Source organism: Pontibacter sp. GD13 (genome assembly GCF_058216355.1).
Genome location: NZ_JBYZMQ010000002.1, coordinates 1 through 461,373, shown reverse-complemented (window position 1 = coordinate 461,373; position 461,373 = coordinate 1). Strand labels below are relative to the sequence as shown.

The following is a 461,373-nucleotide window of genomic DNA, read 5'->3' as shown; positions in this document are numbered from 1 at the left end:
CAGGTAGGCGTCGTTCAAGTCTGTGTACATTCTGCCTGAGTCAGCAAGTATAACTCTGGTGTTGGAGCCTCCTTTTGAGTGGTCGTAAATCATGATGTCCTTCATGGCGCCCTGATCATTCACCTTCTCATTGATCTTGATGCTGAAACCGGGCAAGCCGTTATAGAAAGCGCCCTCTTTAAAGTTCATGGCAGGTTTTTTCTGCCTTATATCCCAGAGCAGGCTATAGGCTTTTAAGTTAGCCTTCGGAACGATGTTGTTATTAAAGAAAAAAGCGCCAAAAGAAATGACAACCACCAGCAGGAAGACAGGGAGAAGCACACGCGTGAGGTTGATGCCGGAGGTTTTGATGGCGGTTAACTCATGGTGTTCGCCCAGGGTGCCAAAAGTCATGAGTGAGGAAAGGAGCACGGCAAGGGGCAGGGCGACAGGAGCCATGTTCAGGCTGAAGTAAAAGAGCAGCTCGCCAAACAAGGAGGCGCCTAAGTCCTTCCCGACCAGCTCGTCAAGATACTTTAGCATGTACTGTGTGAGCAAAATGAACTCGACAATAGCAAATGTAAGCGCAAACGGCCCAATAAAGGACTTTAATATCAGCTTATCTAGTTTCTTCATGAGGGCTAAAAATGGCAGCATAGCCAACAGCGGCACGGTTATCTATAGGCAACGTGCCCCATCCAAAAATCGTGCAAAGATAAGCAGTTGCAACTGTAATGAAACTACCCTCCTACTATTTCCTTTAAATTGAGGTATAAGTTATCCCACAGCTCCTCCAGCTCCTCTTGATCTTCTTCATCCGTATAATCAATGATCTTTAGGTACTGCTCCTGGGTAAGCTCACTGGATTCTATAGAAAAATCAACGTAGGAGGCGTCGGAGGTGTGTTCTTTCTGGTCGTTCAGGAAAAGGTAGCGCACAGAGCGGTTAAGCCGATGGTTCGTCATCTCGGCGAAATGATTCCGGCCATCCCATACAAAGTTGTAGTTTTTATCTTCATCGACGAGAACATCGTCACAAAACCACTGTGCCAGGCCACTGGGTGTGCTCAGGTATGGGTAAAGTAGCTTTGCGGAGGCATTGATCGGATATTCACGAACAAATTTGGACTTGGTTGCTCTCGTCATAAAAAGAATATGTAAGTGTCAATAGTAATGTTAGTACTTATTTTTGATTCTTTATATATCTTAAAAATAAAATATTTTTTTTTTAAAGAGCGGCTTGCAAATTTAAAATCCAAACAGCTATATTTGCACTCCAAACGGCGGGGTAGCTCAGATGGTTAGAGCGCAGGATTCATAACCCTGAGGTCGGCAGTTCGATTCTGCTCCCCGCTACAAAGCCTCAGAACGCGTGTCTGAGGCTTTTTTTATTTACATTCAATCAATTTCCACATCACGAAAAACGGGCTTACCAGTGTACCTGTTTAACGATTAAGGCTATAATTACCAGGGATCCAACGCTTAGATGGAAACCTCTGAATGTAAAACTTAATGCTCCTTGTAATTGGGGCAAGCCTTTGCGCCAGGCGCTTACGAAACAAGTCCCTCTTGAAAAGTATGGTTTACCCCTTTTATTAAAAAGGAATAAGTATATTTTTACAGCTCAAAGAGCACAGGTTTTTTTAATAATTCACCTCCAGTGCCGGTACATCAATCAAAAAGAAGGATGCATCGGCAGTACCATGTATACTCACGATATCCAGGTTTTCCAGTCTGATCTGGTCGTTTTTATCAAGCTCCACATTATTTACCAGCAGGCTTCCTTCAATAACGTATACTAACGTTTTTCTGATCTTGAAGGTCTTGAAATCAATATCTTTACTTTGACCGAGTTGCCCAAAGTATAAAGTAGAGTTTGAGTTCATAAACACCACATCTTCCAAAACTTTCTGTCCGGTTGCAAGCGGGGTTAGCTGATCTTTATTGTCCTGAAAATCGATCTTCATTTGTTCATAGGACGGGGCAAGCCCCTTCTTGTTGGGCAAGAACCAGAATTGATAAAAGTGGGCAGGATTGTCTCCCTTATTTGCCTCTGAATGACTTATGCCAGTGCCTGCCGACATGCGCTGCACATGACCCGGCGCCAGCGCAGTCTCATTATCCAGGCTATCCCTGTGTGTGAGTTCTCCATCAACCACTACCGTAAGCACCTCCATCTCAGCGTGCGGATGCATGGGAAGTTCAGAATGGGCTTTCATTCTATTGTCGTTAAAGACCCTTAATGGCCCAAACTGTACATTTGCCGGATCGTAATAATCCGCAAAAGAGAAAAGATAGTGCGAGGAAAGCCAATCTTTTACGTTGGCCTCGTGCCGTTCTGTTGCAGTAATTAATTTTATCATTGGTGCGATGCTATAAAGACTTCTTAAGTATAAAAAGTGACAGTAAATAGTTTTATCGCTATGCTTTACGGATAATTGCACTTCTAGTTAAAGAAAACCATATCCTGTCCAGATAAAAGCCCTCTAAACGTCAAACCCTGCCTCATGAGGCAGGGTTTGAAAATGCATGAGCTGCATCATGCAGCTATTCCACTTTTTTTAGTTTCTGTACTTCTTTCTGCAGGTCCAGTACGATAGAAGACAGTTTATCCAATGACAAATCAGCAATCGGAAAAGACGAGCTGATATAGGATTTGGCCTCCCAAATCTCCAATACATCTGAAACGCCGATTTCATAAGGCGAATACACCGGGTTATCGGAATGTAGCCTCAAAGAAGAGGTATCTTTGATCTTGTTAAACACCCGCTTAAATACTACCCCTTCTTTTTCACTTACAATGATACAGGGCGTACCGTCTTTCAAAAAAGCCCAGTCTTCAACGAATTGGCCAACTATTACGGTGCCTGAGGCAATAGGCAGCATGGAATCCCCGCTGATTTCGAATGCCCGGAAAGTACCTGTGTTACCCAGCATTGGTAAACGGAAACGCGGCAGTTCCTCAATAAACTCTGGGTCGGCGTAGCCATTGAGGTAGCCCGCGCTGGCCTTATGGGGCACCAGTTCAATGTTCTCACGCTGGTGATCGTCTACTGTGATGGCTAACACCCTGAGTTTGCCACCCGTTTCCCCAACCGCTGTATTTCGACCTGATTCAGTATCCGATAGATCAGAGGTGATTAACTGGTCAAGGGTGATAGAAAAAAGCTTGGAAATATTGACCAAAGTAGACAATTTCGGCTCCGCCCTGCCCTCTTCATAGGCGCCTACCAAAGAGCGCTTTATCTCTAACTGCTCAGCAAGTTGCGCCTGTGTATAACCTGCCTGCTTGCGCAAAAATCTAATATTTGAAGTTACCATAAATAATGATGCCAACAGTTTTAGCCAATTATTGCTAACAATAACCCGGGAATTCCCCAGGTGATGTAAATATACTAATTTTTTTAAATAAAACTAATTATATTAGCAAATAAATTTTAAACCTCTTAAAATATAACTTATCAAATATATATTTATATTAATTATATTGTTTTAATGGATTTCGTTTTGCTATGCACTTATGGATGCCTTAAGAGTATATTTATTTATATTTTTTTTGGCTGGCGCCAAAAAATACGAGTAAATTTAAGTCGCAACTTATTATTTTACAGGTAGTTGTTGCTAACAGGAATATTTTAAAAAAATAGGGTGCAATTTACAAAAGCAAGTAACGGCGCTGTCTGTCTATTTCTCAAGCTCAAAACTGACTTTTTTTAACTGGTAATCAATTTCCATTAATTGTAAAATATCAAGCCAATAGATTTGGCAAAGTATGAACTTTTAACAAAAATGCCGGGTTACGAAAAAATGATTAAAAGGTTATTCTCATAAGCAGCAATTTTACATTTTAAGAGCCTATGTTCCCTGTTTTGTCTTTAAGAAGGTTAACCTTCTGTATTGCCTTTACCCCTATCATCAGCCTGTTTAGTTGCCAGCGTGAGGGTCTGATGGAAAGTCAGTTCTCGGAACCAGTAACCACGGCATATGAAACAGGAGCAGTTATTCCAGGACAATACATCGTCGTTTTTAAATCTGATCCCAATGCATCATTAAGTGAGGCAACGTCAGCTTCAACACGCAGTTCTATTTCCGGTTTACGTGCCCGCACCCTCAAATACGCTCAAATTGACAACCAGGAGGTTGTTCAGCAACTCGACGGACTTGTAAACGGCTTTGCAGCGCGTTTAAACCAGGATCAAATACAGTCGCTTCTCAGAAACCCGGATATCGCCTATCTTGAACAGGACAGGCACATTTCTTTGCGAAATACCAGGTTAAGAGATTATCTCTCAGACCTAAAAGATAAAGCGAAGAATAAAAACAAGGGACCGGTAGATCAAGAGCCAAATCCGGCACCCAAACCCGCCATTCCCTCCCCGGCTCCCCCGGTTGTATCTGAACCTGTCAATCCCTCACCTACACCCCAGGAACCAGTGGCTCCTAGCCCTAACGCTTATGTTTCCATTACTCCTATACCAGGGGAAGTCGTGCCCTGGAACATTGAGCGCGTGGGGTACGGCGATGGTACTGGCAAAACTGTATGGATTATTGATTCGGGGGTTGATACGGCGCATCCGGATCTCAACATTAACATGACCAGAAGCGCGTCATTCATCTATGGAAACAATTCTTTTGAAGATGGCTATGGCCATGGTACCTCGGTGGCCGGCATAATCGCCGCAAAAAATAACGGAACCGGCATGATAGGAGTTGCCGCAAACGCTTTGGTGGTAGCCTTGCGTGTTTTTGACGATGCAGGGCAGGGCACGGTTTCCAGAGCGATTTCTGCGGTTAACTACGCCGCTCTTTACGCCAAACCAGGTGATGTGATCAACATGAGCCTGGGCAGCGGCATATCCTCTACCCTTGATAATGCGGTGCGGGCTGCAGCAGAGAAAGGTCTTTTATTTTCCATTGCTGCCGGAAATACGGGAGTAGATTGTGCCGGAAGTTCACCTGCGCGCGTGGATGCCAAAGGTGTTTACACTGTATCAGCCATGGACAGCTACAATCGTTTGTGGTCCTCGTCTAATTATGGCGCCTCCGTGGACTTTGCAGCACCAGGTGTGAATGTGACGGTTACCACAAAGGGAGGCAGTATTGGCAGCGGCGGAAGCGGCACTTCCTTTGCCGCACCACATGTGGCCGGTATCTTGCTGTTGCGCGGTAGCGTTTATAGTCAGGGTACCATCACCGGTGATAAGGATAATTCCCCCGACCCGATCGCATCTTTAAAATAGGCAGCTGCAAGATAGGCTTGCTAAGAATAAGCTGCCAGTAATTGGCAGCCTCTTGTGTGTTAAGCAGAGCTAATGACTCCTTAAAGACTATGCTCCTTTTTATAAACAGAGATGGAGAGCCTGATCTTATAGTAGGCATACTCTTCTTTCAAGAACTCGAAGATATCCTTTAGTTTAGCATCTGCACCCAACTTGGCTATGGCTTTTGATATGTTGCCATATTCAGCCCTGGTGACATATTGGCCCAGGTTCACAGCATAACCCTGCTCGTATAAGGTAGCGATATGCGAGAACACTGTAACAGGATTTAAACTGCGCTTTTGCGCGATCTGTTCTATATTCCATCCTTTCTGAAGCAGTTCGAAGGTGGCCAGGTGCGTGGCGCCTTTTATTTTGCTACCCTTCTCCTGCTCCTCGTTTATAAAGTCGATGATACTGCTGATGAACACGTCACCGTACCTGTCAAACTTCTGAGCGCCAACACCGGAAATGGCCAGCATAGAAATTTTATTTGACGGCCTTTCAGCCGCCATTTCCTGAAGGGTGGTGTCCGTGAAGATCACGTATGGAGGCACCCCGTTTTCGTCTGCCAGTTTTTTGCGAAGGGTACGCAGTTTTTCGAACAGGGCATCTTTTATTAACTCCCGCTTTGGGCGGGCTTTCACAGCTGGCTCTGCTAATTGCCTGTCCTCAAACTTCACTAACTGCACCTTGCGGCCCTCAAATAATACCTGCTTGCTGTTATCGGTGAGTTTTAAAGTATACCCTTGGTCATAGGCCATTTCCATAAAGCCTTCGTTTAAGAGCTGGTGCAGGTACCGGTGCCAGTCAAGGATACTGATGTCGCGCCCTGCGCCATACGTCTTCACCCTGTCAAAACCGGCTTGCATCACCTGGCTCGTGCGGGCTCCCCGCAGCACGTCCACCAGCAAACCCAGGTTTACCCTTTCCTGCGTTCGGGCAATTGCCGACAGCGCTTTCTGTGCCAGCAGTGTGCCATCGAAACGGGTGGGTGGGTTCCGGCAAATATCGCAGTTGCCGCAGTCCTTTTTCATGGTTTCGCCAAAGTACTGCAACAAAATGCGCCGCCTGCAGGCGGCAGCCTCCGCGAACTGCTGCATGCGTTCCAATTTTACCAGTTGCAACTCCGTTTGCGATTCTTTAGCCTGGTTGTCCTGCAGCATGCTGCGCATATTCATTACATCGGCAAAGCTGTAGAAGAGCAGCGCATCAGAGGTGGCGCCGTCACGGCCTGCACGGCCAATTTCCTGGTAGTATCCTTCTATGTTTTTAGGCAGGTTATAGTGTATGACCCAGCGCACATTCGATTTGTCGATGCCCATTCCAAAGGCGATGGTGGCGCAAACGACCTGCACATTGTCTTTCAGGAAATCATCCTGCGATTTCGCCCGCTGATTGGGAGACATACCGGCATGGTAATACGTGGCACTATAGCCGCTAGACTTTAATTTTTGAGCCAGTGACTCGGTTGCCTTCCGGCTTAGGCAGTAAATAATTCCTGGCTGCGCGTGCCTTTTACTCAGGAAGTCGGTTATTTTATTAAACCTGTCTTTGCCCGGCTTCACCATCAGGTTTATGTTGGGCCTGTCGAACGATGCAGTAAAGACGGATGGGTGCTGTAAGCATAGTTGCTCCTGTATGTCTTTTTGGGTCAGCTTATCGGCAGTAGCCGTCAGGGCGATAACCGGCACGGTGGGGAATTGCTGCTTTAATGCCTTCAGTTGGGTATATTCGGGCCTAAAGTCATGTCCCCAGGAGGAAATACAGTGGGCTTCATCTACGGCAAACAACGACACGTTGAGACGCTTCAGAAAAGACATGAAACCGGGAGACAATAATTTCTCCGGGGAGGCGTACAGTAGTTTTAATTTGCCGTTCAGGCAGGCATTCTCAATTTCATACTGCTGCTCGGCGTTCTGCGAACTATTCAGGTACGCGGCAGGAATCCCGTTTACAAGCAAGGCCTCCACCTGGTCTTTCATGAGGGCGATGAGAGGCGAAACAACTACACAGACCCCGGGCATCACCACGGCCGGCACCTGAAAGCAAACTGACTTACCCCCACCGGTCGGCATCAGCACAACCACATCGCGGCCTTGCAGCACATCCTCAATGATCTGCTCCTGCATTGGCCGAAACTGCTCGTACCCGAAGTATAATTTTAAAGCCTCTCTGGCTTCCCGAATCGTTACCATGTCTTATCCTTCAATCACCAGCGCACCACTGTTTACGCATCACATTTTAAAGGCCAAAGGTAACCATTCGTTACGTCAATAACGAGTGCGACTGCCTTTTACCTTTTAACCATATAGTACATTTAGGGTGAAGTAATAATTCATCGGAATTACTAAAAATCACCGTTCTGGAAAGGTCTACTTATAACTATGCCCTATAGTAACCGTATTTAAATTCATTACGAATCTATAAATTTTAAACTATGAAATCAGAAATAACGAACAACCTGGAGCACATGCTGGTGAAGTGCATGACGGCGTGTGAGACCTGCGCGACACTTTGCCTGCAGGAGGACAATGTGAAGATGATGGCCCGCTGCATTATGATTGACCGCGATTGTGCAGACATTTGTATGATCACCGCACAATTTGTGGCCCGCAACTCGGAGCATGCCAAGCATGTGATGCGGGAGTGCGTGGAAATTTGCCGTATCTGCGAACAGGAATGCCGCAAGCACGACACAGACCATTGCCAGCACTGCGCCGACATTTGTAAAGAATGTGCCGATGCCTGTGAAGAGTGGATGAAGAACAAATAAGCAATCAGCCTATTTTAAAACAAAGAAGAGGCCCGTTTTACCGGGCCTCTTCTTTGTTTATAGCTCAAAGTGATGCTGGTTAATTTGCGTTACTTTTAATTTTTAAAAGATCATATCGATGATTGCTGTGATAATTGCAAGCACTAAACTGAACAAGAGTGCTGCCAGAAACCCGGATACATCGAAACCAGCCACCAGCCAGTCGGCCAGTAAAATGATCAGGGCATTTATTACGAGCAGGAAAAGTCCCAAGGTAACAACCGTGACCGGAATGGTCAGGAAAATAAGTACCGGTCGAACAACGGCATTTAAAACCGCCAACACTAAGGCAAGTATGACAGCAGTCAGAAAGCTGTCAATGTGTACCCCCGGCAGTATGTAGGCGCTTAGCATGGCCGCCGCAGCCGTTATGATCAGTTTTAGAATAAAGCCCATAAGATAGAAGTTAGAAAGTGAATTAAAGTATAAATATCACGTTTTTTTAATATAAGTTTTTCTATACGCAAAGTATTTCATAAAGATAAACCCCATGAAAAAATATCTTCATGGGGTTTAAGGTAAAATACAATAGCAAACTTCTCGGATAGCTTGAGCGCTATCAAATCAGAATTTAAAACTCTGCTTCCAGTCTTTTCTGCGACACGGCCATCAAATTACAAAGCTTCAGTAGCATGCGGGCGCCCACATTGCCGTTCCACTCACTCTCACCAGGTGCAACCTCGCAGAGGTCAAAACCGATGATCTCCCTACCAGACTTCACCAGTTGCTTGATCAGAAAAACAGCCTGCTCAAACTCCAGTCCGCCCGGTACCGGGGTACCGGTGCCCGGACACAATTTAGGGTCCAGGCCATCGATGTCAAAACTGATGTAAACCTTTTGTGGTAACTGCGCTATAATTTTTTTGCACTCCTTTTTCCAGCTGTCCCCGGCATAGAGGTTCTCTTTCAGTACGCTATCATAAAAAATGGTGATCCTGCCATTAGACTGATCTGCCAATTCTGCCTCTGCCTGACATAAATCGCGGATGCCAACCTGTACCAGTTTCTTGACTTGGGGCAGCTTAAGCGCATTAAACATGATGGAGGCATGGGAGTAAGTAAATCCTTCGTATGCATCCCGAAGATCGGCATGGGCATCCACCTGCAATATGCCAAACTCCTCGTGCCTATCGGCCAGAGCGTGCATCAGGCCAAGGGGCGTACTATGATCGCCGCCTAAGACACCGACAAGCTTCCCTTGCTCAAGATAGGCTGTTGCCTTTTGTTTCAGCCACTGCAAAAACTCCTCGCCCTTCGCATTGACTTCGGCCGGCAGATGCTGGAATTCTGATTGCCCGATCTCGGGGCTCCCTGCCTCCAGCCAATTTATATATGCCTCGGCCTTCTCCCGCAGGGTATCACTGGTAGCAGCCCATACTTCCGAAACCTCCTCCATGGCGATACCCAGTTTCCAGGCATCTTTCACAGACGGCTCATACAGGTCAAGCTGTGGCGAAGCGGCATGTACGGCTTCAGGCCCCTGTGCAGTACCTGCGCTGTACGAAACGGTAACCTCCCAGGGGGTTGGAATTATAACGACCTCTGATTCAGCTATTGAAAAAGGAAGACCAAACAGGCCGCCACTTATATCGCCGACACCATTCGGGTCAAAAGCAGCTATTTTTTTCTCTTTGCTATTCATGTGATGCAGAAATGGATGTGGTCTGTTATTTTTTACCGGATACGTTACTAAGCAGGTCTTTTACAAAATTAGGCAGTGCAAAAGCGGCTGTATGAATATCCTCGTTGTAGTATTTTAAACCTTGCTCCTGTGAGAATCGGGTTGCCGCCGCCTTATCAAACAAAAGAGGGTGCGATGCGCCTTTGGAAGAGTAAGAGAAACTCCAGGTACCTGTCGGGTATGTAGGAATGGCAGCCAGGTAGCAATGCACTTTATCGTTCCCGAATATCTGCTTATAAGTGTCGTATATCTCTACAAAAACGGCACTGTTAAAGCGCGGTGACTCCGACTGTGTGATCATAACACCGTCGGGTGTCAGGCAGCGGTGCACTTCCTGGTAAAAGGCTGCGGTAAACAAGCCTTCGCCGGGACCAACCGGATCAGCTGAGTCGATGATGATCAGATCATACCTTCCGTCTTCACATGCCTGGATATACTTTATTCCATCCTCCACCAGCAGGTTCAGACGAGGATTATCAAAGGCTACCGCGATCTCAGGCAGGTGAAGCTTGCAGGCTTCTATCACCAAAGCATCGATTTCCACCAGCGTAACCTCCTCTAACTGCTCATGGCGCAGCAATTCTCTCACTGTGCCTCCATCTCCGCCACCAATCACCAAAGCACGCTTTGCTTTCGTGTGGCTGAACATGGGCACATGAGTGATCATTTCATGGTACACATATTCGTCTTTCTGGGTACACATCACCATGCCATCCAGGGTCAGCATGTTTCCGTAAGCCAATGTTTCGAATACCTCCACACGCTGATAAGGGGAGTCTTTCTTGTAAAGTTGATTACCCGAATGCTTTAAAGAAAGAGCGATATTTTCATCGCGCTCCGTAAACCATACATCACGCGTGATGGTAGCAGGTGCTGCATTCGGCATATCAGATACATCGCGTAAAGCCTCCAGGTTAAAATCGTTTCGCTTCAGTAGGTTTAGCTGCCCGCGACGCAACTCCATGGATGAGCCATGGCCGGCTTCAAATGCCTCTTTTAAATAATTATAAGATACCCACGGGTCTACGGAGTCGCCGCAGGTAAAAAGGTCTACAGCAGCATACCCATATTCAGGCCAGGTATGTATAGCCAGATGGCTCTCCTGAATGACAACCACACCGGAAACACCGTATGGGGAGAAGTGATGAAAAGTACTGTTGATCACCGTAGCGCCTGCTGTTTCGGCGGCGGCTACCATGCTGTTCTCTATATGAACAACATCGTTCATATGGTCAGGGGAACAATCGTAAAACTCAACTAAAATATGTCTGCCTAAAGCGTTCATCTAGGGTATGAAAGGTTGAAAAAATAAATAAGACAGCAAAAAAACGAAATAAGCTGCTATAATCAAAAAAAGGGGCTCTTAACGTATGCTTGCTTTAAGAATCAAGGCCGCCCTTGCATGACTTAACACATCAGGCTGTAATTAATTCCTGCTTTACTACAAAAGACGCTTTATATTCCTCCACCAGATCTTCGAAAACATCAAAGGCATCATCAAAAGTGCTGAATTCTTTCAGCAGGTTAAACTGTGCAACATGGTAAATCAAAAATAGCTCCGCCTGTGTCAGGCTTGCTTTGGTGATGAAGCTATAATATTCCCCCTGGTCCTGTGTTTCAGTACGGTAACGCTGTATGAGACGGAAAAGCACGCTTAAATTTTTCAGGTAGGGATCGAGGCTGTTCTGGAAAAAGCTGAAGTGGTAGGTAAAATAATCCTCGAATATGCGCAGCAGGCCGACTTCTGTCTTCTCTTCCGGGGCCAGTACGCGTGCTTTTTGAACAAAAGAGGTTAAAACCTTTTCCTGGAAGAAAACAAAGAAATTACTGCCTTTCCAAGAGCTCTCGCTGATGTCATAGGCCACCAGCGAATCTATGATGTCGTTGTGCTTGTTTACGAAGCTGATATAAAGTGTGGAGAAATTCTGCTGTTGAAATATCTTCTGCGTTTTATGGAGTTCGTAGCGTTGTAGCTCAAACTCCCGCTTTTGGTAGGTAAGGGTGGCAAAGAAAAGAAATACGCCGGCTAATGCCCATAAAGAGCCGACGATACCACCAATAAACTCCCCGTATTCACCAAAAATACCGTTGTGCCGGGCCTCCGGCTCCAAGTACAGCTCGTGTAAAAGATCAAATTTTACAGTACCCCAAACAAGGACAACTACACCAGCAACAATCAGCGCATAGCCTATAATTTCATATCGGCTTAAAGAGTGGCGGGTTTTGGGCATGAAACGGGTTTATACTTTCTCTTTATCTTTTACGAGCTTCCTGCTTCTACTCCACTTCTGTAAAATTATTCTTTCCTAATTCAAAGGTCCGGATAATGTTCAGGATTTTAATAAGCGTCTTCGTATCGAAAAACAGAAGCAAAGGCAGTTCTACATTTTTAGAGTTATGCGTGAATCTGGTAACAACCGTAAACACCAGGGGCTTAAACAATGGGTGTTGCACCAGAATGTCTTTTAAAGAATCTGCAATGTGGTTTTTCGGGGCCATGGGAGGCGAGCCGTAAATCTTAGCCTTCAGAATGTTCGCTAACTGCGTAACCAGCGAGCCTGTAATGATATTGCTGATCTCCAACAGCAGGGACTCCTGCATTACAGAGAGTTCGCCTTTTTTGACATCCAGCATGCTTAAACATACTTCTGATAGCCTGATAATATGTTCGTCAGAAAAAAGCATGAGCGTAGCCCCATTAAAATCGCCTTTTATCTCAGACTGAATGATATTGTGTGTGCCTTCGTACTTAGTAACCAGGTCAATCAGCCGATCTACTTCAATCAATTGAATATCAGGAACTTTAAGCAAGACCTTGTCTTTGGCAATAACGGCAAACGAATCTGCCGCCCTTGCCAGGCCGATGTTTATGATTTCCTTGATTATATCTCTTTCAAGCTCAGTTATATGAGGTTCCATCATGTCTGCCATAGAAATGGGTTTAAACTTCCAACGCCAATTGTCTTTCCGCTCACCTTTGATTCATAAAATAACGGGTAATTGCCGGTACATCAAGCACCAGGCATACCCTGCCGGAACCAAGTAAAGTAACGCCTCCATACAGATCGATCTTGTCTAATGGTTTGCTTAGCGTCTTTATAACTATATCCTGCTGCCTATACAATTTATCTACAATTAAACCAAGCTTCCTGTTATTGTAAGATACGATGATCACATTTTGTACCTGACCTTTCAGCTTGGACATGTCACCGAGGTTCATGTCATGTTCTGGTGCATTCAGTAGCTCATGGAGGTACACCACGGTCACACTCTCTCCATTCACATCAGCTACCATTACGTTGCCTACCTCATGCAATTCGTCTTTCTCGAGGGCTACTACCAACTCAGTATGTATAAGCGGAATAGCGTAGAAAATCTCATCTACCTCAAACAAGAGCGCGCCCTTAACAGCAATCGAGGTTGGCAGTTGTAGGGTAAAGGTGGTTCCTAGGCCCTTTGCAGAGTCTACATGGAGTCTGCCTCCAATGGAGTCAATGGCATTCTTAACCACATCAAGGCCTACTCCCCGCCCTGAATACTCTGTCACCTCCTTGGCCATGGAAAAACCAGGCTCAAACAAAAAAGAAAGTATCTCAGAATCATGAAGGTTCTCAGCAATCTCTGCTGAAACCATGTTCCGCTCTACAGCTGCTTTCTTCACCTGGCCCAGGTCGATGCCCTTACCATCATCAGTCAGAGTGATCACCACATTGTCACGGTCATTACGGGCTTTCAGCAGTAGGTTCCCGGCTCTGGACTTACCAGCCTTTTCTCTGATCGTTGGTTTTTCGAGGCCATGTGATATGGCATTGCGCACCAGGTGTAACAATGAGTCGGTAATAATCTGTAAAATATTTCGGTCAATCTGAATATTCTGCCCGACCATTTTAAGATCTACCTCCTTCTGCTCTGCAAAGGCAATGTCGCGCACAATTCTCGGAAACTTGTTAAACAGTGTTCCGATATTTACCAGGCGCGCATCCATTACACTGTACTGCAATTCATCTGTGATGCGGTACAAATGTGAGCTCACGTTCTTCAGGTCATCGTGATTTAACTCTTTACTGATCGAGAGTATGCGGTCGCGGTCAATCATTAACTCCCCAACCAGGTTAAGCATGTGATCCAGCTTCTTGATCTGAATGTAGATCAGGTCGGACAATGACAGGCTTTTAGCGGAAGTATATTTCTGTACCTTCGCCAGCTCTATCGTACTGTCAGAAATGCTGTCAACGATAATGTCCAGGTTGCGCAGCAGGATGGGGTCAAGGTTTACTGGCGTGGGGTTGTCTACGTTATTGATCAGCTCCCCCAGCATGTCTACCCCATCAAAGAGAACCATGACTACTTCATCGCTAAAGTTCAGCTCTTTGTTCCTGATCAGGCTGAAAGCAGTCTCCAGTTTATGGGAAACGTCCGATATCTGCAGGTAACCGATTGCCTTCGCATTGGCTTTCAGGTTATGCAGTAAACGGAATATCTCCGACAGAATGCGTTCATCCTGAGGTTCTTTCTCCAGTTCGCTGATATGCCTGTTAAGAGCATCGTAATACTCTAAAGCCTCAGCAATAAAAATTTCCTTATACTCCTGTTCTCTCGACTTCATATAAACCAATCAGCTGCACTACGTGCACAAAGCCAACCTGTCGCTTCTTTAATTTTAGCTATTTGGTTCTTCTTTTAGGGCTTTTTCAACTGCCTCCAGTACTTTTTCTTCCGAAAATGGCTTCACTATGTAAGACAACGCGCCATATTCAATGGCTTCGTTTACGATCACCTCCTGCCCTACGGCACTTACAATGATTACCTTCATGTCAGGCTGGTCCTTCTTAATTCCCTTCAAAACATCCAGACCAGTGTTGTCAGGTAAGATCACGTCCAGAGTAATTAAGTCAGGGCTCGTCTGCTTTGCCAGTTCTAAGGCGGTCTGTCCGTTAGGCGCCTCTCCCACTACTTCATAACCAGCGTCTGTCAGCATATTCTTTAGCATCGTGCGCATGTAGAAAGAATCATCTACGATCAGTATTCTTTTCATAATTCAGATTAATAAGTGAATTCAGGTTGCTTTTCTTAATGTGTCAGTTGCTGTATTTCATCGCCTGTCAGGATCTTGAACATATCCAGCACGATAATCAGGCGGTTGTCCACTTTGGCAATGCCCTCTATGTAGTTTTCCTGAATAGTAGTGTCCTGTAAAAAGGAAGGAGCACGATCGATTTTAGACATTGCCAGATTCAATGACTGAGGCATTTCCTTTACAACCACACCAATACTGTATGCTTTCGCTTCAATAACAAGTGTATAGGAAAGGTTCGGCTGGAGTGTCTCCGGTGCAGGGGCCGGACGGATTCCGAAGCGTTGCTCCATGTCTATGATGGCAATAATATCCCCGCGTATATTCGCAACTCCTTTCACAAAATCAGGTGTGCGCGGCATGCGCGTAATTGTAGGCGTTGTGGTAACCTCTTTCACCTGATCAATTTTAATGGCATAGAACTCAACCCCCAGTTTGAACACGATCAGGTGCACCATGGGGTCATTAGCGGGCGTTTCCTTGTTCTCGGCTTGATTTGCCTGCGATATCTCCTGTTGGGCCACTTCTTGTTGTGCAGCAACGGATTCGGCCTTATCTACTTTTTTCTGTTTCGTTGCCATCACTTTTTCTTGACGTCTTTTGGTTTAGAATAACCATTAGAAGCACTCTTGGGACCTGTTGCTTGCCGGGTATTGCCCGTTACAGCCCTATCATACTTCTGATTTGAAGGGATAGAGAGCATCCGGCGGTTCTTGTTTCCGGTAAACACCAGGTTGCCGTCTATCAGCTTAAAGGCAGAGATACTGATCTGCAGATCGGCAGCGATATCGTTCAGGTTCTGAGATGAAGAGGTAAGCACCTGCATGGAAGCGGAAAGCTGCTTGGCTGTGATCGCAACCTGCTGTGTTCCGGATGCTGTTTGCTCAGCAATGGCCACTACTTCCTCCACATATTTCACCACATCGCCAATGGAAGCCTTCTGAATCTCGGTAGCGGTTAAAATATCCTGCGCTGTGCGGAGGGTCTCACCACTGGACGAAGCAATATTTTTAAATGCTCCCGAAGCCTCGAATGTCGCGTTCTTACCCTTCGACACGCGTCCTTCCATGGTAGAGATGGCGGTTGCGGCAGAGGCTGTATCTTTTTTCACATCTTCTACCAGGGTAGCAATCTCGCTGGCCGACTTGCGCGAGCCTTCCGCTAGTTTCCTGATTTCTTCGGCTACCACAGCAAACCCCCTTCCGGCATCACCTGCACGTGCTGCTTCAATAGCGGCGTTCAAAGCCAGCAAGTTAGTCTGGGCTGCGATATCTGTAATCACTCCCAGGGATTTAGAGATTTCCTGAGAGCGGGTACTCAGTACTTCAATGGTTTTAGAGGTAAGCGAGGCAGAGCTTGAGATCTCCTCCATGTTCTTCACCACTTCAGCCACGGTTTTCAGGCCGAGCTGCGAGGTTTGCTCACCTAACAGGGCAGCCTTGTTCACCACTTCAGCTCGATTGGCCGTTTCTTTAGTCGCTTTCATGATCTCCTCGATCAATTTGAAAGCCTGGTCCGTTTTAAGGGCCTGATTCTGCGCACCTTCTGCCATTTGCTGCATAGCGAGGGCCACATCCAGTGTTATCTTGTTCATTTCCAACCCTTTGGATGCCATTTCCTCAGAAGAGCTTCCTACTACCAGCGAGGAGTCATTGATCTCTCCAAGCAGGGTGTTCAGGTTCTCCACGGCCAGGTTCAGGGCGGTGGCCATGTCCAGTATATCTCCGGCAGTCTGGGTTTCCACACGTTGTGTCAGGTCGCCCTCCGATATGCCGCGCACCACTCTGGACACTTCCAGCACGGGCGTCACGATAGACTCAAGCAGGTCATTCAGCGTGTCCACCAGTTCTTTCCAGCTTCCGCCCACTCCTTGTAAGGTGGCGCGCTCTGTCAGTTTGCCTTCTACTCCTGCTACTCTTGCCACACGGCTAACTTCACCTGCCAATCTGTTCAGGTCAACCACCATGCTGTTGATCGTGTCTGCCAGGTCAGCCACTTCACCGCTGGCTTCTAAGGTCAGCTTTTGGGTCAGGTCTCCTTTCGATACTGCCGTTACTACTTTCACGATTCCCCGCACCTGAATGGTCAGGTTGGAGGCCATCGTGTTCACGTTGTCGGTCAGGTCTTTCCAGATGCCAGCTACGTTCGGCACATTGGCCTGTCCGCCCAGCTTGCCCTCGGTGCCCACTTCCAACGCCACACGGGTAACCTCGCCGGCAAAGATGTTGAGCGAGTCCACCATGCGGTTAATGTTATCCTTTAACTCCGCGATCTCACCCTTCACATCCACAGACACTTTCTGCGTCAGGTCGCCTTTTGCCACGGCAGTAGCCACATTAGCGATGTCCCGCACCTGCTGTGTCAAGTTGGAGGCCATAGTGTTCACGTTGTCGGTCAGCTCCTTCCAGGTGCCACGAACTTTAGGCACGTTGGCTTGGCCGCCCAGCTTGCCCTCGGTACCCACCTCGCGTGCCACGCGGGTTACCTCATCAGCGAAGATGTTGAGCGAGTCCACCATTTGGTTCAGGTTTTCCTTCAGATCCAGTATCTCGCCCTTCACTTCCACTGATACTTTCTGGGTCAGGTCTCCTTTTGCCACGGCAGTCGCTACTTTAGCGATATCCCGTACTTGCAAGGTCAGGTTAGAGGCCATCGTGTTCACGTTGTCGGTCAGTTCCTTCCAGGTGCCACCTACATTCGGCACGTTGGCCTGGCCGCCCAGCTTGCCCTCGGTACCCACCTCACGCGCCACACGGGTTACCTCATCGCCAAATACGTTCAGGGAGTCCACCATGCGGTTGATGTTCTCTTTTAATTGTGCGATCTCACCTTTCACATCCACCGTAACCTTCTGGGTCAGGTCGCCCTTGGCCACGGCGGTGGCCACGTTGGCAATGTCTCGCACCTGAATGGTCAGGTTGGAGGCCATGGTGTTCACGTTGTCGGTCAGGTCTTTCCATACACCTGCCACGTTCGGCACATTGGCCTGTCCGCCCAGCTTGCCCTCGGTGCCCACTTCCAGGGCCACGCGGGTTACCTCACCGGCGAAGATGTTCAGGGAGTCCACCATTTGGTTGATGTTATCCTTTAACTCCGCAATCTCACCCTTCACATCCACAGACACTTTCTGCGTTAAGTTGCCTTTTGCCACGGCTATGGCTACGTTGGCAATGTCCCGCACCTGCTGTGTCAGGTTGGAGGCCATGGTGTTCACGTTGTCGGTCAGGTCTTTCCAAACGCCGGCTACCATAGGCACATTGGCCTGTCCGCCCAGCTTACCTTCGGTGCCTACCTCGCGTGCCACGCGGGTAACCTCGCCGGCAAACACGTTCAGGGAGTCCACCATCTGGTTCACATTCACTTTGAGCTCGGCAATCTCGCCCTTCACATCCACGGTCACTTTCTGGCTCAGGTCGCCCTTGGCCACGGCGGTGGCCACGTTGGCAATATCCCGCACCTGGCTCGTCAAATTCGAGGCCATGTAGTTCACGTTGTCGGTCAGTTCCTTCCAGATACCTGCCACGTTCGGCACGTTGGCCTGGCCGCCCAGAATACCCTCGGTGCCCACTTCACGCGCCACGCGGGTTACCTCCGCGCCAAACACGTTCAAGCGATCAACCATGTCGTTAAGGATGCTCTTCAACTCCGCGATCTCGCCCTTCACATCCACGGTCACTTTCTGGCTCAGGTCGCCCTTGGCCACGGCGGTGGCCACGTTGGCGATATCCCGCACCTGGCTGGTCAGGTTGGAGGCCATGTAGTTCACGTTGTCGGTCAGCTCCTTCCAGGTGCCTTCCACTTTTGGAACATTGGCCTGGCCGCCCAGCTTGCCCTCGGTGCCCACCTCACGCGCCACGCGGGTTACCTCGCCGGCAAATACGTTCAGGGAGTCCACCATCTGGTTGATGATATCTTTCAGTTCGGCTATTTCGCCTTTTACATTTACAGTAACTTTCTGGGTCAGGTCGCCTTTGGCAACGGCGGTGGCCACGTTGGCGATATCCCGCACCTGGCTCGTTAAATTCGAGGCCATGGTGTTTACGTTGTCGGTCAGGTCTTTCCAAACTCCGCCTACGTTCGGCACATTGGCCTGGCCGCCCAGCTTGCCCTCGGTGCCCACTTCGCGTGCCACGCGGGTCACTTCATCGGCAAACACGTTCAGGGAGTCCACCATCTGGTTCACGTTATCCTTCAGCTGAGCGATCTCACCCTTCACATCCACAGATACTTTCTGGGTCAGGTCTCCTTTTGCCACGGCGGTTGCCACGTTAGCAATGTCCCGCACCTGAGCCGTCAGGTTAGAGGCCATCGTGTTCACGTTATCGGTCAGGTCTTTCCAGATACCCGCCACGTTCGGCACAGATGCCTGGCCACCCAATTTACCCTCCGTACCTACTTCTAGGGCCACGCGGGTTACCTCGCCGGCAAATAAGTTCAGGTTATCAATGGTCCGGTTAATGGTTTCCGCCATCACTTTGAAGTCACCGGATACAGGAATCTGGAAGGTCTCATCCAGGTTACCCCGTGAGATGTTTTTCAATACTTTCCCAACTTCCAAAACGGGTACCGCGATGGAATCCACCAGTCCGTTGATGTTGTTGATCATATCCTTCCAGAAACCGGATGCACTCTCTGCAGAGGCTCTGGCCTTCAGGTTACCTTCCACCCCGGCAACTTTGGAAATACGCGACACCTCCCCACCTACACCACCGATCATCTCCACCATGGAGTTATAGGCTTCGGCTATCTCGGCAAAAATATCGTTGTTTTGTTTAGTCAAACGCACGGAGATATCGCCTTTTTTAAAGGCATCCAGTGCGTATAGGACTTTGTTCAGTTGCTCGCTGATGTATTCCGGGTTGTTTGGCAACACCTGCTTCTTTCCAGCGTTTCCTTTACCGGAACCGTTGGAAGTAAAGGTAGCCGGCGGCGATGCTTTAGGTATGGCTGTTTTAACAGCTTCTACATGGGTAGGCTCTGCTGAGTCTGCTTTCGCCTTGGTTGCAGGCTTCGTCTTCTCTTTGTTTGTAATGGGAGCAACAGGTTGATCCGCATTCACTTCTACTTCACTTATGAGCTTATCTTTGCTCAATTTCAAATTTTTACCTAAGGCCATTGATTTTATTTCTTGGAAATGGTATCAATCATAATGCGTACACAGCCATACAGACGACCGGATACTTGCAATTTAGTCAATTCTTGTTAAATCAGCTGAATGATTTTAGCAGAATAGACACACTATCTGGACAGAAACTCCGCTGCCAGCGCTTTGTAATCTTTCGATCCGTTTGAAGAAGCATCATAGTCCAGCACACTTTTACCAAAAGAGGGGGCTTCTGCCACTTTCACATTCAGGCGTATCTGGCTTTTAAATATATGCTCCTGAACACTCTCATGCAGGTAATCCAGAATCTCCTGGCTAAGTTTTCTGCGCACATCAAACATCACCACTACGATCCCTTTAATAATTAGTTCTGGGTTGAAGGTCTTCCGCACCTTTTCTACCGTGTTCATAATCTGATCCAGTCCCTGCAAGGTCAGCACTTCCATTTGCAAAGGTATCAACACCTCCCCGGCGGCTGAAAGGGCATTTAGCGTCAGGACTGAGAGCGAAGGCGGGCAGTCTATAAGTATGGTGTCAAAACCCTTTACCTGCGCCAGAATATCTTTCAGAAAGGATTCCCGGTTCTTCTCAGACACCAGCGATATTTCAATATCGACCAGATCATTGGAACCCGGGGCGATCCACAGTCCGTTTTTCTCGACCAGAATTTCATTTATACTTTTGTTGCCTAAGAAAACGTCGGACAGGGTGGCTTCAGAATTCGAAACAGCCAGTGAATAGGACAGGTTTCTTTGTGGATCCAGATCTACGAGCAGCACCTTTTTCCCCAGTTTGCTTAAAGCGCTTCCTAAATTAATAGTGGTGGTGGTTTTACCAGTGCCGCCCTTTTGATTGATGACAGCAACAGTTGTTTGTTTCATACAGAAGATGCTTATAACCTCGTGTTTGCATTACAAGGATGCTATATAAGTATAAAATTAGGAAATAAACTCAATATTAAAAGCAGTTACAACGTGTTTATGCATTAACACTCATGCCAGCTTTATATTACTCAAGGCCAAAGTGCCGTTGATGTAATAGATATCTTCCCAGGCGGGAAGATTAATTTCAATAGCCACCAACTCGGAGGGTTCCAGGTAGCCAACTAACTTTTGGGTCAGATCGCGGGTCAGTCGCGTAATACCCGGGTTATGCGCCACCACTAAAACAGTGCGAACATCAATGGGTAAATTAGCCAGGTACTGCAGCAGCACCTGCTCCCTTGCATTGTACAGCTCAGGCACATGCTTTATGTCCTCTGCCTCATAGTAGAGCTTTCCGGCGATTATCCTTGCAGTAGCCAGGGCCCTCCTGGCCGGACTAGTCAGGAAACAGTCTACTTTACTCACCTTCTCCCGAAGCCAGGCGCCTGTATCACGGGCTTGCTGGATACCGTGATTTGTGAGATCACGTTCAAAATCAGGCTGTAGTGGAAATGCGTCTTCGGTTTCAGCATGCCGACAGAGTAGAATTTTTCTTTGCATATAAAAGAAGCGTGTGCCCGTATAGATGCTAATGAACTGGTAAAAGATGTAAAATATTTTTGATGTTAAACCTATGTTATACGAATGAGGTTGTAATAGTTCAGAAAATTAATTGAACTTTGGGCAAATTTCAGCTTAACGGCCTGTAAATATAAAGGATGATAAAAAACTTAGTAATAGTAGAGTCGCCGGCCAAGGCGAAGACAATCGAGGGTTATTTAGGGAAAGATTTTATTGTAAAGTCAAGCTATGGCCACGTACGCGACCTGCCGAAAGGAAACAACGCGATTGACGTGGAGCACGGTTTTAAACCAACGTACGTTGTTTCTGCCGATAAGAAGGAAATCGTATCGCAGTTGCGCAAACTGGCCAAGGAGGCTGAAATTGTATGGCTGGCATCGGATGATGACCGCGAGGGTGAGGCCATTTCCTGGCACCTGACCGAGGCCCTGAATCTGAACGATTCCAAAACGAGACGTATCGTTTTCCGCGAGATCACCAAGAATGCTATTCTCAATGCCATTAACTCCCCCCGCGGGATAGATATGGACCTGGTAAATGCGCAGCAGGCCCGTCGTGTGCTGGACCGTTTAGTAGGTTTTGAGCTATCGCCTGTGCTCTGGAAAAAAATTAAAACGGGCCTTTCCGCCGGCAGGGTGCAGTCTGTGGCTGTGCGACTGGTGGTGGAGCGTGAGCGCGAGATCGATCGTTTCAACTCGGTGTCTACTTTCCGGATCACGGCTTCGTTTGATGTGCAGGGCAAAGTGTTAGATGCAGAACTGCCGGCAAAATTTAAGACAGAGCAAGAGGCGCAGGCCTTTCTGCAGCAATGTATCGGGGCAAACTACAAAATAGAGAATCTTGAAAAGAAACCTTTAAAGCGTAGCCCTTCTCCCCCGTTTACTACTTCCACGCTACAACAGGAGGCCAGTCGTAAGTTATACTTTTCTGTAGCGCAAACCATGACCGTGGCACAACGCCTGTATGAGTCTGGTAAGATCTCGTACATGCGTACCGATTCCGTGAATCTCTCACAAGAGGCTATTCAAGGCGCCACAAATGAGATTAACCGTTCTTTTGGAGAGCAGTTTTTGAAAGTACGCCATTTTAAAACCAAGTCCGCCTCGGCCCAGGAAGCGCACGAAGCCATTCGTCCAACTGATTTCTCTAAGATGGTGGCCAGTGATGACAGGAATGAGCAGCGCCTGTATGAGTTGATCTGGAAAAGGGCCATCGCCTCGCAAATGGCTGACGCAGAGATTGAGAAAACGACCGCAACAATCGGGATCTCCACCATCGCCGACCAGAAACTACAGGCAACCGGCGAAGTGATCAAATTTGAAGGGTTTTTGAAGGTTTACATCGAATCGAAAGATGAAGAGGAGTCAGAGGACGATGTGAAGGGGATGTTACCACCTATTAGTGTCGGCGACTTGCTCAGTCTTAGACAAATGCTTGCTACACAGCGCTTTTCACGGCCAGCTGCACGGTACACGGAAGCCAGCCTGGTGAAAAAATTAGAAGAAATGGGCATTGGCAGACCTTCTACTTATGCGCCCACTATTTCTACCGTCCAGAAACGCGGCTATGTTGAAAAGGACAACAGAGATGGGAAAGAGCGACAGTTCCAGGTTTTAACGCTTAAGGAAGATCAAATCAATCAGCAGACAAAAACAGAAATAACGGGTGCTGAGAAAGCCAAGCTCTTCCCGACAGATATTGCCATGGTCGTAAATGATTTTTTGGTGGAGCATTTCCCCAACGTGATCGATTATTCTTTTACGGCCCGTGTAGAGGCTGAATTTGATGAGATCGCACAGGGGCAGAAGGAATGGGAACAGATGCTGGATCAGTTTTACCAGAAATTCCATGAGCGCATCGAGTCAAGCGAGCAGATTTCCCGAGCCGATGTTTCGGGAGCACGCGAGGTTGGTATTGACCCGATCTCAGGTAAAGCCATTATAGCGAAGCTGGGTCGTTTTGGCCCTTATGTGCAGCTAGGAGAAGAGAACACCGAAACGGAAGAAAAGCCGGTTTACGCGAGTCTGCGGAAAGGCCAGTTCTTAGAAACCATTACGCTCGAGGATGCTTTAGAATTATTTAAGCTACCCCGCATTGTGGGTACTTTTGAAGAAAAGGACATGACTGCCGCTATTGGCCGTTTCGGGCCTTATATTCGCCACAACAGCAAGTTTTACTCTTTACCAAAAACCCTCGATCCGTTACAGGTAACTGCAGAGGAAGCCGTTGCGCTCATAGAGGCTAAGCGAAAATCGGATGCGGAGAAGTCGATTAAGGTGTTCGAAGAAAACCCTGATGTGCAGGTACTGAATGGCCGCTATGGTCCTTACATAGTAGTGGGTAAGAAAAACGTGAAGATCCCGAAGGGCAAAGAACCACTGGACCTCACACTACAGGAATGCCTGGATCTGGCAGAGGCTACCCCGGAGAAAAAGGGTCGTGGTGGATTTAAGAAAAAAGCGGAGCCAGCTGCTACAAAAGAGAAGAAAGCCCCGGCCAAGAAAGCGGCTCCAAAAGCCAAAAAGGCCGCTAAGCCAAAAGCTTCTTCTAAAAAATAACTAAAAAGTTCAGTTGCCTGAAAAGTGCTGCAAGTGGCAATCGTAATAATTATACCGTTGCCACTTGCACATAAAAAAACAGCTAGTATATTTGCACCACAATCAGGCAGAACGGCCCGTTCGTCTAGGGGTTAGGACGCTAGATTTTCATTCTAGTAACAGGGGTTCGATTCCCCTACGGGCTACCAAGGTAAAAAGCCGCTTTATGAAAAAATAGAGCGGCTTTTTTGTGTCGATAATTTTTTCATTCGACTATACTTATCGAACTTACTACGCGTCAAAGAGCCATAGCCCAGAGAAATAGACTAGGCAATAGCTTGTGATTTCAACGCTGTCGCCTGGTCTTAAACATACCGCTTGCCTGGCACCGAAGGCAATCTTGGCGACTTACACACAGGACGCGTGCGCCACCGTTAATTTGATGCTACTATCAACAAAATTCGGGGGCCAATGGATTACATATAGGTTTCCAAAGTTTAAAGGGGTTACCCAACATCATATAGGGCTGACTTCACGGCTCATGGGTTTCATACCCTTATCAGACTGCTTCCCTTCCCTGCTGGCAAAAGTGCTGTAGATTGCTATCTTTGCGACATACCTTACATCCACTCCCACAGGCCTCATATGAAAATACTTTTATCGCTTCTGTTTTTTCTGCAGCTACACGCCGTGTTTACTACAGCCCAGCAGCTGCCTAACATCCTGCCCCTGCGTGAAAGGGCAGCCATAGAAGATGCGCTGCTGCAGGAGCGTATGGAAAAGCTCCTCCCCGACCTGATGCGCCGCGAGGGCATTGATATGTGGGTAATTGTGGCACGGGAATATAACGAAGACCCGGTAGCTAAAACAATGCTGCCAGCTACCTGGCTGTCAGCCCGCCGTCGCACCATCATGCTCTATCACGATAAAGGCGCGGCCAAAGGCATAGAGAAACTGGCCGTTGCCCGTTACGACATCGGCAACCTGTTAAAAGGTGCCTGGGCGCCTGAGCAGGAGCCTAACCAGTGGAAGCGTTTGGTGCAACTGATAAAAGAACGCAACCCTAAAAAGATCGGTCTGAACTACTCTCCTACTTACGCCCATGCCGATGGGCTTACCAAAGCAGAATACGACAGCCTAATGCACTACCTGCCTCCAACACATAAAAAAGCCGTAGTGTCGGCAGAGCGCCTGGCCGTGGAGTGGCTGCAAACCCGCACAGACCGTGAGCTGGAGATTTATGAGCAGATCAGCCGCATCGGACACAGCATTATAGCAGCAGGATTTTCTGAGGAGGCGATACAACCGGGAATTACCACAACCGAGGATGTGATGTGGTGGTACCGTGAGCGCATCGCCGACCTGAAACTGGATGCCTGGTTCCACCCAACCGTGGATGTGCAGCGCGCCAACCCCGGTGCCGGCGATACAAATCGCTCGTTCTCACAACACCCCGGCGTGGAAGTTATCATGCCCGGCGATCTGCTGCACGTAGACCTGGGCATTACTTACCTGGGCCTGAACACCGATGTCCAGCAGCTAGCCTATGTATTGAAGCCCGGCGAATCAGAGGCACCAGCCTATCTTGCAAAAGCACTAGCCACCGGCAACCGCCTGCAAGACATCCTGACATCGAAGTTTAAAGAAGGTAAGACCGGGAACCAGGTACTGCAAGAGGCACTAGCGCAGGCGCAGCAAGAGAAAATTATTGCCAGCATTTACTCACACCCCATCGGTTACCACGGCCACGGCGCCGGGCCTTCCATCGGCATGTGGGACATGCAGCAAGGCGTGCCCGGCACAGGCGATTACCCGTTGCGCCACAATACAGTTTATGCCATCGAACTGAATGCAAAGGTAAACCTGCCGGAGTGGAACAACAAAGAGATAAGGGTGATGCTAGAAGAGCAGGCAATTCTCACGCTAAACAGCATTCGCTATGTAGACGGCCGGCAAAAAGAGTTGCTGCTTATTCCGCGTAAGACAACTTATCTGAAGCAGTAACTTTACCAGTCCTAGTTATCCGAGAAGTCTATTTTTTTAATGAAGCAGGTTGCTATATGTAATAAGAGACTTTCTTCATTAAACCAGCTTTAGAAACTTTAAGTAAAAGAAATAGAAAGTGTTTTAAAAAGCTTAATAAATAAAACTTCCTGTTTTAGGAATATGTTACATATAACCCTAAAACAGGAAGTTTAAATTCTTAATTTAATAGTGGAATCTGCCCGATTATAAAACACCGGGCAGACAATGCTATAACTACTTTACATCAAAGCGGTCCAGGTTCATGACTTTGTTCCAGGCTTTTACGAAGTCTTTCACAAATCGATCCTTGGAATCTGAGCAGGCATACAGTTCAGCGATAGCCCGAAGCTCCGAGTTGGAACCGAAGATTAAATCTACGCGAGTTCCGGTCCACTTCACTTCCCCTGTTCTGCGATCACGGCCTTCAAATTCGACATCTGCCTCAGAAGTAGCCTTCCAGGTGGTGCCCATGTCGAGCAGGTTCACAAAATAATCGTTGTTCAGGGTTTCAGGCTGGCTGGTGAACACGCCGTGTTTCGAATGGTCGTAGTTCGTGTTCAGCACGCGCATCCCGCCTATCAGTACGGTCATCTCCGGTGCCGTAAGCGTCATCAGCTGCGCACGGTCTATCAGCATTTCTTCAGCTGAGGCGGATATATGCTCGTGGTTACCGAAATAGTTGCGGAACCCGTCTGCATTCGGCTCCAGTATGGAAAAAGCCTCCACATCAGTTTGCTCCTGGGTGGCATCGGTACGGCCGGGCGTGAAAGGCACCTGCACCTCATGGCCGGCATCCCTGGCAGCTTTCTCGATACCGGCATTGCCGCCTAACACGATCAGGTCGGCTATTGAAACCTGCTTGCCACCGTTCTGTGCCGCATTAAACTCTTTCTGAATGCGCTCATAGGTATTCAGGATATCCGTCAACTCCGAAGGGTTGTTTACTTCCCAGTAGCGTTGCGGCGCCAGGCGAATACGCGCCCCGTTGGCGCCTCCCCTTTTATCGGAACCGCGGTAAGTGGATGCCGACGCCCATGCTGTTGTCACCAGCTGCGAGACAGAAAGCCCTGCATCCAGCATTCTGCTTTTCAACTCCTTGCTATCATTCTCATCAATCAACTCATGGCTTACCTCTGGCACCGGGTCTTGCCAGATCAGTTCTTCCTGAGGTACTTCCGGGCCCAGGTAGCGCGAGATCGGACCCATATCGCGGTGCGTAAGCTTAAACCAGGCGCGTGCAAACGCATCGGCAAACTCATCAGGGTTCTCAAAAAACTTCCTGGAGATCTTTTCATAGGCTGGGTCCATCTTCAGCGAAAGGTCGGTGGTGAGCATGAAAGGGGCGTGCTTTTTAGACGGATCGTGGGCATCCGGAACAGTACCTGCACCGGCATCGTCTTTTGGCTTCCATTGGTGCGCACCGGCAGGACTTTTGGTAAGCTCCCAGTCAAAGCCGAAGAGGTTCTCAAAAAAATTGTTACTCCATGCTGTAGGGCTGGTGGTCCAGGCACCTTCCAGACCACTGGTGATGGTATTCTCGGAATGTCCTTTCCCGAAGGTGTTTTTCCAGCCTAAGCCCATTTCCGCAATGTCGGCTCCTGCAGGTTCTACGCCTACGTAATCACGTGGGTCGGCTGCGCCGTGTGTTTTACCAAAAGTATGTCCGCCCGCAATCAGGGCCACGGTCTCGTAGTCGTTCATCGCCATACGTCCGAAAGTCTCCCGGATGTCATGGGCAGCTTTTATCGGATCAGGGTTTCCGTTTGGTCCTTCGGGGTTCACATAGATCAGTCCCATGTGCGAGGCAGCCAGCGGACTTTCCAGCACGCCACCTTCGTGACGCTCCTTATTTCCTAACCATTCTCCTTCTGATCCCCAGTAAATATCTTCCTCCGGCTCCCACACATCCTCTCGTCCGCCGCCAAAGCCAAAGGTCTTCAGCCCCATGGATTCCAAGGCGCAATTACCAGCCAGGATCATCAAATCGGCCCATGAGATCTTCCTTCCATACTTCTGTTTGATGGGCCAAAGCAGCAGGCGCGCCTTGTCGAGGTTGGCATTGTCGGGCCAGCTGTTAAGAGGGGCAAAACGCTGAGAGCCGGAACTTGCGCCACCACGGCCATCGGAAATACGGTAAGTACCCGCACTATGCCAGGCCATGCGAATAAAGAAAGGACCATAGTGCCCGTAATCTGCCGGCCACCAGTCCTGCGAATCTGTCATCAGGTCATACAGGTCCTGCTTTACCGCCTTCAGATCGAGGCTTTTAAACTCCTCAGCATAGTTAAAGTCCTCCTCCATCGGGTTAGACAAAGCAGAGTGCTGATGCAGTATCCTGAGGTTAAGCATGTCTGGCCACCAATCGCGGTTGGTTCTGCCACTGGCAGTGGTGGACTTGATAGCTCCCCCCATGAAAGGGCATCTTCTGGATTCGTTGGTATCCCATACCGGCGTATTAGGGGCTACATGCCTGTCTTTTTTATGTTCCATAGTGTAGATAATGAAAAGTTTAATTCTTGAAACCGTGGTTACGCAAGCATAACCCATTTATAAATATACTTATTGATGGCTCTAAATCCTATTTACATCGCTTCAATTAAATCTATCTTTATATAACAAAAATCTATAATGTCTGATTTTAGCCAGTCACTATAGACTTTTGTTGACCTCTACATTATTCCTTCCACCCTGTCACCAATATCAGAACGAATGATTGAAAAAGCGATTTTAATGGGCCGCCTGTTTATAAACTTAAATTCTCTGCTTGGGCTTATGATTAGTTGCACTATTTGAAACCAAAAATAATCGGAAAAAGGAAGGTCACGAACATGGCCCATATGAAATAAATGGGCAGGTAGACGGCAAGGGTATTAGCTACTCCGTTCAAACCATTTTTCTTAGAAAGTACCTTAAAGAATTGAGCCGTTACCAAAAGCAGGTGAATTAGAATCAGCACATTTCCGCCGAGTACAGCCGCCCGGTTAGGGGTAATACCCCATTCAGAGATCCGGAATAAAATGGCAGACAATGCGATGCCATTCACGATAACAGTTACTACTGAGAGCAACGACAGTATCCAAATTTCCGCCCTGCTTCCAGATGTCTTGGTGTTTTCTGCAAGCGAAAAGAAAATGATGGCCATCACTCCAATTAATAAGCCATTGAATAACAGTAGAAATTCCCGGTCGTTGTAAGGGTCTTTGCCGGAATAAACTACTGCTGCCAGGTATATCACGAGCATGAGCAGCACCAGCGGGCTGAAAATTTTTGCGATAACCGGAGAAACTTTTCCCACCAGTTGCGGATTGGTCTGGGTAAGGTAGGTGCCCACGATGGGTGCTGCAGCTAGTCCGGCTATAACGACATATTCAAAGTAAAACTGCTCGATATGAAAGCCGATCAGCGAGAAGAGCCCGATTGTAAGCCCTGTCATGATGCCGCCTGCAATCAAGATAAGCGTCGTTAGCACTACCAGGTCGCCGTTATACCTTAAATACGCCAGGCGCCTGCCGGCATCGCTCAGGCTTTTACCCATAAATGCAGTTCCTAAAATTACCCATAACACCAAGGGCAGATGGATGCAGGCTAACAGCAGTGTGTCGCTTGTGGTAGAGGCTGGAAGCAGGTTGATGTAGATCAAAGAGACGAACATGAATCCGCTGACCACTACCCATCGCTTTAGCCCCAGGTTATTTTTCCAGGAAAAATAGGCTGTCAGGAGCGGAAGAAAGATAAAGCCGATGTTTCTAGGATAAAAATTTTCGGCATCGATCTGGAATATAGCCGGAATCTTGGCTATTAAACCAGCTAATAATGCTGCAATTATCATATAGCATAACTCCCTGCCTGTGCCCCAGCTAATATCCTCGCTTTCATAATTCAGCCGCTCGTTCCAGAAATCTGCAAGCGCATTCCCTTTTATTTCTGGATAAAGTGCCCTGAACTCCTGCTTAAAAGGCGTTTTGTTGCTGCGGTAGAGCTTCTCGAGCTGGCCCGGATCGTTTAAATGGCAAATAATCTCATGCTTCATGCTTTTACTTTAAAATTAGAACTTTGAATCAGATGTTTGTACCTCGTGCACGCTTCATATTCATTTCAGGTTTTACGGATCAACTACCCGCAAACGGGGTCCCGAAAATGCCCACTGCCAACTCAGCCCACATAAGTAAAAGCGCTACCAGGATAACTGCGATAAAAGCGATCCGGTAATCTTTGTTCTTGACGGTCCGGATGACGAGTTCACACAGAAAGCCGGTGCCAAGCAGCAGGACACCCATGATCATAAAATCAAATAAGGTCCATTTTACCTCATCCGTGAACTGCATCGCTATGAAGGGAATGGAAAGGATTGCTGCTACACCGAGCATAATTCCAAAAAGTCTTTTGTTTTGCATGACCATGGTTCTGTAGTTTTAGTTAAAAATAAAAGTACTTTGAGTTACAAAGTGTAAATTTAAAAAAAATCAATTTTCTTTCCGGTTGCTTAAAATCAATTGCTCCAGTGCATCCAGGTGACTGTTAAAGGCTTCCCTACCAGCATGAGTTGCCTGGTAAGTCGTGTTGGGTTTACGCCCGACAAACTGCTTTTCCACCTGCAGGTATTCCGCTTCTTCCAGCGCACGCAAGTGGCTGGCCAAATTACCATCAGTTAACTGCAGCGTATCTTTCAGCGTGCTAAAATCGGCACAGTCTTCCACCATCAGTACCGACATAATACCCAGCCGCGCCTTGCTCTCAAAGGCCTTGTTTATATTTTCCAGGTAGGCTTTCACGGGGCTGCTAGCGTTCGTACTTAAAATACACGAGCGTACCATACACAATGTGCAGCACACCAAAACCAAGCGTCCAGGCAAGTAAGCCGTAGCCCACAAAAAAGCTGGCAAGCAGGCCAAGTATGATCTCGATCAGGCCCAAATACCGAATATCGCTAAGGGTGTATTTGCTTGTGTTTAACAAGGCACAACCATAAAAAATAAGCATCGTTGGCGCGACTAAGAACAGCAGGTTGTGATAGATCAGAATCGTACAAAAAATACCGCCAGCCGCCAAAGGGATAAACAGGTTCACCAGCATCCGCTCCGTTTTGCTATCCCAAACCTTGTGGTTAGTTTTGCGGGCGTTGCGGGCAGTAAAATAAGTTGCTGAACCGAGGGCCAACAAAAACACAATTGCGGCTACTGAAAGTATGAATACAATGGACTCACGGGTGAGGTGAAGGCTTGCTCCCTGCTCATACTTGATACCATTCGACACCAGGTACCATTTTACTACTGCTGCACCTATAAGTGCCGATATGCCGGCAGCAATACCAGACAAGCCGCTGAGCGAAATAAACCGGGAAGAGCGATCCATGATATTGCGGATCTCGTGCAGGGTGGATAACTGGTCTTGCTGCTGATTCATTTTAAAGTACTTTGTGTTTCAAAGTTAATAAGGCTTTACGTAATGTCAAGTTTTTTGATTTAAATATTATTTGGGGAAATCGGCTCCGTGTAAAACTATACTTCTTAAAAGAGAATGGTATCTTACAAGCCATAACAGCACAAATAATTTTTAAGCAGCTTTTCTACATCCATGAAAGCCCTCTCTTCCTCCCTTAGGTTTTTTGTCGTCCAAAAATTGAATTTATCTTACACAGAAGCTGCTGACTATATATTTTCAGGGAGGGTGTTGGTTAACGGCAAAAAAGGCCTGTTGCAACAGGTGCTTTTGCCCGCAGATGAAGTTAAAGTGGATGAGCGGGTCATTAAAGAGGCCAGAAGAACGGTGTACATCGCCTACCATAAACCTCCCGGCGTTGAATGCACCATGAATACTACCATCGCCCATAACCTGTTGGAAGCGATAGCCATTCCGGAACGTGTTTTTCCGGTAGGCAGACTGGATAAGGCGTCGGAGGGATTGCTGTTGCTTACCAACGACGGAGATGCGACTTACCAAATACTACACGCCGAAAAGCACCAGGAAAAGGAATACAGGGTAACCGTGGACCATGCGCTTACCCAAGAGGCGATAGCTGGGCTTACCGCTGGTATTATGATCATGGGAAAAACAACACGCCCGGCACATGTTGAACCGGTGGATGAAACGACGTTTAACATCACCCTGACACAAGGGCTCAACCGACAGATCAGGAGAATGTGCTACAAGCTGGGTTACCAGGTGCAGCAACTCGTGCGTACCCGGATTATAAACCTTGAGCTCGGCAATTTAGCCCCTGGGGAATGGCGCCACCTTACACAAGAGGAGATCAGCCATTTGAAGCATGCAATCACCGACTCATTATAATAGAATCGCAGCCCAATGGCAGGAATAGCAAGTCGTTATTTGCCAGGCATGGCACGTGATATATGGTATGATACATAGGTATGCAAACAAATAAAAGTAATTTGCTTACCCTTGTACTGGTTTCTATTTGCATCGGTAAACCCATTTTTACGTTATTTGCCAAACGAAGCGCGTGTGCTCCATTGCTGCAGGACACAGTCCTGCTACCCGCACTACTGAAAAAGCGCTGAAAAAATCTTTAAGAAAATAAACAATGGCTACAGGACTTCTTGCGCTATTAGATGATGTGGCTGCCCTGGTAAAGGTAAGTGCTGCAAGCCTGGATGATGTGCCGGCACAAGTGTCCAAAACAACGGGCAAGGTTTCGGGCATAGTGATCGATGACACTGCCGTTACACCGAAGTATGTGGTAGGGCTTGACCCGTCCAGGGAACTTGCCATCATTTACCAGATCGCTAAAAAATCGCTGCTCAACAAACTACTTTTTTTGAGTCCGGCAGCGCTGGTGCTTGGTTTTTTTGCGCCCTGGGCCATCCCTCCTATTCTTATGCTGGGCGGTGCCTATCTGTGCTTCGAAGGCTATGAAAAAGTACACTCCCTATTTGGAAAGCATGCAGCCGAGCATGCCCCTGACGCCGCACAGGATATGGAAGCCATTACGCCGGAGGGGCTGGAACAGTCCAGGGTGAAGAGTGCCGTGCGCACCGACCTGATCCTGTCCTCTGAAATTGTAGCCATTACTTATTCCACGGTGGCTGACAAACCATTATTTACCCAAATTAGTGTCATGCTCGCCGTGGGTGTTTTCATCACGATCGCTGTTTATGGTTTTGTTGGGCTTATAGTAAAAGCAGACGACATTGGCTTGCATCTGGCAAAGGAGAACCACCACAGGCGTATCCGTCAGCTCGGCCAGGGTATCGTGAAATTTATGCCCGGTTTCTTATCCCTTCTGGGTTATGTAGGCACCGCCGCTATGCTGTGGGTGGGGGCAGAAATTATTGCGCACGGAATCCCGTTTACCAATCATGCGCTTCACAACCTGGAGGTAGCGCTTGCAGATGTGCCGGCCCTTGCCTGGCTGGCAAAGGTGCTGGTTTCAGCAGTAGGTGGGTTAATTTTAGGAGGTATCATCGCCATTGGGGTGACCTATGTTCAAAAAATTAGAAAAGGCTTTAGTAGTACAAGCGTCTGAAACAGCCAGATAATAGTTTGAAGAGGCAAACCTGGCTTATTTTTGCAACAAACCAGAAAGTCTTGAAATAGTGTCGAGCGGCCCTTTCGCAATATACACATTCACGATCCAGGAGGGTAGGAAGCCTCCCGGATCTACTGCAAGAAAGTAAGTGACCCTGATCTTCCCGTTTTCAATTTTCTCGAAAGTCCATTTCCCTGTGAAATGCTTTACCCGTACCTTCCCCTCTTTCGGAGGCATGGCGTTCGGCTCACCCTCAGTATCCACTACTAGCCTGCCGTCAGAGGTTTCGTTTATTTTCATCCGGATAACCGTATCCCGGTTCTTGGCAGGCCACGGCAGATTCGTTTCAATGTAATATGCCATTTCCAGGTTGTTGATTTTTTTGATCAGGTAGGCATGGTCGGTAGCATACACCCATTGGTCATAGTTTGCTATATCCTGAAAAACAGGGATGATATTTTGCCAATTTCCCTGCGCCACTGCCTCTACTTTGATCTTCTTAAAATTAGAGTTTGCCGCATCAGCTGTAAATACACGGATGTTGTTTTGGTCTTTTACCAATTTCCAGGCAGTATTCGTGCTATCGTTTTGAGCTGCAGTGTGTAACAGCAGCATAGCTGCTAGAATAGATCTGAAAAAATAAAGCAAATGTACGGGCATACCGGGTTAGCTGAAGATCAGGTTTGTAAAATTTTTAATACATCCAAAAGGCAGGCATGGTTTTCTGACAACACCTTGCCTTACATCCCGTAAAGCAAAAACCTAAATCTTAGCTTTCCTATGTCGTATATTTTCCAGGATTGGAACACTAACAAGAATAACCTGAAGGGCCGTTTGGTGATGGTGCTTTTCCGAATGGCACGTCCTGCTTCCATTAACAAATTTATAAGGGTCATCTGGTTGCCGTACCTGGCCTTTTACAAGCTATTAGTAGAATGGTTTATGGGCATCGAATTGCCCCACTGGACGCAGGTGGGCAAAAATTTTTACCTGGGCCACGGCCATGCGCTTGTCGTGAACGGCTGTACAGTTATTGGCGACAACTGTTTCTTCAGGCACTCCACCACACTTGGTAACATCCGGCGCGAAGATGGTACGTATTCCGGCTCTCCCATCATCGGTAACGATGTGGAAGTGGGCTCCAATGTTTGTATCATCGGCGAAGTCAGGGTTGGGAATAATGTGCGGATAGGTGCCGGTTCGGTAGTTGTAAAAGACATTCCGGATAACGCCGTGGCAGTGGGCAACCCAGCCCGGGTCATTAAGTTCCTGGAGCCACTCCATCCGGTAAAAACCGATGAAACTGCCTTATCTCTGTCGTGATCAAAATTTTAAGCAATTATCTATTAACCCAAGTTTCGATTAACCCACCCCTTGTTCCTCCAGGGAGGGGAATTTTACACGTGCATGTAATTCCCCTCCTCGGAGGGGCTAGGGGTGGGTTTACAGCTTCAATACATATTTTAAATCGCAACTTAAGGTAATATCTGAATGCAAAGATTTGTGTCCGCCTGAACGTTTTTTTTAAAAACGACATCACCAGTTTTATTTCATTTTCAGCACAGGTAAATAATTGGTTTTAAACCTTTAATACATTGAAACGCGTAAACATCTATACTTGTGCCTATGTAATAGCACAATCAAAACAACAGGTCACAAAAGCCTCTTGTTTTTTGATGTAAAACCTAAACAACAGAACGATGAAAAAATTAATGTTTGCATGTGCAGTTCTTATCGGTTCACTTAGCTTTTATTCCTGCGGCGACAACGCAGGTGTAACCAACGAGGAAACAGATGGAACTGTAATTGATTCCGATACTACGGTATCCGAGATCAAGGTGGAGAAAACCATTCGGGACATAGATACAACCATGGAAACTGAAACGGAAACCATAGAAACTGATGATATAAACAACTAACAAGGTTTCGTAAAGTTCTTACGGAACATAAACAGCAAGGCGGAACAGCGTAAGTATAAAAGCTTAGCTGTTCCGCCTTGCTGTTTGTTAACATTTCTTCAGCTATAATTCCAGCACCTTGCTTGTCCAGGCCCTAACCTCATCTAAAAGCTCTTGGTTTTCAGCAAGCGATTCTCCGTAAGAGGGAATCATTTCCTTGAGTTTTGCCTGCCATTCCGCACTCTGTATTTTTTCAGGGAAGCATTGTGCCAGTAGCTTCAGCATGATCGAAACGGCTGTTGAGGCACCCGGAGAAGCCCCTAGCAAAGCCGCAAGCGAGCCATCTGCCGCACTCACCACCTCTGTTCCGAATTCGAGCACCCCAACATGGTCGGGGTGTTTTTTGATCACCTGTACCCGCTGACCGGCAATTTTCAGTTCCCAGTCGGATAGCTTTGCCTTCGGTACAAAATTCCGGAGGGCAATCATTCGGTCCTCCGGCGACTGCCGCACCTGGTTGATCAGGTAGCGTGTAAGCGGAATGTTGCGGAAACCTGCGGCCAGCATCGGCCTCAAATTATCGAATTTTACGGACAAGGGAAGATCCATGAACGAGCCCCGTTTCAGAAACCGTGTAGTGAATCCGGCATAGGGCCCAAACAGCAGTTCCTTCTTTCCGTTGATAAAGCGCGTGTCCAGGTGCGGCACTGACATGGGGGGAGAACCGACAGCAGCCTTGCCATACACTTTAGCCTCGTGCCTGGCAATAATATCCGGGTTCGTGCATTTCAGCCACCGCCCACTCACCGGGAATCCGCCGTAGCCCTTCCCTTCCGGAATATCAGAAGAAATAAGCAAGGGCAAAGCGCCGCCGCCGGCACCGATGAATACAAATCCAGTCTTCACTTTATGGTTTTCGCCGGTGTGCTTGTCCTCAATTTTAAGGCGCCAGCGTCCGCCGCGCTTCTTCTTCAGCTTGCGCACCTCCTTCCCAAAATGCAACGAAACGCCGGGCAATTGATCCAGGTAGTGGAACATACCTCGCGTAAGTGCGCCAAAATTCACATCCGTGCCAATGGGCATCCGTGTGGCGGCCAGGTGCACGGTATCTTCACGGCCATCCATGATCAACGGAAACCACTGCCGCAGCTGTTGCGGGTCTTCGGAATACTCCATACCCTTAAACAGGTGGCACTCCTGTAAGGCCTCAAAACGCTTCCTCAAAAAAGCCACGTTCTTTTCGCCCCACACAAAACTCATGTGCGGGATGTTTTCAATAAAATTTAGAGGCACATCGATGCTCACCCGCGACACCAGGTAAGCCCAGAACTGCCTGGATACATCAAAGGACTCCGCAATTTTAATGGCCTTGGAGGTATCAACGGACCCGTTTGGAAGCAGAGGGGTATAATTAAGTTCACAGAAGGCGGAATGGCCTGTGCCCGCATTATTCCAGGCGTCTGAGCTCTCTGCCGCCGCCACATCCAGTCGCTCATAAATGGCGATCGTCAGGTCAGGGTCCAGTTGCTTCAACAGCATACCCAGGGTGGCACTCATGATCCCGGCACCAATCAATACAACATCAGGGGTAGCTTCAGGCTGGCTATTTAATCCAAACATATTTTATCTTTTCAAAATTAAATTAAGCGGTTAAATGCGTGCTCCTTTCCTGTAATTGGCAAACACCAGTTGCACCAACAGTCCTTTTGTACCCAATTTTTAAAAGTATACGGGGCGCTACGCCCTTCGGCTGTGCGGTAATAAGTATGCGTTAGGGAAATGGAAAAAAAAAATTCTGAAATGTATGGAATTCTGAATTGGCCTGCATCATAAGGATAATAGGGCAGGCAAGCTATCCGCATTTGCAGGAAATACCGCAGCCTAAAATAAATTATTCATTTTAAAGTAGATACTATGGCACAAATGCAAGAAAACTCCGGTAACAGGAAAGAGCGTAAGAACAGAGCTAAAAGGATGGCTTTTCACCTGGACATGACTCCCATGGTGGACCTGGCTTTTCTGTTGCTCACATTTTTCATGCTCACCACCACCTTCACAAAGCTACAGACTATGGAACTGCACATGCCACTCGACCCGGAAGATATATCGACACATACCCCTATCTCGGGCAAAAATGCCTTAACTATTATATTGGGTGAACAGAACATAGTCTATTATTATATGGGCTTTTCCGGTGATAAACCTAAGGTAAACCAGACTAACCTTTCGGCAGGAGGAATCAGAAAAGTACTGATTTCCGACCATGTAAAAGCAAATCCGAAATTAGTGGTGCTTATAAAAGCAGATAAAAAAGCACGTTATAAAAACTTGGTAGACCTGTTGGACGAGCTGAAGATTACCGACACCAGAAAGTTCGCTATCGTGAAGCTGGAAAAGGAAGATAAGGAACTGCTTGCCGGTTTATGAGCGATTTAGTCTTTTAAAACAAAAAGCCGTCAGTTGGGCGCAAAACCCAAAGCTGACGGCTTTTGAAAGTAAAAGCTGGCTAGCAGGCAGCCAGGGCAATTTGTTTATGCTGTTCCTGGTAAGCCTCTTTGCCAAACTTGCGCAGCATGCGGTAATGCGACTGAAGGGCAGCCAAAAAAGTAGGGCTGGCGTTATAGGGCAATTCAAACTCAGAGGCAGTTTGCTGTATGATCGTGGAAATGGCGGGATAATGAATGTGACACACCTTTGGGAATAAATGGTGCTCAATCTGCCGGTTAAGCCCGCCGAGCAGGAAAGCAGCCAGCGTACTGTCTGGTGCAAAATTGGCCGTCGTGCGCAGCTGATGCTCTGCCCAGGCCTCCTCAATATTTCCCTCCGCATTCGGCATCGGAAAGTCGGTGCCCTCCACCACATGCGCTAACTGAAAAACCAGGCCCATAACCATACCTTCTGCAAGGTGCATTACCACAAACCCGATCACCACCTGCCACCACGTAATGCTCAGGACCAACAAAGGCAAAATCAGGAACACAAAATAGTATAGAAACTTGGATATGAATAGGTTATAATACTCTCGGGTTGGGTGTTTCAGTTGGTGCTGCCCGATGTTCTTCTGAAAAAACTTTTTATAATCCTTGCGAAAAACCCACATCAGCGACGCGAGCCCATAAAGCCAGAAAGCATAGAAATGCTGGTAGCGCTGCAACTTATTCACCTTCTCATCATGCGACAAACGGATAAGCCCCGGGGCCACCTCAATGTCCTCATCATGACCCGGAATATTGGTATAAGTATGGTGTACAATGTTATGGGTAATGTTCCAGAGATAAGGATTAGCGCCGATCATATAAAAAACGCGGCTCAACAACTTGTTTATGGTACTGTTTCTGGAAAAAGAACCATGAATGGCATCATGGCAAACGTTGAAGCCCAAAAAGGCTGCGAAAACCCCGATCAGGGCACTCATTCCCAGCATGGACCAGCCATTGAACTGATCAGAAAGTATAAGAAAATACAAGGTTACAAACCCGGATAGAAAGAAAACAGCCTTTCCCCACATGGCCTTGTTCGCATTTTTAGAAATTCCTTCAGATTGGAAATAAGCCTCTACTCTTTTTCGGACGGTGGCAAAGAATTCGGTTTGATGAGTGTTGATGAATCTTACTTTTTGTGACAAGTTGTGTTGGATGAAGTAATAAATTTAATTTTGCTTTAGTAGCGCAGCTGAAAAACACAATGTCGATCAAAAGGGATACAAAAGAATGATATAATCGGCAGAATTTAACTGCTAAAGGCAGTTCATACATTCCGCAAGTATGGCTTATGATTAAGGATGATTTTTAATAACAAAAACCGCATCCCGGCCGCATACAAGCTTGGTATGCAAAAGGCCTGCCACATTTATTACAACATACGGCAATTACTTCGCAATAGATTTGAGTACACCTGCTTCTGTTTATTTAAAACATGCTTTATTGAAAATCCGGGGAAAATGATCCTATCCTTTAGGCCCCTTATTTACGAAGGTAAACCCTAGGAAACGGGCATGTTAGAAAAAAATACACTACTTTAAGGGTCAGAATGAATCAGGGCATCAACAAACATGGTGCCTTCCACCTAAAAAATTTACCCGGTACTAGCACATGGAAAATATCATCAGTTCGATCAACGACATTGTCTGGAGCAATGCACTCATCATACTTTGTCTTGGGGCAGGCGTGTATTTTTCTGTGGTAACCAGGTTCCTGCAGGTGCGTTACATCCGGGAAATGCTGCGCTTACTTTTCAAAGGTGAGTCCTCGGCGAAGGGCATCAGCTCTTTTCAGGCTTTCTCGGTGGCCATTGCCGGGCGTGTGGGAACCGGAAACATAGCTGGCGTAGCCACGGCTATAGCCATGGGCGGCCCGGGTGCCGTGTTCTGGATGTGGGTGATCGCGTTTCTGGGCAGTTCTTCCGCCTTTATCGAAGCCACCCTCGGGCAAATTTACAAGCAGGTGAAAGACGGCGAATACCGGGGTGGTCCGGCCTACTACATCGAAAAAGGATTGGGCGTGAAATGGTATGCCGTGATGTTTGCCGTTGCCACCATCATCAGCATGGCCCTTTTCTTACCTGGCGTGCAAAGCAACAGCATTGCCTCCAGCATGCACACAGCGTTTAATATACCTGTTGCCGTTACGGGCGCTGGCGTGACCGTTTTGCTGGCCCTGATCATTTTTGGAGGCGTGAAGCGTATCGGGAAGGTCGCCGAGGTAGCGGTTCCGTTTATGGCCGGCGCCTATATCCTGATGACGGTCATCATCATTGCAGCCAACATTACGGAAGTACCCGCTGTGATCAGTCTGATCTTCCGCTCCGCCTTCGACATTGAGCCAGCTTTTGCCGGCGTGTTCGGCATGGCAATCTCGTGGGGCGTGAAACGCGGTATCTATTCGAATGAGGCCGGACAAGGAACAGCACCGCATGCAGCAGCGGCGGCAGAAGTAAGCCACCCTGCAAAACAAGGGCTGGTACAGGCTTTCTCGGTTTACGTGGATACCCTCTTCGTTTGCACAGCCACTGCTTTCATGATCCTGTTCACGGGGCAGTATAACGTGGTAAACCCAGCAGGTGGTTTCATTGTGGAGAACCTGCCGGGTGTGGCCTTCGGACCAGAGTACACGCAGCAGGCCGTCAACACCTATTTCCCAGCCTTGGGTAGCGGCTTTGTGGCTTTCTCGCTGCTGCTTTTTGCGTTCACTACCATCATGGCCTACTATTATATTGCCGAAACCAACCTGAGCTACCTGAACAAAAAAGGAAACAAATGGATGATCTGGGCACTGCGCGCCTTTATCCTGGCAGCCACTTTTTACGGTTCCGTTAAAACGGCGGAGTCAGCCTGGATGCTGGGAGACATTGGCGTGGGCGTGATGGCCTGGTTAAACGTAGTCGCTATCTTGCTGCTCAGAAAACCTGCCCTGCGCGCGCTTAAAGATTACCAGGAGCAGCGGAAGGCCGGTTTAGACCCTGTGTTCGAGCCACGCAAGCTGGGCATCCTGAATGCAGAGGAATGGGAGCACCAGGAAGAAAAGGCCCTTGAAGTAGTATAAAGTTCCCCCCTCTCTAGTAACGCAAAATAAATACGCAGCAAAGCACAGCTTATACAACATGAACGCACCCATCGCTATCATCATTCACGGAGGTTCCGGCAGGTTATACCAGGAGCCGATGCCTCCTGAAAAAGAAAAAGCATACACCGAAAAACTATCCGAGGCCGCAGAAGCAGGCTTTTCCCTTCTGAAATCGGGCGGCACGGCCCTGGATGCCGTGGAGGCCAGCGTAAAAATACTAGAGGACTCCCCCCTGTTCAACGCGGCCAAAGGTGCCGTGTACTCTGCCGATGAAGAAAACGAACTGGATGCCGCCATCATGGATGGCAGCAACCTGAAGGCAGGGTCCATCGCCGGAACCAAAACCATTAAAAACCCGATCTCGGCGGCCCGTAAGGTGATGGAAACCTCCGGGCACGTGATGCTGACAGGCGCTGGCGCCGATGCCTTCGCCGCTGCGGCGGGGCTCGAGATCGTCGATCCTGCTTATTTCAGGGTTGAGGAGCGCTGGGAGCAGATACAGCTTCTGAAACAGCAGGAAAGCAGGCTGCAGGAGGTTCCGGAGCCATCCAAATACGGCACAGTAGGCGCGGTAGCCCTCGATGCCAAAGGTAACCTGGCAGCGGGCACCTCCACTGGCGGCATGCTTAACAAAAAGTATGGCCGCGTGGGCGATACGCCCCTCATCGGTGCCGGCACCTACGCCAACCAGGTATGCGCCGTATCCTGCACCGGCTATGGCGAGTATTTCATCCGCTTCACGGTGGGGCACGACATTGCCGCCCTAATGGAATACAAAGGTTTTAGCGTGGAGGAGGCAACCCAGGAGGTGCTGTTTAACAAACTGACCAAAGCCGGAGGCGTGGGAGGTGTGATCTCCCTGGATAGCCATGGAAACACTGCCACACCGCACAGCACCGAAGGCATGTTCTGGGCCAGCATCACGCCCGACGGAAAACGACAGGTAAATGCCTGCCACATGATCATCGAATAGGATTTAATTCTTGCCCGTAAGATTTAAAACGAAGAAAACAGCGGGGCCGAAGCGCAAATGATATGTTGGCACGGAACATTTTGCATCTTTGTGGTATTAATACCCCATGATGTTAAACCCGAACAAGCAGCGGCTGTCGCTAAGTGTTTTTTTCTTACTGGCAGGCTTCAACTTTGCCAGCTGGGCCTCCCGTATTCCCACCATCGCAGGCTCACTTAAACTGAACGAGGCCGAGCTGGGCACCATTCTTCTAACCATGCCTGTCAGCTCTTTGATCGGCTTGCCCCTTTCCGGCTGGCTGGTGACGCGCTTCGATAGCCGGGTGCCTTTAACGGCGGCTTTTCTCCTTAATGCCCTCTCCCTTTCCGTAATCGGGTTTGCCCATACTTCCCTCGAGTTGGTGGTGGCGCTTTTCCTGTTCTCGCTAAGCATGCGTATTTTCAACATCGCCGTTAACACACAGGCCATCACACTGCAGAAGCAGTCTGAGAAAAAGATTAACGGCTCTTTCCATGGCCTATGGAGCCTGGGCGGCATAATTGGCGTCGGTTTTACCACCATGCTTGTTTCACTGGAAGTTTCTATTGAGCCCCACCTGGTATCCGTTTCCCTAATCTCTATGCTGATGACCTGGCTAAGCTCCCGGTTCCTGCTCCGAAACGACCGCTCCACAACTGGCAATAAGTTGTCTTTGGGCAAGCCCGATCCGTCCATCGTATACCTGGGCTTGCTGGTGTTTTTCGCCGCCGTGTGCGAAGGGGGCATGTTCGACTGGAGTGGCATTTATTTTCAGCAGGTGGTAAAAGAAGAAGTGTTTACCTCCGGCTACCTCATCTTTATGTCCTTCATGGCGCTTTCCCGCTTCATCTCCGATCGCATCATCACCAGGATCGGCATGGCCAGAACCTATGTGCTTAGCGCCACCTTCATTTTCCTGGGTATCAGCCTGGCAATCCTGTTCCCTACGTTCTGGCCTGCCATGGTTGGCTTTTCGCTGGTAGGCTTCGGCACCGCATCGGTTATCCCCATGACATATACCCTGGCCGGTTCCTCCACAAAGTACTCCCCCGGCGTCACGCTTTCCATCATCGTGACTTACGGCATCATCGGCATGCTGATCGGTCCGCCGTTGATCGGGTACCTGGCGCATGCGTTCAGCTTAAAAGTGTCGTTCATTCTTTTCGCTTTCGCCGGCATCATGCTCATCCCGGTATCGCGGTTCTTTTTTAAGCTGGAAAGTAAGACCTCCGGCTTCTAACCTGAATTTTACCTAGCATTTTAAAGTTATTACTGCACAACCAACTTGGCCTGTTTGTTTGCAACTGCGCCATTCACCTGCACATAATACACGCCTCTCGGGAGTGGCAAGGCCGGGGCCAAAGCAACCCTGGCATTCCCGAAGGTATCCGTCTCGGTTATGGCAGTTTGTAAAACACGCCCAGTTCCATCCACCAGGGCTATCCGCAGCATTTCATCCGGGTTGTATCCTGTAAGATCAACGGTCAGGGCTGCGCCAGCATTCGGATTGGGGTACAGCAGCATGCCTCGTTTACTTTCGGAAGCTTTCGTCTCAAGCACACTCGAAGTGGAAACAGCAGTTGTCGATGGGGTTAACGCGATGGCTGAGATGATCGCGTTTTCGGTGACGGAGGTGAACAGGATACTTAATTTCCCGTCGGTAACGCTGACGTTTGCAATCGTTTTGATCACCGCCACACCGGCCCCTGCTTCCTTGTAAATATCATAGTTGCTGAGTACCCGCTGACCTTCCACATCCACATGAAAAACGCGTGCGCCCACTGCTCCGGCTGCTTTGCTCCCAGGCGCGCCAAAGTATGGTTCAACAAAGTATAAAGCCACGGAATAGGTACCTGCACCGCTCACCGGAATGTTATAGCTGAAGGGCTGCCCGGAAGAAGCGTACCGGTACTTCAAGAATAACGGATCATCGGTAGTGCCCGCTACATCAAAGGATTTGGATGAAATAACCCCACTACTGGCATACGCATCAGCTGCCCAAACCTGGCCCGCTTTATCCGTGTACGCAGGGCCTCCCGCATTTAGGTAAGTGCCACTCCCGGACTGTGATGCCGTGAAGGTAGCCGTGACCGTTTTGTTGGCATTCATGGTAACCGTAACCGGATTTGCCGTTCCTGTTGCATCGCCACTCCATCCCGCAAACTGATAGCCACTTGCCGGCGCAGCAGTCAGGGTAACCTGTGTTCCGCTGGCGTAGGTACTCTGGTTCGGCGACTTGGCCACCGTTCCGTTCCCGTTGGAAATAACAGTTAGTGTATAGGAGGCTGGAGGTGGCGCGGTGCCTGTTTTAAAGACCTTAATACCGGAGATGATGGCATTATTAGTGACAGACGTAAAGAGTATGTCCAGGGTGCCATCGGTAACGGACACATTGCTAAAACTTTTAACCACAGCCCAGCCATAGCCGCTTGCCGCGTACAGATCGAAGTTACTCAGCACGCGTTGCCCCTCCAGGTCAGCATGAAACTTTCGGGCGCCGGAGGTCTTAAAGTATGGCTCCACAAAATGCAGCTCAACAGTGTACTCACCAGATTCCAAATTCGGAATGGCATAACTAAAAGCCTTGCCACCTGAAGCGTAGCGATAATTCAGGTACAGCGGGTCGTTTGTTGTTCCGAGTACATCAAAGGATTTGGAGGAGGTAACGCCCCCTGAAAAATACCTGTCTGACTCCCAAAGTGTATTGCTGCCATCGGTATAATTGCCACCTCCCGTATTCACCTGCACCGGTTCTGGTGCAGGATTCGGTACATTGCCAACCGTGAGCTTTACACAAAAGCTGGCACTGGCATAGGCCGGGGTAGTGCCAACACTTTGGGCTGTAATGTTGGCGGTATACACGCCGTCACCCAGACCAGTAGTGTTCACGGTTGCTTCCACGTCCACGGCTGTCGGAAGCGCTACGCCGCTCGCATTTTTGGTAACCTTCAGCCAGGCAGCATCGGAAGTGAGGTTGTATGCGGCCTCCCCTTCCAGGGTATAAAGCAGGTTTTTAAGCACCACGGACTGCCCAGGCTGAAGTGACCTGGTAAAGCAACTGGCGGTGAAACCGAGTTTATAAGGGATATTGCGGCTGAAAGGCCTGGTAAAGGTTTGGGCATGCGGATCAATGTTGCCCAGTTTTCCGCAGGCCAGCACATACGTTTCACCGATCACGCGGGCCGCTACGCCAATATAACCATTGGTATTGGTGCTGGGGTTAGTGGGCAGCACAAAAGAGGCGTTGGTCCAGGAACCCAGTCCACTGTTAGCGGCAGGAGAAAGGATCGTTACTTTATCAGGCCCTCCGTCGCCTCCCGCTATATACAACTTGCCATCCAGCGGAAAGATAGAGGCCTCGCAGTGCGAACGCACAGTAGGCATGTCTGTCAGGCGTGTCCATTTATCTGTTAAGGGATCATACATATGGGAATACTTCTGGTCCTGCCCTCCCCCGCAATCGTGCCCAAACTGCCCCCCCAGAACGTAGATCTTCCCTTCGAAAGTGGTGGTACTGATGTGGTTCCGTTTGATAGGAAGTGGCGTCAGCTTATTTTCCCATTTAGTATTAACGGGGTCTGCCAGCCAGTCATCCACCTGCAGGGTCAGGTGGTACTTGTCCTGGTCGTTGTTGCAGGGCGTATTGATAAAGCCGCCCAATACATGGATCGTGCGCCCCACAAGTGCAGCGCCACCACCGCCCCACGGGATGGCTTGACCGGTGGCTGGGTCTATTAATTCAGGTCCTGCCGACCACCTGTTCAGCGTAATGTCATAGATCCAGACCGCACTTGTCAGCTGGCCATAATTATCTGACAACCGTCCCCCGATGATCCATACTTTGTCATCCACCAGTACCGTTCCCTCATGGGTAACGCCATTTCCGGCAGGGATAGGAGCCAGCAGGGTCCATTTATCAGTTACGGGGTTGTATGCTTCGTTGGAGGGCTCCACGTTTGGCCATTCACCAAAGCCCATGAACACGTAGAGTTGCCCTTTATAGAGCACACTACCCATTTCGCCGTGCTTGAAATTCGCATCCTGCTTCTGGGTCCATTGGCCCAGCACAACGGGAGCATGTAAAAACAGTATTAAGAAAAAACCAAGCGCTCCGAAAAAAAGGAAAGGCCTGGTTTTCATTTTTGAATGGCTTATATATTCATTTAGAGTATGGTTTTTCATAGCGATTAAAATTAGGATTTATAGAGAGGCAGGCAACGGTTTTGAGTCTTAACAAGGCTTATGCTGCAAGAAGCGCATTTAGGTGAGGGGAGCCATGCGCTCAAGAACCTACAATTCAGGAATTTGGCAAAACGCATGCATCAAGTGTTGGAATCTCACTAAAATTGAAGTTGCAGTATTTCCAGGTTAATTTGAAGAACGAGCGGTTATTGGCTAGAATAAATAGATTGGTGCGACACCTTGCTGCCACATGAAATTTAAAAGCACACGAAGCTTGTGCGATGCAATGTTTCCCGGCATGCAGGCCACTTTAAGCCTATATCCGTAATCATAGTCATTATTGATAATGAGCTATCAGCGTTGGTTAGGTAACCCATGTTGCGATTAACCCACCCCTAGCCCCTCCAGGGAGGGGAATTACATGCACGAGTAAAATTTCCCTCCTCGGAGGGGCTAGGGTGAGATTACACCTTCAATATATTACACCCTCCATGCATATAACAAATCGCAACATGAGTTATGTAGTTATTCTAAAACTACAGTATTTTATACGAGTAAAACAGATCCAAAAACGCGTGCATTACTAAAATAAAAAGCAACTTAGCTAAAGTTACCTTACTTTATAGCCTGTTCGCCATGCTTGACTACCAGGAGGTTACTCGTGAAAATAGAATAGGATGGCAATTTGATAGCCTGGCCAGTGTTTTTTTGAGGGCAACTAAAATTTAGCCTGGGATATTTCTTAAAACCATTTGGCCATTCTCAAAATTGCACGCGATTTCAGCACCAAATTGATCAGTGTAGCACCGGGTGAACTTGTGTTACTGACAGAAGCAACGTAAACCAAGCCTTAGCGCTGCCAATCCACCTCCGGGAACACCACTTCCAGCTGCCGTTTGATCACGCGGTAATTGCCTTTCCAGAAACCAGCCAGGTCTGATACGGTGGTGATCGGCTTCAGCTCCGGCGAAAGCAGGGCCAGCTCCACCGTCATCTCTCCATCATCTACTCTGGGGCTCTCCTCCCATGCCAGCACATCCTGAAGACGAATCTCCAGCGTTGGCTGATCTCCGTTTGATTTATACGCCAGTTCTATACTTGAGCCATCTGGCAGGTTTATACTTGCCGGGGCCAGTATCTCCAGCCTTGCACGCTGCTCCTCGTTCAGGTATTTGGCTTCCAGGATCGGCTTGAGGTCCAGCTTCATCAGGTCGTCGGGGTGTTCGATGTCGTATAAGTATGGCTTTAGCCAGTCCATGTTGGTCATGAGCAAAGTGCTGGTGCTTACGTCGGGCCAGAACTCGGAAGTGCGCCATTTGCGCAGGCTCAGCACACGGTTTTGCCATTGTGTTAGCTCGTGGTTAAAGTCAAGCAGGTGATCGCCTTCTACCTTTATGGCTGCGGAGATGGCAGGTACGCGGTATTTATCATCAGGCGTTGGCAGCGGCTTGCTTTGCAGCACGATACTTCCAATTCTCGTATCCATAGAAGCGGTCAGCTCTCCGTCGTTTACGTCCCAGTGGTATACTTCCTGCTGCTTTACGAGCGGAGCCAGGTCGCGGGGGTTAAGTGGCGAGGCCAGGAAAATGCGGCCCGGGTTGTCGCCGGTACCGGCGTGCAGGTGTGCGATGGCCAGCCAGGGCTCGTGCGCCAGGTCGTCGCGGTGACCGGCAGACGCATACTGGCCGCTTGCCAGCTGGAACTGCGCATTATTGCCGGGGCGTGCGTAGGCGATGCGCTCCGGGTAGCAATGCGTCAGTAGCACACCCGTTTCATACTCATCAAAAGTGCTGTTATCCGGCTGCAGGTCGAACATAGCGCGGTACGAGCGGGCGATCTTCTCGATCTTGCCGAAACGCTTGCCCTGCCCCTGCTCTTTTCTATACCTTCTGAGGGCTTCAATCCTTAAGTTAATATCGATGCCGGCGTTGCGGTCCAGCGGGTCGCGCTCTTCCAGGATGGCGGCAATATCGCTTGCCAGCGCCACCTGGTCGGTTTCTTCGGCTTTGAGCAGCATGTGCGCGATACGCGGGTGGCATGGCAGCGCGTGCATCTTTTTGCCATGCTCCGTAATGCGGCCGTTCTCCAGCGCCTGCAGCTGGTGCAGCATGTCGGTGGCATATTGCAGGGCTGCGCGTGGCGGCGGGTTCAGCCAGGTAAGGCCACGGATATCCATAATGCCCCATTGCGCCATGTCCAGCACCAGGTTGGCCAGGTCGGCTTCCATTATCTCGGGGGTGCGGTGCGGGGCCATGCGTTCCTGCGTGGTCTTGCTCCACATGCGGTAAGCCGTGCCCGGACCCAAACGCCCTGCCCTGCCGGCCCGCTGGTCGGCGGCGTCTTTGGAGATACGCACTGTTTCGAGCCGCGACAAACCGGACTTCGGATCGAAGCGGGAGGTTTTGCCGAAGCCTGTATCCACCACCACCGAAACGCCTTCTATGGTTAAACTGGTCTCGGCTATACTTGTCGCCAGTACTATTTTGCGTTTGCCCTGGCGGTCGGGCATGATGGCGGCGTACTGCTTGCCGAAGGGCAGCATACCGAACAGTGGGTGTATCTTAAAATCGCGCAGCTGCCTGCGGAGCAGTTCTTCTAACTTCCGGATGTCGTTTTCGCCGGGCAGGAACACAAGGATATCCCCTTCCTGCTCTTTGGCGGCCTGCTGCACTACTTTGGCCGTCATTTCGGGCAGCATGCGGTCGTCGGCTTCGCCGGTGTAAAAGGTTTCGATGGGGTATTGCCGCCCCATACTTTGCGCCACCGGGGCCTGCAGCAGTTTGGTAAGCTGGGGCATATCCAGGGTGGCCGACATCACCATAATGCGCAGATCCGGGCGAAGCGTGTGCTGCGCCTCCCGGCTCAGGGCCATGGCCACATCGGCGTGGATGCTGCGCTCATGAAACTCGTCGAAGATCACGATGCCAATGCCCGTCAGCGAGCGGTCGCTGTGGATCATACGGGTCAGGATGCCTTCGGTGACGACCTCGATGCGGGTGCGCTCCGAGATGCGGTTCTCGAAACGGATGCGGTAACCGACGGTATGGCCTACCTCCTCGCCCAGCAGTTGCGCCAGGCGCTCGGCAATGGTTTTGGCCGCCAGGCGCCGGGGCTCCAGCATGATGATCTTCTGATCTTTCAGCCAAACTTCATCCAGTATAGCCAGTGGCAGCAAGGTGCTTTTACCGGCTCCGGGAGGGGCGTTTACGATCAGCGTGTTCTGCGCCGCCAAGTGCTCCCTAACGGCAGGTATGATTTCCCGAACGGGTAAGTCTATGGTAAATGGGTTGAAGGGCAAGGGAAAAAAGCTTTGAGTTAAAAGTTAAGCGTTGACACAGAGACTCCTTTAAATCAAGTTACTATAAGAGTAGTTTAGTTTCTTAAGATTCGCCTGATACTGCTCCAGGTATAGGGATTTTGTTTCGTTATCCAGAAAGCTTTGTGCTATTAAATCGTTTACGGCTTGCTTCTGTTCCCTATATAAATTTAAGAGCTTGATGACTCTAGATTCTTTGATCCCGATACGCAATCCGAACTCAAAAAAATCGTCATAAGCATAGTACCCGTTTGCTGCGAAGCTACTTGTTTCGTAATCGTCCTCAAATAGGCCCCCTTTCAGAGCCAGGTATGAATCATCCACATGGATCCGTGTATTGACTAAGTCGTAGGCAGGACTCATTACAAAGTCGCCGTTAGGTGTTTCGATAAGACTGAAATTCTTCAGATGTGCATCGCCATTTGAAAACAGGTAATTAAATATTATCAGCGAGTACAGCTTTTCCAACTCCACAATAGAGGCGGCTACGTAGCGTTTGACCAATGCTGCTAAGGATTCATAAGTATATTCGTACTTAAAATCCGGGCCAGCAGTCTCGGATGTTCTACCGGCCAGCGAGGCGAAATCTTCTTGAGCATATTTACTTCTGTTTGGCTTAACATCGAAGCGCTTAGTAAGGTAGGCAGGCTCTCCTGTTTGGAAGAAGATAAGCGCATTTTCAGCGGTCTGTATCCCGTATACTTGCCGTGCAATCTGCATGGTCAGGTGCTCGTTTGCGGGCACCTGTTGCACCCTTCTTAGATCGCGGGGAATGGGTTTTAGGATGTAAGTACCTTGTTCACCTGGCTTTGTCAACCGAAGCTTGTTCTTATCTAATACCAGCGAAAGCTTCTCCTGCACGCCCGAAATGGAGATACGTTTTCGATTCTCTATAAACTTTTCCGCATCTTCTTCGCTTGTCTGCGGGGCATTGTAAGGTAGCACATGACTTACTTTCTTGCCGCCGAAAACACGTACTAAGCAGGTGCGGCTGTAGGTATAGTAACCTGCTGCCAATGTGCCCGGACATACTAAAATTTCAGGGATAGCCATTCAAGATTAAGCTAATGATTTGATGGTAACAGCCCCAATGGTATCGGCTCCGGCAGTGGCTATGAGTAGGCCGAAATAGTCCTTTTCATCTATCCTGAGCTGACGAGACTGCAGCTGGCGGTTTACCCCCTCCGAAAGCATGTTGAAAAAAAAAGGAAACAAGTGATTAGACTGGTATACCTGCTGCGTTTTGGGGAGTGTCAGACTGATAGCAGGCAGTTCACTGTTCTGAAACCATTCTTTTGTATATCTAAATTCATACTGCTTGTTAGGGTACTGGGACAATATCCCCGCTAAAGTACCGTTTCTATAAACTTCCGCTTGTCGCATCGCTTATAAGTTAAGTTTCTTTACTTCCATCTTTAGCTCCATACCAAGCACTTCTGCCAGCTTGTGCAACACCTTAAGTGTCGGATTGGCTTTCCCTGTTTCGATCCGATATAAGGTATTGATATTGATATCAGCCAATTCTGCCAGATCTGGCTGTGTGATATGCAGCAAGTCACGGCGGCGTTTGATTAGATCTCCAAGTTCATGAGCCAACATTATAATGTGATTTATAAGGTATAACATTACAAAAATAGGTATTTTAAATCAATTATCACACTATAATGTGTTTTACATATGAAATATGGCGGCTGGTAAACATAAAGCAATAAAAATCACATTATAGTGTAATATATTACTTATTTCATTGCGCAAAAAGGTATATAATGCTACAAGTTACATTACATTGTGTGGCTTTAGCATGAAACATGGAAGAGCAACAATAGGAAAAGGTATACTTTGGATGTAGATATAGCGCCGAACATTTGCGCATCTACTTCTACTAGCAGCTATGCCGGGTGCTCCCTAACAGCAGGTATAATTTCCCGAACGGGTAAGTCTAAGGTAAATGGGTTGAAGGGCAAGATATAGAAACAAATAAATCAAAATTGCCAGCAAGTGTAGTGCTGTACTTGCTGGCAATTTTATAAAATGTTATTGTGATTTATCTCAATAAATAGGCTTTCTGATCATTTACAGTTGTAAGTATAAGTTTCATCCCAGCTTCTATTACTCTGAGATAATCCTGATAATGTTAAAGGATAACCTTGTTGGTTGTATGTGTATGAAATAGTTGAACTCTCATTTAGTATAACCTGACTTTTATAATTTAAGACAGTAGTTTTGGTAATATTATGTTTGAACGGATAGCCATATCCCTGAAAATTGAACACACGATTATCATAGGCAAGATTATTTTTATCATCATATTCCAGAAAATATGTCCTATTGTATAGCTCGCTGTGTACCTCATCTTGCACTTTCATCTCAATTTTCACCATCAATCTTTTTTCATAAAAAAAATTCTCGGTTTGAACCAGCGCGTCACTACCGGCCCCGATATTGTAAAGGCGGCGGTTTTTCAGTTCTTCGGAGCTATTGTATTCATACACATAATAGTTAACAGGTACGTAAGTACCTTCTGAATTTTTGGTATTAAGATTTAACCTAACCAATTGTCCAGTACTATTATAATTGTAAAGTAAATGATAGTAAAAGTTTGTAGAGGGATTACTCCAAACGGTTTTTATAAGCTTGCCGTTCACATCGTATTCCAATTCATAATAATTTGCATTTTGAGTGGTACCAGGAAGAACAGAATTTACTTTTATTAGTAAACCCTTAGTATCTTAATGATATGTTTTTATAAAGCGGTTATTCCCCGCTTCTGACTTCATTAGTTTGCAGGATAGGGTTTTAGGATCAGGGTTAGGAGATGCTTCTTCTTTTTCCTTGCTGCAACCAACTATAAGCAACAATACCAAAGCAAGACAAAGTAAGCGTGTTTTCATTTCAAAAAATTAAAAGTAAAGTATTAGAAACTATCGCAAATATATGATTTTTTTCATTTTTAACTAAAGTATGAACATCATGATCTTCTGGCTTTGAGCCAGGGCTCATCAAGTATAGCCAGAGGCAGCAAGGTGCTTTTACCGGCTCCTGGAGGGGCGTTTACAATCAGCGTGTTCTGCGCCAGCTGGAGCGAGCTTAAAACTCATGCTTTTTCTTTTTCACGCTGCAATACCTTTCGTAAAGGTAACATTACGAGCTACAAGCTCGCACTAGCATAGTTACTCGCACTAGCGTACAAATACCTAACCCCGCTAACTGCTAATTAAAGTATAAGCCTTACATGAGCAGGAAGTATAAATTTCATAACAAGGAAGGCCTATACTTTGTGAGTTTTGCCGTGGTGTAGGTGATAGACGTGTTTACGCGGGAGGAATACTTTGCCCTGATTACAGACAGTTTGCACTACTGCCGCAAAAAAGGCATGGAGATCTATGCTTGGTGTCTTTTTCCGCTATCCGACCTCGCGGCGTTTTACAAACCCGTGAGCGTCTGCCGCCATGGCCGTGGTTATACGTGTTAAAGCCTGGTGCAGTAGTTTTTACCACAGACACTCGCGGTTCGGGAAGACGCCGCGAGGTCTTTTAATCCACATCTTTTGGCGTAGCAACATCAGTTCTGGCAGCAACACAACAAGCCCATCGAGCTGTGGAGCGCTACGGTAATAGACCAGAAAATCGACTATATCTATAACAACCCTGTGGAAGCCGGCTTTGTATCAGAACCGCACCGTTGGAAGTATAGCAGTGCGATAGACTTTAGCGGTGGCAATGGGCTGCTGGAAATTGATATTGCCTGAACAACGGAGGTACGAGCTACAAGCTCGCAACAGCAGACGATGAGTGAGTACTATAAGCTATAAAAGCGAGGCTCTAAAGTTATGCACCAGCCCCGCTTTTAGTTATGTTATTACATATGACTGCTTTTCTGCCGCTTACAGACCTTAGGCATCCTGTTTCTGGGCAGCCAACAATTGATCGAGATTTTCCATGGCCATGGTCAGGCCTTCTTTAAAGCCCATCTGGATGGTGGTTTCGAGCTGCGCCAGGTCATCGAATGTGATCAGGTTCTCTACTAAAGTAACCTCCTCTTTGGGTGTAAAGCTTACTTCCCACTTCGATTGCGGCATTTCTGTGTTTACCACGCCTTCGGCATCTGCAAAGCCATCAAGCGCGGTAAAGCGCCTTTTAGGGTCTATGGTCTTATACTTTGCCAAGGCCCAATGCTCTTCGCCTTCGGGGCCAACCATGGCATAGTGCCAGTAGCCACCTTCCCTGAAATCCATCGTTTTCGTGCGGGCTTTCCAGGGCTTAGGCGCCCACCACTGGTCCAGTATCTCACTTTTTGTGTAAGCATCCCACACCAGCGGGATCGCTGTAGCAAACGCTCTTTTAACCGTGATCGTTTTGTTTTCCTTGTTCACGGAGAACTCAAATGCAAGGTCGTGTTTCATGGCTTATTTTGTTTTATGTTAGAAAAAATAGTGTCGAGTTGGTTAAAACGGTCTTCCCAGATCTTTCGGAACTGTTCCAGCCATTTGTCAATCTCTTTCATTTTAGCAACCTCCAACTGGTAGTAAATCTCCCGCCCCTGCTGTTCCTGCTTTACAAGCTGGCATTCTACAAGTATTTGCAAGTGCTTGGATACAGCTTGCCTGCTGGTGTCAAAATGTTCGGCTATCGCATTCGGAGTCATCGCCTGCAAGGCAATCAACCCAATAATGGCTCTTCGGGTAGGGTCTGCTATCGCCTGGAAAACGTCTCTTCTCATACAAAATTAAAACATGCAACCGATTGTTTGCTTTTATACGTGCAAACAATCGGTTGCGAATAATATTTTTTGATTATTTTTTAGCGAACTCATTTGCAACAGGTGCTTTAAACGAGTTAAGTGCTTCTCTCAGCCCCTCTGTTGCCCCAGCTGTTGCTGCTGTCGTGTAGTTCAGGCTTACGCTGTGCATAACCAATCGACATGGCAGCTGTTTAAGCTACAGTACCAACCCTATGAAAATAATGGCAGAGAGCAGAGACGAACAGCAGTACACCAAGCCGGAACTGCGCGAGAAAATTAAAGACCAGCTGATGGCCTCAGACAAAGGCGGCAAAAAAGGGCAATGGTCGGCACGCAAGAGCCAACTGCTTGTGCAGGAGTACGATAAGCAGGGCGGCGGTTACAAAGGCAAAAAAGACGAGGCGGCCAAGTCGCTGGAGAAGTGGACTGACCAGGACTGGCAAACCAACGATGGCGACGCCGACGCCCGCCACGGCAGCAGCACCAGCCGCTACCTGCCCAAAGCCGCCTGGGACAAGCTGAGCAAACAGGAGCAAAAGGAGGCTGAGCAGAAGAAGGTTAAAGGTTCTAAAAAAGGTGATCAGCACGTGGCTTATACCCAAGCCGTAAAACGCGCCCTGAAGGAGGTAAAGCAAGCACAGCACAGCGAGCCCACCAAAGCCGACCTGCTGCAGGAAGCCCGAAAACTGGACATCAGCGGCCGTAGCAAAATGAACAAAGCCGAACTGCAAAAAGCCGTGGACAAAGCGAAGTAGATAATTGAACGGGTAGAGTCAGTCACAACCTTCTCCCCCCCGCTTGCGCGAGCTTGCTGCCTTATCCTGTCCCATAACTTTTCTGAAAAGCAATTTTATAGCTCATTTATACCGCCAGTTTGAGCGCAGCGGTAAAGGTGGTTGATTTTGGAGCCAGTTTGCAACTGGCGCAACCCATTTTTATACCTCCGCCTTTACAAAATGGCCTCATGTGCAGTCACAAGTTGCGCTACCGCTAAACTTGCGACATGTACCCTTATTTCAGTTCATAATGGCCTCATTCCAGAAAAGTTATAGGACAGGATAAGGCTTGCAGCTCGGGCCCTTTTATTTTCTACGCAGCCATAACTTCAGCTAAAGTAACAGTACAGCTGCAAGTTCGCATTAGCTACGAGCAACTCAGCTGAGGCTCAGAACTCGCAGCATCTGGAGGTCCCGCAAGCGTCTGTTATAACAAGCGTGGCTATACTTGTTTGTGCCGGATGCGGCGGCCATTGCCATAGACACTCGCGGGTTTGGAAAACACCGCAAAGTCTTTTGGGAGCAAACGCTTTTTACGCACCAGCAGGTAGCTGGCAAACTGCTGCTACTTTTCTTCTGCTGCCTGCGGCGGTAACAGGCTGGCCAGATCATGTAGGGCTACTTCCAAATTCCCCGCAGCTTGCACCCGCAGCGAAAGTCCGTCGGGCTTCGGCATAACATCCTGCACGCCTACAGCTTCTACAACACCTTTCAAGGTTAGCCCTTTCAGCTCCATACCCTGTTCCAGTTGACTGTTCACTTTCGCAAGTTCTGCCGCAATAATCGGTTTCAGGTCTATCCTGGTCTTCTCAATAATCTGGCTATAGGCGACTTTATTGACCAGCACCTGCAGCGCCGAGTTATAAAAACCACTGGACGTATGCGACTCCATCGAAAATTGCTGCACATAAAATTGCTGGGAGGAGTTGTCGAAGGCCAAAGCTGCCGATACGTACAGATCCACTTTATCGCGCTTCAGCAGCGTGCGCAGTATTTTCAGCTGCACCCGCAGCAGCAGGTTGTATTTACCTGCGCTGCTTCCTGTAACCCCGACCTCCAGCACCTGCGCGTAGGGGTTGGCCGCTGTGCCTTCCTCAGGTTTAGGAATATAGGTTCCGACCAACTGCTGCTGCAGCACGGTTTCCAGGGCAGCATACGAAATCAAAATAGGTATATTTAGTTGTATAGGTTTTTCCATAGACTATTGTTTAGAACGATTATGGAGGTATCCGCAGGTTTAAGCTTTCTTTTTAAAGCCCGGTCCAAAACCATAATCAAGGCTGTTCCTCCTTTATCGAGCTGCCTAAAGTTAAAAAGAGATGCGTGGCAGGGCAATTAAACCTGTAAATTAACCGCAAAAGTTAAATATAGTGAAAAAACTGTACATACTGCCCGTTTGAGCGTAGCTGGAAGCGGTGATTAGAATGGCAACAGGTTATGAGCTTGCTAAAGTAGGAAAACGGGAAACACCTATACTAATAGACTACTTTAATTGCCACAAATCAAGCTACCGCCGAACTTGCAGCAGCTTGTATACTTAATAACATGCACCGAAGCTCAAGCGCCGGGGGCAATTAATCGACTGATCACAAAAAAAAACGAAAATCTTATTTACTTTTTGTAAAACAAACTAGACTTATATCAAAAGTTCTCGTATAATTGTGTAAAATATACTTTACTTTTAATCAAACAAGATTTACTTATGAAAAACGCAACCTGGAAAATTCAACAAAGACAGAACACGAAGGTGTTAGCTTTCTGGACCACTGCTTGGACCCTGTCAGTGGCTCTAGCTACCTTCGGGCCAAAGTTCATTTGGCAGGAAAACGTTACCGTCACGGTTATGGCGATTGTGCTCAATGCGGCATTAGGGGTCGGCATGATCCTGGCCAATATCCGGCATTTAAAGGGCCTGGACGAGATGCAACAGAAAATACAACTGGAAGCCATGGGCATTGCGCTGGGTGTGGGAGTGGTTGGCGGATTGAGTTATACCCTGCTGGATGCAACCAACCTTATACCCGGAGATGCAGAGATTTCCATTCTGCTTATGGTCATGGCTCTCTCCTATTTGGGAACCATCTTTATCGGACTTAATCGCTACAAATGAAAAATCGCCTCAAAGTACTCAGAGCTGAGCGGGATTTAACCCAGGCTGACCTGGCTGATCAGTTAGCGGTGTCCAGGCAAACGATCAATGCCATTGAGAAAGGTAAGTTTGACCCCAGTTTGCCCCTGGCCTTCAAGATATCGAGGTTGTTTAATCTAAAGATCGAAGAAGTATTTCACGAAGAGGAAAGTCTCTAGATTCCAGCCCCCCACCTCAGGCACGTGCTTCATGTTCGTGCCTGTGCTTTTTGATCATCTTTCTTATTAAAACAACAACAGTGCAAGCAACGGGCTTATAAAAAACACCTGTTCGTTGCAGGTATATATAAAGCTTTATGCCGCATGATTCTTTGTTGCTGTAAACCAGTCACTTTCCTTTGTACATGCGCTAAATATTACATTTCTAATAAACCCTATCTCACACAACGCGTATTACCCTAACTGAAAACACACACCATAAGCCCTATACTTATAGATTAAACTTTTACATAAAAAACCTTTACCTATTAAATTTGTACTTTTTATGAAAAAGTTATTATTAATTCCCCTGTGTTTTTCCCTTTTCTTTACTTCCTGCAGCAACGACGACGGTGATGCGGTTGTCCCGGTAGTATCAAAGATCGATGCTGACATGCGAGGCGACTGGACCAATACTTCCATCAAACGAATTTATTATTCCGACACGGATACGGTGATGTATGCCGATTCCGTCGCACGCCAGGCCTACTTTAATTTCGACGGGCAAAAAATGACCGTTACACTGCAAGGCAGCTCGAACAAAGATGTCTGGAAGTATAGCTTCCCGGATAAAAACGACTCCACCCACATACAACTTCAACAAAACGCAGTCACGACCAATTACTTAGTTACCTCACTCACTGATTCTGACATGGTATGGGTGGAAGAAAGAGCCTGGGCAGGTTACCCCGAGGAAGTGCCGGACAATCAGAAAACGACATCCAAATTGGGCGTGTATACCTGGAGATTCGAAAGGAAAAATTAAATCATTCTTTCTTAAATGCAGAAGAGGCAGAAGCTAAAAGCTCCTGCCTCTTCTGTTTTATGCTCACCTATCACTACCGCAAAAAATACTGCTAACGCTTTGCGAATTGTTTCGCTTTAAATTCTGGCCTGGTAGGTGTACAACTGGTAGTACCTGCCCTTTTTCTCCAGCAGTTCCTCATGTTTACCCTGTTCCACAATATGTCCCTGCTCAATCACCAAAATCTGGTCGGCCTGGCGAATGGTGCTCAGGCGGTGCGCAATCACGAACGTGGTGCGGCCCTGCATCAGGGTCTTTAAGCTGGCCTGTATCAGGCTCTCGCTCTCTGTGTCCAGGTTTGAGGTAGCCTCGTCCAGTATGAGCACGCGCGGGTCGGCCAGCACGGCCCGGGCAATGGCAATGCGCTGCCGCTGCCCGCCCGAAAGCTTTACGCCCCGCTCCCCGATCAAGGTGTCCAGGCCATTTTCAAAACGATCTGTAAACTCCTGCACATACGCCGCCTCTACGGCTTGCTGTACTTGCACCGTGGTAGCATTGGGGCGAGGGAATAAGATATTTTCGCGAATTGTGCCTTCAAACAGGAAATCGTCCTGCAGCACCACACCCAACTGGCTGCGGTAACTCTGCAGGCTTATCTTCTGCAGATCATGTCCATCCACGGTGATAAGGCCACTGTCGGGGTTCAGAAAGGAGGCGGCCAGCCCGGCAATGGTGGTTTTACCGGAGCCGGAGGTGCCCACCAGGGCCGTAACGGAGCCTGCCGGCGCGCTGAAACTGATCGCCTTAACCACTTCTTTCCCAGCCTCGTACGCGAACGACACATTATCAAACAGGATGTCGCCGTGTATCTGGTTCAGCTGCAGGGTTCGGTGCCCTCCTTCATCCTCCAGGGGCGTGTTTAGGATTTCCTGCGTGCGGTCGAGGCCGGCAAAAGCCTCCGTAAACTGGCTGCCGATGTTGCTCATCTGCAGGATTGGCGCGATCATAAACCCCAGGTAAAGCGTAAAAGCCAGAAAATCGCCGAAGGTTAGCTGGTTGTCCATGATCAGGTACCCGCCAATCCCCATAATGCCCGCCGAAGCCAGGCCCAGCAATAAGGTAGCCGCACTGGTCACCATGCTGGTGGTTACCAGGCTTTTCTTCACGTTCAGGAAAAGGCGGTTCACACCATCCTCGAATGTTTTGATCTCCTGTGCCTCTGCATTAAAGCCTTTGATTACCCTAACGCCGCCCAGCGTTTCGGTCAGCCTGCCCGTTACTTCGGCATTGATCACACCGCGCTCCCTGAAAATTGGCCGAATCTTCCCGAAAGCTTTCAGGGAGATCACCCCGAAAATGGCCACCGGTATCAGGACAAACGCTGTCATAAGCGGACTGATGTAAATAAGCAGGCCCAGGCAGATGAGGGAGGTGAGCACCCCGCCGATCATCTGGGCAAAACCCGTCCCGACCAGGTTGCGCACCCCCTCCACATCCGACATGATGCGCGAGACCAGCTCACCGGTTTTGGAGTTATCGAAGAAGCGGATGGGCAACTGGATAATGTGCCGCTGCACCCGGGCACGCAGCTGCGAAATGAGGTGCTGCGCCTCCACGCTAAGGATCTGCGTGAGCACAAAAGAGGTAACCGCCTGAATTACAATGGCAGCCGCCACGGCCAGGATGAGCCATTTCAGCAGGCTCAGATCGCCCTTCGGAATCACGTCGTCGATCAGGTATTTGGTGGCTCCCGGCAAAACCAGGCCGGCCAGGCGACTGATGATGATGAGTACCAGTCCGATACCCAGGTATTTTTTACGCGGCCAGATGATGGTTTTGAAAACCTGGCCAATGGTTACATGCTCTAGTTTTTTTGATTTCGACATTTCCATACTTTATCAGGTCCGAAAGTACGATTTATCAAGCAATTAAAAGCTGCCCGTTGCATTTGAATTAATGCCAGCACGATGGTTAAAAGCTTGCGGTAAAATGTGGTAACTTGCGGCAAGTATAAAACTGCATGAAACTGACAAAAGTACTGTGAGGTATTTCTTCCATATCGGGTATAACGGTGGCAATTACAGGGGCTGGCAACGGCACCCATACGGTGTAAACGTGCAGCGGGTAATTGAGGATAGTCTGAGTCGCATCCTGAAAACACCTATTGCCATTGTAGGCTGCGGACGAACAGACGCACAGGTGCATGCCACGCAGTTCTTCTTTCACCTGGATGTTGCACAGCCCTGGGAGTTTGACATGCTTTTCAGGGTGAACAAAACATTACCCGCGGATATTGCCGTATTCGATATCATCCCGATGGAGGGCTTGCCGCATGCCCGTTTCGATGCCAACCAGCGCGACTACGACTATTTCATCCATACGTATAAAGACCCCTTTCTCAATCAGGTCAGCTCCTTTTACCGCCTGGAAAACCTGGACCTGGATCTTCTGAATACGGCTACTTCCCTGCTCCCCCTTCATAACGACTATAGTTCGTTTTGCTTAACCCCGCTGGAGCATGAGAGTACGATCTGCCATGTATCCCGTGCCCGCTGGCATGCGGAAAGCAGCGGGGAACGGCTTCGTTTTCAGATCTCGGCAAACAGGTACCTCCGCCGCATGATCCGGATCATTGTCGGGCAGCTCCTGCAGGTGGGAAGCGGCACCCTGAGCCTGGATGCCTTTGAAAGTTACTTGTCCGCAACCCGTGCCCCAAAGCAACACAGCCCGGCGCACCCGCAAGGCCTGTTCTTGACCAAAGTGACCTACCCTTACCTCAACCTCCCCGCCCGAAACCCTTTTCCTGCCTTCCAGGACCAGCAGCTAAACGCAGACTCGACAGTTTAGTGCTAAACATGAAAGATCGATAATAAACTATAGCTGCATGATGCACTTAACTAGTGTCATAGTCCTGTTCTGCAGTAACTGCGTATAGCGGTATAGCACAATAAATAAATTCGTGAAGCACATATCTTATCTTGACGTAAGATGGATAGCACCAGGGAAATCATGTATAACCAGAACAGCGTTTTAATTGTAGCAGTTTTGTTTGTCATTATCTTACTTGCCAATGAAGCCGGTTTCAGATTAGGGCATCGTTACCAGCGTAAAACAGATACGGATGTAAAAACGCAGACCAACACCATACAGGCCGGCACCCTGGGTTTGCTGGCGCTTATCCTGGGCTTTACGTTTAACATGGCCCTGCAACGGTATAACGACCGCAGTGAAGCTGTGATCAATGAAGCAAATGCCATCGGAACTGCCTTGCTCCGTACCAGACTCCTGCCTGTGCCCTACGATTCGCTGACCCACGAATTGCTGCAACAATACATCAATTACCGATTGCAACTCAGCAACACCGAAGATGCTATGATAACAGAAAGGGAGCAATTGGACGAGGAAACTAAAAGAATTCAGAGTGAAGTATGGATAAATGCCGTGAAAGCTGCCCGAATTGATCCGAGGCCAGTAACGTCCGGCTACTTTATTACTGCGCTCAACAACATGATCGATGCCTATGGAACACGAAATGCCCTGTTGCAGCTCCATGTTCCGGAGGTCATCCTGTTTTTGCTGTTCATCGTGTTCATCACCGCTGGCGCCATGATGGGCTATTCGAGCGGCTTAGGAAAGAAGAGGTCCCTGGTGCCCTCAATGATGATGAGTTTTCTGATCTGCCTGGTGGTTTTCATCGTCATAGACCTCGACAGACCCAAAAGAGGCATCATCAAAGTAAACCAGGATAGCATGCTGCAATTAAAAGATGACTGACCATGAAGAGTTCTTTTTCCTCCTGAAAACCAACTCTTAAATGTAAGCAGTTCACAGGTATGTCTGCATTATGCTGGTCTAACCTGGGTAGACTGACACATTATTTTCTTTCCTTTACTTTACCGATCTTGCCCTTTTAAAAATTATCCCCTAAATCAGCAGCTGCTTATGAACCGCTTGTTATCTAAAGACAAATCAGAGCTGCTGCTCCATTATCTTGAGGTGGCGCTACCGGATGCAGTTTACGATGCAGAAAAGCACCGGCTGGAACTCATACCGGATCAAACCAGTGCCGGGCAAGTGTATTTCCGATTACCCCTCAACCTTACTTATACCAGCTTTAAACAAAAAGCAGCACAGGCTACTTCTTTTAAGTATGTTATTCTGCTGATACAGGCTGGCAACTGTGCGCTGGGCTATTTTGAGGATGGCTATAACGTGCACCACAAAGTTTTCAGGTCGTATATGGTCCGGAAAAAGCAAGGGACAAGCCAGATCAAATACCTGAAAACAAAGGGCAAATCCAGGGCCGGTTCACGCGTGCGGCTCGGAGAAACAACTGAGTTCTTCGAGAACATCAACACGCGGCTACAGGCATACTTTGAGGAACACGAAGTGCAGTGCATAGCGATCAGCTGCTCCAAAACACTGCTGCCTTACCTGTATCATGCCAAAACAGCGCCGCCCTTCACTAAGAACGACTCACGTCTTTACAAAATCCCCAAACACATCCACACTCCCATTTACGATGTGCTTTTAGATGCGAACCAGTTCCTGCTTCGTGGGGAGTTGATCTATGAAGAGGCGCAAACAGCCTTTGCAATAGACCTATTGGTTAAAGCCAGGGTAGCGCAGACAGAAACTGATGTATGTGATGATGCGGATGACCTGGAGAATGAAAGCGCCTGACTGAAGTTTATGGTGCCGGTTTAAAAACTCGTTGCAGCGTTCACAGCATGCACCTCATTTCGGTACCAGTAATCGAACTTTGGCACCGCCTTAAAACAGGTAAATGCAACTTGAAATATGCCGATTCGTTAATTAGCAGCAGGCAAGCCGAGCAGACTTTTACACCGCGGAGCTTTGGCTTTGTTAACCTGCCTTTCTACCCAACAAATCTTTATATGCAAGAAGAAAATAGCCTGAACCTGAACAACACCACCGATGACCTGATGCGGGTTGCGAACGAATATTGGGAGAAATTCCTGTTCATGTTGCCTAACATCCTGCTGGCACTTGTCATTTTTTTTATCGCACTCTGGATTGCCGGTAAAGTGAAAACGATGCTGGAGGCCAGGCTCACCAGTAAAGCGCACGATAAGATTATGGGCAAATACATTGCCCTGGTGGCCAAATGGCTTGTTCTGATCATCGGTATACTGCTGGTGCTGCAGGCCCTGGGCATGAGTGGCATTGCAGGCGGACTGCTGGCCAGCGCGGGTTTATCGGCTTTTGTGATTGGCTTTGCCTTTAAAGATATCGCAGAGAACTTTCTGGCCGGTCTCATTCTCGCCTTTAGCCGCCCTTTCGAGATCAACGACACCATAGAGGTAGAAGACACCATCGGGAAGGTAAAGGAACTGCACCTGCGCACCACCCACATCCTGACCTTCGACAGTAGGGATGTTTATATCCCGAATGCCACCATCCTGACCTCTAAGCTGACCAACCTGACCCAAAACGGCTTGATCCGGATGGATTTTGTAGTGGGAATTGATTACAATGATAACATTCAGGATGCTATTAACCTGATCGAAAAAACAGCATTGGGCGTGGATGGTGTTTTGGAAAAAGACCCGCCCTATGCCACTGTAGAAGAGCTGGGCGTTAGCACCGTGAATATCAAAGTTTTTTTCTGGGCCGAAACTACAGATTACAAAAAGGCGGTGCTCTTACTGAAAGGAAGCATCATGCAGGCCGTGACCAAAGCTTTGCTGGAGAATGGCTTCGGGTTGCCCGCCGATATCCAGGAGCTTAAGCTCTACGATTACCAAAAGGATATTCCTATCCGGATGGTGGAACAAGCCGCAAAGCCCGGACAGCTTGACTAAACCAGCTGCGGCAATATCTGTTTCCGCTCCTTTCATGTTATAAGGGCATAAACCTACCCTTTACTGTTTAAATGAAACATGCGTAGGGTGAAGGACATTAACAAAAGTGCCATGAGCAGTATTGAAATAATGTGGACTGCGTACATTCGTACTGTTTTGAAATCTGCCAAGCCATGAAACAGGATTATACAATACCGACCCAGACGCGCATTGGCCATGTGCACCTGAAAGTTTCAGACCTGCCCAGAGCGCTGGCGTTTTATTGCGACTTACTTGGCTTTGAGCTGACCACCACGTACGGCACCGATGCCGCCTTTATTTCAGCTGGAGGTTATCACCACCACATCGGCCTGAATACCTGGTACAGCAAAGGCGGCTCTCCCCCACCCGTCCAGAGCACCGGCTTGTTCCACACAGCCATTGTCTATCCTACCCGTAAAGATCTGGCCGCTATCCTTAAACGGTTGCTGGATGCAGGTTACCCGCTGGCGGGAGCCTCTGACCACGGTGTTTCGGAAGCTTTGTATTTATCAGACCCCGACCATAATGGCGTAGAACTTTACTGGGACAGACCGCAGGAGCGCTGGCCACAAAACCCCGATGGTTCACTGAACATGTACACGCGTCCGCTCGACCTGGAGAATCTGCTGCAGGAACTGGAATAGTAAAGACGGCTTACAATTCTTTCTGCCAATTTTTTCCTATCTTCATTTCGATATACCTCTAAATTTGATACATATGAAACGTATTCTACCTGCTTTACTGATAGTGATGTTGCTGTTTCAGCAATGCACCTCTTCCGCTGATGTGGTGGCAACCACCGAAAACGGTACCCCCACAGCTGCCTACCTGGATAGTTCCGGCAAGCCGGATGAAATAAGTGGCGGTGCCCGTATGATTACGATCTCTACACCCAAAGGCGATTTTAATGTCTGGACAAAGCGGGTAGGCAATAACCCTACCATGAAGGTGCTGCTGCTACATGGCGGGCCGGGTGGCACGCACGAGGCTTTCGAGTGCTTCGACAGTTATTTACCAAAGGCTGGCATCGAGTACTTCTACTACGATCAGCTGGGCTCACACTACAGCGACCAGCCAAACGACACCAGCTTATGGAACACTGCGCGTTTTGTGGAAGAAGTGGAACAGGTGCGGAAAGCTTTGGGCCTGAACAAGGATAATTTTTACCTCCTCGGCCACTCATGGGGTGGCATACTGGCCACGGAGTATGCCCTTAAATACCAGGACAACCTGAAAGGCCTGATCATATCGAACATGGTTGCCAGCGTTCCGGCTTACAACAAATATGCCCAGGAAGTGTTGGGTCCGCAGTTGAACCCTGAGGTACTGGCCGAGATCAAGCAGATCGAAGCCAACAACGACTTTCAGAACCCGCGCTACATGGAATTGCTGCTCCCTAATTTTTATACGGAACACCTGCTGCGCATGCCTTTTGAAAAATGGCCGGAGCCAACGGTGCGCATGTTTAACCACATGAACCAAACGATATATGTGCAGATGCAGGGTCCAAGCGAATTCGGCATTACAGAACAGGCCTCCCTCAGGAACTGGGACAGATCGCGTGACCTGCCTCAGATAAAAGTACCTACCCTGACGATCGGTGCCGAGCATGACACCATGGACCCGGAATATATGAAATGGATGGCAAGCCAGCTGCCAAAAGGGCAATCTCTCTATTGTCCGAATGGAAGCCACATGGCGATGTACGATGATCAGAAAACGTACTTTGACGGGTTGGTCAGTTTTATAAAACAAGTTGACAGGGAATCTCAGAAAAAGTAGCCACCCTGCTGCTTATTATTTTTTTTACTGGAAGGCATGCTATATAGTTAGCATGCCTTTTTTAGCATAATAGTATACAGGAAGAAAGTATACAGAAATAAATAATACTTTCACCCAATAATTATACCTATCAACGAAATAGTATTAATATACACTACATAAATTATTGATCAGTAGTATATTGTATAAGGTAAAGGAGTGAAACCTTACAATAATCACTATGAAAGTAAACAATATTTACCCCGGACTAATTCTTATTTCAGGTATCTGCTTGCTTTCGCGGTGTTCCGATATAAAAACTGAGAACCATCTGGAACAAGCCGCGCTCGTACCTGCGCTACAGCAGGGTACACCGCAACTTCAAAATGGAGGCTTCAAAAGTCAGGTGGAATATGGCAAGCACCTGGTTATGATTACGGGTTGTGGCGACTGCCATACCCCTAAAAAAATGACGGACAAAGGCCCTGTGCTGGACCAGACCTTAATGCTTTCAGGACATCCGGCGAAGACGCCTCCTCCTGACATAGAGCGGGCAGAAATAGAGAAAAAGGGGTTGGCTGTTACTGATAACTCGACTGCATGGGTTGGGCCCTGGGGTATTTCTTATGCAGCGAATCTCACCTCTGATAAAACAGGTATCGGAACCTGGCAGGAGCAGAATTTTATTAAAGCGCTCCGGGAAGGAAAACACAAAGGAATCGCCTCTGCCCGCACTATTTTACCCCCTATGCCCTGGGAGATGTATCAGCACATGTCGGATGAAGAACTGAAAGCAATTTTTGCCTACCTGAAGTCAACCAAACCGATCAACAACAGGGTACCGGAGCCTGAACCTCCACTATCTGCAGGCAAAAATTAACCCTTGTGTTATTTTCGCTCTAAAACATAACATGCGAAAACTAAATGAATATAACGTGGCAAGTTATTCGATAAAAAACCTTAGCGTGCTAAAGAACCTCCTCCACAGGCAGCCGTCATTAAGAAAGGTATACTAATCTTCTGGCTGTTTCTGATGGTATTCATTTTCACCACCAGAAATGATCGTGAAACTTACGAGGTGGCTTTTTACGTCCGTACATGTAATATACCACATAGCCCACGCCGTACAGTGTCAGAATCAAAACGATTATTAACGCTTCCATACTTTTTCCTTGTAGTACCGGCAGTATCCCGCAAGTATTGTTATAAACAATGCCAGGTGATGCAATTTATATAATACGTAAATCCTGGGCTTTTTGGGTAAGCATCGGCTTTTTGGGTAAGCATCGTCATTTTATGTTAAGGCGACAATTTGCGCTATACTGAAATTAGATAAGCAAACAGTCGCTTTCCTTTGGTAAATAAGGTGGGTATTAAAGCAGAAAGAGTTTACTTCAGCACGTTCAGTACCTTGTACATTTTAGGCACCAGCGAAGCCGAAGAGCCATTGTAATTATTCACGGTAAACGCAAACACGTAAGTCCGCCCTTGCTTGCTGGTATGGTAGCCGCAAAATGCTTTAACCCCCTGAATGGTGCCGCTTTTCATTTTCATGCCGTTGTAAACAGGCAATGCATGGTAAAAACCGCTGTACCAGGGTTGTTTAAAGGCATGCAGTAAAATACTGACCTGGGCGTGGGTTGTAACCCGGTTCAAAGGGGAAAGCCCGGAACCATCCACCATCATCAGCTCCGTATCCGGGATGCCGCGCTTCCCCCAAAAATGCTGTATCGTTTTAACACCGGTATCCGCTGCGTTGTTTGCGCCGTGTTTCGAGGCAATGGTTCTGACCAGCGCCTCGCCGTATAAATTGATGCTCTTTTGGTTGAACCAGTACATAATACTGTCCAGGGGGGGCGAGGTAATGGTATGAAAAACCGTAAAATCACTAAGCTTCGTTGCCTGTTGTGCAGCACGTTGCGGCAATTGTATGCCTAAAATTTGTAAGGTATCGGCTAAAGTATAAATAAACTGGCCGGAAGCGGAAGGCATGGCGCCTGAAATTTTAAAGCTGTTTTCCTTAACCGGAATAGTACCCCGAATGGTGACGTACGATGTGCTGACCGGGAAATAGATGTAAGCTTTATCACCGGTACCTGTAGCCGCAGAAACTACCTCAGAACGAAAGGAAACATTTTTAAGGGGAGGTTCAGTTCTGAGAACTTTTACCGGGTCGCCAATGGTATGCCCGGATCGTAAAAAGAGATCGTACTGGTTTTCGCGCCAGTTAAGTTTAGCGGCCCCGGCACCGTAATAGTTAGCCAGGTCCTGCCAGATCCAGCCATCCGGAATCACTTCCCCCTCCCACCCTGCATTATCCAGCAACAGCGCGTCGAATTTCCGGATACCAGTTTTGTGAATTGAATGGGAAAGGTTTTTTAACACCACCGGCGCTTTGGTTTCCGGCCAGCGCCAGCTACCCAGCGTCGGGTCGCCGGAGGGGAGGATCATCAGGGAAGTCCGTTCTCTGTCCTTGTGAAAGGCAAACCTGGTTTCATAACGGAAATTCTTGCCGAGCAGCTCATAGGCACTTACGCTCGTGATCACTTTCTGTGTGGAAGCAGGGGCTAAACCTACCAAACCGTTTTTCTGGTAGATCACTTTGCCCGTTTGCGCATCCACCACGTACAGTGACGCCAGGCCACTGCTCAGCTGTGGGTCGCGTTCAAAAGCCTCAAATGCAGCTTTTAACTTAGCAGGCACTTCCTGTGCCCAGGAAGCTGTGTGCCATAACAGGGCGAAAAATACGAGTAAAGGGCGGCTAAAAGATGTTCCCATGGGCACAAAGAAAGTAAAGGCAAGATCTAAAGCCCTAAAAAGTCAGGAGCAGAAAGTTTATAGTTTACCCAGCTTAAAATACCCCAGGTGCATCTTATCCTCAACGCCTGAATTTTTGGGGATCAACTGCAGACTGTATTTTTTCCGTTGAGATTCTGTAAGGATATCCTTCACTAAAAAAAGGTCGTCTACATCCACGCCAAACTTATCGTCTACGTGCGAGGCTGCGCCCTTAAAGCCCGTGTGTTTATAAAAGGCTGTCTGTTTGCCCTGCCTAATAGCCTCGCCCTGATCTTTGGCAACCGCTAGCATCTTATAATGGAATTCATCAAACTCATTCACTTTGTATCCGCCGAGGTTCAGGAAAAACAATTTGGGCGTACTTAGATCCATGTTCATTTCATGTTCCTTTTTTGGCACAACCACTACCTCGTGGCCATCTACAAAGTTTACCTCGCGCCATGCATCCACGTGTAACAGGCTTTTCGCTTCGGGCCAGAAAGTTTTGAGCTCAGGCACAAGCTCCTTCAAAGTGTTGGCAATGCCAAAGAAAATATCGTGTTGTTCTGTGTTCCTGCCCGCAGGCCTGCACCCTAACAGGAGCATATATAACTTAGGATTTTGCATATGACAAATATACGTACTTGTACCGAGCGTAAAATTACTTTTCCAGACTTTATCAAAACCTGTGCCTGATTCAACAGGATCAGGTATATACGATTACAGAAGTAAAGGATACTTTGCGCATCGGCTTTCTGGATACAGGGTTGAAAGCGGTGACCAGACCAGCTGCCCGCAGCGCCTCAAAAGCTTGCAGGTAATTACCCCTGATGTAGCTTGTGCCGATGTTATGATGCCTGTAAATACTATCCAGGGGTAGGTTATGGTAAAAATCTGCCATATGGGCTAATGCTGACGTCAGGTTTTTAATGGAATACCGGTACTGCTCCTGAAACAGGGAGAGCTGGTGCTTGATGTTGGCGCCGAACAAGGGCACGCCGTCTTCCTGAAAATCGCTGTACATGAGCATGAGCTCCTTCATCTTCATGTAAGCGGTATCTGTTTTGGAAACAAAAAAGAGGTAATGACTGGTCTGGTTCTTCTTCGGGAGGCTTATTTTGAAACGAAACGTCTTGTACTCCTTTTCTTTGAAGATCTCCTCGAAGCTGTCCACGATAAAGTCTTCCCGCTGCGTGGCGTCCTGGTAGCGGTCATAAAATTCTGTGATCTTCCGGATACGTTCTACCCCGAAAATATCCCACAGGATGTGTTTTTCTGTCACGTTTTGGATGGCGGTCCGCATTTTAGCAGGACTGAACAGCATAAAAACATCCAGCCCCCAGCGCCTGATGGACTGCAAAAGCATTTGCTGCGAAAAATCGTAACCGAAAGGGTCCGCAAAAAGAAGCGCGGGTGTGTCGGTGCCCAACAGCCGGGCCAGTAAACTAAAATTTATCTCCTCGTGCAGCAGTACAGGCTTGTGCACCAGGTCAGCAAAGTATGGCAGCTGCTCCAGGTTCTGTTTCAGCCTGGCTGCTATAGCAGGCTTTTGGTCTGTAAAAAACGTCCTGACAATTTTATTCAGGTTATACCGATCCGATGTCCCGAAAACACTGTTCAAGATTTTAACCGGGCATGCTGGCTTTTTATCAATAAATGCTCCTTCGCCGGCATACAGATCTATAAAAGCCAGACTATGATCCGACTTATAGCGCTGGCCCTGCAAGTAACTACTGCACCAGGCTTTAAAGTACTCGCTCAGTATTTCTGATTTGATCTCGGATGCGTCACGCTGTATTTTAAAGAATTCGCTGGTATCGGCAGTAGACATTAAGTTGAATTAGACAGTCGTGCGTTTGATGCAGCGTGTTGGCCGCTGGATGAATAACAAAGTTAACCGGGAATTCTGGAATGAAAAGCACGGGGCCGGAACAATTTACAGCTGACAGGAAAAAACCTGCACCAGGGATATGCAGGTTTGAGTTACCTGAAATCGATAAAAAAAGTATGGGAGACGCCATGCCGTCAGGCATCTTCCATCTCCCTTATTAAACCGGAATAGTAAGCGGTAAAATTAAGATGACGTGTCCTCTGGTAATACCTCATCCTCCTGCCGGCTTATATAAACACCGTACATAATAAGCCCGGCGCCGGCAGCGAAAGCCAGGTAGCCTTTGTTTTTGTTGGTTAAATCGTTCCAGAAATCCATGCCGAATTTTCTTGGGTCCTGAATGGCTGCAGATATCTCAGAGGGGTTCTGGATCAGGTAATCAATCGTTTTGTTATTCGTCTTCATATCGTTTATGTTTTAAAACTTTAATACGGCTATACTTCCGTATTAGATATAGAAGCGAGGATTGTTTGCCATATACGTTGGGGTAAGGCTATACTTTCAGGTTCGGAAGCAGTTCTCTCTGATGCTACACGCTGCGGTGTTAAAAGTTGTTAAAGGAACCACCTTAATTTTATACTTCCTATCTTCGCAGGCAAAGCCGGCACGAAAATGCGTGCCGCTACGTAAGCTAAAAACACAGCGATCTGTAAAGTATGATGAGATTAACAGGAAACCTTAACCAGATAAAGCAAAAAAGGGACGACAATAACAAGGACATTGAGCTCCTGGTTGACAGGATTGAATATATTACCCAAATGAAAGACGGCCGTTTTTATCAGCCATTTGATTTTATGGATGAGCTAGAAACGCCCTTTACCCTGACCGGCGATTGCCTGGCCAGGGTTACAGGCAAGCATTTTGAAGAAGGCGAACACCGGTTTCTGGTATATGACAAAGTCGGCGAATTGTATGAGCTGAATGAGAACAAGGAGCTTTACGTGACCACAGCGTATGACTTTGATGCCGATGTCACCATCTTAACCGCGGTCGAATACGCTGTCCATGTCACGAATGAGGAATTTCAGCAATTAAAGCACGAGCGAAGCGTAGAGAAGAAAGCTAAAAAAGGAAGAAGCAACAGGAAGAAATAAACCCGATTTGCCTGTCAGCATTGCCACCATGTAACCCACCCGCATGCAAAGTTTACTTACCATACCCTACCACAACAATTTTGTCCATAAATTCCCGGGAGATACTACCGGTGACCTGACCCCGCGCCAGACACCCGGCATGCTGTATTCCAGTGCCCGGCCCACCCCTGTCGCAAAACCTGAATTGTTAGCCTGGTCGGATGAGCTGGCCCAGGAATTGGGTATCCAAAAACCAACAGCGCAGCAGGAAGTGGATATACTGGGCGGTAACCTGGTGACGGAAACCATGCAACCGTATGCCGCCTGCTATGCCGGGCACCAGTTCGGTAACTGGGCAGACCAATTGGGAGATGGCCGTGCTATTACGCTTGGCGAATGGGAAACCGCTGCAGGCAAGTCATGGGAACTGCAGCTGAAAGGAGGTGGTCCCACTCCCTATTCCCGCCGTGCGGATGGTCGCGCAGTGCTGCGCTCCTCGGTACGCGAGTACCTCATGAGCGAAGCAATGCATTACCTGGGCGTTCCCACCACCAGAGCGCTGAGCCTGGTAGCCACCGGCGATGCGGTGCTGCGCGACATGTTTTACAACGGAAATGCAGCTTACGAGCCCGGTGCCATTGTCATGCGCACCGCTCCAAGCTTCCTGCGATTTGGCAATTTCGAAATGCTGAACGCCCGTAAGGAGATTGACAATCTGCGCAACTTAACCACCTGGACTATAGCGCGCTATTACCCCCATATTAAAGCGGAGAATAAGGTATTGCCTTGGTTTAAGGCAGTAGTGGACCGCACCGCAAAACTGATGGTGGAATGGATGCGCGTAGGCTTTGTGCATGGGGTGATGAACACTGACAACATGTCTATACTTGGTCTCACCATCGACTATGGCCCCTATTCGTTTGTGGATGAATATGACCCGACTTTTACCCCGAACACCACTGATTTACCTGGCAGAAGATATGCTTTTGGCAAGCAGCCCTCGGTTGCTTACTGGAACCTGGGTTGTCTGGCTGGCGCCTTGCTCCCTTTGTTGCCAGGGCAGAAAGAGGAACTGGTGGCCACGCTCGAAACGTACCAGGAAGTATACTGGCAGCATTATTATGCCATGATGGGGAAAAAGCTGGGGCTGGACCAGGTTTCGGAAACTGACATCCAATTAATCAGGCAACTGGAAGCCACCCTGACTGCATTGCAGCCTGATATGACCATCTTTTACCAGCTCCTGCTCGATTTGCCCCTTCACGTTGGAGATGCTAAGGCGGTTATAGCCCATTTTGAGCAGAGCTTTTACAAAGCGCCTGCTGAACAGGAAACAGAGGCCCTGACAGACTGGGTAAAAACCTATATCGCTCGGCTGAACACCAACACCATCAAACGCCTCGATTCACAGCAAATGATGCGGGCCGCCAATCCGCGTTTCATACTTCGGAACTACCTGCTACACCAGGCTATTGAGCAACTGGAGAAAGGCGATGCCCACCTGTTTACAGAACTCCAGGCTGCCATCAAATCACCTTACTCCAGCCAGTCTGACAAGTTCTTCGCCAAAAGGCCAGACTGGGCCAATGAGAAAGCGGGTTGCTCCATGTTGTCCTGTAGTTCGTAGACGAAAGGAACACGCTGGAAAAGGAACCGGCGCCCTGGTGGACCAGCACGCAGCTTAGCTAGGATGCAAATATTTCCTTTACATCCTTATACGCCTTAATTTCCAAAGGATTTCCGCTCATGTCAAGGAAAAACATCGTATGCTGTTCCCCTGGCTTCCCCTGATAGCGGATATATGGCGCCACGATAAATTTCACATGGTGCTGGGTTAATTTTTCCTGCAACTGCTCAAACTGCTCATGTTCTAGAATACAGCCAAAATGAGGGATCGGAACACGGATGCCGTCCACTTTTCCGCAATAATCCAGCGCTGGCAGATGAGGGCTAACGTGGGCAGAAAGCTGGTGTCCAAAAAAATCAAAGTCAATCCAGCTCTCCGTGCTTCTGCCCTCCCGGCAACCCAACACGCCTATATAAAACTGACGTGTGGATTCAATGTCCTTCACCTTGAAAGCGTAATGAAAAGACCCCATGCTTAGTATCCTTTTTTGGGTGAGACTACATTGAGCAATTGTTGTTTATTCCGCAACCTGTCATAGTTTTCAAGGATAAGAGGAACCACAGAGGCCGGGTCGGTTACGCTGGCGATGTGCGGAGTTACGTTTACCTTCGGGTGCGCCCAAAAAGGATGCTGTTCCGGCAGCGGCTCTTCCCTGAAAACATCAAGGCTCGCGCCTGACAAATGGCCGTTGTCCAGCATTTCAAGCAGGTCGGCTTCCACCAGGTGCGCGCCCCTTGCTACGTTTATGATAAATGCGTTTTGGGGTAACTTTCGGAACGTTTCCTTGTTCAGGATGTTTTTGGTTGCTTTGGTTAGCGGCAATAAACAGATCAGCACCTGGGCCTGAGCCAGGAAAGCATCGAGGGCCTCGTCGCCGGCAAATATGTTCACACCTGCTATGTTCTTTGCCGTACTTGCCCAACCATTCACATTAAAACCTAGTTTAGCCAGATTACCGGCCACATGCGCGCCTAAAACACCCACTCCCATCACACCCACGGTTACATCGCTGATGCGCAGGTAGGGCTTCGGTGTCCAGTTACTTTCCGTTTCCTGCGTTTTATAAAATGACAACCCGCGAAGGTGGTTCATGACAAGGGCAATGGAGAAGTCGGCCATGTCGCGGGTCAGGTTTTCGTCTGTTACGCGCGTGATCTGGGCCAAGTCTGGCAAGCCAGGGTCTTTCATGATATGGTCCACGCCGGCACCCATGGATGAAATGCACTGAAGGTTCGGAAACTCGGCAAATACTCCGATCGGATGATTCCAGACAAGGGCAAAAGTAATATCTTCCTTATTACCTGTGTCGGGGTACAGTCTGAGGTCCAGCTCCGGTCTTTTCTCTTGCAATGCTTTTGCCCAGGGTTTCATATCCCTCCCCTGGCTTATCAGTATCATGGCCATTGTGCAGCTTGTTTCAGTTAATTACTTGGTGGCGGTTCTTTCTATTTCACGCAGGTTTTCAAGCTTTTTATTTCTTAAAAACCCATTGATATCCTCAAAATGCTGTTTAATGCGTTTGTTGCCAAATTCAAACACCTTGGTTGCCAGTCCATCCAGAAAATCCCTGTCATGCGATACCAGGATGATGGTCCCATCGAAGCTTTTCAAGGCCTCTTTCAGGATGTCCTTCGTTTTGATGTCGAGGTGGTTGGTAGGTTCATCGAGTATAAGCAGGTTTACGGGTTGCAGGAGTAGTTTGATCATGGCCAAGCGCGTCTTCTCACCACCAGACAGCACTTTCACCTTTTTCTCGATGGTTTCGCCGCTAAACATAAAAGCACCCAGCAGGTCTTTTATGCGGGTGCGCACATCCCCTATCGCAATCTGGTCTATGGTCTGGAATACAGTAAGTTCCTGGTCCAGCAAGGCCGCCTGGTTCTGGGCGAAATACCCGATCATGGCGTTATGGCCTAACTGCAAATTGCCTTCATACTCAAGCTCACCCATAATGGCTTTCACCAACGTAGATTTCCCCTCGCCGTTCTTGCCTACAAAGGCCACTTTCTCACCACGTTCCAGCGTAAGAGAGGCATTTTCGAACACGGTGTAATCGCCATACTTTTTAGTGAGCTCCTCCACTATTACCGGATAATTGCCAGAGCGCGGGGCCGGCGGAAACCTCAGACTCAAGGCCGAAGTATCCACTTCATCCACTTCAATGAGCTGTATCTTTTCCAGCATCTTTACCCGCGACTGCACTTGCAGCGTTTTAGAATAGGTGCCTTTAAAACGATCGATAAAGCCCTGAATGTCGGCAATCTCTTTTTGTTGATCCTCAAATTGTTTCTGCTGCTGCTCGCGCCTTTCCTGGCGCAGTTGCAGGTAATGCGAATAGTTTACCTTGTAATCGTAAATACGCCCCATGGTTACCTCAATGGTGCGGTTGGTGATATTGTCTACAAAGGTTTTATCATGCGAGATCACAATAACCGCTTTGGCGTTGTTCACCAGGAAATCCTCGAGCCATTGAATGGATTCGATATCGAGGTGGTTGGTAGGCTCATCCAGCAGGATCAGGTCTGGTTTCTGCAGCAGAATCTTGGCCAACTCGATGCGCATGCGCCAGCCGCCACTAAACTCCTTAGTGGGCCTACTGAAGTCAGGGCGCTCAAAACCCAGCCCTTTCAGGGTTTTCTCCACCTCCGCATCAAAGTTTATCTCTTCGATGGAGTAGTACTTTTCCCCCAGTTCCGAGACCTGCTCGATCAGTTTATAGTAATCATCGGAGTCGTAATCGGTACGGGTTTCGAGCTGCGCATTCAAGTCCTCCATTTGCGCTTTCATATCCAGCACGCTTGCAAAAGCCTTGGAAGCCTCCTCGAAAACGGTGCAGTTATCATCGGTTAGCAAATGCTGGGGCAAGTACGCGATCACGGCATCCTTTGGGGCCGACATTTTACCTTTGGTAGGTTTGCTGGCCCCTGCAATAATTTTGAGGAGCGTGGATTTACCGGCACCGTTTTTCCCCATCAGGGCGATACGGTCATTTTCGTTGATGTTAAAAGCTATGTTGCTAAAAAGCGCCGAGCCGTTAAACTCGACGGTTACGCCGTCTACTGAAATCATGCTGTATATAATAAAGGGGCAAAGATACTATTTTTATCGCTTCAAAACCCCTGCATTTTATACATGTTACGCCTTTCTTAAGTAAGATTTAAGCGGCTTTTTAATGCATAAGTACCAGATTGCTACCAATGTTAATTGCGCTCTGCTTACCTGGCTGTTTTTAGCTTGTCTTTAAACTCTTTGTGAAATTTATCCATCTTCGGCTTAATCACATAGCTGCAGTAGGGTTCGTGGCCGTGGGTGTTGAAATAATTCTGGTGGTAATCTTCTGCAGCGTAAAATTTAGAAGCCGGTTCCAGCATGGTGACGATGGGGGCTGAAAAAGCACCGGAGGCATCCAGCTCATTCTTCAGCTTTTCTGCCACCTGCCGCTGTTCTTCGTTATGATAAAATATGACGGAACGATACTGTGTGCCCACGTCATTGCCCTGTCTGTTCAGGGTGGTGGGGTCATGCGTTTTCCAGAACACTTCCAACAGCTCCCTGAAGCTAGTTTTAGCAGGATCATACGTGATTTGCAGCACCTCGGCATGCCCGGTGCTGCCGGAGCATACTTGCTTGTAACTGGGGTTGTCTACATGTCCGCCCATGTAGCCGGATACTGCGCGCTCCACTCCTTCTAAATTTTGAAAAACGGCTTCTGTGCACCAGAAGCACCCATTGCCTAGTGTTGCTATTTCCATTGTTGTGCTTAAAATCAAAGTATAGTTAAATTAACAAATTGCGTTTGCAAATGTTTTCTACCCCTGCTGCGCATTTCTGCCACTAATGTAAGCGCGTAACTATTCTGGTTATAGCTGCCCCAGGTTTAGTAACAAACGCTTTTTTTAAGTATTGCTGATTTAGTAATACCCCAAATCCATACTTTCAGTTACTAATTAAGGGGTGTGCGGACAACATCCTTTTCCATGCCGCAACTATACACGCGTTTATCCGATGGAGCAGGATACTCCATCCTAAATCTGAAATTCTTAATTTTGCAGGGATACTTTGATTTCAGATACATGGAGCACCGGCATTTTATACTGCATAAACCTTACGGCTACATTAGCCAGTTTGTATGTGACCAGCCTAAGAAAAAGCTTTTGGGCAGCCTGTATACTTTTCCGGAGGGTACGATGGCGATTGGCCGGCTGGATGAGGATAGCGAAGGGCTGCTCTTACTAACCACAGACGGGAAAATGAGTGAGTTGGTACGGAGCAGCCACATTGAAAAAGAGTATTATGCCCAAGTTGACGGCTTAATAGACAGTATCGCTCTAAACAAATTAAGGCAAGGGCTTACAGTAAGTATTGAAGGTGTGATGTACCAGACAAGGCCTTGCCAGGCAGAAATACTTAACCCTTCCCCAACTTTCCCGGAAAGAAGCCGCCGCATACGCGATGACAGGCACGGCCCCACCAGTTGGGTATCCATAACCCTGACAGAGGGGAAAAACAGGCAAGTCAGGAAAATGACGGCAGCAGTCGGCTTCCCTACCCTCCGGCTCATCCGCGTGCGCATTGGCGCGCATTTAATTGGGAATATGCCGAGCGGGGCCGTGCAGGAAGTGGACGCTTATTCCCTGCCAGGTTAATGCTTTATTGAATTTCCACTGCCAACTTTACCGACTTAAAACAACCGAGGTCCTCATTTTAAAGTGAGGACCTCGATGGCTTGCTAACAGCTGCTTTACTACAGCTTTAAAATAGTAACTTGTTATTTGGCAAAAGCTTTCTTAAGTTCCTCTACTGCCATACTTTGGGCCTCTCTGGCTTGTGGAAGCACAGCAGCCATACCGAAAAACTCATGCGTAACGCCATCATAAACCTTGGTCCTTACCGGTATTCCTGCCTTCTGGAGCATATCGGCATACATCTGCCCCTCTGTCTGCAACGGATCGATCTGTGCATTAATGACCGTGGCAGGCGGCAGGTTTTTCAGGTTTTTGGCTTTCACCAAAGAGATAAGCGGACTTTCTGCATCCTTCGGACTGTTCAGGTATTTCTCGAAAAACCATTTCATGAACGGCTTGTTCAACGGGTGGGCCTCGGCGTACTTGTTATAGGATTCTGTGTTAAAATCATACCCAGCTATCGGGTACACCAACAACTGATGTATCGGAAGCTTCACGTTATTGTCACGGGCCATCATGCTTACCGCGGCTGCCAGGTTTCCACCGGCACTCTCACCCGCCACAGCAATTTTATCGGGGTTGATCTGAAGCGACTGTGCATTGTTGAGCACCCACTTATAAGCCGCAAAAGAGTCGTTATGGGCAGTGGGGAACTTATACTCTGGCGCCTGGCGGTAACCCACTGATACAACCACAGCCCCGGTTTTATCGGCAAGTGCACGGGCCGACGCATCGTAAGCATCAATACTGGCAATTACCCAGCCACCCCCGTGGTAATACACAATGCCTGGATACGGGGCACTTCCGCCTTGAGGGGTATAAACACGCACATGTATATTGCCGCCTTCTACGGGTACCGTGCGCCCGGTGGTATCTACTTTAGCGGGTGCCACCTGTATGTTGTTATCCATCATCACATTCTTCACTGCATCAGCCGGTGTTGCCGCTTGGCGTGCCTGCTGTGCTGACCTTTCAAATAAAGGAGGGCCAGTGATCAGACTGTCTAGCTCTTCGATCACCACCTGCATTGGATCTGTGATGGTTGGACCCCACGCTGGCGCCGGCCCTTTTGGCTCCAGGTTCTCCCCGTTATTCATCGCACCGTTTTGCATGCCATCCATATCAGCATTTGCAACCTGCTCTGTTGTTTCTGTTTCTGTTGCCTGGTTCTCGTTGTTCTGAGAGCAGCTGACGGTAAACAACACCACGAAAGCCAGGAAGAACATCGGTAGGCCTGAGTTTTGGCTTATACGTTCTCTCATGGCTTTATATTGCTGTCGATAAGAAGCAAGGTGTTTGATTAGATTAGTTTGTTTCATTGTTTTATTGTTAAGTTCAAAATATTAAACTACTCATACGGAAGGTGTAGAACCTTAGGTTTTGGTGGCACATAAATGTTGCTTCAGGGGCAAAAAAACAGCCATTCGCATTTACATACGAGTGGCTGCCATAGAAACAGATGATATTTAGTTCTGGCTTAGAGCTGTTTCGGGTAATACTCCTTATTGCTTCGTCACTTTCCAGATTGAACCAGTGCCCGGCTGGTACGCATAAGGGGGTTTTTTGCTCATGTCAATCGTTACCACACCGTAGTCTACCACATACAGTGCACCATCGGGACCGAACCGCACCCCAAAAGGGCGTTCAATACCGGCTTCCTTGCTACCTTGCGCTGATGCCGGTCCGGGCTGCATGTTGCTTAGGAAAGGTTGCATGTTTCCGGTGGACGGGTCAATCATCACAACGCGGCTTCCGGCAGGAGCTTTCCCTCGCAAGGGATTTGTTGGAGGAGCCAGATCGCCCCATTCGGCTACAAAGAGCATTCCCGCCAAATCACCCCATGAGGACGGCGCCACATCGATCATACTTGGTGATGAATTAACCTCATGTCTTCCTACAACTACCGAAGGGTCAGGAGGGGTTAATCCGCTTGCCTGATGGTCTATTACAAAACCCAGGTTTTTGCCTTGCGGCTGTCCGTTTAAAACAACCATGGCCTGCAGGCTGTCCGGCACCTCAAATGTGGCATCTGTCAAGGGCTTGCGGCTGGCAGAGAAGTCCGGGATACCGTACCACATCCCTTTGCGAATACGCAAGGTGGCATCTATCTCCCCTTTCACCGGTCGGGCACCACGCACATCGTAACCATTCTCAGCGCCATACATTTCACCTGTGCTGCTCCAGGCTAACCCGATTAAATTCCGAAAGCCCCATGCATACGTTTCCATGGTACCCAGCGCATTGGCAGGGTCGAAAGCCAGTATAGAGCCGCCGCACAATTGCACACCCTTTATTACCTGGCCGGGCGTGGAAGGGGTACCATACGGCAGGTAGGCCCCGGTTAAAACCGTATCGCCCGGATTGCTTGATCTAAAATCAGGTGTCTTAAAGTTTTTCCCTAACAAAACTATGTCCTGACACGGCGTAGTGTGCACATTCGGGCTTCGCATGATCCAGGGGGCAACCGATTTGTCTACCACACCGGCATTTCCTGCCGGGCCAACCGCCACATACATTCTGCCATCCGGACCAACCCGTATATCATTTATCTGGTGTTCGGCCTGGCTGTCTATGATGCCTTTAAAGATAGTTTCTACCTGGCCATCCATCGTCACCCGCGAAACAGCGCCGGTAAGGTCGTCGGCACGGTGTGTGATATAGAATGCCCCGTTATACCAGGCAAGGCCTACCACAGCAGGGTTTATTCCTTTACTGGCCAGGTCTACCACTTCGGTGGCCTTTCCGTTTTCAATTTTCATGATGCGGATGGGTGCTAGTTTTTCAGGCTCCAGCCCTCCCCCCGCTTCTACTACATACATATTCCCCTGATCGTCCCAGGTCATGCTGGTAGGTAACTGAAGGCCTCCAACTACTTTCTCCACCTTAAAGCCATCCGGTGTCTGGATATCCGGGAAATCATTGCTACCCTTATTGTCATCATTGCAACTCAGTAGTATACTGAGCGGGAGAAGCAACCCCAGCGAAAACGTTAAACGCTTTAGAGCGTGTATTTTAAGATTTTTTACTTTCATAATGCTTTATTTTTAATCGCTAATTACATGGTGTGCCATTAATACCTGGCAATTCTTACTGGCATGCACACTGCCTGTCGTGTTTGAGGTGCCTGCACAATTTTACGCTCTCACAACCTGTGAGTTAGCTGTACATACACTGATATTGAGTTTACAGCCAGGTTACTCTCTGCCAAAATCATCCATTTTGCAGCGCACACAGCTACCCGGCAGTTTTTGGACGTGATCGGACTGAAGCCGGAAAGTTTCGGTTTTGTCGTGATGCTGACAAATTTGAAGATAATTTTTTAAGGTAACGATGCAACGGGAATGCATTTTCCGGCTATATCAGGCGGGCATAAAGGAACAGATAAAGATCTGCTGAGACTTCTTCCTGAATTTAGGGCTTACTTTATACTTTATATAACGGCTGGCAGCAAACCATTTGTGTGGCTGGTAAAGGCAAAAACTATAGGCTGCTCAGGCTTTTGATATAGATTCGATGTCGGTCATAAAGAATTATTCCGGCCTTTTCCAGGTTTTTGAGAACAGAGGAAACAGTTTGGCGGCTGGTTGCGGTAAGCTTTCCTATCTCTTCATGGGTAATATGCATATGAATGGCCGCCTCGTTAGGGTTATTGGCCACCTGATGGCCATATTCCTTTGCCAACTCCTTTAGAAAGTCCATGATGCGCTCCTCAGCCGTTCTGAAAATCAGGCTTTCCAGGCGCCTCTGTACCTTCTCAAGGCGCTCGCCAATAGTTTTGCTAATCTGCAGAATCAACCTGGGGTTCTTAGCCATAAGCCTGGTAAAATCGCAGGCATTAAACTTACAGACCAAGGAGTCTTCTGCTGCAACCGCCACCTCGGTGCGGCTAGCCTGCCCAACCACGGCTAGTTCGCCAAATATCTCACCTGGCCCTAAAATGGCAAGAATCACCTCTTTGCCGGTTGCAAACTTCTGTGTAATTTTAACTCTACCCACTTTAATTAAATAAAAACAGTTCGAGGTATCGCCCGAGAAGTATATAACCTCCTCTTTGTTGGTTTTTTGCATTAAAGCAAGTTTGCCCAGTTGTTGTCGGTCCTCTGTGGTTAACACGCTAAAAATATTAAAATTCTCAAGGTACCACTGCTTCGTTTTTTCATGCTCTCCTGTTGAAAGTGACATAGAAGGTTATTGGTTAGGGTTTACAGATTTTCACTTCGTTGGTCCAGCGGTTAAAGAAAGTCTGGCCCAAAATCAAAACAGCAATTGTCAACAGTAGTCCATACGCAACCATTTTAGCCGGAAACTGCTACATTCTAAAGTTTACGATGCCCAAAAGGGGCAATAAGTTCTTCTACAAATTTTAAATATTGGCATGTTAAAACTTTAAATATTCAAATTTTGCCCGTCTGATGTACGATAACATAGGGTAATTGGATACGCTGATTTATATTCCCAAATCTGTTAATTTTTTTAAAATAACTTTTAATATAAGGACTAACGTAAGACGATTAGTAACAAGCATATTAGTAAATACGACCGTAAAATTTAACTCTCTATGATAAAAAAATAGTCTTTAATCTAATAATTATGTTTTTATGTGACAATACATACTTTTTTTAGTATTTTATAAATTTTTATATAATTATTAAATCTGATATCAAATTAGTTCCGTAGGTACACTTATATTCGCTCCCATTACCCCTGATCACCTGCTCACCAAGCCCTTCTGTGAGTAATTGCAACACCAAATGTTCAATTCTTACCATTTTAAAACTTATTGCTTATGAAAAATTTTACAAAGGTTGGCCTGAAAGCCTGGCTAACGCTGCTAGTTGTTGGCGGCGTGGTGGCAGTTGGCTCACAGACTAACTACCTCGAGTCGTCGAGCCACAGGGAGGCGCCTATGATCATGAACGATCCGCTGGCAGATAATACAGATGTGTATGCTTTCCGAAATCCTACTGATCCCTCCAGAATGGTGATCATAGCGAACTACATTCCGTTTCAGCTGCCACAGGCTGGTCCTTATTACTACAACTTCGGAGAGGATGTGATGTATGACATTCACGTTAAAAACGATCCGAAGACAAAAGGCGATGACATTATTTATCGTTTTGATTTCAGTATTAAAAATGAGGATCCGACTACCTTCTTTAACATCCGCTTAGGAAAAGAAAACCAGAAGGTAAGCTACAATGTTCTGAAAAGCACCGACAACGGAAAAACCTTCTCCACTATTCTGGAGAATGCCGTTGTGCCGCCGCCAAATCAGGGACCGCGTTCCATCGAGAGTGCCGTTGGTCTAAACAGCAATTATCACCAGGAATCCCTGATCGAAGGAATCCAGAGGCTCCCTTCAGGCGAGAAAATCTTTGTAGGTCCTGTGGATGACCCGTTCTTTATTGATGTAGGTGGTTTTTTTGACCTGGGAAACCTCAGACCAGAAAACCCTGTGGATGGCCTGGCTTGCAAAAACGTGCATACCATCGCTATGAACATTCCGATCACGACACTGCAGAAAGACGGCAGAACAGCTAACCAGGCGAAAAGCATACTGGATTCAGACTATGTGATCGGTGTGTGGGCATCAGCGAGCCGCCCTAAGATTACTGTGCGTGAAAGAGGAGGCAAGGTGAGCCACAGTGGCCCTATGGTGCAGGTATCCCGTTTAGGAATGCCACTTACCAACGAGGTGATTATACCGATAGGCCGCAAGGACGAGTGGAATGCCACCACGCCATACAACGAAAAGAAGTTTGAAGAGTATTTCACCAATCCGGAGCTGTCGCTTTACATAGACAACACCGCATTTGGTGACCAGATACCGGAGTTAGGGGCTTTGCCGCTACAAATGAACTCACTTGGTCAGTATGACTTCCGAAATGGAAAGGATGGCTTGTACCCACTGCTCAACTCAAAAGCTGTAAAAGGCACCGCGCTGGACCCTGCCCTGTTTGGCAACTACCTGCTGCGCCCTAACGCGCCGCGCTCCGTAGATATTCTGCCTATTTTTATGACAGGCGTACCGAACCTTGCACCGTACCAGTTAGCCACCGGCAAAGGCGGTAACCCACTGGCTAAAGGCAAGCCGTTTGTAAACAACTTCCTGCCAACCTTCGGGGACATGCTTCGCGTGAACATGGCCGTGCCTATCACACAAAGAGACTCCCCTGACTTTAGCAGGTTCGGTTTGGTGCAGGCAGCTGTGCTCGGCTTAACAGACCCACGCTATAACTCAAATTCCAACATGGAGTTTATCCCGAACATGGATGGTTTCCCGAACGGAAGACGCATAGAGGATGACGTAGTGGACATTGAGACCATGGCCGTGAGCGGTGTTGTGCTGGCAGCTATTGGCTTATGGTACGACGATTATGTGCCCGGAAGTCCGAACCCTGTTACCAAAGATCTGCTTACCGTGCTCACCTATCCGTATGATGGCGTGAACACCAACGACAAGCCTTACTTGCAGGGTTTCCCTTATGTGGCGCAACCGTGGAGCGGCCTGGAAGGCAGCACCTGCGAGTGCGGCGAGAAGAATGGCATGATGGAGTCGCAGAACATTCAGGGCATGAACCTGAACGTGGCGCCGCCTGAGATCATGATGAAGGAAGTAGAGTCGTATCCGAACCCTGCCTCCGAATCTACCACGATCCGCTACAGCCTGCGCGACGCTTCGGCCGTATCGCTGAAAGTTTATGACACAGCAGGCCGTTTGGTGGCCAGCCCGATGACCAACAAAAAACTGGATGCAGGCATGCACGAGGTAAAGCTGGATGTAAGTAAGTTCGGAAACGGCATCTACTATGCTACCATGCAAAATGCCGATGGCAAAACGCAAACGATCAAAATAATAGTATCTAAATAAAAATAAGGCAGGTCGGCTTTTTGTCGGCCTGCTTTTATTTCATCCTACTTTAAAAACCTTATTATATGAAAAAAGGAAACATCTACGCCATACTTTTTGCCGTACTGCTTGTTGCCGCCGCTGGTTTTTATATGCACAGCAGAAACATAGAAAAACCGATCCCTCCGTTACACGACAGACAAGGCCCTATTGCCACAACCAGTGAGTGGCTCAACACCAAAGCAGCCATTGAAGGCTTGCAATACAAACTCCGAAAAAACAGCGGAGACACCCACAGTAAACTGTTACTGGCCATGGCTTACATGCAGGAAGCGCGTGTAACCGGCGACCACCCCTACTATTACCCAGCCGCCCTGGAGCTGGTGAATGATGTGCTGGACAGGAAAAACATAGACCCTGCCATCCGCTACGAGGCGATCGTGGCCAAGGCCTCCATACAACTCTCGCTCCACCAGTTTGAGAATGCTCTAGCAACCGGCCATGAGGCCCTGAAAATGAACGATAAACGCGCCGCAGTATACGGGGTGCTGTGCGATGCCAACGTGGAACTGGGTAACTATGAGGAAGCCATAGAAATGGCCGATAAAATGGTGGCCAGCCGGCCGGATCTGATGTCTTATGCCCGCATTTCCTATCTGCGCGAGATACATGGCGACATGGACGGAGCTATTCAGGCCATGCAGATGTCGGCCAACGCCGGCTACCCCGGCCTGGAGCAAACGGCCTGGGCCAAGTATAACCTGGGACAATTGTACGAGCGCACCGGAAATTTGCAAATGGCCGAGATCACTTACAAGCAGGCACTGCTCGAGCGACCGGAGTATGCCTTTGCCACCGCCGGATTGGGAAGGATAAAGGATAAATCGGGCAACACGAAAGAAGCCATTGTGCTTTTGAAAGAGGCAGCGGGTGCTTTGCCGGAGTTCTCTTTTCAGGAGGAGCTGGCGCACCTGTATAAAAAGACGGGGCAGGAACGCGAAGCAGAAAAAACCATGGAAGAACTTCTGGAAGGTTTTGAGGCTGACCAGGAAGCCGGACATATAGTAGACCTTGAATTGGCTAAAGTATACCTGGAACTCAACAACGACCCGGACAAAGCCATGGCCTATGCTATGAAAGAATACAAGCGCCGCCCAAACAACATTGATGTGTGCAAGGTGATGGCCTCTATTTTTTACGCCAAAAAGGACTTTGGCAGAGCAAACGCCATGCTGAAGAAAGCCACGCGGACCCAGAAACAGGATGCTTCGCTGCTTTGCCTGAACGGACTTGTAAACTATAAATTAGGTCATAAGGTAAGCGGTGAGCAACTGCTTCAGCAAGCTTTCTCGCTTGACCCTTTCCAAAACGACCGTATCGGTGCGGAAGGCAGAAGCATTATCTCCAAGCGACTGTCCAGTTTATAGCATTACTTCAAACCCTCTTATGCCTGGTTTTCTGTTCGATTGATGGCCAGGCATAACAGGTGAATCTTGGCCACTTAACTTCTCAACTATGTGAAAAATTTACTGTTAGTATGCGTCATCATGTGTGTTTTTACCAGCCTGTGCTTTGGCCATAACGGATCCATAAAAGGCAAAGTCTACTCAAAAGACAGAAACACACCGTTGCAGGGAGCCACCGTAGCGGTAGCTAACACCGACAAAGGGGCCACCACCGATGCCTTTGGCAACTACAGTCTTACCGGCTTGCCCTTCGGCAAACAAACCCTCTATATTTCTTACCTGGGCTACCGCACACTTACCCAAACCGTGGATATTAAGGAGGGGGAAACCCTGCAGCTAAACGTGTTGCTTGAGCCTGGTTTGGTAGACCTGTCGGAGGTAACCGTTAACTCGCAGAAGCAGGAAGCCCTGGGTACGATCAGTGCCCTAGACGTAAACCTGCGGCCGGTGCAGAGCTCTCAGGAGGTGCTGCGGGTTATTCCAGGGCTGTTTATCGGGCAGCATGCCGGTGGCGGCAAGGCAGAGCAGATCTTCCTGCGCGGCTTCGACATCGACCACGGCACCGACATTCGGCTTACCGTGGATGGCATGCCCGTTAACATGGTGTCGCATGCGCATGGGCAAGGCTACTCCGACCTGCACTTTATCATTCCGGAAACTATTGAAGGCGTGGAATATGGCAAAGGTCCGTACCAGGCTGACCAGGGCAACTTCGCCACCGCCGGATATGCCAGCTTTAGCACGCGCCGTTCCATTAGCAACAGTAGTTTAAAACTGGAGGGCGGCCTGTACGACACCTACCGCGCTGTGGGAATGTTTGATTTACTGGGAGAAGCGGCACGCCAGAAACAGCAGCATGCCTATGTGGCCACAGAGTATATGTATACCAACGGGTATTTTAACTCGCCGCAGAACTTTAACCGGCTTAATCTTTTCGGACGCTACCAGGGAATGGTTGGCCAGGATAAAATTCTTTCGCTATCGCTCTCCACGTTCCGTAGCAAGTGGGATGCCTCGGGCCAGGTACCACTGCGAGCTGTTGAAAGCGGGCTTATTGATCGGTTTGGTTCTATAGACGATACAGAGGGAGGGGCCACCTCCCGTCAAAACGCAAACCTTACGCTCACCAGCATCCTACCTAACGGAGCCACCCTAGACAACCAGATCTACCTCGTGAACTACGACTTCGAGCTATATTCCAACTTCACTTTTTTTCTGAACGACCCTATTAACGGAGATCAGATCAGGCAGCGTGAATCGCGAAACATCTACGGGTACAGCAGCACCTACACCCAGGAAGGCAACTTATTTAACAAGCGTATCACAAGTGAGGCAGGAGTAGAAATGCGCTACGACGTGGTGCGGGGTGCGGAGCTATCGCGCACCAAAGGCAGAAGCATTACCTTGTCTGAAGCTAAAAAAGGAGACATAGAAGAACTGAACCTGGCTGCTTACCTAAGCGAGACACTGGAGCTCAATCCGAAGCTTCGTCTGAATGCAGCCCTTCGCATGGACCAGTTTATGTTCGATTACCAAAGTCAACTAAACATAGACTCCACCTATAGCCGGCAAGTGAACACCGAGTATAAGGTAAGCCCAAAGGTTAACCTCTTTTACAACCACTCCCCTGCCTTACAGTTTTACGCCAGCGCAGGCACGGGCTTTCACTCCAACGATACCCGCGTATCGGTGCAGGCAGGTGCCCTGCAAGTGCTGCCCACGGCTTACGGTGCCGACCTGGGAGTCAACTACAAGCCAATCCCTTCACTTATCCTGCATGCCGCCATCTGGCGCCTTGACCTGGACCAGGAACTGGTTTACGTGGGGGATGAAGGCATTGTGGAACCGTCTGGCAAAACGCGCCGCTATGGCTTCGACTTGTCGGGCCGGTACCAGTTGGCCAAATACCTTTTTGCCGACGCCGACGCGAACTTTACCAAACCACGTGCAAAAGAGGAGTCGGAGGGAAACAACTACATTCCGCTTGCCCCACTTGTTACGGGCTCTGGTGGACTAACCCTGCGCCCCGAGAATGGATTGTTTGGCAGCTTCAGGGTGCGCTACCTGCAAAGCAGACCCGCCAACGAAGACTACAGCCTGACTGCCCGGGGGTATACCCTGCTGGATGCCGTGGTGGGTTATACTTTTAAGCGCATAGAGCTAAAGCTTTCAGCGGAGAATCTGCTGAACACCAAGTGGGAAGAGGCGCAGTTTGATACCGAGTCGCGCTTGCGCGGAGAGGCAGAACCTGTTTCGGAAATCCATTTCACCCCCGGAAGGCCCTTTTTTGTAAAGGCTGGAATCGTTTTTAATTTTAAGTAACACCCCTTTAAAACAAAGCATCACCTGGTGAAATTTATATGCAAGTTTTACAGGTGATGTTCTCTAAATTTTTTAATTACAACTGCTTTCGAATACGACAAGAATTTTAAAGTTTAAGCTACCCGAGTTGCCTAAAGCTTATCCTTCAGCCAATCTGCAGCTGCTGCTTCATCTGGATGATCAGATACTTCGAAATGCTTCTCCAACATAGTAAGAAGAGTAAAAAATGAACGTTGGCCGTAGATACCCGGCGACAAGACATGTGCATAATATTTTAGGCCCAGCATTTTAGCCTGTGGCGCCCATTTATTAGCCAACCAGTTTACGGCCGTGTCCCAGGGGCCAATCAGTTCACGGTTATTATTTAGAATTCCATTTGCAGGATGCTCACGCAACATAGACAAAATATAGTTCCCGCCCATAACGGCAGTCTCCAAAGACTGGATCCCAATCCAATTGATATAAATATAGTTATCATCAGCCTGGGAGCTTACTTCAAAGAAAACGTCTCCGTTTGCCTTATAAAGCCTCTTTTGTGTAATTAACTGCACTTACTATTTATACTTTACATTATAACAATATCTACCTGATTATCTACAACCAGCTAAATTAGCGCACTCTAATAATTATAAAAATTCTTTTATCGCAGCCACTGTTTCAGCTGGAGCACTTAGGTTAGGACAATGGCCTGTTGCCTCCAAAATGACAAACTTATTATGAGGTATTTGCTGATGAAGATATTCACCCACTGGAAGAGGCGCAATCACATCGTCAGAACACTGTAGAATCAAGGTTTCTGTTTGAAGCTCTTTAACGTCATTACGATTATCAGCAAGGAAGGTCAGGTGAGCGAATTTCTTAGCAATAGTTTCGTTGCTGCTGCAAAAGCTACCGGCCAGTTCTTCACTCAAAGCCGGCCTTTCGGGGTTACCCATAATAACAGGAGCCATGTTACTAGACCATCCTAAGTAATCGCTGTCCAGTACCTCAAGCATATCATTAATAGCATCCTCTGTAAAACCACCTTTGTAATCGCCTTCGTCTATGTATTTAGGAGATGGAGATACCAACACCAGTTTAGCAAAGCGATCCGGATCTTGTAACGCAGCAAGTACGCCTATCATGGCACTAACTGAATGACCCACAAAAACAACATCCTGTAGATCCAACTCCTCACATATCTCTAACACATCGGTAGCATAAACATTTAGCGATGAGTAACGCTCCTCAGAATATTCGCTTACATCAGAAGAGCCAAAACCGATATGGTCAAAAAGAACAATTTTATATGCTTCTTCAAAAGCTGGCGTAATGTATCGCCACATATTTTGATCACAACCATAGCCATGGGCAAAAAGTAAAGGTTTATTTCCTTTACCTTTCACAGTTACATTATTACGTTGTGTCGCTTTCATACAAGTATTATATTGGATACGCGATTTAGTTAACTAAATGTTATTAGTTGATAAAGTACGGCAATAGCTCAGGAAAAGTCAAACCAAACCAAATTTTTGTGCTTCATGCACAATATACGAGGGCATCAGCTAGTTTACGCGATTGCCTGTCAAAAAGCTTTAGCGAACAAAATGATTTAACTGAGAATACAAAAGATTTTCGCTTACTAAGTGAAAGCAAGAAATTATCGATTTACCTGATTTTAACAAGCCGCATATAGTCCAGCATCGCCTGGTTTATCTCGCCGTGCATGTTTTGGTTGTTCGGCTCAAATGTAAGCGAGAACGTGTGCTTACCTTCTTGCAGGGGTATTTCCAACGCATTGGTAAAGCCCCAATTACTCCACTCGTCCACGCCGCGCTGTGGCAATACGATGGAACCCACAAACTCCCCTCCTTTTTTAAGGGTGCGGATGGCAGCTTTGTTCTCTGTGTTGATCGGGCCATTTCCGTTGGCATAGCGGAAGTCGATGGCGTATACTCCATCCTGTGGTACAACAATTTCCATACTTATAGTTCTGTTCTTTTGCTTACTCAGCTCCACAAACCCTGCTCCTGAAAAATCCCGGTACGGCAGGCTGGCTTTTGGAGCCACCTTCTCCAGCTCGTACACCAGTATATACTTTTCAGGCACCACAACAACAGGCTCGCTGGCAAACGACGGAACCCCATTCTGATCCATTGCCATCACCATGTATGCGTTGTAGCCATTGGCGTTAACAGGCATGCTCGTACTTTCTGTTTGCTGCAGCTCCTTGCCATTTAACCATACTTTGTAAGCCGTGGCGCCCGCTACGGCTGGCCAGGTAAGTTTACCTTGGCTATAACTTACCTTGGGTGTTTCCGGCGAGGTATAATCGGCAGTATGGTTCACCTCTCCTGCTGCCCTGTTATCGGCCAGGGTAATTTTAATGGTGTGGCTGCCGGCCAGGTTACCGGGAATTTCGGGTTTCTCCATCGGCATGCCATCCATGGTAATTGACTTTATCTCGTTACCAAACCCGCTCATGTCCATGTTCAGAATCGCATTTCTATACCTGAAGTTAGAAAGCCTGCGGTTGCCTTTAAAAGCCTCGGGCACAAAAGGCTGCAGCACCAGTTTATCCGCTTCAAAGTTCATTCCGAAAAACACTTTGTATACCATGCTTAAACTCCCCGACAAGCTCCATAGCATATTGCTTGAGTTGATCTGCGTGCCGGCATAATCGCCTGTGCTGGCCACAAAATTTTCCTTGTTGGTGAGGAACAAAGCTGCAGGACGGTAAATGGCGCTGATGCTTTCGGTGAGGGCTTGCCCGTTACCTGCCTTGGCAGCGGCCAAACTCCAGTACGACTGCACAAAAGGCCAGATGCCGTTGTTATGATAAGGCGGAATGCCAGGTATCTGCGGGTAAATACTTGGTATGCCGAAATCCGTAACAGGTGTGCTGGCCACGATGGTTTTACTTCGCGCTCCATCCGCTATGCCAAAGATCACTGACAAAGCCTCTCCCAACGCCTCCGCTCTTGGGGACAGAATTTTATAGTTTCGGCCATACCGGTATTGTCCGTAGTAGCCTTTATCCTGCTGCCACAGGAGTTGGTTCATGGCCTCTTTAATACTTTCTGCTTTCTTCCTGAACATGGCCGCCGAGCTTCTATCGTTTAACAGGTCGGCCATTTGCGCAGCAGCAAGGTTGGCCTGGTAGTGCACCGCGTTCGTGCCCAGGTTCTCCGATTCGTAAATATCGGCAGGCTGCATCCAGCGCGGGTAGGTTTGCTCGCGCCAGTCCAGGAACGACGATTCGCCCTGAACCAGGTTTGTTTCCGAATTGTAAGCGTTCTTATAATCTGCCTCCAGCGAGTTTTTGATGATCTGGTACGTATCCTGCAACCACTTTTTATCCCCTGTTGCTTTGTACACTTCCCAGGCAGCAACAGCCCACACCATACGGTCAGTAGAAACCGGATAGGCCCCTCCTGTGCCGGTGTCCTGTATAATATGGCCGTTTTTCACTTTGCGCATCAGGCTATACTTCGACACCTGCGGCTGCAACTGCGCCATCGAAAGGATGATGCTGTAACTGATGTCGCGCGTCCAGACACCGGCCCATTCCTTGCCTGTTCGAAAGGTGCTGTCCGGCTCCACGGCATTCACCATCTCCTCCAGCGCCAGGTTGTAAAGTGCGTCGCCGAGCGGGTAATCAGAAGTATACTGCGGAAAAGCTGACACATCTTTTGTCAGTTGCCAGCTTGTTGCTGTAGCCTTGGCATCCTCCGGCGCATTCATTTTCAGGGTTATCTCATAAATCCCATCTCCATCCGGATCCTGTAGTTTAGCTGATTCGTTACGGCCCAGGTTATCAAAATCCCAGTTAAGTGGCGCAGCGTTGCCGGCAATGTAAACTCCTCTGAAATCTTCTTTATAGATCTTCTCCCCTGTATTGGAAGTATAGAAACCCTGTTTTTTAAACGCCCCCAACACCGGGCGCATGTCCAGGCGCACGGTCATGTTAGTGTTTGGTGATAGGTATGTACCGTTGGGTACCTCCGTTAGGTCCACGTACTGCTCCCCAAAAGTAATTACGGGTGTTGTGCAGGAGCCATCGGTAGCCAAACAATTGAAGTGATGGTCGGTGCCCGGTTTCATCTCATTGTCGCGGCCGTTTATAGCAAATTTGAATGTTATACCTGGGCTTACGAATTCATTAGCCGGACTCTTGTAGTTGGAGGTAAGCTGCGTGGGAGAAAGCGCATGTGCCACATACGCACCTTGCACCACGCTGTCGGGGTAAATAGCAAAGGCATCAGACTGATAAATTGCGGAGGCCGAAGTATTATCTGAGGGTTTCTGCGTTTGGCAGGCGCCTAGCAAAAGCAGCGAGAGCAGGATGTTTGGTTTAAGCAGGATTCGTTTCATCTACGAAGTGTTTTGTTAAAGCGAAACACCCTGTACATAGGCTGCGGCTTGTAGTACAGGGTGTATTATATGAATCAATTTTTTTACCCTCCTTTTTACTCTTTCACCCCAAACTTATAAACCGTGGTCTCCTTATACTTCTCTCCTGGCTTTAAGATTGTGCTGGGAAAGCTTGGTTGGTTCGGAGAATCAGGATAGTGTTGCGCTTCCAGGCAAAGCCCTGCATACCTGGTATAAACTGTATTATTTTTGCCCGTCAAGCTGCCATCCAGGTGGTATGCTGTGTAAAATTGTATGCCGGGCTGTGTGGTGAACACTTCCAAAGTACGTCCTGTAGTCGGGTCATACACAGATGCCGCTTTGGCAAGGCCACTTCTCCCGTCATTGATCACGTAGTTCAGGTCGTAGCCGTAGCCTTGCAGGTTGTTAATGCGGGTGCCAACTGTTTGTGGCGTCGTGAAGTCATAAGGCGTTCCTTTTACGGATTTCAACTCCCCAGTCGGGATCAGTGTCTCGTCAGTAGCTGTAAACTTGTCCGCATTGATCATCACAACATCATTCAGAATATCTTTGTCCTGACCCGCACTTAGGTTAAAGTAACTGTGGTTGGTTAGGTTGACTGGCGTAACCTTATCTGTGGTAGCCTCATAGTCTATTTTAAGACCATTGTCATCAGTTAACGTGTAGGTCACAACTGCTTTCAAATTGCCAGGATAACCTTCTTCCATATCCTTGCTGAGGTAAGTAAGCTGAATAGCGTTCTGCTTTGGTAATTCCTCTGCCTGCCACACAACTCTATCAAAACCTGTTATACCGCCGTGCAGGTGATTGGGTGCATTGTTAATTGCCAAAGTGTACTCCTGGCCATCAACACTAAATTTTCCTTTGGAAATGCGGTTGGCATATCGGCCCACGATTCCTCCAAAATGTGGATCATTGGGTATGTAGCCATCCACTTTATCGAAGCCAAGCGTAATATCACCCATTTTACCATTCTTGTCAGGGGTAACGATGGAGGTAACTATTGCACCATAGTTGGTGATCTTTACCTCTACCCCGTTTTTATTGGTTAAAGTATATAGACTTACTTCTTCCCCGTCTGGAGCTTTGCCAAAAGGCTCTTTTTTGATCTTCATTTCAGCTTGTTCAGGTGTAACAGTGGTGGTCTGCTCAGCGGAATTTTCCTGGTTGGTACAGCCTGTCAGGCCAACAGTACCCAGGCATCCAATAAGTGCCAGCAGCAGGGTTCTGTTTGTGATGTTGTGTTTTCTCATAAATTCTATTTTATCTCATGTTTTATAGCATGTGTATCCGGAACAGCAACAGGTATAGATCCTGGCCAGATTCCAGCGACAACATACTTTATTTTTTCAGGATAAGCGTGCTGTAGGCCGGCAATGTTACTTTTTCCTTTGTAAGTTCGGCACCATTTGTCTGAAATACCACACCCTTATAACCTTCTAAATTACGCGGCACTATTACACTTACCGGCATGCCGGAAACGTTATGAAGCACGAAGAGTGACTCTCCATCCTTTGAACGCACAAATGCACTAACAGCTTTGTTGGCAGCATTAACAGGCTCCAGATCTCCGTAGGTAAGGGCTTTGCTGTGATTTCTTAAATTGATTAGTGTTTTGTAATGGTTTAAAAGGGAATTTTTGTTCTCCTCCTGAACAGCTACTGGAGCAACAGTTTGCTCCGTACTATACTCTGGTTTCACCCAGGTAGTGCGGCAATCATCTTTACTTTTCACATCCCAGATAAACGGTTCTCTAATAAGTTCATCCGGTTTCTTACCCTGCATGCCAATCTCCTCGCCATAATAAATATAGGGCGAACCTGGTAGTGTAAGTAACAGCGCAGCAGCCATTTTCGCTTTGTTCATGTCTCCGTTCACTTCGCTCATGATCCTGTTCTGATCATGATTGCTGAGGATGGTCGCATCTACAAAGTCAGGATTAACATCGGAATAAAAATCAATGATCTTGTCATGCTTTATAGCCAGTGAGTCGCCCTCCCCTTCTTTTAAAGCTTTCAAAATTGCCCAGCTCATTTCAAAGTTAAACAACGCAGGCAGGCCTTTGGTATAAGGTGCGACTGTTTTTGCATCAGCCCATACTTCACCAACCAGGTACACATCTGGCTTTACCTTTTGCATTTCACTTCTAAATTCTTCCCAGAACTTATGATTATCTTCCTGCCTGTCATCAGTAAATATGTGGCGGGCTGCATCTAACCTAAATCCATCTACCCCAACTTCCTCTAACCAAAACTTGCCAATATTAACTGCTTCCTGGCGCATCTTCGGGTTATCGTAATTCAGGTCAGGCATGCCTCCCCAGAAGTAACCATAGTATTTATAATCGCTGCCTTCCACAGAGTGCCAATGCTTGGTATTATGCGAGTCATCTCCCGTAAATTTACCTTCGCCTTTTGTTATTGGATCGTCTTTGTGTGCCCAAACATAGTAATCCCGGTAAGGGCTGTTCGGGTTTTTCGCAGCATCCTTGAACCAGGGATGATCCACGCCGGAGTGGTTCAGCACCAGGTCTATCACCACATGGATACCACGTTCATGCGCCTCTTTCACAAACTCCTTAAAATCTTCCATGGTCCCGTAATCCGGGTGCACGCCATAATAGTCCGTCACATCATACTTGTGGTACGAGGGCGAAGGGCTCATCGGCATTAGCCAGACGGCTTCAACGCCCAGCTCATTCAGGTAATCCAGTTTGGAGGTCATCCCTTTGATGTCTCCAATGCCGTTGTTATCAGAATCACAAAAAGACTGCACAAATATTTCATAAGACACCCCTCTTGGCCACTCGCTTACCTTGGCTTCTTGTAAGGCCTGGGTTCCGGAGTCGTTCTGAATTTTAGCGGGGGAAGTACAGGCCGCCGTCATTAGTAAGGCAGACCAGACCAGCAGGTGCGGAAGTTTCAGCTTTTTCATATGTTTAGGATAATGGAGTTCGTTTTGGTATTCTGTATGCTTGTACTTGTGCTACATTTCAATTTACTGCTGCATGCGCTTAGAATAAAAGGATTTATACGCTATCGAATGAACTGTCAAGTATAAAAAAAGCACCCATAAGATCTGGTTCTATGGATGCTTTTCTTTATTTAATAGCTAATGGTAAACCTGTCCTTATCATTTTTCACCACTATGCTGTGCACTTCATAGCCTTCTTTGGGATTGGCTGAACCCTGTGGATCGAAACGTGAAATCGGATCCAGGAATGAAGCGAAATCTTTGGTCAGGTTCTGGCTCTTGTTATTCACTTTAACTTTAGTTGTACCTTCAAAGCCGTGCAGCATCACCTTAATGTTTTTGAAGTTAGAGTTATAATTACCCTCTACTTTATCAAAGGTGATGGTCTTTTTACGCGGATCATAGCTGATGCTACGTTTGAAGAACTCGCCTTTCTTGTAATCATAAGACTTCCCGTCATCTTCATAATAAACAAAGGCATTATTTACATCGCCTTTGTACACATGCACTGTCAGGGTATCGGTAGGCTTTTCAGTCGTGTTCTGGATAAGCGACTGCATCGGGATAATGCTGCTTTCCTTCACATAGATCGGGAGCTTGTTATACTGTATCCCGATCATCTCTTCCTGGTTGCCCTGCTTTACCTCACCGGTATATAAGTTATACCATTTACCTGCCGGAAAGTATACTTTTCCATAGTTCTTCCCGCTCTCAAAAGGCATGATCAGGAAAGCCTTGCCAAACTGATACTGTGTGTCAAACTCTCCATTGTATACTTTCGGGTCGTGGGTATAATCTATAGCAAGTGAGCGCATGAGCGGCTGACCGGTTTGCGACGCCTCATAAAAATTGGAGTAAATGTAAGGGAGCAGTTTGTAGCGCAGGCTGATGAAATTACGGGCAATCTCGGTTACCTCCTCGCCATAAGCCCAGGGCTCCGACGACTTGGAGTTAACGCCGGTGTGGTTACGGAAGTAGGGTGTGAAGGCACCTAACTGAATCCAGCGGGCATACAGTCCGATGGAAGGATTGCCGGTGAAACCACCGATATCCATGCCCGTGAACGCCACACCGCTTACGCCCATGCTATTCAATAAGCGGATCCCCAGCAGCATGTGGCTATCCTCGGAGCGGTTGTCACCGGTCCAGATGGCCGTGTAACGCTGCGAGCCAGAGTAGCCGGCGCGCGAAAGTAGGAAAGGGCGCTGGTTAGGCAAATGCTCGCGTGAACCCTCATAGCTGGCGCGGGCCATCTCCAGGCCATATACGTTGCGCCCCTGCTTGTGCGTGGTCAAATGTCCGTCGTACTGAAAAAGCACATTGTTTGGCATCTTCTGTCCCCAGGTGGCTATCTCGTTCATGTCGTTCCAGAAACCATCCACGCCTGTTTCGGCAAAGAACTTAAGCTCTTTTTTCCACCACACTCTACCGGCTTCGCTGGTAAAATCAGGAAAATGCGTCCAGCCTGGCCAAACCTGACCGGTATAATATTCCCCATCCGGGTATTTCAGGAAAATATCGTCTTTTTTACCTCTTTCATAAGCAGCATATCCTGGCTCTACTTTAATGCCCGGGTCCACGATTACAGTGGTCTTAAAGCCCATATCCTCCAGCTTCTTGTTCATCTGCATCGGGTTAGGGAAGCGGGTTTTATCCCAGGTAAACAGCTTGTAGGCATCCATGTAGTGAATGTCCAGCGTGATGCCATCGGCGGGGATCTTCTTCTCCCGTAGTGTCTGGGCGATACGATATACTTCCGTTTCAGGATAGTATGAATAGCGGTTCTGCTGGTAGCCAAGGCTCCACAGCGGCGGCAAGTCCATGCGGCCTGTAATATCGGTGTAAGAGGTGATAATATCTGCCAGCCTGGTATGGTAGATAAAGTAATAGTTCATCTCACCGCCCTGTGCTCCAAACGAGGAAAAGCGGTTGTTGCTGGCCCCAAAGTTAAAATCGCTCTGGTAGGTGTTATCGAAGAAGATACCGTAGTTCAGACCGCTGTGTATCCCCACATAAAAAGGTATGGTGGTGTACAAAGGGTCCTGGCCGGTGCTGTAGCCGTAGGCATCGGTATTCCAGTTGGTATAGCCGTTTCCTTTCCTGTCAAGGCCGCCGGTTTTCTCGCCCAGCCCGATAAAGCGCTCACCCTCCTGCATGTGCTTGTAAGTGGTTACCTCCTCGCCTATCCAGGATGTCGTTAAGCCCTCTTCATCCTTGTTGATTACTTTGCCGGCCTTGGTCAGGAAGGCAACCGCAAACGGATTCTTGCTGATGCGGGTAACAAGTGAATCAGTCGTAATTACAACTTCATTGCTATTTTGCGTGATATTCGCTTTGGTTTGCTTTGGTTTTCCCACCACCGCATAAGAGAAATCATCTCCCAGTTTTTTCTTATCCATGCGCACACGCACCACCGAAGGGCTGTAAACGCTAACTTCTATAAAGGCATTTTGGTCGGTAATGAGGTCTACTTTCTGGCCGCTGATGTTTACCGTGGTCACTTTCCCAACGCTTTTTATAGGATTGTTCTGCTGCGCCGAAGCAGGAAGGTTAAAAACTGTTACTAAAAGCAACGCACCTAAGTATCTGTAATGAAGCTTCATTTTATCAGGTTATTGTTTGAATCAATTGATCTGGATGCTTAAATATACAGCAAACCCGGCAATGTTGCTTTGCCGGGTTTGCTGTATATTTGTTGATTGACAAAATCTTAGACTTATTTCTTCTTTAAAGTATAAGTATAGTTACCCGGTATGCCAAGGTTTAAAATGACTTCATAAGTGCCGCCTTCTTCAATAAGTATATCGTCGCCGCCATACTCCAGACTGCCATTGGCACCGGTATCTCCCAGGTTAATATCCCAGGCATCATTCGCTCTGAACTTGATCTTTTTACCGGCTGCCAGATTTAAAGTTGCTTTCCAAACCATATTCTGTGCATCGTAGGTAAGGTCCTGATCAGAGTCCCAGCCTCCTGCAGTAGCGTCTCCAATTACACCCCAGGTTGTTTTGATAGCCTCCCACTTCATGTCATTGGTATTTGCTTTTAACAAATAGTACCCCGCTCCCATCACCTCCAGGTCCGAGGCTTTAGCAGCAAGGGTTCCCTTGTTGCCGCTGCTTGTACCACCAAAATCATTGTCCCAATTTGGAGCAGGCGTAAACTTGAACTTGTTAGAAGCATCCGGGAAGTTTACATACCCTTCATAAACACCATTATCATTTACCGATGATACCTTTGGAGCTGATGCAGGGTTCCAGCCCTGGTGGCTGCCAGGCACCCACAAAGAAGGATACTCAATGATGTCAAGATAAGGCGTAACGCTAACAGACACCACATTTGAATAGACAGGAGCAACAGAAGGTGCAATTTCAGCCATCACTCTGAACGCAACATCGGCTTTATTATTAGGGTTTAATCCCATCTGAACAGCCAAGGCGTTCAATTCAGCTACTGTGAATGTTTTATTCAAAGAAGGGCCAAGTTTAACACTTTTAGCTTCGCTGAAGTTACCTCCTTTTTGAACAGCCTGGAGGGTATAGTTAACTGCCGCAGCATATCCAAAATCAGAAGCTGACCATTGAAACTTAACAGCTTCACCAGCTGCATTATCCTTGGAAAGAACAACGTCAGTTGTGGACATAGAAAGAGCTGGGCTCGTACCCTCCGATACGAACACCATGTCTTCGTCTTTCTCACAGCTCACAAGCGCAAGCGAGACCAAGATGAATAGAAAGGATTTATTTAGCCAGTTTTTCATAAAAAACAATTTTTTGAGTTTAAAAAGGGGGCACTTCCTGATTGGTATTGTTACCAGAAAGTGCCCTGAAAGGTCTTAATATCCTGGGTTCTGCTTCAGGTTAGGGTTAGCAGTCAGGTCTGTTGACGGTATCGGGAACAGGGTACGGAAAGGCTCAACAGCCTTGCCTTCCTTCACGCCGCCTTTCCATGGCCAGATATAATTATCGGTGGTAAACCGGTTGAAGCGAATTAAGTCGGTTCTGCGGTGGGCTTCCCAGTACAGTTCCCTGGCGCGCTCTGCAAGTATAAAGTCCAGGTTTAGCTGACTTTGGGTGATAGTGCCGCTTGCCGGAGTTAAGAAAGCCCTGTTGCGAACATTATTCACATACTGCAAAGCAGAGGCCATATCGCCTCCAGAACCTCCACGAAGCACGGCTTCTGCATACATCAGGTAAACGTCCGCCAAACGAAACATCGGAAAGTCCGTATCCGGGTGGTTGCCTGAGGGATCAGAGCCTACCTGACCAGTAGAGGTAACATTCTTCCATTTAGCAATGGCGTAGCCATCGGTAAAGGTAAACAGGTCATTTATTTCAAGATCCTGTCCGGCTGTATAGAAGTTTGCCCGATCATCGGTATTGCCGCTGATATCGCTGAACTTATTAACGAAGGCTTTAGTGGTACGAAGACCTCCCCAACCGCCGTTGATACCAAAGTTGGAAGGATTCATGCTACCACCAACCGGTGCATGCACCAGGTAGGTCATACCTCCCCAGGTGGTGGTTCTCAAGCCATCAAACCTAATCGCAAATATTATTTCGTTAGACTTGTCGTTATCTGCCAGGAACAGGTTGTCGTAGTCCGGTGTAAGTGAATAGCCCGCGTCAATCACCTTTTTTGCATAGGTGATAGCCTCTGTATACTTTGGTTGGCCCGTGTACACATTTGCATTCAGATACAATTTGGCTAGCAGTGTCCAGGCAGCGGCTTTATCGGCACGGCCAAACTCATTCTGACGGGCAGCCACTAAATCTCCCTCAATGGCCCTGAGCTCAGATTCAACATAAGTATACAGGTCGGTGCGCTTGGTCTGCTCCGGCAGGAAGAAGCCTACTTTATCGTTCTCGGTCACAAAAGGAACATTACCATACAGGTCCAGGGCATGCCAATAGCTTAATGCACGCAGGAAACGCGCTTCAGCCCGAAACTTCTTGGCTTCCTCTAAATTAGCACCGGTAATTCCACGCGCACTTAGTTTCTCGTCCGTAGTTTCGCGGATGAACTCGTTGGTAAGCGATACCTGGTAGAAGATACGATCGTAAAGCGCACGCAGGAACTCGTTCGAAGAATTCCAGTCCATGTCGTGCAGATCACGCAGGTTACCGTCGTTCCAGCCTATTACGGCCTCGTCGGTGGTAAGCTCCTGTGCCTGCCAGTACTGACGCAGATAGTTAGAGAAACCCTCATCAATACCGCCGATATCCGGACGGCCTGCAGGGCCCTGCTGACCCGTTACCGCATAGCCAGCGTAAAGCTTCGCCAGAATAGGCTTATAGTTTGCAAAATCCTGGTAAACCTTAGCCGAAACCACATCATACTTCGGTGTGATGTCCAGGCTCTGATCACAGGCAGCCACCGTAACGGTCAGTACTCCGGCCAGCGCTATATTTCTTATGAATCTAGTGTTCATGAGCTACAAAAATTAAATATTATAAGTTAACGTTAAAGCCAAGCGTGTAAATTCTTGGACGAGGGTATAAGGAATAATCAATACCAGAAGAATGCTCCGGGTCGATGCCGTTGTAGTTGGTAATGGTAAACACATTCTGCACGTTGGCCGTGGCTCTAAGCCCAACCTTGTCGTTCATAATTCTACCGAAGTTGTAACCAAGTGTAATGTTATCCATACGGAAGAAAGAAGCGTTCTCGATGTAGTAATCCGACCAGTACTGGTACTTGTCAAAATCAGTCTCCAGCACATTGCTGGACACATTGTTCAGATACCCGGAGAAGGAGTAAGATTGTCTGGCACCCAGGTTAGAGTACACGTTGTTGTATACGTAGTTGTTAAAGTTAGCACGGGCGACCATGTTCAGATCCCAGTTACCATAAGTAAGCTGCGTGTTAAAACCCATGTTAAAGGTAGGGGCGGGCTTTTTGTACAGGTACTTATCATCGGTTGTGATCACACCATCACCGTTCAGGTCGGCATAAAGGCCTTCTATCGGCTTGCCATCAGCCCCGTACACCTGCTTGTATACAAAGAACGTGTAAGGTGCGTAACCAACCTTGAATTTCTGGATATTATTACCAACGCCTCCCGAGAAGCCTCCTACATCATAGCCCTCAAAATCAGTATTGTTCACCTTGCTCAAGGCGGTTATTTCCTGATCGATCCAGGTGCCATTCAAACCGATGTTCCAGTACAACTTGTCATTGCTGATGGCCACCACGTTTAAGGCCGCTTCCAGACCTTTTGTTTCCAGGCTTCCCACGTTTGTAAAGAGGCGGTTGGTCAGGTTAGAGCCGGCAGGAACTGTAATTACTGCTAACAGGTCTTCAGAATCTTTAAAGAAATAATCCAAGCTACCCGTAATTCTGTTGTTTACAAAACCAAAATCTAAACCTGCATTATAAGTGGTTGTTTCCTCCCATTTAATGCCCGAGTCGTACCCTTCTGCTCGGAAAGTTGGGATAAACTGATTACCAAACTGGTATTGTGCTGTGTTATCTGCACGTGAGTAACGGGCCAGGTAAGGGAAATAATTATCACCAATATTCTGCTGACCTGTAATACCATAACCTAGTCTTAGTTTCAGGTCGGTTAAAAAGCTCACCTCTTTCAGGAAGCTTTCTTCACTGATTCTCCAGGCAAAAGCAAGTGCCGGGAAAGTTCCCCACTTATTCTCTTCAGCCCATCTGGAAGAACCGTCATAACGAACTGTTCCGGTTAAGATGTAGCGATCCATGAAGGTATAGTTCAGCCTTCCGAAGTAAGACTTTAACCTAAGCTCATTATAAGAAGGTATAAAATCGGGAAGAGTTCCGATGGGGTTCCCTTCACTGTCTTGAAAAGCAAAATCAGGCGCCTCGTCAATAAACTGCTGATAAGAATAACCAACCGTGGCATCCACTCGATTTTTAGCACCTAAATCCTGCTGATAATTCAGGTAGAAATCCAACAGGTTGTTTTCTTTATTCTGCGCATAGCGCGTTACTGTCTCTACTCCAAAGGTGTTAGGGGCAAAATCAGCACTGGTAACTATCTTGCCTTCACTATCCGATCGGTCTGTCGCTACGTTTAAATTAGCGCGCAAAGCGGGCAGAAAAGGCATTTTATAATCTAACTGTGCGTTGGCGATGTAACGGTTAGCTTCACCTTTGTTATCTATCTGGTTAAGCAAGCTAAGGGGGTTAGCAGGAGCAACGGTATTGAAAACGCCGTTGTTTTCCCACTGGAAGTAGCCGCCGTATTTGTCAGTACCGGTATACACCTGCTGCGTAGGGTCAAAAATGATAGCGGCTCCAATGGCACCTTCGTTCGCAAAAACACTGTTGGTTTTAGCCCCCTTAAAATTGACATTCACTGTAAGGTTGTCGTTCAGGAAGGTAGGGCTTAAACTAACACCTAAGGAAGTTCTTTCAAAGTTTGAGGTCTTGAGCACCCCATCCTGGTTCAGGTAACCCAAAGACACCCGGTAAGGCAGAAACTTATATGCCCCGCTAAAGCTAATGTTATTGTCTGTGGTATACGCATTCTTGTATATCAGGTCCTGCCAGTCAGTGCTCTGATCCCCTAAAAGTGCCTGCTGCGTAGGAGTTCCTTTTTCAGTAACCAAGGTCCTGAACTCATCACCAGACAGCACATCAATTTTGTTCGGAAGCGTTGAAATAGAATGTTGCGTTGAGAAATTAACTCCGAATTTTTGTCCCGCTTTGCCTTTTTTGGTGGTGATGATGATCACACCATTCGACGCGCGAGAACCATAGATAGCCGTAGCCGAAGCATCCTTTAAAATACTGAAAGTAGCTATATCGTCCGGATTAATAAAGCTAAGCGGATTTGCCATGCCGGACACACCTGTGTTGGCCACCGGAACACCATCGATTACGATCAGCGGATCGTTGCTGGCGTTTAGCGATGCGCCTCCCCTGATTCGGATTGTGCTACCGGAACCTGGCGCGCCACCGTTGGAAGTAATCTGCACCCCCGGCACTTTGCCCTGTATAAGCTGCTCAGGCGTAGTAACCTGCCCTTTCACGAAATCATCTGAAGAAACAGTAGCAACAGATCCTGTCACGTCACTCTTTTTCTGCGTACCGTAACCTACCACTACAACTTCCTGCAAGGCTTTTGCATCGGGTTGCAGGCTGATGGTGAAACTGGTTTTGTTTCCGATTGGTACCTCCTGTGTTGTATAGCCTATGAATGAAAACACAAGCGAGCCGGACGCCTGTGGCACCGCCAGCGAAAAGTTACCATTCACATCGGTAGAGGCGCCAATAGTCGTTCCTTTTAAAACAACTGTTACTCCAGGCAGGCCCTCACCATTTTCGTTAACAACCTTACCTGTCAGGGTAGTGGCTTGTAAACGAGCGTCTGTCAGGTAGCTTAGCGCAGAGTTGGATTTCCCCGCAGTAAAACCACCGTCCCCATTAAAGGCTTGCACGTTACCCGGTATATACAGGCAGCACAAGGCCATGGTTAAGCCGAAGCTAATCCGTTTAGTAGACTTTTTTTGCATATTTATGTGTATGAGTAATGATGAAATACATGTAGTAGGTAAAGATACTCGTTCTCCCGTAAAGTACGCCTGTCAGGCCCGTATGACCCGGCAGTTTCTAAGCATGTTAATTTTATATAGATAATTATTGTACTTAGTTTGTTTACAGAGCTTGCGAATCAGCGTAACAGGTACTCCTGATTCTATATCTTTCGCATGTCACCAATTTGATGCTTCCACGGCTTTGCCTGGTACAATACATAACGCCACCTTTAGCATCAGCTTCATGTAACGCCTTGTTCAGTACTTAAACATTACTTGTTGAGCCTGAGGCCACACCACTGATTTGGACGCAACACAAGACACTAACTTTTAAGAAACAGCTTTTCTAATTGACTAACCAACTGTGCACGAAGAAGGTTTCTATTATACGTAAATAAATCTGAAACAGGCATCTACGATAACTTCAAATTTATCCTTTCATAGTTTTGTTTCTATCTTCAAACATCATTAAAGCTACTTAATTTTCCTGCAATCCACTTTATTAATTTGAGAAACAAAAAGTAGCTTGATGTCAGGTAAGTTTCAACAAATGTCGCTTACCAGAAAACAATGTATATAGCCGCTGTTACCAGCACTATAAACATGGCGGCCACATTAAATATGGCATCCGTTTTAAACAGTTGCCTTTCAATGCGAACATAATTCTCCGGAACAGTGCCTTTTCGCTTGTTCTCATACAAGGAATAGGAAATGATCAAAGTCGAAAGCAGCAGAAACACCACCCCCATCTGATCCAGGAAGGGCATGGATGGGAAGGTCAGGTCAATGGCGATACTGAACGGCACAGAAGCCAGTGCTGTTGCCAGGGCCGCATTGGAGGTTGTCTTTTTCCAGAACAAGCCAAAAACAAACAACACCATGATGCCCGGGCTTACGTAGCCTGTATACTTTTGAATAAACTGGAAGATCTGCTCTTCGCCGCCCAACAGCGGTTCGGCCACCATAATGGCAATAAGGATGGACACTAAACTCACCAGTCGGCCTACAGTAACCAGCTTTTTCTCACTGGCATCTTTGTTAAGGTGCGCCTTGTAAATATCGATGGTAAAGATGGTAGCCGTAGAGTTCATCATAGAACTTAAAGAGGACAAGGCAGCGGCGATAAGTGCAGCAAAGGCAAGTCCCTTGAGCCCGGTCGGCACAATGTTGTTCAACAACCAGGGATACGCCTCATCGTAACGGCTGATGTCGGCGTTAAGCGCAAACGCGGCGATACCAGGCAACACAACCACCAACGGAATCAACAGTTTTAAGAAAGCCGCAAACGACAAACCCCACTGCACTTCCTTCACGCTTTTGGCAGCCAGCGCGCGTTGTATAATGTACTGGTTAAAGCCCCAGTAGCTTATGTTGGCAATCCACATACCGCCAAAAAGCACGGTCATGCCAGGCAGATCTTTGTAAAAAGGGTTAGACTCCTCCAGGATCATATCGAACTTCTGAGGCACGGTTTCTAACAGCTGCGAGAAACCGGCCAGGGCACCCTGCCCGCCACTTACCTGGTCCAGGGCCAGAAAAGTGGTAACAAGCCCACCCAGCACCAGAAACACCACCTGCACCACGTCCGTCCAGGCAACTGCCTTCAGTCCGCCGTAGATCGAGTAGGCAACCGCCACGGCTGCTAAGCCAACGATGGCCTGGAAAGTAGTCACACCCATTACCACACTCAAAGCAAGGGCTGATAAGTACAGTACTGTGGTTAGGTTCACAAAAATATAGAGCATGATCCAGAACACGGCCAAACTGGTTCTGATCCGATCATCATAACGCAGTTTCAGGAATTGCGGCATCGTAAAAATTCCCTCCTTAATATAAATAGGCAGGAAATACTTAGCCACCAGCAACAAGGTAATGGCAGCCATAAACTCGTAACTGGCTATACCGAGCCCAATCGCATAACCAGAGCCTGACATGCCGATAAATTGCTCCGCTGAAATGTTCGATGCAATCAGGGAGGCTCCAATCGCCCACCAGGGCAAAGCTTTACTGGCCAAAAAGTAATCAGTAGAGTTCTTGATGTGACCTTTCTTTTCACGCGATACAAGAATACCGATCACAATAATTAAGATACAATACCCAACAAAGATGATTAAATCCAGTGCGGAGAGGTTCATAGGAGACTTGTTATAATTTGGACAACTGAAATAACACAGACAATAAACATAAATATTCTTGAATATAAATATTTTGAAACGTCTTTTATTTTGAAAAGTAAATGAACTCTTATTTTACATCAGTGCTTTGAGTCGTTCTGCGCTGGTTTCAGGTGTAATGTCGCGTTGCGGACTACCCAGCATTTCGTACCCAACCATAAATTTTTTAATGGTGGCAGAACGAAGCAGGGGCGGGAAGAAATGCATGTGAAAATGCCACCCCGGATATGCCTGTCCGTCGGTTGGCTGCTGGTGAATGCCGGAGGAGTAAGGGAATGAGGTATTGAAAACTTTGTCGTACCCACTTGTGACTTTTTTAATGGCCTCTGCAAAGTCATCTTTCTCGCTTACGGTCATCTGGCCGATGTGCTGAAAATGACGCTTGCTGATCAGGATGGTTTCGAAGGGCCATACGGCCCAAAAAGGCACGATAACGGCGAAAGAAGTATTCTGGTAGACCACCCGTGCCTCCTCCTCCATCTCCACTGCCAGGTAATCCGAAAGCAGGCTGCGATTGTGTTGGTTAAAATATGCGGTTTGTTGGGCCGTCTCTTTTGCGGGCTCATTCGGTATGGAATTTTGCGCCCAGATCTGCCCGTGTGGGTGCGGGTTACTGCAGCCCATCACGGCCCCTTTGTTTTCAAAGATCTGCACGTGATGGATGAAGTCCAGTTTACCCAACTCCTCGTATTCCACTTGCCACAGGTCCACCACCTTACGGATATCCGCCACGGCCATATCTGCCAAAGTCAGGTCGTGGCGCGGCGAGAAGCAAATAACCCTGCTTATGCCCCGCTCACTCTCCGCGCGCAGTAAATTGTTTTTTTCGTAATGGCCGGCAGGAGTGTCCGGCTTCAAAGAACCAAAATCATTCTCAAAAACGAAGGTTGATTCATAAGCTGGATTCTGCGCCCCGTTTGCCCGCACATTGCCCGGGCACAGGTAGCAGGCAGGATCGTACTCCGGCCTGTTGTCTGCAGGGGCTTCTTCTTCCTGCCCCTGCCACGGCCGCCTGGCCCGGTGGGGCGATACCAGCACCCATTCCCCTGATAAAGGATTATAACGCCGGTGCGGATGTTCTGCTAACTTAAATGTTTCCATAAATCATTTGCTTCCGGCGCTACCGATAAATCAGCGTTGCCATACTTCACCATGTTATTTTACTTCCCTTCAGCTCACCAGGCTGCTGCCGTCCACTATTTCTGTTACATAAGTTTTTAATGGGATCTTAAATTCCTGCTCATAGGCAGTGCTTAAGCTGGCTATGAACTGATCAAGGGCAGACACCAATACAATATTTATGGTGCAACCGCCAAATCCACCGCCCATCATGCGGGCTCCGAGTACCGCGTCCTGTTGCTTAGCCTGTGCTACCAGAAAGTCCAGCTCAGGGCAGCTTACCTCATAATCAAACTGCAAACCGGCATGCGAGGCATACATTTTTTCACCAAACAGGCGCAAGTCGTTTTGCTGCAGGGCCTGGCAGGCCTCCGCTACCCTGTTATTTTCCTGCACCACATAGGCGCAGCGCCTGTAAACTACAGCATCAAATGCCTCCTGGTGTTTCTCCAGCATAGCCATCGTGACATCGCGCAGGCTGGTAATGCCAGGGTAGTACGCCTGCAGCAACGCCACACCCGACTCGCACTCCTGGCGCCGGGTATTGTATGCTGATGAGGCCAGGGAATGTTTTACCTGCGTATCGCAAAGCACAATGCGGTATTGGCTCATGTCAAAGGGATAGTAGGCATATTCAAGCGAGCGGCAGTCCAGCTTCACAACGTGATTTTTTTTGCCAAACAGGCTGGCAAACTGATCCATGATTCCGCACCTGACGCCGGCAAATTCATGTTCTGCCTTTTGCGCCATTTTAGCGAGCGAAAAGCGGTCCAGGCCAAATCCGAAAATGTCGTTCAGGGCAAAGGCCAGTCCGCACTCCACAGCTGCCGATGACGATAAGCCTGCCCCTATCGGAATGTTGCCCCCAAACACTAGATCAAACCCCTGCAGAGGATAGTTCGCTTGTTGGAATTGCGCCACTACACCTAAAAGATAATTTGCCCAGTTGGAATTTGTCGGCTCAATACTTTCCAGCGCAAAAACCTCCAGCTCCTGCATATCCAGGGAATATAGCCGGATGTGCCCGGTACCATTTGCATTTATGGCAAAAAAGATCTCCTTGTCTATGGCTGCGGGCAACACAAAGCCATCGTTGTAATCGGTGTGCTCGCCTATCAGGTTTACCCTGCCCGGTGATCTGTACAGGGAAGGTGCCTGACCGAAAAGTTCCGTAAATTTAGCTATGATGATTTCTTGCATAAGCCACTCAAATCTTATTTGTCCAGGTAATGGACCGGAACGTGATAAATTTAAAAATATCTAGCTTAAATATATAGTGGAGCTTTATTTTAGTTGTTGTCATTTCGTAAGGTCCACTTAATTTTCAGGCTGTGCCTCAATACTTATCTCTCCCGCTTGCAAGCCAGGCACCTGTGCCGTAACCTTAACTGTACCAGCCTTTTTCCCGATTTTTAAAAGTATGGCGGCTATACCCGCTTCGGCATGCACGCTGTTGGTAGCCACAAGCGCCGCATCTCCTGTTACCTGAAAGGTTACTGCGTTAGCTGCCTGAGGCACCAATGTGCCGTTATAGTCTAATATCGAAGCATACACAAACACCACATCGTTTACCCCTGCCGTCACGGCTTTGCCGCTCACATCAACCTGCAGACCCAGTTTAGCTGCCTTCCCCGGGGTTTTTTGCGAGGATTCAACCACAGGTGTGCCATTTACATACCCTACTGCGGTTAGGGTGCCGGGCTCGAAGCGCTTTACTTCAAAAGTAAACGGAGGATGTTTGAGGTGGCTGGAATAGCGGTCGTTGTCGGGTTTTTGCCTGGCGATCAGAGCACCGTTTAGCGACAAGGCCACCTCATCGGCATTGCTGTAAACTTTCACTGTCTTCAGCGCAGGGTCGTTCCAGTAGTTTGCGATAAAGAGCATAGGTTTACCGAATACAGCTTCTGCGCCCAGGTCCGGACCTGCCTGGCTCTGGTAAAAGTAAAAGGCAAACTTAGGCAACCGCACCAGGTCCATGATGCCCGAGGCTTCAATGTCTGCCGCGTACCCGCGCTTGTAATCGAATATCAGCCAGTTGGCATCCCCTACTGCGGGGCCCTGAAGGTTGCTGTTATGGGCTTCCTGGTAATTGAGGGCCTGCTGCAACATCCGCTTCTGACCAAAGCCGCGTAACTGCCGGGAGGTGCGTTCCCCCTCTTTCAGGTCGCCGTACTGTTTCTGGTTAAAGCCTGCATTCTGTGCATAGTATTCCCAATCGCCATACTCTGCGATAAACAGCGGCTTCTGTTTAGTGTATTTGTTCCAATAGTCCGGTGCTTTGCCATGCTGCCGGGCCGGGATAAACACGTCATACACCGCATCCATCCACCCGCAGGTATATACTTGTTTAAAGGGCAGTTCCTGGTGCACGGCAGCATGCGTTCGCTGCATGAATTCCTCCGACATGCCCGACTCGTTTAGCGAGGCTTCCCATAGCACAATTGAGGGGTGGTTTCTGTCGCGGCGCACCATTTCCCGGACATTCTGGACCGTGTTTTTCTGAAACTGCTCCTTACCAAAAAACTGCCAGCCGGGTATAGCATCCATTACCAGGATACCCAGTTCATCGCAGGCGCTTAAAAAAGCGGGGGACTGCGGGTAGTGCGACGTCCGGACGAAATTGAACCCGGCCTGTTTTATTTTCCAGGCATCGCGGTACCGGGCATTGTCTGACAGGGCATAGCCCACGTAAGGATACTCCTGGTGGCGGTTGGTGCCGCGCAGAAAAAGCTTCTCGCCATTCAGATAAAAGGCTCCCGGGGTGAAGCGGAACGTTCGCACCCCCGTTTTAACCACTTGCTCCTCCAGCACATCACCGTCCTGCACCAGGGCAACTGAAAGCGCGTATAAGTATGGCGAATCCGGAGACCACAATTCCGGATTTGGCAGCGTTAACTTTTGATCGAATCGGCCAAAGGTACCTGCTGGTATTTCCTGCGGCTCCGATAAGGTTTCGGCTACAACTTCCCCCTGTCTGTCTTTTAAAGTGGCTCGGATCCGGGCACTGCGAGACGCGTTGTGATCATTCTTCACCTCTGTCTGCAGCAGCAGGGTGGCAGAAGCCTTGCATACCGTATCGTAATGCAGCAGGATGCCCCCTCCGGCCACACGGTTGGCGGCAATGGGGTCTGAAATGTGCAGCTTGTCTTTTTTGATCAGGAATACGTTCCGATACAGGCCACTGTAGTAGTTAAAGTCCAGGTCGGCCAGGGGCTTACCCGGGGCTACCTCCGGATTATCACGGTTATCAAGCTTCACCAAAAGCACGTTTTCCTGTCCGAATAAAACCTTATCCGACAAGTCTACATAAAATGGCAGGTATCCCCCCTGGTGTTTAAAAACATGTTTGCCGTTAAGGTAAACATCAGCCACCTGCATGGCCGCCTCAAACTGAACGGCAAGGTGCCTCCCTTTTTCGGAGACGGGAACCGTGAATGTTTTCCGGTAAAAGGCATCCCCCTGCCATTGTTGCGTAACCTTTTCTATGGGCTCCAGGCGTGCGGTGTGGGGCAGCGAAACCTGTTGCCAGCCTTCCTGCCTGTTTTCCCTATCCGAGAGCCGGGCACCGGCTCCGGTTGTATCCACATCCCTTGCAAATTCCCATCCCTCGTTAAACTTCACAACAGATGCTGCTGGGGTTTCCGGAGATAAAGACGCGCCGGATCTTTGTGACTGGCAACCAGTTGCTATGCACACAGACAGCGTAAAAAGCGCAAAATAGGTTAAAAGTGAATGATGGGATAAACTGCCTTTCCTGCTCTTGCGCATAGTTTATACTTGGTTAAATAGTTTAATTGTTGGCTATTTAATTAAAAGAGCACCTGGCTATTTTTGTAGCTGCACCGATTCAATATCCAGGCTCATTGCCTTGTTCTTATTGCCAACAGGGGCATCTTTGCCAAGCAGGATCTCCAGCTTTTCGGTGTTGCCCAACCGGAAGGCCGCCGACTTGGCCGGCTTAAACCAAAAGGGATGAAACCCAGGGTATGGCCTTGGCAAAAGTATAGATTCGGCAGGCTGTAGACTGTTTAACGGAATCTCAATAGTGCGCAAATCCTGGTTTACAGTAAAATAAGCCACATGGGCGGTTGCATCGTCTGTAATCAGCGCTACCCTAACTTGCACGGGTACTTTTAGCGCCGTGCGGGCCCGGACCACGAGTTTGGTAAACGAAGTAAGCTCTGACGCTCTACCCTGAAGCTTGTCTCCAATATAACACTGAAACCCGATTACTCCTTCTTCGGGCACTTCTTGGGAAGCAAGGCGAAGCACCAGCTGCCCCGGCTTTTCTGAGGCAATTAGTTGGCGCTCATCGCTTCTCCACAGGTTGGGGTAAACCATAATCTCCCTGTTCTTGCCGGCATCAAAAAGTGCTAGCGCACCCTGCGGTGTTGCCACGAACGTCTGCCAGCTTTCACCCTGGTAATAGTCCCAGGCCCACGGATTTCCCTTATGCGCCCCCGGAAAGGTCAGGAAGCTGCCATTTGGTTGCTCGATCATCACGCGGTATTGGAGCATACCCGGCGTAGTAAGCGCAACCGGAACCTCGACTTCGTAGGTATATGGCGTTGTCGGTTGCATGGGCAGCACCTTGTACTCACCTGATAAGTTATTGATTGCTAGCTTTACCTGAGCTGCTGCCTCCAGGCCCACGATGGTCGCCTTTAAGGCAAAGGGCTTGCCAGACGAAATCTCCGCTAATGGTTCTAGCCTTACAAAGGGCTCCATATCTTTTGCCTGCGGCGCCACAAACTCATCCAACGTTATTTCCCCTGCTATCTTACCAGCCTTTTTCGGGTCAAAGTGCCTGCCCTTTTTCAACAGCAGGTAGGTGCCCGGTGTAACGCGGACGGTGCCTTTGTCTGTCTTGCCTGTGTGGACATTGCCGGTGTTCAGCCCTTTCAGGCTAAAGTCGTTTCCCAGATCCGGCAAACTGATGTGCATCTCGTGCGCACGCCATTGGATGCGTGTCACCTCTTTTTCAGGAGACGCTTTCGCAAACGGGTCGCGGATGTGAATGGCGTCGGGCATGACTTCGAGGCGCCAGGTCCCGTTGTCCAATTTGTCCAGAAAATAAGCGCCCAGCCCCTGGTACTTTACCACCGGCGAACTGCCGACGCCAGCAATATGCACTAACCTGGCCGCATTAGCTGGTTTAGTACGGGTGGTGTTTGAGTAGTAAAACGCCTGCTCCGTATTCATCTCGCTTAGATTCTCTTTGTAACTTATCCGGAACGCCCCAAATATGCTGTCTGTTGGGTAAGTGCCATAAGATTTTAAGCGGGGCAGCTGGTGGAAGGCCTTGGAGGCGATAAGTGCGCTGATGGCTTTAGAAGGGGTATAAGCCAGGTTAAGGTAATGGGTCTGGTACTCGGTATTGGCATAGGCTGTTGCCATGGGGTCGTAGGCGAACTGGGTTGCCCACTGAAAACCCGCCTCTCTGAAACTCCTCGCCATGGCAGGGTATATCACCGATTGAAGGATATCGCCGGCATCAAACTCATACACCATCCGGGCTTTGTTTGCATAGGCCGGAATGGTATCAAACGGGATGCTGTACTGGTCTACATGCGGCAGGTAGTTTCCTTTTAGCGTCCGGTTGGCAACCAGCCCCGTGGGGTACCATTGGAAACTCACACCGTCAATATTTGCTTTAGCCACTGCATCGGCATAAGCCGGGGATTCGCTGATATTATAAAACAGGGGCTTGGTCCAGCCGGTGCTGCGCACTGCCGTTACCATGCGGTTAACATACTCAGTGGCGCGTGCTTTGGTGCCCGTGTGCTTTGGTTCGTTGTTGATCTCCGCAGCAATTACATCCGGGTCGTCCTGGTAGGTCAGTTTGGTATAAGGGTTTACATGCCTGAAAAATTGATCCAGATAACGCTCCTGCGCCAGAAAGGCAGCCTCTTGCGTAACAGCTTGCTGTTTGTTGTACACGCTGGAGAAACCCAGTGTCTTTTCGTCTGGCTCCGGGTAGCCATTCCCCCAGAAAGCTATGGGTGTAACCAACACCTTTATATGACGCTGCTTCAGTTTGTATACCAGGTAATCGAAAAGGCGCAGGTGCTCGTTGTTTAGCAGGTTACCCACCGAATCGGATATCTCCGTATCCCAAACGTGCACCCGGAAAGCATCAAAGCCTAACCTGGCCAGGTGATACACGTCCTGGTCAATGGCTTTTTCAAGATCAACCCCCAGTGCTTTGTGAGAGCGGTTGCCATAAGCAAAGGGCACCGTATAATTGACACCGAAAAAAGCGGCCTCGTGGTTATCTTTTTCCCAGCGCAGCACGCCTTGCTTGTCAACATACACTGGCGCTGTTTCCTTGCTCTTTTGCTGTTGGGCCAGGCCATGAAAGGGTTGCGCAAGCCCGATACATAAACAAAGGAGAATGGGTATGCTTTTAATCATCAATTTCAATTTAGAGATGAGCCGCTATCATTCGCATCAGAAAAACCCTATTTTCAAATCAATCAAGCTCTAAAGCATATTTTTATTAGGCTAACCAGCATATATTTATAGCATGGCCCTCTCCCAGTATACTTCTGCCCGAACAGTGGCGGACAAAACTGAGCATGTTAATCTGCCTTTAAAAGTCGCTTAACGGTTTTACCCTGCCCTATTTCAACCTGTAACAAATAAAGACCAGCCTTTAAAGTACGGTAATCCAGCGTATGTTCCAGCAGCTCATCCTGCTTTGTGATCACATCGGTGCGCAGGTTGCGTCCGGCCAGGTCAGTCAGTTTAAGGGTTACCTTGCCCCTATAGTTGTTCTTGATCTCCAGGCGGGAAATGCCATCCGAAGGGTTTGGATAAACAAAGGTGGACACCGCCGCTAAATCATCTTCAGCTGACAAGGCGACATTTTGCCAGGGCAGTAATCCCGGCTGGGGCGTAGGAAGCTGTAGGGTAGTGAACAGGCGGAACTCACCCGGTTGCAGCACTATTTGCTCCAATGGGTCTGTCACCGTTACAGCCTCTCCGGTAAAGTAGTCGTACCACTTCCCCACGAAAGGAAATTTGGCTTCCTGGGTCAGTTTGCGCACATCAAAGTTGCCAATCATAAACACCGTATTGCCCGCATCCGATAAAATCATACGCTTCACCATGCCGTCAAATGCAAGGCTATAATCGGAGGTAACAAAAACGGGCCTCGAGGTTTTCAGTTTGATAAGCTCTGCATAGACACTGAATAGTTTTTTTCGTTCAGCGTCGTTCTGGTATTCCCAATGTAAGGGTTTAGCGCCTGTCCTGCCGTTAAAATCAATCGGCACATCGTAGCCCAGCTCGCCAAACTGCCATATCATTTTAGGACCCGGCACCAAAAGCGAAAAAGCAGCTGCCAACTTAGCCCTGTTGAGTGCGGTGGGCAAGGTGCGCGTGTTGTACGAACCCGACGACAAGCCATTCTGCATCACATCGTACACCAGGCGCTCTTCATCATGGCTCTCAATATAACCCAGCACATGCGGTTGCTGCCAACCCCTTTTCTTGTAAGAAATCCAGTCTAGGTTTGCTGACTCCCCTTTTGCCGCCTTCCGATAGTCAAAATTTGAGTTTCCCCAAAGCAGCATGCCATAATCCGAAAGCTCTTTTTCTTCGCTGTTATCGGCAAAATGCTCCATAATGACATAGGCAGTAGGCTCAATGGTCTTTACCTCATCATAAATCCGCTTCAGGTTCTCGATTCGGCTGGCATCGTAGGCGCCAAATGCCCCTACGTCGTTGCCGGTATTTTTTTGTGTAAATCCTTTGGAGAGGTCAAAACGGAAACCATCCACATTGTATTCCTGCAACCAGAAACTGGTCACGCGCTGCACAAACTTTTCTGTTGCTGCACTTTCGTGGTTAAAATCGAAGAAAACACTGAACGGATGGGTGGCCTGCTGATTGAAAAAAGGATTGTCAGCAGAGGGTTTAGAGCCATCCCAGTACATTTTCACATACGGAAACTCGTAATCGGCCTGGTTCAGCACGATGTCCAGTATTACGGCGATCCCGTTCCGGTGGCAGGCGTCGATGAAAATCTTCAGGTCGCGGGCCGTTCCGTAGGCCTTATCCGGAGCGAAGTAAAAGATGGGATTGTAGCCCCAGGAGTCGTTTCCAGAGAACTCCATAACCGGCATTAACTCAATGGCATTTATCCCGAGCCGCTTAAAGTAGGAAAGCGTGTCTGTTAAGGTTTTATAGTTTCGGGTAGCCACAAAGTCGCGCACCAGCAATTCATACACCACAAGCCGCTTGGGGTCCGGTCTGTTAAAATCGGGCACCTGCCAGGTATACGCCTGCTGGTTGGTTTGCAACAGCGACACAATGCCACTCGCCCCGGTCGGATAAGGTTTCAGATCCGGGTAATTAGCGGCAGTCAGGAATTTGTCGTTATTTGGGTCCAGAATTTTGTGCGTGTAGGGGTCTGCCACCGGAAGCGTACCGTTCACAAGGTACTGATAGGCCACCTCCTGCCCTGCCGGCAAATTATTAAGTTCCAGCCAGTAGCGCGTGCCATCGGGGGTGCGCTTCATCAGATAAGCGGCAGTGGGTTGCCAGTTGTTGAACTCCCCGATCACATACACAAACTCTTTATAAGGGGCAAACAACGAAAGCGTGGCACTGGTGGCGCTTGTATAGTTCACGCCATCTTTTATACCAGCCGGGAGCGCCGCTACCGTTGGAGTTGGTTTTACAGTATAATAAAAAGTATCGGCAGCAGCTTCCGAAGTGGTTTGAGCCTCGAAAACAACCATTTTCCGAACCCCGGCTTCTGCTCCGGCATTCAGGCTGTAGGTAAGTGTCGTGCTGTTCTGTTCTGTGGCCAGCACGGTGGCACCCTGGCGAAGGGTCAGGTTGGCAGGCGCCGAAGCACTGCCCTCCACCGCTATGCTGGTGTTGGCATTTACAAAAAAACTTTGCTCTACAGGGTTCTTAAACGAGGCGTTCAGGGCGTCACTGTAGATCGTCAGGATAATATCCTCTGTTTGTGCCTGCCCGTTTCCGCTTTTAAGCAATACGCCTAACTTCACGATGTTCTTGTTTGCCGGAACATTGAAATATTGCCGGGGCGTGATTTTTATCTGCCACCTGTTATTGCCCAGCGAGGTCATTTTGCCCGGTTCAAAAGGCTTCGAGAAATCAGTCTGGCCGGTGGGCTGGTACTCAAAGGCGTTGCTTGCGGGCGTTGTGCCCGCGCCCGACCACAGGTAAACATCCGCAGTTTTGCCCAGTAAGCCGGCAGCCCTGGAGTCCTTTGCCTTGGATACGTCGAAAATGATCGTGACTTCCTTGTTTGCCGTCGGGAACTCGGGGATGGTGGTAACCACTTGCCCTACTGCTGTAGCACTGAGGAAAAACAGCAGGTACAAATTAATGAAAGCGTAAATTTTTCTCATAACGGAAAAGCTAATGTTGTATTTTGGTTTACAGTCCACTAAAAGCTATTCAGGAAAACAGCCCCCTTGCCTCTAATCTTCCTGTAAACCCTTAAATTAAGAATAAAAATCATCTAGACCATTTTTTAACCAGACCCGCCACATTATTTATTGCGCAATAGGCCCTCTTCATCCGATTTGCAGGGGTGTGCCACTTCCGGGGTTACATCTTTAATAAAATACATGCGTGAAATTTTCCGCCCCATGCCTTTTACGCAATAGGTGCCTAACAAGCAGACCGAGCTGCGGAACAGCCTCTTGGCCACATCACAAACAATTTTAGGTGTCCAGGCGTTTTGATGAAGTAGCAAGAACTAGTTCTGAAACAGATAGCTTCTACATGAAATTCAACCGTAACGTTACGTACCAGGCTGCAAAGACAGTGTCGCATGTACTAGAGCAACACTTTGCTCACCACATCCAAGAGGCAAAAAACGCGGGTATCAACACACTTTCTACGGCACCTGAGGCTGCACTCATAGAGGCTGTAATAGATACTGCATTCTGGACGAGTCTGCGGCATGAAGAAGGTCGCTCGCCAAAGATCTCGTTAGCCCTGCTCCCACCAGACCATGCGCAACAGCCTATGTTATTTGAACATCCTTTACCTTTCACCGCACAGATACTCACCAAGATAGGCCCTGGCGTAGAGAGGCCGGGCATTCATGTAGGTGTTTGGTACCAGGATGACGCGCTATATGTTTGGGGAACGACCCGAACGATTCCAAGCTTTTGTTTTGTGATTGATGTGCCGGAGCCGGGCTTATTGGTTATCAAGCACCGCAGGATCGAAGGTTTTGGCAAATTCGTGAATGTGGCTGTGCTGAAAGGGGACGAGGTGAAAGTAGTGGATGAAAGAAATATGCGTCTCCCTGATTGCCCGCATCTCCTGAACAGCCTGCTTGGTAATGCCAACTCAAGCCCTGATAAAGAACCATTGAACCCACTGGTGCAAATGGCAGTTTCGATGCGCGCCCATGGGCATGGCGGTACCTTGCTGGTAGTGCCCACCCTCACAAATGACTGGCAGGAGTCTATTCTACAACCTGTTTCCTACCCCATTCAGCCCGCCTTTTCCGGGCTGGCCATTATCTTGAAAAGAGACAGTGCGGAAACGGACCAGCTTCAATGGCAGAATCAGTTGCAGCGCGAGATTGATAGCCTGGCCGGGCTCACGGCCATCGATGGGGCCACCATTATCACAGACACTTATCACTTGCTGGCGTTTGGCGCAAAAATAGGGCGCCGTGAAGGCATGCCGCCAATAACCTCCATCCGGTCTTCGGAACCTATAGCAGGAACTAAGGCGACGGTAAGCCATCCGACCCGGACAGGAGGCACCCGACACTTGTCGGCGGCACAGTTTGTACACGACCAGCAAAATGCTACCGCCCTGGTTGCCTCCCAGGATGGGCGTTTTACCATTTTCTCCTGGTCTACTTGCGAGCAACTGGTTCAAGCCCATCGCATTGATGCCTTGCTTCTCTAATGCTTATTAGTTAGAGTATAATGATTAAATAAGGCAACTTTTATGTTGCCGCTCTTATAAAATCCTTTTTTTAAGCTAACATTGATGCTATGCTGAAAATAGCTGATATGCAAAAAGCCGCCCTTATTCAGGGCGGCTTTCAACCATTTAATTCAAAAACTTATCTTACATATTTCTGGCCTGAACCGGCAAGTCCTCCAGTTGTGCGTAATGGAGCTTCCAGGTACCATCCGCCGCTTTTTTCCAGAGCAGCACAAAGTTGCCCTCGCCCATTCCGCCGGGTTGGTCTGGTCCGGCTGGCAACACATCCACAGAGAATGTGCCCGCTTCGTAGGCAATGCCTTCGCTGGAACCCGAACTCACTACGTTTGTCTTTAGATCCGTGATCGTGCCCATCGTCTCGCGTACCCATTTATCGGCTACTTCAGACTTTCCCTGAAAATGGATCTCTCCCTGCAGGAAATGTACATCATCAGCCAGGTATGAAATAACTTTGTCGCCATTCTTTGAATTCCAGGCACTGATAAACTGCTGGTTCAACTCCTGAACCGTCTCGCCCTCGCTGTTATTTACACAAGAGGTTAAGACCAACGCAAATGCAAGTAATACTAGTAAAGCTCTCATAATCATATGTGTTAATTAAAACATACTTCTAGCGCCTATGCGGCAGGTTAACAAATTTAAAAGCCCCGGATACATGTACCCGGGGCTTTTTATGGTACAGGTAAAGATAGTTACCAGCTTTTTCTTCGGTATTCTGAAGTATAGTATGGTTTGGTTGGGTCACCGTAATCGTTGTTCGGCAGCAGTGCTATACTCATGATAGGGTCCTGCGCGCTGGTGTAGGCATAGGCAGCGGCAGTAGGGTAATTGGTTTCAGCTACCTGTCTGCTCTGCACTGGTAATGCCGTTTTGTTAGTCGACTGCGCTCCGGTATCGTGTCTGTGCGTGGCCGATTTACCGGCGGCAGCTCTCTCACTGGCTGCGCGGTTGGCTTCCGCTCTATTAATGGCGGCAATTCGCTCTGCTTCTTTTTCTTTTTGTTTGTTGTCGATGTGCTTTCCGATCGCATAACCGGCTCCACCGCCAACTACACCACCTACAACGCCACCCACCACGCGGTTACGCTTGTGTATTACAGCACCAGCGGCGGCACCTGTGGCCGTTCCTATTACAGCGCCTTTTGCCTGCGGGCTCCATTTTTTCTGCGCCTGGGCAGAGAAGCTGAACGCAAAGGCCATTACCAAGATCAATGTCAGAATGTTAGTTACCTTTTTCATAATATTTTTCTTTAATTCAAAAGATATTGTTTGTTATACTGGCTGGTATTCCAAATCCGTGCCATCTTCTGATAAATCATGCTTGAATGAAGTGCTCAGTCCGTGGCCAAAAAATAAATATCAACTATACCTTATTGAAAAACAGAAACTTACAAATCAATCGCCTCGCAAATTATTTTTTATTTACGAGGTTCTTTTAGAGATTCCGGGATGCTGTAACAGCACAACCGACCTGCTGTCAACCAGGATAGAGGCTCCCGCGCTAAAGGTTCCCTGCTCCCCGATAGCATTCTCTTCGGCGGTATCCAGTATTTTGGTCCATGTGGTGCCATACTTTTTAGGCGGCAGCTTATAATTGAGTGGCTCATAATGCGCATTGAAAATCACATAAAAACTATCATCGGCCACAATCTCACCAGAGCCTTGTGCATGAATGCCGTGCCCGTTCAAAAACACACCCAGCGATTTTGCAAAGTCATGATCCCAGTTTTCTTCTGTCATTTCAGTTCCTTCCGGCAAAAACCAGGCAATGTCCTCTACGGTTGCTCCTTTAATGGGTAAGCCCTGGAACCAGCGTTTGCGACTGAAGACAGGATGTTTTTTTGCCAGGTGAATGAGTTTGCGGGTGAAAGCCAGCAGGTCCTTATCCACGTTTCCCCAGTTGATCCAGGAAATCTCGTTGTCCTGGCAATAGGCATTGTTATTGCCCAGCTGTGTGCGTCCAAGCTCATCGCCGGCCACCAGCATAGGGACGCCCTGCGAAAGAAACAAGGTCGTCAGAAGATTCCGCTTTTGCTTGTTGCGCAACTGTATAACCTCAGGGTCATCCGTGATGCCTTCCACCCCACAGTTCCAGGAGCGGTTGTGGTTATCCCCATCTTGGTTATCCTCCCCGTTCTCCATGTTATGTTTCTCATTATAAGAAACCAGGTCGTTTAGGGTAAAGCCATCATGGGCGGTTACAAAATTGATACTGGCCGTCGGCCTCCGGAAGTTATCCTGGTACAGGTCTGAACTGCCCGTGAAGCGCTCGGCAAACTCTGCCAGCATACTGTCTGAACCCCGCCAGTAATCCCGGATGCAATCCCGGTACTTGCCGTTCCACTCCGTCCATCCGGGCGGGAAGCCCCCCACCTGGTAGCCGCCTTCCCCCACATCCCAGGGCTCCGCTATCAGCTTTACTTGCGAGATAACCGGGTCCTGGTAAATAATATCGAAAAACGCGCTCAGTTTATCCACGGCATGCAGCTCTCTGGCCAATGCGGAGGCCAGGTCAAACCGAAACCCGTCCACGTGCATTTCCAGTATCCAATAGCGCAAGCTGTCCATGATAAGCCGGAGTACCATGGGTTGCATGGTGTTCAGGGTGTTACCGGTTCCGGTGTAGTCCATGTAATACCGGCATTCATCCGTCAGCCTGTAATAAGAGGCATTGTCCACCCCCCGGAAAGAGAGCGTGGGCCCCATGTGGTTGCCCTCGGCGGTATGGTTGTAGACCACATCCAGAATCACCTCGATCCCGGCTTTGTGCAGCGCTTTTACCATCTGCTTAAACTCCACTACCTGCTCGCCCATCACCCCGCTGCTTGAGAAGCGCACATCCGGCGCGAAAAAGCCGATGGTGTTGTAGCCCCAGTAATTGGTCAGGCCCTTTTCTTCCAGGTACCGATCCGTTACAAAGTGATGCACAGGCATGAGCTCAATGGCCGTGATGCCCAGGTTCTTTAAGTATTTCAGCGTGACCGGGTGCCCCAGGGCGGCATAACTGCCCCGAATTTCCTCGGGTATCTCGGGGTGCAGCATGGTAAAGCCTTTTACATGTGCCTCGTAAATAATAGACTTATAATAAGGTATGGAAGGCTTTTGGTCATCCTCCCAGTCAAAGGAGGTATCGATCACCACAGATTTGGGGATATAAGGCGCGCTATCCAGCTTGCTAAAGCTCAGGTCCTGCTCCGGGTCCCCTACTTTATAGCCAAACAGAGCGTCGTGCCAGCGAATGGTTCCTGATATCGCTTTGGCGTAAGGATCGATCAGAAGCTTATGGCGGTTAAAGCGATGCCCGTTCTTCGGATCAAAAGGGCCGTCCACCCTATAACCGTACAGCTGTCCGGGTTTAACATTATGCAGGTAGATGTGCCATACCTGGTGCGAACGCTCTGTTAATTTAATGCTGGCAGCGGCTTTATCCTGCGCCTCATCAGAAAAAAGACATAGTTCCACACCAGTGGCATGGCCGGCAGTCAATGCAAAATTTGTCCCTTTACCGTCCCAGGTAGCCCCGAGGGGAAAAGGACTGCCAGGGGATGTTTTTATTTCCATGTGATGTTTGTTGTTTACGAAAAGGATAGCTCCATTTATAACATCACCTTTATACTTTAACCACTCGTAATGGTTTACACGGATGCAAAACCACACAGCTTTTTCCTCCCTTACCAGGCAGGAAAGGGATCAGGAAGCACCGGAATGCAAAAAAGGAAAGGTTAAGGGGATTTAAGAATGCCAGTTGTAACCTGTTGCCACTTAACAGCTGGCAACGGCTTAAAACAACTGGAGCTGCGTGCCGGATTTTAAGGGCGGATTGACTTGCTCCTCATAAACAAGCTTATACTTCTCCAGGTTGGGTGCAGGTATGCTATGCGGGCCAACCTGATTACCAGCAGTTATCCGGTACACTGCCGACTCCTGGTAACGCGAAGCCACCACAACCTGTGTGGCATCGGCATGGGCCGTGAAAAGGGCATTTACCAGCTCAGGGCAATTATTATCTTTGGATAGATGCGACAGGAGCAGGTGGCTCATAAAGGGTGGCTTGCAGGCCGTGAAAAGTGCCAGCGCCTGCCGGTTCGACAAATGGCCTCTGCCTCCCCTGATGCGGTTTTTCAGGTGGTATGGGTAACGCCCGCGCTCCAGCAGGTCATCGTCGTAGTTAGCCTCTAGAAAAGCAGCGTGGCAGCGGCTGAAGTGGCGGACGAGGTTCTGGCAGGGCGCGCCTATATCGGTAAATACGCCCACGGTTAGCCCGTTACCCGTGATACTGAAACTGTGCGGGTCACAGGCGTCGTGCAGTTTTGAAAAGGGTAACACGGAAAGCGCGCCGATCTGTATGGCTTCCTCTGCCAGGAATGGTATCGTGCGCACCCCGCTCAGATCTAAGCGGGAGTTGTGCCGGGTGCCCGCCGTAATATACACGGGCAGCCTATACTTTTTAGCCAGCACCTGCAGGCCGCGAATATGGTCGGAGTGTTCGTGCGAGATAAAAATCGCCTTCACCATTTGCATCGAAAGGCCTAAACGCAACATGCGCCGCTCCGTTTCGCGGCAGGAGATCCCCACATCCACTAGCACGGCCTCCCTGTGGTTGCCCACATAGTAGCAGTTGCCGTTACTCCCTGAATTTATTGAGGCGATGTTTAGGTGCATGTGTTGCAAAGTAAAAGCTTTTTTACCGAAGCTGTCAGCTATTCACTTCTTTTTTAGTGTAACGCTCACGCGCCTTCAGAATATGACCGATGTTCAGCTTCGCCCAGTCTGCCAGTTCTAGCAACTGCAGCAAAAGGCTCTGCCCCAGGGGCGTCAGCGTGTACTCCACCCGGGGCGGAATTTCCGGATACAGCGTTCTGCTCACCAACCCATCTTCCTCCAGGGCCCGTAGCGTAACGGTTAGCATGCGCTGCGATATGCCGGTTATCAGCCCCTTCAACTCGTTGAAGCGCAGTTTTTCCTCCTTCCCCAGGGTCAGGATGGCGTAAATGGACCACTTATCCCCGAAGCGGGCAAGGATGTCCTTCACCGGGCAGCACTGGTCCACTGCAGGAGACGCGATGAGCACCTGCTCAATTTTTTTCCTGATCGCAATGCGTTGGTTTTCAGCTTTAGTTACGCTCATGTGCCTAAGTACTTATGGGGTGCCCCCTTGCCAGTGTCAAAGATAATAAATAATTTTGAGTTACTAAAAGTAACCTAGTAATGAAACGTTACTAACCAAAAACATGTTTACCTACCATGAACGTACTACAGTCACTGGAATGGCGCTACGCCTCCAAAAGAATGAACGGCCAGAAAGTGCCCGCCGATAAACTAAACATCATACTGGAAGCCATTCGCCTGGCCCCTTCCTCTATGGGCCTGCAGCCTTATACTGTTTTGGTGATAGCGGATGAGGAACTGAAGAAAAAGATCAGGCCTATTGCGATGAACCAGCCACAGATAGCCGAAAGTTCACACCTGCTGGTGTTTGCCGCCTGGGATGACATTACCCCGGCCCATATTGAAGAATACATCCAGCATACAGCCGCTGTTAGAGGCACTCCCGAAGCCAGCCTCGTCGACTTTAAGAACACCCTGTTAAAGATCGCCGAAAACAATACGCAGGAGCAGAACTTTAACTGGGCAGCCCGACAGGCGTATATCGCCTTTGGCACAGGACTGTTAGCCGCAGCCTCCGAAAAGGTGGATGCCACCCCCATGGAGGGATTTGACAGCGCCGCTTTGGACGAGCTTTTGAACCTGAAGGAAAAAGGCCTGCGCAGCGTCACGCTGATGCCACTGGGCTACCGCGATGCGGAAAGCGACTGGCTGGCCAGCTTGCCAAAGGTTCGGCGCACAAAAGAAAAACTGTTCCTGGTACAATAGAACCCTTTAACTGATAAACATGAAAAAGCAAAGAATAAAAATAGACATCATCTCAGATATCAACTGCCCCTGGTGCTGGATCGGTGAGAGCCGGTTAAAAAAAGCCATGGCGGCCGCAGACAGTAAGTATGATTTTGACATCGCATTCAAACCATTCGAACTGAACGCAAGCATTCCGGAGAACGGGCTCACCCGCGAGGAATACTTTAAGAAGAACTACGGCGAGGCCATACTTCCTAAGATTGGGGAGATGGACCGGAACATGGCTGAAAACGGCGCTGCCGAAGGGCTCCAGTTCAACTTCTCGCCCAACATGACCGTGAACAATACTTTTAACGGACACAGGCTCATCTGGCTGGCCGGGGAATGCGGCGTACAGCTGGCAGTGGCCAATGCGCTTTTCAGCAGTTATTTTAAAGATGGCCTGAACATGAACGACCCGGCTGTGCTGACCCGCATTGGCGTGGCGAACGGTATTCCGGCTGAGCGGCTGGAAGGGTTTTTCGAAGGTGAGGAAGGCCGCTCCGAAGTGCGCGATATGGAGAATTTCGCCCATTCGGCGGGCATTACAGGCGTACCCGCTTTTGTCATCAACGATAAGTTCCTGGTTAGTGGCGCACAACCAGCCGACACCTTCCTGAACGTGTTCCAGGAAGTGGCCCCGGCCCTACAGCAAATTCAGACCGAGGGTGCCAGCTGCGGCCCTGACGGCTGCTGTTAATCCTTTACGCCTGCGTTAAACCAAGTACCGGGAACAGTTTTCACAAGCTGTTCCCGGTTTGCGTATAGTGTGACACCCATTACAAACCACATGGAAAATCTACATAATAATACCGCTGCCACAGGAAAAAATCTGAGGAACACGCCCATCTCCGTGCTGGATCTGGTGCCTATTCTGGAGGGCAAAACCGCGGCAGAGGCCTTTAAAAACAGCCTGGATCTGGCCCGCAGCACGGAGCGTTTCGGCTACAACCGGTACTGGATGGCCGAGCACCACAACATGGCCGGCATTGCCAGCTCAGCCACCTCCGTTTTGATCGGTTACATTGCCGGCGGCACCTCCCGGATCAGGGTGGGCTCCGGTGGCGTGATGCTGCCTAACCATGCCCCGCTGGTGGTGGCAGAGCAATTTGGCACGCTGGCCTCGCTATACCCCAACCGCATTGACCTGGGCCTGGGCCGCGCGCCTGGTACCGACCAGGTAACAGCCCAGGCCCTCCGACGCGACGCGCTGGGGGCAGGTAACGACTTCCCGGAGAACCTGGCGGAGCTGCTGCATTACCTGGCGCCCAAAGAAAAGACAAAAGTGAGGGCCGTGCCCGGCGAAGGGCTCAACATCCCTGTCTGGCTCCTGGGCTCGAGCACCTACAGCGCCCAGTTGGCCGGTATGCTGGGCCTGCCTTTTGCCTTCGCCAGCCACTTTGCGCCGCACAGCCTGCATTTGGCCTTAAAATTATACCGCGAAACATTCAAGCCATCCGAGTTCCTGCAGGCACCTTACGCCATGGCAGGGGTAAACGTGGTGGCCGCCGATACGGATGCCGCCGCTCAAAAACTCTCTTCCACCCTTTATACTTCCTTTCTGAATGTGATTCGGGGGACAGCCAGGCAGATGCAACCCCCAACCGATGACCTGGACAGTTCATGGGATGCTTCTGAAAAATATGCCGTGCACCAGATGCTGCGCTACGCTTACATTGGCAGTCCGGAAACGGTACAAACAGGGCTGCAGGCGTTTGTTGACGAGACACAGGTGGATGAGCTGATGGTGACCTCACATATTTACGACCACCAGGCACGGGTGCGCTCTTATGAGATTCTCTCCGGCCTGTGTAAGCGAAGCCAGTAAAATTCAGTACTGGTACTTGTTCTGAAATCTCAAACAGAATGCGGAACTTTGGTCCGATGTCCTCCCCTACTCCTCTTGTTCCTGCGTTACCCCTGCTGCCGGTAACCGAGGCGCTGCCCGAACTGTTGGCAGCGCTCCAAACCCATACCCGCGCGGTGCTGGAGGCGCCACCTGGTGCCGGTAAAACCACCCTGGTGCCGTTAGCCTTGCTGCAAGCCGATTGGCGGCATGACGGAAAGATACTGGTGCTGGAACCCCGCAGGCTCGCAACCCGGGCAGCCGCACAGCGCATGGCCGACCTACTGGGGGAGCCGCTCGGCCAGACAGTGGGCTATTGGATCCGGATGGAGCATGTGGTTTCTGCCAAAACCCGGATAGAGGTGGTCACCGAAGGCATCCTGACCCGTTTGCTGCAGGAAGACCCCACCCTGGAAGGCATAGCTGCCGTTATCTTCGATGAGTTTCATGAGCGCAGCCTGCAGGCTGATGTCGGGCTTGCGCTGGCGTTGGACGCGCAGGCAGTACTGCGCCCGGACCTGCGCCTGCTGGTGATGAGCGCCACCCTCGATGCCACTTCAGTCGGGCAATGGCTGCAGGCCCCGGTGGTGCGCAGCGCCGGCCGGCAATACCCTGTCGATACACATTATAGCAGTGCCTCAGAAGTGGCCGCAGCCGGAAAGTGGCCAAGCCAGCGCCTGGATAACCTGGTACCAAAAGCCATCCGGCAGGCACTGCAACTGCACCCCACCGGCGATATGCTGGTCTTTTTGCCAGGCATGGGCGAGATGCGGCGGGTAGCGCAAAAACTGGAGGGGCACCTTGCCCCGACCACCGATCTTCACCTGCTGCACGGCGACCTGCCTCTGGCCAAACAAATTGCCGCTATCCAACCGGCCCCTGCCGGGCGGCGCAAGATCGTGCTGGCCACCAGCATTGCCGAAACCAGCTTAACCATTGAGGGTGTAACGCTGGTGATTGATGGCGGCTATGCGCGTGTTCCGGAATTCATTCCCCGCACCGGCCTCACCACCCTCGCCACCGTGCCCGTTTCAAAAGCCGCCGCCGACCAGCGGCGTGGCCGTGCCGGCCGGCTTGCGCCGGGCACCTGCTACCGATTGTGGTCTGCTGCCGACCAGCTGCAGCTGCCGGAGCGCCAGACACCCGAGATCTGCGAGGCCGACCTCACAGGACTGGCGCTGGAGCTAGCCCTCTGGGGTGTGAAACAGGTAAGTGACCTGGCCTGGCTGGATACGCCTCCTGCCGCCGCCCTTAGTCTGGCCAACGACCTGCTGATGCGCCTGCAGGCACTGGATGCCCAAGGCAAGCCCACGGCGCACGGGAAAGCACTGGCTCCCCTTGGCCTGCCCCCGCGCCTGGGTCACCTCGTGCTCTGCGGGCAGCGCATGGGCCAGGGGGCAACGGCTTGCGCGCTGGCTGCCCTGCTCTCCGAAAAAGACATTTTAAAACCCCTGCAAGCCACTTGGGGAAACGAACAACCTGACCTGCAGGTGCGCCTGGAACTGCTGGCTGGGAAAAGACCCGCTGTACCGGGCTATACTGTTGATGAAAACACCTTGCGAAGGGTGCGGGAGCAAGCGCAGCACCTGCGCCAGCGCATACGGGAAAAGGGCACGCAGCTGGCACCGGAACACGCAGGCATTTTAACGGCACTGGCCTACCCCGACCGCCTGGCGCAGCGGGAGCATTCCGGGCGCGTGCGCCTGGTTACAGGCCGTAAAGCCAGCCTGCCCACCGAGCTTTTCGGGGAGGCGGCTTTTTACGGCATCGCCCACCTCGACCTGGGCAAGCAACCGCGAGTGCTGTTGGCTGCCCCCATCTCGAAAACAGAGCTGCTGGAGTACTTTTCGGAGCAGCTTGAGGAAAAACAGGAAGTGTACTGGGATGCTGCCACAGCGCGCATCGTTGCCCGGAAGTTTACAAGTATAGGCGCCCTTTTGCTGGAAGAGAAAATGCTCCCTGACCCCGACCCTGCACAAATGGCAACCGTGCTCCTGCAGGTGCTGCAGGAAAAAGGCATTGCACGCCTGCCCTGGTCAGAGGATGCGGTACGCACCCGCCAGCGACTCGCCTACCTGCACGCCCTGGACCCCGACACCTGGCCAGATGTTTCGGATGCGGCCCTGAGTGAAAATATGGCAAGTTGGTTGGGCCCCTTTCTGCAGGGCTTGCGCTCCCTGGAGCAGGTGGCCAAACTGGACTGGAAAGAAATGTTACTGGCGAACCTGAGCTGGGAAAAGCGACAGGAAATGGACCGGCTAGCCCCCACCCATTTCGAGGTGCCCAGCGGATCCCGAATCGCCCTGGATTATACAGACCCCATGGTACCGGTACTCGCCGTGCGCCTGCAGGAGGTGTTCGGTTTACTGGATACGCCGCGGATAGGAGGAGGAAAAACGCCTTTGCTCCTGCATCTGCTCTCCCCCGCCTCGCGCCCGGTACAGGTTACCCGCGACCTGCGCAGCTTCTGGAATGCCGGGTATTTTGCGGTGCGCAAAGACCTGCGGGGGCGCTACCCAAAGCACCATTGGCCCGAAGACCCCTTAACGGCACCGCCCACCCGCGGAATTAAAAGAAAACCACGCTAGCACGGCACACAAGTTACACAGAAGTGGGTAAGTTATCTACTGTATTAGCAGTGGACTTACACCGCTTCTTTTTCACGTTGCGCCTTCAGGTCCAGGATGCGTTTGTAAGATTCGACCAATCCTTTGATGACGGCAGAACTCAGGCCCTGGTGTTCCATCTCGTTCAGTCCGGTAATGGTGCAGCCTTCCGGGGTGGTCACCTTATCAATCTCCTGCTCCGGATGCGACTTATTGATGGTGAGCAAGGTAGAGGCTCCTTTGCTTACCTGCACCGCAATTTTCTGGGCGTCCTCGGCATCCAGGCCGAGCTGTATGCCTCCTTGTGTCACGGCCCGGATAAAGCGCATGTTAAAAGCTATGCCGCTGGAGCAAAGTACAGTGGCACCCGCCATCAGTTCCTCCTCTATCACAAGCGTTTCGCCCAGGCAGTTGAATATCTCCTTCACCTGCTCTTCCACGCTGGCGGCCTTCTCATTAAAGGCCAGGCACGCCATGGATTGATGTACTGCGATGGCAGTGTTCGGCATACTCCGCACAATGGCGAAATCGCCTGCCAGGTCCTGGATGTTCTGGATGGTGATACCAGCGATCACGCTCAAAAGCACATGCTTTTCCGGCTCAAGGTAAGGAAGAATGCCTTTCAGAACATTCTCCAGTTGCGCCGGCTGTACGCACAGCATAATGTAACGGCAGTTTTTTACAGCCAGGCTGTTGTCGCTGGTTACCTGTAAGCCCCTGTCTTTAAGGCTTTGTAAAGACTTGGTGTTTCTTCTGGTCACGTATAAGTTTTCCGGCTCGTACTGTCCGTTGCTCAAAAGTCCTTCTGCTATGGCTTTACCCAGGTTTCCTGCGCCCAGGATAGCGACGTTATCTGTATGCATGCGATTGATTAATAGTAGATCTTGTGGCGATGAAGGTACACTGCCATCAAGTATAATTTTTGTACCGAAATGCAAAAGTACAAAATATTTACCTGAACCAAAAGCCAGATTACTAACCAGGCTGAATCAGAACAAAGTATAACGGGCAGTACAGCACTTGGATAGCATCGTTAATGTGCAATTTTTGTTTGAAAGAAATTGCACCTGTCAGCCAGTTTCTGACGCATATTTATAGAAGCCGGATTCCCTTTTTTAAGGAGCATATCATTTGAAAACTCATTCCGTAACAAGGGCCCCGAATTTATTTATTAGATTGTATAAGCCTTTTTACAGAGAAACTCTGTCTGCGCACAGAACCCTAAAATTAAGCTAAACACCGCAGTAACCGCTTTCCCTACACAAACCCCTGTGTAAATAAACACCCTATACACAAAAAATAACCAAAAGTGGGTATTGCTTGCTTGCACTTCTGCTTATAGTTTCGTAACTATAAATATTGAAAGCATTCCTTGTACCTTTTCACAACTAAATTTTGACCATGGTTACAAAATTACACACCCTGAAAAGAATTGAATGTAAGGTAATTGCCTTCATGGCCGATGGATACACCTCGCGGCAAATTGGAGAGAAATTACACGTTAGTGAAGAATCTGTAGAAACTACGCTGGACTGTTTACAGCGAAAACTGGAAGTGAACCATGTTTTCGAATTGATCAGCTGGGCTTATTTGAAAGGAGTCCTGGTTTAAGAAACTGCCCGTACCGCACCTAAATTCAGCCTTATGAAATTAATGCTTTACCCCCTTATGAAGAAATTACTAGATGCTGTTTCCCCTTTGGTACACTCATCCATGTTACTGTCCAGTCTGATGGCCATGGTGAGCAAATCAGATAGTAATCCGGATAAATAGCAGTTTGTGGCGCGTTTGATTTAAACCAGGTCGAATGCCCGTGCATACTGTGTCAGCTCAAAATAAGAGCTGGTGCCGAGTTTCTTCTTTATATTCCGACGATGTGTCTCTACGGTGGCGTCTGAGATAAAGAGTTCGTCGGCTGTTTCCGCGGCGCTTTTCCCCAAAGCCAACTGGCGGAGTATCTCCTGTTCCCTCTCGGAAAGCTTTCTGAACTTCTGAAAATTCTGACGCAGAAAATTATTCTCCTCCAGCAACCTGGCCACTTTATTTGTCACGTGGTGCAAGGGGTCGACTGGTGAGGCCATGGTAACACTAAGCAGGGGTAAGCCGGCATCATCGCGCAGCAGTATCTTCATGGTACTGAAATACCAGGTGTACACGGGGTTCTCCAGGGTGCGCACCTGCTGGAAAAAGGAGATCACCTCGTTGCTGTCGTTGCGCCTGATCAGGTCGAATACCTTGGGCACGTAGTCTTTTGCATCCTCCTGGTTAAAGAATCTGTAGTTGTATTCGCTTCCCAGGGCTTTGATCTCATCCAGCGACACACCCAGTAACCGCGCCCCCCTCGGCGATAGATACATTACAGAAAGCTCTTCCTGCAGGTTGTGGATGATGACCACGCCAGGCAGGCTATCAGCCACTGCGGCTATCTCGGTTATTTTTTGCTGTATCTGCTGCGCGATGTCCGATGGCGGCAGTTTTACTGTAGAAGGATTTTCCGGTTGGTGCATGTTGAGCAAATTTTGCTTGAATATCTCAAATTGCGCGATATCATATATTTTGCATGTGTGTACCCACCCCTAACCCCTCCGTGGAGCAGAATTTTATTCGTGCTAGTCATTCCCCTACACGGAGGCATCAGGCGTGGGTTAATCGCAACTTGAGCTAAATATATGGCTTTTAAGTCATTCCGCTTTATTCACTTACCTAATTTTTGCTTTCTCCGGCGCAGATGCTGTGCACCAGCGCATCTGCTTTACCGGCAGGCACTAAAAACCGGAGGGCTTCTTCCAGGGTTTTAAAATGCTCCAGCACCTTGTTATCTCCGAAAATGCGGTAAATTTTAGTCCGCATCGCTTCGGCCACCACTTGCAGCATCGCATCTTCTTGCCGAACCATGGCCACCTTTTTTATTGGCGTGGCTTGCAACAGCAGTCCCAATTGCTCAACAGACCATTTCTGATCCTGCATCGTAAAAATACTGGCGGTGGAGTCCATTACCCAATTTTCGAGGTGTAGGCGCTGTATCTGATCAAAGATAGCAAGCATGGCTGCCTTGTATTCCTCGTGGCTTACCGGACGCAGAATCTTACTGTAAATCAGCTTGTGCGATTTCAGCACCTTCGTCGTTAAATAGCTGGTATCTTGCTCCATGTGTTTTCATCAGGTAAGGCCAAATCAGTTTACTTATTACGTAGAACAACTTACCCGGGTGTAAAAGGGAAGTAATGCACCTGTTGCTTAACGACATGATCACATCTTTTTCATGATTTTTTTGGCAGTTTTTTTATAAAAATCATTATATTTGAAATGTTACACGAACAATTTTTCCCTTTTTTACGTCTTCAGTACAAAACAAAATAACCATTATGAATAACGGAACAGTAAAATTCTATAATGAGACCAAAGGATTCGGGTTCATTAAAGACGACAATTCAAATCAGGAATACTTTGTGCACGCTTCAGGCCTGATCGATGAGATCAGAGAGAACGACAGGGTTACATTTGAACTACAGGAAGGAAAAAAGGGGTTAAACGCGATTAACGTGAAGCGCGCTTAATTTATCCATACGCTCTCCAAAAACAGAGAAGCCCGGCACAAGTGCCGGGCTTCTCTGTTTTTGCCTTTTATGCAACCAAGGCGCATGCCTATTCGCACAACTCCTGTGGCACCTCATCGTTCTCGAGTAACCAGTGGCGGGCATGCTCTATCCTGGTAAAACATTCCAGCAGGATCTTGGTGCCATACTTGCGGTATATTTTTTTAATCATGCTGTCGCTTAGCATGTGCAGGAAATGATCGCCCGTGAGCACAACGGCAATTTTGCGTAGCTGTGTTTTTTGCAGTACCACCAACAGATCGTCAATCGCCCACTTCTGGCTGCTCATATCAGGCTGTGTAAACGTTACGGCATGTATCAGCCAACGCTCCAGGTTCTGCTGTTCTATCAGCTGCTGCAAATAAAGCAAACTCTCCTGGTATTCTTCCGTCTCTAATTTTCGTAGCCACTCCGAGCAAACCATTTTGCAAGCGGGCTCTATCTCAATTTTCATGTAATCGCGATACTTCTCCATGCTTCCTACATCATTCATCTTAGTAATATGGGTTCAAAAATTAAGGGGTAAATAGTGCGCGAACAAGTTGCCGACAAGAGGTGAAATGGAACGTGAGTAAATAAAGCAGGCAGAATAATGAGATTTTATACTTATAATATAAGTATTTATACGTAATTATACTGTTTTAATTTAGCATTGTTACTATTTAAACATACAATAATTATATATGTTTTTACTATACTCCATTTTTTTTATAAAGATTTTTTAACCGCCTGTACAAACAACATAAAAAGGCTTAAAATAACCCGATATCGTTCCGATAGCTGCCTGAAAGGCCGGATAAAGCCACTATTGAAAATTAAACTGGTCTTTGACAGGGTAACTTAAAAAAAAGCAGCAGCATAAAGCGACCTACAGGCCAACAGGGCCACTTTTATGGGCTGGAAGAAATAATTGCGTTAATTAAAGCGTTGAAAGTCGATTAAAATGAACAATTTTGCAGCCACAAACGTCATAATGGCATAACAATTATAGTAAGATGAACAAAGGAACAGTAAAATTCTTCAATGACACCAAAGGATTCGGATTCATTAAAGAGGCAGATTCAGATCAGGAGTATTTCGTACACGTATCTGGACTAGTACATGAGATCAGAGAGAACGACGAGGTTACTTTTGAGCTTCAGGAAGGCAGAAGAGGACTGAACGCGGTTAATGTAAAGCGCGGTTAGGTTTAACTATAAAGTCATTCACCAGAAAAGCTTTGCACCCAGTGCAAGGCTTTTCTGCTTTTAGGGCCAGCCTGATTTTGCAAACCCCTCCCCTTTTCCTGTTTTTCGCTAACAAGCAGTGCTCTGCCCTTTTCGTTTCACGCTTCCTTTACAATAATCTGGCAACAGGCATGCACCCGGATTACGTACACTATAAAATTTAAACAAAACAAACTTATAAACATGCCATTTATTAAAACAGACGACTTGCAGAAAGGAGAAAACATTTACCTCAACTACCAGGATTATGGAACGGGCCAACCGGTGATCCTGATACACGGCTGGCCGCTGAGCCATAAAATGTGGGAGCACCAGGTTGCCACTTTGGTAGAGGCAGGCTTTAGGTGCATTACCTACGACAGACGTGGTTTCGGCGACTCATCAAGGCCCTGGAACAATTATGACTACAACTCACTGGCCCGCGACCTGCAGGCGCTTATCAGGCAACTGGACCTCTGGGACTGCGTGCTGGTGGGCTTTTCGATGGGCGGCGGCGAGGTGGTGCGCTACCTCTCCACGTATGGCGACGAACGGATCGCAAAGGCAGTGCTGATCAGCTCGGTTATCCCGATCGTGAAAAAAACAGAGGATAACCCCGACGGTGTGCCCAAAGAGAAACTGAACGACATTATGAATTCCCTTCAAACAGAGCGCGTAACGTTTCTGGGCGAGTTTGGCAAACTGTTCTACAGCTACTCCGATAACAAGGATAAAGTAAGCGAAAAAGCTTTGCACTACGACTGGAGCATTGCCGCAAATGCCTCGCCGAGGGCCACCATCGAAACAGCCAAGGCCTGGGCCAACACCGATTTCAGGCCCGAACTGCCCAAGGTGCGCGTACCCACGCTCATCGTGCACGGCGACGCCGACCAGATCGTACCCATCGAAACAAGTAGTGCGCAATCATCTAAAAAGATACGGGAAAATAAATACGTAGTGATCAAAGGCGGGCCGCACGGATTGTTTGTGACGCACAAGGAACAGCTTAACAGCGAACTGCTCGACTTCCTGCGCCGATAGAACTTGAGACAGCACTTTTCAGGATTATTTCAGCATTTGCAGAAGATATCCGAAAATAAATTTTTTTATTAAAATAAAATGAACACTTTTACATCGACAAGTGTCATAAGTGCAAAACAATTATATCAAGATGAACAAAGGAACAGTAAAATTCTTCAATGATTCTAAAGGATTCGGATTCATTAAAGAGGCAGATTCAGATCAGGAGTATTTCGTACACGTATCTGGACTAGTAGATGAGATCAGAGAAAATGACGAGGTTACTTTTGAGCTTCAGGAAGGCAGAAGAGGACTGAACGCGGTTAACGTTAAGCGCGCTTAGTTTTAACTATAAAGTCATTCACCAGAAAAGCCTTGCACCATGTGCAGGGCTTTTTTGTGTTCTAGTGTTTCGGTTTTAACAAGTACAGCTTTCATAAACAGCTGCAAAATATCAATTTATCATGCTTTTAGCCAACTATTTAGGGTATTTATCCAGCTTTAAGGCCTTTGAAAAATAATTGCACTTATTTTCAGGTTTTCAGAAACCCTACCTTTGCCAACGCCGTAAATACACATGGCTAAAAGTTGAAAAGTAAATTCTACATAAACGTTCTATTATACTTTTCACATATCAGAAGGGCTCCTTGGCGGGGGTCCTTCTGTTTTTTTATGGCTATTGGTAATTGTTACTTCTAGTAACTGTTTCTGCGTTTGGCCTGCTCTTCCAGGGCCTTTAATTCGTGTTCTGCCGCTTTCAGCCTGTTCTGCGCTGCTTTCTCGCGTTGCTTGGCTTCTTCAGCAATCCGTTCCGCTTCTTTCAGGTCGCGCTTTAAGTCATCTACGCGCTCCTGCTGCGCCATCACCTGTGGGTCGTTCGATACATTGCCTCCTCCCGATAGTACAGAGCAACTGGTAGTTGCTGCTAAAAACAATACCATGAAAGCAGGTGCCAGTGTTTTGTATAAAGTGTATTTCATTGTCAATCATTTAGTTAAACATACCCTTATCTACGGCCTAAAGCAGAAAGTAGTTAGTAAATGGACCTCAGCGCAGTTTAAATGCAGTTTGCCCTGCATCTTTAAGTTGCTGGTGTATGCTGAAATATAGTGTGGCGGAAGCAGCAGGAGTAGTTGGCCCCTCTCCCCATCCCTCTCCCCTAAAGGGGCGAGGGAGCTTTTTTACTAGGGTCGAGTTGCTTTTTTTCTCCTCCTCCCGCTGGCAGGAGGTTGGTTGGAGGGTTTTTCTTCCGGCTACAAAAGGCAACGGCAAAGATTAATTATAGGGCCACCCCTACCCTTTCTTCGTAGGCCTGCTGTGGCATGGCAAACCCCGGCTCCACCAGCAGCACTTCGTCGTAGGTTAAGTTGTAGAGGCGATACACCAGCACATCTATCTCGGCCTCCAGCGCAGTTGTATCGGCAGCAGCATCGGCCTGTTTTATACTTAGGATCTGCTCGACCAAGGAAGTTATACTTGCTTTCGTTTCTTCGTCTGGGGTGGCGATGGGGATATTTTCTATGTATTTTGTTAAAAGTTGAAATCCATTTTGTATTTGTGTACAATAGTTTGAAATCAAAAACCATCCAACTTTGGAATTAAGTAAAGCTGATAACGCGACGTCGTCTTTTGCAATAAAATATATTGCATCATTGAAAAATGCCGGCTCATTCACATAAGAAAAAACCGGTTTAACCTGAAACCTTTGGTAAATTATTTTAGGTTCCTCAAAAGATTTGTAATAGCCGCAGGCTCTAACTTCCCACCAATAATCTCCTTTATCAGTTCTTGCTTTGGCTTTTGTTTTGAAGGGTAAAAGCTGCCGTGCCAATGAAGTATAATCAGATGTCAACCTTTCAAAGGCTTCGTTTTCAGGGAGTTCCCCATACCTTTCTGTGGTCCACCCTTTTGGAAAAAATATCAAAAACCCTATATCTTTTAGGTATCCATATCGCTTCACATCGCGGCCAGCCAGAAAGGGCTTGATGATTTCGGCGCTGCGTGGGTCTTCGGAAATGAGCCGTTCTTTGGTAGCTTCATCAATTACAAAAGCCTCGTTGTAACCTGTTTTGATGCCGTAGTATATTTTACCCTCCACATACTCACCCAGCGGCGTGCCTGTATTTTTTAGTTTCTCCAGCAGTTGCTGTGAGGTGCTGTCAGAGAGTGTCCAGCCTGATGCGGGCAGAAGTTCGGCCTTAACTTTATACTTGTGTTGCTGCACATAAGCGGCTAATCCTTTCTCAAATTGCAGCGTGTTTATACTTGCGGCTTCAAAAGTATAACATTCTTCAGGATCATACTTGGCGGCGGCAATAATGAGCGGGTACGTGGTGGCTTCTTCAAAAACGGGAAGATCGCCGAAGTCGAGTAGCTGCACCAGCGTATGGTTTTGCAGCCACTGCCGCAGTGCCTGACCATAACCGGCCCGCATCCATTTGTTGGGTATAATGTAGCTGAACTGGCCGCCGGCGCGCAGCAAGGCTATGCCGCGCTCCACAAAGTATACGTATAGGTCGGCGGTGCCGGCATACGTGCTAAATGCTTTCTGAAGGTATACTTTAAAGTTGCCAAGCTCCTCCTGCCGGATATACGGCGGGTTCCCGATCACCACATCGAAGCCTTTATACTTGCCTTCCTCATCCAACACTTCCGGAAACTCGAAGCGCCATTCAAAGGCCCCTTCGTATACTTTGTTGGTTTCTATGGACTCGCGCTCTTCTTCCAGTTGCTGCAGTTGCTTTTGTTTTTGCTGCAGCTCTTTCTTGTTTCCTTTTTTGGCCCCGAACAGGTCGGGGTTCTGCATCACCGCTATCTGGCCGCGCAACTCCGACAGCTTTTTACGGAGCGGGTCGTTGTTGGCCAGCGTGGTTTTAAATCCCTGCCTGATCTCATCCAGAAACTGAACCAGTTGCTTTTTATCAGCTTTAGAATTGGTGTGCTTATACTTTAACACAGCATCGCGGTAAGCCTGCAGGCTGTGTCCTTTTTTGCCAAAGGCCTCCTGCAAATCAGCCGACAAAGGATAACGGCTCAACAGCGAGTTGCCCTGCCTGATGTTGATGTCGATGTTGGGCAGCGTTTGCAGCTGGGTGTAATTCCCGGTTTCGCTTGCAGTGCTAAAACCCTCGCGCAGGTCGCTGGCATTGGCGTAGCACACGGGGCTGGTTAAACTGGCATCTTGCTGCAAATAATAGGCGTTTTTGAGCAGTTCTATCCAAAGGCGCAGGCGGCATATCTTTACGGAGTTCGGGTTGATGTCCACGCCGAAGAGGCAGTTCTCTATAATGGTCTGCTTTTCATGAAACAGCGCCTCCTGCAGCTCCTGCACCTGCGGGTTTATACTTCGGTGGCCGTTGGGGTGCTGCAGCACGGTGTAGGCAAACAGCTCACCGTAATAATCTGTCACGATCAGTTCATCGTTCTGCACCTCCATGCTGCCATAATGCAGCGGTTTGCCTTGCCGGTTCAGCAGCAGGCGCAGCTCCGCCTTGATCACGATCAGTTCGTTGAGGGCGCTTACCAGGTAATGCCCCGAACCCACGGCAGGGTCGCAGATGCGCAGGCTGTTGAGCAGCGCGTTGTACTCCTGCAGTTTATCCAAAGTATAGTTCCTGTGTACGTGGAGCTGCAGGGATTCGAACCCGGATCCGGCAGCACCGGGATCGATGTGCCAGCCATACTTTTCTGAGAAGCGCTGCACCACCGCACGGCGTATGGCCTCGCGGCTCATGTACATGGTAATAAAGCCGGGGGTGTAGAAAGAGCCGTCGCGGTAGCCGTTAATCTTTTCAAAGATCAGGCCCAGCACCGAGGCCGTGATCAGGGTTTTGTTTTCCTCCTGTATCGCCTCTTTGCCCTCAGCCCCAAAATCATAACTGCCCAAAAAGCGCAGCAGGTACTCCAGTGTGTGCAGCTCCGGCTGGCTCTTACTCAGGTTCCGGCCCTGGCCATCGCGCAGCACCGTTTGAGGCGAGAGGGGCAGCAGGCTGCGGTCTTTCAGGTTCGAGATGCGCAGCGTGTGTTTCTCCAGCGCCGTGGTCTCGAAGAGCGAGGAGTTCAGGTACGGGATGTGGCTATACTTTTGTTTTACATTGGCCGCGCGCTTTTCGGGCCGCTCGGCCAGCACATCGAAAAACAGTTCGTTCAGGTCGTCGAACTCGCGCAGGTTGGCCGTGCTCATAAACGCGTACCGCGTGTCGCCGTGGTGGTAGCTGATGAGCTGCGCCTCCAGCAGCTTCAGGAACAGGATGCGGTTCATCCAGGTGATGCACAGCTCCAGGGCCACGTTAAACAGCTGCTCTTCGCGGGTGCTGCCATAACTGGAGGGCTTATCGAGTCCGCTCACCAGGTCTTCGGAGCGCAGCTTCTGGTAGGCAGCCTCCAGCAGCGAGCCGTGGTTCGGCTTTTGTTGGCGGCGGATCAGTTTGCGGCCTCCCTCCTTCACTTCCTCCAGCCCGATAATGTGCAGCAGCTCCTGGTAAAAGCCTTTGTCCAAGGAGTTGGCATCGTTGGCGAAGGGCTCTTTGAGCAGGTGCGCCGGCGAGAGCAGTTTGTAGAGGGCCACCAGTTTCACATCGTCCTGGGGGTCGGTGTTGCGCAGTGGCTTCTCGTAGTCTTTCAGGTTAAAGTGCGTAAAGCTGATACCTTCGGGGAGGGAAGCAAGCAAGGGCGCAGCAATTTCTTTGTAGAAAAAATCGGTGCTGGCGCTTGCTTTGCGCCCCGCGGCCCAATCCGTAAAATCTTTTTTGAGCTGGGTGTTCCGGAAAAACAAACGGTCGAACTCCAGGGCGTCAAACACAAACCACTCGTGCACGCTGGTTACCACCAGGTGGCGCAGGTCGTGGTTCTTGTGCTCGATGCGCTCGCGCAGGTAATACAGCAGCAGCTCGTGGGTGGCCTTGGCGTTCAGGTTTTCGGGCGTGGGCATGTCGCCTTTATTAGAAGGCCGCTTCACTTCCAGCAGCACGGCGGCATTGCTCTTGGTGCCGGCTCCGGTATGGATCACCAGGTCGGTTTTGCCTTTGGTGTTCAGGCCATAGGCACCGTAAAAGGCCGCTTTCAGAAAATCGCGCAGGTGGTTCTTGGCGTGTTCCTCGGTTTCGTTCAGGTCGATGCTGTCGAGCAGGGTTTTAAGCGTCCCTTTAAAATGCTCCATCTCAGATCGGGATGTTTTAAGCCGGAGGTAGGCCTTGTTAAGAGCCTGGCGCGGGCGCAGGATGTGGTGCTGCATGTGGGGTGTCGTTTGTTTTCTACAGCAAGTTAAACAGGAATTTGGAATTATTAAGTAGAATTCTTTGTACGCATTGGTGAGGAGCTTCCGGACTTTTCCGGCAAAGCTTTTTTGCTTTTCATAAACTGGAGATTGAACGCTCAAATAGAACACATGCAAATAGCCAACGACAAAGACCTGCGTTTCCTGACCTACAAGTATGAATATGTTATTGCGGAGTTTGTGGCTCCCGATTGCCCTGTTTGCATAGAACTGGAACCCGTATTTGACAGAAAATCAAAAGACCCTGCTTATAAAGATGTATTGTTTCTGTTGATAGACGCTGCTGAAAACCCGGTTTCGAGTTCATCGGTTAAGTTAAGCGGCACCCCCTTCGTGGCCATCTACAAAAGGGGCACCCTCCGCGACTGCCACCTGGTAAAATCAGAAGAAGAACTTAACGAGATGCTGGATAAACTCATGGCCATTGAGAAATAAGCGGTTGTAAGAGCCTCTCGGTAAACCCCTCCTCCCAACCTCCTCCCAGTGGGAGGAGAAGTAAAAAAGCTCCCTCGCCCCCTCGGGGAGAGGGCTGGGGTGAGGGGGGGGACTACTCTGCAAACCGGACAAATTCCTGAACCTACAAATCCTCCAAATACCACCCAAAAGCATCCTCAATGGCCCACACCACACGTTCAGTGTGCTGATAGACCTCTTCATTCTCAAAACGCAGCACTTTAAAACCCTGCTGAGTCAGCCAAAGATCACGGTCCTCATCGGCAAGTATGGCACCTATATTATGGTGGCTAGCACCATCAATCTCAATTACAAGGCGCTCAGTCAGACAGCAAAAGTCCACGATATACTTACCCAGACTGTGCTGCCTTCTGAAATTACGGCCGCCTAACTGTTTATTGCGCAGTGCCTGCCAAATTATAACCTCCGCTGCTGTGGCGTTCCGTCGAAGCTCCCTCCTTAAAAATAAGCGATTCATAATTTCTGATTTGGACTGAAACCCGACTGATACAGGTATAGTTCAAAGGTAAAGCGACTTGTATTAAGATAAATCTTGTATACATGTAAGGTTAGTTAGAGGAAACAATCCGTACAGATGCGCTCGCAGAAAAACCCTCCTCCCAACCTCCTCCCAGCGGGAGGAGGAGTAAAAAAGCTCCCTCACCCCTCTGGGGAGAGGGGAAACCTTCAGATTCGCGGGTAGAAAAACCCGCCTCCCTGCCTCCTCCCAGTGGGAGGAGGAGTAAAAAGAGCTCCCTCGCCCCATCGGGGAGAGGGCTGGGGAGAGGGGGTAGCGTTAGCACATGCAAAGTATATCGCTATCTTTGTTCTCAATTCAACCATCAAGCCAACTTTATGAGATCAGGAGTACTAACTTTGCTTGTTTGCTGTTTATGCTATACTTCGTTGTTGGCCCAAACCACGAAACCCAAGCTTATTACCTGGCAACAAATAACGGAAATGCCCTTGCCTGCTCCGGGGTACAAGCTGGCTTACGGTCCTGACTCATTGCAATACGGGGAACTTCGTTTGCCTGCAGGCAAAGGACCTTTTCCGGTTGTGGTGATCCTGCATGGGGGTTGCTGGCTGTCGGCTTATAACATGGAGTACATGAAACATGTGAGCGAAGCCCTGACCAAAGCGGGCTATGCCACCTGGAACCTGGAATTCAGGCGCGTTGGCGATGCCGGTGGTGGTTTTCCGGGTACTTTTCAGGATGTGGCAAAAGGAACGGACTTTGTGAAGACACTTGCGAAAAAATACCCGGTCAATGCCAAAGAAGTGCTCGTGCTGGGGCACTCTGCCGGGGGGCACCTGGCTTTATGGCTGGCCGCCCGTAAAAACCTGCCGCGCAGAAGCATACTTTATACCCGCAAACCACTGAAGCTGAAAGGAGTTGTATCCTTAGCCGGCATCCCCGACTTGGCTGCCTATAGTGTAGAGAAAGGAAGCTGCAACACCGCTGTTCCGCAACTCATGGGTGGCATGCCCACCGATGTGCCTGCGCGCTATGCCCTGGCCTCCCCTTCGCAGTTGTTGCCGCTGCGCGTACCGCAAAAGCTGGTGCAGGGCCAACTAGACCCTATCGTGCCCCGTAGCCAGCCCCTGTCTTTTGCCGCAGCCGCACAGGCCAAAGGTGACGAAGCGCAGGTACTGCTCGTGCCGGACGCCGGTCACTTCGACCTGGTGTCTCCCCTTTCCCCGGCCTGGGCAGTAATACTCAAAGCCGTACAGGAACTTATGCCTATCCGTAAATAAAGATGATGAGCTCAAGTTGCGATTTACACGATGAATTGAAGATGTAAACCCACCCCTAACCCCTCCGAGGAGGGGAATCATGCTGCCCTTATACTTTGATGACACTGTCATTTTACGTTGATAAGCACTAAATACCAACTGTGGATTCATCAGCAGACGAACTCCCATACCAGCATCTTTATTTTAAATACCAGGAACGATTCCCCTCCGAGGAGGGGAATTCTCACCATGCGTATTACTACTTTAAGAGATCATGGGAGTCACTTTCACGCAAGTCACACCTTTTAATGCATATTCTTTTCCTGCACATTAACTACTTTGGCAGAAAACATTCACTATTGCATGATGTTACGCTAAAAAAATACTCATGCTCTATATTCCCCTCCTTGGAGGGGTTAGGGGTGGGTCAATTTAGTAGCTACTCACACCTTCCGTTACAAACTGGTTCTCAAAAAGCAAAACAGCATGTTACTAAAAATGTGCTCACCTCGGCAGGCTTTTTATTTAAAAAATCCTACTTACCCATTTTAAGCCCTGCTTAAGTTTACAGGTATTTATAAAATTTTCTTTTTGATTTTTCAAAATGAGTAAGTTTCACTAAAATATAACATAGGCTATACTCCCACCTGAATTCCTGTTTTTTTATTAATTCAATACCTATATACCCTAAAATGCTTATATATAAGCAACTTAGTATACTAAAATTACAGTATTTATACTAATTATTCTCATATCATAACCATTGACTTAATAATTTGGTCTGTTCGCCACCAATAAACAGCCTTCCACACCCAATTGCTAGAAAAGTTATATTTGTTTAAACATCCAAACTTAATTATTGCCGTAATTGCTTAAACCTTTCACACCTGTGTTCGGAAAGGCGGGATACGCTCCTGCTGCCATTATCCATGTAAACAGACTTATGTAAATTTAATCACCTTTCTCTTAACCACTCTTTTTATGGCGAACACTACCATTATGCCCAAACTAGTTTACCCGATGGCCTTTGCTTTGGCTGGCTTGTTTAGTTGCAGTCAGGATAAAGACGTTGCTCCGGAAGCGAGCATGGCTACTTTGAGAACAAACGCGGCGACCGCAGGCACACCCATGGCCACTTTGCGTGGCAAAAATTACATTGTCATAGCCACAGGAGACAAGCTACCGGCAGGCATCGAAAGCAAGCTGATTGCTGCCAATGGCCAGGTAACCAATTTGCTGGCTGAGGCTGGCGTTGCATCCGTCACTTCCTCAGACCCTGATTTTGCCTCAAAAGCGGGCAAAATTGCCGGTGTGCGCTCCGTCATCCATGATTTCGAGGCGCAATGGATAAACCCTGATCAGCGAACAGTGGAAGTGAATGCGGATAACTCTGCTCCCCTAAGCACCGGAAACTCCAACCGCTACTTTCCGCTGCAGTGGGGTGCAATAGCCATTCAGGCGCCAGACGCCTGGAATACAGGGGCAAGAGGCAAAGGAGTACGTGTTGCAGTACTGGACAGTGGCTTCGATTTGACGCACCCAGACCTGGCGGCTAACATTGACCTGGCATCGAGCAGAAACTTTGTACCTGGAGAGGCATTGCAGTTTAAAGCAGTACCCGGCAAAACCTTCAGCCATGGCACCCATACTGCCGGTACCATTGCCGCCGTAGACAACAACATCGGCGTGATTGGCATTGCCCCGGAAGCAAAGCTGCTTTTGATTAAGGTACTGCGTGATGGCGGCTCCGGTTCGTTCTCCTGGATGCTGAGCGGAATGGTGTTTGCAACACAGCAAGGCGCCGACGTGATCAGCCTAAGCCTTGGCGCGGCACTGCCCCGTAACGGCAAGTTCCTGGACGATAACGGCACACCGGAAGATACCTCTGATGACAGGATCATAAACGATACCAAAGCAGTGCAGGAATTATTGGTGGCTATCGCGAAAGTTACAAAATATGCCATCCGAAATGGGGTAACCGTGATTGCTTCAGCTGGCAACGACGCAAACAATGGCAACGCCGATAAGTCGGTTGTGCATATTCCTGCTGGTGCTCCGGGAGTGATCTCTATTTCTGCCACAGCACCACTAGGCTGGGCCAATGATGTGCTGCACACCAACCTCGACAGAATCGCCTCTTACACAAACTACGGCACCCCGGATGTAACGCTTGCCGCCCCGGGGGGTGACTTCATGTATCCTGCAAATGATATCGGCACAGTAGCTGGTGTAAGACAGTACGTTTGGGCTATGGACATGGTGCTGAGCCTGGCCAACGGCGGAAGCTATACCTGGTCGGCGGGCACAAGTATGGCCGCGCCGCACGCGGCAGGTGTTGCCGCCCTGATCATCGGGAAGAACGGTGGAGACATGGATCCGGCCAGGGTGCTGGCGGTACTGCGCAGTTCTGCAGATGACTTGGGTAAGCCCGGCCGCGACCCGCTGTACGGTTACGGACGCATCAACGCTTTCAGGGCTGTTACTCAGTTTTAACAAAGTATAAGCTACTATAAAACAAGCGTCCCTGGCAAACCGAAAGGCCTGCCAGGGACGCTTGTTTTATTACCCACCTATGCTGCTGCGTTATTTGCTTAAGGCCGGTTAGCCAGCCACTTCCTCATACTCTGCGCTCTTGGGTATCTGGTTGAACTGGCCTGCCAGCTCTTCGGGTAAACTGGTCAGCTTCCGTTTCAGGGTATCGATCCACGCGCCTTCCACATTTATCAGAGCCGCCTTAACGCCGTTCTCCTTAAAAATCTCGTGCTGAATGGACCAGCGGGAGCCATCGGGTCGACTTTTAACAAGCACCGTGGTTACAGTCAGGTTCTCGTTGATGCCCACCTCGCGGAGGTACATCGTTTCTTCTCTGAAAAGGATAGGTCCCAGGTGCAACCTTTGGAAAACCTGGAGGTCCAGCCCCAGTTTATCGAGCACTTCAATACGCGCCTGCGCGGCAAAATCGGCATAAGCAGAGTGGCGCATGTGCATGTTCGCATCCAGGTGCGACCACATTACTTTGCCTGTGTAAGTATATTCCATGCGTTTTTTGATTTCGGTTAAGCATTGGCGTTAGCCGCTGTTTAAACAGCAAAGATACGACCTGCAGTCCGAAAACTGTGCCCTGCCCCGCATTAAAATCACAGGGCTCCTTCGCTATCACCTCCTATCACTCAAAAAACTCATAGACTTCACAAGGTTAATGAACTCAACCCTGTACCCTTCCTTATCCTTGCCCCTGGCACCTTCCGCCATTTCCAGCACCATCGGGTACGTTGCAGTGCCTTTGAATTCGGAATCGCGTAGCAGCATACCAAATGCCGCAACGGCAGCAGAGAACCGGAAATTATCGGAGGTCTTGTTGGCAGGAACCACTTTGTCAGCTACTGTACTGGTGATCAGTTTGCTCACCATCCCTTCAGGATCTTTGTAGCGCAGCTTCAGGGTTAGGACTTCATTTGTCGCAGTGGCTTTAGGGTCTATTGCTTTGCGCTGATATTTCAGTTCATCCACCCCGCCTGCTGTAGGGCCCGCGCTGGATGTTGCAGGTACGATCTCATAAAGTGCCGTTACGGTGTGCCCCGCTCCCAGGTCACCTGCATCTTTTTTATCATCCTTGAAATCCTCGTCGGCCAGGGCGCGGTTCTCGTAGCCGATCAGGCGATAGGCTTTCACTTTGGCTGGGTTAAACTCCAGTTGCAGTTTCACGTCTTTGGCGATGGTAAACAGTGTGCCCCCAAACTCATTCACAAATACCTTCTTCGCCTCCAGAATTGTATCGATGAAGGCATAGTTGCCGTTCCCTTTATCTGCCAGCTGCTCCATGCGGGAGTCTTTCAGGTTGCCGGTTCCAAAACCAAGCACGGTTAAGGCGATGCCTGACGCACGTTTGTTTTCAATCAGGCGCTGCAAGGCACCGTCGCTGCTCACACCCACGTTAAAGTCGCCATCCGAAGCCAGTATTACCCGGTTATTGCCCGCTTTCATAAAATTGTCGGCTGCCACTTTGTATGCCAGGTTAATCCCTTCTCCTCCTGCCGTAGAGCCACCCGCTTCCAGGTTTTCGATGGCCTGCAGAATGGTTGCTCTGTCGTTACCCGGCGTAGCGGGAAGCACCAGCCCTGCTGCCCCGGCATACACCACGATGGCCACCTTGTCCTAGGGCCGCAACTGATCTACCAACAACTTGAATCCCGCCTTCAGCAAAGGCAATTTATCAGGTGATCCCATCGATCCTGAGACATCGATCAGAAACACCAGGTTAGCCGGCGGCAGATTACCCGTTGGAATATCTTCACCTTGCAGCCCAATGTGCAGCAGCTGATTGTCTTTGTTCCAGGGGCATTCGGAAAGCTCGGTGGTAACAGAAAAAGGCGCCTCTCCTGTTGGTTGCTGATAATCGTAGGTGAAATAGTTGAGCATCTCCTCAATGCGCACGGCATCTACCGGGGGCTTCTGTCCCTGGCTCAGGAAACGGCGCACGTTGCTGTAAGAGGCATTGTCAACATCAATCGAGAAGGTAGAGAGCGGTGTTTTTTCCGGATTCAGAAACGTGCTTTCTTTGATGTAACTGTAGTTCTCGGTGTTATGGGGCGGGGCGTACACCTCCATGTGGGTGTAGGTCATGGCATTCTGACTGCGTATCTGAATGCCCGTTGCCTTTCCGGCCAGGCCCCGTGCTACCACTACTTCCTGCAGGGTTTGGGTACTGGCCTCAAGCGCCACATCCACCTGCCTTTTTTTGCCCACTTTCACGGCTTTGGTTTCGTAGCCAATAAACTGAAATACTAGTATGGACTTGTTATCCGGCACGCTGATCGTATACTTCCCGTACTGGTCGGTACTGGTGCCCGCCAGGGTGCCTCTTAGCAGCACGCTGACACCGGGCAGACCTTTGCCGTCAGTTGCGTCGGTCACTTTTCCGGAAATCATTCTTCCCTGTGCGTTGGCCTGTAACCCGATCAGTAAGAGGGTTAGCAGAATGCAGATCGTTTTTTTCATGGCTGTTTGCGTTTGGTTTTCTACAGGATGCGCTTTTCCTTCTGATTCCATAACAGCATCTCAAAATTTTTCCCTTATCTTGGATTGACAAGTTGAAAGCCCATGCTCCCCTTCTTCCTGAAGCTGTTCTCTCATGCGCAGTCGCCCCCCGACGACCTGGAGTTGTTGCGCCTGTACAGGGAGAGCCGGGATTTAACCTATTTGGGAGATCTGTTCCAGCGGCATTCTGAGATGGTGTACCTGGTGTGCCTGAAATACCTGCGGGATGAGGACGACAGCAAGGATGCCACCATGCAGCTTTTCGAGTACCTGACCGAGGCCGTGTTAAAGTATGAGATCACCAACTTTAAAGGCTGGCTCCATGTCACGGTAAAAAACCATTGCCTAATGCAACTTCGGGCAAATCGTAAGCTGCAGCACCAGGCATTGGACGAAGCCGCGGAACCTGTTATGGAAAGCCAGCACCCCATGCATCTTACAGAAGCTGAACAGCAGCAAAACTTGGAACAGGCTTTGCTGTTTGCCTTAAACGAATTGCCTGCGGAGCAACGCAGGTGCATTGAGCTCTTTTACTTGCAGCAAAAAAGCTATAAAGAAATAAGCGCCCTGACCGGGTGTGCGTTGAACAAAGTGAAAAGTTACATTCAGAACGGCAAGCGCAACCTGAAACTATACCTGGAGAAACACCATGCAGCCAGCTAAACACCCGATACTTTGGGAACCGGAAGACCATCCTGCTGTGGAACTGCTGCGCCAGTACCAGCAAGACACCCTGCCCGATGCGCTGCATCAGCCCCTGGAACAGCATCTGCTCGGTTGCGCCCTGTGCGCTGATGTACTGGAAGGCATGGCCCTGGCAAATGCCGCGCAGACAAAGGCGGCCTTACGGCATGTGCACCAGTTTGTGCAGTCGAAAACACGTAAAAAGAAACGCAAACCGTTGCCGGTATACCTAACGGACTGGCGCGTGGCTGCCACGCTGTTCCTGGTTTTCTGCACCTCCCTGCTTGTGTTTTATTATAATTACAGATCGCTAACCCAGGAAAAGGCAACGCTCTTAAAAACATCAACACCAAGCACGGTCCGGGAAAAGGATTTGGGTGTAAGCAGCGCCACTACGCTACCGGATAATCTGACCGACCTCAACCCAATTGCGCCGCAAGAAACTCAGCTCAACCGCGCCCGGGCAGAAAAACCTCCCCAGCTGGCCAGTGCAGCGCTGCCACATAAAAAAAATGCGGATGACCGAAAAACCGCGCTGGCAGAAGAAGCGGCCGGAGTTACTGCTGTAGCCAGTCCCGCTGCTTTTAACTTCACTGACACGGTGGATGCGGCAGCCCCGAAAGTGGCAGCAGCAAATAAAACGGCTGAGGCAGCTTCTACCCCACTCTTGGCCTTTCAAAATAAAAACGCCTTCGTACCGGAATCCACACACGTCCGTTCGATGCTGGCAGGCAAGGCGGCAGGTGTCAGTATCAGCGGAGTGAATACGCTGAAACTGCAGGAGGTGCAGGGGAAAGTTACTACCCCAGACGGACAACCGCTCCCGGGCGTAACGGTGCTTGTGAAAGGCACTAACCAGGGCAGCATTTCCGATGCCAACGGAAACTTTACGCTACGCCTGCCCCAGCGCAAAACAACGCTGCGGTTTGCGTCCGTCGGTTTCATGAGCACCGAAAAGCTCGTGGAGCCCGGCACGAAGAACCTTCATATACATTTGGAGGAGAACACGCAGTCGCTGAGCGAAGTTGTGGTAACGCAAACACAGGGGCTTGAGAAAGACACCACCTTCGGAACTGTGGCCGCCCACCCAGACATGGGCATGCAGGCCTACAAAAGGTACCTGCAGGAAAACATCCGCTACACGCCATCCTCTAAAAGGGGGCGGGTTATTGTAGGGGTCTCGGTTTCTGCCAAAGGTGCTTTAGAAAACGTTCGGGTTCTGAAAAGCCTTTGCCCACCCTGCGACCAGGAAGCACTACGACTGGTGAAGGAGGGCCCCGGCTGGTCTGCTGCCCTGAAAAATGGAAGCCCTGTTCCGCAGCAAGTAAAAATAGTAGTAAAATTCAGACCTGAAACCAACTGAAGCTAAGGGAAACGTATAAAACGCATGAATCAAAAGGAACTGCTCCCATTTCAGCTTTGCCCACTCGGAGACAGCGCCATGGTGCTGCAGTTTGAGGAGAGGATATCGCCGGAAACACATAACCGGATCAAGGCCATTAGCAGGTACTTCGATGCGCATGAAGTGCCGGGCATTACGGCCTATGTACCAGCCTACACCACCATCACGTTTTTTTACGACCCCTGGGTATTAAGCGAAAAGGGAAAGCTAAACCCTTATGATAAGATTGTGGAGCGGCTACAGCAGGTACTCCGGCAGGTCCGGATTGAAAAACCCTCGAAGGCGGCTGTATATGAAATTCCCGTATGCTATGGCGACGCCTTTGGCCCGGATCTGCCCTTTGTTGCCCAACACGCCGCTTTACAACCTGAAGAAGTGATCCGGCTGCACTCTAAGGCGACCTACCTGGTGCACATGATCGGATTTGCCCCTGGCTTCCCTTATTTAGGCGGTTTACCAAAAAAGCTGGCAACCCCGCGTAAACAAGAGCCCCGGGCCAGAATACCAGCGGGATCCGTGGGCATCGGCGGAAGCCAGACAGGTGTTTACCCCCTCGAGACGCCCGGTGGCTGGCAACTGATCGGGCGTACTCCCTGCACCCTGTTCGACCCTGCACGGGAAAAACCAAGTTTGCTGCAGGCCGGCGACAAGGTCCGGTTTGTGCCCATCACAGCGGAAATGTTTGAAAAATTGGAAAGCGATGGGCATTAAAGTTATGAAGCCTGGCCTGCTTACTTCGGTACAGGATTTGGGCAGGTTCGGGCATCAGAACGAAGGCGTGCTTGTGAGTGGGGCCATGGACAGTTTCTCGCTGCGCGCGGCCAACCTATTGGTAGGCAACTCACCACAGGAGGCTGCTTTAGAGGCAACGCTACACGGCCCCGTCTTATACTTTGAAACCGAGCAGGTGATAGCGATGACGGGTGCCTTGATGACGCCCAGGATTAACCAGGTGCCCGTTAAAATGTGGCGCCCCGTACTGGTAAGGGCAGGCAGCACACTAGAATTCGGACATGCCCAGATGGGTAGCCGCACCTATATTTCGGTTGCCGGCGGGTTTGATCTGCCGTTGGTGATGGGGAGTAGATCGACTTACCTGGCGGCAGGCATCGGTGGCTTCAAGGGCAGGGCCCTGCGGGCCGACGACCTGATCCCATGCCACGGATTGGGAGCGAATCCGCAACTTCACATTGCTAACTTGCAGCGCGCAGCGGTGGGGCAATGGTTCAGCCAGGCCAGCTGGTTTATGGATCCGCAGCAACACTCGCTTTATGAGCCCGAGGTAGACATACGGGTGCTGCGCGGCCTGGAGTACGACTTGTTCACGCCACAGAGTCATGCCTATTTCCTGAGCGATAAATACCAGGTGAGCCCTAACTCCGACCGGATGGGCTTTCAGCTGCTCGGCTCTCCGCTGCGCCTGCGAACGCCTGCTGAACTGTTATCCAGCGCGGTAACTTTTGGTACTATACAGGTTCCGCCACAGGGCAACCCCATCATACTCATGGCAGACCACCAGACAACAGGCGGCTACCCGCGCATAGCGCAGGTAATCTCGGCAGATCTTCCTAAATTGGCCCAGGTACAGCCTGGCAAGAATATTCGTTTTCAGGAAGTGTCCCTGAAGGAAGCCCAGGAGCTCTACCTGCAGCAGGAATTAAACATGCAACAACTGGAAAGTGCCATTCGCTTCAAAAACCATTGATATGTACCAACACCACGTAGACCTGAACTGCGATATGGGAGAAAGTTTCGGCGCATTCAGCCTAGGGAACGATGCTGCCTTGCTCGACTATATTAGCTCCGCCAATATTGCCTGCGGCTTTCATGCCGGTGACCCCCTGGTGATGCAGCGCACCGTGCAGCTGGCCAGGAGCAAGCAGGTAGCCATCGGTGCCCACCCGGGTCTGCCGGACCTAGTGGGCTTTGGCCGGCGCGCAATGGCCGTTTCCGCCGCTGAGGTTTATGCCATGGTGGTGTACCAGGTAGGTGCGCTGCAGGCGTTTGTAAAAGCCGCCGGAGCCGACCTGCATCATGTAAAACCACACGGGGCGCTTTACAACATGGCTGCTACGGATGCTGTGCTGGCCGCCGCTATTGCCAAAGCGATGCAGCAGGTTTGCCCAGAGGCGGTGCTGTACGGGCTTGCCGGAAGCGAATTGATAGCAGCAGGCCAGGAAGCGGGCCTGCGCACGGCGCAGGAGGTGTTCGCAGACCGTTCGTATCAGCAGGATGGCACGCTTACCCCCCGAAGCCTGCCAAACGCCCTGATCACAGACAGGCACCAGGCCGCACAGCAGGTGCTGAACATGGTAAAAGAAGGGAAAGTAAACACGGTGCAGGGGGGGCATGTGGCGCTGCAGGCCGACACGATCTGTATACACGGCGATGGTGCCCACGCGCTGGAGTTTGCCCGTTACATTTCCGAAACCTTACATAAAGAGAACATCAGCATTCAGCCGCTTTAACCATGCGAAACCAAAGAAACTGGGGCGTGCTTTTAGGAGCCGCTTTTTTAATGGCCACCTCCGCCGTGGGGCCCGGCTTCCTGACCCAAACCACGGTATATACACAGGTACTGGGGGCCAGCTTCGGCTTCGTGATCCTGTGTTCCATTTTGTTGGACATCGGGGCGCAGCTCAATGTGTGGCGCGTTATTGCGGTTTCGGAGAACCGTGCCCAGGACATTGCCAACAGGCTGCTGCCCGGCCTGGGCTTTTTCATTTCCCTGCTGATCGTACTGGGAGGCTTTGCATTCAACATCGGTAATGTGGGCGGTGCAGGGCTTGGCTTCAACGTGTTGTTCGGCATTACCCCCGAAACAGGCGCCATGGCGGCTGCCGCTATTTCCATCGCTGTTTTTCTGGTGCGCGAAGCTAAAAAAGTAATGGACAGGTTTGCCCAGGCCATGGGCTTTTTGATGATCGTTTTGATCGTGTACGTGGCTTATACCTCTGCCCCTCCCCTTGCCGAGGCAGCCGCCAGAACCATACTTCCCGATAACATCGACATTACCGCCATCATCACGCTGGTTGGCGGGACAGTAGGCGGCTATATCACCTTTGCGGGTGGTCATCGCTTGCTGGATGCCGGCATAAAAGGCAAAGACGCCCTGCCGCAGGTTACCCGAAGTGCCGTATCCGGTATCACCATCGCCTCCGTTATCCGTATCTTCCTGTTTCTGGCTGCCCTGGGTGTGGTGAGCAAGGGCCTCCTGCTCGATGAGGCAAATCCGCCGGCCTCTGTTTTTCAACTGGCCGCCGGGGAGGTAGGCTACAAGCTATTCGGCATCGTGATGCTCTCGGCGGCAGTCACCTCCATCATCGGTTCGGCCTATACCTCTGTCTCGTTTCTCAAATCGTTTCACAGAGATGTAGAAAAGTATGAGAACTGGGCCATCATCCTCTTTATATTTATTTCTACTGCCATTTTTGTAACCATTGGCCGGCCGGTGCACCTGCTCATCCTGGCAGGCGCCCTGAACGGACTTATACTGCCCATCACCCTTGGTACCATGCTGGTAGCGGCCCATGATAAAAAGATAGTGGGCGACTACAGGCACCCGTGGCTGCTTACAATCTTTGGGGCGGTTGTCGTGCTTGTAATGGCCTGGCTGGGCGGTTATACCCTTGTTAAGCAACTGCCGGCCTTGTTTGGGTAAATTTAGCGCAGGGCATCAAAACTATACTGGGCCCCGCTCCAGAAATCGTCCAGAGCAATCAGGCGGGGCTTAAAAAAGGAAATGAGTGCCGGCCAGTCGTCTTTAACAAAAACATTTACCCCTTTTATCTCAGTGTAGATCCGGCTCACGGTCTTTCCATAGGCATCAGTCGTGTGCATGTCCCAGTTCCAGGTTTCTCCCATGTACTGCTGCAATAGGTTCTTTAATTCCAGGAACTGCTCAAAGTAGAGCTCCTGTATCTCTGGGTCGGGGTGTGTGAGCTCAATGGCAATGGAGGCTGCGTTTTTTTCGGCACGCAACCTGAAATAAACGTCTTTGAGCCCGGTCTTATAATTGACCCAGTTTATCTTTAACCCGTCGGATGAGGGATGAGGTGCCAGATACTGTCCAAAGGTGGTCCAGAAGGCTTGTCTTAATTGCGAGGCTTGCTCTTTGGTATACATCTTATAAATGACGAAGGTAGCCCCTAGTGCAGCTTATCAATGGTTTTCCGTTTCTCTTGCTTCACCTGCTTAAAATGCGTGGGTGTGAGTCCGGTTACTTTCTTAAACTGGCCTGAAAGATGCGCTACGCTGCTATACCCGAGTTTAAAGGCGATTTCTTTCAGGCTGAGCTCATTGTAAACCAACAGTTCTTTTACCCGTTCGATGCGCTGCAGAATCAGGTATTTCTCCAGTGTGATCCCCTCAAAAGAAGAGAACAGAGCGCTCAGGTATTGGTAGTCCTTTCCCAGCTTTTCGGCCAGAAAGTGAGACATGTTCACATGCAGTTCGGCCTCGCCTTGCTGGTGCACCAACGCTATGATGGAAAGCTTAATTTGCTCTATTAACTTCGTTTTCTGGTCATCCAGTAAATCGAAACCGTTGTCGGTCATCACCTTTTTTATCTTAGCCAGGTCAACTTCCTGTGCTGTTGCCGCTATTTCCGCTTCCCCCAGCCCCACGTGCAGCACCTGGTATCCCATGGCAGCCAGCTCTTCAGCCACCACCCGCTTGCAACGGTCGCATACCATGTTCTTGATGTATAATTTGGTTGTTGCCATCGGCCCCTATTAATTTTTGATACTAAATAATGCTTTATTTCGAAAAAAGGCAAAAAGAGCCCTGTTGGGGTATGAGCCCGTATTACGGAGCACTGGAACAAAATAAGCCGTTCCCGGTCAGAGACGCCCCCGTCGAGGCGCATTTTATTGCATTATTCTTCTATCTTACTTGCTTGCAACTGATACAGAAAAAAAATAAATGTTAAATTATCGTGTGGTGGTAAAAATATCTTCAACAATGTGTAAATTCAAACATTTTTAACCAGTTTGCTTATCATAAGTTGCATAGAATGGAATGTATTTTTTTTAAAAACTGTTCTGCTCCGGTCAATTTACTTGAAGGTTCTGCGCGATTTATATAATTTTCTTTATGACACTTTTGTCATCTACATTTTACAAACACCTGTTAAGCAATAGTACGGATCTGCTTTCTGTGCTCGACCACAATGGCGTGTTTAAATTTTTAGGGGATTCTGTGAAACCAATTCTTGGGTATGAAACGGAAGAACTGGTTGGTAAAAGTATTTTCGAGTTCATTCACCCGGATGATGTCACTATAGCTATCGGTGCGCTCCAGGAGATTTACTCGAAGGAGCGGCTTCATGTGCCGCGATTGCGCTTCCGTAATAAATACGATGCCTGGCGATGGCTCGACTGTACAGGAACTAACCTGTTGGATGAACCCAACATCTGCGGCATAATCACTAACTCACGTGATATAACCGAAACAGTGGAGGCCGAAATAGAAAAGGAGCTTCACCAGGCATATTACAAGTCCTTGTTTCAGGAGCACTCCGATGCCGTATTCTCCCTGGACCGAAATGGATTTTTCCGTTCCATTAACCGAAATTTCATAACTATTACCGCTTACCCCTCTGAAGAAGTAATCAACCAGCACTTCCTTAAATTTATTCAAACCGAGGAAGCAGCTTTGGCAAAAGCGGCTGTCGATCTTACCCTCTCCGGCGAGCCATTTTCCGATGAGATCAGAATACTGGATGCTTCCGGAAATAAAAGAATCCTACACATCTCCCTGATGCCGGTTTATATAAATGGGGTAGTGGAAGCGTTACAGGGCATCGCCAAGGACATCACCGCCTTCAAAAAGTCTCAGAGGCTGATTAAGGAACAGGCAAAACAGCTCAATAGCCTGATTGAGAGTATTGCCGATCCATTTTTCGCCTTAGATGGAGACTGGAACTTCACGTTTGTTAATGCAGCTTTTTGCAATTTTATCGGAAAGGAACGTGCCTCCTTTATCGGCCAGAAGATATGGGGGTTTTTCCCAGGCATAGAGTCCTCGCGGTTTTATGCCAAATGCCACCAGGTGGCCGACACTAAAGTTACGAAGTACTTTGAAGAGGGCTATATTCTTAACAAAGACCTTACTTTAAGCTTCAGCGTTTTCCCTTCAGATGGCGGTATTTCCGTGCATTTCTACGACTCCACCGCTCAGATAACCTTACAGCGTGAACTTGAGAAACTCTCCCTGGTTGCCAGTAAGACAATCAACGGCGTTGTGATTATGGACACCGCCTGCCGGATAGAATGGGTAAACGACGGCTTTGTCCGTTTAACGGGCTTTGAGAAAGAAGAGGTGCTTGGTAAAGTACCCAGTACTTTTCTCCAGGGCAAAGACACCGACCCGGCTACTTCCCAACGTATAAGGGCCGGGTATAAATCCTTGCAGTACTTTACGGATGAAGTGATCAATTACCGTAAAAATGGCGAACAATACTGGGTGAAACTGGACGTGACCCCTACCTGGGACAGCCATGGCAGCCATGTGAATTATATTGCGATCCAGACGGACATCACGGAACAGAAGAAAGCAGAAGCGGAGCAACTGAAGCTAACCGACGACTTGTACAAGCAGAACCTGAACCTGCAGCAGTTCACCTACATGGTATCGCATAACCTGCGGGCACCGGTTGCTAACGCCCTTGGCTTGTCCGGCCTGATCAAAAAACTGGATCAAAGCAGCCCGCAGTACAAAGCCGCCTCCGAAAAACTGCATACCTCTCTCGCACAGCTCGACGGAGTGATCAAAGACATCAATGAGATTTTGAGCGTGCGGGATGCAGACAAAACCCTGCCTCGCGAACGAGTTAACCTAAGGCAAATCACCCAGGAGGTCCTCTCCACGTTCAGCGATGAATTGCAGCAGGAGCAGGCCGAGGTTTCCATTGCCATCGACGCCACTTATGAGTTCCTGTCAAACAGGGCATATTTGTATAGCATTTTTTATAACCTGTTATCCAATGCTATCAAATACAAAGCACCTGACCGGCCTTTAAAACTTACAGTTGCTATCAGCCAGGACCACCGGGGCTACGTTTTAACTGTATGCGATAATGGCATGGGGATGGATATGCACCTGGTTCAGAACCAATTGTTTAAACTCTATAAACGTTTCCACCCGAATACGCATGGCAAAGGCGTTGGACTTTTTCTGGTAAAAACTCAGGTAGAAGCCTTAGGGGGTAAAATTGAAGTGGAAAGTGCACCTGACAAAGGCACAACTTTTAAACTATTGTTTGGCGCAAAGCATGTTTAATAAAGTATATATCATTGATGATGATGAGATCAGCATCTTTCTGACCGAGACGTTGCTGGAAGTAGAGAATTTTGCCAAACAGTTTAAAGGTTTTCTTTGCGCCCGCGAAGCCTTGGAAGAACTAATCTCCAATCTGGAAGGAGAGCTGTATCAAAATCTGCCGGACATCCTGTTTCTGGACCTAAACATGCCCTTTATGAGTGGCTGGGACTTGCTGGATATGCTGCTGCCTTACGAAGCAGACCTTTTGGAAAGGTGCCGTATCTTCATTCTCACCTCCTCAGTGGATAAGGTGGAACTGCAGCGGGCTGAAAGGTATAGAATGGTGGCTGGCTTCTTACAAAAACCGCTGGAAGACGATGCCTTGTCCAAAATAAGGGATTTGCTTTAAGCACGGAGGCAAGGGGCATATTCATTCCCAAGGTATTTCCTAACCTCATCTTTTCGGGTGCATGTAGCTATTAGGGAAAGGCAGTCTTCTCAAAAAGCTTTCTCCGGGGGTTGGGGTTGCAACTTATACCTGGTTCCTCCGTTGCTAGGATATATAGCTTTTTTTAGATAGAACTTTTCAAAAGAAGCGCTCACACATGAAGCAACACAAACTATGAGAAGATATAGTATCATCTGCCTGTTGGCAGGAACAATGGCGCTGTTCAATTCGTGCGCTAAAAATCCGGTAACCGGTAAGAACCAGGTTATTCTCATGTCTGAAGATCAAGAGATAGCGTTAGGGGCTCAGTCAGACCCTGAGATTGTAGCGCATTTTGGTCTCTACGAGGATCCTGCCCTGCAGAAGTTCATTGATGCCAAGGGCCAGAAAATGGCTGCCATATCACATCGCAGTAAATTGAATTATACTTTTCGGGTGGTGGATTCGCCGGTGATCAATGCCTTTGCCGTACCAGGCGGCTATGTGTATTTTACCCGTGGCATTATGGCCTACTTTAATAACGAGGCCGAGTTTGCGGGGGTACTGGGGCACGAGATCGGACACATTGCGGCACGCCATTCTGCACAGCAACAAAGCAAGGCGATGCTGGCACAACTTGGGTTGATCGTAGGCATGGTGGTATCACCGGAGTTCGCACAGTTCGCCGATGTGGCACAGCAAGGTGTCGGTTTGCTGTTCCTGAAGTTTGGGCGCGATGCCGAGCGCGAGTCTGATAGACTGGGGGTAGAGTATTCGTCTAAGATCGGGTACGACGCTACCGAAATGGCCGAGTTTTTCCAAACCTTGCAACGCACCAGTGCAGAGGCAGGGGCAGAACCCGTTCCAACATTCCTTTCCACGCACCCCTCCCCCGAAGACCGGCAGGTAGTGGTTGCACAGCTTGCCCAGGAGTGGAAGCAGAAGCTGAGCCTCACCAATCCGGAGGTTGGCCGCAACGCCTATTTGAAAATGGTGGACGGGATGATCTTCGGGGAAGATCCGAAGCAGGGTTTCCTGGAGAACAATGTCTTCTACCACCCGGTACTGAAGTTCAAGTTTCAGACACCCACCAACTGGGCTTTCCAGAACACCCCGCAGCAGGTAAGCATGGCCGATAAGCAAGGTAAAGCCATGATGACCTTTACAATCGCACCGGGAGCTAACCTACAGGAGGCAGCGCAGCAGGTGATGCAGAAGTATAAACTTCAGCCCCTGGAATCGAACAGCGTAACGGTAAACGGCTTGCCAGCCCTGGCTATTGTGGCAGACCAGCAGCAAGCCCAGCAGCAGCAACAGGCACCTGTCCGCACTCTCACCTACCTGATACAGTACGGCGGCAATATCTACAGCATGATGGGTATCAGCACCACAGCCAATTTTAACAGCTATGCCCAACTGTTTACAAACTCCATGCAAAGCTTCAGTGCTTTAACCGACCCTGAGAAGCTTAACCGCCAGCCGGAGCGCCTGCAGGTGAAGCCGGTAAAACAAACCAACACGCTTGCCAATGCTTTGCAGGCGTATAACGTAAAAAATGACAGACTGGAAGAACACGCTATCCTGAACGGTATGAACCTGCAGGATCGTGTCACGCAGGGAACGCTAATCAAGGTTGTAGAACGGAAATAATGACACTCAGTTGAGCACAGAAAAGGCCGCTGTACAATACAGCGGCCTTTTCTGTGCTGGTCTGATTACTATAATTTGTAGCTCCACTTTTAGCAACAAGCGGGACTACCTTAATTTATACCCCAATATCCTCCTGCCATAACGCTGGCTTTTCTTTGATAAAGTCTTGCATCAGCTGGTAACATTCCTCGTTGTCCGCTACAGTTACCGTCACCCCTCTTGAACGGAGCAGTTCCTCTTCACCCATAAAGGTACGGTTCTCCCCTATCACTACTTCCGGGATGCCATACAACAGGATAGTGCCGGAGCACATCGTACAGGGCGAAAGTGTTGTGTAGAGCGTGCATTCGCGGTAAACAGCGGCAGGCTGCCGACCTGCGTTTTCCAGGGCATCCATCTCCCCGTGCAACACCACGCTGCCCTCCTGCACCCGCTTGTTATGTCCCCGGCCAATGATCTTACCCTTATGCACCAGTACAGAACCGATGGGTATGCCTCCTTCTGCGTAACCTTTTTTGGCCTCGTCCAGGGCTGCTTGTAGAAACTCGTCCATAGTTGTGATTGCTTTATTTGTTGAATTATGCTTTACACTTTCAATTACCTTTAGGTTTTAGCACATCCTAGCAAGGCACCGGCCCGCAGTAGCCTTGCTCAATCTTGCTTTCGATTTAGGTAACTACTGAAGCAAAATGCGCTTTTTAATTTTCTGAAAAAAAGGGTCGGTTTGGTCTTCTACGTCTATAAGCGGAGGAGCCTTAAGCAGCAGGTTTGCTCCGTTTAAAGGATGGCTGTACATGACATATAAGCAATAATTTTTTTACATTGCCATTATCTTTCATTCATCTCTATTCCTGACCTTTTAACATGCGCAGCTTCCTGATTATACCGTTACTTGTTTACCTGTTTGTCACGCAGCAGAGTATGGCCCAAACTACTAATCCGGAAACTTACTACCTCCTGAGACCGGACAGGGTATTCGATGGCGAGACCATGCATGAAGGATGGCAGGTTCTGGTGCATAACAACAAGATAGAAAGTGTAGGCGACCTGAAAAACGTGCCTGCCGGCGCAAAGGTAATGGAGCTCAAAGGTACTACGCTTATGCCCGGGATGATAGAGGGGCACAGCCACCTGCTGCTTCACCCTTACAATGAAACGCCATGGAACGACCAGGTTTTGAAAGAGTCGGGGGCTGAACGCGTAGCCCGTGCAACCAACCATGCCCGCGAAACACTGCTGGCCGGCTTCACCACCGTGCGCGACCTCGGCACGGAAGGCGCCGGTTATGATGATGTCGGATTAAAACAGGCCATTGAAAAAGGAGTAATTCCGGGTCCGCGCATGATCATCGCTACCCGGGCCATTGTGGCATCCGGCAGCTATGGTCCCAAGGTGCTGCGCTATGATATGGAGTCCCCGGTTGGGGCGGCTGAGGCCGACGGGCTGGAGGGGCTCACGCGCGAAGTTCGGACACAAATAGGGAAAGGGGCTGATGTGATCAAAGTATACGCGGACTACCGCTGGGGATTGAATGGTGCCGCGCAGCCTACTTTTACGATGGAAGAACTGAAGCGCGTAGTGGAAGTAGCCGGCAGCAGCGGCAGGCCGGTAGTGGCCCATGCAGCAACGGAAGAAGGCATGCGCAGGGCTATACTGGCAGGTGTTTCCACGATTGAGCACGGCGACTACGCCACCCCGGAAATATACCGCCTCATGAAAAAGAATAACGTAGCCCTCTGCCCCACCCTGGCAGCTGGCGATGCCATAATGCAGTATAACGGCTGGAAGAAAGGCAGCCAGCCAGAGCCGGAGCGCATCCGTGAAAAACGAAAAAGCTTTGCCGCTGCCCGGGATGCCGGCGTAACCATTTGTATGGGCGGCGACGTGGGCGTTTTCCCGCACGGCGACAATGCCCGTGAAATGGAGATGATGGTGGAGTATGGCATGAAACCGCTACAGGTTTTGCGCGCAGCCACTTCCGTAAACGCTGATGTGTTTAAAGTTTCGGACAAGGTGGGGCGTATAAAGTCCGGTTTACTGGCAGACCTGGTAGCCGTGGAAGGTAACCCCACAGAGCATATCGCACAGGTGAGAAAAGTGAAATTGGTGATGAAGGACGGAAAAATTTACAAGCAAGAATAGTTAAGGAGCCGCTGGCCGCTGCATGTCCTGCCCCTCGTTGGCCTGGTAAAAGCGCGTGGTCGGGTAAGCGAACCTTATATCGGAGGTGTTGGCAAATGCCGTGAGCACATCTTCCCATATATCGTGGGTGCTTTGCCTGCGCCGCGGCACACTGCACATGTAGCGCATGTTCAGCCGGATGCCGTTTTCCCTTACATCGGTAAAAAGGCTGGGGCTAAAATCGTCATAAAAGATAAGGTGCCGCTGCGATTGCCGCTTCACCTGCAGCTTGGCCTGATCTGAGAGCTTCTCACTGTGCCTTTCAACAATTTCTGTAAGAATGGCCTTTGCCCGATGCCAGTTGCTTTCAAAGGTTACCATCACCGATACCTCATTCCATATAAAAGGAAAACCGTAGTTATAGTTTGCCTGTGGCTCGGTAAACAAGCGGCCATTCGGAATATTAACCACCCTCCCCGTTGCCTGGTCGGCATGTACCCACCCCCTGATCTCATTTACCGAGAACTGGAAGAGCCGGATATCAATGACATCACCGGAAAACTCACCCACCTGAATTCTGTCGCCAATCCGGAAAGGGCGCTTCCAGATGATGAACAGCCAGGCCGCCATGTTAAGCAAGGGCTCCCGCAAGGCTAGCACCAAACCAGCGGACAGCAGGCCCAGAAAGGTAGCGATGGACCTCAGGCCTCCAAACCATACATTGAGCAGTAGTATGATGCCTAAGCCGGTAATAATATAGTTTGTGAACTTTCGCCACTGATAACGTTTCCGGATATCCTTTTCACGCTTGAAGGCGATGGCCAATACGAGGGTACTCAGCAGCCAAAGCCCGAGCAAAACGGCCAGCGTAACCAGTAGGTGTTGATAGAACTCCGCACTGATTCCTGTTAACGACTCCAACCCTTGGGTAATCCTTCGCATATGTTTTCTTTGCTCCTGCCTTACGAATAAAGGCTGCTGTAGTTTTTTAAGTAACCCTTTTGGTCAGTATACTCGCCCAGTATAATATTTATTTGTTTTTTATCCATCCCTTAAATATTATTAAATATAATTATATTATATTATAATATTGATATAATTCATTAAAAACTCCTAATCACCCTTTATTTTAATACATTTACTAATAAAATATGCACTTTTTTAATATAATGTGAGGTTAATAAAACTATACAATTATAACTGTGGTATGCCTTGTTAACCAGTTTGTATAAATCACGATGCAGATGTTAATTTCTAGCCTGGTGCAAGCGAATTATGCTCCATCTGTATGAAATACTGTTCGTGCAGCTTTTGACCTGCTATGCTTATGATGAAGGCGTCTTAAAATGATTGCTTTACTATACATTGCCATTCGCTGGCACACTAAATAATTTTCATTCCCTTTAGTTCTCTCGCTATACAATAATTAAGGTTACTCTCTTACTTTCAGCATTTTTTCCTTTTCATACCTGAAAGGCTTTAAAATAAATGTCAATAGTAAAGGCTCCATCACCTGACACGATAAATACTTCAACCGACCTATCCCAAGCGCATGTACAAACTTAAAACACAACCGGTTTTCCTCTTACCGCAGGCAAGCGCCAGGGTATCGCTGTTGTTGTACCTACTGCTGGTTGTTTTGTTCCTCTTTGCATTCAGTTCACGTGCTTTGCGGGCTCAAACGTACAATGGCCCCCTGGTTATCACTAAAGGAGGAACCTATACGGGTAACTGGGAATCCAGGGACTCGGAGGTGGCAGCCGTGGAGATCCGCACCAGCGAGGCCGTGGTTATTATAGACGCCAACATACGCGGAGCCGGCCCCTTGGTCCGCTCCATCGGAAACTCCGCCGATGTTACCATCCGCCATACCCGTGGCTATGGCCTCACCCCCACTCCCTGGAAGGATTACATGAAAGCCCGGCGGTTTCTGGGTGTGGATGTGTTCCGTAACATTGTGGTGGAAAACTGCTACATGGAGAACACTGCCGGCATTTACATCGGCCAACGTTACGAGGGCAACAACACTTCAGCTAATACAGTAAAAATCCGGTTTAACAACGCCAAAAATATTGACGGACGGGTGTACGGCGGAAAAACCTTCGCCCAGTTTGTGCAGTTCAACTTCCGCGCCGCTACCCCGAATATAGAAGTGGCCTGGAACCAGGTAATCAATGAAGCCGGAAACTCAGCAGTAGAAGACATGATCAGTATCTACAATTCCAGAGGAACGCCCAGTTCCCCCATAAGCATTCACGATAATTATTTTTACGGCGCCTACCCTGTACCGCATACAAGCTCCACCTTTTCAGGGGGCGGCATTATTACAGATGGGGATGGCGATGCGAATTCCTGTACCGCTTATGTAGAAGCCTTTGAGAATCAACTCATAAACATGGGGAATTATAGCATGGGCATAGCCGGAGGCAATAACATCCGCTACCATCATAACAGAGCCGTGAACTCGGCTACCTTTCGCGATGGCACCAGGTTCGCCATGTATACGTCAGGTTTGTGGAGCAAGGACTATTACAACATGAGCGCCACCTTCTCAAACTCTTTGGATAACAACACGGTTGGGGTTACTGCCTGGGGGTACCCAAATAACCGCAACGACATATCGGTGGCAGAAAAAGCTACTTACACGAACAATGTTTTCCTGCCTGGCGGTGCGATCTCGGTTCAGACAGAGGATGCAGAATATAGCCAGTGGAACCAGAAATTACAGCAAAATGGCATTGTGCTGGGTCCAAACCTATCTATTCCACCTCCGCCCTCTACCCCGGCAGGCAAGATCACCAGGGAATACTGGGCGGGGGTGCCAGGCACCAGTATCTCCAAGATTCCGCTAACAAAAACTCCTACCGCTAGCACAGAACTTACCTTATTCGAGGCGCCCTCTAATGTTGGCGATAACTACGGGCAACGGGTAAAAGGGTACGTAACTGCTCCACAGAGCGGCGAATATACCTTCTGGATTGCAGGAGACCATGCCTTAGAGTTGTGGTTGAGCACCTCCGATGACCCAGTCAAAAAAGTAAAACTGGCTTATACCTATAACCCGACCAATGCACGCGAGTGGACGAGATACCCCTCTCAGCAATCGGTAAAAGTGATGCTGGAGCAGGGCAAGCGCTATTACATCGAAGCGCTGATGAAAGAACAGAATAAGAGTGACCACCTGGCTGTGGGTTGGCAATTACCTGACGGAATACTTGAAAGGCCAATTCCAGGCAACAGGCTTTCACCCATTTTGCAGGGTGCAGCAGTTCAGGCGATAGCCACGGATCAATTCTCAGAATCAAGCCAGGCCGATGAAATAGCGGCATACCCGAACCCTTTCATCCGGGAGATCACCCTCGGCCTACCTCCCCAAACCGTGCTGAAAAGCATTGTACTCTACGACCTGACCGGAAGGAAAATTGTTGAAAAGAACACTGGGCTCAACCTAGAAAACGGAACATATCACATGGTGCTGGATGAGGTGCTCAAAAGTGGAATCTATTTTCTGAGCATACTTGATAGTAATAATAAGCTGAAAAGTATAAAGATCATCAAATGAAAGTACGCCACCCCGGCTCTGCTAAACTTTTTTAATTTAATTTTGACTGGCTCATACTTTAGAGCGAGTAAACAAAGCTGCAGTTTTGGTTAAGGACTATTTTTCATCCTGTTCTGCTCAATTGTGCCACTTCGCTTGATGGGTTGCATGCGTGTGCAAGTAGGCGCCCGGTTTAAAGAACTTGTCATAAAAGTCCAGGTCCAGGTGGTGTGCCTGCAGGTAGGTAAGCAAAAAAATGGAAGGCACCGTGCCCGGAAACTTCCCAAAGGTATCAAATATGTATTGCGCCTGAAGCGCCACGCAATCCTTGAATCTTTCGCTATGCACCAGGGCAGCGCCCCTTACTTCGGGCGTTGCTTTCCAGGGGCCCGGCGTGCCGGTATTAAATGGCCCACCGGCACCAAACTTTCGCTCACACACAGCTTCCACTGCAGCGCGCATATCTGGGTAGTGAGGCGGGCAGAACCCTTCCATTACTCCCTCGAGCCCCGTTGGGTTTGGGTAAGGCCACCGCTCCTCCATATCGTACCTGAAACCGAGTCCGGGCACCTCAGGATTACCGCTGGCTCCCAGCACGCTGAACAAATCCAGTCCATCATACATCCAACCACCGAGGCCCATGGCCTGCAGCATTAAAGTCCCTGCATAGCAACTCGTGGATAATTCGGCTGTCACTTCGGCCAGGCATAACTGTTCACCAAAAGTAATGGGCCAGGTACTGTTCAGGTCAGCCAGGTCGCTGTACTTTTCAAGGCCTGGTATGGCTCTCTTATGGATGTCATCGGTCAGCACCATGCCGTTTTGGAGCATATAGCAGATGCCCAAAAGCAAATGTTGGGCAAGATCTGCCACAGGTATCACCAGCAAGGAACCGGGCTTGTTGGCAACCCACGTATTGTGTGCCTCCACATATGGCACCTCGGCGGGCAAGTGCAGGCGTCCGTCCTTTAGCTTCCTAACATTGCTTTTTAAGCCAGTTACAATATCATCCAGATGAAGGGAGCCATCCGGGCTTCTCTCTGCCACTGCCGGCGAATCGCGGTTATCGACGATATAAACTCCTTCATCATCCGTAAAAAAAGTGTTGCTGGTATGAAAACCTGCTGCCGACGGGAAAGTACGTCCCCCGGCGGCACCTGCATAATTTGAAAGGTGCGGCGCGTACCGTTGTGCTCTATAGATCATGTTATGCCAGCCAGTATTCCCGGCACAGGCAGTAACCACCAGCAGCTTCTCCAACTCAGAGAGAGGCATGGGGTCGTGTTGGGATTTATAGGCCAGCACCCCATCCGGAATTTCAGCACCCATTAAGAACCGCCGGGACCTGCGCCCTAACAGAGCCTCCACCAAGCTGAAATTCAGCATGTCTTTAAAACCTTCCGGAATAGAATGAACTGGCATTAGCACACGTCTTTCGTACTCTTAATTGTACTGGGGTATTTTAAATTTGTTTAAATTATTACCAGCAAAATCCTATGCATTATTAAAAACTATGAACAAAAACCTTCTCCATAAATTGACTCAGAGAGCATCTGTAAATAATTGTTAGTCAACAGACAAGGTGCTTATACCGCTTAAATTTACTATTTTACTTAATAAAAGGATATTTCTACTATTTTTTTGACCTTTTTAAAAAAACCCCGTATACAAAACCAAATATTCAAATTACTTTATTCACTCATTTACAGGAGGTTGAAATGGGAACAGTACGAAACATACTTCAGCAAAAGGAGAAAATGATCATCTCCGTCAACCCCAACGACACCGTTTTTAGCGCCCTTGAAAAAATGGTAGAGAAAAACATAGGTGCCTTGCTGGTAGTTGATGGCGGTAAGTTCGTCGGTATTTTCACAGAAAGGGACTATGCCCGGAAAGTAATCCTCAAAGGCAAGGCCTCTAAAGAAACCCAGATCAAAGAAATTATGACCGAGCGCCCCGTAACGGTAACGCCGGACAACACCATGGAAGAATGCATGGCGCTTATGACTACCAAATATATACGCCATCTACCTGTATTCGACGGAACCCAACTTGTCGGCCTGATTTCCATCGGCGACATTGTAAAATATATCATCGACGAGCAAAAATTCATTATCGAGAACCTCGAGCATTACATTACCGGCACCTGATGGCTCATGAAGCTGACCGTACCGGAAAGGCATTACCAGTTAATTTTATTCTTTCACCAATTGATTTTCGCCTGGAGGCGGACTGCCTATGTATGCACCACAAGAAAACGATACGCTTTTATGGCCTCTTTTCGTGTATGGGGCCATCGTGATCAGTCTTGTATTAGTCATACTGGGCCTGTCTCATGTGCTGGGACAGCGCAAATTCGATCGCGCCACAAACCAGCCTTACGAGGGCGGCATCGTTAGTGCTGGCTCTGCCCGCCTGCGTTTCTCCTCACAGTTTTATCTGGTGGCCATGCTGTTCGTTATTTTCGATGTGGAGACTGTTTTCATACTTTCCTGGGCCATCGCTTTTCGGCAGCTCGGTTGGTACGGTTATGTGGGGGTGCTGGTTTTTATCGTGCTGCTGGTAGTGGTCCTGGTGTATGAATGGCGCAACGGTGCCCTAGACTTCGGTCCGGACGGCAAGAAAATACTGCAGGCATATCAAGCCATGTTACGAAAGCCAGGGCCTGAAAAAGCGCCCTAAAATATAATAAAAGCATCATTAACAGAAAAACAACAGCCAGGGGATGGCTGCCAAATCCGGACAAACAAAAAAACATAAGCCTATGAAATGGTGGCTAAGCAAACCCGATGCGCCCGCAAACACTGTGCAGGGAACCGGATCGTACGAGGAAGCGGTACAGCAGAGCATCATGCTCAGCACGGTGCAGGATCTGCTTGCTTGGGGGCGCAGGAACTCGATGTGGCCGTTTCACTTTGGCCTGTCCTGCTGCTTTGTAGAAATGGCCACCAGCATGACGCCCAAGTATGATGTGGCCCGCTTCGGCGCGGAGGTAATACGCGGAACCCCGCGCGAGGCCGATGTGATGATCATTGCGGGTACGGTTTTCATTAAAATGGCCCCGATAATTAAACGACTGCACGAACAGATGATGGAGCCGAAGTGGGTCATTTCCATGGGCTCTTGCGCCAACTCCGGCGGCATGTACGACATCTATAGTGTGGTGCAGGGCGTGGACAAGTTTTTACCGGTGGATGTGTATGTGCCTGGTTGCCCACCCCGACCGGACGCGTTTATGGAGGGCTTAATGCTACTCGCGGAAGGGGTAGGAAAAGAAAAGAGACCATTGAGCTGGGCAATTGGGGAGCAGGGGGTTATCAGACCTGAGAAAATTGAGGTAAAGGCCCGCAAACGGGAAAGATGGGACACCATGACCGAGTTCCGATCACCGGACGAAGTATAGGCTACGATCAACTTAAATTAAGCGAAAGTATAAGGTTCAGAATGAGTTAAGCACAGTTTTGATTTTTCATTCCTACCCATGGAAAATAACAGCGGCACACTGATCGAACTGCAAGCGCGTTTCGGTGAGGACACATTTACGCAACAGGAAACCAAGGATGAGATGCTCACCCTCTGGCTGCCATGCGATAAACTGAAGGAAGTGCTCAGCTTTCTGAAAACAGCCGTCCCGAAGCCATTCCGTTTGCTCTACGACCTGGCCGCCATAGATGAAAGAACGCGTAAATTTGAAAACGGCTATCCTTCCAAAGAATTCACACTGGTCTATCACCTGTTCTCCTTTGACCGCAATGCATTTATCCGGCTAAAAGTAGCGCTAACAGGCGAATTCCCTACCGCACCCAGTATTACGCCCATTTGGGTAAACGCAAACTGGTACGAGCGGGAGATCTACGACATGTTCGGCATCAAATTCGACGGGCACCCGCATCTTTCGCGCATCCTCATGCCGCGCACCTGGGTAGGCCATCCACTCCGCAAGGAGCACCCGGCACGCGCTACCGAAATGGGGCCATTCCAACTCTACAACGATAAAATAGACCTGGAGCAATCGGCCCTGCAGTTTAAGCCTGAAGAATGGGGGCTGCAAAGCCAGAGCGAGGACAGTGATTTCATGTTCCTGAACATCGGGCCACAGCACCCCGGCACGCATGGCGTGCTGCGCATTATCCTGCAACTGGACGGCGAGGACATTGTGGATGCCATCCCCGATATTGGCTTTCACCACCGGGGTGCCGAGAAAATGGGGGAACGCCAGACCTGGCACACCTACATCCCTTACACCGATAGAGTGGATTACCTAGGTGGCGTAATGAACAACCTGGCTTACCTGCTGTCGGTGGAGAAACTGGCGGGTATCGAAGTGCCGGAACGCGTGAAAGTAATCCGGGTGATGCTCTGTGAGTTTTTCCGGATCGCCAGCCACCTGGTTTGGTACGGCACCTTTGCCCAAGACCTGGGCCAACTCTCCCCTGTCTTCTACATGTTTTCGGACCGGGAGCGCGTGTTCAACGTGATCGAGGCGGTGTGTGGCGGACGCATGCACCCGAACTGGTTCCGGATCGGGGGCGTGGCGCAGGACCTGCCGCTTGGCTGGGAAAAACTGGTGCAGGATTTCATCGACTATTTCCCGAAGCGACTGAGAGAATACGACGGCATGGTGATGAAGAACAGCCTGTTTAAGGCGCGCACCGTGGGCATTGGCATATTTACCTTGGATGAGGCCATTGAATGGGGTGTTACCGGTCCGGGCCTGAGAGCGTGCGGCATGGAATGGGACTTCCGAAAAAAACGCCCTTACTCAGGCTATGAAATGTTTGACTTCGATGTTCCGACAGCCTCCAACGGCGACTGCTACGACCGCGCCGTGGTGCGGGTAGAGGAAATGCGCCAGAGCCTGCGGATCATTGAGCAATGCCTGAAAAACATGCCGGCAGGGCCCTACAAAGCCGACCACCCGCTCACCACCCCTCCTATTAAGAAGAATACCATGCACGACATCGAGACCCTGATCACGCACTTTTTAGGCGTGAGTTGGGGCCCTGTGCTACCACCCGGGGAAGCTATGAGTTGCATAGAAGCCACCAAAGGAGCTAACGGCTACTACCTGATCAGTGATGGGAACACCTCACCTTACCGGGTACGGATACGGACGCCCTCTTTTCCGCACATGCAAATGCTGCCTTATATCAGCAAGGGCTACACCGTAGCCGATATGCTTTCTATACTTGGGGCCATGGATTATGTGCTGGCAGATATCGATAGGTAAGGTTTTAATGTTTGGATTTTGAGTAGTTGAAGAAAGAAATAATCTGGTACATGGCGGCGCAGTATTTAAGTACGCGCCGCTTGTACCGCCAAAAATAAGCTGTGTGAGTTTCAAAAGCCTTAAAACACAGCTCCTTTGGATTTGCAATCCGAAAGTATAGTAGCCTTGGATTTTTAATCCGCAAACACAAAGGCTGTTGCTATAAGCAAAATGCGGATTACAAATCCGAAGCAGCCGTTAGGAGTTGCAATTGCCTTAAAATTAATTCGAAGTTCTTGTGTCTGACGTTTTGATACTGATGCCTTAAATATGCTGACAACCGAGGAAATACAGAAAATTGAACATGAGGTATCGCTGGTGCCCGTACGGAAAGCGGCTTGCATTGAGGCCCTGAAGGTAGTGCAGCAACAGCGGGGTTGGGTATCGGATGATACTTTAAAAGCTGTGGCCGAGCTGATGGAAATGTCGCCTGCAGAACTAGACTCTGTCGCCACGTTCTACAACCTCATTTTCCGGCAGCCTGTGGGCCGGCATGTGATCCTGGTTTGTGACAGCATCAGCTGCTGGGTGATGGGCTACGAGAACATCAAAGACCTGCTGTCACAAAAACTGGGCATTCAGCACGGCCAAACCACACCCGACGGCCGATTCACGATGCTCCCGAACGTATGCCTCGGCTGCTGCGACCATGCTCCCGCTCTGATGATAGACAACGACCTGTACCAGGACCTGACGGCAGAACAGCTCGATACGATACTTGAAAAATACGCCTGACAAAACAACTGCCCCATGGAAACGCCCCTGACCCAACATATTGTAGCCGGCAGACAACCCCTCAGCTTGAAGGAGTATGAGCAGGTGGGTGGCTACCAGTCTGTGAAAAAAGCGCTCAAGCAAATGGCTCCCGCCCAAGTAACCGAACTGGTAAAGGCATCGAACCTGAAAGGGCGCGGCGGGGCCGGGTTTGGCACGGGCATGAAATGGAGCTTTGTGCCCATGGATGTGCCCGGCCCGAAATACCTGGTGGCCAACGCCGATGAAATGGAACCCGGAACCTTTAAGGACAGGGTGTTGCTGGAAGGGAATCCGCACCAACTGATAGAAGGCATGATCGTGGCCTCCTACGCCATCCAGGCAAATATTTCTTACGTTTTCTTGCGTTGGGCCTATAAACAGGCCGCCCACGAAATAACCAAAGCCATACAGGAAGCCTACGAGGCCGGTTACCTGGGCGAAAACATACTGGGCACCGGCTTTAACCTGGACATGCACCTGCATACCGGCGTGGGGCGCTACATGTGCGGAGAAGAAACGGCCTTGCTCAACGCCTTGGAAGGGAAAAGAGCCAACCCCAGGGCAAAGCCTCCTTTCCCGCAGGTAAGCGGACTGTACGGCAGGCCCACCATTGTTAACAACGTGGAAACGCTTTGCTGCCTGCCCCACATTGTTAACCAGGGGCCGGAGTGGTTTAAAGGGTTAAGCAAAGGCGAGGATGCAGGCACCAAAATTTATGGTGTAAGCGGTAAGGTGAAGCGGCCGGGTGCCTGGGAATTGCCCATGGGGGTTACGGTGCGGGAGCTGCTCGAGGAACACGCCGGCGGAATGAAGGATGGCCTGCAGTTCCGGGGCCTTTTGCCGGGGGGCGCCTCTACAGATTTTCTGGTGGAGGAACACCTCGATGTTAAAATGGACTACGGCTCCATTGCCAAAGCGGGCAGCAGGATGGGCACAGGCACCATGATCGTGCTCGACGACAAGACCTGCCCCGTTGGCTTTGTACTGAACCTGCAGCACTTCTTTGCCCAGGAATCGTGTGGTTTCTGCACGCCCTGCCGCGAAGGCCTGCCTTGGGTAGAGAAAATCCTGCTGGCCATGGAGCGCGGGGAAGGAAGGCCCGAAGACATGAACGTGCTGGACTTCCACACCAAGTTTTTAGGCCCTGGCAACACCTTCTGTGCCTTGGCACCCGGTGCGATGGAGCCGCTGCAAAGCGCTTTAAAATATTTCAGAGCTGATTTTGAACGACACATCACCGAAAAAAAATGTCCCTGGAGGTAAGGTATGGCCACAATATACATCGATAACAAACCCTATGAGGTAACGGCAGGCAAGAACCTGCTCGAAACCTGCCTGAGTCTGAAACTGGACCTGCCCTATTTTTGCTGGCATCCGGCCATGGGTTCTGTGGGTGCCTGCCGGCAGTGTGCCGTCAGCATCTTTAAAGATGAGCACGATACCACCGGAAAGCTGATGATGTCGTGCATGGAGTCGGTGCGCGATGGCATGCGCCTCTCCATCCAGGACCCCACTGCCAAGGAGTTCAGAAACAATGTGATCGGCTGGCTCATGACCAACCACCCCCACGACTGCGCCGTGTGCGACGAGGGAGGCTCCTGCCACCTGCAGGACATGACCGTGATGACGGGCCATAACTACCGGAAATACCACTTCGAGAAACGCACCTACCGCAACCAGGACCTGGGCCCGTTCCTGAACCACGAAATGAACCGCTGCATACAGTGCTACCGCTGCGTGCGTTACTATAAGGACTATGCCGGCGGGAAAGACTTGGATGTTTTTGCGGCCCATAACCATTTATACTTTGGCCGGCACGAAGATGGTGTGCTGGAAAGTGAGTTCAGCGGAAACCTGGCAGAGGTTTGCCCCACTGGCGTGTTTACTGATAAAACCCTGAAGCAGCATTACACCCGTAAATGGGACCTGACCACTGCGCCCTCTGTCTGCCACCATTGCAGCCTCGGCTGTAACATCATCGCCGGGGAGCGCTACGGCACCCTGCGCAACATCACCACACGGTACAACGGCGAGGTGAACGGCTATTTCCTTTGTGACCGGGGGCGCTTTGGCTACGAATTCGTGAACAGTGCCGCCAGAATCCGCAAATCATTGGTCCGCAACCACCTGCCCGAAGCCACTACCCCGGAAAATGCACTGCAGGAAGCCGCCAAAATGATCAGCAGCGGTAAAGTGATCGGGATAGGCTCGCCCCGCGCCTCCATCGAGTCTAACTTTGCTTTAAAGACACTGGTTGGGGAGGATAATTTTTACCTCGGGGTTTCTGAGCCCGACCATGACCTGGTGGCTTTTTCATTGCGGGTACTGCGCGAAACAAAAGCCCATGTGCTGGCGCTTGGCGAGGTGGAAAAATGCGATGCTGTTTTTATACTTGGCGAGGACCTGACCAACACCGCCCCGATGCTGGCCCTGTCGGTACGCCAGTCCGTGCGGCAGCAGCCCCTGGAGGATGTAGCCGCTGCCAAGCTGCCCCTTTGGCAGGATGCAGCCGCGCGTGAGTTGATTCAGGACAAAAAAGGGCCGCTCTTCATTGCCACATACGATACCACCAAGCTGGATGAGCTAGCCACCGACACTTTTCACGCAACCCCCGCCGAGATAGCCCGCCTAGGCTTTGCCGTGGCCAACGCCATCAGCGGAGCACAAGCAGTGGTGAATGACCTGGGGGAAACAGAGGCCGCACTCGCCCAACAGATCGCAGATGCCTTGCTGTCGGCGAAGCGGCCGGCGATCATATCGGGTACCTCGGGAGGACGGGAAAGCATTATCAAAGCCGCCGCCAACATTGCCAATGCCTTACAGGAAAAGGGTAAGCAAACTGGCATCATGCTGGCCCTCCCGGAGTGCAACAGCCTGGGCCTGGAGATGCTGGAGGGCCACAAACTGGAATCAGCTTTTGCTACCATCGATAATGGCGATGCCGACACAGCCATTATCCTGGAAAATGACTTGTACCGGAGGGCCTGCTCTGATGCAGTATCGAAATTCTTCGATCAGTGCAAACAAGTGATCGTGCTGGACCATTTGCACACGCCCACCACCGAAAGGGCCAATGTGCTGCTCGCCGCAGGCACCTTTGCCGAGTCTGACGGCACCCTGGTGAACAACGAGGGGCGGGCGCAGCGGTTTTACCAGGTTTACCCTAATCCGGTAGACATACAGGAAAGCTGGCGCTGGCTCATGCAACTGGGCGGCGCGGTGCAGCAGGAGAACATGCGCAGCTGGACCACTTTCGACGACCTGTTGCCTGCTGTAGTAGCAGCTAAACCGGCATTGCATGGCATCCAGAAAGTAACGCCTTCAGCGGATTTCCGCATGGTGGGGCAAAAGATACCCAGAGAATCGCACCGCTTCAGCGGGCGCACCAGCATGAACGCCGGGCTGCACGTTAGCGAGCCTAAACCGCAGGAAGACCCGGATTCGCCTCTTTCCTTCACCATGGAAGGCTACCGAGGGCAGGCCCCCTCGTCGATCATCCCTTTTTTCTGGTCGCCGGGCTGGAACTCGCAGCAGGCTATTAACAAATACCAGGTAGAAGTGGGCGGCCCTTTGCAGGGAGGGGACCCAGGCATCCGGCTGATCAAGCCCTCCTCCGAAAGTATGGGTACTCGCTTTACCGAGGCTCCGGAGCATTTCCAGCCCCTGAACGGCCACCTGTTCATGGTGCCGCTCTACCATACTTTTGGCTCCGAGGAACTCAGTAACCACGCGCCGGCCATTACCCAACTAAGTCCTGAGCCCTATGTGGCGGTCAATGCCGACGATGCGCAGAAACTACAACTAGAGCAAGGGCAGCTCCTCACCTTTAAAATTGGAGATGAAATTTACCAGTTACCCATAAAAACCAGCACCGTGATCTGCAGCGGCTCTGCCGGCTTGCCTGTCGGATTGGCGGGCATGCCCTATGCTGACCTGCCCGGGTGGGCAGTATTAAACAAAGAACTTGTATGGAAGAAGCAACCACAAACCATCTCCTGATCATTGGTGGGGTGCTGTTCGTGCTACTGAACGTGGCAGCAGGCCTTATTTGGTTAGAACGCCGCATGCTGGCGCTTTGGCAGGACCGCTATGGCCCAAACAGGGCCGGTCCGTTCGGGCTCCTGATCATTCTGGCCGACTCCCTGAAGCTGTTTTTCAAACAAGACTGGATCCCTCCCTTCGCAGATAAAAAGGTGTTCGTGGTGGCTCCGACTGTTGTTCTGATCTCGGTGCTGATGGGCTTTGCCGTGGTTCCGTTTGCGCCCGGTATTGTTGTGGCCGATCTGAACATTGGCCTGCTCTTCTTCCTGGCAATGTCGTCGATGGGTGCTTATAGCATTATTTTGGGTGGCTGGGCCTCCAATAACAAATACGCCCTGTTAGGTTCCATGCGCGGGGCGGCCCAGATGATCTCCTATGAGGTTTTTATGGGGCTCGCCTTGATGGGGGTTGTGTTGCTGAGCGGCAGCTTTAACCTGACACAGATTGTGGTGGCCCAGCAGGAACTATGGTTTGTGGTGCCGCAGCTTCTGGGCTTCCTGATCTTCTTTGTTGCCGGCATCGCCGAAACGCATCGCCTGCCGCTGGATATTCCAGAGGCGGAAAGCGAGCTGAGCGCGGGCTTCCATTCCGAATACTCGGGTATGAAGTTCGGCATGTTTTTCATCGGAGAATACCTGGGCATCACGCTGATCTCCAGCATGATGGTGACGCTATACTTTGGAGGCTGGCTGGGTCCGGCTTTTCTGCCGCCCATTGTCTGGTTCATCCTGAAAACCTTCGGCTTCATCTGCATCTTCATCCTGCTGCGCGCCTCGCTCCCACGGCCACGCTACGATCAGTTGATGTCGTATGGCTGGAAGATTCTGCTGCCCCTCACGCTGCTGAACCTGCTGGTAACCGCCGGGGTGCTGTTGTGGCTGGCGGAGCAGGCTTTGAGTGAGTGAGTGAGTGAGTGAGTGAGTGGACGAGTTATCCAACCACCCCTAACCCTTACTTGTCCAAGGTGGGGAACATTCGCAGCTGTAGTTCCTTCCCATGAAGGATTCAGGATAGGGTAATACTTGTAGGGACAAGTCGCGATTTGTCCGAGCAGTGGCCATAACTATGAAACTTATAGTTCGGCGAGAGCAGCAGCAGATTCCCCGCCTTAAATAAGGAGGGAGTAAAGGGGTGGCTGAAACCGGTACTGTCTTAGCAAAAATTAACGCTGCAGTTCCCGCAAAGGGACAGTTGTAACAACATAAAAAGAAAGGAGCAGAAATATGTTTAGTTTACTGCGTACCATGTGGCTCACGTTTTTACATGCTTTTCACAAGCGTGACACCATACTTTACCCCGAGCAAAAAGTCATACTGCCCACCCGCTGGCGGGGCCGTATCGTGTTGTCGCGCGACCCGGACGGTGGGGAGCGCTGCGTGGCCTGCAACCTCTGCGCCGTAGCCTGCCCCGTGGACTGCATCTCGTTGCAGGCCACCGAGGATGAGACCGGCAGGCGCTACCCGGCTTTTTTCCGGATCAATTTCTCGCGCTGCATTTTTTGTGGGTATTGCGAGGAGGCCTGCCCGACCTATGCCATCCAACTTACCCCGGATTTTGAGATGGGGGAATACAACCGCCAGAACCTTGTTTACGAGAAAGAAGATCTGCTGATAAACGGGCAGGGCAAGTACCCTGGCTACAACTACTACAAAGTGGCCGGCATGGCCATCGGCGGAAAAGACAAAGGGGAGGCAGAGAACGAGTCGCCTCCTGTAGATATCAAAACTTTAATGCCTTAGCCCCATGGAACTAACATTTTACATAGCCGGCGCAGTAGCCATACTTGCCACCATCATGGTGATCACCCGGTACAACATGATTCACGCCCTGCTCTACCTGGTGGTTTCCTTTCTGGCCATTGCCGTCGTGTTTTTCACGCTGGGCGCGCCGTTTATGGCCGCGCTCGAGATCATCATTTATGCGGGTGCCATTGTGGTGCTCATCATCTTTGTAATCATGATGCTTAACTTAAGCGAAGACGCCACACAACAGGAAAAGGAGTGGTTGAAACCCTCCGTTTGGATTGGCCCGGCCATACTTTCGGCAGTGCTGCTGGCCGAACTGGTCTTTATTTTTACCGGGATACAAGTACCGGCTTCCGCCACCGTTCCGGTTGATGCCAGACTGGTAGGGCTGGCGCTCTTCGGGCCTTATGTGCTGGGGGTGCAGTTATGCGGCATGCTACTGATGGCGGGCATAGTGGGGGCCTACCACCTTGGTCGGCAGAAAAGGAAAGTCATGCACCGATTTCTGGAAAGGAGCGCCAAGGCATGATGTCGGACAGTGTATCACTCGAAGCAGGGCTGCTGCTGGCCGGCATCCTATTCATACTTGGGCTGATCGGTGTACTGATCCGTCGCAACATCATTTTCATGCTGGTGTCGGTGGAGATCATGCTGAACGCCGCCGGACTCGCCTTTATCGTGGCGGGCATGCGCTGGGCGCAGCCGGATGGGCAGGTGATGTTCATCTTTATTTTGACCATGGCCGCGGCCGAAGTATCGGTGGGGCTGGCGCTGATCCTGCAGTTGTATCATAACCTGAAAACCCTTGATAGCGATGCGGCAAGTATCATGAAAGGCTAAAACTATGGAAAATCTGATCTGGTTAATTCCCGCCCTGCCTTTTGCAGGTGCCCTGCTTCTGATCCTGTTCGGCCTGAAGCTGCCCAAGTCGCTTGTGCCCGTGATCGGGGCCGGCAGTGTGGGCCTGGCGGCCCTCCTGACCATTTTGCTGGGCGTGCAGTTCATTGGTTCAGGAGCGGAATTCTATCACCAGCAGGCATGGCAGTGGTTCGAGGTGGCGGGCTTTCATCCGGGAATCGCGTTTCACCTGGATGCCCTCTCGCTGGTCTTCATCTTCGTGATCACTTTCGTCGGTTTTCTGATACACCTCTACTCCGCCGAGTTTATGCACGACGATGCAGACTATTCCCGCTTTTTTGCCAGTATGAACCTGTTCGTGGGGGCCATGCTGGTGCTGGTGCTGGCCGACAACCTGCTGCTTCTATACCTGGGCTGGGAAGGTGTAGGGCTTTGCTCCTACCTCCTGATCGGCTTTTGGTACCAGGAACCCGCTAACGGCTATGCTGCCCGCAAAGCCTTCATCATTACCCGCGTTGGCGATACGGCCATGGCCATCGGGCTGTTCCTGCTGTTCCAGCATTTTGGCACGCTAAATATTCAGGAGATCCTCATAGCAGCCCCACAAACCTGGGCGGTGGGTTCACAGACTGCGGTGCTGGTGGCCTTGCTGTTAGTGGGGGGCGCAGTCGGTAAATCGGCGCAGCTTCCTTTGCAAACCTGGTTACCTGATGCCATGGCGGGCCCCTCACCGGTTAGTGCGCTGATACATGCCGCTACCATGGTAACGGCAGGGGTTTACCTGATCTCACGCACCTATGTGCTGTTCGAACTGGCTCCAACGGCACAAACAGTGGTCGCCATCATTGGGGCCGCTACGCTGTTGATCGCGGGTTTTACGGCGCTTACTCAAAACGACCTGAAACGGGTGCTGGCTTACTCCACTATCAGTCAGATCGGGTATATGTTTCTGGCACTGGGTGTTGGGGCGTGGTCAGCGGCTGTTTTCCATTTCATGATCCACGCCTTTTTCAAGGCCCTGCTTTTCCTGGGTGCCGGTGCCGTGATCATGGCCCTGCACCACGAACACGACATGACCTTGATGGGTGGGCTGCGCCAGAAGATGCCGCTGGTGTTCTGGACCTTCCTGATCGGTTCAGCCTCCCTGGCCGCGCTGCCACTCGTCACGGCCGGTTTCTATAGCAAAGACCAGATCCTGTGGCTCGGGCTGGCCGGTACGCATGGCAGCATCTGGTTTTACCTGGCCGCCTTACTGGGCGCTTTTGTCACCTCGGTTTATACTTTCCGGATGGTGTTCATCACCTTTTTCGGCGAGAGCAAGACGGACATCAGTCACCCTCCGGGGTTTTGGATGAAGCTGCCGTTGGTGGTGCTGGCCATACTTTCGCTGGTGGGTGGGTTTATAGAGTTGCCCCATAACTTCACCCACCTCACACTTTTTACCGATTATCTGGCTCCGGTACTGCCAGTAGTACAGATCAACGAGGGGCTCGCACCCAGCGAGTGGATGTTCCAGCTGCTGGCGGCCCTGGTATCCTTAACCGGTATTTACATTGCTTACCTGTATTACCTTAAAAGCCCGCATCTGGTGCAAAGCATGGCGCGCTCAAAACCTACTATGGCACTGCACCGCTTTTGGTATTCGGGCTGGGGCTTCGATGCGTTGTACCACACGCTGTTCGTAAGGCCCTACGTTTACTTCGCCAAGCTGAACAAGGGCGATGCCATTGATAAAATTTATACTTCCACCACTTCCTTCACGCAGTGGCTGCACCATGTTTTTGCCCGCACGCAAACCGGCATGCTGCGCACCTACATGATGGGCGTGCTGGTGGGTACTTTAGTGGTGATAACCATAAGCCTGCTGCTATGATCTTACTTTGGATGCTTGTGCTCTTGATGGCCGGCGGTGTGCTGGCCTGGGTCTCCGAAACATGGGGCAAAAACCTATCCCGCTGGGTAGCCCTGGCAGTCACGCTCACTGACCTAGGCATAGCGCTTTACCTCTGGTGGGGAAAGTCCGCGAATATCGGGCTTCCCTCCCCCTGGATCACGCAGCTGAACGTGAGCTGGGTGCCACAGTGGGGCATCGGCTTCGACCTGGCCCTGGATGGCCTTAGCCTGCTGCTGCTGCTGCTTACTTTCCTGCTGGGGGCGTTGGCTATACTGGTTTCCTGGAACGAGATTCACACCCGCGTGGGCTTTTTCCATTTTAACCTGCTATGGGTGCTGGCCGGTATCACCGGCGTATTCCTGACCATGGATCTTTTCCTGTTCTACTTTTTCTGGGAGGTGATGCTGATCCCGATGTATTTTTTGATCGGGATCTGGGGACACGAGAACAGGACTTACGCAGCCTACAAGTTTTTCATTTTCACGCAGGCAAGTGGCCTGCTCATGCTGCTGGCCATCCTAAGTTTATACTTTATCCATGGCAGCCAGAGCGGGGAATATACGTTTAGCTACTTCGCCTTGCTAGGCACTACCTTCTCCCCCGCTGTGGGCATGTGGCTGATGCTGGGTTTTCTGGCGGCCTTCCTGGTAAAACTACCTGTGGTGCCGTTCCACTCGTGGCTCCCAGACGCGCACTCCCAGGCCCCGACGGCGGGAAGCGTGATCCTGGCAGGCCTGCTGCTGAAAACCGGGGCCTACGGTTTGCTTCGCTTTGTGCTGCCCCTGTTTCCGGAGGCAGCGCAGGCCTTTGCGCCCTGGGCCATGTTGCTGGGCGTGATCGGAATCATTTACGGTGCCGTGGTGGCCTATTCGCAAACCGATTTGAAACGCCTGGTGGCCTACACCAGCGTGAGCCACATGGGCTTCGTGATACTGGGTGTGTTTGCCTTTAACGAACTGGCGCTGCAGGGAGTAGTGATGCAAATGATCACGCACGGCCTCAGCACAGGTGCTCTGTTTATACTTGCCGGCCTGCTGTACGACCGCATCCATACCCGCGACATCGAAAAAATGGGCGGCTTTTGGGCTGCGGCTCCTAAAATGGGCGTGATCGCGATGGTGTTCGTCATGGGGTCTTTGGGATTGCCCGGCCTGGGCAATTTTATTGCGGAGTTCCTCACTTTGCTCGGTAGCTGGCAAGCGAATAACTGGCTGACCGTCTTCGCTACCATCGGCCTGGTTATGGCCACGGCCTACTCGCTGCGCATTCTTAAGAAAGTATTTTATGGCCCGCATCATTCGGCAGCCATGGTGCCTGACCTTACCTGGCGCGAGATGCTCATCCTGGCGCCCATGGTACTCCTGCTGCTCTGGCTGGGCCTCTATCCGCAACCTGTTATGGACATCGTAAAACCAACCCTGGACGAGCAGTTGCAGGCCTACAAAGCAGGCGCAACGGCGCCCACAACTGCCCAGGCTCCAGCGGCACTACAGGTGCTGGCGACTGATTCTATCGCTTTACAAAAAAACATAGGAGGTGCTTATGATCTTAGATGACTTTTTACACCTGATGCCTCTGCTCATCCTGGTCGTGGCCTCGCTGATTATTATGCTGGTGATCTCGGTGCAGCGGAACCACAAACTGATCTATACCATCACGCTTCTCTCGCTGATCGCTGCTTTTATTTCTCTCTTTGAACTACGCGATGCCGGGGCTTACCACATCAGTCCCTTGTTCGTGATAGATGGATTTGCCCTGCTTTACATCGGTATGATCCTGCTTGCCTCCCTGGTGGTCAGTATGTTGTCCTACGCCTACTTCGAGCAGCGGGAGGAGCAAAAGGAAGAATATTACATCCTGCACATCCTGGCCACACTGGGTGCCTGCGTGCTGGTGATCAGCAAGCATTTTGCCGGTTTGTTTTTGGGGCTGGAAGTGCTAAGCGTGGCCTTGTACGGACTTATTGCCTACCTGCGTACCCGCGAACGCTCTGATGAGGCGGGTATTAAATACCTGATCCTGGCGGCCATGTCATCTGCTTTTTTGCTCTTTGGCATGGCGCTGGTTTACGCCATGGTGGGCTCAATGGGTTTTTATGAGATCGGTTTATACTTATCGGTAGTCCATTCGCCCGGCATGCCGCTTCTGCTGCTCACCGGATTTGGGCTGATGATTGTCGGGGTGGGGTTTAAGCTGGGCGTGGTGCCGTTCCATATGTGGACCCCGGATGTGTATGAGGGTGCCCCGGCTCCGGTTACGGCTTTTATCGCCACTGTGTCGAAAGGCGGCATGATGGCCGTACTCATCCGTTTTTTCATGCAGACAAACGGCTTTGGCTACCCCTCCCTCGTACTTATTCTCACGGTCATTGCCATTGCCTCCATGTTTGCCGGCAACATACTTGCCCTGCTGCAAAACAACGTGAAGCGCATCCTGGCCTATTCCTCCATTGCTCACCTGGGTTACCTGCTGGTGGCTTTCCTGGCCGGCAATGCTCTGGGGGTGGAAGCGGTTACGTTTTACCTGGTAGCCTATTTTATCACCAGCCTGGGTGCCTTCGGTGTCATCACTCTACTCTCGGATGAAGAGCGGGATGCCGAGCTGCTCGATGATTACCGGGGGCTCTTCTGGCGCCGTCCCTGGTCTGCGGCCATCTTCACGGCCATGCTTTTGTCGCTGGCCGGTATTCCGCTTACGGCGGGCTTTGTAGGTAAATTTTATTTGCTGGCCGCAGGGGTCCGAACCGAGCTTTGGTTACTGGTGCTTATGCTGGCCCTGAACAGTGTGATCGGCTTGTACTATTACATCAAGATTGTGGCTGTGATGTTCATGCAGACCAATGCAGGCAGGGAACGGCAGGCGTTGCACCCTTCGGCCTATATGGTGAGTGGCGCTACCTTGGCCTTGCTGGCACTGCTGCTGGTATACATCGGCGTGTACCCAACGGGGCTGATGCAGCTGATCCAGGGCCTTATCCTGTCCATCGACTCTCCCTTGCCTTAGCCCGTGATATGATTTCAGGCTTGCTTGCATCATTTCACTTAGCAGCATGCTGCTTTCATCCTTAATAGCAGTATAATTACTAACTTTTTAATGATAGTCTTTTCCAAAGCAATAATTTAACGTAACAAAGAAGAAGTAGCACACGCTTTTATTGATTGCAAACTGGAGACCTGTTCTGCTATTCTTCATCATTTCCTCTGCACTACACATCTTACACGTGCAATCCTACCTCTTAAGGGATACGATCATGATAGAAGAAGCCATCATTAAAAAATTTAAGTCCGGCCTCAGGGGCAATTTTGTTCAGCGTGGGGATGATGCATACGAAAATATGCGCAAGGTGTACAATGCCATGATCGACAAACACCCGCGTTATATGGTACAGTGTGCAGATGTGGCCGACGTGATACAGGCTGTGAACTTAGCCAGGGAACAGCGCCTGCTGTTGGCCATTCGGGGGGGCGGCCATAATGGCGGTGGGCTGGGCATCTGCAACGATGGCCTGGTGATCGACCTCTCGCTTCTGAATGGCGTGCGTGTAGATGAGGAAAAGCGGACAGTGCGCGTGGAGGGCGGCTGTACCTGGGGCAAAGTAGATCATGCCACGCACGCCTTCGGACTGGCGACACCTAGTGGGATCATTTCCACCACAGGCGTTGGCGGGCTTACGCTTGGTGGAGGCATCGGGTACCTGACCCGCCAGTACGGCCTGACCATCGACAACCTGCTGGAAGCAGACATGGTGCTGGCGGATGGCCGCATGGTAACGGTAAACGAAGCAGAACACGAAGACCTGTTTTGGGCCATACGCGGCGGAGGCGGTAACTTTGGGGTCATCACTTCCTTTTTGTTCAAACTACACCCTGTTAACATCGATTACGCCGGCCCGATGCTCTGGGAACTTGACCAGGTAAAGCCCGTGATGCAATGGTACCGCCAGTTCATTTCGAACGCACCCCACGACATCAACGGCTTTTTCGCTTTTTTACAGGTGCCGCCGGTAGACCATTTCCCGGTTATTCACCATAACAAGCTTGTGGGAGGCGTAGTGTGGTGCTATACCGGGCCGATGGAAAAAGCAGAAGAGGTTTTTAAACCGATCAGAGCTATACAGCCACAACCCATTATTGATCTGGTAGGTCCTTTGCCGCACCCTGCCTTGCAAAGCATGTTTGATCCCTTGTACCCAACGGGGCACCAGTGGTACTGGCGGGCAGATTTTGTGAATGAGCTAAGTGATGCGGCGATTGACCGCCACATGGAGTTTGCCCAAAAGCTTCCAACCCCACAGTCATCGATGCACCTGTACCCGATAAATGGGGCCGCCCACAACGTACCCGCTGACGCGACAGCCTGGAGTTTCAGAGACGCTAATTTTTCTCAGGTGATCGTGGGCGTGGACCCTGACCCGGGGAATAAACAGAAAATAACGGATTGGACAAAAAGCTACTTTGATGCCCTCCACCCTTATTCCGCCGGTGGGGCTTACGTTAATTTCATGATGGAAGAAGGCGAGGAAAGAATCAGGGCTACTTACCGTGACAACTACGACAGATTGGCGCACATTAAATACGAGTACGACCCCGAAAACCTCTTCAGGGTAAATCAGAACATCAAGCCGCTTGCCTTTGCCTGAACCAAAATATTAGCTACTTTTCAAATGAAAGCAAAAGGCAGTTTATAAGCAGCCCCTCTCCCACGTTCGGGTTGGTCTGCACTCCAGCAGCATAAATATCTTCAGAGCTTTTTTGCCTTTCGCCTTGGCACAAGGCATAGTGAGGGCGTTACTCTTCCTCTTCAGCATTACGTAGTTTGGAGAGCAGTGCGTAAGCACCTTCCAACACAAAGTTCGGTTCAGAGGCCTCTACACCCTCAGGAAGCACCACCTGCACATAGCCCCCTGCAGCAACACCGCGCTCAACGGGTACCTCCTGAAATTTTTTCAGAAGGCGCTGTCCTTCCCGTTCCTCCCCCAGGTACAGGAAGATCACATCGTGGCCGTCATCCTGCACCACCGCCGCCTCGGGCAAGGCCAGCACTTGCTGGCCCTCCATTTGTACCATTGCCTGCACATACATGCCTGGAACCAGGTCTTTGTCCTCTTCTTCCATGTGGGCATGTACCTGTACGGTGCGATCGGCACTTATCTCTTTCCCGATCAAATAAATGCGCGCCTCATGCTGTGCCTCGCCCTCGCCGGGTAAAGCGTAGCGCACCAGCTGCCCTTTACGGAGCGCCGCCACGTCTTTCTCGAATACCGTGAGTTCTACGTGCAGGTGCTCGGTGTCAGCAATCCGGAAGAGCACATCGGTAGGGTTCACGTACTGGCCGATGTTCGCGTTGATGTATGTTACGAAGCCATCTATTGGAGCGTAAAGGGGCAGAATGCGACTGATCCTGCCGTTGCGGAGTGTATTCGGATTCATGCCAATGATGCGAAGACGCTCTGCCAGCGCCTCCACCTGCGCCTTCACCACGCTGTAGTCTGCTGCGGTTTGCTGAAATGCTTTCGCTGATGTCACCTGCTCTTCTGACAGTTCCTGCTGGCGCTTGTAATCCAGCTCCAGGTAGCTAAGGCGACTTTTCGCCTCCAGGTATTCCTGCTGCAGGCGCACGAAATCGGGGTTTTCAATATTCGCGATCAGTTGCCCTTTCTTCACGTGCATGCCTTCGAGCAGCTCGGTGCTTTTCACAAACCCGCCCAGCGGCGCGCTGACAGAAGCCATGTTCTGTGGGGGTAGGTCCAGCTGGCCTGTCACGTGCAGTACGTTGCCCAGGCTACGCATAGCCGGTTTGCCAAGCGCGATGCCCGCCATCTGATATTGCGCCGCTGTCAGCACCACCTGGCCGGGATCGCTTTCTTCCAGTGCCTCTTCCTGCACCTGTTCTACATCGGTGCCGCATCCCGGCACAAAGGCAACTGTTAAGACAATGCCAAGCAGGTAAATAATGTGTTTATATAGGATCCTTTTCATGTCGGATGTATTCAGTCGTAATTGTTTCAGGGTTGTTTTTCAATGATGTAATGGAATTCAATGACAGCCTTATCGTAGGCAAAAAGCGCCTCCAGGTAGTTTGCACGGATGGTAAGGGCACGGGTCAGACTCAGGTTGTAATCCTGGTAGTTGATCTCCCCGGCTCGATAGGCTTTCGTTGCCTGGCTAACAATGAGATTTGCCTGCGGCAGGGCAGTACGCTCATAGTAATTTAAGCTGCCCTCTAGCTTCACTGACTCCTGGTAGGCAGCCTCCAGGTCGGCTTCCAGCGCATTTCGGGTTTGTCGCAGGTTTTGCGTTTCCACCTGCTCCTGTAGTTTTGCCGCCGCGATCCTGCTTTTCTGTGGTTTTGCCCAGAGCGGCACCGCCACGCCAAACTGTATTTCCTGCTCTGGCTCAAACTCCGCCGCACCCGGCAAGCCCTGCCCTCCTCCGATGGCTCGATTTGTGTAACCTAGCTTCAGGTCAGGCAGCAGCCTGGCTTTCTCCAGTTCAGTCTCGGCCTGCTGCACCGCTACTTGCTGCTCCGCCAGCCGCAGCTGCGGGTTCTGCCCTAAAAGTTGTTCCGAAAGCGCAGGCAAGGGCAGGCGGCTCAGCACTGAGTCGGCTGGCGCGATAAGGCTGTCGGTGGCCAGCAGCGCCTGCAGCCTTCTTTGAAACACTGCCCTGTCGGCTGTTGCCTGAAAAACGCTGTTGCGCACTTCAAAAACCTGTGACTCCGCGGTCACTTTCTCCAGCAGGTTCGTTTCCCCGGTTCTTAACTTTACCGTCGCGGCCCGCAGAAAAGCGGTGTAAAGGCTATCCTGGTAGGCAAGCAGCTTTAACCGCGACAAGGTGTACACCAGGCCGTAATAATTCATCCGCACATCCCGCACCAATTCCTTCTCCCGCTGGCTCAGTTGCAAACTGCTTAGCACTACCTGCGCATCGGCTACCTTCGCCTGTTTGCTGTATACTACCGGGAAAGCAAGCGTCTGGGATACAGTTACCTCCTTATCGTATTCTCCCGTATGCAGCTTGCCCGTGGAATACTGTACCTGCGTTTTATCGATGTTCCAGGCAGAGGCGCCTGTCAGGGCACGGTTTTTTTTCACATCCAGCCGGGCGGCTTCAACCATAGGGTTCTGCTTTAAAGCCCTGTCCACTGCCTCCGGCAGTGAAAAAACCTTTTCCGGCTGTTGCGACTGTGCCGGCTGTGCCGAGGAAAAAAACATGGTAGTTGCACAAATAAGCAACAGTACTGTTTGCACCGAAGCGTTCTGTTTACCTGCAGGTTTTTGCTTGTTCCGAGCTGCATAGCCTTCTACAATGATATACAGCACAGGTAGCACGACTAATGTGAGGAGCGTTGCCGTTACCAGTCCGCCAATTACCACTGTGGCCAGGGGCCGCTGTACTTCCGCCCCGGCGCCCTGCGAGAGGGCCATGGGCAAAAAGCCAAGCGATGCCACCGTGGCGGTCATGATCACGGGGCGTAGGCGAATCCGGGTACCGCGCAGCACGATCTCCCGCAGGTCCGTCAGTCCTTCCTTTTTGAGGCTGTTGAACTCACTCACCAGCACGATGCCGTTGAGCACCGCCACCCCAAACAGAGCGATAAAGCCCACCCCAGCTGATATACTGAACGGCATGTCGCGCAGGGAAAGGGCCAGCACCCCGCCGATGGCGGAGAGCGGAATGGCCGTGAAAATGAGCAGGCCATACTTGATGGAACCGAAGGTAAAGAAGAGCAGCACAAAGATGAGCAGCAAAGCTAACGGCACCGCAATGGAAAGGCGCTTTTGAGCCTCCTGCAGGTTCTCGAACTGGCCACCGTAAGTCACGAAATATCCCGGCGCAAAGTCAACCTGCGCGTCAATTTTCTGCCTGATCTCCGCCACGATGCTTTCTACATCGCGGCCGCGCACGTTAAAGCCCACCATGATGCGCCGCTTCGCGTCGTCGCGCTGTATCTGGTTCGGGCCTGTTTTAAGCCGGATATCAGCCACCTGGCCTATCGGTATCATTTCTCCTTTGGCGGAAGTCACAAAAAGACGGCGCATGTCCTCCATGTTTTCCCTGTTCTCGGCATTCAGGCGCACAACCAGGTTGAACCGGCGTTCCCCCTCATACACCACTCCTGCGCTCTGGCCGGCAAAACCTGTCTGGATCACCTGGTTCACCGCATCTACGCTCAGGCCGAACTTGGCGAGCTGCTCCCGGTTGTAGGTAACCACGATCTGCGGTAGTCCCGTCACCTCCTCCACATACACGTCTTGTGCCCCCTCCACGGTTTGTGCTAATTTGCCGATGCGGGCGGCGTAGCGGGAGAGCTCATCCAGGTCTTCACCGTACACTTTCAGCACCACGTCCTGCCGCGCGCCGGTCATCAGCTCGTTAAAGCGCATCTGGATGGGCTGCTGAAAGCCGAACGTCACGCCGGGGAGCACCTCCAGGGACTCCTTCATTTTGGAGGCCAGTTCCTCGCGGTTTGCGGCCGACACCCATTCGTCCCGGTCTTTGAGGATGATCATAAGGTCGGCAGCCTCAATGGGCATGGGGTCTGTGGGAATCTCGCCAGAGCCGATCTTGGCCACCACCTCCTTTACTTCCGGGAAGCTGTCGATTATGATTTTAGAGGCTTTCTGCGTCATCTCGATGGTGTGGCTTACCGAGCTCCCGGTCATCACGCGTGTCTCCACGGCAAAGTCGCCCTCCTCCAGGGTAGGTATAAACTCGCCCCCCATGTTCAGAAACAGCAGCACACTAACGGCAAAAAGCATGAAGGACGTTGCCACCACCGCCAGTTTCCGGCGCAGGGCAAAGCGGATCACCGGATCGTAGAGCCGCTGAAAGAAGCCCATGATCTTATCCGAAACAGTTTTCTTGTGGTTTATCTTTTTGCTCAGGAACAGGGCGCTCACCATGGGCACGTAGGTAAGCGAGAGGATGAAGGCCCCCAGAATAGCGAAGGAAACCACCTGGGCCATGGGCCCGAACATTCTTCCTTCAGTACCTACCAAAGCAAGTATGGGCAGGTAAACGATCAGGATGATGATCTCGCCGAAAGCGGCGGCAGAACGAATCTTACGTGCCGACTCATATACTTCCTGGTTCATTTCTTCCTGCGTCAGTTGGCCACTGCGACGCAACCCCAGGTGGTGCATGGTGGCCTCCACAATGATCACGGCCCCATCCACGATGAGTCCGAAATCGATGGCACCCAGGCTCATCAGGTTACCCGACACGCCGAAGAAGTTCATCATGGAAACGGCAAACAGCATGGCCAGCGGTATGACCGAGGCCACCACCAGGCCGGCGCGCAGGTTGCCCAACAGCAGCACCAGCACGAAGATAACGATCAGCGCCCCCTCCGCCAGGTTCTTGGTCACAGTGCCGATGGCCTTGTCCACCAGCTTGGTGCGGTCCAGGAAGGGGTCCACGATCACCCCCTCGGGCAGGCTTTTTTCTATCTGCGCCATCCGGTCCTTTACCGCCGAGATCACTTTGGAGGAATTGGCCCCTTTGAGCATCATCACGATACCGCCCACTTTCTCGCCATCGGTGTTGCGGGTGAGGGCGCCGTAGCGCACGGCATGTCCGAATTGCACCTTGGCCACATCCCGGATAAGGATGGGCATGCCGTTTTCGCCGGTGCGCACCACCACCTTGCCAATGTCTTCCAGACCGCCCAGCAGGCCCTCGGTCCGGATAAAGTAGGCGTTCGGGTTTTTATCGATGTAAGCGCCGCCAGCGTTCTGGTTGTTCTGCTCCAGTGCCGTTACGATCTCGGCCACACTCACGCGCATGCTTTGCAGGCGCGCCGGGTCGATGGCCACCTCGTATTGTTTCACCTTGCCCCCGAAGCTGCTCACATCGGCCACGCCCGGTGTACCCAGCAGCTGGCGCTTCACCATCCAGTCCTGGATAGTGCGCAGCTCCACCGCGGTGTACTTGTGTTCGTAGCCGGGTGCAGTGGTAAGCACGTACTGGTAAATCTCGCCCAGCCCCGTGGTGAGGGGGCCCAGTTCGGGAGACCCAACGCCTAACGGGATGCGCTGCTTGGCCTCGCCCAGGCGCTCGTTCACCTGCTGGCGGGCCCAGTACTCGTCCACTTTATCGCCAAAAACAATGGTGACGACAGAGAGCCCAAAGCGGGAGAAGGAGCGAATCTCCTCCACATCGGGGATGGTAGCCATGGTTTGCTCCACCGGAAAACTGATGAGCCGCTCCACCTCCTGTGCTGCCAGCGAGGGGCTGGAAGTGATGACCTGCACCTGGTTGTTGGTAATGTCGGGTACGGCATCGATGGGCAGCTGCGTGAGCGAGTAGCCGCCCCAGATAACAAGCGCCAGCGTGAACAGGCCGATAATGAGCTTGTTATGTATGGAAAAATAAATAATTCTATCTAACACTGCTTTGCTTTTAAAATTCAGAAATGGCATACAAAGCTGTATGCGCGCACATTTCTGCATCTCAAGCTGAAATGCAGAAAGTATAGAATACCTGAAGAACAGAGCTTATGCTTTTGGCGGATGCCAGAAGGGGAAAGACGGGGTAATAAAAGGTGTCTGTTGATACACGTTGACCTGCTTGCTTAGCTGCCAAAAAACCAGGTCGGCTTTTCGTGAAGCTGGTACCGCCACGGTCATGTTGCCGCAACAGTTACAATCGCAAAGGGGCGTACAAAGGTCAGTGCCCGGATACTCGTTTGAGTGTAGATCATTGACCTGAACCGTAGTGGGGCTGCCCTGTGCTAATACCAGGCTATTGTCCGTGCAGGGGATGCAGGCTAAAGCAAAGATCAGTATTCCCCAAAAGGCCACCAGGTGTTTCATTAGGGCAAAGTTAACGTTTTTTTTCGAAACCAGTACCTGCCCTACCGCCTGAAAAGGAAACACGCATGATTGTTTTAAATCAGGAGACCGGTTACATCAAAAGTTTCCACTTTATACTTTGCTACCTGATCTCAGATTTTGAAGGTTCTTTATAAACCAGAAAGTGCATCACTTTACCGACAGCTTTGTATCTTTGTGCTTTGTAGTTAAGCTACAAGAAACAATTCCATCTTGACCCTTCCCATCCGAAAAATCATCCACGTGGACATGGACGCCTTCTTTGCGTCGGTGGAGCAGCGCGACAACCCAGAGCTGCGCGGAAAGCCTGTGGCTGTTGGCGGATCCAGGGCAAGAGGGGTGGTGGCCGCAGCCAGCTACGAAGCCCGAAAGTATGGCGTGCATTCCGCCCTGGCTTCTAAAATTGCTTCGCAGCGGTGTCCGCACCTGATCTTTGTAAAGGCCCGCTTTGAGGTGTACAGCGCCGTGTCGAGGCAAATTCGGGAGATCTTTCAGTCGTATACGGATCTGGTGGAACCCCTGTCGCTGGATGAGGCCTACCTGGATGTGACCCAAAACAAGATCGGCATGCCTTCCGCCACGCTTATCGCGCAGGAGATCAGGAAACGCATCTTTGAGGAAACCGGACTTACGGCATCGGCTGGCGTGTCGTTTAACAAGTTCCTGGCCAAGATCGCCTCGGACATGAACAAGCCCAATGGTCTGACCCTGATCACCCCGGATAAGGCGGAAGCTTTGGTCGCCAGCCTTGCCATTGAGAAGTTCCATGGCATCGGGAAAGTGACAGCCGCTAAAATGCAGGGAATGGGCATCCTGACCGGGGCAGATCTTCGGCAACACAGTGAGGAGGCCCTGGTGCGGATCTTTGGCAAAGTTGGCAGCTACTATTACCGTATTTCCCGCGCCCAGGATTTCAGGGAGGTGCAGCCGCACCGCATCCGTAAATCCATCGGCTCGGAGCGCACCTTCGATGTAGACCTGGTGGAGGAACATGACATGCTGCTGCAACTCGACAGGCTTTGCCTGGAGGTAGCCCAGGACATGGAGCGCTTAAAGGCCACCGCTAAAACCATCACCCTGAAGATAAAGTACTCCGACTTTACCCAGAACACGCGCAGCAAGACCTTTTTAAGTGAGTTCAGCAATGCCGATGCCCTCTACACGATTGCCCGCGACCTGTTGCGCAGCCCCCAACTCCCCCTCCACCCGGTGCGCCTGTTAGGTGTTTCGGCCAGCAGTCTGCTCTACCAGCACGACAGGCTGCAGGAAGGCTATCAACTGACCCTGGAACTTTGAGCTGGATTATACTTAGGGAGGATGTGCTAACCAGGGGGTGTTTTACTGGTTGCTTCTAAGCAATGGTTACTGGCACAGACTCTCACAGGTCTGAAAGACACTGTGAGGTCTTTTGGGTAGGTTTTGTTATCAATAAAATGGCCCTTTAAAGACAAGCTCTACTGTTCTACTTTCTCATCTTAGTAGATATCATTATCAGCATAAAATCTGGTAAATCCTGAACCCGGTTAAACCATCGCCTTTTTTCATAGTCTTAACAAAAGCTGCAGCACATCTTGATGTTGTCACATTCATGCTTATATTTAACAAAAACTAATTATTCCATCTAACCTAAATCACCTACTACCTTATTATGAGTAAAAAACTACGTTTTGCCCCTTTCATGGCTTTGCTGTTGGCTGGTGCGACTATCGCACCCCCGGCATTTGCCCAGAAGAGCAAGAAAAAGAAAAACGCCAAGCAGGAAGTGGCCGCCACACCGCCTGCCAAAAAGGACGATGGCAAGCCTAAGCCTTACAGCGATGTGATCACAGCCCGCGCCATAACGGATGACGGTCTTTTCAAGGTTCACAAAATTGATGAGAAGTATTATTACGAGATTCCGGACACGCTCCTGAACCGTGACATGCTGATGGTGAGCCGTATCGCCAAAACTGCCAGCAACATCGGGTATGGCGGCGAGGAGCTGAACACGCAAATGCTTCGCTGGGAAAGGAAAGGGAACAACATCCTGCTGCGCGTGATCTCTTATGAGAATGTAGCTGCCGACACCCTGGAGATCTATAACTCTGTTCAGAACTCTAACCTGGCCCCCGTTATCCAGGCCTTCGATATTAAAGCCTTTGGCCCGGGAACGCAAGTGGTGGAGGTAACCGACCTATTCTCGAAGGACGTAGCCTCGCTGGGGCTTGACAAACGAAGACGCGAGCAGTATAAAGTAAAGCGCCTCGACGATAAAAGAACCTTCATCGAAGGCATCAAGAGTTTCCCGCTGAACCTGGAAGCACGTTCGCTGATGACCTATGAGGCAACTGATGCGCCTGCTAACTCCAGCACGGGCACCATTACCCTGGAGCTGAACCACTCTATGCTGCTCCTGCCCAAGAAACCGATGCCCCGAAGAACATTCGATCAGCGGGTGGGTTTCTTTACCATCAACCAAACGGACTATGGCACAGATGAACAGCGCGCCGCCAAGCGCAGCTACATTGTTCGCTGGAGGCTGGAGCCCAAAGATGAGGCTGCCTACGCCCGCGGCGAACTGGTAGAGCCGAAAAAGCAAATTGTGTATTACATAGACCCAGCTACGCCTATGAAGTGGCGCCCTTATCTAAAGCAAGGTGTGGAAGACTGGAACAAAGCATTTGAGGCCGCTGGTTTCAAAAATGCCATCGTGGCCAAAGACCCGCCTTCCTTTGAGGAAGACCCTGAGTTCAGCACCGAAGATGCCCGGTACTCCGTTATCCGGTACTTCTCTTCTGAAACGCAAAACGCCTACGGACCCAACGTACACGACCCACGCTCCGGCGAGATCCTGGAAAGCCACATCGGCTGGTACCACAACGTGATGAACCTATTGCACAACTGGTACTTTATCCAGACAGCCGCTGTGAACCCGGATGCCCGTGGCATTCAGTTCAAAGATGAGGTAATGGGCGAACTGATCCGATTCGTATCCTCGCATGAAGTGGGCCACACCCTTGGCTTGCCTCACAACATGGGTTCCAGCGCTGCTTACCCGGTAGAGAAACTGCGTAACGCGGAGTTCACGAAAACCATGGGCACTGCCCCTTCCATCATGGACTATGCCCGCTTTAACTACGTGGCGCAGCCCGGAGACAAAGGCGTGGCACTGATGCCAGGCATAGGCGTGTATGACAAGCATGCCGTAAAATGGGGCTATACTTACTTTCCGGAGAAGAATGGCCACGACAACGTCGCCAAGTTAGCCAGCTGGATACGGACCCATGAAAACGACCCGATGTACCGCTTTGGCCGCCAGCAAGGCAACCCGATCGATCCATCGTCGCAGACAGAGGACTTAGGAGACGATGCCATGCTGGCAAGCACCTATGGTATTGCCAACCTGAAGCGCGTGATGCCTAACCTGATCGAGTGGACTAAGGAGGACAACAAGGATTACGATGACCTGCAGGAAATGTATGGCCAGGTGTTAGGCCAGTGGAATCGCTACATGGGTCATGTAACGGCAAATATCGGCGGCGTGTACGAGAACTATAAAACATACGACCAGAAAGGCGATGTGTATTCTTATGTGCCGAAAGAGAAGCAGAAGCGTGCGGTTCAGTTCCTGAACGAGCAGGGTTTCACTACGCCTACCTGGATGCTTGATGACAATATCCTGCACAAGATCGAATCGGCTGGAACGGTTGAGCGTTTGCGCAACGCACAGGTGAACATCCTGAACAACGTGCTGGATGCGGGCCGCATGGCGCGCCTGATCGAAGCGCAGGCGACAGCGGGCACAAAAACCTATACCCTTATCGAGATGATGTCTGATCTGCGTGGCGGTATCTGGTCTGAGGTGAGTGCCGGCCGCTCGATAGACACTTACCGCAGGAACCTGCAGCGTGGCTACCTGGAGCGCATGGCCTTCCTGATGACGGATCAGGAGAAAAATGCCAGTGCATCCGGCCGTTCAGGCAGAGGCGGCACCCAGGTGGATGTATCGCAGTCGGATATTCGGCCGGTGGTGCGTGGTGAGCTGATCGCATTGCAAAGCCAGATCAAAACCTCGCTCCCGAAAGCGAAGGATACCATGACGCGCTATCACCTGCAGGATGCACTGGTGCGCATCGATAACATTCTGAATCCGAAGAGCTAAGTTTTTATACTTGCTTTAAACCTTAAAAACCGCCCCAGCCATTTTGGTTGGGGCGGTTTTATTTTATGGCCTGCTCCTGCTAAACCCCGACAAACTGGAACAACAAATGCATTGTTTTCAGGAAAGTTAAATAATTACAGTACCTTTGTAGCCCATAAGCTCAACCCAAACTTATGGCTACTAAATATATATTTGTTACAGGCGGCGTAACGTCCTCCCTCGGTAAAGGAATCATCTCCGCATCTCTTGCTAAGTTGCTGCAGGCAAGAGGGTTCTCTGTAACTATTCAGAAATTTGACCCCTACATCAATATCGACCCGGGTACCCTGAACCCCTACGAACACGGCGAGTGCTTTGTAACCGAGGACGGCGCAGAAACAGACCTCGACCTGGGCCACTACGAACGTTTTTTAAACACGCCTACCTCCCAGGCCAACAACGTGACCACGGGCCGCATTTACAACCATGTGATCATGCAGGAGCGCGCGGGTGCCTACCTGGGCAAAACTGTGCAGGTGATACCGCACATAACCGATGAGATAAAGCGGCGCATGCTGCTGCTTGGCGAGTCGGGGGAGTTCGACATTGTGATAACGGAGATCGGGGGCTGTGTGGGTGACATTGAGTCGCTCCCTTTTATTGAAGCCGTTCGCCAGCTGCGCTGGGAGCTCGGCGTGAACGAAACCTGCGTGATCCATTTAACGCTGGTGCCATACTTAAAGGCAGCCGGCGAGTTAAAAACCAAGCCGACGCAGCACTCCGTTCGCGACCTATCGGAGGCTGGCGTGCAGCCGGATATCCTGGTTTGCCGCTCGGAGTACCCGATACCGGCCGATCTGCGCAAGAAAATCGCATTGTTCTGTAACGTAAAGATAAACTCGGTTATAGAGTCGTTAGACGCGGTGACCATTTACGATGTGCCCTTGCTGATGCGCAAGGAGAAGCTGGATGAGCGCGTGATCAATAAATTGAAACTGCCACACCGGGAGGAGCCTAACCTGAACAGCTGGAAGGATTTTTTAGGGAAACTGAAGAACCCTACCTCTGAGGTGAACATTGCCTTGGTGGGTAAGTACGTGGAACTGCCCGACGCCTACAAATCCATTGTGGAGTCGTTTATTCACGCAGGTGCTGCCAACGAGTGCAAGGTAAACATCCGGTGGTTTCAGTCAGAGAACATCACGGACGAGAATGTGGCGCAAACGCTGCAGGACATGGACGGCGTGCTGGTTGCACCCGGCTTTGGAGAGCGTGGATTCAAGGGCAAGCTGGAGGCCATCCGGTTTGTGCGCGAGAACAATATTCCGTTTATGGGCATTTGCCTGGGCATGCAGTGTGCCGCAGTGGAGTTTGCCCGCAATGTGCTTGGTTTAGAGGGCGCTGCCTCCACCGAAATGGATGCCGACACCCCCTACCCGATCATTGATATGATGGAAGATCAAAAACAAATCAAGCAAATGGGTGGAACTATGCGATTAGGTGCCTATACTTGTGAACTTAAAAAGGGTTCTAAGGCTTATTCTATTTACGGGAAGTCTAAGATCACAGAGCGCCACAGGCACCGTTATGAGTTCAACAACAAGTACTTAGCTGCTTTCGAGGAAGCAGGCATGCACGCAACCGGCATCAATCCGGACACAGGGCTGGTAGAGATCATCGAACTGCAGAACCACCCGTGGTTTGTGGCCGCGCAATACCATCCGGAGTTGAAAAGCACCGTGCTGACCCCTCACCCGCTGTTTGTAAAATTTGTCAAAGCGGCGATTAACTACAAAAAATCTAAATAAGCATATTAAACCAATTCAAATTTTAGTAAATGGATAGAAATCAAGCAATTGGCTTTGGATTGATTGCCGTACTGTTACTGGTTTACTCGTTCTTCTTTGCGGGTAAGGAACAGCCTGATCAAACACTGGCAATACAGGAAAAAGCTAAGGTAGAGCAAGTTCAGGTTGCCCCCGCTGTTGTGGAAGACGACTCGGTGGCACAGGTTCGCAGAGCAACTGCTCTGGGCGCTTTTGGCGCTGCCGCAACCGGAGAGGCCAGCACTACCACCGTAGAGAATCAGAACATGCGCGTTTCTTTCAGCTCAAAGGGCGGACAGGTTCAGGAAGTACTGTTAAAGAATTATAAAACCTACCAGGGCGAGCCGCTGGTGTTGTTCGACCGTGAAAGTAGCCGTACAGATGTGACGTTTACAACCAGAGATGGCAAAACAGTGCAATTGTCTGACCTTTTCTTCACTCCTTCGGAGGTGCGCGATGTTGCGGCCGATGGCAAGGCAGGCAAAACGATCTCATTCAGGGCCAGCTTGGGCCAGGGGCAGTACATTGAGCAAGTGTATACCCTGTATGATGAGAATTTCATGATGGGGTATCAGCTTGACTTCGAGGGCCTGGACAAGGAAGTGAGTGGCAACACGATCACCTTTACCTGGAACGATAAGCTAAAGCAGCTGGAGCGTGACCTGAAACAAAACCGCGCCAAGTCCACCATCAACTATGCCACGGTTGAGGATGGCTACGAGAAGATGTCTATTTCTGATAAAACAGAAACCGTAACTGTGGAGGAGCCGCTGAAGTGGGTGGCTAACAAGCAAAACTTCTTTACGGCGGGTATCATCGCGGGCAACCAGTTTGCCGGTGCCAAGCTGGAGTCGTCTGTTGACCTGGCAGATTCCACTGTGGTAAAATCCTTTTCCTCCCAGATCCTTATCCCGACGCAGGATGTGCTAGCCGGTAAAGGCGAGTTCATGTTTTACTTCGGCCCCAACGATTATAAGATACTGAAGCACATTGGAGATGATTTTGACCGCAACCTAGATCTGGGCTGGGGCATTTTCTCTTATGTGAACAAGTGGCTGATCATCCCGGCCTTCGATTTCCTGGAGAACTACATTGCCAGTTACGGTATCATCATCATGCTGCTGGTGCTGTACATCAAAACCATCCTCTTCCCGCTAACCTACAAGTCGTATGTGTCGATGGCGAAGATGAAGGTGCTGAAGCCTGAGATTGACGCGATAAAGGAGCGCAACGAGGGCGACATGCAGAAAACGCAGATGGAAACCATGAAGCTGTACCAGGAAATGGGCGTAAACCCGATGAGCGGCTGTATTCCGATGGTGCTGCAGATCCCGATCCTCTTTGCCATGTTCAACTTCTTCCCGAACTCCATCGAGCTGCGGCAGGAAGCGTTCCTGTGGGCGACGGACCTTTCTACTTACGATGTGTTTGCCAAGCTGCCGTTCACCATCCCTTTCTATGGCAACCATGTGAGTATGTTCACGTTGTTGATGACGGCTTCGACCATACTTTATACCTGGTCGAATAACCAGGTGAACACCATGCAGGGGCCGATGAAATATTACAGCTACCTGATGCCTGTTATTTTCATGTTCGTGCTGAACTCGTTCCCGGCGGGTCTTTCCTTTTACTACTTTATGTCCAACATTGTCACGTTCGGCCAGCAGGCAGCCATCCGCAAATTTGTGGATGAAGGCAAGGTGCGAGCAAAGCTGGAGAGTAACAAGCTGAAGATAAAAGAGAAGAAGAAAACCGGAGGGCCCACCTTTACAGAGCGTATGCAGGAAGCCATGCGCCAGGCCCAGGATAAAAAACAGCAAAAACCGAAAGCAAAAAAATAAGCATTTGCTACCTGTTAAAAAGCCTTTCCTAACCAGGAAAGGCTTTTTTTATGACTATACTTTCCCATAACCCGTATATAGGGAAACATGCATAAAACTATGAAGCACCTGTTTTTAAGACCAATTCTGCTGCTGTTGCCCCTGGCGCTCCTAAGCTGCCAGCCCGACCGTGAAAAGGATGAGTCCATCGCCGCTACGCACCCAAAACTGGAAAAGCAGCTGGCCAGGGACTCGGTTGAAATGCCGATCACTAACCGTGAGAATCCGGAATTGTACCAGCGCTACCAGATTACCCTGGAGGATTACGAGCGCAGTGGAGATTATGAGGTAGGCAATATGTACCGGGGCCGCCTGGCTCCTTTGGATGAGAACAGCCATCAGGATGCGCGCACTTACCGCACGGCCCTGCAAAAGGGCATGAAAGGGGGCGTAAACTTTGCCGGAAAATATACGGTGGTTTCTGTGGAATGTGGTACCCTTTGCCAGATGCACTATGTGGTGAACCGTGAGAACGGTAAAATACTGGATAAGCTGCAGAGCAAAACCGGGGCTAAGTTTAGCGCCGACAGCCGCCTGTTTATACTTAATCCCCCCCACCCCGATGTAGATTACGCCGCCTGCACCAGCTGCGCCCCACAGGGGTATGTATTTGAAAACGGGAAGTTCAAACAGCTGAAGGGCAATTCTAGATAAACATGTTCTTGAGAGAATGGCTGAACATAATAATCCAACCGGGCCTAAAAATGAGCCTGCCGTTAATGTTGCTGTTGCTGCTGGGTTGTGCTGCCGGCAAGATGCAAAGTAACATGCTCGCAGCAGATGCACTCCCCCTCCTGCTCTTCCAGAAAACGCCCTGTTACGGAACCTGCCCTGCATATGAGGCCACCATCAGGCAGGATGGCAGCGTTGTGTATGTTGGGTGGGAAAATGTACCTGTAAAAGATACGCTGGAAGTATACCTGAACAAGCAGGAGCTGCAGGAGCTAAAATCAAAAATCACCAGCTTAAACTATACTGCCCTTGCCAGCTCCTACCTTTCTAAATGGTCGGATACGCCAAGTACGTACCTCACATTTTACGAGCACGGCAAAGAGGTGAAGCGCATCAAGCACCAGGAAGGCGGCCCAGCGGAACTGTCAGCGTTTCAGAACTGGCTGGATGCCAAAATTCTCAGCCTGGTGAATCAGAAAATGAAGCAGCCCTGATCAAATGGGGTCAGGCACAGGCCAAATGAACGTACACACCGAAATATAATTTTGCTAAAACGACTATGCATTAAAACTACGCTATGACTAAGAAGAAAACAGGTTGGCTTATTTTCGCGGCAGGGCTGCTGTTGCTGGCGATTGGGGCCGCCTATTTTATCATTACTAAAAAATACTACCCCAAAGTAGCGGGTGTGGAATACCTCAAACTGGAACTGGCACAGGACACGGCTCAAATCAAAGCTGGGATAAAGGTACACAACAGGATTCCGCTACCCATTTACATCGATAGCGTGTACTATACCATCACCAACGAAGGCGACACGCTGGGAAAAGGCCAAATGGAAGATGTGAGCACGCTTCCTGCTTTAGGCAGCCAGGTACTAAACTTCGGCTTACTGTTATACTTTGAAAAGTATAAAAAGCATCTGCAAACCCAGCAGGGAAAGGATAGTATAAACCTGTCTGTTGCCATGGATGTTTTTTTTGACCTTCCGCTTTTGAGCCAGCAGAACATCACCCTGAACAGAGCGTTAACCGTGCCCGTAGCAAAGGCTCCCGCCCTGGCTTTGCAGGATGTGCGGGTGCGTAGCTTTAGTGTGGAGGAAGGCTATTCGCTGTTGCTAAAAATAAAGGCAACAAACCGCAACCTTCCCGGACTGGCGGTAAAGCAGTTTCAGTATAACCTTGACCTGGGAGATTCTATGGCTATCTCCGGCACGGTAGATACCACTTTCCAGCTTCAGAAAGGTGACAAGCTACTGGAGATTCCCTTGCAACTGCGAACAGCAGATGCCGTGGCCCTCGTTAAGAAGCTGCTCTCAGGGGATAAGTCGTGGAGCTACGATGCCAGCGTGCAGGCGCAGATACAGAGTGACAACCCCTTGTTTGACTCTTTTATGCTTGTCGTTGCGAAAGAAGGGGTACTCAACCTGGACAAGGTAGGCTCCGGGAAAGCCTATATGCCTTCGGTAAAACAGGTCAGGCGCCTGCAAATCAACTCTGATGAAAAGCAAACAAGGCTCGAAGCAACCATTGTAGTACACAACCCCGCTCCCCTCCCGTTTTACATCGACAGTGTGGCCTACTTTATTCGCCACCAGGGCAAACTGATCGCACAAGGCAAAGAGAACATTGAAAAGGTATTGCCCAAAGAAGGAGACCAGAAACTTAATTTACAGTTGCTTGTAAACGAACGCGCCTACCAGCAGTTCATGCGGAATGTGCAGGGTCAGGAAAAGGTACCCCTGGATATGGAACTGAACCTGCTCTATAATTTGCCCCAGTCAAAAAAACAGAAAATAACCCTGCAGCGGCAGGTACAGGTGCCCGTGCCCGGGCAGGCTGGCGTAAAGGTCGCCGGTTTGGAAGTGAAGGAGCTTGACCCGGCCAAAGGCGCATCGTTGGGCCTAAAGCTGAAAGTGAACAGCTCCAATTTGCCTGATCTAAAGGTTAGCAACCTTGCGTATACCCTGCAGCTTAGCAAAGGCATCACTTTGACAGGCGAAACAACGGAGCCAATTACTGTTAAAGGCGCGAATGCTGAAGTAGAGATCCCGATACACCTCTCAGCCGATGACCTGAATAGCCTGATGCGCCGCGCGATATCGGGCAACAAGGATTGGAAGTACCACCTTCAGGCAACTGCCACACTCCTTAGCGAAAACAAAATGCTCGGCCCCACTAACGTGGACCTGGAATTTGAGGGGGAACTGGAGTTGGCAAAAGGAATGGGGGGCAGCAGTATGATGCCCAGGATCACAAGCATCGACTCCCTCGATGTAACGATCCATTACGACACAGCCTGGGTGAAACTTCACATACAGGTAAAGAATCCACTGCCGGTTGACATTCAGGTAAACAAACTCGGGTTACAGTTAAGCCACGGGCAGGATACTTTTGCCATCATTCAGGATCGAGTTGACAAAACACTCCCGGCTGAAGGTTCCGCCTCGGCTTGGGTAACCCTGGCAGTCGACTATGGTCTGTGGCGCGATCATTTACAACACCACCAGGAGCAGGACAGCATCCATTTAGTGGAGGACATTACGCTGGTGTACCGTATAGCCGACCTGGCAGAACAGGAAGTATCGTTTGCGAATGAATTCCACATTCCTACGCCAAAAATACCTGTTACAGAATTGAAAAAGGTTAAGCTGCGTGGCTTTAGCTTAACCAAAGGTGTGCTGGTAAACGGGCTTGTGCAGGTGCAAAACGCAAATACCGAAGCTTTACGGATATGGGATATCACTTACAGCGGGTGTGTGGAGAATCTCCTGGATTTATCAGGCACTGTTAACAGGGCTTATGACATCCCAATGGGCACAAGTGTAGTCAAGGTGCCAATGAGCCTCGGTGTTGGCGAGGTATTCAGGGCATTCTTTGCGCGGCTGGCAGGTAGCAAAAAGAAAAGGAATATTTATCTGAACGCCACGGGTACCATCCATACGTCTAACGAAAAATTACAGAATACATTTGTCAGGTTTGAGAACTGGGAGAAATCAGTGCTATTTCAGAAAGAGAAAGAGGCACCTAAGTCCCAGTCTATGCCTACAGTAACCAGAAACGCGGTAGCGCGCTAAATTACAGAATTAATTCTAATGCCGCTTAATGCCTTTCTTCTCTAGAAAATAAAGGCCATTCACCAGTGCTGAGGTTAGGGTTGCCAAATAAAGCAATTTAAATGGCATTAATCATAGTAATGGTTTGCATCACTTTCTAACTCTCTTAGCAAAATGCCCGTAAAAATTAGTAGGAATGCGGAGAACAAGTCTTGTAAATGCCCTATCTCATGTTGCACATAAGCTATGAAAATGAAACACGATAATAATAAAGTGCAAAAAAATGAATTCGAAGAGAAATTGCAGCAGAGCCAACACATTAACTCCGCCGATAAACAGGAGAAATCGGAACAAACGATACCTGTCATAGAAGAGACCATTCATGCTACAACCAAAGTAGTAGAAAAAGCAAAGGTACATATCGCTAAAGAGGTGCACGAAGAGGAAGTAACCGTGGATGTGCCTGTGATACATGAGGAGGTTGAAGTGAACAGGGTTGCAAAAAACATTTCGATTGATAAGGTTCCTGAAGTGCGTTACGAAGGCGATACAATGATCATTCCTGTTATAAAGGAGGAAATCATTATACAAAAACAACTGGTGTTGGTGGAAGAACTGCACATTGTTAAAAAGAAGCAGGAAGAGAACTGGCAGGAAAAAGTGACTTTAAAAAAAGAAGAAGTACACATTAACAGAACAGAGAATAATATATAATTAATACCCAATATCTGCATGACAATCATGTATGATTTTTTACATAAACCAAAACTATACAGACTATGAATCAGACAGTAATAGGAATTTTCGATTATGGAGTAGATGCCCAGATGGCAGCACAGGAATTAGAGAAGAGTGGAATTCCTAATAACAAAATAGATATTGCCGTAAGAGGCGCTAAGGATAAATCAGATACTGCCCGTACCGGACAGCCAAACCCATCGAATCCAAACATGGGAGGCCCGACTAATACAACGGCAGGCACTCCTGAGAATAAAAAAGACAATGATTTCTTTAACTCGTTGTTTGATGACCGTAATGAGTCCAGCAAGTATTACGAGGCATCGCAGCATGGCTCAATTGTAACGGTGCATACCGATTCTAAAGACCAGGCAAAAAAGGCAGCAGAAGTTCTGGATAAGTGCGGTGCCATTGACGTGGACAAGCGCTCTGCAGAAAGACGTAATATGGCCGGCTCAGACAAGGGCAAATGGACGAACTCTAGTAACTCTATTCCGATTGTGGAAGAGCACATGGAAGTAGGCAAGCGTGAAGTAGAGACTGGCGGACTGCGCATGAGAAGCCGCATAATTGAGCGCCCGGTAGAGGAGAAACTGAGACTGCGTGAAGAGCACGTGCACGTGGAGCGCAAACCGGTAAACAGACCGGCCAGCGAAAAAGACATGGCGAACTTTAAAGGCAGTGAAACAACCATGACCGAGCATGCTGAAGTACCTTTGGTTAACAAGGAAGCACGTGTGGTTGAAGAAGTGAAACTAAGCAAGGATGTGGAACAACACCAAGAGACCATTCGAGGCACAGAGCGTAAAACCGATGTAGAAATTGATAAACTGAATCCTAAGGGTGACAGAAGAGACAATGACAGGAAATAACCTGTAGGAATCTAATTACTTGGAAAGTGGGCGGAGCTGGCAACAGTTTCGCCCACTTTTTTTTAAAACTCTTAAAATCAAGCTGTATCTTCGTTTAAGTTAAATAATCAAATCATCTATTTTCTCTCTGAATTAATTATCTGAAAAAGCTCAGTTGTTTACTCTTGCATTAGCTATCGGATCCGACATTCCCCTCCTCCTCAATGAACTAATCCGCAGTTAAATCTTGCTTTAAGGTTTTGGGGTACCTGAAACTTGATTTGCCTATATAGGGTTGAGCCAATCAGAAATGTTGATAAAGCCCAAAATCCGTGGATAAATAAAGGCTTCCGGATCTGTTGGGCGCTCATCTTAATGGTGAAAAAATTGTATCTTTGTGAAAGTTCCACTATGAAGCTTAGGTGAACAGCTTATGGTTTTAATTTTTAGAAACCGGCTTGGGCCTGAGATTTTTTACGGTGGGAAGATCATCAAAATGGTCTTTTACAGGACAAAGAAGTACACGGACGAGTTTTGCAGGAGATAGGTCGTACGAATAACCTATAAACGAAGAATGGGAAAAATTATCGCAGTTGCGAACCAGAAGGGCGGTGTTGGTAAAACAACGACAGCTATTAACCTGGCCGCCAGTTTAGCAGCTTTAGAATATAAAACACTTTTAGTGGACGCAGACCCGCAGGCTAATGCCACTTCTGGCCTTGGTTTCGACCCGGCTACGATCACCACCAGCATTTATGAGTGTATGGTAGAGGATGTGAATGTGGAAGAGATCATTATGCAGTCATCCAATATTGCGTACCTCGACCTGATCCCATCGCATATAGACCTGGTGGGAGCCGAAGTGGAGATGATCAACATCCCGAACCGGGAGGAGAAAATGCGGGAGGCCCTCAAGCCGCTCAAGGACAAGTATGATTTCATCATCATCGACTGCTCCCCTTCCCTCGGTCTGATCACGGTAAACTCCCTTACTGCCGCCGACTCGGTGGTGATACCGGTGCAGTGCGAGTATTTTGCCCTCGAGGGCCTGGGCAAATTGCTCAACACCATCAAAATTATCCAGTCGCGGTTGAACCCGGAGCTGGCCATTGAAGGCATTCTGTTAACGATGTACGATGTGCGCCTTCGCCTTTCCAACCAGGTTGTGGAAGAGGTGAAAACACACTTCCAGCAAATGGTTTTCGATACCATCATCCCTAGAAACGTAAAGTTGAGTGAGTCGCCAAGCTTTGGGATACCGGCCCTGCTGCATGATGCAGAGAGCAAGGGAGCGTTAAGCTACCTGAACCTGGCGCGTGAAATTGCAGAGAAGAACAGCGTAGTGCTGGAGAAATAAACAGATTACATGTCCGAGAACAAAAATTCAGCAGCGAAGCGTAAAGGCGGCCTGGGCAGAGGGCTGGGCTCTCTTTTGGAGGGCAATAAATACACCGGCAAAACAGAGTCAAACAACCTTAACGAAGTCAATACCATCGCAGATATAGCTATTGAGCAGATTCAGACCAACCCATTTCAGCCCCGCACCCACTTTGATCAGGCTGCGCTGGAAGAATTGGCGGAGTCGATAAAGATACAAGGCATCATTCAGCCTATCACGGTACGGCAACTCGACCAGCATACCTACCAACTGATATCGGGAGAGCGCCGCTACCAGGCCTCCAAAATTGCCGGCTTAACGGTTATTCCGGCCTACATCCGTAAGGCTGATGACCAGCAGATGCTGGAAATGGCCCTGATCGAGAACATTCAGCGTGAAAACCTGAACGCCATCGAGATAGCCCTGTCCTATCAGCGCCTTTTAACCGAGTGTAGCCTGAAACAGGAGGAACTGGGAGAGCGCGTGGGTAAGAAACGTACCACCGTCACCAATTACCTGCGCCTGTTAAAGCTCCCCCCGGATATCCAGATCGCACTGCGCGATAACCTGATCAGCATGGGCCATGCCCGCGCCCTGATCAACATCGATACCATTGAGCAGCAGCTGGATGTGTATAAAGAGGTAGTGGCCAAGGAATTGTCGGTGCGCAAGGTGGAGGAACTGGTGCGCAACCTGCAGAACGCTAAAAAGAAGCCGGATGCGCAGCACCAGCTGCAGTTTGGAAAGTATGACAGTGAGCTTAAATCCGTTGAGACCAAGCTTACCTCCCAGTTCGGCACGAAGATACAGGTGAAAGCCAACAACGAGGGCAAGGGCGAGATCAAGATCCCTTTTGTATCGGTTGATGAACTGAACCGTATTTTAGAAATACTAAACTACTAAAGTCCATGAAGCTCAGATTCGGCGCTCCGGCCTTGTTGCTGGCAATGCTCTTATACTTTGCACCTGCTGCCTCGCATGCGCAAGTGGTAACGCAGGGACCGGATTCTGTACGCGTGCTGTTGGCGGATACCCTGAAGGCGCCAAAGGGCTTTTTCCTGAGCAAATGGGATAAGCCTGCCAAGGCCGCCTTGTGGTCAGCTGTTATACCGGGGGCAGGCCAGATCTACAACAAATCCTACTGGAAAGTACCCATTATTTATGCCACTGGCGGTGTGCTGGGCTACTTCCTGATCGATAACAACAACAAATACCAGAACTTCAGGGAGGCACTGATCCAACGCAACCGTGACTCTACGGATGTATATGTGGACGACCCGATTTATGGCTTGCAGCGCGCCAACGGCACCCAGAACCTGCGCTACAGCCGTGATTTTTACCGCCGTAACCGCGACCTGACCATACTGCTCTCGGTGCTGGCCTACGGCCTGAACGTGGCAGAAGCCTACGTGCACGCGCATTTAAAGGAGTTTGACGTGAGCGACGACCTTTCCCTGCGCATCCAACCAGATCTTTTGCCGGCTATGGCCCATCGGGCTACCCTTACGCCCGGCCTTACCCTTATTTTATATACCAAATCCAAATGAGAATCCTGCTGATCGGCTATGGCAAGATGGGAAAAACCATTGCGCAGTTAGCCCTGGCGAAAGGCCATGAAATTGTGGGCACCCTGGACCACACCAACGCGGAAAACCTACAAGACTATACATCAGAGAACACCGATGTTGCCATTGAGTTCACGCACCCGGATGCCGCCTTCGAAAACGTGTCCTACTGCCTCTCCCATGGCATTCCTGTCGTATCCGGCTCTACGGGCTGGCTGGAGAAGTATGACGCGGCTGTTGCCTTGTGCCTGCAGCAGCAGGGCGCCTTTTTCTATGCCTCCAACTATAGCGTGGGCGTTAACCTTTTCTTCCATTTTAACGCGTACATTGCCAGTAAAATGCAGGCTTATAAAGCCTATGAGGTGGCTATCCGGGAGGTGCACCACCTGCAAAAAGTAGACAAGCCAAGTGGCACGGGTATTACCACAGCCGAGGGAATATTAGGCAGTTACAAAAACCTGGAGGGCTGGGTAGCGGATAACCCGGAAGAAAAAACTAAGTTAAACATTGCTTCTGAGCGGGAGCCGGATGTGGTAGGAACCCATATCGTAACCTACAGCTCTGAGGTAGATCAGATAGAGTTGGCCCATATTGCCCACAGCCGCACCGGGTTTGCCGAGGGCGCCCTGATGGCTGCCTCGTGGCTGATTGGCCGCCAAGGCGTATACGGCATGAAAGACATGCTAAACCTGTAACCATAGTATTTGCAGATGAAAGTTAAATTCTGGGAAACAAAGCCAGTAACCACAGAACCTAAAAAGAAGAAAAGCTTTGCCCGCGAATGGGGCGATGCCATTTTGTTCGCCGTGATCGCTGCAAGCCTTATCCGCTGGGCCACGTTTGAAGCCTATACCATTCCGACGCCCTCCATGGAGAAGTCGCTGCTGGTTGGGGATTTTCTGTTCGTAAGCAAGCTGCATTACGGTCCGCGCACCCCCATGACGCCCTTGCAGGTGCCGCTCACGCACCAGACCATCTGGGGGACCAACATTCCCTCCTATTCTGATGCCATCCAGCTGCCCTCGTACCGGTTGCCGGGCTTTTCGGAGGTAAAGCGGGGCGATGTGGTCGTGTTTAACTTCCCACCCGAAGTACAGCATCCCGCCGACCTGCGCACCAATTACATCAAGCGGGCCATCGGTTTGCCCGGCGACTCGCTGAGCATCCGCGATATGCAGGTGTACATCAACGGGAAAGCGATGGAGAACCCCGAGGGCATCCAGTACAAATACTTTATTTCTACGGATAACATGCTGAACGAAAAGTTCTTCCTGGACCGCGATATCACAGATGTTATCCGCTGGCAGGGAGGTTACATCGTCGACACATCGCCGGAAAAAGCAAAGGCCCTGGCCGCGCTGGACTTTGTGAAGGAAGCCATGCTGCTGAAAGAGATACCCGGTAAAGCAGATCCCGAAGTTTTCCCGAGTGTGCCTAGCCTCTACGACTGGAACAAAGACAACTTTGGCCCGCTCTACATCCCTAAGGAGGGGGTAACCATTGCTATAAACGAGCGGACCTTGCCCCTTTATGAACGCGTTATACTAAAGTATGAGCACAACGACGAGGCAGAGGTACGCGACGGAAAACTGTATATTGACGGTAAAGTGGTAAACAGCTATACGTTTAAGCAGGACTATTATTTCATGATGGGTGATAACCGGCACAACTCCCTCGACTCGCGCTACTGGGGTTTTGTGCCCGCAGACCATATTGTAGGCAAGGCAGTTATGATCTGGATGTCAACGGACCCGAACGGCACTTTCCTGAACAAGATCCGCTGGAACCGTATTTTTAACATCATTCATTAAGTCTATACTTCTTTTACATGAAGACAGCCAGGTCCTAAAGCCTGGCTGTCTTCATGTAAAGTCCTGGTAGCATAAAGCCATTATGGAAAAAGCCTATACCGTAGACAAGACTTTCGAGAAAGTAGATTTTACCGTAGAACCCTTGCCGGCAGGCGATTATGAGAACTGCACCTTTATAAACTGCAACTTCTCAGGTTCAACGCTCGCTTACAGTAATTTCTCAGAATGCGAGTTCAAGGCGTGTAATTTGAGCACCGCAAATCTGGCGCAAACGGCGTTTAGAGATGTCCGGTTTATTTCCTGTAAAATGCTGGGCCTGCACTTCGGCGACTGTAATGAGTTTTTGTTTGCGGTGGCTTTTGCGGGTTGTACCCTCAACCTGTCCTCCTTCTACAAGGTGAAACTCAAAAAGACTTTGTTTCAGAACACCAGCCTGCACGAGGTGGACTTTGCAGAAGCTGATCTGAGCGGGGCCTGTCTCGCAGACTGTGACCTGGCAGGCGCTGTATTTGAAAACACGCTTTTGGAGGGAGCTGATCTTCGTAGTGCCCGCAATTATGCCATCGATCCGGAGAAAAACAAACTCAGGAAAGCGAGATTTTCGATACCCGAAGTTATTGGCCTGTTAGGTAAGTATAACATAGAAATTGTGTAAGCCTGCCCTGCCCCGATAACCCATACTTCGAATAGGTCGTTAGAAGGCATGCCAGTGCCCGGGCTCCCTAAACCCCGGTGCAGGCAATCTAAAACACGGCTTTACATGGACAGCATCAGGATTTACATAGAATACATTGCCCGGATAATAGAGGCCATCGGTGTTATCATCATATCGGTTGGCGCCGCGATTGCCTTGTTCAAGTTTATCTTTCCGGGGCTGCAGTCCCAAACCCGTTCCTACAAGCAACTACGCCTCGACCTGGGAAAGGCCATCCTCCTGGGCCTGGAAATACTGGTTGCCGCCGACATCATCGGCACCGTGGTAACCGAACCCACCATGAACCGGGTACTCACCCTGGGTGTCATCGTCATTATCAGAACCTTTCTGAGTATATCGCTGCAGGTAGAGCTGGAGGGCAGGTATCCGTGGCAGGCAGAAAAGGCTAAAAGCGATTGAACATGCTTAAAGAATAGTTAAGGCATGTTCGGGTGGGCGGCCCAGTGCCGCTTTATTGCCGTTTACCACAATGGGCCGCTCCATTAGAACAGGATGCTCCACCAGGGCTGTTATCCATTCTTCGTCAGTCAGGTGGTGGCCTTTATACTTGTCTTTATACAGCTGCTCCCCTTTCCGCACCAGTTGCTCGGGTTTTAGCTGTAGCTTTTGCAGCACCCCGGCTATTTCAGGCGCAGTAAGCGGATTTTTCAGGTAGTCTATTATCTGGGGCTGTTGCCCGGCGTTCTGAAGCAACTCCAGTGTTTGCCGGCTTTTACTGCACCTGGGGTTATGGTAAATCTGTATCATGTGAGGTAAATGTTTAGGAACTTCCTTGCCTAAAGCGCATTGGCTTATTTTATACTTTTTAAGCTACCAGTCTATCGGCTCTTTGCCGTGCGCTATCAGGTATTCGTTGGCTTTGCTAAAATGGTGCGTTCCGAAAAAGCCCCTGTCGGCGGCAAACGGCGAGGGGTGTGCGGCTTTCAGCACCAGGTGCTTTTGCGTATCAATGATAGCCCCTTTTTTCTGGGCATACGCGCCCCAAAGCATGAACACCACATGCTCTTTGCGGTCATTCACTTGCTGCACCACGGCGTCAGTAAACGTTTCCCAGCCTTTTTTCTGGTGCGAGCCTGCGTCTCCGGCTCTTACGGTGAGGGTGGCATTCAGGAGAAGCACGCCCTGCTTTGCCCAGCGCTCCAGGTTGCCGGTTTGGGGCATATCTTTACCAAGATCGTTTTTAATCTCTTTAAAAATGTTCAGCAACGACGGGGGCGTGCGTACCTGGTCACTCACAGAAAAAGCCAGTCCGTTCGCCTGGTTAGGGCCGTGGTAAGGGTCCTGGCCCAGAATGACCACCTTCACCGCATCGAAGGGGCACATCTGAAAAGCGTTAAAAATCTGGCTACCAGCCGGGTAAACTTTTTGGGATGAGTACTCGTCTTTAACAAAGGAGATAAGATTTTTGAAATATGACTTTTCAAATTCATCTTGCAGCACATTTTGCCAGCTTTCTTCTATCTTTACATTCATAAGCAGTTAGGACCCGTGGTTTTGGTGAAAAATGAGAACCTGTGTATAAGGCAGCTACCTCTGGCGCCAACATGGTTTCTAAGTATACAAAAAACTCTGTAACATGGATACAAAAACTACAGAAGGAGTAAAAGTTTCGGTTACAACCAATTACCTTCCAGACTATTCCAGTCCTGTGCAGCAGCATTATGTATTCGCATACAAGATAAGCATAGAAAACAATTCTGAGTTTACAGTGAAGCTCTTGCGCCGCCACTGGTACATTCACGATGCCACAGGCGTGATGCGCGAAGTGGAAGGCGAAGGTGTGGTAGGACAGCAGCCTGTTCTGGAGCCAGGCGAGTCGCATGAGTACGTGTCGGGTTGTAACCTGAAGACCAGCCTGGGCAAGATGCGCGGCACCTATCTGATGGAGCGCATGGTAGATGGCAAACAGTTCGACGTCACCATTCCGGAGTTTATCCTGATCGTGCCTTATAAACTAAATTAATCCACCCCAATCCTTCTTTCTGTGCTTCCCTTTCACCTGGCATCCCATTACCTGCTTTATCAGTTCAGAGCGTTTAAACTACACGGGGTACACTCCCCTTTCGTGTTTAACTTAAACAAGGAGGTGATCCAGCCCAGCGGGCAGCATGCGGCTTACAAAAAAGTAGAGAATTTACGCCGCGCGCTGCTACTTGATAAGCGCACGCTGCAGGTAACGGATTTTGGGGCAGGGCCTCTGGCCGGGAGCAAAAAGAGCCGGCAGGTAAAGGAACTGGCACGCACATCGGCAAAACCGGCCAAGTATGGGCAGCTGCTTTTCCGGGTGGTCAAGCACTTTCAGCCCAAAACCATATTTGACCTGGGCACCTCGCTGGGCGTTACCACCAGCTACCAGGCCGAAGCAAGCCCCGGAGCCCGGGTGTATACCTTTGAGGGCTGCCCCAACATTGCCCGGATAGCCCGCGAAAATTTTGAGAAACTGGGTTTAAAGCAGATAGAAGTGGTGGTTGGCAACCTGGATGAGACCCTGCCGGACCAGGTGGAGCGTGTGCAGCAGCTGGACTATGTGTTCTTTGATGGCAACCACCGCTATGCCCCCACCATGCGCTACTTTAACCAGTGCCTGCAAAAGCACCACCCAGACAGTGTGTTTGTGATCGATGACCTGTACTGGTCTGCAGAGATGAAAAAGGCCTGGGAAGAAATAAAGGCGCACCCGCAGGTACGCCAGACAGTTGATCTGTTTTATGTGGGCCTCGTGTTTTTCAGAACTACCCAGCCAAAGGAAAACTTTACGATCCGGTTTTAAATCAGGCGTTTTCCTGTACCACCTGCGTTTCCCATCCCTCCAGTTCCCCATCGTGCGTAAAGGCCAGTTGCTGAAGCATTTCAGTCACCAGGTAAATTGTTTCCTCGTCGGCCTTGCTCTCTTTGCTGATCAATAGCTTAAACGGAACGGTGGTATCCGGGTCCTGCTCCTCAGATTCTTCCTCCAATACAAAACCATGACCTGTGAGTTCCTTCAGTACGGTTGCCCGGTCCTGGGTGGTTCTGAAAAGGAGCGTATACAGAATCTGACGCGGAATGAACGACTGGTCGCCTTGCTCCTCCAACAGGCGCAGCATTCTGTTGTTCTGAATCCGGAGCATGCTCTCATCATCCGGGTAGAGGTACTCAAAGTATACTTCCCAGTTCGGGTCTTCCTGAATCTGATGTTCAAAAGTATAGTCCGGAAAGTGCTCGCGCAGTTCCGCCATCATCTGCTCTACCAGCAGGGTATCGCCGCTGTAGAAGAACAAGCCCCTGCGGCCGCTGTTCAATGTCTTACCGACAAAGGAGGCCTCCAGATTTGCCTCGAAGCTGCTCACAAGCACATCCTCGATCTCCTCCAGCTTATCCCATTCCTCATTTTCCGGGAAGCCGTCAGCGTTGATGGTCAATAATCCTGCCGCCACCTCTATCATGTAGGGCTTTCCGGACAAAGGCGCCACTTCAAAAAAGCCCAGGTCCACGCTTATAAAAGCAGGCGTATCTTCCAGGTAACAAAAATAGACATCCCAATCCTGTTCATATTCGCTTTGCATCGTCTTTCGCGCTTTAATCCATGATTGCTGCTGATTGGCAACAGCCATACCTTTTATCGAACTTTAACGAATGGCTTCCCGGATCCGGATCAGTTTCACCATCAGATCTTCCAGTTGGTCAAGAGGCAGCATGTTGGCCCCATCCGATTTTGCGATGCCGGGCTGCGGGTGTGTTTCGATGAACAAGCCATCGGCACCCACGGCAATGGCGGCTTTCGCTATCGTTTCGATCAGGGCAGGCTTGCCGCCGGTAACCCCCGAGCTTTGGTTCGGCTGCTGCAGGGAGTGGGTTACATCCATCACAACCGGCGCACCTGTGGCTTGCATCTCCGGTATGTTCCTGAAATCAACCACCATATCAGAGTACCCGAAACTGTTGCCCCTGTCCGTCAGGATCACCTGCTCGTTACCAGACTCCCTTACTTTGTTTACGGCAAAACGCATAGCCTCTCCCGATAAAAACTGCCCCTTTTTAATGTTCACCACCTTGCCGGTGTTGGCAGCAGCCACTAACAGGTCTGTCTGGCGGCAAAGGAAAGCCGGTATCTGCAGCACATCCACATAAGCGGCGGCCATCGCGGCCTCCGCAGATTCATGAATATCGGTAACGGTGGGCACGCCAAACTGCTCGCTTACTTTCTGCAGGATGCGCAGCGCTTTCTCATCGCCGATGCCCGTAAACGAATCGAGGCGTGAGCGGTTCGCCTTACGGTAGGAGCCTTTAAAGATCAGTGGTATTTGGAGTTTATCTGAAATTGTGGTCAGGCGCTCCGCAATCTGCATGGCCATCTCTTCTCCCTCAATGGCGCAAGGGCCGGCCATCAGGAAAAAATTACCGCTGCCTGTATGCTTTAATTTTGGAATTTCGAACATGTGTTTCAACTAAGAATTAGGTTTGCCAGCGTACGTTTTAACGCTTTTAAAAAAGAAGCCTCTTGCACCAGTGCTGCACAAAGGTAGCTATTGCGGTGCAATCCCCCATCATTCAGGGCTTTTTCTGGAGTAACATAAACAGTTCGGTACCCTGTCGGGGCGCAATGGAGTTAAATGCCGTCTCGAAATACAGGAAGTTAAAGTATGGCGCAAAATAGTTTACGTATTCGTTACGGCTGCCGCCAAAGGGAGGCCCTGGTTTGTTAAATTCGGTATCGAAGAGCAAGCCTACTACTTTGCCCCCCGGCTTTAGCAGGTCAGCGCACTTACGGGCATACGCAGGGCGCAGTTTGGGGTCCAGGGCGCAGAAAAAGGTCTGCTCTACCAATAGGTCGTAGGCGCCAGTTAAATGAAAGAAATCAGACTGTAACAGGTTTGCCTTGGGAAAGCCAGGCACGCGCTGGGCAAAATGCTGAAGCGGGGCCGCTGCCACATCGGCTACGGTAACATTTTCAAAGCCTTTCAGGTATAGGTATTCGGCTTCGTAGGCATGGCCACAGCCTGGAATGAGGATATGGGCCTCGTTACTTCCTTGCAACTGATCGAAATATTGTTTTAACGGAGGCGTTATAGACCCGGTATCCCAACCGGTTTGGCCATTGAGATAGCGTGTTTGCCAGTAATCAGAAGTAGAATGTGGCTGCATAGGTAATTATTATAGCATAAAAGTTTTATATTTGAAATTACACCAGTATCTGATGCGAACAAGTTCTATTTAGCGATTAAAATTAACAACAAACATTATAAACTAAACCGAAACCATATGTCAGTGAACACTCCTGAAAATAGAAGCAACCGCAAACTGTTAATCGGGGGCCTTCTTATTGTCCTGTTAAGTATAAACGGTATTCTGATCTACATGAACTATCAGAAAAAAGAAAAAACCGAAGAGCAGGCTGAGGTGATCCGGGTAAAGAACAGTGAGCTGGAGAATCAGATAAACGTATATGAAGCCCTTAAAGCTGATTTTGAGCGACAGAGCCAGGAACTACAGGCCATGGGCCTGGAGAACGACTCGCTGGAAGCCAAGATTACAGCCATAAACGCTGATCTGAGCCAATTGAAAGGGTTTAGAAGCAGCAGTTACAGCCTGGCCGACCAGCGCCGTTTCCGTGACCGCGCAGCAGCGTTTGAGAAACAGCTGAAGGAGAAGGATACCGAAATCGCCCGCTTAAAAGAGGACAATGAAGTGCTACACACCGAAAACACGGACCTTAAAACCTCCAAAACTCGCCTTTCCGACAGCCTGACCACCCTAAAGACCACGAACGTGGATCTTACTGAGAAGGTAAAAGTGGCCTCTAAACTTGAAGCGCAAAACATACAGGTGCACATCATTAACCAGCGGGGCAAAGAGAAGGACGATGATGACAACGAGTACAAGGCCAAGCGGGTAGATAAGATCCGGGTGGTGTTTAAGCTCGCCAAGAACGATGTGGCCGCCCAGGAGCCGAAAACTGTTTACATGCGCCTGATAGAGCCCGACGGTGCCGCGCTTTACAACCTGGCAATGGGCTCCGGTACGTTCCAGGTAGACGGCGGAGACATGTATTACACGGCCAAGCGCGATTTTGTATTCGACAACACACAGCAGCAGCTTAGTTTCCTGTACGATAAAAATGCCGCTTATAAAAAAGGACAGCACACCATAGAGCTGTACACCGACGGGTTCATGATCGGCAAGGCGAATTTTATACTAAAATAAACGCTAAAACCTTTTAATAACAGGTTGATAAAGCCTCTGCAAAAATGCAGAGGCTTTATTTATGCCATAAAAAAACCCCTTTCTCTGAAAGGGGTTTTAGTCCATCGTTCACATATAATAGGATACAGGTTGCTAACGATAGGTTTAATCAACCAGTATTTTTCTGTCCTGAATTACTTTAAAACTTTCCACCATTTTAACGGCTTCCTGTACATCCTCTGCAAAAATAGCGATAAAGCAGCCCGGTGTGCCATGCTCCAGGGCGTAGGCAATGGCGCGCATTTCCTCAGGAATCACTTTCACAGGTTTGTCCGGGGCTACGTCTTCAATTCCCTGCATCAGCGGACCTACAATCTCATCGGCAGTCTTCCCGCGCAGGTCTGCATCCAGCCGTATGATGATCTCATCGAATATTTCCCCGGAAATGCGGCCCATCTCATAGAAATCCTCCGGGCGCCTGTCTCCTACCCCTGCTATGATGCCTATTTTTCGGGTAGCATCCAGTTCGCTCATAAAATCCCCAATTGCCCTCAATCCCCCCGCATTGTGCGCGTAATCGATCAGCACCTCAAAATTTGGAAACTTAAAGAGGTTCATGCGGCCTGGCGTTTTACTTGGTGAAGGCAGAAAAGTGCGCAAGGAGGTTTTAATATCCTCGATCTCAAAATGCGAAATATACCCTGCCAGCGCTGCCGCCAATATATTCTGGATATTAAATTTGGCCTTTCCGCCAAATGAGAGGGGCACATCGGCCACCCGGTCTATCCTGATCTTGTAACTGTTTTTGAAAATGGAAATATAGCCGTTCTCAAACACGGCAGCCAGGCCACCTTTGGCAATGTGCTTCAGAATACGCGGGTTGTTCTCGTCCAGGCTAAAAAAAGCAACCTTGCAGTCCACTTCCTCTGCCATGGCGTACACCAGGTCGTCGTCGGCATTCAGAACCGCAAAGCCATCCTTGCTCACACTTTTTGGAATCACCGCTTTTACCTGAGCCAGTTCTTCCAGGGTATGGATATCGCGCAGGCCCAGATGATCAGAGCTTACATTGGTTACGATGCCTATGTCGCACTGCTGAAAGCCCAAACCGGACCGCAACAAGCCACCACGGGCGCACTCCAGCACCGCAAAATTAACGGTAGGGTCCTTTAAAACAAACTCTGCACTGTATGAACCGGTGGTATCTCCTTTCTCAAGCAGCTTATCCTGAATATAGATGCCATCGGTGGTGGTGTAGCCTACCTGAAAGCCTTTTGATTTGACCATGTGCGCGATCAGGCGTGTGGTAGTGGTTTTACCATTCGTACCGGTTACCGCAATGATCGGGATTCGGGTAGACTTTCCGTGGGGGAACAGCATGTCCACCACAGGCTCTGCCACATTGCGCGCCAAACCGTAGGTAGGTGAAATATGCATCCGGAAACCTGGAGCAGCATTTACCTCCAGCACCGCACCGCGGCCTTCATTGAGAGGAATGGCAATATCGGTGGCCATTACGTCAATGCCGCATACATCTAACCCTATCAGGCCGGCAATGCGCTCTGCCATCAGAATGTTGTAAGGGTCCACGAGGTCGGTTACATCGGTTGCGGTTCCGCCGGTGCTGATGTTGGCTGTACTTTTCAGGTAGAGCACCTCGCCGGCTGGCAACACCGATTTAGAGGTAAGGTTCCTGGCTTTCAGGATGTTTCGGGTATGCTTGTCGATCTTGATCTTGGTGAGCACCTTTTCGTGGCCAATACCCCGCCGTGGGTCCCGGTTCTCTTTATCGATCAACTGTTTGATGGTAGAACTGCCATCGCCGGCCACCATGGCCGGGGTACGCTTGGCGGCTGCTACGAATTTGCCGTTGATCACGAGTATCCTGAAATCGAAACCCTGGATAAACTGTTCCACTATCACTTCCGAAGAGAATTTACGGGCCTCTGTAAAACCCTTCTGTGCGTCCTTCAGGTTATCGATGTTGATGGAGGCCCCTTTGCCGTGGTTGCCATCCAGTGGCTTGATCACCAGCGGGAATCCGAGCCAGCCAACCGCTTTTTTCAGTTCCTCTTGCGAGGCAACGGTTGTGCCGCGTGGCACCGGGATGCCGGCCTCCTGCAGTATGTCTTTGGTCGCATTCTTATCACCGGCCATCTCTACGGCGAAGAAGGCGGTTTTACAGGTCATGGTGGCCTGTATACGCTTTTGATAGACACCATACCCCAATTGGATCAGGGAGTTGCTGTTGAGCCGGATGTAGGGTATACCCCGGCTAACAGCTTCTGAAATAATAGAATAGGTGCTGGGCCCGAAATACTCATCCTCCCGGATCTGATGCAGGCGCGTGATATCGTCGAAAAGCCGTACCTTCTCGCCGCGGGCCAAAGCCTCCGTCATGCGCACAGCCGTGTAGGCCGCATATTCGCCTGCACGTTCCTCTTGGTACGAGAACACCACAAACATCTGCCCTTCATCATGGGCCGGGTAGCAACGCCCATACCCCGACTCCATGCCGGCCATGGTCTGTAACTCCAGCGCCACATGTTGTACCACATGCGCCAGCGAGGTGCCCTCTTCCACGCTCTTAAAAAAACCGCCCTCGCTGCCTTCTGAAGCACGGTGGCGCTGCAGGCCCGGAAACGTCTTTTTAAGTCGCTGGAGAAAATGGGGAATCTCGTTTGTGAGCTTCTGGCTGTAGTCTTCCAGAGCCAGGTTGATCATGATAACTTTTGGATGCTTTACTGACCAGTAGTTTGGTCCGCGCATAACGCGCAAATCTATGATTTTCATTTGTAGGTTACTCTGCTAGTGCATTACTTATTTCTCTGCCACAGTTGCGTAAACATCAGCTCCTGCTCTCAGGGCAGGTTAAAATGCTACAAACATCTTTTCAGAAGTCTGGCTTTACCAGCCAGAAGAAGTTTTTATTCTGCTTTGGATACGGAAGATATCAGCTTTAAGTGAAGGTATTCAATTGCTTTTTTTAAAGATGATTACGGCGATTTGCACTAAAAGATTGGTTAGGCAGGACATTTCAGGGGGAATCTAAACAAAAAGCTCCCTTAGGAAAACCTAAGGGAGCTTTGAGAGGTAACGAGCGGATTCGAACCGCTGTAGCAGCTTTTGCAGAGCTGAGCCTAGCCACTCGGCCACGTTACCAGGTGATTGGAGTGCAAACATACGCAGAAAAGTATATTCATCAAACTCCGAGGGCAGATTTTTTTGTTTCCGGGGCCCTGGCTACATAAACTAAATCGCCTGTCCGGCAGGCATGCTGCACGACTTGCACCGTCACCATGGCTCCAGGAAGTCTGATTTCCAGTTCATAGTAACTGCCATAATACAGTATGTTTTGTATGGTTCCGGCCACTCCCCCCTTATGGGCCTCGGTAAGTATAAGATCTTCAGGACGTATAATACTTTGCACAGCAGCAGTACCTGTGTAAGGCAAAACTGCGGGAGGCAGCAGGTTATACTTACCAAACAGGCCAGCCACATACGCGTTGACAGGCTGCCGGTAAATTTGCTCCGGCGTGCCCTGCTGCAAGCATTTGCCATCTTTCAGTACAAGAATTCTGTCAGCCCACGACAGGGTGTCTTTCGGATCGTGCGATACAAGGATGCAGCTAATATCCAGTTCCTCGCCAAGGGCCTGTATCACTTCCTTCAGGGTCTGCTTGTGCTCTATGTCCAGGTTAGAAAAAGGCTCATCGAGTAGCAACAGCCTGGGCGAAGAAGACAGCAAGCGAGCCAGCGCGATACGTTGCCGCTCGCCACCGGACAGTTGATTTGTTTTGCGTTTCAGCAGATGCGTGATCTTACAGATCTCGTAAAGTTTTCCGGCATCTTCCCTTTCCAGCGTATTGACATACTTTAACACCTGCTCTACACGCAAGGAATGGGGCAGCTCGAAGTGCTGCGACAGGTAAGCAAAGCCCGCATGCCCTGCCACCAGCTTTTCATTCGGGCCCATTACACGCTCCCCCTCAAAAAACACCTGCCCGGTATCTGCTTGTGCCAGGCCAGCGATCACCTTTAATAAAGTGCTTTTCCCGGAGCCGGTCTCCCCTGCAATGGCTATCTTCTGGAACTCCTGCTGCGAGAAACTTATATTTTGTAGGACAGGTGATTTCTCTCCGTTTACAGAGATGTTAGATACCTCTAAAAAATGCATATAAAATACGGTGCTTCTTCTTCGTTTCTATGAACGCTACAAGATAACAGTATTAACCCGGATTGTGTTGAGGCCATTTACCTGCGAACCTCGCGAGAGGTGTTTCTCTTGCTAAACCTGCGTAAAACAAAGCAGCCTTAACATTCGACTGCACGTAAATTTAGGGTGGTAATCTGATTGGTTTCCTTCATGCAGGTTCCTGGTCTGCAATCTGACCCTTAAAACTTATTCCGGTTTAATTACCGTAGTTTTTCTTGAGTTGCCTCATCAGCAGTTTTACGCCATTCACTGTCTCCTCGTTAAACGAATTTGTAAAAACGATGTAGGCGACTTTTTGAGTCCTGTCGATCTGCACATTTGTATAATAGGTCATCACAGTTCCTGAGTGCGTCGACCATTCCTTTCCATTCTCGGATATATTAAACCAACCCAAGGCGTAGTTTTCTATCCCGTTATGCATAAACTTATAGGTAGTGGCCTTCAGGTAGTTATCTTTCCCTTCCAGGCCCATTAGGTTTAACTGGATGAATTTGATGTAATCCGGCAGCGTCATGTTGATATCTCCAGCCGGTTCTGTATAATCTAAGTGGAAATCGGCGGTTGAGGGAACGGGTGTGAGGGTATTATTTTCGTATACATGTCCCCAGGTATCTTTTGCTTTTTGATTTTCCGGCCACGCTAATTGCACGTGTAGCTTTAGATCCTTGTTAAAAACTTTATCTACCAATTGCTCCCAACTTTTATGGGTAACTTTTTCAAGCATTAAGGCTGCCAGGGTATAATCAGCATTGGAATAGGTGAACTGCTGAACCGTATCTTCTTCTACAGGCGCAAGGGTAAGTACAAATTGTCCGAACGCTTTACGCTTTTCTTGGTTTGTACCTTTAAAATCCGGAATCTCAGGGTCGTTTTCTCCCTGAAAAGGTTGCACCCTTGACCTGTGCGAAAGCAAGTCCTGTAAGGTGATGTTAGAGTAGGCTGCTTTAGAGTTATCCTTCCATTCAGGGAAGATAGCAAAGAATTTCGTACCCCAAGTTAACTTGCCCTTTTCAACATATTTGGCAATTAAAAAAGCAGTCATGGCTTTTGTGTTAGAGCCCAAATGAAACCTGTCTTGCAGGGTTGCTGTGTCGGGTAATGCCACCGAATGTCGCCCAAGCGCCCCAACTTCCAGTGTTGATGTAGCAGTAACCACGGCATAACTTAACTCAGGAATATGATTGGCTTTTCTGATTGAGTCGGCGTAGTGAAGCGTTTCCTGCCCAAAACAACCGGTTGTAATAAGGCTCAGTATCAGAATGATATATTTAGTCATATTTTTAGCGGCTAAATTTAGCTTCACACTACTACTTTGATATCTCAAGTTGCGATATAATATCCTTTGAAGGTTTAAACCCACCCCTAACCCCTCCGAGGAGGGGAATCACTCACTCTTTGCAGAATTCCCCTCCTCGGAGGGGTTAGGGGTGGGTAAATCGCAAATGGTTTTTATACTTTCAGCATTCCCCGAAACGCCCTTCCGGCATAATAAGATTGTGCGCCGTTGTGATAAATGAAAACAGTACCGTAGCGGAAATCAGCAAAAAGGGCGCCACCGAGTTCTCGGATAGCGGCTGGTGTTTTCACCCAACTCGACGTTTTTGTATCAAACCTGCCAAGTTGCTGCAAATCCCGGTACTGCTGTTCAGTTAAGAGCTCAATACCCATGGCAGCAGCCATATCTATGGCGTTATTTTGTGGTTTATGCTCCTTCCTTGACTCCAGTCCTGCACGGTCGTAACATATACTTCTGCGGCCTTCAGGACTTTCCGCTGCACAATCATAAAAAATGTAAGCGCCTGCCTCTTCATCAAAACCGACAACATCAGGCTCGCCGCCAGTTCTTTCCATTTCATGCAGCGACCACATTTTTTCAGCAGCAGCTTCCAGCCTTGTTTGCACGCTTGCCCACTCAATGCCTTTATGGCGGTTCATGTTTTCCTCAAAGCGTTTTTTTAGTGTACTGAGCAACTCCTGCTGTTGTTCTGCCGATGAACCTTGGTTGCCCCTCATTGTTGGTTAATTTGATGTACTTATAAAGTTATATAAATGGATAGGTGCCCTTTATGGCTGCACGGTAGTTCGTATTAATGCCTTAGAACACAGTAAAGTTTATTAATTACTGTTCATGTTGTTTATTAAAAAGGGTAATCTGCAATTCTTAACAGACAATAATGGGTTGAGTAAATTTGTAAATTCACAAGCACGGTCAACGTCTCGGCTATGAGTAGTTGCGTGGGTTAGCACTTAATTTTGCAAGTACGCACCAAACTGAAAAAACCGCAGAAATTTTCAGAGTAGACGAAAACAAGCAATTACTTATAGCCATTGTTGGGCGTTCGTATTTTTTATCCTACGTTATTTATCATTTTTCACTCCTGTTTTGTCTAAAGCTGCTCTTAATCCTTTTGCTAATTTTTCTGCTGGTCCAACCCCCCAATAATGAAGGAAGAAAATTCTTGGATTTTCGTGTACCATATGATTATGAACCGCAACCACTTCAATGTCATTTTCAACCAAAGCCTTTATTACCGGTGCTACTTCATCTGCAAGCATCGTAAAATCACCTGCTACTGCTGCTTTTTCAGGCGTTCCCTGCCAACTTGCCCAAGTGTTGAAACCCATAAATGTGCTTACCTGTGCACCGTGTTCTGTTAACTTCACATCAGGTCGGCCAATAGTGATTTTATATACTCCCTTATTCATCATCCCGCTATGCCCAACTATGCTGTCAATCAAATTTGTGTCAAGGCTGTTTTCTACTGCTAACATTTCTGCAGTGGACGGATTTGTTCCCCTAATTTCCGTTACTTTATCAAAAATAGCTTTTACACTTTTAGCTAATTTTTTTTCACTACCCATACCCCCAATATGCATATACATTACATCAGGTTCATTCCTTACAAAATGATTGTGAATAGCTGTAATAGTTAATCCTTGTTTGATTACTTCTTGCTGTACTGGTTTAAGGTCTTTTTCTGTAACAACTATATCGCCCATAATCATAGGTAGTTCAGAAGTTGGTGCAAATGCTACCCAACTGCCTAATCCCATAGGGGGAATAATTTTAAATCCATCGACTGTTACATTTAAGTCGTTTTGCGGAACAGTAACTTTAAATTGTCCATTTTCTTCCTTTCCTTCCATCCCAAGTTCCGATATTAAGGTTTCAATATCTATCGCCTTTAATCCATTGTTTTTTTTCAAAGGTTTTTCAGTCGATTCTTTTAACCCATCTTTCTTTGTAGATTGCTCACAACCAAAAGTAATTAGCGAAAACGCTACTAAATAAATCCATACTTTTTTCATAATTCAGTTTTTTGTTAAGATTTCAGTTCTTTTTATATGACGCCCAACTACTGGCTAGCAGGAGTACCTACTCCTACTATCTGCATTATGTACGGAGTAGGATTGCCAACTTTTTAAGATCATTTTCGCAACAGCTGTTTCTTAAACCTACCACTTTCATAGTGCAACCCGAATATAGCACCTTTCTATAAATTATCAAGCGGACTCACAATTTTATCCAAGGCGTAGCTGGTAACATGGGGATAAATTTCGGTGGTCTTGCTGCTACTGTGACCTAGCCGACCTCATATAACTGTTTACGGATGAAGGGATTGGGCTTGTGCAAGCGACGGGTGAAGGTTCTGCCCTCGTGCTCTAAAGCGTTGAGGTATATAATTGGGGCGGAACTAGCTTGCTGGTATATGGGGCGTTTTATTTCCCAAAAGCTAAAAAGTGGTATCCGTTTTATCAAACGTATAGCTACGTTTACAAACGCAACTAAACGTTTCAAAACACATATAACACATGAGGCCGAAACAACAGTGCCCACAGTGCGGCAAAGGCTTAGCGGCAGGATTGACAAACGCTATTGTTCAGCGCATTGTCGGGCCGCTGCCGGAAAGCACTGAACAAAAGTGTGTGCCTGATGTAAAAGACAAACAGGGCAACCTCTACCCCATCTGCTACAACTACGGCTATCTATTGCTGCCCGAGGAGAAGGTGCTCATCGTAAACTGCCAGCCTTTCATGGAGACAAATTAACAAAAAAAAGGCCCCGGATTGCTCCGGGGCCTTTCAATATGCAACAAGCTTAAAGCTTAAGCGTTGCTTTCTTCTTCTGATGCTTCGTCAGCAGAAGTTTCTTCGTCCGGGGTGTCTTTCGACTTCTTAGCCGCGGCCGCTTCTAACTTCTTAACGCCAGCTTCTTTCTCGTTAGAAAGCATTTGCTCTTTCAGAGCAGAAAGTGCATCCAGGTCGCCTAATGTAGACTTGTCAGCTTCTTTCTGAACTTTAGGGGCTTTCGCTTCTTTCTTCTCGCCTGCAGGCTGTGCCTTCTTGGTAGCCTTCGCAACGCGCGGAGACTCTACTTCAGAATGCGTAGCCGTGTGAGAAAGTATGATCTTACGATCTTCCTTAGAGAATTCAGTTACTCTGAAGTCTAAGCTGTCGCCAGCCTCTACCTGAGAGCCATCCGCTTTTGTCAGTCCTTTAGGGAATGAGAAACCTTCGATACCGTAAGGTAACTCAAGCACAGCGCCTCTTTCTGATTTCTCAAGAACGGAAGCCTTGTGCACAGAACCCACATTGAATACAGACTCAAATGTATCCCAAGGGTTCTCCTCCAGCTGCTTATGGCCAAGCGCAAGTCTTCTGTTCGGAACATCAAGCTCCAACACAACCACATCCAGGTTTTCGTTTACCTTCACAAACTCAGATGGGTGCTTGATCTTCTTGGTCCAGCTCAGGTCAGATACGTGTACCAGACCGTCAACACCTTCTTCAAGCTCTAAGAACAAACCAAAATTAGTCAGGTTACGCACAATGCCTGTGTGCTTAGTACCTACTGCATACTTCGTTAACACATTTTCTTTCGTCCATGGGTCTTCGGTAAGCTGCTTAATACCAAGCGACATCTTGCGCTCTTCTCTGTCCAGGGTCAACACAACAGCCTCAACCTCGTCGTTTTGCTTGATGAAGTCCTGCGGGTTGCGCAGGTGCTGCGACCAGCTCATTTCAGAAACGTGGATCAAACCTTCCACACCTGGCATTAACTCCAGGAATGCGCCGTAATCAGCCACGTTCACTATTCTGCCTTTCACTTTAGAACCAACCTCGATCTCAGCTGGCAATGCATCCCAAGGGTGCGGTGTCAGCTGCTTCATGCCCAAAGAAATACGCTTCTTGTCCTCATCGAAGTCCAGAACTACTACGTTCAACTTCTGGTCAAGCTGCAATACTTCTTCCGGGTGGTTGATACGTCCCCATGAAATATCTGTAATATGTAGCAGACCGTCTACGCCACCAAGGTCGATGAACACACCGAAGTTTGTCATGTTCTTGATCACGCCTTCCAATACCTGACCTTTTTCCAGGTTGTTCAGGATAGCGGCACGCTGCTGCTCCAGGTCTTTCTCGATAAGTACCTTGTGCGATACAACCACGTTGTCGAAAGCGGCGTTGATTTTCACAACTTTCACTTCCATCTTTTTGCCTACGAATACATCGAAGTCACGGATTGGCTTCACGTCGATCTGAGAACCTGGTAAGAAAGCCTCCACACCATGGATATCCATGATAAGACCACCTTTTGTTCTTCTCTTCACAACACCTTCCAACACGTTGTCGTTCTCAAGTGCATCGTAGATACGGGCCCAGGCGCTCACGATCTTCGCTTTCTTGCGCGACAAGATAAGCTGACCGTTCGGGTCTTCCTGGTCTTCGATAAATACTTCTACCTCGTCACCGGCTTTCAGGTCAGGCAGGTCCCTGAATTCTGAAATAGGCACCAGGCCATCAGATTTGAAGCCGATGTTCAGGATCACGTCACGATCGGTGATGCCCACAACAACTCCTTTAACAACCTCCTGCTCCTGTACGGTAGTCAGGGTGTCGCCATACATTTGTTCCATTTCGGCTTTTTCATCCTTGCTGTAACCAGCACCGAAACCTTGGGTCTCAAATTTGTCCCAATCGAAATTTTCTGGAGAATTACTCATATTGTTTTACTGCCCTACATAAGCCACCAGCCCAGAGCAATCAGCTGATTTGGTTTGAGTTATACATTTCCCTGAATCGCTTCAGGCCCATTCACTTGAATGAGGGGCAAAAGTAATAAAATCTGCTATAAAAAACTAAAGTATACCCTATATGTAAGCACGAAATATAGTGAACGGTTGAAACAACGTGAGGAAGGGAGGCGGCAAAGGAGATAATAAGCTGCTCTCAGGCCCAGGCGGGACAGGAAGCGCCGGAAGGCATTATTTAATTCAGAACAGCATGCTATACTTTAAACGATGTCTGATGTATACCTGATTAATAATGCTTTATAAAACAACAACTAAATATTTTAGTATGGCTTTAATCCAACTCCAGTGGCTTGCCCAAGTATACTCCCCAGTCCTGGTTATGCGTGTTCAGGTGCAGTTGCAGGAAAGATTGAAGTGTTGGCTTTACCGGTTTCCGTGAAAGTTTCAGTCCGGCTTCGTCGGGGGTGCGATTGCCCTTTCGGGTGTTGCAGCGCATGCAGGCTGTAACCAGGTTCAGCCAGTTGGTCTCCCCTCCCCTGGAACGCGGCAGCAGGTGGTCCAGTGTCAGGTTCTTCACGGCGCCACAGTACTGGCAGCAGTAGTTGTCGCGGCGCAGCACATTGTGGCGGCTCAGGGAAATGCCGCTGTAAGGCACCCGCACATAGCGTTGCAGCCGGATCACGGAGGGAACGGGGTATGACTTGTCGATGGTGCGCAGGAAGGCATCCTCTGACTTGTTGATCATTTCGGCCTTATCGAGGTAAACCAACAGAAAAGCCTTGTGGATGGTGCACACAGCGATGGCACTAAAGTCTTGGTTTAAGATCAGCACTTTTTCTTTCATGGATTTTTCGGGAGCTATTGCTACACTTGTACGGAAAAAACCGGCCAGATATAGCGTATGTTCACGAAAAACAGCTGATTACATGTAAATGCGCTTGATAATACGGAGTTTATGGGAATAACGCTTGCGGGAAGCGTTGTAAATGCCGTTGTGGTCCAGGGTATCAATGCGCACCTCGCCATGGGCATGTATGATGCGGTTACCCTCCAGCATGATGCCCACATGGATAATGCGCCCTTCTTCGTTAGAGAAATACGCCAGGTCTCCTGCCCGGGTCTGGGTGGCAAAGTGCACTTCCTCACCGTGGTTAACCTGTTGGTAGGCGTCGCGGGGCAGCTGATAGCCACAGATACCGTATACCTGCTGCGTAAAACCGGAGCAGTCGATGCCAAAAACAGATTTACCGCCCCATTGGTATGGCGCTTTCAGGAAGCTAGCCGCTACTTTAACGAGCTGAGTGGTAGTAGCTGGCAACGAGCTGTTTGAGGCGCGACCGCTGTAGACTAAACCTTCCTCATTCACCCGTATGCTCATGCCATCAAAGAACGGCAGGTAGCTGCCAATGCCGATCGGAATACGGCTCTCCTCGTTGCTCACCACCTGCACCAGGTCCATTGCCCTGGGGTGCGAGGTATCGCGCCATAATTTGTAGTAAGCATCCGACACAGGGTAATGCTGCTTATGGTCTATCCAGCCGCGGTAGTCGTCTGTTGCCAGTTGCACCTGCATCCAGTTTTCCTCGCGGCTCAACACCTCGTAACACTCGCCAAAGAGCATCTGGGTCACCATTTCCGCCCTGTCAGATGTTTCGGCGCGCATGGGCACCACGCTTAGCATACAAATTCCGTATTCCACCTTTGCTTAATTTTGAATGACTGAAAAACTCCATGATGATTAAATGATGGACGCCTAAACACCGCGCAATCATTTGATCAAATTTCCACTAATATCCCGATCGATCCATTTCGCGTTTCACATCCTTTTCCTTGATGTCCTGCCGCTTGTCGTACAGTTTCTTACCGCGTGCCAGTGCAATCTCTACTTTAGCAAAACCCCGGTCGTTTACAAAGATGCGCGTGGGGATTATCGTAACGCCCTGTTCCTGTGTGCCTGACTCTAATTTACGCAGTTCCTTCTTGTTAAGGAGTAATTTTCGTGCGCGGGTTGGCTCATGGTTAAAATGCGTGCCTTCGGTGTAGGTGGAAATGTGCACGTTATGCAGCCATAGTTCCTCGCGCTGAAACACGCAATAGCCCTCCTGCATATTGGCCTTTCCCTCCCGGATGGATTTGATCTCGGTACCCTTCAACATGACCCCAGCCACATACTTATCCAGAAACTGGAATTCGAACGAGGCTTTCCTGTTCACAATGTTCACATGTTTCTTTATTCTGTCTTTCTCTTTTGCCATTATCCTTTCTTCGGCGCCAAAATTTTGGCTAATTTATCCTTTTTCAAAATTTTCTGCCCGGTTTCCCCATCTGCCACCACGCGTTCTCCCACACAGGCCGTAAAACGGCAGATTACCTCATTACCATCATGCCGCTCCAGGGTTGCCACAAACTCAACCGCATCCCCCTCAAAAGCCGGCGATTTATGATTGATGGTCAGGCTGGTACCTATTCCCTCCTCATCTTCTGCTTTCATATCGAGCACAAACAACCTGCCCGCCCACTCAGCCGCTTGTGCCAGGGCAAAGGTGGAGCATACCGCATGCACCAGCCCGTCCTGGAAACGCGCGAAATCAGCTTCTGTTACATACTTGGTATAGGTACGGGTATCACCGGTTTTCACATGCATGGTATCGGGTGTTTCAAACGGGTTTCAGGCCGCTGGCTTTACATCTTTAACAAATAGAAACAGGTATTGTCTGAAGCGCTATTTATAAACAGCAGATCAGGTTATGCTGCAAACTTGTTTATACTGCAATCCGACCAATCACGCTCAAATTTTGAGCCTGGGCTCCGGACTTACGTACTGCGTGGCGAAATCGCCGGCCAGGTATTGGTAATGGGCCGCCATGGCAATCATGCCGGCATTGTCGGTGCAGTACTGGAAAGCCGGAATGTATACGTTCCAGTTATACTTTTCGGCAGCATCCTGCAGGGTTTTACGGAGGCCGGTGTTCGCCGACACGCCCCCTGCAATGGCAATCTCCCGTATGCCCAGGTCCTTTGCGGCCAGCGCCAGCTTTTTCATCAGGGTCCGGATCAGGGTTTGCTGCACGCTGGCGCAGATGTCGGCCAGGTTCTCCGCCACAAAATTCGGGTTTGCCTTTACCTGGTCGCGCAGGAAGTATAGTACGGCTGTTTTTATGCCACTGAACGAAAAGTTGTAGGCCGGCATGTTGCCCACCGGAAACGCAAAAGCATTGGGGTTGCCCGTAGCAGCAGTTCTATCCAGCATCGGACCGCCCGGGTAGGGCAGGCCCAGCATCTTGGCTGTCTTATCGAAGGCCTCTCCTACCGCATCGTCCGTGGTCTGGCCAATCACCTCCATGTCGAGGTGGCTTTTGACCACCACAATTTGCGTGTGCCCCCCACTTACCGTTAAACAAAGGAACGGAAATTGCGGTCTGGGTTCTTCTATAAAGTGCGCCAGGATATGCGCCTGCATGTGGTTTACCTCTATCAGCGGGAGGCGCAGGCCCAGTGCAAACGACTTGGCAAAAGAGCACCCAACCAGCAGGGCACCCAAAAGGCCCGGGCCACGGGTAAAAGCGACTGCATTTAACTCACTTTTACTTACATTTGCCGTAAGCAAGGCCTGGTGCACCACAGGGATGACGTTTTGCTGGTGGGCCCTGGAGGCCAGTTCCGGCACCACGCCGCCGTATTGCTCGTGCACTGCCTGCGTAGTTACTATATTAGACAGCACCCTCCCCCCCCGTATAACGGCGGCAGAGGTATCGTCGCAGGAAGATTCGATCGCTAAAATCGTAGGTTCAAACATCTTTTGGAAAAGGAACAGTCAACAAATTACCCCAAAGTTATAGGAAAAGCTATTCTAAAAATAGTTTTAGGGCTTATCCTGTTCCTTTTGCTGCTATTTGCCGGGGTTTTCGTGGCGATCCGCTTCCCGGGGGTGCAAACCAGGATCGTGCAGCGGGTTGCCGCTTATTTCTCGGAGCGCCTGCACCACCAGGTCACCATCGGGAGCGTCGATATCGAATTCTTCAGCAGCGTGGTCCTTAACGATGTGTCGGTGAAGGACTACAGAAACAACGAGCTGTTCTACATTGGAACGGCCGTTGCCGATATCGGTAACTTTTCCATCTTCAACCCCAATACCTTACACCTCAACACGCTCACCCTCGAGCAACCCCGTGCCAACCTGGTGGTATACGAGAAGACCGATTCGCTAAACATCACCAAATTTATAGCGGCGGTAGGCGACCTGTTTGTAAAAGACACCACCAAACCCGCACAGCCTTTTTATTTTACGCTGGATAAGCTGGTGTTGCAGCAAGGGCGTTTCAACTACGACGATTTCCGGAAAACGCGCGCCGACTACGGCATGGATTACGCCCACATGACCTTCGACAGGATAAATGGTGGTTTCAGTGAGATCAGCCTCAAAGACACGTTGCAGGTACGTATAAGTGACCTGAATGCCATCGAGACGCGCTCTAACACCCTGCTGAAGAACCTGGATACCCGCATGCGTTTTGCGCCCACGTTCTGGGAATGGGATGAGCTGGACCTGCAGGTGAACAAGAGCAACCTGCAAAATTACCTGCGCTTCGATTATGCCCGGTTTGGGGACTTCTCCTCCTTCATAGACAGCGTAACCATGACTGCGCACCTTGAAAACGCCACGGTGTACTCAAAGGACATTGCCACATTCGCCCCCGCTTTAAGGGAATACGACGAGCGCCTGATCGCCAATTCACTTGATTTCAAGGGCAAGGTAAAAGATTTTGCGGCCACCAACGTGGACCTGGAGTATGGCCGTAACACCCACATCGTCGGGAGTATCAATGCTGACGGTTTGCCAAACTTTAAAGAGACCTTTGCCAACCTGCGCCTGAAGCCCTCCACGATCAACGCCGGCGATATCCGCCAGTTCCTGCCCAAGGATGCCTATGATATAGCTGCGCGGCTGGGAACCGTGAAGCTCGATGGCCGGTTTCTGGGTTTTTACAACGACTTTGTAGCCAACGGAGACTTTGTAACTGCCCTGGGCAACGTGCAATCAGACATCAACCTGAAAATTGACGACAACACCCGCCGGTCCGCTTACAGTGGTTTTGTGCAAACCAGCAGTTTTAACCTGGGCCGCCTGCTCAACCTCGAGGATCAGATCAGGACCATCTCCATGCGGGGCCGCCTAGAGGGGTCGGGCTTTACCCTACAGGACGCCAATGTAAAAGTGGACGCCACGGTAAACCAGGTGCAGCTGCAGGATTATAATTACCAGAACATTACAGCCGACGGCACGCTGCAAAACCAGGTATTCAGGGGGAAGGTGGCCATAAATGACCCGAACCTGGTTTTTACGGCCAACGGAGAGGTAGACCTGGCCAAAGAGCAGCAGGCCTTTAACTTAGTGGCACAGTTGAAGCGTGTAGACCTGCAGGCCCTAAACCTTTCAGAGGAACCGTTTCTGATCCGTGCTAACGCCAACCTGAACTTTAAAGGCTTGAAATTAGACGCCTTTGAGGGAACCGCCCTGCTCGACAGCGCTTTTATAAGTTATAAAGGGCAGGAACTGGCCCTGGACACCATCGCGATCAATTCACAGATAATGGCAGGCAGCCGCACCCTGGACCTGGACTCCGATCTGATAAGCGCGCAGATTGACGGCAACTTCGATTACACGACACTTGTAAAAGACCTCACCACTTTGGTGGAGGAGTATAAGCTGAACTTTGAAAGCAACGAAGCCGCCACGGCTGCCTATTATAACCGAAAATCAAACGCACCGGCGCAGGAGTACGCCCTGGCATATAAAATAAAGCTGAAGCAACCAGCACCCCTGCTGCAGCTTTTCCTCCCCGACCTCACCCTCTCCGACTCCACGGCCATGGAGGGCACCTTCCGGCACGGCAACACCGTTATCCTGCAACTGTACGCCGACATAGACACCATGCTGTACCAGGAGTATAAATTTTACGGCAACAACCTGGAACTGAACTCCTCGAAACTGCAGGACAATCCGGATGTGCTGGCAGCGCTTCTTTTTACTTCGGCGAAACAGGAACTGCCGAGTGCCGGCCAAACCCAGGATTTTTATGTGGAGGGCATCTGGAGTGAGCGCACCATTAACTTCGCCACCAGCATCCGGCAACCCGAACAGGATAACCGCGCCATGATCACCGGCGACCTCAACTTCCTGCAGGATCAGATCCAGATCGTGTTCGATGAGTCTAACATTACGCTACAGCAAAACTCCTGGGCGTTTAACCCGGGCAACACCTTATACATCAGCAATGCCGGCAAAAAGCTGGTCTTCGAGAATTTTTCACTCACCAATAAGAACCAGGTGATACGCGCCGAAGGGGAAATCTCGGAGGCCCCGGACAGCAGGCTCGTTCTGAACGTGGATAACTTCGATCTGACCAACCTGAACCCGCTGATCAGCATGAAAATAGCCGGTAAGCTGACCGGTGAGGTTGTGGCCCAGGACGTTTACGATGACACCAAGTTTAACGCGGCTACCCGGGTAGACTCTTTTTACCTGGATGAGGTTTTTATCGGCCATATAGTAGGCAGAACCAACTGGAACAACAGGCTGCAGCAAGCTGTGGTAGACCTGGGAATTGAGCGGAACGCGAAAAAAGTACTGACCGTTACGGGCAATTACAACCCGAAAGCCACCGAAGATCAGCTAGACCTGCTGGCCGTGATGGATGAGGCCAACCTGAAACTGGTGGAGCCGGTGCTCAAAGGCATCCTGTCGGACCTGGGGGGAAGTATGGAGGGCCGGGTGCGGGTGCTGGGCAACTTAAGTTCCCCGGTTTTAAAGGGATCTGTGATGGTGAGCAACGGGCAGTTTAAGTTCGACTACCTTAATACCAAGTACTACTTCTCCGACAGGATTTACCTGGGGCCCAACAACATCAGTTTCCGAAATGCGCAGCTGCGGGATATTTTCGGGAACAAGGCCACGGTTTCGGGGGGTATCGCCCATGATGGCTTCCAGAACATGGTGTTGGATATGGAGGCCCGGTACCGCAACTTCATGGTGCTGAACACCACCGAGGCGCAGAACGAACTCTTTTACGGCACGGCCTTCGCCTCCGGAACGGCCACCGTGTTCGGCCCAACCGAAAACCTGCAGGTAAAGGTGAATGCTCGTAGCGATGAGAACACCCGTATTGTGCTGCCTCTGGATTACCAGACCAAGGTAGCCCGCAAAGACTTTATCAGGTTTGTGAACAAGAATACAACCGACACCACCGGCCTAGGGGTAAACATCGAAAACGAACGCGTGGACCTCTCCGGCATTAACCTTGACTTTAACCTGGATGTGACAGACGATGCCTACTTTGAAATCATTATCGACCGGACGACAGGCGACGTTATCAGGGGCTCGGGCAACGGGGACATACGCATGACCATCGACACGCGTGGCGAGTTTAACATGTACGGCACGTTCGAGATAACGAAAGGGGCCTATAACCTGAAGTTGCTGGAGGGACTTGTGACCAAAGAGTTTGACGTGGTGCCCGGAAGTACCATCACCTGGAACGGTGACCCGGTAAGCGGCATCATGGCCATCACGGCCAAGTATACCCAAATGGCGTCGCTGGACGCTTTCCTGGGTTCCAGCGGCATTCAGGGCAGGTTCCCGGTCACCGCGGTCATCAACCTGACCGGTCCGCTCCTGACCCCGCAGGTGGATCTGGGCCTGAACATTGAAGATATCCGCCAGTCTGCCCCGATAGAGGTGCAAAACGTTTTAAACACGATTAATAACGATGAAACCGAGCTAAACCGGCAGGTGTTCAGCCTGCTGGTGCTGCAGCGGCTCTCCCCGCCCGGCAGCCTCGCCTTCGACAGCAATGTGGGCGTATCGGCGGTAGGTGGCAGCCTGGGTAGTTTGCTCTCCAGCCAGCTCAACAACTTTTTCAACAGCATCGATAGTAACCTGGAGGTGGATATTGGCCTGGGTGGCATTAACCAGGAGGCCTTGTCCACGTTACAGTTGCGCTTGAGCTATACTTTTTTCCAGGGCCGCCTGCGTGTCACCAACCAAACGGGTTTCGGCAACCAGACCGACCTGCCCGGTAATAACTACATAGGCGACTGGTTTCTGGAGTATTACATCTCGCAGACAGGGGAACTGCGGCTTAGGCTGGAGTACAGCACCACGCCCGAGTATTACTACGCCACCCGGGCCACGGGTGTAACGGCCAGGCAAAGTATTAGCCTGTTGCATACCAAGCGCTTCGATAGTCTGGGCGAGCTCTTTAGCAGCAAAAAACGCGAACGCAGGCTGCTGGAGCAGGAGCTGGAGCGCGAGCGCATCATCCTGGACTCCGACCCCAGGCTGAACCTGGAATAAACCGGGCCTGGCATTTCTTGCCGGGCCATTTTGCTTTATGGGCTTTCGCTCACTGTATATTTAAATTATATTTCTATTTTTGCGGGGAAGCACATCGTATGGCAAAAAACATCAGACACATCAAGAAAAAGAAACTCGGCAACTACCCGCACCTGATGGTAGTTTTCAGCATTTCCCTCGCGCTGTTTGTGATCGGCCTTTTCGGAATGCTCCTGATCCATGCCGGCAAGCTATCCGAGAAAGTAAAAGAAAGCATCGAAATGCAGGTTTACCTGGACCGCAACCTGACGGAGGTGCAGCTGGCGCGCCTGCAGAAAATATTAGCCTCCAAAGCGTATGTCGCCAGCAAAAACGACACGGCACAGGTTCGGTTCGTTTCCAAGGAAGAGGGCGCAAAAGCGTTTCTGGATGAAACCGGCGAAGACTTCATGGAGTTTTTAGGCGATAACCCCCTGCGCGACGCGTATGTGATGAAGATCGATGCCGATCACTCCAGTTCACCTGAGCTGAAAAGCATCAAGCTGGACCTGCAGGATACCGACGGGGTGCACGAGGTACAGTACGTGGAAAGCCTGATCGAATCGATCAACAGTAACATCCAGAAAATAAGCATCCTGCTGCTCGGGTTTGCCGCCATCCTGACACTGGTGGTGATCATTCTCATCAACAACACGGTTAAACTGGCCTTATACTCACAGCGATTTCTGATCAGAAGCATGCAGTTGGTGGGGGCTACGTCCTTTTTTATCCAGCGGCCTTTCCTGAACAGGGCAGCCTGGCAGGGCATCATGAGCGGCATTGTAGCCTCTATCCTGATCTATGCCCTCACCCAGTATGCCTATCACGAGGTGCCCGAACTGCAGTTGCTCCGTAACGACGAGCAAACCTACATCCTGATGGCCGCCCTTTTGGTGATCGGCCTGATCATCGGTTTCTTAAGCTCATACCGCGCAGTGCGCAAATACCTGCGCCTGTCCTTAGACGAATTATACTAACATGGAGGAAAACAAGAACAGACTTGCCTTTGGTAAACGGAATTACGTGCTCATGCTGCTCGGCATTGCCTTGCTGGCCATCGGCTTCTTTATCATGACACTCGATACCGAACCCTATGGCCTGGGCTTTCTGGGCATCACCCTGGGCCCCATCATTGTAATGGCTGGCTTTATTGTGGAGGTGTTCGCCATTTTGGTTAAGGATAAAACGGAAGTATAAATGAGCATCTGGCAGGCTATCATCTTAGCCATTGTGGAAGGACTCACCGAGTTCCTGCCTGTTTCGTCTACGGGCCATATGATCATCGCCTCCAGCCTGATGGGTATAAACGAGCTGCCGATCACGAAGATCTTTGAAGTGAACATCCAGTTCGGGGCCATCCTATCGGTGGTGGTGCTGTACTGGCGCCGCTTTTTGCAGGGTGTAAACTTCTACGCCAAACTGCTGCTGGCCTTTATTCCGGCTGCCGTGCTGGGCCTTGCCCTCAACGATATCATCGATGCCATGCTGGAGAGTGTGCTCGTAACGGCCATCATGCTGCTGGCGGGTGGAATCGTGCTTCTTTTTATCGACAAGTGGTTTGCGCATGCCAACAAAGAAAAGATCACCTATAAAAACGCTTTTCTCATTGGCCTGTTTCAGTGCATCGCCATGATTCCGGGGGTTTCCCGGTCGGCGGCCACCATTATCGGGGGCCTGGTGCAGGGCGTGAACAGGAAAGCCGCAGCGGAGTTCTCCTTTTTCCTGGCCGTGCCTACCATGCTGGCAGCAGCCGGCTACAAATTGGTGAAAGACCTGTTGCACCTGGAAATAGCAGACCTCGTGAAATTTGACCTCGTGAAAATCCAGAACAGCTTTGAAGTGATCACTTCTGATGACCTGAAGCTGCTACTGATCGGTAACTTTGTGGCCTTTATCGTAGCCATGCTGGCCATACAGTTCTTTATCAACTTCCTAACCAAGTATGGCTTTAAGCTTTTTGGTTATTATAGAATTGCCCTGGGCGTTGTGCTGCTGGCACTCCTGGCTATGGGTGTAGACTTAAGAGTATAATGATGCAATACGATTTTGCCGCAGGGGAAATACTCCTTCTGGACAAACCACTGGACTGGACCTCGTTTGACGTGGTAAAGAAAGTGCGCAACACTTTGCGGGTAAAAAAAATAGGCCACGCCGGCACGTTAGATCCGCTGGCCACTGGCTTGCTTATACTTTGCACCGGCAAGTTTACCAAAACCATCGATACCATACAGGCGCAGGAGAAAGAGTATACCGGCACTATCCGCTTGGGGGAGGTAACCCCGTCATATGACCGGGAAACTGAAGTAACTGAGTCCTGCGATATTAGCCACCTTACCCGGGAAGCGATAGAAGCGGCGGCCCATACTTTTGTGGGCACCGTTGAGCAGGTTCCACCTATCTATTCGGCGGTGATGGTAGATGGCAAGCGCGCCTACGACCTGGCCCGCAAAGGGAAATCAGCTGAACTGAAGGCACGTACCATCACCATCAAGGCCTTTGACATTACCAATATTGCGGGTCCAGAAGTGCACTTTAAGGTCATCTGTACGAAGGGTACCTACATCCGCAGCCTGGCGCACGATTTGGGCCAGCTCTTGGGTTGCGGGGCGCATTTGTCCTCGCTGGTACGCACCCGCATTGGAGAGTATATGCTAGAAGACGCCCTGACCATAGAGGACATACAGGAGATCAGGAGAAAACAAATGGATGCGGATGGAAGTAATTCGTGACCTCGCAGACTTTCCGCGCTTAAGCTACCCTGTTGTAACCAGCGGCACCTTCGATGGCGTGCACATCGGTCATCAGAAAATTCTGAAGCGGGTAATTAAGCGGGCGAAGCAAAAGAATGGTCAGAGCGTGGTACTCACCTTCTGGCCACACCCGCGCCTGGTGCTCTTCCCTGACGATAACAAACTAAGGCTACTCTCTACCATTGAGGAGCGCATTGAGCAATTGCAAAGCTTTGGCATCGATTACTTGCTCATTATTCCTTTTACCAAAGAATTCTCGCGTACCAGTTCCCGCAGCTTTATTTCCGATATCCTGGTAAAGGCCATCAATACCCGGCTACTGGTAATTGGCTACGACCATCGTTTTGGCAAGAACCGGGAAGGCAGCTTTGAGCACTTGAAGGCCCGCTCGCAGCAGTATGGTTTTGAGGTGGAGGAGATTCCCCGCCAGGACATAGATGAAGTGGGGGTTAGCTCCACCAAGATCCGAAAGGCACTTGAAAGCGGCGACGTGGAAACCGCCCACAATTACCTGGGCCGTTATTACAGCATGACCTCTGAGGTAGTGGAAGGCGACAGGATCGGGCGTACCATGGGGTTCCAGACCGCTAACCTGGCTTTGCCCGCCCCCCATAAACTGATACCGGCAAACGGCGTGTATGCCGTGTGGGCAACCGTGGCAGGCGAGCGCTTTGCCGGCATGATGAACATAGGCCTGCGCCCCACCGTAGAGGGGAAAGAGCTCAGGCTGGAAGTGCACCTGCTTGACTTTAAGCGCGACATTTACGGGCAAACCCTGACAGTGGAATTTGTGGAGCACCTGCGGCACGAGCGCCTGTTCAAAGACCTGGAAGAGCTAAAAGCCCAGTTGGGGAAAGACAAGCAGGAGGCGGCACGCATACTTGGTGTCTAGGCTTTTTTTTTCACCTGATTAAAATACAGTTTCAGCCAAAAACGCAAAGCCATACTTTCATATGGCTTTTTTTATATATAAATTACCTACACCTAATGATGTTCGTAAAACCGGTTCGTCGTACAAACTGTGTAGTTTAAAGTACGCTTAACTTACGACCCCTAAACCTGTAGCACTGTTATAACTATGATCAATAAAACTGTAAAAAACACACAAGAGGCCCTGCAGGGCGTGCAAAATGGCATGACACTGATGCTGGGCGGCTTCGGCTTGTGTGGCATCCCTGAAAACGCCATTCAGGAGTTATTGCGCCTGGGCGTGAAAGAACTGACCTGCATCTCTAACAATGCCGGTGTCGACGACTTTGGCATTGGCCTGCTGCTGCAAAAGCGCCAGGTAAAGAAAATGATCTCCAGCTATGTGGGCGAGAACGCCGAGTTTGAACGCCAGCTGCTTTCCGGAGAACTGGAGGTAGAACTGACCCCACAGGGCACCCTGGCCGAGCGCATCCGTGCCGGTGGAGCCGGAATCCCGGCTTTTTTCACGCCCGCCGGGTACGGCACCGAGGTAGGCGAAGGCAAGGAAAGCAGGGAGTTTAACGGAAAAATGTACTTAATGGAAGCGTGGCTGCGCGCCGACTTCTCGTTTGTGAAAGCCTGGAAAGGCGATACCGCCGGTAACCTGATCTACAAAGGCACGGCCCGCAACTTTAACCCGATGATGGCTGCCGCCGGTAAGATCACGGTGGCGGAGGTAGAGGAACTTGTACCCGCCGGCGAGTTGGACCCGAACATGATCCATACCCCGGGCATTTATGTGCAGCGCATTTTCCAGGGCGACAAGTATGAAAAGCGCATTGAACAGCGCACCGTAAGAACAGCTTAAAATCACTTGACATGGCTTTAGATAAAAACCAAATAGCGAAACGGATCGCAAAAGAAGTAAAGAACGGCATGTATGTGAACCTGGGTATCGGCATTCCCACCCTGGTGGCCAACTACCTGCCCCAGGGCATTGAGGTGGTGCTGCAGTCAGAGAACGGCCTGCTCGGCATGGGCCCCTTCCCTACCGAAGACCAGGTGGACGCAGACCTGATCAACGCCGGAAAGCAAACGATCACCACGCTGCCCGGCTCCTCTATTTTCAGCTCTGCCGAGAGCTTCGGCATGATTCGGGGCGAACACGTGGACCTGACGATTCTGGGGGCCATGGAGGTAGCCGAAAACGGCGACATCGCCAACTGGAAGATACCTGGTAAAATGGTGAAAGGCATGGGCGGCGCCATGGACCTGGTGGCATCGGCGAAAAATATTATCGTGGCCATGCAACATACGGCCCGCGACGGATCCTCTAAACTACTGAAAGCATGCAGTTTGCCAATTACGGGTGTGGCCTGCGTTAAGAAAATCGTAACCGATCTGGCTGTGCTGGAGGTGGTAGCAGGAGGCTTTAAGCTTTTAGAGCGTGCCCCCGGTGTAACCGTGGACGATATCAAAGCCGCGACAGCGGGCACCCTGCTCGTGGAGGGCGACATCCCGGAAATACAGGTTTAAGCCTCCAGCCCATCACCTCTATAAAAAGCGCAGCCTTCCCCCTGCGCTTTTTTGTTTAAATTTGCACCCATCGCGGCAGCAGAATACCAAGCTTTGATTATATTATATCAAAACTATACTTGCTGCACGTATACACAGAGAAGATAAATAGCACCCAAACCAATATGAGCGAAAAAAACGAGACGAGCTTTGAGCATAGATTATTACTCCGCCAACTGGAGCTAAAAGATTACAATGAGGTGAAGGAGATCATGGACCTGGTGTATTCCAACATGGACGGGGCCTGGACACGAAAAGAATTCTCTAACCTATTGAAAAAATTCCCGGACGGACAGATTTGTATTGAGGATAACGGTAAAGTGGTTGCATCGGCTTTGAGCCTGATCATCGACTATGACGAGTACGGCGACAAGCACACCTATGACCAGATCATTGACAAAGGTTCGTTTAAATCGCATGACCCTGAAGGTGACACGCTGTACGGCATAGATGTTTTTGTGCACCCTGAATACCGTAACCTGCGCCTTGGCCGACGCTTATACGATGCCCGGAAGGAAATATGTGAGAAACTGAACCTGCGCGGCATCATTGCCGGCGGCAGAATACCAGGCTATAAAGATTATGCCGATAAACTTACCCCGGCTAAATACATTGAGATGGTTCGGAACAAGGAACTATCAGACCCGGTGCTCTCCTTCCAGCTCAGCAACGGTTTCCATGTGCGCCGCATTCTGAAGGGCTATTTACCCGACGACAAGGACTCCCGCGCCTATGCCACTCTGCTGGAATGGATAAACGTTTACTTTGAGGAGAAGGAAAAGCTGATCGGAGGCAAGAAAACCGTGGTGCGCATCGGTATTGTGCAGTGGCAGATGCGCGCGGTGAAAGACCTGGACGACATGATGCAGCAGATCGAGTTCTTCGTGGACACTGTCAGTTCCTACAAATCGGATATGGTGGTATTTCCGGAGTTCTTCAACGCCCCCTTGATGGCACTCACCAACGAGGAGTCTCCTTCTGAGGCGATACGAAGTATGGCCGAGTACACAGAGGAGATTCGGGAACGGATGGTGCAGCTGGCTCTCTCTTACAACATAAACATCATAGCAGGCAGCATGCCGGAGTACTACGACAACAAGCTGTACAACGTCAGCTACCTGTGTCGTCGCGACGGCACCTACGATGCCCAGTACAAACTGCACGTAACCCCGGACGAGTCGCATTACTGGGGTATGCGCGGCGGCCATAAACTCAAGATCTTCGACACAGACATTGGCAAGATCGGCATCCTGATCTGTTACGACGTAGAGTTCCCGGAACTGGCCCGCATGCTCTCCGACATGGACATGAAGATACTCTTTGTTCCTTACTGGACCGACACCAAGAACGCTTACCTGCGCGTGCGCCGCTGCGCCCAGGCGCGGGCCATTGAGAACGAGTGCTATGTGGCCATAACGGGCAGTGTGGGCAACCTGCCGCGCGTCGAGAACATGGACATCCAGTATTCGCAGTCGGCCGTTTTCTCCCCTTCCGACTTCGCTTTCCCGCACGATGCCGTGGTGGCCGAGGCTACCCCGAACACGGAGATGACCCTGATCGCCGACCTGGACCTGGACTTGCTGAAAGACCTGAACACGGCGGGCAGCGTACGAAACCTGAAGGACAGAAGGAAAGATTTGTATAACCTGAGTTGGGTGATGCGGAAAGAGGATTAAGATAATCCTATTACTCTCCTCTAGTATTGAAGAGTAGTTAAAATTAATACTCTTCAATACTAGAGGAGAAATATCCGCTGAGATAGGATTAGCATTAAAATCTTGTGGTGCTACTTAAAGCCAACGTTGTATGGAAGCTTTAAAGTCGTACCTAAAGTCAAAGCCTAAATCTAGTAGCACCTTTGGTACTGAGCTCATCCCATGAAGGCATTTAATTGTGACACCACCTTAAAATACCTGGAAGAATCCCTTTTTTAATTTACACAACATTAAAAACAAGAATTTTGATGTATCAAATCTATATAAGGTAAGTTGGCCTCTGTATGATTTGAAGTTATAAAATTAAATCTTGATAATTTTCCTAACTAATTTATTATCGCCATCTGTAATTATAAGGAAGTAAACTCCAGGATAGAATTTGGATATATCTACATCTCTTTCGTGTATCTGAGGTAGCATTGTTTCTTCAAAGATCACCTCAACTAAAGCTCCATCTGCACGATGAATACTGGCTTTTACTCTAGCGATTCTTTTTACCTGTATAAGCAAATTAACCAAGGCTCCTGTAAGGTTAGGAGCAACTACAACCTGCTCTATTTTTTTATCAGATTGCTCAAATAAAATTCCTTGTAGATTTTTAGTAACTGGATTTAAGTTTGCGCCTTCAGTGTTCTCTAAAATTTTCTTAAAATAGAGTTTCGTAATTGAACCATCACCTCTTGATCCCAAAACATAAAACTCATTTTTATCTATATACCCATCAGTAAACCCATTAATGTTCATAAATACAGGATATTTTAATACTGATGAATTCCAATCTGATGCACTATAAATTACTGATCTTTTCGTCCAATTTATTAAATCAGTGGAAAATCTAAAAGCTAAATATATACGATTATCTGAGTCTATAAACTCCTCGATTCCTATAAATTCGTTTTCTGAGTTTTTGAAGGAAGCGACAGAAAACCTTATGATTTTTTTATCATTAGGAATGATTGATATATTGTCTGGCCCCCCTACTGATAAAAACTGTTTAATGTGCTCAGATGAAAAACCTGTTGGTAATGCACCAATCCAGCCGCTTTTAGACCATGTCTGATAACGATGAGGAGATAGGACATCTTCAAATTTAACTCGAACCAGCTTTACGCCCCCAGTTCCGTTCATAGAAGTATCTATTACATAAATGTAGAGGTAACTACCATATACAAAAGAAGAGGGGTGTCTTAGACCATGTGAAAGCTGTTTACCATCTCTTGACACATACCCAGCAGACGGCCATGCTATTGGCCCGATATCGTTAAAATAGGAAGGTCTAAATACACCTTTCGGGTTCACTGATGCCCAATTACCATTCATAAAACCAAAATAGGCACTCCAACAGTCTTCATATGGTTCCCCTCCAGAGTAGGTTTTAGAATCATATTTATTTATTTCGAACGTGGGACGAATAGTATTTTGATAGAAAAAATCATCTATTCTTTCATTCTTATTTTCTCCATGGCTAATTGCAAAAATAATATCCTCCTTTAAATCTTCAATCTTTAAAAGATGAGCAGAAAAAACACCATTATAATTTCTCCTCCAGTCATGGTTTTGCCATTCGTTGTGGTAATTATAATCCTTACTTTCTAAGAAAACAGGATCATAAAATTTTTGCCACCAATGAGAAGAAGATGTTACATAAGAGTGAATTCCTCCCTTATTTTTTATGATTAATTCATCATTGATTGGTGTGGCTAAATTTTGACTATGATTCCATGCAGATGAGAAAAAAGTTGTGGAAATATAAAGTCTGTTTTCACCCGTATTGAGAACTACTGGTGGAGCTTCATTCCAAAGTTTAAAATTATCTACTCGATTTTTAAAAACTGTTTTATATAAAGCCGATTTATATGTAGTAAGATCAAGATGCTGAGCACTGAGTTGATTTACAACTAATAAGCTCAGCAATAACAATCCTTTTTTTATTATATTACTCATCACTTCCATATTCTTGATTAAATCATGTATACAGATTCATCAATAACAAGGATGTAATGGTTTGCAAAAAAATTATATAATTACTAATATTTATATATAATAGTATTATAATAAAAATATATAATTTATTCTGCTATCCGCTTCCAGGATGTGTTAATTATAAATAATAGTTACTTTTGTAGCTTAACAAAAGAGCTATGTACAAGCAGGAAAAAATTTTATTAAGCTTATTTACTCTGTTTTTTATTACACTGTATTTTTCATCAGTTAATTCACTAAACCTTCTTATAACTAGTCTTTTAATTATTTACACGTGGTCATTGACAAGTTTTGAAGAAAAATTAAAATATTTAAAACAGCGTAGATTTGTTCAGGGTGCCATACTCTTTTTTATATTACTTATTATAAGTGCTGCTCTTTCAAATAATGATGAAAAAGGATTACACTACTTGAAGTTGCGTATTCCTCTTTTAGTGTTCCCAATAAGTGTTGGCTTGCTGAGAATAAGAGAATCACTTAAGGATAGAATTTTACTGAGCTTTGCTCTGACAACTGTATTAATTTGCTTGACTTCTTTGATTTATGGACTGTATAACCTTTTAGTGAATCATCAAACAGATGCTATCTATAATGATAACTTTACTTCTTTACTTGGTCAACAATCTGTTTACATAGCACTCCTTGTAAATTTTGCTATTTTTATTATCGCCTATCAGGTAATTTATAAAAAAACCACTCAGCCGTTCCTTCTTTCAGCTGGTGGCCTTTTATTAATTTTAGTAATATATTTGCTTGGCAGCCGCATTAATTTAGGTATTCTCGGAATGGTATCTGTTGGTTTCGGTTTTTACTACCTAATAAGCAGGAAAAAAATGCTTGAAACAGCCACCTTGGCTCTAGGTTTAGTTATGGCTTCTGTCATGGTTTATAAGTTTCAGCCACAGATGCTGAACAGATTTAGAGAGCTTTCCTATAACGAATATGAGTACAGCCAGATGGGCGTAGAAAGCCATTATGGCATGCAGCTTACAGAAGACCAATGGAACGGGGCCAATTTCAGACTAGCGGCCTGGCGCTGCGGCTGGGAAATATTCATAGAAAATCCAGTATTTGGGGTTGGGTTGGGGGACAAAAAAGATGTTCTTTTTTCAAAGTATGAACAAAAGAATTTTCGTTTTGCAATTGAAACAAACAAAAATGTCCATAACAATTACCTTGATATACTTTACAGTCTGGGCATTTTGGGTTTTGCTTTATTTCTAATCATTTGGATTATTATACCCGTTACACAGGCTTTAAGAGACAGGAACTGGCTTGCAATGCTCTTCATATTAACTCTTACCTGCGTCTGGATCACGGAGATTCACTTTGACAGAAGTTTAGGAGGAATGGTGGCAGGACTATTTGTTCCGTTAATGCTACTAAGTAACAGAGAGGAGAATTAAATAGAGGACAACCTATTGGTTGTCCTCTATATACTTACTTATCGCAACTTCTGTATCCCCGAAGTAAATCAGTTCACCTTGCTTCATAAAGGCAGCCCGGCTACAGTACTGCCTGATTACTTCCATTGAGTGGCTTACTAGAATTACGGTTCTACCTCTAATCCATGAACTCTCAAACACCTTTATAGCTTTCTCCTGAAACTTAGCGTCTCCTACGGCAAATATTTCATCCAGGAACATGATATCGGCTCCAGCTTTTACGGCGATGGAGAAGCCCAAACGTGCCACCATACCAGATGAGAAGAACTTTATCTTCGTATCAACAAATCCTTCCAACTCGGCAAACTCAATTATCTCATCAAAGATGGCATCTACCTCCTTTATTTTTAGACCAAGAACCGATCCCGAAACATAAATATTCTCTCTTGCAGTCAGTTCATGGCTCATACCAACACCAAGGTTCATTAGCATAGTAGAGCCACTAATGTTTACATAGCCACTGTCTGTTGGGTAAACGCCAGCCAATAACTTAACCAACGTAGATTTACCACAACCGTTCCTACCTAATAAACCAATACATTCGCCTTGCATAATCTCCATCGACATGCTTTTAAGTGCAGGCACATACTTGGTTCTAGGAGGATTGAATAAGTTAAACAAACGGTGTTTTACCGTATTATGACTATCTTCTGATATCTGAAATGTTTTACTGATGTTCCTTGCTTTAATAGCAATTGCACGATCAACTGTTGTTGTATTTCCCATATAAATTAAAGCTTTTCAGCAGCTTTCGAACCAAATTTGTTTAAGAAAATAAGACCTATAAGTAAGAAAAATAAAGCATAGCCAAAGTCGAACATCATCAAATTAAAATCAGGTTGTGTACCATCCATCATTACTCTTCTTGCGTTAATAACTATACCTGCAATTGGATTTAGATATTCAAAAGTTGGAAGTGCTTGTTTAAACAAGCTCAACTTATAAAAAATTGGAGATAGAAAGAAAAGCAACGTGGAAAACACCTGCCAAATTTGATTTATATCTTTTGCGTATATATATATATTAGACAGAATAAGAGAGATGGCTAAAGAAAGAATAAATAAATTTAAAAAAATAGGTAAGATCCAAAAGTTATGAATAGAAGCTCCGTTAGATTCTGGTTCAATAAAATTGTAAAATACTACAAACATTATAAGGTTAAAGGAAAAGCCTATCATGTTGCTGAATAATGTGGAGATATAGATCTCAAGTTTATTCATGTTGCTGTACTCGTATAAATATTTCTTTGTGTAAAGCAACTGTGTAGTTCCAGAGGTACTTTCAAGGAAAAAATTCCAGAGGATTAAGCCTATAAAAATAAATGATGCGAAGGAAGGTATATCCTGTTTTAGGATTATTTGGAATACTACGTAATAAATAGCAATATCCATTATAGGTTTAAGAAGAGCCCAAAACAACCCTAGCTTATTCTCATAATATCTTAGCTTAAATTCAATTTTTGCTAAAAGCCATAACCTCTCCAGAGTGTTTGTGGCGCTAAACTTTTGTTTAATTGTACTAACTGACATAAAATTTATTTTGAAAAGTATCTATATGCTTTAAGTGCTACTGACTTGGTAAATTTGTTTCTTTTAATTCTTTCTGTGATTTTATCTTTGATCTTTGAGGATATGAAGAGTGTATTTCCCTCTGCTGTCTCAAAAGTTGGATTATCATAGTTCAGGCCACTTCCATTACTATTTAGCAAGTTGGCAACTTCTACCCCATAACGCTGATATAAAGAAGCGTGATTCTCGGCGATAAGCTTATGAAGGTATAATTTCTTTACTCGTGTAAAGTTCCGAGCCATGGAGTTCTTCCTGACACGGTAATTGTATAAAAGTTCTGGCAAAACTACCCCTCTTAATCCCTTTTCAACCATCCCAATGGTACTATCCCAATCTTCCATCCCATATTCCATTTCAGGATTGTTTTGTCCTCCTGCTAGGAAAGATGAAGTTTTATAGACAGAGCCACTGTTTATCATATTGTGTACAAGCAAGAATGGCAGCTCTGGGTTAAAAGCAGGCCAACAGGCTGTGCTCCCTTCAAAGTATTTTACCCAGCATCCAACGAAATGTACGTTCTCATACTTCTCCAAAACCTTTATCGCTTTTTCAAAATAGTCAGGAGCAATTGTATCATCTGCATCTAGGAAGCATATAAAAGCACCTTTGGCCAGGCTTGCTCCAAAGTTTCTGGCAGCAGAGAGGCCTTCGTTTTCCTTTGAGTGTACTTCAATAGGATAGAGCTCTTTAATTTTTTGTAATTCAAGCTTGCTCTCATTATCTGAGCTCCCATCATCTACAATGATTATTTGCCGATTAGTGTAAGTTGAGTCAAGAATAGACATAACGGTTTCCTCTATGTGTGCTCCCATATTATAATATGGAATAACAACCGAAAGTAATCCCTTCTCAAACTTACTACCATTAGATGATGTATCCTGAGTTTCAATTTGCTCACCGAAAGGGAAAACAGGCTTAACTGTTAGCTTATCTGCCAAATAATTTTCAATCAGTTTAATTTTCTGATCGTAAATTTTATCTGGATTACATTTGGTTAAGATGGTAGAGATTGCGTTTTCCCCTATCTCTTTTACTTGTTGCGATGGTAAAGCAAGGATTTTTAAGATCTTCTGCTTAAAGTCACCTTTAATTTTATGATCAAATTTATACCCATTTATCCCATGGTCAATGATCTCCCGCTGACCGCCCTGCTCCGAAGCAAGCACAATTTTACCATTACTCATTGCTTCCAGCACAGTATATGGAAAATTGTCAATTATACTTGGTACAAGAACCACATGCGCTTTTCTTAGCTCTTTATATGATTCTGCAGGGGTTAACTGTCCTTTAAGTATGATCAAACGCTGATCGAAATACTTTTGGTACTTCTGTTTGACTACTTCTTCCATAGTTCGGCCTTCAGGATGAAATACCTGTTGCGTACCGCCTATTATAAGAAGCGGATGCTCAAATCCACTTTCCCATAGATCTTTAAAGTACTCTAATAGCTTAAAAGTACCTTTTAGCGGTGAAAGCTTTCCAAAGCAGACAATATAATTGGATTCGAATTCCGGTACGTCATCTATACTAGCATCTGTGTACATCGGATTAAAAACCACATGCTCTGATAAGCGCTCCCAGTACATTTTTTCTTTTATTCTATCAACAAGATAGGCACTAGGGGAAAGCAATAAGTCGGCAGACCTTACACATGATTTCTCCATCTGTCCAACCCAATAATTCGGCAGTTTGTAAATCGGATCATGATTATGTTCCAAGTACAAAAATGCAGGAGCATGACATGTAATTATTATGTCTAAATCCTTAAAATAAGCATACTGCAGAAGTTTAAACTGCTGCAAATAATAAGCAATGCCACAGTATTCCTGTGCCTCAACTATATCAGGAGTACCCTCATTAATGATATACTCCTTTATAAGTTCAGCAAACTCATAGCTTAGTTTGGCAAAATAGCCTAAGAAACCTCCAGCATTTGTTCTTGTTGGGGAGAATCTTATCACCCTTAATGTTTCGTTATTTTCTTCCTGAACACCACTCAATGTATTGTCTGAAACAAACACTGTTACTTTATGCCCTTTTTCGACGAGCATTTTGGCAGTGTAAGCACAGTATGTACTTATACCTCCGCCGTAAAGCGGAGGATATTCAGTAGTTAATAGCCAATAATTCATTTTAGTTTTGGTGCTCTTTCTTTAATAAAGATTTAAAAGAGCGCTTACCTTGAAATGCCTTTATAACATGGCCAAACCTCTTATACCATAAAGGAAGTACTTCATATTCCTTATGATACCAATCCTTAATAATTTGGTAATTTTCATTTAGATAATTATTATCTAAAACTGTTGAAACAACTTCGAATTCTGGAACTTGAGTAGTAATTTTTTCATCTACCTTTTGCTCATTAAGTACTTGCTCATAATGTTTTAAAGTTCTGTCATACCAACTGGTTGCATCTTCAAGATCTTTAATCCTTTGCTTATACTCATGAATATCTGTTGCAGGCTTCCAAGTTGGATTATCGTACAGATACGACGGCCCATTAGCCATTAATAGATTGAAAATCTCGTAAGAGAATTTCTCATATAGGCCTTTGTGCTTTTTAGATAGTAATCTGTAAAGATATAATCTGTTGAATTTGTTAAATCCTCTTGCCATAGAAGAGGCATGGATTCTATACTGATACAAAGGCTCAGGAATAACAACTCCTCTACATCCGTTCTCAAGAAGCGAAAGGTTTGCATCATAATCTTCCATACCATACTCGAACATTAAGTCATTTATAGCAAAGTTTAAATAATCTATTTTCCTACACAAAAATCCTGCATTTACCATGTTCTGTAGTAAGTAGAACGGAGGCTCAGGATTTTGTGCCGGCCATATACCTTGGCTGCCATCAAAATAGTTTACCCAACTTGAAACAAAGCTTAGATTGTTGTAATTATTTAAAATATCTATTGCTCTTGAGTAAAAGTTTGGGTCAATCTTATCATCAGCATCTAGAAAAGCCACGAATTCACCTTTGGCTTCCCTAATTCCTGTGTTTCTAGCTGAGGCCAACCCTTGATTGGACTGTAAAACAATTCGTACTGGAAAATTGAGCTGAATATCCTCTAACGCTTCAATGCTTTCTGCATCATCACTACCATCATTGATGATGATTACTTCTTTGTTCTCATAATTTACTTCAAATATATTCTCGATAGTCTCTTTAATATATTTTCCAGTATTATAGTAAGGAACAACAATAGACAATTTCGCACTGTCACCGTGCGAAATTAATTTATAATCTGCTTTAGGGAGTTCATGTACAAATGGGAAAACAGAAGACGTTGAATGCTTATAAGCACTTAGGATTCCCATTTTATTCTTATAAATAGCTTCGTAATTACATAGACTTGTAATTCTGGTATAAGCATTCTCCCCTATTAGTTTTAATTCTGTTTCTGATAACTTAAGTATCTCTTTAAACTTATTAACAAAGCTATCTAAATTGTCTGATTGATAAATAAAGCCTGATTTACCATCCTCAATCATTTCTCTTTGTCCACCGCCGTCAGAAATAAGTAATACTTTTTTCATAAGCATACTTTCCACAACAGCATAAGGGAAGTTATCAACCACACTTGGGACAATTATCAAAGAAGCTTTTGATAATCGCTGATCTAACTGCTCTAAGTTCATCTTACCTTCAAAGGAGAAAAAGCCTTTGTCGAAATAGCGTTGATACTTTTTGGTTATGTATTCACGCATAGAAGATTGCTTAGGCTCGAAGTAATGGTCATCCCCAATAAAGCTAATCTTATTTGACAAACCTTTATCCCATAAAGCACTCATATACTTCAATAGCTGAAGACATCCTTTTTGGTAAGTCAATTTCCCAAAAAATACTATATCTTCATCTTTGAATGTTATTGTAGCGTTTTTCTTAACCAGATTCTTATAAGGATTTCTTACAACGTGATAGTTAACTCCAGCACCATTTAGATGCTCCTCTACATTATCAACTAAGTATTGGCTTGGCGAAATTAATATGTCTGCAGCCTGCATCGTCCATTTTTCCATTTCACCTACCCAAAACTCGGGCAAAGAAAAAACCGGTGCTTGATTACATTCTAAGTAGTAGAACGATGGTGCATGAGCTGTTAAAATAATTGGAATATTTGTCAGTTGACTATCACCAAGTTTCTTCTTTAATATAAGATAATAGCCAATTCCATGATAGTCTTGGGTCTCGATATAATCGGGTCTATCGCCTATCTCTAGTTCTGACAATACCAATTCTGAAAATTGGAAACTTAATGCTGAAGAATAACCTAAATAATTGTAATAGCTTTCATTCCCTGGTTTAAACCTAATTACATTAATGCCTTCAAAAACACTTCTTTCTAAAATATTTTGAAGATTATGATCAGGTACAAACACAGATACAGTGTGGCCTTTTTCAATCAGCATTAAACCCGTATGAAGGTTATAAGTACTGATACCGCCGCCATGGAATGGAGGAAATTCTGTCGTTAGAATCCAATAATTCATTATGATTGGGATAGTTTACTATTGAAAAGCTTTTCTTTTAAAACACCAATTAAACTTCTGCTTTCATAAGTTTGATGGTACCACAAGATTGACGTTTGCAATTGAGAATTTTGTTTTTCTATTGCGTCTATTCGAGACTTATAATGTTCTATCTCTGCTTGCTTTTCTAAAAGAATCTTAGTTAGGTTCAGATTAGTATCTTCTTGACTTTTAGATATATGATCAAGTTTATCTGAGATATTATTAAAGGACTGCGTGTGTTTATTAATATTATTAATAATGATATCATGAGCGGACTCCACGCTGTCGCGAAGAGTCTCAAGCCCTCCCGAAGACTCAGCAAACCTGGAACGGATGCCCGACTCGACGGACTCCAGCCCGGAGGCCAGGCGCTCGAGGCTGCCCTCCAAAGACTCGCGCGCTGAAGATACATTACTGCGCAGCGACTCTAAACTCCTGCCAGCCTCAGCCATGCCAGTCCTCAAGTTGCTATCCGATGAAGCAAGGCTCGAGACTACTTGCTCAAAGCGGCCCTCAAGGGACTCGCGCGACGAATCGACACTGCCCTGTAGGTTCCCTAACCCCTCCGAAGAGGCTGCAAAACCAGACTGGATTTCGTCTATTAAAATTTGCCTATCAGATATCTGAAAATTAAGTTCTTTTATGCGGATTAAGCTTTGATGATAACTCTCCTCAATACCTTTAATGTGAAGCTTTTCAGTTTCTACCGTTTTCTTTAACTCTGTAATATATTTATTTTGCTCAGATGACCATGACTGTAAATCATCAATCATTTCAAGCATCATTTTTCTACTAAACCAAGTTCTGCCCCACATATGCACAGCAACAGTATCTTCAAAGATATATTCTTGATAATTAGTTACATGCTTAGCAAGATTCCATGGTATTGGATAAAATACTTCTTTATTATATAACTTTATACCATCTGATAAACTTTGCAAACCATAGCTTAACAAACCAAACTGCTCTTTAAGAACGCATGTAACCAGTTTGGGTGCCGACTCATTAGCCAACTCAGTGCCATCAAAATTATTCTTAATTCTTACGATACACTCTTTGATGAATAGATGATTCTTTTCGGACCCCAAAACTGCATTGTTCACCCAGAAAGTATCTGATTGTTCACTACCTTCTTCGAAGCCTAAGAAGCATTGATCATGGAGAAAGTTATCCAGAGGTTTTAGAAGCTTTACATCTGTATCAAGATAAACACCCCCATTATCAAACAGCACTCTAAACCTGGCATAATTACTAGCATTTGCCCAGTTCTTTAAGGTTAAAGCAGTACTTATATATTCATTATCTAAAGGAAAATTAGTCTCATCCCACCTTTTAATTTCCCAATTTGGATGTAATTCTTGCCAATCTTTAATATACTGTTGATATTCAGAGGGCATTTCAGCACCACCAAACCAGCAGTAATGTATTATCTTTGGAATCATTATCTCAATGTTTTAGCCCCGAACAGCTTTTCCTTCAAAGTCCCAAACAAACTCCTACTTTCATAGGTCCTCTTATACCAAGACACATCTTGCTGTAACCGGTCAATATCATTTAAGAGCTTATTAACTATTTGCCTGTTTCCATCTGATAATTGCCTGCTGGTTTCTAGCTCAGACTGTAGTTCACTAATTTTTAGCTCCCTATCTCTTACAACTCTTTCAAGTTCTGTTATCTTTTCAACAAGGTGCACCATAGCCTCTTGTTTAACTTTGAGTTCGAACAGTAATTGTTGATGGATAATGTCTAAAGACTGTTGAATGGAATCTAAAGAATGTTGTTGTAAGTTGCTAGCTGGCAATAGTATAGCTTCACCCATATAACCTTAGCTGAGAAGGCAATTAATATGATTTTTCTAACAGATTAGGCTTAGAGGCTGAATTCCTCTTCAGATATATGCGTCTATATCCCTTAAAATTCTGGTGCATATCGAACTCTGAATTGCATATATCATGAGAGTGTTGCCCCATGATGCCCATCATATCACGATTATTGAAATAACTTAGAATTTTAATGATCGCTTCAGTTTTATTAGTAAAAATATCGCCGTTCATACCTTGTTTCACGACATCTCTATTACCAACACATTCGCTTAATAAAACGGGTTTTCTTAGGGCTAATGCCTCCAGAACACCGAATGACAACCCTTCAAAAACAGAAGTAGAAATATAAATATCAGCCTGTGCTACAAGACTCTTGATATTTTCGGAGCTTACCCAACCTGTTACTGTAATATTATTTGCTGTAAGGCATGAGCGCTCGTTACCATCACCAGCCCATATGAATTCAAACTGATCAAATTCTTCAAAATACGAAGCAATTGTATTAAATAATGCTGGTCCCTTTTGGCTTTCTATTCTACCTGTTGTTATAACCTTAAATTTTCCTTTCTTGGTTAAAGTTACAGGGCTTTCAAAATTTGAAACTGAAATACCATTATTGACATAAACAGCTCTGATCCCTAACTTTTCATACTCAAATTTTTCCGAAGCAGAACAACAGACAACTTCACCTCCTATCTTATTTCCAAACTTTTCAATCTGTTGATATAGATAATTACTTAATGAGTTTCCTCCTGACAGGAATGGGGCACCATTAGGAGTATAGATATACTTTTCAATACCTGCCATACGGCAGGCTACTCTGCCAAGCAAGCCACTTTTTGAAGAATGAAGATGCACAGCATCAACTAAATTTTTACGTTTTAATCTTCTTAAAATTTTATAAAGCTCTGCTAATGCTAGAAAATCTTTTAGAGGGTTAATTGAGCGTTGAGCAGATTCCCAACGGATAAATCTAACGTTATTTTTAGGAAACGTCTTTCTAACATCTTTAGCCGACATAACCATCTTGCGTTCACCATGAATAACAATATGTAACTCTTCCGGCATGGTTTCCGTAAGAGATCGTACGAAAACCGAAACTCCGGCAGCAAAAGGTTCAACGACGTGGACAATGATCATAAGTTTGTTAGTTAATAGCGATCTTAAAGGGCGTGCTATACCCCACTTAGTATTAAGCTACAAATTTATAACTTAATAATTATGATAGTACATATCGATTTAAATTTTTTCACTAAATAATATAGAGAAGTATTTAAATGAATTATAAGCTTTAAAGTCCTCTGATTTAACCTCTGTTACTTTTATAATATTTAATTTTTAGTATTAAATTATATGGAATCATTAACAAGCAACAAAGCCTAAGCATATTAATGGTTCTTAGTAAGCTACTAGAGTAAAATTGATTAACAAGGTTGAGTCGTGCTAAAATTTGTTTTCGCCGTTTAGATATTGAAATTCCACTGTTATTGATTTCACAGGTAACTAAAAAATCTTGTAGTATAGCAACTTTAGATTCACGTAGTATAGTCCAAAAGAAAGCATAATCCTCAACATATTCATAGTTGTTAGGATAATTACCTACTTTATCTAATATTTCAGTTCTAATCATAACCGTTGGATGTATAAACACATTTCTGATGTGCATTTCTTTTACTATATCTTGATGATCCAAAGGTGCGGTATAAGTATAATTTATAGGTGAAGTAGGTGATTGGAATTTACACCAACTCCCAAGCAAACCAACTTCTAGATTAGACTGTAAAAATTCGAATTGTTTATAGAAACGGTCAGGATGACAAATATCCCCACAATCAAGTCGAGCAATATATTTAACTTTTAAATTAGACCTTATCCAGTTTAGACCCTTATTAAGAGAGAAAGTTATGCCTTCATTCATTTCATTACAAATAATTTGTAATGGTAATTCTTTTCCAATATTTAAAAATAACTCGCCCTCACTTAAACGCGATTCGCTCCCATCATCTACAATTAATACAACAAATCTACCTGAATTGTACTTTATACTTTTCAAAGATTCTATTAACCCTGATAGATTATTGTAACAAGGTATAAGTATTACAATATCTAAATATTTTTTTGTAGAAATCAATTCGATTCTAATTTAGCTAAGAAGTTATTGAAAATTAAGCCCAGTAGTATCAATTCTAGTAAAAAAGGCATCAATAGCTTTAATATTATTAAGTTTGTTATTTTTAAATAATCACACCCATTGGAGGTTCCGTAAATATACGCTTCAAAATTTAACTTAATAGCATAACTGGGCTTACATAGGTTGCACCTAGAGTAACAAATAATAACATTTCATTATGCCTAACATCATTGAAAATGATGATCAACATCAGTTATTAGAGTACTAATATTTTTTACTTTTCTTAGCGCTGATAGTCACACATCCACCATTCTGATATACTTGAATCTTCCTTTTAACAAATATTGGCTTGTATAATAGTTGATATTGTATTTTAAGAACTCTTTTTAGACTCTAAGCGGAAAGCCACAACAAGCCCCAAAATAAACGCGGCCAATCCGCCTATTGCTAAATAAAGCAGCAATTTGGGGCCGGTTGGCTTCTTACGCGGAGCAAAACCATTCACGACTTGTATATTATCCAGCCTTTCCAGTTCCGCCTCTAGAGCCACCTGTTTTTGGTACATGTCCAAACTCTCCTTGTATAGGTTAGTGGGATCAATGGGTTCTCCGTACACAAATCCATTCACAGGGCCACGAGGAGATGTAACCGTCGTTTTAACACTGTCTATGGACGCTATCTCGCCTTTTAGTTTGGCAATCATACTTTCAACCTCTTGCTGCCGGATGCGCTTTTGCTTGGAGAAATAACGATTGTTTTCGAGGTAGTCTACCAAAGCAGGCTCCATGGAATTAAATAATTTATTATCGGTTAGCGTAAGCTCAATTTTAAATGGAGAACCTGTCAGGATACTGTCAGCTGCAATTCTGTCCTGATCCAGGTTAAAGAAAGTCATTTGCTTGATCTTCCCTGCGGAGCTCACATCAATGTCCAGATTGCTCGCTACTGCTTCGAAGTTATCTTCCTTCACCATTTCCGATAACCGCTCCAGTTGGTTCTCCACAAACTCATTTCGTATGTCAGACAACACGAGTGTCATGGAGGAAGTGTAATAGGGTTTGGTTATATAATAAAGCGTAAAGCTCAGGGCTAAGCCAACAACCACAAAAACAGATATGAATAAAAACCTTCTTTTGATAACACGAAATGCATGTTTAAAAGCATCCCCAATTTTCGAGAAACCAACTCCAATGCTTCTAAAAACGTCGCGCAAATCAATTTCATCAGAACGATAGGCCTTTTGCTTAGCCGTGGTTTCCTCTAAGTTATTATACATAATAGGGAATTTTTAGCAAATGTATTGTTTTTACCTTTGCTACACAAAAGAAGTGGCTATTTCTCCCGTTAATCCACTGCTATGGTTGATATGTATTATGGCTTAAGTTATATCATTGCTGCAGTAGTTAATTTATCTTAAAGCAGTTATATTTGCAGCCTCTAAGCAAGATTCTTTATAAAAATACAGTATCGTATTTTATACTTTTCTCGCTGTGAACTTTTGCAAAAGTATCATACGTAATGCTTCGGGCAGTCATAATGTAAGCGTCTACCATCATATGAAATCAATACTCAATAAAATTCATAACCAGTTTTACCCAATCCCTGTCTATTATCCCGGTAAAAAAACAGTGCCTCCTAAAACGCTTGATATCATTACTGCATGGAGGGGCTTAGAACTAATCATAGCGGATATTATAGAGCGGTTTGAACTAAACAATAAGCGATGCATTGAATTTGGCGTTGAGTTTGGTTTTTCTTCTGTCGCTTTCTCCAATTACTTCCAGGAAGTTGTTGGGATTGACACGTTTGAAGGAGACATTCATACAGACTATAAAGGCAATCATTATGAGCAGACAAAGGAGGCATTAGAAAAATTCAAGAATATTAGCCTTGTTCAGTCTACCTACCAGGATTGGATAAAGAAGGATAATAGCTTTTATGATTTAGCACATGTAGATATTGTGCATACCTATCAACACACTTATGATTGTGGATTATGGGCAGCTAACCATAGTAAGTGTACTATCTTTCATGATACCGAAAGCTTTATAGAGGTCCGTAAGGCAGTTATTGCTATCGCAAAAGCAACAGGGAAGCAACTCTATAATTATCCTTTTTATAACGGACTGGGCATAATCTACTAAGTTAAGTAACCCGCGGGAATCAAATCTTATTTTTAGTAAGTCTACATGTATCAATCCATACTTCTAAGAAAGTAGAATCTGCTTATGTATTTACTCAGCTGAGAATATTTGTGTAACTTTTTCAGTGTTAGCTACCGAAAAAAAAACGCAGGAATATTAAATATGTAATAGCTGGTTTAAGGCTATTTTCCTAAATCTGATTTACCCAATATATACCCCAAACGAATACTTAACAAGCGTTAGCGGAGTGTCAAATTGTGGCAGTTAACGTATCATTTGCTCCAGGTAAGTTCAATTTTAACTAGATTTTCCGTTCATTCTAAGAGAGAAAGCCAAAAAGTTATGATTACAAAACAGCAGGTGCAAGGCTTACTTAAATTTGAGAATGGCATTTTAAAGAACTTTGTTTCGCTTGGAGTTCTGCAGGCAATGAATTTTGTGTTACCCCTAGTGCTTACCCCTTACCTGATCAGGGTAATCGGTATTTATAACTTCGGACTGGTTGCACTTGCGCAGGCAGTAATTTCGTTTTTCAACATTATAGCGGACTACGGCTTCAATTTAACTGCTACTAAAGAGGTTGCATTTAATAAAGATAACAAACCAGTTTTACAGGCCCTTTTTAGGGAAGTGCTCACAACAAAGCTTGTTCTGGCAGCAGGCGGAATGCTGGTATTAATTTCGGGCTTATTCCTATTGTCTTATGATAGGGTGCAGGTACAACTTTATGTACTCTCCTACTCTATTGTCATCGGTCAGCTGCTTTTGCCGCTATGGTTCTTCCAGGGCTTGCAAGACATGAAGTACATCACCTATTCTAGCGTTTTCACCAAGATTATTTCCACCTCTCTTATTTTACTGACAATTAGTAAACCGGAGCAGTTTATTTACATTAATTTATACTATGGTGGAGCTACTATTCTCACCGGACTTGCAAGCTTCTTTTTCATAAAAAGCAAATATTCTATTTCCTTTCGCTTCGCTTCTGTTAAAAGTGTAGTCAATCAACTCCGTATCGGATGGCGCATTTTTATTTCCAACTTTACAGTTAATATTTACATGACCTCAAACATAATTGTGCTGGGCTTATTTGCCAACACCATTGTTGTTGGGTACTACAGTGTTGCAGAAAAGTCTGTGAATGCCATCAGGCAAATTCTAGGCGTATTTTTCCAGGTTATTTACCCACATTTGTGCCTTATAGCTCATGAAACCCACGCAGTGATAAACTCTTTTCTAAGAAAAGTTTTTTTGCCTTTTCTCTTTCTGATTTTAACACTTTGTAGTCTGATCTTTATTTTAGCCGAACCAATTGTACTGTTTTTTACTGGTACGATGAATAAAGATATTGAACTCTTGATCAGGCTGTTAAGCTTCGTTCCTTTTATCGTGGCCCTGAACATTCCAGTCAATCAACTTTTGTTAGCTTACAATGACCATAAAAAGTACAGCTATATTCTTATTTTTGGCTCCTGCCTGAATCTTTTAATCAATTCGATTTTAAGTTATTATTATTCTGCAATAGGTACTGCTATAGCTGTTGTGGTTACCGAAATTTTTATCACATCAGGATTATATTACTTACTCGGGAACAGAAACCCGCTATTAAGGATTACAGAGTTAGTTAAGATGGTTAAACGATAATTCCTTACTGCTTGCAAAATCATGGCCTAGCATCTAATAGATAAATGAATTCAGCATTGAAAGATAAAACAGCCGGAGTCGTTGTGCTTTATAATCCTGATGCATGTGTATGGGAGAACATCTGCTCATATGTACATGATGTAAAGACACTGATTGTAATTGACAATTCTGAGACCAAAAATCAGCATTTAGTAGATCAGCTTTTAGCTATTGAAAGTATTGTCTATGTCGCGAATGATGCTAACTTAGGAATTGCCCACGCGCTGAACCAGGGTGCTGAAATTGCATTAGGCCAATCATTCGATTGGCTGCTCACAATGGATCAGGACAGCAAGGCCTGTGAAGGGATGATGGACAAACTATTTTTGGCTTGTGAGGCATCAAACACATTGCCTATTGGGATTTTAGCCCCGCAGCATTTACAAAAACATTTGAAAGTCAATCTACAGGAAAAAATAGAGGAAACTACTGTTGTGATGACGTCAGGAAATCTCCTGAATTTGAAGGCTTATGCAGAGGTAGGGCCATTTTGGGAAGATCTGTTCATTGATTACGTGGATCATGATTATTGTTTGCGATTGAAATTAAAAGGGTATTTCACCTTTATTAAATATGATGCGCTACTGTTTCACAACTTAGGAGACACCAGGTCATACAGTCTCCTCAATTTCTCAGTGAGTGTAACACATCATAATGCGGTAAGAAGGTATTATATTACCAGAAACAGGTTAAAATTAATAGCGGAATACAGAAACCACTTTCCTGAATACTGTAAAGTTGAGACCTTAAATAATATTAAGGAGTTTTTTAAAATTCTCCTTTTTGAAGAGCATAAAATTGAAAAGGTGAAAAGCATCATTAAAGGTTATAAAGATTATAAAAAGAACAAATTTGGAAAATACAGCTCTCTATAGTGACCCCTATCAGAAAGTGTATATCATTATTGTTAACTATAAGGGTTGGCGTGATACAATAGAATGTATAGAAAGCTTACTTTGCTTACAGTATTCCAATTGGCAAGTTCTTGTTGTAGATAACAATTCTCCTAATAATTCATTAGAAGAACTTAAAAACTGGTCAGAAAAGAAAATGCTTCCTGGGCAAACTCATTTTATAAATGAAGATGAGATTTTAAACACCGACAATAGCTGTCTGAACGCACAAATACTAGTTATCAAAGCCAAAAATAACAGCGGATTTGCTGCAGGTAATAACATTGCAATAAGGTATGCGTTGTTGCAGAACGAATTTGAGTTCCTGTGGTTACTTAACAACGACACGACCGTAGCGCCTGATAGTTTATCGGAACTGGTAATGGCTGCAAAAAACCAGCCCACTGAAAATAAAACTGGTATTTGGGGGTCAAAATTACTTTATTACCACAAGCCGGAAATGATACAGGCGATAGGTGGTTCCCTTAATCATTCCCTATTTACGACCAGCCATATCGCAGAAAATAAATTGGATAGTGAGGAATATAATTACCTGAAACATGGTCAGGATTATGTTGTTGGTGCTTCCATGTTCTTAAGTAAAAACTTTGTTGATGTTGTTGGTCTGATGGATGAAAACTATTTCTTATACTTCGAGGAGCTTGACTGGGCTACCCGGGCATTACGGAATGGCTTTGCTTTAGGATTTGTTGGATCAAGCAAAGTTTATCATAAAGAGGGTCAGACCATAGGTTCGAGTTCGCAAGGAAGTAAAAAGAGTATCTTAGCAGACTTTCATGGGATCAGGAGCAAGATTAACTTTGTAAAAAAACATTACCCCAACAAGATAGTGCGCTTGTATTTTCTGCTATTTTTATCCGTTATACTGCGTTTGTGCAGGTTCCAGTTTAAAAGAGCTGTTGCTATTATATCGCTTATGCTTAACCCTTCCAAATAATGACCCTGCCACTTAAAGCATCCTTATCAGCTATTTGGATAAATTCGCTTATTGGGGTGTTACTGTTCAACGGGTTTATCACCAATTTTTTTCTGCTTTCTTCAAACGCAAATACAGGCACCATACTAATTGATTTGCTCATACTTAGTATTACGCTGCACCTAATATTCTCATACGTTTATATTTATAACCGTCAGGTAAGTTTAAACATTACATATATCTCCTTGTTTTCTTTTTGGCTTTTCCTGGTGGGAGCGACAGTCTTTAAAACAGTTTTTTTTGATCACAATGCAATCAACGAAAGGGTTTTAGGCTTCAGGAACAACTTGCTCTATATTATCCCCCTTTTTTTCATTCCCCTGTTCTTTAAAACCGAGCAAAAAATTAACCGCTCTCTGGCCCTTTTCTTGTTTTGCGGGCTGTTGCTAATCTTGTTTTCATACATACAGTTTGCATTTAGCAACCAGCTTCCAGACTCTCTTATTGTTTTAAAAGGCGAGTCCAGGTTTGGTTTTTACGGAAACTCCATTATTAGGCCAACAGCTTTACTTGGTAACACCATCATTTACTCCAGTTTCACAATCATACTTTTTAGCCTTTTTCTGGCAAAGCAACTTTACACTCCAAACACACGATACCTGATGGCGTTAGCCCTGATTGCGCTGGCAAACCTTTTAACATTTACTCGTGCAAGTTTAGTGGGCTTAGTTATAGTTACTGTCATTAGCCTTACGCTTAAGTATGCCCGTTTTACTTACACTTTTATATTAAGGGTTATAAGTGCTCTGCTGTTGTGCGTTGCACTTGTATTATCTGTACTTATCATCTACCAGGACTCTTTTTTTCTGACCCGCCTCGCCGGTAAAGACCCTAATTCCCAGGGTTCTAACCAGGAGCATTTTCAACAAATTAACGATGCTGTTAAATATATTATAAAAGAACCATTTACAGGAGCAGGATTAGGTACCCAGGGGCCGAGCGGTTCCATGGAAAATAAGATAATTACAGATGGCTACTGGCTACAACTATTTCTTGAAAACGGTATTCTGGTAGGGTTATTCTATGTCTTATTCTATATTGCCTGTGTGTTTTTTGCGATCACTACTTTTTATAGAGCAAATAATATTTTACTTAAACAGTTAAGTATGGCATTTGTATGCTTTAGCTGTTATTTTTTTGCCGCCAGCGTGCTCAATTCCGCTTTTATAGGCAGAACCAATTTTATTGTTTATTGGGTGTTGCTCGGCCTGCTAGTTGCTCAGAACTGGAACATTAGAAGGGGCTTGTATGCGTAGCTTAACAATTGATGCCAGGATGATGAACGCCTCAGGAATCGGTGTCTATTTACAAAATATAATACCGCATCTTATCGGGCAGTTCCAAATCACCCTGCTTGGCAACAAAGCAGAATTACTAACAAATTCCTGGTCAAAAGAAGTAACTATCATTCCTGCTTTGTCTAATGTCTATTCACTGAAAGAACAACTTGAGTTACCCCTTAAAACACCAAAAAGCGATATTTTTTGGTCCCCGCACTTTAATGTCCCTGTATTACCTGTAAACACTCTAAAGCGGGTTGTTACCATTCACGACACCTACCACCTGGCACACTGGAATACCCTTACATTGCCACAAAAGGTCTACACAAAAATTTTATTTAAAACGGCCTCCAGGCATTCCGATAAAATTATAACCGTGTCTGAGTTTTCTAAAAAGGAAATCGTTAAATACACTAATGTACAGGAGGAGGTAGTAACTGCTGTTTATAATGGTGTAGCTGGCGCTGATTTTAAAGTACAGGACAAAACTAAAGCGAAAGAACGAATTGCTACCTTATACCCTAACTTTCCAGCAAAATATATACTTTTTGTAGGGAACGTAAAGCCCCACAAAAACTTGAAGACGCTATTAGAAGCATTCTCCCATCTAAAAAATAAGTTAAAGCAGGATTTTGGTTTGGTAATTATTGGAAAGAAATCAGGTTTCATTACAAATGATGATCACGTACTGAAATTGATCGAGGAGGACACCTTTTTGAAGAGCAAAGTGTTTTTTTCTGATTTTGTACCCTTTGAAGATTTGCCTCTCCTATATAACGGCGCTTCATTGTTTGTTTTCCCCTCGCTTTACGAAGGATTTGGGTTGCCACCACTCGAAGCGATGGCCTGTGGGTGTCCTGTGGTAGCATCTGATGCAGCTAGTATTCCTGAAATTTGTGAAGAAGCGGCGATCTATTTCTCCCCTACTAATGCACAGGAGTTGGCGCAGCAGATGTTGTTATTATTGAGTGATAGAGCGTTACGGGAGCTACAGATTAAAAAAGGACTTGAACACATTTCCCATTTCTCATGGAAGCGTGCTGCAGAAACGCATGTCACGATTTTTAATAATTTGTTCACCTGATAATATGTCTACCTGTATCATTTTTGGAGGTGCCGGTTTTGTAGGTTCGCACCTTGCTAAATATTTTCTAGAGACTAAACACTTTACGCACGTTCATATAGCTGATCTTAAAGTCTCACCTTTAACCGACCTTCCTTGCATCACTACATCTATTACAGATGTAAGAGAACCCATCCCCTCTGATTTAATAGCCGGCAAAGCAAATTGGATCTACAATTTGGCTGCTATTCACCGAGAGCCGGGACATACTTCTTCTGAGTATTTTGATACAAACGTTCAAGGCGCCCATCATGTATGCGATTATGCCACAACAACAGGGTGCAAAAACATTTTCTTTACAAGCAGCATAGCTGTTTACGGCCCAACCTGCACACCTACAGACGAATCAAAACCAACACACCCGACAACACCCTACGGTCATTCAAAATTAAAAGCCGAACGGATTCATCAGGCCTGGTGTAATATGGCTTCCCAAAACAGGTTAATCGTTAGCCGACCAGGTGTTTTATATGGCCCCGGAGACCCTGGCAACATCATGCGCATGATCCGTGCGATCAGGAAGGGTTATTTTGCATTTCCTTCCGAAAAGAGCATCTATAAATCATATGCTTATATTTATGGTTTTTTAAGTAGCATCCTGTTCGTTATGCAGCAAACAGAAAAGCAGTTTCTCTATAATTATGTTGAAACGCCTACAGAAACCATAGATAAGATTGCAAGAGCTGTTAAGTCTGAGTTTGGTAGTAAATTCCCCCTCGTGGCACTGCCACTTGCGGTGCTTGTGCCAGTAGCCAGGTTCTTGTGTCTGATTCTGGGTAACAGTAGCCCTATACATCCAGAGCGTGTGAAGAAGGCTGCAACGCCTACGCATATTATTCCTGGCAATTTGATTCGCTTGGGATTTGTGTTCAGGTTTAGCTTTCAAAACTCTGTAAAGCATTGGTTAGAAATTTCTCCCGAAGATTTTAAATAATTATATTTTGAAAATAGCGATCGTACACGAGTGGTTTGTAGATTATGCTGGTTCTGAGAAAGTGGTAGAACAGCTGTTGCACATTTTCCCGGAGGCAGAGTTGTTCTCTGTTATAGAATTTATGCCACCGCATTTGAAGAAGCATATCTTAAATAAAGAGGTGAAAACAACTTTTATTCAAAATCTGCCATTTGCAAAAAAACATTACAGAAATTATTTGGCACTAATGCCTATGGCCATAGAGCAGTTAGATGTTTCTTCATTCGACCTGGTGATCAGCAGTAGCCATGCTGTTGCAAAAGGGGTAATCACGCATGCGAATCAAATGCACATCTGCTATTGCCACTCTCCCATACGTTATGCATGGGATCTGTATCACCAATATATTCGGGAAGCAGGGTTAACCAAAGGCATAAAGGCTTTTTTTGCAAAAGCCGTCTTGCATTACATGCGAATTTGGGATTTTACGACGGCAAACAGAGTTGATCTTTTTATTGCCAATTCCCATTATGTATCCCGACGTATCGCCAAAATTTATAACAAAGAGGCCTTTGTAATCTATCCCCCTGTAAATGTGGATGGTTTCGAGTTGGTTACTCAAAAAGATGACTTCTATTTAACCGCCTCTCGCATGGTGCCCTATAAGAAGATCGATCTGATTGTGGCAGCGTTTGCTTCGCTTCCGCACAAAAAGCTGGTAGTGATCGGTGACGGTCCGGATTTTGACAAAATTAAAGCGAAATCAACAGAAAACGTGAAATTTATGGGTTCCCAATCTTTTGAAGTACTAAAAACGCATATGCAAAAAGCTAAAGCATTTTTATTTGCAGCCGAAGAAGACTTTGGGATCACCCCGGTTGAAGCCCAAGCATGTGGAACACCAGTTATTGCCTTAGGCAAAGGTGGGGCCAAAGAAACGATTATTCATGGAACAACTGGAATCTTATACAAAGAGCAAACCGTTGCCTCACTACTAGAGGCAATCAAGTTGTTCGAATCAAATTCTATCAATTTTGATCCGCTTATAATCAGAGCAAATGCCGAAAGGTTTAGTGAAGCGAAATTCAAAGAAAATATTAAGGATTTTGTGGTAACTCATATGCAAGCTACTACTCTGCAAAATGTATAATATCACTTTAGAAACCTTTAAAAGTCGGCTCCCCGACTTACTGTTTCTTGCACTAATCGGATTTACACTATCCATGCCTTTTTCAATTCAGGTAAATAGTGTTTTTATAATCGTATCCAGTATTCTCTGGTTGTCAAATAAAGCATACAGGCAAAGGCTTTCAGCAGCTTTACAAATACGCGGAATTCAACTACTACTTCTTTTCTTGGCCATTCATGTCATCAGTTTTTTTATAAGCAACAACAAGTCAGCTGCTCTTTCTGATCTGGAACTGAAGGCTTCACTCCTGGTTCTACCATTGTTATTCCATACAATCGAACTGCGGAAAAAAAGAGCCCATATCTTACTGCAATCATTTGTTGTAGCCTGTTTTTTAGCAACTTCCTATAGTTTATTCTCACTGGTCTATGATGTGGCAATTAATAAAATGCATAGAGCAACAGGGCAATTCCTTGGTGTAGACTGGGTTTATTTTTCTTTCTTTTTAACAAAACAAATCAACCTGCCTTCCCCATACTTTAGCATGTACCTGGTAATGGGGAGTTTTATTGTAGGATATTTCCTGCATAAAGATTACTTCACCAGTGGCTTTCAAGTCAGGACATGGGCCTACATGGCATTATTGGGTTTCTTTATTGTCTTTATAGTGCTGTTATCGTCCAGAACAGCCTTGGCAGCTGGTTTAGTCATAAGTACACTTATAATTTTAGTGTATCTTATCAATAGAAAAAAGTATGTCTACGCAATTTTTGCTGTTCTCTCCATTTCTGCTGCCACATACGCAACAGTTGAACAAGTACCTTACCTCAAATTAAAATTGCAGGAAATGAAAGGAGTAGAGCAACGCAGGCAAATTTGGGAAAGTAGTGCTGGTTTGATCTCTGAAAATTTATGGGGCGGGGTTGGCATCGGTGATACAAAGGATAGGCTTACGATCGCATTTAATGCGCGCAATTACCAGGAAGGGGTTTTAAGTCGGTTTGATCCTCATAATCAGTTTATACAAACTGCGTTGGCATTAGGCATATTTGGGCTATTAGTGTATCTCACAATTATGATATATTATCTAATTCAATCCCACGTTCATAAAAATATGCTGTTGGCAGTTTTCATCGCTCTTTTTGCTTTTTGCGGAGTTACAGAAAGTAACTTGAGTACACAGAAAGGGGTTGTTTTTTTCTCCTTCTTTATCTCACTTCTTGCAGTTACAAAAACTCAGAACACCTCCCCTCCAATTGAAACTGATTGTACAGTACTGATCGGAAGATGAGAAATTATTTGCCCCAACAAGCCTGTTGCGGTTATATTGCCTGCTAGTTTACCCAAATACGAATAGCAATGGTTTGTAACCTAATACTATATTAGTCATATTTGCTAATATTTAAACACATGCCAGGATTATACAATAAATTTGTAAGATTAATACATTCTTCTGGTGACATAGCAGCCATTCTCCTTTCAACTTTTGCTGCTTATAGTTTGGCTCAGAAAGAAGCTGTATTACTTTTTTCCGAAAGCATCAATTTCCTTTTGTATGCTTTCGTTGTATGGATTACCTGTACGCTCTTATTAAGTACATACAAGTATTATAGAGTTGCCCGTACAAGAAGAATCCTTCTGGACGCTATTAAGGCTGTTCTACTTTATATTGTTTTATTAGAGGCAGTAGTCAATAATTTAGACAACTCCTTTCCCAGACATTTCCTGTTTTATCATTACCTGGTATTTGTTATTTTAGTGCTTCTTTGGAGGGTAATGGCAACTTACGCCATGCGGTATCTGCGGAAGAGAGGATACAATTCCAAAAAAGCCATTATCGTAGGATATGGCGCAATCGGTATTGAACTCCGGAATTTCTTTAAAAGTCATCCGGAATATGCCTACGTATTTGAAGGTTTTTTTGATGATCAGGCAGTGGATCAACCCGAAGTTGTTGGAAAATTGAGTGATATCGAAAAATTTGTCCTGGAAAATGAAGTTAATGAGATTTACTGTAGCCCCTCTACGCTTAAAAAGGAACAAGTAATATCGCTGATGGAGTTTTCAGACAATAATTTAGTAAGAATTAAATTTCTGCCTGAACCGTTTAGCTTCGCGTATCAAAATCTTAAAATCGATTTTTATGATATGCTTCCTGTTTTGGTTTCACGATCCATCCCTCTGGATGATGTGATTAACAAAATAATCAAACGTGCCTTCGATATTTTTTTCTCGCTGGTAATTATAACTTCCCTTTTATCGTGGCTGCTGCCCATACTGGCCGTCATCATAAAAATCGACTCTAGAGGACCTGTTTTGTTCGGCCAGATACGTTCAGGAATCAATTATAAAACATTCCGTTGCTGGAAGCTTCGATCGATGTATATTAACAACGAGGCCAATTCTCAGTTTGCCCGACGCGGCGATGCCAGGATCACACCCATTGGTGCTTTCCTCCGCAAGACCAGCCTGGATGAACTTCCTCAGTTTTTTAATGTGTTACTGGGGCAAATGTCAATTGTCGGGCCACGCCCCCATATGTTACAAGCAGACAAGCAATACGCTCTGATCGCAGAAAAATACCGTGTCAGGCATTTAATTAAACCAGGGGTTACAGGCCTTTCACAAGTCCGGGGCTACCGCGGTGAAACGACAGAGAACTTTCAAGTGCGTGGCAGAGTAAAACTTGATATTTTTTACCTTGAGAATTGGACTTTTGTGCTCGATTTAAAAATTATTTACTATACTGTGTACAATATCATTTTTGGAGACAAGCATGCCTTTTAATAACAGTTTCATTGAATTTATTGAATGTGTTATTTGTAAGTATTAGTCCTATATTACCCTTAAATTGAGTACAACCAGCTGCTTATGACATCCGCCCCTAACCCACCCTATGACATAGCGGCTTCTATTGTGGCATTTAATAACAAGCCTGAAGTGGTAAACAGAGCCATCGAGAGCTTTCTGAATACCAGCCTTCATGTGCATGTGCTGGTCATCGATAATTCCAAAACGGATAAGCTTAAAAGCAGCTTAATCCAGGACTGCAGGGTAACGTATATTTTCAACGCGCATAACAAGGGGTTTAGCAAAGCGCACAACCAGGGCATAAACTACTTCAGAAATAAATGCCGCTATTTTTTGGTACTTAACCCTGATGTATACTTCGAGGGAGAGGTGCTGGAAAGCCTATACCAGTATATGGAGTCACATGCCGACACCGGTGTTATTGCGCCCCGGGTTCTATATCCATCCGGTAAGGTACAGGTGTCCCGACGCATGGTGCCCAGCCCGGTAGACCTGTTCATCCGCCGCTTTCCGTATGCTAAAACGCTCTTTTCCGACCAGGTTAAAAGCAGCCAGTATGAGGATGTGGACAGCCAGCAAACCTTGGAGGTGCCTTTTTTACTTGGTTGCTTCCTGTTCACCAGAATGGAGACGCTGGAAAAAATCGGCGGCTTCGACGAGCGGTATTTCGTGTACATGGAAGACCTGGATCTGTGCAGGCGCATTGCGCGGCACCACAAAGTTGTGTATTACGGGAAGAGCAAAATTTACCACCTGTACCAGCGCGCCTCTTCTAAAGACCTGAAGATGTTTGCCTTGCATACTATTTCGATGGTAAAATACTTCAATAAATGGGGATGGTTGTTCGATGCGGAGCGGCTCCGCATCAACGAGGCGGCCTACCTTAAGAAGACTTATGTTTACAAAGAAAAAGTGCTTCAGCCAGAAGAAGCGGTTACTTCCTTGGTAAACTCTTACTAAAAAGCACACAGCGCATTTTTGACAGGCAATTCCCAAAGGATTTCCCTCCATATTCCTTCCTTTCCTTTGCTTTTAGTAACTTCGCCGGCTAACAGGCATTCGAATGAGCAAAGAGAAACCCTCCATTCCCAAAGGAACACGCGATTTTGGCCCCGCTGTGGTGGTCAAACGCAACTACATATTCAACACCATTAAGCGTACCTTCGAGAAGTTCGGCTACCTGCCCTTAGAAACGCCTGCCATGGAGCAACTCTCGGTGCTTACGGGCAAGTATGGCGATGAAGGCGACCAGCTAATCTTTAAGGTATTGAACTCAGGTGATTTCCTGGCCAAAACCAGGGAGGAAGACATTGCCCAGGGAGCGAAGCACCTGACACGCAAGATCTCCGAGAAAGCCCTGCGTTACGACCTTACAGTTCCGTTTGCCCGTTTCGTGGTAATGAACCGCAACGAGATCACCTTTCCTTTCAAGCGATACCAGATCCAGCCTGTCTGGCGGGCCGACCGTCCGCAGCGTGGGCGCTACCGCGAGTTTTATCAGTGCGATGCGGATGTGGTGGGCACTAACTCACTGCTTTGCGAGGCCGAGATCGTGCAAATGATCGATGAGGTGCTGACCACCCTGGGCCTGACCGACTTCACCCTCAAAATAAATCACCGGGGGGTGCTGGCCGGCATTGCCGAGGCCATCGGCGAGAAAGGCCGCGAAGGCGATATCTGCGTAGCCATTGATAAGCTGGATAAGATCGGGGCCGAAGGCGTTCGCAAGGAGCTGCTGGAGCGCGGCATTGCCGCCGGGGCGATTGCTAAACTGGAACCACTTTACTCCTTGCAGGGCTCCAGCGAGCAGGTGCTGGCGCAATTGCAAGCTATACTTGGCCAGACTGCCGAAGGCCAGCGCGGCCTGAACGACCTGCGCGAAGTATGGCAGTACCTGAACGAGTTGGGAAGTTTTGCCCTTCAAACGGAAAACCCATCGGGGCAGCCTCGGCTGGCCCTCGATGTTACGCTGGCACGGGGCCTCTCCTACTATACCGGCTGCATTTTCGAGGTGAAGGTAAACAACGTGGGCATGGGCAGCATTAGCGGCGGCGGCCGTTACGACAACCTCACTGGCATGTTTGGCCTGCCTGGTGTTTCGGGCGTGGGCTTCTCTTTTGGCGTGGACCGTATATATGATGTACTGGAGGAGCTTGACCTGTTCCCGACCAGCAGCCAGGTAGGCACCAAGGTGCTCATCGTGCAGTTCGATAAGCAATCAGAGCTGTACTCCCTGCCCCTGCTGCAGAAGCTGCGCGATGCCGGCATTGCCACCGAGCTGTATCCAGAGGCTGCCAAACTGAAGAAACAGATGAGTTACGCAGACCAGAAAAACATCCCGTTTGTGATGCTTGTGGGCTCCGAGGAAATGAGTACCGGAAAGCTGAAGCTCCGCGATATGCAGACAGGTGAGCAGGATGAACTATACATTGATGATATTATCGCCCAACTAAGACCATAGGATAAGCTGTATGAGCCACGTGCACCATATCTCCGGCGAGCACCTTAGCCTGGAGACAATCGATAAAATAATTACAGCGCAATACACCCTGTCCCTGTCTGAAGAGGCAGTAGACCGGATCACGCGCTGCTTCGATTACCTGCAGCAGAAAACTAAGGAGTCGGACCGGAGCATTTACGGCATTAACACCGGGTTTGGCTCGCTTTGCAACAAAAAGATCTCACCCGCCGATCTGGAGCAGCTGCAGGCAAACCTGATGATGTCGCATGCCTGTGGCACGGGTGCCGAGGTGCCCGCTGAGGTTGTCAAGCTGATGCTGCTGCTTAAAATCCAGTCGCTGGCTTATGGCCACAGCGGTGTGCAGCTGCAAACGGTAAAGCGGCTGATTGATTTCTTTAACCGCGGTATTTACCCGGTGGTGTACCAGCAGGGCTCGCTGGGCGCAAGCGGCGACCTGGCTCCCCTGGCGCACCTCTGCCTCCCCCTTATCGGAATGGGTGAAGTATACTTCCAGGACTTTAAACTCGAAAGCCGGCATGTGCTGGAGATGTTCGGTTGGGACCCCATCGCTTTAAAGGCCAAAGAAGGCCTGGCTTTGCTAAACGGCACCCAGTTTATGGCTGCCTACGGCACTTTTGTACTTTTAAAGGCCCGTAAATTGTCCATGGCCGCTGATACGATCGGGGCCCTCTCCCTGGATGCCTTCGATGGCCGGTTAGAGCCGTTTAACGAGCTCATCCACCGCATCCGTCCGCACGAGGGGCAACAGCAGACCGCCGCCACCATACGCCGGCTGCTGGTGGGCAGCGAGCTCATCGCGCAGGAGAAACAGCATGTGCAGGATCCCTATTCCTTCCGTTGCATGCCGCAGGTGCATGGGGCATCCAAAGATGCCATCAAATATGCCGAGCGGGTATTTCTGACCGAGATCAACGCTGTTACCGATAACCCGAACATCTTCCCCGACGAGGATGAGATCATCTCCGGGGGCAACTTCCATGGGCAGCCGCTGGCGCTGGCGCTGGATTTTCTGGCCATTGCCCTGGCTGAGCTGGGCAGTATATCCGAGCGCCGCACCTACCAGCTTATTTCCGGCCTTAGGGGCCTGCCCGAATTTCTGGTGGCAGAACCGGGCCTGAACTCCGGCTTTATGATCAGCCAGTATACGGCGGCCTCCATCGTCAGTCAGAACAAACAGCTGTGCACCCCGGCTTCTATTGACTCCATCCCTTCTTCCAACAACCAGGAGGACCACGTAAGTATGGGTGCCAATGCCGCTACCAAGCTCTACCAGGTAGTGCATAACCTGGAGCGGGTGCTGGCCATAGAACTGATGAATGCCGCACAGGGAATCGAGTTTAGGAAACCCACCAAAACCTCCCCTGTGCTGGAAGAACTGGTCATAAAATACCGTGAGGTGGTGCCTTTCGTTTCCACCGACAGGATCCTGCACAAGGATATCATGGCCAGTATCGCTTTTTTGAGAAGCCTTGAGCAGGTTTAAACGATTCGTGATGTATACTTTGCAGCGCGGCTATACTTGGCTAACAGTATAGCCGTTCTTGTTTTATACTTTACTTTATTTTTTTAGGTAAATTCGTTAAGCATCCATACAAACCAGTTTTGCATTGAAAAAAAGCTTTCTCATACTCCTGTTTTTGCTGATCAACTGTTTTGCGGCAGTAGCCCGCGACAGGTGCTTTCAGGCATTTAACAGCATGGGAAAGGCAGTGGACAAGTTTTGTGTGGGGGAACGTATTACCTTCCGGGACTGCGGCGGCGTAGATGCCGACAAGGAATACTACGATTACGACAAAAGCGACGGCCTGAATTTTACCGCCCCCGAGGCCACTCAAAAGTATTATACCTACACCAAACCTGGCAAGGTAACCGTCACGCAGTTAGGCAACCTGAATGGCAATACAGACTCATTTGAGCGTGAGTTTGAAGTGATAGATGCCCCAGCCCCTATCTTCACTGCCAGGGCATGCGCCAGCAATCGGGTAACGCTCACATTAACCGACACGCAATACGACAGTTACACCGTAAATTACGGCGACGGAACCATACTGCCCCTCAGGCCGGGTTCTGATAACCAGTATACTTATAAAAGCACAGCCACCTATACTATAACCGTTAGCGGAGCCTATGCCGGCGCCTCGTGTAGTGGCAGCAGCACACAGGAGGTCACGCTGCTTTCTCCCCCGCCTACCCCCCTTATTCAGTCGATAACCGTTTTACAGCAATCACCTGCCGGGCAACTGCAGTTTGCGCTGCAACAGTTGCAGGCCGGGTATAACTATGTGCTCGAAGCCGGCGATGACAGGCTTGGCTATCAGCCGGTAGCCACTCTCACTAACATTTCCCAGACAACCCTAACCTATACTTTAAGCGACTACAACACTGTAACGGGTACAAGTTTTCGGGTTCGGCCCCAGGATGATTGCGAATCCATTATTGCTTCCTTCTCCAACAGCCTCAGCAACATAGCCCTGGGCGTTACGGCAGCCAATGAGGAAGCGCTGCTCACCTGGGATACCCCCCCAAACATCTTTCGGGCGTATGAGATTTACAGAGACGGCGTTCTGATCGGTACCTTACCCGATTTGAGTTCGCGGTATACTGACAAAGGACTACGCTGTGGCCAAACTTATGCGTACACTGTAAAAGGGCTGACAACCAATGGCAATTCCTCACTATCAGCAGCCCAAAAAATACCAATTACCTCGGGTTTAACCCCACCGCAAGCGTACCTGCTGTCCACGTATAATGCTGCCAACGAAGTAGTGCTTACAATCAGTTTACCTCAGGGCGTGCAGGCGCAGAGAATAATTGTGCAGAAAAGTGTGAACGGCGCAGCCTACCAGCAACTGGCGACAGGCAGCCAAAATACTTTTACCGATGCTCTGCCGGCTCCTGTACCTGTGTGCTACCGCGCAACTTACACTGATCTTTGCGACAATACTTCGGATTACAGCAATGCTTCCTGCCCGATGTTGTTGAGCGCCGCCAAACAGGGAGATGCGGCGGTTATTTTAAACTGGAGTGCGTATGTAGGTTTTGCCAAAGGCGTGCAACAGTATGCTGTAGAGTTGCTCGACGATGCTGGCAATATTGTGCAAACGTACCCTGTTAATGGCGTTTCTTATACTGATAATGCACTTAGCAGCGAACTACAGGTGTTGCGTTATCGCATTAAAGCTACCTCAAACAACAGCAGCGAGAGCACCTATTCAAACACGGTAACGCTTGAGCAGGAGGTGGCGCTATACGTGCCAAGCGCTTTTTCACCGAATGACGATGGGCTAAACGATACCTTTCAGGTAAAAGGCAAGCTATTCAGCAAGTTCACTATTAAAATATACAACCGGCTGGGCCAGGTCGTTTATACGTCTGCTGACGCAGCAGCGGGTTGGGACGGTACTTACAAAGGGCAAAAACTTCCGGACGGAGCCTATGCTTACGAGATTACCGTGCAGACCAGCTTTGGGGCTACCAAACGGCGCACGGGAACTGTTACGCTTATCCGGTAGCAAGGGCTCCTGTCAATTTCAACAGTTTAAAGCATCCTGCGGTTTTGCTCGTATATTTGCAAATAAACGCTTTGTTACAGCGTGTACCCTTACCTAAAAAAAGAAACTATGTTTGATATGTTCGGCATGATGGGCAAAATGAAGGAAGTCCAGGCCAAAATGAAAGAAGCACAGGAAAAACTCAAGGACATTACCGTGACAGCTGAGTCAGGTGCTGGGCTTGTAAAAGCCACCGTAGACGGACAGCGAAAGCTGATCCGAATTGAAATTGACGAATCCATACTGAACGCCAACGACCAGGATATGGTGAATGACCTTGTGGTGGCCGCCGTAAACAACGCTATGCTGACAGCCGGAGAGCGTGCCCAGGAAGAGATCAAAAAGAGTACGGAGGGGTTATTGCCAAACATTCCAGGCCTGGATCTCGGAAGCTTTGGCTTATAATCCGGTGCAAACCGCTGTCGTGATTCTAAACTGGAACGGATTGCGGTATTTACAGGAATTTCTGCCGTCGGTGGTGGCGCATAGCGGCCAATCTGAAGTAATAGTGGCCGACAATGCCTCTACCGATGGTTCTGTCGCCTTTGTGCAGACGCATTTTCCACAGGTGCGCCTCATCCTTTTAAAGGAGAACCATGGTTTTTGCGAAGGCTATAACAGGGCCCTACAAGAGGTGGAGGCCACTTACTACGTATTACTAAACTCCGATGTAGCCGTGCCGGACCACTGGACAGAGCCTATCATTCAATTGATGGAGGCCGACAAAAGCATCGCTGTCTGCCAGCCCAAGATCAACGCCCACCAACACCCCGGTTTCTTTGAGTATGCCGGCGCCGGCGGCGGCATGATCGATACCCTGGGCTACCCGTTCTGCCGGGGGCGCCTGTTCGAGACGCTGGAAGAGGATAATGGCCAGTACAACGATGTGCAGGAGGTTTTCTGGGCTACCGGGGCCTGCATGTTTGTCAGGGCGGAGGTTTTCCATGGATTGGGTGGGCTTGAACCTGCTTTTTTTGCGCACATGGAGGAGATCGACTTTTGCTGGCGGGCAAAAAACCTGGGGTTTAAGGTGATGTATAACGGCCACAGCCAGGTTTACCACGTCGGGGGGGGCACCCTGCCAAAATCTAACCCCCGTAAAACGTTTCTGAATTTCCGGAACGGCTTTGCCCTCCTCTATAAAAACCTGCCGGCCAACGAGCTGATCCCTACCCTGGTGCTTCGGATAATGCTAGACTGGATCGCGGCGCTGCGCATGCTCCTGGCAGGCCAGACCAACGATGCGAAAGCTGTGCTGGAGGCCCATGCAGATCTTTTACGCCAACGAAGGTATTGGAGCAGCCAGCGAAAAAAACAGCAGGCCAAAGGCAATTTCCTGCAACAGGCAGGCGTGTTTAAAGGCAGTATTGTCTGGGAGTATTTTGTGCGTCAGAAAAGAACGGTCAGGGAGCTCTAGGCTTACAGGTCCCAGACAGTGCTGCGCTCCCGGCGCAGGTGCTTCCGTACGTTCATCCAGAAAGCCAGCATGAGGTAAATCAAGACAGGTGACCCCATGGTGAGGAAAGAAACATAAATAAAAGTAAGGCGGATGCTGCCCGTTGCAAAGCCAAGTTTTTCACCCAGCATGGTACAAACACCAAAAGCCTGCGATTCGATAAAATACTGTAGCCGTTTCAAATTAAAAGAGGTTATGCTTAAATTTATTTCAATTTTGGCTCCTGTCCAAATGTATGGCCCTATAAAAAATATACACATGGCAGAATCCCACCCTTATACTTCCTGTTTTACGATCAAAGCAGGGTAGCGGATACCCCGGGGAGGGCAAAAGTGGTCAATGCCTGACCAATCTGCCTTGATGTACAAACGATAACATGCTGTAACAGGTCCGATAAAGCCCTGGTCACGAATTATAGTGCGCGGCCCTTGCCTGCTCTACTCCATAAAAACCAGAAGTACATTGTAAATTGGCAGAGTTCTCTTAATTTTACCTCCTGAACCGAGAATTAAACATCTATATGCGAAGTATACAGTTTAGAGAGGCCCTGCGCGAAGCAATGACAGAGGAAATGCGCCGTGATGAAAGCGTTTTTTTGATGGGAGAAGAAGTTGCCGAATATAACGGAGCCTACAAAGTTAGCCAGGGCATGCTGGAGGAGTTTGGCCCCGAGCGCATCATCGATACCCCCATCGCAGAGCTTGGTTTTGCGGGCATAGGCGTTGGCGCTTCCATGAACGGACTTCGCCCTATTATAGAGTTCATGACGTTTAACTTCTCCCTGGTTGCCATCGACCAGGTGATCAACTCAGCAGCCAAGATGATGTCCATGTCAGGTGGCCAGTACTCTTGCCCGATCGTTTTCCGGGGCCCGACCGGTAGCGCCGGAATGCTGTCGTCGCAGCACTCCCAGAACTTTGAGAACTGGTACGCCAACACCCCCGGACTGAAAGTGGTAGTACCCTCTAACCCGTACGATGCCAAAGGATTGCTGAAGTCCGCTATTCGCGACGGGGATCCGGTTATTTTCATGGAGTCTGAGCAAATGTATGGCGACAAGGGCGAGGTTCCGGAGGAGGAGTACCTGATTCCGATCGGTGTTGCCGATGTAAAGCGCGAAGGTACGGATGTAACGATCGTGTCGTTTGGCAAGATGATGAAAGTAGCCTTGGCCGCAGCTGATGAACTTGCCAAAGATGGTATTGAGGCCGAGGTTATCGACCTGCGCACGGTCCGCCCGATAGATTATAAAACACTGATCAAATCTGTAAAGAAAACGAACCGGATGGTGGTGGTGGAAGAAGCCTGGCCTTTGGCGTCGATCTCCGCAGAACTCGCCTATCATATCCAAAGCAACGCCTTCGATTACATGGATGCCCCGGTGAAGCGCGTTACCTGCCGCGACGTGCCACTTCCGTACGCCCCCACCCTGATTGAGGCCTCGTTGCCCAACGTGGAGCGCACCATGGATGCCGTGAAAAAAGTGATGTATAAAGAGGTGTAAACCTTGAATTACCTAAAACACAGGAGGCGGGACTGATCAGTTCCGCCTCCTGTGTTTTAGGTGGTCTCAACTCCATACTTTCCTGCAACTTTAAGGGGTTTAAGACTCTATTGTCCCGTATCCTCCTCTTCAATTTCTTCCACCTTTACCTTTACGGCATGTTCCTCGGGGCGTATGCCATGGTCTCTTACCCTGGAATAGACCTGGGTAAACTCGGCACCCAGCAGAAAGATGATGGATGTATAGTATACCCACACCAGTATGAGCACCAGCGAACCGGCAGCGCCATAGGTGTCAGCCAGCGGATCGTGCTGAAAGTATAGGGAAAGTATGTATTTGCCTATCACAAACAGGACAGCTGTAACCGTGGCTCCCACCCACACATTATACCACTTGATCTTAGCATCTGGCAGTACTTTGAAAACGGCCGCAAAGATGCATGTACTCACCAGCAGGGAAACCAGGATGTTTCCGATTGTGACAAAATACACCGCCGAGCCGGTTAACGTAGAGCGGAGGTAATCGTATACCACGCCCAGCACCACATCCAGCGCAAGCGACACTAAAAGCAGAAAACCTAAACTGACCACCATGGCCAAAGAAAGTACCCTGGCGATCACTAATTGCAACCAGGCCTTTTCAGGCTTCGCTTTCACTTCCCAAATGGCGTTCAGGGAATCCTGTAAGGCCACAAAAACGGTGGTGGCCGTAAAGATCATGGTCATTACGCCCACAAGGGTGCCAATAGAGCTGGCCGGCGATTGACTGGCATTTTCGATGATGCTTTGTATCTGCTCAGCACTGCTTCGCCCTACAATGCCCCCGATCTGATTCACCAACTGCCCCCGTACTGCCTCCTGCCCGAACACGGCACCCGCGATGCGGATGGTGATGATCAGGACGGCCGGAAGGGAAAAAATAGTATAGAAGCCGATAATGGCCGCATAATCCAGTGGATTATCATCTATGAATTCCTTAAAAGTGCGCTTCGTTAGGCTCCAGGTAAATTTAAATCCTTCTTTCATGTGCGATGAGTAGTTGAAAATGCCGTGTAGGGCTTCCGCGTCCAGGCTTATACCTCCTGTCATACGGCACAAACATCGCTTCTGATACCTTTTGGAGGCTGCGCGGGAGGATGAAGCTACTATGATTGTTGTTCAAGCGTCAATCACCAGCTAATCAGTCATACCAAACGGCTACCTGCTCCAGGCTTTTCCGCTTGATGTCTGGTACTTGCACCTCATCGGCAGGATAGCCCACAGGCAATAGCAAAAAAGGGCGTTCGTTTTCAGGCCGTTGCAGCAGCTTGGTCAGGAAGTTCATCGGGCTGGGGGTATGGGTTAACGTAACCAGCCCGGCCTGATGTATGGCAGCGATCAGAAACCCGCAGGCGATGCCCACCGACTCGGCCACATAGTAGTTGTTGCGCTTGCTGCCATCCGCTTTAAAATCATAGGCCTTCTTAAACACCACGATCAGCCAGGGCGCCACCTCCAGGAAAGGCTTTTGCCAGTCGGTGCCGAGGGGAGCCAGGTCCTCGAGCCACTCGGGTGTCATGCGCCCGTTGTAGCTGTCGTATTCCTCCTTCTCGGCCGCGGCCCTGATCTGCTGCTTAAGCGCCGGGTTCGAGATGATGCAGAAAGTCCAGGGCTGCTTGTGCGCCCCGGATGGTGCGGTGGCTGCTGTCCGGATCAGCTGCTCTATCACCTGCCTGGGAACCGGTTTGTCAGAAAACGCACGAACAGACCGTCGCTGGTCCATCCGGTCATAAAAAGCCTCAGCGCTTCGCACCGTTTCTTCCGGGGTAAACTGCAATGGGTGGTAAGTAATAAAGGGGTATGCGGTTGCCGACATAGGGGTATAGAATTTTAAACTTTATACTATTGAAATGCCTTAAAGCATGTTTAGATTCTCATTTTACCATCGAAAATAAAACTAACACATGCTTTTAAACTCTTCCGTTTACAGCAAGGTAAGCCTGGCCAGGTAATTCCCGGCATCGCCTTCGTAAAGCACCTCCAAATGATAGCCATGCTTTTCAGCATAGTCTTCCAGAATGGCCGGATCGATAAAAAGCCAGTCGAACCAGCCGCTTTCCTGCTCCTTGTATTTCATGTTGTATTTCACCACGCCGTAGTAGCCAGCGTTCAGGTCCACCAGAAAAGAGCCATCCTCCTCCTCAAACATATACAGGATATCAGAAGACTCCAGCAGGATCTGCCCCGAAGGCTTTAGCAACTTTTTTGCGTATTCCAAATAATGCTCCAGCCCCTCCAGCGTGCCCGCTATCCCGATCCCATTCATCAGCATCAGCAGGGTGTCAAATTCGCCGCTCACATCATACACGCTCTTATGCACGACCTGCTGCACCCCTTGCAGCCGCATGGCCTCCACAGCACCAGCTGAAATATCCAGGGCAGTCACCGTTGTTCCTTGGTCCTGCAAGGCCAGGGTATGGCATCCGGCTCCGGCGCCAATGTCCAGCACGGTTCCTTTACAGCTTTCCAGAGCGAGTTTCTCCAGTTCAGGCATTTCGTTTAGCTGCCTGAAGAGGTACTGCACCGGAATGTGGTCGTCTTCCGTCAAGTTACTTTCCACGGTTATCATCGCCTGCTTTTCGCCTGCCATAAAATCCAGTAAAGCAAGGCCGATTGGGTCGTTTGTAGTCATATGGTTAATTAAACAAGTGCAAAGTAAGGCACAATTTAGGTATTTAAGAAGAAAGGTAGCACAAATCCAATTATACTTAATCCTAAATATATTGCAATTGAACTACAGCTCAGCTACTTACCTGTTTTTGCATGAACCAGCGTATTGCATTAATCAAAAATTTATGTAGATTTAGCTGTAGAAAAACGTTAAGCATATGAGTGCAGCAGTTTATAGTCATCTTCAGCTTATGAATACAAAACTGGAAATCAAGTATTTACGCTTAGAGAAATCACGGAACCGTTTGCTTGATGAGCTCGACGGATTGGATGATACTTTACTGAATACTTCTATAACGAATGGCAAGTGGTCTATTAATCAAACCATCAGCCACATGATTCAGGTGGATAAGCTGACAACGGGCTATGTGCAGAACAAGATTGCGAAGCAGGAGAAACTTGCCTCCTCTACTCTGTCAAATGTTTTCAAGTCGATTTTGCTTAAGCTGGCCTTAAACTCTGGCAGAAAATTTAAAGCACCAGCCACTGTAGCAGAAGTACCTGAGCGCGCTTCTATCGCGTCGCTCCGGAAGCAGTGGGATGAGGTGAGGTTTGGCCTGGAGGATGTGCTCACGGAAACGCCTGACCATATGTTGGATCATTACCTTTTCAGACATCCTTACGCCGGCCCCCTGTCCCTCACACAGACGCTAGGTTTCCTGCAGGATCATTTCGATCATCACCTCCGCCAGATACAACAACAAAAAGCGGCTTTACTTAAATAAGCTTCTTCCAATAGTAACTTATAGCGAAAGAATAGTTTTAAAAATGCCTCCCCAATACAAATGGACAGGCATTTTTACTTAAATATTGCATTTCCCGTATTATCTTTATCGCTGACTACGCTTTCCTGCCCAACTAAAAGCTTTAGAGTTGAGTACAAGAGTCTTCTGTTATCCTATGTAACCAAAAAAACACGGCGCATGAGCATGCTTACAATCCAAAATTTTGAGGAGTTCGAAAAATATGAAGGCTCAGAACTAGGCCTGTCTGAGTACCATACTATTACTCAGGAGCAGATTAACAAGTTCGCGGACGCCACCCTCGATTACCAGTGGATACACCTGGACCAGGAAAGGGCTAAGGCGGAGTCACCGTTCGGAAACACTATTGCCCATGGCTACCTGACCATTTCGCTTCTCCCGTATTTATGGGCACAGATCGTATCCATTGAGAACCTGAAAATGCAGGTAAACTATGGAATTGAGGAACTTCGGTTTAACCAGCCGGTTTTAGTTGATGGCCAGGTACGCTTAAGGGCCAAGCTGCTGTCGTTGAAGAACCTGCGGGGCATAACAAAGGCACAGATCGAGGTTGCAATGGAAATAAAAGACAATAAAAAGCCTGCTTTTACGGGTGTGGTTACTTTCCTCTACCATTTCACAAGTTAAATGATTTGGTTGTTGGCTTGAAGAGGGTATAAAGTATCAACCGCTCTTACTGAAGACCTTTTATCTGGTGCTTCTGTAACAATACTTTCTTAAAGCAACAAACCCTTCGCTTTCGCGAAGGGTTTGTTGCTTTAAGAAAGTATAAGGTCTGTCTTACTTCTCGCTTTTATTTTCATCATCGTCATTCTTGTCCCAGGCACCCTGCCCTTGTTGCTGACTTGCGGTAGCGCCTGTTCCATCTGTACCTAAGTCAACGGCGCCTTTGTAGTTTGCGGTATTTGAGTACTCGTCGGGCATGGGCGTTGCGTTTGCTCTGCTATCGGGTTTGCCTTTTTTATTCTGTTCTTCGTTTTTCTTATCTGTTTTGTCAGCCATAGTTTTCTACTTTAAGTTTTATTTATCAGATAAATGCCCGTAATAATCACAGGCATTACCTTGTATTTGGTACGGCCATCCAGGTTTGGGGTTTTGCAGCTACCATGTCATTTGCTTTTTTGCTACCTTACCCTTCCACACACAAAAAGATAAACTGTGCTCTCACACCGTCATGTCGTATTTTTGGAAGTTGCCCGGCTCCTGAGCTTTACCAAAGCCAGTCAGAGCCTTTTTATCAGCCAGTCTGCTATCAGCAAGCATGTAAAAGCGCTCGAGATATACTACAGAACAGGTCTTTTTGAAAGGTTGGGAAACAGCGTGAACTTAACCCCTGCAGGAAGCCTGCTTTACCAGAAACTTTTGCTGGCCCGCCAGTTAGAGCATGAGTTGTATGCTGAGTTTAAAAGCATCAGCACCGAATTCCTGCCCCAGGTACGCATGATCATTGGCTCCAGCACCACTATCTCGCTGTATATTTTGCCACCCATACTTTCGGAGTTTCTCCAGCATAACACCAATGTGCAGCTGACGCTTGTGAACCGCAACAGCGAGAATATCCTGAAGGCACTACTGGCACAAGAAATTGACCTGGGCATTATAGAGGGGATTAACAAGGTGCACAACGTAACTTATACCCCGTTTATGTCGGATGAGGTAATTGCCGTGTGTGCGGCGCAGAGTCCGTTAAAAGATGCCAGGCTTGAAACAAAAGACCTTTATACCATCCCACTGGCCCTACGCGAGTATGGTTCCGGCACCCTGGCGGTGTTAGAGGAGGCTTTAGAGCGCAAACAGATCAACCTCACCGACCTGCCGGTTAAAATTCGGCTGGGGGGCACGGAGGCGCTTAAAAACTTTGTGCGGGCAGATAACTGCCTCTCTTTTCTGCCCAGGCCCGCCGTGTTGCAGGAACTGGCATCCGGCGAGTTGATAGAGGTGCCGATCAATGGGCTTCACGTAAAACGCACTTTCCATTTTATCCAGCGGAAGGGTACAGAAAATGACCTTTTCTTTAGAGATTTCATCAAATTCGTAAAAGGGCAGTATTCTAAAAAGGAATAGCCCATTCCTTTTTTGTATTTTGTTTCTTCATAGCCAGGCCTTTATTTTCCGTAGTATTTATTTTAAGAATACCATGGAAACCTCAATACATACACCTAGTTACCTCAGTCATTTAAGCTGCTCATCCTGCGGCACCAAATACAATGCCTTTGAGCCCCAGTTGGTTTCGGCCTGCTGCCAGCTACCCCTCGAATCGCGGTACGATACGTCAGAAACAATCAGCAAGCAGGAACTGTCCGCCCGGGTGGGCAGCATGTGGCGCTACCGGGAGTTTTTGCCCGTACTGCACGACGAGAACATCGTTACGCTGGGTGAAGGCTTTACCCCCATACTTCAGTTAAACAACCTGGCCGCAAAGTATGAGTTGAAAAAACTGATGCTGAAAGATGAAGGCCAGAACCCGACAGGCTCCTTTAAGGCCCGTGGTTTGAGCATGGCCATATCCAAAGCAAAGGAGTTTAACGTGCCAGGTTGTATCATACCCACGGCCGGCAATGCGGGGGTAGCCATGGCTGCCTACTGCGCCAAAGCAGGCATGCGGGCCGTGGTGGTCATGCCGCGCCACACCCCTAAGGCGTTCCGGGAGTCGTGTTACTGGTACGGGGCCCAAGTGGAGCTGGTGGATGGCCTGATCAATGACTGTGCCGCCCGTGCCAAACAACTAAACAGCACAGGCGAACTGTTAGACGTGTCTACCCTCAAAGAGCCCTATCGCCTGGAAGGCAAGAAGACCATGGGCTTTGAAATAGCGGAGCAACTGCACTGGGACCTTCCGGATGTGATACTTTATCCTGCCGGCGGCGGCACCGGCCTGATCGGTATCTGGAAGGCATTCAAAGAAATGCAAGCCATCGGCTGGTTGCCTAAAACTATCAAATTGCCCCGCATGATTGCCGTGCAGGCAGCTAACTGCCAACCCCTGGTCGAGACTTTTTTTGGCCGCCAGGCAAATTGCAGTACCTACACCGGCATGCCAACCATTGCCAACGGATTGGCCGTGCCGCGCCCCCTCGGGGAGCTGATGATGCTGCGGGTATTACGGGAGTCAGGTGGAACAGCGGTCAGTGTGTCGGAGGAGGAGATGCTGCAGGGTTTACGGGAATTAGCCAGGGCAGAGGGACTCTTTGTGGCACCCGAAGGAGCTGCTCTTTGGATGGCAACGCGTAAACTGCTGGAGCAGGGCCTGCTTTCTCCGGACGAGAAGATGCTGTTGCTCAACACAGGTTCGGGCGAGAAGTACATGGAAAACGTGGAGGGGAAGTATTAGGCCGAAAGGCACTGCCGCTTCCAAAGAAAAGCGCTAATTTTGCGGGCTCTTACAGCACACCGCTATGAATACCGCAGAATACAAGGAACACTTCTCCAAGAACTTCACACTGGCCTACCCAGTTGTCTTAAGCCAGTTGGGCCATATCATGGTGAGCGTTTTTGACAGCCTGATGGTAGGGCAGACAGGTACGCTCCCGCTGGCCGGAGCATCGCTGGGGAACAGTATATTCACCATCACGCTGGTGTTCGGCTTGGGGGTTTCGTACAGCATTACCCCACTTATAGCGGCGGCAGAAGGCCGACGCAACTATACACGCATCTCATTGCTGTTGCTCAATGGGCTGGTATCCAATGTGTTGCTAGGTATACTTCTGTTTACAGCAGGCTACTTCTTTTCCCCGTACATTACACACTTAAACCAGCCTCCTAAAGTGGTGGAACTGGCAATCCCCTACCTGAACATTCTTTTCCTTTCCATGGTGCCCCTCATGGTGTTTCAGGCTTTCCGCCAGTTCGCCGAGGGGCTTTCGCTCACCAAGCAGGCCATGTACATATCGGTGGTGGCCAACAGCCTGAACATCGTGCTCAACTACATCTTGATCTTTGGGAAGCTGGGATTTGAGCCCATGGGCTTGATCGGCGCCGGCTGGGCAACCCTGGTCTCGCGCGTGATCATGGCCCTGATGATGGCGGGTTATGTACTGTATGCCAAACGATTCGAGATCCTGAGGAAATACCTGAAGCTCCGCCACCTGTCTGTGCTGCACATGTACCATATCTTCCGGCTTGGCCTTCCTATTTCGGGGCAGATGATCTTTGAGATGGGGGCCTTCAGCTTTTCTGCCGTTATGATCGGGTGGCTGGGCGCCAAGGAACTGGCAGCCCACCAGATCGCCATCAACGTGGCTTCCGTCACTTACATGATGGCCAGTGGCATTGCTGCTGCGGCCACCATCCGGGTTGGCAACCAGAAAGGGATGGGCAATTTCAGGGGCATGCGTGTGGCGGGGAACAGCAGCTTTGCCATGGGCATCCTGTTCATGATCGGGAGCGGGCTGCTCATGATCCTGGCCAACAATTTGATCCCGATATTATATATCGATGATCCGGAAGTTATCCATATAGCCTCTACCCTGCTGATCATCGCCGCCCTTTTCCAGATTTCGGATGGCGTGCAGGTGGTGGGCCTGGGTGCCCTGCGCGGCCTGGAGGATGTTCGCGTGCCCAGCCTGATTTCGCTGGTCGCCTACTGGGTGATCGGGCTGCCTGTGGGCTATTTACTTTGTTTCAAAGCCGGACTGGGCGTAAGCGGCGTCTGGACCGGCCTGTTAGTAGGATTATCCGTAGCCGCCATACTTTTGTTCCTGCGTTTCAGGGACTTAAGCAGCAGATACAAAAAAATTGCACAATAGTGCGGCACTAAAAGCATAAAGGTTGCGTTGCTTTTTCTGAAGACCTTTTCACTTTTAGCCAAGTCAAAATGTTTATACTTCCTCTGTCGATGGCGCTCTGGATAGGCACCATTGCCTCTTTCCTGCATCCAAGCACTTCCGCAAAAGCTGCTGAAACGGCCCTGAACGAACCAGTTCGGGCAGCCATCGCGTTTGAGTCTCTCTCCTGGTCTGATGCCCGAAGGCTAACATGGGATGATTTTAAAGGAACGCCGGACGACGGGAGTCTCCACCATGCGCTCACAGCGGCAAACCTGGCAGTAGATGCCAAATGCAGCAGCAATAAACTGTCCTACGAAGTGAAGTGTGTGTTTCTGCCCAACGAATCATGGTCCAGGAACAAGCGCTCTGAAAAGCTACTGCAACACGAGCAATTGCACTTTGACCTGTCGGAGGTGCATGCCCGGCAGCTGCGCAGAAAGCTGCAAATGATGGACACCAGCTGCAGTAACTTGCAGGCCAACCTGAAAATAGCCGTAAAGGGTGCTTTTCAGGAATGGAAAGAGGAGCAGCAGCGCTTCGATGAGTCCAGCAAGCACGGGCTTAACAAAGATGAAGAGTATAACTGGTCTGTAATAATTAGCCAGCGCCTGTACCAGTTGCAGGCATATGCCCAATAAAGTAAACGGGCACATAAAAGCGCCGACCTACACTATGCATGCCGGGGCTTTTATGTGACTGTCGTAGTGTTAGTGCTTGGGCTTTTCCAGATCTTTTGTAGCCGGTCCGGTTATCACTTTACCCAGTGGGTCGAAGCGTGAACCGTGGCAGGGGCAATCCCAGGAGCTTTCCAAGCTGTTCCAACTCACCACACAACCCAGATGCGTACACACAGCCGAGCACTCGTACCGCACACCATCCTGGTCGCAGTACACCGCCACTTTCTCGGTTCCTTTTCGCATGATGCGCCCGGTTCCGGGCATGATCTGCATCTTATCGTCCACCTCGCCAGGCGTTATGTAGTCTTTAAACTGTGCGGCCACGTTCAGGTTCTCTCTCAGAAACTCCCCCGCTGACTTTAGGTTGATTCTGGCGGGGTCATAGAGTTTTGCCCACTCGTTGGTTCGCCCCATGATCAGGTCTGTGATCAGCATGCCGGCAATGGTTCCGTGCGTCATGCCGTGGCCGGAGTCGCCGGTGGCGATATACACGTTGTCTGTGTCTCCCGGATTCCGGCCAATATACGCCAGGCCATCCACCGGTTCCATTACCTGCCCCGACCAGATATACTCCACCAGACCAGCCATCGGAAACTTTAATCTGGCCCAACGCTCCAGTTCCTGCAAGTGCTTCATGGGGTTATCCTCCTGCCCTGTCTTGTGGTCGGCGCCGCCAACCAGCAAAAGGTCCGTATCGCTGCCCCGTGCTTCGGCTCCTAACAAGCGTACGTAGTGGTAAGGGTCGTCCATATCCCAGAACAGAGCATCCGGCACCGACTCTTTCGGCACGGCCAGCCCGACCACATAGGTGCGATATGGCGCCTGCTTGGTGTGGATGGTGACCATGTCGTTCACGGGGGTATTGGTGGCTACCACCAGTTGATTAGCAGAAACGGCATGGCCATCTTCGGCTACCACCGTCACTACAGGACCGGTTTTGAAGTCAACCACCTTGGTACCGGTATAGATCTGTCCGCCCTTGTCGATAAACGCTTTGGCAAGGCCCGCCAGGTATTTCATGGCATGGAACCGTGCTTGGTCAGGGTACTGCAGGCAAGGAAGGGCGGTTAGCGTATCCAGGGGGCATTCTTTTCGCATCACCACATCGTTCCAGCCTATTTGTTGAGTTGCCTCCAGCTCACGCATCAGTTCATCTCCCTGCTCTCTGTTATTGGCAAAAAGGTAACCGTTCACGCGTTTAAAATCACAGTCGATGCTCTCTTCCTCTGCAATCTTCTCGATCATGTCAATCGCACGGGCATGGCTCTGGCAGGCAAGGCGTGCATTCTCCTGACCGAAATTCTTGATAAGGTTGGTAAACCTGTCGTCCAGGGCATTGGAAAGATGCGCTGTGGTCCGGCTGGTTTCGCCGCCACCAATTGCCTTAGCCTCCAGCACAATTACCCGCCGGCCCTCTTTTGCCAGCATATAGGCTGTCGTAAGCCCTGCAATTCCGCCGCCTACCACGCACACATCGCAGGTCAGGTTTCTGTCTAAGGGATGTGTTTCAGGCAAATTAACGTTCTCTACCCAAACAGGTAAGCTACCTCCGGATTCTTTTTTCATAGTTTCTTGATTTTACACAACATTGTGGCAACCCATGCCACAAATGGGATATGCTAAGGATTACGGAGTGCAAAAAGTATAAGTTTCTGAAGTGCAGCCACTGCCAGGTTTAAGGCCATTCCAGCCAGACCGGTTGATTTTAAAAAAAAGCTGAAAAGGAAGCTCCAGTAACTAAGCTGGTAGATGCAGGTGGAACTTTGCTGCTTGTGTTGCCATATGAACGTGCGTGTGCAGAACCAATACGCGCCAGGTGCAGTAAGTAGAAAATGCTTTCTGAAAGCCAACCTTAAATACAGGTCACGAGGCGAGCAACGCGCATGGCAGCATGATTTTTTGTAATAAGAAACCAAACTGATGACAGCAATCCCCAGTGTTTACTTCTTCGCGCTTATTCCCGTTATCTCAATAGTTATAGGCGGTATGCTAGCGCTTTTTAAAACCCCCAGCGGGGCCTTTCGCAGTTCGGTTTTACACTTTACGGCAGGAGTGGTGTTCTCTGTGGTAGGCGTTGAACTGCTACCGGATATAGTTGATAGCCACAGGCCCCTGGAGGTTGGGATCGGTTTTAGCCTGGGAGTGCTTGCGATGCTGCTGGTGAAGTATTTCGCCGACAAGCTGGAAGACGCTGCTGTTGGGGAGAAAAGCAGTGCCCTCCCGCTTGGGTTGATCGTTGCTCTAGGCATTGATCTGGCAATAGATGGCCTGCTGTTGGGTGTTGGGTTTGCTGCCGGAGAAGCAGAGGGAACCCTGCTTTCCGTGGCACTGGCCTTGGAAACATTCTCTTTAGGCCTGGCCGTCGTGCTGGCTTTCGAAAATCCCACGCTCGTGAAACAAAAGATCTTCCTCATTCTGCTAACTTTGGGGGGCATCTTTTTCATTGGGGCTGCGGTGGGCATCTCATTGCTCTCTAACTTATCCGTGGAAGCCTTAGAACTTGTCTTGTCCTTTGGTTTGGCAGCTTTGCTGTATTTAGTGACGGAAGAGCTCCTGACAGAAGCGCACGAGGAGAAAGAAACCGCTTTACAGACCAGCCTTTTTTTTGCCGGTTTCTTGATTTTCTTGCTAATCGGCATGGTAGTTTGAACGCAAAGCGCCTGCAATAATACAGTATCTAGACATTTAGTAAAATTCTAACCTATGCATGCACCCTCAGAGCCACAGGAAACGATAACCTGGCAACATTTTGAGCAAACCGATATACGCGTTGGCACCATTGTAGAAGCGGAGGCTTTTCCGGAGGCCCGCCGGCCGGCTTACAAACTAACCGTAGACCTTGGCCCACTCGGTTTTAAAAAGACAAGCGCACAGATAACAAAGCATTATACCACATCAGAGCTGATCGGTAAACAAGTCATTTGTGTCATCAACCTGGGTAAAAAGCAGATCGGCAATTTTATGTCGGAAGTGCTGGTCACAGGTTTTTCGGACGAGTACGGGGATATCATCCTGGCGCAGCCCGCTGGTTTTGTACCCAACGGAAGTAAACTGCACTAGCGGTTACCCGGCACGCAATGAGGTAGGTGGGCCTCCCGCAGCCCTAAGCTTCGTTTCGCGCACACTCAGCGTGTCGATGATGATCTCATACAAAGCATCCATCTGCTTCAGGTTACCCTGGTAATAGCGGTAGGTATCCCGGAACTGCTGCTCGGTTACCCCGTGCTTCTGCAGTATCTCCTTCTGCCAGTAATTAAAGGCCATGAGGGCGGTATCGGGGTAAATTACTTTCGTTTCAATCTGCGATTCGGCAATGTGGATATCCGCCAGGATCTGTACCATCTTGTCCTGCGGCACCAGATTCCTGGGCCTGTCTGCCGATTGACTGCCACAGCCGAAGAGGCTCAGGCAAAAAAGTATGTAGAAAAGTCTTTTCACAGCTTAAAATTACGATAATATATCCTAATTTTAAAATCTGACGCTTCGGCCTAGATTCATGAAAGAGCTTGTTCAAAAGCTACGAAAGTACGAGATACGCATTCGCAAAGCCATCACCACCCAGATGCAGGGCGACTTCCACTCCGTGTTTAAAGGCACAGGACTGGAGTTTGATGACGTGCGCGCCTACCAGTACGGCGACGACGTGCGCTCCATCGACTGGAACGTGTCGGCCAAGGGGCACGGCACCTTCGTGAAAACCTATCGCGAGGAAAAAGAGCAATCCGTTTTTCTGATGCTCGATGTGAGCGCCTCCCAAAGTATAGGTACCGGCCAGCAACAGAAAATAGACGTGGGCAAGGAGATCTGCGGGGTGCTGGCCCTGTCTGCGGCGCAGCAACAAAGCCAGATCGGCATTATCTGCATCTCAGACCAAAAAGAGAAGTATATTAAACCGGCCAAAGGCATTCAGCAAGCCTACACCATCATCAAAGCCCTGCAGGATTTACTCACAAAGTCTGCCAAAACAAACCTGGCGGCCGGCATCAAACTTACCATGGACATCATAAAACGGCGCAGCATTATCCTGCTGATCTCCGATTTTATAGACGACAACTACGAAAAGGAACTGGCTATGTTGGCAAGGCGCCACGACCTGATCGTGCTCCACTTACTGGATGTGCGGGAGCAGAAACTGCCCGGGCTGGGTATTGTGCCCGTTTTCGACAAAGAAACAGGTAAAACCGTTTGGCTCAACACCTCCGGCGACGAGTTCCAGAAACACTATTTCAGGCAATATGCCGAAAACCAGCAGAAGGTTGTGCGCATCTGCCAGAAATACCAGGCCAATTACCTGGCTATCCAGACAAATGAGGACTACGTGCCCCAGTTAGTAAACTTATTCAGGCTTCGTAACAGGTCTACCAAGAGGAGTGCGTAACATACTTTGCATCATACTGTTTGCTTGCTCGGCGGCAACTACCCTGGCACAGCCTATCCCGAGGCCCGTGGGTAGCTTTAACCAGGACACTATAAAGCTGGGCCAGTTGTTGCAGTACGTGCTAGTGCACCGCCACCCTGCTACGCAGGAGGTGGTCATGCCCGAGGAAAAGTATAATTTCGCCCCTTTTGAGTTTGTGAGCAAAACGTTTTACCCTACCGCTACCAAGGGGGGCATCAGCACCGACAGCGCTCTTTATACCTTGCGCACTTTCGAGACCCTGCCCATGGCTCGGCTTGCTTTGCCGGTGTATGTGCTGCGGGCCAATGATACGCTGGAAATCTACGCCAATACAGATTCGGTGGTGTTGCAACAGCTGGTGACGCAGGTTACCGAACCCCTCCCCATCCAGGCCAATACCACCCTGGCCAGCGTGGAGAAACGCTTTAACTGGCCCATGGTGCTGTTGTGGGTCGTGGCCAGCGCGGTGTTCCTGAGCCTGATCTGGTTTATTTTCGGGCAGGCCATCCGGCGTACCTACAAACTCTACCGCATGCGCAAAGACCATGTGTACTTTGCGAGCCGCTACAACTCGCACCTTGACCGGTTTTTAAAGTCGCAGGCCTCGCAGAGCATGGAAAAAGCGGTTTCGCTCTGGAAAAATTACCTGACCAAGCTGGAGCGCAGCGCCATCAATTCCTTTACCACCAAAGAAATTGTGGAGTATTACCACGACGATGAGGACGTGAACACAGCCCTGCGCATCTGTGACAGGGCCATTTACGGAAACCTGGTGGCAGAGCCCGACCAGGAAACGAACCAGGCCCTGAGTATGCTGCGGCGTTTTGCCAAAGCGCGCTATAAGACACAAAGAGAGATGATCAGAAATGCTAAGAATACCTGATGAGTTCTGGGACTGGCTAAGCCCCTACTGGTTCAGCTACAGCACCCTCCGCTCTTTTGATTGGGTATACCCGCTCGTGCTGTATGCCCTGCCTCTGGTGCCCGTTATTTTCCTGGTGCGCTGGCTGCTCTCGCTTAACACCAAAAACAAGCTGGACCTGGCCTTGTTCGAGGGTAGCCTGCAGTGGCAATGGACCAGCCTGCTGCGCTTTGTGCCGCGCCTTGCCTTTATACTTTTTATGCTGCTGCTATTGGTGGCCCTGGCCAGGCCGCAGCGCGTGAACGAACAGATAGAGCAGACCGCCGAGGGCATTGACATTGTGCTGGTGCTGGATGTGTCGGGCTCCATGGAGCTGGAGGACATCCCTCCCAGCCGCCTGGCCGCCGCCAAAGAGGTGGCGCAGGAATTCATACAGGGCCGGGTGCAGGATCGGATCGGGATGGTGGTTTTTGCCGGCGATGCCTACTCCCTGGCCCCGCTCACCACCGATTACCAGTTGCTGCAGGAAAGCATCAGCGCCATAGACTTTAAGATGATCGCTAACGATGGAACGGCCATTGGAAGTGCTTTGGCAGTTGCCATTAACCGCATGCGCGACTCACAGGCCAAAAGCAAAGTGATCATTCTCATCAGCGATGGTGAGAACACCGCCGGCAGCCTGGATCCGGAGTTGGCGGCCCAACTGGCTTTCGCTTACGGAATAAAACTTTATACCGTAGGAATTGGTAAAGATGGGCAGGTAGCCTACGCATCAGACACCACCGGGCAAACCCTTTACGTGGAAACGCAACTGGATGAATCCAATTTGAGGAAAATAGCGCAGATCGGGCAAGGGCAGTATTTCAGGGCCGACAGCAAAAGTACCCTGCAGGAGATTTTCCGGAACATCAACAAGTTGGAGAAAACCCAGGTGACAGAAAAACGCTTCCGCGACACACGCGATTACTACCAGGTATACCTGAAGTGGGCCCTGCTCTTGTTGCTTTTCTGGATGCTGCTGAAAAACACCTTCATCACCAACATTCTCGAAGATTGAGCGGATGTTTCCGGGGCAGGGCAGATAGAAGGCAGTGCATAAGGGAGTGAATCAGATAAAGAGTCTTTCGTTTAGCGATAAATTTATGAACATTAAAGAGAACATTCTATACTTCGATGAACAGTTGCGGAACACGCCCTGCCGCCTGATAGCCGTAAGCAAAACGCACCCTGCCGAAACCGTGCGGGAAGCGTATGACGCAGGTCATCGGCTTTTTGGCGAAAATAAAGTGCAGGAACTGGTGGAGAAGCGCGAACAACTGCCCCACGACATCGCCTGGCACCTGATCGGCCATCTGCAAACCAACAAGGTAAAGTATATCGCTGAGTTTATCGACACCATCCAGTCCGTAGACAGCCTGAAACTGCTGGTTGAGGTGAACAAGCGCGCGGAACTGTTTAACCGTACCGTGCCCGTAAACTGCATGCTGCAGATCTCCATTGCCGATGAAGCCACCAAATTCGGGATGAGCTATGAGGAGGCCGTGGCGCTGCTACAGTCTGAGGAATACCGGAACATGCGCTTTATCCGGATTACCGGCGTGATGGGCATCGCCACTAACACCACCGATGAAACCAAGTTGCGCGAGGAGTTCCGATACCTGCGGGAGTGTTTCCAGAAACTGCAGGCGACCTTCTTCTTTGCCAACGACGACTTTAAGGAGATTTCAATGGGCATGACCTCAGATTGGAAACTGGCCCTGGAAGAAGGCAGCACCATGATCCGGGTAGGAAGCGGCATTTTCGGCAGCCGGAACTACAACAAGTAGACCTGCATCAACCTTGCTGGCAGATGGCAACCGAAAGTCGTACCCCCCCTAAACCTTACCCCGCTCTCCCGGCTTTTGATCTGGAGGGCCACCGTGGCGCCCGGGGCCTGCTGCCCGAGAACACGGTTCCAGCCATGTTAAAAGCACTGGAGCTTGGGGTTACCACCCTCGAGATGGATGTGCATGTCAGCCAGGACGGCCAGGTGCTGCTCTCTCACGATCCATACATCAATCCGGAGCATGAACTGCTGCCAACAGGCGAAGAGATTCCCCAGGCCGACGCACAAAAGTATGTACTCTACCACATGCCGTATGCGGCTATCAAAGAGTTCGACGTGGGCTCAAAGTTTTATGAACGCTTTCCGGGACAGCGGTTGCTTAAAGCGCATAAACCACTTTTGAGCGAGGTTATTACGGTTACCCAGGCTTACATCCTGGCAAAAGGGCTTGATCCGGTTTTCTATAACATTGAAACCAAGTCTACCCCCCCCGGAGATGGCCAATTACACCCCTTCCCTTCCCGGTTTGTAGAGCAGCTGCTGGCTGTGATAAATGCCCAGGAGATTCAGCCCTATGTCATCATCCAATCGTTTGATGTGCGGACGTTACAGATCCTGCATCAGCAACATCCGCGCATACGCACCTCGCTTCTCGTTGAAAACGAGTTAGAGATGGAGCAACACCTGCAGGAACTTGGTTTTACGCCTGCCATTTACAGTCCGGACCACGCGCTGGTGACCCCTGTCCTGGTCCGTACTGCGCATGCCAGGGGCATGAAGGTCATCCCCTGGACGGTGAACCGCCTGTCGGAAATGGCAGCACTCAAACGCATGGGGGTGGATGGCTTGATCTCGGATTACCCGGATCTTTACAGAAAGTTAGCCTGATATTGCCTCGTTCCACTGTACCGGGCGCTAAAGTGCCGTAGCTGTATCTTTTCTTTCAGCTAAAAGTATACCTTTGTGGTAAGTTCATGTTTAAACAAAACCCATCCTCATGACAGCAAGTGTAGCAGACATCGAAAAAAACTATCGCGCATTCATTAAGCGCATCGTAGAAACCAACAAAGTTTGGGGCCTGACACACGATGATACCTGGGCCACATCCAGTTCGGCGGAATTTGAGGACACGGAGGTTATCTTGTTCTGGTCAGAGGAGGCCGGTGCCAACGTTTGTGCCGAAGACGATTGGGCTGGTTATACCCCTGAAAGCATCTCGGTTGTCGAGTTCCTGGAAAACTGGTGCGTTGGCATGTATTCCGATGCGCTGCTGGTTGGAGCCAACTGGGACAGTGCTTTAAACGGCAAAGAGATTGAGCCGCTCGAAGTGGCCCTGGATGTTGTGGAAGAACTGAAAGCACAGGATAAAACCCTCGAATTCTCGCAGTACGATAGCCAGCAGGAATTTGAAGAGCAGGTAAAGGAAGCGCTCGAAGACGAAGATTAATGGTTTAACTGACTACCCATGACTCAAAAGGCTATACTTTTGCTTGCATCCGCGCTGGGAGGCCTAACCGTAGCCATCGGGGCTTTTGGCGCGCATGCCCTCGCTGCCATGCTAGCGGCTTCGGGGAGGGCAGCTACCTTTGAAACCGCCGTAAAATACCAGATGTACCATACACTTGCACTGCTTGGTGTAGGCCTGCTGCTTTTTAAGCTGGAGCATCCTGCCTTGCAAATAGCCGCCTGGTGCTTTTTTCTGGGAATCCTGATCTTTTCCGGCTCTCTGTATACCTTATGCGCCACCGGTATCACCTGGCTGGGTGCTATTACGCCCATCGGGGGCTTGTTGCTCATTGCTGGCTGGGGTGCCCTGTTTTATGCGCTATTAAAGGCCTTGTAGGCAAACAACTACACAAGCGGAGGTGCTGCCGATTTTACGGCACCTCACTGTTCAACTTTTACCCATTATACCAAACCCATCCTGCCTTTCCACATATCCTCTCTTTGTATTGCCCTTTCCGATAAGCTTCAGTCAGGTAACTACCCTACCATTGAAACCAAATATAGGCTTACAGAGTATTGGATAAAATAAAGGATGATATTATATTTTTCCTATAGCTGAAGCTCCATTTGCTACAGCTAGCCAATAAAAGTGGTTAAACGCCTCGATTCATCAACTTGGTGATTGTTGGGAAAATACCCGATTCTACCCTTAAAGAGACAAATCATACAAAAACACGCATATTATGGGAACACTTAACTGGAAATCTGCTATTTGGGCTGGTATTATTGCAGGCCTTATCTTTTTGTTGCTGGAAATGATTCTGGTGCCGCTTGCCTTGGGTGGAAGCCCTTGGGGACCTCCCCGCCTGATCGGAGCAATAGTTCTGGGGAAAGAAGCATTACCACCACCTGCCAATTTCGACTTTGGCATTTTTATAGTGGCCTTGTTGCTGCACCTGGTTCTGTCTGTCGTCTATGCCATCATCATCGCTTATATCGTTCAGAATTTAACACTGGCAAAAGCGCTTTTGGTGGGTGCTGTTATCGGCATAATTTTATATTTTGTGAATTTTTATGTGTTAACCGGTGTATTCCCCTGGTTCGCGAATGCACGAAACTGGGTAACTGCTTTTTCACATGTTAGTTTTGGTATAGGAGCTGCCTGGGCTTATAAAGGGTTGCAGGAGCGTTATGTACACAGAACAGACACCAGTAGTAACACCCTATAGCCAGGGCAGTGCTTCAATAAATTTTAAAAGCTAAAAAGCCCCCCGGTTCTGAGCCGCAAGTACTTGCGGCTCAGAACCGGGGGGCTTTTTTGTTATGAAAAAGCTAGGAGCTAGTTCTTAGCGCTATCTGCAGCTTTCTCTTTGATGTTGGTCACAATGTACACATATTTATCGCCGTCCGTAGCGTTAGAGTGTACCGTGATGGCTTTCTTTTGCTGGCCCAGCTTGCCGGCGCTGTTAAATTTTGCCGTTACAATTCCGGTTTTACCTGGCATAACAGGCTCCTTGGTCCAGGCGGGAGTAGTACAGCCACACGTCACATCCACACGCTCGATAACCAACGGCTGGGTGCCTGTGTTCTTAAATTTGAAGGTGTGCTCAACTACATCACCCTGGGTAATGTCGCCGAAGCTATGCTCCGTCTCTTCAAAAGTAAGGGCTGGTCCGTTTACGGCTTGCTCCTGTGGAGCGGCAGCCTTTACTTTAGGCTGCTCCTGTGCTATAGCACCACCAGCAACCAATGCGGCAAACGCAAAAGAAAGAAGTACTTTTTTCATCTTTGTAAAGGATTTAAATTATTAAGGTTATTACAATATCAAGTATACTTATTCTGAATCAAAAACGATGCAAAATAGGGTTTTCTTTTGTCAGGTAACTAACAATTGTTGGTTAAAGTTCAGCAGATACAGCTCCTCCGACGATCTGGTAAGGGCAGTATAAAGCCAGCGGGCAAATTCCTCGTTCACCATATCGTCCTTCAGGTAGCCCTGGTCCACGAAAACAGCTTTCCACTGCCCGCCCTGCGCCTTGTGGCAGGTTAAGGCATAGGCAAACTTCACCTGCAGGGCATTCAGGTAAGGGCTTTTCTTGATTTCCTTGTTGCGCTCGCGCTTGTTGGGGATATCCATGTGGTCCTGCAGGACTGCCTCATACAGCCTCTTGTTCTGGTCAGCTGGCAGGGCCGGCGAATCCGAGTGCAGGGTGTCGAGCATGATCTTCATTTCCTCCTCCGGCGCGTCGGGGTAATCCACGAAGCGCAGGCGCACGTCGGCAAATCGGAACCCGTATATCTCCTCGTCGCGGATGATCTTGGTTACCTCCACAAAGTCGCCGTTGGCCATAAAGCCGATATCAGAATCCTTGGGCAGCCAGAAATAATTATTGCGCACGATCATAAGGTAATCGCCTACCCCAATCTCCTCTTCGGCAAAAAAAATACGGCGACGCACGTGCTCGTTATACAGGTTGGCGGTTTTGTTGGAGCGGCAGATCACAATGGTATTCTCTACGCCATACTTGTCGTAGGCATAGCGCAGGCCATCCTCCAGCTTCTCGCCGGTCATCCTAAAAATATCGCGCCAGCCCTTGGTAAAAAGCTTGATCTCCAGTTTCTCCTGCTGCATCTGGTCGCGCAGCTGTGTGGCGTTCATCAGAATGCCCGAGGCCTCTGCCTGCCGCATCACCTGCCGCAGCTCCAGCTCGTGCACATGGCAGCGGAAATTCTGCTTCAGGTACTCGGCATCCAGCGAAGGGCTCAGCGCCTGCCCTACCGGCGGCAGCTGTGCCGTATCCCCGATCAGGAGCAGCTTGTTGTTCTTCTTGTCGAACACGTACTGCAGCAAGTCTCGCAGCAGGCCGTTTTCGCCGAACCCGCTCTCATCCGAGATCATCGACGACTCATCCACGATAAAAAACGTATTGTCGAGCTTGTTGGGCTGCCTTGTAAAAGAGAGCCCTTCGGAGTATGGGTTGGCTGTTTGGCGGTAGATCTTTTTATGGATCGTAAAGGCAGGACTGCCACTGTAACTCGACATGACTTTGGCCGCCCTGCCCGTAGGCGCGAGCAGCACATATTTGTACCCGAAGGAATTCAGGATCTTCACCAGCGAGGTGACCACGGTGGTTTTTCCTGTACCGGCATAGCCCTTCAGTAAGAACACCTGCCGCTCCTCCTGCTTCGAAAGTATAAATTCGTCGAGTTTAGCGAACAGGCGCGCCTGATCCTGAGTGGGCTCAAATGGAAAACTGTTTCGTATGGCTTCTACCGGGCGCATTTAGTATGGTTTGAGGTAATTGATGCGAAAGGCCTGCGTACGCAGGTCCACTAACTCCTGCTCAGCACATCCTCCGGAACCAGGTTGGCCATGCTGGCACTGGCTTTGGCAATTAAAAGCGGGGCCGTATCGCCCTTTACCACATAAACCTCGGCCTCGCAGAAATTCAGTTTCCGACCCTGCTTCAATACGTAGCCTTTGCCGATCAGCTTATCGCCCACCCCCGGATGGAAATAAGAGACCTTGATCTCGGCGGTTACCACGTGGTGGCCCTTGGGCACCAGGCTGACGGCGGCGAAACCCGCCACTATGTCGGCCACAGTTGCAATAACGCCGCCATGTGCAAAGCCTTTGTGCTGCTTGTGTTTCTGCTCCAGCACAAGCTCGCCCTCTACCCTGCCCACTTCTATTTTTGTCACGTTAAAGCCCAGCAACTGCATAAATTCCTGCCGGCCGAGCTTTTCGCGTATGTCCTGTTCAAAATCAGGGTTGAATGTTTGGATCATTCCGTAAATTTACGACCAAACAAACTGGTAGCCAAACATGACAGAACTTAATCCTGCCGCCGCTGCATACGCCGGGAAACTGCGCGTGCGGGTGTGCGGCGTGTGTATCAACGCTGATAAACTCCTCCTGATCCGGCATAACAGCACCCTGAACAACCAGGCGTTCTGGGCTCCCCCCGGCGGCGGGCTTACTTTTGGTGAAAGCATGCAAGCCTGTCTGAAGCGGGAAATGCTGGAAGAAACCGGTTTGGAGGTAACCGTTGGGCGTTTTCTTTTTGTGAATGAGTTCCTACAGCCCCCTTTGCACGCGGTGGAGTTTCTCTTTGAGGTGCAGGTAACAGGGGGCAGCTTACGCACCGGCACCGACCCCGAGGCAAGCCCTGCGCAGCAGCTAATCGAGGAAACGCGCTGGCTGAGCATGAAAGAAATTATTGCGCTGCCAGTAAGCGACAAGCACCGTTCGTTGCAGTACCTTATCTCTTTGGATGACTTGCTGGGCCAGGACCATTATTTTGTAAGAGGTTGAGCGCGCTGCTGTCGTTTGCCATATTTTTTTTATACTTGCATAGCACAGGAGCACATTTGCGCTGCACTTTAAGCAAAGCACATTTTGAACACAATACACACACACTTCCGGCTCTCTTACCAGATGCAGGACGAGGCATTTGATTTAACACAGGCAACTGACTGCAATTTATACCTGTCCCTTGCCCCGAAGGCTATTCGGTTGGCGGTACTGGACCTGAAGCGCAATAAGTTTGTGGTGCTTGAAGACTATGAGCTCCTGACTGTTTTCAATCTGGAACATGTTGCTGAGCAGTTGCAGCTGATCGCCTCTGAAAACCCGCTTTTTCAAACCTCAGCGTGGCAAGCGGTGCGTATTTCGGTTAGCAACCCGCATTTTACCCTGATCCCCGAAACCCTTTATGATGCCGCCCATCAGGCGGATTACTTGCGTCTGCACTGCCAGCTTGACCCGCAGCGTGACACTGTGCTGGCCTTCAGCCACAAAAACCTGGAGGCTGTGAATGTATTTGCCGTAGACACCGCCCTTACCGAAGCGATGGCGCGCATCTTTGCCCGGCGCAAAGCACAGTTCATCCATCTCACCAGCGTGCTCATTAACAGTGTGTTGCAACAAGCCAACCGTAGCTCGGCGCGCCAGATATTTGCCTTTGTGGAACGGAATTACGTAACGCTGCTGGTGGTGGGGCAGCACGGACTTGAGTTCTGCAACACCTTCCATTACCTGAGCCCGGAGGATTTTATATACTACATCATTTTTGTGATGCAGGAGCTGAAAATGAACCCGGACCAGGAAACCATCACCGTCTGGGGCGATATCACCCACGACTCCTCCCTTTTCAGCATTCTTCGGAAGTATATTCGCCAAATAAAGCTCGGCAAGAAACCCATGGACGTAGAATACAGTTACAAGCTGCAGGATATGTTTGAGCACCGTTACTTCGAACTCTATAGCCTGCACCTCTGCGAATAGAGAACAGCAAGCCACCTTAACTTATGAAAAGAATCGCTTTATTCCCCGGCTCCTTCGACCCTTTCACAAACGGCCACTACGATGTGGTGATGCGGGGTGCAAAGCTTTTTGATGAGGTAATTGTGGGCATCGGGAACAATAGCAGCAAGCAGCGCTACATTCCGGTGGAGAAGATGTATGAGGTAATGAAAAACCTGTTTGCCGACCAACCCACTATTAAAGTGCAGACCTTTAAAGGGTTAACCGCAGAGTTTGCCCGAGAGGTGGGTGCCCAGTTTCTGTTAAGGGGCCTGCGTAACACCACCGACTTCGAGTACGAGAACACCATCGCTCAAGCAAACCGGCACGTAAACCACGACCTCGAGAGCGTATTCCTGATCACCTCTCCGCAACTGGCTGCAATCAGTTCTTCCATTATCCGGGAGATTCACCGCTTTGGCGGCAACGTGGATGAGTTTATACCTTTCCGATTTTCTGAGATTGCAGATAGTGCCTCACTATAAAAGCGATGGAAGTGTAGGCTTTGGGCAGCGCCTCCTTTACTTCTTCCGGGGTCATCCAGCGCACCTCCTCTATAAACTCCTCCGCCTGCGGCTTCATTAAGGAATCGTCGGTGCACTTCATCACAAACCAGCTGGTTCTTTTCAGGATCTTTTTGCCTTTGTACGCATAGGAATGCCATGTTTTAGGGAGCTTATCGATAACCTCTACCTGGATGTTGCACTCCTCCTCCACCTCACGCAGGGCACCCGCCTCTACTTTCTCGCCCTTGTTCAGTTTCCCTTTCGGCAGGTCCCATACCCCAAGTCTGAAGATCATCAGTATCTTGCCGTCCTTCAGCACCAGTCCGCCCGCAGCCTTCACGATCTTGAACTGATCTTTCAGGTGATCGATCAGTTTCTGCTTTTTGTCGGTCACGAGCGTCAGCGAGCGCAGCTTCTTCAGCTTTTTCACTTCCATCAGCCGCACCAGCCTGTCTATCAAGGCGATATCAGCGTCTTTTAGCAGCACATCGCCTACCAGGTCTTTGGATGTAAAGTGTTCCGAAGCTTTCAGAATAAGGTCGTACTCATGCTTATACACCTTCTCTGTTGCTTTTTTTAAGATCAGCGGAATATCGTTGATAAAAACGTTCATGGGGATAAAGCTTCAGTAAAAACGAAATTTACGCAAATAGTTGAATAATTCCCCGTATTCACACAAGGCGAATCAAAAAGGAATAATATTTACGTAAATTTGGCCATGGAATCTATAAACACAGCGCAACAGGTAGCCTCTTTCCTGCTGGAAACAGAAGCCGTAAAGCTACGTCCGGAGCAGCCCTTTAAATGGAGCAGTGGCTGGAACTCCCCCATTTACTGCGACAACCGCGTCACGCTTTCGTTCCCCTATATACGCAGTTACATCAAACAGCAACTGGCCGAACTTATCAGGCAGCATTACCCGGAGGCGGAAGCCATAGCGGGAGTCGCCACGGCGGGCATTGCACAGGGCGCCCTGGTGGCAGAGTGCCTCGAGATGCCTTTTTTGTATGTGCGCCCGCAGCCAAAGCAGCACGGCATGGGCAACCAGATTGAGGGACGCCTGCTGAAAGGGCAGAAGGTAGTGCTCGTAGAAGACCTGATCTCGACGGGAGGGAGTTCGTTGAAAGCAGCGGAGGCTGTTAAAGCCGCCGGTGCCCAGGTATTGGGCATGGCCGCCATTTTTACCTATGGCTTCTCGGTGGCAGACGACAACTTTAAGCACGCCGGCATACCCCTCCACTGCCTCAGCAATTACGATGCGCTGACAAAAGCAGCCCTGGCGAACGGCTACATACCCGAAAAGGCAATGGATACACTGGCAGCCTGGCGAAAAGCACCGGAAACCTGGGGTGTTTAGCACGATGAAGATAGGCCTGCTTTCCGACACCCACTCTTACCTCGATGACCATATCCTGCGCCTGCTCGCTGACCGCGAGGAGATCTGGCATGCCGGCGACTTCGGCACGCTGGACGTATCGGACAGGCTTACTGAGATCGCGCCGCTACGGGGCGTGTACGGCAACATCGACGGGGCTGACATCCGGCAGGTGTACCCGAAGGTGCTCCGCTTCAATGCCAATGGCCTGGATGTGCTGATGACGCATATCGGCGGCTACCCCGGCAAGTACCACCCGGATGTGCGCCAACAGATACAGGAAAACCCGCCACAGCTTTTTATCAGCGGCCACTCGCACATACTTAAGATCATGACCGACAAAAAGCTGAGCAACCTGCTGCACATCAACCCGGGGGCGGCAGGCAAGCATGGTTTCCATAAAATGCGGACCATGGTGCGCTTTGCCATAGAGGCCGGCCAGGTACGCGACCTGCAGGTGATTGAGCTGGGCAAACGGGCATAAAAAAAGTGTGTCTGCCAGGCAAACACACTTTGATATCTTATTGAGTAAGCCGCCGCCATTGGCTGAAATAGCAGCGGCAGGCAGATGGACTTACGTACCCGTAATTATGCAGCAGAAGTCTCTTCTTTCTGCTCTGTTGACTCTTCTGTGTTCTCCTTTTTGTTCTTTGGAGCCTCACCGAACTGAGCACGCAGCTCATCCATGTCAACGTTCTTTATAACTGGTGTGATAAGCAGTTGCTTTATTCTTGCCACCTTGTTATTCGCTCTTGCTTTATTCTTACGGTCTTTTCTTTTTAATCTAGTAACTCCCATCGTTGCAATATTTAATTTGAACGGCAAAACTAACTTATTAATTTTACAATGAAAAGCATTTTTAGAATCTAATTATGACACAAATAACCGATCTTCGTTCCGATACCGTCACAAAACCAAGTCCAGAAATGCTTCAGGCCATGTTTGCCGCTCCCGTCGGCGACGATGTATACGGCGAAGACCCTACTATAAATTTACTGGAAGAGAAGACGGCGGCCCTGTTTGGAATGGAATCCGGCCTTTTTTGCCCTTCCGGCACCATGACGAACCAGATTGCCATCAAAGTACACACGCAACCGCTTACGGAGGTGATCTGCGATGTATCGGCACACATTCACCAGTACGAGGGCGGCGGAATTGCCTTTAACTCCGGAGCTTCCACGGCCCTGGTGCAGGGCACCCGCGGCAAAATGACGCCGGCGCAGGTTGAGGCGCACATCCGGCCATTGGATAACGTGCACTTCCCTGAAACAAAGCTGGTGGCCCTGGAGAACACCTGTAACCGGGGCGGCGGCAACTACTATACGCTGCCCGACATAGCAGCCATTGCTGAGGTTTGCAAACGCCACCAGCTGGCCCTGCACCTGGATGGTGCCCGCGTTTTTAACGCGCTGGTGGCCTCCGGCGATGACGCCAAAGCCTACGGCACCTATTTCGACAGCATTTCTGTGTGTCTATCCAAAGGATTGGGGGCCCCAGTGGGCTCGGTGCTGCTGGGCAGTAAAAACTTTGTCAAAAGAGCCCGGCGCATCCGGAAAGTTTTCGGGGGCGGCATGCGCCAGGCTGGCTTTCTGGCTGCCGCCTGCATCTACGCCCTGGACCATAACGTGGAGCGTCTGCAGGAAGACCACCGCAAGGCAAAGGAACTGGAGCAGGCCCTGCAGCAATGCGATTACGTGGAAAGTGTTTTTCCGGTAGAGACCAACATCATCATCTTTAAACTAAACGAGCAGTATACCGATACAGCTTTTGTGGCGGCACTGCACGATAAGGGCATTAAAGCGTCCAGCTTCGGTCCGCAGATGGTGCGATTTGTAACGCACCTGGATATAACCGAAGACATGCTGCAGCATACCCTGCAGGTATTAAAAGCCCTTCGCCAGGAACAGGTAGAAGTATAATTCCTTTGTTCCAAAACCATCATTGCCACAGTTCTACAGGGATAATATCCTCCACACCCCTCCTTTTTTCAAGGAGGGGTGCCGCAGGCGTGGTGGTTTGTTTTATCCACCAGGTGATTTTTTAATTTTATCAGCACCCAAAACACATGAATCACTTCCCTCATTATCCTTCTTCCGAAATAATGGCTGTGCTGGCCCAGGACCCGGTTATGGCTAACCTCATCGCAAACGGAAGGCCGCTTAAATCATCCCGGTCCGAGGACCTATACTTTAAGCTACTCAGCGCCATTGTGTCGCAGCAGCTTAGCACAAAGGCGGCCGCTACCATTTTCAGGCGGTTCACCGAGCTGTTTCCCGACACGTACCCCCATCCATCCCTGGTACAACAGGCCTCGGACGAAATGCTGCGGGGGGCCGGGCTCTCATTTCAGAAGATCGGGTATGTGCGTAATGTGGCCACTTTTGCTGCCAGCGGCCAGCTGGAGCATAGCGCCATTCAAGCCATGGAGGATGAGGACCTGATCCAGCACCTGACCCAGATAAAAGGCGTGGGCCGCTGGACTGTGGAAATGCTGCTCATGTTTGCCCTGGAGCGACCAGATATATTACCTGTGGACGACCTGGGGATACAGAACGCCATGAAAAGCCATTACGGGATCGAAGAAACAGGTAAACCCCTGCGGCTGAAAATGCAGGAAATCGCGGAAGCGTGGCGCCCCTACCGCACCATCGCAAGCAAATACCTCTGGCAGTCGCTGGACAACGCCCCTGCATAGCCAGCTGAAGAACCGTTAACTTGACGCCCGCTGCCTAACCGGCCTTCACCTTCTTTTCGGAGGCTACCTTCTGCAGCATTTTCAGCACCAACTCCTCGGTGCCGGATAAATGCTCGTTGCCGGGCCTGGTGGCATCGTGGCGCTGCAGGAACTTGATCAGCCTGTCTTCCCGGAACATGTTTACCACCTCCGGATGGATGTAGTATTTGCTGCACACGCTCGGGGTGTTGCCCAGGCCTTTGGCTACTTCCTTGACAGCCTCCTTTATACTTTTCTCCTTGTCTAACTCTGGTTGCTCCTCCAGCACCGTTTGCAGGCACTCTACCATGCGCACGGTTCCGCCCCAGGTCCGGAAGTCCTTGGCCGTAAAGTTGTGGGTAGTGGCCTCGCGCAGGTACTCGTTCACATCCCCGGACTCCAGTGTTTGCCGGTCTCCGTTTTCATCATAGTATTGAAACAGGTCATACCCCGGAATATCGCGGCACTGTTTAATGAGCCGTGCCAGCCGGCGGTCTTTCAGGTCAATGTCCTGTTCCACCCCTTTTTTGCCGCTGAAGGAGAACTTCACGCTGTGCCCGTTAAAGGTTACATGCTTGTCGCGCAAGGTGGTTAGGCCATACGATTTATTGGATTTGGCATAGTGCCGGTTCCCTACCCGGATCAGGGCGTTATCCATGATGGAGAGCACCAGGGCCGTCACTTTTCGCCTGTCCAGGTTTCGGGTGCCTATGTCTTTGTTTATCTGCTCCCGCAAAGCCGGCAGGGCCCTGCCAAAGGAGATCATGCGCCCAAACTTGGTCAGGCTGCGGGCCTGCTGCCATTCCGGGTGATAGATATACTGCTTCCGGCCCTTGGCATCGCGGCCTGTGGCCTGCAGGTGCCCCTTCGCAGATTTCGAGATCCACACATCCGTCCAGGCCGGGGGTATCACCAGGGCTTTTATGCGCTCCAGTGTTTTAGCATCTTCCACCTTGTTCCCGCCTTTATCGAGGTAATAGTATCCTTTTCCGGCCCCCTTACGGGTATAGCCGGGTTTATCGTCTGAAGTATAGCGCAAGCCGGCCCACTCTGCAGATTTGCTGTGGTCGGCATACAGTTCCTGCAGCTTGTTCTTTTTTGCCATGTTAGAAGTTCTCAAAATTGTTCGCCAGCACATTATACGGTCCTGATGGCTTACTTAGCTTATTCTGCCTTATATTTGTGCGGCAAACCGAAACCCCACCCACCCATGCACAAGAACATCTCTTACCTGTATGCCTTCTTTGGTTTTTTTCTGATTGCCTGCGGCGTGGTAGCCGTCGACCTGGCCGGTGAGCAGGCCAACACCGCCCTCTTTACCGGGATAGCGGGTGGCCTGATCGGGCTGACCGCCGGGCATTTTCTGAACCAGGGCAAGCGCTGGGGGTTTATACTTGGTGCTGCAGAGGCCGGCGTGTTAACGCTGTTGCTGGGCTGGCGATCAGCCACTTACTTTATCAGGCTGCTTGGCATGATGCAGCACAACCAGGAAAGCGCCGCAACCGAGACTGCAGGCATGGCTTTCCTGCTCACCACCGCCATGCTGGTCATCGCACTGCTCACCCTTTCGGTGTCGGTTATGTTCGCAAAACAAGTGTTAAGAGAGACAAAATAGCAGTTCGTCTATATTATTTTCTAGTCGCCGTATCTTCTGTTATCTTGTTTGTTGATTTAACCCCATCTTAAAAAAACAGACATGATCAAACAGATCGGAATGAGCCTTGTGCTTACGGCCAGCATCATTGGTGCCGCCGAAGCGCAAACCAAGCTCGTTGAAAAGGTAAGCAGGCAAGGAAGCGAACTGGTTATTCCTTATGCAAAGTATAAGCTGGCCAACGGCCTTACGCTTATCGTACACGAAGACCACTCTGACCCGGTGGTGCACGTGGATGTGACCTACCACGTAGGATCAGCCCGCGAAGAAGTAGGCAAATCGGGTTTCGCCCACTTCTTTGAGCACATGATGTTCCAGGGTTCTGATAACGTGGCCGACGAGGAGCACTTCAAGATCGTTTCTGAGTCTGGTGGCACCCTGAACGGCTCTACTAACCGCGACCGCACCAATTACTACGAAACAGTGCCCAGCAACCAGTTGGCCACGGCCCTCTGGTTGGAGGCAGACCGCATGGGTTTCCTGCTGGATGCCGTAACACAGAAGAAATTTGAGGTACAGCGCGAAACCGTGAAGAACGAGCGCGGCCAGAACTATGATAACCGCCCTTACGGACTGGTATCGGAGATAACTGCTAAAAACCTGTATCCGTACGGCCATCCCTATTCCTGGACCACCATCGGGTACCTGGAAGACCTGAACCGGGTTAACGTAAACGACCTGAAAAACTTCTTCCTGCGCTGGTACGGGCCAAACAACGCCACTGTAACCGTGGGCGGCGACGTGAAGCCCGAGGAAGTAGTGAAATTAGTAGAGCAGTACTTCGGCTCCATCCCTGCAGGCCCTGCCGTGAAGGACATGAAACCGGTGATGCCAAAGCTGGAGAAAGACCGTTACGTGTCTTACGAGGACAACGTGCGTTTCCCGATGCTGCGCATGACCTACCCCACCCCAGAGACCGGGCACAAAGATGAGCCCGCACTGGATGTATTGGCCGAAGTTTTGGGCCAGGGTAAGAACTCCATCTTCTACAAGAACTTCGTGAAAGAGCAGAAGGCTTTACAGGCTTCTACTTATAACTCGACAACTGAGCTGGCCGGTGAGTTTGGCATTACGGTAGTAACCTTTCCTACCAATAAACTGACCGACATGGAAGACCTGGTGCGCAAGTCGATTGACGAGTTTGAGAAGCGCGGCATTACTGACGAGGACCTGCTGCGCTTTAAGGCATCTGCCGAGTCGGGCCTGATCAACCGGATGGCCAGCGTGAGCGGCAAAGTATCGCAGCTTGCCTCATACGAAACCTTCCGCGGTAACCCCAACTATGTGCAGGAGGAGTTGAAGCGCATTAACGCCGTAACCAAAGAAGACGTCATGCGCGTGTTCAACCAGTACATCAAGGGCAAGCACGCCGTGATCCTGAGTGTGGTGCCGAAAGGCAAAACAGAACTGGTTGCCAGCGCGGACAATTATAACGTGTCGCCGGATGGCTATGTGGCAGGTCCGGACGAGTACAGCGGCCTGAAGTATACCAAAGCAGTAGACACTGCTTTCGATCGTAGCAAGCGCCCTGCCGCCGGTGCCAATCCGGTAGTGATGGTGCCAAAGTACTATACCAAGAAGTTTAAGAACGGCCTGAAGCTGATCGGTGCCAAGTCTGACGAGATTCCGACGGTTACCCTGCAGTTGTCTATCAAAGGAGGCAACCGCCTTTCTGCAAACGACATGAGCAAAGCAGGTGTTAGCTCCTTAACGGCCTCCATGCTGAACGAGGACACAGAAAACTATACTTCCGAGGAGTTTACTAACGAGCTCAACAAGCTGGGTAGCTCCGTGGGGATTTATGGTGGCTCTGACGAAACTGTAGTTTATGTGCAGTCGCTGAAAAAGAACCTGGATAAAACGCTGGCCCTGATGGAAGAGCGCCTGTTCAGACCGAAGTTCAACCAGGATGATTTTGACCGCCTGAAGAAACAGCAACTGGAGGGCATCGCCAACCAAGCCACCCAGCCGACCGCTATCGCCAACAATGTTTACAGCAAGCTGCTGTATGGCGAAGGCAGCATTTCGGCATTGCCAAGCTCTGGCACCACCGAGACGGTGAGCAACGTGACCCTGGAAGATGTGAAGCAGTTCTACCAGAACAATTACTCCCCTTCCGTATCGAACCTGGTCGTAGTAGGCGACATCACAGAGAAGGAGATCATGGGCAAGCTGAACTTCCTGAAGAACTGGAAGAAGAAAGACGTGAAACTGGTGGCAGACACCAAAGCACCGGCCGTCGATAAAACCCGCATCTACTTTGTTGACAAGCCGGGTGCCGCACAGTCAGAGATCCGTATCGGATATGTGGCCATGCCTTACGATGCCACAGGTGAGTTTTACAAATCAGGGTTGATGAACTACGCGTTGGGTGGTGCGTTTAACAGCCGCATTAACCTGAACCTGCGCGAGGACAAAGGATATACCTATGGTGCCCGTTCTTACTTTGGCGGTGGCGAATATGCTGGTCCGTTCACGGCGTCTGCCGGTGTGCGCGCCGATGCTTCCGCTGAGTCTGTGGTGGAGTTCATGAAGGAGCTTACCAGCTTCCAGAAAGACGGCATCACCGAGGAGGAAGTGCAGTTCATGAAGAGCTCCATTGGTCAGTCGGATGCGCGCAAGTATGAAACCCCAGGCCAGAAAGCCGGTTTCCTGGGTCGCATCATCGAAAACAACCTGAGCAAGGATTACGTGAAAAAGCAGACCGAGATCCTGAACAACATCACCAAAAAGGACATCGATGCGCTGGCCGCCAAAAACCTGCCAGTCGACAACATGTACATTGTGGTGGTAGGCGACAAGAAAACGGTATTGTCTAAACTGGAGGCCCTGCCTTACGAAGTGGTTGTAGTCGATACAGAAGGCAACCCGGTGGGGAGCTCTTCTTCGAAGTAAGCCTCTGTTTGCATACTTGTGCAGATACCTAAAGGAGCCTTTTGCATGACACTAAACCATAAAGGCTCTTACATCAAATAACTGCTTTCCTTATGCCCCTTATTAAGAAGTAAGAAGGCAAATTACAACAGAGGCCCGCTATTACAGCGGGCTTCTGTTGTTTAAAAAGGATAGCGTTAACAATGTACTTAAAATGTAGTCGCTAAATACCAGCTTGCCCTAACCGGCTAGTTAACATTAGATACAGCAAGTAGCAGGTTGCGTTGAAGCGCGTGAGATTCAAACGCTTGAGAAAGCACCTTCACAAGTTTTGGCACCCATGTGATCATCACCTCTTGCACCAGTACCCAAACGATCCCGCACAAAAACGCTGCTTTGTTTTTGCACTATATTTCACTTCCTGCTAGTGCCTCTGTAACAAAAGACCCCGCTATCTGCGTAAAGCACGGGAGCAAAGCCTGCTATTGAGCAAGCCTGCAAAATCACCCCCCTTCTCTTAATAATAACCCAAAATCTGCGTTGCAGTAAATAAACGAATGTACCAAATGACCAAAATTACGCTTGCTCCTTTTTGGGTGCTTACCCTAAGTTGCCTCCTGTTGCTTAGCGGCTGCAAAGACAACGACGGCGTCATCTTTTCTATTCAGGACGACATTAAGCTCGGTGAGCAGGTAGCGCACGAAGTTGACTCCACGTACCGGGCACAGGGCAAACTGGTGGAACGCAACAGTAGCAATGCCAATGTGCAAAAGGCCTATCAGAACCTGGACCGCATCGTGAACCGGGTACTCAACTCGGGGGAGGTAAAATACAGAAACGAGTTCCCCTGGACGGTAAAGATCATAAAAGAGGACCAAACGCTAAACGCATTCGCCACGCCCGGAGGCCATATTTATGTGTATACCGGCCTGATCCGGTTTTTACAGGACGAGGACCACTTTGCCGGTGTACTGGCGCATGAGATAGCCCACGCCGACCTGCGCCACAGCGTGAAGCAGTTGCAACGCGACTATGGCATCGCCATACTTTTGTCGGTGGCATTGGGCAACGACCCCGGCACCCTGCAACAGATAGCGGCCCAACTGGCCGGCTCGCTGGCAGGCCTGAAGTTCAGCCGCTCGGCGGAGACAGAGGCCGACGAGAAGTCTGTTTCGTACCTGGCCGGCTCTAACTTCTATGCCTGCGATGGCGCTGCGGGCTTCTTCATCAAGCTGGAGCAGGACTCGCAGCAGGGAACTCCCCCCGAGTTCCTGAGCACACACCCCAGCCCGGAAAACCGCATACAGTACATCCAGCAGCTGGCCAAACAAAAGGGGTGCAGCACCGCCTCGGCACCAGACAATGACTTTAACCAGTTAAAAAGCGCTCTGAACCTTTAACCGCCTGGTTGGTATCACGTTACGCCACCTACCCACGCACCATGAAAAAACAGCTCAGGCATACCGCCGCCAAAACCATTCTGAAAGCCGAAGAGAAGCTTGATCTGCTCACCTTCCAGCTCAAAAACAAATTGGGACTGAATGGTCCGCTGCAACTTGTGATGTACCGCAGCTACGGTACCCCGACCAGGCTGTATGTAAAGGGCCGGGTGCTGGTAGACAAAGGCATTACCCGATCGGAGCAAACTGACACTACCTGGGAGAACCTGCTGAACATGTACCGGCGTTTCGAAAGCGATGAAATCCCGAATGCGCGCCTGCAACTCACCCTGCAGGGAAAGGCGCACGAGATCACCAGCGATGGCGAGGGGTATTTTGTGCTGAACCTGGAGCCCGAAACGCCTTTAGAGCTGGACGATATCTGGCATACCATTGACGTGAAACTGGTTGAGGCCCCTGTAAAGTATACTGGTGAGGTGACGGGCAAAGCCCATGTGCTGGTACCCCCTCCCGACGCCGAATACGGCATCATCTCCGACATAGACGACACCATTGTGCGAACCGGCGCCACCAGTTTGCTAGAGTCGGGCAGGAACATACTTTTGAACAATGCCCACACGCGCATTCCCTTCCATGGGGTATCGCAGTTTTACAAAGCGCTGCAGCTGGGCCGCAACGGCAAACGCAACAACCCGTTTTTCTACGTTTCCAGCAGCCCCTGGAACAATTATGACCTGCTGTACCATTTCCTGGAACTAAACGACATCCCCCAGGGCCCCTTACTGCTCCGCGATTTTGGCCTGGACGAGCAGAAGTTCCTGCACTCAGACCACATGAGCCATAAGTACAAGGAAATCGAGAACATCCTGATCACGTATCCGAAGCTGAATTTTGTGCTGATCGGCGACAGCGGCCAGGCCGATGCCGACATCTACAGGGAAGTGGTGAAGAACCACCCGGGACGTGTGATGGCCATTTATATCCGGGATGTGAACATCGAAAACAGAACAAAGGCGGTAACCACTTTGGCCGACGAACTGAAAGCGGAAGGCGAAGTGGAGATGCTGCTGGTGAAAGACACCACCGCGGCGGCGGCCCATGCCGCCGCGTGTGGGTTTATTTTTACTGAAGAGGTAAAAGAAGTGGAGAAGGAGGCCGAAGTAGATGCGGCCGGCGACGCGTAAGCAGCGAAAAGTGCTTAACTGGAATGATCCGCCACAATTTTCCAGCCTGCAGCGAACTTCTTAAAGATCACAGAAAAATGCCCTTCCAGGTCTCCTTTTTCCGCCTCACGTGCCAGGTGCCACTTGCCTACCACCAGCATGACCGCTGGTGCTAAAGGGCGGATTTCCTTCAGGTCAAAGGTCAGCTGGCCCATGGCCGAGGCATCCGGGTAACCCTTTTTATAGTTTTCCAGTGTAGGCTGCCAGCCGTAGGTCAGCCCGCGGGAACCGATAAACAACAGCGAATCCGACTGCCAGTACCCCTGCATGTAACACACCAGGTCGCCCTGATTCCAACAGGCGCTTTGCTCCTGCAATACCTGTTTCACCTGCTCGGTGGCCCCGGTAACGTCCTGCTGCGTTGGCAGCGGCTGCTTTGCTGCATTTTCTGTAGTGTTACACGATATGGCCAGCAACAGCATGCCAGCGGCCCCGGCCCTTAAAAGGCTTTGCTTAAATCTTCTCTTTGTCATTTTCCGGAAGTATGGCTTTGATATAGGTTGTTCCGCCCAGTCGGCTCATGGCGCGCGCAATGCGCACGCGGCGCTTTAAAGTATAGCCGGATGGGTTACGGGCCGAGAATTTAATCGGATTGGGTAAAACAGCGGCCAGAAGCGCGGCTTGCTGCCTGCCCACCTCACGGGCCGGCTTTTTAAAGTACAGCTGCGAGGCAGCTTCCACGCCAAACACGCCATCCCCCATCTCGGCTATGTTCAGGTATACTTCCATGATCCGCTCCTTGCCCCAAAAAACCTCTATCAGGAAGGTGAAATAAGCCTCTACGGCTTTGCGCAGGTAGCTACGGCCATGCCACAGAAACACGTTTTTAGCCACCTGCTGGCTTATCGTGCTTCCGCCTCTTATGTTTCCACCATTTTGGTTCCGTTTAAAGGCATCGAATATGGCATCCAGGTCAAAGCCGTTGTGCACCAGAAAAAGCTGGTCTTCGGAGGCGACCACTGCCAGGGGCAACTGCTCTGACATCTCTCGCAGGGGCACAAAAGTATAGTTGATGTTCGGGTCTGTTTTGTCTGCCGCACCCGCTTCTGCCCGGCGCTGCAGCATGTGCAGTGTGGCCGGGGGCGCTACCCACTTGTAGAGCAACACCCACCCCACACTCAGCAGAAACAGGCTCAACACCAGCTTTGCCAACAACAGCTTTACCTGGCTGAACCCCAATCTTATTCTACGCATCTTTACACTCCTGTTCCAAGGTCGCAAAGGTAAATAGTTTAACAGATTTTTTTGTATCAACGCGGCGTTATCTAAACCCGTAAAGTATAAAAACGCAAAAACCCTCTCTATGGCAAAGTATCTTCCCCTGTTCCCTTTGAGTATTGTGGTATTTCCGGGCGAAAAACTAAACCTTCATATTTTTGAGCCCCGTTACAAGCAACTGGTCAAAGATTGCCTGGAGCATAAACAACCTTTCGGCATCCCTGTTTTCATCCAAAACGTGGTGGGTGTTTACGGAACCGAAGTCGAGTTGCTGGAGGTGGAGAAAGAGCATCTAAACGGGGAAATGGACATCCGGACAAAAGGCACCGCCATTTTTAAGGTGCTCCAGTTCGATAAGCTTGCACCAGGAAAACTGTACGCCGGTGGGGAGGTGGAAATGGTTGAGAATAATTTTCAGGAGGATGTGCTCACGAAACTTAAGATCAGGGAACTGCTCGAAAAACTGTACGACGCGCTGGGCCTGGATAATTTGTACCAGGACCTGGCCGAAGATTTCAAGAGCTATGATGTGGCGCATCACCTGGGCCTGAACACTGAACAGGAATATACCCTGCTGCAGATAGAAACGGAGGCAGAACGGCAGGATGCCATCCTGCAGCACCTGCAGCAGGTGGTGCCCATCGTGCTGGAAACCGAGCGGCTGAAGGAGCGCATCAGGCTGAACGGCCACTTTAAAAACCTGACACCACCCAACTTTTAGCCATCCTGCCCGCCCCATGCTTACCTACTTTCTGATCATACTTCCCACCTTGTTCATCGCCTTCATCCTGTTTAGCTATTGGCAGGAGAGAAAGTATAAACGCAAACCGTATTACAGACTTTCCGATGTTGGCTGGCAACATTATGCCCCTGCGCAGGAGGCACGGCTGGTGCACTCGGTAGCCGCGCTGGGTGATATTGGCGCTGTGGCAACCGATGGCACGGACCCGGTGATCAGGATATTGCAGGAGTGGCAGCAGGAAGCGGCTGAGGCCGGGACCGTCGTTTTTCTGGGGGATAACCTCTACCCTATCGGCCTGCCCCCGACAGGGCACCGCCACCGGCCATTGGCAGAAGCCAGGCTGGACCTTTTGCTGGGCACGGTAAACCGCTTCGGTGAGAAAAGCATTTTTTTGAGTGGCAACCACGACTGGCTGAAGGGGCGCCCCGGAGGGTATGCCCAAATGCTGCGGCAGGAAAAGTATGTGCACGACAGAACCGGGGATGAAACAAGCTACCTGCCCCGGCATGGTTGCCCGGGCCCTGCAACGGTACAGCTTGCCGAAGGGCTCCTGCTGCTCGTGATCAACACACAATGGTGGGTGCAGCGCGGCGAGAAGCCCTTGGGGAGCAAGTATGGCTGCCCCTACAACAACATTGAGGAATTTTACCTGGCCCTGCACAAGGTACTCCGCGAGAACAGGCACCAGCGCATCCTGATAGCGGCCCACCACCCTTTGTACAGCAATGCCCTGCACGGGGGTAAGTTTACCATCAAACAGCACATTTTCCCTTTAACAGCCGCCCACAAGCGGTTCTATATCCCCTTGCCCATCTTTGGATCGCTCTATCCCTTTTACAGGCAGCTTTTTGGGGCAAGCGAAGACATGTCGCACCGCAAATACAAGAAAATGCGCAAAAGGCTGCTGCGCATTTTTAGCAGGTATACCAACATCATGTATGTGGCGGGCCATGACCATAACCTGCAGCACTTTGAGGTACAGCAGAACCATTACCTGGTGAGTGGCGCATGCAGCAAAACAGCTTTTGTAAAAAAGGGGGGCAAAGCGACTTTCACCCTCGAGAACCTGGGCTTCTTTGTGTTCAACTACTACAGCAACGGCGAAATATGGGTGGAGGCCAGAACAGTGGCTGACAACCAGGAAGGTGCTGTGGTTGCCTTCCGGAAGAAACTGGAGTTAACGCTGCGGCCCCAGCCGCAGGTAATCTGATTCCTTAAGGTTTAGCTAAGCCACATCTGGTGCCGGTAAGATAACCCGGAGGCTTTTAGGGTGCATCTCCACCTTAATCTCCTCCCCCAGGTCAACGGGTTCCCCATCAATGTGCAGCAGCTCGTTCTCTGTGTTGTAGATGGTTGCTTTCTTACAGCTTATCTTGCGTGTAAACACCGAGTCGTCTATGCTGTCGGTGTACAGTTTATAAAGAATACCGATTGCGGCGGCTTTCGGAAACGGCTCGATCAGGCAAATCTCGAAACGGCCATCGTTCAGGATGCCATTCGGGTTAATGTTGGCATTTGAGCCAAAGGCGTTGGCGTTGGCAATGGTCACCATAAAGGCGGCTCCCTCATAGTTCTCCACATCCGTTTCGATGCGGTAAAACTTGGGCTCGTAACTCAGGTACTCCTGCATCGCGATCCAGGCATATGAACCCGGCCCGCGGGTATCGCCTTCGCAAAAACGCTTCACCACCAGGGCATTAAACCCGAGGTCGCTTAAATGGATGGAGGGCACCCCGTTTAAGGTCAGGGTGTCGATGCTCCTGATCACGTGCCTGTGAATCAACGCCAGCGCCTCCTCCACATCCTGCGGAATGCCGAGGTCTTTGGAAAGACCGTTGCCAGAGCCAAGCGGGATGATGCCCAGTGGAATTTTTGTCCCGATCAACTGGTCTCCTACCATGTTCACGGTTCCATCTCCCCCAACGGCAAAAACGGCGTCGTAAGGGTGGCGGGCGATATGTTTGCGGATTTCCTCCTGATCGTTTTCGCCGGTTGTTTTGAAAATGTCGCACTTGATGTGATGGGCCTTACACTCTTCCAGCACTTCCTCCTCCAGCTCTTCTTTCTCCACATCCCCTGCAATCGGGTTTATCACAAAAAGCAACCGCTTAAACTTTACTTTTTCATTCATGGGCAAACTGGTTTACTCAGCCATTGATACGTGAGTTTCGGGTAGGCTGGCCTATAAAAACGAAAACTAACCTCTTGTGTAGAGATTAGTTTTCGTTTTAGAATAATTAAACTTATCGGTTCTTCCTTATTTAGTCGATTTGGAAGAGCCCGAGGACTTAGATGAAGGGCTGGAAGAGCTACCGCTCTTTGACGATGTGCCCTTGTTAGCATCAGTTTTGGCCGATGTGGAGGAAGTTCCAGACTTCATATCTCCTTTTTTGGCCTCATTCTTATGCTGATCCTGATTTTGATTTCTAGTTGGCATACGTGTAAGTTTCATAGTTATAAATATACAGTAGCATAGGGCGCATTACCTGGGTAATGCAACGGCGAAGCGGAGTACAACCATCACCTGGTTGCACTATTTGTTATACAACGCCTATCAATTAAAGTTGTGTGCCTTTTTTGATAAACATCGTTTAATCAGGGTGTTAAACCCGTGGGCAGGCCTTGCGGGTATTCTCCCCGGATGGCTTTCTCAATCTCTGCCGCGCGGTTACCGGGGTTAGGGTGCGTCTGCAAAAACTCCGGCCCCCTCGAGGCGCCCCCTGCCTGCTCCAGTATGCGCATCACGTCCACCATGGCGCGCGGGTCGTAGCCGGCCTCCCCTGTCAGCTGCACGGCCAGCTTATCCGACTCCAGCTCATCCTCGCGTCCGTAGCTCATGTTGAGTAGTTTCCCGATCATGGCCGCAGCCACTGCGCCGGTTCTGCTGGCCGGATTGTCCGGATCGTACGTGGCAATGGCCGCTGCGCCTGTCAGGCCCTGCGTCAGCTTTGCTTTGGCTAGTTGCTGGGCCGAGTGGCGGGCCACCACATGCCCGATCTCGTGCGCCAGCACACCGGCCAGCTGGCCTTCTGTTTCGAGCTGTTTGAGCAGTCCCGCCGTTATAAAGACTTGTCCGCCCGGCAAAGCAAAAGCGTTTACCGTGTTTTCGTCGGCCAGCAGGTGAAAATCGAATTCATAAGGTGTTTCGCTCACGCGGGTACTTTGTACCAGTTTCTGCCCGATCTCCTTTACTTTGGCAGCTACCTCCCTGTCGGCGTACAGGCCACCATACTGCTGGGCCATTTCGGGGGCCGCCTGCAGCCCCAGCGCAATTTCCTGCTCCACGGTCATGTCTACGTGCTGGGCCTCGCCGGTAAACTCGTTTTCCTGGGTGTTGCACCAATAGGCAACCAGCGATACAGCCGCCAGCAGCATGGCAATCACATACTTAATTATTCCTCTCATTCCTCTGATGTTCTACTCTACTGTAATGAATTAAAAAAATTAACCGTAAGCTTCCCTACGAAATGATAATCTGAAAACTTGTACGGTATTTTTAAAACCGGAATCATGAAAACAGCATTTATTTATACAGAGAAAAGTATAGCGCCCAAATTTTGGAAGTATGCTATACTTGGTTGAGGGCCTGTTGCATAACATATTCATTTTAAGATACACCAAATCTGCTGGTTTTCGTACTAGAGGTAGTTTGCTGGAAAACCAGCGATAATTACATTTAAACTACACAACTATGAATATGAAAAGAACATTTGGCGCGGTGTTGCTAATACTAGGTATCATCGGCATAATATGGGGAGCGTACGCCTTCCTGATGGGTGGCGATGGCGCTGCGGTGGGCAAGTTCACCTCAGCTGTTCCGTTTGTGGTAGGACTGATCTTCTTCTTTGCAGGCATCAGCCTGGTAAAGACCACCAAGGACGAGGCTTAAAAAAAGCAGGGCCTGGCAGAGATGATTCTCTGCCAGGCCCTGCTTACCTGCATGCGCAGTTTAGGTTGTGTTATGCGTTAATCAGTTCCTGCATAGATTCCAGGGCGTATCCCTCCACCGCGTTTTCCTGGTTTAGGTAATTTGAGGTATAAGAAGACTCTTTGCCGTGGATATACAGCACCGTTTTATCCTTAATAGTTTCGATCACTTCCTTTGATATTTCCTGCGGTACCGATGGGCAGCCCAAGCTTCTGCCTAAACGGCCATTCTGCTTCACAAACGTTTCGCTCACATAATCTGCGCCATGCACCACAATAGCGCGCGCCATGGCATTGGAGTTATACTTAGCATCCATACCGGAAAGCCTCAGCGATAAGCCATGCTTGCCGTAATAAGTAGCGTCGGTCAGGTAAAAACCAATGCTGCTCATGTAAGAGTTAGGTTGGTTTGAGAAAGAGGTGGCTTTATCCTGCCCGGTGTTCCTGCCATGGGCGACCAGCGTGTGAATCAATAATTTTTTAGCATCCACATCCACGATCCACATGCGTTTCTCGCTGCTGGGCTTCGTAAAATCAACAATGGTTAAGATAGACTTGGAGGGCGCTGCCTGCTTGCGCAGCTTTAAATTGTGGTAACCTACATATGCATTGCGGAAAACGGACAGTGGCAGGCCTTTCTTTTGAAGGCCTGCAGCAGTATACACTTCCTGCATGTGCACATCGAAGGCTTCTTTTTTCATTTCGAATGTGAGGGTAGCGGAATTACCAGATACGTTACGGGTGGTAGCCGGAACGGTTGTAGTCTTGATGGTTTCAGGCGTATGGAAAGAGAGAAGGCCAAGCGTTAACGAGGCAATGATTATTCTTAGCATAAGGTTTTGGTTAGCTTCAAGTTTAGGCAATCAGTTAAAACAACAGGTATAAAAGGTTAAATTGTTCCCTTACCCTGTGATTTACAGTATTCAAAAGCACTTCTATACTTGTTGCATACGCCACCAGGTTCTAGTTAATCCTCTTATTATCAACGGCCTGCAAAGGTGCTTTCTTATACAGGGTAAATATAAAAAAGTATTTTTTTTAGCGTTGGATTGCTTCATAACCTGGCAGGCTGCAACTTTATACTTTAAATGAACCTCATGGCTAAATCTTCAATATCCTCCTCGTTTTTATTTTTACTGGTACTCTGCTCCTGCGGCACACCAGACAGCCTGCAAGATTTTGACAGCAAAAGCTGGAAAGACGACCGCAACGGTTGTACGGGTGCCAGACAGCATATGATTGGCGAGCTTAAGCAGCTTCGGGATGGCTTGTATGGGAAAAAGGAATACATGGTGCGTAACTTACTGGGAAAGCCGGATAGCGAGAGCCTGCTGGAAAGAAGCCAGCGGATCTATTATTATTACATAGAGCCCGGATCGCAGTGTACTGCCGCCGATAAGCTTTCATCAGAGGCAAACCGACTGGAAGTTCGCATTAACCCTACCGGAAAAGTGTCTGAAGTATCCCTCAAGACCCCCCTACAAACAGCAAAGCCCGAATAAATCGGGCTTTGCTGTTTGTAGGGGGGTCTTATTTTATTCGCTTTATTCGCTTTCAGCGGCAAAGTGGTCTTCCGTTTGCCCACTCATTTCAAGGAATACGCGCAGCTGATTTGGATGCAGCAGGGTTGACAGGATTTTGTCCGTTTCCATGTTTATAGCATAAATCGCTTTAGACCGCTGGATCGGGTTATCCTCAAAAAGCAACTCCGCTTCTTCAATCTGCCGGTAGCGATTTACATTTATTAGCTGCACTTGCTTTATCTGCTCTTCATTTAGCCCCAGTTCCTGCTGCAACTCCAAATCGGCCATGGCGGGTCCGCTTACCTGAACGGCCAGCACCTGTTTGTCCAGGCGATCGTCGGTTACCTTCATGCGCTGTGCATGAGAGAGCGTAATAATAGAGAATGCGAAAATGAAAAGTATAGGTTTAAGCATGACTTTGAATTTTAAAATCCCCTTCTGATTTGGCTGAAAGGGTATTAATAGGTAAAACGAAAACAAGCTAACTTAGTTAGAGTCCGAGCAGTTTATTTTTTTTATACTTTTCTAATAGAACCTATGGAAGCTCTCATGCCTAATTTATAACTATTCAAACAGTTATAATTCTTATACAAAGAACTTAAACGATAATTCAATTATATGAAACTCTATATGTTATTAAAGGTATAACTCAATAAGCACCCACAAATAGTATTTTAATAAGGGTTACCTACGAAGCGTGACCATGATGAGCCAAAAAAAAACAGCAGTATGAGAACTACGTATTATAATCCTAGTAAGCTGGAGGTAGATTTTGCGAAAGCGTTTAAAGAGCTGAGACCTCAGTTAGAGGCGAAGTTAGGAGAAGGCGAAGAAGTAGTGGCAATCGAATCCATACATGATGCCGATAACCCTATGGTGATCTTTAAACTAAAGGACAAGGAAGGCGACTTACACGAGGTAGTAGTTCAAATCATTCAACGGCCAGACCAGATAGTAAAGAGAATTTAATAAAAGAGCAGCCCCGCTGATAACATACAGCGGGGCTGCTCTTTTTAGGATAACCAGGATAATGTGCCAGTGCTACAGATTCTCAGGGACTGTTTGGCACCTTATGTTCGCTACGCTTAAACCACTGCATGGCGATAAAGGATATCATCACTCCCGAGATCACCCCTTCCATCATGAGCACGATGAAGATGACCACACCCGGCGTATGAGATATCTGTTCTCCGAAATAGCGCCCCGAAGCCAAAGTGTGTATCAACGACTCGCCGGCAATTTTTACATACAAAACCATTAAGGCGGCAAAAAGCGTGGTGCCTACCACAGCCGTAATGGTGCCCACCCCAAAGCCCTGCAAGTACCCTATATGGCCGTTTACGCTTATCTTGTAGGCTCGAATGGCCATGGTAACACCAATAGCCATGATAATCCCGTTCAAAAAACGAAGCTCTACAATGTGTGCCAGCCCAAGTACACGCATCAGCAAAAAATAGCTGATCAGGCCTGCAGCGGTCAGCATCCCATACTTTAGTCCAATCTTTTCCATAGCTAGTTTATTCTCTTAAAATCATATCAAACGCGTTCCGTCATGGTATGATCCGGCTCCTTAAACCATTGCATGGCAATAAAAGCGATCAATAAACCCGGAACAGTGCCGTACACGATGGTCAGTACAAAAAGGGAAAGTTTGGAGAGGCTAGCCGGAAAAAGGGAACTCGCCTGTAAAGATTCCAGGTAAGCGGTATCCAGTAAATTAACAAAGATCATCAGGAACACCGCCAGTAACGAAGAGGACACTACCCCCACTGTCGCCCCGATAGCGAGCCCCTGAAAGTACTCAATCATGCCCCGCTTGTTGCGTTTGAAACTTGAGATGGCCATTACGATCCCGATCACCAGGAACAAGCCGCTGATAAAGGATAACTCCACCACATCCGTCAGCCCTAAAATCCACATTAACAGAAAATAAGCCATGTGCACCAGGCCCACGATGATTCCATACTTGATCGAAACCTTCTGATAGGTTATGTTAGAAGATGCCATGTTTTGTGTTTTTATACGTTTAATTAATCATTTCAAAATGAACAGTTTAACCTTTAATTTGGTTAAAGTATAACTAAATAAAGGGCATCCTGTGCCAGGTTGTCTCCTTTAGCATTATATTATCAAAACTATATACTAAAGATTGTGGGATGGCGTTGTGCTTTGCGCTATAATTTTTAACGAATTGCTACAGAAAGCCTTGGTTTAAAATGTTTTAGCGCACGCACCTGATGCCCGGCCATGGGCTAGATCAGCACTGGCTATGTCAATCACAAGTTTTATTTTGTAGTTTTGCAGTAAGCATAACCAAACACCCATACACAGTTCTTTATGATTAGTACCAGCAATGTCAGCTTAGCCTATGGAAAGCGCACATTATTTGAAGACGTAACGATAAAATTTGTACCCGGCAATTGCTACGGTTTAATTGGAGCCAATGGTGCCGGTAAATCAACTTTTCTAAAAATACTATCCGGTGAGATAGACCCCAACACCGGCTCTGTGGAGATGCCTGCCACCGCACGCCTGGCGGTATTAAAGCAGAACCACTTTGAGTTTGACGAATACCCTGCCCTGCAAACGGTGATCATGGGCCACAAGCGCCTCTGGGACATTATGCGGGAAAAGGATGAAGTATACGCCCGCCCTGACTTTAACGAGGAAGATGGCCTGCGTGCCGCTGAGCTGGAGGGCGAATTTGCCGACATGGAGGGATGGAACGCCGAGTACGAGGCAGCTGAACTCCTAAGCGGACTGGGCATTACGGAAGACCTGCATTACGCTCAGATGAAAGACCTGAGCGGCAGCGAGAAGGTGCGCGTGCTGTTGGCGCAGGCCCTCTTCGGAAACCCCGATATCCTGCTGCTCGATGAGCCTACCAACCACCTGGACGCCGAGTCGATCATGTGGCTGGAGAACTTCCTGGATAATTTTGCCAACACGGTGATCGTGGTATCGCACGACCGCCACTTTTTGGATGCGGTTTGTACGCACGTGGCCGATATCGACTTCGGAAAGATCCAGATGTTTGCCGGTAACTACGGCTTCTGGTACCAGTCCAGCCAGCTGGCCATGAAACAGCGCTCCGATGCCAACAAAAAGACAGAGGACAAGCGCAAGGAACTGGAAGAGTTCATCCGCCGTTTCAGCGCGAACGCCTCTAAATCGAAGCAGGCCACCTCGCGTGCCAAACTGTTGGAGAAACTCACCGTGGAAGACATCAAGCCCTCCTCGCGTAAATACCCGTACATAGCCTTCAAGCCTGAGCGCGAGGCTGGCAACCAGATTCTGCACGTAGAGAACCTAAGCAAGTATGTGGATGGGCAGCCGATCTTTACCGACATCAGCTTCATGGTTGACAAAGGCGATAAGATCGCGGTGATCGGCAGGAACGACATTGCCGCTTCTTCGTTTTTTAAGATCCTCTTCGACGAGGAGAAGGCTGATAGTGGCTCGTTTAAATGGGGAACCACCATCACATCCTCCTTTTTTCCGAAAGATAACCAGGAGTTTTTTGAGACAAACCTGAACCTGGTGGACTGGCTGCGCCAATACTCTGTAGAGAAAGACGAGAGTTTTATTCGCGGTTTTCTGGGGCGCATGCTCTTCTCGGGAGAGGAATCATTGAAGAAAGCCAATGTGCTGTCTGGTGGAGAAAAAGTGCGATGCATGTTCTCGAGAATGATGCTTCAATCGGGCAATGCCCTGGTGTTTGACGAACCAACCAACCACCTGGACCTGGAATCGATCACTGCCCTGAACAACTCCCTGCAGGAGTTTGAGGGCACGATCCTGTTCTCCTCCCATGACTTACAGTTTGTGGATACCATCGCCAATCGCATCATCGAGTTAACGCCCAACGGCATTATTGATAAGCGCATGACGTATGAGGAGTACCTTTCGGATGAAACCATCAAAGAGCTTCGTAAGAAAATGTATGCCACTGCGTTAGTTAAATAACTCTTTAACCAACTTACGTTACAGTATGGCTTCAGCCCGCCGTTTTGTTGCTTTGCTTAGCTTTATGTCGTTGCTTTTTGTCTGTAAGCCTGCTTTTGCGCAGATCCCGGATACAACGCAGCATAAACCCTCGCTTCCCACCGGTCCTCCTGCCCCACCTGTGGAACAGAGGGCGCCGCAGCCCCAGCGCATACCAGAAAAGCCTGTGGTGCAGCCGCAAGTAGAGCAGGCACAGGATGAGGAGCGGCAAACTTTCGCCGACAGGCTATACTTTGGGGGCAGTTTTGGGTTGCAGTTCGGAACCTATACCAATATTTCGCTGCTGCCCATTTTGGGCTATCGTGTAACCGATAAGTTCTATGTGGGCACCGGCATCGTGTACCACTTTATCCGGAGCGGAGGCTACTCTTTGCAAAACTACGGGGGCCGGGCCTTTGCCCAACATGAGGTGCTGCCCGGGCTTATCAACAGCGGGGCCTTGCTGGTGCACGCCGAATATGAAGTGCTCAGCGTGGAGTATGCCCTGCAGTATAGCAACGGACAAGTGGAGAATTTCCGCAGAACGGCTGCCATGCCCATGGCCGGGCTTGGCTACAGGCAACGGATAAGCGATAAGGCCTCTTTTGATTTCCTAGTGCTGTATAATTTCAACGACCTTGACTCGCCCTATTCCAACCCTGTGATCCGGGCTGGTTTCAACATCCCGCTCCGTAGATAAGTAGGGTAACTATCAGCTACTAAAAAAAGAAGAAGGCTGCCTTTATCGGGCAGCCTTCTTTTATGCTATTTGGTAAAAACGCGTTAGCCGCGTATCAGTCTGAGTAGTACGATGATAATTGCAATTACTAACAGAATGTGGATCAGGCCACCTACAGCATCCGGGAATCCTAAGAAACCGATCAGCCAAAAGATTACCAGTACCACTGCTATTACATACAATAAATTTCCCATAGTTTTTGTTGTTTAGTGTGTTTCAGTTTTAACAAGTATACATTATAACGAAAATATTCCTAACAGGTTAGGCACTTCGTATCAGGCGGAGTACAACGGCAATCACAGCCAGTACCAGCAGTATGTGAATAATTCCTCCAACGGCATCCGGAAAGCCCAGAAAGCCGATCAGCCAAAAAATAACCAACACAACTGCAATAACATACAATAAATTTCCCATAGTTTAGATGCTTCGTTTAAGTGTAAAAAAGCATTCTGCTGTTAAAATAACATCTTCATACATTTGATGTTACAACAGTCAGTATTTGCATTTTTTCTATTTCTTGCTTTTACGGCGACTTATTCTAAAGGATTTATATAATAGCATCTATTTATATAATTTTTCTTCATTTGCTTTCTTTGTAGCCAAACTTAAGTAAGCGGCAACAGCCTTAAGCGCTCATTAACCTAAACTTCCCCCCCAGTCTTACCCATCCAGAACCTGAGAAATAAGCCACTCTTTTCTCGATTATGGCTAGGAAGTATAGCATCGGCAGAATTAGAAGTCTTTCAATACATGCCAAAATTCGTGACAGCTTATCCAGAATTATAGTATTTTTGTATACACCAATTTTTACTTTAACTCGACCTATGAAAAAAGTAGCGGTAATCGGCTCTGGAACAATGGGCAACGGCATAGCGCACGTTTTCGCACAAAATGGATTTGCGGTATCACTGATAGACATCTCAGAGGAGGCTCTTCAGAAGGCACTCGCCACCATTTCAAAAAACCTTGACCGGATTGTGGCCAAAGGCAACCTGACGGTAGAACAGAAAGACAAAACCCTGCACAACATCTCTACTTTTACCAGTATGCAGGAAGGCGTGCAGGAAGCCGACCTGGTAGTGGAGGCCGCCACCGAGAATGTTGACCTCAAGCTGAAGATCTTCCGCGACCTGAGTAATTTCGCCAAACCTGAGGCCATACTTGCCTCCAACACTTCTTCTATCTCCATCACTAAAATTGCCGCCGTAACCAACCGCCCCGACAAAGTGATCGGGATGCACTTTATGAACCCGGTACCCGTGATGAAGCTGGTAGAGATTATCCGTGGCTACTCCACCTCCGATGAGGTAACACGGCAGGTGATGGACATGTCGCTGCAGCTGGGCAAGGTGCCTACCGAGTGCAACGATTACCCGGGCTTTGTCGCCAACCGTATCCTGATGCCCATGATCAACGAGGCGATCTACAGTTTGTATGAAGGCGTGGCCGGCGTAGAAGAGATCGACACCATCATGAAGCTGGGCATGGCGCACCCGATGGGACCGCTGCAGCTAGCCGACTTTATTGGCCTGGATGTCTGCCTTTCCATCCTGAATGTGTTGTACGAAGGTTTCGGCAACCCAAAGTATGCCCCATGTCCGCTGCTGGTAAACATGGTGCAGGCAGGGCACAAAGGCATTAAGTCAGGCAACGGTTTTTACTCCTGGACCCACGGCACCAAAGAGCTGATCGTGGCCGACAGGTTTAAGAAGTAGCAAGTAAACCTTAGCTAACAGATACCAGAACGCCTCTGCCAGTTATATGGCAGAGGCGTTTTAGTGTAGGGTATTTATGCTGGTCAACCTTTTTTGTAAAGCACCCTTCTACTAGTCTCCTATCAAAGAGAGTAGGAACCAGGAAAACTCCCTCGCCCCTTGGGGAGAGGGCTGGGGAGAGGGGGATTTTTTCCAAAGTGGACACCACAAAACCCTCCTCCTCCCTGAGGGAGGAGGAACTAAAAAAACTACCAATCTTTTGAAAGTATCCCCCTCCTAAAAGGCATATACTTCCAAGATTCAGATCACGAATCGATTATCCGGCATTCTAACCTATGCAAATAAAACAGTCCTGTTAAACTTTTGCCACTGGTTTTTATGGCTTTCTTAAAGATGCTTTTGTTTAAACCGCTACCGCGTTATCGCGGAGTGCATCGTTCAACGAGGTTTTCAGGTCGGTGCTTTCCTTGCGTTGCCCGATGATCAGGGCGCAGGGCACCTGGAACTCGCCGGCCGGGAATTTCCTGGTATAGGAACCCGGTATTACCACAGAGCGCGGCGGCACATAGCCCTTGTATACTTTCTCCTCGCTGCTGGTCACATCGAAGATCTTGGAGCTGCCCGTAATGGTAACGCCCGCACCGATTACGGCCTCCTTGCCTATGCGGCATCCTTCTACCAGTATGCTTCTGGACCCGATAAAGGCACCGTCCTCAATTATAACCGGCGCCGCCTGTACCGGCTCCAGTACACCGCCGAGGCCCACACCACCGCTCAGGTGCACGTTTTTGCCCACTTGCGCGCAGCTTCCTACCGTTGCCCAGGTATCTACCATGGTACCGGAGTCTACATAGGCGCCTATGTTCACGTACGAGGGCATCAGGATTACGCTTTTAGCCAGGAAAGCGCCGTAACGGGCCACGGCATGCGGCACTACCCGCACACCCAGCTGCGCATAGTTACGCTTCAGCGCTATCTTGTCATGAAACTCAAAAGGGCCCACCTCAATGGTTTGCATCGCCTGGATGGGGAAATACATCAGCACCGCCTTCTTCACCCACTCATTTACCTGCCACTCCTCTCCTTTCGGCTCTGCTACACGCAGTATCCCCCTGTCAAGCTCATCGATCACACTGCGAATGGCCTCCATGGTGTGGCGCTCCTGCAGGAGCTCACGGTTATCCCAGGCCTGCTCTATTATTTCTCTTATTGCCATGTCTGTAGTTAAGTAAGATTAATGCGCAAAAGTATTAAATTTAGCGGATGTCTGAAAAGAGAATTCTAATTGCCTCCCTCCTGAAGCCCGTGAACGACACGCGCCTATATGAGAAGTTGGCTGTTTCGCTTAGCAAATTACCAGGCACACAAATTACTGTTTGCGGCTTTGAGGCACCGCTCCCCCCTGCGGCCCCGCAAAACATTCGGTTTGTACCGCTCTTTTTTTTTCGGCGCCTGAGTGTTTCCCGCATTGCAGCCCAGTTTAGATTTTACAGGTTATTGCTGGAATTACGGCCCCAAGTCGTGCTTGCCTGCACGCACGAGCTGCTGCTGCCCTGCTACCTGTACAGCAGGCGCCAGCCCGTAAGGCTGCTGTATGATGTGCAGGAGAATTACGCCCTGAACCTGCGCCAGCAAGCCAACTATCCTCCTGTGCTCAGGCAGCTGCTTGCCTGGGGCGTGCGGGGCATCGAAAAGCTGGTGGCACCGCGCATCAACCATTTCCTGCTGGCAGAACGAAGCTACGCCGGCGAGCTGCCTTTTCTCCAGGGCAGGTACAGCATCCTGGAAAACAAATACCAGCCCGCAGCCGCCTACACTCCCCCGCCAACGCCTGTGCATTTAAAGCAGACGCCGCTGCGCCTTCTGTATTCCGGTACCATTGCCGCAGAATATGGCATAATGGAGGCTATTACCCTGGCGGAGCGGCTGCATGCCCACGATGCCTCCTCTACCCTCTGTATCATCGGCTACTGCGCCAAGCAGGACACCCTCAAACTGCTGCGACAGCGGATAAAAGGCAAATCTTTTATCCACCTGGTCGGGGGCGACCGGCTGGTGCCGCACCAGCAGATCATCGAGGCGATCCGGAGCAGCAATGTGGGCCTGTTGCCTTACCAACCAAACGCCAGCACAGCTCGTTGCATGCCCACCAAGCTTTATGAGTACATGGCGCACGGGCTGCCCGTGCTGATCCCCAAAAACGCGCTTTGGCAGCGTAAAGTAAAACAACACCAGGCCGGTATCTCCATCAACTTCACGGACACCGACGTACCTGTACTGTTCCAGGCGCTGCGGCAACAGCACTTTTATACTTCGGGTATCCCGACAGACATTTTCTGGGCATCAGAAGAGAAAAAGTTATGGCAACTGATTGTGTAGATTCGGCTATCACGGGTGGGGGCAGAGTTTTACCTGCCTAAAGAACAGGAGCACAGGAAGCGACAATTTATTTTTAGACGAATCTAAATCCATTAAAAATTAGTATACTTGTAACAGTTTAAGAAACCAGACATGCGTAATTCAAAAATAGCCGGCGTTGGCCATTATGTGCCTGCCAACACTGTCACGAACAAAGACCTTGAGAAGATAATGGATACCACGGATGAGTGGATCCGGGAGCGTACCGGTATTGTGGAGCGCCATTATTTTGAAGAAGGCGTGGATACCACGGCAAACATGGGAGCCGAGGCTGCCCGCAGGGCGCTGAAAATGGCCGGGCTGGAAGCATCGGCGCTGGACCTGATCGTGTTTGCCACGCTCAGTCCGGATTATGTTTTCCCGGGATCAGGCGTGTTGCTGCAGCGCGAGCTGGGCATTAAGGAAATCCCCGCCCTGGACGTGCGCAACCAGTGCTCGGGCTTTATCTATGCCCTTTCCGTGGCCGACCAGTTCATTAAAACCGGCATGTACAACAATGTGCTGGTGGTAGGCTCCGAGATACATTCCAGCGGACTGGACTTCAGCACGCGGGGCCGTGGGGTATCGGTTATCTTTGGCGATGGCGCCGGCGCTGCAGTGCTCACCCCTTCCGAGAGCAACGACAAAGGCATCCTGTCCACGCACCTGCACGCCGACGGCGAGTTTGCCGAGGAACTGGCCGTGCTTGCCCCGGACAGCAACAAAAAGGAGCGCCTGACCCACGAGATGATCGACGATGGCCGCATTTACCCTTACATGAACGGCAACATGGTGTTTAAGCACGCCGTTACCCGTTTTCCGGAGGTGATCATGGAGGCCCTGAACAAGAACGGCTACAAGCCCGAAGACCTGGACATGCTGGTGCCCCACCAGGCTAACCTGCGCATTACCTCCTATATCCAGCAAAAAATGGGACTACCCGCTGAGAAAGTGATGAGCAACATCCACAAGTATGGCAACACCACCGCCGCTTCAGTACCCATCGCGTTGAGCGAGGCCGTAGCGGAAGGGCGCATTAAGGAAGGCGACCTGGTTTGCCTGGCGGCCTTTGGCAGTGGCTTCACCTGGGCCTCCGCTTTGATAAGATGGTAGAAAATGTTGACTGTGTGCATGCGTGATCGGCAGGAGAAGTCTTACTAATTCACGCATGCACACTGTCACTTGTCCAAATATTCAAAATTAACAACGTGTACAGTTTCGCTGAGGAGAATTACATCAAAGCCATTTACAAGCTTTCGGCCAATGGCGGGCAGGAGGTGAACACCAATGCCATAGCTGAGGCGCTCACTACCAAGGCCGCTTCGGTGACGGACATGCTCCGGAAACTAAGCTCGAAGGGCATTGTGAATTACGTAAAGTATAAAGGCGTTTCCCTGACTGAGCAGGGCGAGCGCGTGGCCCTGAAAGTGATCCGCAAACACCGGCTCTGGGAGGTTTTTCTGGTGGAGAAACTAAAATTCAACTGGGATGAGGTGCATGATGTGGCCGAGGAACTGGAGCATATCTCATCGAGCCTGCTTACCCGGCGCCTGGACGAGTTTTTAGGTTATCCGCAGTTCGACCCGCACGGCGACCCCATTCCCACAGAAAACGGGGAGATGAAATTAAAGCCCCAACGGCTGCTGGCCGAGATGGAGATCAATGAGGCAGGGCAAGTAGTGGGCGTAAACGACTCGCAGCCGCTCTTTCTGCAGTACCTGGATAAAATGGGCATCTCACTCGGCACCCGCATCCGCATCATCGACAAAATACCCTACGATAACTCGATCGAGATAACGCTGGAGGACAGCAAAAGCATGCTCATCTCCAGCGAAGTGTCTAAAAACATCTTTTTATCCGCCTGATAGAAAACACGCTTCAGCTACCCTACCTAAATACATTCTATTATGTCTCTGCAGGAAACCCATTCAGGAAAATCATTGGAAGAGGTACACTCCTCGATTGATACCACCACCCCCACCAGCCTGTGGAGGCGGCTTTTTGCCTTTATGGGGCCGGCTTACCTGGTAAGCGTAGGCTACATGGACCCCGGCAACTGGGCCACCGACATTGCGGGCGGAAGTCAGTTCGGCTACAAGCTGGTGTGGGTGCTGCTGATGTCTAACCTGATGGCCATTCTGCTGCAGAGCCTCAGTGCCCGCCTGGGCGTGGTGCGGGGCAAAGACCTGGCGCAGGCCTCCCGTGAAACCTATCCCTCCTTTATCAACATTCCGCTTTACATCCTGGCAGAGATAGCCATTGCCGCCTGCGACCTGGCCGAAGTGCTGGGCATGGCCATCGGTTTACAGCTACTATTCGGCATTCCGCTGGTTTGGGGGGTTAGCCTGACGGTGCTCGACACCTTCCTGCTGCTTTTCCTGATCAATAAGGGCATGCGGAAAATGGAGGCTTTCGTGCTGGCCCTGGTCACAATCATTGGCGGCGCCTTTATTATGGAGATGTTCTTTGCCAAACCGGATGCCGGCGAACTGCTCAGCGGCATTGTGCCTTCTATCCCCAACAGCGATGCGCTCTACATTGCCATTGGCATAATTGGGGCCACGGTCATGCCGCACAACCTCTACCTGCACTCCTCGCTGGTGCAGTCGCGCAAGATAGACCGAAGCCCAAAGGGTGTCTGGCGCGCCATCAAGTATAACTTCGTGGATTCTGCCATTGCCCTGAACCTGGCCCTGTTTGTGAACGCGGCCATACTTATACTTGCCGCCGCCGCCTTTTACAGGAACGGTATTTTTAACGTGACCGAGATTCAGGATGCGCACAAGTTCCTGGCGCCTCTGCTGGGCACCAAGTGGGCCCCGGTGCTTTTCGCGGTGGCCCTGATCGCGGCCGGGCAGAGTTCCACCCTCACGGGCACGCTGGCGGGCCAAATTGTGATGGAAGGTTACCTGAACCTGCGCATCCAGCCCTGGCTACGGCGCATGATCACGCGCTTGCTGGCCGTGGGGCCGGCCCTGTTCGTGATCCTGTATTACGGCGAGGACCAGACCGGGGAGTTGCTCGTGCTCAGCCAGGTGATCCTGAGTTTACAGCTAGGCTTCGCCGTGATTCCGCTCATTCACTTTGTGAGCAACAAAAAAAGCATGGGCGAGTTTGCCATCGGCTTCTGGTTAAAGACCGGTGCCTGGCTGATCGCCTCCATTATTGTGCTGCTGAACGCCAAGCTGGTGATAGACGAGATCATTGTCTGGCTGACCGAAGCGGAAAACCCCTTGTTGATCTGGGTACTGGTGGTGCCGGTCGCCCTGGCCTGTGCCTTGCTGCTGCTTTACATTACGGTGCAGCCACTGGTAAGCGGTGCCGTGGCGCACTACAAACCCGCCAAACACCAGCAACCTGTCAGTTACCAGCCGCAGGTTACGCCCGCTTACCAGCGCATTGCCATCACTCTCGATTTTACTGCCGTGGATAAACTGGTGCTCGATAATGCCATTGCCATTGGCTCCACTGCCGCGGAGTACCTGCTCATACACGTAGTGGAAACGGCGGGGGCCCTGGTTTTCGGTCAGGATATCAAAGACTTGGAAACCACCTCGGATTGGGACAACCTGCAGCGCTATGCCAGCGACCTGCGTGCCCGTGGCTACAACGTGCGCGTGCAGCTCGGCTTCGGAAACCCCAAGCAGCGTATCCCTAAAATTGTTAAGCTGTTTGAAGCCGACCTGCTGGTAATGGGCTCGCACGGCCACAAGATCATGAAAGACCTGATTCTGGGTGCCACCATAGATGCCGTGCGCCACTCCGTTAAAATACCGATGCTTATTGTGTAGGCCACATACTGGCTGAACTATACTTGCTCCACGAGGTGTTTTGCCAGGTATAAGCTTTACTAAATGGAAAAGATGCGCATACTATATATTGCTTTGCTGGCCCTGCCTCTGCTGGCGGGCTGCCAAACCACTGCACCTACTGCAGCCGCCCCAGAAGCAGCTGCCCCTGCTATACAGCAAGCAACTGCCCTTGTCTCCGGAAATGCCACAGCGGCTGCACCGGTTGAGAAGATAAAGTGGCTGACCATCGAGCAGGCTGCCGCACGCATGAAAACCGAACCCCGTAAGGTGGTGATCGATGTGTATACGGACTGGTGCGGCTGGTGCAAAAAAATGGACAAAGACACCTTCACTGACCCCAAGGTAGCCGCCCTGATCAACGCGCACTACTACCCGGTTAAGCTGGATGCCGAAGGCAGAGAGGCCATTACCCTGAACGGCAAGACCTACAACTTTAAGTCGGAGTACAAAGCCCACGAACTGGCCGTGGCCCTGCTGCAGGGCCAGCTCAGTTTCCCGACCACCGTTTACCTGGACGAGCAGTTTAACATGCTGGCCCCGGTCCCCGGCTACCTCGATGCTAAAAACTTCTCCCGCATCCTGCGTTACTTCGGCGAGAACCACCACAAAACCATGAATTACCAGGAATACGAGAAAAGCCTTTAAATCTGGACAAATTAGCTCGCTCTTGTTTAAAAAGTGGCCAAAGTAAAGCCAAATAGCTCCCTCACCTTTTAAGGAGAGGGCTGGGATGAGGTTAAAACAAGGGCGGTGAAACCAGCAATAAAATCGTAAATTTGCATTGCGCAAAAGTATATTCCATTGTGATCAACCTGAACTTAAACAACGATACCATCGTGGCGGTGGCCACTGCCCCGGGGGTGGGTGCCATAGCGGTTATCCGCCTTTCCGGCCCCGAGGCCATTACCATCACCAACGGTGTATTTAAAGGCAAAGACCTCACCAGGCAGGCCAGCCATACCATCCACTTCGGCACCATTCGTGATGCGGATAAAATACTCGATGAAGTACTGGTATCGCTTTTTGTGGGGCCTCACTCCTATACCAAAGAAAATGTGGTGGAGATCTCCTGCCACGGTTCCGACTTTATTGTGCAGCAGATCATGCAGCTCTTGCTGCGGCAGGGGGCCCGCCTGGCCAATGCCGGGGAGTTTACCAAACGCGCCTTCCTGAACGGGCAGTTTGATCTGGCCCAGGCCGAGGCTGTGGCCGACCTGATCGCCTCTGACTCCGCTCTCTCGCATGAGGTGGCGATGAAGCAGATGCGCGGGGGCTTTTCGCAGGAGATCAAGCGCCTGCGGGCCGAACTGGTGCATTTCGCCTCCATGATCGAGCTGGAACTGGACTTTGGCGAAGAGGATGTGGAATTTGCGGACCGCGATCAGCTGCGTGCGCTTATAGGCAACATCCAGCAGATTATCCGGGAGTTGCTGAAATCCTTTGAGCTGGGCAACGTGATCAAGAACGGGGTGCCTACCGTGATCGTGGGGAACCCGAATGCCGGCAAGTCCACGCTCCTGAACAAGCTGCTCAACGAAGAAAAGGCCATTGTGTCGGATGTGCCCGGCACCACCCGCGACTTTATAGAGGACGAGATCAACATCGCCGGCATTACGTTCCGCTTTATCGACACAGCCGGACTGCGCGAAACTACTGATAAGGTAGAGGCCATGGGTGTGGAGCGCACCATGCAGAAGCTAAGCCAATCGGCCCTGATCATTTACCTGTTCGATATAACCGAGGTGAGTGCCTGGGAAGTGCAGGCGGAGCTGGACAGGCTGAATCCCAAAAAGCTACCTTTTATAGCCGTTGCCAATAAAATAGACCAGGCATCGCCGGAGAAACTGGCAGCCTTCGCCAGCATAGACAACCTGGTGCAAATTGCCGCCTCCGAGGGTGCCTACCTGGAGGAGCTGAAGCAGGCCCTGGTGCAGAAAGTAAACCTGGACAGGCTGAACACACAGGGCCAGACCATCGTGACCAACCTGCGCCACCTGGATAGCCTGAACAAAACCTACGCGGCCCTCGACGATGTGCTCAACGGCCTTGCCCTGGGTGTCAGCGGCGATCTGGTGGCTGCCGATATCCGCAGGGCACTGTATAGTTTAGGCGAGATTACGGGTGAGATTACCACAGACGACCTGCTGGATAATATCTTCACGAAGTTCTGCATCGGCAAATAGATTGCCCCAAAATTTTCACTAATAGCTAAATACAACTAAGCCTGCTTTCGCTTATATTAGCTGCATGGCAAATTTTGAGGAAACCAAAAACCTGCTGGAAGACTCCACCTTCTACTACATCATCACCACCAACATGCAAGGCCGGTATACCTATGTGAACAACTGCTACCGCAAGGCCTTTGAACATATCCATGGACCAGTGGTAGGAAAATCTTATGAGATCACCATGCACCCCGACGATACCAAGGTGTGTGAGGAGGTTAGTGTACAATGCTTTGCAAACCCGGACAGCACGTTCCCGGCCACAATCCGCAAGCATGACGGCAAAGGCGGGTTCGTGATAACACAGTGGGAGTATAAAGCGCTGTTCGATGCCGATAACCAACCGGCGGGTATGTTCTGCCTGGGCTACGACATTACGGCCTACATGGATGACCACGAGCAGCTGAAGAATGCGCGCTCCCTTATCGACCAAAAAGAGACGGTGCTACGCGAAATGTCCTTCCACCAGTCGCATATCATCCGAAGGCCCCTGGCCAATATTTTAGGACTGGCCAAGGTGTTGGAACGGATGGAGCTGGACCAGAACTTAAGGAACATCTGCAACATGCTGGTAGACAGCAGTCTGCAACTTGACCAGGCCATTAAAGAGGCCGCGGCTATTAGCCACAAATAACAGCCTACCTGCCCTGCCTGAATGTGCTGACCGGGTATAAACGGTCCTCTTCCAGCTGAAGCGCATAGGGTGCGCCGTTCCAGTGGATAACGGGTAGCATGACTTCGGTGTAGGTAGCCCCGTTTGCAGCCGGAACGCATACAGTGGCGTTGCCTACGTAGGTAACCCCTTCTATGCCAAGCCTCCCCGACACAAAAGCCACAAAGCTTGCTTTCTCTTCTGCAGTAGAAGTATAGCCGATCTCATTTGGGGTAAGCCCTGCCGTATCCTCCTCCTGCAGGTACTCAATTTTAGAATAGGTATCGATGGAGATATCGGGGGCGGTGAGTGCAGGCACGTCGGTTTTGGCCGTTGTGCTTTCCACGAAAATGCGCTGGCTGCTTTCGCGGTTCTGTGTGGTAACGGCCTTCACCTCTTTGCTCTCCCTCCTGAAAGGCCCTAACACAAATGTGCGGCCCACTACCTCTGGTCGCGTGGCCGGTTTGGGTGTGGCCGGACTGCTGATTTGCGCTTGTGCGCCGGCAACTGCAGGCCGTGGGGTGGGGTGCTGCCGGGCGTCCAGAATGGCGGTATAAGTGCTCAGGAAATGATCGGTGTGCTGCAGGTGAAACAGTTCCAGTTCGTGCGCCCTGTCGCGGCTAACCAGGTAGGCATGCAGGCGCCTGGTTTTCTCAACCACCGCATAGATCTTCTGGGCATGCGGCGTGTCGCTGAAGCGGTTATAGAGTTCCTGCAGGGACATTAACCTGCGGTTGCTGTCCTGGATATAGGGCAGCCCCTTCACATCTATACTTTCAGGCGTGCCTACCACCGTTCTGTTGCCTGTTACACCACGAAGTCCGAAGAGGTTGCGGAGAAGCCGGATCATTTCGAAAGTATCTTTTTAAGGTGCGCCGTTTCTATTTCCACCTGAATTTTCTCGGAGGTTTTCAATTCCTGGTATGTGCTGTTCAGCTTCTGCAGGTACAAATCCAGCAGGTGTTCCTGCTCCGGGGTCAGGAGTGTGGCGGATTTGCGGGGCCGTTCTTTGTCTGGGGTCATGCGCCTGTCTCTATCTGTTTCGATTTGCCGAAAGTGCTCAGTATCTTATTGTGCAACTCCTCCTGCACTTCTGCCAGTTCTTTTACCGCCTCTTCGCGCTTGCGGCTCCCCTCTTCCGAAATCTTTAAAACGGCATCCAGCGTTTCCACCATGTCGCGGTTCACTTTTTTCAGCGTTTCCACATCCACAATGCCGCGCTCGTTCTCTTTGGCCGCATTTACCACATTCGTTTTCAAGAGCTGCGAGTTTTTGAGCAGCATCTCGTTGGTGGTATCGGTTACTTTTTTCTGAATCTCCAGGGCCTTGCGTTGCTTTTCCAGCCCCAGGGCGATGGCCACCTGCTGGCGCCACACCGGAATCACCGTTACGATGGAGTCCTGTATCTTTTGGGCCAGCACCTCGTTGGTGTTCTGGATCATCCGGATCTGGGGCATGGCCTGCGTCGCGATGGTATGGGAAAGCGTCAGGTCGTGCACTTTTTTCTCAAGCCGCTCCTTAAAGGCCACCATGTCGCTGAGGCGCTGCACCACCAGCTCGTCCTGGTTGCTGGCTTCTGCTTCCTGCTGGAGTTTTGGAATAGTATCCTGCTCCAGCTCCTCCACCTTCATTTTACCGGCTGCAATAACAGCCCTTACCTCGTGTATGTACTCCACGGCCTGCTTAAACATCACATCCAGGCTGGTGGAGTCCTTTAATATGCTCTGGCGGGTTTTCTCCAGTTTCACCACCACATCGTCCACATTTTCGGCCACCGAGTTGTACTGCATGGCAATGCGCTGCGAGCGGTCCTGAATCTTTTTGGCAAAGGGCAGGCGCGAGAGCAGGCTCCGCTTCTCCGACTCGTCAATCCGGATCATGTTGATCTTGGTGAGCAGCTCGTTGATGGCGGCACCGGCATCGCCGGAATCTTTGGCGCGAACCTTCGTGAGCAGCTCGTTGGAATAGTAGCCCAGCTTACGCTGCGTTTCAACGCCAAAATTAGTCAGGGTTTCGGGTTTGCCGGGGTCAATGGTCTTCGACATTTCCCGGGCCTTCTGCTGTACCAGTTCTTTGTCCTCTGCAATGGTCATGTTGGTGTTTTCCATGGTGCTCATGTTCCGAAATGTTTGTTATCAAGGTTATCTAAAATCCGAAGCTGCCCGCTGGCCAGTGTCTTCTGTTCGCCGTTCTCGTACCATTCAATCTCGCTTTGCGGCAGGTAATCGCCCAGCAACTCACGCACTTCGCGCAGCAGGGCCTCCCCTTTTTTGGTTCTGAACTCCGGATTTTTGTAAAAGGCACTGACAAAGGCCACCTTCACCTGCCCGGCTTTGGTAAGGGCAAGCTCCTGCACCTCCACCGTGAGCTCCGACGATTGGTTATGGTCTGTGATGACGGTGCGGTACACGCCTTTGTTGCTTTGCTGCAGCGTGGCTGCGCAGGTTTCCCGGGCAACCCGGATGGCCTTGCGCAGGCGGAGATTAGGTTTCAGGTAGTGGCCGTACATGTAGCCCAGCGCTACCCCTATCACTAAGGTCCAGAAAATTAACATAGTCAGATTGTACTATTTAAGCGAAAAGATATACTTTAGTTTCTATACGCGGAATGGTAAAATGAAGTCGAGGAATATGACGGTAAAAGCAAAACAGCCGCCTGAACGCAGGTAAAACGGCTGGTGCGGGGAGGTTGTGGGGATAATTGGGGGAACGATAGGAACAGGTGGGGAAACAATTGGCTCATACACGATTCAGACAGATGGGGGAACGATTGCCCGGTGCACGATTCAGATGGGTGGGGGAACGATTGCCCGGTGCACGATTCGCAGGATGATTTCCCGATGCACGATTCGGACAGGTTTGGGAATGACTGTTCGGTGCACGATTCGGACAGGTCGCGACCTGTCCCTACGAGGGGGGTGTGGTTTGGTAAAAGGTGTCTTGTTGCCACAGCGACGGATTGTTTCGGATGTATTGCTCAATTTTGATATATGCCCTTTCGTGGCGGATGATGTGGTCGTGAAAGGAACGTTGCCATACAAAATTATCCATCCCAGCCTGGCGAATCATTTTAGAGGTCGTGGTTTTATATACCCCCATCAATTCAGAAATAGATTTTATCTTCGTAGGGACAGGTCGCGACCTGTCCGAATCGTTCCCCATCACCCCCGAATCGTTCCCCATCACCCCAAAATCGTTCCCAATCACCCGCGAAACTGTCCCCTTCATCCCCGACACGTTCCCCAACATAGAAACATTCCCCCACCTGTCCGCAACATTCCACATCATCCCCTGATCAATCTCGATAATTCCATGCACGTGGTTTGGCATCACCACAAAAGCATGCAGCACCAGGTATGGATATTTTTCCTCCAGCCAATGCCACTGCCTTTCGGCAATTTGTCCATACACATTCAGCACCATTTCACCATCAGCAACATGCCCGAAAGCGCAAACCTTATCCTGCACACAGGATGTAACAAAGTACAGCCCTTCCCGACTGTAATCATACCCCATCATTCTGTTCCGTTTCCGATCTGGTAAAGCCATAAAGCAGGTATACGCATTCCTCGTACGGACAGGTCGCGACCTGTCCGCAGAACAGCCTATCGCTGAAACCTATACTTGAGCATCCGGAATTACAGACTCCCCTCCTTGGCCAAGGAGGGGCAGGGGTGGTTTGACCCGGTGCCGCAAAACATCCTGTAAACCCATCCTGTTTCAGACAATTTGCCGGTGCACGATGCGGACGAATAGGGTAATTCGGGGAAAGAACAGGCTCATGCACGATTAGAAGAGGATTTTGGTAATGATTGTTAGGGGCACGATTCGGATGGGTGGGGGAACGATTGCCCGGTGCACGATTCGGATGGGTCGCGTAATGATTGTTCGGTGCACGATTCGGACAGGTCGCGACCTGTCCCTACGAAATATTTTATTTGATCTATATATTTCGCTATTGTTTTTGTACCTTGTGATCCTTTTAACTCCGCGTATAATACATGGCCACTAACAACACCCCCACCGCCAAAGCAAAGGCGGATATAGATTTTGAAAACGAACTCTGGAATGCTGCCAACGAACTGCGCGGCGCCGTAGCCGAAAACCAGTACAAAGACTACGTGCTTTCGCTGCTGTTTTTAAAGCACCTTTCCGAGCGATTTGAAGTGCGCAAACACGAACTGCAGCTTTCTTTTGCAGACCCTAAAAGCGATTACTATAACCTAGAGGCCCATCAGCAGACCGAGGTACTGGAAGACGAACTGGAGTACCAGGTAAAGAACGTGTACCGCCTGTCCAAACAAGCCACCTGGGAGTACCTGCGCGAGAACGCCGAGCAGGACGACATAAAAGTAAAAGTAGACCAGGCCTTTTTGCTGCTCGACGAGATCCTGAGCAAGCGCAACCCTGACTACAAAGGCGTGCTGGAGCCGATCTTTGTGAAAAGCCAGCTCTCCCCTACGCAGGTGGCCGGACTCATCAATCTGTTCTCCAAAGAGAAGTTCTCCGAGATCAACAACCCCGAGTCCGACATCTACGGCCGCGTGTATGAATATTACATTGGCAAGTTTGCCATGGCCGAAGGCTCCGGCGCGGGGCAGTTCTTTACACCGGGCTCGGTGGTGCGTCTGCTCGTGGAAATGCTGGAGCCGCTTAAGGGCCGTATCATGGACCTGGCCTGCGGATCGGGCGGGATGTTTGTGCAGAGCCTCAAGTTTCTGCAGGCACACGGTGGCGATAAAAACGACATCTCCATTTACGGGCAGGAGCGCTACGAAGGCACGCTGCGCCTCTGCAAAATGAACCTGCTGCTGCGCAACCTCTCCTTCGACGTGAAGCTGGGCGACTCGCTGCTGCAGGACCGCTTCCCCGACCTGAAGGCCGACTACGCCCTCATGAACCCGCCGTTCAACATCTCGAACTGGCACCCCGAGCTGCTACCCGACAACGACTCGCGCCTCTTCGGGGCCAAAGATACCTTTACCACCCCCGGCAACGCCAATTACATGTGGTTCCAGACGCTGTGGCAGCACCTGAGCGAGCGCGGCACGGCTGGCGTGGTGATGGCCAACGGCGCCATGACCACCGGAAGCGCCGGCGAAAAGAACGTGCGCGAGCACATGATACAGCAAGGCATGGTAGACTGCATTGTGCAAATGCCCGACAAGCTGTTCCTGACCACCGGCATACCGGCCTGTATTTTTATACTTAGCAAGAACCGCGACGGCAAAGACGGCGAGCACCGCGAGCGTAAAAACGAGATCCTGTTTATAGATGCCCGCAAACTGGGCACGATGGCCAGCCGCCGCCTACGCGTGTTCGAAGATGCCGACGTAGCCCGCATTGCCGACACCTACCATACCTGGCGCAACCTGGGCGGCAGCTACTCTGATGTGGAAGGCTTCTGCAAAGCCGCTACCTTAGTCGAAGTGGCCGCCAACAATTTCGTGCTCTCGCCGGGCCGCTACGTGGGCTCCGAAGTCGAGGAAGACGACGGCGTTCCATTTGAAGAGAAGATGAATCTGCTGACCACCGAACTGACTGCCCAGTTTGAGGAAAGTGCCCTGCTGGAGAAGCGGATTCGGGAGAATCTGGAGGGGATTGGGTTTGGGTTGTAACAGTACGCACATCATTCGTATCACTTTTAATTAATTTATAAGTGAATTTTGGGATTATAAATAAAGTATATACCTTTGAACTTAACTTATAAGTGAAACTGTTCGTAGAAATAGGAGTTTACATGAAACTTAGGCTGGTAACTTATTATACCATCCGTGTTAAAGGTGAAGAGTTTTCAGAAACTGATAAGTTCTTTAAACGCTTTAAGAACAGTACTTATGCAAAAGACCTTGGGAACATTAAATATTGGCTTAAAGACAAAATTGGTGAAGAACGCGGTGCCTCAGAACGCTACTTCAGGTCTGAAAAGCGAGCACACGCACTTCCACCCCCTATTCCATCATCGGACCTTCGCCTCTATTGCTGGCGTTGTAATGATAGTGTGGTATTGTTAGGGAACGGAGGAGTTAAAACAAGTCAAAAAGCTAAAGAAAGCCCTGATTGCTTTCCACATTTCGAATTAATGAACGCAGTAGTAAAGGAGATTAAAAGACAATGCCTTTCCTGTAGTGATTTTCCAAAAGACGACACAACCATACGACTAACACTCAATTTTGAAAACCATGTTTAATCAATATTTCGATCAGGTAGAAGTAACCGAAAGCGGCAAGCGATTTATCGACAAGTCGTTACAAATAGGTGACGAAATCGTACGTCTGCTCGAAGAAAAAGGTATGACGCAACGGCAGTTAGCTGAAGCCTTGGGCAAAAAGGAATCGCAGATTAGCAAGTGGCTAACTGGCTTCCATAATTTCACACTCAAAACAATTACAGAAATCGAGGATGTGTTGGGTGTAGATATATTACTGACATACCTTGAAGCTAAGAAGCGATTCAGTAAAACTCCTATTGTACTACACCAAACTGTTGTAAGGCCTGAAGTATATAATCAATTACGCGAAGTGGAGACAAACCTTTTAGTAGCCCAGGAAAGAATGGCAGATTATGATTTGGTAGTAGAACATACCGAGGAACTCTTTGCTTAATAAAGTATTCGAATGACTACTATCCCATTCACTCCAGATCAATTACAGATTAGCTACTGTGGAATAATTTCTTTTCAGGTACAGAATGATGAAGATGCGCCGCTCCGAGTTGCTGAAGTAGAATATTATCATTTTACGGTACAAGCAAATTTAAGCGCTGCCCAAGGCAACTGGTTGCGTGTACTCATAAAGGTAGATTGTAATGCGCAGGCATCAGATTCTAGGACGCAAACAGGAAGCATCGTAACCGAATGCTTTTTCCAGATTGATGGCCTAGATAATCTATTGCAAACCAACAATAACGAACCCATTCCCCAACCCATATCTATAACTGCAGTAAGTATTGCCTATTCAACCACACGCGGCCTCCTTGCAGCCAAAGCTAGTGGTACTTTTCTAGAAGGGGCTGTTCTTCCTATTGTACAGCCAGCAAAGCTTTTAGCTTCTGATCAGCCCATACTGCAAAACCATAGGTTTAGTTTTTAACTTATCTATTATACCTCAACACAAGTATGTATGCCTGAACATTTTAAGCCACAAAAAATAAGCTTAAAAAACCGCCCTGATCTGTCTGAAGCATGGATTCAGGATGTAATAGCAAATGATCCATCTATACTTGGTTTGGGTGATTTGGAAGTTGTAAGTAAAGAACGAATTCAAATACGTGGTGGTCGTTTAGATTTACTACTTCGGGATGCTAACCAGAGAAGGTATGAGGTTGAAATTCAATTAGGAGCTACAGATGCAAGTCATATTATTCGCACCTTAGAATACTACGACATTGAAAAAAAGCGGTATCCTCAATATGACCATTGCGCGGTAATCATTGCTGAGGATATTACTAGCCGTTTCCATAATGTTATCAGTATGTTTAATGGCTTTATTCCGCTTATTGCTATTCAAATTTCTGCTTATGATTTTGGCGGTAAAATCGCATTGGTGTTTACAAAAGTATTAGACGAGATGCCATTAGGTTTGGAAGAAGATGATGTAGATGCAGCTCCAACTACTCGCAATGATTGGGTTAATCGAAGCTCAGAAGAGTCGGTTAAAATTGCTGAACAACTTTTAAGCTTAATTAATGAATTTTCGCCTGATCATAAATTAAGTTTTACGAAACACTACATCGGATTAAACAAAAATGGGCAGTCAGATAATTTTGTAGTATTGAAGCCCCGTAGAAACACTTTAGTAGCGGATTTACGCATAGAAAGTTCTACAGAGGTTGATGCTAAAATTGAAGAAGCTGAACTTGACACTTTAGACTATGATCAAAAGTGGAAACGCTACAGAATAAGGTTAACTAAAAAAGAAGTAGAAAAGAACAAAGCACTACTGAAGGAACTTCTTGAAATGGCTTCTGAGAATAGTAAATAATTTGAAGAATAAATGACCACCTGGACCACATATAAACTCACCGAACTATGCTCTAAAATAGGTAGCGGTGCCACACCCAGAGGTGGTAAGTCTGCCTATATCTCCGAGGGCATTTCACTGATCAGGAGCCAGAATGTGCTAGATTTCACTTTCTCAGAAGATGGTTTGGCTTTTATCAATGAAGCACAGGCTAAAGCTTTAGCTAATGTGGAAGTACAAGAGCGGGATGTGCTGGTAAACATTACAGGTGATTCGGTTGCCAGAGTATGCCAGGTGCCAGATGAATATTTGCCAGCAAGGGTGAACCAACATGTTGCTATACTTCGTGCTGATACTTCTAAACTTTCTCCTGAATTCCTGAAGTATAGCTTGCTGACAAAGTATAACAAAGACAGACTTTTATCACTTGCCTCTACAGGTGCGACACGCAATGCCTTGACTAAAGGTATGCTGGAAGAATTTGAAATTTCAGCACCAGAAGATGTGGCAGTTCAGAACCGCATAGCCGAAATCTTGTCTGCGCTGGATGACAAAATAGAGCTGAACCGCCGCATGAACCAAACGCTGGAGCAAATGGCGCAAACGCTCTTCCGGCAGTATTTCGTGGATGGTATTGATGAAGAGAATCTGCCGAAGGGATGGAAACTTGGTAAATTAGGTGATGTTATACTTCAATCGAAGAACTCAGTTAATCCATCGAAAGAGCCTGATAAAGTATACTTACACTATAGTATACCTGCATTCGATAGTTCGCAAAGACCCAATGAAGAACTCGGTCAAACTATACTTAGTAGCAAATTTATAGTTAAGTCAAACTCAATTTTGTTCTCAAAACTCAATCCACGATTCCCAAGAGTTTGGAATATCGAAAAAGTTGATGAATCGAGAGCAATATGTTCAACTGAGCTTTTGATATTCATACCTAAGACTCCAGAATGGTATAGTTTCGCATACCTATTACTAAGCAGTGAAGAAGTTAAGAATGATTTAGTTGGTAAAGCGACTGGTACAAGTGGTAGTCATCAAAGAGTAAAACCGAGTGAGATTTTAGAATTGGGAAGTATAATCCCACCTAAAGAAAAGGTTGCTGAGTTTGAGGCTAATTTACGCCCTCTTCTTCATAAGAAGCAGCAAAATCTAACAGAGATAGCTACTTTATCAAAAACAAGAGACGCCCTCCTACCCAAACTCATGTCAGGAGAAATTGACGTGATGCAAAGCAAACAAACTGAACAGCATGAGCCAGTATTTAGCTGAAGAAGCCATTGAGCAGGCGGCCATCGCCTGGCTGCGCGAGCAGGAGCCCTATACCTATCAACACGGCTCCGATACAAAGCGCGACCTGGGCAAGGCTGTACTCGAAGATGTGTTCGAGGCCTTTCTGCAGCGCCGCTACCCGCAGGTACCGCAAAAGGTGCTGGCCGAGCTGAAGCAGGAGTTCCTCTATAACCCCGGCGCAGACTTGCACCAGCGCAACCACGCCTTCCACCTCAAGCTCAGCAAAGGCATCAGCAAAACCTGGAAAGACGATACCGGCCGGCAGCACTTCGGCCACTTCTACCCCATCGACTACGACGATGTGCACCAGAACGAGTTTCAGGTCATCAACCAATTCACCATCGTCGGCAAAAGCAAACGCATCCCCGACCTGATCATTTTCGTGAACGGCCTGCCGCTGGTGCTCTTCGAGTTCAAGAACCTCTTCAGCCAGGACGCCACTGTAGAAGCCGCCTACAACCAGGTGCAGCACTATACCTACCAGATTCCGCAGCTCTTCGAGTACAATGCCCTCACCATCGTAAGCGATGGCCAGACCACCCTGCACGGCATGTACAGCAGCGGCCTGGAGTGGTTCGCTGCCTGGAAAAGTATAGACGGCCGCGAGGTAGTAAACAACGGCTTTGCGCTGGAAACGCTTATCAAAGGCCTGCTCGTACCCGAGCGCCTGTTAGCTTATGTGCGCCACTACATCTTCCACGAGCTAGACAAGGGCCAGCTGATCAAGAAAGGCGCCAAGTACCACCAGTTCTTCGGCATACAGTACGCTCTGCAGGAAACGCTGAAGTCGGTAAAGCCCTACGGCGACGGCCGCATTGGCGTGGTATGGCACACTACCCGCTCCGGCAAAAGCATTACCATGGCCATTTACACCGGCATCCTGCGCCAGCTGCCCGAGCTGAAGAACCCGACCATTGTGGTGCAGGTAGACCGCTTCGACCTCAACCGCCAGCTCTTCGACGATTTCGTGGCCGCCAAAGACCTGGTAGGCGACGTAAGTATAGCCAACACCACCGACGAGCTGCGCAGCCTGCTGAGCGGAGAGGGCGGAGGCGTAGTGTTTAGCACCGTGCAGAAGTTTAACCTGAAAGACACCGCCACCGGGCGCGAGCTGGAGCATCCCGTGCTGAGCACCCGCGACAACATCATCGTGATTGCCGACGAGTGCCACCGCACGCAGTACGGCCTGATACAGGGCTTTGCCAACAACCTGCGCCGTGCCCTGCCGCAGGCCAGCTTCATTGGCTTCACCGGCACCCCCGTAGACAGCAAAGACGCCGACACCGAAGCCGTGTTCGGGGAGATCATCCATACCTACGACATCCGCCAGGCCACCGAAGACAAAGCCGTGGTACCGATCTACTACGAGCCGCGTTTGGCCAAACTGCATTTAGGCAACGAGCAACTAGAGGAAGAAGCCGAAGAGATAACCGGCGGTCTGGAAGACAGCGACAAAAACAAGATACTCTGGGCAGCAATGGAAGACGCAGCCGGTTCTGCCGCGCGTGTGGAGGCCATCGCCAAAGACATGCTGCAGCACTATACCAACCGCAACGCCAGCCTGAGCGGCAAAGCCATGCTCGTGTGCATGAGCCGCCGCAACTGCGTGAAGCTCTACGATGCCCTCACCGCGCTGGAAGGCTGTCCCGAGGTAGCCGTGATCATGACCACCAACATCGCCAAAGACCCCATCGCCTGGAACCCGCACGTGCGCACCAAAGAGCAGATGGAGGCCATCAAAAGCCGCTTCAAAGACCCGGACGATGCGCTAAAACTCGTGATCGTGCGCGACATGTGGCTGACCGGCTTCGACAACCCCGCCCTCCATACTTTATACATAGACAAGGTGATGAGCGGCCACAACCTGATTCAGGCCGTCAACCGCGTCGCCACCGTTTTCCGCGACAAGCCCAGCGGCCTGATCGTGGACTACATCGGCATAGGGGACCGGCTGCGCGACGCCACGAACAAGTATACCTCGGCAGGGGGCGATGGTAAAGTTGCCTTTGACATAGAGGAGGCCTTTGCGCTTGCCAAGGAAACGATTGGTGTGTTGCGGGAGATGCTGCCGGGAGGTCCTGTAGCGGTTCATCATGTGAACAAGTCCCCCTTTGAAGGGGGCTGGGGGATGACCAATGCTGCAGAAGATGCAGGAACATTTGCCACGAAGTATAAGGCCGAAGAGCCAAACGGGGAAAATCAGTTCAGCACGAGGACTACTACCCCTACCCCCTCCAAAGGGGGACTTTCGGGTACGATTGAGACCCAAAAATTTGCGTCTCACCACGAAGCTATCCTCTACTTCCCGGCCCTTTCCAAAGGCGATAAGCTGAAACTGGTATCCATCGCTACGAACTCCATTGTAGCAGACGATGAACTGTGCAAGGCATTTATGCTGAACGAGAAGATACTCAGCAGCCTCGCCCCGATCATCAAAAGCCACGAACGTATAAACGAGCTGGCAGCCGATATTATCTACCTGCAGCACGTAGGTGCAGCCTTGCGCAAACTGAAAAACCCGAACAGGAGCGTAAAGGAATCGGCACAAAAAGTCAAAGACCTCATCCACCGCAGCATCGAGAGCGAAGACGTGGTGGACGTGTTCCAGATGGCCGGCATCGAGCGCTTCGACATCTCCATCATCAACGATGATTTCCTGGCCACCGCCAAGGCCCAGAAAACCGGGAACGAACTGAAGCTGGAGCTTATCCGCCAGATCATGAACAATGAAATAAAGGTGCGCTCTTTTAAAAACCTGGCAAAGTCACGCAAGCTGAAAGAGGCGGTAGAGCAAATTCTGGCCGATTACCACAACCACTTTTTCGATAGCCTGGTGGCCATGGAAAAACTGCGCGAGGTAGCCAGGCAGATGCAGGAAGAAGACGAACGCAGAAACCAGCTCGGCCTCACCGACGAGGAAGAAGCCTTTTACGAGATCCTGGCCAACCACCCTAACGCCGTGCAGGACTTCGAGTTGATAAAAGAACTGGTACAAAAGATACTGGCCGAAGTAAAGAAAAGCGCCCAGCAACCCGACTGGTACAAAAAAGACGACACCAAAGCCCAACTGCAACTTGCCGTAAAAAAAGTGCTGAAGTTTAAAGTAAAAGCCGAGTTGCAGGAAATACTGGACGAGGTGATGGAGCAAGCCGAGGCACGGTATAAGGAGTATGATATGAGTGTAGCGTAAGCCGTTTCGTAGGGACAGGTCGCGACCTGTCCGCAGATCGGCCGGTCCATGAAACATAAAGTATGAACAGCAACAAGCCAACCTATCGCACATTCTGTTCATGCTGTCAAGCATGATTCTGACAAAAACCACCTTGTGCACGCTGCGGACAAGTGCAGGATGATTCGCGCAAAACTTGCTCTTGCACGATTCGGACAGGTCGCGACCTGTCCCTACGAATACCTGCAGGTGATTTTAATTAAGCAGGAAGCAAACGCAAAGTATAAGTTATACTTCCTATCTTGCAGCTCATACTTCACCAGCACCCCATGTCTCATCAACCACAATACAACACCATCGCCAGAGAAGCCTTTAACCTGTACCTGGACAACAAGATAGACCTGGACGAGCTGATCGAGCGGCTGCGGTACATGGAGCTGCAGGTACAGTCGGAGGAGGAGGAAGAGACCGAACAGAAGGTATGGTTCCGTTTCTTTGAGGGCGATACCCTGAAAACCACCATCAACGAGATCGAAAAAGAACTGCGCGACCCTGCCCATCCGGGGGGCGTTATTCTAAAGCGCGGCATTGCCTATGGCCTGTCATCCGACGAGTTGGAGGTACACTATTCCTAAAAAGGGTTAAGTCCAGGCGCCGTGTTCAGGCTGCAGTAAGTATAAAAACAAAACAGCCAGCCAGGGTTCATTACCTGGCTGGCTGTTATGCTACCGAATTAGGCAGTTTACATGCCTGGCGGCATCATTACTTTGTCAATCACATGCACCACACCGTTAGAGGCCTTCATGTCGGGCATGCTCACGTTGGCATCGTTTAGCATCACACCGTTTCCGTGCATCATCACCTTCACCTCTTTTCCGTTCACGGTTTTTACCATCATGTTATCCGACAGGTCGGAAGCCATTACATTGCCCTGCACCACATGGTAGCGAAGTAAGTCCGCGAGCATCTGCTTGTTTTCAGGCTTCATCAGGTTATCCAGGGTGCCGGCCGGCAAGGCTGCAAAAGCCTGGTCGGTTGGCGCAAACACGGTAAAGGGGCCTGGCCCCTGTAGGGTAGCTACCAGGTCGGCGGCCTGCAGGGCCTTTACCAGCGTAGAGAGCGAAGGGTTGCTGGAAGCAAGCGCGACGATGTCCTGGTTCTGGGCATTCATGTCCATGTCCTCCATGTCTGTGTCGGTGTTCATGGCATCGTCGGTGGCCATGGTTTCCGTCTCATCCGTCGACATCTCGGCACTGTCGGTGGCCTGTTCGTTAGCGCTGCACCCAAACAGTAAGAGGGCGGCGCAGATGATCATACTTAACTTCTTCATAGTTAGAAAATTATAGTTCACGATGACTACATTAACTATAAATTTCTAAATAGGTTTCATTTACTTTCTTCCGGCAGTGCCCTGCTGTTATTCCAGGCTGTGGCGGCGCTCAGGATTAATCAGGCAAAAAGGCCTGGGCTATATACTACGTCACCTCGAAAGCGCTCTCATTTATGCCCAGTTTATTCTTGGAATGCAGCTCCACCGGAAAGCCCCACAGGTAGCGGATATGCTCCAGGGTTTCGTAGGCGCTGTCGGCGTCCAGGCGACGGTCTTTCTGGATGTAGTGCGTCAGGTAGAGTTTGCTGGTCTGGTGCAGGTCTACTTTGGTTACCTGTATGTTGGGTACCTGGCCCGAGCGGTCGTACTGTTGGCTGAGCTGCTCGCGCACCTTGCGGTAGCCCCGCTCGTTGTGTATGGCCCCGATCTCGTATTCCTCCTCCAGCTCGTTGTCCACGATGGTAAAGAGCTTCATGTCGCGGATCACCTTCGGAGAGAGGTACTGCAGGATAAAACTGTCGTCGCGGAAATTCTCCATCACGTAATGCACCTGCTCCAGCCAGTCTTTCCCGATCAGGTTCGGGAACCACTGCCTGTCTTCGGCGGTGGGTTGCTGGCAGATGCGCTTGATGTCCATAAAGATGTTATAGCCCAACGTATAGGGATTCAGGCCCGAATAAAATTTACTGTTGTACTCCGGCTGGTATAGCACCCCGCTGTGGCTCTTCAGGAACTCCAGCATAAAGCCGTCGTTCACGTAGCCTTCGTCGAACAGCTTGTTGATGATGTGGTAGTGCGTAAAGGTGGCAAAGCCCTCGTTCATGACCTTGGTGGCGCCCTGCGGATAAAAGTACTGCGACACCTTGCGCACCACCCGGATGATCTCTCTTTTCCAGGGCGGCAAGGTCGGGGCATACTTCTCTATAAAGTATAGAATATTCTCTTCGGGCTCTTTCGGGAACTTTTGCTCCTCCCCCGTCCCCACCTCCGGAAAAGACAACCGGGCGGGCAGGGTTCTCCAGAGCTCGTTGTAATTCTCGCGCTTGATGTGCGTCAGCTTCTTCAGCCTCTCCTTCTCTTCCTTCAGCGATATCTTCGATGGCTTTTTATACTTGTCTACCCCGTGGTTCATGAGGGCGTGCGCGGCATCGAGCACCTGCTCCACCTCCTCCTCGCCGTACTCTTCCTCGCACTTCAGGATAAAGTCGCGGGCAAACACCATGTAGTCCACAATAGACTCAGCGGAGGTCCAATCGAGGAACATGTAGTTGTTGGCGAAAAAGGCGTTGTGGCCCTGGCAGGCGTGGGCGATCACGAGCAGCATCATGCAGGTAGAGTTGTTCTCCATATTATAGCTGATGCAGGGGTTCGAGTTGATCACCAGTTCGTACGAGAGCCCCATGCGGCCCTTAGTATAGTTGTTCTGGTTCAGCACAAAGTCCTTCCCGAATTTCCAGTGCGGGTAAGAGGTCGGCAAACCGGTCAGGGCATAGGCATCCAGCATCTGCTCCGAGGTCACGATCTCGATCTGGTTCGGGTAGGTTTTCAGCTTCAGGTACTCCCGCCCAATGCGGCTGATCACCTCATCGGCGGCCTCCAGCGTTTCATAATCCCAGTTAGGGTTACAAAACATCGCTCTGTATTTCTCTTTGTCTTTCATGTTGATATATCCTTTTTTCGTAGGGACAGGTCGCGACCTGTCCGAATCGTGCACCGGCCAATCGTTCCCATAACCTGTCCGAATCGTGCCCCGAACAATCGTTCCCATAACCTGTCTGCATCAGTATTTGCCTGTAAACAGGGCCGTTGCCAGCTTATTTGCGCGATGTTTTTGTAGTTATGTATTGTTGCATGGACCAGCCATTGCGCGGACAGGTCGCGACCTGTCCCTACGAGTACACACTTTGTGCTACCCTGCTACTTCTGTCCTTTTCCGGAACAGCCCCTGGAACACGGGCCAGATCTCATATGCTTCGTACACCTGCCGGATCGAGAACTCATCATCGTTGCTGATGCGCTTGTAGGCCTGCCACAGGTCGCTTTCCCTGCCCTTGTTGCTGATCTCGATGTAGGCCATGTATTGGATGTCGGGCAGGATGGTTTCCTGCAGCAGCCGCTTGCAGTCCTGGGCATCCTGCTTCGACCACACATCGCCATCCGAGGCCTGGCAGCAGTACACGTTCCAGGTCTCGTCGAAGCGTTCGCGCATGATCTTGTCCATCAGTTTAAGCGAGGGGGCCACCACGGTGCCGCCACTTTCGCGGGAGTTAAAGAACTCCTCCTCGCTTACCTCCTTGGCCTCGGTGTGGTGCCGGATAAACACCAGTTCCACCTGCTTGTATTGCCGCGTCAGGAAAATATAGAGCAGCGTAAAGAAACGCTTAGCGATGTCTTTCTCGTGCTGGCCCATGGAGGCCGACACGTCCATGATGCAGAACATGACGGCGGAGGTGATGGGGATGGGCACGCGCTCAAAGTTGTTGTAGCGCAGGTCGAGGTCCTCGAAAAAGGGGATGGTAGCGGCCTGCCGCCTCACTTTCTCTATCTCCTGCTCCAGGGCAAGTATGGCATCGGGCCCGGTGGCCAGGGCAAGTTGCTCCAGCAGCGCTTTCAGCTTTTTCTCGAACGCCCCTTTCAGCGCCAGCTGCCGGCCCAGCGCCTGCTGGTAACTGCTCTTGATGTTGAGCCGCGAAGGCACACTGTCGCGGGTATAGCCGGCGCGGCGCAGGGCAAAGTTCTCGGTGCTCTCCATCAGCTTCTTCACCATGTTGGGCAGGGCCAGGTCGTCGAAGAAATACTTCAGGAACTCCTCCCGCGACAGCACCACGGTAAACTCATCCTCTGTTACCCCCGGGCTGTTGGAGCCCTTGCCCCTGCCCTTGCCTTTAGCGCCTTCTTTGGGTTTGGGAATGCGGTCGCCTTCGTTAAACTTGTCGTTTCCGGGCTTCACGATCTGCTTTTTGCCGGTGGCAGGGTCGTGCCGGAAGCTGGGCTCACCCAGGCCACGCACCGGCACCTTTACACTGCCGCCGCTTTTGCTGTCCTGGATGCTTTCCTGGCTGATGATATCGGGAATGGCCCGCTTGATCTGGCCCTCCACCCGCTTCAGGAACTTCTGCCGGTTGCCGGTAGATTTACCCTTGTCGTTCTTCCTTCTGTCAACGATATGGCTCATGGTAGTTTGGAAGTTAGAAAGTTTAGGAGTTAGAGAGTCAAAGTTTCCAGGTATGGCGTAGCTCGTAGCACGACTAAATGTTCTATAGAAGACAAGCCCCAGGATTAAAAATATTCCCGATGCAGGATATATCTGATATTTCCTTTGTCTATCTTCTTATTGTCTTTTGTCGTGCTACGTGATACGAAATACAGGCTACGTGCTACGCCATTGTTTTTCTTACCCGCATAAACCAGTCTACCAGAATGCGGATCTGCTTGTCGGTATACCCCCTGTCTTTCATGCGTTTGGTGAAGTCCTTGTGCTTTTTCTCATCCTCTTTGTTAGATTTGGCCGTGAACGACACCACTGGCAGCAGGTCTTCGGTGTTGGTGAAGATCTTCTTCTCGATCACGTTCTTGATCTTCTCGTAAGAGTCCCAGCGTGGGTTCTCACCGCCGTGGTTGGCCTTGTAGCGCAGCGTGAAGTTGGTTACCTCGGCCCGGAAATCCTTTGGGTTGGCAATGCCTGCCGGCTTCTCTATCTTCTCCAGCTCCGCATTCAGAATGCTCCTGTCGAAAATCTCGCCGGAGTCCGGGTCGCGGTAGTCGTTGTTCTGCATCCAGTGGTCGGCGTAGATGACGTACTTTTCGAAGATGTTCTGGCCATACGAGCTATACGACTCGATGTAGGCCTTCTGTATCTCGTCGGCGATAAACTCGGCATACTTGCTGGCTAGCACCGACTTGATCAGGTGCAGGTACCTCGACTCGGCCTCAGGCGGCAGCATCATCTTGATCACCTCCTGCTCCAGCACATACAGCAGGTGCACCGGGTTGGCGGCGATCTCCTCGCTGTCGAAGTTGAACACCTTAGAAAGTATCTTGAAGGCAAAGCGGGTAGAGATGCCCTGCATCCCTTCGTTTATGCCCGCATCGTCGCGGTACTCCTGGATAGATTTAGCGTTCGGGTCGGTTTCGCGCAGCGTCTCGCCATTGTACACCCGCATTTTGGAGTAGATCGTGGAGTTCTCCGGCTCCTTCAGGCGCGACATCACCGAGAACTCGGCCAGCAGCTCAATGGTCTTCGGGGCGCAGGGTGCCTCTTTCAGGGAGCTTTCCCTGATTAGCTTCTCGTAGATCTTGATCTCCTCGCTCACGCGCAGGCAATATGGCACCTGCACCTTGTAAATACGGTCCAGGAAGGCCTCGTTCTTCTTGTCGTTCAGGAATTTGGCCCACTCCGACTCGTTGGAGTGCGCCAGGATCACCCCGTCGAACGGGATGGCGCCGATGGGCTCGGTGCCTTTGTAGTTCTTCTCCTGCGTGGCGGTAAGCAGCGGGTTGAGCACCTTGATCGGCGCCTTGAACATCTCCACAAACTCCAGCAGGCCCTGGTTGGCCAGGCACAGGCCGCCGGTGTAGGAATAGGCGTCCGGGTCGCTTTGCTGGTAATCGGCCAGCTTCCTGATGTCTACCTTGCCCACCAGCGTCGAAATATCCTGGTTGTTCTCGTCGCCGGGCTCGGTTTTGGAAATGGCGATCTGCTCCTGTATGGAGGGGAAAAGCCGGATGACCTTAAAGCGGTTGATGTCGCCGTCGAACTCGCGCAGCCTTTTAGAGGCCCACGGGCTCATGCAGCCCGGCACGTAGCGCGACGGGATGCTGTACTCCTCTTCCAGTTCTTCGGTATAGTCGGCAAACAGTCCCAGCGGACTCTCAAACACCGGGCTTACCTCATCACCTGCCTTCAGCACATAAATGGGGTGCTGCTGCATCAGGTGCTTCAGCTTTTCGGCCAGGGAGCTTTTGCCGCCCCCCACCGGGCCCATCAGATATAGGATCTGTTTCTTTTCCTCCAGCCCCTGGGCCGAGTGCCTGAAATAGGACACGATCTGCTCGATGGTGCTTTCCATGCCATAGAACTCCCGGAAGGCGGGGTAGATCTTGATCTTCTTGTTGGAGAAGATGCGGCTTAGCACCGGGTCCTGGCGGGTGTCCAGTATCTCGGGCTCCCCAATGGCATCCAGTATCCTTTCGGCGGGCTTGGCATACACCTTGGGGTCTTTCTTACATTCCTCGAGATAAGCAGCTACTGTCATCTCATTCAGGGAGGCACTGTAATTGGTCTTGATCTTTTCTAAAATGTTCATATAAATTTTGTCTTTATAACATTGTCAGAATCATTTTATATCATGAAGCAACAAGCAGTATAGCAACTCTTTTACATGAAGTATCAGCTACTGCCAGGCAACTAATCCGATCATAGGAGATATGGTATTGATATATACGATTTATTTAATAAAGTAGCGGCAAATAACCCGTTTCCTTTTGGTGTATCTGTTTATAAATAAGCTCGTTCGTGGTTTTTTGTTGCCTGCCCTGGGTGCTTTCAGACACTTACTGGTACGTTGCAGTTAAAATACTGGATTTTACTAGCCTGTACCCTGTGTTATTCTACATCCGGCTGGCGCACGCGTTCCCTTGGTTAAGGCCGGGGGTCATGATAGAAACAGCTGTTTGATTTATAAAATTCAAAATGACGCATATTTTATACCACAAACTTTATACGTGTGTGGCGGCAACCTATTAATGTATATATTTACACCTGATACCATCAACAAGCAACCCTATGGATAAAGGATTACAACACTTGCATTCTTACATGGCCTACCTGGTTCTGCTGGGCGTGCTGATCAGTCTACTGGCTGCCCTGGCCGGCCTGTTCGGCAACAAGGTTTTCGCTGACAAAGACAGGAAGCTGGCGCTGCTCGGCCTGATCCCGACCCATCTGCAGTGGGTGATCGGGTTGATTCTATACTTTGTTTCGCCGCTGGGCGCCCAAAGTATATCCGGCGCGGCCATGCGCGATGCCACTACCCGACTGTATGTGCTGGAGCACCCGCTTACCATGCTTATTGCCGTGGTGCTGATCACGGTAGGCTATGCCCGCGCCAAGCGCATGCTCGGCGAGAACAAGGGCTTCCGGAGCATCGCCATCTTTTACGGCCTTGCTTTGCTGCTGATGCTTATCCGCATCCCCTGGAATGCCTGGCCCGGCAACTAAGCCATTGCCAGCATAAACCTGAAGCCTCTCCCTAACCCGAGAGGCTTTTTTTAGGCCCTGCGTGTACTTGGTGAACACCCCGTGTGAATAAATAAAACTAATATATTTAGCTTTTATTATTCTTTTATCCGTATTTGCTAATTATAATAGCAAATTAAAGTAACCGAAGCGCCATGCACAGTACCAAGATAATCCCTATCCATTCCAGGTTCGTAGAGGCATACAGCATTGCAGACTTGCCGGGTGTGGAGATCCCGGTGTATGCTTCTTATATCTCGGCAGGCTTCCCTTCCCCCGCCGACGATTACCTGGAAGACAAAATAGACCTGAGCAAATACCTGATCCAAAACCCGACCTCCACCTTTATGATGAAGGTGAAGGGAAACTCCATGATGGACGCCCACATCCACGACGGCGACCTGCTGGTGATCGACAAGGCCCGGAAACCGGCGGACGGCTACCCGGTGGTGTGTTTCCTGGATGGGGAGTTTACCGTGAAAACCTTTAAGCTGCACAAGGGCAAGGCCTTCCTGATGCCCGCCAACCCCCTCTACAAGCCTATCGAAGTAACCGACGAGATGGACATGCGCGTGTGGGGCGTGGTGGTGTGGGTGCTGCATCAACCCGTTAAGCAATGACGACACTTTACGCCCTCTGCGACTGCAACAACTTTTATGCCTCCTGCGAGCGCGTGTTTAACCCCGCCCTCAACGGCAGGCCGGTGGTGGTGCTCTCCAACAACGATGGCTGCGTGATCGCCCGCAGCAACGAGGCCAAGACGCTGGGCATCCCCATGGGGGAGCCGTTCTTCAAGATCCGGACGCTGGCCGAAACCGGGCAGGTGCACGTCTTCTCGTCTAACTACGTGCTGTATGGCGACATGTCGGACCGTGTGATGCAGACGCTGGCGCAGTTTACGCCACATGTGGAAGTATACTCCATCGATGAGTGCTTTCTGGACCTGGGTGACTTCTATGACAAAGACCTTTTTGCCTATGCCTGGGAGATCAAGCGCACCGTGCAGCGCTGGACCGGCATTCCCGTGAGTATGGGCGTTGCCCCCACCAAGGCCCTGGCCAAAGTTGCCAACAAACTGGCCAAGAAATCAGGCAAGGCCAGAGGGGTGCTGGTGCTCACCGACCCGACCCATATCCGGAAGGCGCTGGAAGCGACAAAAGTAGAGGATGTGTGGGGCATTGGCGGCCGGTATGCCCGCTTCCTGAAAAAGCACCAGGTGCTCACCGCCCTCGACTTCACCAACCTGTCGGAGAACTGGGTGCGCCAGCACATGACGGTGGTGGGCGTGCGGTTGCTGAAAGAGCTGCGCGGGGAGTCGTGCCTGGAGCTGGAGGAGGTAACGCCGCCCAAGCAGAACATCTGCACCTCCAGGAGTTTCGGCAAGCGGGTAAGCACCTTCGACGAGGTGCAGGAGGCCACCGCCTCTTACGCCGCCAAGTGCGCCCGCAAGCTGAGGGGCCAGAAAAGCTGCGCCCGGCTCCTGACGGTTTTTGTCACCACCAACACCTTTGCCGAAAACGACAGGCAGTATTACAACAGCAAAACCGTGTGCCTGCCCGTTGCCTCTAACTCCGACCTGGAACTGATCCATTACGCCTGCCTGGCCCTGAAAGCCATTTACAGGGAGGGCTATTTCTATAAAAAGTCCGGTGTGATCGTGGGGGAGATCATCCCTGAGAACCAGGTGCAGCTCGGCCTCCTGGACACCGTGGACAGGGAAAAGCAGCGCAAGCTGATGGCCGTGGTAGACGGCCTGACCGACCGCTTTGGCAGAAGCAAGGTAAAAGTAGCCACTCAGGGCCTGGATGGCGGCTGGATGCTGAAAAGCGACTATAAATCGCCCTGCTACACCACCCGCATCAGCGAGCTGCAGACGGTTAGCGCCAAATGAGCAGTGGCCACAGGAAAAGCTACTGCCCAGCCTTCTGCATGGGAGGGCTGATCATGATGTGCGCCCCATGGGTGCCGGGGTTCATCAGCCAGGGCATGCCGGCCGCATCTGGTTTCAGGGGCAGGCCGGTGCTCTCGGAGGTAGCGTACGGAACATAGACCACGTAACGCAGGTAGCCATCCTTTACATCGCCGGTGGCAGGGTTATAGTTCTCGTCATCGGCGGTGTACACAAAAAGCGAGGTGGGCTGCGCAGGCATCTGCAGCTTGCCGCTCTTCACCTCCGCTTCCCGACTATCAAAAATCTCCTTCGACTTTTTTCCCTGCTTTTTCAGCTCCCGGCCGCGCGCCATAAAAGGGTCCAGGTCCTTATGGTAGCAGGCAACAGAAAAGCCTTTCTGGTTTGGGTCGTCGGCCAGGCAAACCATTGCGTTGGTGCCTTTGCGCAGCAGCACCAGTTCGCCGCTCTGGCTATAGCCATACACCGCGGCCCCTGCCCGCTTGTCGGTTGGGGCAGCCAGCACAGCCGCCTTGATCTGTACTTCAGGAGCCGGCACCGACGTCTGGGCCTGAACGGATAGCGCCGCAAGGGCAAGGAACATAATAAGCAAAATGTTTTTCATAATGATAGCGTTAAACCATACACCTCTGTAACCTATAACCCAAATTGCGATTAACCCACCCCTGCCCCCTCCGGGGAGGGGAATTACATGCACGGGTAAAATTCCCCTCCCCGGAGGGGGCAGGGGTGGGTTTAAAACTTCAAAGCATATTTATAGAGCGCAACTTGAATAAGATAAATACCTCCACCAAAGCATTTTTCCTTATACGGAAATAAATTTAAAGGTAGGTTGTGGGGTGAATCGAGGGCCAGCCATACTTGTGTGACTTTCGTCACGGTACAAAGCCTGGTTATATCATACCTTTGTTGACACAAGCCTCGAAGAAGCTCGTACAGCCATAAGTATCAGGAGGCACATGCTAATAGTTTAACATCGCATCTTATGAAGATCAAGCAGTTTGAAGACAAAGGCCTTTCCCATTTCGCTTACGCCATCTTAAGCGAAGAGAAGAATGAGATTGTGCTGCTAGACCCGGCGCGTAACCCGCAGCCCTACTATGCATACGCAGAAGCCAACAACGCCAGGATTGTAGGCGTGATCGAAACACACCCGCACGCTGACTTTGTGAGCTCGCATTTAGAGATACACCAAAAAACAGGCGCTACTGTATATACCCACAGCATGGTAGGCGCCGATTACCCTTTTGAGGCCTTCGATGAGGGCACCGAACTTGATTTCGGGGACTTTAAGCTACGGCCGCTGCATACACCGGGCCACTCGCCTGACAGCATCAGCATTGTGCTGGAGCAGGACGGAAAAGACCGTGCCGTGTTTACCGGCGACACGCTGTTTATAGGCGATGTAGGCCGGCCAGACCTGCGCGAGAGCGCCGGCAACGTGACCGCTAAAAGAGAGGAACTGGCCCGCGAAATGTACCACAGCACCCGCGAAAAGCTGATGAAGCTGGCCGACGAGGTGTTGGTATACCCTGCGCATGGTGCCGGAACGCTTTGCGGAAAAGCCCTGCGCGAGGCTAACAGCAGCACCATCGGCGCCGAGAAGAGGGGCAATTACGCGCTGCAGAAAATGAGCGAGGAAGAGTTTGTAAAACTGATTACAGAAGAGCAGCCGTTCGTGCCCAGGTACTTTGGCTATGATGTCGCCCTGAATAAAAAAGGGGCTCCTGCTTACCAGCAGAGCGTTGATAGCGTGAAGCGCCTGGAGAAGAATTTCACGCCGGAAGCAGGCGCGATCATCGTGGACACGCGCCCACAGGATACGTTTAAAAAAGGGCATTTAGCAGGTGCCATCAACATTCAGGAAGGCGGCAAGTTCGAGACCTGGCTGGGCAGTGTTGTCGGGCCTGGCGAACCCTTTTACCTGGTAGCTGCAGATGAGCAGCAACTGGATGCGCTGATCGCTAAAACGGCCAAGATCGGGTATGAGCCACTGATAAGGGGGGCCTTTGTCATGGATCGGGCAGGCAAGGTAAAATCACCGGAAATAGACCTGCAGGACTTTAAGCAACACCCGGAAAAGTATACCATCGTGGATATCCGCAACGCATCGGAGGTGAAGGGCCAGAAGTTTTTTGAGAGCGCCCTTAACATTCCGCTGCCAGAACTGCGCGAGCGTGCCGGTGAGATACCTGCTGGTAAACCGGTGGTGGTGCATTGCGCCGGCGGGTACCGCTCCGCAGCCGGAAGCAGCATTGTTGCGTCTGCTTTACCAAAGGCAAGAGTGCTTGACCTAAGCGAAGCTATCAACGCGTTTAAGTAAGCCTACGCTATTGAATTGACCTTCAGGCCAGTGCAGGATTCAAAACACCTGCACTAATGTTGTTTTTTAACGGTATATTTAAGTCTCACATTCCAGCCCGCCATGGACGCCATAGACCCAGAAAAACTGCACCATATTTTCCCGCAGTTCGAAATACCCTTGCTACAAGAAATACTGACCCACAGCACCATTAAGCACCTAAGCGATGGCGATGAAGCCATGCGGACTGGCCAGTACATAAGGTCAACTATCCTGCTTCTGCACGGCCTCTTAAAAGTATACCGGGAAGACGATGAGGGCAACGAGTTTCTGATGTACTACCTGGAACCGGGCAATGCCTGTGCCATGTCGATGATGTGTTCTGCCCGCGACGAAAAAAGCCAGATCATGGCAAAAGCCGTCAATTCGGCTGAGGTGCTGCTCATCCCCTCTCATTTATCGGAAGAGTTGCTTAAAAAGTATAACAGCTGGCACAGCTTTGTGATCGCTTCTTACCGGGAGCGTTTCGAGGAGCTTTTGCAGACCCTGGACAGTATTGCTTTTAAGAAGCTGGACGAAAGGCTGTTGTTTTACCTGAAGCGCCATGTAAAAGTAAGCGGACATGAGGTCAGGTTATCGCACCAGCAAATTGCCCTTGAGCTGAACAGCTCCCGCGAAGTGATCTCGAGGCTCCTTAAAAAGCTGGAACAAGCAGGGGCTGTTACCCTGCACCGAAATTACATAGAGGTGCAGGACCTGGATTTGATGGATCAAATAAAACCTTGATTTATCAATCAGAGGCATAACTCACCACCTTTCTACTTAAATTTAGCGCGTGTGACAACAGTCACCGTAACCCGACCATGCGGCGCTTACCTTTGTGCTGTAGAAAATCAGAACGTAAGAAATGGAAATACTTGGATACTTTGCAGCCTTGTTAATCGGACTTTCCCTGGGGTTGACCGGAAGCGGAGGCTCTATACTTACAGTGCCCATACTAGTTTACCTGATGCGCCTCAGCCCGGTTATCTCAACAGCCTACTCACTGTTTATCGTTGGCATAACCAGTTTTGTGGGAAGTATAAAGTTTTACAGAAAAGACCTGGTAAGCTTTAACACAGCAATGATCTTCGGGGCCCCTTCGCTGAGCACCGTCTTTCTTACGCGCAGCTTCCTTGTGCCTGCCATCCCGGCCCATATCGTAAACATAGCCGGATTTGATTTGACTAAGAACATCCTCCTGATGGTACTGTTCGCAGTGCTGATGGTAGCGGCATCATTCAGCATGATCCGTAAGCGCTCGCTGAAGCCGAACACAGCGGACGACGAAGGGCCTCGCATTCACTATGCAGCCGTTATGATGCAGGGCACGTTAGTAGGGCTTGTATCCGGGCTGGTGGGCGCCGGAGGCGGGTTTCTGATCATCCCGGCGTTGGTACTGTTTACGGGGCTGGACATGAAGCTGGCCGTGGGCACATCGCTTTTCATTATCGCCGCCAACTCGCTGATAGGCTTTTTAGGCGACATCTTCCATTACAACATAGACTGGGCTTTCCTGCTCACTTTCTCATCGCTTTCTGTGGCCGGTATTTTTATCGGAACGGCCCTTTCGAGCAAAATACAAGGCGAGAAACTTAAGAAAGGGTTTGGATGGTTTGTACTTGTAATGGGTTTTTACATTCTTACCCGGGAAATTTTATTCGCCTAAGCCCACGGAAACCTGCCAAGCACACCACGCACCCTTCTTGTGTCGGTACGGAGGTGCAGGCACTTGGCCCTAAAGGAAAAAACAATACTTCAAATGAAACAGTACGCGGGCAGCACGGTTTTATGCCTGGCTCAAAAAGAAACACATTATTTAGCTTAAGAAAAATGTTAGCACTACTTAGCCAGCCATGGCCTTGGTACACCTCAGGAATTTTAATCGCATGCGTCATGGTGCTTCTCCTGTTTTTTGGGAAGTCGTTTGGCTTCTCGTCTAACCTGCGCGTGCTATGCGCCGCCTGCGGGGCAGGTAAAAACGTTAAGTTCTTCGATTTCGACTGGCGCTCCCAAACCTGGAACCTGCTGTTTGTGGTCGGTGCGATCCTGGGCGGATGGATCTCGTCTGAGTTCCTGACAAACGGGGAGGCTGTGCAACTATCGCAGGCAACCCTTCAGGACCTGAAAGCCCTGGGTATCGCAGCGCCGGATGGCCTGCAGCCTGGGGAGATTTTCAGTTCAGAGGCGCTGTTTAGTATAAAAGGCTTCCTGATCATGCTGCTAGGTGGTTTCATGATCGGCTTCGGGTCGCGTTACGCAGGCGGCTGTACCTCAGGGCACGCCATCAGTGGTTTATCCAACCTGCAGGTACCATCACTTATTGCCGTTATCGGTTTCTTTATCGGTGGCCTGCTCATGACGCACCTGCTGCTGCCCTTAATACTCTAAGTAGCACGCACAGCACTAAAGTATCTCTCAACAAAAGCATTCATACCATGAAAGGATTAAAATTTATAGTAACCGGTATCTTTTTCGGCATCGTGATGAGTAAGTCGGAGGCGATCTCGTGGTACAGAATTCAGGAGATGTTCCGTTTCCAGGCTTTCCACATGTATGGCATTATCGGAACAGCCGTTTTGCTGGGAGTCGTGGCCACCTACCTCATCAAGAAGTACAACATGAAGGATTATCAGGGCAACCCGATCATCTTCACGCCAAAAGAAAAATCAGTCCCGCGCTACCTGATCGGGGGCATCATTTTTGGGCTGGGTTGGGCACTAACGGGCGCTTGCCCGGGCCCGATGTTCGTGAACCTGGGGTATGGCTACTGGGCCATCTTGGTAGCCATCGGGGGAGCGATAGCAGGAACGTACCTGTATGGGGTAATTAAAGACAAACTACCGCATTAGGCAAGGATAAAGACTTTGGATTGAAAATAGAATATTAGGTAAATGGATAAGAAGCGATTCTCGTTGAAGGAAATACCAGGGTGGGCAGTCGTGCTTGTCATTTTCGCAGTTTTATACTTAACAGGCTTACACACCGAGGTTGTGGGGCAAATGCAGCGCCTGTTGCTTGCCTCAGGTATAAAAAACGCTGACATGCCCGACGCACCCTCTACAGAAAAAACTGAGCCTGTAGGCAGCAGCACCGCTTCTATGGCTAGAACCGGCTTTAAGATGCAAACGCTTGCTGGCAAAACGGTGAATTTCGAGAGCCTGAAAGGTAAAGTAGTATTTTTGAATATCTGGGCTACCTGGTGCCCTCCGTGCGTGGCCGAAATGCCGAACATTCAGCAGCTGTATGAAAAGGTGGGCTCCGACAAGATTGCTTTTGTGATGCTTTCTATGGATGAAGGCGGTGCAGCGAAAGTGAACAAATACATAAACAAGAAAGGGTTCACCTTCCCGGTTTACTTGCCGGCCGGGCAGCTGCCGCAGGAGTTTTACAGCAATGCCATCCCAACTACTTTTATCATCTCTCCGGAAGGCAGGATTGTAGCCAGGCAGGAAGGCATGGCAGAGTACGACACCCAGGAAGTACGTGACTTTTTACAAAGCATGGTTGAAAAGTAGGCTTTACTTACGCATAGTGTGGATAATGGCTGCTGCCTGACAGCAAGGACACCATGAGAAATTGCGCAGCCCCACAGAAAAGGGACCGATGAGAATACTTCTTTTACTAAGATCAATTCTGTACCTTATGCTTACATTTAAAGCACCAAAGGCCTACCCTGTTTTCAGCAGCGTGTAAGCCGATGCTATAACCACTGACAGCACCAAGAACAGCCCTTATATGTTCCACCACGATGAAGAGCACCTGAGTGCTGCAAGCCTGCCGCTTTACCGGAAAGGCAAGGAGATACTGGAGCTCACCATAAAAATCGCAGAGCTGATACCGGAGGAAAACACCGCCCTGGTGCACCTGAAAGCCATGATGCTGGAAGATGCCGCGCTGCTAACCGTGAAAGTGTCGGGTGCCGAGGCAGGCGACTTGTTTGACATCCGGATGGAAAACGCCACCTTGGTACGCAAGGCTGCCCGGGAGCTTGAAACCCACTGCACCACCCTGACCATGTTCGGTTTTGCAGACACGCAGTACCTGCACCTGATTCGGGAGGCGATTGAAGAGTACAGAACCCTTTTTGTTAGTTGGGTGCAAGGCTTCGACCCCTGGAACTATGTGCTGGACAACTGGGGCCTTTTTAACCCGCCGGGCATTTTGCCGGATGATGCAGGCGACAACTTTTAACCACCTCCAGCCGACATTACCTGAATGTTTACCCAAACGATTTAACAATGGCGCTAGAAAACCTGGATGAGGACAGATACCTGGAACTGAACACTTATTTCAGAATAAAGATACAGGGCATGATGGATGGTGACCCCTACATTCAGGAACTGATCGGGCAAGAAACCGGGCTGCAGCTGCAGGACCTGATTGATAGGATGTCGGCTGCGGACCAGCAGCTGTGGCAGGAGTTCATGCACCTGGACCGCCTGAAACTGCACCGGGACCTGAAGAATCACCTGGAAGGGCGCGGTACCCCTTTCAAACCCGGCCAGGGGTTCAGTACCGGTTTGGAGGGCGACTCAGATCAGCCCTGGTAAAACTCCGCTTTAATTTTAACCCATTCAGGCAGGCGCGTAAAGGGCGCTGTTCCTGAAAGGCACCAGTGCCAGCATAACGGCCTGCTCGTAGAGTGCCTTGCGGTCCAGGGCGTTGTCTGTTAAGATGCCAATGGCGCCACCTGCCTGCTTAGAGTTGTGCTTGTTAAACACCATGTCATCGGCGGTGCCCAGTTCAACTCCCTGTTCCACCAGCCGGCTGACGGCCCGGGGCAGGAAAAAAGTACCTGAGCGTGCCTTCCCGGTCATCTCCCTCGACCGTACCACAATCCAGGCGAAAGCGGCCAACTCCTCCTGTAAGGGGGCAACCCCACCCTCCAACCCGATCCAGAAATCGGCCTCGGGCATATGCTTACATGCATTTTCCACCCTGTTTAAGGCGCCCTGCATGGTTTCAGCATCGGTCATAGGCTGGTCCGGCACCCCAGAGGGCACCGAAACAGGCTTAATCGAAAACTGCTGATCCGGGAACATGCGCTGCAAGCCAGCCAGGGCGGCGGCCAGCTTCACCGGATTCTGAGAGGCGACAACAACGGTAAACGCAAGAGCTGTATTCATTATAATTTATAGGTGTCAGATTTGGTTGAAAGGTTAGCGTGCGAACGGATTCAAATAAACACAAAAATCGCCAGAATCAGTATAATCAGCGTTTTTTTAAAACATTTTCCGGAAAAAACGTTTATTAGGATGATTGATTGAAAGTGTAACATCAAAACATTGTGGATGTGGAATATTATCCCAAGCCCTTATTTCCTTTTATAACAATTATTCCATAATTTCGCTTTCTAAGACACACAACAACGGACATAAACTAAAAAACGCATGTCAGAATTTGCTGAAATAATTTTAGACGGTAAGTCTTACCAAATGCCAATCGTGGAGGGCACTGAAAATGAAAAGGCGATAGATATCTCTTCGTTACGGGCGCAGTCAGGCTATATCACACTGGATCCAGGCTATAAAAACACTGGTGCCACTACAAGTGCGATCACCTTTCTAGATGGTGAGCAGGGTATACTTCGCTACAGAGGCTATCCGATAGAGCAACTGGCAGAGAAGTCTAACTTTATTGAGGTGGCTTACCTGCTGATCTACGGTTCTTTGCCAACGGAGCAGGAACTGACTGAATTCAGCAACAAGATCAAAAACCATACGCTGGTGCATGAGGACATGCGCAAAATATTCGACGGCTTCCCGACCACGGCACACCCGATGGGCGTGCTGTCTGCGCTGGTTAGCTCGCTTACCGCCTTCTACCCGGAGTCCCTGAACCCGAACCAGCAGAAAGAGGAAGTGGATCTCTCCATTATTCGTTTAATTGCGAAGATCTCCACCATTGCCGCCTGGTCATACAAAAACTCGGTGGGTCACCCGGTAAACTACCCAAAAAACAACCTCGATTACGTTTCCAACTTCCTGCACATGATGTTTGCCTTCCCGACCGAGGATTATGAGGTGAACCCTGTGGTGGTGGATGCTTTGAATAAACTGTTGATCCTGCACGCGGACCATGAGCAAAACTGCTCTACCTCTACCGTGCGTCTGGTGGGTTCTGCGAACGCAAGCCTTTATTCTTCGGTGTCTGCCGGTGCTGGCGCCCTTTGGGGACCACTGCACGGAGGCGCAAACCAGGCGGTGATCGAGATGCTGGAGGCTATCAAGGCCGATGGCGGAGACTCTAAGAAATACATCGCTAAGGCAAAAGACAAAGACGATCCTTTCCGTTTGATGGGCTTTGGGCACAGAGTGTACAAAAACTTTGACCCGCGTGCCATCATCATCAAAAAGGCTGCTGACGAGGTATTAAGCGCCCTGGGAGTGAAAGACCCTATCCTGGACATCGCCAAAGAACTGGAAGAGGCCGCCCTGAACGATCCATACTTTGTAGAGCGCAAACTGTACCCTAACGTCGATTTCTACTCAGGCATTATCTACCGTGCCATCGGCATCCCAACCGACATGTTTACGGTGATGTTTGCCCTGGGCCGTCTACCGGGCTGGATAGCCCAATGGAAAGAAATGCGTGAGAACAAAGAGCCGATCGGCCGGCCGCGCCAGGTCTATACCGGCGAAACAGAGCGCAACTACACTCCCCTGGAAAAGCGCTAGTAAGCTCGCTACACAATAATATTCTCATTAAACAGGCAAGGCTGATCCTCGGATCAGCCTTGCCTGTTTTAGTTTAGTGGTATGCCTTGTAAACCTGTCAAATTCTAGTCGTAAGTGCGTTTACAGCACTTTCATCTCGATGCGGCGGTTGAGCTTTCGGTTCTCATCAGAGGTGTTGGGCTGCACAGGTTTTGTTTCGCCGTAGCCTTTGTAGCGGATGCGGTCTTTGGCAATGCCATGGCTGCTCAGGTACTCAACCACCGATTTGGCGCGTTTCTCTGACAGCACCTGGTTGTCCTGATCGGCCCCCACATCGTCGGTATGTCCGGCAATCTCCATTTTCAACGCCTCGTTCTGCTGCAAAAACTTAATGAGTCTATTCAGCTCCGTTATCGATTCTTTCTCTAATGCATACTTGCCCGTGTCGAAAAACAGGTTGTTCAGCACCACCGCTGCTCCCGCTTTCAGGGGCTCCAGGTATACATCCAGCGCAACAGGGCTTAAACTCTTGGGCGAGGTATAGTCAAAGCTCAGGCTGTTCATCAGGTAACCCGGCGCGCCCACATACAATGCATACGGCTTGCCCTCCGTAAGCACCACGGTATACTCACCAGACACCTTATCCGAGTTTACCTGCTGCACCAGCGAATCGGCCTGTAGGTTGTACAACTGCACCTGCGCTGCCAACGGCTTTTTGGTGGCGGCATCAAAAACGCGCCCCTGCGCATAGGTGCTGTTCTCGCGACTGCGCCATTCCATCGGAACTTTAAACCTAAAAAGCTGAATGGTAGGCGCTCCCGCATCGGTGTTAACCTGCCGGGAGTAATAGCCTGTTTCATTATCCGGTGTTATAAAAAGCGAGCCTTCGTCGGCAAAGGTGTTCAGTGGGTAACCCAGGTTTTTAGGTTCGCTCCATTTCGAGTTACTGTCCAGGGTTGCTTTAAAGATATCCAGCCCCCCCATGCCTAAGTGCCCGTCACTCACAAAGTATAGCGTAGAGCCGCTTGCATGCACCGAAGGCGCCATGTCGCGGCCCGTGGAGTTTATACTTCTGCCCATGTTCACTGGCTTCGTCCAGTTTCCGTCTTCCTGCTGATAGGTAACCCAAAGGTCCTCCTGGCCTACGCCGCCGCCGCGGTTAGAGCTGAAATAGATTGTGCGCCCGTCCGCTGACAGGCTGGGCTGCGAATCCCAGGCTCTGGAATTGACCGCAGTGCCCATATTTTTCGGTTTGCTCCACTCCTTGCCGGTGCGGTAGGAAATGTACAGATCGCAGTCGCCCACGCCGTCGGGTCGGTTGCAGGAGGTGAACACCAGTGTTTTGCCGTCGCCGGCGATGGTGGCGGCCCCCTCGTTGGCCTCCGAGTTGATGTTAGCGGAAATGGAGACAGGTTCCTTCCAGTCACCCCCGTTCATCTCACTCAGGTAGATATTCTCGTCATGGTCCGGGCGGGCACTCGTGCGGGCCGTGTAAATAAAGTAGCGCTGGTCGGCGGTGGTGTACGGAAAATACTGGAGGCCAAACTTATTAACCGTGCCCGGCATCTGCTCCGGGTTAAAAGCGATCGGGGTCTTGATGGCTTCCAGGGCATAATCCGCTGTTTTCACCTGTTTTCTGGCGAATTCAACCAGCCGGGCATTGCGGGTATTGGCTTTCAGGAACAGCTCAAAATATTTTTTGGCCTCCTCGTAGGCTCCCTGCTCAAAATAGAGGTCGGCCAGGTCGAAGTAGTAATTGGCGTACGCTGGTGTAAAAGGCACCAGCGCCAACCCTTTTTTCAGGTTTGCGAACGAGGCAGCCTTATCCCCCATCATCTTGTAGAGGTTAGCCGAACGCACATAGGCCTCGGCAAAACCCGGCTCTTTTTCCACTGCTTCTGAGAGGGCGTCAAGGGCTTTCTCGAAGTCGCGGGCGCGGGCATAGTCCTCGGCTTTGTAATACAGCTTTTCGGCCCTTGCGTTGGTGGTGCTCAGTTTCTGGCTCTGAGCCCAGCCTGCCATCGAAAGGCAACAGAAAAGAATCGCAAAAAGAAAGGGTTTGCACATAAGTTGTTACGGAATATCCATGTACTTGTGGGTCTGCAGGGACACACGCCATTTGGGGTTGTGTTTGACGTATTCTACTATCAAAGGCATTATTTCGTTGGCCTTGCTCCATTCCGGCTGCAGGTAAAGCAGGCAATGCCCCCCTACCTTCGCCGCGTGCTCCTCTGCCCACTTAAAGTCGCTTTTGTTAAAAATGATCACTTTCAGCTCATGCGCATAAGGATAGACCGAGGCATGCGGCGCTTTAAACTTTTTAGGAGAAAGGCAGATCCAGTCCCAGTGGCCACTCACAGGATAAGCGCCCGAGGTTTCGATGCACGTTTTAATGCCCCGCTCCTGCAACTGTGCGGTAAGCGGCTGCAGGTTATAGAGCAAGGGCTCTCCCCCTGTTATCACCACTGCTTTGCCCGGGTAGTCCGTGGCAGTATCCACGATGTCGTGAACAGGGGTAAGCGGGTGCAGCGCGGCATCCCAGCTCTCCTTCACGTCGCACCAATGGCACCCTACGTCGCAGCCTCCCAGCCTGATGAAGTACGCCGCTGTTCCGGTATTCGCCCCCTCTCCCTGAATGGTATAAAACGCCTCCATCAGAGGCAGTTCGCTTCCATCTTTGGGCACGGTGTGTATGGAGGCCGTTTTATATGCTTTGATTTCTTCCAAACCTTATTTTCTATGGCTGCCGCTTTGGAGGCAGCCTGTATGTACACGCATTAAAAGTATTTCTGCTTTCTTATTTAAATTCTATGCAGAACTCGCAAAGGTAGCTAAAAAAGAAACAGGTAAGTAATGCCTTCTGTTCCGTATTGACAATCCACTGCCAGTTACATGTAACCTCACCCTGTTCAAATCAGTTAAAGTGAAATCAATTTCAGCTAAAAACCTGTCTTGCTTGTTGGTTAATTATTACCTATACTTAGCCTGATTTATAAAATAAATATGCCCAAAATTCTGATAATAGATGATGAGCGCGCCATTCGCAGCACGCTTAAGGAGATACTTGAGTTTGAGAATTACAGCGTGGATGAGGCCGAGGACGGCGAAAAAGGGCTGCAACAACTTGCCAAGTCCAGGTACGATGTGGTGCTTTGCGATATTAAGATGCCCGGCATGGATGGGATTGAAGTGCTGGAAAAGGCCATGGAGCTGACACCGGACACCCCGTTTATCATGGTATCCGCCCACGGCACCATCGATACCGCCGTGGAAGCCACTAAAAAAGGCGCCTACGATTTTCTGCAAAAGCCACCAGACCTTAACCGTTTGCTTGTTTCTGTGCGCAACGCCCTGGATAAATCCAGCCTGGTGACAGAGACCAAGATCCTGAAAAAGAAGATATCCAAGACCTATGAGATGGTAGGCGCGTCTGCAGCACTGGGGCGCGTGAAACAAGCCATTGAAAAGGTGGCCCCCACCGATGCCCGCGTGCTGATTACCGGCCCCAACGGATCTGGCAAGGAACTGGTGGCGCGCGCCATACATGAGCACAGTAACCGCAGCAACGGCCCTTTGATTGAGGTAAACTGCGCCGCCATTCCGAGTGAGCTGATCGAGAGTGAACTGTTTGGCCACGAGAAAGGCTCTTTTACCTCAGCGGTGAAGCAGCGCATCGGCAAGTTTGAGCAGGCCAGCGGTGGCACGCTGTTCCTGGATGAAGTGGGCGACATGAGCCTTTCTGCCCAGGCCAAGGTACTGCGCGCGCTGCAGGAGCACAAGATCACGCGCGTGGGCGGCGACAAGGACATTCAGGTGGATGTGCGTGTGCTGGCGGCTACCAATAAAAACCTGCTGGAGGAGATCGAGGCGAAGACCTTTCGCGAGGACTTGTACCACCGTTTGGGCGTCATCCTGATTCATGTGCCCCCTTTAAACGAACGGCGCGAGGACATTCCGGACCTGGTCAGCAAATTCCTGAACGACATTGCCACTGATTATGGCAACAAGCCCAAAGCTATCACGCAGGATGCCCTGGCCTATTTGCAGGAACTGGATTGGCGCGGCAACGTGCGGGAACTGCGCAACGTGGTGGAGCGCCTGGTGATCATGAGTGGCCCCGAGATCACTGGCGAGGATGCCAAAGCGTACGCCAGACCCATGAACTCCTAACCCAACACCCTGGAAACACAAGCAAAATGCTTCCTTCCTTTGTAGCAAACGGCTGCAAAGGAAGGAAGCATTTTGCTTAGGCCGCTTTTTTCTTCAGCATACAGCATTTCTTGTACTTTTCGCCACTTCCACACGGGCAGGGCTCATTTCGCCGCACCCGCTTGCCATAGGGGTTTAACAGCTGTTTGAAATTGATCCGGAAACGCCGCTTCGGATTCTGTTCGAATACTTTTGTCAGCAGTTTATACAAATCCGGGTGCTTCTCGGCCAGCTGTGCCGGGCGCTCGAAAAAGTACTCCGTCACGACGGCAAAGAACTCTGCCTCGCTGGTGGCCCCATAGGGGTTGATGTCAGACTCCCCTTTCTTAATTTTTTTGATTTTGCGGTACATCAGCTCCTGCCAGGGCTGGATAAGGTCTTCGGGCAGGTAAGCGGCAGGTGTGCCGTCTATATCCCCATCGGCCTGGTCCAGCATGTGGGCAAACTCATGGATGCCCACGTTCTTGCGATCCGCCATGTCGTAGAAGCCACGCTCCAGCGCTGGCTTGGATAACGTGACATAATGGTCGTTCTGGAATGGATTGACCCGGCCCAGAATCTCAGAAACCGCCTCAGAGTTCTTATCCTTATACTTCTTGATGCTTCCCGGGAAGACTAATACCTCCCCCAGGTTCGGGTACTCCCAGTCGCGGAAGCCGAAGATGGGAATAATGGCGCTGGATGCAACCAGTACCTTCGTCAGGTCGTCAATCTCGACATCGATGCCGGTGATGCGCTTCTCGGACAAGAAAAGCTGCAGCATTTTCTCAAAGCGTCCTTTGTCCTCGTCTGTCTTCAGGGTATGGTAAAAGCCTACCCGATCAGTGAGTATCTTACGCCATTCCGCAGGGAATTCCTGCGCGAGCACCGCCTTTCTCCTTCTTCCTTTACGGGTGGCCCACCTGAAAAAAAGCAGGATCACGCCTGCCACCAATGCAATGAAAACAATATACCCCATGGCCCACTTAAACGAGAGCTGCCCCGGAAAGATGTCAGGCAATTAACAGGTTACAGCCCCGGATATCGGTATTGTCGAAACGGCCCAGCACCTCAAAACCTCCGCTGGCGTGCATGCGTCCGATGTCCTTGGTTTCAATAAAGGCACAGGAATCCACATTGGCCAGATCGATCACGTTTATCCCCCCCGATTTGTGGCCGGGGCTCACATCGAAAGGATCATTCAGGTCGCGCAGGAGCACCTGCATGGTGTCCCCAGCCGTAAACACGCCGTCGCCTTTGGAGTACGCCTGCGAGAGCAGCTCGGTCATGCCATACTCTGAATGGATGGCGGAAACACCGAAGCCCGCCTTCAAATGCGCATGCAGCTCTTCCCGGATCATCTCGCGGCGTCGTCCTTTCATGCCACCGGTCTCCATGATTATCACCTCGCTGAAATCCTCTTTCCCCCGGAGTTCCTCTGCCCAGTCCAGCAAGGCATAGGACACTCCCATCAGCAACACTTTCTTGCCTTGTAGCTTCGTCTGTTTCACCAGCTGCAGCAACTTCTCGTAGTTGCGAAGGTAGAAGCCCTCTACCTGCTGGCCGGTTTGCTGCACAAAAAAATCGACCATGGCCACCAGCGAGGAGCCGCCCTGCTCTAAATAAGATGGCAGCAGGGCCAGTACCACATAATCTTGCAGGGGCCCGTAGAAACGCTCGAAAATATGCTGTGTGTTGGCGGTGTACCACTCCAGCCGCGATACCAAATGACGGCTCCGGGTCTGTTGGGTGGTGCCGCTGCTGTAAAAAGTTACTTCCGGGTCAAATGCACCCGTCTTTACCGCATGGGTCTTAAAGAACTCGATGGGCAGAAACGGAATCGCCGTCAGTTCCTTCACATTCCGGGGCTGCACCCGCAGATACTGCAGGTACTGCTTGTACACCGGATTGTGTCCGGACTGGTAATGGAACAGCTCTAAGGCACAATCAGCAAAGTTAATTTGCTGATTGTGGTGCAATTGCTGAGTAAATCGTGCTTTAAAATTCATCTCCAGAATTTACAACAAATCCTATATTCTCTGCGTTTGAATTAGTAAATTTAGCTTCATTTTCTGACAATCATACATGAAATACCTGCTGAAGTATAGTATTGCCTTCCTGTTTGTACTGGTGGTGCTCAGCTCCTGCCGCAAAGAACCCAATTACCCTGATGCCCCCGAAATTCAGTTCAGAAGAGTGGAGCAGTTTCATTTCTCAAATGGTTCCAACATCCTGAGAGATTCTATCGTGCTCGTGATTCATTACCAGGATGGCGACGGCAATTTGGGTTTAAGGCCACTGGACCAGAACCCAAACACGGCAGACACCGACAGCCAGGCTCCTTTTAACCCTGGCTCTCCTTATGCGAAAAACTTTATTACAGACCTGTATGTGAAGCAACCGGTTTTCCCGGGCTCCCCTGACTCTTCGTTTGTGAAATTCCAGTTCCCGGTGGCCAATTCAGATTTCAGCGGCCGTTTTCAGCGGTTGTCCAGCGACGACAGAAAAGAACCACTGGAGGGGGAGATCAAATACAGTGTGAACGGCAGAAACGGCATTACCTCCGACATCTTTCCCAAAGGGACCATTATCAAGTTCGAGATCTTTATTTATGACCGCGACACACCCGTGCCCAACAAAAGCAACGTGATCGAGACCTCCCCGATCAAGCTATTCTGATAACTTATAACGATATATAAAGGCCCGGCAACTTACGTTACCGGGCCTTTATGATGCTATCCACTTTTAAAATAGTTCTAATAGATAACAGGGTATCGCTCCGGTTCAGCTTCGTGCATGATCTCGTACACTGCCTCAAATACATCCTCGGTGTTCGGTTTGGAGAAATAATCGCCATCTGAGGAGTAAGGCGGACGGTGCGCGTGCGCTGAAAGGCACTGTGGTTTTGAGTCGAGCCATCTCCAGGCTCCCTGCTCGTCCACTACCTGCTGCATCATGAACGCGGTGGCGCCTCCGGGCACGTCCTCGTCAGCGAACAGCACCCGGTTCGTTTTCCGGATCGAGTCTGAGATCATGTGGTGAACATCAAAAGGAAGCAGCGTCTGCACATCGATCACTTCCATTGAAATACCGAAGTCCTCCAGTTGCTTTGCCGCCTCCAGCACGATACGGCACATTGAGCCATAGGTGACCACTGTTATGTCCGTGCCATGCTTCAGGACCTCCGGCTGACCCAGGGGTACGGTGAACTCAGCAATGTTGCTTGGTATCTGCTCTTTTAAACGGTAGCCGTTGAGGCACTCAATAATAAGCGCGGGCTCATCCGACAGCAGCATGGTATTGTAAAAGCCAGCCGCCTGCGTCATGTCGCGCGGCACCAGCACGTGCATACCGCGTATACTGTTCAGGATCATGCCGATGGGCGAGCCCGAATGCCAGATTCCCTCCAAACGGTGTCCGCGGGTGCGCACGATCAGGGGAGCCTTCTGGCCGCCTTTGGTGCGGTACTGCAGACAGGCCACATCATCGGACAGTATCTGAATGGCATACAGCAGGTAATCAAGGTACTGGATCTCAGCGATCGGGCGCAGGCCGCGCAAGGCAGCCCCTATTCCCTGTCCAATAATAGTGCATTCGCGGATACCGGTATCCGTTACCCGCAGGTCACCGTATTTTTCCTGCAGTCCGGCAAAAGCCTGATTCACGTCGCCGATAAAGCCCACATCCTCGCCGATAGCGAAAACACGGGGATCACGGGCCAGCATGGCATCAAAGCAGGCCTGCAGCACCTCGCGGCCATCCACAAGTGCTCCGTTTTCTGCAAACTCCGCCTTCACTTCCTCTACCTGTAAAGCAGCGTTATCCGACTGGCTATACAAGTAGGAGTTAAAGCGATCGGCATTCTCGCCCATGGTTTGTTCCAGCCAGCCTATCAGTGTGCGCTTGGCCTGGTTGTTTTCGTCGCGCACGTAACGCAGGGCTTTGCGCACGGCCCTCACCGCGTCGCTCCTGATGGGGGCTGCGCCGGCTTTGCGCAGTTCCTCGACGATGGTGGCTACTTCGGTGATGTGCTCGCTGGCTGCGGCCAGGTCATCCAACAGTTGCAGAGCCTCCTCATGGCTCTCTAACACAGGTGCAGTAAACGCACTCCAGGCCTGCGTGCGGGCAGCCCGAACCTTATCTTTGGCATCGGCTTCTATCTGATCCAGCTGCCCGGCGGTGGCAATCTCGTTTTCGAGTATCCATTCGCGCATCTTTTTCAGGCAGTCAAAATCCGACTCCCACTCCAGCCGCTCTTTAGACTTATAGCGCTCATGCGACCCTGAGGTGGAGTGGCCTTGCGGCTGCGTTAACTCCTCTACGTGCATCAGCACAGGCACATGCTGCTCGCGGCACACCCGCACCGCCGATTCGTAAGCGTCGCATAGGGCAGCGTAATCCCAGCCTTTCACCTTGAAAATTTCATAGCCCTGTTCCCCTTCGCTGTTGCGCTGGAAACCGGCCAGTATTTCGGAGATGCTTCCTTTGGTGGTCTGGTACTCGGCGGGCACCGAAATGCCATAGCCATCGTCCCACACCGATACCAGCATCGGGATCTGAAGCACACCTGCCGCATTGATCGCCTCAAAGAACATGCCCTCGGAGGTGGAAGCGTTGCCAATGGTGCCAAAGGCCACTTCGTTTCCGTTTACTGAGAACTCTTTGAGGTGCTGCAGCGCAGCATTCTGACGGTACAATTTAGAGGCATACGCCAGCCCGACCAGGCGGGGCATCTGCGAAGCCGTCGGGGAAATATCCGAGCTGGAATTTTTCTGGTCCGTCAGGTTTTTCCAGTTTCCCTCGTCATCCAGTAGCCTGGTGCCAAAATGGCCGTTCATGGCCCGTCCGGCCGTGGAGGGCTCTGCCTCTACGTCGGTGTGGGCGTATAATTGTGCAAAGTACTGCTGTAGCGTCAGTTCGCCGATGGCAAACATAAAGGTCTGGTCGCGGTAATAGCCGGAACGGAAATCGCCGTTTTGGAAAAACCGCGCCATGGCCAGCTGCGCCACTTCCTTCCCGTCTCCGAAGATGCCGAACTTGGCTTTCCCCATGAACACCTCCTTGCGGCCGGCAAGGCTGGCGTGGCGGCTCTCCCACCCGATGCGGTAGTCGTTCAGGATTTCTTCAGCAGTTAATTTTTGAGTTATAGATGCTTCAGCGGTTTGCATGTTTTCTATTTATAAACCAAAGGTATTTTCCAATCAAAAGTACAGAACATTCGCCTAATTTCAAATTTAGAGCCGTTTTGCACCACCTGGCTTCCTGGCCGGAAGAATTGTTTTAAAAATCTTTTTGTATATTTGTTTTACGCTGGAAAAAAATCAGCGCATATTGGCATTAATCAGCTTCCTTTGATCATATGAGAAACACGCTTTCCTTTTTATTTATACTTTGCCTTGCCCTGCTGGCTGCCGGTAAGGCGCAGGCGCAGGCCACTACAGAGTTTGAGAAAGAAACGCATGATTTCGGCACGATTGCAGAAGGCACGCAGGCTGTTTACGAGTTTAAGGTTAAGAATGCAGGAAACCAGCCTTTGCTGATTTCTGCCGTGCAGCCTTCCTGCGGCTGTACCACCCCCGACTGGACAAAAGAACCTATCTTACCGGGTAAGACAGGAATTATCAAGGCTATTTATAACAGTACCGGCAGACCCGGGCCCTTTTATAAGGCAATCACGGTTACTACAAACGCAGTTTCACCAAGCCAGGTTTTGTACATAAAAGGAGAAGTTGGCCCAAAAGATTCAAAATTAAACTACACCCCGGAACAAAAGATGTTATCGCCGCGTTTGGCAGTTGGAAGTTCGGTTTATACCTTTGGAAAACTTGAAAAAGGTCAAAAAGCCGTCGCCAGGTTCACGATTAAAAACACTGGTCGCCAGCCCCTTGTGATACAAGGCGTAAAAACGGCATGCAACTGCGTAACATTCAAAGTTTCGGAGCCGGCAATAAAACCAGGGCAAACCGCTACTTTGGAACTAACGTACGTTCCTATGGTGTTAAGGGAGCAAAATGAAGTAGTCAACATTCTTTCGAATGATATTATAATGCCAGACATCAGGCTAACGCTTAAAGCAAATGTAGTGGAGCGCCTGGCATCACAGAATATGTTAAGGGAAAGCAATCAGCCGGTACCTTTCAGATAGTTTTTTTCATAGTTTTATTTTGTACTAATGGCAGTGATTTTATCACTGCCTTTTTTCATTTTAAGCTATACCCTGCCAGCCATACCCGAATGTTCTTTAATAGCACTTCTACAATCTTTCACTGCTTAAGCTCCAGTCGGTTAAAAGCTTCCACCTGCAGCCCTTTTATTTAAGGTAACTTGTGGTATATTTGCGCAGCATTACCAAACTATAATTCAAGAACGACATGATTGTTGGTGTTCCTAAGGAAATTAAGAATAACGAGAACCGCGTTGGTGTTACTCCTGCCGGTGTAATTGAGCTTGTGCGCAACGGGCACACTGTTTATGTACAGTCTACTGCCGGAGAAGGCAGCGGGTTCATGGACGAGGACTATACGAACGCCGGTGCTTCCATCCTTCCCAGCATTGAGGAAGTATACGGAATCGCTGAGATGATCATCAAAGTAAAAGAGCCGATTGAATCGGAGTACAGCCTGATTAAAGAAGACCAGTTGCTGTTCACCTATTTCCACTTTGCCTCTTATGAGCCGCTGACTCATGCCATGATCAAGCAGAAAGCTGTTTGCCTGGCCTACGAAACAGTAGAGAAAGCCGACAGAAGCCTTCCATTGCTTGTTCCGATGTCTGAAGTAGCCGGCCGAATGGCTGTGCAGGAAGGCGCGAAGTACCTGGAGAAACCTTTGCAGGGACGTGGTATCCTGTTAGGTGGCGTACCTGGTGTTCGTCCGGCCAAAGTATTGATACTTGGCGGTGGCGTGGTAGGAACCAATGCCGCTAAAATGGCGGCTGGAATGGGTGCTGACGTGACCATCATGGACAATAACCTGCAGCGCCTGCGTTACCTGGATGATATCATGCCGGCCAACGTGAACACGTTCATGTCGAATGAGTACAACATTCGCGAGCTCCTCCCAACACACGACCTTATCATCGGTGCTGTTCTGATACCGGGAGCCAAGGCACCGCACCTGATCACCCGGGAAATGCTCAAGGAAATGCGTCCGGGCACTGTGGTAGTGGATGTGGCTGTAGATCAGGGTGGTTGCATTGAAACCTGCAAGCCAACCACGCACCAGGACCCTACTTACATTATCGACGACGTGGTGCATTACTGCGTAGCCAACATGCCGGGTGCCGTGCCTTATACTTCTACGCTTGCCCTTACCAACGCAACGCTTCCTTTCGCCATTCAATTAGCGAACAAGGGCTGGAAAAAAGCCTGCGCCGACAGCCATGAGCTAAAGCTTGGTCTGAACGTGGTACAAGGAAAAGTGGTGTACCAGGGTGTGGCCGAAGCCTTTAACCTGGAGTACGTGCCTGTTGAGAACGTGCTGTAAGCCTTCAACTAAAATAGTAGGGAACGCCTTTCTGATCTTTATCAGGAAGGCGTTTTTCGTTCAGGCAAGGTTTTAGCCGTATCTTTGCCCTCGTGTGGCACCCGGTACACTAAGCGGGGCAGCCGCAGCAACACGGCTGCAAATTTTAATATTGATACACCTTTTGCTTTTACATGTTCGATAGCGTTTTAAAGCTGCTCCTGCGCCGTATGGGCCTGCTGCTGTGCCTGTATATGCTGCTGCGGCTCGTATTCTATATTTTTAACTACAAGGCTTTTGCTGAGGCTTCGGCAGTGCATACCTTACTGGCCTTTGTGTACGGGCTCCGCTTCGACCTGGCGGCCATCACAGCTGTGAATGCGCCTTTTATCCTGCTCTCACTTTTCCCCTTGGCCCCTGTGCACAAACCGGCATACCAGCGTTTTCTGAAAGTATGGTTCCTGGCGACAAACGCTCCCTTTATTGCTTTAGGTCTGGTGGACGTCGAGTTCTTTAAATTCATCGGCAAAAGGTCAAGCAACGAACTCACTACCATCACCGGCGACATTGCGGATCAGTTTGGGCAGCTGATCTTTTACTACTGGTACCTGGTGCTGGCGTTGGTGCTGCTTATTTTCCTGCTTAGCAAAGCCTATCCGGTGCTGAGAACTCCTCTCCTGCAGCAGCAGCAGCACCTGCTGCGCGTTGTGCGCCTGCTGCTTATTGCAGGGCTGGCCGTAGTGGCTGTACGGGGCGGCCTGCAACTCAAGCCTCTTCGCGTAAGCCATGCCTTCGTGTTAGAGCCAGCCGTGCTGGGGCATCTGTCCCTTAACTCGCCCTTTACATTTATCAAAGGCATCGGGCAGCCGGCGCTGGAGCAAAAAAAATACTTCCCTAGTCAGCATAGCCTGCAACAGGCCCTGCGCTTTAACCCAAAAGCGTATGCCCACCCCGTTGGGCCCCTGAAACACGACAATGTGGTCATCCTTATACTGGAGAGCTTTGCAGCCGAGTATGTGGGGGCGCTTAATAACGGCAAGGGCTACACGCCGTTTCTGGATTCCCTGGCGGCAGAAGGGGTGCTGTTTCAGAATGCCTTTGCCAACGGCAGAAAATCCATTGAGGCACTGCCTTCTATTCTCACTGGTCTTCCTTCTCTCATGCAGGAGCCTTATATCACCTCTGCTTACCAGGCCAACAAACTGGTGGGTTTGGGCACGGTGCTGGGGCAGGCAGGATACCACACCGCTTTTTTTCATGGAGCGGGCAACGGCACCATGGGCTTCAACAACTTTGCCCGCATTGCCGGCGTGCAGGCGTATTACGGCCTGGATGAGTATCCGGAGGAAAAGCGCGAACAGGATTATGACGGGCAATGGGGGATCTTTGATGAGCCCTACCTGCAGTATGTTGCAAGTGAGCTCACTGGGTTTGAAACGCCCTTTATGGCCACCCTTTTCACCTTAAGCTCCCATCACCCGTACACCGTGCCGCCAAAGTATAAAGGGCGCTTTCCGAAGGGGCAACTGGAAATACACGAATCGATTGGCTATACGGACCAGGCACTGCGGGAATTCTTCCGGACTGCCGCCAAACAGCCCTGGTACAGGAATACGCTGTTTATACTCACGGCAGACCATACTCAGAAAAGCACGGAGGCGGCCTACCAGAATGCGTTGGGTCCTTACCGGGTGCCGCTTGTGCTCTTTCATCCCGGCCAGCAACTGCAGGGAATTGATCAGAGCCAGGTGGCGCAACAGACCGATATCTTCCCGACAGTGGTGGACTACCTCAATATACCTACCGATAAAGTACTGCCCTTCGGCAGGTCGCTTCTAAACAACGAAGCGGGCAAGGCAATGCTGTACACCGGCAGCGCATACCTGTTGGTGGAGCAACGGCAGGTAACCGAGCTAACCCCGAATGATCAGCTGCGGTATTATACTTTCCCGGGCATGGCCCCTGCCTCCTCTCCTGCCCCGAAGTCGGGGGAAAACCTAAAAGCCTATGTGCAATACTACCGGGAGGCCCTGGTGAACAACAGCTTATACTTTGGCAAGTAACGCGTGAGACCCAGGCAAAGCAAAAGGGTAACTTGCTGGCACAGCTTGGTTTATTGCTAGCTTTTAATGACTGAAATCGGGAATGCCCGCCAAGGGCTTAAACTGCCTGGTTTCAAAATCCACCTGCCAGCAGAAGTGTTGCAGCCCATTGGTGATCACCACGTACAGGGCCTTTATAGTCTGGTTATACACCGATACCTGCTTGATCACCTCCTGTGTGATGGGCACATGCGCTGCTTTGCACTCCACCAGCAAGTAGGGTTTGCCTTGTGCGTTGTACACACACAGATCGGTGCGTTTCTGCAGTTTGTTGTAGCGTGTGCCCCGCTCTATACTGATCAGGCTTTTGGGGTAGTGCAAGCTGCTTACCAGGTAATGCACGAAATGTTGCCTTACCCATTCTTCTGGCGTTAAAATCACATTTTTACGGCGCAGGACATCAAATATCAGGTAATTAGCGCCGGATTTCGTAATATTGTACTCAAACGGTGGCAAATTAAGTGCATCCATGCTGCAATTTAGCCATTTTCCTATGCTCCGCCCTAGTCGCATTTGCTGCCGAGGCGGATTTTTTATATCTAATTCCTTATATTGACATCATGAAGACCAAAGAAGAAATAGTTAACGACTGGTTGCCCCGGTACACAGGCGTTCCCCTCGATGAATTCGGAGAGTATATCCTGCTCACTAATTTTGTGAACTACGTGCGCATGTTCGCCGATCGTTTCGGGGTAGAGATAAGAGGCCTCGACAAGCCCATGCAAACGGCCACAGCCAATAACATTACCATCATCAACTTTGGCATGGGCAGTGCCATGGCGGCCACGGTTATGGACCTGCTCTCGGCAATTAAGCCTAAAGCGGCGCTGTTCCTGGGCAAGTGCGGCGGCCTGAAAAGAAAAACGCAGATCGGCGACCTGATCCTCCCAATCGCAGCCATTCGCGGCGAGGGTACATCAGATGACTACCTGCCCCCAGAAATCCCCGCATTGCCTTCTTTCAGACTGCAGCGCTCTGTTTCGTCCATGATCAAGAAGCACGAGATGGACTACTGGACAGGCACTGTTTATACCACTAACCGCCGTGTTTGGGAGCACGACGAGGAATTTAAGGAGTACCTGCGCCAGATTCGCGCCATGGGCATCGACATGGAAACCGCCACGATTTTCACCGTCGGCTTCGTAAACGAGATCCCTCATGGTGCGCTGCTGCTGGTTTCGGATAACCCGATGATACCTGAAGGCGTGAAAACATCGGAAAGCGACAAGCTCGTTACATCCAACTTTGTGGAGAAGCACCTGAGCATCGGCATCGACTCCTTGGTGGAGCTTATCAACACCGGCGACTCCGTGAAACACATGCGCTTTGAATAATAGTTAGCACCATGACGAAACATCTGCGTTCTTTGGCCCTCGCCATATTTTTTGGTAGCGCCCTGTTAAACGGCTGCACCACAACCCGCTCAGGCAGCGAGGCAGCTGACCTGATCGTGTACAACGGCAAGGTTTATACGGTTAATGATAATTTTGATACAGCCGAGGCCTTCGCCGTGAAAGACGGCAAGATCATAGCCGTAGGCACTACTGCAGCGATACGCGGAAAGTATAAAGCAACCGAGGAACTGGATGCAGCAGGCAAAACGGTTTACCCGGGCCTGATCGATGCGCATGCGCACTTCTACCGCTATGGCCTGGCCCTGCAGTCAGCGGATCTGGTAGACACTGAATCGTTTAGGGAAGTGGTGCAGAAAGTAACCGCCCAGCGCGCCAAATACCCGGATACGGAGTGGATAACGGGCCGGGGCTGGGACCAGAATGACTGGGCCGTGAAGGAGTTTCCGACCAAAGACACCCTGGACCTGCTTTTTCCGGACACCCCGGTTATACTTACCCGCATTGACGGGCACGCGGCACTGGCCAACCAGAAAGCCCTGGACCTGGCTGGTGTTACACCTCAAACCAAAATGGTGGGCGGCCTGGTAGAAGTGGAAAAAGGTAAATTGACCGGTATCCTGATCGACAATGCTGTAGACAGGGTAAGTAGTGTTATACCCACACCTTCGGAGGCGGAAAAGCGGCAGGCGCTAAAAAATGCTGAGGCCAACACCTTTGCCGTCGGGTTAACCTCCGTTGATGACGCCGGCCTCGACAAATCTACCGTAGACCTGATCGATGCCATGCAACAGCAGGGTGCGCTACAAATGCGCGTGTACGCCATGCTCAACCCAAGTAAGGAGAACCAGGCGCATTACTTTAAAAACGGCCCCTATAAAACGGACAGGCTGAATGTACGCTCTTTTAAGATATATGCCGACGGTGCACTGGGTTCCAGGGGAGCCAACCTGCTTGACCCTTACCATGACAAAGCCGGGCATTACGGCTTTTTGCTGGCCTCAGAGCAGGAGTTTCGCGACATAGCCAGCTTGCTGAACGAGCACGGTTTTCAGATGAATACCCACGCCATTGGCGACTCGGCGAACCGCCTGCTACTGGATATTTACGGCAGCGTGCTGGGAGGAAAGAACGACAAACGCTGGCGCATAGAGCATGCCCAGATCGTGGCCCCCGCTGACATGAACAAGTTTGGTAAGTATAGCATCATTCCGTCGGTGCAGCCTACCCATGCCACGTCGGATATGTACTGGGCAGGCGACAGACTGGGTAAAGAACGGATCAGGCACGCGTACCCTTTTAAAGAACTGTTGCAACAGAACGGATATCTGCCCCTTGGCACAGATTTTCCGGTAGAGAGTATTAACCCTTTTTACACGTTCCATGCGGCTGTTGCCAGGCAAGATGCCAAAAACTGGCCGGAAGGCGGTTTCCAGTCCGAAAATGCCCTTACCCGACAGGAAGCATTGAAAGGTATGACGATCTGGGCCGCCAGATCAAATTTCGAGGAGCTGGAAAAAGGAAGCATTGAACCGGGCAAATTCGCTGACTTTATACTCGTGGACCGCGACCTGATGACAGTACAGCCTGAAGAGATGCGGAACACGCAGGTATTGCGTACCTACCTGAACGGGAAACTGGTGTATAAGAAGTAAGGCTGCATAAGCCAGCAAGCGCTGATCGTTAAGTTGCCATGGTGGCCTGACTTACGCTCGCATTAAAGCAGAAGTCCGCTGTAGTATTGAACTGCAGCGGATTTTTTACTTTAATCCTTATAAGGCATTTTTACAGTGCCGCTTTTTATACTTTGAGAGGCTCCTGCTCCGTTGCCTGTAGCTGCTCCAATGATTTTTTGCCCCGCACCAGAAATAAGAAGATCAGGCCCAGCCCGAAGAAGATGATAAGCGCCAGGATGCTGTTGCGCATAGAACCGGTGACCTGTGCTATGGCCCCGTATGCAAGCGTTCCGAGCACGATAGAAACCTTCTCCGTAACATCGTAAAAGCTGAAATAAGACGCATGGTCAACGGTAGTGGCCGGTATGAACTTGGAATAGGTGGAGCGAGAAAGAGATTGGATTCCCCCCATCACAGAACCCACAACGGCAGCCAGCACATAGAAGTCGAACTGCCCCCGGATAAAGTAGGCACCGATACATACCCCGATCCAGATGATCACGGCCACGATCAGCGCCCTGATGTTCCCGTACCTGCCCGATAAAAATGCAAAGGCATACGCTCCGGCAATGGCTACCAGTTGAATGATGAGGATGGTTATGATCAGGGCCTCACTGGGCAGGTGCAACTCCTCTATGCCAAAAATAGTGGCGACGTACATCACCGTTTGCACGCCCATGTTGTAAAAGAAGTAGGCCAGCAAAAAGCGCTTTAGCATCGGAAGCTGCCGGACCTGGGCCAATACTTTTTTAAGCTCAACAAAACCATTCAATATCCAGTTGCCCTGCGGTTTACGCTGGTACACGTTGCCTGGCAGGTGATAGAAAGTATACTGTGCAAAGCCGAACCACCAAAGTCCTGTGGTTAAAAAAGCAATGCGCGGGGGCAGCGACGTATTCTCAGGGGCAATGCCGAACCATCCGGGCTGCAGGATCATGGCCAGGTTAAAAACAAGCAACAGCACACTCCCGATATACCCCATCGAAAATCCCTTGGCACTTAGCCGGTCATATTGATCCTCGGTGGCTATTTCGGGCAAATACGCATTATAGAACACAATGCTGCCGCTAAATCCAATGGAGGCACAAACAAAAAGCAACACAGAAACCGTGAATGTTTCCCTTGTAAAAAAATAGAGACCGACACAGGACAAGGAACCAATGTAGCAAAAGAGCTGCATGAACAGTTTTTTACGCCCGCTGTAATCTGCAATGGCGGTCAGGAACGGGCTTAACAGCGCAATGATCAGGAACGCTCCGGAAATGGCATAGGAAAAAAGCACTGAGCTCTCCAGGTTGAACCCCAGGAAATTAACCAACGATGAACCATCGGCATTAGTGGCAACCGCACTGTAGTAGATGGGAAAGATAGTGGAGGTAATGACCAGAGAGTATACCGAGTTGGCCCAGTCATAAAAGCACCAGGCGCGGGCAATGGTGGGGTTATTTTTTTCCATAGTTGAAAAATAGCAAAAAATACGCGATCTGCTACACCATTTTCAGCGGAAGCTTAGATTCTTTTCCGCTTGGCCACAATCTCTGATACAAGTTCCAGCAGGTGCTCGTACGGAATGATCTCTACCTCGGCAAAGGCATCACCAGGAAGCGGGGTAACACGCAACTTTTCTACTATAGTTTTGCTTTTAGACTCCATAGCCTCAAGGTCGAAGCCCGTTTTTATAAGGAGTGTCAGGAACTGGAAAAACAGCCTGGCCCTTGTTGCCTTCTCGCCTTTCAGGTATTTTAAACTATACCTGTTCAACCTGTTCAACACCACATCGTAATCGTCTATTGCCTCGTTGGCTAGCTGCCGAATGGTTTCGATTACAACGAGGGCTACATTAAACCCTTCTTTCCCTTTTGGCAACAGCACCATTTCGTCCACTAATTTGCTTTCGACACCAATGTTCTCTATTCCGAGCTTGTATTTAAAAAGTAATTGGCAATACTGTCCGTAAAGGTCCCACCTTTCTAAATGATGTGTTAGGAGACGAATAAGATACTTGGAGGTGATAATGGAGCGATACAATTCTAAAAGTAAGCCATATCGCTTGGCATGTATGGCCATCAGCAGGTAATTCTCCATAAAGGCAAACCAGTTCAAGGAGCCTTCTTCAAAACGAGCCAGGTACTTATCAGCCACAGCCAGTCCTTCATCATACTGCTTTGTCTGTAACAAGGCGTAAAACCGGGCATAACTGTTAAACCTGAAGTTAAACCAATTGGCATGGATAATCTTTTTAAGAACCAGTTCTTCCGCTTCTTCTATTTGTTTGGATATAGCCAAGTGATTTCCCTGCATTTCTAAGAAGCTAATTTGCAGGAAATGATGGTAATAGAAAATTTTAGATGATTTAGATTCCGTCCACAAGTTTAAGAGGCGTCCGATCGCACACGGAAACTTGACTAGTAGCTCAGAACGATCATCAAAAGTAGTTTTAACGACAATCATTATCTCCTGAAAGATCTTAGTGGCTTCACGCTCAGCAGTTTCTATGCTATAGTAATGCTCCAGGATCTTTTCCTGCTTTAAGAATTTCTTTTTTTCGCAGAGCACCTGGCTTACCCACTGCTTTTGCTCGAGCAACATCACTACATAATCATTTACTTCATTCTCCCTAGCCAATTTTAGGGCCTGATCAAGTACTTTCTCAGCAAGCCTTGGCTCATTCATGGCGATAAAACTTTCCGCTTCAAACAAAAAGGATGCACACTTGGATTTAACGATATTTATTATGGGTAAATTACTTTCAGAGAGTTCTGTAAAATGGAGATGGTTGATCAGTTTTTTTTTCAGTCTTGACTTAAGCATCCGATAACTAGACGTTTGCTTCCCATTTCCATACATCTTTAAGGCAGCGTCCGTATCTGAAGTAACTTTCTTGGTTTTTATGAGTTCATAAAGGTGCACATCCAGGTTATTTTCATCCTGAAAATTGATCAAGGGAAATGCTTTAGCACCATATTCCTGAACCAGGTTGACCAATCTTATCAATTCGTCCATGTTTATCTTTTAAATACAAAGTTGGTGGTCTGTTCAGGTATTATTTTTCTCCAAGATATCCAGAATAGACAACCAGAGATGCTCATAGGGGACAATCTCTATTTCTGAATACGCGTCTCCTGGAGCAGGTGTAGCGAGAAGCTTATCATAGTTTTTTTGACCTTTACTACGGCAAAGTGTTGGGTCAAAATCCTCGGTAACGGTAAGGAACAGTAACTTCAAAAAAAGTTTGCTACGTAAACTAAAAGCATCTTTAAGATAAGTATTAACATACTTTTTCAAGCTCTCAATTCTATAGATTAAAGCATCTGAATCTTTCTTCTTCAGAAAATAATAAAATTGTAGGATCAGAATAGCGACGTTAAACCCCTGTTTATCTTTGCTGTATTCAGGCAAAGAGATAATAAAAGGATTTGTAGCTTTCCCTAACAAAGAATCACCTGATATAATAGCCAAATAGGCTTGGTACAATCGCCATCGCTCTTTGGCAACTGATGGAACCTTATGATAATAGTTGTTATGAAAAGTCCGTTCAAGAAGTGAAGTCGCTAGCTCATATTTTTTAGAGTGTAAGGCTAACAAGAAATAGTTCTCGAGATAAGCAAACCAGTTAATAGAATTAAGGTTAAAATCAGGAAGGAATTTCTCAGCATAAAACAAGCCTTGATTATATTTAGAAGCTCTTAAATGGGCATATACTAAAACATATTTGTTAAAACTGGTGTCAAAACGAGGGCCTAAAATCTTGTCTTTTTGGATTAGCTCTTCTGATAGAACCGTTAATTCAATAATTTTAGTAAAATTACCGACCAATTCGTAGTACCATAAATACACTTTATAATAAGCATTAAAAGAATCAAAAGTGTTACACGACTTCCATAAATATTCCAGTCGTTGCACGTCTTTTTCAAGCTGAGGAAGGTATTCGCGTCTTGATTTAATTGATTTTTTCAGTTGTATTTTTATAAGCTGAAACAAGTTAACGGCTTCCCTATCATACTCTTTCTTTTCAAGCAAACCTTCTAGATCTTGCTTGTTCTTCAAATAACTTTTCAAGCTCCCAAGCTCAGAATTGCAGAAAAGCAAAATTTCCAAGGCTGTAATTTCCAAATTGATCAAATCATATTCTCGTGCAATCACTATTACCCGCTTCACATTCAATGCGGACAGTTTATAATCATTTTGTTTGAGGAACAAATTGGCATGGTAGAGTAACATGTAACACTCCTGTTCTTTTTGCAAACAAGGTTTTGCTTTTAGTCTGTCATAGTTTATAAAAAACATATTGTTATACAATTTACGCTTTACCCTATGTTTCAGCATTTTATAGCGCACATCATTAGGATTGGTGTCATAAAGGTCCTGGGATGCCTCCTCATCCGTCTCATACTGCTTCTCCATCAAGTTCCTAATAAAAAGTCCTTCTTTACCTTTTAAGTTATCATCAGGCAAGGAACTGGATATGCTGTTGCAGTACGTCACTAGTCTTGAGAGCGCCTTTAATTCATTCATATTATAGTGTAAGGTTTTTCAAGTATAACATTTGGAGTTTTTCAATTATATAATCTCTGGTACTTTGCCAGTCAATTTATAGCAATAAAATAGATTTTCAAGTTGTTATTTTTTTAAAAAGAATGAAAAGTTACTTATTAACTAATTAAATAACTTTAATATTTTTAAAATTAGGTTAATTTCTGTTTAAATAATTTTTATACCGAAATAGGTCATTAAATTACAGCTTTAACACAAGTTACTCAAACACATAAATATTCTTTTTTTAAGCAAGATGAATAATCCATATTTGTAAACCAATAACCCCTTAAGCAATAAAAATATGATATCTCTAATTGTAGCCATCATCATTACACTGTCCTCAGGACCGACAACTGTCCCATCAAACCCGACAACAGATTCTGGAAACAAAACCGAAAAGGCAAAGGATAAAGACAAAACTACTGACCCGGGTGCCTCAACAACGGGCGGTATAGGAAACTGGGGTGAATAACAACTTATAGATTCATGCTAATTTTACTTATCTTGCTTTTCTTATTTAAGAATTTACCAGGATAACCTGAATGCAAAAAATTAGCATACTCCTATTAAGTTTATTATTCCTTTTAAGTAATTGCAGGCAACCAGAGCAACAGCCGGATGAAGTACGCATCCGGCTGGATATGGAGCCTGAAACACTTAGTCCGGTAAATTACAGCGATAAAGGGGCAATTCAGATTCTGAACCTCCTTTTTCAGAGTCTGTTGGGAGCAGACCTGGCCTCGGACCAGATAAAACCTGTGCTGGCCGCCCGTATGCCCGAGATTACCCGAATCGACTCCACTACCCTCTTTCAGTATACTTTAAGAGAGGAGGCGACATGGGCTAACGGTTCTCCGGTAACAGCAGCTGACGTGGCCTTCACGCTGAAAGTTTTAAATGCTCCGCTTTTAAACAATGAGCGACTGAAGCCCCAGGTAGAATTTATCAGGGAGATTAGGCTTGACAAAACCGATCCGCTCAAATTCACGCTGGTGTGCAACGGGTTTGCCCCGGAGATGGAGCTTTTAACGGGAGATTTTTTTATCCTCCCGGCTTATTTATTCGACCCGAAAGGGTTGCTTTTACCTTTCGAGTTACCGGCTTTAAAGGGCGATCTTTCCGAGCTAGAAAACAAACAGAATTTAGAAGCCTTTGCCCAAACGTTTAATAGCTTTGCCTTTAACCGAAGCAAAGATATACTTTTGGGCAGTGGTGGATACCAGCTTACAGAATGGGTAACCGGGCAGCGCCTGACATTAAGCCGCAAGCCAAACTGGTGGGGCAATGCCATAGGGGTTTCCCATATCACAGCCAACCCGGAACTGATCAACTTTTATGTTGTTCCGGATAATACTACGGCATTACTGGCTGTTAAAAACCGGCAACTCGATGTACTGGATAAGATTGAAGCCGCTGCATTCAACCAGCTCCGAGCGGATAATTCCTTTACAAAGGATTATGCCCTTTACTCCCCGTCCTCCTATGAGTTCTCGTATGCCGGCCTAAACAGTCGGCTGCCAAAATTAAGCGACAAGCGAACGCGACAGGCCATTGCTTATTTACTGGATGTTAACAGCATGATCCGGACTTCGCTGCAGGGTTATGCCACGCCAACCATTGGCCCCATCCCCCCTTCCCTTAAAAAATTATACAACACCGACCTGATGCCCTATACCTATAACCAGGAAAAGGCCAAAGCCTTGCTGCTGGCCGCCGGATGGGAAAAGCGCAGCAATGGGTGGTTCCGACGACTAAATGGAAAGGAAACCCAACTCACCATAGCTGTAATCTACCGGGCGGGGAACACTATTTTTGAGAACATGGCCCTAATCTTTCAGCAAAGCGCGGCGCAGGCGGGAATTCCTGTAACGATAGATGCCTTAGAGGCAAGCTTGTTCAGCCAGAAGTCAAAAGCCCACGAATTTGACATGTTTTTCCGCTCGATTACCGGCAACCCTTTTGCTTTTAATTTTAAGCCTCTTTTTCATACATCGGCTGCCAGCCTGGGCGGAATTAACTATACCGGTTTCGGAAATCAGCAAAGTGATATACTTTTAGATGCTATAAACGCGGCTGCCACGCCAGAAGCCAAAGCGAAACTGCTGAAAGAACTTCAAAAAGCGCTGCACGAGCAAGCCACTTTCATTTCGCTCTTTTACCAGAAAGACAGGCTGGCGGTGCACAGGCGTTTTGGCAACCTTAAGATTTCAGGTCTTGACCCGAATTACGATGTCAGTTCTTTCACTTTGAAAAACTAACAGCGCCAAATGCTGCCATTTCTATTTAAAAGATTACTCTTAACCCTGCCAGCTCTATTTATACTTGCTACGTTCATTTTTTTACTTAGCAGGCTTTTGCCGGGTACGTCTGGCGCCGAACAAATTCTGCAGGAGAATGGCGGGTATTACAGCAAAAGCAGTGCAGCCGGTAAACAGGAAGTATATAAAGCCTATTTACATAAAACCGGACTCGATCTTCCGCTTTTCTATTTCTCCATAAAATCAGTTATTGAGCCTGACACCTTAGGTTTGGTGTACCCGGAATCAGACAGAATCCTTTTACAAAAGCTCAACTGGCAGTTCGGTGACTGGCCAGCGGTTGCAGCTTATTATAAAAGTCTGAAAGCCTATGAAGCTTCTCTTCCTTCAACCAATAGTGCCCCTGCCCGGACTGCCCTAGAAAAATTATATACCAGTTCCAGTGCTCTTGAAATAGAGCACCATCTAAAAGGATTGTTCGAAACAGAAACCGATAATGCAGAAATTGCGGCAGCTGGTAAACAGGTTAATACCACTGCATCAGCTCTTGTAAGGTCACAAGACGGCCTGGCGTTTTTGCTCCCTATTTTTACATGGCATGGCGCACAAAATCAGTATCACCTTTGGTTAAGCCAGCTCATCAGGGGCAATTCCGGCAGCTCTTACCGCGACATGCGTCCGGTACACCTTGTTCTTTTTGATGCTATGGGCAATACCCTGTGGCTTATCCTCTTCAGCTTAGCTGTAGCTGCTGCGGTATCATTGGAGCTCAGCTTGCTGATGGTTTTGCCGAAAGGGCGACAGCTAAAAAGGTTGCTGTTGCCGTTTCTGTATGTCCTGGACAGTGTTCCTGTTTTTTTGTTAGCCCTTCTTTTACTCGTCTTTTTTGCCAGTCCCGCCTTTTTGCAGTGGTTCCCGGTGCTTAACATGGGCTTTCCGTTCCGGGGCAGCGCCACCTGGCTAGAGCAAGTTAGTTGGCAGCTGCATTCACTGGCACTACCGGCCATTTGCCTTGTCCTGGCCATCGTGCCGTTTTTAACCAGTTTGTTGTATAGGTCACTTTCTGAGGAGAAAAAGGCTGACTATGCGCGCACAGCCAGGGCAAAGGGTTTAGCAGCTTCTCAGGTTGTCCGGCGTCACCTCCTCCGTAACGCTTTAATCCCTTTCATCACGGTAATCACCGAGGCTTTGCCTGCCCTGCTGGCAGGCACCGTGGTCGTGGAAACGATTTTTTCAATTCCGGGCTTAGGCCGGTTGCTTGTGAACGCGGTGATGTCGCGTGACTACCCGGTATTAGTGGCAATTATTCTGTTGGTGGCCCTTGTACGGGTGGTGGCGTACCTTCTGGCTGATTTCGGGTATGGTTTAGCAGATCCACGCATCAGGCAGCGCAACCTATGAGCCAGCCACTTCAGGATATAAAACAGCTGTGGCAGTGCCGCGTCGGATTCAGGTTGGCCTTGATTTACCTGGCTCTTCTTTTTGCTCTTGTCCTTTTCCTGCCTTTTCTGCCATTGCCATTCGAACCGAATGCGCTCGACCTGGCACATCCTTACCAAAAGCCTTTTGAATGGGGCGCATCCGCCTCAGGCCATTGGCTGGGCACAGATGCTTTGGGCCGCGACATGGTAGCCAACGTCCTGTACGGCGCCAGGTCGGCTTTCTTTGTCAGCTTTCCGGTAATGTTTCTCTCCACTATCTTGGGGGTTCTCTTGGGGTTGAGCGCAGGGTATTTTGGCAACAAAGACCTGCGGTTCAGTTTAGCTGATCTGGTTCTGGGGGCTGTTGCCCTTGTCATGGTCTATTATTATGGCCTATACCTCCCCTTCCAGTTAAATAGCCTGGGCTTAGGCCAGGTACCTATCCTGAAGAGCCTGGCACTGCTCCTGCTCCTATTGTTTGGTTTATTCCTGCTGCGGTTGGTGCTCAGGTGTTGGCGGAAGCCTGTGAGAAAGGTAGCATTCCCATTAGACTACCTGGTACTGCGTTTGATGGAGGCCCTGAACAGTATTCCAAACCTGTTACTCGTCCTGGTTATTGCCTCCTTTCTATCCCCCTCTGTGGTCGTTCTATCTGTCATCATCACTTTAACCTACTGGACCTCAACTGCACGACTTGCACGGGCTGAGCTATTGAAAATAAAAAATCTGGCTTATTTTGAGGCCGCCCGAAGTCTGGGATATACGCAGCGACAGTTGGTTCTGCAACAGGCCTTACCGAACATGCTCGGCCCCATTATCATCACTTTTAGTTTTGGTGTCGCGGGTTTGCTTGCCCTGGAATCTACTTTATCCTTTTTGGGCATTGGTGTGCCGGGTTCATTTGTCAGTTGGGGGAGAACTATTGCTGGTATCCGTGCTAACCCATCCGCCTGGTGGCTCCTGGTGTTTCCCGGCGTAACCTTGTCGCTTACAGTGCTGGCCTTACAAATGGTTAGCTATTATATGCTGCAAGCAATTAAAAAAAATTACCGGCCGTAAATGTTACCTTTTGCCATTTTACACGCGTCTTTTTTCGCGGAAAAGATCATCACATGCCTCACTTTTAACCTTTTACAGCTTTAATGCTCAAGCCTGGCTTCGCATTATACAATTATAAACATTTATTTTTTAAAATATTCTTATTTGCAAATGTTACCTTTTAGGGCATTTTTTCCTGTTTGAATAGCCCTGTATTAGCTATCATTGTATCAAGAAATCCACTAAACCCACTGAAACATGAGCTTAATCGTCAACTACTTGAGAACTCGTGCGTCTGACTGCCGTAGCACACGTGGTACCGCAGCAAAGCCCGCTGCATTGAAACAGCTTCTCCCAGAAAGTGTGTTTGATTTTTCTACTATTGATGGAGACATGATCGGCCATAGTGCTGGATCATCGGCCATTAGCAGTGGTTCCGGCATTTTTATCGGGGACTATTTTGTTGGGAAAAGCGAAAATCTTTTTTCTGTTAGCAACTTGCCTTTTGTACGTTACTAACCCAGACCTTATTATTTACAAAGCATTTAGTATTTTATTGGTTAATAGTTAGTTGTTAGTTGTTTGTGTTAGATTAGTACGAAGCCCTGCAGTCCCCTCTGCAGGGCTTCTGCTTTTTGGCGCCATTGCTTAACCTCTTGGTATACCTGTAGTTAGAGCGCTACTACTTTAATTTTCTAAAACAATAGAAATGCATTGTACGTTTGGATAGGAACGTTTCATCCATTACAAACACACATTTCTATGGAAACAAATATTAATGAATTGAAAAGAAAGGCCGACAGCTACAACCCTGACAAAAAAGAAGGGCCGGTTGCCAGAAACATTGAAGAATATACTTCTAAAATTCCTTCTGACGTATTTTTATGGTCTGCCTTGGGCTCTATGGCTGTTTCTGCCACATTAAAAGTCATCAACAAGGATGAGGAAGCCCTTTTTGTAGGACAGTGGGCCGCCCCTTTCCTACTGTTAGGACTTTATAACAAGCTGGTAAAATTAGAAGGCCACGACAAGCAGTCCTGATAAGATTAAGCTACTTTAACAACAAAGGCCGCATTCACATGCGGCCTTTGTTGTTGTTTAGGCTATACTTTACATAAATAATAAACTAAAGGCAAATTTGTAAGCCTGTAATATAAAGCCTCTTTAGCGTTTCCTATTTCGCAAACGACTCTATTTTGTCTAATTCATTCATGTCCTCTTTAGACAGCGAAATAGAAACCGACTTATAGTTTTCCTCCAGATGCTTTACTTTGGAAGTGCCTGGGATCAATAAAATATTAGGTGCGCGATGCAATAACCAACTCAAGGCAATTTGGTGGGGAGTGGCGCCATGCTTGTCGGCCATTTGTGTCAACTTGTTCATGGTGTCCTTGTTGTTGGCATTCATGGGGTTCCAGGGGATAAACGCAATTTTATGCTTTAGGCAGTATTCCAGTTCATCTTCCCAATTGCGGTAGTCCACACTATATTTGTTCTGCACCGACACCACTTTTACATATTTTTCCGCCTCCTGCATCTGCGCCACGCTCACCTCCGAAAGTCCTATATGCTTTACCAGTCCTTCCTCCTGCGCATTTTGCAGGAATTCAAGTGTCTTACCAAAAGGCACATCCGGATCCACGCGGTGCAACTGATAGAGGTCAATTCTATCCAGCTTCAGCCGTTCCAGGCTTCCTTGCAAAGCTTCTCGCAGGTGATCAGGATGCGCGTTAATGTTCCATTCACCCGGTCCCGTTCTTTCGAATCCCCCTTTGGTGGCGATGACCAGGTCTTTGGGATAAGGATACAAGGCCTCAGCAATTAACTCCTCCGATACGTTCGGTCCGTAACTGTCTGCTGTATCAATAAAGTTGATACCCAGTTCAATTGTTCTCTCTAAAACACGAATCGCTTCAGCTTTATCTTTAGGAGCTCCCCATACGCCCTCTCCTGTTATGCGCATGGCGCCGTAACCCATGCGGTTAACAGTCAGGTCATTGGCTATGGTGAAGGTATCTGCTTGTAATGTTTTATTAGTCATTGGTTGAAATCTTAAGTTTGTGTATATGTCGTGGTCAGGTGTACGCGCTTTACCTTTTCCTGTTTCCGGAGTGCACTAATGCGAAAGTTACACCAAGTTATGCTTAAGTGTGGCTACTTGAAGGAACCGGTTCCGGGCGCTTCCTTTATTTTTTTAGAGGTGATGGACTTGGCTTCTATAAAAATGCGCTTAACCTCCGGATGACTCTCGAATATGGCGCTTTCGAGCCTTGCGATGGCTTCTTCGACATCTGTGGCTGTAAGTTCGCTTTTAAAGCTGACATCAATCGCCAATAAAACTTCGTATGGCCCCATGTGCATGGTTAGCGGTGAGGCAATCCTGTCTACAGCTGGATCGGCATTCGCAATCTGGCTGATACTTTCTACTGTGCGGGCGTTCGCGCCTTCCCCTATCAGCAGATCTTTACTTTCGGAGGCCAGTAAAACGGCTACGCCAGCCAGTAAAAGTCCGATCAACACAGAAGCTATCCCATCGAACTGAGGATTGTTAAAAGAGTGACTCAGGAAAACACCCAGAAAGGCAATGGCAAGACCAATTATCGCGGCTGAGTCTTCGAAGAGAACCGTAAACGTGGCGGGATCCTTGCTTGCCCGCAGTGCGCGCAAAAAATTCTTCTCTACCCTGGTCTTGGCAAAGTTCTTATAGGCAATCACCCAGGCGATGCCCTCAAACACTGCAGCTAAACCCAGAATAACGTAGCTCCAGGTTGGGTCTTGTAGCGGGTTAGGATGCTGCAGATGCATAACCCCCTCGTAAAGCGACATGCCTCCGCCGATCGAAAAAATAAGTATGGCCACAATCAGCGACCAGAAATAAAGCTCTTTGCCATGCCCGAAAGGGTGCGATGGGTCGGCAGGCTTCTGGCTTTTCTTTAACCCTAGTAAAAGCAACAGCGAGTTGCCTGTGTCTACCAACGAATGGATGCCCTCGGAGAGCATGGCAGAGCTACCACTAAATGCTGCCGCCACAAATTTCATGATGGCAATGGCCAGGTTTGCTGCCAGGGCTCCATAAAGCGGAAGTTTCGATGGACTTACATTCATGTTATAGGGTTTAATGGAAATAAAGATGTGCTAGTACGTACGGCATTGGGGGCAGAAGTTGCAAAATATCCTAAAACCACACCCTCCTTACCACTTTAAAAATCCTCCCCACCAACGGCTAATAGCGTAACTCTGTACTAGTGATAAACTGGTTTCAGGGCTTTTTATAACTTACTATTCTGGCTCTTAACGAATCGGATTGGTCGGGGCTGGTAGAAAAAATCACCCAGCCTTCTCTATCCGACTCCTGGGGGGCATAGGGCAGTTGTAACTCTGCCTTCTCCAGCACCTCGCCGTTTTTTATCAGGGCAAGTTCCACCAGTACCTCTTCGGCTGTAGCGCCTCCGTTGTTGTGCACCATCACGTGATACCGGTGTGGCGCATGCTCAGATGGGTCTGCCCAGCTTTCAATGAACAGATCAGGAGAAGAGGGTTGGTGTGCGTACACCTGGTAACCCAGATAACTGAAAATGGACAAGATCAACAGCAGGCTGATACCGAACACTGCCCATTCCAGCCCGTTTTTCTTGTCCTTGCCCTGCTCATCCTGTTCCTTCTTTTGCTCCATTTGTTTATTGTTTATTTAATCAGAAGACGACCGGCCGAGGCTCCCAGTGTGGCCAGAACCCCTAACACGATGACCTGTGCAAAAGCAACCCAAAAACTTACCCCGTCAAACCTTCCGAAAAACCAAAGTATAAAAGCCGATGCACCCAGTGCAGTTACATAGCTAAGAGAAGTGTCAAAGGCTATTTTATACAGCATGTTGTCCGACCCCTTGAAAGCGGTTCCCCTGAAATCGCTGAAATACACCACCAGTACACTGAGTAGCAACGATACAAATGCCATCATTAGAATATGCAAAGGTTCAGCTTCTACGGCAATCAGCAACACTTCTTCGGTGGGGGCCACGTTACTGCCTACCATTACGGCACCACAAAGCGCGAGTACAAAAATACCCAGCTTGGTAATGGGCTTTTTGGATTTGGTCTTCTTGTTCCCGCCCCCTTTTTTTTCGTCATCCGAACCTAGTTGCGCAGTTCCGATCGACACACCGATCGAGACCGTCATGGCTTCAATGATAACCTTTCCCATCAGTTCGTCAACAGACATCTGGAAAAGCACGATCCGTTTTAACATGAGCAGCACACCGAATGAGATCAGCAAACCTATTCCTATTTCTTCCACGGAATCTATGAAAACACTTCGCCAGGACACATCCGGATGCATGCCGGCAAAGCGGTTGTAACCTATTAAAAGGCCATAAGTAACCACAACCAACAGCAATAACTCAAGCGGAGTGGCTATAAAGCCTGCCCACCATACTTCCATAGTATATAAAAGCGGAAAACTAAACAGCAGTCCGCCCGCAATACCCCGTGCATATTCCTTTAGTGAATCGCTGATGGGCCTGCCACTTACTATTTGCGCCATAGTGCTATTTTCCTTTTCATAAAGTGCTCTAAGAACCTTCCCTCTTAATAGGTCACTTTTACGCGATAAATTTGATTATAGCCGAAATTTTTGATGGTAGTCATGTAGCTCTAGTTAGCCGCATTTACAATTCTTCCAATATTTTTTTTATGCCCCGCTACAACAAAATCAGACAAGCAAGAGTGAAACAAGGCAAGGGCTTGCCCTGAAAAAAAACTTATGGTGCAGGATATCAGAACAACAGGCAAACTACTTACACACGTATAGGAATGCGCACCTCTCAGGGCCGGTCCAGCTAGAACGCGCTGCTTAAACTTTAACAGACTTTGGCGGGGCATTTAATTGGAACGCATGAAACACAAAATCATATTTAAGATACTGACTGCAGCGGCTACCGTGCTCCTGTTGGACGCGCTTGTCTTGGAGAAATATTTTTTCGAGGTAAAAACGTTTGACATCGGGAAAAAGAACGGCACGAAAAAATTAACCCTTGCCTTGCTAACAGACCTTCATTTCAAGCAGTTTTTACTCCCCCACCATCGCAGGCTGGCTGCAAAGTTAAACAGCATCCAGCCAGACCTGCTCCTGATCACAGGCGATACCCTGGACTCATCCGGCACATTGCATCCCATGCGTGAGTTCTTTACACACCTGGATGATCGTATTAAAAAGGTGGCCATAACAGGCAACAACGATTATAAAGCAAAGCCTGACATTTGTCTAATAGCGAAGGTTTACAAGCGGCACAACTGCGACCTTTTGATCAATGAATCCAGGGCGTACCTGCTTCGGGGAGAAAAAGTAATGATTACAGGACTGGATGATTTTATAGAGAGCGAGAGCGACTTTCTGAAAGCGGTGGAGGGGGTCGGGAGTGAACAGCATCATTTGCTACTCATACACAGCCCTTTGCAACAGGTAGCCGTGCAAAAACTGTTAACCATTTTAAACAAGCAGCGCACCTTATCCAACCAAATTAAAATCAGCTATATATTTGCGGGCCATACCCATGGGGGCCAGGTGAGGCTGCCCGGTTATGTGCCGGTGCTGCCCGGCAAGTCGGGGGCGTTCGTGAATGGCTGGTATAACAGCCAGGCTCCTTTTCTGTACGTGTCCAGGGGGTTTGGTACCTCTACGCTTCCCTTTCGCTTCTTTTCCAGGTCGGAGCTCACGCTGTTCAACTATTATGTCTAGCGGTTTCGCGTTGTTCCTTTTAACACAGAAGTCCCTCCTGCTTAATTCGGACTACTTAATTTCAGATCCTGACGCAGCGGCTCAAAAGCATTCTTGTTTTTAGTCCAGTAATCCGTCATCAGTTTGGCTTTGCGGCTGGCCCGGCTCACTTCCTCCTTCCCATCGGGCAAGGTACGCACCTCTTCCCAACCGGCAACCTCGTAGGGGAAGGCCTTTGTGAAAAATATGCGCAGCTCTCTTGGGTAACTTTTATACTTTACATTAAGTGCCCGCAAGGCCGCGGCAGGGTACCCGCCTATACTATCCGGTGCAGGGTTGATGCTGATCGTCGCCTCCTCAGCCTCTAACTGCTCATGCGTTAAACGCTGGTCAAGCAAACCCGGGATCAGCATTGCATCACCCAAAGGCACCTGGTTCGGATGCAGGCGCAGCAGGGTCCAGAGGTTATCTTCCGGCATTGCGTCAATTATCAGGCTTTGGTCACTTTCCTGTTCAAAATAGGATAACAACTGCGCTTTGTACTGATCTCCCTGCCGGTTAAGTTGTGTAAACGTGTGGCCACACCACTCCTGCGAACTGGCCGACACTTTTGTGGCCGGAATACTGTCGTAAACAGGTGTAAAAACCGAGAGCATCATGGAATAGGGATAAATGCCCGTTACAAACTTTTTAGTCAGGTTAAGTTTCAACACCTTTTGTACATCCTGTGCCCCATGCTGCGGGTTATCCAGCTTAACTTGCTTGTGTTTTGAGAAGTCTTCTGTCACAAAGATCAAAACAGCTTCTGCATCCCGCCGCTCTCCGTACCGGTACTGCGAAAGGCTGTACGAGTTCAGCTCAGCCTTCCCCTGGTACCAGTATTCCCCGAAAGCATCGAAGTCGAGTTGGCGGGTAGCTGCGCCCGATGTTGTATTTACTCCGGATGATTTACAGGCTGCCAGCGCTAAAAGCAACAGGAAAGAAAAGTAGTTTTTCATACTTGGTTTATATATTACAGCGGTGTAGATACGTGTTTTAATAAATTAAGAATAGAGGTCAACGTCCGTTAGAAAGCGATCAGCGGGCAGCCTCCAGCGCACAGCTAAGTGCATTTTGGAGCTCATAAAGAGACTTTAGTTTGTTAAGCTCTTCTGATTCGAGCAACACCTCGATACGATTATCACCTGTTTTTAGGGCAACCAGCGGGTAGGTGCTGCGCAGAGGGGCAAACTTCCACTCGTTTCTATAAACAAACTCCACCTCCATCGGCAAACTTTGGATGTAGCTGGCCCATTCCTGCCGCATGGTAAATTTCCCGTAGGTAAGCGCGCACAGGCTGCAGGCATACGTGCCAGGTGAGATTATCTTATGGGCAAAGTCCGTTAGCCGGTTAAAAAAGCCGGTTTCGGCATTATATACAAATTGTAATTTTTGATGCATATGGCCTAAACTTTTCTGTAGGATTGAACGGAATGATAAAACACAAGCAGGTACCCCAGGGCGAGCATCCCGTGAAAGACCAGCAGACCGAACTCTTGTTTGAAGACGCTCCAGGTAGCTACTCCCAAAAATAAAACACCCAGCACGCCCTCTATATAAGTGGTAAAGGGCATCTTTAAGTTCAGGTAATAGTTTTCGCGCCACTTTTGACCCTTAGCCTCCAGGTTAAATTTAGGTGTCCGGATAAAAGCTGACTTACGCCCGGTCCAGCCCTCCCATACGGCCACGGCATTGTGAAGCGCCAAGCCCATAGAAACCGAAAGGAAAAGCGGGAAATACAGAAAAAAAGCAGCTGTGCGCCTGATAAAAGGGGTTTTGTCCTGGTTGTTGGCCTGAAAGTAAACCAGGCTGATTACCACAAAACCCAACAGTGTAATGGCACCTGCATTAAATAATGCGTTGGCTAACAGGTGGTTGACCTTTGCCCACAACAAAGGGATACTGGCCAGCGAAGCCAGCAGCACTGCCACAAAAACAGTACTGTTGAGCAAATGCGCGGCAGCGTGGTACTTTAGTCCAAAAGAGGCACCGGATTGCATAACGGTGCCCATGTGCTTGGCAGCAGACTCGGCCCCACCCTTTGTCCATCGGAACTGCTGGGATTTAAGTGCACTCATAATGGGCGGCAGTTCTGCCGGCGACTCCACATCTGCCAGAAACTTAAATTGCCAGCCCTTTATTTGCGCCCGGTAGCTCAGGTCCAGGTCTTCCGTCAGGGTGTCCTCCTGCCAGTTTCCAGCGTCAAGTATGGTTTTCCGGCGCCAGACTCCGCCCGTTCCGTTAAAGTTTATATACGCCTTCAGGCTGTTACGCCCCACCTGCTCCACCAAGAAATGAGCATCCAGTGCAAAGGCCTGCAGCCTGGTAAGCAACGAGAATTTTTTATTGAGGTGTGTCCAGCGTGTTTGCACCATCCCAATCGCCGCATCACAGAAAAAAGGGATCGTGCGTTTTAGGAAGTAGGGCTTTGGCGTAAAATCGGCGTCAAAAATGGCAATAAATTCTCCGGCGGCATGTGCCAGACCATACTTTAAGGCACCGGCTTTGTACCCGCTGCGGTCTGGTCGGCGGATATGCCGCCACTGTAGCTGCGGATAATGTGCTACCTCCTGCGCAATCAACCGGCTGGTTTCATCGTCGCTGTCGTCCAGCAGCTGTATTTCCAGTTTACTTGCCGGGTAATCCAGGGCGGCAATCGCTGCGATTAAGCGCGCTATCACATATTTCTCGTTGTACACAGGCAGCTGCACCGTAACCATCGGCCATTCCTCTGGGTCAGGAGGTGTTGCCTGCCTTTTCTGTTTGGTGTGCTTCATAACCCTATACAGCAAGTGCGCCTGGGCGATGCTATACAAAAGTATAAACAGCATGGCCACAGCATACACGGCTACGGAGAAATGCAACAGTACGTTCATCAGTTCAATATTTTAATAGACGAATTCCCGGTAAGGATCGGGATATCCACGATCCTGCCCTGCTCTGGGCCGTTCTCCAGCTTTAAAACCCCGCGCGGACAAACCGAGGCGCACACCCCACACCCCACACAGGAGGCACGCACAATGTCCTGCCCCCTTTGTGCATACCAACGCACGTCTATGCCCATCTCGCAATAGGTAGAGCAGTTGCCGCAAGAAATGCACTGGCCGCCATTGGTAGTGATGCGGAAACGGGATTTAAACCGCTGCACAAGCCCCAGGTAGGCCGCCAGCGGACAGCCAAAGCGGCACCACACCCGGTTGCCCATTAAAGGATAAAAGCCCACCCCTACCACGCCGGCAAACGCAGCGCCAATTAAAAAGCCATACCACTCATGCAAGGTGTTGGTCCACTGCCCTAGCAACTCAAAACCCGAGAAGTAGTTGGCGATGGTTACGCCAGTCATCACGACAGCAAACACCAGCACCCCGTGCACCATCCAACGCTCCACACGCCAGGCGGACAGTGATTTATCAGAAAGCTGGCGGTAAGGGTCGCCGGCGGTTTCGGCAAGTCCGCCGCAGCCGCACACCCAACTGCAATACCAGCGCTTGCCGTAAAAGTACGTCATAAGGGGCACACCTAAAACAATGAGCAGAACGCCCCACACAAACATAAAGAGGCCGATGCTGCCGCTGCTTAGCATGCTTTCCAGGCGATAGTCATAAAAAAAGGTATAATCCAGTGGCCAGATGTTTTTAAAGTCGTGCCAGGGCTTGTTCAGCAACACCAGTATTTCCGGAATGAGGAACGCGAAGCTGAGCTGGAAAAACATGACAGAGGAAGTGCGCAGCAGCTGGTATTTGTTGCCTCGGTACTTGCGGAACATGCGGATCCCCATCACCAGTATGGCCAGCGTGTAAATAGTGCCATAAAGGAACCACTGGCTCGCCGGACCTCCCGATAGCAGGCGGCTTAACGGGTCTACCAGCAGGGTCCAGTTCACGATGTACGCTGGAAACCAGTACAGCACCACATAGATCCCAATCAGGTAAGCACCCAGTATGACCCCAACAAGTCCTCTGTGCTTGTTAGAGGAGAACATGACGCCATTGTGTTTGATACCTGCCGTTTCATGCTGATATTTCGGCAAGATATGCAGCAGCGCGCCGATTGTACCCAGCCCGATGGTAAGCATTAAAAGCAAAAGGGTGTGGTTGGCGACAAAGCCCTGGCTGGCAATTTTGGTGGCGGCAAAAGTATAATCATCCCAGATGACGCGGTCCCATTGCTCGTTCGCTTGCTGCCGTGTGTTGTAGGCGTCGAAGTTACTTTTAAAGGCGGTGGCAAAAGCAAAACTGCTGCCATAGGTTTTGTTCAGCATAGGCTGAAGCTCCTGCTGTAGCACCTCGTAATTGGCCGGGCTGGTCACTTGTTCTAGTTTCTGCGCTGTCAGCCTGAACTCACCCAGAATCAGCAGCAGGTTAAAGAGTAGCAGGGCTGCCAGAAAAAGGGGAAGGCCTGCTTTTTGTATCATTTTCATCTGTTTGCTTTAAATACCCAGAAAGGCCAGGCGGCTTTTCTTCTTTTGTTTGCCCTGTGGCTGCAGGTTGGTGTTAAACTGCCTGTTAAATGCCTCTAAAATCGCCTCATGGTGTTTTTCATAAAACTCAGGGTCGAAGTTGGCGCGCGGCAAGTGCCCCAATATTTCTTCTACCGGGCTTCCTTTTTGCAGGGCCTCGTCAAAAAAATTGTGCCGCAGCCTCAAGCCGAACGCGTTTACCCCCAATAGTTGCCGGTTGTGCTCATCGAACAAAACCCGGAAACACATTTTGCCATCCGGATGCTCCCAGTAAAAAGAGACCACTGGCTTTGCCCACTTGGGGGGCACCTGTCCGTAGGTCTGGTACTCAATATCTAAAAACTTAGCCGAGTTAAACCAGGGACCAGGCGAGTAGGGTACCGGTTCCCGGGTCAGGTTATGGGCCAGCGTTTCGCCGTGCATGCGCCCTGTGTACCATACTTGCTCGATGGCCTTCCGAAGCGGGGGTGGTGTGCGGTATTCCACACAGTCCCCGATCGCATACACATTCGGCAGGTTTGTGGCAAAGTGCTCGTCCACTAGTATGCCTTTGTTCACCTCCAGTTGTGTATCGCGCACCAGGCCGATGTTTGGGCTCACGCCCACGGCTAGCCCGACAAACTGGCAGGCTATTTCCTCGCCGCCTTTGGTCACAACGCCTTTTACACTCCCGTTGCCGTCATCCTGAATAAAGTCCAGTTCTTCGCCTAGTCGCAGGTCAATGTGATGCTCCCGTATGTGTCTTCCGATTAATTTTGCTTCTTCCTGGGGCAGAACATTATTCCAAAACTCCAGTTCCCGAACCAGCAAAGTGACTGCAATGTTGCGGCTGCGCAACATCTCGGCCAGCTCTATCCCGATCAGCCCGCCGCCTACTACCACTGCGCGGCTACAATCTTTGGTAGCCGCCTCCATACTTTCCAGGTCCTGGTAACTATATAAACCCTGCACCCCCTGCAATTCCTGCCCGGGCCATCCGAACTTATTTGATTTCGATCCTAGTGCCAGTACCAGCAGATCATAGGGCAATGCCTCCAGCTCTTTCAGGTGCAGTTGTTTCTGTTCAAAATCGATGCTCGTCACCAGATCATGCACCAGCTTCAAACGGTTCTTCTCCCAAAATCCGTCTTCATAGGGTTTGATGTGGCTATAGGTCATGTGCCCCATGTAGACATACATCAGCGCCGTTCGGGAGAAAAAGTGCGCGGTTTCAGCAGACACGATGGTGATGTGCGCCGTACTATCGCGCTTGCGCAGGTGGCGCGCGCAGGTAACACCCGCAATTCCATTACCGATAATTACAATGCGTCGGCCCTGCTTCCGGATACAGAAATCAATCTTTGGTTCAGACACTTTCATGTAGTAATAGTTTGACACGTTTTAACTGGGCCAGCAACTGATCAGGGTTAAGCAGGCAAATTACCTCTTTTATAAGCACGAACAGCAATTTAACCTTAAATACGCTCTCATGTTTGATTTCTAGACAAAACGATCATTTACAAGGTCAGATCACAAAGCATCTCTACCTGGCCAAGTCAGCAATAAGGCCTGAGTTTAGCGCCTTTTAAGAAGTACGTAATGGGGACTTAGTGCGGATTCTGGGGATTTATAGTACCTGCATCGGGAAAATCCAGAACAGACAAGCGCTTGACACAGTATAACTTTATCATAAAACAAAAACTATGAAAAAAGCAGACAAAAAGAGAGACCAGAAAGCCAATAAGCAGGATAACCCCGCAGCCACTATGGCCCGAGTAGCCAGTGGAATTGGGATAGGTATTGTTGCCGGGCTTGTTGGCACAGCGGTGATGACGGCGGCCCAGATGATTGAAATGCAGATTGAGGACCGTAAACCAAGCGACACACCCTATAAAGCTGTAAAAAAGACCTTCGGGATAGAAGCGCAATCAGAAGAGGACAAAAAGCTCTTAACCAATGTAACCCATGTGGCTTACGGCACTGTGTGGGGGGTACCCCGAGGCCTAATGGCAGCGTTTGGCATGAAAGGGCTACCCGGTACCGGCGCTCATTTTGGTGCCGTATGGGGCACAGAATTAGGTATGCTTCCTGCTTTGGGAGTGGCCAAACCAATCACTACCTGGAAACCTAAAGCCATTTCTGAGGATGTGCTGTTTCATGGCATTTATGCCCTCGCCACAGGCGTAACGGCAGATGCGCTTGCCAGATGGATGAAAAAGGCTTATAGAAAAGGTTAATCACACGGTTTTATGGAACGGTTATTCTTTTTTCTGGCTTGCCGGTGTATAAAGTATAATCCTTTTTAAAGTATAACTGGTAAGTTGCGCCTGCTTTTTAACATGCTCCCGGCAGGGCTGCTTGCCCGTTATAAACTTTTGTAGTACTACTCTCCTATCCACTATTTCTCTACAAAGTGTTGTTTTATACTTCAAAAGTAATTTCTGCTGTAAAAGTGCCTCCATCCGAATCTGCTTCGAGCTTTACTGAGAGATGATCATAAAAAACAAACTTTTTGTTGAGCACCACCCTGTCCTGCCCCACCGCTGCATCCGGTTGCACTACCTGACTATAGATAGGAACGTCTTTTTCGTCGAGCACCACCAACTTTAGCTTCCTTTCCTGCCCTGTCCATGTACGCACTTTCAGGTAATGTAACGTCAGGCTTCTGGCTTGTTCGTTTCCCGAAACCCGAAAGGTTGTGTTTGATTCGTTAAGGTTAACACTTTGCATAGCTTCTTATACTTTCAGTAATTCAATTATAATAATGGCCATTTAACAACATCTATTAGAAATAACACGTTATTAATTAGTCCGTTACGCCTCTCTTCTTTAAACTCCATCTGCCCTTGATGGTTACTTTTCTCACATTTAAATAACACAGATATGAAAACTACTAAATGGAAGCTGTTACCCGTTTTGGTCCTTTTTGCCGTTACCGCCTGCGATAAAGAAGAGGCCTTACAGCCTGTTCACACGGTTGCCCAAACCAGCGCAGTGCATACATCAACCATTAACCCGGCTGATTTTGTAGCAGTTATTGATAACCCCTACTTTCCGTTAACCCCCGGTGACACCTATTATTATGTTAACAAGAGCTCGGACAAAGGGGAAAAAACCGTTGAATACATCAAGGTCAGTGTAACGCATCAAACCAAAGAAATTCTGGGTGTCACCTGCCGGGTAGTGCATGATGTGGCTACAGCCGAGGATGGCACTGTGTTGGAAGACACCTTTGACTGGTATGCACAAGATAAAGCTGGGAATGTGTGGTATTTTGGTGAATTCACCAAAGCACTCGAAGACGGCATGGTCAGCACAGAAGGATCGTGGGAAGGTGGTGTGGATGGTGCGAAGCCGGGTATAATTATGTGGGCGAACCCCAGGGCACATGTAGGGCAAACCTATTACCAGGAGTTTTATCCCGGTGTGGCTGTCGACCAGGCCAGGGTGTTTCCGAGTTACAGATCAGTAAAAGTACCCTATGGCCTCTTCCATAAATGCCTGACTATCGAAGAGTTTACGGCCCTGGAGCCAGATGTGCTGGAAAGAAAGTCCTACGCCAAAGGAATCGGGATGGTGTATGCCCAAGCAATTAAAGGAGGCAAAGAGCGAGAGGAACTCATAAAAATCACCCATGAGTAAGTTAATTTTTTAAAAGGGAACAAGGCACTGACGTTCAATTTGCCCCTTCATGTGTTAAGCCCACCTACAGGTGGTCAGCGTTTGTTTTTTGTTTCATTTATTTCTTGTTGAATTCTATTATTAATATTCACTTTAGCCCTTATAAAAGTATAAATGGTGGTTCGGTATTCCCTTGCAAAGGGGTTTGTTATGGAGTCCGATACGAGTGAAGTATGGAAATACGGACTGGTTTTCTCTAATTCGCTGTCCCGGCCTGTATAGCTTTTAACCCTTATCAAATGAGCATAGGGTCGGTCTAGGTTAAACCAGTTAACATAGTCTGCGTTGAAAGAGACCGCCCTGATATCCTTTTTAGTATAGTAATTGATGGCTCCGGCCTGCCCGTAGTTGTCGCAGAGCACCAGTGTTTTGCCTGGTTCGGGAAGATCCGCATAAATCTTGTCCACTTTTTGGGCCAGCTCTTTCCACCCGAGCATGTCAGCGTAGTCTTGTGGCAATACATGGTCTTTGCCGTCTTCCCATCGAAGCATTCCAAGATCCTTGTACCGCTTCTGATGTTGCAGGATATAGTCCGGGCTTTTGTTGGGAAAAGCAAAATTGTACATCGGGATAAAGAACAGAACCGGAATGGCAATGGCAATGGGTTGTAAATATCTTTTCCAGCCGCTTTTCATTAGGTTGCCAAGAAAAACCGCCCCGAAGGCGATATAAATGGGATACAGCCCGATAGCGTAGTAATCCTTCGCCTTGAAATAAACAAAAACAGCAAGCGTAAAAATAATAGCCCAGAAAAAGGCTTTATACTTATGAAAAGGTTTGTAAAATAATAAGGCATACAAGGCTGAAATGATAACAAACAAAGCGCCTATGTAGAAAAGCAGCTGCGATTTCAGAAAGCCCCACATGTCTACGTTCACTAGTTGGGTCTCAGCCAATTCTTTCAGATGATGTACAACCGGAAACTGGTTATTGTATTGCCATAAAAGATTTGGCAGGATAAGCAGCAGCCCCACTAGCATTGCCCAGTAGAGCTCCTTCTTTGCCAACAATTCACGTTGATCAGTCATTAGTAATGCCGGGAAAAGCCCTATCAGCAAGAAAACGATGTTGTACTTATTCAAAAAACCTATGGCAAACACAAGTGCTCCAACGTAAAGCCACATTGCCTTTTTTGAATTTATGTACTTTATGACAACGAAGTAAAGCGTAGTCCAGCACAGAACGTCTAATGAGTTAGGTTGATAGAGTGTATTAAGCCTGAGCAGGGCGGAAAACAAAACGCCGGTAGCTCCTAAAATCAAGGCTACTAAATTACCGTTTAGCTCTTCAATTGCTTTCCAAACGACATAAATGGTTAATGCACCAAAAAGGGCAGGGAAAAACTTAACCCAAAACAGGCCATTGCCCAGTAGCTTGATAAGGAAAGAGATCCAGGCAGTTAGGGGAGGTATGGATAAATAACCCCACGCCAGATGGTTTGCCAGGTCAAGATGGAGAAATTCATCACGCTGCAAATCATACTCAGGGCTTATCAGAATAAACTGTAAGAAAAATTTCAAGATGATAAATCCTGTTAAGATAATTGCTTTCCTTGCCATCAGGCGCTGTGCTTTAAAATTACCACCAACGGCAGTCTGACTAAAACCTCTGCTCTTTTCTTAGTTAAAGATAGTATTTTGCTGAACATTGCCCTATCGTTGATCGCCTTTATCCTTTGGCTATGACACTTTAAATTAAGCTCTTCGCGTGTTCAGGGAGCGACTGCTGGCCTGTGCCAGGGCCTTTGCGGCCATTCCCAGAAAAAGAGGTGCAAAAGCCAGGCTTCTGTTAGGTAAGGGATTCGACGAAGGCGTCGATGAATCGCATTTCGTTCTCCGGGGAAATCAGCTCCTCTAGGCTGGCCCCGCCACCGGGAGGCTCGTCGCGGTTATAGGCTTGTTTGAATTTCATAGCGTAAGGGGATATGTGTCTTCTTTACTTAGCCACTTAGCTGGACAAAATTTGCCGGAAGTTGGATGTTATTAGATAGAATGACGGTCTCATAGAAGAGCAGTAGCGGATTACAAGGTAAGTACACGTCCGGCAGTTAAAAATGTCATTATTTATATGAACTTTCAAATTAGCATTAAGCTCGCTACTGCCTTTTTACAATGTTAGCGGGTAGATTTTTATAGCTCTCAGTCGGTTTTAGGTTTATTGAAGCACCTGTAATATGGCTACCATTGCAGATAAGATTACTAACCAATGGATTACTACATTAATGTATAATTTTCTAAACAGTATATAAAGTATTCCAAAAACAATTCCCCACGCCAGAAACCACCAAAACTGGTCAATTGATTTTAAACCGTGTTGAAAAATAAAAGGAAGGGTGGCAATTCCAATAGCTAACCATTTATTGATACGATTGCTAATTAATGCTTTGATAGCAAAGCCCCTATATACTATTTCTTCGGCTAAACCCGCGACAAAGCCCATAACAATAAAGATGATCCTTGCCGTTGTAGTTTTAGGTGTAAGAGCAGCTATTGCGTTCAACTTTTCAGTATCCACGACAGCATTAGCCAAAGAAAATTCAATAAAAAGTAAAAGTGCGATGGCAAAAATAAAATAACCGCCAAAAAAGTATAAGATTCTTTTATTCTTAAAGGAAAGCCCTACATCGACCCATTCCCAACCTGCCGAAGATAGAATCTTTGAAACAAGGTATATTTGAAGTAAGTACCAGCAGATTATAATTAACCAAAATGTATTGAAAAAGTCTAATCCTAGATTGGCGATTAGGGAGCGTTTTAACAGCAAAAGAGAAATGACTGTTGCGGCAATGGGAAAACCAACGAGGACTGTAAGTGTTTTCTGAACAGGAATTGGCTTTAATGTTTCTATGTGTATCATTGCTTTGATTTTGTTAGTTCAATAAAACACAAAGTTTGGCCTTTGTTGAAACAATTCAGTTACCATTTGGTAATTGCTTAATTTTTTCCGCTCTTATTCTACTTAAGCTCTGAGGGGTAATGCCAAGATAAGATGCTAAATATTTCAATGGTGTCCTCTCAATACTTCTGTTGCTATTTAACAATTCAATGTATCGTTCCTTTGCCGACTTTGTCAAAAGGTCAATTTGTTGCTGTTGTTTCTCAATGAATGATGTTTCTGCTATAATCCTGGTAATTGTTTCTCCATAATTGCCAGTTGCTAAAGTTTGCAGGAAACTTTGATAAGGCAGATGAAAGATGGTTGAATCTTCAAAGAGCCTTACTTCGATGGGTGAAGGCTTTTGAGTTGTGAAAGACATATAATCATTTAAAAATTCATTTTCGTAGGCTATGTCAATGCAGACAAAGTTGTTTTTATTCCAAATTAGCCCACCACCACTTCCCTCAAGTATTATATTTAGGTATCTCTCTTTTGTATTAGATTCCTTTAGTATAAATTCTTTTGGATATTTTTTTACTCCACCCAAGTTTTTAAAATTTTCCCATACACGTATATCCAGTTCAATATAATTGTCGAAAAGTGCTTTTAATGCTTTTGCAATCATTATTTGAGTGTTTAGTTTACAATACTCGCTAACGGTTAGGCTTAAAGCAGGCGGAAATGCAGATGCAGGTATATAGCATAGGAAAAAGGGCTTTATGCATTTACTTTTATTCTACCTGACTCAGCCCGCTTGCTTTTAGTTGTTGTTATGTGATTTTCTTTATTTCCCCCAGTTAACTTAAATAGAATTACTCCTATAATCGCTCCACTTACTAATCCACCTATATGGGCAGCATTATCTATTCCTCCAGTAAGTCCCCACAGAAGGTTTATGATCACATAAATACCTATCATTAAAACAATTCCTTTTTTGCTTTCTTTTGAGAAAGCATTTGTAAGTAAAAGCCCCAGTATAGCTCCATACAATCCAAATATTGCACCGGAAGCCCCCACACTTATTACACTTTCATACCAATAAACACTAGCTAGGCTCCCAACTATTCCAGACAAAAAGTAGAGAATGAAATAGCTCTTTCTCCCAACTATGGGTTCGATGAATATTGCAGCTATTACAAGACCAGAAATGTTTAATATCAAATGCATTATACCACCGTGTAAGAACATGCTGGTAACCAATCGCCACCATTCACCACCAGTGGTTTCTAGTCTTCTGTTTGCTCCCCAGTCTAGTAATTCAATCCCGTTCGGTGAGGTAAAATGAACTCCTGATAGAATCATAGCTAAGAAAGCTAAGATATTTAAATTTAATATGATAGATGTTGCAAAATGGTCTCCCTTGGGAACGAGATAATTTAGCATGTCTATTATGTCATCTTGCTTTGGTTTCTCTCCTTTTTTAAGGCGTAAATATTCTACTCTACTGTATCTTGGCCAACACAAGGCAAGGAGAAAAACCGTCAGACCAATCCCAAAAGAACCAAAGATCCAAAACAACTTGTTTCCATTCCTACTTTCATAAGGTTCAGATCTTGGCTCCAAAACAACAAAACCTTCCTCAGCTTTTTGTTTTACTCTTACTTCAATGGCATAAAGGAAGTTCTGTCTGTCGTTAGAACTAGGCTTTCTTTCAAAATGGTCTAAAGCATGAAAGTTGTAACTATTCATCTTCACTACACACTCTTCATAGAAAGCTTTGTATTTCTGTTCCTTTTCTTCAGGGCTGATTTTATTACTTATTTGTTCACTGAATTTTACTCCATACCAATTTTTAGGGGTACTGGTAATCCTTTCAGTGGTGTCAGATACAATAGGTGTAACGAAATAAATATCAATGTTTAGATGTTTGTTATACTTTCCACTGGTTCTAAAGTCGGTGAATGAGCCTCCATAATAGGGAGCAACCGAAAATTCAGAAATCCGATAATACCGAACTCTTTCTTTTTGAGTGATTTCCTCAATTTTCGTTAATGTTTCAAGTTTTCCAGTTGCAGTAGTCAGATAGCTTTGGGAGGCAATTAACATCGCAACCATAGTTCCCCACGCAATAAATTGAAAGAGGGTGCGCCTTCGATCTTCGTGAGATTTAAAGGACAAGATCCTCAGCTTTTGCCTTAGCCAAAGTGTGATTGGTATCCAAGGGAAGATCAAGGGCAACCACAGTAACCAAACTTCTTCTTTGATGTCTATTACTTGAAACTGAATGGTGAATAGCCACCTAATCAACACTAGCCCAACAACAGTTCCTAAAACAACCTTAAAGAAGGTCGGTATAATGTGTTTTACTTTAATGAAGTATGATGTCATTATTTACTATTAGAATGCCACATAACGTCAGTCTGTCTAAAAACCTCTGCTCGGTTCTTGGTTAAAGATAGTGATTTGCAGATATATTGCACTAGAGAAAGGGATTTTTATACGTTGGCTATAGCCCCGCCAGCAGGTCCTAAACATGGCTTTTAGGGTCCACAACACGCTTAAAGAGGCGGCATAGCAGGCCAGCAGCCGCTCCAAGCCGACGATATTAAAGATGCGGCGCAGGTTGTAGGCCACCAGCATCAGGCCCACGTCAGCCGAGGCGCGTTCCATTCCCTGCTTGGTGAGCACGTAGCATTTAGCAAATAAAACGTGATTTTCAATCAATATGCCACAGTACCCAGAGACACGTTGTTTTGAGTTTACTGTTTGATTATAACGTGCCATTACTGGGGCATCGCTTTGTATGTCTGAGTGAAATTAACACAAGAACTGGGTAGGTTTTTTTATCATATCCTCGCTACAGGAATTGTTTGGTGCTTGTGACGAAGTGATTTTTGACGGAATTTTAACTAAAAATAAAATAAAAAAAACCCCAAATGGCTGAATATCAGCTATTTGGGGTTTTAACTCTGCAGAGAGCAAGGGATTCGAACCCTTGATACCCTTGTGAGGTATACACACTTTCCAGGCGTGCTCCTTCGACCACTCGGACAGCTCTCTATTGTGATGCAAATATAGACTATTCTGCAGCACATCTGCAAATCTGAACAGTTTATACTTTAAACTTATTCTACAGGCTTATCTCGCCGCGCAGGTTCTGGCACAGCATGGTTTGGGTCTGCGCATGGTCCAGGCCCTGCCCCAGCACAAACATTAGCTTGGTGATAGCTGCCTCCGTTGTAATGTCAGCGCCCCCGATCACACCCATGTTCAGCAGGTATTTACTCGTTTCATACTGCCCTTGTATCACCCTGCCTTCATCGCATTGCGAAACATTCAGCACATGCACGCCGCGTGCCAGGGCCTCGCGCAAGAGCTCCAGGAACCAGGGGGTGGAAGGTGCATTTCCGGATCCGAAGGTTTCCAGCACCACACCCTGTAAGCCAGGCGACTGGAGTATACTTTGTACGACCTGCTGTGTGATGCCCGGAAACAACTTCAGGATGGCTACTTTATCGCTCATGTGGCTGTGCACCCGCAAGGCCTGCTTCGGGTGCTGTAGTATGTTTTCCGGACTGTAATCGATATCAATCCCCGTTTCGGCCAGCGGCGGATAATTGTCTGATTTGAAAGCATCGAAATGGCTGCTCTCCACCTTTTTAGACCGATTGCCGCGCAGCAGCAGGTTACGGAAGTAAACACATACTTCAGGCACCATACTTTTCCCGTTCTGCCTGGTGGCGGCTATCTGTAAGGCCGTGATCAGGTTTTCGCGGGCATCGGTGCGCAGGCGCCCGATCGGTACCTGCGCGCCGGTAAAGATCACGGGCTTTTGCAGGTTCTCCAGCAAAAATCCCAGGGCCGAGGCGCTGTATGCCATCGTATCGGTGCCATGCAGGATAACGAAACCGTCATACTTCTCATAATGCTCCGCTATCAGCTTCGCAAGCATAAGCCAATCCGCCACCGATACGTTAGACGAATCAATAGCCGGCTCGATGCTGAGCACGGTGAGCAGGTAGTTAAACTGGCTTACCTCGGGCACATGGTCCAGTATCTGCGAGAAATTAAAGGGCATCAGGTGCTGCGCCTTTTTGTCAAACACCATCCCTACCGTGCCTCCGGTATAGATGATCAGGATAGAAGCCTCCGGGTTATGAGGCGGGGCGGTATTGATGTCTACTTGAACAACCTGCATGCTTATAGTTTGAAGAGGTTAAGGGCGTTGGCCGTTGTGATGGCAGCTACTTCCTCGGCAGGCTTACCCATTAGCGCGGCTACCCGGTTCGTTATCAGCGCCAGGTAAGAAGGTTCGTTTCGCTTGCCCCGGTGTGGCGCAGGCGCCAGGTAAGGGCAATCCGTTTCCAGTGTCAGGTCCCGGAGGTCCAGGTGTGGCAGCACGGCATCCAGGCCACCGTTCTTAAACGTGGAAACCCCTCCTATTCCCATCAAAAAGCCTAATTCTTTCACTTTCTCCGCCTCTTTCACCGACCCTGAAAAACAATGGAAGATTCCTGTCAAAGAACCGTCCTGGGCTTCGGATAAAATAGCATAGGTTTCATCGAAAGAATCGCGGGTATGGAGCACCAGCGGTAACTGGTGCTTTTTAGCCAGACCGATCTGCACCCGCAACGCTTCCTGCTGCTGGGGCAGCAACGCTTTGTCCCAATACAGGTCGAGGCCGCACTCGCCAACAGCAGCGAATGGCCGCTTATTGAGCCACTCCTCCACCAGATAAAGCTCCTGCTCAAAATCCTTGCCTACAGAGGTGGGGTGCAGCCCCATCATCGGGAGGCAAACCTCCGGATACTGCTGCGCGGCCTCGAGCATGGCATCGATGGAAGTATGGTCTATGTTGGGCATGTAAATGCGGCTCACCCCCTCCTGCATGGCCCGTTCCATGGCCTCGTCGCGGTCAGCGTCAAACTTCTCGGAGTATATGTGTGCGTGCGAATCAATTAAATTCATGGATCCTGTCTGCTTTATGCACGCCAGAAATCAGCGTGGCGTTTCTATTTCTGCACCTGCAAGTTAACGAATTATCGCTTAAAGCAGATACCGGTTCAAGGCTCCGGCACAAAGGGAGCAGCCAGTAAACTAGTATTTCCGGCCCTTCCAGGTGGTTTTAATCGGCAGCAGAAAAAAGATGATCAGCAACACGGAAGTAACCACCAGGTAAAGTTCGAAAATACCATACAGCCACCAGGGCGCTGATCGCCCCAGCCGTTTCAGGCAAATGCTGATGTAAAGGCTCTGCAGGCCAAGCTTTAGCGCAAAAATGCAAAGCACGGCAGTTAGCGAAGTATAAGCAAAGAAAGGCATCAACACGGGGTAATAAGCCGCGTGAATCACAAAAATAAGGGCCATGTAAAACGGCAGGTGCATGGATCCGCGCATCCAGCGTTTGCGCTGGTGCATAAACTGCACAAAACTTTCTGCGGGTGTGGAGAGGGCCAGCACGCGGGCATTGAACACATTCCGGAAGCCCCAGCCTTTGGCCAGTATTTTATTGAAGATGGCTATGTCCTCTGTAATAGAGAAAGCAATGCTCTCAAACCCGCCGACCTGCTCGTAGGCCTGCCGGCGCAGGAGCATGTTATTCCCCATGGCGGTTACGGGCAGTTTCAGGTCCGAAACCACCTGCATCAGCCCCAGTGCATAAAGCCAGTCCATGGCTTGCAGCCTCGTAAAAAGGCCTTTGCCGGTGATGGTTGTAATGCCCGTCACCACTCCTATGCCTGCTTGCAATTCCGCCAGCATCGCCCTAATCCAGCCTGTTGGCACCGCAATATCGGCATCCGTGTAAAAGAAGTAATCGCTGGTGGCATGCCTGGCCAGTTGCGCCAGCACGTTCGCTTTTCCTTTGGCCAGCCCGATGTTTTCGGTAATCGCGAAACAGGTATAGTTTGGCCTGCTCTGCGTAAAAGCTTCCACAACGGCACGCGTGTTGTCCGTGCTGGCATCGTCGCCGATCAACACCTCAATCTTGTCTTTGGGGTAATCCAGCGCTTCGATGGCCTGCAGGCACCGGACTATGGTGTGCTCCTCGTTTCGGGCGGCAATCAGGATGCTCACCATGGGGTAACCGGGTGGCAGGTTTGGAACGCGTTTACGGAAGCCGACCAGGAGTACGATCAGGATAAAGAATAAAAGGAAATAGAGTATGAAGTAGCCTACCGAGAAGATCATAGGGTCTTGAAGGTATAACCCAGGCGGGTAAAGTGTTCCAGGTAAGGCGGCAACGCAAACATCATGTTTTTCCGGGCTTTCAGGCTGTCATGAAATACGATGACGCTACCGGGCTGCGTGTGCTTTATACTTTGCAGCAGGCACTTATGTGCCCGAAGGCGCTGGTCGTAATCGTTTGTCAGCACATCCCACATCACAATCTGATACGCATCCTGTAACTGCCTGGCTTGCTTCTGGGTAATGCGCCCATAGGGTGGCCTGAAAAGTGGTTTTGGACCATCAGCCGGAATATATGCCGCCAGTATCTGCTGGCATAAGGCCACATTCTGCACATAGGCATTTTCATTTGTTTGCCACCCGTTCAGGTGATGAAACGTATGGTTAGCCAGCCTGTGCCCCTGCTGCCTGATCTGCGCTGCTATTTCGGGGTGCTTCCGTACGTTTTCGCCCACACAAAAGAAAGTTGCCTTTGCCCGGTAGCGCGCCAGTTGCTCCAGCACCCAAGGCGTAACCTCAGGAATGGGGCCATCGTCAAAGGTCAGGTACAAGGTCTTCTCCTCTGTTTCCAGGTGCCAGGTATACTTTGGCCAGAGGGTTTTCAGTAACCACGGAGTTTTGAAAAGGCGAATCACAAAAGGCTACACTTACTTAAACCTGCAAGATAGCAGGGTGATGTCGTCATTTAACCTGGCCTCCTCGTTGTATAGGTTTATTTCGCGCAACAGCTGCAAGTGGAGCATTTTAGAGCTAAGATAGCGGTTGCGCTGTAAAAACTCGATCGTACCCTCAATGCCGAACTCTGCCTCATCTTCGTCGAAGACCTCGGTTAAGCCATCGGTATAGCAAAGCAGCACCGATTTTTCAGGCACATGAATACGGGTGACAGACATAAAGGGGAGCACATCGAACACGCCCAGCATGGTGCAGCCTTCGTTTAGCAGGCGGTGCGTGTTATCCTCGTGCAGCAGGATAGGTGCATTGTGGCCGGCGTTCACAAAGCTTAACTCCCTGGTTTTGCGGTTATAAAGGGCCAGGAAAGTGGTGATGAATTTCTCGGCGATCGCGTTGCGGTAGATCAGGTTGTTTAGTTCTGCCACCACCACGTTCAGGTCTGCTGTCTGCCGCAGGATCGTGCGCAGCCCTGCCTGAAAATTTGACATCAACAGGGAGGCCGGCACGCCTTTGCCCGACACATCGGCCACGCAAAACACAAAGTTATCGGCGTCAATCTCTATGAAGTCATAATAATCGCCCCCAATGGAGGAATGGGGAATGTAACTGGCGTGGATGGTCACATCCTTGTCGTTGGGCAGTGACTTTGGGAAAAGCATGGACTGAACCTCCCGGGCAATCTCAATTTCGCGCCGGATGGATTCCTGGGCCAGCCGCTGGCGAACCATTTTGTGGTTTTCGATGGCCACCAACATAATGTTACTGACTGTCTGCACAAAATTCAGGGCTTCCAGGTTGGTGTAGTAAGGCTGTATCTTCCCGATCATCACGAAGGCAAGTACTTTGCCATTGTGAAAAATAGGAATCACGATCTCAAAGGTGCGCCATTTCTTGTCTACCTGCAGCTTGCTTGTTCGGGTAATGGCCTTCAGGGCCAGGATCTCCTCCGGCAACTCGTGCTTCTTAAAATCCTGCTCGGTTCCAAAGCAAACTTTGCAATCCCACTCTTCATCGTGCACAAACAGTACCAGGCGGCTGATCTGTAGCTGTGCCAGCAACGTAAAGCGGTAGATTTTGAACAGCGCCCCCTCTGGCATGTTATCATTGATTGCCTTCGTTATCTCAAGCAAGGCCGATAGCTCCAGTTTCTTCAGGTTTAGTTCCTGTTGTGTGTTGGGTACGGTTATGTCTGACATTTGAAACTCGATCTTATTAGGTTTTTTGTGTCCGGATGCTCCTTTTTAGCGTGTAACTACCAGTTGACAGCTGCTACCATGTACACTGAGTAAAAGTAATAAAAAAAGAACAGCACATGCAGTCCTTCACTAAAAACTGAACAAGCCGCCAAAGCAGTTTTAACACCCCAACTAACAAGGCCAGGAAATGTTTTGTAACCTAAATGGAGTTATGCACCACCAGACCGGCTTTGGTGGCCAGATAATAGAAATTGTGGCACTGCTCCCGGAAATGCGCTTCGTCGTACTCGTGCTCGGTTTCCTGGTCCGGGTAAAGGATTTTAACGTAGCCCTGCCTGATCAGCGCCTGCAGGGCGGTACAGATCTCAGGGTCTGTAAGGGACAAGGTACTCTTAAGGTCGGAGTAAGCCGTGACAAAGTACAGTTCGTCGAGTATGTCAAATTCGTGTTCACTCATGTGTTTCGGATCGATCTTCCTTTCCAATTATATCGGCCAAACAAGCCCAGCAGCCCTGTGCTAACCACATAGGGAATGTATACCAGTTGTAGCGGGAAAATGTGCCAGAGGTACTTTCTCCTTCCCAGAAAACGGAGTATGCGTTCTAAAAATAAGAAATCTATGACAAACTTAATAGCATAGGCCGCCACTATTACAAACAGCGACAGCTTTCCAAACAGGAAATAAGGTATGCTCAGGAAGAGCATCAGGTTAACCAGGAACACCGCCAGCGCTACCAACTGCACATGCAGACTCTGATAGGCCTTCCATTTACTCGCCCACCTTACACGCTGTGACATAAAGGATATCAGCGTTTTACGTGCCTCTGTATAAACGATCGCTTTACTGCTTTTCAGAAAAACAGCTTTACCCGGAAAATGCCGGTTCACCTTGTGCAGCAGGAACTCATCGTCGCCGCTGGCCACCTGCTCGTTACCGGTAAAGCCGCCTACCTTCTCAAATACATCTTTGGTATAAGCCAGGTTTGCCCCGTTGCACATGTTTGGCCTCGCCAATGCCAGCGAGGCCCCTCCTATGCCTATCAGACTGGAAAACTCAACCAGCTGCATCCGCTCGAAGGTGGAATGCGTATGATGAAAGCACACCGGCCCACTTATGAAGTAGGGATGCTTGGTTTCGTAAGTATACGCGTACTGCAAAAGCCATTCCGGGCCTACCCGGCAATCGCCGTCCGTCAGCACCAGCAGCTCCCCCCGCGCCTGCGCCACCCCCTGCTTCACAGCCCCTTTTTTCAGGTGCAGCCCCTGGCTATCACGGAGTGGTAACACGCTTAAAATCATTGTGGAACCTGCCTTATACTCCTGTATTAGTTTAACCGTATTATCGCTGGAGTGATCGTCCACCACGATTACCTCATAAAGCGATTTAGGATAAACCTGTGCCTCCAGGTCCTGGAGCAACGCTACGATATGCGCTGCTTCGTTGCGGACAGCGATGATGACAGAAAGGCGGCAGGTGGGCAAATATGCGGGAGGGGCATCTACGGCGGGCAGCCGGCACCAGGCCACCCAGCGGCGCAATACCACCCAGCCATACACCAAAAGCGATATGCCCAGCAGGCCCAACATCATGCCGTTACTCCCTTTCGGGCGGCAAAGCGCAAACGCAACACAAAGATCAGGCCCACCGCACTGGGCACCGCAATGTTGAGCAGCCACAGGCTCAGGCTGGCGCTAAGCACCTGCAGCCTGGCCTGCCCCAGTAACCCAAACAAGTACATGGCCGACAGCTCCCGCACCCCAAGGTCAGAGAGCAGGCTCACAGACGGCACCACGGATTTGAGGAAGAATGTACCCGACACCCCGCACATGTACTCCGACAGGTTCAACTGCACCCCGAAAAGAATGAGCAGCAAGACAAACTGCACCAGAAAAACGATGTAGCGCCCCAACGAAAGCCAGAGCAACCGTGTGATCTCCTTTTTAGAGTACAGCCCCATTACGGAGATATAGCGGACAAGGGAACGCAGAGGCTTTATAGCAGCCACCACAGCCACCATGGCTTTAGCATGGTAGAGTAACAGCAGCGTAGCCCCACACAGCACCAGCAGCAAAAGCAGCACACTCGCCGCCACAGCCGGGTAGCTGTGCCAATAGAAACGGAAAATGAAATAGGAAAGCCCTACCGACCCCGCCAGCACCGTCGCCACCAGCTGGCAGTACCTCCCGATAAAAATTGCCCCGATAGCCTCCAGCCTTTTCTGGCTTTTGAGCTCCAGCACACGCCCGGCATAATCACCAAGGCGGTTGGGGGTGATAAAACCCAGGGTAAGGCCAACCATCACCGCGCGGTATGCCCGGGCATAGGAAATGGGCTCCAGTTTTTTGCCCAACAACTGCCACTTGCGGGCCTCAAAACCCCAGTTAACGGGTATCAGCAGGGCAGCGTAGCCCAGCAGCATCACGAGCGGACTATCCAGGGCACTCCTTAAAATCGCCCCCCATGTCAGAAAAGTATCCGGGGCAAAAGAAATAGTGTGGTAGAGCAAGTACAGCGTGAGCAGCAGCACCAGCAATTTGCCGGTGAGCAAAAGGAATTTCCTGTTACGGTTAATGTTCAAGATATTGTTTTAATTTTGTAGCCTTATGGTTTACTCTTCTGCACTTCCCCCGCATAAACTGATTCTTGGCATAGATCCCGGCACCCAGGTAATGGGCTATGGCCTGATAGAAGTTACTGGTTCTAAAGTACAAGTGGTGCAGTACGGTGTCATCCACCTCAAGAGCTACAGCAACCACGCCGTCAAGTTAAAGAAAATTTTTGACCGGATGATACAGCTCATCGACGAGTACCTGCCCGATGAGCTGGCCATAGAGTCGCCTTTTTTCGGCGTGAATGTGCAAAGCATGCTAAAACTGGGGCGCGCCCAGGGCGTGGCCATTGCCGCAGCCCTGTCGCGCGACATCCCGTATGTGGAGTATGCCCCCAAAAAAGTAAAACAGTCGGTTACAGGCAACGGCAACGCCTCTAAAGAACAGGTGGCCAGCATGCTGGTCCAGATCCTCAAGATTCAGCCGGACCCCAAGCTGCACGACGCCACCGATGCCCTTGGGGTGGCGCTTTGCCACCATTACCAGAAGGGCAACAACGCCAGGCAGGGCGGCAAGTCCTGGAAAAGCTTCCTGACCGACAACCCCGACAGGCTGTCGGGCAAATAAATCTCCTGCTGCTTTTAAACCGTATGAGGTTGTACCTGTTTTAGATACTCCTTTTGCCAATTATATAGTAGCTTTGCATACGGATTGGTATTCAACCGGCTTTCATGAACCACGATAACGACAACACGAAAAGTACCCGCACGTATGTAACCACCCGAAGGCTCGATAAAATATTCGCTGAGCTGGCCAGGGTGTTCGCCTTTAACATGCGTTTTTTCAAGGAGGTGTTTGTGCCCCCTTACGAGTTCAAGGAGATCATCCGGCAGTGTTACGAAATCGGCGTGCGCTCTCTCCCGCTTATCTCCCTGACCGGTTTTATCATTGGCATCGTGTTCACCAACCAGTCCCGGCCATCTTTGGCGGGCTTTGGGGCTACCTCGCTCCTGCCTGCCCTGATCTCGGTGGCCATTGTGCGGGCTATGGCCCCTTTGGTTACGGCCATCATAGCGGCGGGCCGCGTTGGCTCCAATATCGGCGCCGAGCTGGGCTCGATGCGGGTAACCGAACAGATTGATGCCATGGAGGTGTCGGCCACCAACCCCTTTAAGTTTCTGGTGGTAAGCAGGGTGCTGGCTACCACTTTCATGATCCCGGCATTAACCATGTACACTACCTTTGTGGCGCTGATGGGGGGGTATGTGAATGTGCACCAGAACGAGCTCACCAGCCTGACCACTTTCTTCACACAGGTTTTTGACGCCATCACCTTCCTCGACATCGTTTCCTCGTCCATCAAATCAGTGGTTTTTGGGTTCACGATCGGTATGGTAGGCTGCTACAAGGGCTACCACTCCTCCAAAGGAACAGAAGGCGTGGGCAAGGCGGCAAACTCATCTGTGGTAACCGCCATGTTCCTTGTTTTTATCGAGGAACTGCTGATCCTCCAGATCGTTAACGCCATTAGAGTAGTGTAAGGCCTTATGCTGAAGAAAGAGGAAAACCCCAAGATCGACCGAAGCAAAAACGTGATCTCTATCAAAGGCTTAAAGAAGGCCTTTGATGATTTTGAAGTGCTGAAGGGCGTAGACCTGGACCTGTACAAAGGGGAGAACCTGGTGGTGCTGGGCCGGTCAGGCACCGGAAAATCAGTATTGATCAAAATCATCTCTGGTCTGCTTAGCCCGGATGAGGGCTCGGTGAACGTGTTGGGCGAGAACGTGGCCCAGCTTTCACCGAAGGAGCTGGACCAGTTGCGCCTCAAGATCGGGTTCTCTTTTCAGAACAGCGCCCTTTACGACAGCATGACGGTAAAGGAAAATCTGGAGTTCCCGCTGGTCAGGCACTCCAAGCAAATGACGCAGCGCGACCGCGACCGTATCATCGACATTGTACTGGAGGCCGTGGGGCTATCACAGACCTTGCACCAGATGCCGGCAGAACTTTCCGGGGGGCAGCGCAAGCGCATCGGCATCGCCCGCACCCTGATCCTGAAACCGGAGATCATGCTCTACGACGAGCCAACCGCCGGCCTGGACCCGACCACAAGTATGGAGATCAACAAGCTGATTAATGAGGTGCAGCGCCGTTTCAACACTTCCTCCATCATCATTACCCACGACCTTACCTGTGCCCGCTCCGTAGGCGACAGAGTGGTGATGCTGCTTGACGGGCAGTTTCAGCGGGAGGGTACGTTTGATGAAGTGTTCGCGACAGACGATGCGCGGGTACAAGCTTTTTACAATTATAATTTTATAGACTAGATGAGTACTGCAGATAATAAACGCGCCGTAATGGTGGGCATTTTCGTTTTACTGGGCATTGTAATTCTGGTAGCAGGCATTTTTACCCTGGCAGGGCAACAGAAGCGCTTTATCAGTACCATCGCCATTAAGGCTGTGTTCGATGACGTGGGAGGCCTGAAGGCGGGAAACAACGTGTGGTTCTCGGGCGTGAAGATCGGCACGATCAAATCAATCAGACTCTCCGGCGACTCCAAAGTAGAGGTGACCATGGGTATCGAGCAGAGCGCGCAGCAGTATATCCGCGAGAACTCCGTGGCCCGTATCAGCTCAGAGAGCTTTATCGGCAACAAGAACATCGTGATAGAAGGGGGCACGCAATCGGCCAGTCCTGTGGAAGACGGTGAGGTGCTCAGGGCCATTAACCCCCTAAACACAGACGATCTGATGGAAACCCTGCAAAAGAACAACAAGAACCTGGCGGCTATCACCACTGACTTCAAACAACTCTCCGCTAAAATCGTGCGGGGCGAGGGCACGGTTGGCGCCATCCTGACCGACACGGTGCTGGCCGATAATTTCCGGGCCATGGTGGCCAACTTGCAGCGCGCCTCCCAAAATGCCGCACAGGCCTCCAGCGAACTCACAAGGTTCTCGGCCAAGCTCAACAACCCCTCCGGCCTGGCCAACCAGGTGGCAACAGACACCGTGGTTTACAGCCGGCTTAAAACATCCATGGCCCAGTTAAAGGAAGCTACAAGCGCGGCTTCTGTGATGATGGAGAACCTGCAGGAAACAACGTCCAGGCTCGGAGACAAGAACAATGCGACCGGGGTATTGCTGGCCGACGAAGAATTTGCCCGGCAGCTGAAGAGTACCATGCGCAACCTGGAGACCAGTACGCAGAAGTTCGATGAGAACATGGAAGCGCTGCAAAGCAACTTCCTGCTGCGCGGTTTCTTTAAGAAGCAGGCCAAGCAGGAAGCCAAAGAGCAACTGGAGAAAGAGCTCGAGGAAAAGCAGAAGCCTACGGATCAACAGCAATAAAGTATAAACCGTAACTTGTTTGGCAAGCATGAAAAAGGGCTGACAAATTTAATTTGTCAGCCCTTTTTCATCTACCTACGGCAGAAATCACATGTGATACTCCGATCTTATTTTTTCGGCCACTGCCTCAAATTCTTCCTTGCTGAAATCCTTTTTGTTTGCAAAGTTCATGTCCGCCATGCTGTTTAACGGGATCAGGTGCACATGGGCATGCGGCACCTCCAAACCCACCACGGCTACCCCAACCCGCTCACAAGGCACGGCCCTGCGTATGGCTTTGGCCACTTCTTTGGCAAACAGCATCAGGCCTTTGTAAAGCTCATCGTCCAGATCGAAGATATAATCTGTTTGCTGCTTCGGAATGACTAAGGTGTGGCCTGCTGTGGTAGGATGCACATCCAGGAAAGCCAGGTAACGATCGCTTTCCGCAATTTTATAGGCGGGTATCTCTCCCTTCACAATCTTAGTAAATATCGAAGCTTCCATGGTTTAGCGGCTTATTTCCAGAATCTCAAACTGAATTTTACCGGCTGGGATCGTTATCTCGGCAACATCGCCAACCGATTTGCCCAACAAGCCCTTGCCGATCGGCGACTTCACGGAGATCTTGCCTGCTGCCAAGTCGGCCTCCTCTTCGGCCACCAAAGTATAATTTACTACCATGTCGTTCTTAAGGTTCTTGATTTTTACCTTCGACAGGATCAGGGCTTTGCTGGCATCCAGGTGTGTTTCGTCGATCAGGCGGGCATTGCCCACGATCTCCTCCATTTTTGCGATCTTCAGCTCCAGGTGTCCCTGCGCATCCTTTGCGGCGTCGTACTCGGCGTTCTCGCTCAGGTCGCCTTTGTCGCGGGCCTCGGCTAGCTGGTGCGCCACCTGCGACCTGCCCTTGGTTTTCAACTCAGCCAGCTCGTCCTTTAGTTTTTTTAAGCCCTCAGCGGTGTAATATGATATGTTGCTCATAATCAGTGTCCACGATTTAAAACACAAAAACAAAGAGAACGGCTATGGCATGCATAACCGTTCTCTTTGCCAAATATGTAACTTTATTTACTTCTTTCCCAATAAGGCAGTGTTTATGTTTTAAACACATATACCCGTACGCATAACACCTGCCAAGTAAGCTGCCCTAAGCAAGAGCCACGCACTATCATGTTTGGTGTATAGGCAAATATACACATTTAGTAACACAAGTAGCAAGATGTTTTCCTGGTAAAAAAGGCTACTTACCCAGCAGTTCCCTTATTTTTTTTACCAGTACCTCGTTAATTTTCACATACGATTCATGCGTCCAGCCGGCAATGTGCGGGGTGAGGATCACATTGGGCGCGTTGGCCAGAAAGTGAAAGCTCTCCTGCTGATGCGCGGTTAAGGTGTGCATTTTCTCGTTTTCCAGCACATCCAGCGCGGCCCCTTTCAACTTCCCGGTTTTGAGGTGCCGCACCAACGCCCCTTGCTGCACCACATCCCCCCTGGAAGTATTCAGAAACCATATAGGGTGTACGAACGCGCTGAAAAATGCATCGTCAGCAAAGGCAATATTCTCTTGCATGGAGGGGATATGTAGACTGACCACTTCAGCGGTGGCCTGCAGCTCCGCTAAGGATACGGCTTTTACGGGGGCCGTTATTTTATCGGGCGCAAAGCGGTCGTAAGCGATCAGGCGGCAACCGAAACCACTCAGCAAACGGGCAAAGCTTTGCCCCATGTTGCCAAACCCGATGATGCCTACCGTTTTGCCGCCCAGCTCCTCTCCTCTGTTCGCTTCCCGCTGCCATACTTTGTCGCGCACCTGCCTGTCGCTGCGGGCAACGTTTCGGAGCAGGGCCAGTAAAATGCCGAGCGTAAATTCCCCTACCGCCTGGCTGTTGCCTTCATTTGCCGCCACAAGCGCAATATTCATGTCTTGTAGTGCCTGCTCGTCAATGTTATCCACCCCTGCCCCTGCCCTGGCCACAAACCGCAGCCTGTCAGCCTGCTTCAGGGTGTCGGCAGTAATGCGCATTTTGCTTCGCACTATCAACCCTGTCGCGCCTACAAGTGCCTTGCCTACTTCGGCTGGCGCAATAGCCGGCCGGTAGTCTGCCTGCACGCCGATGCTTTCCAGCAACGGGAAAAGACTTGGGTGCATCTCATCGATAATCAGCACCACCGGCTTTGCCTGCCCCTGGCTGCTGCGAACTGTAGTTTCAGACGATTTCACTTGCTTATTGGCTGTGGAGAGGTTAAAGCTGCTTGACTGAAAAAGGTAACCCTTGTTAAGGCTAAGGCACAAAACAACCTACTGAAGCGCATTTTTAAGGGTACGACGCCTTGTTGGTATGTCCAGAACACAAACACTTGCCTTGCAAGTTTAGAGGCTATACAACAGATGCGCCACGCCAAAATAAATGGTGATCCCGAGCAGGTCGTTGGCCGTGGTGATAAATGGACCGGCAGCCACGGCAGGATTGATGCCGAATTTATCCAGGATCATGGGGGTTACGGTACCCAGAATAGAGGCCAGCATCACCACAGAGAACAAAGCTGTTGCCACCACGATCGAAATAATCAGGTCCTGCCGGAACAGGTACGTAAAACTGAACACCAGCACCGAAATGATCAGGGCATTGAGCAGGGCCACCAATACGAGTTTGAACAAACGTTGCGCGAAGTTCTCAAACATCACCGCATTAGAGGAGAGCGTCTGGATGATGATGGATGAAGACTGTATACCCACATTTCCCCCTGTGGCCGTAATCAGCGGCACGAAAAGGGCCAGGGCCGGCAACAGGGCAATATCTTTCTCAAAGAAACCCATGAAATGCGCGGCCAGCAAACCTCCCACCATGCCAATGATGAGCCAGGGCAAACGGGAGCGCGAAATACGGAACACGCTGTCATCCTCCTCCACGTTCTCTGAGATACCCGTCATCAACTGGCGGCTGAGTTCAGCCTGCTCCTGCATCACGTCTACCACGTCATCAATGGTGATGCGGCCCAGCAGGCGCCCCTGAATATTCACCACTGGTATGGCTTCCAGGTCATACTTCTGCATCACGTTCACCACTTCATTCTCGTCCCGGAACGATTCGATGGAGATCACATCGGGGTTGTAGATGTCCTTTACAAACTTATTGTCCTTCGAGAGCAGGAGCGCTTTCACACTCACGCGCCCTACCAGCGTGTCGCGGTTATCCACCACATACACGGTGTAAATGCGCGACACATCCTCCGCCTGCCTTCTGATTTCCTCAATGCACTGGGTTACGCTCCAGTTCAGGTTCACCTTGATCAGTTCCTTGGCCATCAGACCACCGGCGCAGTCCTCCTCGTAATGCAAAAGGTCCAGAATGTCCTCGGCCTTCTCCTCGTTGTCAATCAGGGCCAGCACCTCTTCCCTCGACTGCACCGAAAGCTCGTTGAGAATATCCACGGCGTCATCGGAGTGCATCAGGTTCACATAGCGGGCAATCTCGGCACTGGTAAAGTACTCCAGAAAGTCTGTGCGGATGTCGTAGTCCAGATCGCTGAGGATCTCTGCCCCTATCTCGGGCGGCAGCAGGTCCATCACGTACTTCGACTCGTTGGTATCCAACTCGTAGAGCACCGTGGTGATATCAGCCGGGTGCATCTCACCCATCGTTGTCAGGATAAAGTCTTTGTCCTGGCGCCCGATGGCCTCCTCTGCCTGCTCTATAAACTCACGTGTTATCTCTATCTGCTGCATCACTTGTTACATATGCTGCGCTACCAGCTGGGTCAAATCAATAAAATCCTGCACTGAAAGTTGCTCGGCCCGCTTGTCGAAAACAGGCTGCGCGGTGATTTCAGGGGGCAAGTTAAAACTTCGGAGTGAGTTACGAAGGGTTTTGCGCCGGGTTCCAAAACTTAATTTCACAACCTGCTTAAAAAGCTTCTCGTCGCAGGCCAGTTTCTTCACTTCGTTGCGCAGCAGGCTGATTACCGCCGACTGCACTTTTGGCTTGGGGTGGAACACGTGCTCGCTTACTGTAAACTTATACTCGATGGTATAGAACGCCTGCAGCAGCACACTCAGAATGCCGTAGGTCTTAGAGCCCGGCGGCGCCGCGATCCGTAGTGCCACCTCTTTCTGGATCATGCACACCACTTCGGGCACCACATCGCGGTGCTCCAGCACCTTAAAAAAGATCTGGCTGGAGATGTTGTACGGAAAATTGCCGATAATGGCAAAAGGACCGGGGAAAAGCTGGCTCAGATCCGTTTTCAGAAAGTCGGCGGAAATGATGCGCTCCTGCAACTGCGGGAAATGCTCCTGCAGGTAGGCAATCGACTCCCTGTCAATGTCTATCACCGTGGTCGTGTACTTGGGGTGCTGCAGCAGGTACTGCGTCAGCACGCCCATGCCTGCGCCAATCTCCAGTACATCCTTAACGCCGCCAGGCAGGGTGAGCTGCTCCACGATTTTGATGGCGATGTTCTGGTCTACCAGAAAGTGCTGGCCCAGGTGTTTTTTTGGTTTTACATTCCCCACGTTTCCTAAGTTAAAGGCTGATGATCAGAAAGTATACTTTTCGGCGCAATCCCGTTAAACTTAAATTGTATGGCTAACGGAATTCCTGCGCCGGCAGGCCATACTTTCACTTTACGTATTATACTTACTATATTGCAACCTCAAAGATACAAACGACAGATGCCAACACAACTTAAATACGACACAAGCTTCGCTAAAAATACCGATCTGGTGCTAATCATGGCCAAAGACCAGGTAGAACAGCTGCAGGAACTGCAGCCAGAGGAGCAGAACTATGTGCAACAGCAGGTGCAGCAGGATGCAAAACTCATCGCCCTGAACCGCTATTCGCACCGCATTTACGTGGTAGTGGCCCCTGAAGCCAAAACCAGCGACCTGAAAAACGAGGCGCTGCGCCAGGCTGGCCACAAGCTGCTCCAGCAGCTCAAGACAGACAAGGCGACACATATTGCCATACTGGATAAAACGAATGCTGAAGCCAGCTTATACCTGGCCGAGGGCCTGTACCTGAGCAACTACCAATACCAGAAGCACAAGACGAAGGACGCCAAGCCCAACGCGCTGCATACCATTACCATAGCCGACGCGCAGCTAAACGAGCAGCAGGTGCAGGAGTTGGCCAATGTACTGGAAGCCGTTTACCGGGTGCGCGACCTGATCAACGAGCCGCACAGCCACCAGTCGGCCACCCAGTTCAGTGAGCAGCTGGACAGCCTGGCGCAGGAAGCCGGCTTTAACCTCGAGGTGCTGGACCTGATTAAGATTCAGTCGCTAAAAATGGGCGGACTGATTGCCGTGAACCAGGGCAGCGAAGAACCTGCCACCTTTAACATTATGGAGTGGAAGCCCGACAATGCCAAAAACGCCAAGCCGTATGTGCTGGTGGGCAAAGGGGTGGTATACGACACCGGCGGGCTAAGCCTGAAGCCTACGCCCCAGTCCATGGACTACATGAAGTCTGACATGGCCGGCGCCGCCGCCGTGACGGGTGTGCTGTACGCGGCCGCTAAAAACAAGCTTCCCCTCCACATCATCGGCCTTATTCCGGCCACCGACAACCGCCCCGGCGGCGATGCCGTGGCCCCCGGCGATGTGATCACCATGCACAACGGCATGACGGTGGAAGTAATGAACACCGACGCGGAGGGCCGCCTGATACTGGCCGATGCGCTGAGCTTCGCTAAAAAGTATGATCCCGAGCTGGTGTTCGACCTGGCCACCCTGACGGGCTCTGCCATGCGGGCAGTGGGCAAAGAGGGCCTGGCGGCGATGGGTACGGCAGGCGAAGAAACGATGAACGACATCAAAAAAGCGGGTAACCAAGTGCATGAGCGCATTGTGGAGTTTCCGCTATGGGACGAGTATAAAAAACAGCTGGACTCTGACATTGCCGACCTGAAGAACATTGGCGGCGCTGACGCAGGCCATATCACGGCAGGAAAGTTCCTGGAGGCATTCACCAACTACCCATGGGTGCACTTCGACATTGCCGGCACTGCCTATCTGCACAGCGAAGACTCCTACCGCGGCAAAATGGCCACGGGTTCGGGTGTACGCCTGGTTTATACTTTCCTTAGCTCCCTGGTCAACTAAAAAATGGATACGAAACATAAGATAAAATTAGGCATCAGCATAGGCGACACCAATGGCATCGGTCCGGAAGTGGTTGTGAAAACGCTTTCAGACCAGCGTGTGCTCAACTTTTGTACGCCTGTGCTTTATGCCAGCCCTGCCCTACTGAACCGGGTGCGCAAAGCACTGAGCGCCGAGCATTTCTTTTACCAGCCCGTTGATGATGCCGCTTCACTGGTGCCGCACAAGGTAAACCTGATCACTTGCTGGGACAATGAATTGGATGTGGACCCGGGCACGCCTTCGCCGGAATCAGGCAAGGCCTCGCTCGACTCGCTGCTGGCGGCCAGCAAAGACCTGAAAGCGGGCTTGCTGGACGGCCTGGTGACGGCCCCTATCAACAAGGACAACATACAGGCCGAGAATTTCAACTTCCCGGGGCACACAGAATTCCTTACCTCCTACTTTGAGGCACCTGAAAGCCTGATGCTGCTGGTTAGCGAAGACTTGCGCGTGGCAACCGTAACGGGGCATATGCCCTTAAAGGACGTGGCGGGTAAACTAACCGAAGAACTCCTGATACGCAAGATGACCATCCTGCTGGAGTCGCTTAAGCAGGATTTTGGCATCTTGAAGCCACGCATTGCCATACTGGGGCTTAACCCCCACGCCGGCGAGGGAGGCCTGCTGGGTACCGAGGACCGGAACATTATCAGGCCGGCCGTGCTGCACATGAAAGAGCGGGGCCACCTGGTGTTCGGCCCCTATCCGGCAGACGGCTTTTTTGGCATGCGCCAATACCGGCAGGTAGACGCTGTGCTGGCCATGTACCACGACCAGGGCCTGATTCCTTTCAAAACTTTAGCCTTTGAAAGCGGCGTGAATTATACGGCCGGGTTGCCGATTGTGCGCACCTCACCTGACCACGGAACGGCCTATGATATTGCTACTAAACACATTGCAAATGAAACCTCTTTCAGGGAAGCCTTGTTTCTGGCCTGCGACATTATAAAGCGGCGCATTACGCAGCAGGTGGCTGCTATATAATAATGTCTTAATAACGTCAGGTATTTTTTTTATCAGAAATATCTCCTAATTTTGCGTCTTGCAATAAAAAGTCGGTTGTGAAAAAGTTAAAGGAGTATGAAATCGGCATCGCCAAGCTTAGCAATAAGAAGCACTCGTATGAGTTTGCGATGGATGATGCCTTTTTTGCTCTTTTTGAAGACGAGATCGTATCCGGGGGCAAGTTGCAGGCAAGCGTGGAACTCGACAAAACAGACACGCTCCTTACGTTTGACATCGCAATCAAAGGCCAGGTTCGCCTCACCTGCGACAGAAGCCTGGATGAATTCGATCATCCGGTTCATGTACAGGAGGTATTCCGCGTGAAGTATGGCGACGAGGACATGGAACTGTCCGAGGACCTGTGGCAGATCACCAGTGGCACGCAGTCGATCAACATCGCGCAGCACCTGCATGATTACATCATCCTGTCCTTGCCCATGAAAAAGCTGCACCCGCGTTACCTGGAGCAGTTGGATGAGAAGGAGGAAGAAAGTGAGGGGGACATCCTGATCTATACTTCGCAGCGCGAGGGAGACAGGGAGGATGACGACGAGGACGAGGATTCCGATCCGCGTTGGGATGCCCTCAAGAACCTGAATTAAAGAGTATTAAAAGAATAAAGTATAAACTAGCAAGTAAATTTTTATTTAAAAATGGCACATCCTAAACGTAAGATTTCGAAGACCAGAAGAGATAAGAGAAGAACTCATTATAAACTCACTGAGAAAGCTATCGCAATCTGCCCTACTACAGACACGCCTCACCTTTTCCACCACGCATATGTGGTTGATGGCGACCTGTTCCACAAAGGCAAGTTGGCTATCAAAAATTATACAACGAACGCCCTGTAAGCAATAGCCTGCTTCATTTAAAGTTCTCTATAATTTAACAACACCCACTAAATGAGGATCGCCCTAGACGCTATGGGCGGTGACTTTGCACCAGAGGCTGTCGTTAAAGGTGCGATGTTGGCCGCTCAGCAGCTCGACCAGGAAGATACCATCCTGCTAATTGGCAAGGAAGACGTGCTTCAGTCGCTGCTAAACGAATACGGTTACACTGGCAATTCAATAAAGCTAGTGCATGCCAGCCAGGTTATCGAAATGGGAGAGCACCCCACAAAGGCGCTCTCCCAGAAAACTGACTCCAGCATTGCTGTTGGCTACGGCCTGCTAAAATTGCAGAAAGCCGACGCCTTCTGCAGTGCAGGAAACACAGGGGCCATGCTGGTTGGGGCCATGTTTAGCGTTAAAGCAATAGAAGGAATCATGCGCCCCTCTATCGGGGGGCTGGTTCCGAAGCTGAATGGCGGATTTGGGATCATGCTGGATGTTGGCGCTAATGCAGACTGCAAGCCGGAAGTACTGGAACAATTTGGCGAGATAGGCTCTATCTACGCCAAGTATGTGCTGGAAATTCCGAACCCAAAGGTTGGCTTAATGAATCTGGGCGAAGAAGAAGGCAAAGGCACTGTGGTTACACAGGCAGCCCATCAACGACTCAAGGCGAACACCAGCATCAATTTTATCGGCAACATCGAAGGGCGTGACCTTTTCAATGATAAGGCGGATGTGATCGTTTGCGACGGATACACCGGTAACATCATCCTGAAAATGGCTGAGACGATCTACGACATCCTGAACGAGAAGAACATGCACGACCCTTTCTTCGATAAGTTTAACTATGAAGCAGTTGGCGGCAGTCCCATCTTGGGTATTAACGGCAATGCGGTGATCGGTCATGGCGTATCCAGCCCCCGGGCTATATGCAACATGGTCCTGCAGGCCCAGAAAATGGTGGCCTCCCGGATATCGGAACGCTTCAGAAAAAATTACAGCGAATAAAAAGCCTGCCTAAACCGGCAAAGGCAAAATTTATTGGCATAACCTGTTTCAGCTATTCTTTTTAAAGGAACTGACAGGTTATGCCAATTTTTTTTTAGTAAATTGCCCACTTCATTTATTTTCTACAACAAGAATTTCTTCACATGAGTAAAATCACTGCCGCTATCACCGGTGTAAGTGGCTACGTCCCGGAATACATACTCACCAACAAAGAGCTTGAGACAATGGTGGATACTAACGATGAGTGGATCGTTTCACGCACGGGTATCAAGGAGAGGCGTATACTGAAAGGCGAAGGCAAGGGCACTTCCCAGATTGCTGTGCCCGCGGTTAGGGATCTTTTACAGAAAACGAACACCAGGCCAGAGGAAGTGGACATGCTGATCTGTGCGACCACCACCCCTGATATGGTGTTTCCGGCAACGGCAAACATCATAACCGCCGAGGTGGGGGCAGTAAATGCCTTCGGCTACGACCTGCAGGCAGCCTGTTCCGGTTTTCTCTATGCTTTGGCAACTGGTGCCAAATTCATCGAGTCGGGGCAGTACAAGAAAATAATTATCGTGGGGGCCGATAAAATGTCCTCCATCGTGGATTATACTGACCGGTCTACCTGTATTATTTTTGGCGATGGCGGCGGCGCCGTTATGCTGGAGCCGAACACGGAGGGGTATGGCATCCTTGACCAGGTACTGAAGTCGGATGGCACCGGTGCCCCGTTCCTGCACATGAAAGCGGGAGGAAGCCGCAAGCCCGCCACCGTAGAAACCGTGCTGGCACGGGAGCACTTCGCCTACCAGGAAGGGCAGCAGGTGTTCAAGTTTGCCGTGAAAGGCATGGCCGATGTATCGGCAGAAGTTATGGAGCGCAACAAACTCACCGGCGACGACATCGCGTGGCTGGTACCGCACCAGGCCAACAAACGCATTATCGAGGCAACGGCTAACCGCATGGGCCTCAGTAACGAGAAAGTGATGCTGAACATCCAGAAGTATGGCAACACCACCAGCGGCACCATTCCGCTTTGCCTCTGGGAGTATGAAAACCAACTCAAAAAAGGGGACAATGTGATACTGGCAGCCTTCGGAGGAGGGTTTACCTGGGGTGCCATCTACCTGAAGTGGGCATACGATCCTAAATAGGATACTTTACATAAAGCAGAAAAGGCGGCCAACAAGCCGCTTTTTCTGCTTTATGTAAAGTATCAAGCTATTCTCAGCAACAGAAGATCTTGGCTCTTTTTCCTTTTGGCTGATTCCATTTTACCAAACCAGCTAACCCATTATGTAGGCAATTTTCCGGCTTATTGGCTAACTTTACCTTCGCAGCAAACGGTTGTTTTCAGGCACCAACTGTTGGTTCAAAACCATTTTACGACCTTAGTAAACCTTTATGAGAAAGCTCTTCGAGACCAAAGGTCTCTGGTTTTACTTTATACTTGTAGCCAGCCTTGTATTATTGATCGGCGAAATTATCAACAGCCGTTTCACTATGCACGACCTGGAAGTATATTACCGTACCGCTGAAAGAATGATACAGGGAGTGCAACTTTACCGTGTTGCATCCGATGGTCATTATGTATACAAATACTCCCCTACTGCCGCACTCTACTTTATTCCGTTTGCCATACTGCCCTTTTCAGTAGCAAAATTTATTTTCTGGCTATTTCTTACTGCGTTAACTGTTCTAGTGCTTAATGTGCTATTTGAGCTTGTAACATCTGCATCCGATATATCGGAAAGAAACAAAAACATACTGTTAATCGCTTTCCTGGCTGTTGGAGCACATGTGCACAGGGAGTGGCACCTGGGACAGGTAAATTTTATTTTACTCTCCCTATACGTATTTTTCTTAAAATCACTACTTAACCAGAAACAACCTGTAGCAGGTAGCTTGTTGGCTGTAAGCCTGTTCTTAAAACCGTTTGGCTTGATTTTCTATCCCTACCTTGCCATCAAAGGTCAGTACAAAGCTATTATGTTCTCGCTTGCCGGGATTATAGGTTTAAGTTTGCTCCCGATGCTGTTTTATCCATCCTGGCTACAGTTCAGCCAGCTTAACCAAAGTTGGATAACTGAACTTTCGATTGAGCTGGGTGCCAAACAGGACCTAATGGCAGTTGCAAATCATACGATCTTCTCGGTTCTGGCACGCTATACCCCTATTCAGTTTTTTATACAGACTGCAGCTGCAATTAAAATTTACCAATTGCTACTGCTCCTAGCTATCGGGCTCTTGTTCTTATACTTTGTTCGGATGGGTAGAAAAGGGCATAACAGTCAGGTAGCTGAGATAGCTTTTCTTACAGCCCTTATTCCTATGTTCGCGTTTACAAGCCAGAATGCATTTCTGTTCGCGCTTCCGGCTATCGTTTTTGTATTGTTCCACTACCCAACGTTGTCCACTACAGGTAAGGTGATGGCAGCAACGGCATGTGTTTTAATTGGGGCAAATATCAGAGATCTGATGGGCTCCAAACTCTACAATGTTTTTGAGGGCGCATCTGTCTATACTTTTGGAGCAGTATTGATACTAGCCCTGCTCGTCACGATCAGAAGCAGACAGCAAAAACGCAATACACGTTCTTATCGGTCTGACAAAAATATTATGCATGCATAACTACCTGAAAGAAAGGCAGGATTAGCCCCCAAATTTGTTGGCTTTTTAAAAACAAATTAGGCAGAATACCGAATTTTGCTTGCAAGGCAGCAATTTGAGCTATACTTTTACCCTTTAATATTTCTATCAAGATACAACCATACTCTATGGCAACCACAGCTGATATTAAAAACGGTGTTGTGATCGAATACAACAACGACCTTTATCAGGTAACCGACTTCCAGCACGTAAAGCCAGGCAAGGGCCCCGCATTTGTAAGAACTAAGCTTCGAAATATCAGGACGGGCAAAGTGTTGGATAACACATTCTCGGCCGGTCACAAGATCACGACTGCCCGCGTTGAGCAGCGCCCTCACCAGTACATCTACAAAGATGACATGGGCTACAACTTTATGGACATGAACACCTTCGAGCAGGTAACCCTGAACGAGGCGATGGTTCCATTTGCGGATCTGATGAAGGAAGGCCAGGAAGTTACCATTCTTTTCCATGCCGAAACAGAGTCGCCGCTCACATGCGAGATCCCTCCTTTCGTAGAGTTAACCATCACTTATACAGAGCCAGGCCTCAAGGGCGATACCGCCACGAATGCCTCAAAACCAGCCGTTGTAGAGACGGGCGCCACCATTCAGGTGCCTTTGTTCATTGGTCAGGATGAAAAAATAAAAGTAGACACTCGTACATATTCATACGCAGAGAGAGTTAAATAACACATGAAAGCCAAAGAAATCCAGGAACTCATCGACTTTATCGCCAAGTCAGGCTTGAATAAAGTTAACATCGAAACAGAAGAATTCAAGATCTCGGTAAAGCGCGATCCAGACCAGAAAGTGAAGTACATGAGCCAGCCGGTTTCCGCTGCTCCTGCCCTTCAGGCCCCTGCCCCAGCGCCGGCACCAGTTGCCACACCTGCAGCACCTGCAGCGCCGGCACCCGTGTCTGACGACAGCAAGTACATCGCCATCAAAGCGCCCATGATCGGAACCTTCTACCGTTCTTCCAGCCCGGAATCCCCTGTTTTTGTAAACATTGGTGATGAGGTGAAGAAAGGACAGGTGATCTGCATTATAGAGGCCATGAAACTGTTCAACGAGATCGAGTCTGAGGTATCAGGTAAGATCGTAAAAGTGCTGGTAGACAACGCAACGCCTGTAGAATATGATCAGCCGTTGTTCCTGGTAGATCCGAGCTAATGTGCTAATTATTTCATGTGCTGATGTTTTCGTTAAGCAGGCAGGCTGATGCAAACCGCATCCCTGCTGCTTACTTCTGGCATCGGCACATTGCTTTTATAGCTGCATTAGCGCCTTCATACATTTTTTAATTAGCATTCTGATCTGATGTTCAAGAAGATATTAATCGCCAACCGTGGCGAAATTGCCCTACGTATCATCCGGACCTGCAAAGAAATGGGTGTAAAAACGGTAGCTGTTTACTCCACTGCCGACAAAGAAAGCCTGCATGTGCGCTTTGCTGACGAAGCCGTTTGCATTGGCCCGGCACCAAGTGCCTTGTCTTACCTCAACATACCCAACATCATTGCCGCTGCAGAAATAACCAATGCCGATGCCATCCATCCGGGCTACGGTTTCCTGTCTGAGAACGCGGATTTTTCGCGCATCTGTGCTGAAAACAATATCAAGTTTATCGGTGCCTCCCCGGAAATGATCAACCAGATGGGTGACAAGGCTTCGGCCAAGGCAACCATGAAAAAGGCCGGCGTGCCTACCATCCCTGGTTCTGAAGGCTTGCTCAAGTCTGTGGAGGAAGGCAAGAAGCTGGCCCAGAAGGTTAAATACCCGATCATACTGAAGGCAACCGCCGGTGGCGGAGGCCGTGGCATGCGCATCGTGCGCAACGAATCTGAGTTTGAGAAAGCCTGGAACGATGCCCGCACTGAGTCTAAGGCTGCTTTTGGAAACGACGGCATCTACCTGGAGAAGTTTGTGGAGGAACCCCGTCACATTGAGATCCAGCTGATCGGTGACCAGCATGGGCAGGTAGCGCATCTTTCTGAGCGCGACTGCTCTATCCAGCGCCGTCACCAGAAACTAGTGGAAGAAACCCCTTCGCCATTCATCACAGATGAGTTGCGCGATAAAATGGGACAGGCAGCTATTGCCGGCGCCAAATCGATTAATTACGAAGGTGTAGGCACCATTGAGTTCCTGGTAGACAAAAATCGTGACTTCTACTTTATGGAGATGAACACGCGGATACAGGTAGAGCACCCGATTACTGAGGAAGTAATTGATTACGACCTGATAAAAGAACAGATAAAGGTAGCTGCAGGACACAAGATAACGGGCAAGAACTATTATCCTAAAATGCACGCCATCGAGTGCCGCATCAACGCCGAGGATCCCAGCAACAACTTCCGCCCTTCTCCGGGCAAAATAACCACCCTGCACACCCCCGGAGGCCACGGCGTACGCGTGGACTCACACGTATACTCCGGTTACACCATTCCGGCCAATTACGACTCTATGATCGCCAAGCTGATCGTGAGCGCGCAAACCCGCGAGGAGGCGCTGGTGAAGATGAAACGTGCTCTGAGTGAGTTTGTGATTGAAGGGGTGAAGACAACGGTGCCTTTCCATTTAAAACTGATGGATGATGAGGGCTTTAAAGCCGGAAACTTCACCACGGCTTACCTGGATAACTTTGATTTCAGCAGCTTGTAAGTTCAAACTGCCCCTAAACAGAAGACCCCGGCTACCTGTAGCCGGGGTCTTCTGTTTAGGGGCAGGCAGGTGCTACCCCTCCTCCCCTTTTTCGATCATTGTCTCCAGCTCCTTATACCAGCCTTCGCCATACTTTCGGATGAGCGGCTCTTTTAGGAACTGATAGACACGAACTCCCAGGTCCTTGCCGAAGTTGCAGGCGGCGTTGCAAATACCCCAACGATCGTAGTTCAGGGCTTCAAAGTCCTCGTACTTTGTGATGCGGATGGGATACAGATGGCAGGAGATCGGCTTTTTCCAGTCTATTTTGCCCTCGTAATACGCCTGCTCAATGGCACATTTCAAGGTATTATCCGCATCGTAAATGGCATAGGCGCACTCTTTGTCCCCGATGGTTGGGGTTGAGAAGTCGCCTTCGAAGTCTTGCACGTACAGGCCCTGCTGCGCAATTGCTTCCCTGCCTGTATCCGACATGTAGGGCTTTATCTGCTCGTAGTCCTGCTGGAGCAGGTCGAGTTCTTCATCCTCCAAAGGAGCCCCCAGGTCGCCTTCCACACAACAGGCGCCTTTACATTTTTCCAGGTTACAGACAAAAAACTGATCCCTGACATCGTCACTGATTACGGTATTCTGAAGAACTATCATACGTAGATATAAAAAATTCGGAAAAAGAGAGCTTCTCCGGTAGGTCAATAAGGAGACAAAAGTATACAGGAAATAGTTTAGCATGCCCTTGCAATCCGCAGAAATCGGGGTTAACCGACAGTTGCAGCTCCGTTTTACTGCTGTTTCTCAGGAGACCCAGCTGCCAACAGAATATTCTGAACGTTGTCGTGTTTCGTATAGTCGATGGCTGCCTTGCCCGACGCATCCCTTAGTTTAGCATCGGCGCCTGCCTGAAGCAGGGCCAGAATGATCTCGTAGTTCGCGTTGATCTCGCAGGCCAGGATCAGCGGGGTCTTGCCATCGTTATTGCGAACGTTGGGCTTTGCGCCCGCGGCCAGTAACCTGCCCAATTCCATAATGCCAATGTGCTGCCCGATGGTAGCCTGAAGGGCCCTGGCCAGCACCGTGTTCCCGTCATTGTCTTTGATATTCGGGTTGGCGCCATGGCTTAAGAGCGTATCCAACAGGTCTACCTGCTCCTGCTCGTACAGCTCCGACCTAATCCGGGCACTGCTTACCAGGTAATGCAGGGCAGTTTTACCATCTACGTCCCGGTCGTTAATGTTGGCCCCCTTCCCTAACAGCATGCTTACTGTTTTAAGGCGCACTTCCGGCTCGTAGGCCACGCCGTAATCCTCGAGCAGCAAAGGGATGTACACCGTGTGCATAAGCGGGGTGCGTCCACGCAGGTCTGTTAGGAAATCGTCGGGAATAGCCAGTGTATTGGCATCTCCTCCGGCTTTTAAGGCGCGCTTGAGCATATCAGGGTCTCGGGTAATAGCTGATATAACCACCTTCTGATCCGGGGTTTGGTTGATATACTTGAGCTGATCATAGGCATTCATACTTCCTTTCGCCACCGCTTTGCGATAGAGTCTGCGGGCTTCGTTCAAGTTCACTTCGCCCACGGTGCCCTCTTCGTGCAGCAGGGCCATAGTGTACAAGGCCTCGCGCTCCCCAGCGTCTACACCTTTTCGCAGCCAGTAAACAGCTTTCTCATTATCCTTTTTCACACCCTCCCCATTCAGGTACAGGTTAGCCAGGGAAGTGTAGGCATTCACATCCTGGGCTTCGGCAGCCCTGTTCAGGTAATTAAACGCCAGGCCCTTGTCTACTATCTCACCAAAACCGGTGTAGTACATGCCCCCGAGTATACGGTTGCAGAAAGCATCTCCCACCACCGCTTTTTCCCTGATCTCGATCGCTGCCGTGCGAACGTGCTGCATAAAGCGCCGCTTATCTTCCTGCGACCGCACAACTGTTTGCTCTGCAAGGCCCAAATGCCCGAGCACGCTGCCTTCATCAATCGCTTTCTGGTAATAAAACGCCGCGGAGTCCTGGCTGGCCGCAAAGTACTGATCCGCATCCCGAATCTGCCGTATCGTATCAATCTGAACAGAATCATACTTCAGTTCGCGGTATTGGTGCATGCGGCCAACAAAATAAAGCGCATCTTTATCACCCTGGTCTATGGCCTCTCTGAATTTAGCGTAGGCCTCCGGAAACCGGAGCGCTGAATAATAGGCCATGGCCTCATCCATGGCCGGTGTGCGCCAAACGCGCTGCTTCACCTGCGGGGCTGCAGCGGCTTTGGATACCGGCCGGTTGCTGGCAGTAGCTGTTCTGGTACCGGCGGGCTTCTTTACGGCCTTATTGGCTGCAGGCGGCTTTACACCGGTTCCCTTTGTCTGTGCCCAGCCTGTCAGGCTGGCCAGCAAGAAAACCACAAGCAGCACGCGCACTAAGGCCACACCCGGGCCCTTTCTTATAGAATGAGGTATCAAAATCGGTACATTTAGGTTCTTATACGGCTGTAAAACTACAGCTATCCACGCTTTAAATCAAAAACCGGGCAAATTCTTAACCATTTTCAATTTATTGAACAAAAGATAAACGCTTTCCGGTGGGTTCCTGTTCATAAGAGAAGAATTATCTTTTATAAATAAGCCTCCTGCCTGGCAGCAGGCACATGACATGTTCAGAAAAAGGATTTGTATTCGTACCTTGCATAGATTTTAAGACGCACGCGGAAGAGAAGAAATGGATTATATCAGTTTATTGAATGAGTCGCAACGCGCGGCAGTGCTGCACACCGAAGGACCCGCCATGATAATTGCGGGAGCCGGCTCGGGCAAAACCAGGGTGTTAACCTACCGGATCGCGCACCTGATCAGCCTGGGGGTGGATCCCTTTAACATACTCGCCCTGACCTTTACCAACAAGGCGGCCAAGGAAATGCGCCACCGCGTTGAGAAAGTGATCGGCAACGAGGCCAAAAACATTTGGATGGGCACCTTCCACTCCGTGTTCTCGCGCATACTTCGCGCCGAGGCCGATAAGTTAGGCTACCCCAAGAGCTTTACCATTTACGACACTGACGACTCCAAAACCCTGCTGCGCAACATTGTGAAGGAGATGAACCTGGACGATAAACTCTACAAGCCCAACGTGGTGCTAGGCCGTATCTCGTCCGCTAAGAACAAGCTGATCTCGGTAAAACAGTACCTGAACGACCCGGTGATACAAGCCGATGACGACGCGGCGATGCGCCCCAAGATCGGCAAGATCTATGAAATGTACCAGAGCCGCTGCTTCAGGGCAGGCGCCATGGATTTTGACGACCTGCTGTTCAACACGAACGTGCTTTTCAAGGACCACCCCGACGCGCTGAACAAATACCAGCACATCTTTAAGTTTGTGATGGTGGATGAGTACCAGGATACCAACTACTCGCAGTACCTGATCACGCGGAAACTGGCTGCCCAGAATAGGAACATTGTAGTGGTAGGCGATGACGCCCAGTCCATTTACGCCTTCCGGGGTGCCGATATCCAGAACATACTCAACTTTGAGCGCGATTACCCGGAACTGGAGGTATTTAAACTGGAGCAGAACTACCGCTCCACCAAAAACATCGTGAATGCCGCCAACTCGGTGATCAAGAATAACACGGCGCAGCTGCGCAAGGATGTTTTTACCGATAACGAGCAGGGCCCCCTGATCGAGGTGATAAAAGCCAACTCCGATAACGAAGAAGGCAAGCTGGTGGCCACCACCATTTTCGAGGAGAAAATGAGCAACCACCTCTCCTACGACGACTTCGCCATCCTGTACCGCACCAACGCACAGTCCAGGGCCATGGAAGAGGCCCTGCGCCGCATGAACATCAAGTATAAGATCATTGGCGGCCTCTCGTTCTACCAGCGCAAGGAGATCAAGGATTTGATCGCCTACCTGCGCCTGACGGTGAACCCGAACGATGAGCAGGCCCTGCGCCGCGTGATTAACTACCCGAAGCGCGGCATTGGCGAAACCACCGAGCAAAAGCTGTTTGTTACCGCTAACGACACCAACCACTCGGTGTGGGAGGTGGTGCAGAACGCGGGGCAGTTCTTAGGCAACCGCGTGGGCAACACCATCGAGAACTTCTCCGTCATGATCCGGGATTTTGCCCGCATCGCCGAGAACTCTGATGCCTTTGAGGTTGCCAAGCACATTGCCAAACACTCCGGCATTGTGGACGACCTTTACTCCGATAAAACAGTGGAAGGCCTGGCCCGTTACGAGAACATCCAGGAGTTGCTGAACGGAATAAAGGAGTTTGTGGATGACCCGGAAAAAGAGGACAAAAGCCTCGACTCCTTCCTGCAGGACATCGCCCTGATCACCGACGCCGACACGAAAGCCGATCTGGACGGAGAGTTCGTCACCCTCATGACCATTCACTCGGCCAAAGGGCTGGAGTTTAAGAACGTGTTTATTGTGGGCATGGAGGAGAACCTTTTCCCCAGCCAGATGATGCTCAACTCGCGCGCCGACCTGGAGGAGGAGCGCCGGCTGTTTTACGTGGCCATTACCAGGGCAGAGAAAAGGCTGTATTTAACCTATGCTACCAGCCGCTACCAATGGGGCAATTTAAGGTCCTGCGAAAAAAGCCGCTTCCTGGAGGAGATAGACCCTAAGTACCTTAATTTTAAGTACGGCGACTCCTCGACGGGCGGCAGCGTGCTCGACAGGGTGTTACAGCGCAAGAGCAGTATCAGCAGCCTGGTTACGCCCCCGGCACGCAAGCAGGTGGCCAGCAACTATACCGCCCCAGCCGATTTTAAGCCCAGCGACACCTCGCAATTAGGCGAAGGCATGAAAGTGGAGCACCCTAAGTTCGGGTTTGGCGTAGTAAGCAAGATAGACGCACAAGGCAACAGCGTGAAAGCCGTGATCGACTTTGAGGAGGTAGGCGAAAAAACGCTTTTGCTGAGCTTTGCCAAGCTGCGCATCCATAGCTAACGCTTTGGGAAAATGGGGAAACCGGCAGGCTGCCACCAGGCACCCTGTGCAGCGGGTAAAAAGATTTATGCCACCTGGTGCAGGATATTACATCACTTCAGCGTCTTAATCCGTAAATCTTAACTTATATATTACGCGAAGTGCGCATATATTTCTAAATTTGAATTCATACACAATATATAATGGAAGCTAGTACCACTTTTAAGCAAGATCTGTTGCTGCGCGAATACGGCCGTAATGTGCAAAACCTGGTGAATTACATTACACAGCTGGAAGACCGCTCGGAGCGCACGCGCCTGTCGCAGTTGCTCATTAACCTGATGGCCAAGCTCAACCCACAGCTGCGCGACACACAGGATTACCAGCAGAAACTTTGGAACCACCTGTATGTGATGTCCGATTCTAAGCTGGAGGTGGACGCGCCTTACCCGCTAAACGCGATGGAGTACCTGAACGACAAGCCACAAAAGATGGATTACTCACTGGTGACCCCGCGCTACAAGCACTATGGCACCAACGTGGAACTGCTCATTCAGAAAGCTACTGAAATTGAGGACGAGCAGGAGCGTGAGGGCGCAATTATTGCGGTAGGCAAGCTGATGAAAACGCTGTACCGATCGTACAACAAAGAAAGCATCACAGACGATATCATTCTGAATGATATCCGCCAGCTGTCGAAAGGGGCACTGGACATGGACCTGAGCAAAATTGAAAGCAATAACCTGTTTGAGTCGAACGGAGGCAGGGCACCCCAGGAAAGCCCCCGCAACCAGCAGCAGAACCGCAGCAACGAAAACCGGGGCAGAAAAAACCCCAGGACTACTTCAAACCAAAGAAATAAATAGTACTAAATGGCTTCATTCGAAGTAAGAGGCGGCCATAAGTTAAAGGGCGATATACAGCCACAGGGAGCTAAGAACGAGGCCCTGCAAATTCTGTGTGCCGTCCTGTTAACCTCAGAGCCTGTCATCATCTCCAACATCCCCGATATCAGGGATGTAAATAAGTTAATAGAGCTCCTGAGCAACCTGGGTGTAAGCGTAGAGCGCAACTCTACGGATACTTATACTTTCCGAGCCGACAACATTGACCTGGATTACCTGAACACCGAGAAATTTGTGGAGCAAGGGCGTGCCATACGCGGCTCCGTGATGATTGTGGGTCCGATGCTGGCCCGTTTCGGACAGGCTAAGATGCCAAAGCCAGGGGGCGATAAAATTGGCAGACGCCGGCTGGACACGCACTTTATTGGTTTTGAGAAATTGGGCGCCACGTTTGAGTATGATTCTGACGAGAGTTTTTACAACGTACGTGCGGAGCAGCTGAAGGGTGCTTACATGCTGCTGGATGAGGCTTCGGTTACCGGAACCGCCAACATTCTGATGGCCGCCGTATTGGCAGAAGGCACCACCACCATTTACAACGCGGCTTGCGAGCCTTATGTGCAGCAGCTTTGCCGCATGCTCAACCGCATGGGTGCCCGCATCAGTGGCGTGGGCTCTAACCTGCTGGTAATTGAGGGCGTGGAGAAATTGGGTGGAACAGCGCACCGCATGCTCCCCGACATGATCGAGATCGGCTCCTTTATCGGGCTGGCCGCCATGACGGGTTCAGAGATCACGATCAAAAACTGCCACATACCAGAGCTTGGCCTGATCCCGGACACGTTCCGGCAGCTGGGCATTAAAATGGAGTTCAGAGGGGATGATATCTATGTACCGGAACAAGAGTACTACCAGGTAGAGACCTATATCGATGGCAGTATACTGAACGTATCGGACCATACCTGGCCCGGCTTAACCCCAGACCTGCTCAGTGTGGCCCTGGTGGTTGCTACGCAGGCAAAGGGCACTGTGCTCATTCACCAGAAAATGTTCGAGAGCCGCCTGTTCTTCGTAGACAAGCTCATCGACATGGGCGCGCAGATCATACTTTGCGACCCGCACCGCGCCACAGTTATCGGGCTTAACAACCAATTACCCCTGCGGGGCATCCGCATGACCTCCCCTGACATCCGGGCGGGGGTTGCCCTCCTGATCGCGGCCCTGTCAGCGGAAGGCAAAAGCATCATCGACAACGTAGAGCAGATCGATCGGGGCTACCAGAACATCGATGGCCGGCTGAATGCCATCGGCGCCCAGATCAAAAGAATATAAAGCTAAAATAGTCTAAATAAAAAGAGCACCCGATGAAGGTGCTCTTTTTATTTGGAGAGATTTATAGAAGTAGCTCAATAAAACCAAATAAACATACAGTAAAGTATATAATAATTTATATTATCTAATATTCATAGTAGTTTTAGGTCTTGTAAACCTTTCACTACCCTTTACTTATGAAACAAAAACTTCTACTCTTTTCAATTTTATTCTTCTTTTCGCTCTGCGCATCTGCACAAGTTCAAAAAGAACAAGGCCGGATCATCAAAGAGGATGGTCAGGAACTAACAGGCTTTATATCCTATTTTTTCGATAGTCCTGCTGAAGTATTCTACTGGGATGCCCAAAACGAGAAACATGTGTTTTCACCGGATGAAATATCTGAGCTCAGATTGTTTAACGGCCAACGATTTTTATCAAGGCCTTTTAAATCTCCTACAACCATTAACAACCAAATCTTTAAGGTAATTCTTATTTCAGACAACATCAGTCTTTATGTTCGTGAGGGCAATAACATAGAACACTATGTAGAAAAAGATGGCATTATTTACAAGCTTGAGAATAACGTTAAATTGATAAAGGAACAAGGCAAAGAATTAAAGTCTTATGATTATCAATATGTAAGTGTATTAAGCCAGTTATTGTCAGACCGTATGGACCTGGTTAGCAATCTTAATCAGATAAAATTGCAGGAGAAAGATCTTCTAAAAATTCTGACTGAGTACGCTAATGGAGATATCAAATATTACTATACACCGAATACAAAGGAAATAAGCTATAATAACTTCTGGTCTGTATATACCCAGCTTAGTAATCATGGCAGCAAGAACGCAAATGTAGAAACAGAGGGTTTTTCTTTTGGTTATCAGGTTGGATTACAATATCACTTTGGGAAAGGCACAAGAAGCTCCGTAAAACTTGCTCTTGACAGATCAACTTACAGTTTTTCAGACTTGAATGTTAAAGCTCTAAGCTTAGTTGCAAAATATCAATATGAGTTTTTGAAAAAAAGTAATTATACATCCTACATTGTTGCTCAAGTTTTAGAATTCACTAAAACTGATATAGATTATACAGCTAGTTGGCATAAAGACTATGAATCCGGTGGTATAGGCATTGGTATTAGACCTGGTATTGGGATAGAAGCAAAGCCATCTGATAAAGTTTCTTTCTTTATAGAATTAAATGATTTGCTATATATGGGGAGTATCCCAAAGAACTTTAGCGTAGGCTTGAACTATAGGTTAGGCAAGACTTCAAATGAATACCTGAAACTCTAAAAGCACAAGCAAAAAGAGCACCTTTATCGGGTGCTCTTCTTGCTTTAGGCCTCCTTGTCTTCCACCTGCCCACCGGCCTCGCTTCTGCGTGAGCCCCGGTACAATTCATACTTTAACAGGCGGCAGTCTATCGAGCCGTTGTATAACGGGATGCGCCGGGAAGCGCGCAGTCCAACATGCTTTGCCGCCTCCAGGTTACCGGTCAGCACAAAGGCATCATAGCCCTGATAGTTCGCCTTTAGGGTATCCCCAATGTTTTTGTAGAGCGTATCAATGTCATCGGATTGAATACGGATGTTGTAAGGCGGGTTCATGACCAGCACACCGCTCTCCGATGGCGCTTTTGTCTGGAAAAAATCGGCCTCCTGAATGGTGATCACCTCTTCCAGGCCGGCGTTGGCCACATTGTTGCGTGCCGCCTCCACATAATCTGCATCAATGTCATACCCGATGATCTGCGCCCTGGGCTTCTCTGCGGCCTTCACCTCAGCTGTTTTCCAGATCATTTCCAGCAGGCTGGCGTCATAGTCCTTCCACTTCTCAAACCCGAAGGGGTCGCGGCGGTACAGACCAGGGGCTATGTTCTGGGCCATCATGGCGGCTTCTATCAACAAGGTACCGGAGCCACACATCGGGTCGATGAAGGTAGACTTGGCATCCCACCCGGACAAGCCGATGATGCCGGCAGCCAGCACTTCGTTTAACGGGGCCACGTTGGTTTGCAGGCGATAGCCCCGGCGGTGCAGCGAGTCTCCCGAAGAATCCAGGGAGAGCGTGACCATGTTCTCGTGCATGTGCAGGTTAAGTCGCAGATCTGGTCGCACCAGGTCTACGGAAGGGCGTTCTCCGGTGGCCTTCCGGAACTGGTCCACGATGGCATCCTTGGTGAGTTGGGCCACATACAGTGAGTGCTCGAAGGTTGAATGGCTCACGGCGGCATCTATGGCCAGGGTCTGGGACACGTCTAAATACTCGGCCCAGTTCGTTTTCTGCACCTGCTCGTAAAGGTCCTTCTCATCACGGGCCTTAAAAATTCGGATCGGTTTCAGAATACGGATGGCGGCGCGGCACCACATGTTGGCCTCGTAGAGCTGCCGCAAATTGCCAGAGCAAGTCACGGCGCGCGTACCCACCTTAATATAATCCATGTCCAGGGCACGCAATTCCGCTGCCAACACCTCCTCTAAGCCTGTCAGGGTGGTGACGGTGATGTTAAAATTTCCGTCCGTATTCTTCTTCGCCATACACTGTTCTTTAAAGATGCCGCAAAGATAAGAAATTAGAAAGTTATAGCGTGGAGGACTTGTATTTTAAGATAGCTGCATGAGCAGATTGCCGTTGCAGGGCAGCTGCTTTTAAGATCAAGCCCCTGCCTATGGCCCATCTGCTGACTTGAAACCAAGCTTTCAAGCGCATTTGCATATTAAACGTTTTAACGCTCTCACGCCAATTCCCTATCTTTACTTAAAATTACGTCCCATGATCATACAGTCAGACTACTCGCTTAAACCCTATAACACCTTTGGGATCGATGTAAAAGCGAAGCTTTTTGTGCGCTTTAGCTCAGTGCAGGAGTTACAGGAGCTTTTGCAAATGCCCGAGCTGCAGGCAGAGCAAAAGCTTGTTTTAGGGGGTGGCAGCAATGTGCTTTTTACGCAGGATTATGATGGTGTAGCCCTTCTGAACGCAATTAAAGGCATAACCATACTCCGTGAGGATGACACGCATGCCTATGTGCGGGCTGGCAGTGGGGAAGTATGGCATGGTTTCGTGCTGTATACTTTAGAGCATAACCTAGGGGGCGTGGAGAACCTGTCGCTGATACCGGGAACCGTGGGGGCGGCGCCCCTGCAAAACATCGGGGCCTATGGCGTAGAACTGAAGGATGTTTTCCATGAGCTGGAGGCGGTACACATCGAAACCGGCGAGCTCCATACTTTTGACGGGAATGCATGCCAGTTCGGTTACCGCGAAAGTGTGTTTAAGAACACCCTGAAAGGGCAGTATATTGTAACAGCAGTTACGTTTAAACTACACAAACAGCACCACCTGAACACCAGCTATGGGGCAATTACCAGCACTCTACAGGAGATGCAGGTAAACCAGCCCACGATACAGGACGTGAGTGCAGCAGTATGCCACATCCGCAGCAGCAAGCTGCCCGACCCGAAAAAGATCGGGAATGCAGGCAGCTTCTTCAAAAACCCAGAGATACCCTTGGCGCAGTTTGAGCAGTTAAAGGCTCAGTTCCCCGCCATTCCCTCTTACCCGGTTTCCGAGACCACGGTAAAGGTGCCAGCCGGCTGGCTGATTGAGCAATGCGGCTGGAAAGGCAAAAGGCTGGGCAACTATGGGGTGCACCTGAACCAAGCCTTGGTGCTGGTCAACTATGGCGGCGCGAAAGGCGATGAGGTCCGGCAGCTTGCCCACGATATCATCGACTCGGTAGAGCGCAAGTTCGGCATCAGGCTTAGTGCGGAAGTGAATATTTTGTAATTTTCAGCCCAGATTGAAAAATAACTGCGTTTTGCCTCAACCAATTTTTGATGACTGCGCTATATATTAAACTTAAACTTGCAGCTATGAACTTAAGAAAACTACACCCATACTTTTTCCTGCTATTCCTTTTTTTCGTCCTTACATCCTGTGATAAAAAATCAGATGGGGAGCCCACTAAAACCGATATCCTGGTAGCCGAGGAATGGAAGGGAGACCAGGTAACCGTAAATGGCATCGACGTGTCTGAAAGGCAGGAGGTGATCAGTGAGATAGGCCGGATTAAAACGGCCCGCATGAAGTTTAACCGAAACAATACCTACGACGCCACCTACGAGAACAACGAGGGTACTCAGTCGGAAAGCGGTACCTGGGAATTTAATGAGGATGAATCCAAGATGACCTTCGACCTGTACGGTGAGGTGAATGTGATGCGGCTAACGGACAAAAACCTTGATTTTACAGCCAAGATTCCCTTTCAGGGTGCAATATTCGATGCAGAGGTTCGATTCGTAAAATAAAGCGCTTCAGTAAGGTTATTCTTAAAATTCCCCATACAAAACTGCTTAAAATTTTAACCACTGTCATATGAACAGATTTAAACTACTTGCTTTCTTCTTTGCCTTATTCCTGACCGCTGCCATTACAGGTTGTGGGAAAGACGACAAGGACAAAGAGCCGACCAGAACCGCTTTGTTAACAACCGACATCTGGCAGGGCAACCGACTTTTTATAGATGGTGACGACGTAACCAGCTTTATCGATATCGATAACACCTCTTGGAATTTTAAAACCGATGGCACATACCTGATAACCATCAGTGGCGACTCAGACAATGGCACTTGGGAGTTTACCGCCGACGAACAAAAAATTGTGGTGGACAAAGGCACCCCCGATGAACTGACAATTGATATCTTAAGGCTTACTGCCGCCAACCTGGACCTGAAATGGGTGGAGGAAGACCCGGACACAGGCGACAGCGCGACAATAGAACTGCGGCTGGTAAAAGACTAAGATCTAAGCATTACTTATAAAACAGGCAGGGCTCCGGATGGAGCCCTGCCTGTTTTATTGTTAGTTTATACTTGGTTTTACTTCAGAACGGCAATGGTGGCGCCATTACCGCCACGCTCCTCCTCTTCATAGCCTACGCTCGCCACTTCAGATACTGCATACAAATAATCGCGCACCACCTGCCGCAACACACCGTTTCCGCGGCCGTGGATGATCTTGATCTCAGGGATGCCCAGCATAATAGCCTCATCCGTAAAATTCATTACCCTTGTCAGGGCATTTTCGGCATACTCGCCGCGTACATCCAGTGTAGTCGTAAAATCGGCCATGCGCTGTGTCATGTTCATGCCGCGCGAATAACCGTTGCCTGACGGGTTTTTCTCGCTCTTTGGTTTCGTGGATACCTGTCCCTCAATTTTTTCGAGATTGTCTATCTTCACGATCGTCTTCAGGCCCCCAAAAAGCACTTCCACCGTCTTGCCTTTTATACTAACCACCTGGCCTACAGAGTTCTGGCCGATCAGAGCTACGTTATCGCCCTCTTTGATACTTGCGTTCGCTATGCGCTTGTGCGCTGGGCGAGGCGCTTCTTTGCGTACTTCCTGCGCAAAGCTCTCCAGTTCTTTTCGGGCTTCCTTGGTCTGCTCCTTTTCTGCCTGGCTTTGCTTGATCTGCTGAATCGTGGATTCGATCTTCTGGTTGGCGTCTTTCAGCAGCAACTTGGCTTTGCCTTTGGCCTCGCGCAGAATATCTTGTTTGCTCTCTTCCAGGTAGTTCTTAAGGTCGTTGTATTCTTTCACATTGCGCTTCAGCTTCAGTTCCAGCCTGGCAGACTCCTGTAATTTTTTCTCCAGCTCCTGCTTCTCTGTTTCCAGTTCTTCCAGCAACCGATCGTACCGGATCTTATCCTTTCCCACCAGGCTGCTGGCCTTGTCAACGATATGCTTTGGCAAGCCAATTTTCCGGGCGATCTCGATGGCAAATGAGGACCCTGGCTTTCCTATTTCCAGTTGATAAAGCGGCTGCAAGTTTTTATGATCGTAGCGCATGGCACCGTTCACAATGCCCGCCGTGCGCTCGGCGTAATTTTTCAGGTTGGTATAGTGCGTCGTGATCACACCGTATACCTTGCTCTCGTTGAGTGTTTGCAGCACTGCCTCCGCAATGGCCCCACCCAGTACGGGCTCAGTGCCCGTGCCGAACTCGTCGATCAGCACCAGGCTCTTGTTATCCGCAACGGTCACGAATTTCTTCATGTTGGTCAGGTGCGAGCTATAAGTACTCAGGTCGTTTTCGATCGACTGCTCATCCCCGATATCAATAAAGATATCCTGAAAGATACCTGCCTCCGAGCTGCTTTCCACCGGAATCAGCATGCCGCACTGCAACATGTACTGCAGCAGGCCCACTGTTTTCAGGCTAACCGATTTTCCCCCGGCATTGGGGCCGGATATGATCAGCATGCGCTGATCGTGGTTTAGCTCGAGGTTCATGGGCACCGTAGGTTTGCCGGCCTGCTTATGGGCCAGGTACAGCAGGGGGTGCGTGGCCTGTTTCCAGTTTATGTGCGGGTACTTCTGCAGTGCGGGCTTTGTGGCCTCTATCCTGCGCGAAAAAGCCGCCTTGGCCCGGATAAAGTCTAGCAGGCCCAGGTACTGGTAAGCCTTGCGCAGCTCCGGCACATGATGGCGCAAGGTTGTTGTAAGCCCGATCAGGATGCGCACCAGTTCCCGGTGATACCCATTCTCCAGATCCTTGATGTCGTTGTTGAGCTCAAAGATGGCTTCCGGCTCGATGTACACCGTGTGGCCTGTGCTCGACTCGTCGTGTATCAGCCCTTTCAGGCGGCGCTTGTGCTCCGCGATAACCGGTATCACCAAACGCCCACCACGAATCGTAGGCTCCACATCAGTGGGTGTCCAGCCTTCGTTTTTGGCATGCCGGATGATGGACTGTATCTGCTTCCGAAGTATGGCCTGCTGCGCGATCAGGTCACGCTTCAGGCGCTGCAGCTCGGGTGTGGCATCGTCGCGCACGGCACCGGCATCGTCTACCACCTTGTCCAGTGCAGCCATTAGGGAGCGCTCGATCAGCACGTTAGCGCCCAATGCCTTTAAGGCCTCGTAGGTGCCCTCCTCAGCCTCAGAAATAAAGCGCAGCGAGTCGCGAATAGTGCGCAGCGACATCTTGATCTCAAAGAAATGCACCACATCCAGGTAAGCACCCTCTATCACGGCCCTGTCCAGGTAGGCAGTTACATCGAAGTAGTGCTGCAGCGGAATAGCGGCATCGGATTCCAGTAGTTGCTTAAACTCGTTTGCTTGTTGCAGCAGGCGTTCCACCAGGTCGTGGCGGTTAGAGAAGTGCATGCGGCCAACAAAGTGGCGGCCTAACGGACTCAGGCATAGCTCAGAAAGCATGTCCCGCACCTGCGCAAATCCAATTTTTATTTCAAAATTCTCGGGATAGATCAATGTTAAGTTTTAATTTACGGCAAATTTAGCATTTTATAACAAGTTTGCGCGCCTGTTTCGTTCGATTCCGGCACACGAATCAGGCAACATTACGCGTGTAAATTGCAACGGCCTACATGTTCAGCCTGCTGCCCGGAAAAAGGTAAGTATAGCTGTCAGGTGGTCTTAACTTTGTCTGATTGCCAGAAAACACGTAAAACCTGTAAGTAACGCCTAACCCGAAACCAACAGCATGATTTTAGACAAACTACAAAACGCAAATCGCTACCACACCCTGCACCCACTTTTCGAGCGCGCCTTTAGGTTTTTGCAGGAGGCGGACCTAAAGAACCTTGCCATTGGGCAGCAGGCCATTATGGGCCGCGAGCTTTTTGCGATCATCTCAGATGGCACAGGCATACCAGAACAGGATGCCAAACTGGAGGCTCACCGCAAATACATCGACATTCAGTACGTCATCTCAGGCACCGATCACATGGGTTGGAAAACCCTGGCACTGTGCAGCGAGCCAAGCGAGCCGTATAACGCCGAGCGCGACGCCGCTTTCTTCCCGGATAAAACCAGAAATTGGTTCGATGTGCCTGCCGGTTATTTCACCATTTTTTATCCTGATGATGCGCACGCCGCAATGGCCACGGAAGAAAGGGTGCGCAAGGTGGTGCTGAAGATCGCGGTAGGTTAATTTCACCAGACAAATGATACACACATGCTCACCCTTTTAAGAACCGACGCAGCTAACCCTGATTTTCATGGGCTGGTGGCTTTGCTCGACCAGGACCTGGAGCAGAAAGATGGCGACGAGCATCCCTTTTATGCCCAGTTCAACAAGCTGGACAGCATTCGGCATGTGGTGGTGGCCTACCAGCAAGGTGAAGCCGTGGGATGCGGCGCCTTTAAGGCATATACCGCCGGTCTTGCCGAGGTAAAGCGTATGTTTGTGTCCGTGCCGCACCGCGGCAGAGGCATTGCCTCGCAGGTGCTGCACGAGCTGGAAAACTGGGCCCGGGAGCTGGGGTTTGAAGCCTGCCTGTTAGAAACCGGCATCAAGCAGACGGAGGCTATCCGGCTCTACCAGAAATCCGGCTATAACTTAATCCCTAACTACGGCCAGTATGCAGGCGTAGCGAACAGTGTGTGCATGCAAAAGTCGCTGTTAACCGCCCCTGACACTAGCGGAAGTTAAATGGCCCTTGCCTTTCTTTAAACACTTTATTTTCACGCAGCATGCTGAAGAACATACCCCCAGAGCTCCGCACCGTTGAGGTAACACGCTATGTAACGCCATTGCGCGAGGGCGGCTCTTTGCCAGCCCTTGTAGAGGCCGACGATGATTTTTTGTATGTGCTCAAATTCCGGGGGGCAGGCCAGGGAATCAAGGCCCTGATAGCGGAGCTGATTGCCGGCGAGCTGGCGCGCACCCTGGGGTTAAAGGTGCCGGAACTGGTCTTCGCTACACTCGATGAAGCCTTTGGCCGCACCGAGCCTGATGAGGAGATCCAGGACCTGCTGCGCGCCAGCGAGGGCCTAAACCTGGCCCTTCACTACCTGACGGGTGCCATTACATTTGATGCCCTGGTTACAAGAATTGATCCGACCCTGGCCTCTCAGATCGTCTGGCTCGACTGCCTCATCACCAACGTAGACCGCACCCCACGCAACACCAACATGCTCATGTGGCACAAAGAACTCTGGCTGATCGACCACGGTGCCTCTCTTTATTTTCATCACGGCGACTATAACTGGCAGGAGCAAGCCAAGCGGCCTTTTGTGCAGGTAAAAGACCATGTGCTGTTACCGCAGGCCAGCGAACTGCCTGCCGTAGATGCCGCCTTCCGTCACATACTTACACCGGCGCGCATCCGCGCCATCGTATCCCTGATTCCGGAGGAGTGGCTGCAAACCATCGACTCCCCTTTTGAAACAACGCAGGAACACCGGCAGGTGTACAGCAGCTTTTTAGAAACCCGCCTGGCCCATACTGAAATATTTATAAAAGAAGCGCAAGATGCAAGAAAAGCACTTATTTGAATACGCTGTGATTCGCGTGGTGCCCTGCGTGGAGCGGGAGGAGTTCCTCAACGTGGGTGTAGTGCTCTACTGTGCCTCCAAGGGCTTCCTGAAAACCATGTATACGCTTAACCCTACCCGGTTGTGCGCCTTTTCTGATACCCTGGACCCTGAAGAACTGCTGGAGCGCCTCCGGGCTTTTGAACGCATCTGCGAGGGCCGGCGCGAGGGTGGCACCATCGGCAGCCTGCCGATCGCCTCACGGTTCCGCTGGCTAACCGCTACCCGCAGCACCGTAGTCCAGACCTCACCGGTTCACCCGGGCCTGTGCACCGACCCGCAGCAAACCCTGGAAAGGCTCTTCAGGCAGCTGGTGAGTTAGAGGGAGGGAACAAGCGACATGCCTAAAACTTCTCATCCACGCCCAGGCTGAACAAGGCATAATCATACTTTACGGGGTCCTTCGGGTCGAAAGCCCGCAGGTGGTCGGTTAACTCCTCTGCCGTTTGCCAGTCCATGCCTTTGCGCGTGATCAGGCCAAGTTTGCGGCTTACGCGCTCCACATGCACATCGCAGGGACAGATCAGCTCGCTCATGCGCATGGTATCCCAAATGCCGAAATCCACGCCTCCGTTGTCTTTCCGCACCATCCAGCGCAGGTACATGTTCAGGCGCTTGCACGCTGACTTACGGGCTGGGGTGGCAATGTGCTTGCGGGTCCGTTGCGGGGCATCATCCAGGCTGAAGACCAGGTTATGGAAATACTCCAGCCGCTGCTTCTGCGAAGTCAGCTCGTTATTTTGTCCGGTAAAAGCGGTTTCCAGGCTATCGTTCCGGCTGTAGTACCACCTGAAAAAGTGGAGCAGGTACAGCAGGTCGGTGTCGTTAAAGGTGCGGTGCTTAAAACCCAGAAACCGGCGCAGGTCCTGCTCCTCATGCTGCAGGATAAACTGATGGGGAGCGTTGTCCATCAGGTCCATCAGTTTGAAGCAGTTGTTGATGATGGTTTTCCGTTGGCCCCAGGCCAGGATGGCCGCAAAGAAACCGCTGATTTCGATGTCCTGCTTTTTGATGAAACGGTGTGGTATGGAAACCGGGTCGTTGGGTATAAAGCCGGGCCGGTTATACTTTTCAACCCGGTTATCCAGCAAAGCCTTTATAGTGGCAAAGTCTTGTTTCATGAGGTCTTATACGTGAGGGGGTAAAAACAAAAAGGTGAGCCGTTACGACTCACCTTTTTGCAACAGGAGAAACACACTTCCTATACGTAGTTGTTCAGCATTACCGGCATCACCAGCATCAGAACATTTTCATTGTCTTCGTTTACGATCGGCATCAGCAACCCGGCGCGGTTCGGGGTTGAGAGCTCAAAGGTGATCTCATCAGAATCAAGGTTATTGAGCATCTCCATCAGAAACTTGGCGTTAAAGCCAATCTCCATGTCCTCTCCCTCGTACTGGCACGAAAGGCGTTCGTTCGCTTCGTTCGAAAAGTCAAGGTCTTCGGCAGATACCTGCATCTCAGAGCCATTCAGCTTCAGCCGGATCTGGTGCGTTGTTTTGTTAGAGTAGATGGAAATACGTTTCACCGAGCTTAACAGGTCCTGGCGGTCAATCACCAGTTTGTTCGGGTTCTGAACCGGTATCACATTCTCATAATCCGGGTAGCGCTCGTCAATCAGGCGGCAGATCATGCGGATGTTGTCGAAGCTGAAAAAGGCGTTAGACTGGTTAAACTCCATGCGCACGGCGGTGGCCTCGGAAGGCAGCGTAGACTTTAGCAGTGTAAAGGCCTTGCGAGGAATGATCAGCGATGCTTCCTGGCTTGTAGAAATATCAGTGCGGCGGAAGCGCAGCAGGCGGTGCCCGTCAGTGGCCACAAATGTGATGTTATCGTTGCGCAGCTGCACGTAGATACCCGTCATGGCCGGACGGAGCTCGTCGGTGCTTACGGCAAAAATAGTCTTGTTGATGGCCCGCGCCAGCACATTCGATGGGATATCGATGGCGTTGGCTCCCTGCACGATGGGCACGCGGGGGAAATCGGTTGCATTTTCGCCTGACAGCTTGTAGCGGCCATTAGAAGAGCTGATCTCGATGGTGTACGTCTCCTCGTCGATGGTGAAGGTCACCGGCTGATCCGGCAGGTTCTTTAACGTCTCCAGCAAGATTTTGGCAGGAGCGGCAATACGGCCGTTCTCTTTCGCTTCCACGTGCAGTTCCGTGATCATGGATGTCTCCAGGTCGCTGGCTGTAATGGTGAGCGTGCTGTCGTTTATCTCGAACAAAAAGTTCTCAAGGATAGGAACTACCGGGTTATTGGTAACCACTCCATTTATACTGGATAACTGCTTCAGGAGAGCAGAGGAAGAGACGATGAATTTCATTATTATACCTATAATGTTATTAGGACAAAGTTATTAATATTTCGCATTTATGCTACCACTTTGCCAAGTGCTTTTTCGGGAATTAACGGCACAGGGCATAAGAATACTAAAAACGGGCATACTTGCGCTTGCGCAGGTAATAACGCACAAGCCCAAAGAGCACGAGCAGCCCGATCGGGGCCAGCAGGTTCAGCAAAGTCCAGAAGGTTTTCTCCTCTTTTACCCGCACCTTATCCAACGGACGAAGCTGTATCTCTTTGCTGCGTACGTTGATAAGCCCCTCCGCGTCTAACAAATAATTCACGGTGTTCACGGCCAGCTCTTTGTTAGCGAAGGTAATGTTATTAAAACGGTCAAAACCGAGTTCATAAGCCTGCCCTGTGCGGGGGTTCACCTCGTTGCGCACCAGGTCGCCATCAGAGAAAACCGCGATCTTTGTTGCTACGCCCTGCTCCTTCACCTGCGCGGCAGCCTCTCCCTGGGGCGCTCTTCTGTTCTTAAACAAGGAGGTAAATTTGCCTTCCAGCAGGTAGCCCACCGGCAACTCCCCTGCCTGGTATTGCTCCGGCTTTACCTCCATGCGCGCTTCCTCCAGGGTGAGGGGCACCGGCGGCTGTAACACCCGCGAATATTTGGAGGTGTACAGCAACGGCGTTTTCCTTATTCCGTCTGCCCGCACCGTGTCTATGGTGCCGATGAACTTAGCGTATACCGCATCGAGGTTTCGTGTGATGGGGTGCTTGGCAAACTTGTTGAGCAAGGGGTAGAAGCGCCAGTTGAGCATCTCTGTCTGTGGCTTCTCGCCCATATACCCGGTTACCACCGGAATAAAACCTGAATTCAGGTCCATGATCAGGGTGGGGTTCAGGCGTACCCCGTAGCGGAACAACATGTCGTCGAGGTTGAGGTTGTAGGGGATGGCGAACATCCCCCCTGCCCCCACGCTGTCCATGTTGGCGTTGAGGGCATCCACAAAAAAGACCGCTTTGCCCCCGTTCATGATAAACTGATCAATTTTATACTTGTCGGCCTCCGTGAACTGCACTGTCGGTTTGGCCACGATGATCAGATCCAGCCCTTCCAGTGAGGGTATCTGGGAGAGTTCGCCACGGGCCACGCGGTAATACTCCTGCAATGTGCCCAAAAAATCGGTTACCTGCTGCATCTCCAGCTCCCCCTGCCCTGTCAGGTAGCCGATGATCCGGTTGCCCCGGAAGGCCATTTTACGGATTGCGGAGGCAAGCGCATACTCCACCCCTTCCACAGATTGGTTCAGGCGCTCATCAGGCGTGGCCGCCAGATTGCCCTTCAGCAGGTTTACAGCCGTTTCCTCGCCCTTATACTTTACAATGGCCCCCGGAAAAACCAGGCGCTCCACCTGCTTGCCATCCTCGGTGGCCCGCAGGTTTGTCGGCATGATCCCTTTCTTGGCCAACTCCGTAATAAAGGCATTGCGCTGCGTTTCGTCGCTTATCTCGCTGGGGTCTATAAAATTGTAGCGCAGGTTGCCCCCGGAGTAGATCCTGAATTCATCCAGCGTTTCCTTTACCGACTGCTGCAACCGCCGGAAACCGGCCGGGAACTCCCCCTCCAGGTATACATCCACCACCACCTCGCCGGGTAGTTCCTGCAGCATTTGCCGTGTTACGGGGGCGATGGTGTAGCGCTTGTCCTCGGTCAGGTCAAGCCGAAGGAAGTAATTGGCGGCCAGTATGTTCAGCAGCACGATGGCTGCCAGCCAGCCAACGAAGCGTAGTATATCCTGGTTGCGCCTGTTCTTGTTTTGTCCGGTTACCATTTTCTGCTCCTCAACACAAGTTTAGTGGCCAGTAACATCACAGCGATCACGCTTAAAAAATAAAGCACGTCGCGCGAGTCGACGAGTCCTTTGCTGATAGCCGAATAATGGTAGGCAATGCCCAGCTGGCTAATGAGGTAGCCGAAACTGCCCCAAACCGGCACGGTGGCAATGGAATCGAAGCCGGTGTAAATGATGAAGCACAGGAAAATGGCCACCACAAAGGAAATGATCTGGTTGTTGGAAACCGAAGAGGCAAAAACGCCAATGGCACAGAACACACCCGCCAGAAAAACCAGGCCCAGGTACGAACCCACCACCGCCGCCGAATCGATGTTTCCCTGCGGGTTGCCCAGCGCATACACCGTGTAATAATAGAGTAAAGTGGGCAGCAAGGCGAACAGTGCCAACAGCAGGGCGGCAAAGTACTTGCCAAGTATAAGCCCCAGGTCCGAGATGGGTTTGGTGAGCAACAGCTCCATCGTCCCTTCCCGCTTTTCTTCCGCGAAGGTACGCATGGTGATGGCGGGTATCAGGAACAGAAAGAGCCAGGGGGCCATGTTAAAAAGGGTTTGCATATCGGCAAACCCGTATTCCAGCACGCTGCTTTCCGGGAAGACCCACATAAACATTCCGGTCGCGACCAGGAACACCGCAAGCACAATGTAGGCGATCAGCGAATTGAGGAAGCCGTTAAATTCTTTTTTGAGTATCGGGAGCATTTGTCTTTATTTCAATTGCAAAGCATCAAGCAGCGCGAAACACCACATTGACAGTAGCCTTCGGTGCGCGCGTCATACTTGAGCCTTTCAGATTTATCCTTGTTTGGTGAGTTCCTGAAAAATTTTCTCGAGGGAGTTCTCCTCCTGGCGCAGGCCTACCAGCGGCAGGTTGTGCTGGGCGGCAAGCCGGAAAACATCTGCCCGGATGTCGGCCTCTTTCCTGGAGATGATGCGGTATGTGCTGGCCGCTGCCGGCTCTACGCGCAGCACGCCCGGTATACTTTGTAAGATATCCAGCGCGACAGGTTGTTCAAATTCCACCAGGGTTGTTTTCTCAGCTTTACCCCCGGCCTGCAAAGCGGCCACGTCGCTGTCGGCCACCAGTTCGCCCCGGTTGATGATGACTACCCGATCGCAGATGGCGGCCACCTCCTGCATGATGTGCGTAGAGAAGATAACGGTTTTATCCTGGCCGATCTGCTTGATCAGGGCGCGGATATCCACGATCTGGTTGGGGTCGAGGCCGGTGGTGGGCTCGTCCAGGATCAGCACTTTCGGGTCGTGCACCAGCGCCTGCGCCAGGCCCACGCGTTGGCGATAGCCTTTGGAGAGGGCGCCGATCTTCTTGCCCTGCTCCAGTGTAAGTCCGCACAGCTCCACCATCTCCTGCACACGCGCTTTTGCCCAACTGCCCTTCAGGCCGTAAATGGAAGCCACAAAATGCAGGTACTCATGCACGTACATGTCGAGGTACAAGGGGTTGTGCTCGGGCAGGTAGCCGACCAGGCGCCTGACGGCCATCGGCTCCTGCACCACATCGTGTCCGTTTACCAGCACCGATCCAGAGGATGGGGGCAGGTAGCAGGTGGCAATCTTCATGGTCGTGGACTTGCCGGCCCCGTTCGGACCCAGGAAACCCAATATCTGCCCCGGCTCCACCGTGAACGAAATATCGTTTACGGCGCGCTGTGTACCAAATAGCCTGGTCAGGTTTTTTACTTCAACTGACAACCTTCTTAAAGTATAAAGATGAATGAATAGGGATTGTGCTTTTATCCGGCCCCAAAACTACAAAAGCACTGCCAGATTCCACGTTATTTCTTCGCCTTGCCCTTCGGCATGAGCGGGCGCACCTCAATGTCAACGTGGTGGTAGTTGGGATGCGATTCCAGGGCATGCAAAATGGTGGATGCAATGTCCTCGGGCCGCATCATGTTCTCGTTCACTGTCACGCTCTCGATGTTATCGAAAAAGTTGGTTTGCACGGAGCCGGGGTAAATGCAGGTGACTTTAACGCCATAGTTGCGCACCTCCTTGTAGAGTGCATGCGAGATACCCCGCACCGCATGCTTGCTGCCGCAGTAGCCCGCCATCTGTTCGATTCCGGTGGTGCCGGCTATCGAGGAGATGTTGATGATGTGCCCTTCTTCCAGCTCCTTCATACCGGGCAGTACCAGGCGGGTGCAGTAAAAGATGCCGTTCACGTTTGTTTCAAACATTGTGTGCCAGTCGTCCAGGCTCATGTCTTCCAGCAGCCCCGCCACGCCCAGTCCTGCGTTGTTGATGAGCACCTGCACATGCGTGCCCAAGTGCGAGATCGTCTGGTCAAATGCCCGCTGTACTGACTCGCTGTAGCGCACATCGCACTCAAAAAAATGGAAATTCTTGTGTTCGACGGGGGGCGCTGTGCGGCCCCAGCCTGCTACAATAACCCCTTTTTCCAGCAATGTATTAACGGTAGCCAGGCCAATGCCTTTGCTGACGCCGGTTACCACAGCTAGTTTACCTTCTAAGTTCATATTTTTAGGTTTTAGTGTTGCATGAGAATGCGCGTAAATGAGCGATCATACAGATGCATGAAATTTAAATATCCCCTAATTGTGGCCTGATCAGCATTTCCTCCACCACGCTGTTCTCTGACAGGATGTAGGCGTTGTAAATTGCCATAGCCACGTCTTCGGCTTTAATAAAGCGCTCCGGTGGCAGGTCTACTCCTTCCCAGCTGGCTGTTAAAGTAGCCCCCGGAAGTATGGCCGTTACCCGCACGTTATGTTCCTTTGTTTCCTCACGCAAGACCTTTGTCATGCCATACAGGGCATATTTTGAAATACAATACGCCCCTCCATTGATATAAGGCGTAATGCTGGCCGTGGAACACAGGTTAAAAATATGTCCTGAACGGCGCTTGATCATGTCGCCAATAAAAGCCTTCGTGATATAATAGGCGCTGTAGAGGTTGGTGTTGATCATGAAAGGCAGCGCGTCGTCATCTTCCTCCTGAATTTTGCCCGGCACAAAAAGGCCACTGTTGTTGACCAGTACATCTACTTTTACCCCCAGCTTTTGCACGTACTCTGTAAACGCTTTTAAGGATTTTCTGTCGCTTAGATCTGCTTCCTGGTAAAAGACCTTGGAAAAGGTATAGCTTTGTTCGATCTCCAGCTTTAACTTCTTCAAGTCTTTTTCGTTTCTGGAACAGGTGATAATCTGAAAACCTTCTTTGGCGAATTGCTCAATTACAGCTCGGCCAATCCCCTTCGTTCCACCTGTCACCAAAATGTATTGTTGCATAAATATGTATCGTTTTATATGTTTTGCGATTTTAAACGTAAGATAGGTATTAAAACCCTATTTTTGTTTAAAAACACGCTTTAAACTAGCACCAGACCTTTTATGTTGCAACACTTCGGAAAGTACCTGCTCTTCATATCGAGCTTATTTAGTCGCAGCGAATCGCCCAGGATCATTTTTAACAGAACGATAGACGAGGCCATACTTATTGGCATCAACTCAATTTTTATTGTCGCTATCGTGTCCACCTTCATTGGCGCGGTAACCTGCGTGCAGGTGTCCTATAACCTGACAAGTGCCTTTATCCCGAACTCCACTATTGGCTTTATGGTACGTGAGATGACCATTTTGGAGCTTGCCCCCACCATCACCTCCATTGTGCTGGCAGGCAAAGTAGGTTCCAGCATCGCCGGTGGTCTGGGCACTATGCAGATAACGGAGCAAGTGGATGCGCTGGAGGTGATGGGCATCAACTCGGCCTCCTACCTGGTGCTGCCCAAGATATTGGCGGCCCTGTTGGTGTTCCCTATGCTGGTGGTGCTGGCCATGTTTCTGTCTATTGGCGGGGGCTTTGTTGCCGGCACAGTAACCGGGGCGCTTACCTCACAGGAGTATATCTCGGGTATACGCGAGGACTTTATTGCCTACAATGTGGTGTTTGCACTGATAAAATCTGTCGTGTTTGCCTACCTGATCGCCTCTATTTCATCTTTTAGGGGTTATTACACCTCAGGAGGCGCTTTGGAAGTGGGTGCTGCCAGTACAACCGCCGTAACCAACAGTGTGATAGCTGTTTTGATCGCCGACTTCGTTTGCGCGCAGTTGCTGCTCTGAGACAGACAAAGGCATTAGTATAATTTTAGCCCCTTGCAGTATACTTTCGTATTGCTACCTGAGGCACATTAACTGAATCCAATGATAGAGATACACAATATACACAAATCATTTAACGGAAAGAAGGTGCTGGATGGTATCAGCGGGGTGTTCGAAACCGGCAAAACCAACCTGTTGCTAGGGGCCAGCGGTACAGGTAAAAGCGTGCTTTTGAAATGCATTGTCGGTTTAATTAAACCTGACCTTGGCAGTGTTACCTTCGATGGCACCTATTTTACAAACAACAAGCTGGATATACGGCAGGAGATCCGCCGTAAAATCGGCATGCTGTTCCAGGGGGCTGCCCTCTTCGACTCCATGACGGTGGAGCAGAATGTAGAGTTTCCGCTGAAAATGCTTTCTAAAATGCACAAGGACGAGCGCATGGACAGGGTAAACTTTTGCCTGAAACGCGTTGGGCTGGAGAATGCAAACGATAAAATGCCCTCTGAGCTTAGCGGGGGTATGATGAAGCGCGTGGGCATAGCACGGGCCATTGCCCCCAATGCCACCTACCTTTTCTGCGATGAGCCGAACTCTGGTCTTGACCCTCTTACAGCCATTAAGATAGACGCGCTTATTAAGGAGATCACGGAGGAGTACGGCATCACCACCATTGTGGTAACGCATGATATGAACTCCGTGATCGAAATCGGCGATAACATCATGTTTCTGTACGAAGGCAGAAAACTTTGGGAAGGTAACCGGGACGATATCATGGACTCTGATGTAAAAGAGCTGAATAACTTTATCTTTGCAAACCGCCTGATGCGCGATGCTAAAAAAATTGAGGAAGAGGAAGGACACGCAGAGCGCAACTAGGCCTTCCTCCCTACATGCAGAAGCGCCTCCTGGTTTATCCGGGAGGCGCTTCTGCATGTAGGGAGGAAAAGTATAGAAGAGCCTAGTTCAGGCCAAAGAGCATGCCCGATACCGTGGCAGTCATCATACAGGCCAGGGAGGCACCGAGCAGGGCCAGGAAGCCAAGCTTGGACAGGTTGCCCTGCTGGCTTGGGGCCATACTACCGATCCCGCCAATCTGGATGGCAATAGAGCTGAAGTTAGAAAAGCCGCACAAAGCGTACGTGGACATGATGAGCGCCTTCGGCCCCAACAGGTCCGCACTTTTCATCTCTGCCAGGTCCAGGTAAGCCACAAATTCGTTAATGGCGGTTTTCTGCCCTAGTAAACTGCCTACCAGCAGCGAATCCTGCCACGGAACGCCCATGATAAAGGCAAAAACCCTGAAAATCTGGCCTAAAATGTATTGCAGCGAGAATCCGGAGAAACGACCGTCGGTGGAGGCAATTACCCATTCGTTCAGGCCTGTCATGTCGCCCACCAGGTCTGTTAGCAGGTAGTTTACCAGCGCGATAACGGCAATGAAAGCTAACAGCATACCACCCACGTTGGCAGCCAGCTTAAGGCCATCGGCAGCTCCACGCGACAAGGCATCAACCAGGTTAACGCCTAACTGCTCGTCGTTCACGGCCAGTTCGGTGTGTATTTTTTCCGGTTCTGTTTCCGGTATCAGTATTTTAGCCAGCACGATGCCGGCCGGCGCGTTCATGATAGAAGCGGTAAGCAAATGGGCCGCAAAAATCGCCTTCTGCGCCGGGTCATCGCCTCCCAGGAAGGCAACGTAGGCTGCCAGCACCCCGCCGGCCAGCGTGGCCATCCCCCCTGTCATCAGGCACATCAGCTCTGAGCGCGTCATGCGGGCAATGAAGGGGCGAACCAATAAAGGAGCCTCTGTCTGGCCCAGGAAGATGTTACCCGCGGCTGACAGGCTCTCTGCGCCTGACAGGCGCATGCCCTTCGACATGACCCAGGCAATACCATAAACCACCTTTTGTAAAACACCCAGGTAATATAGGGGGTAAAACAAAACTGCAATAAAGAATAAAAGGCAAAAAGGCAAAAAAAAGGCGTTTTTTGCAGATATAGGCGGTTTTTGGTGGAAAAGTGAGCTACTGGCCATGTAAAACGAAA

General features: G+C 49.3%; 413 protein-coding genes, 4 tRNA genes and 1 pseudogene (1 of these 418 only partly in view). 221 read left to right on the top strand and 197 right to left on the bottom strand.

Annotated elements, in window-relative coordinates; genetic code table 11:
• Both AC4BAN_RS05630 and AC4BAN_RS05625 read right to left on the bottom strand, forming a co-directional pair.
• On the bottom strand, positions 1–615 hold the start of the coding sequence (locus AC4BAN_RS05630; RefSeq protein WP_490563398.1) for an LptF/LptG family permease. The gene continues 798 nt to the left of window position 1, outside the view; the window shows 615 of its 1,413 coding nt (coding positions 1–615); the start codon lies at positions 613–615; its stop codon lies beyond the left edge, outside the window.
• A 104-nt stretch (positions 616–719) separates the two neighbouring features.
• Positions 720–1,124: an START-like domain-containing protein gene (locus AC4BAN_RS05625; protein WP_490563397.1), complete on the bottom strand. Its 405-nt coding sequence runs from the start codon at positions 1,122–1,124 to the stop codon at positions 720–722.
• 136 nt (positions 1,125–1,260) lie between these two features.
• On the opposite strand from AC4BAN_RS05625, the gene AC4BAN_RS05620 reads away from it, so the two are divergent.
• Positions 1,261–1,334: transfer RNA gene (locus tag AC4BAN_RS05620), tRNA-Met, on the top strand.
• 287 nt (positions 1,335–1,621) lie between these two features.
• On the opposite strand, the gene AC4BAN_RS05615 is transcribed toward AC4BAN_RS05620, so the two are convergent.
• Together AC4BAN_RS05615 and AC4BAN_RS05610 are read right to left on the bottom strand one after the other, a co-directional pair.
• Positions 1,622–2,341, bottom strand: coding sequence for a pirin family protein (locus tag AC4BAN_RS05615; RefSeq protein ID WP_490563396.1), 720 nt, complete (start codon positions 2,339–2,341; stop codon positions 1,622–1,624).
• A 184-nt stretch (positions 2,342–2,525) separates the two neighbouring features.
• Positions 2,526–3,299 carry an XRE family transcriptional regulator gene (locus AC4BAN_RS05610; RefSeq protein ID WP_490563395.1) on the bottom strand — a complete coding sequence of 258 codons (774 nt, stop codon included), beginning with the start codon at positions 3,297–3,299 and terminating at the stop codon, positions 2,526–2,528.
• A gap of 536 nt (positions 3,300–3,835) precedes the next feature.
• Here AC4BAN_RS05610 and AC4BAN_RS05605 point away from each other — a divergent pair.
• The gene (locus AC4BAN_RS05605) at positions 3,836–5,218 is read left to right on the top strand and encodes a S8 family serine peptidase (RefSeq protein WP_490563394.1); all 1,383 of its coding nucleotides are present in this window, start codon (positions 3,836–3,838) and stop codon (positions 5,216–5,218) included.
• Positions 5,219–5,298: 80 nt separating this feature from the next.
• Here the strand turns inward: AC4BAN_RS05605 and recQ are convergent, their stop codons facing one another.
• Positions 5,299–7,434 (bottom strand): DNA helicase RecQ, encoded by a 2,136-nt coding sequence (gene recQ, locus AC4BAN_RS05600; protein ID WP_490563393.1) that lies wholly within the window; start codon positions 7,432–7,434, stop codon positions 5,299–5,301.
• Positions 7,435–7,676: 242 nt separating this feature from the next.
• Between recQ and AC4BAN_RS05595 the strand changes: the two genes are divergently transcribed.
• Entirely contained in the window at positions 7,677–8,012 is a 336-nt protein-coding gene (locus AC4BAN_RS05595; protein ID WP_490563392.1) for a four-helix bundle copper-binding protein, read from the top strand.
• Positions 8,013–8,114: 102 nt separating this feature from the next.
• Here AC4BAN_RS05595 and AC4BAN_RS05590 read toward each other — a convergent pair whose 3' ends face one another.
• The 11 genes from AC4BAN_RS05590 to AC4BAN_RS05540 form a co-directional block, all read right to left on the bottom strand.
• Positions 8,115–8,447, bottom strand: a complete 333-nt coding sequence (locus AC4BAN_RS05590; RefSeq protein WP_490563391.1) for a phage holin family protein — start codon at positions 8,445–8,447, stop codon at positions 8,115–8,117.
• A 175-nt stretch (positions 8,448–8,622) separates the two neighbouring features.
• Positions 8,623–9,693 carry an agmatinase family protein gene (locus AC4BAN_RS05585; protein WP_490563390.1) on the bottom strand — a complete coding sequence of 357 codons (1,071 nt, stop codon included), beginning with the start codon at positions 9,691–9,693 and terminating at the stop codon, positions 8,623–8,625.
• Between the two features lie 25 nt (positions 9,694–9,718).
• The gene (gene speE, locus AC4BAN_RS05580; RefSeq protein WP_490563389.1) at positions 9,719–11,017 is read right to left on the bottom strand and encodes a polyamine aminopropyltransferase; all 1,299 of its coding nucleotides are present in this window, start codon (positions 11,015–11,017) and stop codon (positions 9,719–9,721) included.
• A gap of 130 nt (positions 11,018–11,147) precedes the next feature.
• Positions 11,148–11,963, bottom strand: a complete 816-nt coding sequence (locus AC4BAN_RS05575; protein WP_490563388.1) for a hypothetical protein — start codon at positions 11,961–11,963, stop codon at positions 11,148–11,150.
• A 46-nt stretch (positions 11,964–12,009) separates the two neighbouring features.
• Positions 12,010–12,663: a chemotaxis protein CheC gene (locus tag AC4BAN_RS05570; RefSeq protein WP_490563387.1), complete on the bottom strand. Its 654-nt coding sequence runs from the start codon at positions 12,661–12,663 to the stop codon at positions 12,010–12,012.
• A 40-nt stretch (positions 12,664–12,703) separates the two neighbouring features.
• Positions 12,704–14,338, bottom strand: a complete 1,635-nt coding sequence (locus AC4BAN_RS05565; protein WP_490563386.1) for a chemotaxis protein CheA — start codon at positions 14,336–14,338, stop codon at positions 12,704–12,706.
• Between the two features lie 54 nt (positions 14,339–14,392).
• Positions 14,393–14,767, bottom strand: a complete 375-nt coding sequence (locus AC4BAN_RS05560) for a response regulator (protein WP_490563385.1) — start codon at positions 14,765–14,767, stop codon at positions 14,393–14,395.
• Between the two features lie 35 nt (positions 14,768–14,802).
• A complete protein-coding gene (locus tag AC4BAN_RS05555; protein ID WP_490563384.1) occupies positions 14,803–15,387 on the bottom strand; it encodes a chemotaxis protein CheW in 585 nt (194 codons plus the stop codon).
• Positions 15,387–19,898, bottom strand: a complete 4,512-nt coding sequence (locus tag AC4BAN_RS05550; RefSeq protein ID WP_490563383.1) for a HAMP domain-containing protein — start codon at positions 19,896–19,898, stop codon at positions 15,387–15,389. The genes AC4BAN_RS05555 and AC4BAN_RS05550 overlap by 1 nt, the downstream gene beginning before the upstream one ends.
• 146 nt (positions 19,899–20,044) lie before the next feature.
• Positions 20,045–20,791, bottom strand: a complete 747-nt coding sequence (locus tag AC4BAN_RS05545) for a ParA family protein (RefSeq protein ID WP_490563382.1) — start codon at positions 20,789–20,791, stop codon at positions 20,045–20,047.
• Positions 20,792–20,902: 111 nt separating this feature from the next.
• Positions 20,903–21,394 carry a SixA phosphatase family protein gene (locus AC4BAN_RS05540; protein WP_490563381.1) on the bottom strand — a complete coding sequence of 164 codons (492 nt, stop codon included), beginning with the start codon at positions 21,392–21,394 and terminating at the stop codon, positions 20,903–20,905.
• Between the two features lie 158 nt (positions 21,395–21,552).
• Between AC4BAN_RS05540 and topA the strand changes: the two genes are divergently transcribed.
• The 3 genes from topA to AC4BAN_RS05525 all read left to right on the top strand — a co-directional run bounded on the left by topA (position 21,553) and on the right by AC4BAN_RS05525 (position 25,956).
• Positions 21,553–23,973, top strand: a complete 2,421-nt coding sequence (topA, locus tag AC4BAN_RS05535; protein ID WP_490563380.1) for a type I DNA topoisomerase — start codon at positions 21,553–21,555, stop codon at positions 23,971–23,973.
• Positions 23,974–24,086: 113 nt separating this feature from the next.
• Positions 24,087–24,161 (top strand) — tRNA-Glu (locus AC4BAN_RS05530).
• Between the two features lie 436 nt (positions 24,162–24,597).
• A complete protein-coding gene (locus AC4BAN_RS05525) occupies positions 24,598–25,956 on the top strand; it encodes a M24 family metallopeptidase (protein WP_490563379.1) in 1,359 nt (452 codons plus the stop codon).
• A gap of 255 nt (positions 25,957–26,211) precedes the next feature.
• Here the strand turns inward: AC4BAN_RS05525 and katG are convergent, their stop codons facing one another.
• From katG to AC4BAN_RS05500, 5 genes are all read right to left on the bottom strand, one after another.
• A complete protein-coding gene (gene katG / locus AC4BAN_RS05520; protein WP_490563378.1) occupies positions 26,212–28,467 on the bottom strand; it encodes a catalase/peroxidase HPI in 2,256 nt (751 codons plus the stop codon).
• A 295-nt stretch (positions 28,468–28,762) separates the two neighbouring features.
• Complete coding sequence (locus tag AC4BAN_RS05515) at positions 28,763–30,007, bottom strand: hypothetical protein (RefSeq protein WP_490563377.1); 1,245 nt, start codon at positions 30,005–30,007, stop codon at positions 28,763–28,765.
• Positions 30,008–30,086: 79 nt separating this feature from the next.
• Positions 30,087–30,377: a hypothetical protein gene (locus AC4BAN_RS05510; protein WP_490563376.1), complete on the bottom strand. Its 291-nt coding sequence runs from the start codon at positions 30,375–30,377 to the stop codon at positions 30,087–30,089.
• 63 nt (positions 30,378–30,440) lie between these two features.
• Positions 30,441–30,689, bottom strand: a complete 249-nt coding sequence (locus AC4BAN_RS05505) for a winged helix-turn-helix domain-containing protein (protein WP_490563555.1) — start codon at positions 30,687–30,689, stop codon at positions 30,441–30,443.
• Positions 30,690–30,756: 67 nt separating this feature from the next.
• Entirely contained in the window at positions 30,757–31,380 is a 624-nt protein-coding gene (locus AC4BAN_RS05500) for a hypothetical protein (protein WP_490563375.1), read from the bottom strand.
• A gap of 216 nt (positions 31,381–31,596) precedes the next feature.
• Here AC4BAN_RS05500 and AC4BAN_RS05495 point away from each other — a divergent pair, with 216 nt between their 5' ends.
• Together AC4BAN_RS05495 and AC4BAN_RS05490 are read left to right on the top strand one after the other, a co-directional pair.
• Complete coding sequence (locus AC4BAN_RS05495; RefSeq protein ID WP_490563374.1) at positions 31,597–32,265, top strand: pseudouridine synthase; 669 nt, start codon at positions 31,597–31,599, stop codon at positions 32,263–32,265.
• Between the two features lie 253 nt (positions 32,266–32,518).
• Positions 32,519–33,460 carry a DUF808 domain-containing protein gene (locus AC4BAN_RS05490; protein WP_490563373.1) on the top strand — a complete coding sequence of 314 codons (942 nt, stop codon included), beginning with the start codon at positions 32,519–32,521 and terminating at the stop codon, positions 33,458–33,460.
• 36 nt (positions 33,461–33,496) lie between these two features.
• Here AC4BAN_RS05490 and AC4BAN_RS05485 read toward each other — a convergent pair whose 3' ends face one another.
• Complete coding sequence (locus AC4BAN_RS05485) at positions 33,497–34,078, bottom strand: START domain-containing protein (protein ID WP_490563372.1); 582 nt, start codon at positions 34,076–34,078, stop codon at positions 33,497–33,499.
• A gap of 165 nt (positions 34,079–34,243) precedes the next feature.
• Here AC4BAN_RS05485 and AC4BAN_RS05480 point away from each other — a divergent pair, with 165 nt between their 5' ends.
• Together AC4BAN_RS05480 and AC4BAN_RS05475 are read left to right on the top strand one after the other, a co-directional pair.
• The gene (locus tag AC4BAN_RS05480; RefSeq protein ID WP_490563371.1) at positions 34,244–34,786 is read left to right on the top strand and encodes a serine acetyltransferase; all 543 of its coding nucleotides are present in this window, start codon (positions 34,244–34,246) and stop codon (positions 34,784–34,786) included.
• Between the two features lie 377 nt (positions 34,787–35,163).
• Complete coding sequence (locus tag AC4BAN_RS05475; protein ID WP_490563370.1) at positions 35,164–35,382, top strand: hypothetical protein; 219 nt, start codon at positions 35,164–35,166, stop codon at positions 35,380–35,382.
• 102 nt (positions 35,383–35,484) lie between these two features.
• Here the strand turns inward: AC4BAN_RS05475 and AC4BAN_RS05470 are convergent, their stop codons facing one another.
• The gene (locus AC4BAN_RS05470) at positions 35,485–36,981 is read right to left on the bottom strand and encodes a malate:quinone oxidoreductase (RefSeq protein ID WP_490563369.1); all 1,497 of its coding nucleotides are present in this window, start codon (positions 36,979–36,981) and stop codon (positions 35,485–35,487) included.
• 294 nt (positions 36,982–37,275) lie between these two features.
• On the opposite strand from AC4BAN_RS05470, the gene AC4BAN_RS05465 reads away from it, so the two are divergent.
• On the top strand, positions 37,276–37,788 hold the full coding sequence (locus AC4BAN_RS05465) for an ExbD/TolR family protein (RefSeq protein ID WP_490563368.1): 513 nt from the start codon (positions 37,276–37,278) through the stop codon (positions 37,786–37,788).
• A 79-nt stretch (positions 37,789–37,867) separates the two neighbouring features.
• On the opposite strand, the gene AC4BAN_RS05460 is transcribed toward AC4BAN_RS05465, so the two are convergent.
• Entirely contained in the window at positions 37,868–38,986 is a 1,119-nt protein-coding gene (locus AC4BAN_RS05460) for a fatty acid desaturase family protein (protein ID WP_490563367.1), read from the bottom strand.
• A gap of 466 nt (positions 38,987–39,452) precedes the next feature.
• Between AC4BAN_RS05460 and AC4BAN_RS05455 the strand changes: the two genes are divergently transcribed.
• The 3 genes from AC4BAN_RS05455 to AC4BAN_RS05445 all read left to right on the top strand — a co-directional run bounded on the left by AC4BAN_RS05455 (position 39,453) and on the right by AC4BAN_RS05445 (position 43,153).
• Positions 39,453–40,901, top strand: coding sequence for an alanine/glycine:cation symporter family protein (locus tag AC4BAN_RS05455; protein ID WP_490563366.1), 1,449 nt, complete (start codon positions 39,453–39,455; stop codon positions 40,899–40,901).
• Between the two features lie 58 nt (positions 40,902–40,959).
• The gene (locus AC4BAN_RS05450; RefSeq protein WP_490563365.1) at positions 40,960–41,895 is read left to right on the top strand and encodes an isoaspartyl peptidase/L-asparaginase family protein; all 936 of its coding nucleotides are present in this window, start codon (positions 40,960–40,962) and stop codon (positions 41,893–41,895) included.
• Between the two features lie 106 nt (positions 41,896–42,001).
• Positions 42,002–43,153, top strand: coding sequence for an MFS transporter (locus AC4BAN_RS05445; RefSeq protein WP_490563364.1), 1,152 nt, complete (start codon positions 42,002–42,004; stop codon positions 43,151–43,153).
• A gap of 29 nt (positions 43,154–43,182) precedes the next feature.
• On the opposite strand, the gene AC4BAN_RS05440 is transcribed toward AC4BAN_RS05445, so the two are convergent.
• The 9 genes from AC4BAN_RS05440 to AC4BAN_RS05400 all read right to left on the bottom strand — a co-directional run bounded on the left by AC4BAN_RS05440 (position 43,183) and on the right by AC4BAN_RS05400 (position 54,130).
• A complete protein-coding gene (locus AC4BAN_RS05440) occupies positions 43,183–46,053 on the bottom strand; it encodes a malectin domain-containing carbohydrate-binding protein (protein ID WP_490563363.1) in 2,871 nt (956 codons plus the stop codon).
• Between the two features lie 892 nt (positions 46,054–46,945).
• The gene (gene hrpB / locus AC4BAN_RS05435; RefSeq protein WP_490563362.1) at positions 46,946–49,393 is read right to left on the bottom strand and encodes an ATP-dependent helicase HrpB; all 2,448 of its coding nucleotides are present in this window, start codon (positions 49,391–49,393) and stop codon (positions 46,946–46,948) included.
• A gap of 48 nt (positions 49,394–49,441) precedes the next feature.
• Positions 49,442–50,464: a type II toxin-antitoxin system HipA family toxin gene (locus tag AC4BAN_RS05430; protein ID WP_490563361.1), complete on the bottom strand. Its 1,023-nt coding sequence runs from the start codon at positions 50,462–50,464 to the stop codon at positions 49,442–49,444.
• A 6-nt stretch (positions 50,465–50,470) separates the two neighbouring features.
• Positions 50,471–50,794: a HipA N-terminal domain-containing protein gene (locus AC4BAN_RS05425; protein WP_490563360.1), complete on the bottom strand. Its 324-nt coding sequence runs from the start codon at positions 50,792–50,794 to the stop codon at positions 50,471–50,473.
• Positions 50,795–50,797: 3 nt separating this feature from the next.
• Positions 50,798–51,010: a helix-turn-helix domain-containing protein gene (locus AC4BAN_RS05420; protein WP_490563359.1), complete on the bottom strand. Its 213-nt coding sequence runs from the start codon at positions 51,008–51,010 to the stop codon at positions 50,798–50,800.
• A gap of 470 nt (positions 51,011–51,480) precedes the next feature.
• The gene (locus tag AC4BAN_RS05415; RefSeq protein WP_490563358.1) at positions 51,481–52,056 is read right to left on the bottom strand and encodes a hypothetical protein; all 576 of its coding nucleotides are present in this window, start codon (positions 52,054–52,056) and stop codon (positions 51,481–51,483) included.
• A gap of 84 nt (positions 52,057–52,140) precedes the next feature.
• On the bottom strand, positions 52,141–52,302 hold the full coding sequence (locus tag AC4BAN_RS05410) for a hypothetical protein (RefSeq protein ID WP_490563357.1): 162 nt from the start codon (positions 52,300–52,302) through the stop codon (positions 52,141–52,143).
• 1,001 nt (positions 52,303–53,303) lie between these two features.
• Positions 53,304–53,813, bottom strand: coding sequence for an SRPBCC family protein (locus AC4BAN_RS05405; protein ID WP_490563356.1), 510 nt, complete (start codon positions 53,811–53,813; stop codon positions 53,304–53,306).
• Positions 53,810–54,130, bottom strand: a complete 321-nt coding sequence (locus tag AC4BAN_RS05400) for an ArsR/SmtB family transcription factor (RefSeq protein ID WP_187065905.1) — start codon at positions 54,128–54,130, stop codon at positions 53,810–53,812. Before AC4BAN_RS05400 ends, AC4BAN_RS05405 begins: the two co-directional genes overlap by 4 nt.
• A 242-nt stretch (positions 54,131–54,372) precedes the next feature.
• On the opposite strand from AC4BAN_RS05400, the gene AC4BAN_RS05395 reads away from it, so the two are divergent.
• Positions 54,373–54,906 (top strand): hypothetical protein, encoded by a 534-nt coding sequence (locus tag AC4BAN_RS05395; protein ID WP_490563355.1) that lies wholly within the window; start codon positions 54,373–54,375, stop codon positions 54,904–54,906.
• Between the two features lie 586 nt (positions 54,907–55,492).
• Here AC4BAN_RS05395 and AC4BAN_RS05390 read toward each other — a convergent pair.
• Positions 55,493–56,125, bottom strand: coding sequence for a DUF4403 family protein (locus tag AC4BAN_RS05390; protein WP_490563354.1), 633 nt, complete (start codon positions 56,123–56,125; stop codon positions 55,493–55,495).
• Positions 56,126–56,710: 585 nt separating this feature from the next.
• Between AC4BAN_RS05390 and AC4BAN_RS05385 the strand changes: the two genes are divergently transcribed.
• The 3 genes from AC4BAN_RS05385 (at position 56,711) to AC4BAN_RS05375 (ending at position 58,039) form a co-directional block, all read left to right on the top strand.
• The gene (locus tag AC4BAN_RS05385) at positions 56,711–57,037 is read left to right on the top strand and encodes a hypothetical protein (protein ID WP_490563353.1); all 327 of its coding nucleotides are present in this window, start codon (positions 56,711–56,713) and stop codon (positions 57,035–57,037) included.
• A complete protein-coding gene (locus AC4BAN_RS05380; RefSeq protein ID WP_490563352.1) occupies positions 57,034–57,234 on the top strand; it encodes a helix-turn-helix transcriptional regulator in 201 nt (66 codons plus the stop codon). The genes AC4BAN_RS05385 and AC4BAN_RS05380 overlap by 4 nt, the downstream gene beginning before the upstream one ends.
• Before the next feature lie 325 nt (positions 57,235–57,559).
• A complete protein-coding gene (locus AC4BAN_RS05375) occupies positions 57,560–58,039 on the top strand; it encodes a hypothetical protein (protein WP_490563351.1) in 480 nt (159 codons plus the stop codon).
• A gap of 116 nt (positions 58,040–58,155) precedes the next feature.
• On the opposite strand, the gene AC4BAN_RS05370 is transcribed toward AC4BAN_RS05375, so the two are convergent.
• Complete coding sequence (locus AC4BAN_RS05370) at positions 58,156–59,904, bottom strand: ABC transporter ATP-binding protein (protein WP_490563350.1); 1,749 nt, start codon at positions 59,902–59,904, stop codon at positions 58,156–58,158.
• A gap of 154 nt (positions 59,905–60,058) precedes the next feature.
• Here AC4BAN_RS05370 and AC4BAN_RS05365 point away from each other — a divergent pair, with 154 nt between their 5' ends.
• The 7 genes from AC4BAN_RS05365 to AC4BAN_RS05335 all read left to right on the top strand — a co-directional run bounded on the left by AC4BAN_RS05365 (position 60,059) and on the right by AC4BAN_RS05335 (position 66,505).
• Positions 60,059–60,865, top strand: a complete 807-nt coding sequence (locus AC4BAN_RS05365; RefSeq protein ID WP_490563349.1) for a tRNA pseudouridine synthase A — start codon at positions 60,059–60,061, stop codon at positions 60,863–60,865.
• A 141-nt stretch (positions 60,866–61,006) separates the two neighbouring features.
• Positions 61,007–61,792, top strand: a complete 786-nt coding sequence (locus AC4BAN_RS05360) for a bestrophin-like domain (RefSeq protein WP_490563348.1) — start codon at positions 61,007–61,009, stop codon at positions 61,790–61,792.
• Between the two features lie 168 nt (positions 61,793–61,960).
• Positions 61,961–62,701, top strand: a complete 741-nt coding sequence (locus AC4BAN_RS05355) for a hypothetical protein (RefSeq protein WP_490563347.1) — start codon at positions 61,961–61,963, stop codon at positions 62,699–62,701.
• A 215-nt stretch (positions 62,702–62,916) separates the two neighbouring features.
• Positions 62,917–63,843: a mechanosensitive ion channel family protein gene (locus tag AC4BAN_RS05350; RefSeq protein WP_490563346.1), complete on the top strand. Its 927-nt coding sequence runs from the start codon at positions 62,917–62,919 to the stop codon at positions 63,841–63,843.
• A 173-nt stretch (positions 63,844–64,016) separates the two neighbouring features.
• The gene (locus tag AC4BAN_RS05345) at positions 64,017–64,508 is read left to right on the top strand and encodes a VOC family protein (protein ID WP_490563345.1); all 492 of its coding nucleotides are present in this window, start codon (positions 64,017–64,019) and stop codon (positions 64,506–64,508) included.
• Positions 64,509–64,581: 73 nt separating this feature from the next.
• A complete protein-coding gene (locus tag AC4BAN_RS05340) occupies positions 64,582–65,646 on the top strand; it encodes a proline iminopeptidase-family hydrolase (RefSeq protein ID WP_490563344.1) in 1,065 nt (354 codons plus the stop codon).
• Positions 65,647–65,866: 220 nt separating this feature from the next.
• Entirely contained in the window at positions 65,867–66,505 is a 639-nt protein-coding gene (locus AC4BAN_RS05335; protein ID WP_490563343.1) for a c-type cytochrome, read from the top strand.
• A 509-nt stretch (positions 66,506–67,014) separates the two neighbouring features.
• Here the strand turns inward: AC4BAN_RS05335 and dacB are convergent.
• From dacB to AC4BAN_RS05315, 4 genes are all read right to left on the bottom strand, one after another.
• Entirely contained in the window at positions 67,015–68,403 is a 1,389-nt protein-coding gene (dacB, locus tag AC4BAN_RS05330) for a D-alanyl-D-alanine carboxypeptidase/D-alanyl-D-alanine endopeptidase (protein WP_490563342.1), read from the bottom strand.
• Between the two features lie 57 nt (positions 68,404–68,460).
• On the bottom strand, positions 68,461–69,009 hold the full coding sequence (locus AC4BAN_RS05325; RefSeq protein WP_490563341.1) for a DUF1543 domain-containing protein: 549 nt from the start codon (positions 69,007–69,009) through the stop codon (positions 68,461–68,463).
• A gap of 100 nt (positions 69,010–69,109) precedes the next feature.
• Complete coding sequence (gene tcmP, locus AC4BAN_RS05320) at positions 69,110–70,234, bottom strand: three-Cys-motif partner protein TcmP (protein ID WP_490563340.1); 1,125 nt, start codon at positions 70,232–70,234, stop codon at positions 69,110–69,112.
• Between the two features lie 243 nt (positions 70,235–70,477).
• Positions 70,478–70,699, bottom strand: a complete 222-nt coding sequence (locus AC4BAN_RS05315; protein ID WP_490563339.1) for a hypothetical protein — start codon at positions 70,697–70,699, stop codon at positions 70,478–70,480.
• 251 nt (positions 70,700–70,950) lie between these two features.
• On the opposite strand from AC4BAN_RS05315, the gene AC4BAN_RS05310 reads away from it, so the two are divergent.
• Positions 70,951–71,388: a hypothetical protein gene (locus tag AC4BAN_RS05310; protein WP_490563338.1), complete on the top strand. Its 438-nt coding sequence runs from the start codon at positions 70,951–70,953 to the stop codon at positions 71,386–71,388.
• 43 nt (positions 71,389–71,431) lie between these two features.
• Positions 71,432–72,994 carry a protein adenylyltransferase SelO gene (locus AC4BAN_RS05305; protein WP_490563337.1) on the top strand — a complete coding sequence of 521 codons (1,563 nt, stop codon included), beginning with the start codon at positions 71,432–71,434 and terminating at the stop codon, positions 72,992–72,994.
• 58 nt (positions 72,995–73,052) lie between these two features.
• Here AC4BAN_RS05305 and AC4BAN_RS05300 read toward each other — a convergent pair whose 3' ends face one another.
• The 4 genes from AC4BAN_RS05300 to msrA form a co-directional block, all read right to left on the bottom strand.
• On the bottom strand, positions 73,053–73,466 hold the full coding sequence (locus AC4BAN_RS05300; RefSeq protein ID WP_490563336.1) for a VOC family protein: 414 nt from the start codon (positions 73,464–73,466) through the stop codon (positions 73,053–73,055).
• Positions 73,467–73,468: 2 nt separating this feature from the next.
• Entirely contained in the window at positions 73,469–74,398 is a 930-nt protein-coding gene (locus AC4BAN_RS05295; RefSeq protein ID WP_490563335.1) for a 2-hydroxyacid dehydrogenase, read from the bottom strand.
• Between the two features lie 21 nt (positions 74,399–74,419).
• Positions 74,420–76,063 (bottom strand): ABC-F family ATP-binding cassette domain-containing protein, encoded by a 1,644-nt coding sequence (locus tag AC4BAN_RS05290; protein WP_490563334.1) that lies wholly within the window; start codon positions 76,061–76,063, stop codon positions 74,420–74,422.
• 146 nt (positions 76,064–76,209) lie between these two features.
• Entirely contained in the window at positions 76,210–76,746 is a 537-nt protein-coding gene (gene msrA / locus AC4BAN_RS05285) for a peptide-methionine (S)-S-oxide reductase MsrA (protein WP_490563333.1), read from the bottom strand.
• 225 nt (positions 76,747–76,971) lie between these two features.
• Between msrA and AC4BAN_RS05280 the strand changes: the two genes are divergently transcribed.
• On the top strand, positions 76,972–77,640 hold the full coding sequence (locus tag AC4BAN_RS05280) for a pseudouridine synthase (protein ID WP_490563332.1): 669 nt from the start codon (positions 76,972–76,974) through the stop codon (positions 77,638–77,640).
• A 122-nt stretch (positions 77,641–77,762) separates the two neighbouring features.
• Here AC4BAN_RS05280 and AC4BAN_RS05275 read toward each other — a convergent pair whose 3' ends face one another.
• The 3 genes from AC4BAN_RS05275 to AC4BAN_RS05265 all read right to left on the bottom strand — a co-directional run bounded on the left by AC4BAN_RS05275 (position 77,763) and on the right by AC4BAN_RS05265 (position 81,861).
• Complete coding sequence (locus AC4BAN_RS05275) at positions 77,763–78,941, bottom strand: alpha/beta hydrolase (RefSeq protein ID WP_490563331.1); 1,179 nt, start codon at positions 78,939–78,941, stop codon at positions 77,763–77,765.
• 240 nt (positions 78,942–79,181) lie between these two features.
• Complete coding sequence (locus tag AC4BAN_RS05270; RefSeq protein ID WP_490563330.1) at positions 79,182–80,711, bottom strand: PQQ-dependent sugar dehydrogenase; 1,530 nt, start codon at positions 80,709–80,711, stop codon at positions 79,182–79,184.
• A 448-nt stretch (positions 80,712–81,159) separates the two neighbouring features.
• Positions 81,160–81,861, bottom strand: coding sequence for a Crp/Fnr family transcriptional regulator (locus AC4BAN_RS05265; RefSeq protein WP_490563329.1), 702 nt, complete (start codon positions 81,859–81,861; stop codon positions 81,160–81,162).
• Positions 81,862–82,465: 604 nt separating this feature from the next.
• On the opposite strand from AC4BAN_RS05265, the gene AC4BAN_RS05260 reads away from it, so the two are divergent.
• The 3 genes from AC4BAN_RS05260 to AC4BAN_RS05250 all read left to right on the top strand — a co-directional run bounded on the left by AC4BAN_RS05260 (position 82,466) and on the right by AC4BAN_RS05250 (position 88,317).
• On the top strand, positions 82,466–84,550 hold the full coding sequence (locus AC4BAN_RS05260; protein WP_490563328.1) for a T9SS type A sorting domain-containing protein: 2,085 nt from the start codon (positions 82,466–82,468) through the stop codon (positions 84,548–84,550).
• Between the two features lie 65 nt (positions 84,551–84,615).
• Positions 84,616–85,956, top strand: a complete 1,341-nt coding sequence (locus tag AC4BAN_RS05255) for a tetratricopeptide repeat protein (protein ID WP_490563327.1) — start codon at positions 84,616–84,618, stop codon at positions 85,954–85,956.
• A 90-nt stretch (positions 85,957–86,046) separates the two neighbouring features.
• The gene (locus AC4BAN_RS05250) at positions 86,047–88,317 is read left to right on the top strand and encodes a TonB-dependent receptor (protein ID WP_490563326.1); all 2,271 of its coding nucleotides are present in this window, start codon (positions 86,047–86,049) and stop codon (positions 88,315–88,317) included.
• 131 nt (positions 88,318–88,448) lie between these two features.
• On the opposite strand, the gene AC4BAN_RS05245 is transcribed toward AC4BAN_RS05250, so the two are convergent.
• From AC4BAN_RS05245 to AC4BAN_RS05175, 15 genes are all read right to left on the bottom strand, one after another.
• Positions 88,449–88,868, bottom strand: coding sequence for a hypothetical protein (locus AC4BAN_RS05245; protein WP_490563325.1), 420 nt, complete (start codon positions 88,866–88,868; stop codon positions 88,449–88,451).
• Between the two features lie 75 nt (positions 88,869–88,943).
• The gene (locus AC4BAN_RS05240; RefSeq protein ID WP_490563324.1) at positions 88,944–89,732 is read right to left on the bottom strand and encodes an alpha/beta fold hydrolase; all 789 of its coding nucleotides are present in this window, start codon (positions 89,730–89,732) and stop codon (positions 88,944–88,946) included.
• A 232-nt stretch (positions 89,733–89,964) separates the two neighbouring features.
• Positions 89,965–92,670, bottom strand: a complete 2,706-nt coding sequence (locus AC4BAN_RS05235) for an alpha-L-rhamnosidase-related protein (protein WP_490563323.1) — start codon at positions 92,668–92,670, stop codon at positions 89,965–89,967.
• A gap of 95 nt (positions 92,671–92,765) precedes the next feature.
• The gene (locus AC4BAN_RS05230; RefSeq protein WP_490563322.1) at positions 92,766–93,944 is read right to left on the bottom strand and encodes an aldose epimerase family protein; all 1,179 of its coding nucleotides are present in this window, start codon (positions 93,942–93,944) and stop codon (positions 92,766–92,768) included.
• 88 nt (positions 93,945–94,032) lie between these two features.
• Positions 94,033–95,625 carry an alpha-amylase family glycosyl hydrolase gene (locus AC4BAN_RS05225; RefSeq protein ID WP_490563321.1) on the bottom strand — a complete coding sequence of 531 codons (1,593 nt, stop codon included), beginning with the start codon at positions 95,623–95,625 and terminating at the stop codon, positions 94,033–94,035.
• A gap of 170 nt (positions 95,626–95,795) precedes the next feature.
• On the bottom strand, positions 95,796–98,267 hold the full coding sequence (locus tag AC4BAN_RS05220) for a glycoside hydrolase family 31 protein (protein WP_490563320.1): 2,472 nt from the start codon (positions 98,265–98,267) through the stop codon (positions 95,796–95,798).
• A 113-nt stretch (positions 98,268–98,380) separates the two neighbouring features.
• Positions 98,381–99,424, bottom strand: a complete 1,044-nt coding sequence (locus tag AC4BAN_RS05215; protein ID WP_490563319.1) for a SusE domain-containing protein — start codon at positions 99,422–99,424, stop codon at positions 98,381–98,383.
• Positions 99,425–99,499: 75 nt separating this feature from the next.
• Positions 99,500–101,095 carry a RagB/SusD family nutrient uptake outer membrane protein gene (locus AC4BAN_RS05210; protein ID WP_490563318.1) on the bottom strand — a complete coding sequence of 532 codons (1,596 nt, stop codon included), beginning with the start codon at positions 101,093–101,095 and terminating at the stop codon, positions 99,500–99,502.
• A 19-nt stretch (positions 101,096–101,114) separates the two neighbouring features.
• Positions 101,115–104,150, bottom strand: a complete 3,036-nt coding sequence (locus AC4BAN_RS05205; RefSeq protein WP_490563317.1) for a SusC/RagA family TonB-linked outer membrane protein — start codon at positions 104,148–104,150, stop codon at positions 101,115–101,117.
• Positions 104,151–104,728: 578 nt separating this feature from the next.
• Entirely contained in the window at positions 104,729–106,306 is a 1,578-nt protein-coding gene (locus AC4BAN_RS05200; RefSeq protein WP_490563316.1) for a sodium/sugar symporter, read from the bottom strand.
• Positions 106,307–106,420: 114 nt separating this feature from the next.
• A complete protein-coding gene (locus AC4BAN_RS05195) occupies positions 106,421–107,446 on the bottom strand; it encodes a UDP-glucose--hexose-1-phosphate uridylyltransferase (protein WP_490563315.1) in 1,026 nt (341 codons plus the stop codon).
• Between the two features lie 69 nt (positions 107,447–107,515).
• On the bottom strand, positions 107,516–108,664 hold the full coding sequence (locus AC4BAN_RS05190) for a galactokinase (RefSeq protein ID WP_490563314.1): 1,149 nt from the start codon (positions 108,662–108,664) through the stop codon (positions 107,516–107,518).
• A gap of 117 nt (positions 108,665–108,781) precedes the next feature.
• Positions 108,782–111,232, bottom strand: a complete 2,451-nt coding sequence (locus AC4BAN_RS05185) for a glycoside hydrolase family 2 protein (RefSeq protein ID WP_490563313.1) — start codon at positions 111,230–111,232, stop codon at positions 108,782–108,784.
• 57 nt (positions 111,233–111,289) lie between these two features.
• Entirely contained in the window at positions 111,290–113,878 is a 2,589-nt protein-coding gene (locus AC4BAN_RS05180) for a cellulase family glycosylhydrolase (protein WP_490563312.1), read from the bottom strand.
• A 167-nt stretch (positions 113,879–114,045) separates the two neighbouring features.
• Positions 114,046–116,853 (bottom strand): alpha-amylase family glycosyl hydrolase, encoded by a 2,808-nt coding sequence (locus AC4BAN_RS05175; protein WP_490563311.1) that lies wholly within the window; start codon positions 116,851–116,853, stop codon positions 114,046–114,048.
• 379 nt (positions 116,854–117,232) lie between these two features.
• Here AC4BAN_RS05175 and AC4BAN_RS05170 point away from each other — a divergent pair, with 379 nt between their 5' ends.
• Entirely contained in the window at positions 117,233–118,381 is a 1,149-nt protein-coding gene (locus AC4BAN_RS05170; protein ID WP_490563310.1) for a putative sensor domain DACNV-containing protein, read from the top strand.
• Positions 118,382–118,546: 165 nt separating this feature from the next.
• On the opposite strand, the gene AC4BAN_RS05165 is transcribed toward AC4BAN_RS05170, so the two are convergent.
• The 5 genes from AC4BAN_RS05165 to AC4BAN_RS05145 form a co-directional block, all read right to left on the bottom strand.
• Entirely contained in the window at positions 118,547–119,005 is a 459-nt protein-coding gene (locus AC4BAN_RS05165; RefSeq protein ID WP_490563309.1) for a YybH family protein, read from the bottom strand.
• Between the two features lie 110 nt (positions 119,006–119,115).
• Positions 119,116–119,661, bottom strand: coding sequence for a YMGG-like glycine zipper-containing protein (locus AC4BAN_RS05160; RefSeq protein WP_490563308.1), 546 nt, complete (start codon positions 119,659–119,661; stop codon positions 119,116–119,118).
• A gap of 183 nt (positions 119,662–119,844) precedes the next feature.
• Positions 119,845–121,983 (bottom strand): glycogen debranching protein GlgX, encoded by a 2,139-nt coding sequence (gene glgX / locus AC4BAN_RS05155; protein ID WP_490563307.1) that lies wholly within the window; start codon positions 121,981–121,983, stop codon positions 119,845–119,847.
• A 219-nt stretch (positions 121,984–122,202) separates the two neighbouring features.
• On the bottom strand, positions 122,203–123,084 hold the full coding sequence (locus AC4BAN_RS05150; protein ID WP_490563306.1) for an MBL fold metallo-hydrolase: 882 nt from the start codon (positions 123,082–123,084) through the stop codon (positions 122,203–122,205).
• Positions 123,085–123,118: 34 nt separating this feature from the next.
• Entirely contained in the window at positions 123,119–123,550 is a 432-nt protein-coding gene (locus AC4BAN_RS05145) for a winged helix-turn-helix transcriptional regulator (protein ID WP_490563305.1), read from the bottom strand.
• 116 nt (positions 123,551–123,666) lie between these two features.
• Here AC4BAN_RS05145 and AC4BAN_RS05140 point away from each other — a divergent pair, with 116 nt between their 5' ends.
• The 4 genes from AC4BAN_RS05140 to hrpB (AC4BAN_RS05125) all read left to right on the top strand — a co-directional run bounded on the left by AC4BAN_RS05140 (position 123,667) and on the right by hrpB (AC4BAN_RS05125) (position 128,751).
• Positions 123,667–124,296: a nitroreductase family protein gene (locus tag AC4BAN_RS05140; RefSeq protein WP_490563304.1), complete on the top strand. Its 630-nt coding sequence runs from the start codon at positions 123,667–123,669 to the stop codon at positions 124,294–124,296.
• 19 nt (positions 124,297–124,315) lie between these two features.
• Entirely contained in the window at positions 124,316–125,017 is a 702-nt protein-coding gene (locus AC4BAN_RS05135; protein ID WP_490563303.1) for a DsbA family oxidoreductase, read from the top strand.
• Between the two features lie 90 nt (positions 125,018–125,107).
• Complete coding sequence (locus tag AC4BAN_RS05130; protein ID WP_490563302.1) at positions 125,108–126,145, top strand: LLM class flavin-dependent oxidoreductase; 1,038 nt, start codon at positions 125,108–125,110, stop codon at positions 126,143–126,145.
• A 38-nt stretch (positions 126,146–126,183) separates the two neighbouring features.
• The gene (hrpB, locus tag AC4BAN_RS05125) at positions 126,184–128,751 is read left to right on the top strand and encodes an ATP-dependent helicase HrpB (RefSeq protein WP_490563301.1); all 2,568 of its coding nucleotides are present in this window, start codon (positions 126,184–126,186) and stop codon (positions 128,749–128,751) included.
• Between the two features lie 56 nt (positions 128,752–128,807).
• Here the strand turns inward: hrpB (AC4BAN_RS05125) and proC are convergent, their stop codons facing one another.
• Entirely contained in the window at positions 128,808–129,632 is an 825-nt protein-coding gene (proC, locus tag AC4BAN_RS05120; RefSeq protein ID WP_490563300.1) for a pyrroline-5-carboxylate reductase, read from the bottom strand.
• A 538-nt stretch (positions 129,633–130,170) separates the two neighbouring features.
• On the opposite strand from proC, the gene AC4BAN_RS05115 reads away from it, so the two are divergent.
• Positions 130,171–130,380, top strand: a complete 210-nt coding sequence (locus tag AC4BAN_RS05115) for a helix-turn-helix transcriptional regulator (RefSeq protein ID WP_490563299.1) — start codon at positions 130,171–130,173, stop codon at positions 130,378–130,380.
• Between the two features lie 182 nt (positions 130,381–130,562).
• Here the strand turns inward: AC4BAN_RS05115 and AC4BAN_RS05110 are convergent, their stop codons facing one another.
• Positions 130,563–131,276, bottom strand: a complete 714-nt coding sequence (locus AC4BAN_RS05110) for a LuxR C-terminal-related transcriptional regulator (RefSeq protein ID WP_490563298.1) — start codon at positions 131,274–131,276, stop codon at positions 130,563–130,565.
• Positions 131,277–131,472: 196 nt separating this feature from the next.
• On the bottom strand, positions 131,473–131,919 hold the full coding sequence (locus tag AC4BAN_RS05105; RefSeq protein WP_490563297.1) for a hypothetical protein: 447 nt from the start codon (positions 131,917–131,919) through the stop codon (positions 131,473–131,475).
• Between the two features lie 215 nt (positions 131,920–132,134).
• Here AC4BAN_RS05105 and AC4BAN_RS05100 point away from each other — a divergent pair, with 215 nt between their 5' ends.
• Positions 132,135–132,326 (top strand): cold-shock protein, encoded by a 192-nt coding sequence (locus AC4BAN_RS05100; RefSeq protein ID WP_490563296.1) that lies wholly within the window; start codon positions 132,135–132,137, stop codon positions 132,324–132,326.
• A gap of 88 nt (positions 132,327–132,414) precedes the next feature.
• On the opposite strand, the gene AC4BAN_RS05095 is transcribed toward AC4BAN_RS05100, so the two are convergent.
• Positions 132,415–132,858 (bottom strand): hypothetical protein, encoded by a 444-nt coding sequence (locus AC4BAN_RS05095; RefSeq protein WP_490563295.1) that lies wholly within the window; start codon positions 132,856–132,858, stop codon positions 132,415–132,417.
• Positions 132,859–133,360: 502 nt separating this feature from the next.
• On the opposite strand from AC4BAN_RS05095, the gene AC4BAN_RS05090 reads away from it, so the two are divergent.
• From AC4BAN_RS05090 to AC4BAN_RS05080, 3 genes are all read left to right on the top strand, one after another.
• Positions 133,361–133,552 carry a cold-shock protein gene (locus tag AC4BAN_RS05090; RefSeq protein ID WP_490563294.1) on the top strand — a complete coding sequence of 64 codons (192 nt, stop codon included), beginning with the start codon at positions 133,361–133,363 and terminating at the stop codon, positions 133,550–133,552.
• A 222-nt stretch (positions 133,553–133,774) separates the two neighbouring features.
• Positions 133,775–134,611 (top strand): alpha/beta fold hydrolase, encoded by an 837-nt coding sequence (locus AC4BAN_RS05085; protein WP_490563293.1) that lies wholly within the window; start codon positions 133,775–133,777, stop codon positions 134,609–134,611.
• Positions 134,612–134,741: 130 nt separating this feature from the next.
• Positions 134,742–134,933 (top strand): cold-shock protein, encoded by a 192-nt coding sequence (locus AC4BAN_RS05080; RefSeq protein WP_490563554.1) that lies wholly within the window; start codon positions 134,742–134,744, stop codon positions 134,931–134,933.
• Positions 134,934–135,285: 352 nt separating this feature from the next.
• Here the strand turns inward: AC4BAN_RS05080 and AC4BAN_RS05075 are convergent, their stop codons facing one another.
• Positions 135,286–135,570, bottom strand: a complete 285-nt coding sequence (locus AC4BAN_RS05075) for a hypothetical protein (RefSeq protein ID WP_490563292.1) — start codon at positions 135,568–135,570, stop codon at positions 135,286–135,288.
• A 299-nt stretch (positions 135,571–135,869) separates the two neighbouring features.
• The gene (locus AC4BAN_RS05070) at positions 135,870–139,823 is read right to left on the bottom strand and encodes a DUF7149 domain-containing protein (protein ID WP_490563291.1); all 3,954 of its coding nucleotides are present in this window, start codon (positions 139,821–139,823) and stop codon (positions 135,870–135,872) included.
• 153 nt (positions 139,824–139,976) lie between these two features.
• On the opposite strand from AC4BAN_RS05070, the gene AC4BAN_RS05065 reads away from it, so the two are divergent.
• Positions 139,977–140,300 (top strand): thioredoxin family protein, encoded by a 324-nt coding sequence (locus AC4BAN_RS05065; RefSeq protein WP_490563290.1) that lies wholly within the window; start codon positions 139,977–139,979, stop codon positions 140,298–140,300.
• A 142-nt stretch (positions 140,301–140,442) separates the two neighbouring features.
• Here the strand turns inward: AC4BAN_RS05065 and AC4BAN_RS05060 are convergent, their stop codons facing one another.
• Complete coding sequence (locus AC4BAN_RS05060; RefSeq protein WP_490563289.1) at positions 140,443–140,796, bottom strand: endonuclease domain-containing protein; 354 nt, start codon at positions 140,794–140,796, stop codon at positions 140,443–140,445.
• 377 nt (positions 140,797–141,173) lie between these two features.
• Here AC4BAN_RS05060 and AC4BAN_RS05055 point away from each other — a divergent pair, with 377 nt between their 5' ends.
• Together AC4BAN_RS05055 and AC4BAN_RS05050 are read left to right on the top strand one after the other, a co-directional pair.
• Positions 141,174–142,076, top strand: a complete 903-nt coding sequence (locus AC4BAN_RS05055) for an alpha/beta hydrolase family protein (protein ID WP_490563288.1) — start codon at positions 141,174–141,176, stop codon at positions 142,074–142,076.
• A 960-nt stretch (positions 142,077–143,036) separates the two neighbouring features.
• Positions 143,037–144,548, top strand: coding sequence for a S8 family peptidase (locus AC4BAN_RS05050; RefSeq protein WP_490563287.1), 1,512 nt, complete (start codon positions 143,037–143,039; stop codon positions 144,546–144,548).
• A 108-nt stretch (positions 144,549–144,656) separates the two neighbouring features.
• Here AC4BAN_RS05050 and AC4BAN_RS05045 read toward each other — a convergent pair whose 3' ends face one another.
• From AC4BAN_RS05045 to AC4BAN_RS05035, 3 genes are all read right to left on the bottom strand, one after another.
• Positions 144,657–145,094, bottom strand: a complete 438-nt coding sequence (locus AC4BAN_RS05045) for an acyl-CoA thioesterase (protein WP_490563286.1) — start codon at positions 145,092–145,094, stop codon at positions 144,657–144,659.
• Positions 145,095–145,211: 117 nt separating this feature from the next.
• Positions 145,212–146,204, bottom strand: coding sequence for a vWA domain-containing protein (locus AC4BAN_RS05040; protein ID WP_490563285.1), 993 nt, complete (start codon positions 146,202–146,204; stop codon positions 145,212–145,214).
• 6 nt (positions 146,205–146,210) lie between these two features.
• Positions 146,211–147,053, bottom strand: a complete 843-nt coding sequence (locus AC4BAN_RS05035; RefSeq protein ID WP_490563284.1) for a von Willebrand factor type A domain-containing protein — start codon at positions 147,051–147,053, stop codon at positions 146,211–146,213.
• Between the two features lie 102 nt (positions 147,054–147,155).
• Between AC4BAN_RS05035 and AC4BAN_RS05030 the strand changes: the two genes are divergently transcribed.
• From AC4BAN_RS05030 to AC4BAN_RS05005, 6 genes are read left to right on the top strand one after another with little or no spacing between them, the layout of a single operon-like run.
• The gene (locus AC4BAN_RS05030) at positions 147,156–147,755 is read left to right on the top strand and encodes an RNA polymerase sigma factor (protein ID WP_490563283.1); all 600 of its coding nucleotides are present in this window, start codon (positions 147,156–147,158) and stop codon (positions 147,753–147,755) included.
• Positions 147,742–149,139: a TonB family protein gene (locus tag AC4BAN_RS05025; RefSeq protein ID WP_490563282.1), complete on the top strand. Its 1,398-nt coding sequence runs from the start codon at positions 147,742–147,744 to the stop codon at positions 149,137–149,139. The genes AC4BAN_RS05030 and AC4BAN_RS05025 overlap by 14 nt, the downstream gene beginning before the upstream one ends.
• A gap of 24 nt (positions 149,140–149,163) precedes the next feature.
• The gene (pxpB, locus tag AC4BAN_RS05020) at positions 149,164–149,889 is read left to right on the top strand and encodes a 5-oxoprolinase subunit PxpB (protein WP_490563281.1); all 726 of its coding nucleotides are present in this window, start codon (positions 149,164–149,166) and stop codon (positions 149,887–149,889) included.
• The gene (locus AC4BAN_RS05015) at positions 149,879–150,883 is read left to right on the top strand and encodes a 5-oxoprolinase subunit C family protein (protein ID WP_490563280.1); all 1,005 of its coding nucleotides are present in this window, start codon (positions 149,879–149,881) and stop codon (positions 150,881–150,883) included. Before pxpB ends, AC4BAN_RS05015 begins: the two co-directional genes overlap by 11 nt.
• Before the next feature lies 1 nt (position 150,884).
• On the top strand, positions 150,885–151,646 hold the full coding sequence (locus AC4BAN_RS05010; RefSeq protein ID WP_490563279.1) for a LamB/YcsF family protein: 762 nt from the start codon (positions 150,885–150,887) through the stop codon (positions 151,644–151,646).
• A gap of 2 nt (positions 151,647–151,648) precedes the next feature.
• Positions 151,649–152,839, top strand: coding sequence for an NRAMP family divalent metal transporter (locus AC4BAN_RS05005; RefSeq protein ID WP_490563278.1), 1,191 nt, complete (start codon positions 151,649–151,651; stop codon positions 152,837–152,839).
• A gap of 2 nt (positions 152,840–152,841) precedes the next feature.
• Here the strand turns inward: AC4BAN_RS05005 and AC4BAN_RS05000 are convergent, their stop codons facing one another.
• Both AC4BAN_RS05000 and AC4BAN_RS04995 read right to left on the bottom strand, forming a co-directional pair.
• A complete protein-coding gene (locus AC4BAN_RS05000) occupies positions 152,842–153,303 on the bottom strand; it encodes a DUF4268 domain-containing protein (RefSeq protein WP_490563277.1) in 462 nt (153 codons plus the stop codon).
• A 23-nt stretch (positions 153,304–153,326) separates the two neighbouring features.
• Entirely contained in the window at positions 153,327–153,902 is a 576-nt protein-coding gene (locus AC4BAN_RS04995; protein WP_490563276.1) for an AraC family transcriptional regulator, read from the bottom strand.
• A 370-nt stretch (positions 153,903–154,272) separates the two neighbouring features.
• On the opposite strand from AC4BAN_RS04995, the gene AC4BAN_RS04990 reads away from it, so the two are divergent.
• From AC4BAN_RS04990 to AC4BAN_RS04980, 3 genes are all read left to right on the top strand, one after another.
• Positions 154,273–156,459, top strand: coding sequence for a PAS domain-containing sensor histidine kinase (locus tag AC4BAN_RS04990; RefSeq protein ID WP_490563275.1), 2,187 nt, complete (start codon positions 154,273–154,275; stop codon positions 156,457–156,459).
• Complete coding sequence (locus AC4BAN_RS04985) at positions 156,452–156,850, top strand: response regulator (protein ID WP_490563274.1); 399 nt, start codon at positions 156,452–156,454, stop codon at positions 156,848–156,850. Before AC4BAN_RS04990 ends, AC4BAN_RS04985 begins: the two co-directional genes overlap by 8 nt.
• A 213-nt stretch (positions 156,851–157,063) precedes the next feature.
• On the top strand, positions 157,064–158,518 hold the full coding sequence (locus AC4BAN_RS04980) for a M48 family metalloprotease (protein WP_490563273.1): 1,455 nt from the start codon (positions 157,064–157,066) through the stop codon (positions 158,516–158,518).
• A 115-nt stretch (positions 158,519–158,633) separates the two neighbouring features.
• Here AC4BAN_RS04980 and AC4BAN_RS04975 read toward each other — a convergent pair whose 3' ends face one another.
• Positions 158,634–159,071 carry a nucleoside deaminase gene (locus AC4BAN_RS04975; RefSeq protein WP_490563272.1) on the bottom strand — a complete coding sequence of 146 codons (438 nt, stop codon included), beginning with the start codon at positions 159,069–159,071 and terminating at the stop codon, positions 158,634–158,636.
• 311 nt (positions 159,072–159,382) lie between these two features.
• On the opposite strand from AC4BAN_RS04975, the gene AC4BAN_RS04970 reads away from it, so the two are divergent.
• The gene (locus tag AC4BAN_RS04970; protein ID WP_490563271.1) at positions 159,383–160,660 is read left to right on the top strand and encodes a metal-dependent hydrolase family protein; all 1,278 of its coding nucleotides are present in this window, start codon (positions 159,383–159,385) and stop codon (positions 160,658–160,660) included.
• Here the strand turns inward: AC4BAN_RS04970 and AC4BAN_RS04965 are convergent, their stop codons facing one another.
• Complete coding sequence (locus tag AC4BAN_RS04965; RefSeq protein WP_490563270.1) at positions 160,661–161,581, bottom strand: mechanosensitive ion channel family protein; 921 nt, start codon at positions 161,579–161,581, stop codon at positions 160,661–160,663.
• Between the two features lie 610 nt (positions 161,582–162,191).
• Here AC4BAN_RS04965 and AC4BAN_RS04960 point away from each other — a divergent pair.
• Complete coding sequence (locus AC4BAN_RS04960) at positions 162,192–164,201, top strand: T9SS type A sorting domain-containing protein (protein ID WP_490563269.1); 2,010 nt, start codon at positions 162,192–162,194, stop codon at positions 164,199–164,201.
• Positions 164,202–164,318: 117 nt separating this feature from the next.
• Here AC4BAN_RS04960 and AC4BAN_RS04955 read toward each other — a convergent pair whose 3' ends face one another.
• The gene (locus AC4BAN_RS04955; protein ID WP_490563268.1) at positions 164,319–165,602 is read right to left on the bottom strand and encodes a hypothetical protein; all 1,284 of its coding nucleotides are present in this window, start codon (positions 165,600–165,602) and stop codon (positions 164,319–164,321) included.
• Positions 165,603–165,898: 296 nt separating this feature from the next.
• Between AC4BAN_RS04955 and AC4BAN_RS04950 the strand changes: the two genes are divergently transcribed.
• The 15 genes from AC4BAN_RS04950 to AC4BAN_RS04880 all read left to right on the top strand — a co-directional run bounded on the left by AC4BAN_RS04950 (position 165,899) and on the right by AC4BAN_RS04880 (position 183,382).
• The gene (locus tag AC4BAN_RS04950; RefSeq protein ID WP_490563267.1) at positions 165,899–166,330 is read left to right on the top strand and encodes a CBS domain-containing protein; all 432 of its coding nucleotides are present in this window, start codon (positions 165,899–165,901) and stop codon (positions 166,328–166,330) included.
• 88 nt (positions 166,331–166,418) lie between these two features.
• Positions 166,419–166,862 carry an NADH-quinone oxidoreductase subunit A gene (locus AC4BAN_RS04945; protein ID WP_490563266.1) on the top strand — a complete coding sequence of 148 codons (444 nt, stop codon included), beginning with the start codon at positions 166,419–166,421 and terminating at the stop codon, positions 166,860–166,862.
• 82 nt (positions 166,863–166,944) lie between these two features.
• Positions 166,945–167,583 (top strand): NADH-quinone oxidoreductase subunit B, encoded by a 639-nt coding sequence (locus AC4BAN_RS04940; protein ID WP_490563265.1) that lies wholly within the window; start codon positions 166,945–166,947, stop codon positions 167,581–167,583.
• A gap of 78 nt (positions 167,584–167,661) precedes the next feature.
• The gene (gene nuoC / locus AC4BAN_RS04935; protein WP_490563264.1) at positions 167,662–169,410 is read left to right on the top strand and encodes an NADH-quinone oxidoreductase subunit C/D; all 1,749 of its coding nucleotides are present in this window, start codon (positions 167,662–167,664) and stop codon (positions 169,408–169,410) included.
• A 309-nt stretch (positions 169,411–169,719) separates the two neighbouring features.
• A complete protein-coding gene (gene nuoE, locus AC4BAN_RS04930; protein WP_490563263.1) occupies positions 169,720–170,184 on the top strand; it encodes an NADH-quinone oxidoreductase subunit NuoE in 465 nt (154 codons plus the stop codon).
• Positions 170,185–170,199: 15 nt separating this feature from the next.
• Positions 170,200–171,468: an NADH-quinone oxidoreductase subunit NuoF gene (nuoF, locus tag AC4BAN_RS04925; RefSeq protein ID WP_490563262.1), complete on the top strand. Its 1,269-nt coding sequence runs from the start codon at positions 170,200–170,202 to the stop codon at positions 171,466–171,468.
• A gap of 3 nt (positions 171,469–171,471) precedes the next feature.
• Positions 171,472–174,204 carry an NADH-quinone oxidoreductase subunit NuoG gene (gene nuoG, locus AC4BAN_RS04920; protein WP_490563261.1) on the top strand — a complete coding sequence of 911 codons (2,733 nt, stop codon included), beginning with the start codon at positions 171,472–171,474 and terminating at the stop codon, positions 174,202–174,204.
• Complete coding sequence (nuoH, locus tag AC4BAN_RS04915; RefSeq protein ID WP_490563260.1) at positions 174,174–175,151, top strand: NADH-quinone oxidoreductase subunit NuoH; 978 nt, start codon at positions 174,174–174,176, stop codon at positions 175,149–175,151. The genes nuoG and nuoH overlap by 31 nt, the downstream gene beginning before the upstream one ends.
• 318 nt (positions 175,152–175,469) lie before the next feature.
• Positions 175,470–175,985, top strand: coding sequence for an NADH-quinone oxidoreductase subunit NuoI (gene nuoI / locus AC4BAN_RS04910; protein ID WP_490563259.1), 516 nt, complete (start codon positions 175,470–175,472; stop codon positions 175,983–175,985).
• 4 nt (positions 175,986–175,989) lie between these two features.
• A complete protein-coding gene (nuoJ, locus tag AC4BAN_RS04905) occupies positions 175,990–176,520 on the top strand; it encodes an NADH-quinone oxidoreductase subunit J (protein WP_490563258.1) in 531 nt (176 codons plus the stop codon).
• Entirely contained in the window at positions 176,517–176,831 is a 315-nt protein-coding gene (gene nuoK, locus AC4BAN_RS04900; RefSeq protein ID WP_490563257.1) for an NADH-quinone oxidoreductase subunit NuoK, read from the top strand. Before nuoJ ends, nuoK begins: the two co-directional genes overlap by 4 nt.
• Before the next feature lie 4 nt (positions 176,832–176,835).
• Positions 176,836–178,722: an NADH-quinone oxidoreductase subunit L gene (gene nuoL / locus AC4BAN_RS04895; RefSeq protein WP_490563256.1), complete on the top strand. Its 1,887-nt coding sequence runs from the start codon at positions 176,836–176,838 to the stop codon at positions 178,720–178,722.
• Positions 178,719–180,299, top strand: a complete 1,581-nt coding sequence (nuoM, locus tag AC4BAN_RS04890; protein WP_490563255.1) for an NADH-quinone oxidoreductase subunit M — start codon at positions 178,719–178,721, stop codon at positions 180,297–180,299. The genes nuoL and nuoM overlap by 4 nt, the downstream gene beginning before the upstream one ends.
• Complete coding sequence (locus AC4BAN_RS04885; protein ID WP_490563254.1) at positions 180,286–181,746, top strand: NADH-quinone oxidoreductase subunit N; 1,461 nt, start codon at positions 180,286–180,288, stop codon at positions 181,744–181,746. The genes nuoM and AC4BAN_RS04885 overlap by 14 nt, the downstream gene beginning before the upstream one ends.
• A gap of 247 nt (positions 181,747–181,993) precedes the next feature.
• Positions 181,994–183,382, top strand: coding sequence for an FAD-binding oxidoreductase (locus AC4BAN_RS04880; protein WP_490563253.1), 1,389 nt, complete (start codon positions 181,994–181,996; stop codon positions 183,380–183,382).
• Between the two features lie 148 nt (positions 183,383–183,530).
• Here AC4BAN_RS04880 and AC4BAN_RS04875 read toward each other — a convergent pair whose 3' ends face one another.
• The 3 genes from AC4BAN_RS04875 to AC4BAN_RS04865 all read right to left on the bottom strand — a co-directional run bounded on the left by AC4BAN_RS04875 (position 183,531) and on the right by AC4BAN_RS04865 (position 189,559).
• Positions 183,531–184,721, bottom strand: coding sequence for an efflux RND transporter periplasmic adaptor subunit (locus AC4BAN_RS04875; protein ID WP_490563252.1), 1,191 nt, complete (start codon positions 184,719–184,721; stop codon positions 183,531–183,533).
• A gap of 26 nt (positions 184,722–184,747) precedes the next feature.
• Entirely contained in the window at positions 184,748–189,136 is a 4,389-nt protein-coding gene (locus AC4BAN_RS04870; RefSeq protein WP_490563251.1) for a CusA/CzcA family heavy metal efflux RND transporter, read from the bottom strand.
• A 105-nt stretch (positions 189,137–189,241) separates the two neighbouring features.
• Positions 189,242–189,559 (bottom strand): hypothetical protein, encoded by a 318-nt coding sequence (locus AC4BAN_RS04865; RefSeq protein ID WP_490563250.1) that lies wholly within the window; start codon positions 189,557–189,559, stop codon positions 189,242–189,244.
• A gap of 228 nt (positions 189,560–189,787) precedes the next feature.
• Between AC4BAN_RS04865 and dinB the strand changes: the two genes are divergently transcribed.
• From dinB to AC4BAN_RS04785, 16 genes are all read left to right on the top strand, one after another.
• Entirely contained in the window at positions 189,788–190,873 is a 1,086-nt protein-coding gene (gene dinB / locus AC4BAN_RS04860; protein WP_490563553.1) for a DNA polymerase IV, read from the top strand.
• A gap of 352 nt (positions 190,874–191,225) precedes the next feature.
• A complete protein-coding gene (locus tag AC4BAN_RS04855; protein ID WP_490563249.1) occupies positions 191,226–193,718 on the top strand; it encodes a zinc-dependent metalloprotease in 2,493 nt (830 codons plus the stop codon).
• A 173-nt stretch (positions 193,719–193,891) separates the two neighbouring features.
• Positions 193,892–195,505, top strand: coding sequence for a CTP synthase (gene pyrG, locus AC4BAN_RS04850; RefSeq protein ID WP_490563248.1), 1,614 nt, complete (start codon positions 193,892–193,894; stop codon positions 195,503–195,505).
• Between the two features lie 29 nt (positions 195,506–195,534).
• Positions 195,535–197,364, top strand: a complete 1,830-nt coding sequence (gene yidC, locus AC4BAN_RS04845; RefSeq protein ID WP_490563247.1) for a membrane protein insertase YidC — start codon at positions 195,535–195,537, stop codon at positions 197,362–197,364.
• 99 nt (positions 197,365–197,463) lie between these two features.
• On the top strand, positions 197,464–198,057 hold the full coding sequence (locus tag AC4BAN_RS04840; RefSeq protein WP_490563246.1) for a hypothetical protein: 594 nt from the start codon (positions 197,464–197,466) through the stop codon (positions 198,055–198,057).
• A gap of 50 nt (positions 198,058–198,107) precedes the next feature.
• Positions 198,108–198,569 carry a DUF6438 domain-containing protein gene (locus tag AC4BAN_RS04835; RefSeq protein WP_490563245.1) on the top strand — a complete coding sequence of 154 codons (462 nt, stop codon included), beginning with the start codon at positions 198,108–198,110 and terminating at the stop codon, positions 198,567–198,569.
• Positions 198,570–198,652: 83 nt separating this feature from the next.
• Complete coding sequence (locus AC4BAN_RS04830; RefSeq protein WP_490563244.1) at positions 198,653–201,151, top strand: hypothetical protein; 2,499 nt, start codon at positions 198,653–198,655, stop codon at positions 201,149–201,151.
• Between the two features lie 231 nt (positions 201,152–201,382).
• Positions 201,383–201,844 carry a YsnF/AvaK domain-containing protein gene (locus AC4BAN_RS04825; RefSeq protein WP_490563243.1) on the top strand — a complete coding sequence of 154 codons (462 nt, stop codon included), beginning with the start codon at positions 201,383–201,385 and terminating at the stop codon, positions 201,842–201,844.
• 65 nt (positions 201,845–201,909) lie between these two features.
• Positions 201,910–202,740, top strand: a complete 831-nt coding sequence (locus AC4BAN_RS04820) for a YsnF/AvaK domain-containing protein (RefSeq protein ID WP_490563242.1) — start codon at positions 201,910–201,912, stop codon at positions 202,738–202,740.
• A gap of 553 nt (positions 202,741–203,293) precedes the next feature.
• Positions 203,294–204,076: a ParA family protein gene (locus AC4BAN_RS04815; protein WP_490563241.1), complete on the top strand. Its 783-nt coding sequence runs from the start codon at positions 203,294–203,296 to the stop codon at positions 204,074–204,076.
• Positions 204,077–204,085: 9 nt separating this feature from the next.
• Positions 204,086–205,000 carry a ParB/RepB/Spo0J family partition protein gene (locus AC4BAN_RS04810; RefSeq protein ID WP_490563240.1) on the top strand — a complete coding sequence of 305 codons (915 nt, stop codon included), beginning with the start codon at positions 204,086–204,088 and terminating at the stop codon, positions 204,998–205,000.
• Between the two features lie 5 nt (positions 205,001–205,005).
• On the top strand, positions 205,006–205,644 hold the full coding sequence (locus AC4BAN_RS04805) for a DUF5683 domain-containing protein (RefSeq protein ID WP_490563239.1): 639 nt from the start codon (positions 205,006–205,008) through the stop codon (positions 205,642–205,644).
• Entirely contained in the window at positions 205,641–206,357 is a 717-nt protein-coding gene (gene dapB, locus AC4BAN_RS04800; protein ID WP_490563238.1) for a 4-hydroxy-tetrahydrodipicolinate reductase, read from the top strand. Before AC4BAN_RS04805 ends, dapB begins: the two co-directional genes overlap by 4 nt.
• Positions 206,358–206,372: 15 nt before the next feature.
• Complete coding sequence (gene lepB / locus AC4BAN_RS04795; protein ID WP_490563237.1) at positions 206,373–207,473, top strand: signal peptidase I; 1,101 nt, start codon at positions 206,373–206,375, stop codon at positions 207,471–207,473.
• A gap of 82 nt (positions 207,474–207,555) precedes the next feature.
• A complete protein-coding gene (locus tag AC4BAN_RS04790) occupies positions 207,556–208,128 on the top strand; it encodes a pentapeptide repeat-containing protein (RefSeq protein ID WP_490563236.1) in 573 nt (190 codons plus the stop codon).
• Positions 208,129–208,233: 105 nt separating this feature from the next.
• On the top strand, positions 208,234–208,587 hold the full coding sequence (locus AC4BAN_RS04785) for a DUF1622 domain-containing protein (RefSeq protein WP_490563235.1): 354 nt from the start codon (positions 208,234–208,236) through the stop codon (positions 208,585–208,587).
• 6 nt (positions 208,588–208,593) lie between these two features.
• Here the strand turns inward: AC4BAN_RS04785 and arsC are convergent, their stop codons facing one another.
• Together arsC and ung are read right to left on the bottom strand one after the other, a co-directional pair.
• A complete protein-coding gene (arsC, locus tag AC4BAN_RS04780) occupies positions 208,594–208,935 on the bottom strand; it encodes an arsenate reductase (glutaredoxin) (protein WP_490563234.1) in 342 nt (113 codons plus the stop codon).
• Positions 208,936–208,998: 63 nt separating this feature from the next.
• Positions 208,999–209,661: a uracil-DNA glycosylase gene (gene ung / locus AC4BAN_RS04775; RefSeq protein ID WP_490563233.1), complete on the bottom strand. Its 663-nt coding sequence runs from the start codon at positions 209,659–209,661 to the stop codon at positions 208,999–209,001.
• Positions 209,662–209,764: 103 nt separating this feature from the next.
• On the opposite strand from ung, the gene apaG reads away from it, so the two are divergent.
• Both apaG and AC4BAN_RS04765 read left to right on the top strand, forming a co-directional pair.
• Complete coding sequence (gene apaG / locus AC4BAN_RS04770) at positions 209,765–210,151, top strand: Co2+/Mg2+ efflux protein ApaG (protein WP_490563232.1); 387 nt, start codon at positions 209,765–209,767, stop codon at positions 210,149–210,151.
• A gap of 21 nt (positions 210,152–210,172) precedes the next feature.
• Positions 210,173–210,958, top strand: coding sequence for an O-methyltransferase (locus AC4BAN_RS04765; protein WP_490563231.1), 786 nt, complete (start codon positions 210,173–210,175; stop codon positions 210,956–210,958).
• Between the two features lies 1 nt (position 210,959).
• Here the strand turns inward: AC4BAN_RS04765 and AC4BAN_RS04760 are convergent, their stop codons facing one another.
• The 3 genes from AC4BAN_RS04760 to AC4BAN_RS04750 all read right to left on the bottom strand — a co-directional run bounded on the left by AC4BAN_RS04760 (position 210,960) and on the right by AC4BAN_RS04750 (position 213,312).
• On the bottom strand, positions 210,960–211,733 hold the full coding sequence (locus tag AC4BAN_RS04760) for a DUF695 domain-containing protein (RefSeq protein ID WP_490563230.1): 774 nt from the start codon (positions 211,731–211,733) through the stop codon (positions 210,960–210,962).
• A gap of 63 nt (positions 211,734–211,796) precedes the next feature.
• Positions 211,797–212,606, bottom strand: a complete 810-nt coding sequence (gene kdsA / locus AC4BAN_RS04755) for a 3-deoxy-8-phosphooctulonate synthase (protein ID WP_490563229.1) — start codon at positions 212,604–212,606, stop codon at positions 211,797–211,799.
• Between the two features lie 112 nt (positions 212,607–212,718).
• A complete protein-coding gene (locus tag AC4BAN_RS04750; RefSeq protein WP_490563228.1) occupies positions 212,719–213,312 on the bottom strand; it encodes a methyltransferase domain-containing protein in 594 nt (197 codons plus the stop codon).
• Positions 213,313–213,429: 117 nt separating this feature from the next.
• Between AC4BAN_RS04750 and AC4BAN_RS04745 the strand changes: the two genes are divergently transcribed.
• Positions 213,430–214,371 (top strand): DUF8428 domain-containing protein, encoded by a 942-nt coding sequence (locus tag AC4BAN_RS04745; protein WP_490563227.1) that lies wholly within the window; start codon positions 213,430–213,432, stop codon positions 214,369–214,371.
• Between the two features lie 144 nt (positions 214,372–214,515).
• Here AC4BAN_RS04745 and cphA read toward each other — a convergent pair whose 3' ends face one another.
• The 6 genes from cphA to AC4BAN_RS04715 all read right to left on the bottom strand — a co-directional run bounded on the left by cphA (position 214,516) and on the right by AC4BAN_RS04715 (position 221,875).
• Positions 214,516–217,143 carry a cyanophycin synthetase gene (cphA, locus tag AC4BAN_RS04740; RefSeq protein WP_490563226.1) on the bottom strand — a complete coding sequence of 876 codons (2,628 nt, stop codon included), beginning with the start codon at positions 217,141–217,143 and terminating at the stop codon, positions 214,516–214,518.
• A 298-nt stretch (positions 217,144–217,441) separates the two neighbouring features.
• Positions 217,442–217,512 (bottom strand) — tRNA-Cys (locus tag AC4BAN_RS04735).
• A 40-nt stretch (positions 217,513–217,552) separates the two neighbouring features.
• Entirely contained in the window at positions 217,553–218,527 is a 975-nt protein-coding gene (locus tag AC4BAN_RS04730; protein ID WP_490563225.1) for an ABC transporter ATP-binding protein, read from the bottom strand.
• Positions 218,528–218,762: 235 nt separating this feature from the next.
• Entirely contained in the window at positions 218,763–219,842 is a 1,080-nt protein-coding gene (locus AC4BAN_RS04725) for a serine hydrolase domain-containing protein (protein WP_490563224.1), read from the bottom strand.
• A gap of 173 nt (positions 219,843–220,015) precedes the next feature.
• Positions 220,016–220,579 carry a DUF4256 domain-containing protein gene (locus tag AC4BAN_RS04720; protein WP_490563223.1) on the bottom strand — a complete coding sequence of 188 codons (564 nt, stop codon included), beginning with the start codon at positions 220,577–220,579 and terminating at the stop codon, positions 220,016–220,018.
• A 345-nt stretch (positions 220,580–220,924) separates the two neighbouring features.
• Entirely contained in the window at positions 220,925–221,875 is a 951-nt protein-coding gene (locus AC4BAN_RS04715) for a DUF1259 domain-containing protein (RefSeq protein WP_490563222.1), read from the bottom strand.
• 504 nt (positions 221,876–222,379) lie between these two features.
• Between AC4BAN_RS04715 and AC4BAN_RS04710 the strand changes: the two genes are divergently transcribed.
• On the top strand, positions 222,380–222,616 hold the full coding sequence (locus AC4BAN_RS04710) for a hypothetical protein (RefSeq protein ID WP_490563221.1): 237 nt from the start codon (positions 222,380–222,382) through the stop codon (positions 222,614–222,616).
• Between the two features lie 56 nt (positions 222,617–222,672).
• Here the strand turns inward: AC4BAN_RS04710 and rpsA are convergent, their stop codons facing one another.
• The 6 genes from rpsA to tsaD form a co-directional block, all read right to left on the bottom strand.
• Positions 222,673–224,571: a 30S ribosomal protein S1 gene (rpsA, locus tag AC4BAN_RS04705; RefSeq protein WP_490563220.1), complete on the bottom strand. Its 1,899-nt coding sequence runs from the start codon at positions 224,569–224,571 to the stop codon at positions 222,673–222,675.
• Positions 224,572–224,932: 361 nt separating this feature from the next.
• Positions 224,933–225,445, bottom strand: a complete 513-nt coding sequence (locus AC4BAN_RS04700) for an HNH endonuclease (RefSeq protein WP_490563219.1) — start codon at positions 225,443–225,445, stop codon at positions 224,933–224,935.
• A gap of 78 nt (positions 225,446–225,523) precedes the next feature.
• Positions 225,524–226,300, bottom strand: coding sequence for a C40 family peptidase (locus AC4BAN_RS04695; RefSeq protein ID WP_490563218.1), 777 nt, complete (start codon positions 226,298–226,300; stop codon positions 225,524–225,526).
• Between the two features lie 88 nt (positions 226,301–226,388).
• Complete coding sequence (smpB, locus tag AC4BAN_RS04690) at positions 226,389–226,856, bottom strand: SsrA-binding protein SmpB (protein WP_490563217.1); 468 nt, start codon at positions 226,854–226,856, stop codon at positions 226,389–226,391.
• On the bottom strand, positions 226,856–227,245 hold the full coding sequence (locus AC4BAN_RS04685) for a thioesterase family protein (RefSeq protein WP_490563216.1): 390 nt from the start codon (positions 227,243–227,245) through the stop codon (positions 226,856–226,858). The genes smpB and AC4BAN_RS04685 overlap by 1 nt, the downstream gene beginning before the upstream one ends.
• Positions 227,246–227,389: 144 nt before the next feature.
• Positions 227,390–228,397: a tRNA (adenosine(37)-N6)-threonylcarbamoyltransferase complex transferase subunit TsaD gene (gene tsaD / locus AC4BAN_RS04680; RefSeq protein ID WP_490563215.1), complete on the bottom strand. Its 1,008-nt coding sequence runs from the start codon at positions 228,395–228,397 to the stop codon at positions 227,390–227,392.
• 3 nt (positions 228,398–228,400) lie between these two features.
• Between tsaD and AC4BAN_RS04675 the strand changes: the two genes are divergently transcribed.
• The 9 genes from AC4BAN_RS04675 (at position 228,401) to AC4BAN_RS04635 (ending at position 239,882) form a co-directional block, all read left to right on the top strand.
• Positions 228,401–232,954: a translocation/assembly module TamB domain-containing protein gene (locus AC4BAN_RS04675; RefSeq protein ID WP_490563214.1), complete on the top strand. Its 4,554-nt coding sequence runs from the start codon at positions 228,401–228,403 to the stop codon at positions 232,952–232,954.
• Between the two features lie 98 nt (positions 232,955–233,052).
• Complete coding sequence (locus tag AC4BAN_RS04670) at positions 233,053–233,949, top strand: cell division protein FtsX (protein WP_490563213.1); 897 nt, start codon at positions 233,053–233,055, stop codon at positions 233,947–233,949.
• Position 233,950: 1 nt separating this feature from the next.
• Positions 233,951–234,169 (top strand): DUF3098 domain-containing protein, encoded by a 219-nt coding sequence (locus AC4BAN_RS04665; protein ID WP_490563212.1) that lies wholly within the window; start codon positions 233,951–233,953, stop codon positions 234,167–234,169.
• Positions 234,170–235,003 carry an undecaprenyl-diphosphate phosphatase gene (locus AC4BAN_RS04660; protein WP_490563211.1) on the top strand — a complete coding sequence of 278 codons (834 nt, stop codon included), beginning with the start codon at positions 234,170–234,172 and terminating at the stop codon, positions 235,001–235,003.
• A 2-nt stretch (positions 235,004–235,005) separates the two neighbouring features.
• Positions 235,006–235,701, top strand: coding sequence for a tRNA pseudouridine(55) synthase TruB (gene truB, locus AC4BAN_RS04655; RefSeq protein WP_490563552.1), 696 nt, complete (start codon positions 235,006–235,008; stop codon positions 235,699–235,701).
• Positions 235,685–236,614, top strand: coding sequence for a bifunctional riboflavin kinase/FAD synthetase (locus AC4BAN_RS04650; RefSeq protein WP_490563210.1), 930 nt, complete (start codon positions 235,685–235,687; stop codon positions 236,612–236,614). The genes truB and AC4BAN_RS04650 overlap by 17 nt, the downstream gene beginning before the upstream one ends.
• Positions 236,615–236,800: 186 nt before the next feature.
• Positions 236,801–237,499 carry a CoA transferase subunit A gene (locus AC4BAN_RS04645; protein ID WP_490563209.1) on the top strand — a complete coding sequence of 233 codons (699 nt, stop codon included), beginning with the start codon at positions 236,801–236,803 and terminating at the stop codon, positions 237,497–237,499.
• An 11-nt stretch (positions 237,500–237,510) separates the two neighbouring features.
• Positions 237,511–238,167, top strand: a complete 657-nt coding sequence (locus AC4BAN_RS04640; RefSeq protein WP_490563208.1) for a 3-oxoacid CoA-transferase subunit B — start codon at positions 237,511–237,513, stop codon at positions 238,165–238,167.
• Between the two features lie 164 nt (positions 238,168–238,331).
• Positions 238,332–239,882: a GNAT family N-acetyltransferase gene (locus AC4BAN_RS04635; RefSeq protein ID WP_490563207.1), complete on the top strand. Its 1,551-nt coding sequence runs from the start codon at positions 238,332–238,334 to the stop codon at positions 239,880–239,882.
• Between the two features lie 342 nt (positions 239,883–240,224).
• Here the strand turns inward: AC4BAN_RS04635 and AC4BAN_RS04630 are convergent, their stop codons facing one another.
• A complete protein-coding gene (locus AC4BAN_RS04630; RefSeq protein ID WP_490563206.1) occupies positions 240,225–241,874 on the bottom strand; it encodes a T9SS type A sorting domain-containing protein in 1,650 nt (549 codons plus the stop codon).
• A gap of 188 nt (positions 241,875–242,062) precedes the next feature.
• Here AC4BAN_RS04630 and AC4BAN_RS04625 point away from each other — a divergent pair, with 188 nt between their 5' ends.
• The gene (locus AC4BAN_RS04625; protein WP_490563205.1) at positions 242,063–243,310 is read left to right on the top strand and encodes an O-antigen ligase family protein; all 1,248 of its coding nucleotides are present in this window, start codon (positions 242,063–242,065) and stop codon (positions 243,308–243,310) included.
• A 12-nt stretch (positions 243,311–243,322) separates the two neighbouring features.
• Here AC4BAN_RS04625 and AC4BAN_RS04620 read toward each other — a convergent pair whose 3' ends face one another.
• The 9 genes from AC4BAN_RS04620 to AC4BAN_RS04580 all read right to left on the bottom strand — a co-directional run bounded on the left by AC4BAN_RS04620 (position 243,323) and on the right by AC4BAN_RS04580 (position 254,662).
• Entirely contained in the window at positions 243,323–244,075 is a 753-nt protein-coding gene (locus tag AC4BAN_RS04620; RefSeq protein WP_490563204.1) for an ABC transporter ATP-binding protein, read from the bottom strand.
• A 5-nt stretch (positions 244,076–244,080) separates the two neighbouring features.
• Positions 244,081–244,878 (bottom strand): ABC transporter permease, encoded by a 798-nt coding sequence (locus tag AC4BAN_RS04615; RefSeq protein WP_490563203.1) that lies wholly within the window; start codon positions 244,876–244,878, stop codon positions 244,081–244,083.
• 5 nt (positions 244,879–244,883) lie between these two features.
• A complete protein-coding gene (locus tag AC4BAN_RS04610) occupies positions 244,884–247,049 on the bottom strand; it encodes a glycosyltransferase (RefSeq protein WP_490563202.1) in 2,166 nt (721 codons plus the stop codon).
• 1 nt (position 247,050) lies between these two features.
• Complete coding sequence (locus tag AC4BAN_RS04605; protein WP_490563201.1) at positions 247,051–249,411, bottom strand: glycosyltransferase; 2,361 nt, start codon at positions 249,409–249,411, stop codon at positions 247,051–247,053.
• Positions 249,411–250,874: a glycosyltransferase gene (locus tag AC4BAN_RS04600; RefSeq protein WP_490563200.1), complete on the bottom strand. Its 1,464-nt coding sequence runs from the start codon at positions 250,872–250,874 to the stop codon at positions 249,411–249,413. Before AC4BAN_RS04600 ends, AC4BAN_RS04605 begins: the two co-directional genes overlap by 1 nt.
• The gene (locus AC4BAN_RS04595) at positions 250,874–251,251 is read right to left on the bottom strand and encodes a hypothetical protein (RefSeq protein ID WP_490563199.1); all 378 of its coding nucleotides are present in this window, start codon (positions 251,249–251,251) and stop codon (positions 250,874–250,876) included. Before AC4BAN_RS04595 ends, AC4BAN_RS04600 begins: the two co-directional genes overlap by 1 nt.
• Before the next feature lie 22 nt (positions 251,252–251,273).
• Positions 251,274–252,395 carry a glycosyltransferase gene (locus AC4BAN_RS04590; RefSeq protein WP_490563198.1) on the bottom strand — a complete coding sequence of 374 codons (1,122 nt, stop codon included), beginning with the start codon at positions 252,393–252,395 and terminating at the stop codon, positions 251,274–251,276.
• A 166-nt stretch (positions 252,396–252,561) separates the two neighbouring features.
• Positions 252,562–253,386 (bottom strand): glycosyltransferase, encoded by an 825-nt coding sequence (locus AC4BAN_RS04585; RefSeq protein WP_490563197.1) that lies wholly within the window; start codon positions 253,384–253,386, stop codon positions 252,562–252,564.
• Positions 253,387–253,759: 373 nt separating this feature from the next.
• Positions 253,760–254,662, bottom strand: a complete 903-nt coding sequence (locus AC4BAN_RS04580; protein ID WP_490563196.1) for a YveK family protein — start codon at positions 254,660–254,662, stop codon at positions 253,760–253,762.
• A gap of 280 nt (positions 254,663–254,942) precedes the next feature.
• Here AC4BAN_RS04580 and AC4BAN_RS04575 point away from each other — a divergent pair, with 280 nt between their 5' ends.
• From AC4BAN_RS04575 to AC4BAN_RS04500, 16 genes are all read left to right on the top strand, one after another.
• Positions 254,943–255,530: a class I SAM-dependent methyltransferase gene (locus AC4BAN_RS04575; RefSeq protein ID WP_490563195.1), complete on the top strand. Its 588-nt coding sequence runs from the start codon at positions 254,943–254,945 to the stop codon at positions 255,528–255,530.
• Positions 255,531–255,872: 342 nt separating this feature from the next.
• On the top strand, positions 255,873–257,174 hold the full coding sequence (locus AC4BAN_RS04570) for a flippase (protein WP_490563194.1): 1,302 nt from the start codon (positions 255,873–255,875) through the stop codon (positions 257,172–257,174).
• A 44-nt stretch (positions 257,175–257,218) separates the two neighbouring features.
• On the top strand, positions 257,219–258,088 hold the full coding sequence (locus AC4BAN_RS04565) for a glycosyltransferase family 2 protein (protein WP_490563193.1): 870 nt from the start codon (positions 257,219–257,221) through the stop codon (positions 258,086–258,088).
• On the top strand, positions 258,066–259,064 hold the full coding sequence (locus tag AC4BAN_RS04560; protein ID WP_490563192.1) for a glycosyltransferase family 2 protein: 999 nt from the start codon (positions 258,066–258,068) through the stop codon (positions 259,062–259,064). Before AC4BAN_RS04565 ends, AC4BAN_RS04560 begins: the two co-directional genes overlap by 23 nt.
• Positions 259,064–260,359 (top strand): O-antigen ligase family protein, encoded by a 1,296-nt coding sequence (locus AC4BAN_RS04555; RefSeq protein ID WP_490563191.1) that lies wholly within the window; start codon positions 259,064–259,066, stop codon positions 260,357–260,359. Before AC4BAN_RS04560 ends, AC4BAN_RS04555 begins: the two co-directional genes overlap by 1 nt.
• Positions 260,352–261,467 (top strand): glycosyltransferase family 4 protein, encoded by a 1,116-nt coding sequence (locus tag AC4BAN_RS04550; RefSeq protein ID WP_490563190.1) that lies wholly within the window; start codon positions 260,352–260,354, stop codon positions 261,465–261,467. The genes AC4BAN_RS04555 and AC4BAN_RS04550 overlap by 8 nt, the downstream gene beginning before the upstream one ends.
• Before the next feature lie 4 nt (positions 261,468–261,471).
• Positions 261,472–262,440: an NAD-dependent epimerase/dehydratase family protein gene (locus AC4BAN_RS04545; RefSeq protein WP_490563189.1), complete on the top strand. Its 969-nt coding sequence runs from the start codon at positions 261,472–261,474 to the stop codon at positions 262,438–262,440.
• 7 nt (positions 262,441–262,447) lie between these two features.
• Positions 262,448–263,569, top strand: coding sequence for a glycosyltransferase family 4 protein (locus tag AC4BAN_RS04540; protein ID WP_490563188.1), 1,122 nt, complete (start codon positions 262,448–262,450; stop codon positions 263,567–263,569).
• Positions 263,562–264,839 carry an O-antigen ligase family protein gene (locus AC4BAN_RS04535; RefSeq protein WP_490563187.1) on the top strand — a complete coding sequence of 426 codons (1,278 nt, stop codon included), beginning with the start codon at positions 263,562–263,564 and terminating at the stop codon, positions 264,837–264,839. The genes AC4BAN_RS04540 and AC4BAN_RS04535 overlap by 8 nt, the downstream gene beginning before the upstream one ends.
• A gap of 119 nt (positions 264,840–264,958) precedes the next feature.
• Positions 264,959–266,335, top strand: a complete 1,377-nt coding sequence (locus tag AC4BAN_RS04530) for an exopolysaccharide biosynthesis polyprenyl glycosylphosphotransferase (RefSeq protein WP_490563186.1) — start codon at positions 264,959–264,961, stop codon at positions 266,333–266,335.
• Between the two features lie 84 nt (positions 266,336–266,419).
• Complete coding sequence (locus AC4BAN_RS04525; RefSeq protein WP_490563185.1) at positions 266,420–267,319, top strand: glycosyltransferase family 2 protein; 900 nt, start codon at positions 266,420–266,422, stop codon at positions 267,317–267,319.
• Between the two features lie 103 nt (positions 267,320–267,422).
• Complete coding sequence (gene hisS, locus AC4BAN_RS04520; RefSeq protein WP_490563184.1) at positions 267,423–268,820, top strand: histidine--tRNA ligase; 1,398 nt, start codon at positions 267,423–267,425, stop codon at positions 268,818–268,820.
• 10 nt (positions 268,821–268,830) lie between these two features.
• The gene (gene hutH / locus AC4BAN_RS04515; protein WP_490563183.1) at positions 268,831–270,324 is read left to right on the top strand and encodes a histidine ammonia-lyase; all 1,494 of its coding nucleotides are present in this window, start codon (positions 268,831–268,833) and stop codon (positions 270,322–270,324) included.
• Positions 270,325–270,448: 124 nt separating this feature from the next.
• Positions 270,449–272,353, top strand: coding sequence for a T9SS type B sorting domain-containing protein (locus tag AC4BAN_RS04510; RefSeq protein ID WP_490563182.1), 1,905 nt, complete (start codon positions 270,449–270,451; stop codon positions 272,351–272,353).
• Between the two features lie 108 nt (positions 272,354–272,461).
• Positions 272,462–272,797: a YbaB/EbfC family nucleoid-associated protein gene (locus tag AC4BAN_RS04505; protein WP_490563181.1), complete on the top strand. Its 336-nt coding sequence runs from the start codon at positions 272,462–272,464 to the stop codon at positions 272,795–272,797.
• Positions 272,787–273,809, top strand: coding sequence for a glycosyltransferase family 2 protein (locus AC4BAN_RS04500; protein ID WP_490563180.1), 1,023 nt, complete (start codon positions 272,787–272,789; stop codon positions 273,807–273,809). Before AC4BAN_RS04505 ends, AC4BAN_RS04500 begins: the two co-directional genes overlap by 11 nt.
• A gap of 2 nt (positions 273,810–273,811) precedes the next feature.
• Here the strand turns inward: AC4BAN_RS04500 and AC4BAN_RS04495 are convergent, their stop codons facing one another.
• Positions 273,812–274,030, bottom strand: coding sequence for a PspC domain-containing protein (locus tag AC4BAN_RS04495; RefSeq protein WP_490563179.1), 219 nt, complete (start codon positions 274,028–274,030; stop codon positions 273,812–273,814).
• A 338-nt stretch (positions 274,031–274,368) separates the two neighbouring features.
• Between AC4BAN_RS04495 and AC4BAN_RS04490 the strand changes: the two genes are divergently transcribed.
• Positions 274,369–275,352 (top strand): pyruvate dehydrogenase complex E1 component subunit beta, encoded by a 984-nt coding sequence (locus AC4BAN_RS04490; protein ID WP_490563178.1) that lies wholly within the window; start codon positions 274,369–274,371, stop codon positions 275,350–275,352.
• A 107-nt stretch (positions 275,353–275,459) separates the two neighbouring features.
• On the opposite strand, the gene AC4BAN_RS04485 is transcribed toward AC4BAN_RS04490, so the two are convergent.
• The 3 genes from AC4BAN_RS04485 to AC4BAN_RS04475 all read right to left on the bottom strand — a co-directional run bounded on the left by AC4BAN_RS04485 (position 275,460) and on the right by AC4BAN_RS04475 (position 278,022).
• A complete protein-coding gene (locus AC4BAN_RS04485; protein ID WP_490563177.1) occupies positions 275,460–276,440 on the bottom strand; it encodes a YihY/virulence factor BrkB family protein in 981 nt (326 codons plus the stop codon).
• Positions 276,441–276,531: 91 nt separating this feature from the next.
• A complete protein-coding gene (locus AC4BAN_RS04480) occupies positions 276,532–277,206 on the bottom strand; it encodes a nitroreductase family protein (RefSeq protein WP_490563176.1) in 675 nt (224 codons plus the stop codon).
• Positions 277,207–277,314: 108 nt separating this feature from the next.
• The gene (locus tag AC4BAN_RS04475; protein WP_490563175.1) at positions 277,315–278,022 is read right to left on the bottom strand and encodes a class I SAM-dependent methyltransferase; all 708 of its coding nucleotides are present in this window, start codon (positions 278,020–278,022) and stop codon (positions 277,315–277,317) included.
• A 229-nt stretch (positions 278,023–278,251) separates the two neighbouring features.
• Between AC4BAN_RS04475 and AC4BAN_RS04470 the strand changes: the two genes are divergently transcribed.
• Together AC4BAN_RS04470 and AC4BAN_RS04465 are read left to right on the top strand one after the other, a co-directional pair.
• A complete protein-coding gene (locus AC4BAN_RS04470; protein WP_490563174.1) occupies positions 278,252–278,785 on the top strand; it encodes a DinB family protein in 534 nt (177 codons plus the stop codon).
• A gap of 198 nt (positions 278,786–278,983) precedes the next feature.
• On the top strand, positions 278,984–279,451 hold the full coding sequence (locus tag AC4BAN_RS04465) for a MaoC family dehydratase (protein ID WP_490563173.1): 468 nt from the start codon (positions 278,984–278,986) through the stop codon (positions 279,449–279,451).
• 153 nt (positions 279,452–279,604) lie between these two features.
• Here AC4BAN_RS04465 and AC4BAN_RS04460 read toward each other — a convergent pair whose 3' ends face one another.
• Complete coding sequence (locus AC4BAN_RS04460; protein WP_490563172.1) at positions 279,605–279,826, bottom strand: hypothetical protein; 222 nt, start codon at positions 279,824–279,826, stop codon at positions 279,605–279,607.
• A gap of 156 nt (positions 279,827–279,982) precedes the next feature.
• On the opposite strand from AC4BAN_RS04460, the gene AC4BAN_RS04455 reads away from it, so the two are divergent.
• From AC4BAN_RS04455 to AC4BAN_RS04440, 4 genes are all read left to right on the top strand, one after another.
• Positions 279,983–280,888, top strand: coding sequence for a LysR family transcriptional regulator (locus AC4BAN_RS04455; protein ID WP_490563171.1), 906 nt, complete (start codon positions 279,983–279,985; stop codon positions 280,886–280,888).
• Positions 280,889–280,961: 73 nt separating this feature from the next.
• Positions 280,962–282,155 carry a threonine synthase gene (locus tag AC4BAN_RS04450; protein WP_490563170.1) on the top strand — a complete coding sequence of 398 codons (1,194 nt, stop codon included), beginning with the start codon at positions 280,962–280,964 and terminating at the stop codon, positions 282,153–282,155.
• A 64-nt stretch (positions 282,156–282,219) separates the two neighbouring features.
• Positions 282,220–283,569: an MATE family efflux transporter gene (locus AC4BAN_RS04445; protein ID WP_490563169.1), complete on the top strand. Its 1,350-nt coding sequence runs from the start codon at positions 282,220–282,222 to the stop codon at positions 283,567–283,569.
• Positions 283,570–283,637: 68 nt separating this feature from the next.
• A complete protein-coding gene (locus AC4BAN_RS04440; RefSeq protein ID WP_490563168.1) occupies positions 283,638–284,228 on the top strand; it encodes a DUF922 domain-containing protein in 591 nt (196 codons plus the stop codon).
• A 69-nt stretch (positions 284,229–284,297) separates the two neighbouring features.
• Here the strand turns inward: AC4BAN_RS04440 and AC4BAN_RS04435 are convergent, their stop codons facing one another.
• A complete protein-coding gene (locus tag AC4BAN_RS04435; protein ID WP_490563167.1) occupies positions 284,298–285,833 on the bottom strand; it encodes an FAD-dependent oxidoreductase in 1,536 nt (511 codons plus the stop codon).
• A gap of 354 nt (positions 285,834–286,187) precedes the next feature.
• On the opposite strand from AC4BAN_RS04435, the gene AC4BAN_RS04430 reads away from it, so the two are divergent.
• Together AC4BAN_RS04430 and AC4BAN_RS04425 are read left to right on the top strand one after the other, a co-directional pair.
• On the top strand, positions 286,188–286,916 hold the full coding sequence (locus AC4BAN_RS04430; RefSeq protein WP_490563166.1) for a ZIP family metal transporter: 729 nt from the start codon (positions 286,188–286,190) through the stop codon (positions 286,914–286,916).
• 54 nt (positions 286,917–286,970) lie between these two features.
• Positions 286,971–287,327, top strand: a complete 357-nt coding sequence (locus AC4BAN_RS04425; RefSeq protein WP_490563165.1) for a tRNA-binding protein — start codon at positions 286,971–286,973, stop codon at positions 287,325–287,327.
• Positions 287,328–287,330: 3 nt separating this feature from the next.
• Here the strand turns inward: AC4BAN_RS04425 and AC4BAN_RS04420 are convergent, their stop codons facing one another.
• A complete protein-coding gene (locus tag AC4BAN_RS04420) occupies positions 287,331–287,705 on the bottom strand; it encodes a DUF4296 domain-containing protein (protein ID WP_490563164.1) in 375 nt (124 codons plus the stop codon).
• Positions 287,706–287,763: 58 nt separating this feature from the next.
• Between AC4BAN_RS04420 and AC4BAN_RS04415 the strand changes: the two genes are divergently transcribed.
• The 8 genes from AC4BAN_RS04415 to AC4BAN_RS04380 all read left to right on the top strand — a co-directional run bounded on the left by AC4BAN_RS04415 (position 287,764) and on the right by AC4BAN_RS04380 (position 294,028).
• The gene (locus AC4BAN_RS04415; protein WP_490563163.1) at positions 287,764–288,645 is read left to right on the top strand and encodes a DUF58 domain-containing protein; all 882 of its coding nucleotides are present in this window, start codon (positions 287,764–287,766) and stop codon (positions 288,643–288,645) included.
• Positions 288,638–289,549, top strand: a complete 912-nt coding sequence (locus AC4BAN_RS04410) for a hypothetical protein (protein WP_490563162.1) — start codon at positions 288,638–288,640, stop codon at positions 289,547–289,549. The genes AC4BAN_RS04415 and AC4BAN_RS04410 overlap by 8 nt, the downstream gene beginning before the upstream one ends.
• On the top strand, positions 289,533–290,585 hold the full coding sequence (locus AC4BAN_RS04405) for a VWA domain-containing protein (protein WP_490563161.1): 1,053 nt from the start codon (positions 289,533–289,535) through the stop codon (positions 290,583–290,585). The genes AC4BAN_RS04410 and AC4BAN_RS04405 overlap by 17 nt, the downstream gene beginning before the upstream one ends.
• 85 nt (positions 290,586–290,670) lie before the next feature.
• Complete coding sequence (locus AC4BAN_RS04400) at positions 290,671–291,354, top strand: YggS family pyridoxal phosphate-dependent enzyme (RefSeq protein ID WP_490563160.1); 684 nt, start codon at positions 290,671–290,673, stop codon at positions 291,352–291,354.
• A 23-nt stretch (positions 291,355–291,377) separates the two neighbouring features.
• Complete coding sequence (locus tag AC4BAN_RS04395; RefSeq protein ID WP_490563159.1) at positions 291,378–292,241, top strand: glycerophosphodiester phosphodiesterase family protein; 864 nt, start codon at positions 291,378–291,380, stop codon at positions 292,239–292,241.
• A gap of 109 nt (positions 292,242–292,350) precedes the next feature.
• Positions 292,351–292,800 (top strand): DUF2750 domain-containing protein, encoded by a 450-nt coding sequence (locus tag AC4BAN_RS04390; RefSeq protein WP_490563158.1) that lies wholly within the window; start codon positions 292,351–292,353, stop codon positions 292,798–292,800.
• Positions 292,801–292,818: 18 nt separating this feature from the next.
• On the top strand, positions 292,819–293,196 hold the full coding sequence (locus tag AC4BAN_RS04385) for a DUF423 domain-containing protein (protein WP_490563157.1): 378 nt from the start codon (positions 292,819–292,821) through the stop codon (positions 293,194–293,196).
• Between the two features lie 346 nt (positions 293,197–293,542).
• Positions 293,543–294,028 (top strand): hypothetical protein, encoded by a 486-nt coding sequence (locus AC4BAN_RS04380; RefSeq protein WP_490563156.1) that lies wholly within the window; start codon positions 293,543–293,545, stop codon positions 294,026–294,028.
• A gap of 110 nt (positions 294,029–294,138) precedes the next feature.
• On the opposite strand, the gene AC4BAN_RS04375 is transcribed toward AC4BAN_RS04380, so the two are convergent.
• The 3 genes from AC4BAN_RS04375 to AC4BAN_RS04365 form a co-directional block, all read right to left on the bottom strand.
• Positions 294,139–294,585, bottom strand: a complete 447-nt coding sequence (locus tag AC4BAN_RS04375; protein ID WP_490563155.1) for a DUF1573 domain-containing protein — start codon at positions 294,583–294,585, stop codon at positions 294,139–294,141.
• Positions 294,586–294,675: 90 nt separating this feature from the next.
• A complete protein-coding gene (locus AC4BAN_RS04370; protein WP_490563154.1) occupies positions 294,676–296,082 on the bottom strand; it encodes an ATP-dependent DNA helicase in 1,407 nt (468 codons plus the stop codon).
• Between the two features lie 50 nt (positions 296,083–296,132).
• Positions 296,133–296,588 (bottom strand): PaaI family thioesterase, encoded by a 456-nt coding sequence (locus AC4BAN_RS04365; RefSeq protein WP_490563153.1) that lies wholly within the window; start codon positions 296,586–296,588, stop codon positions 296,133–296,135.
• 37 nt (positions 296,589–296,625) lie between these two features.
• On the opposite strand from AC4BAN_RS04365, the gene AC4BAN_RS04360 reads away from it, so the two are divergent.
• The 3 genes from AC4BAN_RS04360 (at position 296,626) to coaD (ending at position 298,589) form a co-directional block, all read left to right on the top strand.
• Positions 296,626–297,114 (top strand): NUDIX domain-containing protein, encoded by a 489-nt coding sequence (locus AC4BAN_RS04360; RefSeq protein WP_490563152.1) that lies wholly within the window; start codon positions 296,626–296,628, stop codon positions 297,112–297,114.
• Between the two features lie 84 nt (positions 297,115–297,198).
• The gene (locus tag AC4BAN_RS04355; protein ID WP_490563151.1) at positions 297,199–298,086 is read left to right on the top strand and encodes a DUF3822 family protein; all 888 of its coding nucleotides are present in this window, start codon (positions 297,199–297,201) and stop codon (positions 298,084–298,086) included.
• A gap of 23 nt (positions 298,087–298,109) precedes the next feature.
• Positions 298,110–298,589, top strand: a complete 480-nt coding sequence (coaD, locus tag AC4BAN_RS04350) for a pantetheine-phosphate adenylyltransferase (protein WP_490563150.1) — start codon at positions 298,110–298,112, stop codon at positions 298,587–298,589.
• Here the strand turns inward: coaD and AC4BAN_RS04345 are convergent.
• Positions 298,543–299,223, bottom strand: a complete 681-nt coding sequence (locus AC4BAN_RS04345; RefSeq protein WP_490563149.1) for an NUDIX hydrolase — start codon at positions 299,221–299,223, stop codon at positions 298,543–298,545. The genes coaD and AC4BAN_RS04345 overlap by 47 nt on opposite strands.
• 105 nt (positions 299,224–299,328) lie before the next feature.
• Here AC4BAN_RS04345 and pyrE point away from each other — a divergent pair, with 105 nt between their 5' ends.
• Both pyrE and AC4BAN_RS04335 read left to right on the top strand, forming a co-directional pair.
• The gene (gene pyrE, locus AC4BAN_RS04340; protein WP_490563148.1) at positions 299,329–299,967 is read left to right on the top strand and encodes an orotate phosphoribosyltransferase; all 639 of its coding nucleotides are present in this window, start codon (positions 299,329–299,331) and stop codon (positions 299,965–299,967) included.
• 4 nt (positions 299,968–299,971) lie between these two features.
• A complete protein-coding gene (locus tag AC4BAN_RS04335) occupies positions 299,972–300,469 on the top strand; it encodes a metallophosphoesterase family protein (RefSeq protein ID WP_490563147.1) in 498 nt (165 codons plus the stop codon).
• 104 nt (positions 300,470–300,573) lie between these two features.
• On the opposite strand, the gene AC4BAN_RS04330 is transcribed toward AC4BAN_RS04335, so the two are convergent.
• Positions 300,574–300,783, bottom strand: coding sequence for a hypothetical protein (locus AC4BAN_RS04330; protein WP_490563146.1), 210 nt, complete (start codon positions 300,781–300,783; stop codon positions 300,574–300,576).
• Positions 300,784–300,857: 74 nt separating this feature from the next.
• Here AC4BAN_RS04330 and AC4BAN_RS04325 point away from each other — a divergent pair, with 74 nt between their 5' ends.
• A complete protein-coding gene (locus AC4BAN_RS04325) occupies positions 300,858–301,904 on the top strand; it encodes a threonine aldolase family protein (RefSeq protein WP_490563145.1) in 1,047 nt (348 codons plus the stop codon).
• 146 nt (positions 301,905–302,050) lie between these two features.
• Positions 302,051–302,680, top strand: a complete 630-nt coding sequence (locus AC4BAN_RS04320) for a DNA-3-methyladenine glycosylase family protein (RefSeq protein WP_490563144.1) — start codon at positions 302,051–302,053, stop codon at positions 302,678–302,680.
• 34 nt (positions 302,681–302,714) lie between these two features.
• On the opposite strand, the gene AC4BAN_RS04315 is transcribed toward AC4BAN_RS04320, so the two are convergent.
• A complete protein-coding gene (locus AC4BAN_RS04315; RefSeq protein WP_490563143.1) occupies positions 302,715–303,803 on the bottom strand; it encodes a DNA topoisomerase IB in 1,089 nt (362 codons plus the stop codon).
• A gap of 105 nt (positions 303,804–303,908) precedes the next feature.
• Here AC4BAN_RS04315 and AC4BAN_RS04310 point away from each other — a divergent pair, with 105 nt between their 5' ends.
• From AC4BAN_RS04310 to AC4BAN_RS04295, 4 genes are all read left to right on the top strand, one after another.
• Positions 303,909–304,313, top strand: a complete 405-nt coding sequence (locus AC4BAN_RS04310) for a hypothetical protein (protein ID WP_490563142.1) — start codon at positions 303,909–303,911, stop codon at positions 304,311–304,313.
• Positions 304,314–304,394: 81 nt separating this feature from the next.
• Positions 304,395–307,247, top strand: a complete 2,853-nt coding sequence (locus AC4BAN_RS04305; RefSeq protein ID WP_490563141.1) for a M16 family metallopeptidase — start codon at positions 304,395–304,397, stop codon at positions 307,245–307,247.
• Between the two features lie 545 nt (positions 307,248–307,792).
• Positions 307,793–308,626 (top strand): M48 family metalloprotease, encoded by an 834-nt coding sequence (locus tag AC4BAN_RS04300; RefSeq protein WP_490563140.1) that lies wholly within the window; start codon positions 307,793–307,795, stop codon positions 308,624–308,626.
• A 41-nt stretch (positions 308,627–308,667) separates the two neighbouring features.
• Positions 308,668–309,810 carry an App1 family protein phosphatidate phosphatase gene (locus AC4BAN_RS04295; protein WP_490563139.1) on the top strand — a complete coding sequence of 381 codons (1,143 nt, stop codon included), beginning with the start codon at positions 308,668–308,670 and terminating at the stop codon, positions 309,808–309,810.
• Positions 309,811–309,824: 14 nt separating this feature from the next.
• Here AC4BAN_RS04295 and AC4BAN_RS04290 read toward each other — a convergent pair whose 3' ends face one another.
• Positions 309,825–310,322, bottom strand: coding sequence for a YybH family protein (locus tag AC4BAN_RS04290; RefSeq protein ID WP_490563138.1), 498 nt, complete (start codon positions 310,320–310,322; stop codon positions 309,825–309,827).
• Complete coding sequence (gene mtgA / locus AC4BAN_RS04285; RefSeq protein WP_490563137.1) at positions 310,303–311,043, bottom strand: monofunctional biosynthetic peptidoglycan transglycosylase; 741 nt, start codon at positions 311,041–311,043, stop codon at positions 310,303–310,305. Before mtgA ends, AC4BAN_RS04290 begins: the two co-directional genes overlap by 20 nt.
• Positions 311,044–311,152: 109 nt before the next feature.
• Here mtgA and AC4BAN_RS04280 point away from each other — a divergent pair, with 109 nt between their 5' ends.
• Both AC4BAN_RS04280 and AC4BAN_RS04275 read left to right on the top strand, forming a co-directional pair.
• Positions 311,153–311,788 (top strand): LON peptidase substrate-binding domain-containing protein, encoded by a 636-nt coding sequence (locus tag AC4BAN_RS04280; protein ID WP_490563136.1) that lies wholly within the window; start codon positions 311,153–311,155, stop codon positions 311,786–311,788.
• 16 nt (positions 311,789–311,804) lie between these two features.
• Positions 311,805–313,019: a metallophosphoesterase gene (locus AC4BAN_RS04275; protein ID WP_490563135.1), complete on the top strand. Its 1,215-nt coding sequence runs from the start codon at positions 311,805–311,807 to the stop codon at positions 313,017–313,019.
• Between the two features lie 15 nt (positions 313,020–313,034).
• On the opposite strand, the gene AC4BAN_RS04270 is transcribed toward AC4BAN_RS04275, so the two are convergent.
• Both AC4BAN_RS04270 and AC4BAN_RS04265 read right to left on the bottom strand, forming a co-directional pair.
• On the bottom strand, positions 313,035–313,940 hold the full coding sequence (locus tag AC4BAN_RS04270; RefSeq protein ID WP_490563134.1) for a diacylglycerol/lipid kinase family protein: 906 nt from the start codon (positions 313,938–313,940) through the stop codon (positions 313,035–313,037).
• A gap of 464 nt (positions 313,941–314,404) precedes the next feature.
• Positions 314,405–315,214 carry a M48 family metalloprotease gene (locus AC4BAN_RS04265; RefSeq protein ID WP_490563133.1) on the bottom strand — a complete coding sequence of 270 codons (810 nt, stop codon included), beginning with the start codon at positions 315,212–315,214 and terminating at the stop codon, positions 314,405–314,407.
• Between the two features lie 292 nt (positions 315,215–315,506).
• On the opposite strand from AC4BAN_RS04265, the gene AC4BAN_RS04260 reads away from it, so the two are divergent.
• Positions 315,507–315,698 carry a hypothetical protein gene (locus AC4BAN_RS04260; RefSeq protein WP_490563132.1) on the top strand — a complete coding sequence of 64 codons (192 nt, stop codon included), beginning with the start codon at positions 315,507–315,509 and terminating at the stop codon, positions 315,696–315,698.
• 70 nt (positions 315,699–315,768) lie between these two features.
• Here AC4BAN_RS04260 and AC4BAN_RS04255 read toward each other — a convergent pair whose 3' ends face one another.
• A complete protein-coding gene (locus AC4BAN_RS04255) occupies positions 315,769–316,569 on the bottom strand; it encodes a murein L,D-transpeptidase catalytic domain family protein (protein ID WP_490563131.1) in 801 nt (266 codons plus the stop codon).
• Between the two features lie 264 nt (positions 316,570–316,833).
• Between AC4BAN_RS04255 and AC4BAN_RS04250 the strand changes: the two genes are divergently transcribed.
• The gene (locus AC4BAN_RS04250) at positions 316,834–317,238 is read left to right on the top strand and encodes a hypothetical protein (RefSeq protein ID WP_490563130.1); all 405 of its coding nucleotides are present in this window, start codon (positions 316,834–316,836) and stop codon (positions 317,236–317,238) included.
• Positions 317,239–317,280: 42 nt separating this feature from the next.
• On the opposite strand, the gene AC4BAN_RS04245 is transcribed toward AC4BAN_RS04250, so the two are convergent.
• On the bottom strand, positions 317,281–317,673 hold the full coding sequence (locus AC4BAN_RS04245; protein ID WP_490563129.1) for a hypothetical protein: 393 nt from the start codon (positions 317,671–317,673) through the stop codon (positions 317,281–317,283).
• 315 nt (positions 317,674–317,988) lie between these two features.
• Between AC4BAN_RS04245 and AC4BAN_RS04240 the strand changes: the two genes are divergently transcribed.
• A complete protein-coding gene (locus AC4BAN_RS04240) occupies positions 317,989–318,228 on the top strand; it encodes a hypothetical protein (protein ID WP_490563128.1) in 240 nt (79 codons plus the stop codon).
• A gap of 82 nt (positions 318,229–318,310) precedes the next feature.
• Here AC4BAN_RS04240 and AC4BAN_RS04235 read toward each other — a convergent pair whose 3' ends face one another.
• On the bottom strand, positions 318,311–318,769 hold the full coding sequence (locus AC4BAN_RS04235; protein WP_490563127.1) for a DUF4199 domain-containing protein: 459 nt from the start codon (positions 318,767–318,769) through the stop codon (positions 318,311–318,313).
• 26 nt (positions 318,770–318,795) lie between these two features.
• Positions 318,796–319,266, bottom strand: a complete 471-nt coding sequence (locus AC4BAN_RS04230) for a DUF4199 domain-containing protein (RefSeq protein WP_490563126.1) — start codon at positions 319,264–319,266, stop codon at positions 318,796–318,798.
• A gap of 330 nt (positions 319,267–319,596) precedes the next feature.
• Here AC4BAN_RS04230 and AC4BAN_RS04225 point away from each other — a divergent pair, with 330 nt between their 5' ends.
• The gene (locus AC4BAN_RS04225; protein WP_490563125.1) at positions 319,597–321,225 is read left to right on the top strand and encodes an ABC-F family ATP-binding cassette domain-containing protein; all 1,629 of its coding nucleotides are present in this window, start codon (positions 319,597–319,599) and stop codon (positions 321,223–321,225) included.
• Positions 321,226–321,250: 25 nt separating this feature from the next.
• Positions 321,251–321,943 (top strand): hypothetical protein, encoded by a 693-nt coding sequence (locus AC4BAN_RS04220; RefSeq protein WP_490563124.1) that lies wholly within the window; start codon positions 321,251–321,253, stop codon positions 321,941–321,943.
• A gap of 83 nt (positions 321,944–322,026) precedes the next feature.
• On the opposite strand, the gene AC4BAN_RS04215 is transcribed toward AC4BAN_RS04220, so the two are convergent.
• Together AC4BAN_RS04215 and AC4BAN_RS04210 are read right to left on the bottom strand one after the other, a co-directional pair.
• Positions 322,027–322,176 (bottom strand): lmo0937 family membrane protein, encoded by a 150-nt coding sequence (locus AC4BAN_RS04215; protein ID WP_490563123.1) that lies wholly within the window; start codon positions 322,174–322,176, stop codon positions 322,027–322,029.
• A 67-nt stretch (positions 322,177–322,243) separates the two neighbouring features.
• Positions 322,244–322,396 carry a lmo0937 family membrane protein gene (locus AC4BAN_RS04210; protein ID WP_490563122.1) on the bottom strand — a complete coding sequence of 51 codons (153 nt, stop codon included), beginning with the start codon at positions 322,394–322,396 and terminating at the stop codon, positions 322,244–322,246.
• A gap of 410 nt (positions 322,397–322,806) precedes the next feature.
• On the opposite strand from AC4BAN_RS04210, the gene AC4BAN_RS04205 reads away from it, so the two are divergent.
• Positions 322,807–323,697 carry a 3-hydroxybutyryl-CoA dehydrogenase gene (locus tag AC4BAN_RS04205; protein WP_490563121.1) on the top strand — a complete coding sequence of 297 codons (891 nt, stop codon included), beginning with the start codon at positions 322,807–322,809 and terminating at the stop codon, positions 323,695–323,697.
• Between the two features lie 403 nt (positions 323,698–324,100).
• Here AC4BAN_RS04205 and AC4BAN_RS04200 read toward each other — a convergent pair whose 3' ends face one another.
• Positions 324,101–324,913, bottom strand: a complete 813-nt coding sequence (locus tag AC4BAN_RS04200; RefSeq protein WP_490563120.1) for a 2,3,4,5-tetrahydropyridine-2,6-dicarboxylate N-succinyltransferase — start codon at positions 324,911–324,913, stop codon at positions 324,101–324,103.
• Positions 324,914–324,960: 47 nt separating this feature from the next.
• On the opposite strand from AC4BAN_RS04200, the gene AC4BAN_RS04195 reads away from it, so the two are divergent.
• The 7 genes from AC4BAN_RS04195 to AC4BAN_RS04165 all read left to right on the top strand — a co-directional run bounded on the left by AC4BAN_RS04195 (position 324,961) and on the right by AC4BAN_RS04165 (position 332,765).
• Entirely contained in the window at positions 324,961–326,076 is a 1,116-nt protein-coding gene (locus tag AC4BAN_RS04195) for a glycosyltransferase (protein WP_490563119.1), read from the top strand.
• Between the two features lie 132 nt (positions 326,077–326,208).
• Complete coding sequence (locus tag AC4BAN_RS04190) at positions 326,209–327,207, top strand: 3-oxoacyl-ACP synthase III family protein (RefSeq protein WP_490563118.1); 999 nt, start codon at positions 326,209–326,211, stop codon at positions 327,205–327,207.
• A gap of 95 nt (positions 327,208–327,302) precedes the next feature.
• Positions 327,303–327,959: a metal-dependent transcriptional regulator gene (locus AC4BAN_RS04185; protein WP_490563117.1), complete on the top strand. Its 657-nt coding sequence runs from the start codon at positions 327,303–327,305 to the stop codon at positions 327,957–327,959.
• Between the two features lie 42 nt (positions 327,960–328,001).
• Entirely contained in the window at positions 328,002–329,885 is a 1,884-nt protein-coding gene (locus tag AC4BAN_RS04180; protein ID WP_490563116.1) for an Nramp family divalent metal transporter, read from the top strand.
• A gap of 72 nt (positions 329,886–329,957) precedes the next feature.
• Complete coding sequence (locus AC4BAN_RS04175; protein WP_490563115.1) at positions 329,958–330,551, top strand: thioredoxin family protein; 594 nt, start codon at positions 329,958–329,960, stop codon at positions 330,549–330,551.
• A 155-nt stretch (positions 330,552–330,706) separates the two neighbouring features.
• A complete protein-coding gene (mnmE, locus tag AC4BAN_RS04170; RefSeq protein WP_490563551.1) occupies positions 330,707–332,089 on the top strand; it encodes a tRNA uridine-5-carboxymethylaminomethyl(34) synthesis GTPase MnmE in 1,383 nt (460 codons plus the stop codon).
• Between the two features lie 64 nt (positions 332,090–332,153).
• Positions 332,154–332,765, top strand: coding sequence for a PAS domain-containing protein (locus tag AC4BAN_RS04165; RefSeq protein WP_490563114.1), 612 nt, complete (start codon positions 332,154–332,156; stop codon positions 332,763–332,765).
• 4 nt (positions 332,766–332,769) lie between these two features.
• Here the strand turns inward: AC4BAN_RS04165 and AC4BAN_RS04160 are convergent, their stop codons facing one another.
• From AC4BAN_RS04160 to AC4BAN_RS04140, 5 genes are all read right to left on the bottom strand, one after another.
• Positions 332,770–333,633 (bottom strand): hypothetical protein, encoded by an 864-nt coding sequence (locus tag AC4BAN_RS04160; protein ID WP_490563113.1) that lies wholly within the window; start codon positions 333,631–333,633, stop codon positions 332,770–332,772.
• On the bottom strand, positions 333,630–333,806 hold the full coding sequence (locus AC4BAN_RS04155; protein WP_490563112.1) for a hypothetical protein: 177 nt from the start codon (positions 333,804–333,806) through the stop codon (positions 333,630–333,632). Before AC4BAN_RS04155 ends, AC4BAN_RS04160 begins: the two co-directional genes overlap by 4 nt.
• Positions 333,803–334,900 (bottom strand): toxic anion resistance protein, encoded by a 1,098-nt coding sequence (locus tag AC4BAN_RS04150; RefSeq protein WP_490563111.1) that lies wholly within the window; start codon positions 334,898–334,900, stop codon positions 333,803–333,805. Before AC4BAN_RS04150 ends, AC4BAN_RS04155 begins: the two co-directional genes overlap by 4 nt.
• Positions 334,897–335,337, bottom strand: coding sequence for a hypothetical protein (locus AC4BAN_RS04145; protein WP_490563110.1), 441 nt, complete (start codon positions 335,335–335,337; stop codon positions 334,897–334,899). Before AC4BAN_RS04145 ends, AC4BAN_RS04150 begins: the two co-directional genes overlap by 4 nt.
• Before the next feature lie 352 nt (positions 335,338–335,689).
• Positions 335,690–336,331, bottom strand: a complete 642-nt coding sequence (locus AC4BAN_RS04140) for a transposase (RefSeq protein WP_490563109.1) — start codon at positions 336,329–336,331, stop codon at positions 335,690–335,692.
• Between the two features lie 452 nt (positions 336,332–336,783).
• On the opposite strand from AC4BAN_RS04140, the gene AC4BAN_RS04135 reads away from it, so the two are divergent.
• From AC4BAN_RS04135 to AC4BAN_RS04100, 8 genes are all read left to right on the top strand, one after another.
• A complete protein-coding gene (locus AC4BAN_RS04135; RefSeq protein WP_490563108.1) occupies positions 336,784–338,400 on the top strand; it encodes a type I restriction-modification system subunit M in 1,617 nt (538 codons plus the stop codon).
• 122 nt (positions 338,401–338,522) lie between these two features.
• Positions 338,523–338,972: a hypothetical protein gene (locus AC4BAN_RS04130; RefSeq protein WP_490563107.1), complete on the top strand. Its 450-nt coding sequence runs from the start codon at positions 338,523–338,525 to the stop codon at positions 338,970–338,972.
• Complete coding sequence (locus AC4BAN_RS04125) at positions 338,965–339,387, top strand: helix-turn-helix domain-containing protein (protein WP_490563106.1); 423 nt, start codon at positions 338,965–338,967, stop codon at positions 339,385–339,387. The genes AC4BAN_RS04130 and AC4BAN_RS04125 overlap by 8 nt, the downstream gene beginning before the upstream one ends.
• A 12-nt stretch (positions 339,388–339,399) precedes the next feature.
• The gene (locus AC4BAN_RS04120) at positions 339,400–339,873 is read left to right on the top strand and encodes a hypothetical protein (RefSeq protein ID WP_490563105.1); all 474 of its coding nucleotides are present in this window, start codon (positions 339,400–339,402) and stop codon (positions 339,871–339,873) included.
• A gap of 30 nt (positions 339,874–339,903) precedes the next feature.
• Positions 339,904–340,764, top strand: coding sequence for a hypothetical protein (locus tag AC4BAN_RS04115; protein ID WP_490563104.1), 861 nt, complete (start codon positions 339,904–339,906; stop codon positions 340,762–340,764).
• Between the two features lie 12 nt (positions 340,765–340,776).
• Positions 340,777–342,021, top strand: coding sequence for a restriction endonuclease subunit S (locus AC4BAN_RS04110; protein ID WP_490563103.1), 1,245 nt, complete (start codon positions 340,777–340,779; stop codon positions 342,019–342,021).
• The gene (locus AC4BAN_RS04105; protein ID WP_490563102.1) at positions 342,002–345,232 is read left to right on the top strand and encodes a type I restriction endonuclease subunit R; all 3,231 of its coding nucleotides are present in this window, start codon (positions 342,002–342,004) and stop codon (positions 345,230–345,232) included. The genes AC4BAN_RS04110 and AC4BAN_RS04105 overlap by 20 nt, the downstream gene beginning before the upstream one ends.
• Before the next feature lie 308 nt (positions 345,233–345,540).
• On the top strand, positions 345,541–345,846 hold the full coding sequence (locus AC4BAN_RS04100; RefSeq protein WP_490563101.1) for a hypothetical protein: 306 nt from the start codon (positions 345,541–345,543) through the stop codon (positions 345,844–345,846).
• 107 nt (positions 345,847–345,953) lie between these two features.
• Here AC4BAN_RS04100 and AC4BAN_RS04095 read toward each other — a convergent pair whose 3' ends face one another.
• From AC4BAN_RS04095 to AC4BAN_RS04080, 4 genes are all read right to left on the bottom strand, one after another.
• Positions 345,954–346,541 carry a fasciclin domain-containing protein gene (locus AC4BAN_RS04095; protein ID WP_490563100.1) on the bottom strand — a complete coding sequence of 196 codons (588 nt, stop codon included), beginning with the start codon at positions 346,539–346,541 and terminating at the stop codon, positions 345,954–345,956.
• A 145-nt stretch (positions 346,542–346,686) separates the two neighbouring features.
• Entirely contained in the window at positions 346,687–348,309 is a 1,623-nt protein-coding gene (locus tag AC4BAN_RS04090) for a SpoVR family protein (RefSeq protein WP_490563099.1), read from the bottom strand.
• Between the two features lie 141 nt (positions 348,310–348,450).
• Positions 348,451–349,716 (bottom strand): YeaH/YhbH family protein, encoded by a 1,266-nt coding sequence (locus AC4BAN_RS04085; RefSeq protein WP_490563098.1) that lies wholly within the window; start codon positions 349,714–349,716, stop codon positions 348,451–348,453.
• A gap of 202 nt (positions 349,717–349,918) precedes the next feature.
• Positions 349,919–351,847, bottom strand: coding sequence for a PrkA family serine protein kinase (locus AC4BAN_RS04080; protein ID WP_490563097.1), 1,929 nt, complete (start codon positions 351,845–351,847; stop codon positions 349,919–349,921).
• A gap of 479 nt (positions 351,848–352,326) precedes the next feature.
• Here AC4BAN_RS04080 and AC4BAN_RS04075 point away from each other — a divergent pair, with 479 nt between their 5' ends.
• The 3 genes from AC4BAN_RS04075 (at position 352,327) to AC4BAN_RS04065 (ending at position 354,670) form a co-directional block, all read left to right on the top strand.
• Complete coding sequence (locus AC4BAN_RS04075) at positions 352,327–352,761, top strand: hypothetical protein (RefSeq protein ID WP_490563096.1); 435 nt, start codon at positions 352,327–352,329, stop codon at positions 352,759–352,761.
• 173 nt (positions 352,762–352,934) lie between these two features.
• Positions 352,935–353,399: a LexA family protein gene (locus AC4BAN_RS04070; RefSeq protein WP_490563095.1), complete on the top strand. Its 465-nt coding sequence runs from the start codon at positions 352,935–352,937 to the stop codon at positions 353,397–353,399.
• Positions 353,396–354,670 (top strand): Y-family DNA polymerase, encoded by a 1,275-nt coding sequence (locus AC4BAN_RS04065; RefSeq protein ID WP_490563094.1) that lies wholly within the window; start codon positions 353,396–353,398, stop codon positions 354,668–354,670. Before AC4BAN_RS04070 ends, AC4BAN_RS04065 begins: the two co-directional genes overlap by 4 nt.
• Positions 354,671–354,689: 19 nt before the next feature.
• Here the strand turns inward: AC4BAN_RS04065 and AC4BAN_RS04060 are convergent, their stop codons facing one another.
• Positions 354,690–355,292, bottom strand: coding sequence for a hypothetical protein (locus AC4BAN_RS04060; RefSeq protein WP_490563093.1), 603 nt, complete (start codon positions 355,290–355,292; stop codon positions 354,690–354,692).
• Positions 355,293–355,673: 381 nt separating this feature from the next.
• Here AC4BAN_RS04060 and AC4BAN_RS04055 point away from each other — a divergent pair, with 381 nt between their 5' ends.
• The 8 genes from AC4BAN_RS04055 (at position 355,674) to AC4BAN_RS04020 (ending at position 361,582) form a co-directional block, all read left to right on the top strand.
• Entirely contained in the window at positions 355,674–357,011 is a 1,338-nt protein-coding gene (locus AC4BAN_RS04055; RefSeq protein WP_490563092.1) for an MBL fold metallo-hydrolase, read from the top strand.
• A gap of 102 nt (positions 357,012–357,113) precedes the next feature.
• Positions 357,114–357,776, top strand: coding sequence for a Crp/Fnr family transcriptional regulator (locus AC4BAN_RS04050; RefSeq protein ID WP_490563091.1), 663 nt, complete (start codon positions 357,114–357,116; stop codon positions 357,774–357,776).
• Between the two features lie 121 nt (positions 357,777–357,897).
• Positions 357,898–358,698, top strand: a complete 801-nt coding sequence (locus AC4BAN_RS04045) for a sulfite exporter TauE/SafE family protein (RefSeq protein WP_490563090.1) — start codon at positions 357,898–357,900, stop codon at positions 358,696–358,698.
• 164 nt (positions 358,699–358,862) lie between these two features.
• Positions 358,863–359,420, top strand: a complete 558-nt coding sequence (locus AC4BAN_RS04040) for a YeeE/YedE family protein (protein ID WP_490563089.1) — start codon at positions 358,863–358,865, stop codon at positions 359,418–359,420.
• 47 nt (positions 359,421–359,467) lie between these two features.
• Positions 359,468–359,881 carry a DUF6691 family protein gene (locus tag AC4BAN_RS04035; RefSeq protein ID WP_490563088.1) on the top strand — a complete coding sequence of 138 codons (414 nt, stop codon included), beginning with the start codon at positions 359,468–359,470 and terminating at the stop codon, positions 359,879–359,881.
• 42 nt (positions 359,882–359,923) lie between these two features.
• A complete protein-coding gene (locus tag AC4BAN_RS04030) occupies positions 359,924–360,547 on the top strand; it encodes a TlpA family protein disulfide reductase (protein ID WP_490563087.1) in 624 nt (207 codons plus the stop codon).
• Between the two features lie 220 nt (positions 360,548–360,767).
• A complete protein-coding gene (locus tag AC4BAN_RS04025; protein WP_490563086.1) occupies positions 360,768–361,223 on the top strand; it encodes a hypothetical protein in 456 nt (151 codons plus the stop codon).
• A gap of 47 nt (positions 361,224–361,270) precedes the next feature.
• The gene (locus tag AC4BAN_RS04020) at positions 361,271–361,582 is read left to right on the top strand and encodes a hypothetical protein (protein ID WP_490563085.1); all 312 of its coding nucleotides are present in this window, start codon (positions 361,271–361,273) and stop codon (positions 361,580–361,582) included.
• Positions 361,583–361,606: 24 nt separating this feature from the next.
• On the opposite strand, the gene yjjX is transcribed toward AC4BAN_RS04020, so the two are convergent.
• Positions 361,607–362,158 (bottom strand): inosine/xanthosine triphosphatase, encoded by a 552-nt coding sequence (gene yjjX, locus AC4BAN_RS04015; protein WP_490563084.1) that lies wholly within the window; start codon positions 362,156–362,158, stop codon positions 361,607–361,609.
• Positions 362,159–362,422: 264 nt separating this feature from the next.
• On the opposite strand from yjjX, the gene AC4BAN_RS04010 reads away from it, so the two are divergent.
• Complete coding sequence (locus tag AC4BAN_RS04010) at positions 362,423–363,709, top strand: citrate synthase (protein WP_490563083.1); 1,287 nt, start codon at positions 362,423–362,425, stop codon at positions 363,707–363,709.
• A gap of 120 nt (positions 363,710–363,829) precedes the next feature.
• Here AC4BAN_RS04010 and AC4BAN_RS04005 read toward each other — a convergent pair whose 3' ends face one another.
• On the bottom strand, positions 363,830–365,710 hold the full coding sequence (locus tag AC4BAN_RS04005) for an OmpA family protein (protein WP_490563082.1): 1,881 nt from the start codon (positions 365,708–365,710) through the stop codon (positions 363,830–363,832).
• Between the two features lie 51 nt (positions 365,711–365,761).
• Positions 365,762–366,415 (bottom strand): 7-carboxy-7-deazaguanine synthase QueE, encoded by a 654-nt coding sequence (locus tag AC4BAN_RS04000; protein ID WP_490563081.1) that lies wholly within the window; start codon positions 366,413–366,415, stop codon positions 365,762–365,764.
• A 276-nt stretch (positions 366,416–366,691) separates the two neighbouring features.
• Here AC4BAN_RS04000 and AC4BAN_RS03995 point away from each other — a divergent pair, with 276 nt between their 5' ends.
• Entirely contained in the window at positions 366,692–367,858 is a 1,167-nt protein-coding gene (locus AC4BAN_RS03995) for a sigma-54-dependent transcriptional regulator (RefSeq protein WP_490563080.1), read from the top strand.
• Positions 367,859–367,934: 76 nt separating this feature from the next.
• Here the strand turns inward: AC4BAN_RS03995 and AC4BAN_RS03990 are convergent, their stop codons facing one another.
• Together AC4BAN_RS03990 and AC4BAN_RS03985 are read right to left on the bottom strand one after the other, a co-directional pair.
• Complete coding sequence (locus AC4BAN_RS03990; protein WP_490563079.1) at positions 367,935–368,897, bottom strand: M90 family metallopeptidase; 963 nt, start codon at positions 368,895–368,897, stop codon at positions 367,935–367,937.
• A complete protein-coding gene (locus tag AC4BAN_RS03985; RefSeq protein ID WP_490563078.1) occupies positions 368,890–369,885 on the bottom strand; it encodes an acyl transferase in 996 nt (331 codons plus the stop codon). Before AC4BAN_RS03985 ends, AC4BAN_RS03990 begins: the two co-directional genes overlap by 8 nt.
• A gap of 76 nt (positions 369,886–369,961) precedes the next feature.
• On the opposite strand from AC4BAN_RS03985, the gene AC4BAN_RS03980 reads away from it, so the two are divergent.
• Entirely contained in the window at positions 369,962–370,555 is a 594-nt protein-coding gene (locus tag AC4BAN_RS03980; protein WP_490563077.1) for a hypothetical protein, read from the top strand.
• 77 nt (positions 370,556–370,632) lie between these two features.
• On the opposite strand, the gene AC4BAN_RS03975 is transcribed toward AC4BAN_RS03980, so the two are convergent.
• On the bottom strand, positions 370,633–373,044 hold the full coding sequence (locus AC4BAN_RS03975; protein WP_490563076.1) for an alpha-ketoacid dehydrogenase subunit alpha/beta: 2,412 nt from the start codon (positions 373,042–373,044) through the stop codon (positions 370,633–370,635).
• 191 nt (positions 373,045–373,235) lie between these two features.
• Between AC4BAN_RS03975 and AC4BAN_RS03970 the strand changes: the two genes are divergently transcribed.
• The 3 genes from AC4BAN_RS03970 to AC4BAN_RS03960 all read left to right on the top strand — a co-directional run bounded on the left by AC4BAN_RS03970 (position 373,236) and on the right by AC4BAN_RS03960 (position 377,402).
• Complete coding sequence (locus AC4BAN_RS03970) at positions 373,236–374,021, top strand: DUF1573 domain-containing protein (protein ID WP_490563075.1); 786 nt, start codon at positions 373,236–373,238, stop codon at positions 374,019–374,021.
• 226 nt (positions 374,022–374,247) lie between these two features.
• Positions 374,248–375,360 (top strand): alanine dehydrogenase, encoded by a 1,113-nt coding sequence (ald, locus tag AC4BAN_RS03965; protein ID WP_490563074.1) that lies wholly within the window; start codon positions 374,248–374,250, stop codon positions 375,358–375,360.
• A 173-nt stretch (positions 375,361–375,533) separates the two neighbouring features.
• Complete coding sequence (locus tag AC4BAN_RS03960) at positions 375,534–377,402, top strand: LTA synthase family protein (RefSeq protein ID WP_490563073.1); 1,869 nt, start codon at positions 375,534–375,536, stop codon at positions 377,400–377,402.
• Positions 377,403–377,465: 63 nt separating this feature from the next.
• Here the strand turns inward: AC4BAN_RS03960 and AC4BAN_RS03955 are convergent, their stop codons facing one another.
• On the bottom strand, positions 377,466–377,912 hold the full coding sequence (locus AC4BAN_RS03955; RefSeq protein ID WP_490563072.1) for a type I restriction enzyme HsdR N-terminal domain-containing protein: 447 nt from the start codon (positions 377,910–377,912) through the stop codon (positions 377,466–377,468).
• Positions 377,913–378,001: 89 nt separating this feature from the next.
• Between AC4BAN_RS03955 and AC4BAN_RS03950 the strand changes: the two genes are divergently transcribed.
• Positions 378,002–378,775, top strand: a complete 774-nt coding sequence (locus AC4BAN_RS03950; RefSeq protein WP_490563071.1) for an AMP nucleosidase — start codon at positions 378,002–378,004, stop codon at positions 378,773–378,775.
• Positions 378,776–378,786: 11 nt separating this feature from the next.
• A complete protein-coding gene (locus tag AC4BAN_RS03945) occupies positions 378,787–380,448 on the top strand; it encodes an amidohydrolase (RefSeq protein ID WP_490563070.1) in 1,662 nt (553 codons plus the stop codon).
• 145 nt (positions 380,449–380,593) lie between these two features.
• On the opposite strand, the gene AC4BAN_RS03940 is transcribed toward AC4BAN_RS03945, so the two are convergent.
• The 3 genes from AC4BAN_RS03940 to AC4BAN_RS03930 form a co-directional block, all read right to left on the bottom strand.
• Complete coding sequence (locus AC4BAN_RS03940; RefSeq protein ID WP_490563069.1) at positions 380,594–381,925, bottom strand: MFS transporter; 1,332 nt, start codon at positions 381,923–381,925, stop codon at positions 380,594–380,596.
• 53 nt (positions 381,926–381,978) lie between these two features.
• On the bottom strand, positions 381,979–383,142 hold the full coding sequence (locus AC4BAN_RS03935) for a hypothetical protein (protein ID WP_490563068.1): 1,164 nt from the start codon (positions 383,140–383,142) through the stop codon (positions 381,979–381,981).
• A gap of 363 nt (positions 383,143–383,505) precedes the next feature.
• Positions 383,506–384,984: a hypothetical protein gene (locus AC4BAN_RS03930; protein WP_490563067.1), complete on the bottom strand. Its 1,479-nt coding sequence runs from the start codon at positions 384,982–384,984 to the stop codon at positions 383,506–383,508.
• A 662-nt stretch (positions 384,985–385,646) separates the two neighbouring features.
• On the opposite strand from AC4BAN_RS03930, the gene AC4BAN_RS03925 reads away from it, so the two are divergent.
• The 5 genes from AC4BAN_RS03925 to AC4BAN_RS03905 all read left to right on the top strand — a co-directional run bounded on the left by AC4BAN_RS03925 (position 385,647) and on the right by AC4BAN_RS03905 (position 390,763).
• Positions 385,647–387,263: an ABC transporter substrate-binding protein gene (locus AC4BAN_RS03925; protein ID WP_490563066.1), complete on the top strand. Its 1,617-nt coding sequence runs from the start codon at positions 385,647–385,649 to the stop codon at positions 387,261–387,263.
• Positions 387,264–387,359: 96 nt separating this feature from the next.
• Positions 387,360–388,664, top strand: a complete 1,305-nt coding sequence (locus AC4BAN_RS03920) for an ABC transporter permease (RefSeq protein ID WP_490563065.1) — start codon at positions 387,360–387,362, stop codon at positions 388,662–388,664.
• Positions 388,661–389,743 (top strand): ABC transporter permease, encoded by a 1,083-nt coding sequence (locus tag AC4BAN_RS03915; protein ID WP_490563064.1) that lies wholly within the window; start codon positions 388,661–388,663, stop codon positions 389,741–389,743. Before AC4BAN_RS03920 ends, AC4BAN_RS03915 begins: the two co-directional genes overlap by 4 nt.
• Positions 389,744–389,980: 237 nt before the next feature.
• Complete coding sequence (locus AC4BAN_RS03910) at positions 389,981–390,241, top strand: hypothetical protein (RefSeq protein WP_490563063.1); 261 nt, start codon at positions 389,981–389,983, stop codon at positions 390,239–390,241.
• 243 nt (positions 390,242–390,484) lie between these two features.
• Entirely contained in the window at positions 390,485–390,763 is a 279-nt protein-coding gene (locus AC4BAN_RS03905) for a hypothetical protein (RefSeq protein ID WP_490563062.1), read from the top strand.
• A 133-nt stretch (positions 390,764–390,896) separates the two neighbouring features.
• Here the strand turns inward: AC4BAN_RS03905 and AC4BAN_RS03900 are convergent, their stop codons facing one another.
• From AC4BAN_RS03900 to AC4BAN_RS03885, 4 genes are all read right to left on the bottom strand, one after another.
• The gene (locus AC4BAN_RS03900) at positions 390,897–391,763 is read right to left on the bottom strand and encodes an aldo/keto reductase (RefSeq protein WP_490563061.1); all 867 of its coding nucleotides are present in this window, start codon (positions 391,761–391,763) and stop codon (positions 390,897–390,899) included.
• Between the two features lie 113 nt (positions 391,764–391,876).
• The gene (locus tag AC4BAN_RS03895) at positions 391,877–392,827 is read right to left on the bottom strand and encodes a cation diffusion facilitator family transporter (protein WP_490563060.1); all 951 of its coding nucleotides are present in this window, start codon (positions 392,825–392,827) and stop codon (positions 391,877–391,879) included.
• Between the two features lie 154 nt (positions 392,828–392,981).
• Positions 392,982–393,395, bottom strand: coding sequence for a hypothetical protein (locus AC4BAN_RS03890; RefSeq protein ID WP_490563059.1), 414 nt, complete (start codon positions 393,393–393,395; stop codon positions 392,982–392,984).
• A gap of 11 nt (positions 393,396–393,406) precedes the next feature.
• Entirely contained in the window at positions 393,407–394,261 is an 855-nt protein-coding gene (locus AC4BAN_RS03885) for a TIGR02587 family membrane protein (RefSeq protein WP_490563058.1), read from the bottom strand.
• Between the two features lie 351 nt (positions 394,262–394,612).
• Between AC4BAN_RS03885 and AC4BAN_RS03880 the strand changes: the two genes are divergently transcribed.
• Positions 394,613–395,455: a metallophosphoesterase gene (locus tag AC4BAN_RS03880; RefSeq protein WP_490563057.1), complete on the top strand. Its 843-nt coding sequence runs from the start codon at positions 394,613–394,615 to the stop codon at positions 395,453–395,455.
• A 41-nt stretch (positions 395,456–395,496) separates the two neighbouring features.
• On the opposite strand, the gene AC4BAN_RS03875 is transcribed toward AC4BAN_RS03880, so the two are convergent.
• The 5 genes from AC4BAN_RS03875 to AC4BAN_RS03855 form a co-directional block, all read right to left on the bottom strand.
• Positions 395,497–396,432: a hypothetical protein gene (locus AC4BAN_RS03875; RefSeq protein ID WP_490563056.1), complete on the bottom strand. Its 936-nt coding sequence runs from the start codon at positions 396,430–396,432 to the stop codon at positions 395,497–395,499.
• A 79-nt stretch (positions 396,433–396,511) separates the two neighbouring features.
• Entirely contained in the window at positions 396,512–396,874 is a 363-nt protein-coding gene (locus AC4BAN_RS03870) for a hypothetical protein (RefSeq protein ID WP_490563055.1), read from the bottom strand.
• A gap of 5 nt (positions 396,875–396,879) precedes the next feature.
• Complete coding sequence (locus AC4BAN_RS03865; RefSeq protein WP_490563054.1) at positions 396,880–398,349, bottom strand: glycosyltransferase; 1,470 nt, start codon at positions 398,347–398,349, stop codon at positions 396,880–396,882.
• A complete protein-coding gene (locus tag AC4BAN_RS03860) occupies positions 398,349–399,893 on the bottom strand; it encodes a 4Fe-4S binding protein (RefSeq protein WP_490563053.1) in 1,545 nt (514 codons plus the stop codon). Before AC4BAN_RS03860 ends, AC4BAN_RS03865 begins: the two co-directional genes overlap by 1 nt.
• Positions 399,894–399,902: 9 nt before the next feature.
• Complete coding sequence (locus AC4BAN_RS03855) at positions 399,903–401,291, bottom strand: NAD(P)/FAD-dependent oxidoreductase (protein WP_490563052.1); 1,389 nt, start codon at positions 401,289–401,291, stop codon at positions 399,903–399,905.
• 323 nt (positions 401,292–401,614) lie between these two features.
• On the opposite strand from AC4BAN_RS03855, the gene AC4BAN_RS03850 reads away from it, so the two are divergent.
• Positions 401,615–402,148, top strand: coding sequence for a hypothetical protein (locus tag AC4BAN_RS03850; protein WP_490563051.1), 534 nt, complete (start codon positions 401,615–401,617; stop codon positions 402,146–402,148).
• Between the two features lie 184 nt (positions 402,149–402,332).
• Here the strand turns inward: AC4BAN_RS03850 and AC4BAN_RS03845 are convergent, their stop codons facing one another.
• The gene (locus AC4BAN_RS03845; protein ID WP_490563050.1) at positions 402,333–402,641 is read right to left on the bottom strand and encodes a hypothetical protein; all 309 of its coding nucleotides are present in this window, start codon (positions 402,639–402,641) and stop codon (positions 402,333–402,335) included.
• Positions 402,642–402,794: 153 nt separating this feature from the next.
• Between AC4BAN_RS03845 and AC4BAN_RS03840 the strand changes: the two genes are divergently transcribed.
• Positions 402,795–403,553, top strand: coding sequence for a hypothetical protein (locus tag AC4BAN_RS03840; protein ID WP_490563049.1), 759 nt, complete (start codon positions 402,795–402,797; stop codon positions 403,551–403,553).
• A 74-nt stretch (positions 403,554–403,627) separates the two neighbouring features.
• On the opposite strand, the gene AC4BAN_RS03835 is transcribed toward AC4BAN_RS03840, so the two are convergent.
• From AC4BAN_RS03835 to AC4BAN_RS03765, 15 genes are all read right to left on the bottom strand, one after another.
• Positions 403,628–405,151: an ArnT family glycosyltransferase gene (locus AC4BAN_RS03835; protein ID WP_490563048.1), complete on the bottom strand. Its 1,524-nt coding sequence runs from the start codon at positions 405,149–405,151 to the stop codon at positions 403,628–403,630.
• A gap of 229 nt (positions 405,152–405,380) precedes the next feature.
• A complete protein-coding gene (locus AC4BAN_RS03830) occupies positions 405,381–405,503 on the bottom strand; it encodes a hypothetical protein (protein WP_490563047.1) in 123 nt (40 codons plus the stop codon).
• A gap of 243 nt (positions 405,504–405,746) precedes the next feature.
• Positions 405,747–406,448, bottom strand: coding sequence for a CPBP family intramembrane glutamic endopeptidase (locus AC4BAN_RS03825; RefSeq protein WP_490563046.1), 702 nt, complete (start codon positions 406,446–406,448; stop codon positions 405,747–405,749).
• A gap of 55 nt (positions 406,449–406,503) precedes the next feature.
• On the bottom strand, positions 406,504–407,094 hold the full coding sequence (locus AC4BAN_RS03820) for a Crp/Fnr family transcriptional regulator (protein ID WP_490563045.1): 591 nt from the start codon (positions 407,092–407,094) through the stop codon (positions 406,504–406,506).
• 92 nt (positions 407,095–407,186) lie between these two features.
• Positions 407,187–408,797 carry a rhomboid family intramembrane serine protease gene (locus tag AC4BAN_RS03815; RefSeq protein ID WP_490563044.1) on the bottom strand — a complete coding sequence of 537 codons (1,611 nt, stop codon included), beginning with the start codon at positions 408,795–408,797 and terminating at the stop codon, positions 407,187–407,189.
• A gap of 36 nt (positions 408,798–408,833) precedes the next feature.
• Positions 408,834–409,193: a hypothetical protein gene (locus AC4BAN_RS03810; protein ID WP_490563043.1), complete on the bottom strand. Its 360-nt coding sequence runs from the start codon at positions 409,191–409,193 to the stop codon at positions 408,834–408,836.
• A gap of 188 nt (positions 409,194–409,381) precedes the next feature.
• Positions 409,382–409,469: transfer RNA gene (locus AC4BAN_RS03805), tRNA-Ser, on the bottom strand.
• Between the two features lie 70 nt (positions 409,470–409,539).
• Complete coding sequence (locus AC4BAN_RS03800; protein ID WP_490563042.1) at positions 409,540–410,607, bottom strand: asparaginase; 1,068 nt, start codon at positions 410,605–410,607, stop codon at positions 409,540–409,542.
• Positions 410,608–410,609: 2 nt separating this feature from the next.
• Positions 410,610–411,377, bottom strand: a complete 768-nt coding sequence (locus AC4BAN_RS03795; RefSeq protein ID WP_490563041.1) for a TatD family hydrolase — start codon at positions 411,375–411,377, stop codon at positions 410,610–410,612.
• A gap of 129 nt (positions 411,378–411,506) precedes the next feature.
• Positions 411,507–412,598: a glycosyltransferase gene (locus tag AC4BAN_RS03790; RefSeq protein ID WP_490563040.1), complete on the bottom strand. Its 1,092-nt coding sequence runs from the start codon at positions 412,596–412,598 to the stop codon at positions 411,507–411,509.
• Positions 412,595–413,230 (bottom strand): polysaccharide deacetylase family protein, encoded by a 636-nt coding sequence (locus AC4BAN_RS03785; protein ID WP_490563039.1) that lies wholly within the window; start codon positions 413,228–413,230, stop codon positions 412,595–412,597. The genes AC4BAN_RS03790 and AC4BAN_RS03785 overlap by 4 nt, the downstream gene beginning before the upstream one ends.
• A gap of 12 nt (positions 413,231–413,242) precedes the next feature.
• Positions 413,243–414,466, bottom strand: a complete 1,224-nt coding sequence (locus AC4BAN_RS03780; protein ID WP_490563038.1) for a PP2C family protein-serine/threonine phosphatase — start codon at positions 414,464–414,466, stop codon at positions 413,243–413,245.
• Positions 414,467–414,665: 199 nt separating this feature from the next.
• On the bottom strand, positions 414,666–414,923 hold the full coding sequence (locus tag AC4BAN_RS03775; protein ID WP_490563037.1) for a hypothetical protein: 258 nt from the start codon (positions 414,921–414,923) through the stop codon (positions 414,666–414,668).
• The gene (locus AC4BAN_RS03770) at positions 414,920–416,056 is read right to left on the bottom strand and encodes a glycosyltransferase (protein ID WP_490563036.1); all 1,137 of its coding nucleotides are present in this window, start codon (positions 416,054–416,056) and stop codon (positions 414,920–414,922) included. The genes AC4BAN_RS03775 and AC4BAN_RS03770 overlap by 4 nt, the downstream gene beginning before the upstream one ends.
• Positions 416,053–417,045, bottom strand: coding sequence for a lysylphosphatidylglycerol synthase domain-containing protein (locus AC4BAN_RS03765; protein WP_490563035.1), 993 nt, complete (start codon positions 417,043–417,045; stop codon positions 416,053–416,055). The genes AC4BAN_RS03770 and AC4BAN_RS03765 overlap by 4 nt, the downstream gene beginning before the upstream one ends.
• A 25-nt stretch (positions 417,046–417,070) precedes the next feature.
• Here AC4BAN_RS03765 and ruvC point away from each other — a divergent pair, with 25 nt between their 5' ends.
• From ruvC to AC4BAN_RS03745, 4 genes are all read left to right on the top strand, one after another.
• On the top strand, positions 417,071–417,643 hold the full coding sequence (gene ruvC, locus AC4BAN_RS03760) for a crossover junction endodeoxyribonuclease RuvC (protein WP_490563034.1): 573 nt from the start codon (positions 417,071–417,073) through the stop codon (positions 417,641–417,643).
• A 104-nt stretch (positions 417,644–417,747) separates the two neighbouring features.
• Positions 417,748–418,557, top strand: coding sequence for an MlaE family ABC transporter permease (locus AC4BAN_RS03755; protein ID WP_490563033.1), 810 nt, complete (start codon positions 417,748–417,750; stop codon positions 418,555–418,557).
• Between the two features lie 6 nt (positions 418,558–418,563).
• Positions 418,564–419,343 (top strand): ABC transporter ATP-binding protein, encoded by a 780-nt coding sequence (locus AC4BAN_RS03750; protein ID WP_490563032.1) that lies wholly within the window; start codon positions 418,564–418,566, stop codon positions 419,341–419,343.
• Positions 419,344–420,369, top strand: a complete 1,026-nt coding sequence (locus tag AC4BAN_RS03745) for an MlaD family protein (RefSeq protein WP_490563031.1) — start codon at positions 419,344–419,346, stop codon at positions 420,367–420,369.
• An 87-nt stretch (positions 420,370–420,456) separates the two neighbouring features.
• On the opposite strand, the gene AC4BAN_RS03740 is transcribed toward AC4BAN_RS03745, so the two are convergent.
• The 5 genes from AC4BAN_RS03740 to rsmA form a co-directional block, all read right to left on the bottom strand.
• Positions 420,457–420,855, bottom strand: a complete 399-nt coding sequence (locus AC4BAN_RS03740; RefSeq protein ID WP_490563030.1) for an HIT family protein — start codon at positions 420,853–420,855, stop codon at positions 420,457–420,459.
• Between the two features lie 3 nt (positions 420,856–420,858).
• A complete protein-coding gene (gene greA / locus AC4BAN_RS03735) occupies positions 420,859–421,332 on the bottom strand; it encodes a transcription elongation factor GreA (protein ID WP_490563029.1) in 474 nt (157 codons plus the stop codon).
• A 259-nt stretch (positions 421,333–421,591) separates the two neighbouring features.
• Positions 421,592–422,572, bottom strand: coding sequence for an NAD(P)-dependent oxidoreductase (locus tag AC4BAN_RS03730; protein ID WP_490563028.1), 981 nt, complete (start codon positions 422,570–422,572; stop codon positions 421,592–421,594).
• 150 nt (positions 422,573–422,722) lie between these two features.
• Complete coding sequence (gene mgtE, locus AC4BAN_RS03725; protein WP_490563027.1) at positions 422,723–424,078, bottom strand: magnesium transporter; 1,356 nt, start codon at positions 424,076–424,078, stop codon at positions 422,723–422,725.
• 6 nt (positions 424,079–424,084) lie between these two features.
• Positions 424,085–424,864, bottom strand: a complete 780-nt coding sequence (gene rsmA, locus AC4BAN_RS03720; RefSeq protein ID WP_490563026.1) for a 16S rRNA (adenine(1518)-N(6)/adenine(1519)-N(6))-dimethyltransferase RsmA — start codon at positions 424,862–424,864, stop codon at positions 424,085–424,087.
• A 159-nt stretch (positions 424,865–425,023) separates the two neighbouring features.
• Here rsmA and AC4BAN_RS03715 point away from each other — a divergent pair, with 159 nt between their 5' ends.
• The 10 genes from AC4BAN_RS03715 (at position 425,024) to accC (ending at position 434,651) form a co-directional block, all read left to right on the top strand.
• Positions 425,024–426,457 carry a leucyl aminopeptidase family protein gene (locus AC4BAN_RS03715; RefSeq protein WP_490563025.1) on the top strand — a complete coding sequence of 478 codons (1,434 nt, stop codon included), beginning with the start codon at positions 425,024–425,026 and terminating at the stop codon, positions 426,455–426,457.
• Between the two features lie 3 nt (positions 426,458–426,460).
• A complete protein-coding gene (gene pdxA, locus AC4BAN_RS03710) occupies positions 426,461–427,483 on the top strand; it encodes a 4-hydroxythreonine-4-phosphate dehydrogenase PdxA (RefSeq protein WP_490563024.1) in 1,023 nt (340 codons plus the stop codon).
• Positions 427,484–427,560: 77 nt separating this feature from the next.
• Entirely contained in the window at positions 427,561–428,106 is a 546-nt protein-coding gene (locus AC4BAN_RS03705) for a YceD family protein (RefSeq protein ID WP_490563023.1), read from the top strand.
• A gap of 51 nt (positions 428,107–428,157) precedes the next feature.
• A complete protein-coding gene (gene rpmF / locus AC4BAN_RS03700; RefSeq protein ID WP_490563022.1) occupies positions 428,158–428,355 on the top strand; it encodes a 50S ribosomal protein L32 in 198 nt (65 codons plus the stop codon).
• Positions 428,356–428,406: 51 nt separating this feature from the next.
• The gene (plsX, locus tag AC4BAN_RS03695; RefSeq protein WP_490563021.1) at positions 428,407–429,348 is read left to right on the top strand and encodes a phosphate acyltransferase PlsX; all 942 of its coding nucleotides are present in this window, start codon (positions 428,407–428,409) and stop codon (positions 429,346–429,348) included.
• 143 nt (positions 429,349–429,491) lie between these two features.
• Complete coding sequence (locus tag AC4BAN_RS03690; protein WP_490563020.1) at positions 429,492–430,490, top strand: beta-ketoacyl-ACP synthase III; 999 nt, start codon at positions 429,492–429,494, stop codon at positions 430,488–430,490.
• Positions 430,491–430,839: 349 nt separating this feature from the next.
• Complete coding sequence (locus AC4BAN_RS03685) at positions 430,840–431,967, top strand: glycosyltransferase family 87 protein (RefSeq protein WP_490563019.1); 1,128 nt, start codon at positions 430,840–430,842, stop codon at positions 431,965–431,967.
• Positions 431,968–432,113: 146 nt separating this feature from the next.
• Positions 432,114–432,677, top strand: a complete 564-nt coding sequence (gene efp, locus AC4BAN_RS03680; protein ID WP_490563018.1) for an elongation factor P — start codon at positions 432,114–432,116, stop codon at positions 432,675–432,677.
• A 3-nt stretch (positions 432,678–432,680) separates the two neighbouring features.
• The gene (gene accB / locus AC4BAN_RS03675) at positions 432,681–433,160 is read left to right on the top strand and encodes an acetyl-CoA carboxylase biotin carboxyl carrier protein (protein ID WP_490563017.1); all 480 of its coding nucleotides are present in this window, start codon (positions 432,681–432,683) and stop codon (positions 433,158–433,160) included.
• A 147-nt stretch (positions 433,161–433,307) separates the two neighbouring features.
• On the top strand, positions 433,308–434,651 hold the full coding sequence (gene accC, locus AC4BAN_RS03670) for an acetyl-CoA carboxylase biotin carboxylase subunit (protein ID WP_490563016.1): 1,344 nt from the start codon (positions 433,308–433,310) through the stop codon (positions 434,649–434,651).
• A gap of 72 nt (positions 434,652–434,723) precedes the next feature.
• Here accC and AC4BAN_RS03665 read toward each other — a convergent pair whose 3' ends face one another.
• A complete protein-coding gene (locus AC4BAN_RS03665; RefSeq protein ID WP_490563015.1) occupies positions 434,724–435,296 on the bottom strand; it encodes a DUF3109 family protein in 573 nt (190 codons plus the stop codon).
• A 134-nt stretch (positions 435,297–435,430) separates the two neighbouring features.
• A complete protein-coding gene (locus AC4BAN_RS03660) occupies positions 435,431–437,101 on the bottom strand; it encodes an ankyrin repeat domain-containing protein (protein WP_490563014.1) in 1,671 nt (556 codons plus the stop codon).
• Positions 437,102–437,357: 256 nt separating this feature from the next.
• Between AC4BAN_RS03660 and AC4BAN_RS03655 the strand changes: the two genes are divergently transcribed.
• From AC4BAN_RS03655 to AC4BAN_RS03640, 4 genes are all read left to right on the top strand, one after another.
• On the top strand, positions 437,358–439,604 hold the full coding sequence (locus tag AC4BAN_RS03655; RefSeq protein WP_490563013.1) for an ATP-dependent helicase: 2,247 nt from the start codon (positions 437,358–437,360) through the stop codon (positions 439,602–439,604).
• A gap of 182 nt (positions 439,605–439,786) precedes the next feature.
• Positions 439,787–440,449, top strand: a complete 663-nt coding sequence (locus AC4BAN_RS03650) for a DUF4290 domain-containing protein (RefSeq protein ID WP_490563012.1) — start codon at positions 439,787–439,789, stop codon at positions 440,447–440,449.
• 6 nt (positions 440,450–440,455) lie between these two features.
• A complete protein-coding gene (murA, locus tag AC4BAN_RS03645; protein WP_490563011.1) occupies positions 440,456–441,760 on the top strand; it encodes a UDP-N-acetylglucosamine 1-carboxyvinyltransferase in 1,305 nt (434 codons plus the stop codon).
• Between the two features lie 176 nt (positions 441,761–441,936).
• Positions 441,937–443,040, top strand: a complete 1,104-nt coding sequence (locus AC4BAN_RS03640) for a hypothetical protein (RefSeq protein ID WP_490563010.1) — start codon at positions 441,937–441,939, stop codon at positions 443,038–443,040.
• Positions 443,041–443,084: 44 nt separating this feature from the next.
• On the opposite strand, the gene AC4BAN_RS03635 is transcribed toward AC4BAN_RS03640, so the two are convergent.
• Complete coding sequence (locus tag AC4BAN_RS03635; protein ID WP_490563009.1) at positions 443,085–444,284, bottom strand: THUMP domain-containing class I SAM-dependent RNA methyltransferase; 1,200 nt, start codon at positions 444,282–444,284, stop codon at positions 443,085–443,087.
• Positions 444,285–444,519: 235 nt separating this feature from the next.
• On the opposite strand from AC4BAN_RS03635, the gene murB reads away from it, so the two are divergent.
• The 3 genes from murB to AC4BAN_RS03620 all read left to right on the top strand — a co-directional run bounded on the left by murB (position 444,520) and on the right by AC4BAN_RS03620 (position 446,550).
• Positions 444,520–445,536, top strand: coding sequence for a UDP-N-acetylmuramate dehydrogenase (murB, locus tag AC4BAN_RS03630; RefSeq protein ID WP_490563008.1), 1,017 nt, complete (start codon positions 444,520–444,522; stop codon positions 445,534–445,536).
• A gap of 86 nt (positions 445,537–445,622) precedes the next feature.
• A complete protein-coding gene (locus AC4BAN_RS03625; protein ID WP_490563007.1) occupies positions 445,623–446,057 on the top strand; it encodes a lipocalin family protein in 435 nt (144 codons plus the stop codon).
• A gap of 67 nt (positions 446,058–446,124) precedes the next feature.
• Complete coding sequence (locus AC4BAN_RS03620; protein WP_490563006.1) at positions 446,125–446,550, top strand: hypothetical protein; 426 nt, start codon at positions 446,125–446,127, stop codon at positions 446,548–446,550.
• A gap of 77 nt (positions 446,551–446,627) precedes the next feature.
• On the opposite strand, the gene AC4BAN_RS03615 is transcribed toward AC4BAN_RS03620, so the two are convergent.
• Positions 446,628–449,024 carry an endonuclease MutS2 gene (locus AC4BAN_RS03615; RefSeq protein ID WP_490563005.1) on the bottom strand — a complete coding sequence of 799 codons (2,397 nt, stop codon included), beginning with the start codon at positions 449,022–449,024 and terminating at the stop codon, positions 446,628–446,630.
• A 232-nt stretch (positions 449,025–449,256) separates the two neighbouring features.
• Here AC4BAN_RS03615 and AC4BAN_RS03610 point away from each other — a divergent pair, with 232 nt between their 5' ends.
• Genes AC4BAN_RS03610 through AC4BAN_RS03595 form a run of 4 tightly spaced genes read left to right on the top strand, consistent with a single transcriptional unit; the run spans position 449,257 to position 451,413 of the window.
• The gene (locus AC4BAN_RS03610) at positions 449,257–449,706 is read left to right on the top strand and encodes a NanQ anomerase/TabA/YiaL family protein (RefSeq protein WP_490563004.1); all 450 of its coding nucleotides are present in this window, start codon (positions 449,257–449,259) and stop codon (positions 449,704–449,706) included.
• A 24-nt stretch (positions 449,707–449,730) separates the two neighbouring features.
• Entirely contained in the window at positions 449,731–450,207 is a 477-nt protein-coding gene (locus tag AC4BAN_RS03605; protein WP_490563003.1) for a GNAT family N-acetyltransferase, read from the top strand.
• A 41-nt stretch (positions 450,208–450,248) separates the two neighbouring features.
• Entirely contained in the window at positions 450,249–451,052 is an 804-nt protein-coding gene (locus tag AC4BAN_RS03600) for a HipA family kinase (RefSeq protein WP_490563002.1), read from the top strand.
• Entirely contained in the window at positions 451,030–451,413 is a 384-nt protein-coding gene (locus AC4BAN_RS03595; protein ID WP_490563001.1) for a DUF3037 domain-containing protein, read from the top strand. The genes AC4BAN_RS03600 and AC4BAN_RS03595 overlap by 23 nt, the downstream gene beginning before the upstream one ends.
• 22 nt (positions 451,414–451,435) lie before the next feature.
• On the opposite strand, the gene AC4BAN_RS03590 is transcribed toward AC4BAN_RS03595, so the two are convergent.
• From AC4BAN_RS03590 to AC4BAN_RS03560, 7 genes are all read right to left on the bottom strand, one after another.
• Complete coding sequence (locus tag AC4BAN_RS03590; RefSeq protein WP_490563000.1) at positions 451,436–452,212, bottom strand: TIGR02757 family protein; 777 nt, start codon at positions 452,210–452,212, stop codon at positions 451,436–451,438.
• Positions 452,213–452,292: 80 nt separating this feature from the next.
• On the bottom strand, positions 452,293–453,417 hold the full coding sequence (dnaN, locus tag AC4BAN_RS03585) for a DNA polymerase III subunit beta (RefSeq protein ID WP_490562999.1): 1,125 nt from the start codon (positions 453,415–453,417) through the stop codon (positions 452,293–452,295).
• Between the two features lie 106 nt (positions 453,418–453,523).
• The gene (gene gldG, locus AC4BAN_RS03580; RefSeq protein WP_490562998.1) at positions 453,524–455,215 is read right to left on the bottom strand and encodes a gliding motility-associated ABC transporter substrate-binding protein GldG; all 1,692 of its coding nucleotides are present in this window, start codon (positions 455,213–455,215) and stop codon (positions 453,524–453,526) included.
• A complete protein-coding gene (gene gldF / locus AC4BAN_RS03575) occupies positions 455,209–455,937 on the bottom strand; it encodes a gliding motility-associated ABC transporter permease subunit GldF (RefSeq protein WP_490562997.1) in 729 nt (242 codons plus the stop codon). Before gldF ends, gldG begins: the two co-directional genes overlap by 7 nt.
• A 93-nt stretch (positions 455,938–456,030) precedes the next feature.
• Positions 456,031–456,948: a gliding motility-associated ABC transporter ATP-binding subunit GldA gene (gldA, locus tag AC4BAN_RS03570; RefSeq protein WP_490562996.1), complete on the bottom strand. Its 918-nt coding sequence runs from the start codon at positions 456,946–456,948 to the stop codon at positions 456,031–456,033.
• An 83-nt stretch (positions 456,949–457,031) separates the two neighbouring features.
• Positions 457,032–457,736: an SDR family oxidoreductase gene (locus AC4BAN_RS03565; RefSeq protein WP_490562995.1), complete on the bottom strand. Its 705-nt coding sequence runs from the start codon at positions 457,734–457,736 to the stop codon at positions 457,032–457,034.
• 64 nt (positions 457,737–457,800) lie between these two features.
• Positions 457,801–458,508 (bottom strand): SDR family oxidoreductase, encoded by a 708-nt coding sequence (locus tag AC4BAN_RS03560; protein WP_490562994.1) that lies wholly within the window; start codon positions 458,506–458,508, stop codon positions 457,801–457,803.
• Positions 458,509–458,610: 102 nt separating this feature from the next.
• Between AC4BAN_RS03560 and AC4BAN_RS03555 the strand changes: the two genes are divergently transcribed.
• Together AC4BAN_RS03555 and AC4BAN_RS03550 are read left to right on the top strand one after the other, a co-directional pair.
• Positions 458,611–459,342: an MlaE family ABC transporter permease gene (locus AC4BAN_RS03555; protein ID WP_490562993.1), complete on the top strand. Its 732-nt coding sequence runs from the start codon at positions 458,611–458,613 to the stop codon at positions 459,340–459,342.
• 81 nt (positions 459,343–459,423) lie between these two features.
• Positions 459,424–460,203 (top strand): ABC transporter ATP-binding protein, encoded by a 780-nt coding sequence (locus AC4BAN_RS03550; RefSeq protein WP_490562992.1) that lies wholly within the window; start codon positions 459,424–459,426, stop codon positions 460,201–460,203.
• An 82-nt stretch (positions 460,204–460,285) separates the two neighbouring features.
• On the opposite strand, the pseudogene AC4BAN_RS03545 reads toward AC4BAN_RS03550, so the two are convergent.
• Positions 460,286–461,287, bottom strand: a pseudogene (locus AC4BAN_RS03545) (NupC/NupG family nucleoside CNT transporter); the annotation flags it as partial.
• Positions 461,288–461,373 lie beyond the last annotated feature (86 nt).

What these genes read in the sequence shown, in the direction of transcription:
- AC4BAN_RS05025 (WP_490563282.1), top strand. Translation starts at nt 147,742, where the DNA reads ATGCAGCCAGCTAAACACCCGATACTTTGGGAACCGGAAGACCATCCT.
- AC4BAN_RS04610 (WP_490563202.1), bottom strand. Translation starts at nt 247,049, where the DNA reads ATGAATTATTGGCTATTAACTACTGAATATCCTCCGCTTTACGGCGGA.
- AC4BAN_RS04115 (WP_490563104.1), top strand. Translation starts at nt 339,904, where the DNA reads ATGCCTGAACATTTTAAGCCACAAAAAATAAGCTTAAAAAACCGCCCT.
- AC4BAN_RS03970 (WP_490563075.1), top strand. Translation starts at nt 373,236, where the DNA reads ATGAGAAACACGCTTTCCTTTTTATTTATACTTTGCCTTGCCCTGCTG.
- AC4BAN_RS05030 (WP_490563283.1), top strand. Translation starts at nt 147,156, where the DNA reads ATGCTCCCCTTCTTCCTGAAGCTGTTCTCTCATGCGCAGTCGCCCCCC.
- AC4BAN_RS05180 (WP_490563312.1), bottom strand. Translation starts at nt 113,878, where the DNA reads ATGATTAAAAGCATACCCATTCTCCTTTGTTTATGTATCGGGCTTGCG.
- accB (WP_490563017.1), top strand. Translation starts at nt 432,681, where the DNA reads ATGAAAGCCAAAGAAATCCAGGAACTCATCGACTTTATCGCCAAGTCA.
- AC4BAN_RS04720 (WP_490563223.1), bottom strand. Translation starts at nt 220,579, where the DNA reads ATGAGGGGCAACCAAGGTTCATCGGCAGAACAACAGCAGGAGTTGCTC.
- AC4BAN_RS05375 (WP_490563351.1), top strand. Translation starts at nt 57,560, where the DNA reads ATGAAAAAGTTATTATTAATTCCCCTGTGTTTTTCCCTTTTCTTTACT.
- AC4BAN_RS04045 (WP_490563090.1), top strand. Translation starts at nt 357,898, where the DNA reads ATGGAAATACTTGGATACTTTGCAGCCTTGTTAATCGGACTTTCCCTG.
- AC4BAN_RS05575 (WP_490563388.1), bottom strand. Translation starts at nt 11,963, where the DNA reads ATGCCCAAAACCCGCCACTCTTTAAGCCGATATGAAATTATAGGCTAT.
- AC4BAN_RS05590 (WP_490563391.1), bottom strand. Translation starts at nt 8,447, where the DNA reads ATGGGCTTTATTCTAAAACTGATCATAACGGCTGCGGCGGCCATGCTA.
- AC4BAN_RS05240 (WP_490563324.1), bottom strand. Translation starts at nt 89,732, where the DNA reads ATGAAAGCGACACAACGTAATAATGTAACTGTGAAAGGTAAAGGAAAT.
- AC4BAN_RS04970 (WP_490563271.1), top strand. Translation starts at nt 159,383, where the DNA reads ATGCGCAGCTTCCTGATTATACCGTTACTTGTTTACCTGTTTGTCACG.
- AC4BAN_RS05010 (WP_490563279.1), top strand. Translation starts at nt 150,885, where the DNA reads ATGTACCAACACCACGTAGACCTGAACTGCGATATGGGAGAAAGTTTC.
- AC4BAN_RS04480 (WP_490563176.1), bottom strand. Translation starts at nt 277,206, where the DNA reads ATGTCGGCAACCGCATACCCCTTTATTACTTACCACCCATTGCAGTTT.
- AC4BAN_RS03600 (WP_490563002.1), top strand. Translation starts at nt 450,249, where the DNA reads ATGCTGAAGAACATACCCCCAGAGCTCCGCACCGTTGAGGTAACACGC.
- AC4BAN_RS05225 (WP_490563321.1), bottom strand. Translation starts at nt 95,625, where the DNA reads ATGAAAAAGCTGAAACTTCCGCACCTGCTGGTCTGGTCTGCCTTACTA.
- AC4BAN_RS03625 (WP_490563007.1), top strand. Translation starts at nt 445,623, where the DNA reads ATGAACTTAAGAAAACTACACCCATACTTTTTCCTGCTATTCCTTTTT.
- AC4BAN_RS04835 (WP_490563245.1), top strand. Translation starts at nt 198,108, where the DNA reads ATGAGCCTGCCGTTAATGTTGCTGTTGCTGCTGGGTTGTGCTGCCGGC.
- AC4BAN_RS05100 (WP_490563296.1), top strand. Translation starts at nt 132,135, where the DNA reads ATGAATAACGGAACAGTAAAATTCTATAATGAGACCAAAGGATTCGGG.
- AC4BAN_RS04600 (WP_490563200.1), bottom strand. Translation starts at nt 250,874, where the DNA reads ATGATTCCAAAGATAATACATTACTGCTGGTTTGGTGGTGCTGAAATG.
- AC4BAN_RS05370 (WP_490563350.1), bottom strand. Translation starts at nt 59,904, where the DNA reads ATGTCGAAATCAAAAAAACTAGAGCATGTAACCATTGGCCAGGTTTTC.
- AC4BAN_RS03620 (WP_490563006.1), top strand. Translation starts at nt 446,125, where the DNA reads ATGAACAGATTTAAACTACTTGCTTTCTTCTTTGCCTTATTCCTGACC.
- AC4BAN_RS05215 (WP_490563319.1), bottom strand. Translation starts at nt 99,424, where the DNA reads ATGAAAAACTGGCTAAATAAATCCTTTCTATTCATCTTGGTCTCGCTT.
- AC4BAN_RS04225 (WP_490563125.1), top strand. Translation starts at nt 319,597, where the DNA reads ATGATTAGTACCAGCAATGTCAGCTTAGCCTATGGAAAGCGCACATTA.
- AC4BAN_RS05500 (WP_490563375.1), bottom strand. Translation starts at nt 31,380, where the DNA reads ATGAATCAGCAGCAAGACCAGTTATCCACCCTGCACGAGATCCGCAAT.
- AC4BAN_RS03905 (WP_490563062.1), top strand. Translation starts at nt 390,485, where the DNA reads ATGGAAACAAATATTAATGAATTGAAAAGAAAGGCCGACAGCTACAAC.
- murA (WP_490563011.1), top strand. Translation starts at nt 440,456, where the DNA reads ATGGCTTCATTCGAAGTAAGAGGCGGCCATAAGTTAAAGGGCGATATA.
- AC4BAN_RS04270 (WP_490563134.1), bottom strand. Translation starts at nt 313,940, where the DNA reads ATGAATGAAAAAGTAAAGTTTAAGCGGTTGCTTTTTGTGATAAACCCG.
- AC4BAN_RS03555 (WP_490562993.1), top strand. Translation starts at nt 458,611, where the DNA reads ATGTTGCAACACTTCGGAAAGTACCTGCTCTTCATATCGAGCTTATTT.
- AC4BAN_RS03840 (WP_490563049.1), top strand. Translation starts at nt 402,795, where the DNA reads ATGAAAACTACTAAATGGAAGCTGTTACCCGTTTTGGTCCTTTTTGCC.
- AC4BAN_RS04055 (WP_490563092.1), top strand. Translation starts at nt 355,674, where the DNA reads ATGAAGATCAAGCAGTTTGAAGACAAAGGCCTTTCCCATTTCGCTTAC.
- AC4BAN_RS05325 (WP_490563341.1), bottom strand. Translation starts at nt 69,009, where the DNA reads ATGCTCCTGTTAGGGTGCAGGCCTGCGGGCAGGAACACAGAACAACAC.
- AC4BAN_RS05015 (WP_490563280.1), top strand. Translation starts at nt 149,879, where the DNA reads ATGGGCATTAAAGTTATGAAGCCTGGCCTGCTTACTTCGGTACAGGAT.
- rpmF (WP_490563022.1), top strand. Translation starts at nt 428,158, where the DNA reads ATGGCACATCCTAAACGTAAGATTTCGAAGACCAGAAGAGATAAGAGA.
- AC4BAN_RS03740 (WP_490563030.1), bottom strand. Translation starts at nt 420,855, where the DNA reads ATGGAAGCTTCGATATTTACTAAGATTGTGAAGGGAGAGATACCCGCC.
- AC4BAN_RS05165 (WP_490563309.1), bottom strand. Translation starts at nt 119,005, where the DNA reads ATGAGAGCTTTACTAGTATTACTTGCATTTGCGTTGGTCTTAACCTCT.
- cphA (WP_490563226.1), bottom strand. Translation starts at nt 217,143, where the DNA reads ATGAAAATCATAGATTTGCGCGTTATGCGCGGACCAAACTACTGGTCA.
- AC4BAN_RS04020 (WP_490563085.1), top strand. Translation starts at nt 361,271, where the DNA reads ATGGCGCTAGAAAACCTGGATGAGGACAGATACCTGGAACTGAACACT.
- dapB (WP_490563238.1), top strand. Translation starts at nt 205,641, where the DNA reads ATGAGAATCCTGCTGATCGGCTATGGCAAGATGGGAAAAACCATTGCG.
- AC4BAN_RS04295 (WP_490563139.1), top strand. Translation starts at nt 308,668, where the DNA reads ATGAAAAAACAGCTCAGGCATACCGCCGCCAAAACCATTCTGAAAGCC.
- AC4BAN_RS04035 (WP_490563088.1), top strand. Translation starts at nt 359,468, where the DNA reads ATGAAAGGATTAAAATTTATAGTAACCGGTATCTTTTTCGGCATCGTG.
- AC4BAN_RS04230 (WP_490563126.1), bottom strand. Translation starts at nt 319,266, where the DNA reads ATGGCATCTTCTAACATAACCTATCAGAAGGTTTCGATCAAGTATGGA.
- AC4BAN_RS04725 (WP_490563224.1), bottom strand. Translation starts at nt 219,842, where the DNA reads ATGACTAAATATATCATTCTGATACTGAGCCTTATTACAACCGGTTGT.
- lepB (WP_490563237.1), top strand. Translation starts at nt 206,373, where the DNA reads ATGAAAGTTAAATTCTGGGAAACAAAGCCAGTAACCACAGAACCTAAA.
- nuoC (WP_490563264.1), top strand. Translation starts at nt 167,662, where the DNA reads ATGGAAAATAACAGCGGCACACTGATCGAACTGCAAGCGCGTTTCGGT.
- AC4BAN_RS05485 (WP_490563372.1), bottom strand. Translation starts at nt 34,078, where the DNA reads ATGCTGCTGTTACACACTGCAGCTCAAAACGATAGCACGAATACTGCC.
- AC4BAN_RS04865 (WP_490563250.1), bottom strand. Translation starts at nt 189,559, where the DNA reads ATGAAACACCTGGTGGCCTTTTGGGGAATACTGATCTTTGCTTTAGCC.
- hutH (WP_490563183.1), top strand. Translation starts at nt 268,831, where the DNA reads ATGAGCCACGTGCACCATATCTCCGGCGAGCACCTTAGCCTGGAGACA.
- tcmP (WP_490563340.1), bottom strand. Translation starts at nt 70,234, where the DNA reads ATGTCTACTGCCGATACCAGCGAATTCTTTAAAATACAGCGTGACGCA.
- AC4BAN_RS03795 (WP_490563041.1), bottom strand. Translation starts at nt 411,377, where the DNA reads ATGAATTTAATTGATTCGCACGCACACATATACTCCGAGAAGTTTGAC.
- AC4BAN_RS05105 (WP_490563297.1), bottom strand. Translation starts at nt 131,919, where the DNA reads ATGGAGCAAGATACCAGCTATTTAACGACGAAGGTGCTGAAATCGCAC.
- AC4BAN_RS04815 (WP_490563241.1), top strand. Translation starts at nt 203,294, where the DNA reads ATGGGAAAAATTATCGCAGTTGCGAACCAGAAGGGCGGTGTTGGTAAA.
- AC4BAN_RS05185 (WP_490563313.1), bottom strand. Translation starts at nt 111,232, where the DNA reads ATGCGCAAGAGCAGGAAAGGCAGTTTATCCCATCATTCACTTTTAACC.
- AC4BAN_RS05195 (WP_490563315.1), bottom strand. Translation starts at nt 107,446, where the DNA reads ATGGAAACATTTAAGTTAGCAGAACATCCGCACCGGCGTTATAATCCT.
- AC4BAN_RS04790 (WP_490563236.1), top strand. Translation starts at nt 207,556, where the DNA reads ATGGAAAAAGCCTATACCGTAGACAAGACTTTCGAGAAAGTAGATTTT.
- AC4BAN_RS04405 (WP_490563161.1), top strand. Translation starts at nt 289,533, where the DNA reads ATGCTAAGAATACCTGATGAGTTCTGGGACTGGCTAAGCCCCTACTGG.
- plsX (WP_490563021.1), top strand. Translation starts at nt 428,407, where the DNA reads ATGAGGATCGCCCTAGACGCTATGGGCGGTGACTTTGCACCAGAGGCT.
- AC4BAN_RS03690 (WP_490563020.1), top strand. Translation starts at nt 429,492, where the DNA reads ATGAGTAAAATCACTGCCGCTATCACCGGTGTAAGTGGCTACGTCCCG.
- AC4BAN_RS03810 (WP_490563043.1), bottom strand. Translation starts at nt 409,193, where the DNA reads ATGGCACGTTATAATCAAACAGTAAACTCAAAACAACGTGTCTCTGGG.
- coaD (WP_490563150.1), top strand. Translation starts at nt 298,110, where the DNA reads ATGAAAAGAATCGCTTTATTCCCCGGCTCCTTCGACCCTTTCACAAAC.
- efp (WP_490563018.1), top strand. Translation starts at nt 432,114, where the DNA reads ATGGCAACCACAGCTGATATTAAAAACGGTGTTGTGATCGAATACAAC.
- AC4BAN_RS03930 (WP_490563067.1), bottom strand. Translation starts at nt 384,984, where the DNA reads ATGAATGAATTAAAGGCGCTCTCAAGACTAGTGACGTACTGCAACAGC.
- nuoF (WP_490563262.1), top strand. Translation starts at nt 170,200, where the DNA reads ATGGAAACGCCCCTGACCCAACATATTGTAGCCGGCAGACAACCCCTC.
- rpsA (WP_490563220.1), bottom strand. Translation starts at nt 224,571, where the DNA reads ATGAGTAATTCTCCAGAAAATTTCGATTGGGACAAATTTGAGACCCAA.
- AC4BAN_RS04685 (WP_490563216.1), bottom strand. Translation starts at nt 227,245, where the DNA reads ATGCATGTGAAAACCGGTGATACCCGTACCTATACCAAGTATGTAACA.
- pxpB (WP_490563281.1), top strand. Translation starts at nt 149,164, where the DNA reads ATGAATCAAAAGGAACTGCTCCCATTTCAGCTTTGCCCACTCGGAGAC.
- AC4BAN_RS05315 (WP_490563339.1), bottom strand. Translation starts at nt 70,699, where the DNA reads ATGAAGACGAATAACAAAACGATTGATTACCTGATCCAGAACCCCTCT.
- AC4BAN_RS04125 (WP_490563106.1), top strand. Translation starts at nt 338,965, where the DNA reads ATGTTTAATCAATATTTCGATCAGGTAGAAGTAACCGAAAGCGGCAAG.
- AC4BAN_RS04310 (WP_490563142.1), top strand. Translation starts at nt 303,909, where the DNA reads ATGCACAAGAACATCTCTTACCTGTATGCCTTCTTTGGTTTTTTTCTG.
- AC4BAN_RS04120 (WP_490563105.1), top strand. Translation starts at nt 339,400, where the DNA reads ATGACTACTATCCCATTCACTCCAGATCAATTACAGATTAGCTACTGT.
- AC4BAN_RS04095 (WP_490563100.1), bottom strand. Translation starts at nt 346,541, where the DNA reads ATGAAGAAGTTAAGTATGATCATCTGCGCCGCCCTCTTACTGTTTGGG.
- AC4BAN_RS05605 (WP_490563394.1), top strand. Translation starts at nt 3,836, where the DNA reads ATGTTCCCTGTTTTGTCTTTAAGAAGGTTAACCTTCTGTATTGCCTTT.
- AC4BAN_RS05295 (WP_490563335.1), bottom strand. Translation starts at nt 74,398, where the DNA reads ATGGCCATGATACTGATAAGCCAGGGGAGGGATATGAAACCCTGGGCA.
- AC4BAN_RS05045 (WP_490563286.1), bottom strand. Translation starts at nt 145,094, where the DNA reads ATGGAATATACTTACACAGGCAAAGTAATGTGGTCGCACCTGGATGCG.
- AC4BAN_RS05305 (WP_490563337.1), top strand. Translation starts at nt 71,432, where the DNA reads ATGCAAAGTTTACTTACCATACCCTACCACAACAATTTTGTCCATAAA.
- AC4BAN_RS05625 (WP_490563397.1), bottom strand. Translation starts at nt 1,124, where the DNA reads ATGACGAGAGCAACCAAGTCCAAATTTGTTCGTGAATATCCGATCAAT.
- AC4BAN_RS03860 (WP_490563053.1), bottom strand. Translation starts at nt 399,893, where the DNA reads ATGAAAATGATACAAAAAGCAGGCCTTCCCCTTTTTCTGGCAGCCCTG.
- AC4BAN_RS04370 (WP_490563154.1), bottom strand. Translation starts at nt 296,082, where the DNA reads ATGCGCCCGGTAGAAGCCATACGAAACAGTTTTCCATTTGAGCCCACT.
- AC4BAN_RS04985 (WP_490563274.1), top strand. Translation starts at nt 156,452, where the DNA reads ATGTTTAATAAAGTATATATCATTGATGATGATGAGATCAGCATCTTT.
- AC4BAN_RS04155 (WP_490563112.1), bottom strand. Translation starts at nt 333,806, where the DNA reads ATGACCCCAGACAAAGAACGGCCCCGCAAATCCGCCACACTCCTGACC.
- AC4BAN_RS04730 (WP_490563225.1), bottom strand. Translation starts at nt 218,527, where the DNA reads ATGCATTTTTTAGAGGTATCTAACATCTCTGTAAACGGAGAGAAATCA.
- AC4BAN_RS04305 (WP_490563141.1), top strand. Translation starts at nt 304,395, where the DNA reads ATGATCAAACAGATCGGAATGAGCCTTGTGCTTACGGCCAGCATCATT.
- AC4BAN_RS03640 (WP_490563010.1), top strand. Translation starts at nt 441,937, where the DNA reads ATGAAACAAAAACTTCTACTCTTTTCAATTTTATTCTTCTTTTCGCTC.
- AC4BAN_RS04945 (WP_490563266.1), top strand. Translation starts at nt 166,419, where the DNA reads ATGTATGCACCACAAGAAAACGATACGCTTTTATGGCCTCTTTTCGTG.
- AC4BAN_RS05145 (WP_490563305.1), bottom strand. Translation starts at nt 123,550, where the DNA reads ATGAGCGTAACTAAAGCTGAAAACCAACGCATTGCGATCAGGAAAAAA.
- AC4BAN_RS04280 (WP_490563136.1), top strand. Translation starts at nt 311,153, where the DNA reads ATGGCAAAGTATCTTCCCCTGTTCCCTTTGAGTATTGTGGTATTTCCG.
- ung (WP_490563233.1), bottom strand. Translation starts at nt 209,661, where the DNA reads ATGAATGTAAAGATAGAAGAAAGCTGGCAAAATGTGCTGCAAGATGAA.
- AC4BAN_RS04990 (WP_490563275.1), top strand. Translation starts at nt 154,273, where the DNA reads ATGACACTTTTGTCATCTACATTTTACAAACACCTGTTAAGCAATAGT.
- AC4BAN_RS03865 (WP_490563054.1), bottom strand. Translation starts at nt 398,349, where the DNA reads ATGAACGTACTGTTGCATTTCTCCGTAGCCGTGTATGCTGTGGCCATG.
- AC4BAN_RS05505 (WP_490563555.1), bottom strand. Translation starts at nt 30,689, where the DNA reads ATGTCGGTACTGATGGTGGAAGACTGTGCCGATTTTAGCACGCTGAAA.
- AC4BAN_RS05615 (WP_490563396.1), bottom strand. Translation starts at nt 2,341, where the DNA reads ATGATAAAATTAATTACTGCAACAGAACGGCACGAGGCCAACGTAAAA.
- AC4BAN_RS05210 (WP_490563318.1), bottom strand. Translation starts at nt 101,095, where the DNA reads ATGAACACTAGATTCATAAGAAATATAGCGCTGGCCGGAGTACTGACC.
- AC4BAN_RS04330 (WP_490563146.1), bottom strand. Translation starts at nt 300,783, where the DNA reads ATGGGAGTTACTAGATTAAAAAGAAAAGACCGTAAGAATAAAGCAAGA.
- AC4BAN_RS05290 (WP_490563334.1), bottom strand. Translation starts at nt 76,063, where the DNA reads ATGATTTCAGTAGACGGCGTAACCGTCGAGTTTAACGGCTCGGCGCTT.
- katG (WP_490563378.1), bottom strand. Translation starts at nt 28,467, where the DNA reads ATGGAACATAAAAAAGACAGGCATGTAGCCCCTAATACGCCGGTATGG.
- AC4BAN_RS03635 (WP_490563009.1), bottom strand. Translation starts at nt 444,284, where the DNA reads ATGGCGAAGAAGAATACGGACGGAAATTTTAACATCACCGTCACCACC.
- AC4BAN_RS04130 (WP_490563107.1), top strand. Translation starts at nt 338,523, where the DNA reads ATGAAACTTAGGCTGGTAACTTATTATACCATCCGTGTTAAAGGTGAA.
- nuoH (WP_490563260.1), top strand. Translation starts at nt 174,174, where the DNA reads ATGGAAGAAGCAACCACAAACCATCTCCTGATCATTGGTGGGGTGCTG.
- AC4BAN_RS04490 (WP_490563178.1), top strand. Translation starts at nt 274,369, where the DNA reads ATGCGAAGTATACAGTTTAGAGAGGCCCTGCGCGAAGCAATGACAGAG.
- AC4BAN_RS05450 (WP_490563365.1), top strand. Translation starts at nt 40,960, where the DNA reads ATGAACGCACCCATCGCTATCATCATTCACGGAGGTTCCGGCAGGTTA.
- AC4BAN_RS04745 (WP_490563227.1), top strand. Translation starts at nt 213,430, where the DNA reads ATGTCAGTGAACACTCCTGAAAATAGAAGCAACCGCAAACTGTTAATC.
- AC4BAN_RS04830 (WP_490563244.1), top strand. Translation starts at nt 198,653, where the DNA reads ATGACTAAGAAGAAAACAGGTTGGCTTATTTTCGCGGCAGGGCTGCTG.
- AC4BAN_RS04345 (WP_490563149.1), bottom strand. Translation starts at nt 299,223, where the DNA reads ATGAACGTTTTTATCAACGATATTCCGCTGATCTTAAAAAAAGCAACA.
- AC4BAN_RS05555 (WP_490563384.1), bottom strand. Translation starts at nt 15,387, where the DNA reads ATGGCAACGAAACAGAAAAAAGTAGATAAGGCCGAATCCGTTGCTGCA.
- topA (WP_490563380.1), top strand. Translation starts at nt 21,553, where the DNA reads ATGATAAAAAACTTAGTAATAGTAGAGTCGCCGGCCAAGGCGAAGACA.
- AC4BAN_RS03780 (WP_490563038.1), bottom strand. Translation starts at nt 414,466, where the DNA reads ATGTCAGACATAACCGTACCCAACACACAACAGGAACTAAACCTGAAG.
- AC4BAN_RS03845 (WP_490563050.1), bottom strand. Translation starts at nt 402,641, where the DNA reads ATGCAAAGTGTTAACCTTAACGAATCAAACACAACCTTTCGGGTTTCG.
- AC4BAN_RS05080 (WP_490563554.1), top strand. Translation starts at nt 134,742, where the DNA reads ATGAACAAAGGAACAGTAAAATTCTTCAATGATTCTAAAGGATTCGGA.
- AC4BAN_RS03590 (WP_490563000.1), bottom strand. Translation starts at nt 452,212, where the DNA reads ATGAAACAAGACTTTGCCACTATAAAGGCTTTGCTGGATAACCGGGTT.
- AC4BAN_RS04875 (WP_490563252.1), bottom strand. Translation starts at nt 184,721, where the DNA reads ATGAAAAGGATCCTATATAAACACATTATTTACCTGCTTGGCATTGTC.
- AC4BAN_RS04205 (WP_490563121.1), top strand. Translation starts at nt 322,807, where the DNA reads ATGAAAAAAGTAGCGGTAATCGGCTCTGGAACAATGGGCAACGGCATA.
- AC4BAN_RS04955 (WP_490563268.1), bottom strand. Translation starts at nt 165,602, where the DNA reads ATGCCAGTTCATTCTATTCCGGAAGGTTTTAAAGACATGCTGAATTTC.
- AC4BAN_RS04365 (WP_490563153.1), bottom strand. Translation starts at nt 296,588, where the DNA reads ATGATCCAAACATTCAACCCTGATTTTGAACAGGACATACGCGAAAAG.
- AC4BAN_RS03665 (WP_490563015.1), bottom strand. Translation starts at nt 435,296, where the DNA reads ATGATAGTTCTTCAGAATACCGTAATCAGTGACGATGTCAGGGATCAG.
- AC4BAN_RS04385 (WP_490563157.1), top strand. Translation starts at nt 292,819, where the DNA reads ATGACTCAAAAGGCTATACTTTTGCTTGCATCCGCGCTGGGAGGCCTA.
- AC4BAN_RS04025 (WP_490563086.1), top strand. Translation starts at nt 360,768, where the DNA reads ATGTTCCACCACGATGAAGAGCACCTGAGTGCTGCAAGCCTGCCGCTT.
- AC4BAN_RS03895 (WP_490563060.1), bottom strand. Translation starts at nt 392,827, where the DNA reads ATGAATGTAAGTCCATCGAAACTTCCGCTTTATGGAGCCCTGGCAGCA.
- AC4BAN_RS04380 (WP_490563156.1), top strand. Translation starts at nt 293,543, where the DNA reads ATGGGAACACTTAACTGGAAATCTGCTATTTGGGCTGGTATTATTGCA.
- AC4BAN_RS04940 (WP_490563265.1), top strand. Translation starts at nt 166,945, where the DNA reads ATGAAATGGTGGCTAAGCAAACCCGATGCGCCCGCAAACACTGTGCAG.
- AC4BAN_RS04195 (WP_490563119.1), top strand. Translation starts at nt 324,961, where the DNA reads ATGTCTGAAAAGAGAATTCTAATTGCCTCCCTCCTGAAGCCCGTGAAC.
- pdxA (WP_490563024.1), top strand. Translation starts at nt 426,461, where the DNA reads ATGGATACGAAACATAAGATAAAATTAGGCATCAGCATAGGCGACACC.
- AC4BAN_RS04620 (WP_490563204.1), bottom strand. Translation starts at nt 244,075, where the DNA reads ATGGGAAATACAACAACAGTTGATCGTGCAATTGCTATTAAAGCAAGG.
- yjjX (WP_490563084.1), bottom strand. Translation starts at nt 362,158, where the DNA reads ATGAATACAGCTCTTGCGTTTACCGTTGTTGTCGCCTCTCAGAATCCG.
- AC4BAN_RS05110 (WP_490563298.1), bottom strand. Translation starts at nt 131,276, where the DNA reads ATGCACCAACCGGAAAATCCTTCTACAGTAAAACTGCCGCCATCGGAC.
- AC4BAN_RS04640 (WP_490563208.1), top strand. Translation starts at nt 237,511, where the DNA reads ATGGCTTTAGATAAAAACCAAATAGCGAAACGGATCGCAAAAGAAGTA.
- AC4BAN_RS05345 (WP_490563345.1), top strand. Translation starts at nt 64,017, where the DNA reads ATGAAACAGGATTATACAATACCGACCCAGACGCGCATTGGCCATGTG.
- AC4BAN_RS05255 (WP_490563327.1), top strand. Translation starts at nt 84,616, where the DNA reads ATGAAAAAAGGAAACATCTACGCCATACTTTTTGCCGTACTGCTTGTT.
- AC4BAN_RS04325 (WP_490563145.1), top strand. Translation starts at nt 300,858, where the DNA reads ATGACACAAATAACCGATCTTCGTTCCGATACCGTCACAAAACCAAGT.
- AC4BAN_RS04550 (WP_490563190.1), top strand. Translation starts at nt 260,352, where the DNA reads ATGCGTAGCTTAACAATTGATGCCAGGATGATGAACGCCTCAGGAATC.
- AC4BAN_RS04215 (WP_490563123.1), bottom strand. Translation starts at nt 322,176, where the DNA reads ATGGGAAATTTATTGTATGTAATAGCAGTGGTACTGGTAATCTTTTGG.
- AC4BAN_RS04290 (WP_490563138.1), bottom strand. Translation starts at nt 310,322, where the DNA reads ATGACAAAGAGAAGATTTAAGCAAAGCCTTTTAAGGGCCGGGGCCGCT.
- AC4BAN_RS05275 (WP_490563331.1), bottom strand. Translation starts at nt 78,941, where the DNA reads ATGAGAGAACGTATAAGCCAAAACTCAGGCCTACCGATGTTCTTCCTG.
- AC4BAN_RS05390 (WP_490563354.1), bottom strand. Translation starts at nt 56,125, where the DNA reads ATGGAAAAACCTATACAACTAAATATACCTATTTTGATTTCGTATGCT.
- AC4BAN_RS05475 (WP_490563370.1), top strand. Translation starts at nt 35,164, where the DNA reads ATGAAAAAATTAATGTTTGCATGTGCAGTTCTTATCGGTTCACTTAGC.
- AC4BAN_RS03870 (WP_490563055.1), bottom strand. Translation starts at nt 396,874, where the DNA reads ATGCATCAAAAATTACAATTTGTATATAATGCCGAAACCGGCTTTTTT.
- AC4BAN_RS03560 (WP_490562994.1), bottom strand. Translation starts at nt 458,508, where the DNA reads ATGCAACAATACATTTTGGTGACAGGTGGAACGAAGGGGATTGGCCGA.
- pyrG (WP_490563248.1), top strand. Translation starts at nt 193,892, where the DNA reads ATGGCTACTAAATATATATTTGTTACAGGCGGCGTAACGTCCTCCCTC.
- AC4BAN_RS03890 (WP_490563059.1), bottom strand. Translation starts at nt 393,395, where the DNA reads ATGGAGCAAAAGAAGGAACAGGATGAGCAGGGCAAGGACAAGAAAAAC.
- AC4BAN_RS05205 (WP_490563317.1), bottom strand. Translation starts at nt 104,150, where the DNA reads ATGCAAAAAAAGTCTACTAAACGGATTAGCTTCGGCTTAACCATGGCC.
- msrA (WP_490563333.1), bottom strand. Translation starts at nt 76,746, where the DNA reads ATGGAAATAGCAACACTAGGCAATGGGTGCTTCTGGTGCACAGAAGCC.
- AC4BAN_RS04210 (WP_490563122.1), bottom strand. Translation starts at nt 322,396, where the DNA reads ATGGGAAATTTATTGTATGTTATTGCAGTTGTGTTGGTTATTTTTTGG.
- AC4BAN_RS05175 (WP_490563311.1), bottom strand. Translation starts at nt 116,853, where the DNA reads ATGAGAAAAATTTACGCTTTCATTAATTTGTACCTGCTGTTTTTCCTC.
- AC4BAN_RS05265 (WP_490563329.1), bottom strand. Translation starts at nt 81,861, where the DNA reads ATGTCACTTTCAACAGGAGAGCATGAAAAAACGAAGCAGTGGTACCTT.
- AC4BAN_RS03960 (WP_490563073.1), top strand. Translation starts at nt 375,534, where the DNA reads ATGTTCGATAGCGTTTTAAAGCTGCTCCTGCGCCGTATGGGCCTGCTG.
- AC4BAN_RS04715 (WP_490563222.1), bottom strand. Translation starts at nt 221,875, where the DNA reads ATGAAAAAAGTATGGATTTATTTAGTAGCGTTTTCGCTAATTACTTTT.
- AC4BAN_RS05445 (WP_490563364.1), top strand. Translation starts at nt 42,002, where the DNA reads ATGATGTTAAACCCGAACAAGCAGCGGCTGTCGCTAAGTGTTTTTTTC.
- AC4BAN_RS04660 (WP_490563211.1), top strand. Translation starts at nt 234,170, where the DNA reads ATGAGCATCTGGCAGGCTATCATCTTAGCCATTGTGGAAGGACTCACC.
- AC4BAN_RS04235 (WP_490563127.1), bottom strand. Translation starts at nt 318,769, where the DNA reads ATGGAAAAGATTGGACTAAAGTATGGGATGCTGACCGCTGCAGGCCTG.
- AC4BAN_RS05350 (WP_490563346.1), top strand. Translation starts at nt 62,917, where the DNA reads ATGCAAGAAGAAAATAGCCTGAACCTGAACAACACCACCGATGACCTG.
- AC4BAN_RS04605 (WP_490563201.1), bottom strand. Translation starts at nt 249,411, where the DNA reads ATGAATTATTGGATTCTAACGACAGAATTTCCTCCATTCCATGGCGGC.
- AC4BAN_RS04580 (WP_490563196.1), bottom strand. Translation starts at nt 254,662, where the DNA reads ATGTATAATAACTTAGAGGAAACCACGGCTAAGCAAAAGGCCTATCGT.
- AC4BAN_RS04960 (WP_490563269.1), top strand. Translation starts at nt 162,192, where the DNA reads ATGTACAAACTTAAAACACAACCGGTTTTCCTCTTACCGCAGGCAAGC.
- AC4BAN_RS04710 (WP_490563221.1), top strand. Translation starts at nt 222,380, where the DNA reads ATGAGGCCGAAACAACAGTGCCCACAGTGCGGCAAAGGCTTAGCGGCA.
- AC4BAN_RS05235 (WP_490563323.1), bottom strand. Translation starts at nt 92,670, where the DNA reads ATGAAACGAATCCTGCTTAAACCAAACATCCTGCTCTCGCTGCTTTTG.
- hrpB (WP_490563301.1), top strand. Translation starts at nt 126,184, where the DNA reads ATGCGGAACTTTGGTCCGATGTCCTCCCCTACTCCTCTTGTTCCTGCG.
- AC4BAN_RS04165 (WP_490563114.1), top strand. Translation starts at nt 332,154, where the DNA reads ATGGCAAATTTTGAGGAAACCAAAAACCTGCTGGAAGACTCCACCTTC.
- AC4BAN_RS04700 (WP_490563219.1), bottom strand. Translation starts at nt 225,445, where the DNA reads ATGAAAGAAAAAGTGCTGATCTTAAACCAAGACTTTAGTGCCATCGCT.
- AC4BAN_RS05425 (WP_490563360.1), bottom strand. Translation starts at nt 50,794, where the DNA reads ATGCGACAAGCGGAAGTTTATAGAAACGGTACTTTAGCGGGGATATTG.
- AC4BAN_RS04190 (WP_490563118.1), top strand. Translation starts at nt 326,209, where the DNA reads ATGCGTAATTCAAAAATAGCCGGCGTTGGCCATTATGTGCCTGCCAAC.
- AC4BAN_RS04630 (WP_490563206.1), bottom strand. Translation starts at nt 241,874, where the DNA reads ATGGAAGTGATGAGTAATATAATAAAAAAAGGATTGTTATTGCTGAGC.
- AC4BAN_RS04060 (WP_490563093.1), bottom strand. Translation starts at nt 355,292, where the DNA reads ATGAAAAACATTTTGCTTATTATGTTCCTTGCCCTTGCGGCGCTATCC.
- AC4BAN_RS03770 (WP_490563036.1), bottom strand. Translation starts at nt 416,056, where the DNA reads ATGATGTTGGGCCTGCTGGGCATATCGCTTTTGGTGTATGGCTGGGTG.
- AC4BAN_RS04400 (WP_490563160.1), top strand. Translation starts at nt 290,671, where the DNA reads ATGAACATTAAAGAGAACATTCTATACTTCGATGAACAGTTGCGGAAC.
- AC4BAN_RS04390 (WP_490563158.1), top strand. Translation starts at nt 292,351, where the DNA reads ATGACAGCAAGTGTAGCAGACATCGAAAAAAACTATCGCGCATTCATT.
- AC4BAN_RS05565 (WP_490563386.1), bottom strand. Translation starts at nt 14,338, where the DNA reads ATGAAGTCGAGAGAACAGGAGTATAAGGAAATTTTTATTGCTGAGGCT.
- AC4BAN_RS04050 (WP_490563091.1), top strand. Translation starts at nt 357,114, where the DNA reads ATGGACGCCATAGACCCAGAAAAACTGCACCATATTTTCCCGCAGTTC.
- AC4BAN_RS04105 (WP_490563102.1), top strand. Translation starts at nt 342,002, where the DNA reads ATGAGCCAGTATTTAGCTGAAGAAGCCATTGAGCAGGCGGCCATCGCC.
- AC4BAN_RS05430 (WP_490563361.1), bottom strand. Translation starts at nt 50,464, where the DNA reads ATGGCTATCCCTGAAATTTTAGTATGTCCGGGCACATTGGCAGCAGGT.
- AC4BAN_RS05525 (WP_490563379.1), top strand. Translation starts at nt 24,598, where the DNA reads ATGAAAATACTTTTATCGCTTCTGTTTTTTCTGCAGCTACACGCCGTG.
- AC4BAN_RS03820 (WP_490563045.1), bottom strand. Translation starts at nt 407,094, where the DNA reads ATGATTGCAAAAGCATTAAAAGCACTTTTCGACAATTATATTGAACTG.
- dnaN (WP_490562999.1), bottom strand. Translation starts at nt 453,417, where the DNA reads ATGAAATTCATCGTCTCTTCCTCTGCTCTCCTGAAGCAGTTATCCAGT.
- AC4BAN_RS04275 (WP_490563135.1), top strand. Translation starts at nt 311,805, where the DNA reads ATGCTTACCTACTTTCTGATCATACTTCCCACCTTGTTCATCGCCTTC.
- AC4BAN_RS03945 (WP_490563070.1), top strand. Translation starts at nt 378,787, where the DNA reads ATGACGAAACATCTGCGTTCTTTGGCCCTCGCCATATTTTTTGGTAGC.
- AC4BAN_RS04625 (WP_490563205.1), top strand. Translation starts at nt 242,063, where the DNA reads ATGTACAAGCAGGAAAAAATTTTATTAAGCTTATTTACTCTGTTTTTT.
- AC4BAN_RS04840 (WP_490563246.1), top strand. Translation starts at nt 197,464, where the DNA reads ATGAAGCACCTGTTTTTAAGACCAATTCTGCTGCTGTTGCCCCTGGCG.
- nuoE (WP_490563263.1), top strand. Translation starts at nt 169,720, where the DNA reads ATGCTGACAACCGAGGAAATACAGAAAATTGAACATGAGGTATCGCTG.
- AC4BAN_RS04645 (WP_490563209.1), top strand. Translation starts at nt 236,801, where the DNA reads ATGATCAATAAAACTGTAAAAAACACACAAGAGGCCCTGCAGGGCGTG.
- AC4BAN_RS05610 (WP_490563395.1), bottom strand. Translation starts at nt 3,299, where the DNA reads ATGGTAACTTCAAATATTAGATTTTTGCGCAAGCAGGCAGGTTATACA.
- AC4BAN_RS05090 (WP_490563294.1), top strand. Translation starts at nt 133,361, where the DNA reads ATGAACAAAGGAACAGTAAAATTCTTCAATGACACCAAAGGATTCGGA.
- AC4BAN_RS04075 (WP_490563096.1), top strand. Translation starts at nt 352,327, where the DNA reads ATGGATAAAGGATTACAACACTTGCATTCTTACATGGCCTACCTGGTT.
- AC4BAN_RS04240 (WP_490563128.1), top strand. Translation starts at nt 317,989, where the DNA reads ATGAGAACTACGTATTATAATCCTAGTAAGCTGGAGGTAGATTTTGCG.
- nuoL (WP_490563256.1), top strand. Translation starts at nt 176,836, where the DNA reads ATGGAAAATCTGATCTGGTTAATTCCCGCCCTGCCTTTTGCAGGTGCC.
- AC4BAN_RS04260 (WP_490563132.1), top strand. Translation starts at nt 315,507, where the DNA reads ATGAAAAGAACATTTGGCGCGGTGTTGCTAATACTAGGTATCATCGGC.
- AC4BAN_RS03985 (WP_490563078.1), bottom strand. Translation starts at nt 369,885, where the DNA reads ATGAATTTTAAAGCACGATTTACTCAGCAATTGCACCACAATCAGCAA.
- AC4BAN_RS04475 (WP_490563175.1), bottom strand. Translation starts at nt 278,022, where the DNA reads ATGACTACAAACGACCCAATCGGCCTTGCTTTACTGGATTTTATGGCA.
- AC4BAN_RS05060 (WP_490563289.1), bottom strand. Translation starts at nt 140,796, where the DNA reads ATGAATCGCTTATTTTTAAGGAGGGAGCTTCGACGGAACGCCACAGCA.
- AC4BAN_RS03940 (WP_490563069.1), bottom strand. Translation starts at nt 381,925, where the DNA reads ATGGAAAAAAATAACCCCACCATTGCCCGCGCCTGGTGCTTTTATGAC.
- AC4BAN_RS04300 (WP_490563140.1), top strand. Translation starts at nt 307,793, where the DNA reads ATGACCAAAATTACGCTTGCTCCTTTTTGGGTGCTTACCCTAAGTTGC.
- AC4BAN_RS04375 (WP_490563155.1), bottom strand. Translation starts at nt 294,585, where the DNA reads ATGAAAAAAGTACTTCTTTCTTTTGCGTTTGCCGCATTGGTTGCTGGT.
- AC4BAN_RS05380 (WP_490563352.1), top strand. Translation starts at nt 57,034, where the DNA reads ATGAAAAATCGCCTCAAAGTACTCAGAGCTGAGCGGGATTTAACCCAG.
- AC4BAN_RS04670 (WP_490563213.1), top strand. Translation starts at nt 233,053, where the DNA reads ATGGCAAAAAACATCAGACACATCAAGAAAAAGAAACTCGGCAACTAC.
- AC4BAN_RS04335 (WP_490563147.1), top strand. Translation starts at nt 299,972, where the DNA reads ATGAAGATAGGCCTGCTTTCCGACACCCACTCTTACCTCGATGACCAT.
- AC4BAN_RS04175 (WP_490563115.1), top strand. Translation starts at nt 329,958, where the DNA reads ATGCGCATACTATATATTGCTTTGCTGGCCCTGCCTCTGCTGGCGGGC.
- AC4BAN_RS03715 (WP_490563025.1), top strand. Translation starts at nt 425,024, where the DNA reads ATGCCAACACAACTTAAATACGACACAAGCTTCGCTAAAAATACCGAT.
- AC4BAN_RS03955 (WP_490563072.1), bottom strand. Translation starts at nt 377,912, where the DNA reads ATGGATGCACTTAATTTGCCACCGTTTGAGTACAATATTACGAAATCC.
- AC4BAN_RS03775 (WP_490563037.1), bottom strand. Translation starts at nt 414,923, where the DNA reads ATGAGTGAACACGAATTTGACATACTCGACGAACTGTACTTTGTCACG.
- AC4BAN_RS04070 (WP_490563095.1), top strand. Translation starts at nt 352,935, where the DNA reads ATGCACAGTACCAAGATAATCCCTATCCATTCCAGGTTCGTAGAGGCA.
- AC4BAN_RS04805 (WP_490563239.1), top strand. Translation starts at nt 205,006, where the DNA reads ATGAAGCTCAGATTCGGCGCTCCGGCCTTGTTGCTGGCAATGCTCTTA.
- AC4BAN_RS05160 (WP_490563308.1), bottom strand. Translation starts at nt 119,661, where the DNA reads ATGAAAAAGGTAACTAACATTCTGACATTGATCTTGGTAATGGCCTTT.
- dacB (WP_490563342.1), bottom strand. Translation starts at nt 68,403, where the DNA reads ATGGGAACATCTTTTAGCCGCCCTTTACTCGTATTTTTCGCCCTGTTA.
- AC4BAN_RS04595 (WP_490563199.1), bottom strand. Translation starts at nt 251,251, where the DNA reads ATGGGTGAAGCTATACTATTGCCAGCTAGCAACTTACAACAACATTCT.
- AC4BAN_RS03855 (WP_490563052.1), bottom strand. Translation starts at nt 401,291, where the DNA reads ATGAAAGTGTCTGAACCAAAGATTGATTTCTGTATCCGGAAGCAGGGC.
- AC4BAN_RS04485 (WP_490563177.1), bottom strand. Translation starts at nt 276,440, where the DNA reads ATGACAGGAGGTATAAGCCTGGACGCGGAAGCCCTACACGGCATTTTC.
- mgtE (WP_490563027.1), bottom strand. Translation starts at nt 424,078, where the DNA reads ATGCAGCAGATAGAGATAACACGTGAGTTTATAGAGCAGGCAGAGGAG.
- AC4BAN_RS05000 (WP_490563277.1), bottom strand. Translation starts at nt 153,303, where the DNA reads ATGTATACCAAAGAGCAAGCCTCGCAATTAAGACAAGCCTTCTGGACC.
- AC4BAN_RS05395 (WP_490563355.1), top strand. Translation starts at nt 54,373, where the DNA reads ATGGCAGAGAGCAGAGACGAACAGCAGTACACCAAGCCGGAACTGCGC.
- AC4BAN_RS05340 (WP_490563344.1), top strand. Translation starts at nt 64,582, where the DNA reads ATGAAACGTATTCTACCTGCTTTACTGATAGTGATGTTGCTGTTTCAG.
- AC4BAN_RS03980 (WP_490563077.1), top strand. Translation starts at nt 369,962, where the DNA reads ATGAAATACCTGCTGAAGTATAGTATTGCCTTCCTGTTTGTACTGGTG.
- AC4BAN_RS05095 (WP_490563295.1), bottom strand. Translation starts at nt 132,858, where the DNA reads ATGAATGATGTAGGAAGCATGGAGAAGTATCGCGATTACATGAAAATT.
- AC4BAN_RS05335 (WP_490563343.1), top strand. Translation starts at nt 65,867, where the DNA reads ATGAAAGTAAACAATATTTACCCCGGACTAATTCTTATTTCAGGTATC.
- nuoG (WP_490563261.1), top strand. Translation starts at nt 171,472, where the DNA reads ATGGCCACAATATACATCGATAACAAACCCTATGAGGTAACGGCAGGC.
- smpB (WP_490563217.1), bottom strand. Translation starts at nt 226,856, where the DNA reads ATGGCAAAAGAGAAAGACAGAATAAAGAAACATGTGAACATTGTGAAC.
- AC4BAN_RS05440 (WP_490563363.1), bottom strand. Translation starts at nt 46,053, where the DNA reads ATGAAAACCAGGCCTTTCCTTTTTTTCGGAGCGCTTGGTTTTTTCTTA.
- AC4BAN_RS04545 (WP_490563189.1), top strand. Translation starts at nt 261,472, where the DNA reads ATGTCTACCTGTATCATTTTTGGAGGTGCCGGTTTTGTAGGTTCGCAC.
- AC4BAN_RS04975 (WP_490563272.1), bottom strand. Translation starts at nt 159,071, where the DNA reads ATGGACGAGTTTCTACAAGCAGCCCTGGACGAGGCCAAAAAAGGTTAC.
- AC4BAN_RS03950 (WP_490563071.1), top strand. Translation starts at nt 378,002, where the DNA reads ATGAAGACCAAAGAAGAAATAGTTAACGACTGGTTGCCCCGGTACACA.
- AC4BAN_RS04315 (WP_490563143.1), bottom strand. Translation starts at nt 303,803, where the DNA reads ATGGCAAAAAAGAACAAGCTGCAGGAACTGTATGCCGACCACAGCAAA.
- ruvC (WP_490563034.1), top strand. Translation starts at nt 417,071, where the DNA reads ATGGTTTACTCTTCTGCACTTCCCCCGCATAAACTGATTCTTGGCATA.
- AC4BAN_RS04180 (WP_490563116.1), top strand. Translation starts at nt 328,002, where the DNA reads ATGTCTCTGCAGGAAACCCATTCAGGAAAATCATTGGAAGAGGTACAC.
- AC4BAN_RS04855 (WP_490563249.1), top strand. Translation starts at nt 191,226, where the DNA reads ATGAGTAAAAAACTACGTTTTGCCCCTTTCATGGCTTTGCTGTTGGCT.
- AC4BAN_RS04820 (WP_490563242.1), top strand. Translation starts at nt 201,910, where the DNA reads ATGAATCAGACAGTAATAGGAATTTTCGATTATGGAGTAGATGCCCAG.
- AC4BAN_RS04425 (WP_490563165.1), top strand. Translation starts at nt 286,971, where the DNA reads ATGCATGCACCCTCAGAGCCACAGGAAACGATAACCTGGCAACATTTT.
- pyrE (WP_490563148.1), top strand. Translation starts at nt 299,329, where the DNA reads ATGGAATCTATAAACACAGCGCAACAGGTAGCCTCTTTCCTGCTGGAA.
- AC4BAN_RS04080 (WP_490563097.1), bottom strand. Translation starts at nt 351,847, where the DNA reads ATGAACATTTTAGAAAAGATCAAGACCAATTACAGTGCCTCCCTGAAT.
- AC4BAN_RS04880 (WP_490563253.1), top strand. Translation starts at nt 181,994, where the DNA reads ATGATAGAAGAAGCCATCATTAAAAAATTTAAGTCCGGCCTCAGGGGC.
- AC4BAN_RS04810 (WP_490563240.1), top strand. Translation starts at nt 204,086, where the DNA reads ATGTCCGAGAACAAAAATTCAGCAGCGAAGCGTAAAGGCGGCCTGGGC.
- AC4BAN_RS04415 (WP_490563163.1), top strand. Translation starts at nt 287,764, where the DNA reads ATGAAAGAGCTTGTTCAAAAGCTACGAAAGTACGAGATACGCATTCGC.
- AC4BAN_RS04085 (WP_490563098.1), bottom strand. Translation starts at nt 349,716, where the DNA reads ATGAGCCATATCGTTGACAGAAGGAAGAACGACAAGGGTAAATCTACC.
- AC4BAN_RS04435 (WP_490563167.1), bottom strand. Translation starts at nt 285,833, where the DNA reads ATGAAAAAAGAATCCGGAGGTAGCTTACCTGTTTGGGTAGAGAACGTT.
- AC4BAN_RS05005 (WP_490563278.1), top strand. Translation starts at nt 151,649, where the DNA reads ATGCGAAACCAAAGAAACTGGGGCGTGCTTTTAGGAGCCGCTTTTTTA.
- AC4BAN_RS03910 (WP_490563063.1), top strand. Translation starts at nt 389,981, where the DNA reads ATGAGCTTAATCGTCAACTACTTGAGAACTCGTGCGTCTGACTGCCGT.
- AC4BAN_RS04040 (WP_490563089.1), top strand. Translation starts at nt 358,863, where the DNA reads ATGTTAGCACTACTTAGCCAGCCATGGCCTTGGTACACCTCAGGAATT.
- greA (WP_490563029.1), bottom strand. Translation starts at nt 421,332, where the DNA reads ATGAGCAACATATCATATTACACCGCTGAGGGCTTAAAAAAACTAAAG.
- AC4BAN_RS04100 (WP_490563101.1), top strand. Translation starts at nt 345,541, where the DNA reads ATGTCTCATCAACCACAATACAACACCATCGCCAGAGAAGCCTTTAAC.
- AC4BAN_RS05055 (WP_490563288.1), top strand. Translation starts at nt 141,174, where the DNA reads ATGAGATCAGGAGTACTAACTTTGCTTGTTTGCTGTTTATGCTATACT.
- AC4BAN_RS04265 (WP_490563133.1), bottom strand. Translation starts at nt 315,214, where the DNA reads ATGAGAGGAATAATTAAGTATGTGATTGCCATGCTGCTGGCGGCTGTA.
- nuoI (WP_490563259.1), top strand. Translation starts at nt 175,470, where the DNA reads ATGTTTAGTTTACTGCGTACCATGTGGCTCACGTTTTTACATGCTTTT.
- AC4BAN_RS03605 (WP_490563003.1), top strand. Translation starts at nt 449,731, where the DNA reads ATGCTCACCCTTTTAAGAACCGACGCAGCTAACCCTGATTTTCATGGG.
- AC4BAN_RS05115 (WP_490563299.1), top strand. Translation starts at nt 130,171, where the DNA reads ATGGTTACAAAATTACACACCCTGAAAAGAATTGAATGTAAGGTAATT.
- AC4BAN_RS04470 (WP_490563174.1), top strand. Translation starts at nt 278,252, where the DNA reads ATGAATACAAAACTGGAAATCAAGTATTTACGCTTAGAGAAATCACGG.
- AC4BAN_RS05465 (WP_490563368.1), top strand. Translation starts at nt 37,276, where the DNA reads ATGGCACAAATGCAAGAAAACTCCGGTAACAGGAAAGAGCGTAAGAAC.
- AC4BAN_RS05065 (WP_490563290.1), top strand. Translation starts at nt 139,977, where the DNA reads ATGCAAATAGCCAACGACAAAGACCTGCGTTTCCTGACCTACAAGTAT.
- AC4BAN_RS05585 (WP_490563390.1), bottom strand. Translation starts at nt 9,693, where the DNA reads ATGAATAGCAAAGAGAAAAAAATAGCTGCTTTTGACCCGAATGGTGTC.
- ald (WP_490563074.1), top strand. Translation starts at nt 374,248, where the DNA reads ATGATTGTTGGTGTTCCTAAGGAAATTAAGAATAACGAGAACCGCGTT.
- tsaD (WP_490563215.1), bottom strand. Translation starts at nt 228,397, where the DNA reads ATGTTTGAACCTACGATTTTAGCGATCGAATCTTCCTGCGACGATACC.
- AC4BAN_RS03550 (WP_490562992.1), top strand. Translation starts at nt 459,424, where the DNA reads ATGATAGAGATACACAATATACACAAATCATTTAACGGAAAGAAGGTG.
- AC4BAN_RS03915 (WP_490563064.1), top strand. Translation starts at nt 388,661, where the DNA reads ATGAGCCAGCCACTTCAGGATATAAAACAGCTGTGGCAGTGCCGCGTC.
- AC4BAN_RS05420 (WP_490563359.1), bottom strand. Translation starts at nt 51,010, where the DNA reads ATGTTGGCTCATGAACTTGGAGATCTAATCAAACGCCGCCGTGACTTG.
- AC4BAN_RS05035 (WP_490563284.1), bottom strand. Translation starts at nt 147,053, where the DNA reads ATGAAAAAAACGATCTGCATTCTGCTAACCCTCTTACTGATCGGGTTA.
- AC4BAN_RS04110 (WP_490563103.1), top strand. Translation starts at nt 340,777, where the DNA reads ATGACCACCTGGACCACATATAAACTCACCGAACTATGCTCTAAAATA.
- AC4BAN_RS05220 (WP_490563320.1), bottom strand. Translation starts at nt 98,267, where the DNA reads ATGAAGCTTCATTACAGATACTTAGGTGCGTTGCTTTTAGTAACAGTT.
- AC4BAN_RS04885 (WP_490563254.1), top strand. Translation starts at nt 180,286, where the DNA reads ATGATCTTAGATGACTTTTTACACCTGATGCCTCTGCTCATCCTGGTC.
- recQ (WP_490563393.1), bottom strand. Translation starts at nt 7,434, where the DNA reads ATGGTAACGATTCGGGAAGCCAGAGAGGCTTTAAAATTATACTTCGGG.
- AC4BAN_RS04135 (WP_490563108.1), top strand. Translation starts at nt 336,784, where the DNA reads ATGGCCACTAACAACACCCCCACCGCCAAAGCAAAGGCGGATATAGAT.
- AC4BAN_RS03825 (WP_490563046.1), bottom strand. Translation starts at nt 406,448, where the DNA reads ATGATACACATAGAAACATTAAAGCCAATTCCTGTTCAGAAAACACTT.
- AC4BAN_RS04145 (WP_490563110.1), bottom strand. Translation starts at nt 335,337, where the DNA reads ATGTTAATTTTCTGGACCTTAGTGATAGGGGTAGCGCTGGGCTACATG.
- AC4BAN_RS05470 (WP_490563369.1), bottom strand. Translation starts at nt 36,981, where the DNA reads ATGTTTGGATTAAATAGCCAGCCTGAAGCTACCCCTGATGTTGTATTG.
- AC4BAN_RS05515 (WP_490563377.1), bottom strand. Translation starts at nt 30,007, where the DNA reads ATGAAGCATGAGATTATTTGCCATTTAAACGATCCGGGCCAGCTCGAG.
- gldG (WP_490562998.1), bottom strand. Translation starts at nt 455,215, where the DNA reads ATGGTAACCGGACAAAACAAGAACAGGCGCAACCAGGATATACTACGC.
- AC4BAN_RS04005 (WP_490563082.1), bottom strand. Translation starts at nt 365,710, where the DNA reads ATGGCAGGCTGGGCTCAGAGCCAGAAACTGAGCACCACCAACGCAAGG.
- AC4BAN_RS03885 (WP_490563058.1), bottom strand. Translation starts at nt 394,261, where the DNA reads ATGGCGCAAATAGTAAGTGGCAGGCCCATCAGCGATTCACTAAAGGAA.
- AC4BAN_RS03685 (WP_490563019.1), top strand. Translation starts at nt 430,840, where the DNA reads ATGCACGACCTGGAAGTATATTACCGTACCGCTGAAAGAATGATACAG.
- AC4BAN_RS05070 (WP_490563291.1), bottom strand. Translation starts at nt 139,823, where the DNA reads ATGCAGCACCACATCCTGCGCCCGCGCCAGGCTCTTAACAAGGCCTAC.
- AC4BAN_RS04760 (WP_490563230.1), bottom strand. Translation starts at nt 211,733, where the DNA reads ATGCAAAGCGAATATGAACAGGATTGGGATGTCTATTTTTGTTACCTG.
- AC4BAN_RS05085 (WP_490563293.1), top strand. Translation starts at nt 133,775, where the DNA reads ATGCCATTTATTAAAACAGACGACTTGCAGAAAGGAGAAAACATTTAC.
- AC4BAN_RS04965 (WP_490563270.1), bottom strand. Translation starts at nt 161,581, where the DNA reads ATGCGAAGGATTACCCAAGGGTTGGAGTCGTTAACAGGAATCAGTGCG.
- AC4BAN_RS04320 (WP_490563144.1), top strand. Translation starts at nt 302,051, where the DNA reads ATGAATCACTTCCCTCATTATCCTTCTTCCGAAATAATGGCTGTGCTG.
- AC4BAN_RS03790 (WP_490563040.1), bottom strand. Translation starts at nt 412,598, where the DNA reads ATGATCTTCTCGGTAGGCTACTTCATACTCTATTTCCTTTTATTCTTT.
- AC4BAN_RS03995 (WP_490563080.1), top strand. Translation starts at nt 366,692, where the DNA reads ATGCCCAAAATTCTGATAATAGATGATGAGCGCGCCATTCGCAGCACG.
- AC4BAN_RS04950 (WP_490563267.1), top strand. Translation starts at nt 165,899, where the DNA reads ATGGGAACAGTACGAAACATACTTCAGCAAAAGGAGAAAATGATCATC.
- arsC (WP_490563234.1), bottom strand. Translation starts at nt 208,935, where the DNA reads ATGATACAGATTTACCATAACCCCAGGTGCAGTAAAAGCCGGCAAACA.
- gldF (WP_490562997.1), bottom strand. Translation starts at nt 455,937, where the DNA reads ATGCTCCCGATACTCAAAAAAGAATTTAACGGCTTCCTCAATTCGCTG.
- AC4BAN_RS04245 (WP_490563129.1), bottom strand. Translation starts at nt 317,673, where the DNA reads ATGCTTAAACCTATACTTTTCATTTTCGCATTCTCTATTATTACGCTC.
- AC4BAN_RS05190 (WP_490563314.1), bottom strand. Translation starts at nt 108,664, where the DNA reads ATGCAAGAAATCATCATAGCTAAATTTACGGAACTTTTCGGTCAGGCA.
- AC4BAN_RS03745 (WP_490563031.1), top strand. Translation starts at nt 419,344, where the DNA reads ATGAGTACTGCAGATAATAAACGCGCCGTAATGGTGGGCATTTTCGTT.
- AC4BAN_RS03815 (WP_490563044.1), bottom strand. Translation starts at nt 408,797, where the DNA reads ATGACATCATACTTCATTAAAGTAAAACACATTATACCGACCTTCTTT.
- apaG (WP_490563232.1), top strand. Translation starts at nt 209,765, where the DNA reads ATGGATACAAAAACTACAGAAGGAGTAAAAGTTTCGGTTACAACCAAT.
- AC4BAN_RS04555 (WP_490563191.1), top strand. Translation starts at nt 259,064, where the DNA reads ATGACCCTGCCACTTAAAGCATCCTTATCAGCTATTTGGATAAATTCG.
- AC4BAN_RS05075 (WP_490563292.1), bottom strand. Translation starts at nt 135,570, where the DNA reads ATGAAATACACTTTATACAAAACACTGGCACCTGCTTTCATGGTATTG.
- AC4BAN_RS04825 (WP_490563243.1), top strand. Translation starts at nt 201,383, where the DNA reads ATGAAACACGATAATAATAAAGTGCAAAAAAATGAATTCGAAGAGAAA.
- AC4BAN_RS04750 (WP_490563228.1), bottom strand. Translation starts at nt 213,312, where the DNA reads ATGCAGCCACATTCTACTTCTGATTACTGGCAAACACGCTATCTCAAT.
- AC4BAN_RS03800 (WP_490563042.1), bottom strand. Translation starts at nt 410,607, where the DNA reads ATGCAGGTTGTTCAAGTAGACATCAATACCGCCCCGCCTCATAACCCG.
- AC4BAN_RS05230 (WP_490563322.1), bottom strand. Translation starts at nt 93,944, where the DNA reads ATGAGAAAACACAACATCACAAACAGAACCCTGCTGCTGGCACTTATT.
- AC4BAN_RS03875 (WP_490563056.1), bottom strand. Translation starts at nt 396,432, where the DNA reads ATGAAAAACTACTTTTCTTTCCTGTTGCTTTTAGCGCTGGCAGCCTGT.
- AC4BAN_RS05405 (WP_490563356.1), bottom strand. Translation starts at nt 53,813, where the DNA reads ATGAAACACGACCTTGCATTTGAGTTCTCCGTGAACAAGGAAAACAAA.
- AC4BAN_RS04140 (WP_490563109.1), bottom strand. Translation starts at nt 336,331, where the DNA reads ATGGCTTTACCAGATCGGAAACGGAACAGAATGATGGGGTATGATTAC.
- AC4BAN_RS04465 (WP_490563173.1), top strand. Translation starts at nt 278,984, where the DNA reads ATGAGCATGCTTACAATCCAAAATTTTGAGGAGTTCGAAAAATATGAA.
- glgX (WP_490563307.1), bottom strand. Translation starts at nt 121,983, where the DNA reads ATGGAAATAAAAACATCCCCTGGCAGTCCTTTTCCCCTCGGGGCTACC.
- yidC (WP_490563247.1), top strand. Translation starts at nt 195,535, where the DNA reads ATGGATAGAAATCAAGCAATTGGCTTTGGATTGATTGCCGTACTGTTA.
- AC4BAN_RS04980 (WP_490563273.1), top strand. Translation starts at nt 157,064, where the DNA reads ATGAGAAGATATAGTATCATCTGCCTGTTGGCAGGAACAATGGCGCTG.
- AC4BAN_RS04250 (WP_490563130.1), top strand. Translation starts at nt 316,834, where the DNA reads ATGGCTAAATCTTCAATATCCTCCTCGTTTTTATTTTTACTGGTACTC.
- AC4BAN_RS04615 (WP_490563203.1), bottom strand. Translation starts at nt 244,878, where the DNA reads ATGTCAGTTAGTACAATTAAACAAAAGTTTAGCGCCACAAACACTCTG.
- nuoJ (WP_490563258.1), top strand. Translation starts at nt 175,990, where the DNA reads ATGGAACTAACATTTTACATAGCCGGCGCAGTAGCCATACTTGCCACC.
- AC4BAN_RS05355 (WP_490563347.1), top strand. Translation starts at nt 61,961, where the DNA reads ATGAACCGCTTGTTATCTAAAGACAAATCAGAGCTGCTGCTCCATTAT.
- AC4BAN_RS04460 (WP_490563172.1), bottom strand. Translation starts at nt 279,826, where the DNA reads ATGGCTGACAAAACAGATAAGAAAAACGAAGAACAGAATAAAAAAGGC.
- AC4BAN_RS04565 (WP_490563193.1), top strand. Translation starts at nt 257,219, where the DNA reads ATGAATTCAGCATTGAAAGATAAAACAGCCGGAGTCGTTGTGCTTTAT.
- AC4BAN_RS05540 (WP_490563381.1), bottom strand. Translation starts at nt 21,394, where the DNA reads ATGCAAAGAAAAATTCTACTCTGTCGGCATGCTGAAACCGAAGACGCA.
- AC4BAN_RS05310 (WP_490563338.1), top strand. Translation starts at nt 70,951, where the DNA reads ATGATGAGATTAACAGGAAACCTTAACCAGATAAAGCAAAAAAGGGAC.
- AC4BAN_RS04525 (WP_490563185.1), top strand. Translation starts at nt 266,420, where the DNA reads ATGACATCCGCCCCTAACCCACCCTATGACATAGCGGCTTCTATTGTG.
- AC4BAN_RS03595 (WP_490563001.1), top strand. Translation starts at nt 451,030, where the DNA reads ATGCAAGAAAAGCACTTATTTGAATACGCTGTGATTCGCGTGGTGCCC.
- AC4BAN_RS04090 (WP_490563099.1), bottom strand. Translation starts at nt 348,309, where the DNA reads ATGGGAACGATTGTTCGGGGCACGATTCGGACAGGTTATGGGAACGAT.
- AC4BAN_RS05300 (WP_490563336.1), bottom strand. Translation starts at nt 73,466, where the DNA reads ATGGGGTCTTTTCATTACGCTTTCAAGGTGAAGGACATTGAATCCACA.
- AC4BAN_RS03850 (WP_490563051.1), top strand. Translation starts at nt 401,615, where the DNA reads ATGAAAAAAGCAGACAAAAAGAGAGACCAGAAAGCCAATAAGCAGGAT.
- AC4BAN_RS03900 (WP_490563061.1), bottom strand. Translation starts at nt 391,763, where the DNA reads ATGACTAATAAAACATTACAAGCAGATACCTTCACCATAGCCAATGAC.
- hisS (WP_490563184.1), top strand. Translation starts at nt 267,423, where the DNA reads ATGAGCAAAGAGAAACCCTCCATTCCCAAAGGAACACGCGATTTTGGC.
- AC4BAN_RS04255 (WP_490563131.1), bottom strand. Translation starts at nt 316,569, where the DNA reads ATGCTAAGAATAATCATTGCCTCGTTAACGCTTGGCCTTCTCTCTTTC.
- AC4BAN_RS04530 (WP_490563186.1), top strand. Translation starts at nt 264,959, where the DNA reads ATGCCAGGATTATACAATAAATTTGTAAGATTAATACATTCTTCTGGT.
- AC4BAN_RS03750 (WP_490563032.1), top strand. Translation starts at nt 418,564, where the DNA reads ATGCTGAAGAAAGAGGAAAACCCCAAGATCGACCGAAGCAAAAACGTG.
- AC4BAN_RS05050 (WP_490563287.1), top strand. Translation starts at nt 143,037, where the DNA reads ATGGCGAACACTACCATTATGCCCAAACTAGTTTACCCGATGGCCTTT.
- AC4BAN_RS04430 (WP_490563166.1), top strand. Translation starts at nt 286,188, where the DNA reads ATGACAGCAATCCCCAGTGTTTACTTCTTCGCGCTTATTCCCGTTATC.
- AC4BAN_RS04450 (WP_490563170.1), top strand. Translation starts at nt 280,962, where the DNA reads ATGGAAACCTCAATACATACACCTAGTTACCTCAGTCATTTAAGCTGC.
- nuoK (WP_490563257.1), top strand. Translation starts at nt 176,517, where the DNA reads ATGATGTCGGACAGTGTATCACTCGAAGCAGGGCTGCTGCTGGCCGGC.
- accC (WP_490563016.1), top strand. Translation starts at nt 433,308, where the DNA reads ATGTTCAAGAAGATATTAATCGCCAACCGTGGCGAAATTGCCCTACGT.
- AC4BAN_RS04360 (WP_490563152.1), top strand. Translation starts at nt 296,626, where the DNA reads ATGACAGAACTTAATCCTGCCGCCGCTGCATACGCCGGGAAACTGCGC.
- kdsA (WP_490563229.1), bottom strand. Translation starts at nt 212,606, where the DNA reads ATGTTCGAAATTCCAAAATTAAAGCATACAGGCAGCGGTAATTTTTTC.
- AC4BAN_RS05400 (WP_187065905.1), bottom strand. Translation starts at nt 54,130, where the DNA reads ATGAGAAGAGACGTTTTCCAGGCGATAGCAGACCCTACCCGAAGAGCC.
- AC4BAN_RS05545 (WP_490563382.1), bottom strand. Translation starts at nt 20,791, where the DNA reads ATGAAACAAACAACTGTTGCTGTCATCAATCAAAAGGGCGGCACTGGT.
- AC4BAN_RS04575 (WP_490563195.1), top strand. Translation starts at nt 254,943, where the DNA reads ATGAAATCAATACTCAATAAAATTCATAACCAGTTTTACCCAATCCCT.
- AC4BAN_RS04150 (WP_490563111.1), bottom strand. Translation starts at nt 334,900, where the DNA reads ATGAGCACCATGGAAAACACCAACATGACCATTGCAGAGGACAAAGAA.
- AC4BAN_RS05135 (WP_490563303.1), top strand. Translation starts at nt 124,316, where the DNA reads ATGAAAAAGCAAAGAATAAAAATAGACATCATCTCAGATATCAACTGC.
- murB (WP_490563008.1), top strand. Translation starts at nt 444,520, where the DNA reads ATGATCATACAGTCAGACTACTCGCTTAAACCCTATAACACCTTTGGG.
- AC4BAN_RS03655 (WP_490563013.1), top strand. Translation starts at nt 437,358, where the DNA reads ATGGATTATATCAGTTTATTGAATGAGTCGCAACGCGCGGCAGTGCTG.
- AC4BAN_RS03565 (WP_490562995.1), bottom strand. Translation starts at nt 457,736, where the DNA reads ATGAACTTAGAAGGTAAACTAGCTGTGGTAACCGGCGTCAGCAAAGGC.
- AC4BAN_RS05200 (WP_490563316.1), bottom strand. Translation starts at nt 106,306, where the DNA reads ATGAACCTCTCCGCACTGGATTTAATCATCTTTGTTGGGTATTGTATC.
- AC4BAN_RS04535 (WP_490563187.1), top strand. Translation starts at nt 263,562, where the DNA reads ATGTATAATATCACTTTAGAAACCTTTAAAAGTCGGCTCCCCGACTTA.
- AC4BAN_RS03650 (WP_490563012.1), top strand. Translation starts at nt 439,787, where the DNA reads ATGGAAGCTAGTACCACTTTTAAGCAAGATCTGTTGCTGCGCGAATAC.
- AC4BAN_RS05595 (WP_490563392.1), top strand. Translation starts at nt 7,677, where the DNA reads ATGAAATCAGAAATAACGAACAACCTGGAGCACATGCTGGTGAAGTGC.
- AC4BAN_RS04650 (WP_490563210.1), top strand. Translation starts at nt 235,685, where the DNA reads ATGGAAGTAATTCGTGACCTCGCAGACTTTCCGCGCTTAAGCTACCCT.
- AC4BAN_RS05510 (WP_490563376.1), bottom strand. Translation starts at nt 30,377, where the DNA reads ATGGTCATGCAAAACAAAAGACTTTTTGGAATTATGCTCGGTGTAGCA.
- AC4BAN_RS04160 (WP_490563113.1), bottom strand. Translation starts at nt 333,633, where the DNA reads ATGATCCGGCTTCTCCGCAACCTCTTCGGACTTCGTGGTGTAACAGGC.
- truB (WP_490563552.1), top strand. Translation starts at nt 235,006, where the DNA reads ATGCAATACGATTTTGCCGCAGGGGAAATACTCCTTCTGGACAAACCA.
- AC4BAN_RS05130 (WP_490563302.1), top strand. Translation starts at nt 125,108, where the DNA reads ATGGAAAATCTACATAATAATACCGCTGCCACAGGAAAAAATCTGAGG.
- AC4BAN_RS04440 (WP_490563168.1), top strand. Translation starts at nt 283,638, where the DNA reads ATGTTTATACTTCCTCTGTCGATGGCGCTCTGGATAGGCACCATTGCC.
- AC4BAN_RS05490 (WP_490563373.1), top strand. Translation starts at nt 32,519, where the DNA reads ATGGCTACAGGACTTCTTGCGCTATTAGATGATGTGGCTGCCCTGGTA.
- AC4BAN_RS05270 (WP_490563330.1), bottom strand. Translation starts at nt 80,711, where the DNA reads ATGAAAGTAAAAAATCTTAAAATACACGCTCTAAAGCGTTTAACGTTT.
- AC4BAN_RS03975 (WP_490563076.1), bottom strand. Translation starts at nt 373,044, where the DNA reads ATGCAAACCGCTGAAGCATCTATAACTCAAAAATTAACTGCTGAAGAA.
- AC4BAN_RS03835 (WP_490563048.1), bottom strand. Translation starts at nt 405,151, where the DNA reads ATGGCAAGGAAAGCAATTATCTTAACAGGATTTATCATCTTGAAATTT.
- AC4BAN_RS05170 (WP_490563310.1), top strand. Translation starts at nt 117,233, where the DNA reads ATGAAATTCAACCGTAACGTTACGTACCAGGCTGCAAAGACAGTGTCG.
- AC4BAN_RS05360 (WP_490563348.1), top strand. Translation starts at nt 61,007, where the DNA reads ATGGATAGCACCAGGGAAATCATGTATAACCAGAACAGCGTTTTAATT.
- AC4BAN_RS05455 (WP_490563366.1), top strand. Translation starts at nt 39,453, where the DNA reads ATGGAAAATATCATCAGTTCGATCAACGACATTGTCTGGAGCAATGCA.
- AC4BAN_RS04220 (WP_490563124.1), top strand. Translation starts at nt 321,251, where the DNA reads ATGGCTTCAGCCCGCCGTTTTGTTGCTTTGCTTAGCTTTATGTCGTTG.
- AC4BAN_RS04200 (WP_490563120.1), bottom strand. Translation starts at nt 324,913, where the DNA reads ATGGCAATAAGAGAAATAATAGAGCAGGCCTGGGATAACCGTGAGCTC.
- AC4BAN_RS05280 (WP_490563332.1), top strand. Translation starts at nt 76,972, where the DNA reads ATGCCGCAACTATACACGCGTTTATCCGATGGAGCAGGATACTCCATC.
- AC4BAN_RS05570 (WP_490563387.1), bottom strand. Translation starts at nt 12,663, where the DNA reads ATGGCAGACATGATGGAACCTCATATAACTGAGCTTGAAAGAGATATA.
- AC4BAN_RS04635 (WP_490563207.1), top strand. Translation starts at nt 238,332, where the DNA reads ATGAGCGAAAAAAACGAGACGAGCTTTGAGCATAGATTATTACTCCGC.
- AC4BAN_RS05560 (WP_490563385.1), bottom strand. Translation starts at nt 14,767, where the DNA reads ATGAAAAGAATACTGATCGTAGATGATTCTTTCTACATGCGCACGATG.
- AC4BAN_RS04505 (WP_490563181.1), top strand. Translation starts at nt 272,462, where the DNA reads ATGTTTGATATGTTCGGCATGATGGGCAAAATGAAGGAAGTCCAGGCC.
- AC4BAN_RS03935 (WP_490563068.1), bottom strand. Translation starts at nt 383,142, where the DNA reads ATGAATGAGCCAAGGCTTGCTGAGAAAGTACTTGATCAGGCCCTAAAA.
- speE (WP_490563389.1), bottom strand. Translation starts at nt 11,017, where the DNA reads ATGAACGCTTTAGGCAGACATATTTTAGTTGAGTTTTACGATTGTTCC.
- proC (WP_490563300.1), bottom strand. Translation starts at nt 129,632, where the DNA reads ATGCATACAGATAACGTCGCTATCCTGGGCGCAGGAAACCTGGGTAAA.
- AC4BAN_RS04590 (WP_490563198.1), bottom strand. Translation starts at nt 252,395, where the DNA reads ATGATCATTGTCCACGTCGTTGAACCTTTTGCTGCCGGAGTTTCGGTT.
- AC4BAN_RS03610 (WP_490563004.1), top strand. Translation starts at nt 449,257, where the DNA reads ATGATTTTAGACAAACTACAAAACGCAAATCGCTACCACACCCTGCAC.
- mtgA (WP_490563137.1), bottom strand. Translation starts at nt 311,043, where the DNA reads ATGCGTAGAATAAGATTGGGGTTCAGCCAGGTAAAGCTGTTGTTGGCA.
- AC4BAN_RS04665 (WP_490563212.1), top strand. Translation starts at nt 233,951, where the DNA reads ATGGAGGAAAACAAGAACAGACTTGCCTTTGGTAAACGGAATTACGTG.
- AC4BAN_RS04785 (WP_490563235.1), top strand. Translation starts at nt 208,234, where the DNA reads ATGGACAGCATCAGGATTTACATAGAATACATTGCCCGGATAATAGAG.
- nuoM (WP_490563255.1), top strand. Translation starts at nt 178,719, where the DNA reads ATGATCTTACTTTGGATGCTTGTGCTCTTGATGGCCGGCGGTGTGCTG.
- AC4BAN_RS05410 (WP_490563357.1), bottom strand. Translation starts at nt 52,302, where the DNA reads ATGAAAACACGCTTACTTTGTCTTGCTTTGGTATTGTTGCTTATAGTT.
- AC4BAN_RS03925 (WP_490563066.1), top strand. Translation starts at nt 385,647, where the DNA reads ATGGAGCCTGAAACACTTAGTCCGGTAAATTACAGCGATAAAGGGGCA.
- AC4BAN_RS05480 (WP_490563371.1), top strand. Translation starts at nt 34,244, where the DNA reads ATGTCGTATATTTTCCAGGATTGGAACACTAACAAGAATAACCTGAAG.
- AC4BAN_RS03830 (WP_490563047.1), bottom strand. Translation starts at nt 405,503, where the DNA reads ATGAAATTCAAACAAGCCTATAACCGCGACGAGCCTCCCGGTGGCGGG.
- AC4BAN_RS04030 (WP_490563087.1), top strand. Translation starts at nt 359,924, where the DNA reads ATGGATAAGAAGCGATTCTCGTTGAAGGAAATACCAGGGTGGGCAGTC.
- AC4BAN_RS05260 (WP_490563328.1), top strand. Translation starts at nt 82,466, where the DNA reads ATGAAAAATTTTACAAAGGTTGGCCTGAAAGCCTGGCTAACGCTGCTA.
- AC4BAN_RS03880 (WP_490563057.1), top strand. Translation starts at nt 394,613, where the DNA reads ATGAAACACAAAATCATATTTAAGATACTGACTGCAGCGGCTACCGTG.
- AC4BAN_RS05140 (WP_490563304.1), top strand. Translation starts at nt 123,667, where the DNA reads ATGAACGTACTACAGTCACTGGAATGGCGCTACGCCTCCAAAAGAATG.
- AC4BAN_RS04010 (WP_490563083.1), top strand. Translation starts at nt 362,423, where the DNA reads ATGTCAGAATTTGCTGAAATAATTTTAGACGGTAAGTCTTACCAAATG.
- AC4BAN_RS04065 (WP_490563094.1), top strand. Translation starts at nt 353,396, where the DNA reads ATGACGACACTTTACGCCCTCTGCGACTGCAACAACTTTTATGCCTCC.
- AC4BAN_RS04445 (WP_490563169.1), top strand. Translation starts at nt 282,220, where the DNA reads ATGAATACCGCAGAATACAAGGAACACTTCTCCAAGAACTTCACACTG.
- AC4BAN_RS04570 (WP_490563194.1), top strand. Translation starts at nt 255,873, where the DNA reads ATGATTACAAAACAGCAGGTGCAAGGCTTACTTAAATTTGAGAATGGC.
- AC4BAN_RS03755 (WP_490563033.1), top strand. Translation starts at nt 417,748, where the DNA reads ATGAACCACGATAACGACAACACGAAAAGTACCCGCACGTATGTAACC.
- AC4BAN_RS04995 (WP_490563276.1), bottom strand. Translation starts at nt 153,902, where the DNA reads ATGGCAACAACCAAATTATACATCAAGAACATGGTATGCGACCGTTGC.
- AC4BAN_RS05150 (WP_490563306.1), bottom strand. Translation starts at nt 123,084, where the DNA reads ATGCACCTAAACATCGCCTCAATAAATTCAGGGAGTAACGGCAACTGC.
- AC4BAN_RS04395 (WP_490563159.1), top strand. Translation starts at nt 291,378, where the DNA reads ATGGCAACCGAAAGTCGTACCCCCCCTAAACCTTACCCCGCTCTCCCG.